Genomic DNA, 461,373 nt, shown 5'->3' with positions numbered 1-461,373 from the left:
AGCTCGGCATCGATCCGATTCATTTCGGCATCCTGATGACGGTCAACATGGAGGTCGGATTGTGCCATCCGCCCGTCGGCCTCAACCTCTATGTCGCGTCAGGCATCGCCAAGATGGGTATCACCGAGCTCACGGTCGCGGTGTGGCCGTGGCTCCTGACCATGCTGGGATTCCTGGTGGTGGTGACCTATTGGCCCGGCCTGTCGTTGTGGCTGCCGCGGCTGCTGGGGATGTAGCGGCGCGAGTTGCACGATGGTGCACCCGCTCCCCTTGTTGGTGGCTTCGCGAAGCGAAGCCGGGTGAGGGGGCTCTCTCCGCGCGTGACCCTCGTGCAGTAGGAGGGAAGCGACACCCGGTGCCTCCATCATTGGCAATCGGCTGCGAGATGCGGTTAGATGGCTCTCACCAGATCAGGGAGCCCGCTCGATGACAGACATTTCGAACAACGAGCCGAAGGGCGCCTCTCCGTCCGTCATCGCGCAGCATGATGCCATGCTGAAGGCGCTGCCGTTTTCCGACACCCGGGATTTCGACGATGCTGCGCGCGGCTTCCTCGGCACGATCGACAACGCCGAGATCACCACGGCGCAGGGACGAACGGTCTGGAGCCTGAAGCCCTACGGCTTTCTCTCCGCTGAAGAGGCGCCGCCGACTGTCAATCCCAGCCTGTGGCGGCAGTCGCGGCTGAACATGCAGCACGGCCTGTTCGAGGTCGTGCCCGGTGTCTACCAGGTGCGCGGCCTCGACATCGCCAACATGACGCTGATCGAGGGCGACAGCGGCGTCATCGTCGTCGACACCCTGACCTCGATCGAAGGCGCCCGCGCCGCGCTCGATCTCTACGTCAAGCACCGCGGCGCGCGGCCGGTCGCGGCGATCATCTTCACCCATACCCACACCGACCATTGGGGCGGCGCGCGGGGCGTGCTGGAGGAGGATGCGCTCGCCACTGGCCGCGTCCCGATCATCGCGCCGAACCTGTTCATGGAGCACGCCGTCTCCGAGAACATCATCGCAGGGCCTGCGATGCTGCGCCGCGCGCAGTACCAGTTCGGACCTCTTCTCGCCAAGGGCGTGCGCGGGCAGGTCGATTGCGGTCTCGGCAAGTCGATGGCGGCAGGCTCGGTCGCGCTGTTGCGGCCGACCGACCTCATCATGGCGACCGGCGACAGGCGCGTGATCGACAGCGTCGAGTTCGAATTCCAGATGGCGCCGAACAGCGAAGCGCCGGCGGAGATGCACTTCTTCATCCCACGCTACAAGCTGCTGAACCTCGCCGAGAACTGCACGCACAATTTCCACAATCTGCTGCCGTTCCGCGGCGCCGACGTGCGCGACGCGCTGGCCTGGTCGAAATATCTGGGCGAAGCCTTGCGGCTCTGGGACGGCAAGGCCGAGGCGATGTGCGGCCAGCACCACTGGCCGGTGTGGGGACGCGAGCGCATCGGCACCATGATCCGGCAGCAGCGCGACCTCTACAAGTTCGCGCATGACCAGACCATCCGCTTGATGAACCACGGCCTCACCGCCGCCGAAATTGCCGAAACGATCCAGCTGCCGAAGAGCCTGGAGGGCGCCTGGCACGGCCGCGGCTATTACGGCCACATCCGGCACAATGTGAAGGCGATCTACCAGAAATATCTCGGCTGGTACGACGCCAATCCGGTCAATCTCGATCCGTTGCCGCTGGTCGAGTCCGGTAGGAAATACGTCGAATACATGGGCGGCGCGGACGCGATCCTGGCGCGTGCCGCTGCGGATTTCGACAAAGGCGAATTCCGTTTCGTCGCCCAAGTGCTCGGCCATCTCGTCTTTGCCGAGCCCGACAATGCGGCGGCGCGCGCACTCTTGGCTGATACCCTGGAGCAGCTCGGTTATGCCGCCGAGAGCGCGACCTGGCGCAACGCCTATCTGTTCGGCGCGCAGGAATTGCGCGAGGGCATGCCGAAGGTGCCGGCGCGTCCCCCGATGCCGCGCGAGACGCTGGCCGCGCTGCGCACTTCTCAGCTCTGGGACGTGCTCGGCATCCGCCTCAACGGCCCCAAGGCGGAAGGCAAGCACATCGTCTTGAACTGGCGCTTCTCCGATACCGGCGAGACGTTCGTGCTCAATCTGGAGAATTCGGCGCTGACCTATACCGAGGGCGTGGAGGCGGAAGGCGCCGATGCCAGCTTCACGTTGGCGCGGTCGACGCTGGACGAGGTGATCGCAAAGCTGACGAGCTTTCCGGAGGCCGTGGCTGCCGGCAAGATCAAGCTGTCAGGCAACCCGATGAAGCTCGCCGAGCTGATGAGCCTGATGGACGAGTTTCCAAGGATGTTCGAAATTGTGGAGCCGAAGCGGGCGCGGGTGGGATAGCGGAGTGCGCCGCTGGCTCTGACTTCTCCCTTCTCCCCTTGCGGGAGAAGGTGGCGCGAAGCGCCGGATGAGGGGTATGTCTCCGCGGAGAGGCTTTTCGATGCGGAAGTAACCCCTCACCCAATCGAATTTGGTGCCCGGCTCTCGGTGCCCTCTCCCACAAGGGGCCTGTTGCGTTATCGGCTTTCGAGGCTGAGGACGTCAGGAGAGACGCTGCGGTCACGGCAATTGCCGGCCAAATCTGTCGTTGTCGCCTCGGCGGGCGGCTCAGGCCGCGATCGTGGCCCACCGCCTCATGTTGAAGGCGATCGAGGCGAGCAGGATCTGCCCGCTTGCCTTCATCAGGCCGACGTAGCGGATGCAGGTCAGTCGCATGCGGCGCTTGAGAGTGGCGAAGGTGGTCTCGACCTGGGCTCGTCGGCGCGCGATGAGGAGGTTGTAGCGTTTGAGCCGAGGCGGCAGTTCCGGATGATGCCTGTTAGGACGACGGGCGATGCGGGGCTTCTTGCCCTCCGCCTTCAACCGGGCCCGTCGGGCATGGGTGTCATAGGCCGCATCGGCCCACACCGCGGCTTCATCGCCGCGGATCAAGGTGTCTGCCGGTGTCGTGTCGTTGACGTTGGCAGGCGTGGTCAGCACCGTGCGGATCAGGCCGGAGCCTTCATCGACGCCCATGTGCGCCTTGTACCCGAAGGTCGAGCCGCTCTTGCCCTGCCGCTTGGTGAAGCGGGCGTCAGGATCGTTTGAGGGACGATCCTCCTTCGGAGGGGCTGACACCGCCTGGATCAAGGTCGCATCCAGCATCGTGCCGCGCTTGAGGATGACGCCAGCATTCTCAAGCTGGCGATCCAGTTCGCCAAACAGCTTCTCCAACAAGCCTTGTTCAACGAGCTGGTTCCGGAAGCGGTTCAGGACCGTATGATCGGGCGTCGCATCCTCAAGGCTCAAACCGACAAAGCGCTTGAACGACAACCGGTCGGCCAGCGCTTCCTCGAGTTCGCGTTCCGAAAGACCATAGAGCGACTGCAACAGCACCGCGCGAAACAGTACGAGCACCGGATAGCCTGGACGACCGGGCCCCCCTTCATCCCGCAAATGGCCGATCAGCTTCTCGAACCGGTACCATTTGACGAGGCCAGCCAGCCGATCCAGCGCCGCATTGGCGCCGGCCCCCTTCGGCATCAGCGCATCCACAAAGCTCGGCTGCCCCGTCCGTTTAACCGCCATTTCATTTCCCCCAAGGCTCTGCCCTAGGGAATCACAACTGGCGAATTACGCAACAGGCCCACAAGGGGAGAGGGCACATCGACTGGCAGCGGCGTAGAAGCGCTACTCCGCGCTGCTCACCAGCTTGATCCGCGGCGCCTGTGCCTCGGTCAGGCTGCGATAGGCCGCCAGATAATCCAGCGCCATGCGCCGTGCCGTGAAGCGCGTCTCGAACTGCTTGCGGATCGCGGCGCGGTCGAGTTGCGGAAGGCGGTTCACCACTCCCGCCGCACTGATGACATCCTCGACGATGAAGCCGGTGAGGCCCTCGTCGATGATTTCCGGCACCGAGCCGCGGTTGAAGGCGACGACCGGCGTTCCGCACGCCATAGCTTCGATCATGACGAGGCCGAACGGCTCCGGCCAGTCGATCGGCAGCAGAAGCCCGAGCGCGCCGCTCAGGAAATCGGACTTCTCGTGATCGCTGATCTCGCCGATGAAATCGATCAGCGGATTGTTCTCGATCATCGGCCGGATCAACTCGTCGTAGTAATCCTGATCGGCGCGATCGACCTTGGCCGCGATCTTCAGCGGAATGCCGCAATGGGTTGCGATCTTGATGGCGCGGTCGACGCCCTTTTCCGGCGCGATGCGGCCGAGCACGGCGAGATATTCCTGTTTCGCCGGCTTCGGCGTCAGCAGGTTCTCCGGCAGGCCGTGGTGGATCGTCGTCACCCAGTTCGCCTGCGGCACCGGCCGCCGCTGCGCGTTGGAGATCGAAATGACGGGCATCTTGGAGAAGGTGTTGAAGACCGGCTGATGCTCCGGCAGATCGAGCCGGCCGTGCAGCGTGGTCACGAATGGCGTCGGCTGACGGTGGAACAGCGACCACGGATAGTAGTCGAGATGGAAGTGGAGGAAGTCGAACTCCTCGTCGTCACATTTTTGCCGCACCCGCTCCAGCAGCACCATGTGCAGCGCATTGGGATCGCGCACGGAACCGTCGAGACGGAGCGCCTTCGGCCACAACGCATCCAGCTTGCCTGACGTCTGCGAGTCGCCGCTGGCGAACAATGTCACGTCGTGTCCAAGGGCCACCAGCTCTTCCGTCAACCAATGCACCACCCGCTCGGTGCCGCCATACAGCTTGGGTGGAACAGCCTCCGTCAACGGAGCTACCTGCGCGATGCGCATCTCACCATCTCCTCTGTGCGATCATGATTGAAAACCCCCGCCTGTACGGCACCGGCAATGCCAGCCAAGGGAACGTTCCCGCACCTGCGAAGTTCCTTCTCCCAAACGTTACATATTCGACACGTCGGGGGATCGTCGCGATGCTGCCACTACATCTTCGCAGATCGTCCGCATCCGCATGTCGTGATGAGCTTGCCCGGGAACCGAGGCGAAGTGGTCGATGTTCACTCGACCAGTGACGAAACGAAATCAGCATAACGGGGCGATAGCCATATGGATCAGCTTTCTGGATACGCGCGCAGGCCATTTGCCTTTGTCTTGCGCTACCTCCGGCGTCGTCTCGCGTCGCATTTGCTAATCCTGACTGCGGTCGTGGCGGCTGTTGCCTGCTCCGTGGGTACCCAGTATGGCGTCAAATCCCTGGTCGACAGCTTGTCCGCCGGACCATCACATGGTGGCAGCGTATGGCTGGCATTCATTTTACTCATGTCGCTGATCACGGCCGACAACTTCCTGTGGCGGATCGCGAGCTGGACCGCGAGCTTCACCTTCGTTCGTGTCACGGGTGACTTACGCCGTGACATATTTCGTCATCTGACCGGACATGCGCCGAGCTACTTCTCGGACCGGATGCCGGGCATGCTGACGAGCCGCATCACGGCGACGTCGAACGCGGTGTTCACCGTCGAAAACATGTTTGTCTGGAACGTGCTGCCGCCCTGCATTGCCACAATTGCGGCAATTGCCTTGATTGGAACCGTCAGCCCCTACATGGCGCTCGGGCTGATCGTGATCGCCGGCGGCATGGTCATTGCCATGTTTCGTCTGGCTGCGGCCGGCAAGCCGCTGCATGACGATTTCGCCGACAAGGCCGCGGTGGTCGATGGCGAAATGATCGACGTCATCAGCAACATGCCGCTGGTGCGCGCCTTCTGCGGCATCAGCCACGAGCATGAGCGGTTCGATGCGACGGTGAACCGCGAGCTCACCGCGCGCGGCCGGAGCCTGCGCTATCTGGAGAAGCTGCGGCTGACGCATGCCGGCGTGACCGTGCTGCTGACGGTGGCGCTGATGGCCTGGGCGATCACGCTCTGGCAGAAGGGGGAGGCGACCACCGGCGATGTCGTGCTGGTCTGCACGCTCGGTCTCTCCATCCTCAACGCGACGCGCGATCTCGCTGTGGCGCTGGTCGACGTCACGCAGCACGTCGCGCGCCTGACCGAGGCGATCGCCACGCTGCTGGTGCCGCACGAGCTGCGCGATCACCCCGAGGCCGAGCCGCTGGTGAAGAGCGGCGCCGCGATCGCGTTCAACAACGTCACCTTCGGCTATCCCGGCGGCGAGAAGATCTTCGAGCGGTTCAGCCTGCGCCTCCAGCCCGGCCAGCGGGTCGGACTGGTCGGGCAGTCCGGCGGCGGCAAATCGACGCTGTTCACGCTGCTCCAGCGCTTCTACGACGTCGACGATGGCAGTATCACCGTCGACGGCCAGGACATCTCGAAGGTGACGCAGCTGAGCCTGCGCGAGGCGATTTCCGTCGTGCCGCAGGACATTTCCTTGTTTCATCGCTCGATTCGCGAGAACATCCGCTATGGCCGGCCGAACGCGACCGACGACGAGGTGCTGCGCGCGGCGATCGCGGCGCGCTGCGATTTCGTCGAGAGCCTGCCTGACGGCCTCGACACCATGGTCGGCGACCGCGGTGTGAAGATGTCCGGCGGCCAGCGCCAGCGCATTGCCATCGCGCGCGCATTCCTGAAGGATGCGCCGATCCTGCTGCTGGACGAGGCGACTGCCGCTCTCGACAGCGAATCCGAGGAGGCGATCCGCGAGGCGCTGTCGCGCCTGATGCGCGGCCGCACAGTGATCGCGATCGCGCATCGCCTGGCGACGCTGCGCAATTTTGATCGCGTGGTGGTGCTCAAGGCCGGTAAGATCATCGAGGACGGTGCGCCCGACCGGCTGATGCAGGGTCACGGTCCCTACCGTGAGCTGGTGACGCAGGAGATGAACCGGCTCGCGAAGGTCGCCGCGTAGGTCCAGCCGTCTCGTTCGCGTTGGTTGCGTTTCGAATCAAGGCGCAGGGGAGCAGCTCATGGCAGCCGAAACCGTAACCCAGATCGTTTCCATATCGCACGCGACCGAAGCCGTCGCGGAGCAGACGTTCTACATTCCGATGACGGGGCCCGCCGCCCGGCCGCGGCGATCCCTCAAGCATGACGACACCTTCATCGTGCTCGACAGCCATGGCGACATCGGCGCTTCGGCGGGCGGGCCGGACGGTCTGTTTCACTGCGACACGCGCTATCTGGCGCGGCTGGAGCTCGTGCTCGACGACCTCCAGCCGCTGCTGCTCGGCTCGAATTTGCGCGACGACAATTCGGCGTTGACCGTCGATCTCACCAATCCCGACATCTACCGCCAAGGCCGCCTGTTGTTGCAAAAGGATCTGCTGCACATCGTCCGCACGATCTTCCTGTGGCGCGGTGCCGCCTATCAGCGCATTGGCGTGCAGAACCACGGCGACGCGCGCGCCATCTTCGAGCTGACGCTGCTGTTCGACAATGACTTTGCCGATCTGTTCGAGGTGCGCGGCGAGCGGCGCCCGCGCCGCGGGACCGGCACGAGCCGCCTGTTGGGTCCGACCGACGTGCTGTTCGAGTATCGCGGCCTCGACGACGCCGAGCGCACCACCGGCCTGCATTTCGACCCGCGTCCCACCCGGCTGTCCGTGAATGCCGCGACCTGGCAGCTCGAGCTCGATCCGCACCAGGCCAAATCGCTGTTCGTCGCCGTCTCCTGCAACCGGCCGGTGACGGAACGGCCGGCGCGGTTCTTTCCGGGTCTGCTGGCGCACCGCCGCGAGATGCGGCAGTCAACCATGGGCGCCGCCAGCATCGAGACCTCCAACAACATCTTCAACGAGGTGCTGTGCCAGGCCATGGCCGACCTCAACATGCTGATGACCGAGACACCGCAGGGGCGGTACCCCTACGCCGGCATTCCCTGGTACTCGACGACGTTCGGACGCGACGGCCTCATCACCGCGCTCCAGATGCTCTGGGTCGACCCGCGCGTCGCCAAGGGCGTCTTGCGCCGGCTCGCGCATTTCCAGGCCACGGCGATCGATCCGTTCGCGGACGCCGCGCCCGGAAAGATCCTGCACGAGATGCGCGGCGGCGAAATGGCGGCGCTCGGCGAGGTGCCGTTCGCGCATTATTACGGCAGTGTCGATTCGACCGCGCTGTTCGTGCTGCTCGCGGGCAGCTATTTCGAGCGCACCGGCGACGAGGCCACCTTGATCGAGCTGTGGCCGGCGATCGAGGCGGGCCTTGCCTGGATCGACGGTCCCGGCGATCCCGACCAGGACGGCTTCATCGAATACCAGCGTGCGACCGAGAAGGGGCTGGCCAACCAGGGCTGGAAGGATTCCTACGACGCCATCTTCCATGCCGACGGCCGACTTGCAGAGGGCAATATCGCGCTCGCGGAAGTGCAGGGCTACGTCTATGCGGCCAAGCAGCTCGCCGCGCGTTGCGCGCTGCGGCTCGGCAAGCCGGACCGCGTGCGCAAGCTCGAGACCGAGGCCAGGGCGCTCGCCGAGCGCTTCGAGAAGGCGTTCTGGTGCGAGGAGCTCGGCACCTATGCGCTCGCGCTCGACGGCAAGAAGCGGCCCTGCAAGGTCAGGACCTCGAACGCCGGGCAGGTCCTGTTCAGCGGCATGATCCGCGAGGACCGCGCGCGCCTCGTCGCTGCCGACCTGATGCGGCCGCATTTCTTCTCGGGCTGGGGCATCCGCACCGTCGCGCAAGGCGAGGTGCGCTACAACCCGATGTCCTATCATGACGGGTCGATCTGGCCGCACGACAATGCGCTGATCGCGCTCGGGCTCGCGCGCTACGGCCTCAAGCATTCGGTGGCGCATGTCTTCAAGGGCCTGTTCGATGCCGCGACCTACATGGATCTGCGCCGGTTGCCGGAATTGTTCTGCGGCTTCCGGCGCGAGAAACGGCGCGGCCCGACGCTCTATCCGGTCGCCTGCGCGCCGCAGGCCTGGGCCAGCGCGACGCCGTTCACGCTGCTGGAGGCGGCGCTCGGCCTCGAGTTCGACGTGGCGCGCGGCGAGATTCGCCTCCGCAATCCGCATCTGCCGGCGTTCCTCAACGAGGTGATCCTGCGCGATCTGCGTCTGCGCGAGTCCAGCGTCGATCTTCGCGTCAGCCGCCACGGCGACGACGTGGCGCTGGAGGTGATGCGCACACGCGGCCAGATCCAGGTCTCGATCGTGCTGGCGCGCTAGCGGTGCGTCGTGAGGAGGGTGTCATGCGTGCGATCGGAGCGTTAATCCTGGGCCTGGCGATCGTGGTCGCTCTGACGGTCGCACCGTCGCGCGCCGCGGAGGATCAGCCCGCAGGCCAGAATGAAGCGAATGCGCCGTCGACGGCACAACCGCCGGCCTCGACCGTTCCGGTGACGCCCAAGGACGCCGCGCCGCCCCCCTCGGTGACCATCATCGGTGCGAGCGAGGCCCACGGCGTGCTCGGCCGCGACGTTCGCAGCGCCGCCGGCGAGGACATGGGCCGCATCGTCGACGTCATCGTCGATCGTACCGGTCATGTCCGCGCCGCGGCGATCGATTTCGGCGGCTTCCTCGGCGTCGGCAGCCGCAAGATCGTGGTGGACTGGAACGCGCTGCGCTTCGGCAAGATCGCCAACAAGAAGGACAGCATCACGTTGGAACTGACCAAGGCGCAGGTCGCGGCCGCGCCGGAATACAAGGAGGATACGCCGATCGTCGTGCTCGGCGCGTCCGGCAGCCTTCAGCCGCTGCAAGCGATCCAGTGAGGTGCAGGGAGGGCTGACCGCCCGTGCTGTTGTCGAGGAAGCCGAACCATGCAGATCGCGGCGGCCGCGTCGAGCAGGACAACGTCGTTGCGCCATCGGCTGCAGGCATTCCGGCGCCGTCGCGCCAGAGCCTGCGCGGCCTCGACTGGTTCATCTTCTTCCTCGCCGATGTGCAGACCGGATTCGGTCCCTTCATCGCGGTCTATCTGACGACGCAGAAATGGACCCAGGTCGAGATCGGCCTCGTGCTGTCGATCGGCGGCATCGTCGCCCTGATCGGCCAGATGCCCGGCGGCGCGATCATCGATGCCGCGAAATCGGAGCGTCTCGTCGCCGCCCTCGCGATCGCGACCATCGGTACTTGCGCGCTGGCCTATGCCGCCATGCCGATCTTCCCCGTCGTGGTGACCGCCGCCACGCTGCATGCGATGGCGAGCTGCGTGCTCGGGCCCGCGATTGCGGCGATCAGCCTCGGCCTCGTCGGCCCGCTCGCGATCGGCGAGCGGCTCGGCCGTAACGCGCGCTTCGCCTCGCTGGGCAATGGCGTCGCGGCGGCGGTGATGGGCACCGCGGGCTATCTCCTGTCGAGCCGCTCGGTCTTCCTGGTCACCTTCCTGCTCGCGATCCCGACCCTGATCGCGCTGTCGCGCATCCGCGAGGATGAGGTCGACATCAGGCGCTGTCATGGTGAGATGCCGCCCGAAGCCGCCGATCGCGGCGACACCAATATCTGGCACCTGATCCGGCAGCGTCCTCTCATCGTCTTCGCACTCAGCGTGCTGTTGTTGCAGCTCGCGAACGCCGCGATGATGCCGCTGATGGCGAGCGCGGTAACGGCGCGGTCGAGCCAATGGGCAACGGTGCTCGTCGCCTTTTGCATCGTCGTTCCCCAGGCGATCGTGGCGCTGCTGTCGCCGACAGTTGGGCGCAAGGCGCAGCTCTGGGGCCGGCGGCCCCTGCTGCTGATCGGATTCGGGGCGCTGGCGGTTCGTGGCCTCTTGTTTGCGACCGTGCGCGATCCGTATCTCCTGGTGCTCGTGCAAGTGTTCGACGGCATTACCGCGGCGGTATTCGCGGTGATGATCCCGCTGATCGTCGCCGACGTCGCCTTTGGCACGGGGCATTTCAACTTGGCGCAGGGGATCGTCGGCACCGCAACGGGCATCGGCGCGTCGTTGAGCACGGTGCTTGGCGGCTATGTCAGCGACAAGTTCGGCAATGCCACGGCGTTCATCGGGCTGTCCGGCGTTGCCGCGGCGGGGCTCTTGCTCATTTTCTTTGTGATGCCGGAGACACGGCGCACGGGCCTGGTCGCCACAAAAGAAATGGCCGGCTGAACGAGCCGGCCAAAGTGGGTGGGAGGAGGTCGTCAGAAAATCAGGCGCCTAGATTGTGCAGGCGCTGGCTGTTGCGCAGCACGATCTGGCGGGCGCCGGAGAAACCGAGAATGCCCTGGGCGTGAAGCTGCGACAGTGCGCGCGACACGGTTTCGAGGGTGAGGCCGAGATAGTCGCCGATGTCGCGGTGGCACATCGGCAGCGCCATCATGCCGGCAACGGCAAGACGGCGGTCCATTTCGAGCAGGAAGGTCGCAACACGCTCCATCGCGGTCTTGCGGCCGAGCAGCAGCATGTGGTCCTCGGCATGGCGAAGGTCACTGGCGGTCATCGCCCAGAGCTTGCGGGCAACCTGCACGTCGATGCCAGCGGCCTTCTCGAGGCTCGCGCGCTTCACGAGGCGCACGCTGGTGTCGATAATGGCTTCTGCGGCGAGGCGGTGAGTGGAACCGGATTCGAGACCGAACACGTCGCCGGGGAGATGGAAAGCGCCGATCTGACGGCGACCGTCGGAGAGAAGCTTGTAGCTGCGCACCGCGCCGGTGACGACCTGATAAACATATTCGGCCGGCTCGTCCTCGCCATAGATCTCCTCGTCCTTGCCGTAGGAGAACTCGGTGGCGACCAGGCCGACATGGCCCGTGATCGCGCCGAACCGATCAGTAACGGGATGGGCAGGGGCAATCTTGCCACCGATTTGGGTGTTGATCGCCTGGGTGTTGATTGTCTGGGTCAGCATCTGCGCCATCTCCGTTGTGATGGAGCACTGCTACGCTGGATCGCGCAATCCGGAAATTCCGCGCGTTATCTTGGGGAAGTTTACCTATGTAGAGTCCCGTCGGTCACACCCGGGGACGGTCCTGGATGGTGTGACGGATGTGCCTGAGCGGTTTTCGTCGAGAAGCGGCTTCAAACCACATCTTTCACCCCCGCCGCGGCAGCGCTGCCAAGATATTCTCATCCGGATAGCCGGTGATCAGAATCACGGGGACCTCGCCGCCATCGCCGATGACCAGCCGCCGCAGGAAGCTCCAGTCAAGCGCTAGGGCTTCAGGACGAAGGTGAGCAGGGCCGCCAGCGCGAGGGCGACGCCGACGCCGGTGACGCAGGCCTGCCAGCCGAAGCTGTCGAACAGCCGGCCGAGTACGGCCGTGCCGACGAGCCCGCCGCAGAAGTAGCACGCAAGATAGGTCCCGCTGGCGATGCCGCGGTTGTCGGTTGCCGCCTGTCCGACGAAGCCCGTCGCGGCGGCCTGTGCGAAGAATGTGCCGACGCCGACCAGCACCATGCCGGCGAGCACTTCGGCCAGATGCGGCGCCAGCATCAGCGGCGGGCCGAGCCCGGCAACGGCGAGCGCCCCCCAGATCGTGGGCCGCGTTCCCAGCCGCGCGGCCACCTTGCCGGCCAGAAGCGTCGTGACGATAGAGGGCAGGAAGACGAAATAGACGAGGCCCAGATCCATCATACCGAGCGACAGCGGCGGCCTGACCAGCACGAAATTGACGAAGGTGAAGGTGCCGATGAAGGCGAACAGAATGCAGAAGCCGATGCCGAAGGCTGCTCGCAGCTGCGGATTGCGCCAATTCGCGATGGTGGCGGCAAGCGGCGAATCCGCCGGCATCATCGCGTGCATCGGCTGCACGCGTCCGATGGTGAAATAGACCAGCACCGCGCCGGCCAGGTTCAGCGCTGCGAAGAAATAGAAATTCCAGGCGAGGCCGAGGCCGTCCGCGACTGCCGCCGAGATCAGCCGGCCGACGAGGTTGCTGGCGACATTGCCGGTGATGTAGGCGGCAAACGCACTGCCGGCGTCGGTGGCGCTGCATTGCTCGCCGAGATAAGCGAGAGTGAGCGCGAAGGCGGACGCCATGCAGAGGCCCTGCGTGACCCGCAGGGCGGTGAAGACGGCAAGATTGGGCGCGGACGCCAGCAGGCTGGTGGGGATCGCAAGAAGTGCCAGGCTGAGCAGGATGCCGGTCCGCCGGTCGATATGCGGGCTGAAGAAGCCGACGACGAGACCGGCGACTGCCATTCCGAAGGTGCTGGCGTTGACGGCAAAACCCATCGCTGCGGGGGTGACGCCGTAGTGTCGCGTGAGCGAAGGCAGGATCGCCTGCGTCGCGAAGAGGTCAACGACGGTCAGGAAGGCGGTGAGGCCGATGATGAGCGAGCGGAGGATGAGTCCCGGGGAATGCTCGTCTATCGTCATCGCGCTTGGCTTGATGCGCGCAGAAAGATCGGTCATGGCGTGATTGCCCTGTGAGGAATGTGGCGCCCGACATGCGGATGGCATCGGGGATTCCCGGGCGCCACATCCGGTAACGAGTGCGCTGGGGCTGGGTGCCCTCGTTACATATGATGGTCGTTCGGATCCTTGTGGACGTCGCCGACATAGAGGATGACCGTCTCCTTGCCGAGGTTCTTCCACCAATGCGAGGTGCCGTAGACCTCGGGACGGATGTCGCCGGCCTTGTGCACGATCGGATCGACGCAGTTGGAGGCGTATTCGACGATCTCGCCCTGCTGCACGAAGATCAGGGCGGGGCGGTCGTCATGGCTGTGCCAGGGCACGATGCCGCCGGGCTCGATGGTCAGCTTGCGGAAGCGCAGCTCGCGGCCCTCGATATGGGCGGGCTGCTTGCCGAGGTCGATCGCCCCGAGCGTGACGTCGGTGACGCCGACCGGCTTATAGTCGACCATCTGTTGTGCGTTCGGCTTGATCTTGCCGGCCGGACATTCGCCGGCGAAAACCGGTGTGGCAAATGTCAGCGCCCCGAGAACGGCAACGCCTGTCCAAACCACGCGCGACATTATGTGATGCCTAGACATGGGAACTCTCCTGTGTTGGCCGCAACCGTGGTGGTCGCCGGCTATGGCAGGAGCTTCGTCGAGACCGCGTCGATGTTGAAATGCCGGCTCGCTTTCGATGCGATAGCCCGGCGCTATGCCGATAGGCCGCGGCTATCGAACCGATTGGGCATCGGCATTTCCGCCTCCGGGGGATCTGGCGTCCGATGGCAGGGCGCCCGATTGGCGGGCGTTCACGTCAATCCGGAGGAGCATCTCATGACGAAAGTGTCCAAGACCCTGATCTTTACCGCGGCCTTCGCGGTGATCGCCACGTCGGCCTTCTCGGAAGCGGCCTGGGATTTGAAGGCCGGCATGGCCTATGTCTATGGCGGGCCCGGCAAGATGTCGGCGATGGCGATGGCCCCGGCCGAGAAGAACCACGAGGCCATGATGAAGAACGCCAAGAAGGTGCCCGACAACACCGTCTTCTTCATGGACAAGGGCACGCTGTACTCAACGTCAGGGCGGCTCGATCCCACCGGCAATTTCTACGTGAACTGAATCAGCCCTTCCGTAACGGCCGCCCCTTGCGGGCGGCCGGACCATGAAACTAATATTCGTCCCTAACGCCGGAGCAGGAAGATGACGTCTCTCTCGCCAGCCGACGCCGAACAGCTCAGGCTCGCCTTCCAGCGCTGCCGCGACATGGACGGCACGCTGAACGAACAGCTCCGCGCCTACGCCGATGCCAGCCGCAAGGTCTTTCCCGCCTATGGTGAGGCGGTCGATCGCCTCGTGGCGCGATTGGACGGGAACGGCGGTGGCGAGATCGCGCCGCGGCCGGGCGATCCGATGCCGCCGTTCATGTTGCCTGACGAGGGCGGGCGGCTCGTGACGCTGCCCGCGCTGCTGCAGCGCGGCCCCGTCGCGGTGATGTTCTTCCGCGGCCATTGGTGTCCCTACTGCCGGCTCAATGTCCGCGCCGTGGTCCAGGCGCTGGACCGCATCGAGGCCATGGGCGCGCACATCGTCGCGATCATGCCGGAGACGCAGGAATATACGAGGCAGGTCAAGGCCGACTCCGGCGCGCCATTTCCTATCCTGACCGATCTCGACAACGGTTATGCGCTGTCGCTCAATCTCGCGATCTGGCTCGGCGCCGAAATCCAGAGCCTGTTGTCCTATCAGGACATGGCGAAATTCCACGGCAATGACGGCTGGATGCTACCAATCCCGGCCGTGTTCGTGGTTGGGCGCGACGGACTGGTGAAGGCTCGCTTCGTCGACCCCGATTTTCGCAAACGCATGGAAATCGACGATCTCGTCGAGGTGCTGGAGAACGCGAGCCGGGAGAACTGAGCACGCTTTCTTCCCTTCTCCCCTTGTTGTGGGAGAAGGTGGCGTAGGCGGCCTTTGGCCGCCGTTCTCAAAGAACGCCGAAGCGAAGCTTCGGCTATGGCGCCGGATGAGGGGTATCTATCCGCGTGCACTGATGCTCGCGGAGACAACCCTCACCCAAGCGAGTATGTGTCTACCAGCGTCGCTGCCCTCTCCCACAAGGGGCGAGGGCACAGCAATGCGCATCTCGCTTGCGGCGAAATCGCTTGCTCTGCTACCCCGCGATCTCCCGCCAGTCCGCGCCGCGCAGCATCCGCATCACCGCATTGGCGACGGCCGTCCGCTGCCGGCCGGCGACGCCGTAGAGGCTGACGGTGCGGCGTGCGTCGAGCCCGGTGACTGCGGCACGTTTCAGGCTCTCCGGCACCGGCGAGGTGTGGGGCATCATGGCGATGCCAATATCGGCCTCCACCAGTTCGATCAGGTCGCGCTCGCTCGAAATCTCGTGGCCGTGATCGACGTCGATGCCGTGCTCGCGCAGGCTGGCGGAGATGCGCCTGGAATGCTCGCAATAGCTCCGGCCGAGCAATTGCTCAGCGCGCAGATCGTCCGGCTCGATCGTGTCGTGCCCGGCGAGACGGTGGCCCCGGCTGACGACGAGATCGAAGCCTTCCGTGAACAGCGGCCACACGTCGAGCCGCTCCCAGGCCTCGTCGATCTCGGCGGCGATGCCGAGCTCGGCTTCCCCCTTCTTCAGGAATTCACCGACCTCGCGGCTGGTCCCGCGCAGGAAGCGGAATTCGAGCCGGTTGAACTGCCGTTTGATCTCGCTGAGATGCGGAATGAGCAGCGCGAGGTCGATCGAATGCGTCAGCGCAATACGAAGCGCACCGATCTCTCCGCTCTTGAACGAGGAGGCGAGCGAGCGCGCGCCTACGGCGGCGTCATAGCACTGCTTCAGAAGCGGATGCATGCGCTGACCGAGCTCGGTCAGTTGCGCTGCGGGGCGTTCGCGGCGGAACAGGTCACCGCCGAGCTCGGCCTCGAGCTGCTTGATCGCGCGTGTCAGCGACGGCTGCGTCACATTGCATTCCTCGGCGGCGCGCGTGAAATTCAAGAGCTGCGCCACCGCGAGGAAATAGCGGACCTGATGCATTTCCATGGATCGGCTCCCAGCAAAATCGACCGGAAATCTAGCCGATCGGGGCGGGGAATGACATCCCGCAAGCGATAGCGCGGACGTATGGACTCGGAAGCTAACCGGCATTTCCGCAAACCCGGGTGATCCCGCACAGTTCGAGCCAGCCACGGCGCGGCGTCGCGCCCCAAGAGGAGGTCTGGATCATGAATATCCCTATCAAGACGCAGACGTCCACTTCGTCCCGCGTGCTAGCCGGCAAGGTGGCTCTCGTCACCGGGTCGACCAGCGGCATCGGCCTCGGCATTGCGCGGGCACTGGCCGCTTCCGGCGCCGACATCGTGCTCAACGGTCTCGGTGTCGCCAGCGAGATCGGCCGGACGCGCGAGCAGATCGCCGCCGAGTTCGGCGTCAAGGCAAGCTACTCGCCTGCGGATATGACGAGGCCGACATCGATCGCCGAGATGATCGCGGTGACGGTGGCCCAATCCGGCCGGCTGGACATCCTGGTCAACAACGCCGGCATCCAGCATGTCGCGCCGCTCGACCAGTTTCCGGTCGAGAAATGGGACCAGATCCTCGCGATCAACCTGTCCTCGGCCTTCCACACCACGCGGCTCGCGCTGCCGGCGATGCGGCTGAACGGCTTCGGCAGGATCATCAACATTGCCTCGGCGCACGGCTTGGTCGGCTCGCCGTTCAAGGCGGCCTATGTCGCCGCCAAGCACGGCATCATCGGTCTCACGAAGGTGACGGCGCTGGAGACCGCGGAAGAGGGCATCACCTGCAACGCGGTCTGCCCCGGCTATGTCTATACCCCGCTGGTCGAGGCCCAGATCGACGGGCAGGCGAAGGCGCACGGTATCTCACGCGATCAGGTCATCCGCGACGTTCTGCTGGCGCAGCAACCCAACAAGCGCTTTGCCACCGTCGAGGAGCTCGGCGCGCTCGCGGTGTTCCTGTCGACGGACGCGGCCGCGTCGATCACCGGCGTGGCGCTGCCGGTCGACGGCGGCTGGACCGCGCATTGAGATGAAACGGATTCGTTCGGGCCGGCGTAACAAGCTGCCGCCGATGGCGAATATTCGATCGGTGCAAGCTCACCAGGAGCGAGACATGGACGGCATGCAGGACAACACGCAGGGCAACAGCAAAGACCTGCCCGGCCAGGTCGTGCTCGTGCTTCAGGGCGGCGGTGCGCTCGGCTCCTACCAGGCCGGGGTCTACCAGGCTCTGCACGAGGCCGGCATCGAGCCGGACTGGATCATCGGCACGTCGATCGGCGCCATCAATGCAAGCTTGATTGCTGGCAACGAACCTCGCCAGCGGCTCGCGCGCCTGAAGGAATTCTGGAAGCGGATGGAGCAAAGTCCAGTGTGGAATCTGCGCTCCGCGTTTCCGGGCTTCAACGAAAAACTGGCCTATTGGTCGACCGTCACCAATGGTATTCCCGGCTTCTTTCGCCCCAATCCGCTGGCGCATGCCGGCGATTCATTTCCGCTGGGCGCCGATCACGCCGGATTCTATTCGACCGCTCCCCTTGAGAAGACCCTGCGCGAACTCGTCGATTTCAGCCTGGTCAACCGCTGCTCGCCGCGGCTGACGGTCGGCGCGGCGCATGTCCGCAGCAGCCAGATGCGCTATTTCGACAGCCGCGACGGCGAGCTGACGGTGAAGCACGTCATGGCCTCGGGCGCGTTGCCGCCGGCGTTTCCGGCGGTGCGCATCGACGGCGAGCTCTATTGGGATGGCGGCATCCTGTCCAACACGCCGACCGAGGCCGTATTTGACGACAACCCGCGCAAGGACTCGCTGATCTTCGCCGTGCATCTGTGGAATCCGGTCGGTGCCGAGCCGACGACGATGGCGGAGGTGCTCAACCGCCACAAGGACGTGCAATATTCCAGCCGGATCGCGAGCCAGATCGCCCGCCAGCAGCAGGCCCATCGCCTGCGCCACGTCATCAATCAGCTCGCCGCGCGGCTGCCCGACAGCGAGCGTGGTGACCCCGCTGTGCGCGAGCTGATGAGCTATGGTTGTCCGACCCGCATGCATGTGGTGCGCCTGCTCGCGCCGCAGCTCGACCGCGAGACCCATACCAAGGACATCGATTTCAGCCCCTCAGGCATCATGCAGCGCTGGGATGCCGGCTATGCCCACACGAGGTCCGTGCTCGCGCGAAGACCGTGGATCGGTGAGTTCGATCCGCTCGCTGGCGTGGTGCTGCACGAGCATATGGACGAGATGCCGATGGCGGCGGAATGAGAGCCTTGTTCGTCATTGCTTTGCACGACGACGATTTCGCAGGCGCGCGGTCCGGAGTATGGTGGCCGTGTCTTCGTCGCGAGGTTTGCAATTGGTCGCAGAGAAAGATCTGGGGGAGTCGCTCGATACACTGCGCGCGAACGCGGCGGGACCGGTCGCGGGCGTGTTCGGTCCGGCCTCGCTGACCTGGCGGATCGACCGCGAGGCCGTGATCTTTCTCGGCGCCGGCCGCGCGCTGCTGCTGCAGCTGGCCCATCCATGGGTGGCGGCGGCGATCGCCGAGCATTCGCGCACCCTTGCCGATCCGATCGGACGCTTCCATCGCACCTTCGATATCGTCTTTACCATGGTGTTCGGCTCGCTGGACCGGGCGCTGCTGTCGTCCCGGCAGCTGCATCGGCGTCACAGCATGATTGTCGGCGAGATGCCCGAGACCGTCGGCCCGTTCCCGGCCGGCTCGCGCTACTGCGCCAACGACATCCCCTCGCTGCGCTGGGTCCATGCGACGCTGGTCGAGACCGCGCTGATGGTGCATGATCTGGTGCTGCCGCCACTCTCGGCGGAGGAGCGCGATCGCTATTGGAGCGAGGCCAGGCTGTACGGCGCCCTGTTCGGATTGACGGGGGATGATTTGCCGGCGGACTGGTCCGGCTTCGTCGCCTACACCACGGCAATGGCGCAGTCGGAGACGCTGACCGTTAGCCCTGCGGCGCGCGAGATCGCCGCGCAGATCTTCAGCGGCGCCCGTCCGTGGTTGCGGCCACCGCGCTGGTATCGCGCGCTCGCGGCGAGGATGCTGCCGGAGCGCTTGCGCGCAGGCTTTGGTTTTGAGCTCGACGAGCGCGACATCAGAGCTGCCGACAATGCGCTGCGATGGATCAGGCGCGTCTATCCGAAACTGCCCGACCGGCTGCGCTACGTCGGTCCCTACCAGGAAGCACAAGCGCGGCTGCGAGGCGAGCCGCAGCCCGATTGGATGACACGGTGTCTCAACCGCGCCTGGATCGGACGGCCGCAGATGGACATGCGCGGGAAGGGGTGAGGTGCTTGGTGGCCGCCACAAATACCTTCATTGCGAGGAGCCCTTGCGACGAAGCAATCCAGACCGCCGCAGCGGAAAGATTCTGGATTGCTTCGCTGCGCTCGCAATGACGGAGTCTGAGGAAGCGTCGTCGCTTCCTCACACCGATGCCAGCTTCCGGTACAGCGCGCTGTAACAACCCGCTGAGATGCTCCAGGAGAACGATCGTCCCATGGCGCTGCGGCGCATGGAGTCGAGCTGGTCGTGCGCCATGAAGGCCGAGAAGGCCCGGCGGACGCCGCCGAGGAAGGATTCGCGCGAGGGTTTTGAGAACAGGAATCCGGTCTCGCCGTCAGTAATGGTCTCGGCGAGACCGCCGGTCTGGTGTCCGATCGGCAGCGAGCCGAAGCGCTGGGCGTACATCTGGCTGAGCCCGCACGGCTCGAAGCGCGACGGCATCAGCGTGAAGTCGCTGCCGGCGAAGATGCGCCGAGCCTGGGCGTCGTTGAAGCCGATCACGACCCCGATGGCGTCGGGGCGGCGACGATGGGCATCGATCAAGGCCTGCTCGAGAGCCGGCTCGCCGGAGCCGGTCACCACGATCTGCCCGCCGGCGTCGACGATCTCGTCGGCAGCCGACAGCACGAGGTCGATGCCCTTCTGGTGCACGAGCCGCGCGACGATGCCGAACATCGGGCCGCGCGAGACCGCTAAGCCAAACTGTTTGCGCACATAATCCGCATTGGCCTTCTTGCCGACCCAATCGCCGGCCCCGAACTGCTGGGCGAGCTGCGCACAGGAGCGCGGGTCCCAGCTTTCGTCGATGCCATTGAGGATGCCGGTGAGCTCGGCGGCGTCGGAGCGCAGCTGCAACAGGCCTTCCAGGCCGCAGCCGAATTCGGCCGTGGTGATCTCCCGCGCATAGGTGGCGCTGACGGTGGTGAGGTGCGAGGCGTAGACCAGCCCGGCCTTGAGGAAGGAGACCTGGTCGTAGAACTCGACGCCGTCGATGTGGAAGGAGCTCTCCGGTGCGCCGATCCGCCGCAGCGCCTCCTTTGGGAAGAGACCCTGATAGGCGAGGTTGTGAATGGTCAGGATCGACGGCAGCTTGGCGCCGCGCCAGGCAAGGTACGCCGGCACGAGCGAGGCCTGCCAGTCATTGGCATGGATCAGGTCTGCTGCCCAATTCTTGTCCAGCTTGCCCATGGCGAGCTCAGCCGCCGCCGAGGCAAAGCGCGCGAAGCGGATGTCGTTGTCGGGCCAATCGCGCCCGGACTCGTCGCCGTAAGGGTTGCCGGGCCGGTCGTAGAGCTGTGAGCACAACAGCACATAGACCGGCAGGCCATCCTTGGTCGCGGCCCGGCCGAGCGAGCAGGCCGGCATCTCAGCGAATGCGGGACAGCGGCCAACGATCTGAATATGCGTGAGTTGCTCGATGATGTCGCGATAACCGGGCAGCATGATCCGGATATCGGCAAAGGAGCGAAGGGCGCGAGGAAGAGCGGCAGAAACGGCGCCCAGTCCGCCAACGCGGACGAAGTCGTCCATCTCTGTGGTGACGAACAAGACCCTCAAGAACAGCTGCCCTCTTCCGATCCCGTTCGCTGCTATGCAAGAACGGGTCCAGTTGTCCTGGAATTCTCAAAGCCCGCTCACGCGACGCGTCTGTTCGGTAAAGACTTTCCTACTCAGCCGCCGCCCTCTAGGGTCGCCGCATCAACAACAAAGAACATTGAAGGTTCCAAAGGGCGTCGGGATGCAGCTACCAGACAAGCATGAGGGGACGACGACAAAGGCTTTCGCAGGCCGGCGGGTCCTGGATTTTTCCACCACGATCGCCGGTCCCCACTGCGCGCGCATGCTAGCCGACATGGGCGCCGAGGTCATCAAGATCGAGACCGACGGCGGGGAAACGATGCGGACCCGGCCTCCCTTGCGCAAGGGGTACAGCACCACGTTCGGCCAGCTCAATGTCGGCAAGAAGAGCGTGGTGCTCGACCTCAAGTCCGAGGACGGCAGGGAGGCGGTGCGCCGGCTGGCCGCGACCGCCGACATCCTGGTGGAGAATTTCCGCCCCGGCGTGATGCACCGGCTGCGGCTCGATTACGACAGGCTGCGTCAGGTCAACCCGAGGCTGATCTACTGCTCGATCTCCGGCTATGGCCAGACCGGCCCCTCGGCCGAGTTGCCGGCCTATGCGCCGGTGATCCATGCGGCTTCCGGCTACGACATGGCACATCTCGCGTACCAGCCGGGCCGCAACCGCCCCGACTATTGCGGCATCTACCACGCCGACGTCGTCACCGGCACCTATGGTTTTGGTGCGATTGCGTCAGCCCTCTATCAGCGCACCGTGACCGGGCTCGGCCAGCACATCGACGTCTCCATGCTGGAATCGATGCTGACCTTGACCCTGACGGAGTTGCAGAGCTCGCAATTCGCGGTGAAGCCGCCGCCGCGCCCGATGTTCGGCCCGACCGAGACGGCCAACGGCTATGTGATGATCACGGTTGCCAGCGAGAAGACGTTCCAGGCTCTGATGGGAGTGATCGGCCGCCCCGAATGGGTCTCCGATCCACGCTTTGCCACTTATGCTCCGCGCCGCGAGAACTGGGCGGAGTTGATGGATGGCGTCGAGGTCTGGTCGCGGCAGCTTTCGACCGATGCATGCCTCCTCGCGCTTGGCGCTGCCGGCGTCCCGGCCTCGGCCTATCGCACCGTGTCAGAGGCGCTGGCCGATCCGCAGCTTGCGCATCGGCAGGCGCTCTCGGAGGTGCGGGACGACGGCGGCTCGTTCCAGGTGCTCAACCTGCCGTTCCGGATGTCGGGGGCCGACACGACGCCGGCCAAGACGGTGGCCGTGCTCGGCGCGCACACGGATGCATTGCGCGAGGAGGTTGGGCTCGCCAGCGACGCGTCAATTCCGACAGGCAAAACGGCCGCGACAGGCTGAACGGCTTCGTGCCGCAAGCAATGCGGCCTTGCGCGCCGTCGGGTTGCCATCTTCGATCGCAGTCAACTAGACAGGAGCGAGTTTGTCTCGCTCCGCCGGCCATGGCATGGTGGGCGTGACAACAAGAAATATGCCGGGAGGACACCCATGAAGAGTTTCAAGGTCGCCGATTTCAAGGCGCCGCTGCAGGAGGTCGACGAGGCGACGCCGCAGCCGTCAGGCACGCAGGTGTTGATCAAGGTGAAGGCGGCCGGCGTCTGCCACAGCGATCTCCACATCTGGGAAGGCGGCTACGATCTCGGCCATGGCCGCAAGCCGCTGTCACTGAAAGACCGCGGCATCAACTTGCCGCTGACGATGGGTCATGAAACGGTCGGCGAAGTCCTGGCCTTCGGCCCCGACGTGAAGCCCACCGACCAGGGCGATCTCAGGGTTGGCGATATCGGCCTGGTCTATCCCTGGATCGGCTGCGGCAAGTGCGCGACCTGCCTTGGCGGCGACGAGAACATGTGCCTGACGCCGCGCTCGCTCGGCGTCTATTGTGACGGCGGCTATGCCGACCACATGCTGGTGCCGCATCCGCGCTATCTGCTCAACCTCAAGGGCCTCGATCCCGCGACGACCGCGCCCTATGCTTGCTCGGGCGTCACCACCTACAGCGCGCTGAAGAAGGTCGAGCAGCATTTCGACACGTCGATCGTGATGTTCGGCGCCGGCGGCCTCGGCCTGATGGCGCTGTCGCTGCTGAAGGCCATGGGCGGCAAGGGCGCGATCATGGTCGACATCGACGCGAAGAAGCGCGAAGCCGCTGAGAAAGCAGGCGCGCTGGCAACCGTCGATCCCAAGGCGCCGGATGCGCTGGAGCAGCTCGCCAAGAAGGCGGGCGGCCCGATCCGCGCTGTGATCGACCTCGTCGGCAACTCCGCCACGACGCAGCTCGGCTTCGACTGTCTCACCAAGGGCGGCAAGCTCGTCATCGTCGGCCTGTTCGGCGGCGGTGCGACCTGGGCGCTGCCGCTGATTCCGATCAAGGCCATCACGATCCAGGGCAGCTATGTCGGCAATTTGCGCGAGACGCAGGAATTGCTCGATCTCGTGCGAACGAAGAAGGTGCCGCCCATCCCGGTGACGCGGCAACCGCTCGCCAAGGCCAATGACGCGCTGTTGCAATTGCAGCAGGGCGCGGTGGTCGGCCGCACCGTGCTGATGCCGTAGATCGACGCTCTCTCCGTCGTCATTGCGAGCGAAGCGAAGCAATCCAGACTACCTCCGCGGGTGCATTTCTGGATTGCTTCGTCGCAAGAGCTCCTCGCAATGACGAGCTTCTCCCTTTGTGCAGGAAACCTCCCATGTCTGCAAACAACGCCTTCCACATTGCCGTGCTCGCCGGTGACGGCATCGGTCCCGAAGTCATGGCGCCGGCGCTCGAGGTGCTGCGCAAGGTCGGCGAAAAATCCGGCCTTGGCTTCCGTTTCACCGAAGCGCCCGCCGGCGCCAACAATTATCTCGCCACCGGCAAGTCGATGCCGGACTCGACGATCAAGCTGTGCGAGGAGGCGGACGCGATCCTGCTTGGCGCCTGCGGTCTGCCGTCGGTGCGCTACCCCGACAACACCGAGATCGCGCCGCAGATCGAGCTGCGCTTCATCTTCGATCTTTACGCCGGCGTGCGTCCGGCGCGGCTCATTCCGGGCGTGCCGAGCCCGATCGTCGGCGCTGATGCGCGCGGCATCGATCTCGTCGTGATCCGCGAATCCACCGAAGGCCTGTTCGCCTCGATGGGCAAAGGTGTCGTCACGCATGAGGACGCGCGCGAGACCATGGTGATCACGCGCCGGACCTCCGAGCGCCTGTTCGAGTTCTCGTTTCGTCTCGCCGAGCGGCGCCGCGCGCGCGGCAAGCCGGGAATGCTCACCTGCGTCGACAAGGCGAACGTGTTCAAGGCCTTCGCGTTCTTCCGCGGCATCTTCGACCAGATCGAGAAGAAGCATCCCGAGGTGAAGACCGACCGGCTCTATGTCGATGCCTGCTCGGCGATGCTGGTGAAGCGTCCCTGGGATTTCGACGTGATGGTGATGGAGAACATGTTCGGCGATATCGTCTCCGACATCACCGCGAGCCTGATCGGCGGCCTCGGCATGGCGCCATCGGCCGACATCGGCGACAAGTATGCGGTGTTCCAGCCGTGCCACGGCACCGCGCCCGATATCATGGGGCAGGGCAAGGCCAATCCCACCGGCATGATCCTGTCGGCGGCGATGATGCTGGACTGGCTCGCCGACAAGCACGGGCTCGAGAGCGCGGCAGAAGCCGGCGAGACCATCGAGCGTGCGGTGGACCAGGTCTATGCCGACGGCATCAGACCGATGGAGTTCGGCGGCAGCAACGGCACGGCGGATATTACGAAGGCGGTGCTCGCGGCGCTGTAGCTGCGTGTTTTACCTCTCTCCGCTCGCGGGGAGAGGTCGGATTGCATCGACTATGCAATCCGGGTGAGGGGACTCTCCGCGAGTCTAACTGTCACAGTCCCAGCGGAGACTCCTCCTCACCCCGACCCTCTTCCCTCAAGCGGGGTGAGGGAGCGCGCACCGTCCGCCGATGACAATAGCGCAAAAAAAAGGGCCCTCGGGCCCCTTTGTCGTTCACCAGCGGCGCCAATAGGGGCGATGATGCCAGCCCCACGGACGCGGGCCGTAGAAGCGCGGGCCGCCGTAATAGCCGTAGGCGCGATAATAGTTCGGGCGCCAGAAGCAACGGCCCCAGGGGTTACACACCCAGCGCACCTGATCGACGTTGGCGGCCGGACCGCCTGCAATCTTGTCCGCCTGCGGGATGCCGTTCGGCATTGCCGCGAGGGCCGGTCCCGACGCGAGCGCCACACCACCCATGGCAGCCAGACCAAGAACAGCGAATTTCAGTGTCATCGCAATCTCCCTCGTTGGTGGCGGGAGAACTTTCGCCAGATCAACTGGTTGCTGCCGCAGTGAGCTGCACGAGGAATTTAATCTTCCTGAACGTCGGTTCAGCTTCAGCGGCCCCGGAACTGCGGCTTGCGCTTCTCCATGAAGGCCTGTCGGCCCTCGCGGAAATCCTCCGAGTCCATGCAGGCATTGACGATCGCCTTGATCGCCTCCATGTCGCGCCGGCTCTCGTCCTTCAGCACCTGCGCGATCGTGATCTTCGCGGCCTTGATCGCGAGCGGGGCGTTCTGTGCGATCGTCTCGGCAATCGTCATGGTCTCGCCCCAGAGCTCGCCCTCCGGGAACAGGCGTTCGACAAGGCCAATGCGCAGCGCCTCGGCGGAATCGATACGCATGCCCGTGTACATCAGAAGCCGCGCCCAGGCCGGGCCGACCAGCGACACCAGTTGTCGCAAGCCGTCATAGCCATAGGCGATGCCGAGTTTGGCCGCGGGGATGCCGAACTGGCTGCCATGCGAGGCGAGGCGGATATCGGCGAGCATCGCGACCTGCATGCCGCCGCCGAGGCAATAGCCGTCGATGCAGGCGATGGTCGGTTTGGGATAGTCGGCGAGCAGCGCGCGCTGGGCGGCGCTGCGCTTGGCGTACTCCTCGGACGCCGCCGCATTGTGCCTGACCTTCTCGAACTGACTGATGTCGGCGCCCGAGACGAACGCCTTGCCACCGGCGCCGCGCAGGATCACGACGCGCACGGTGTCGTCGTCGCGCAAGGCCGCCAGCGCCTCGCCAAATCCCTCCCACATCTCCAGCGACATCGCGTTGCGCTTGTCGGGATTGTTGAAGGTGATCGCGCCGACCCCACCGGCCGTGTGCTTGAGGATCTTGCCATCGGCGTAAGGTGTTCCGGTCGTGCTGAAAATGTCGGACATCGCGCGCTCGCTCGTCATAGGCGACGCGCAATGTGCGGCGCTGGCGCCGCCACGGTCAACCGGGGCAGGGTAGGAGAGCCCGCATCCGCCTGTGCTGCGATTGCATGGCGCGCGGCGCGTGCGGCGGCAAACTACTAAGAAAAAGGGGCGGCCAAGCCGCCCCGAGATAGACCGCGCGCAAGCGCAGACATAGCTCGTCCGATCTTGTTCAATCCGGCCGCGCCCCCGTGACGCGACGGATTGAACATCGGCCATAAAGGCCCAGGTCGTCGATCGGCCTCAGCTCTCGTTCGCCGCGATCGATTCCATCAGCGAGACGAGCTGACGCTGCACCGTCTGGTCCTTGATCTTGCTGTAGGCGCGCAGCAGGCGGAGGCTAAAGGCCGAGTCGAGGAAGAGCAGGCTCTCGACTTCGCGGGCCTTGTTGTCGCCGTCGTAGAAGAAGGTCACGGGCACGTCGAGGGCGGAGGCGATCTGCTGAAGCCGAGCCGCGCCGACGCGATTGACGCCCTTCTCGTATTTCTGAACCTGCTGAAAGCTGACGCCAAGCTTCTCGCCGAGCTCGGCCTGCGAGATCTTCATCTCGACGCGCCGCAGACGGATCCGCTTGCCAAGCTCAATGTCCGGCTTGCCGGCGCTGCGCTGCTTCATTCTTTTCGCCGCTGCTTTCATCTCTGTTTTCACCTTTGTTCTTCGGTTGAAAATCCCCCGAAGAGCTGGGTCAGGGGTTCGCCCATATACGAGTCCTTGAATTCATGCGGATGCACGAACTCTTCCTTAAACCACGGGAAGCGAGCCGGATTGAAAGCCTCGATCAGCCAGTCAATCATGTGCCGCACGCGCGGGATACGGCCGCTACCGGGATGGTAGGATAGCCAGATATCCAGCGGTCGGTTCAGCTCGACCTCTAGTGGAATCAACTTCCCGCCAAGCGCAATGGCGTAGCTCGGGAATACGCCGATGCCGGCGCCATTCGCGACCGCCCAGTAGTTGGCGCTTGAGACGTTAGTCTTCATGACCAGAAGGTCACGTTCCGAAACGCCCGGGAAGAAGCTCTCGAAAGATTCCTTGGCGGCGAGCTGGTCGGCGAATTGCAGCACCAGGCGATGCTTGATCAATTCCGCCGCCGAGCGCGGCGCGCCATGCTTTGCGATGTATTTCTCGGAGGCCCAGAACATCAGATGCATGCGGCCGAGCCGCACCAGCTTGATGTCGAGCGCCGAGGGACGCGACAGGTGGATGGCGACGTCGGCCTCGTGGCGCGAGACGTCGGCCGAGCGCATCGCGCAATGCAGGTCCACCAGGATCTTCGGATAGGCCTGCTGGAATTCGACGAGCCGCGGGGCCAGCCAGAATGTGCCGAGCCCCTCGGTGACGGCAACGCGGACCTCGCCGGACAATGCGTTGGCCATCGAATCGCTGGCGCGCAGCACGTCGAAGGTGGCGGCCTCCATGCGCTCGACAGCGGAGACCACCAGCGCGCCCTCATCGGTCAGGTGGGTGCCGTGAACGTCGCGGGTGAACAGTGTGGTGCCAGTCTGGCGTTCGAAATCGTCGATCCGTCGGCGCACGGCGTTGATCGAAAGTGACAAGCGCTCGGCCGCCGAGCGAAAACTTCCGCAGCGAACGACTTCCAAAAATATGCGGGCGGCATCCCAATCCGAGAGGCCGCTGAGATTTGTCTTTGGGCGTTCCGCCACAGGAACGCCCCTTGCCGCCAAGGAGTGCATACAAGTCCCTTCGGAAAGCTAAACTGGCAGAATCTGGCGCAAACCACAACCACGACGGGTTGGGGAATGACGAGTTTTGAACGTCATCCTTACTGCCGCGTGGGTGGTATTGGGATGCTGCCACGGGCTGGGAATCGGGCAGACTGTCGGCCTGACTGAGGGGTTTTGGCGTGAGTTCCGTTGCGAGCCTTGGAGTGGCTGCGGGATTGCCGGCGCTGTCCGCAACGGAAGTTCTTGCGCGAAAGCCGATGCCGTCTCCCTCGATGGACCGATCACACCGCGTCGGGCGATTGCTCCCGGACCACTTCGGCGACCTCCAATGGCGCTGCATGGCGACGGCGGCGAGTACCGCAGTTCCAGGGCAGATACACACAGAAATCAGGTTCGGAGGCGCAGTAGCCTCGTGCTATCTTTGGTCTTCCATGGGGGCCGAAGGGGGCGTGACAAATACGTCTCGCAGGCCGAATTAACGGAAAGAACGCCGGTGTCGCATTCAGACGAACAGTTGCAGTCGGTGCTGGAAACGCTTGAGGAGTGCCGCAGGGTTCTCAACGCGTGCAACAGCCGTGAGTCGGCCGAGATGCTGTCCATAGTCATCCTCGACGTGCGGATGAAACTGAAAGGAATTGACAGTGCCGATCTCAAGGCGCTGTGCGACGAAATGCTGCGGAGCGCTGCGAGCGAGCCGCCGCCCCCTTCCAAGCAGACGCAGGACCAGCCCCGGCGTCCGCTGCTCCGCGTGGTGAAGTAGCCGCGCCGCCGAATCTCGCTTTTTGGCGAGGTTTGTGCGCGTCCCGATGCCGCATCTGTGATCACGGAGGGCATCGGGAGGAGCCTTGGTTCTGTGCGCCTCTGTTGCGCATTCTCTGGCATCGGCTACACCAGAGCCGGCTCGGCTCCGCGCCGGGCGTATCCCTTGCGCGCCGTACAGGCGCCTGAGATGGCTCCGACTGCATCATGCAAAATGTTTCGATCCCGGCGGCGCTGATTGCCGGTCTCGTCAGCTTCCTATCGCCTTGCGTCCTGCCTCTGGTTCCGCCCTATCTGATCTATCTCACGGGCGCCACGATTGAGCATGTCGAGAGCGACGGGCCGGGTGCTGGCTCCAAGCGCGCGATCATGATGTCGGCGCTCCTGTTCGTGCTCGGCTTTTCCACGGTGTTCGTGGCGCTCGGCGCCAGTGCCTCGCTGATCGGCGGGCTGATCCGTGCCTGGTCGGCGGAACTGTCGATCCTCGCCGGCATCGTCATCATCATCATGGGCCTGCACTTCCTGGGCCTGACGCGCATCGGCCTTTTGATGCGCGAGGGACGGCTGCCGATCCCCAAGCCCGTCGGCCTCTGGGGCGCCTATGTCATGGGCCTCGCTTTCGCCTTCGGCTGGACGCCTTGCATCGGTCCGATCCTCGCCGCGATCCTCTCGATCGCCGCGGCGGAAGCGACGGTGACGAAGGGCGCCGGCCTGCTCGCGGTCTATTCAGCAGGCCTCGGCATTCCCTTCCTGATCGCCGCCCTGATGATCGAGCAGTTCTCCGCGCTGTTCGCGCGGATGAAAGGCCAGCTTGTCAATGTCGAGCGCGCCATGGGCGTGTTGATGGTGATTACCGGCATCGGCTTCCTCACCGGCGCGGTGTCGAACGTGAGCATCTGGCTGCTGGAGACGTTTCCGGCGTTGCAGACGATCGGGTAGGGCGGAATCGGCGAGTTGCACCGGCTCACGCAGCCGGCGCCCGTTCCGGAAACGGCGACTGATAGAGCCAGGCGAGATTCTCGCAAAAGCGCTCCAGGCTCGTCTCACGTATCAGCTGATTGCGCAGCAGCGCGTGGACTCCGGCCGGATGATAGACGTGATCGCCCAGTTCCCGGGCCTGAAGCTGGACCCGCGCAGTACGCAGCATCCGGGCATTCTTGTATCGGTCCAGCGCGTGGGCGACATCGCCTTCCGTCTCGTCGAGTTCGTCGGCGAGGCAGACGGCATCTTCCAGCGCCATGCAGGCCCCTTGCGCGAAATATTGCAGCATCGGATGCGCTGCATCGCCCAGGAGAACGACGCGCCGGTCGATCCAGCGATCGGTCGGATCGCGATCGCAGGTCACCCACGCCTTCCAGTCCCTTCCATGATGAATGATCGCCTTGGCGCGAGGGTGCACGTCCCGAAAACCTTCGAGCACCTCCTCGTGGGTCACGGGCCTTGCCGCAAACGCCTCGACGGGATCGTTATGGCAGGTGATTGCGAGATTGAACACCTTCCAGCCCGAGAGCGGGTAGTGCACGAGATGGCACTTGGCGCCGGCCCACAACGTCGCGGCGTTCCAGCGCAGATCCTCCGGCATCTGCTCGGTCGGGATCACTGAACGATAGGTGGTGTGGCCGGCGACCCGCGGCGCGCCGTCAGCGACCATCTGCTGGCGAATGCGGGAGCGAAGCCCGTCCGCACCAACCACGAGGCACCCGGTGACACGATCGCCAGACTTGAGCACTGCCGTTGCTGAAAAATCGTTCTGCTCGTAGCCGACGACATCGCAATCGGACCGCAGCGTGACGTGGGGGTGCGCCTCGCAGGCGCGCACGAAGATGCCGTGAAGATCGCCGCGATGGACCACGGCATAGGGATTGCCAAAGCGTTGTCGGAAATAGCTGGTCAGATCGATGCTGGTGATCTCTTCCGCCGAGATCGCGTCCATCAGCCGGAGCTGGTCGATGAAGACGGCGATCGATCGTGCGGCATCACCGAGTGCGAGTCGGTCGAAGGCGTGGAATGCGTTGGGGCCAAGCTGGATGCCGGCGCCGATCTCCTGATAGCGCGGCGCGCGTTCCAGGACAGTGACCTGAAAACCCTTGCGTGCCAGCGCGATCGCGGCCGAAAGTCCGCCGATGCCGCCGCCGACAATGATGATGGGATCCTGTCGCATGTCCTCTCCTCGGTGGTTTTCCTATTTTCTCGCTGTCTTGGATCGCGGCTGCCTCGCCTTGCCGCGTGCCTCTGGTTGCTCGTCAAGAACGTCCTTCGGCCGCGCCGGCGGGGGCACCTTGATCAATCCGGCTTCGACTTCCTGCTCGAGCCGATCGATATTCTTGTAGAGCTCGACCAGCACGCGCTTGAGCTCCGCCGCTTCCTTGGCGGACATGCTGCCGGTGGCGACTTCTTCATAATAGGCGGCGAGCGGCATGAGCCGCCCTGCCAGTTCAGCACCTTTGGGCGTCAGGACGACCTGGAGGCTGCGCTGATCGTTCTCAGGCCGGTCGCGTGTCAAGAGGCCGGCGCGGCTCATCTCCGCGACGATGCGCGACAGGGTAGACACGTCGGCCGACGTCAGTTCGGCGATCTCTCCAAGGCGCAACGGATGGCCCTGCTCTGACAATGCGGCCAGCACGCGGTACATCGGAAGCGTCAACTTCTCGTGACGGATCACGCGCGCGAACAGGTCGCCCATGCGAACGCCGAGCCGGGCGAGCAGATAGGGCAGCGAATTCGAAAATCGATACATGGGCTTGGATCCTGGCGGGAGAACTCCGCCCGGAATAAGGGTCAACCTTCGCACGCGCAATATTTGCATTTCAATCATTTGCATTTGCAACTTTATCATTGACAAGTATTTGCGCCCGGTGCTTTGCTTTGTCAACGCCAGAGTTGAAGGGACGACGCCATGCAGGGAAAGATCGCGCTCGAGGAGCACTTCGCGCTTCAGGAGACTATTCAGGACAGCGCGGGCTTCGCGCCGGCCGACGACTGGCGCGAGCTGGAAGCGCGGCTGCTCGACATCCACGACCGCCGGCTCGCGGAGATGGACGGTCACGGAATCGAGATGATGCTGCTGTCGCTGAACGCGCCGGCCGTCCAGGCCATTCCCGACCGCAGCCGTGCGCTGGAGCTGTCGCGCCGTGCCAACGACTTCCTCGCCGAGCAGATCGCGAAGCGGCCGGATCGCTTCCAGGGCCTTGCAGCGCTGCCGATGCAGGATCCCGACGCGGCCGCGCGCGAGCTCGATCGCAGCGTCGGCACGCTTGGATTTCGCGGGGCGCTCGTCAACGGCTTCAGCGAGCTCGCCGGCACCGATCATGCGATCTACTATGACCGCAAGGAGTTCTGGCCGTTCTGGTCGGAAGTCGAACGCCTCGGCATTCCCTTCTATCTGCACCCACGCAATCCGCTGCCGAAAGACTCGGCGATCTATGAAGGGCATCGCTGGCTGCTGGGACCGACCTGGGCGTTTGGGCAGGAGACTGCGGTCCACGCCCTGCGCCTGATGGGCTCCGGACTGTTCGACGCGCATCCGCGGCTCCAGATCATTCTCGGTCACATGGGGGAGGGTCTGCCGTACTCGATGTGGCGGGTCGACAACCACAACAAGTGGATGCGGAACCAGAATGCCTATCCCGCGCGGCGCAAGATCGCCGACTATTTCCGGGAGAATTTCTACATCACCACGTCGGGCAATTTCCGTACCCAGACGCTGATCGACGCAATCCTGGAGATCGGTGCCGACCGCATTCTCTTCTCGGCCGACTGGCCGTTCGAGAACATCGATCATGCCGCCGACTGGTTCGACAGCGCGGCGATTTCCGAAGGCGACCGCATCAAGATCGGCCGCGACAATGCGCGTGCCCTGTTCGGGCTCGGCAAAGCAACGACCCAATCTGCCGCAGAGCAGAACGTGTCAGCAATCTCAATGGAGGAAACCCGTGAGCATCTCGTCCGAAATCGACGTGCATGAGGAATTGTCCCGCGCCCCGATCGGCCCGTTCCACAAGCTCCTCGGCATCCTGATCACGCTCATCACGCTGTTCGACGGCTATGACACCTTCAATCCCGCTTATGTCATCCACTACGTGGTCCAGCCCTGGGGACTCCAGCCAAGCCAAGCGGGATTTCTGGTGAGCTCGGGTCTCGTCGGCTTTCTGTTCGGCGCGATCGGTCATGGCAGCGTGGCCGACCGTTTCGGCCGGCGTGGCACGCTGCTCGCAGGATTGTGGGTCGTCAACGTCTTCACATTGCTGACCGCCGTGCTGGCGAACGATTTCTGGAGCTACTGCGCTCTTCGCTTCGTCACTGGGCTCGGTCTCGGCGTGCTGCTGCCGCTCGGCACGACCTTCATCAACGAGCTCGCGCCCAAGCGTGTTAGCAACACGTTTTCGCTGTGGGGCGTGACGCTGGGCTGGTCGCTCGGCGGCGTCTGCGCCGGTCTCGTCGGCGTATTCCTGACGCCGCAGCACGGTTGGCAGATCCTCTACTACGTTGGCGCGCTGTCGATCCCACTGACTTTCGTGGCACACGCCATCCTGCCGGAAAGTCCGCAATTCCTGGCGACCCGATCGCGGATCCCGGAGTTGCGTGCGTTGCTGGCGCGGCTGCGGCCCGAGCGGGCGGCCGTCTACCAAAATGCGACATTCGCATCGGATGACGGTACGAGGCCGCAGAGCACGATTGGAGCATTGCTGAGCCCGCGCTATCGCCGCGTTTCGCTGACCATTTGGATCACAGCCTTTCTCAGCCTGTTCGCGATTTTCGGTCTCACCGGGTGGATTCCGACGGTCATGCTCAAGCGCGGCGAGACCTTTGCGGCATCATTCGGCTTCGGTGCCTTGATGCAGGCGATGTCGTTCATCGGCGGCCTCACGCTCGCAATGCTGGCCGATCGCAATTTCTCGCTGACGCCACGTTATCTTGCGACCTGGTGGCTGACCGGCGGAATTGCCGTGCTCGCGCTCGTCTTCGTCAGCGGTCATGGCATCAACCTCGCCATCGTCGCCGTCGCGGGCTTCTGCATCATCGGCGCCCAGCACGTGCTCAACAATTTCACCGCCGGGTCATACGAGACCTGTTTCCGCGCCAGCGGCGTCGGAATGGAATTGGGCATCGGCCGGGTGGGAGCGATCCTCGGCCCCTATGTCATCGGTCTGTTGCAGCAGGCGACCGGCGGCCCCGACGCCGTGTTCTGGGCGATCGGCGGCGCATCCATGGTCGGTGCGCTGGCGATCGGATCGCTCGGCGCTGCCGCAGCAAATCGTCTGCCGCGCGCCGATATCGCACCCGCGGAATGATGAGCGGGCCGATCGACAATCACCGGCCGCTTGACTGGCCAGCTTCACCAGAGGAGATCCGAAATGCCGACATCCACTCGTTCCGCTGCGACCGCAGGCGCGCTCGACGCCTGGGTACTTCTGTTCGCACGCGTCGCGATTGCGCCGCTGTTTCTATACAGCGGCATCGGAAAGGTGATGGCATTTGCCACGACCGCGGGCCGGCTTCCCGGCGGCGCGGACGGCTTCGGCGCGGTGCTGGCCGCTGGCGCGATTGCAGTCGAACTCGGAGGCGGCACGGCTCTGCTGCTAGGCCTGTTTGCGCGCCCGGCGGCGGCGGTCCTGATCCCGTTCACCATCGCCGCCACGCTGATGTTTCACAATTTCTGGGCCGCGCCCGAGGCGCAGGTCGTGATGCAGACCATCAACTTCCTGAAGAATCTCGGTCTGCTGGGTGCGCTTGCGCTCATCGCCTTTTACGGGCCGGGCGTCCATGCTGTGCAAGCGGCCATCAAGCCGGGCTCCAAAGGTGCTCCCGAGCTCTCGTGATCCTTTAGCTACGCCGACGAGCTGACTGCGAAGCGCGCCAGCGCCTTGCGGTCCACATGGGTGGTCTTCATCGCCGATATCCCTTTCGTCCATTCATCGCGTCTCCTCCAGCGCGCAGATCACCGTGCAGACCACGCCACGCGGCAGGAAATCGACGGTTGCCTCGCCGCCGAGCTGGTCGCGCGCACTGCGCTCGATCAGGCGCGAGCCGAAGCCGCGTTGCACCGGCACCGTGACCGGCGGCCCGCCGATTTCGGTCCAGAGCAGCCGCAGCCGCGGCGTCGACTCATCAGCGAGGACCTCCCAGTCCAGCGTCACCCGGCCGGTCTCGTTGGACAATGCGCCGTATTTCGCGGCGTTGGTGGCGATCTCGTGCACGATCATCGACAGCACCACGGCGAGCCGCGGCGACAGCGGCACGGCCGGGCCGGCCATGCGGATGCGGTCGGGATTGCTCAACAGGAACGGCCGGAGCGCGCGGGCGATGACGTCCCGGAGCTCGGAGCTTGCCCATTTCTCCTGGCTCAAGAGGTTATGCGCTTCGGCCAGCGCGCCGAGCCGCCCCTCGAACTTGCTCCGCTCATCCCGGCTGGCGCTGCGGAAGGTCTGCACCGCGATTGCCTGCATCAGGGCCAGCGTGTTCTTGACCCGGTGGTTGAGCTCCTCGATCAGCAGATTGTGCAGCATCTCGCCGCGCGCGATCGTGGTCGCCATCCTCACTGCAAAGGTGAGGCCAACCAGCAGCAGGATGCCGCCGATCAGGCCGGTGATCGCGATGTTGCGCCAGAGCGGTGCGATCAGCGAGCTTTCGGTGACGCCCGCTACCACCGTCCAGCCGGTCAGCTGCGATCTGGTAAAGGCAGAGGACAGCGCGACGCCGTCGAGCGAGACGGTCGAAAGCGCGGCCTCCGGCGCGCGCGACATCGCATCGTAGAGTGCGCCGGAAGCCTGCTTGCCGAACGTCTCGCCAGGGTTGGGTGTGCGCGCGAACACGCGGGCCTTGGTGTCCAGCAGCGACACCGTCCATTGATCATTTGGCCGCTGCTGCTCGACCAATTTCTGGAATATCGTGATCGGCGGACTGAAGGAGAGCGCATAGACGACATCGCCATTGCGCAGCACGGGAACTTCCACGGTCACGATCGGCCGTTTCTTGGTCGAACCGACGAACAGGTCGGAATATTGCGGCGCTTTACTTGCAAACACCCGCTCGACGATTTCCCGATTGTTGCGTGGTGGAAGATTCGCCGTTTCCGTCGTGACGGTCGAAAACAGCTGGTGGCCGGATCTGTCGGCCAGCAGAAGAACGCTGTCCCCACCATATTGGCTGATGAACCCGACTGCCAGCCGGCGGAAGCCGTCGAAATCACGGTTCTGCAGGGAATCGCTGAGCGCGAGCACCTGCAAGCCACCGGTTATCCGCTGCACTTCGGAATCGAGCACGACACGCATGCTGCGCACCGTCTCCAGCACCCGGCGCGTCGCCTCGCTGCGATCCTGGCGATAATTGGAATAGGCAAGGCCGACGGCAAAGACGATCAGCGGCAACATCGTTCCCGCGACGAGGAGAGCGAGTCGGACCGGCAGGGTGAGCTTCGACAAACGCAGGCGTCCCGATTCCAGCGCGGCGGCGCTGGATTATGGTTTTCGGAGACCATACGGTCGCGAGTTGCGCTGCGCCACGATTTTCGGAACCCGCGAGCAATCCGGAGACGGGATTTTTTGCAGCGCAGTCGGGGACGCTTGCGCCGCAGGCCAGGCTGAGCCCGGCGATCCGCGCCTCGCGATGCGATGTCATGTGATCAACTTCGCGAGGACGGCCGCCGTCGCGACGGCCGTCCGTCTTGTCCTGATCAATCGACTTCCTGCACGACAGTGCGTGAGCCGGGATCCACCAGCATCACGCGATCCCCGGAGTAGACGTAGCTATACTTCGTCAGCGACGGGCCCCAATCCGCCGGAACGGCCTCGAGCTCGACGTCGCTCGGGACCGTCGCGCCGACGACGATCTTTTCCTTCGTCGTCACCGGGCGGATGCGGTGCTCGGTGATGTAGGATTTGATCTTGGTTCGGTATTGCGGCTCGATCTGAACTGCCGCCGCGTGACCGGTTCCAGTCGTCGTCACCACGGTGGATTGCGCGAATGCGCCGGTCGAAATCAGGACGGCCGCCGCGGACAGCAGGAACAGCTTTTTCATCTTGTCCTCCTCACAGGGAATAAGCGCGGCAACAACATCTCACCATGCGCGGCGTTCCCCCCGGCGTAGGAACAAATTGCTATTTTTTCCCGTTACTGGATCGACCGGGCCGGAAACCCGGGAATTCGAGGAGGAGAAAATGACGCTGAGAATAGCAAGTGCAGCGCTGATGGTTGCTGCATTGTCCGTGCCGGCGTTCGCGGCCGACGAGTTCTACGTGGTCCAGGACGTCAAGACCAAGAAGTGCACTATCGTCGACAAGAAGCCGACAGACACGTCCATGACCGTGGTCAGCCCTTCGGGCATGGTCTACAAGACACGCGCCGAGGCGGAGAGCGGGATGAAGACCGTCAAGGTCTGCACGTCCAATTAGGGAGAATGTGATGCCCGTATTTATCCTCTGGGCCGTGCCAGCGATCATTGTGATCGGCGGCGGCATCTATCTGATTGGTCATATGCACTAGCTCCGTTTTGGAAGCCGGGCGGGCCTCTGCGTGCAGCGCACAGGCCCGCAAGTCTTCCGTCTGCGAGGAGAGCTTGCCGCGCGCCAGCTGGAGCGCAAGTTGCAGTGCAACAGGTCGTGCCGGAGTTAGTCCCGCGAAGAAGACTACCGCCTGCGCACGCGAAATGACTTCCGTCCCGTTGAGGTTTTTCATACGCTTGCCTCTCGCATGCCGCATCGCGGCTGCGCTCACGGCCCGGCGACAGGGCTGGAGCATCAAAGGGAGGGGAGACGATGAAGCGAAGATCATTTCTCGCTGGTATCGGTGCAACCACTGCGGCGGCCACGATCGGCATGCCGTCGATCCTCAGGGCGCAAGCCCCGATCACGTTGAACGGCGCGGTCCAGTTCAATGACGACCATGCCTTCAACCGGGCACTGATCCGGTTCGAAGAGCTGGTGAAGAAGTACTACGGCAAGCCCGTCAATTTCACCCTGCACAAGAACTCCTCGCTCGGCCTGGAGAAGCAGTATTTCGAGTACATGTCGCAGGGCAAGGCGGTCGATTACGGCATCGTCTCGCCGGCTCACATGTCGACCTTCGCCAAGGCGGCGCCGTTCATCGATGCGCCCTTCGTGTTCAAGGGTATCGAGCACATGAACAAGGTCGTGGAGGCCAATATCCTGGCGCCGATCGCCGACGAGGTCGCGGCCAAGGCCGAGGTCGTCCTGATCGGTTATGCCGGCGGCGGCATCCGCAACATCTTCGCCAACAAGCCGCTCAAGACTCTCGCCGACCTCAAGGGTCTCAAGGTCCGCGTGCAGGGCGCGCCGATCTGGTCGAAGACCTTCGCTGCCGTCGGCATGAGCCCGACGGTGATCGCCTATAACGAAATCTACAACGCGATCCAGAACGGCGTGATATCGGCCGGCGAGAACGAGGCGGCGGGCGTCGAGGCGATGAAGTTCTACGAAGTGGCCCCGCATCTCAGCCTCACCCAACATGCAGTCTCGATCCGCCCGATCTGCTTCTCGGTGAAGACGCTGAAGACCTTGCCGAAGGATTTGCAGGACGCGATCATGAAGGCGGGCAAAGAGGCCGGCGACTACGGCCGCCAGCTGGAGTCGAGCGAAGAGGTCGTCAAGCTCGACACGCTCGAGAAGGCCGGCAAGCTCAAGCGCGTTCCGTTCGAGGAGCGGGACGCCATGAAGAAGCTCGCCGATCCCGTGATGGCCACCTACGCCAAGGAAATTGGTGCAGAGGGCATTTTCGAGAAGATCAACGTCGTCTGAGGTCGCTCTGTCCGCCGACGATCATCCGGGCAGGCCCCGCTTCCTGCCCGGACCCGGCGGATGAGCCGCCGCACGGAGCTCCAATGTCCGAAATGCACGTCCCGTCCACACCGTCGCTGTGGCGTCGCGTCACGGCTGCCTATGCAAAATTGCTGGAAATCTTGCTGGCCTCTTGCGTCGGCATTCTGGTCATTCCGGTCACGCTGCAAATCATCTCGCGCTACACGCCCTTCATCCCGTCCTACATCTGGACGGAGGAAATGGCGCGGTTTCTGTTCGTCTGGACGATCATGATCGGGGCCATGGTTGGCGTGCGGGAGGCGCAGCATTTCGAGGTCGACGTGTGGCCTGACCTATCGCGGCGGTCGGAGGCCGCGGTGCGGATCCTCGCCCGGCTCGGCGTGCTGGCGCTGGCTCTCGTGTTTGTCTGGGCCGGGATCGAATTCACACGCTTCGCCTGGAACAGGACGTCGGAGCTGGCCGATCTGCCGCTCTGGCTGATCCACGTCGCCTGGCCGGTGGCTGGCGTGACGTGGCTCGTGTTTGCGGGCGAACAGATACTCGATGAAATGCGCGTTCTGATCGGGACACGGAGATGAGCGGCACTGTACTTTCTGCGGGACAGGCCGCCATGGTACTGTTCGGGGTCTTCATCGCCCTGCTCATCGTGCGGGTGCCGGTTGCTTTTGCACTCGGCCTTGCCTGCGTGCCGATCCTGATGATCGAGCCGCGCCTGTCGCTGATGATGCTCGCGCAGGAGACCTTCAATGCCTACAATTCATTCATCCTGCTCGCGGTGCCGTTCTTCCTGTTGACGGCGAACCTGATGAGCATCGGCGGCATCACCGACCGCCTCGTGGCGCTGTCGCGCTCGATGGTCGGGCACTGGCCGGGATCGCTGGCGCAGATCAACGTCGTGCTGTCGGTGTTCTTTGCCGGCATCTCGGGCTCCTCCACCGCCGATGCGGCGAGCCAGTCCAAGATCTTCATCGATGCGCAGAGCAAGGAGGGCTACGACCTGTCGTTCTCCATCGCCATCACGGCGGTGTCTGCCGTTCTGGCTGTCGTCATCCCGCCGTCGATCCTGATGATCGTGTGGGGCGGGCTGATCTCGACCTCGATTGCGGCGATGTATCTGGCCGGCATCGTGCCGGGCCTGCTGATCGCGGGTGCGCAGATGGCGACGGTGCACGTCTATGCCGTGCGCCGCGGCTACCCGACCTATCCGAAGGCGACATGGGTCGACATGCGGCACGCCATCTGGCGGTCGATACCGGCGCTGATGACGCCGTTCATCATCGTCGGCGGCATTTTGCTCGGGTGGTTCACCGCGACCGAGTCCGCCTGCGTCGCTGTGCTCTATTCCGTGGCCCTCTCGACATTCTTCTACCGCGAGACAGGCCTACGCGAACTATACAAGGCCTTGCTCGACACCGGGCGTCTTGCCGGCGTGGCGCTGTTTTGCGTCGGCACAGCGAGCGCGTTTGGCTGGCTGCTCGCCTACTACAAGATTCCGCAAGAGCTGCTGGCCAACGTTTCGACATGGGGCATGGGCGTCGTTGCGGCCGGCTTCTTCATCTCCTTCTGCTTTCTGGTGGTGGGCTGTTTCCTCGACGCCATTCCGGCGATCATCATCGTCGGCACGGTGCTGGAGCCGCTCGCCAAGTCGGTCGATCTCCATCCGGTCCAGTTCGCGATCATTTCCATCGTATCGCTGGCCTTCGGACTGGTGACGCCTCCCTATGGCCTATGCCTGATGATCGCCTGTTCGATCGCCGGCGTGCGGCTGCGCTACGCCCTGAAGGACACGGTGATCATGCTGATCCCGATGCTGCTCGTGCTGGCGGCGGTCATCGTTTGGCCCAGCGTGTCGCTGTTCCTGCCGCGTCTGATCGTGCCGGAGATGCTCAAATGAGCGTCCGATGGTGCGGTCCCGCGGCCGGCGGCCGCGGGACGGCTACGACTGACTACAGATTGCTCTCGGTGATTGCGGCGTAGACCATGCTGCGCAGCTCGCGGCGGATCGGGTAGGCGCTCGACGGCAGCACCTGCGTCATGAAGATGGTGATCAGCTCCTCGTCCGGGTCGATCCAGAACGAAGTCGTGGCCGCACCGCCCCAATTGTATTCGCCCGGGCTGCCGGCAATCAGCGTCTCGGCCGGGCGCATGGTCACGGCGAAGCCGAGGCCGAAGCCGATGCCGTTATAGGCTGCTTCCGAGAACAGCGAGCGCGACACTTCGGGCAGCGCGCGTCCGCCCGGGATGTGGTTGCTCGTCATCAGCGCCAGCGTCTTCGGCCCGATCAGCCTGACGCCGCCGAGCTCGCCGCCGTTGAGCAGCGCGCGGCAGAAGGTGAGATAGTCGGCGACCGTCGAGCACAATCCGCCGCCGCCCGAGATGAAGGAAGGCGGTGACAGGAACGAGCTCGTCGTCGGATCGTCTTGAAGCGTCAGCCCCTCGCGGCGTTGGCCGGCATGAAAGGTCATGCCACCGCCCGGGTCCGCCGAGTAGCAGGCCGCGAAGCGGTGCGCCTTCGAGGCCGGCACGTGGAAGTCGGTGTCGGTCATGCCGAGCGGATCGAGAATGCGTGATTTAAGGAACTGCTCGAACGGCACGCCCGAGATCTTGCCGATGAGGTAACCGATCACGTCGGTCGCAACCGAGTAGTTCCAGGCCTCGCCCGGCGAGAACTCCAGCGGGATCTTTGCCAGGCCTTCGATCATGGTCTGGAGCGTGCCCGATTTCTCGACCTCGCCGATCTTTTCAGCGCGATAAGCGGCATCGACATTCGAGCGCTGCTGGAAGCCATACGTTAGCCCAGACGTGTGGCGCAGCAAGTCGACGATCAGCATGGGTCGCGACGGCGGCCGGGTCAGGAAGGCCGGGTAGGTGCCGGCGACGAACACGCCGACGTCCTTCCATTCCGGAATGTACTTGGCGACGGGCTCGTCGATCGCGACGAGGCCTTCCTCGACCAGCATCATGAAGGCGACGCTGGTGAGCGGCTTGGTCATGGAATAGATGCGGTAGATGGTGTCGTCCTTCACCGGCACCTTGCGCTCGACATCGGCAAAACCCTGCACCGAGCTGTGGGCGATCTTGCCACGACGGTAGACCAGGAGCTGTGTGCCGGGGAAACGGCCGGCATCGATGTACCGGCGCTTGAGATGCGCATCGAGCCGGTCGAGCGCGGCCTTGGACATGCCGACGGATTCGGGCGAGGCGGGGCTAGGGGCGAGCATCAGTTCCTCCGGGCAGTTTCTGGACGATGGTGATAGCCAAATGGCGGGCCCATTCCAAGCCGGTCCTGCTTAACGCGGGGCGTCCGACTGGTGTAGTGTCCAGCCTGGAACGCCTCCAGGGAGCCCGTCCGGGCCAACGAAAAAACGCGAGGGCAAACCTACCATGACCCAGTTCAGCGAGACCGACCTCACCGAGGCCGTCATCAAGAGCTTCGACCAGACGCCGAACCCGCGGGCGAAATTCCTGCTCCAGGAATTGGTGAAATCGCTGCACGATTACGTGAGCAAGACTGGCCTGACCTTCGAGGAATGGGAATACGCGATCGACTTCCTGACCCGCACCGGCCAGAAGTGCACCGATACCCGCCAGGAATTCATCCTGCTGTCTGACGTGCTCGGCGTCTCCATGCTGGTCGACGCGGTCAACCATCGCGACCGCGACGGCGCCACCCAAACGACGGTGCTCGGCCCATTCTATGTCGGCGAGCACAAGGTGACCGCGCATGGCACCGACATCTCGCCGAACAATCAGACGGGCGAGCGGATGTTCGTGCAGAGCCGCGTCACCGACCTCGAGGGCAGGCCGCTCGCAGGCGTCCCCGTCGATGTCTGGCATGCCGATGATGACGGCTTCTATGATTCACAGAAGCCGAACTATGAGGAGCTCGGCGCCTCCGCGCGGGCGCGCTTCATCACCGACGACGACGGCCGCTTCTTCTTCCGCACCATTTTGCCGTGCAGTTACCCGATCCCGACCGACGGTCCTGTCGGGGAGATGATCGTGCAGACCAATCGCCATCCGATGCGCCCGGCCCATGTGCACTTCCTGGTCAATGCGAAGGGCTATGAGCCGCTGATCACGCATGTCTTCATGGACGGCGACAAATATCTGGATTCCGACGTCGTGTTCGGCGTCAAGGACAACCTTGTCGCCAAGGTCGAGCCGCGCAACGATCCTGAGATGCCCGACGGCACCAAGACGAGCGGGCGGTGGCACCTGATGAACTACGAATTCCACCTCAAGCCCGGCGGCGGCATGGCGCCGAAACCGCTGGGGGTGAAGGCGGCGGAGCCGGCGTGATCCGGCCTTGTCCTCCTATCGCAGCCGAATCGCTGCGAGCAGCACGATGACCGTGCAGGCCAGGATCGCCGTGGTCAGCTTCCAGAACAGCAGCGGATTGCGCTCCAGAAGGGGCGTGGTCCGTGTGGCGAGATAGGCCGGATTGGGATTTCTGAGCTCGAAGATGAACTCGGAGAGGTCTTCGTGGCGCTTGTAGGGATCGGGATGCAGCGCTTTCCTGAGCGCGCCGTCGATCCAGCCCGGGATGCCGCGCTCGACATCGACCGCCGGGCGATATTGCAATTTCCACGCGTCCGATCGTCCCCGGATCTTGGCGAGCTGGGCGCCGTAGGGCAGATGCCCGGTGAGCATCTGATAACAGATAGCGGCCAGCGAGAACATGTCGGACCGGGGCGATCCGCCCTCGCCGAGGAAATACTCCGGTGCCGTATATTGAACAGTGCCGAGAATCTCCGCGTCTGCCGATTTCGGCGCCGCTTCGGCAACGCCCGCGACCCTGACCGATCCGAAGTCGATGATCTTCGCGGTGCCGGTCTTGTCGATCAGGACGTTATCGGGCCTGAGATCCTGGTGCAGCATCTCCATCCGGTGGAAGGCGCGAAGCCCGGTGGCGATCTGCTCCACGATCCTGCGCACCGTCTCCAGATCGGGACGTGGATTGTCCAGCATCCATTGCCGCAGCGTCTGCCCCTCGACGAACTCGGTCGCGACGTAAAGATAGTTGCGCCGGGTCGATCGCGACCGCGGCTTGAGCACGTACGGACTGTCGATCCGCCGCGCGATCCATTCCTCCATCAGGAAACGTTTCAGATAGGCCTGGTTGTCGCGCAGGTCTATCGACGGAATCTTGAGCGCGACCGTTTCCTCGGTCTCCATATCGACAGCGAGATAGATGTGGCTGCGGCTGCTGCCGTGGATCTCCCGCATGATCCGATAGCCGTCGAACATCGCCCGGGGCTCCAATAGAGGCGGCAGGGGCAGCGTCGAGGTCCGATCGAAAACGCCGGTTTCCTCCGGCACCGCATCGATCCGCAGGATCTGCACCGTGATGTTGTCGTCGCTGCCGCGCCGGTAGGCCTCCTCGACGATCGCCTTTGCCGCTCCGTCGAGCTCGGCCGCATGCTCGTTGATGGCGCTCGTGACGAAGCGCGGGTCGACGAATTCGTAAGCGCCGTCGGTTGCCAGCAGGAAGGTGTCGCCCGCCTGGATCTCGACCGTCTGATAGTCGATCTCGAGCTGCGGATTGATGCCGAGCGCGCGGCCGAGATAGGTCTGCTCCGATGATACGATGATCCGGTGATCGTCGGTCAGCTGCTCCAGCGCCTTGCCGGCAACGCGGTAGATGCGGCAGTCGCCGACATGGAAGATGTGCGCGGTGGCCGCCTTGATGACCATGGCGCTGAGCGTGCAAACATAGCCCTTGTCGCGGTCATAGGCATATTGGCTCTTGCGTGTCTGCGCATGCAGCCAGGAATTGGTCGCCTCGAGCACGCGGCGGGCGGAGGTCTTCACCGTCCAGGATTCCGACGTGCAGTAATAATCCATCAGGAAGCTCTTGACCGCCGACTCGCTGGCGATCTGGCTCAGCGTGCTGGAGGAGATGCCGTCGGCGAGAACCGCCGCGATGCCCTTCAGGCTGAGCAGCGGCTCCTCCGGAATCAGGACGCCGTGAAAGTCCTGGTTGATGGGCTTGCGACCTTTGTCGGAGTGCTGGCCGACCGAGATCAGGAGACCGGGGGTCATCGTCATCACCAGGAGAGGGGAGCCTCACCCTGACCGGGCGAGGCTCCTCTGTCGAGACGCATTCGATCAGGCCGCAACGCGGGGCTTCGCAGCCTTGTCGGCCTGGCGCTTCGGCAGGGTCAGGACGTGCGTCGCGTAGAGGGTCATGCCGGTGAAGGCGAGGCCGCCGACGAGGTTGCCGAGCACGGTCGGGATCTCGTTCCAGATCAGATAGTCCATGATCGAGAACTTGGCGTGCAGCATCAGGCCCGACGGGAACAGGAACATGTTCACCACGGAATGCTCGAACACCATGTAGAAGAACACCAGGATCGGCATCCACATCGCGATGACCTTGCCGGAGACCGAGGTCGAGATCATGGCGCCGACGACGCCGGTCGAGACCATCCAGTTGCAGAGCATGCCGCGCATGAACAGCGTCGCCATGCCGGCCGCGCCGTGCGCGGCATAGCCGAGGGTTCGGCCTTCGCCGATATTGCCGATGGCCGCGCCGACCTTGTCGGGCGCCTGGGTGAAGCCGAAGGTCGTGACGAAGGCCATCATGAAGGCCACGGTGAACGCGCCGGCGAAGTTGCCGACGAAGACGAGGCCCCAGTTGCGCAGCACGCCGGCGAGGGTGACGCCCGGGCGCTTGTCGATCAAGGCGAGCGGGGAGAGCACGAACACGCCGGTCAGGAGATCGAAGCCCAGCAGATAGAGCATGACGAAGCCGACCGGGAACAGCAGCGCGCCGACCAGCGGCTGGCCGGTGTTCACGTTGATGGTGACGGCGAACCAGGCGGCGAGGGCAAGGATGGCACCGGCCATATAGGCCCGGATGACGGTATCCCGGGTGGACATGAAGATCTTGGACTCGCCTGCATCCACCATCTTGGTGACGAATTCCGAAGGCGCGAGATACGACATCAATGGTTCCTTTTGCTCGTAAGTGAGATCGACACGCCCCTGGCGAGAGCGCGGCTGAATGTCTTGGCCGTGCGGGCTGGCCGGCCGCGCACGAGGGCTATGGAAAGTCTGGAAGCCTTGGGAATCGCGTCACGAGGACTTTAAAGCCGGGAGGGCCGCGAAGCAGTTGAGCTTCCGGGATGCAGCCGCCAGAGGCTGCAACAATGCGGCAAGCCGCAGTCTTCGTTGACGCCACAGCAGAAGCAAGTTGCGTGCCGTCCCGGCGCGTCCGAAAGATGAAGAGATATCAATGTGAAGTGGCGCTCCCTGATTTGTTGATAATGCGGTCGGGGCCTCTTGTGCGGGCGTCTGCACAAAATTTGTGCGCAGGTCAAATACTGAGCAGATCGCAAATTTCGAATGCGGAACTCCCCTGCGGCAGTCTGGCGCAGACCAATTAAGCTATTGATTTTCTAACGCTTTTACAGGTGACGGGCTTGGCACGAAGCTTGAATAGTTCCAACCCGACGCCATTGAAGCCGTCCCGCGAGACTTCTCATCCGATTTGCTGACGCCACCAGACGGGGGTCATCCCCGTCGTGCGCTCGCATGCGCCAAAGACGGCGCCAAGGACGGACGGGCTGCTCGCGCGCACAGCCGCAAATCATTCCGCAACGATGCAAAGGACGACACTGCCTATGACCAAGCGCACCCGCCGGCCCTCGGAAACGACCGGCCTCAGCCGCCGTCAATTGTTGAAGGCGACCGGCTCGACCGCCGCACTTCTTGCCGCCGCCAAGCTGAATTTCCCTGCCGGCGCCTTCGCTCAGGACGCAGGCCCTGAGGTCAAGGGCGCCAAGCTCGGCTTCATTGCCCTCAGCGACGCCGGTCCGCTGTTCGTCGCCAAGGACAAGGGTCTCTTCGCCAAATACGGCATGCCTGACACTGACGTGCAGAAGCAGGCCTCCTGGGGCACCACGCGCGACAACCTCGTGCTCGGCTCCGAGGGCAACGGCATCGACGGCGCGCATATCCTCACACCGATGCCGTATCTGATCTCGGCCGGCAAGGTGACCCAGAACAACCAGCCGACGCCGATGTACATCCTGGCGCGGCTCAATCTCGACAGTCAGTGCATCTCTGTCGCCAACGAATATGCCGACCTCAAGCTCGGCGTCGATGCATCGCCCTTCAAGGCGGCGCTGGAGAAGAAGAAGTCCTCCGGCAAGGCCGTGAAGGCCGCGATGACCTTCCCCGGCGGCACGCACGACCTCTGGATCCGCTACTGGCTCGCCGCCGGCGGCATCGATCCCGACAAGGACATCGAGACCATCGTGGTGCCGCCGCCGCAGATGGTGGCCAACATGAAGGTCGGTACCATGGACTGCTTCTGCGTCGGCGAGCCATGGAATCTGCAGCTGATCAATCAAAAGATCGGCTACACCGCTGTCACCACTGGCGAGCTCTGGAACAAGCATCCGGAAAAATCCTTCGGCATGCGCGCGGCCTTCGTCGACAAATATCCGAAGGCGGCCAAGGCGTTGCTGATGGCCGTGATGGAAGCCCAGCAGTGGTCGGACAAAGCCGAGAACAAGGCCGAGCTCGCCGCCATCATGGGCAAGCGGCAGTGGATGAATTGCCCGGTCGAGGACGTGCTCGACCGCACCGCCGGCAAGTTCGACTACGGCATCCCCGGCAAGGTGGTCGAGAACTCGCCGCACATCATGAAGTACTGGCGCGATCATGCCTCCTATCCCTTCCAGAGCCACGATCTCTGGTTCCTCACCGAGGACATCCGCTGGGGCAAGTACGAGGCGAATTTCGATACCAAGGCGCTGATCGCGAAGGTCAACCGCGAGGACATGTGGCGCGACGCGGCCAAGACCCTCGGCGTCGCCGCTTCCGACATCCCGACCTCCACCTCGCGCGGCAAGGAGACCTTCTTCGACGGCAAGGTGTTCGATCCCGAAAATCCGGCTGCCTATCTGAAGTCGCTCGCGATCAAGCGCGTCGAAGTCTGATGGAGCCCTGCGGCCGCCCTCGGGCGGCCGCATCGTCCTTGCGAAAGCCGGAAGAGGATTGCGATGAACATGCCTGCCACAAAGATTGAGCTTGAGACCGCGATGCCTGCGGGCGCCGCCGCGCCGGTCGTCGCGATGACACCGAAGCGGCCGCCACGCACTGAAGCCTACGCACGCATGGCGCGGGAATCCGCCGTGCGCGTGATCCCGCCGCTGGTCGTGATCGCGCTGTTGACGCTGGTATGGGAGCTGGTCTGCCGGAGAGCCGGCTCGGCGCTGCCGCCGCCGTCAAAAGTATTTACAGACACCAGGGAGCTGATCCTCGATCCGTTCTTCGATCATGGCGGCATCGACAAGGGCTTGTTCTGGCATCTGTCGGCCAGTCTCCAGCGCGTTGCCTTCGGCTATTCGCTGTCCGCCATCGCCGGCATCGCCCTTGGCGTGCTCGTCGGACAGTCGGTCTGGGCGATGCGCGGGCTCGATCCGCTGTTCCAGGTGCTGCGTACCATTCCGCCGCTGGCCTGGCTGCCGCTCTCGCTCGCGGCATTCCGCGACGGCCAGCCCTCGGCGATCTTCGTCATCTTCATCACCTCGATCTGGCCGATCATCATCAACACCGCGGTCGGCATCCGCAACATTCCGCAGGACTATCGCAACGTCGCGGCGGTGGTGCAGCTCAACCCGCTCGAGTTCTTCGCAAAGATCATGATCCCGGCGGCGGCGCCCTACATCTTCACCGGCCTTCGCATCGGCATCGGCCTGTCGTGGCTTGCGATCGTCGCAGCCGAAATGCTGATCGGCGGCGTCGGTATCGGCTTCTTCATCTGGGACGCCTGGAACTCCTCGCATATCAGCGAGATCATCCTGGCGCTGTTCTATGTCGGCATCGTCGGCTTCGTGCTGGACCGCCTGATCGCGGGGCTCGGCAAGATCGTCACCCGCGGCACCGCGCAGAACTGAGGAGAAGGTACATGACGGCCTATCTGAAGCTCGACCACATCGACAAGGTCTTCACCCGCGGCGTCGCCACCACGGAGGTGCTGAAGGACATCAATCTCACGATCGAAAAGGGCGAATACGTTTCGATCATCGGCCATTCCGGCTGCGGCAAGTCGACCCTGCTCAACATCATCGCAGGGCTGACCGGCGCCTCCACGGGCGGCGTGCTGCTGGAAAACCGCGAGGTGAACTCGCCGGGGCCCGATCGCGCCGTGGTGTTCCAGAACCACAGCCTGCTGCCGTGGCTGACCGTCTACGAGAACGTCAAGCTCGGCGTCGACAAGGTCTTCGCCAAGACAAAGTCCCGCGCTGAGCGCGACGCGTGGGTGATGCACAATCTCAACCTCGTGCAGATGGCCCATGCCAGGGACAAGCGTCCTTCGGAAATCTCCGGCGGCATGAAGCAGCGCGTCGGCATCGCGCGGGCGCTGGCGATGGAGCCGAAGGTGCTGCTGCTGGACGAGCCGTTCGGCGCCCTCGATGCACTGACCCGCGCGCATCTGCAGGACTCGGTGATGGCGCTACATCAGAAGCTCGGCAATACGATCCTGATGATCACCCATGACGTCGACGAGGCCGTGCTCCTGTCCGACCGCATCGTGATGATGACGAACGGGCCGAGCGCGCGCATCGGCGAGGTGTTGGAGGTGCCGCTGGCACGCCCGCGCAAGCGGCTCGAGCTCGCGACGAACACCACGTATTTGAAGTGCCGGCAGCGCGTCCTCGAATTCCTCTATGAGCGCCACCGTTTCGTTGAGGCCGCGTAAACCAAAGGTTAATGCGCGAAACGTCCGCGCCTAAATAATCGACACCTCGCTCAATCCTTGTGCGCCGCACAAGGATTGAGCGAATCGCAAATTTTGCGAGCGAAAATGCCCTGCAAAAATTTCGGGCAATACGAATAACGTCCTGAAATCCCTGCATTTCCAGCGTGCGCGCAATTGGCACGGAAATTGAAACGTGCTTGCGCGACGCCAACGACGACGTCCCTCAACATCATCAATCAGCATCGTGAACTCGCCACCGGGGTGAAGCCTCGGAGCGTGCCTCCGTGGCCGGAGGCTAAGCCTGCAACGACGCAGCGGTGAGCCTAGAAGGGATACTCAATGACGAAGAATCCGACTCTGAACTCCAGCTGGATTTCAGACTGGCGCCCCGAAGATGAGGCGTTCTGGAATGCGACCGGCAAGACGATCGCCCGGCGCAACCTGATCTGGTCGATCGTGGCCGAACATATCGGCTTCTCGGTCTGGCTGATCTGGAGCATCGTCACCACCAAGCTGCCGCAGGCCGGCTTCCACTACAGCACCGACCAGCTGTTCCAGCTCGTCGCCGTGCCGGGCCTGATCGGCGCGTTGATGCGCTTTCCCTATACCTTCGCAGTCACGACCTTCGGCGGCCGCAACTGGACCATCTTCAGCGCGGCGATCCTGTTCATTCCGACCCTGTCGCTTGCCTATTTCGTGAGCCAGCCCGACACGCCGTTCTGGCTGATGCTGCTGATCGCCTCGACCGCCGGTCTCGGCGGCGGCAATTTCGCCTCCAGCATGACCAACATCTCCTTCTTCTTTCCCGACCGGATGAAGGGATGGGCGCTCGGCCTCAACGCCGCCGGCGGCAATATCGGTGTCTCCAGCGTGCAGCTCCTGACCCCGATCCTGATGACGCTCGCCGTCTTCAACCTGTTCCAGGCAACGCCTGTCGACGGCATCTTCCTGCAGAATGCCGGCCTGATGTGGGTGCTGCCGATCGCGATCGCGGTGTTCGGCGCCGTGTTCTTCATGAACAATCTCACCACGGCGAAATCGTCGGTGAAGAACCAGCTCGCGATCGTCAAGCGCAAGCACACCTGGATCATGGCGTATCTCTATATCGGCACCTTCGGGTCCTTCATCGGCTACTCCGCCGCGTTCCCGCTGCTGATCAAGACGCAGTTCCCCGCCGTGACGATCTCGATCGCCTTCCTCGGTCCGCTGGTCGGCTCGCTGTCGCGTCCGCTCGGCGGCTGGCTCGCAGACCGGATCGGCGGCTCGATCATCACCTTCTGGAATTTCATCGTGATGGCGGGCGCCACGGTCGGCGTGCTCTACTTCGTCGGGCAGAAGGATTTTATCGGCTTCCTGTCGATGTTCCTGATCCTGTTCGTGACGACGGGCATCGGCAACGGCTCGACCTACCGCATGATCCCCTCGATCTTCCGCGAGGAGAACCTGTTCAAGGTGCGCGGCAAGGGCGATGTCGCGCGTGCGGCTGCCCTGAAGACGGCGAGCATCGAGAGCGGCGCGGCGGTCGGCTTCATCGGCGCGATCGGCGCGGTCGGCGGCTATCTGATCCCGACCGGGTTCGGCAAGTCGATTGCCATGACGGGCGGGCCGCAGCTCGCGCTCGCGATCTATCTCGCCTTCTATGCCTCCTGCCTCGCTCTGACCTGGTGGTTCTACCTGCGTCGCAGCCCGCAGGGTGAAGGCGCGTCGAGTCTCGCCGAAGCAAGAGTGTAACATTTGGTATGAATCTCGCTTCTCCCCGTACGCGGGGAGAAGCTCCACTGCAGACCATGGAATAAGGAATTGCCATGAGTGAACCGCTGGTCATCGTCGGTAACGGTATGGCGGCCGCGCGTCTGGTCGACGAGCTCGCCAAGACCGCGCTCGGCCGCTACGCGGTCGCCGTGATCGGTGAAGAACCGCGGCTCGCTTACAACCGCGTGCTGCTCTCCTCCGTGCTGGCCGGCGAGACCGGCTCGCACGAGATCGAGCTCAGGCCGGCGGACTGGTGGCGTCATCGCGGCGTCACGGTGCGCTACGGCTATCGCGTCACCGAGATCGACACCGGCCGCCGCGAGCTGAAGATCGCGGGCGAAGAGAGCATGGAGTATTCCAAGCTGGTGCTCGCGACCGGCTCGACGCCGCTGCGGCTCAACGTGCCGGGCGCCGATCTCGCCGGCGTGCACACCTTTCGCGATACGCGCGATGTCGACCTGCTCTTGACGCTGGCTGCGGCGAAGAAGCGCGTCGTCGTGATTGGTGGCGGACTGCTCGGACTCGAGGCTGCTTACGGCCTCGCCAAGGCCGGTGCCCCCGTGACGCTGCTGCATCTCATGGATCGGCTGATGGAGCGCCAGCTCGATGCGCCCGCGGCCGACCTGCTCAAGACGTTGGTCGAGCGCAAGGGCATCCGCATCCTGCTCGACGCCAGCACGAAGTGCATCCACGGCGACGGTCATGTCCAGGCCGTCGAGCTCGCCGACGGCAGCCGCATCGAGGCCGACGCCGTGATCTTCGCTGCCGGCATCAAGCCGAACGTCGCGCTGGCGAAAGAGGCGGGGATTGCGGTCAATCGCGGCGTCGTGGTCAACGACGTCATGCAGACCTCCTCGTCCGACATCTTCGCGCTCGGCGAATGCGCCGAGCATCGTGGCACGTGCTACGGCCTGGTCGAGCCCGCCTATGAGCAGGCGCGCGTGCTGGCGCGGCATCTCGCCGGCCGGCCCGCCGCCTATCAGGGCAGCGTGGTCTCGACCAACCTCAAGGTCTCCGGCGTCAGCGTGTTCTCCGCCGGCGACTTCATGGGCGGGGAGGGCAGCGAGAGCCTCGTGCTGTCGGACCGCCGGCGCGGCACTTACAAGAAGCTCGTCATCGCCGACGGCCGGCTCACCGGTGCGGTGCTGATCGGCGATACCGTCGATGCGCTCTGGTACCTCGAGCTGATCCGCAATCGCGACAAGGTCGCGGCGATTCGCACCGACATGATGTTCGGCCGCGCGCTGGCGCTGCCTTCGAAAGCGGCTTGATATGACGGCGATCGATCCAAATCTCCGCACCACCAAGACGACCTGTCCCTATTGCGGCGTCGGTTGCGGCGTGCTGGCGACGCCGGACGGCAAGGGCGGCGCGGCGATCGCGGGCGACCCTGAGCATCCCGCCAATTTCGGCCGGCTGTGCTCCAAGGGCTCGGCGCTCGGTGAGACCGTCGGGCTCGAAAGCCGGCTGCTCTATCCCATGATCCGCTGCAAGGGCGTGCTGGAGCGGGTCGCCTGGAGCGATGCGCTCGATCACGTCGCCCATCGCATGCAGCACATCGTGGCGCGCGACGGCGCCGATGCGGTCGCCTTCTATCTCTCCGGCCAGCTCCTCACCGAGGACTATTACGTTGCCAACAAGCTGATGAAGGGCTTTGTCGGCACGGCGAACGTGGATACCAACTCGCGGCTGTGCATGTCGTCCTCGGTTGCCGGCCACCGCCGTGCTTTCGGCGCCGACACCGTGCCCGGCTGCTACGAGGATCTCGACCAGGCTGACTTGCTCGTCTTCGTCGGCTCGAACGCGGCCTGGTGCCATCCCGTGCTGTTCCAGCGCATGCTGAAGAACCGTGGGGAGCGCGGCGCGCGCATGATCGTGATCGATCCGCGCCGCACCGACACCGCCAGCGACGTCGACCTGTTCCTCGGCCTCAAGCCCGGCACCGACGCCGCGCTGTTCTCCGGCCTCTTCGTGCATCTCGCCGACAACGGCGCGCTGGACCAGGACTATATCGCGCTGAACACCAGCGGTTTCGACGACGCACTGGCACGCGCTCGCAACATCGCCGGCAGCGTCACCGCGACCGCGCTCGCCACGGGCCTGTCCGAGCAGGACGTCGCCACCTTCTTCAAGATGTTCCGTGACACCGCGAAGGTCGTCACGCTCTATTCGCAAGGGGTCAACCAGTCGGCGCAAGGTACCGACAAGGTCAATGCCATCCTGAACTGCCACCTTGCGACGGGGCGCATCGGCAAGCCGGGCGCCTCGCCGTTCTCGCTCACCGGCCAGCCCAACGCGATGGGCGGCCGCGAGGTCGGCGGCCTCGCCAATATGCTCGCCGCCCATATGGGTTTCACGCCGCCCGACATCGATCGTGTCAGGCGGTTCTGGAAGGCGCCACGCATTGCCACCCATGAGGGGCTGAAGGCGGTGCAATTGTTCGAGGCGATCAACCGCGGCGAGGTCAAGGCGCTATGGGTGATGGGCACCAACCCGGCGGTGTCGCTGCCCGATGCCGACATGGTTCGCGATGCCTTGAAGAAGCTCGAGCTGTTCGTCGTCTCCGAGAACGTGCTCTCCAACGACACCGTCGAGGCCGGCCCGCACGTGCTGCTGCCGGCGCTGGCTTGGGGCGAGAAGTCGGGCACGGTGACCAATTCCGAGCGTCGCATCTCGCGCCAGCGCTCGTTCCTGCCGGCGCCGGGCGAGGCGCGCCCCGATTGGTGGATCCTGAGCGAGACCGCAAAGCGTCTCGGCTTCGGCGACAGTTTCAACTACAAATCGGCCGCGGACATTTTCCGCGAGCATGCCGCGCTCTCGGCCTTCGAGAACGACGGCAGCCGTGATTTCGACATCGGCGCGCTGACCTCGCTGTCGGACGAAGCCTTCGACGCGTTGAGGCCGGTGCAGTGGCCGGTGCGGGAAGGCGGCATGCCCGGCGAGCGGTTCTTCGCGCAAGGCGGCTTCTTCACCAATGACGGCAAGGGCCGCTTCGTCGCGCCAGAGGTGCCGGCGCTGCGCGGCGAGACGGGTCCGGCGCGCCCCTTGCGGCTCAACACCGGGCGCATCCGCGACCAATGGCACACCATGACGCGCACGGGTCTCAGCCAGCGGCTGGGCGCGCATCTGCCCGAGCCGTTTGTCGAGATCCATCCCGACGACGCCCGCAAATACGGCGTCGCCCACGACGGCTATGCCCGGATCACCACCGATTACGGCCAGTGCATCCTGAAGGTCGTCGTCAGCGAACGGCAGCAGCGCGGCGCTCTGTTCGTGCCGATCCATTGGAGCGCGATGAACACCTCGCATGGCCGCGTCGGTGCGCTGGTGCAGTCCTTCACCGATCCGTTCTCCGGGCAGCCGGAATCGAAGGCGACGCCGGCCGCAATCGCGCCGTATGAATTCGTGTTTCGCGGGTTTGCGCTGTCGCGCAAGCAGCTCGACCTGCCGTCAAACCTGTTATGGACCCGCGTCACCGTCGCCGGCGGCTTCGGTTATCTCTTCGCCGACAACGCAGATCTTTCGCGCTGGCCCGCCTGGCTCGAGAACGTCGGGGGCGAAGACGTTGCCGAATATCGCGATTTCGGGGGCGGCGTCTATCGTGCGGCCTCGTTCGCGGGCGACCGCATCGACACCTGCCTGTTCGTCGGCCCCGCGCACGACGCCGGCGATTGGGAGGTGGTCAAGAGCCTGTTCGTCGCCGACCACGTCACTGACGATCAGCGCCGCATGCTGCTATCGGGCAAGTCCAGCGAAGGCGCTGCCTCGACCGGCCCGATCGTCTGCGCCTGCTTCGGCGTCGGCCGCGGCACCATCTGTGACACCATCGCTGGCGGCGCACGCACTGCCGCCGAGATCGGCGCCAAGCTCAAGGCCGGTACCAATTGCGGCTCCTGCATCCCCGAGCTGAAGCGTCTGATCGCGGCGACGGAAGTGGCGGTGAAAGAGGCCAAGGTCGCGGGCACGGTGGGGTAGGCCCAGCTCTTTCTATCGTCATTGCGAGCGTAGCGAAGCAATCCAGAGTCTCTCCGTGGCGGGATTCTGGATTGCTTCGCTACGCTCGCAATGACGGTGTTGATGCAGGTGCGTGCGAGAACCATGGTCTCGTGCCCCGGACGCAGCGCAGCGTCCCTTCGACGGTGCGCTGCAGAGCCGGGGCCCATCTTGCAACGAGTTGCGCCACTTTCTGGGTCCCGGCTCTGCGCCGCAACGCTTGCGCGTTTGCAGCGCGTCCGGGACACGCGGTATGGGCTGGTGCGAAGCCACGCCGCCCGCACCAATCGACGCGCCATCGATTGTGCCTTATGTTACCACGCTCCCCCCGCAACAATCACAAAACCATCATGATGTATCTGGAAACGCCGCCGCGCCTGATCGAGACCAGGCTCTTCTCCGCGATGCCCGACAAATTCCGCCACAAGGGTGTGCGGACCGACTGGGCTGACGCCAACCGCCCGGGTATTGCGACCGACAGCTTCATCGAAGGCCCTTCATTCGACCGGGACGGCTATCTCTACATCGTCGACATTCCCTTCGGTCGCATCTTCCGTATCGCGCCCGATGGCGAATGGTCGCTCGTAATCGAATATGAGGGCTGGCCGAACGGGCTAAAGATCGCGGCCGACGGCCGCATCCTGGTGGCCGACTACATGCACGGCATCATGGAGCTCGATGCCAGAGCCGGCCGCATCAAGCCCATCCTAACCGCGCGCAACTCGGAATCGTTCCGCGGCTGCAACGACCTGCATCTCGCCTCCAACGGCGACATCTATTTCACCGATCAGGGCCAGACTGGCCTGCATGATCCCAGCGGCCGGGTCTATCGCCTCGCATCGAATGGTCGGCTCGATTGCCTGATCGACACCGGCATCAGCCCGAACGGCCTCGTGCTCGATCCGACCGAGACCGTGCTGTTCGTCGCCATGACGCGCGACAACGCGGTGTGGCGGCTGCCGTTCATGAAGGATGGCAGCGTGTCGAAGGTCGGTCGCTTCTGCTCGCTGTTCGGCACCAGCGGCCCCGATGGCATGACCATGGATGCCAAGGGCCGGCTGTTCGTCGGCCACGCTTCGCTTGGCCATGTCTTTGTGTTCGCGCCAAACGGGGAACTGATCGCGCGGATCAAGTCCTGCGCGGGACCGAATTGCACCAATGTGGCAATTGGTGGCGAAAACAAGGATCGGCTCTATATCACGGAGTCCTCGACCGGCAGCGTGCTGGTGGCGGATATCGGCGGTCTCTAGGGCATCTGAAGGAATAAGCATGAACACAAAGCCTTTCGGCAAGACCGGCGCCAACGTCTCGGTCATCGGGCAGGGCACCTGGTATCTCGACCACGGCGACCGCAAGCGCGCGATCGCGGCGCTTCAGCGCGGGCTCGATCTCGGCATGACTCACATCGACACCGCCGAAATGTATGGCGATGCCGAGCTCGTCATTGCGGATGCGATTGCAGGCCGGCGCGATGAGGTGTTCCTCGTTTCAAAAGTGCTGCCGAGCAACGCCTCGCGCCGCGGCACCATCGCCGCCTGCGAGCGCTCGCTGAAGCGGCTCAAGACCGACCGGCTCGACTGTTATCTCCTGCACTGGCGCGGTTCCTATCCTCTGGAAGACACCGTCGCCGCATTCGAGGAACTGGTGAAATCAGGCAAGATCAGGTCATGGGGCGTCTCCAACTTTGACGCGGACGATCTCGACGAAATCCTCGACGTTGCGGGCGAGGGCCGGATCGCCTGCAATCAGGTGCTCTATCATCTCAAGGAACGCGCGATCGAGCATGCGGTGATCCCATGGTGCGAGCAGCATGGCGTTGCCGTCGTCGCCTATTCGCCGTTCGGTCACGACGATTTCCCCGCAAGCAGCAGCAAGGGCGGCGCCGTGCTGGCGCGAATCGCGGAGGCGCGTCGCGCGACGCCACGTCAGGTCGCGCTGAGCTTCCTCACCCGTGCGACTACGGTGTTCGCGATCCCGAAAGCCTCGTCTGCGGAACACGCTGGCGAAAACGCGGCAGCAGGGGATCTCGTGCTGACGAAAGACGAGATTTCGGCGCTCGATGCGGCGTTTCCGCGCGGTCCGAAGCCGCGCAGCCTGCCCATGTTGTAGCGCACAAACGGGCATTATTAACGGAGCATTGACGCGCGCGGCGGCTTGCGCATATCGGCATCCTGTTTTCGGAAGTTGTGAACGCGGCGCATTTGTCGTTTTTTACGTGTGTTCTCGATTCGCATTTTGCCCGGGTTCCAGCCGTGACACCGCCGCCCGCCGCAGCCGCAAGGCTCGACAGTATTCCCATGCCTGTGCCGGAGAAGAAGCAGCAGGCTCGCCGCGCGCCTGCGCGCGTCGATCATCCCTTCAAGGGCATCGCACTGATCCTGCTTTCGACGGTGTTTCTCGGCTGCTCCGACACCGCCGCGAAATATCTCTCGACCAGCCTGCCTTCGATCGAGATCACCTGGATCCGCTTTCTCACCTTCGCGCTGATCTTCACGCCGGTGATGCTGCGGTCCTCGCCGTACTACGCGATGCGCACCGAGCGTCTCGGATTGCACGTGATGCGCGGCGCGGTGCTGCTCGGCTCTTCGCTGTTCTTCATTACGGGCCTCGGCTTCCTGCCGATCGCGGAAGCTTCCGCCACCGGCTTCGTGGCGCCGCTGTTCGTCACTGCGCTCTCGATCGTCTTCCTCGGCGAGAAGGTCGGCATGCGCCGCTGGTTCGCGACCGCGCTCGGGCTCGTCGGCGTGCTGATCATCCTGCGGCCGGGCACCAGCGCGTTTCATCCGGCGGCGTTCTTCCCCGTCGTCTCGGCGGCCTGCTGGGCCGGCACGCTGATCCTGACGCGGATGATGAGCGGCCGCGAGGCCGTCGTCACCACCATGGCCTATTCCTCGCTGACCGGCCTTGCGATCCTCACCGCAATCGTGCCTTTCGTCTGGGTGACGCCGTCCTGGACCGCGATCGCACTCGGCATCTTCATCGGCGTTGCCTCGACCGCCGGCCAGTGGATCGTCGTGCTCGCCTATCGCTACGGCGATGCCTCGGTGCTGGCGCCGTTCTCCTACTCGCAATTGTTGTGGGTCAGCATTCTCGGCTTCTTCATCTTCGGCGAGGTGCCGAGCATCTGGACCATCGTCGGCGCGGCCTTCATCGTCGCCAGCGGTCTCTACATCGCCCATCGCGAGCGCGTCCGCCGCGCCCAGCTGCTGGTGCTGGAAGAGCGTTCGCCGAACGCCTGACGCAAGTTCGCGCACTCCGCGTCGTGGTATCAACGCTCCAAACGATACGGGAGGAGCCGGATGCGCGCCGCGATCTTCAGGAACGGTGAGATTGTCGTTGGTCAGATGGCCGAGCCGAAACCCGGCAACGGGCTGGTGGTGGTCAAGACGCTCGCCTGCGGCATCTGCGGCTCCGATCTGCACGCGCGCCAGCACGCCCATCGCATGGTGGAGATGGCGAAGAAGACTGGCCGCAAGCCGATGGACCTCAGCCGCGACGTCGTGTTCGGCCATGAGTTCTGTTGCGAGATCGTCGACTACGGCTCCGGCACAGCGCGCAAGCTTAAGCCGGGTACACGCGTCTGCTCGCTGCCTGCGCTGGTGACACCTGCGGGTGTCGAGGGCATCGGCTATTCCAACGACAATATCGGCGGCTATGCCGAGGCGATGCTGCTCAGCGAAGCGCTGCTGCTCGAAGTGCCTAACGGTCTTGCGCCGGAGCACGCCGCGCTCACCGAGCCGCTGGCGGTCGGCGTTCACTCCGTCGCCAAGGCCAACATTCGAGGCGGCGAGGTGCCGCTCGTGATCGGCTGCGGCCCGGTCGGGCTCGCGGTGATCGCCGCGCTGAAGCTCAAGGGGCTGCACCCGATCATCGCCGCAGACTATTCGCCCACGCGCCGCGCGCTCGCGGCAAAGCTCGGCGCGGACGTCGTGGTCGATCCCAGGGTGTCGCAGCCTTATGCGACCTGGGCCGAGCACGCGCAGATGTCAGACGCCGAGAAGGCGGCGCGGCCGCCGTTCCAGGCTATGCTGCCGGCGCTGAAACCTGCGATCATCTTCGAATGCGTCGGCGTGCCAGGCCTGCTCCAGCAGGTGTTCGAGGGGGCTCCGCGTGATGCGCGCATCGTCGTGGTCGGCGTCTGCATGGAGAGCGACAGAAACGAGCCCATGCTCGGCATCATGAAGGAACTCAACGTCCAGTACGTGCTCGGCTACACGCCGGAGGAGTTTGCGGCGTCACTGCGCCTGATCGCGGAAGGGCAGGTGGATGCGGCTGCGATGGTGACGGGGCAAGTCGGCCTCGACGGCGTCGCCAAGGCATTCGCCGATCTCGCCAACCCTGAAGCCCACACCAAGATCATCGTGCAGCCGTGGCGGTGATGGTGCAGTCGCGGCGGCAGTGCGCTCCCTCCCCCGCTTGCGGGGCAGGGTCGGGGAGAGGGTGTCTCGCATCGGGGTAATCCTCTAGAGGAGAAAGCCCTCACCCGGCGCTACGCGCCGACCTCTCCCGCATCCGCCTTCGCCAAGGCTTCGGCGGACAAGAGCGGGAGAGGTTAACCGAGCGCGTCGCTCGACTGCCATTCGGTTTGCTAGCATCAACGTCATACCGGCAGCGCGATCGAATACTTCACCTGGCTCAGTGCAAAGCTCGATTCGATCGAGGCGATGCCGTCGAGCCGGGTCAGCTTGGTCTTCAGGAATGTCTCGTAGGAGGCGAGGTCGGCAGCGACGACGCGCAGCAGATAGTCGCGATTGCCCGTCATCAGATAGCACTCCAAGACCTCATCCCATTTCGAGATCGCGCGCGCGAAGCGGTTGAGATCCTCCTCCTTCTGCCGCGCCAGCTTGATCGAGATGAAGACGCTGACATGCAGCCCCAGCGCCTTCTGATCCACCGTCGCGACGTAGCGAGAGATGACGCCGCGCTCCTCCAGCAGTTTGACCCGGCGGTGGCAGGGCGAGACCGAGAGCCCGACCTTGTCGGCGAGCTCCTGCATCGTGAGGCGGCTGTCGTTCTGAAGGTGGCTGAGGATCTTGCGGTCGATGGCGTCGAGCTCGGGCATTGGGATGGAACCTGTATCTTTTGGCACTACATTGGTAAAATATCCCAAGATCGGCGGGTATGGCGCGAAAAATTGAGAAGTTTGGCTTGGCTCGTAGGCGTATGATCGGTGCTTATTTCCCGGAGCATCGCCATGCCCGTTGACCCCACCCGTCTCGACACCCTGACCGCGCTCGCCCGCAAGGCGCTGTGGCTGTCGTCCTGGACCATCCACCACGCCAATCACATCCGCCCCAATGCCGATGGGCTCAAGGTCGGTGGACACCAGGCCTCATCCGCCTCGCTCGCGACCATCATGTCGGCGCTGTACTTCCACGTGCTTCGTCCCGAGGACCGCGTCGCGGTGAAGCCGCATGCGAGCCCGGTGTTCCACGCCATCCAGTATCTGTTCGGCCGGCAGAGCCGCGAGAAGCTGGAGAATTTTCGCGGCTTCAAGGGCGCGCAGTCCTATCCCTCGCGCACGAAGGACGTCGACGACGTCGATTTCTCCACCGGCTCGGTCGGCCTCGGCGTCGCGCAGACGCTGTTCTCTTCGCTCGTGCAGGACTACGTCAAGGCACACGGCTGGATGAAGGATCGCCGCGAGGGGCGGATGATCGCGCTGGTCGGCGATGCCGAGATGGACGAGGGCAACATCTTCGAAGCGCTTGCCGAGGGCTGGAAGCACGGCCTGCGCAACACATGGTGGGTAGTCGACTATAACCGCCAGTCGCTCGACGCCGTCGTGCGCGAAGGGCTCTGGGAAAAGTTCGAGACCATGTTCCGCAATTTCGGCTGGGACGTGGTGATCGTGAAATATGGCCGCCTGATGCGCGAGGCATTTGCGGAAGCAGGCGGCGAGGCGCTCAAGCGCTGGATCGACAATTGCCCGAACGCGCTCTATGCGGCGCTGTGCTTCCAGGGCGGTGCTGCCTTCAGAAAACATCTGCATGACGAGATCGGCGACCAGGGCCCGATCACCAAACTGATCGACAAGCGCAGCGACGAGGAGCTGCTGGCGCTGATGTCGAATCTCGGCGGCCATGACATGGCGAGCATGCTGGAGGCGTTCGACTCCATCGATCACGATCGCCCCGTCTGCTTCATCGCCTACACCATCAAGGGCGTCGGCTTGCCGTTCCAGGGCCACAAGGACAACCACGCCGGCCTGATGACGGTCACGCAGATGGAGAAGTACCGCGACAGCCAGAACATCCGGCCCGGCCATGAATGGGACAAGTTCGAAGGGCTGACGCAGGATGCGGCCGAGCTCGAAGCTTTCCTCGCACGGGTGCCGTTCAACCAGGATGGCCGCCGGCTGACGGCTCCCGTCGTCGAGGTGCCCGCGCAGCTCGCCTTCAAGCCGTCGCCGCAAATGTCGACCCAGCAGGGCTTTGGCCTCGTGCTCAACGAGATCGCGCGCAGTGACAGCGAATTGGCAAAGCGCATCGTCACGACCTCGCCCGACGTGACCGTCTCCACCAATCTCGGCCCGTGGGTGAACCGGCGCGGCCTGTTCGCGCGCGCCGAGAAGGCGGATTTATTCCGCAGCGAGAAAATTCCATCCACATACAATTGGGACGCTTCGCCCAAGGGCCAGCATCTCGAGCTCGGCATCGCCGAGATGAACCTCTTCATCATGCTCTCCGCGCTCGGCCTGTCGCACCAGATCAACGGCGAGCGGCTGCTGCCGGTCGGCACGCTCTACGATCCCTTCATCGAACGCGGCCTCGATGCGCTGAACTATGCCTGCTACCAGGATGCGCGCTTCATGGTGGCGGCGACGCCGTCCGGCATCACGCTCGCACCCGAGGGCGGCGCGCACCAGTCGATCGCAACGCCCTTGATCGGCATGGCGCAGGATGGGCTCGCCTCGTTCGAGCCGGCCTTCGTCGACGAGCTCGCCGTGATCATGGCTTTCGGCTTTGATCACATGCAGCGCGATCCGGGCGAGGGCGGCTCGATCTATTTGCGCCTCTCCACGCGCAGTATCGAGCAGGCGCAGCGGATCATGACGCCGGAGCTGAGGCAGGGCATCACCGACGGCGCCTACTGGCTGCGCAAGCCGGGCCCGAATGCCGAGGTCGTGATCGCCTATACCGGCGCGGTCGCGCCCGAAGCGATCGAGGCCACCGGCTTCATCGGCGAGAGTCGCCGCGACGTCGGCCTGCTCGCGATCACCTCGGCCGACCGCCTCCATTCGGGCTGGACCGCCGCGCGAAAATTGCGGCGCGACCGTCGCGGCGTGCAGCATCTCAGCCACATCGAAAAGCTGCTGGCGCCGCTGCCGCGCGACTGCGGCATCGTCACCGTGATCGACGGCCATCCCTCCGCGCTCGGCTGGCTCGGCAGCGTTCGCGGCCATCGCGTCGAGGCCCTCGGCGTCGAGCAGTTCGGGCAGACCGGCAGCATCGCGGACCTGTATCGGCGCCACGGCATCGATGCGAATGCGATCATCGATGCGGCGGAAAGCCTCACCACCGGCGCGCCGGTGCTGCATCGGAAGATGGCGGTGTAGTCGAGGTAACCAGTCGCATGGGCCTCGGCTCTGCAGCGCGTTACTGAAGAAGTGCTGCGCTGCGTCCGGGGCACGAGGGTGGATCGCCTCGGCAAAATCTCGTGTCCCGGACAAGGCGCGACATGAAATGTCGCGACGCTGAGCCGGGACCCAGAGCCGCGCTTGCCTCGTTCCCGCCATCGGCTCATATAACCTCCGCTCGCCGCAACGCTGGCCCCGCATATGGCGGGTTCAACTGCCGGCGCTTTCGTGCAAGGATGCCTGCCGAAACGCCCCCTCCAAGCCCCAAGAAGAGGTTAACGATGGTCAATCGCATGCAATTCTACATCGACGGCGCCTGGGTCGATCCCGCCGTCAAGAAGTCCACCGCCGTGGTCAATCCCGCGACGGAAGAGGCGATGTATGAGGTTGCGCTGGGCTCCAAGGCCGATGTCGACAAGGCCGTTGCCGCCGCCAAGCGCGCCTTTGCAACGTTCTCCCAGACCAGCCGCGAGGAGCGCGTCGCGCTGCTCACCAAGATCATCGAGGTCTACAAGGGTCGCCTCAAGGAGATCGGCGCCGCCGTCTCCGACGAGATGGGCGCGCCGCTGCCGATGGCGGAGAAGCTCCAGGCCGGCGCCGGCCTCGGCCATCTCATGACCACGCTCGACGTGCTCAAGAACTATCATTTCGAGGAGCCGGTCGGCACCGCCATGGTGCTGCGCGAGCCGATCGGCGTGGTCGGTATGATCACCCCCTGGAACTGGCCGCTCAACCAGATCGCCTGCAAGGTCGCGCCCGCGCTCGCCGCCGGCTGCACCATGATCCTGAAGCCGTCGGAGTTCACGCCTACTTCGGCGCTGATCTTCGCGGAGATTCTGCATGAAGCCGGCGTGCCGAAGGGCGTGTTCAATCTCGTCAACGGTCTCGGCCCCGAGGTCGGCGCCGCCATGAGCGAGCATCCTGATATCGACATGATCTCCTTCACCGGCTCGACCCGCGCCGGCGTCGACGTGGCGAAGCGCGCTGCTCCCACCGTGAAGCGCGTCAGCCAGGAGCTCGGCGGCAAGTCGCCGAACGTGATCCTCGAAGGCGCCGACCTGCAGAAGGCGGTGACCGGCGGCGTGATGCACATGTTCAACAACTCCGGCCAGTCCTGCAATGCGCCTTCGCGCATGATCGTGCCGCTGTCGAAGATGAAGGAAGTCGCCGCGATCGCGAAGGCGGTCGCCGACAAGACCAAGGCCGGCGATCCGCGCGGCGAAGGCACCACCATCGGCCCGGTCGTCAATCGCGGCCAGTGGGACAAGATTCAGGCCTTGATCAAGAAGGGCATCGACGAGGGCGCAACGCTCGTCGCCGGCGGGCCGGGCCTGCCCGAAGGCGTCAACAAGGGCTTCTATGTCCGTCCGACCATCTTCGCCGACGTTACCCCCGAGATGACGATCGCACGCGAGGAAATCTTCGGACCGGTGCTGACCATCCTCGGCGCCAAGGACGAGGCCGACGCCGTGCAGATCGCCAACGACACGCCGTACGGACTTGCCGGCTACGTCTCGGGCCCGACGGTCGATGATGCCAAGCGCGTCGCGCGCCAGATTCGCGCCGGCAACGTCAACCTCCAGGGCGTGCCCAATGACCGGACCGCGCCGTTCGGCGGCTACAAGCAGTCGGGCAACGGCCGTGAATGGGGCAAGTACGGCCTCGAGGACTTCCTCGAAGTGAAGGCCGTCGCCGGCTTCAACGCGGCGTAAATTTTAGTGCGTGAACGAACATGACGCCGGAGCGGGCAACCGCTCCGGCGTTTTTTCGTAGCCCGCATGAAGCGAAGCGTAATGCGGGGACACTTTCCCGGATTGCGCTATCGCGCTGCGGCACCGGCGCTATCCCCCCAACGCACCTTGCGTGTTCACATAGAGCGCGTAGATCGACTGGCTCGCGGCCATGAACAGGCGGTTGCGCTTGACGCCGCCGAAGCAGAGATTGGCGCAGCGTTCGGGCAGGGCGATGCGGCCAATCATGACACCGTCGGGCGCGAACACGACCACACCGTCGAGCTCGGGATCGCCCATGCCCCAGCCGCACCAGAGATTGCCGTCGATGTCGCAGCGCATGCCGTCGGGCGTGCCCGGGCCGGCATCGATGTGAACGCGCTTGTTGGAGATCGCAGTGCCCTCAGGCGAGACGTCATAGGCGAGGATCTTGCGGTTCGGCACCCCACGCGATTCCACCACGTACAGGATCTTCTCGTCGGGCGAGAAGCACAGCCCGTTCGGCCCCAGCACACCCTCGGCGACGATGGTCGCCTTGCCGGTCGCGGGATCGAGCCGATAGACGTTCGGCTCGATCTCGGGCTCCGCCTTGTAGCCCTCGTAGTTGCCGAGCAGGCCGAAGGTCGGATCGGTGAACCAGATCGAGCCGTCCGATTTAACAACGACATCGTTCGGCGAGTTCAACCGCTTGCCGTTGAATTGATCCATCAGCACGGTGATGCTGCCGTCATATTCGGTGCGCACCACGCGGCGGCCGCCATGTTCACAGGTGATCAGCCGGCCCTGGCGATCCCTGGTGTTGCCGTTGGCGAAATTGGAAGGTTTGCGGAACACGCTGACCGCGCCAGTTTCTTCCTCCCATTTGAGGATGCGCTGGTTCGGAATGTCGCTGCAGAGCAGATAACGCCCATCGCCGAACCACACCGGACCCTCGGCCCAGCGCAGGCCGGTCGCCAGCCGCTCCACCGCCGAAAGCTTCAGCCAGTATTTTTCGAAGCGGGGATCCAGTGCTTTTATCGCGGGATCAGGGTAATAGGTCGCCGGGCGCCAGCCTTGGTTATGGGACGATGCATCGTTCATGTGCGGTTCTCGTTGTTGCGTTCCCTCTGTCCAAGTCTGCTAGCATCAGATATCTACGGCCGCAAATCGGTTGCAACGACGGGGAACGACATGCGCATCTTGATGACGGGAGCTTCGGGCGGAATCGGCACGAGCCTGCGAAAACTGCTGCCGCCGATCTATCCGGATCTCCTGCTCTCCGACATCAAGCCGCCGGCCGATCTTGGAGGGAACGAAAAATTCAAGGCGGCGGACCTCGCCGATCTCGCGCAGTGCGAGGCGATTTGCGAGGGCGTCGACGGCATCATCCATTTCGGCGGCTATTCGGTCGAAGGCACCTGGGATCAAATCCTCCAGGCCAACATCATCGGCGGCTACAATCTGTTCGAGGCCGCGTATCGCAAGGGCGTCAAGCGCGTGGTGTTCGCCTCGTCGAACCACGCCGTCGGCTTCTATCCGCGGCACCACAAGATCGGCACCGACGTCACGCCGCGCCCCGACGGCCGCTATGGCGTCAGCAAGGTGTTCGGCGAGGCCGTCGGCGCGCTCTACGCCGACAAGCACGGGTTGAAGGTGACGTGCCTGCGCATCGGCAATTTCGGCGACATGCCGCTTGACCAGCGCCGGCTCTCGATCTGGCTCAAGCCCGACGACCTCGTGCAGCTCTGCCGCATCGGGCTCGAGCATCCCGGCATCCATTTCGAAATCTTCTACGGCGCCTCCCTCAACGAGCGCGCCTGGTGGGACAACAGTCGCGCCTACGAACTCGGCTACCGCCCCACGGGACGCGCCGAGGATTTCCGCGAGCACGCGATGGCCGAACAGGCCAAGTTGAAGCCGGATCCAGTAGGCGATTACTTCCAGGGCGGCGCGTTCTGCAGCATGGAGTTCGACGCCGACCCGAGCCGGATCATCGACTGGAATAAGCGGTAATCGAGCCTCATCATATGTCATTGCGAGCATAGCGAAGCAATCTAGCGTCTTTCCGCGACCGCTGCGTTCGCAATGTCATGCTAGCCTCCACGTCTAAGGTTCTCAGCCGCACGTCTAAGGACGTCATGGAGCCAATCGTGCGAGGGTTCGCCGTCGACGCGCTCGTGCCATAGCAACCGGACCTCCAGCGGGGTAGCGGTGTAGGGCAGCTCGTACGTCGCGATTGGATAGTTCTGCGCCAGTGCTTTCGCAAGCGGGCGCGGGACGATGGCCGCCAGTTCGGAGTCCCCAAGCAGTCCGGGGACGGCAAGAAAATGCGGCAATGACACCGCCATCCGCGGCGGCCGGTCGCTCTCGGCGAGTGCCCGCTCGAGCGCGTCGCGGTCGTACATTTCCGAGCGCCGCGCCAGTCCGCGCTCGGAGATGAAGCCGCCGATGGCGCCTTCCTGCTCTCCACCGAAGGAGACGACCACCAGCGGCAGCCGTGCGAGCATCGCCTTGTCCAGCCGACCGAGCTTGCGTTTTTTATCGACGATCAGCACGTCATCATATTCGAAGAGCAGCGAAGAGCGGAATCGGCCCGGCGGAAGCGAGAAGACGCCGATCGCAACATCGATGCGCCCGAGATCGATCTGCTCGGCAAGATCGATCCGCGTGACCGGCTTGATGTTCAGGTCAATGTGGGGCGCCTCGCGCCCCAATAACTTCAGCAGAGGCGATGCCAGCGCCATCGTGGTGAAGTCATTGGCGGCCAGCGTGAACTGCTTGGTTGACGTCGCCGGAATGAAGGTCGGCAATTCCACGGCGGCCTCGAGCACACGCAGCGCCTCGCGAATTTGGGGAGCCATCGTCAAGGCCCGCGCCGTCGGTTGCATGCCCGCGGCGGTGCGCACGAAAAGTTCGTCCTCCAGCATCTCTCTGAGCCGGGCGAGCGAATGGCTTACGGCCGACTGGCTGAGTGCAACTTTCTGGCTGGCGCGCAATACGCTCCTTTCTTCCATGACAGCGTCGAACACTTTGAGCAGGTTCAGGTCCAATGTCTTGAATGAAACCGACACGATGAGAATCCGATTGATGGCTGACGGCGCACCGCGATGACGACAAGTTAAGGTCAGGAACGCCGCGGATGCAACCGATGCAAGCGGCCGAACCAGACCTGAGCGCACTCCCGGCAAACTGAAAGGCGTTCAGGATCAATCTGCAAGAGTTTCACTTCCGCAAGAGACCGAACCCGGCATTATCCGGTCGCCGTCTTTGAAGGAGGTGAGCCATGCGATCGACCGCGACGATGGGTAAGAGCAAAGCAGTCGTTGCGATACTAGCTTCGGTCGTGTTCACAACCGCCGCAATTGCCCAGGAGGGCCCGGTCAAGCTCGGGGTGCTGACCGACATGTCCTCGCTCTATGCCGACAATGGCGGACAAGGCTCGGTGGTTGCGGCGCAAATGGCTGTCGACGATTTCAAGGGCAAGGTTTTGGGGCGCCCTGTTCAGATTGTCGCCGGCGACCACCAGAACAAGGCCGACGTGGGATCGGCGATCGCACGGCGGTGGATCGAGAACGAAGGCGTGGAGGTCATCCTCGACGTCCCAAACTCGGCCGTCGCGCTCGCGGTTCAAGGCATTACTCGTGACAAGAAGAAGGTGTTTCTCGCGACCGGTGCCGCGACCTCGCGCTTGACTGGAGACGAATGCTCGACGACCGGCATTCACTGGACTTACGACACCTATGCCTTGTCGCAGGGCACAACGAAGGCGATCGCTCGTCTTGGCGCGAAGACCTGGTTCTTTCTCTCGGCTGACTATTCACTCGGTACGCAGCTCGAAGCCGACAGCCGCAAGGTGATCGATGCGACCAGTGGCAAGGTCAATGGCGCCGTCAAGCATCCGATCAACACACCGGATTTCTCCTCATTCCTGCTCCAGGCGCAGTCTTCGAAAGCGGATGTGATTGCACTGGCGAACGCTGGAGGTGATTTCATCAATGCGGTCAAGCAGGCCGGCGAATTCGGGATCACGCGTGAGCAGAAGCTTGCCGGCCTGATCGTGTTCATCGCGGACATTCACAGTCTTGGATTGCAGAATGCCCAAGGTTTGATGCTGAGCTCGGCATTCTACTGGGACATGAACGACGAGACGCGAGCATGGTCGAAGCGATTCATCGAGAAGACCCAGAAGGTCCCGACCATGATCCATGCCGGCACCTATGGCGCGGTGATGCATTACCTGAAGGCAGTCGAGGCGGCGGGCACGCTGGATGGGCCTGCCGTTGCCGCCAAGATGCGCGACATGCCCGTGAACGACTTCATGACGAAGAACGGCCGGATCCGCGAAGACGGCAGACTGATCCGCGACATGTATCTGTTCCGGGTCAAGTCGCCGCAGGAATCGAAGTATAGGTTCGACTATTACGAACTGCTTGCGACCATTCCCGGAGAAGAAGCCTTCAGGCCGATGAAGGACGGAGGATGTCCGCTCCTGAAGAAGCCGTGATGACCACAGACATGGGGCGCGTCGTGGTGCGAAGCCCGATCGACGAGATCCTCACCGGCCGGTTTGCATGCCGCGAGTTCTGCAACGCTCCGGTGGCGCGACGAACGGTCGAGCAAATCCTCCGTACCGCGCGGTTCGCGCCGAGCGGGGCGAACATCCAGCCCTGGCACGTCTACGTACTGACGGGGAAGGTGAAGGGCAGGGTGTCGGCGGCGCTGCTGGAGGCGCACGAGACCGCTCGTGACGAGCACGTCTCAGAGTACAAATACTACGCCAGCGATTTACCGGGTCTGTATCTCAAACGGCGACAGGAGTTCGGCCGACTGTTCTATGGCTCGCTTGGGATCGACCAAACCGATTCCGAGGGAAGGAGCAGGCAGACGGCGAAGAATTACACGTTCTTCGGTGCGCCCGTGGGATTGATCGTGACCATCGACCGTCGGCTGGAGGTCGGAAGCTGGCTCGACCTCGGAATGTTCATTCAGAACGTCATGCTCGCGGCAGCCGGGCGCGGGCTCCAGTCGTGCCCGCAGGAAACCTTCGCAAAATACCACCGGATCCTGCGCCCGCTGTTGTCGATTCCGGCGGAGCAGATGGTGGTGTGCGGCATCTCGGTCGGTAGGGGCAGGCGTCAGGAGCAGGGCAGGCTGATGCCGCGGGCGGATATCGACGAGTTCGCGACGTTTCTTGGTTTTGAGGATTGAAGTTGGAAGAGGAGATCACGATGGACAGCCGGGAAGAACTGATCCAGTGCAGCATTCCATTCCTCCGGGAGGTCAAGGACATGACTCCCGGCGCCGAGATGGAGCGATGGCTCAACGAGAGATATGGCGAGGAGAGCGCGCTCTATCAGGATCTTGCTCGCCTGATCAAGGTCGGGGTCGAGGAAGGATGGGCGGCAAATCAGGAAGTGGACGGCCCCAATTACCGGCGCAGCCGCATCCTGGAGCCGACGGCCGAAACGTTCCAGTTCAGCATCACCGCCGTGTACATGAACAGCGCCGATCCGCGCCGCTTCAAGGACGAAGACGATCACGACGTGTTGCGGGGCCAATATCACGGCCATCCCTATGGCGAGCTCAACCTCGTGGTGCCCTTGAACAAGGGCGCGGAGCTGAAGGGATTACAGGGTTGGCAGGGAGCCGGCTGGACTGCGCCTGATCCGGGTAGCAGGCACTATCCTGAAGTCAGGGGCGGCGCAGTCATTGCACTGTTCTACCTCCCGGCTGGGCGCATCTCATACGATTTCAAGGCGCCTGCCGGCTGATCCATCGCGGGGCACGCGATGGCCGAGCAGGACTAAGCTGAGGCCCGATCCGATCGGCGGGTTGCACGTCATTTTGCAACGCGCGCTTCCTGTTTCTTGGTCACATGCCAGAGCACCACATGATAATGCGGCACGTCCACTCCGGGGTGACCCGCATTGAAGTAGAGGCTGACGTGGTCAATCGGCGCGGCGGACCCCGCTCCCTCCAACGATTTGTGGTCGTCGATGTCCTTGTTCGGGACCATGTACACGGTCGCCACCAGACGATCCCTGCGATCGAAGCACAGGAACGGCCCCAGCGGTAACGTGTCGGGCTTCACGAAAATGATGCCGAGGCCCGGAAAGAACTTTGGGAAGTTCACGAGATCGCTGACCCGCTTGTATCCATCTTTCTCGGCGACTTTCCGCTGATTGGGCGGCGAACGAACGATTTCGCGCTTCCTGTGCGGCTTGGTGCTTCGGTGAGGGGCTGTCCTGATTCGCTCGGTTTTGTCGGCCGGTGGCGCGGTCGCCGGTGCGAGTGTCTGCGGCGTTGGCGGAAAAAAGAAGGGAGCAAATTGGGCGGCAGAATGCCTCACGTCGGCGATCAGGGCGAGCAGCGCAGCCAAAGCTGCGCTCACAAGCGCGTTGCGCATCGACACCTCCCGACATTTGCCTGCCAAAACTTGCTCACTTATCTGGATTGCGTTCTCGCCAGCGCAGGAATTCCTGGAATAACTCTTCGCGGTCTGGCGGATTGGCGGTCGGCTTTCCTTCGAGGAACCGGCCGAACGCCTTGCGAAGCGCGGCCTCGCCGCCGGATTGCTGCTGGAGCCAGCGCTCTGCCGGTCGGAATCGTCGCCATCCGGGAAGCTGCACGGCCAGGTTCACCTCGCGCCATTTGGGGTGATGTGCGCCCGCTAGGAATTCAGGAAAGCGCGTGAACAATGTCTCGACGAAGAATTCCAGCAACTGAAATCGCTCGCTGCCGCGCGGCCAGTTGTAGACGAAGAGTGCGGATTTGATCGCGATCGTGTCGACGCCTGCTTCGGCGGCGATCATATTCGGGTAGTCCTTATGGCGGAGCGTCGATGGCAGATAATCTTGTTGCAGCAGCTCCTTGAAGTAGGGGATTGGCAGGAGGTGAATATTGTCGAGTTGCGAGACCTGCGTCAGGAAGCTGACCGGTTTTCCTGACACCAGTAAAGCAGCGGAGAGATCTCCCTTCCTCAGACCATCCAGCGCGGCCTCCGGTCCCAAGTTCGACTCGCTGATCTTGATGCCCAGACGGTTCAACACTTCGCGGCCGAGGATGGCGCCGGCACTGTCGTCGTCCCCGAGATTGACTCTCTTTCCCGAAAGTTCCGTCAGGCTTCCGATCTCCGCCCGCGCGAGAAGATGGAACTCTTCGATATGGAGCGCGGCAATGTAGGTCAGCCTGTCAGAAATATCCCCGAAGGTCCTTGTCTCCCGGAGCCGGTCGACCAGAACGACGGGCGCGATCGCCACGTCGGCGCCTGCGAGGGTGAGCACATCAAGGACGTTGCGGACACCGCCGTTTCCCACCATAGGCAGGACCCGCAATGCGACCTGGCCCTGAGGACCGGTCTCCTGGCCGCCGGCGAGCGTGGTCGCAATGTCCTGAGCGAGCGCGAATTCAGTGCATTGCGGCGTACCGGTTACGAAGCCGACCGTATACGGGTCCGCAGATCGCCCCGTCTCCTTCCTGGGGGTGCCTTCCTTTCTTGGAGACACTTTCGTGGATTCGCTCGGAGAAGCGGGTGGGCGCTTTTGCGCGAAACAATCCTGGACCTGCCCGCCGAAGTAGGCTGCTGCAATCAAAGCGATGAACAAACCGGCCCGCATCGCTCGCAGACCCTCATTGTTCAACCTGCTCGGTCAGCCCTCTCGTAGGACGTGACATGCCCCGAGAGACTCCCACCTGCCGTGTCTGAAGCAAGACCGAGGCCAATGCTTGGCCTTCCAACGCGGCCGGGGCAGCGGCGTTCCGTGATGGATACCTGCAGCAAAAGTTTGCCGCTAGCGCCCGGCCTCGCTCGCAATCCGTTCGTGTGCCAAGCGGTGCCCGGAGCCGCAAAGTGCGACGCTATCGGCCGACCTTATTGACAATCGAGGAGCGCGCTGTACCACGATGGTAAGCTAGAAGGAGTGGCATGATGACGAGTGGCTTGCGCAAGGGTTTGACGAGCTATGGCGACGCCGGCTTCTCACTGTTCCTGCGCAAGGCGTTCATCAAGGCGATGGGCTATTCCGACGACGCGCTGGAGCGCCCGATCGTCGGCATCACCAACACCTATAGCGACTACAATCCCTGCCACGGCAACGTCCCGCAGATCATCGAGGCCGCCAAGCGCGGCGTGATGCTGTCGGGGGCCATGCCGTTCGTGTTCCCGACCATCTCGATCGCCGAGAGTTTTGCGCATCCGACCTCGATGTACCTGCGCAATCTGATGGCGATGGATACCGAGGAGATGATCCGCGCCCAGCCGATGGATGCGGTGATCGTGATCGGCGGCTGCGACAAGACGCTGCCGGCGCAGGTGATGGCGGCGATCAGCGCCGACCTGCCGACGGTGGTCATTCCGGTCGGTCCCATGGTGGTCGGTCATCATAGGGGCGAGGTCCTGGGCGCCTGCACCGATTGCCGCCGACTCTGGGCGAAATATCGCGCCGGCGACATGGACGATGCCGAGATCGAGGCGGTGAACGGCCGTCTCGCGCCATCGGTCGGCACCTGCATGGTGATGGGAACGGCCTCGACCATGGCCTGCATGATCGAGGCGATGGGCCTGTCGCTGCCGATGAGCGCGACGATCCCGGCGCCGCATGCCGAGCGCTTTCGTCTCGCCGAGGCGAGCGGCCGGGTTGCCGCCGAGATGGCCAAGACCAAGGGGCCGAAGCCGAGCGAGTTGCTCACGCCCGCCTCTTTCAAGAACGCGCAGGTCGTGCTCCAGGCGATCGGCGGCTCGACCAACGGCCTGATCCATCTGACCGCGATGGCGCACCGCTCGCCGCACCGGCTCGATCTCGAAGCGTTCGACCAGATCGGCCGCGAGGTGCCGGTGCTGGTCGATCTCAAGCCGTCCGGCGAGCATTACATGGAGCACTTCCACCACGCCGGCGGCGTGCCGAAGCTGCTGGCCCAGCTCGGCGATCTCATCGATCTCGATGCCAAGACCATCACCGGCCAGACGCTGCGCGATGTCGCGGCGAATGCGGAGGACGTGCCAGGCCAGGATGCGATCCGCCCGCGCAATAATCCGATCAAGAAGGAGGGCGGCCTCGCCATCCTGCACGGCAATCTCGCCCCGCGCGGCGCGGTGATCAAGCAGTCGGCCGCGAGCCCGAAGCTGTTGCAGCACACTGGGCGGGCGGTCGTGTTCGAATCCGTCGAGGACATGACCTTGCGGGTCGACGATCCCGATCTCGACGTCACCGCCGACGACGTGCTGGTGCTGCGCAATGCCGGCCCCAAAGGTGCGCCGGGCATGCCGGAAGCCGGCTATCTGCCGATTCCGAAGAAGCTCGCGCGCGGCGGCATCAAGGACATGGTGCGCATTTCCGATGCGCGCATGAGCGGCACCGCGTTCGGCACCATCGTGCTGCATGTCACCCCGGAATCCGCCGTCGGCGGGCCGCTGGCGCTGGTGCAGAACGGCGACATGATCCGCCTCGATGTGGCCAGGCGCAGCATTGAGCTGCTGGTCGATGCGGCCGAGCTGGAGCGGCGTCGCGCCGCCTTGAAGCCGGCGGCTGCGCCTGAGGAACCACGGCGCGGCTACGCTTGGCTGTTCAACGAGACCATCCTGCAGGCCGACGAGGGCTGCGATTTCGATTTCATGCAGAGGAATGGCCCGGTGAAGGGCTGAGCCAGCGGCCGCGTGGCCGCTACTTCCCCTTGCTGGTGAACTTCTTCACGGCGGTGCGGAACGCCTCCGTGTTCATCGCCATGATGATCTTGTGCTCCTCGGCATCGAGCTGCTGTTTCACCGACGTGGTGGCGGCCTGGTAGACCAGCTGCTTGGTGCCGGCGATCGCCGCCGGCGGGTTCTGCGCCAGACGCTCGGCCAGCTTTCGCGTGGCCGCCTTCAGCTCGGTTGCGGGAACGGTCTTGGCGACCAAGCCCCATTCATAGGCCTGCTGCGCGGTAAAATTGTCCTCGGACAGAAAGATCTGCAGCGCCCGGCGCGATCCGACCGTGCCGACGATGCCGACCGTGGAGCCGCCGTCCGGCGACACCCCGATCTTGGCATAGGCCGGCGTGAACTTGGCATCATCAGCGGCGATGCAGAGGTCGGTGACGAAGGCGAGCCCCATGCCGGCGCCGGCGGCCGAGCCGTGCACGCTCGACAGCGAGATCTTCGGCATGCGCCGGAGGATCTCGATGAAGGCATGATAGTGCTTCAAGAGTTCGCCGACCACCGGCGTCACCGTGCCGGCTTCGGCGGCAGCCCCGATCGTCTGCAAATCGCCGCCGGCGCAGAACGCGCGGCCTTCGCCTTCAAGGACGACGACGCGGATGTCGTCCGCGTCCTCGATGTAGGCCGCGAGCTGCTCAAGCTTTTGCGCAATCGCAAGGTTGATCGCGTTGAACGCGGCAGGCCGGTTGAGCGTGATGGTTGCGATCGGGCCGTCGATCCGCAGCAGGGCGGGATCATCGGGCTTTGAGATGGGAGCTGGCATCTTGAAATCCCCGGCAAGAGGTTCGTTGCTGCAACTAAATCGCAGAAGGCGAGGGGTGACAATCCCCGCGTGGTGCCCTTGCGCCGGGCGGGCCGATAGGCTCAAATGAGCCTGCCTTCGCCAAGGGACGGACACGAGCGCCGGCTCCTCGTAAGGCCAGCAAGCCAAAATCAGCGAGAGAGGAGACGGCATGGGTCACGCTCGTGTCTTCCGGAAATGGGCTGTCCGATGACAGACGGTCCAGTGATCATCGTCGGGGCCGGCCATGGCGGCTATCAGGTCGCGGCATCCCTGCGCCAGGCGGGCTTTTCGCAGCGCATCTGCCTGATCAACGACGAGGCGCATCTGCCCTATCAGCGGCCGCCTTTGTCCAAGGCCTACATCAAGGGCTCGGCCGGGCCGGAGAGCTTGATGTTCCGGCCGGAGAAGTTTTACCAGGACCAGAAGATCGAGCTCATTGCCGGCCGCGCCGTTTCGATCGACCGTACGGGGCGCAAGCTGCATCTCGCCTCGGGTGAGACGCTGGCCTACGGCCACCTCGTGCTGGCGACCGGCGCGCGCAACCGCCTGCTCGATCTGCCCAATGCCAACCTGCCCGACGTGAAATATTTGCGTATCCTCGACGACAGCGAGGCGCTGCGGCAGATCATGCCGTCGAAGAAACGCGCCGTGATCATCGGCGCCGGCTTCATCGGCCTCGAATTCGCCGCCACCGCTCGGATCAAGGGGCTGGAGGTCGACGTGCTCGAGCTCGCTCCGCGCGTGATGGCACGCGCGGTGACGGCCGAGGTCTCGGAGTATTTTCAAGACCGCCATCGCGAGGCCGGCATCCGCATCCATCTCGGCGTGCAGGCCACCTCGATTGAGGCCGAGGGCGGCAAGGTCACCGGCGTCTCCTTAAGCGACGGCCGGCATCTGCCGGCCGACCTCGTCGTGGTCGGCGTCGGTGTGCTGCCGAACATCGAACTCGCGGCCGAGGCCGGGCTTCCGGTCGCGGCCGGCATCATCGTCGACGAATATCTTGCGACGGCCGACCCCGATATCTCGGCGATCGGCGATTGCGCGCTGTTCGCAAGCCCGCGCTTCGGCGGCTCGCTGCGGCTGGAATCGGTGCAGAACGCCACCGATCACGCCCGCTGCCTCGCCGCGCGGCTGACCGGTGACAAGAAGCCTTATGACAGCCATCCTTGGTTCTGGAGCGACCAGGGCGACGACAAGCTCCAGATCGCGGGGCTGACGACCGGCTACGATCGGGTTGTGCTGCGCGGAGACCCTGCAAAGAAGGCATTCTCGGCCTTCTGCTACAAGGGGGACAGGCTGCTCGGCATCGAATCGATCAACCGCGCCGGCGATCACATGTTTGGCCGCCGCTTGCAGGCCATGGACCGCACCATCACGCCGGAGCAGGCCGCGGACGAGAGCTTTGACCTGAAGGGCGCGTTGGCATAAGCGCTTAGCGCTACAACACAGCCGCCACTTCCTTCGCCGTCGGCATCGACGGCCCCGCGCCCATGCGCTGCACGCTGATGGAGGCGGCGGCGTTGGCGAAGGCGAGGGCGGCGCGCAAGGGCACATCGTCGGCCAATTGCGCGGCGAGTGCGCCGACGAAACAGTCCCCGGCGCCCGTGGTGTCGAGCGCCTTCACCGCGCGCCCCTGCACGGCAATCTCCTCGTGCCCCGCGAGCGCGAGCACGCCGCGCTTGCCGAGCGTGACGCAGATGGTCTGGTCCTCCCGCGCTTGAAGCTGCCGCGCCACAGCAATGATCTTTGCGGCCTCGTCGCTCTCGGAGAGCTCGCTGCTGGCAAGGAAACCGAGCTCCGTCTCGTTCAGCACGAGGATGTCGACGAGCGCGAGTAGCTCGCGGGGCATTGCCTGTGCCGGTGCGGGGTTGAGCAGCGTCGTGGCTCCGGCGGCACGGGCGCGCCGGAAGAACGCGGCGATGGCCGGCAGCGGAATCTCGAACTGGCTGACGGCGATGTCGCCCGCCAGCAGCGGAACGACCTCGACGTCACCAGCGCCGATCAGCCCGTTCGCCCCGGGAATGACGACGATGGTGTTGTCGGTCTCCGCCACGGTGATGATGGCCGTGCCGGTGTGCGCCTCCGCCGTTTCCACGACATAGCCGAGGTCGATGCCCTGCTCGCCGAGAAAGGACTTCAGCTCGCCTCCAAATGAATCCTTCCCCAGCCGTCCGATCAGCGTGGTCCCCGCGCCAAGCCGTGACGCCGCCACCGCCTGGTTGGCGCCCTTGCCGCCCGGAAAATACAGCACCTTGCGGCCGGCGACCGTCTCGCCGACCCTGGGATGGCGATCGGCGGTCGCCACCACATCCATGTTGATGCTACCTGCGACGAAGACGCGCCCCATGACATACCCTTCCGACCGCTAGACCCTGACCTCGAACTCGTGCCTGACTTTGGCGATGTCGACGAGCGTCGGCAGGCCGGCCTCATTGCCGAGGCGCTGGATCTTGAAAGTCGAGGCGGCGCGCGCGAAATCGAAATGCTCACGCCAGCTTTTGCCGGGGTGGGCGAGGTAGGAATAGACATAGGCGCCGTGGAACACGTCGCCGGCGCCGTTGGTGTCGATCACGCGCTCGCGCGGGATCGGCATCGCCGGCATCACCTGCACCGTCCCTGTTTCGTCGTACCAGAAGAGGCCCTTCTCGCCCATGGTGACGCCGCCGATTTTGCAGCCGCGGCTCTTGAGGTAGTCGAGCATCTTCTCCGGCGTCAGGTCCATCTGCTCGCACAATCGCTCGGCAACGATCGCGACGTCGATGAATTCGAGCAGTTCATGTGTGTTGGTGCGCAGGCCGCCGCCGTCGAGCGAAGTCAGGATGCCGGCTTCGCGGCACACCTTGGCGTAGTGGATTGCGGCATCCGGCTGGTGGCCGTCGACATGCAGCGCGCGGCAGCCGCCGAGATTGAGCATCGGAAACGGATGGATGTGCGCGTCATCGCGGCAGCGGACGATGGCGCGCTTGCCGTCCTTGGGCATGATGAAGGAGAGCGAGGACTGGTTGACCTTGCGCCCATGCAGCGAGATGCCGTACTTCGCGCACATGTCCTGGAACATGCGCCCCAGCCAGTCATTGGCTGCCGTGGCGATCAGATCCGGCACGATGCCGAGCTTGGCGCAGCAGAATGCCGCCGTCACCGCGTTGCCGCCGAAGGAGACCGCGTAATCCGAGGCCACGTGCTTCTCGTCGCCCGTCGGCATGTGGTCAGTGATGAAGACGACGTCGATATAAGTCTGTCCGATGAAGAGAGCCTGCATTGCTTGTCCGTGATGCGCTTGTGGTCCCGGCCGACGGAATTACTCTAACACCGGTTCCGCTCCGGAGGGACGCTGAAATTATTCGCAAAACCGCCCCGAAGCGCTTGAGGTCAGCATGACGGGGGAATACGACCATCATGGGCCGATGCCAAGCCCGGGCAAACGCCGTCTTTCGGTCTGTGGGTTCCAAGTCGATCAAAAGTGTGCAGGATGATCGCCGGCCTCGATCACATCGTCGTTCTCGTGAGCGATATCGGTGCGGCCAAGACGGCGTATCAGACGCTGCTCGCCCGCGCGCCGGCCTGGCAGAATTCCGGCGAGGGCGCTGATCGGGTGCTGTTCACCCTCGACAACATGACCATCGAGCTGATGGCGCCGAGCGGCTTCAGCGTCACCGCCGACCGCATGCGCGCACTGCTCGACGACCAGGAGGGCGTGCTCGCCAGCCTGTGCTTTCGTGTCATGGACATCCGCAAGATGCACCGCCGGCTGGAGCGGGTGGCCTTGCGGCCGGACCCGGTCGCGGAGGTCGAGAGCAGCGATGCCGTCACCGAAGCCGTGCTACACTGGAAGCGTACCCGCGCCGCCACCGAGCTTACGCGCGGCGTGCGCATGTTCTTCCTCGAGCTCGCCGACGAGCGTCCCAAGTCGGTCGAGACCGACATCGCGCCGATCGACGCGCTTGACCACATCGTCATCACCACCGAGGATTCCGAGCGTGCCGCCGCGCTTTACGGCGCGCGGCTCGGGCTCGATCTCGCGCTCGACCGTTCGCACCAGGACTGGGGCCAGCTGATGTTCTTCCGCTGCGGCGACCTCATCGTCGAGGTGGTCCGCCGTCCCGTGGCGGGCGGCAATGCCGCGCATGACCGTCTCTGGGGCCTGAGCTGGCGCGTCGCCGACATCGACGCCACCCGTGCCCGCCTGATCGCGAGCGGGCTCGACGTTTCCGAGGTGCGCAACGGCCGCAAGCCGGGCACGCGGATCATGACCGTCAGGAACGGCACCTGCGGCATCCGGACCGTGCTGCTGGAGCGCTCGCCGAAGCCGGTGGAGTAGGCCCTCTTTCTCCCCGTCATTGCGAGGAGCCCTTGCGACGAAGCGAATCCAGACCGTTTCCGCGGTGGCGGTCTGGATTGCTTCGCTGCGCTCGCAATGACGGTGTTGAAGCAGGTGCCTGCCTCTCTCCTATGCGGCCGGCTGCGCGCATGATAAATGCGAGCTAGGCGATCACCAGCGAGCACCCGGTTTGGCAAAGGCAAAGCGACCCCTGAAATGGCAGCGCGACCCCGAGGGGATGCGGCTGCGCATTCTCGAAGCCGCCAAGCAGGAGTTTTCCGCCCATGGACTTGCCGGCGCGCGCGTCGACCGCATCGCTGCCAAGGCCGGCGCCAACAAGCGCATGCTGTACTATCACGTCGGCAACAAGGACGAGCTGTATCTCGCCGTGCTCGAGGGCGCCTATGACAAGATCCGCAGCGAGGAGCGCGGGCTCGATCTCGAACACCTCGATCCGCCCGAGGCGATCAGGCGCCTGATCGAGTTCACCTGGAATTACTTCCTGCGCAATCCCGAATTCCTGTCGCTGCTCCAGACCGAGAACCTTGCCCGCGCAAAGCACCTGAAGAAATCGACCAAGGTCAAATCGATGCACTCGCCCTTCGTCGAGATGATCCGCACTGTGGTGCGCCGCGGCGTCGAGTCTGGCGACTTCCAGGTCGCGGTCGACCCCGTGCAGCTCTACATCTCGATCGCGGCGCTGAGCTTCTTCTATCTCTCGAACTCGGCAACGCTCAGCGTGATCTTCGGCCGCGATCTCTTGGACAAGAAGGCCAAGGATGAGCGGCTGGCCCATATGGTCGGCCTCGTGCTCGCGGCGCTGACGGGGCAGTCCGTGGCACTGTTCGAGATCGCGAAGGCACCGAAGACTCGCACGGGCGTGGTGCAGGCAGTGTAGCCAAACTCTCCGCTGTCATCGCCCGACTTGATCGGGCGATCCCGTATTCACCAGACGCCAGTGGGATACGAGAAGCCGCGGCGTACTGGATTTCCCGCCTTCGTGGGGGAATGACACCGAGGGGGAGGGCACTCCCGTGCCCCGGACGCTGCGCAGCACGTAAGTGATGCGCTGCAGAGCCGGGGCCCATGCTTCCGCGGAGCGCGCTGCCCCTGGGTCCCGGCTCGGCGCAGCAGCGCAAGGGCCCTGCAGCGCGTCCGGGACGCGGATGCAAGAATCTCGACCCTCATTCCCGCGGAACCCGGCGCAAAACGTCACAGGGAAAGCTCTGGACAGTATTTATCCAACGGGTTAATTTCTCCCCGCAACGAAGAAAATGCCGGGAGTGAAAATTGGCCGAGCCAAAGCCGCAGAGTGCGGTGTCCAAGATGCTGAATGCGGCCTGGGTTCGGCCGTTCTTGTTCCTGGTCTTCATCGTCGTCGCCTGGGATCTTTCGATCCGCCTGTTCAGGATTCCCGCTTATCAGATCCCGTCGCCGCTGGATGTCGTCGCCGTGCTGCGGACCGAGTGGCCGGAGCTGCTGCGCCAGTCCTGGCCGACCACCTATGCGACCGTCTGCGGCTTCCTGCTGTCGGCGCTGTTCGGCATTCCCGTCGCGATGCTGATCGCGGGCTCGAAGACGGTGGAGAGCTACGTCTATCCGCTGCTGGTGTTCTCGCAATCCGTGCCGAAGATCGCGATCGCGCCGCTGTTCGTGGTGTGGTTCGGCTTCGGCATCATCCCCAAGGTGATCTCGGCCTTCCTGCTCGGCTTCTTCCCCGTGGTGGTCTCGGCCGTGCAGGGCTTCAAATCAGTCGATCCTGACATGGTCGATCTCGCCCGCGCGATGCAGGGCAGCCGCTTCCAGGTGTTCCGCGCGGTGAACCTGCCGCATGCGCTGCCGGCGATCTTCTCCGGTCTCAAAGTGTCGGTGACGCTCGCCGTGGTCGGCGCCGTCGTCGGCGAGTTCGTCGGCTCCAATTCCGGCATCGGCTACGTCATGCAGCGCTCGATCGGCACGTTCGACCTGCCGACCATGTTCGCGGCGCTGGTGATCCTGGCGCTGCTCGGCGTGGTCCTGTTCTGGATTGTGGACCGGATCGAGAAGCTGGTCATTCCCTGGCATGTGAGCCAGCGCGAGGACGTGATTTTCGCATCTTAATTCAAGCAACGGTCACCAACGGCCGAGACATAACGACAAGGGAGAGTGATGATGAAGCGGTGGATTGGGGCTGTTGCGGCGGCGCTGATGGCGTTTGCAGTTGCGCCGGCGCAGGCTGCCGACAAGGTCGTGCTGATGCTGAACTGGTACGTCTATGGCGAGCACGCGCCGTTCTATTACGGCAAGGCCAAGGGCATCTATGCGGCCGAGGGCATCGACCTCGAGATCCAGGAAGGCCGCGGCTCCGCGGCAACCACGCAGGCCGTCGCCGCCAAGACCGCGGACTTCGGCTATGTCGATGTCCCCACCATGATGCGCGCGGCAATCAAGGGCGCGCCCGTGGTCGCGACCGGCGTGCTGCTGCAGACCAGCCCGATGTCCGCCATGGGCTTCGCTGACAAGAACATCAAAAAGCCCGAAGACATCAAGGGCAAGACGGTGGCGATCACGCCGGCCGACTCCATGACCCAGATCTGGCCGCTGTTCCTGAAGAAGACCGGCCTGAAAGAGAGCGACTTCAAGACCGTTGCCGGCGACGGCCAGACCAAGCTCAACGCCGTCATCAACGGCCAGGCTGATCTCCTGCTCGGCTACGTCATGGACCAGTCGATGAAGATCAAGGACGCCACCGGCAAGGATGTCTATCCGATCAAGTTCGCCGACTACGGCATCAACATGGTTTCCTCCGGCATCATCGCCAACACCGACTATGTGAAGGCCAATGCCGATCTCGTCCGCCGCTTCATGTCGGCGACGACCAAGGCGGTCGAGGCCGCCGAGAAGGAGCCGAAGGCCGCGGCGCAATCGATCCTCGATGCCAATCCGAAGGGCGGCAAGATCGATACGCTGACTCAGGGTTTTGAGCTGACCATCCCGCTCTACCGGACTGCGGAAACGAAGAGCAAGCGGCCGTTCCAGGTCACCGACCAGAACATGACCGAGACCGTCAATCTGCTGGTCGAATATGGTGGTCTCGATGCCAAGGCCAAGGAGAACCCCAAGGCCTTCTACACCAACGATTACCTGCCGAAGAGTGGCTCGTGAAACCTGCGACAGTCATGAACGAAGCCGCGCAGCCGGCCGCGCATCTGAGATTGGTGAGCGACCGGGCCGGCCATGCGTCGGGTATCAATTTGTCCGGCGTGTCCAAGACCTACCGGACGCGCGACGGCGATGTGCCGTCGCTGCGGCCGCTCGACTTCCACATCAATGACGGCGAGTTCTTCGTCGTGGTCGGACCAAGCGGTTGCGGCAAGTCCACGCTGCTCAAGCTGATCTCGGGCCTGCTGCCGCCGACCACGGGCGAGATCCTGGTCGAGGGCGAGAAGGTGACGACGCCGCACGGCAACGTCGGCATCGTGTTCCAGAACGCGCTGCTCTTGCCCTGGCGCAACATCCTCAACAATGTGATGCTGCCGATCGACATGAAGCGCCTTGCCCGGGACAAATACCTCGCCCGCGCCAAGGAGCTCTTGAAGTTGGTTGGCCTCAAAGGCTTCGAGAAGAAGCTGCCCTGGCAGCTCTCCGGCGGCATGCAGCAGCGTGCCTCGATCTGCCGCGCGCTGGTGCACGATCCCAAGATCATGCTGATGGACGAGCCGTTCGGCGCGCTCGATGCGCTGACGCGCGAGCGCATGAATGTCGAATTGATGCGGATCCAGCGCGAAACGAAGAAGACGGTGCTGCTGATCACGCACTCGATTCCGGAGGCCGTGTTCCTGGCCGACCGCGTGCTGGTCATGACCGAACGGCCCGGTGCGGTTGCCGCGATCTATGACGTGCCGCTGCCGCGCCCGCGCTCGCTCGACGTGATGGCCGATCCCGTCTTCACCGAGCTCGTGCAACGCATCCGCAAGCATTTCTTCTCGCAGGGTGCATTGGATTAGGTAGTCATGGGATTCTCATTGATCGCGGGAAGCACGGTACGCTCCCTCCCCCGCCTGCGGGGAAGGGTCGGGGAGAGGGTGTCTCCACTCGCGAGAACCCCCCAAGGGGGAAAAACCCTCACCCGGCACTTCGTGCCGACCTCTCCCGCAAGCGGGAGAGGTGCACCGCGCCCGTGGTCAGATCTCGCTTACCACTGTCGTCAGGCTGTAACACCATGTCGCCGCGCCTGAAGCTGCGAGACATCGCCTTCTTCGAACGCCCCGTGCATTTCGCGCGGCCGTTCCGCTTTGGCGCCATCACCATCAACGCGACACCGCAGCTGTTCGTCCGGGTCGAGATCGAGGTCGAAGGCAGGGGGAGCGCGGTCGGCGCCAGCGCCGAGCTGCTCGTGCCGAAATGGTTCGACAAGCGGCCGGAGCTGTCGCCGGCACAGACGGTGGATGGGCTGCGACGGTCGCTCGAGATTGCGCGCGGGCTCTATCTGGCGCGCACCGGGTATCAGACCGCGTTCGATCTGCATGCCTCGTGCGTCGGTGCGCAGATCGCGACGTGTGCGAAGAAGAACATTCCGGCGCTTGCTGCGGCTTATGGTCCTGCCGAGATCGACAAGGCGATTCTCGATGCGCTGCTGCGCGCGGCCGAGACCAATTTCTTTGACGGGATGGCCGGCAATATCACCGGCATTGATGCGCGGCTGTCTCCTGATCTGAGCGAGAGGGACATCAGGACGTTTCTCTCCGGCCGTGTGCCGCTGGAGCGTGTTGCCGTCAGGCACACCGTTGGCCTTGATGATCCGATCGAAGGTGAGGGCGGTGTTGTCGATCCACGCGAGAACGCCGGTGCTCGCTATTTCAAGCTCAAGCTGTCGGGCGATCCCGCAACCGATGCCGCGCGGCTCGCGCAGATCGGCAAGGAGCTCGACACGCTCGGGCGCGACTATAAGGTGACGCTCGACGCCAACGAGCAGTATGCGGATCTCGCTGCGTTGCAGGCGCTGATGGATCGGCTCGATCATGACGCCACGTTGCGCCCGATCGCCACGCGCCTGCTCTATGTCGAGCAGCCGATGCCGCGCGATATCACGCGGCAATCGCCGCTGGGATCGCTGGCCTCGCACGGCTTCATCATTGATGAGGCCGACGATTCCTACGATGCCTTCCCCGCCGCGCGTGCGCTGGGCTATTGCGGCATTTCGTCAAAATCCTGCAAGGGACTCTACAAGTCCGTCATCAACGCGACACGCGCGGCGAAATGGAGCGCGGACGGCGCGCGGTTCTTCGTGACTAGTGAAGATCTAACCTGCCAGGCTGGCCTTGCCGTGCAGCAGGATCTCGCGCTCGGCGCCTTCATCGGCGTCACCCATGCCGAACGCAATGGCCACCACTATGTCGACGGCTTCGGCGACACGCCGGCCGCAGAAGCGCAAGCCTTCGCGGCCGCGCATCCCGATCTCTATGCCGATGCCGGGCAGGGCATCCGGCTCTCCATTCACAACGGCGATCTCCTGACGGGATCGCTTCACGCAACGGGCTTTGCGACCTCGATCCATCCGGACTGGTCGGCGCTGCGCCCGCTCGAACAGCCAAGATCACTCTGGGAGCAATTAGCATGACCACCCAACGCCTCGGCCTCATCATGAACGGCATCACCGGCCGCATGGGGCTCAACCAGCATCTGATCCGCTCGATCGTCGCGATCCGCGACCAGGGCGGTGTCCGCCTGAAGAACGGCGACCGCGTCATGCCCGATCCTATCCTGGTCGGCCGCAGCGCCGAGAAGGTCGAGGCGCTTGCGAAGCGCTACAACATCACGCGCTGGACCACCGACCTCGATGCCGCGCTTGCCGACAAGAACGACACCATGTTCTTCGACGCCGCGACTACGCAGGCCCGGCCGGGCCTCCTGACCCAGGCCATCAATGCCGGCAAGCACGTCTATTGCGAGAAGCCGATCGCGACGAATTTCGAGGAAGCCGTCGAGGTCGTGAAGCTCGCCAACGCCAAGGGCGTCAAGCACGGCACAGTGCAGGACAAGCTGTTCCTGCCCGGCCTGAAGAAGATCGCCTTCCTGCGCGACTCCGGCTTCTTCGGCCGTATCCTGTCGGTGCGCGGCGAGTTCGGCTATTGGGTATTCGAAGGCGGCTGGCAGGAGGCGCAGCGGCCGTCCTGGAACTATCGCAGCGAGGACGGTGGCGGCATCATCCTCGATATGGTCTGCCATTGGCGTTACGTGCTCGACAACCTCTTCGGCAATGTTCAGAGCGTCAGCTGCATCGGCAACACCGATATTCCTGAACGCTTCGACGAGCAGGGCAAGAAGTACAAGGCGACGGCGGATGATTCCGCTTACGCGACGTTCCAGCTCGAGGGCGGCATCATCGCCCACATCAACATGTCCTGGGTGACGCGGGTCTATCGCGACGACCTCGTCACCTTCCAGGTCGACGGCACGCTGGGCTCAGCCGTCGCCGGGCTCACCGACTGCATGATCCAGGCGCGGCAGGCAACGCCCCGGCCGGTGTGGAATCCCGACGAGAAGCGGCTGCACGATTTCTACGGCGACTGGCAGAAGATGCCCGACAACGTCACCTACGATAACGGCTTCAAGGAGCAGTGGGAGATGTTCATCCGCCTCGTCTACGAGGATGCGCCCTACAAGTTCACGCTGCTCGAAGGCGCCAAAGGCGTGCAGCTCGCCGAATGCGCGCTGAAGAGCTGGAAGGAGCGGCGCTGGATCGACGTCGCCCCGATCAAGGCCTGACATTCCGATGCTTATGATTTCGACATTGCGAGCAAAGCGAAGCAATCCAGACTGTCTCCGCGGAAGGACTCTGGATTGCTTCGTCGCTTCGCTCCTCGCAACGACAAGAAAGGACTAAAATGAACAAGCCCGTCCAGCCTGTCCCTTCAATGTCGTCATTGTCGCTAAAACTGCCGAAGGCCGATCGGTCCATCGAGACCTACCGGCTTGCGGCTTCGCGCACATTTCCCGCAAAGCTCGAGGGACCGCTGAACCGCATTGCCTTCTCGGCCGTGCACACGGTCGCCGATCCCTTCGCCGACAATGATCCCTGGCTTTCGGTGGCCGTCGACTGGGACAAGACCATCGCCTTCCGCGAGCACGTCTGGGACCTCGGCCTCGGCGTTGCCGAAGCCATGGACACCGCGCAGCGCGGCATGGGCCTGGACTGGCCGACCTCGCTGGAGCTGATCACGCGCTCGGTCGGCGCCGCCAAGCGCCGCAATGCGCTGGTGTTCTCCGGCGCGGGCACCGATCATCTCGCGGTCGAGGATGCCAAGACCATCGACGACGTGATCCGCGCCTATGAGGAGCAGATCTCGGCGGTCGAGAAGGTCGGCGGCCGCATCATCCTGATGGCCTCGCGGGCGCTCGCCAAGCTCGGTCGCAACGCCGACGACTACGCCAAGGTCTACGATCGCGTGCTCTCGCAGGTCCGTGAGCCCGTGATCATCCACTGGCTCGGCGACATGTTCGATCCGGCGCTGACCGGCTATTGGGGCACCAAGGATCTCGATAAAGCGATGGACACGGCAGTCGCCATCATCAACGGCAATGCCGCCAAGGTCGACGGAGTCAAGGTCTCGCTGCTCGACAAGCAGCGCGAGATCGACATGCGCCGGCGCCTCGACAAGCGCATCAAGATGTACACCGGCGACGACTTCAACTATGCGGAGCTGATCGCCGGCGATAGCCAGGGCTTTTCGCACGCGCTGCTTGGCATCTTCGATGCGATTGCGCCGGCGGCGTCCTATGCGCTGTCTCGGCTGGCCGCGGGCGACGAGGCTGGCTTCCACGACGTGCTGGGGCCGACGGTGCCGCTGTCGCGTCACATCTTCAAGGCGCCGACGCGGTTCTACAAGACCGGCGTCGTGTTCATGGCCTATCTCAACGGACACCAGGATCATTTCACCATGGTCGGGGGACAGGAGAGTACGCGCTCGACGCTGCATCTGGCCGAGCTGTTCCGTCTCGCTGACAAGGCCGGCTTGCTCGCCAACCCCGAACTCGCGACGCAGCGGATGAAGACCGTGCTCGCCACCCACGGTATCGAAACCTGATGCGCGACTTTTCGTCCGACCACCGCTGGCTGTCGCTGAACACGGCGACCGTCCGCAAGCAGGGAGATCTCGTCGAGATCATCGATGCCTGCGCAAAGCATGGCATCCGCGCCATCGATCCCTGGCGTGACCAGGTCGCGGCTGTCGGTCTCGACCGCGCCGCGCGCGCGGTGCGCGAGGCCGGCCTTGAATTGTCGGGCTATTGCCGGGGTGGCATGTTCACCTCGGACGCCTCGCGCCGGGGCGAGGTGCGCGACGACAACCGCCGCTGCGTCGACGAAGCCAAGGCGCTGGACGCGCCCTGCATCGTCCTCGTCGTCGGCGGCCTGCCGCAATATTCGCGGCCGGGCAGCGAGGCCTCGAAGGACATCGTGGCGGCGCGCGGGCAGGTCGAGGAAGCCCTCGCCGACATGCTCGACTATGCCAAACAGGCAAAGCTGCCGCTGGCCATCGAGCCGCTGCATCCGGCCTATGCGGCCGACCGGGCCTGTGTGAACACCACGAAGCAGGCGCTCGACATCTGCGACCGGCTCGATCCTGATCGTAGCGGCATGCTCGGCGTCGCGCTCGACGTCTATCACATCTGGTGGGATCCGGATCTGATGGACCAGATCGCACGCGCCGGCCAGGATCGCCTGCTCGCCTTCCATGTCTGCGACTGGCTGGTGCCGACCAAGGACATCCTCAACGATCGCGGCATGATGGGCGACGGCGTCATCGACATCAAATCGGTGCGTGAGGCGGTCGAAGCCCAGGGCTTTGCCGGCTATTCCGAGATCGAAATCTTCTCCAACGACTGGTGGGGCAAGTCGATGGCCGAGGTGCTGCGCACTTGTATCGAGCGGCACAAGACGGTGGTGTAGAGTTACCACGAGTGCGGCCCCATGGCCCGTCGGGGCGCTGGCGAAGCAACGAGCTGGTTGGGGGGTATCACCAATGATGAGGTGGACTTCCATCAGCTTTCAGGCAGAATATCATCATCCCGATGCCGCAGCCTCGCCAAAGTCTGTGCCAGATCATATGTGGTGAGCAGTGGTATCAACGATCAGTAGGCACGGCGGATGTACCCAGGCCTGTTGATCTTGAATGGCCCCGACGTGCAACCGTCGGGGCCATTGTTGTGATCGGCGTGACAAGGTTGGCGAGCTTTGCCGCCGATCTCTTCCCACAACGCCGGTGCATAGGCTCTGAAAGCCCGTTCCTCTGTGCGAATGTTGAGCCACCACGGCAGCCTCAGCCGTTTCCTGAGAAATGCTTTTCCCTTGCGCGTCGCGGCAAGGCATCCGCCTGGGCGCGGCCGACCTCGTACGGGGTGCCGCGACATTGCACAAAGCTGACGTGGAGCGTCTTGGTAGACGACGCCATGGCTCTGCCTAGCTGGGATTCGGAATCTAAAGGGTTAAGCCGTCGCAAGTCGGCCCGCGAGCGTAACGCGCCTGCTCAGGCTATGGCTGCGCTTCAATGAGTCCACCCTCCTAGTTTCACATCAAACGGTGAAAAGTCAGACGATTGCGCTATCAGCGATTCACCGTCAAACACCGGACTATCACTCGTCAATTCGATCTGCGAAGCTGTGACAACACAGATGCGCTTGCAACAAGCAGGCGCGAAGGGAGGTTTGCAGTGGAGAAAGTGCGACGCTTGCGTGCGATGAGCTCACTGTGCCGCCAACAGGCCGCGTACAACAGCATGAACAAATGGAAGCTGCTGGCTGAAGCGGAATACTGGGATCATCTGGCTGATCTCGAGTTGTCGTCTCACTTCCGACTTTGCAACGCCATTGCATCGAACGAGATCGAGCAGCCTCAAGCGATCACAAACCCTGAATGATGCTGGGCGGAAGATGATTTCCGTATGAGGTCAGAGCGAGGCTGTCGTTTGCCGCTGCTCTCTCACAGAGAGCTGCGGCGGACACATACATGGTCTCGTCGAGTTTTGAAGCAGGACGACTGCATCACCCGGCGTCGTTCGGCCCTTGCACAAGTTGCAACGAGAGAACGCGACGCTGCCCTCACCGGCTTGCCGTCTGGGATAGCGTGTTGAAGCGGGCCTTCTGTTCGCTGCTCAGCGTCGCGTAGAACTCGTCCAATGCGGGTTGCACCAGCTTGGCGGCGGCGAGCATGGCTTGGAGACGATCCCCCATGGCTTCCAGGCGTCCGACTGGTGTCAACGGCACACTGTCCGGGCAGACGGCTTGCAGTGCTGCGACTGCCTGTTTCGTCGCTTCGTCCAAGCGCTCGAGCGCATCCTTCTGCCTGCCTGCCGGGCGGACAACGGCGTCGATGCGTTCGATCGGCAACTGGGTCAGGCCGGACTTTGGATCGCCGCAGCCCTCGCTACTCGCTTCCTGCTGCTGGGACGAACGGTCGCCGACATTGGGTCCGAGCGCGTTGAAGCGGGCCTGCTGTTCGTCGCTGAGCGAGTTATAGAAATTCTCCAGGGCTGGTCGCACGATCTTGACGGCCTCCAGCGTCGCGCTGATGCGATTCATCATCGCGCGCAGGCGGCCAGGGGGAGTCATTGCATAAGTCTCCGCACAGGAGTCCTTGAACACGGCGGCAGCATTGGTCGCCGCGGTTTTCAGCTCGTCGAGCAGTGCGCGTTGCTCCGGTGTCGGCTGCACCGCTCGCGCGATATCGTCGAGCGGCCAGGCGGTCACGCCCTTGTCGGGTGTGCCGCACAATTGCTGCAGCGTCTGCGGGCTCACGCTGGCGCGCGGACGCGCGCGGCCGCCGCCGGCTTGCGGATAGTCAGAGCGGTCGATGCTGGCATAGGCAGAATAGGGGCCGTCCCCACCCCAGAACACGGTATCGACGAAATCGTCATACGCGTAGGCCCAATAGCCAGGCTCGTAGGCATAGGACCAGAACGTGTAGTTGAAGATGTCGGAATAGGCGTAAGGCCAGAACACCGGCCCAAGCCACGCAACGAACACCGCGGGATGGCGGTGACGCCAGGCCTGTCGGGGAGCCCAGCCGCTCTCGCGGGTAAGGAACGCCGCTTGGGTCTGCGCCGTCGCCTGCTCGCGGAACCGCTCCGCGAACCGGCCGCGCTGGGCGGCCTCCACGGCGGCCGCAGCCGCCGGCGTCCGCCCGGCCGGAGCCTGGAGCCCAAGCCGCTGCTGGCGCGCCAAGTCAATCTGCTGCGCGCGCTGCTCACGGTCAAGCAAGCGGTTCTGGGTCTGGAGCATGCGTTGCTGCAGGCGTTGCTCCCGCACGGCTTCCGGCTTTTGCGACTGCAATTGCTGCACGCGCTGCTGGAGGCGTTCGATGCGGGTCTGACGCTCCGCGGTCTGGCGCGACAGCATCTCGCGCTGCCGCTGCTCGACCTGCTGCGAGCGCTGTTGCATGCGTTGCTCGCGCTCAAGCAGGCGGCTCTGCGACTGCAGCAACCGCTGCTGTTCCTGTTGCGCCCTTGCGCCTTCCGGCTTCTGCGATTGCAATTGCTGCACGCGCTGCTGCAAGCGGTCGATGCGGCCTTGGCGTTCCGCGGATTGGCGCGAAAGCGTCTCGCGCGGCGGTCCCGCTCGCTCGCTCACGGCCGGGGGTGCACTTGGGCGCGAGGGGGCGGCGATATGCGGCGTCGGCCGCGGTGCCATCGCCGGCCGTTGCGGAGCTGCCGGCGCCCGATGAAATTCAGGTCGCGGTGCCGCGACGTGCGGCGCCGCCCGCGGCGGCGGCGCAGCGACGTGTGGGGCTGGGCGCGGCGGCGGTGAGGCCATGCGAGGCGCCGCATGGTGCGGCGCCATGGCCGGCCGCTGCGCCGCCGCCGGGGGATGGAACGCCGGCGCGGCGGGACGTGCCATGGCTGGCGGCGCCGCCGGACGGGCCATAGCCGGTGGTGGTGCTGCTGGCCGCGCTGCCGGCGCTGCGGCTGGACCCGGTGGCCCGCCCCTTCCATGTCCCTGCCCGGGTCCTTGGGCGAACGCTGTGATGCTCGCCGTCAGCATCGAGACACCAACGAAAACAGCCGTCAGGCAAACGCCACGCGGAAGCATGATTGTAGCTCCCAGCTCGTAATCGCCCACGACATTCAACGCACAGCTGGCGGAATCGTTCGTTCTCGGCCACGACCGGCATTGCGATCTTCCGACGCAGGCGTCTCAAGAGAAATCCTGCGTCAGGGTGGTGGCGAGCCGCTCCAGCGCCCAGTCGGCACGCTAGGACGCGCGGTTGAGAAAGATCGGCAGCCCCTGCTTGTTGGCGTAGATGGGGCGGTAGCGCTCCGTGTTGTAGCTGCTCGCAACGTCCAATTTGCGCGGACCGAGCTTGGCGTCAGGGATGGGCACGAGGTCGTAACGGCCCTCGACCAGCGCCGACATGAGGCCGGTCTTGCTTTCCAGCATGGCATCGTAGGCCATGTTACCGAAAGTCAGGGCCACAAGCTTGTCGATGAAGTCCGGATCGCCCGATCGTAAATCGTAGGTGAGATCGGAGATGATCGTCTCCTCGCCGGTGCGCTGCTTGATCTCGTCGGCAAGCGATTCCGCCACGTTGGCCTTCTTGCGGTGACCGTAGGCGTCAGGCTCGCCGTATTCCCGCAGCTTGTAGCCTTCCCACTGAGCCCCCTCGCTGAGCACGATCAGCGCGTAGTTGCTTGGATTGGCGCGCTTGTCCTCGATGAGCAACCGGATCAGCTTGTCGAGGTCGACCTTGTACTCCGGTATGACGCATCGTATCGAGGTCGCATAAGCGGTGTAGAGTGCCGTAAATCCGGCATCGCGGCCAAAGACGCGGAAAATGCCAATTCGCTCATGCGAGCCGACGGTAGTGCGCTGCCGCTGGATGGCATCGCTGGCGCGGGTGATCGCGGTCGAGAAGCCGATGCAGTACTCGGTGTTGCGGACGTCATTATCCATCGTCTTCGGGATGGCGATGATCTTGACGCCGAGTTCGTTGAGCTTGGCCGCATAACTGAGCGTGTCGTCGCCGCCGATGGCGATCAGTTGCTCGATGCCAAGTCCCGAAAGGTTAGCGAGCACCCGGCTGGTGAGGTCCCACGTCTTTGTCGCGATGCCGCCGTTGGTGCTCAGCGAGACCGGAACCTCATCGCCGACGAGATGATTGGGCAGCTTTTGTATTTTGGAGGGATTGACGCGACTCGAGTGCAGCACGGTGCCGCCGCGCCGGTCGATCGTTCGAGTGTTTTCACGGTTCAGCGGGATGACGTAGTGGGACCTGCTGTTTGGGTCCTCGAGGTTCAGGTGCGTGAGGGCCTCCCAACCACGGCGCAGGCCGACAACCTCGATGTCGTCCTCACTGCCGCGATAAGTCACGCTCTTGATGACTGCATTGAGGCCGGCGACGTCGCCGCCGCCCGTGAGAATGCCGATGCGTTTTTTGGCCATATCCACCTCCCGGATAGGCATGTCGTCATAGCGCCTGCATCTGTCGATTGAACGGTGAACGTCGCTCCAGCTTCTGATTGAAGGCGGTCGCTACTCGGCCGCTTCCGGTTTGCGGTCGTCGCGCAGTCGAAAACGCTTCAGCAGTCCGGACACGGTGTCGCGGAAGCCGCCATATTCCAGTTCGGAATAGGGCAGCATGGCGGCGCCAGACCAACCTTGGCTGCGCATCTCGATGGCCTTGCGCTGGGCGCGCCGGCGGACTTCATCCCACGCCGGGTTGTCGAAGAAATCGGTGTAGGACTCGGCAAACCGGCCTTCCCTGTCGATCGAAAAGCCGACGCAAGAAACGATCGGCAGGCAGTACATGCCGGTAACGGGGGTGTTGAGTGGCACCGGCATGAGCGGCATCACATGCGAGCCGCGTGCATCGCCGCCCACGAAATGCGCTTTGGCGAACGGCGAGATTATTTCCTCCGGAGCTGGGAAAATCCCCTGGTTCCTGACGATCGCGACTGGATCATCCTTGCCGGTGTACTTGCCTGCGATCGCGTGGAGGCGCTGTGCCGAAACGGCCACGACGACCTCGCCATGGGTTCGAGAAATGATGCGATCGATGCCAAAGCGCTCGTTGTCGCGAAGCAGGGCGGCAATGTGGTAGCTGTCGGCGGGTGCGTCGAGCTCGAGTAGGCTGTCGCCGGCCGTGTTGTCCATGTCGATGATATGGAAACGGAATCCCTTGATCATCGGAGGCAGCATCAGCCCAGCGCAGTACATGGGGTCGGCAAAGGCGAGATAGAGCGGCAGGTTGTAGGCGCCGGGGCCGCATTTGTCGGCCGCGAACACCATAAAGGACTCCGCGGGTCGCACGCTGGAGAGGCTGTGGTCGAAGCTGAGCTCGGCGACGCCTGGGCCGGCGCCGCGAATGTTCCCGGAAGGCGCGTCGGCGAGAAGATCCTGGCCAGCGCCATAGAGCCCGGAGGTCTTCGCGACCGAGGTGGCCGCGAGGAACGTCTTCCAGGCGAGTTGATGGACCTCGGAGCTTCCTTCACCCCGTGTGTGCGTCATGATGATCGCAATGTCGTCGCCGGTGTGGCAGATGAAGCCGTCGATCAGCAGACCATTGCAGATCGCCTTGGCAACCTCGCCCTCGACAGTCGCGATCATGCGTGAAGACGGTTTCGTGTGCCCGCCAATGGAGCCAACGTCAGCTTTGATGACTGAAAGAGTGAGTCTCATGAGCACTTCTCCGATCCGCGCAGCTCTGCGCCTCCGGCCTCGGCGCTTGCTGCGCCGGGCACGGCGCTGCTCATTCGTGGACAAAAACGTCCGTCGCTCCGATAGGTTCCACGCACCCCGTTCATCCGGTTGCCGGGATCATGCAGAGTCTTGCCTTAGGACCATCGTCACTATTTGCTGCCCTGCACGAGTCCGGTTCTGGCCGGGCCGCCAATTGTCGTAGGCGCGGCCGCCATTGCGATCTTCCGACGCAGGCAGTCTCAAGAGAGATCCTGCGTCAGGGTGCTGGCGAGCCGCTCCAGCGCCCAGTCGACCTGGTCGCTTGTGATCACCAGCGGCGGAGCGATGCGGATCGTTTGCTCATGGGTATCCTTGGCGAGGATGCCCTTGCCCTGAAGCGCCTCGCAGTAGCGGCGAGCGCGGCCAGCCTCGGGATGCAGCTCGACCGCCAGCATCAAGCCGCGCCCGCGCACCTCGCGGATCGTATTGGCGCGGATGTCTTTCAAGCCTTCCAGAAAGCGCGCGCCCTGCCTCGCCGCGTTCTCGATCATGCCTTCCTCGACCAGCACGCGGATCGCAGCGCGCGCCACGGCGCAGGCAAGCGGGTTGCCGCCGAAGGTCGAACCATGCTGCCCGGGTCTCAAAGTCCCGAGCACGTCGTTGTTCGAGAGCACCGCCGACACCGGATAGAAGCCGCCGGACAGGGCCTTGCCGAGCAGCGTCACGTCCGCCTCGATCCCCTCGTGCTGCTCGGCGAGCAGCTTGCCGGTGCGGCCGAGCCCGGTCTGGATCTCGTCGAGCACCAGCATCACGTTGTTGGCGGTGCAGAGCTCCCGGACCTCTGTGAAATAGCCGGCTGGAGGAATGACGACACCGGCTTCGCCCTGGATCGGCTCGACCAGGAAGGCGACGGTGTTCGGGGTAATTGCCTCCTCCAGCGCCGCGGCGTCGCCGAACGGGATGATCTTGAAGCCCGGCGCGAACGGCCCGAAGTGTCCGTGTGTCTCGGGGTCGGTCGAAAAGCCGACTATGCCCAGCGTGCGTCCGTGGAAATTGTTGGCGCAGACGATGATCTCGGCCTGACCGTCCGGTACGCCCTTCACCTCATAGCCCCATTTGCGCACCGACTTGATCGCGCTTTCGACCGCCTCCGCGCCGCTGTTCATCGGCAGCACCTTGTGGGAACCGGTGAGCGCCGCGATCTCCTCGTAGAACAGGGCAAGCTGGTCGTTGTGGAAGGCCCGCGAGGTGAGCGTCAGCCTGTGCGCCTGCTCGACCATTGCCGCCAGGATCTTGGGGTGGCAATGGCCCTGGCTGACCGCCGAATAGGCCGAGAGGCAGTCGAGATAACGGTTGCCTTCGGTGTCCCAGACCCAGACACCTTCGCCGCGCGACAGGACGACCCCGATCGGCTCGTAATTGCGGGCCCCAAAGCGTGCTTCCGTTGCGATGAAATCAATGACCGACGAGCTCATCTGTCGTCACTCCATTGCCGCGCGCGGGGGCGTCAACCGACTGCACCGGCGGCCTTCAGCTTGATTTGGGTATCAACCTGCCTCCTTGGAAGCCTGCATGCACCAATGGCGTGGTGCGGCCCGATTTATCCTTGATGTCAGATAGTTCTGCCGAACCGCAGCGCCCCGTTCGTCGACCCGGCCTCTACTGTGCATGGGGTTGTTTTCGACATTTTTGCTTTCGCCCCTCACCCGATCGAGCAAGGCACGCTCAAAAACCCACGAAACCGCACCCGTCCGCCCCGCACCGGCTGCCCGCTGACGGCATAGTTCGGGAAGCGCGCCAGGAAGCGCGAGATCGCAATCGCCCCTTCCAGCCGCGCCAGCGCCATGCCGGCGCATTGATGCGCGCCTGTGGCGAAGGCGAGGTGCCGGTTCGGCGTGCGCGCGATGTCGAAGCGCTCGGGGTCGGGAAACTGCGCGGGATCGCGGTTGGCCGCGCCGATGCACAGCGTCACCGACGTGCGGGCCTCGAGCATGACGCCACCGAGCTCGACCTTCTCGGTGGTCATGCGGTTGCCGAGCTGGTTGGAGCTCTCGTAGCGCAGCATCTCCTCGACGGCGGTCTTGATCATGTCGGGGTTGTCGATCAAGCGCTGCTTCTGATCTGGATGACGGTCGAGCGCGACGAGGCCGTTGCCGATCAGGTTCGTCGTGGTCTCGTGGCCGGCATTGAGCAGGAAGATGCAATTGTGCAGCAGCTCCTTCTCGGTCAGCCGCTCGCCGTTCTCCTCGCCATTGCCTTCTCCTTGGATGAGCCGCGTCAGCACGTCGCGCTCGGGATTGCCCGGCTTTGCGCGCCGCCGTGCGACCAGCGTTTCGAGATAGGCGAGGAAGTCCGTCACCGCCCTGTTGCCGCGCGCAGCCACGTCAGGCGACACCACGGGTTCGAGCGCGCCAAGGATCGCCAGCGACCAGTCGCGCAGCGGCCCGCGCTCGTCATGGGGCACGTCGAGCAGATTGCCGATCACTTCAATGGGAATCGATGCGGCGAAATCCTCGATCAGCTCGCAACGGCCCTTGGCCGCGATGGCATCGAGCAGGCCATCGACCAGCTTGATGAGATCAGTCTCCATCCCCGCGATCGCGCGCGGCGACAGCGCGCCCATGATCAGGCGGCGCACCCGGGTATGAGCGGGCGGGTCGTTGAAGACGAGGCTGGTGGTATGGTGCTCGTAGAGGGGTGTGTCGCCGTATTTCGGTGCGAACTCGCGCTTCTTGTCCGAGCTGAACGATTTCGTGTTTTTGTAGGTGGTGACGAGATCGTCATAGCGGGTCAGGAACACGGTCCCGTTCGGCAGGCGCTTGACCGGCTCGTTCTCCCGCAGCGCACGATAAGTCGGATAGGGGTTCTCGTAGAATTCCGGCGTCAGCTTCTCGAGATCGAAGCTTGCCGCCAGCGCCTTCGCATCTGCGTTCATCCCGTTATACTCGCCGGTTAAAGCCGTTATGCCGTTTTTGTTGTTCTGGTCGGCGCATGCATGCGTCTACAGTCTTTACACCTTGCTAGCCGACCGGACAGGAAAATGCACGCACGCGCTGACGCTGCCGACACGGCGCCGAACTGGCCCGACGATATCTTCGCGACTTTGCAACGCTTCGACGTGCGACAGGTGCCTTACGTGCCTGACGCCGGTCATTCGAAGCTGATCCAGCGCGTGCTGGACTCCTCCACCATGCGTGGCATTGCGCTGACGACCGAGGAGGAGGGCGTGGCGCTTCTCGCCGGCGCCTGGGCCGGCGGCCAGCGCGGCGTGCTGCTGATGCAGTCGAGCGGCGTCGGCAATTGCATCAACATGCTGTCGCTGATTCCGATCCTGCGCTTTCCGTTCCTCACGCTGGTGACCATGCGCGGCGAGTGGGGCGAGTTCAATCCGTGGCAGGTGCCGATGGGCTCGACCACGCAAGGCGTGTTCGAGCTCTCGGGCGTCCAGGTGCTGCGCGCCTCGCACGCAGCCGAGGTGCCGGCGGTGCTCGAAGCGGCCGCCGCCCAGGCCTACAACGCGCTCACACCCACCGCCGTCCTCCTGTCGCAGCGCCTGATCGGCGCCAAGGTTTTCACCAAATGAGCAAGGCCAATCTCCTCGACCGCCGTCAGGTGGTCTCCACCCTGCTTGCGAACCGCAAAGACGTCGTTGCGATCGGGGGCCTCGGTGCCTCCACCAACGACATGTGCGCGGCCGGCGACCACGCCCGCAACTTCTATCTCTGGGGCGGCATGGGCGGCGCGGCGATGATCGGGCTCGGACTCGCGCTGGCGCAGCCGAAACTGCCGGTGCTGGTCATCACCGGCGACGGCGAGATGCTGATGGGCTTGGGCAGCCTTGCCACTATCGGGCTGCAGAAGCCGGCCAATCTCTCGATCGCCGTGCTCGACAATGAGGCCTATGGCGAGACCGGCGGCCAGACCAGTCACACCTCGGCCGCCGCCGACCTCGTCGGCGTTGCCAAGGCCTGCGGCATCGACGACAGCCGGGCCGTCACGACCATGGCCGAGGTCGAGGCCTTCGCCAAAGCCGTCCACGATGTCTCGGCCGGCCCGCGCTTTGCCAATGTGAAGATCGACAGCGCCAATCTGGAGCGAATTCTGCCGACCCGGGATGGGACCTACATCGTCAACCGGATCCGCGCCGACCTGGGCTTTCAGCCGATTTAGGTGGTCTGCCCCATTCGCCGATGTTCTGCACGCGGGCCGTGCAGGCTGGATCATATTCCACTAATTTCACGCCGCATGCAGGTTGCGGTGCAACATAGTGCTTGACTTCTGCGTGGGTGAGTGCTTACTCACCCGCCATGAGCTCATTACGCATGACGAGCGACCTGAGGCGTCAGTTGATCCTCGGCGCCGCAAAACGCTGCTTTGCCCGACACGGCTACAACGGCACCACGACGAAGAGCGTGGCGGCCGCCGCTGCCATTTCCGAAGCGCTGCTGTTCAAGCATTTCCCGTCCAAGGCGGCGCTCTACGCTGAAATCCTCAGCGACGAATGCGAGGCAGATCCGGCGTTGATGGAGCTGCTCGAGCGCGAGCCGTCGACCGCCACCCTGGTCGAATTGATCCGTGGCATGGTCGAGCATTTCCTCGAGATCGTTGACGGGCCCGACCAGGAGGAGGCGCAGCGCCTGCGACTGATGGCCACGAGTCATTTGGACGATGGCGAATTCGCCCGTCTGCTATATGCCAAGATCGAGAAGCTGATCGGGGCGGTCTTCGTCGCCTCGCTCGAGCGTGCGGTCGCCAGCGGTGACGCGCGGCCATTCAGCGGCGATCCGCTCAACCTGTTCTGGTTTGCACATCACACGGTGATGACGGCTGCGCTAACCAGGCTGCCGGCCACGCCCTGCCTCGCATACGGCAAGGTTGGCGACCTCGAGCGGCAGCTCTGTGAGTTTCTCCTGAGAGGTATCGGACTTAACGACGCCGCAATTGCTTCGCATCTGGGCCACGATCAGGCCGCAGATGCCCGCAAGGCGGCGATTGCAGAAAGTGCATGACATGAACATCGTAGCCGAACACAAGATTTCGGGCGAACCGATCGACAACAAGGCTCCCAAGCGTCCGGTCCGGCCGGTGCGCTGGTTCATCATCGTCGGCACGCTGCTGGCCGTGCTCGTCGGTGGCCTCGTCTGGTTCAATTATTTCCGCGGCCAGATGATCAAGCAGTTCTTCGCCAACAACAAGCCGCCGCCGACGGCCGTCAGCGCCGCCGAGGCGAAGTCCGAGGTGGTGCCGAACCTGCTCACCGCGGTCGGCAGCCTCGTCGCGGTGCACCAGGTCGACGTCAGCGCCGACGTCAACGGTCGCGTCACCGAAATCAAGTTCGAGCCGGGCACGCATGTCGAAGCCGGCACGCCGCTGGTGCAGCTGTTCGACACGCCCGAGCAGGGCGATCTCGCCAATTACAAGGCGCAGGCGACCGTCGCGCAACTCTCGCTCGACCGTGCCAAGCAGCTGGCCTCCCGCCAGTTCGGCCCGCAGGCGACCGTCGACCAGGCGCAGGCCGCTTACGACCAGGCACAGGCGGGCATCGCCAAGACCGAGGCGCTGATTTCGCAGAAGCTGGTGCGTGCGCCGTTCTCCGGCGATCTCGGCATGCGCAAGGTCGAGGTCGGCCAGTATCTGACGGCCGGCACGGCGATCGTGTCATTGACCGACCTGTCGGAACTGTGGGCCAACTTCACGGTGACGGAAAAGGATTCCGGCAGCCTCAAGGTCGGCCAGACCGTCCGGCTCAAGGTCGACGCCTATCCGGGCCGCACCTTCGAGGGCAAGATCACCACGATCGAGCCGCAGATCGCAGCCGACACCCGCAACATCCGCGTGCAGGCGACGATCGCCAATCCGGAGAAGATCCTCAAGCCCGGCATGTTCGTGACCACCACGGTGGTTCTCCCGGACAAACCGGCGGTGATTACCGTGCCGGAAACCGCGGTCGACTACACGCTCTACGGCGATTCCGTGTTCGTGATCAGCGAGAAGAAGGAAGCGGACGGCAAGACCAGTCTCTCCGCGGTGCGCACCTTCGTGCAGACCGGCAACCGGGTCGAAGGCCGTGTCGAAATCGTCAAGGGCTTGAAGGCGGGCGACAAGGTCGTCGCGGTCGGTCAGCTCAAGCTGCAATCGGGCGCGCCGGTGTCGATCTCGACCGACCCGACCCCGGCAATCCCGGCGCAGCCGCCGCGCTACTGACACGTACATTCGCGTGATCCGGCCGAGCCGGATCACGCTTCTTGAGACATAGAAATCGAGATCGCCGCGATGGCCTTTACCGATATTTTCATCAAGCGTCCGGTCCTGTCGGTCGTCGTCAGCCTGCTGATCCTGCTGATCGGACTGCGCGCAGCCATGGTGCTGCCGATCCGGCAATATCCGAAACTGTCGAACACGGTCATCAACATCACGACCGTCTATCCCGGCGCGTCTGCGGACCTGATCCAGGGCTTCATCACCACGCCGATCGAGCAGGCCGTCGCCTCCGCCGAGGGCGTCGACTACATCACCTCGTCCTCGGTGCTCGGCACCTCGACGATTCAGGTCTACATCAAGCTGAATTTCGATCCAAACCAGGCGCTCACCGAGGTGCTCGCAAAGACGAACTCGGTGAAGTACCTGATCCCGAAGGAGTCCAACGATCCGATCGTCACCAAGACCACGGGCCAGACCACGGCGGTGATGTATCTCGGCTTCTCGTCCGAGGAGCTGTCGGGCTCGGCCATTTCCGACTATCTGACGCGCGTGGTGCAGCCGGTGCTCTCGACCGTCGACGGCGTCGCCTCGGCCGACATTCTCGGCGGTCAGACGTTTGCGATGCGGCTGTGGCTCGACCCCGTGAAGATGGCCGGCCGCAACGTCTCGCCAGCGGACGTTGCCGCGGCGATCACCGCCAACAACTTCCAATCGGCGGCGGGCCAGACCAAGGGCTATCTCATCGTCTCGAACGTGTCGACGAATACGGGCCTGACAGACGTCAACCAGTTCAAAAAGATGATCGTCAAGGCCAAGGACGGCGGCTTTGTGCGGATGGAGGACATCGCCACCGTCGAGCTTGCGGCCCAAAGCACGGACGCCAGCGTCGCCTTCAACGGCGAGCACGCGATCTTCATCGGCGTGCAGGCGACGCCGCAGGGCAATCCGCTGACGCTGGTCAAGGGCGTGCGCGCGCTGTTCCCCGAGCTCGAGCGCAATTTGCCGCCGTCGATGAAGATGAAGGTCGCCTACGACTCGACCAAGTTCATCCAGTCTTCGATCGACGAGGTGGAGAAGACGCTCGGCGAAGCCGTGATCATCGTGATCGTGGTCATCTTCCTGTTCCTGGCCTCGCTCCGCTCGGTCATCATTCCCGTCGTCACCATCCCGCTGTCGATGATCGGCGTCTGCACGCTGATGCTGGCGTTGGGCTTCAGCTTCAACCTCCTGACCCTGCTCGCGATGGTGCTCGCGATCGGCCTCGTGGTCGACGACGCCATCGTCGTGGTGGAGAACATCCACCGCCATTTGGAGGAGGGCAAGACGCCTGTGCAGGCGTCCTTGCAGGGCGCGCGCGAGATCGTCGGGCCCGTCATCTCCATGACCATCACGCTTGCGGCGGTGTACGCGCCGATCGGCTTCCTCGGCGGCCTCACTGGTTCGCTGTTCCGCGAATTCGCCTTCACGCTGGCGGGCTCGGTGATCGTGTCGGGCGTGATCGCGCTGACGCTGTCGCCGATGATGTGCTCGGTGCTGCTGAAGAACACCGAAGAGGGACGCTTCGCCAAGCTCGTGAACCGGGTGTTCGGCGCGATCACGCGCTGGTACGGGCGCAAGCTCGATCGCTCGCTGGACTACAAGGCCATCACCGGCCTGTTCGCGGTGACGATCCTCGGCCTCGTCGGCTTCCTCTATATGCACACCGCCAAGGAGCTGGCGCCTGAGGAAGACCAGGGCATCGTGTTCGCGGTGACCAAGGCGCCGAAATACGCCAACATCGACTATCTCGATTTCTATGGCGATAAGCTCGACCAGGAATTCGCAAAATTCCCTGAGACCGATCTGCGCTTCGTGCTGAACGGTATCAACGGCCCGCAGGGCGGCATCGCCGGCATGCTGCTCAAACCATGGGACGAGCGCAAGCGCTCGTCAATCCAGCTGAAGCCGCTGGTGCAGGCCGAGCTCTCCAAGATCGAGGGCGTGCAGGCCTTCGCGTTCAACCTGCCGCCGCTGCCGGGCGGGCCGGGCGGTCTCCCGATCCAGATGGTGATCAATTCCACCGCCGGCTTCCAGACGGTCTATGAACAGATGGAGAAGCTGAAGGACGCCGCGCGCAAGAGCGGCATGTTCATCGTCTCCGATAGCGATCTCAACTTCAACCAACCGAACGTGAAGGTGACGATCGACCGCACCAAGGCGCAGGATCTCGGCGTCAACATGCAGAACCTCGGCTCTACGCTCGCGGTGCTGCTCGGCGGCAATTACATCAACCGCTTCAATCTCGAGGGCCGGTCCTATCAGGTGATCCCGCAGGTGCCGCGCGCCAAGCGGCTGTCGCCGGAATCGCTCGGCGGCTACTACGTGACGACCAATACCGGCCAGCAGCTTCCGCTGTCGACTGTGGTGTCCATCGAGACCAAGACCGACCCGAATTCGCTGACCCACTTCAACCAGCTCAATTCGGCGACGTTCTCGGCCGTGCCGATGCCCGGTGTGACCGTCGGCGCTGCGGTCGACTTCCTCGAAAGCGAGGCCAAGAAGCTGCCGCAGGGCTTCAGCCACGACTATCTGGCGGATAGCCGCCAATACGTGCAGGAAGGTAATCAGCTCGCGATCACCTTCGGTTTCGCACTGATCATCATCTTCCTGGTGCTGGCCGCGCAGTTCGAGAGCTTGCGCGATCCGCTGGTCATCATGATCTCGGTGCCGATGGCGATCGTCGGCGCGCTGATCCCGCTGTTCTTCGGCGCAGCGACCATGAACATCTACACCCAGGTCGGTCTGCTCACCCTGGTCGGCCTGATCACCAAGCACGGCATCCTGATGGTGGAGTTCGCCAACGAGCTCCAGGTCAACGAGCGGCTCGACCGCCGCTCGGCCATCGAGATGTCGGCCCGCATCCGCCTGCGGCCGATCCTGATGACGACGGCCGCGATGGTGACCGGCCTGATCCCGCTCCTGACCGCGACCGGAGCCGGCGCCGCCAGCCGCTTCTCGATCGGCCTCGTGGTCGTCGCCGGCATGTCGATCGGCACGCTGTTCACGCTGTTCGTGCTGCCGGCAGTCTACGTGGTGCTGGCGACCGACCATCGCGCGGCGGCCGATTCGGAGCGGAACAAGCAGGTCAACGAACTCGACCTTGGCTCAAAGGTGTTGCGGCCGACCTGAGGCCGCAACGCAAACCGGTCCCGAGGGCGGCAGCGGTTGTCCGCTGCCGCCCTTTTTCGTTGTGCCCCGGGCAAGCCCTTCGCCGCGCTTGCGAGAGACAAGATCCGGTCTTCTTGCTAGGTTCGGCGGGATGAGCCTTTCCCTCCACCCCGACGCACCTCGAGCCGGGACGCTGCCGAGCGCGGCCACAGGCGAGGCCGTGTCCGGCAGAACGGCGGGCCGCGGAATCAGGACCCGGCTCTTCGCCAAATATGTCGCGCTGTTCGTGGCCGTCGTCGCCATCGCGCTGCTGGCCAATGGCTTGTTCGAGGTCTACTTTTATTATCGCGAGCACAAGGCCTCGCTGATCCGGGTCCAGCACGAGCAGGCGGAGGCGGCCGCGGCCAAGATCGGTCAGTTCGTCAAGGAGATCGAGAGCCAGCTCGGCTGGACCACGCAACTGCCGTGGTCGGCGGGCTCGATCGAGCAGCGCCGGTTCGACGCGCTGCGGCTACTGCGCCAGGTCCCTGCGGTCACCGAGCTAGCCCAGGTGGATTCGGCCGGCAAGGAGCGGCTGCGGGTCTCGCGGCTGGCGATCGACGCGCTCGACAGCGGGATCGACCTGTCGAACGATCCGAAGTTCACCGAGGCGGTCGCGCACAAGGTCTATTACGGGCCGGTCTATTTCCGCCGGGAGTCGGAGCCCTACATGACACTGGCGTTGGCGGGAGCGCGCAAGGATGCCGGCGTCAGCATCGCGGAAGTCAATCTCAAGCTGATCTGGGATGTCGTGTCCCAGATCAAGGTCGGTGAGCACGGTCACGCTTACGTCGTCGGTCCGGAAGGACGCCTGATCGCGCATCCCGACATCAGCCTCGTCCTGCGCAATACCGACATGTCCGGCCTCGCCCAGGTGCAGGGTGCCCGGGCCGGTGGCGGCACCATGCCGGAGTCATTGCAAGAGGCGACTAACATTCAGGGTCAGACGGTTCTGACAGCCTCAGCTCCGATCGTGCCGCTGGGCTGGACCATGTTCGTGGAGCTTCCTGTCGAAGAGGCCTACGCTTCGCTCTATGCCTCGTTGCAGCGGCTCGCGATCGTACTGCTCGCGGCATCGATTTTCGCGGTACTCGCCGGGGTTTTCCTGGCGCGGCGCATGGTCGGGCCGATCCAGGCGCTGCGCAGCGGCGCCGAGCGGATCGGCGGCGGCGACTTCTCCCAGCGCATCTCGATCAAGACCGGCGACGAGCTCGAAGGCCTCGCCGATCAGTTCAACGAGATGGGCGCGCGCTTGCAGGAATCCTATACCGACCTCGAGAACAAGGTCGAACGGCGCACAGCGGAGTTGAGCGAGGCCCTGCAGCAGCAGACTGCGACCGCCGACGTGTTGAAAGTCATCAGCCGTTCGGCGTTCGACCTGCAAGCCGTGCTGAACACGCTCGTCGGGTCAGCGGCTCGCTTGTGTGACGCCGATGAAGGGACGATCTTTCGCCCTAGCGATGGAGTCTTCTATTTGGCCGCAAGCTGCGGGCTTGGCCCGGAGCAGGAGAACAAGCTCCGGACGTTCGCTTCCATACCCGAGCGGGGAAGTGTGGTTGGACGCACGCTGCTCGATCGAAAGACAGTCCATGTCCCGGATGTGCAGGCCGATCCGGAATTTGCACCCTCGTCCGCCCGCAGGCGCTCCAACGTGCGTACAATGCTTGGCGTGCCTTTGCTCCGGGAGGGTGCCCCAATCGGGGTATTCGTCTTGACGCGACACATGGTGCGCCCCTTCAGTGAGAAGCAAATCGAACTCGCAACCACCTTTGCCGATCAGGCCCTGATCGCGATCGAGAATGTCCGATTGTTTGAGGAGGTCCAGGAGCGCACCACAGAGCTATCGCAGTCGCTTGATGACCTCCGCACCGCGCAGGACCGCTTGATTCAGACCGAGAAACTCGCTTCCCTCGGCCAGCTCACCGCCGGCATCGCCCACGAGATCAAGAATCCGCTCAACTTCGTCAACAATTTCTCCGCGGTCTCGACGGAGCTGATCGACGAGCTCAATGAGACCCTGAAATCGGCCGCGCTCGACGGCAAGACGAAGGAGGAGGTTGACGAGCTGACCGGCATGCTTAGGGGCAATCTCGAGAAGGTGGTGCAGCACGGCAAGCGCGCCGATTCCATCGTCAGGAACATGCTGCTGCATTCGCGTCAGGGTTCCGGCGAACATCGCGCTGTCGATATCAACGGGGTCGTGGAGGAAAGCCTGAATCTGGCCTATCACGGCGCGCGCGCCGAGAGGCCGGCCTTCAACGTCACGCTCCAGCGCGATTTCGACCCCGCTGCCGGCATGATCGATATCTATCCGCAGGAGATCACGCGCGTCTTCCTCAACCTGATCTCGAACGGCTTTTATGCCACTGCCAAGCGCAAGGAGAGCGAGGGTGATGCCTTCGAACCCGCCCTGAGCGTTACGACGAAGAATTTCGGCGGCAACGTCGAAATCCGGATCCGCGACAACGGCATCGGAATTCCGCCCGAAGTGAAAGAGAAGATGTTCAATCCCTTCTTCACCACCAAGCCGGCCGGTGAGGGCACCGGGCTCGGCCTTTCCATGAGCCATGACATCGTCGTGAAGCAGCACGGCGGCACGATCGACGTGAACACCACACCCGGTGTATTCACCGAATTCATCATCACGCTGCCGCGCACGATGGCGGCAGTCGGCACTTCCGGAGGCAAGACTTGAACGTTTACATCCTGGTCGTCGATGACGAGCCCGACGTCGAAGCGCTGTTCCGGCAGCAGTTCCGGCGCGAGCTGCGCGCCGGCCGCTTCCAGATGGAATTTGCGTCTTCCGCGCCAGATGCGCTCAAACGGGCCGCCGAGGTCCGCGATCCCTCGCTGATCCTGATCCTGTCCGATATCAACATGCCCGGCATGAGCGGGCTCGACATGCTGCCGAAGGTGCGCGCCGCGCATCCCGACGTTCCCGTCATCATGATCACCGCCTATGGCGACGCGGAGACGCGCCGCAAGGCGATCGAGCGCGGCGCCGTCGGGCTTCTCACTAAGCCGATCGACTTTGCGCTGCTGCGGCAGGAGATCGACACGAGGCTCGAGCAAGCGGCATGACTGCGACCATCCTCTTCGTCGACGACGAGCCGGACCTCGAGGCGCTGATCCTGCAGAAATTCCGCAGGCAGATTCGCGATGGGCAGCTCGCGCTCATCTTCGCGCGCGACGGCCTGGAGGCGCTGGAATCGCTCGAGGAGAACCCGGATGTCGACATGGTGGTCTCCGACATCAACATGCCGCGGATGGACGGGCTGTCGCTGCTGGCAAAGCTCCAGGAGGCCGAGGACAAGAAATCGACCATCATCGTCTCTGCTTATGGCGACATGAGCAACATCCGCACAGCCATGAATCGCGGCGCGTTCGATTTCCTGACCAAGCCGATCGATTTTGCCGATCTGGAAGCCACGATCGATAAAACCATTCGCCACGTGGAGATGCTGCGTGAGGTGCGGCGCCGCCAGATGGCGGCAGAGCGCGCCCATGCTGCGCTGTCCCGTCATTTTTCGCCGGAGCTCGCCAAGCGTCTAGCAGCCGGTGGCGAGGGTGAGGGGATCGAAGTGCAGTGGCGCAACGTCGCGACCATCTTCACGGATATCACCGGCTTCACCTCGCTGGTCGAAAGCGCGCCTCCGGAGACGCTGGGCGAGCTTCTCAACGAATATGTCGGCGGGATGACCGAGATCGTCTTCGCGCACGAGGGGACCGTTGCCAAGATCATCGGCGATGCGATCCAGGTGCTGTTCAATGCGCCCGGCGATCAGCCGGACTATGCGACGCGCGCGGTTGCCTGCGCCCATGATCTCGACGCCTGGGCGCAGGATTTTTGCACGCGGCAGAAGGCCAAGGGTGTGAACTTCGGCACGACGCGCATCGGCATTCACGCCGGGCCGGCGCTGGTCGGCAATTTCGGGGGCAACCGCTTCTTCGACTACACGGCCTATGGCGACTCCATCAACATCGCGGCACGTCTCGAAGCCGCCAACAAACATCTGGGCACCCGCATTTGCGTCAGCGCCAGCGTCGCCGAAGCGGCTGAGAATTTTCAAGGCCGCCCCGTGGGTGAGCTGATGCTGCGCGGCCGCAGCGAACCGCTGCGCGCGTTCGAACCGTTGCCGCAGGCCAAGTTCGAAGCGCCGGAAACGGCGCTCTATTCAGAGGCTTTCGCCAAGATGGAGGCGGGCGATGCCGCTGCCATGCCGGCCTTTGCCGCACTGGTCGGCATGCACGCTGACGATCCGCTCGCCGGCTTTCACCTCAAGCGCCTGCTCAACGGCGCCAAGGGCACTCGCATGCAACTGGAATAGGAGTCCGTCATGACGCGCGAATTCTCCGCCGGCAACTACCGTTTCATTCCCTCCGTCTTCCAATATTCCGCGGGCGCCGCCGCGGATGAGGGCTACGAGATCGAGCGTGTCCGCTTCGATCGCCTGGTGCCGCTCGCGGAAGGGTTTGCACTGGCCGCAAAATTCATCCAGGAGGCGGGGCGTCCGCTGACGGCATTCTGCGCCTGCGAGCTGCGCTCACCGGCGGCTTTCAGCGAGGAAGGCTTTCGCGCGTTCAACCTGCATTATGTGAAGACGCTGTCGGAATGGGGCATCTTCGATGGCACCACCAATCCGGTGGCGCGCAGCAATGTCTGTCCGGAGATCGATCCACCGTCCGAGCCGTCCTTTTACGCGTTCTCCTTCACGCGCCCGATGCGGTCGAACGCACCCAGCTTCGTCATCGCCGGTGGCGCGGAGGCACGCGAGGGCAGCGGCACTTATGTCGATCGCACCGTGCGCTACCGCGACCTCAGCCCCGAGGGGCTGCGTGAGAAGGTGCGCTTCACCACCACGTCGCAGATGGAGAACCGGATGGCGGCGTTCGGCTTCGGCTGGAAGGACACGACCGGCGTGCAGGCCTATTCCGTGCACGACTTCCACCACGCGCTGGTCGACGAGCTGGTCCGCCGCGGCGCGCTGCGCTCCGGTCTGACCTGGCATTTCGCCCGGCCGCCGGTGGTCGATCTCGAATTCGAGATGGACTGCCGCCGCGTGATGCGCGAAGTGGTGATTTGATCGGACGTCAGCGTCCCGCGGCGTAGCCCTGCATGCCGCGCGGATTGGCGGCGGCACGGCGGCGGACTCCGACGCGCGAGGCCGCCGTGAGGCGGCCTTCCGACCAGTCCGGGCCGACCTCCACGATATGCCCGCGCTCGCGCAGGTTTTCGATCGTCGCCTTCGGCACGCGATTCTCGACCACGAGCACGCCGGGGCGCGCGGTGCGCGGCCAGAACGAGATCGGGAAATGCTCGGAATGCCATGCCGGTGCGTCGATCGCCTCCTGGAGATTGAGATTGCAATGGACGTGGCGCAGGAAGAACTGCGTGATCCACTGGTCCTGCTGATCGCCGCCGGGCGAGCCCCAGGCGAGATAGGGCTCGCCGTCGCGCAATGCCATGGTCGGCGACAGCGTGGTGCGCGGCCGCTTGCCCGGCGCGAGCGCTGCGGGATGGTCTTCCTCCAGCCAGAACATCTGGGCGCGGCTGCCAAGGCAAAAGCCGAGCTCCGGAATGATCGGCGAGGATTGCAGCCAGCCGCCCGACGGTGTCGAGGACACCATGTTGCCGGCTTTGTCGATGATGTCGAAATGCACGGTATCGCCGCGCACTTCGCCGAAGCGCCCGACCGTCGGCTCGCCGGCGCCGAGCGCGCCGACGGCCTCGCGTTGGCCTTCGGCACGGCGCAGCTTGACCACGCCGCCAAAGCCCTCGACCGAGCCGGGAATGAAATCGAGCGAAGCCTTATCGGTGACGAGCTTGCGGCGCTCATCATTGTAGGCATCAGACAACAGCGTTCCGATCGGGATCTCGTTGAACTTGGGATCGCCGTAGAATTTTTCGCGGTCCGCGAAGGCTAGCTTGGCGCATTCGATCTGGAGATGGATGAACTCGGGGCCGGTCGGGTCGAGCCCGTCGAGTGCAAAGCCCTTCAGCAGTGCCAGCTGTTGCAGCGTCACGGGGCCCTGGCTCCAGACGCCGGCCTTGCAGACGGTGTAGCGGCCGTAGTCATAGGTGAGCGGAGCTTCGATGGTCGGCTGCCAGCGTGCCATGTCGTCGGCGGAGAGTACGCCGCGATGCGGAGAGCCACTGACGTCCATCACGTCCTGGGTGCGGCAGAATTTGTCGATGGCTTCGGCGACAAAGCCTTGCGACCAGGCTTTTCGTGCGCGCTCGATCTCGGCATCGCGGCCACCGCCGCCGCTTTCGGCTTCGCTGAGAATGCGGGCATAGGTCGCGGCCAGCGTCTTATTGGTGAAGAGCGTGCCGGGCTTCGGCACCTCGCCGTTCGGAAGGTACACCGCAGCCGAGGTCGGCCAGTGCTTGCGGAACAGCTGCTCGACCGTTTGGATCGTGGCGCAGGCGCGCTCGACGAGCGGATAACCGTTGCGGGCGTAGGAGATCGCAGGCTCCAGCACATCGCGCACGCGCATCGTGCCGTAGTCGCGCAGCAGCATCATCCAGGATTCGAACGTGCCGGGGACGCAGGCGGCGAGCAGGCCGGTGCCCGGCACCATATCGAGGCCTTCGCTCTTATAGTGAGCGATGGTGGCGCGCGCGGGCGCTGGGCCCTGGCCACAGATCACCTCGGTGCGGCCGCGCTTCACGTCATGTACGATGATCGGGACATCGCCGCCGGGGCCGTTCAGATGCGGTTCGACCACCTGCAGCGTGAAAGCGGTGGCGACGCCGGCATCGAAGGCGTTGCCGCCTTTTTCCAAAATACCCATGCCGACGGCGGTCGCGATCCAGTGCGTGGTGGCGACGACCCCGAAGGTGCCCTCGATCTCGGGCCTCGTCGTGAACGGATCGGGATTGATATTGCTGCCCATGGGGACTCACCACCTTATTTCCGGCGCGCGCAATTGATCACAGGCAATGCCGCGTCGCCAATGCGCAGGCTGCATGGCACGCGCGCGTCACGCCGGGACCGGCGCGGTGTTGACCGCGTGGCAGGCAACGCCGTCGATCAGTTCCGGCGTCTCCTTGCGGCAGAGATCGAACGCCAGCGGACAGCGCGGATTGAAGGCGCAGCCGGAGGGCGGATTGATTGGGTTCGGGATCTCGCCCTTGACCGGGATACGCTGGCGGCCGCTCATCGCGAGATCCGGTACGGCGCCCAGCAGCATCTTGGTGTACGGCATGCGCGGGCGGGAAAACAGCTCGCGTCCTTCCGCGATCTCGACGATACGGCCGAGATACATCACGCCGACGCGGCTCGCCATGTGGCGAACCACGGCGAGGTTGTGGCTGATGAACATGTAGGTCAGGCCGAACTTGTCCTGCAGATCGCGCATCAGATTGAGGATCTGCGCCTGCACGGAGACGTCGAGCGCCGAGGTCGGCTCGTCACAGACGATGAACTCGGCATCCGATGCGAGCGCCCGTGCGATCGCGATGCGCTGGCGCTGGCCGCCGGAGAATTCGTGCGGATATTTCAGCCTGTCGTCGGGGTGCAGGCCGACGAGGGTGAGCAACTCGCCGACGCGTGCCTGGATGTCGCGCTCGCCCTGGATCAGGTCGAAGGCGCGGATCGGTTCGGAGATGATGGCATCGACCCGGAAGCGGGGGTTCAGGCTCGCATAGGGGTCTTGGAAGATCATCTGGATGCGGCGGCGCAGCTTTCGCCGTGCCGGCGCCTGCCGCGGATCGGTCATCGAGACGCCGTCGATCAGGACGTCGCCGGAGCTCGGCGGCAACAGGCCGACCACCATCCGCGCCACCGTGGTCTTGCCGGAGCCGGATTCGCCGACCAGCGCAAAGGTCTCGCCCTTCCTGATGTCGAAGGTCACACCATCGACGGCCTTGAGATATTCGAGATGCCCGCCTTCCAGCACACGGTTCAGCCATGGTTTCGAGACGTCGAAGACGCGGCGCAGATTTGTGGCCTGGACGAAGGGTATGCTCATGCCGCGCTCTCCGCCGGCATGGTGTCATAGAGATGGCAGGCGACCGATTGCGCGCCGCGCGGCAGCGGCTCCGGCCGCTCGACACGGCAACGGTCGAACGCGAAGGCGCAGCGCGGATTGAACGAGCAGCCGCGCGGGATGGCCGATAGGCGCGGCATGGACCCGGGAATCTGCACGAGGCGCTTGTCCTCGCCGGCAAGCGTCGGGATCGCGCCCATCAGGCCCTTGGCGTAGGGATGCAGCGGATTTCTCACGACGTCCTGCACCGGGCCGATCTCCGCGATGCGGCCGGCATACATCACCGCGACACGGTCGGAGGTCTCGGCAATCACGCCCATGTCGTGGGTCACCAGCATCACTGCGGTGCCGTGGTCGCGGCCGAGCCGCTTGATCAGCGAGATGATCTGCGCCTGCACAGAGACGTCCAGCGCGGTGGTCGGCTCGTCCGCGATGATCAGCTCCGGCTCGGCGCAGATCGCGAGCGCGATCACCACGCGCTGGCGCATGCCGCCGGAAAACTCGTGGGGATAGCCGTCGATGCGCTTTTCCGGCGCGGGAATGCCGACTTCGGCGAGCAGATCGATGGCGCGGCGGCGGGCGGCCGCCTCAGACAGATTGAGGTGGGTCCGGATCGTCTCCACGATCTGGTCGCCGACCTTGTACAGCGGATTGAGCGAGGTCAGGGGATCCTGGAAGATCATCCCGATGCGCTTGCCCCTGACGCGGCGCATCTCCTCGGGCAGCAGATTGTCGATCCGCATTCCTGTAAGATGAATCTCGCCACCGGCGATGCGGCCGGGTGGATCGATCAGGCCGATGACCGCGAGGCCGGTGACGGATTTGCCGGCGCCGGATTCGCCGACGACCCCCAGCACCTCGCCCTTGGCGATGTCGAAGGAGACGTCGTCGATGGCGCGCAGCGTTCCGCGACGGGAGGCGAACTCCACCTGAAGGTTGCGCACGGAGAGAACGGGTTCAGTCATGGGCGAGGCGTATTCATCGAAGCTTCGGGTTGAGCGCGTCGCGCAGCCAGTCGCCGAGCAGGTTGATCGACAGGATCAGCGTGGCCAGCGCGAGCCCGGGGAAGGCGACGATCCACCATTCGCCGGCGAACAGATAGTTGTTGCCGATCCGGATAAGCGTGCCGAGCGAGGGCATGGTGTCGGGCAGGCCGACGCCGAGGAAGGACAGCGTCGCCTCGGTGATGATGGCGAGCGCGAGGTTGATGGTGGCGATGACCAGGATCGGGCCCATCGTGTTCGGCAGCACGTGCCGCAGCATGATCTTGGGCGCGGGCAGGCCGATCAGCTGCGCGGCGGCCACGTAGTCCTTGTTCTTCTCGACCATCACGGAGCTGCGTACGGTCCGGGCATAACCCACCCAGAAGCTCAGGCCGATCGAGATCACGAGCACCGCCAGCATACTGGTGGCGTCCAGCCGGTTGCCGAGGATCGATTTCGCGATGCCGTTGACCAACAGCGCGATTAGGATGGCGGGGAAGGTGAGCTGCACGTCGGCGATGCGCATGATGACGCTGTCGACCGCGCCGCCGAAATAGCCGGCGATGAGGCCGAGCGCGATACCGAGCGCGCCGGCGAAGATCACGCCGGCGACGCCCACGGCGAGCGAGATGCGCATGCCGTAGAGGATGGCGGAGAACACGTCGCGGCCCTGCTCGTCGGTGCCGAGCAGGAACGGGCTCTGGCCATCGGCGGTCCAGAGCGGTGAGATCCGCGAATTGATCAACTGGAGCTGCGCCGGATCGAACGGGTTTTGCACCGCAAGCACGGATGCAAAGATCGCAAGCAGGAAGAACAGGACCGTGATGGCCGCCGCCACCATGGTGAGCTTGGAGCGCCGGAACGAATAGAGCAGGTCGCTATCGAGCGCGCGGCTGAACCAGCTGTGGGCGGCCTGTATCGGCTGTGCGCCCTGCTTGTCGGAATTGGAGACGACTGCGTCGGACATGCAGGCTGCCTTATGCGGCGCGACCGACGGTCGAGCGCAGGCGCGGATCGACCACGGTATAGAGAATGTCGACCACCAGATTGATGGTGACGAAGATCAGCGAGACCATCAGCAGGTAGGCGGCCATGATCGGGATATCGACGTTTTGCACGGCCTGCACGAACAGAAGTCCCATGCCCGGCCATTGGAACACGGTTTCGGTGATGATCGAAAATGCAATAACCGAGCCAAACTGAAGCCCGGCGACCGTGATCACGGGAATCAGCGTGTTCTTCAGCGCGTGGCCGAAATGGATGGCACGGGTGGTCAGCCCCCGGGCGCGAGCGAAGCGGATATAGTCGGTTCGCAACACTTCCAGCATCTCCGCGCGCACCAGCCGCATGATCAGGGTCATCTGGAACAGGCCGAGCGTGATCGAGGGCATGATCAATGCCTTCAGTCCAGACAGCGTGAGCAGGCCCGTCGTCCACCAGCCGAGCTTGACCACTTCACCGCGGCCGAACGAGGGCAACCAGCCCAATGTCACCGCGAACAGATAGATCAGAAGAATGCCGATCAGGAAGGTCGGCAAGGAAATGCCGATCAGTGACACCGCCTGGAATAGCTTGGCGAGCACGGTGTCGCGCTTGAGCGCGGAATAGACGCCCATGAGAATGCCAAACACCATTGCAAACACGGTCGCGCAGATCGCAAGCTCCAGCGTCGCAGGCATGCGCTCGCTCAACAGCGCCGAGACGGGCTGGCGGAACTGGTAGGAGACCCCGAACTTGAATTGCGCGGCGTCGGCGAAATAGCGCACGAACTGCACCGGCACGGGATCGTCGAGGCCGAGCGACTTGCGCACGATCGCGCGCTCGGCCGCCGAAGTATCGATCGAGACGATCTGGTTGATGGGGTCACCGGCGAAACGGAACATCGAGAACGCGATGATGCCGACGGCGAACATGACGCCGATGGCCTGAACGGCGCGGCGAAGCGTGAAAGCGAGCATGCCTTCCACTTTCCTTGGGTCTGCATACGGCTGACGTCCTTGTCAGCCGGAAAAGGAAAGGTCCCGGAAGCGCTGCCGAGACCTCGTGTTCAAACGACGCTATTCCTTCTTGGTCGCCCAGTGGAACATGACGAGATTGTCGGCGCGCTGCGGCAGGTTGACTTTCTTCGATACGCCCCAGGCCAGCGCCTGTTGGTGCAGCGGGATGTAGGCCCAGTCCTTCATGCTGATTTCGTAGGCCTGCTTGATCAGCTGGTTGCGCTTGGCGGTGTCGGTTTCGACCAGCACCTTGTCGGTGATGGCGTCGAATTCCTTGTTGCAATAGCCGCCGAGATTGGCCTCGCCGCGCGAGGATTTCGCATCGTCGCGGCAGCCCATGATGTCGTAGAGCACGTTATGGGAATCCATCGTGCTCGGGGTCCAGCCCAGGAGGTAGAACGAAGTCTGGTAGCCGCCCTGCTTCAGCACCTTGGCGAAGTACTGCGCCTTCGGCTGCGCCAGCAGATTGATCTTGACGCCGATGCGGGCGAGCATGCCGACGACGGCCTGGCAGATCGCGGCGTCGTTGACGTAACGATCGTTCGGGCAGTCCATGGTGACCTCGAAACCGTCGGGATAACCGGCCTCGGTCAAGAGCTTCTTGGCGCCGTCAGGATCGAATTTCGGCCGCGTGAACTCCTTCGACAGGATGAACAGTTCCGGGGCGATCATCAGCGCCGAGGGCGTCGACAGCCCGCGCATCACGCGCGTCTTGATCAGCTCGATGTCGATTGCCTTGTAGAAGGCCTCGCGGACACGGACGTCCTTGAACGGGTTCTTGCCCTTGATGTTGGAGTACAGCAGCTCGTCGCGGGTCTGGTCGAAGCCGATGAAGATCGTGCGCAGCTCCGGCCCCTTCAGCACCTGGGCATTCGGGCTGGAATCGACGCGGGAGATGTCCTGGATCGGCACCGGCTCGATGACGTCGACTTCGCCCGAGAGCAGCGCGGCGACTCGGGTGGCGTCGGAGGCGATCGGGGTGAAGATGATCTCCTTCAGATTACCTTCCATCTTGCCCCAGTAATTGGGGTTGGCCTTGAACACCGTCTTCACACCGGGCTGATGGCTCTCGATGATGAACGGACCGGTGCCGTTCTCGTGCAGCGAGGCGTAGCTCGGCGTGGTCGCCGCTACCGGCGTCGGATCAACGACGTTGTTCTCCTCGGCCCATTTCTTGTCCATGATGTACCAGACATCCCACGACGAATGCAGGATGGGATTGGGCGAGGGCAGGACGAAATCGACGGTGTAGTCGTCGACCTTCACGACCTTGACGTCGGCCGCAAGGCGGGTCTGCATGTTGGACCCCTTCTTGCGGACGCGGTCGGCGGAGAACAGCACATCATCGGCAGTGAAGGGATCGCCGTTGTGGAATTTCACGCCCTTGCGCAAATGGAAGCGCCAGCGGGTCGGCTCCGGAGTTTCCCAGCTTTCCGCCAGCGCCGGGATGATCTTGAGGTCCTTGTCGCGCGCGGTCAGACCTTGATAGACGTGACCGAGATGGGCGTGGGTTGTGCTCTCGTTCAGGGTATAAGGATCGAGCGACTTCAGGTCGCCCTGGTTGGCATAGCGCAACGTCTGGCTCGACGCCGGCGAGACCGTCAACGCAAACGTTCCGACGAGCGTCGCCGCAAACAGACTTCGACCTACTGACATTCTTGACCCTCTCCACACCGCCGTGCCGGTGATTTTTGATTTGTTCGGCCGGCCGATGAATCCATGTTGCCCAGAGTTCTCGACCCGTGCAAGCGCCATTCCAGCAAGGAACGCGCCAACTTGCACCGCTGTGCAGCAATGCTGACCGTGTCACCAGGCATGGAAGACCGCACCTTTCGACTTTGGTTGACCATACCGGCTGTTTGCTGGACCGGGCATGTCGGGCCGGCATCAGGTCGCTTGCGTTGCACCACAACTCGCGGCGATACTCCGACAGGTCGTTCGAATCTCATCTGGAGGGGACATGAAGGTTAACATCGAAATCGACTGCACCCCCCTCGAGGCCCGCCAGTTCTTCGGATTGCCCGACGTGGCGCCGATGCAGACGGCGGTGATGGAGAAGCTGCAGCAGCAGGTCCTCAGCAACATCGAGAAGGTCTCGCCGGAATCGCTGATCCAGAGCTGGTTCACCTTCGATCCCAAAATCGCCGAGCGGTTTCAGGACATGTTCGTTGCGATGGCCGGCCTCGGCAGCACGCGCAGCGGCGACAAGAAGAAATAGTGCAAGCCGGGCGGAACGGGGTGCAGGATCCAGGCCGGCTTCGTCCGCCAGCTCTCGGCCTGCTGCTGGCCGAAGCCCGTGGACTGTTCGAGCTCAATGCGAGCCTGCTGCTCTCGCCGCTCCTGATGCGTGCACCAAGGGGCGACGGCCATCCGGTGCTGGCGCTGCCGGGCTTTCTCGCCAGCGACCTTTCGATGGTGCCGCTGCGGCGTTATCTCAGCGAGCTCGGTTATGAGGCACATGCCTGGCGGATGGGCCGCAATCTCGGCGGGCTCGGGCGGATGCGGGATTCGCTGCGCACCCGTTTGACCGAAATCCATGCCGCCACGGGATGCAAGGTCAGCCTGGTCGGATGGAGCTTAGGGGGCGTCTATGCCCGAGATCTCGCGCTTTGGGCGCCCGATAAGGTCCGCTATGTCATCACGCTCGGCAGCCCCTTTGCCAACGATGTGCGGGCGACCAACGCCACGCGGCTCTACGAGGCGCTGTCCGGCGAGAGAGTGGAGGATTTTGCGGAAGCACGCGGGGCGATTGCCGGCGATCTGCCGGTGCCGGCGATGTCGATCTATTCGCGGGCCGACGGTGTCGTAAACTGGCGGACCTGTCTGCTCCGCCCCTCCGAGCGAGCCGAGAACATCGAGGTGCATCTGGCGAGCCATATCGGGCTCGGCGTGAACCCCGCGGTGCTGTGGGCCGTGGCGGACCGCCTGGCGCAACCGGAGGGAGAGTTCTGGCCATTTGACCGGGCAGGGCCGTTTGCCATTGCATATGCCCCGCCGGAGCGGGCAGTATCGGCCTGACGAGAAGTGCCGCGCAAGGCGCCCGTCACATTTTGCGGGAGGGGAATTATGGCTGACGGTAAGAAGCTGTCGTCGCTGGATGCATCGTTTCTCTATCTGGAAACGCCTGAGATGCCGATGCACGTCGGCAGTATGGCGATCTTTCGCCTGCCCGACGACTACAAGGGCGACTTCTTCGAAGACTTCAAGGCGATGATCGTCTCGCGCCTGCACATCGCGCCGATCCTCAAAGCGCGGCTGGAGAAGGCGCCGCTCGACATCGATCATCCCTCCTGGGTCGAGGACGATCAGTTCGATATCGATCGTCACATCTTCCGTGCCAGCCTGCCGCAGCCGCGCGACCGCGCCACGCTCGAGCGCATCGTCGGTTGGATGCATGCCAAGCTCCTGAACCGCGCCCGCCCGCTCTGGGAGTTCTACGTGTTCGAGGGCATGAAGGACAACGAGGTCGGTCTCTATTCCAAGATGCACCATGCTGCCATCGATGGCGGCGCCGGTGCCGCGCTGACCAACATGATCTACGACATCTCGCCGATCCCACGAAAGGTCGAGCCGCCGACGGGCGGAGCCAAGCCTGGGCAGGAACCGCGCGACATCGCCGCCAACCTGCTGGATTCCTATCAGCAGCTGTTCAGTCAGCCACTCGATGCTTCGCAAGCGGCAAAGAACCTGCAACTGCCGCGCACGGGCAAGAGCGACATCGGCTCGATTCTGTTCGACAATGCGATGTACCAGATCGAGAGCGCCGTTCGCTTCGCCGGCAACATCCCGACCGTGCTCAAGAGCGTGTCGGACGTGCTCGGCAAGGTCGCTGATCCCAAATCGCGCGAGAGCCTCGCCAGCATGGTGTCGCCGCCGACCATGCTCAACAAGACCATCTCGTCGGAGCGCAGCTTTGCCGGCGTGTCGATCCCGCTGTCGCGGGCGAAGGCGCTGGCCAAGCAGGCCGGCGGCAAGCTCAACGATGTGGTGCTGGCGCTCGCCTCCGGCGTGGTCCGCCGCTACCTCCTGCAATATGGCACGCTTCCGGCGAAATCCCTGACCGCCGCCGTGCCGATCTCGCTGCGCGAGGAAGGCAACACCGAGGCCAACAACCAGGTGTTCGGCATGATCTGTTCGATCGCGACCAACATCGCCGATCCCAAGGCGCGGCTGGAAGCGATCATCGCGCAATCGACCAAGTCCAAGGAGATGTCGCATCCCTTGCGCGCCTTGATGCCGCAGGTCTCCAACATCTCGATGCTGGGCGCGCCGATCATGGTGCAGATCCTGGCGCTGCTTTACAGTCGCTCGAATCTCCCCGACGTGCTGCCGCCGGCCGCCAACATCACCGTGTCCAACGTGCCCGGGCCGCGACAGACGCTCTATGCCGCGGGTGCCGAGCTATTGCACATCTTCCCGGTGTCGATCGCGACGCATGGGCAGGCGCTCAACATCACCGTGCAGAGCTATCGCGACCAACTCGATTTCGGCTTCATCGTCGGCGCCAACATCATTCCGCATGTGCAGGTGATGTGCGACATGCTGCTGGAGGAGTTTGCCGCACTGGAGGCCGCCTTTGCGCCGCCGGCGGCTGACGTCAAAGGCGCCGCGGAATAGGAAGTTCGCCATGATCGAGATGCCGCCGCTGAAGTTCGTGCAGACGAACGGAATCCGTATGGGCTATTACGAGGCCGGCCCGCAGAGCGACAAGCCGCCGATGGTGCTGTGCCATGGCTGGCCCGAGCTTGCCTTCTCCTGGCGCCACCAGATCAAGGCGCTGAGCGAATCCGGCATCCGCGTGATCGCGCCCGACCAGCGCGGCTATGGTGCGTCAGACCGGCCCGAGCCGGTTGAGGCCTACGACATCGAACACCTGACGGGTGACCTGGTCGGCCTGCTGGATCAACTGAAGATCGACAAGGCGATCTTCGTTGGTCACGATTGGGGTGGTTTCATCGTCTGGCAGATGCCGCTGCGGCACATCGATCGGGTGGCCGGCGTGGTCGGCATCAACACGCCACATACCAACCGGGCCTGGGCCGATCCGATCGAGCTGTTGCGCGCGCGCTTCGGCGAAAAGATGTACATCGTGCAATTCCAGGATCCCGCGCGCGAGCCGGACAGGATTTTCGGCAGCCGCGTCGAACAGACCTTCGATGCGTTCATGCGTAAGCCGGTGCCGCGCCCGGCCGACGCGCCGCCGGAGGAGGTGGTTGCCGGTGTCGGCGCTTCGCCGCGGCTCAATCTGGCATTTCCCCAGATGATTGCCGGTTATGACGCGAAGCATGATCCGCGTACGCCGATTTTGTCGCCGGAAGAGAAGAAAGTCTTCGTCGATACCTTCACCAGAACTGGCTTCACCGGCGGTATCAACTGGTACCGCAACATGTCGCGCAACTGGACGCGTGCCGAAGGGCTCGATCATACGGTCCGCGTGCCGTCGCTGATGATCATGGCCGAGAATGACGCGGTGTTGCCGCCGTCGTCCGCTGATGGCATGGAGAAGCTGATTCCCGACCTCGAGAAATATCTGGTGAAAGACAGCGGCCATTGGACGCAGCAGGAGAAGCCGGAAGAGGTCAGCGCCAAGCTGATCGAATGGCGTAGAAGGCGGTTTGGCTAGCTCGTCATTGCGAGCGAAGCGAAGCAATCCAGGAATGTGTCCACGGAGACACTCTGGATTGCTTCGTCGCAAGAGCTCCTCGCAATGACGAGGGTTACTGAGGGGGAAACGCTTTTAATGTCATCCAAGAACCGTCTGGACCCGATCCCGCAGCCGCCGACCAAGCCGGTGGTCGGCAACATGCTGTCGCTGGACTCGACGGCTCCGGTGCAGCACCTGACGCGGCTCGCCAAGGAGCTCGGACCGATCTTCTGGCTGGACATGATGGGTTCGCCGATCGTCATCGTCTCCGGCCACGATCTCGTCGACGAGCTGTCGGACGAGAAGCGCTTCGACAAGACGGTACGCGGTGCGCTGCGGCGCGTGCGTGCGGTCGGCGGTGACGGCCTGTTCACGGCCGATACCCGTGAGCCGAACTGGAGCAAGGCGCACAACATCCTGCTCCAGCCGTTCGGCAACCGCGCCATGCAGTCCTACCACCCGAGTATGGTCGACATCGCCGAGCAGCTCGTCCAGAAATGGGAGCGGCTCAACGCCGACGACGAGATCGACGTCGTCCATGACATGACCGCGCTGACGCTGGACACGATCGGCCTGTGCGGCTTCGACTACCGCTTCAATTCGTTCTACCGGCGCGACTACCACCCCTTCGTCGAGTCGCTGGTGCGCTCGCTCGAAACAATCATGATGACGCGCGGCCTGCCGTTTGAGCAGCTTTGGATGCAGAAGAGGCGCAAGACGCTCGCCGAAGACGTCGCCTTCATGAACAAAATGGTCGACGAGATCATCGCCGAGCGCCGCAAGAGCGCGGAGGGGATCGACGACAAAAAGGACATGCTGGCCGCGATGATGACCGGCGTCGACCGCTCGACCGGCGAGCAGCTCGACGACATCAACATCCGTTACCAGATCAACACGTTTCTGATTGCGGGCCATGAGACCACCAGCGGCCTGTTGTCCTACACGCTTTATGCGCTGCTCAAGCATCCGGACATTCTCAAGAAGGCCTATGACGAGGTCGACCGCGTCTTCGGTCCCGATGTCAATGCGAAGCCGACCTACCAGCAGGTGACGCAGCTCACCTACATCACCCAGATCCTCAAGGAGGCGTTGCGGCTGTGGCCGCCGGCACCGGCCTATGGCATCTCGCCGCTTGCGGACGAGACCATTGGCGGCGGCAAGTACAGGCTCAGAAAGGGCACGTTCGTCACCATCCTGGTAACGGCGCTGCATCGCGATCCCTCGGTTTGGGGCCCCAACCCGGATGCCTTCGATCCTGAGAACTTCAGCCGTGAGGCCGAAGCAAAGCGGCCGATCAATGCCTGGAAGCCGTTCGGCAACGGGCAGCGCGCCTGCATCGGCCGGGGCTTTGCCATGCACGAGGCGGCGCTGGCGCTCGGCATGATCCTGCAGCGCTTCAAGCTGATCGACCACCAGCGCTACCAGATGCATCTGAAGGAAACCCTGACCATGAAGCCGGAGGGCTTCAAGATCAAGGTGCGCCCACGCGCGGATCGCGAGCGCGGCGCCTATGGCGGGCCGATTGCGGCTGCATCCTCGGCGCCGAAGGCGCAGCGCAAGCCCACCGCGCGGCCCGGCCACAACACGCCGATGCTGGTGCTCTACGGCTCCAATCTCGGCACCGCCGAAGAGCTCGCGACGCGCATGGCGGACCTTGCTGAGATCAACGGTTTTGCCGTGCATCTCGGCGCGCTCGACGATTACGTCGGTAGATTGCCGCAGGAGGGCGGCGTGCTCATCATCTGCGCCTCCTACAATGGCGCGCCGCCCGATAATGCGACGCAGTTCGTCAAATGGCTCGGTGACGACCTGCCGAAGGATGCGTTCGCCGGCGTGCGCTACGCCGTGTTCGGTTGCGGCAACAGCGACTGGGCCGCAACCTATCAGTCGGTGCCGCGCTATATCGACGAGCAATTGTCGGCGCGTGGTGCGCGCGCGGTCTATCCGCGCGGCGAGGGCGATGCGCGCAGCGATCTCGACGGCCAGTTTCAGAAATGGTTCCCCGCGGCGGCGCAAGTCGCGACCAAGGAATTCGGCATCGACTGGAATTTCACCCGCACTGCGGAGGACGATCCGCTTTACGCGATCGAGCCCGTGGCGGTGACCGCCGTCAATGCCATCGTGGCCCAAGGCGGCGCGGTGGCGATGAAGGTGCTGGCCAATGACGAGCTGCAGAACAAGAGCGGGCCCAATCCGTCGGAGCGCTCGACGCGCCACATCGAGGTGCAGCTGCCGTCCAACATCAGTTATCGCGTCGGAGATCATTTGAGTGTGGTCCCGCGGAACGATCCGACGCTGGTGGACTCGGTCGCCCGCCGCTTCGGCTTCCTGCCGGCCGACCAGATCAGGCTTCAGGTCGCCGAAGGCCGGCGCGCGCAGTTGCCGGTCGGCGAGGCCGTGTCGGTCGGTCGCCTGCTCAGCGAATTCGTGGAGTTGCAGCAGGTGGCGACCCGCAAGCAGATCCAAATCATGGCCGAGCATACCCGCTGCCCGGTCACCAAGCCGAAGCTGCTAGGCTTCGTCGGCGAGGAGCCTGAAACGCTCGAGCGGTACCGCACCGAGATTTTGTCCAGGCACAGGTCGGTATTCAACCTGCTGCTCGAATATCCCGCCTGCGAATTGCCGTTTCACGCCTATCTGGAAATGCTCTCGCTACTGGCGCCGCGCTATTACTCGATCTCGTCGTCGCCCTCGGTCGACCCGGCGCGATGCAGCGTCACGGTCGGCGTGGTCGAGGGACCGGCCGCCTCCGGGCGCGGTGTCTACAAGGGCATCTGCTCGAACTATCTCGCCAACCGTCGCGCGGGCGATACGATCTACGCCACTGTGCGCGAGACCAAGGCGGGCTTCCGGCTGCCCGATGATCCATCCGTGCCGATCATCATGATCGGGCCTGGCACGGGACTCGCGCCGTTCCGCGGCTTCCTTCAGGAGCGCGCGGCGCGCAAGGCCAAGGGCGCCACGCTCGGTCCGGCCATGCTGTTCTTCGGCTGCCGGCATCCCGATCAGGATTTTCTCTATGCCGACGAGCTGAAAGCGTTGGCGGTGGGCGGCATCGCGGAGCTCTTCACCGCATTCTCGCGCGCGGACGGACCGAAGACCTATGTGCAGCATGTGCTCGCTGCGCAGAAGGACAAAGTCTGGCCGCTGATCGAGCAGGGCGCGATCATCTATATCTGCGGGGACGGCGGCAAGATGGAGCCCGATGTGAAGGCGGCGCTGGTCGCGATCCACCGCGAGAAGAGCGGCAGCGATGCCGCCGGGGGGGCGCGCTGGATCGAGGAGATGGGGACGAAGAACCGCTATGTTCTAGATGTCTGGGCGGGCGGGTAACCCAACCCGCGCTCTTGTAGCCCGCATGGAGCGCAGCGAAATCCGGGATCTGCCACAGAGGGAGCAATCCCGGAGTACGCTTCGCTCCATCCGGGCTACGAAGCGGCGAAGCAAATCGTGCTAAAGCTCCTCCATGATTCCCTGGGAAAAACTCGACACAGCCAAAATCCCCGGCTCCGACGAGGAGCTCCGCCTGATGCGGCGGGGCAAAGAGTTCTCCATCAAGCTCGGCAGCAACGAGCTGATGAACAGCCGTCTGTCGGGCTCGGAAGCGGCGCTGGCAACGCTCGCGGCGAAGCAGATCGAGAAGGTCGCAGATCCCATCGTCCTCATCGGCGGCCTCGGCATGGGTTTTACGCTGCGCGCGGCGCTCGCCGTGCTCGGACCTGAGGCGAAGATCATAGTCTCCGAACTCGTGCCGGCGGTGGTCGCCTGGGCGCGCGGCCCGATGGCGGAAGTTTTCGGCGACAGTCTCGACGATGACAGGGTGAGCATCCGAGAGACCGACGTCGGCGAAATCATCCGTGCGCAGCGGTCGCGCTTCGACGCCATTCTCCTCGACGTCGACAACGGACCCGAAGGGCTGACCCGGAAGGGCAATGACGCGCTCTACAGTGCGAGCGGGTTACAGGCGGCGAAGACGGCGCTGCGGCCGGGAGGCGTGCTGGCCGTCTGGTCGTCGGGACCAAATCCTGCATTTACCAGGCGCGTTCGGACCGCCGGCTTCGATGTGAACGAAATCAACGTCCGCGCGACTGGCAGAGGCGGTGGCGCGCGCCACGTGATCTGGGTCGCGCGGAAGAGCTATTAGGCGTCACGCCGCAAAGCTAAAACATCGTATTGCCGTTCGCCGGATTTTCGGGAATCTCCTGAACGACGTCCCAGTGTTCGACGATCTTGCCGTTTTCCAGCTTGAAGATATCGACGATGGCGCGGCCTCTGGTGCCGGGCTCGCGAACGGAGTGGACGTGCAGGATGACGTAGTCGCCATCCACGAAGCTGCGCTTGATCTCGCTGTGCGACTTTGGAAATCTTTCGCGGAGGAAGCCGATGAACTTCCGGAAGCCGTCCGGACCATCTGCCGCATTTGGATTGTGCTGCACATAGCGGTTGCCGACATAAGCGAGGGCTGCATCGGCGTCCTTCTGATTGAGGCCCTTTTCGTAGAAGGCAAGCACGGCGGTGCGATTGGCTTCTTCCTGCGCGCTGCCGGCCATCGCGGCCCCGTTGCCGAGAGATAGCATGAGAATGGAAGCGACGATCATTGCCGCCGATCGGACGGTGGGATGCATGTGAGCTCCAAGAGGCCGCAGCCTCTATCTTGCAATTGAGGGAGGCTTGTATAGCTTTCGCGCCGGCTTCCGTTAAGACAGTAACCGGCAGCTCACATGGTCACCGCGGAGAGACCATCCGCGTCGATCTAGGCGGCCTGCACCGTCGCGCCATACGCATGCTTCTCGATGGCGCCGATGATTTCGGGCCAGAAGCGCATCGGCAGCGCATGGCCCATGCCCTCGATCATCAACAGCTTCGCGTTCGCAATCGACGCGGCCGTGTCCTTGCCGCCTTCGGGATGGACGAGCGGATCGACGGTGCCGTGAATGACGAGCGTCGGGGTCTTCACGGCGTGCAGCCGCTGCTTGCGGCTGCCGGAGGCAAGCACGGCGCGCAGCTGGCGGCCGACGCCGGCCGGATTGAGCCCGCGCGCGAACACGCGCTCGGCGCGGTCAGGATCGAGCGCTTCCTCTTCCGGGAAAGACCCGGCGCGCAGCAGCTTCCAGGTCTGGCCGAAGCGGGCGACGAATTCTTCCTTGCTGCGCGGCGGCGGCGCCATCAGCATCGCCGCGGCCTCGCGTGTCGGCGGCGGTAGGCGCGGATTGCCAGTGGTCGACATGATCGAGGTCAGCGAGCGCACGCGCTGCGGAAACGACAGCGTCACCTCCTGCGCGATCATGCCGCCCATGGATGCCCCGACCAGATGCGCCGACTTGATGCCGAGCGCATCCATCAGGCCGACCGTGTCCCTGGCCATATCGATCAGCTTGTAGGTTGCGGCCACGGGAATCCTGAGGAAGCGCAGCTTCAGCAGCTCGAGCGGCGTCAGGCGCTTGCCGCCCGTGAGATGGCTCGACTTGCCGATGTCGCGATTGTCGAAACGGATCACGCGGAAGCCGCGCGCGGCGAGCTGCTCGCAGAACGCATCGTCCCAATGGATCATCTGCGCCCCGAGCCCCATGATCAGCAGCAACGGTTCGGCATTGTCGTTGCCGAAAATCTCGTAACAGATGTCGATGCCGTTGGCGCGGACGGTCAGGGGCGGCTGATGGGCGGTCACGGGTCCCTCCTGCTGATCGATGCTGTATCGCACGGTTTCGTTCCGCGAAGAAGCCGCGTGCGCGACGCCGCGCCCGCTGCTTGCCGGTTGACCGGCACCTCGCAACGGTGTGGTATGGCGGGAAAAGAAGGGTGCAAAGCCCTCTACATTGGGAGGACGCTGATGACCGACAAGATCACCGATCCGGTCGCCTTGTGGCAGAAGATGGTTGGCGAGATGGAGAAGGGTTTCAACTCCTTCGCGACTAAGGCGATGGAGACGCCCGAATTTTCGCAAGCCATGAACCGCGCCGGCGGAGTTGCTGCAGGTGCTCAGAAGCAATTCGGCGATCTCATGGAGAAATACCTGCTCTCCATGAACCTGCCGAGCCGCGAGCAGATGACCGGTATCGCAGAGCGGCTCCAGTCGATCGAGGGCCAACTCGGCGAGATCAAGTCGATGCTGAGCCAGATGTCGGCCAACTCGGGTGCGCAGCAGGTCGGCGCCGCTCCGCGACCGCCGCGTACGAAACGTCCGCCCTCCGAAGGCGGAGACCAAAAATGAACGCACCGACGGGACTTGATTTCGCTGCGATACCGGAGCGCATCCAGTCCGAAGTGCAGCGCGCTATCATGCGCAGCATCAAGGGCGTCGAATATTTCTCGACCTCGGGCCCGTCGCTCGGCTCGACGCCCAAGGACGTGCTGCATTCGCGCGGCACGATGAGCCTTTATCACTACCGTCCTATGTCGGACGAAATCTATCGCGTGCCGGTGCTGATCGTGATGGCGACGACCAACCGCGGCTACATCCTCGATCTCGTGCCCGGTCAGAGCTTCATTGAGTTCCTGCTCAGGCGTGGCTACGACGTCTACATGCTGGACTGGAGCGCGCCGCGGCCGGAGGAGAAGAGCCTGCGGATGGACGATTATGTCCTCGATTTCATCCCGGACTGCATCCGCCGCGTGCAAGCCGATTCCGGCGAGCTGGACGTTTCCGTCATCGGCTATTGCTTCGGTGGCGTGCTGTCCTTGCTCTACGGTTCGATCCACCAGGACGGGCCGATGAAGAACCTGATCTGCTTCACCACGCCGATCGACTTCCGCGAGATGAAGCTGTTCTCAAATTTCTCCGACCGTCGCTATTTTGACGTCGACCATCTCGTCGACAGCGTCGGCAACGTGCCGCCGGAGATGATCCTGTCCTCGTTCGAGATGCTGCGTCCGGCCTCGCGTGCGGTGAGCCAGATCCAGCTCTGGGAGAACATCTGGAACGACGAGTTCGTGAAGTCCTACCGCATGTTCGACCGCTGGGCGACCGACACGCTGCCGCTGGCCGGCGAGTACTTCCGCGCTATCACCAAGGACCTGATGTGGGACAACAAGCTGTTCAACGACACCATGTCGGTCGGCGGTCGTGCGGCCAAGCTCGAGAACATCAAGGTGCCGATCCTGCATGCGGTCGCCGAGCACGATCACATCGTGCCCTATGACGCCGCCAAGCACCTGATCGCCAAGATCGGCTCGGCGGATAAGGAAGAGGTGATGCTGAAGGGCGGTCACGTCTCGCTCGTCGCGGGCGCCAACGCCGTGAAACGGCTGTGGCCGAAACTGGATTCCTGGTTGGGAAAGAGATCGACATGAGCGAGCAGCGTTCCTATCCGCGCCACGTCAAGACCGACGCCGGCGATATTGAGATCCGTCTGATGTCGCCCGCGGACGAAGCCGCGGTGCTGGCCTTCGGCAAGGGCCTGCCGACCCATGATCTGTTGTTCCTGCCCCGCAACATCAGCGAGCCGAAGGTGCTGTCGGCCTGGGTCAAGGAGATCGAGCGGGGGGCGATCACCAGCCTGCTCGCGGTGCGAGAGGGCAGGGTCGTCGGCTGCGGCACGCTGGTGCGCGATCCACACTCCTGGTCGCCCCATGTCGGTGAGATCCGCATGGTGATTTCGCCCGAGGTCCGCGGCAAGGGCGTGGGCAAGGCGCTGTCGCAGGAGACCTTTGCCCTCGCGCTCGGGGCGGGGCTGGAAAAGCTCTCGGTTCAGATGACCGTTGATCAGCAGGCGGCGATTGCCCTGTTCGAGAGCCTCGGCTTCAAGGCCGAAGCGCTGCTGCGGGACCATGTCCGGGACGTCGATGGCAAGACCCACGATATCGTCGTGCTCGGGCACAACATCGCGCAGGTCCGGGCTCAGATGGAGGCCTATGGGCTGCCAAGCGCCGTCCAGCATTAGGAGCGCTGTCCAGCACTAAGTCCGGATCGGGCCAATCCTTGGGACCAATTGGCTAGAGAGGCACCATGATGCCTCTCGTTGGGGGTGTTCACGATTTCGTGATATTGCACTGCAATAAGAATATTGCAATGCACAACTAACTCTGCCATATAAGCCGTGCCCCGGGCCAATGTGGACGGGGTGAGCCCATAGCTCAGACCAATGAGGATGGAGAGAACCCCATGACCACTGAAAATACCGCTTTCGAGGGCTTCAAGGACGCTTTCAAGAACATCCAGAACCTGGAAGTTCCCGAGGCCGCCCGCGAATTCGTCAAGAAGACTGCCAACACCGCCAAGGACCGTGCCGCCGAGGTGTTCGCTGGCTCCGAGCGCGTGACCGCCGCCGTCGAGAGCGCGGTGACCGAGTCCGTCACTGAAGCCGGCAAGATCAGCCGCAACATCCAGCAGGCGATCTATGAGGATGCCGAGGCGTTCTTCTCGGGTATCGACAAGCTCGCGTCCGCCAAGTCGATCAGCGAGGCCGTCGAGATCCAGTCGAGCCTGCTCCGCGCCCGTGGTGAAGTGTTCGTCTCGCGTGCCAAGGCGACCGCCGACTATCTCGGCAAGCTCGCCGCCAACGGTGCGAAGTCCGCTCAGGACAATTTCGCCAAGGTCTACAGCAAGACCGCCTGATCGGGCGCCTGAGTACAAACTGAAATTTGAGGCCCGCTTCGGCGGGCCTTTGTTTTTCGACCTCCTCCTCCGTCGTCATTCCGGGTTCGATGCTTCGCATCGTCCCGGAATGACGTAATCTCCAATTCACGATGGATGCCCCAGTCACCTTTTCCTTCGACACTCCCGGCGATGCCGAACGCGCGGCTGAGTTACGGCGCGTGAAAGCGCTGGCGACGCTGGTGCTGGCCTCGACGCTGGCGCTGTTCGTCGTCGCGAAATGGCTGCTGCCGGTGCATCCCGTGTTCGGCTTTATCGCGGCCTTCGCGGAAGCCGCGACCATCGGCGGGCTCGCCGACTGGTACGCCGTGGTCGCGCTGTTCAAGCGGCCGCTGGGCCTGCCGATCCCGCACACCGCGATCATCCAGAGCAATCAGGCCCGCATTGCCGACAAACTCGGCGAATTCATCCAGGTGCATTTCCTCGAGGCCGGTCCCGTCGAGGCCAAGCTGAAGGAGATCGATTTCGGCTTCTTCGTTGCCGACTGGCTGCGCGACCGCAAGCGCAGTGACGACCTCGCGCGCTTCGCGCTGCGCCTCCTGCCTGAGGCCGTCTCCGCGACCGAGACCTCGGGGCTGATGACGTTCATCATCCGCCGCCTGTCCTCGCAGCTCCAGGCGATCGACCTTGCGCCACTTGCGGCCGGCACTTTGCGCGGCTTCGTCGCGGAAGGCCGGCACCAGATCCTGTTCGACGATCTCTTGCGCGTGATGCACGAGACGTTGAATCAGAAAGAGACGATGGCGATGATCCGCGAGAAGGTGCGCGCGGAGTTGCCGACCCTGCTGCGGCTCTATCGCGCCGACAAGTTTCTGGTGAACAAGATCGTGGCTTCCGCCACTGCCTTCTTCAATGAGGTGCGCAGCGATCCCAAGCATCCGTTCCGCGGCGAGTTCGACCGCATGGTGCTGAGTTTCGTCGACCGGCTCGGCACCGATCAAGCCTATATCGACCGCATCGCCGGGCTGAAGCGGGATCTGCTCGCGCGTCCCGAGCTTGCCGATCTCGCCCGCACCGTCTGGGCCAACACGCGCTCCTTCATCGAGCGCAGTGCGAGCGGTGAGACGCAGGTGTTGCAGCATCATCTCGCCGGCATGTTCGTTGCGGCGGGCGAGGCGCTCGCCGGCGATGCCGAGCTGCGCGGCGAGATCAACAAGGGCTTGGTGACCGTGCTGCGCAGCTTCGTCGCCGACCAGAAGAGCGGCGTGTCCACCTTCATCTCCGACCAGGTCAAGGCGTGGAATATGACGCAGCTGATCTCGCTGATCGAAATCAACATCGGCCGCGACCTGCAATACATCCGGTTCAATGGTTCGCTGATCGGTGGGCTGGCAGGCCTTGCGCTTTACTCCGTAGAATTCCTGCTTCGATTGTTGTGACTTTTGCGTCACGGCCGTTAGCATTAACGCGCGGGCCTATTGTCGCCTCACGTCTCTCCCGCTTGAATGTCGGGAACCGGCCACTTAGCTGATTCATGTTGCGCTGCGGAACGTTCCACAAGCCGGCGTATTGGAATTCGTGCCCATTTGCCGGCATCGCGACCGGCGGCCTTCGTCCTAGGGGAAACATTGATGACCGCTACTGCCCAGACGCTGCGTCCGCCGTCCCGAGCCCTGATGTTTCTGGAGGGGCGCGCGATCCACGAGTTCGGCGCATTTCTCGGCGCGCTGCCGCTGCTGAGCCTTGCGCCGCGCGGCGATGGACATCCGGTGCTGGTGCTGCCCGGCCTCGTGGCTTCCGATGCGTCCACGCGCGCGCTGCGCGCGTTTCTGACCAGCAAGGGCTATGCGGTGAGCGGCTGGCGTCAGGGCCGCAATTACGGCCTGCGTCCGGGCGTTCAGCACGCGATGGTCGATCTGGTCCAGGAGCTCAGCGACAAGCATGGCCGCAAGATCAGCCTGGTCGGCTGGAGCCTCGGCGGGCTCTATGCGCGCCAGCTCGCCAAGATGATGCCGGAGCGCGTGCGCCAGGTGATCACGCTTGGCAGCCCCTTCGCCGGCGATCCGCGCTCGACCAACGCATGGCGGGTCTATGAATGGGCGAGCGGCCGCAAGGCCGACGAGGTCGATCCACGCTTCGGCGGCGAGCTCGCGGTGCCGCCACCGGTGCCGACCACCGCCATCTTCAGCCGCACCGACGGCATCTGTGCCTGGCAGGGCTGCATGGAAAAGACCGGCGCGCAGACCGAGAGCATCGAAGTCGAGAGCAGCCATTGCGGCATGGGTCATCATCCCGCCGTGGTTTATGCGGTCGCCGATCGCCTCGCACAGAAGGAAGGCCAGTGGCGCCCCTTCGACCGCAGCGGGTGGCGCAGCCTCGCCTATCCCGATCCGCACAGGTAGCTTCTTCGCCTCTCCCCGCGCCGCGGGGAGATGGAGAACTGGCGCGCCTCGCGCGGCATTGTCGCAGCCGCACCAAACGCGCTATGCCTCGCGCATGGCGCATCCGCTCTCCCGCATCATCGACCAGCTCAAGCGCGAGCCGTCGCGCACCGGCTCCATCGTCATCTCCGTTTTCGGCGATGCCATCGTGCCGCGCGGCGGCTCCGTGTGGCTCGGCACGCTCTTGGAATTCTTCGAAGGCCTGGACATCGATAGCGGCGTCGTCCGCACAGCGATGTCGCGCCTCGCGGCCGACGGCTGGCTGACGCGCGAAAAGGTCGGCCGCAACAGTTTTTATCGCTTGGCCGACAAGGGCCGGCAGACGTTTGAAGCGGCCACGCGCCACATCTACGATCCGCCGCCGTCCGACTGGACCGGGCGCTTCGAGCTGCTGCTGATCGGCAATGGCGAAGACCGCGACGCCTCGCGGGAAGCACTGCGCAATGCCGGCTTCGGCAGTCCGCTGCCGGGTGTGTGGGTCGCACCGTCGGGCGTGCCGGTGCCGGAGGAGGCTGGGGGCGCCATCCGTCTCGAAGTCTCGGCGGAGGATGACAGCGGACGTCGCCTGCTCAGCGCGAGCTGGCCGCTCGATCGTACCGCGGATGCCTACCTGAAATTCATGAAGACGTTCGAACCGCTGCGCGCCGCGATCGCGCGGGGTACGGCTTTGTCCGAGGCCGACGCTTTCACTGCACGGATCCTGCTGATCCACTACTACCGCCGCGTCGTGCTGCGCGACCCGCTGTTGCCCGAAGGCCTGCTACCGCCGGATTGGCCCGGCCGGGCGGCCCGCGAACTCTGCGGCGAGATTTATCGCGCGCTCCTCGTTCCATCGGAACAATGGCTCGACGGCCATGGAACTAATGAGAGGGGGCCATTGCCACCCGCGCGAAAGCTGCTGGAACGGAGGTTCGGCACCTGATCTATATGTTACAGAAATATCTTGCATGAACTAATTTCTGTTATATATTGTCTCCCAATAAATCGGGAGGATGCGCATGTATACCCAGGCGCTGAACACGGCCGAGACCGACGATCGCGGTCTGGAGGACGCAGGCAAAGCTGCGCAGTTCCAGGCCCGCATAGATGCCGAGGAGCGCATCGAGCCGAACGACTGGATGCCGGCGGCCTATCGCAAGACGCTCACCCGCCAGATCTCCCAGCACGCGCATTCCGAAATCGTGGGCATGCTGCCCGAAGGCAATTGGATCACCCGCGCGCCGACGCTGCGCCGCAAAGCGGCGCTGCTCGCCAAGGTGCAGGACGAGTGTGGGCACGGGCTCTATCTCTACGCGGCCGCCGAGACGCTCGGCACCTCGCGCGAGGAGCTCGTTGACGCCATGCTCGCGGGGAAAGCCAAATATTCTTCGATCTTCAATTATCCGACGCTGACCTGGGCCGACATCGGTACAATCGGCTGGCTGGTTGACGGCGCCGCGATCATGAACCAGATCCCACTGTGCCGTTGCTCTTACGGCCCCTATGCGCGCGCCATGATCCGCGTTTGCAAGGAGGAGTCGTTCCACCAGCGCCAGGGCTACGAGATCATGCTGACGCTGTGTCGCGGATCGGACGAGCAGAAGGCGATGGCGCAGGATGCGCTGAATCGCTGGTGGTGGCCGGTGCTGATGATGTTCGGCCCGCCCGATGCCACGAGCCAGCACAGCGACACCTCGACCAAGTGGAAGATCAAGCGCTTCTCCAATGACGAGCTGCGCCAGAAATTCGTCGATGCCACCGTGCCGCAGGCACAGTATCTCGGTCTCAGCATTCCCGACCCCGGCATGATTCAGGATGCGGACGGGCACTGGCGCTACAGCGAGATCGACTGGACCGAGTTCAAGCAGGTGCTCGCCGGCAACGGCCCGTGCAATCGCGACCGCATGGCCGCGCGCCGCAAGGCGCATGAGGAGGGTGCCTGGGTGCGCGAGGCGGCCGCCAGCTATGCCGCCAAGCGCGCCCAGCGTCAGACCGCGCAAGCCGCGGAATAGGGAGACTACGATGGCCACGCCGAACACGCCGCTGTGGGAAGTCTTCATTCGCAGCCGCAACGGGCTCGCGCACAAGCATGTGGGATCGCTGCATGCGAGCGACGCGACGATGGCGCTGCAGGCTGCCCGCGATATCTACACCCGTCGCGGCGAGGGCCTGTCGATCTGGGTCGTGCCGTCCACCGCCATCACCGCGAGCGATCCGGCCGAGAAGGGCATGATGTTCGAGCCGGCGGAGTCCAAGATCTACCGGCATCCGACGTTTTACGAAGTGCCCGAAGAAGTGGGGCACATGTGATGGCGGTCGCCAACATCCAGGTCTCCGAAACGCCACTGGTGCTCTACGCGCTGCGCCGCGCCGACGACGCGCTGATCCTCGGCCACCGGCTATCGGAATGGTGCGGACACGCGCCGATGCTGGAAGAGGACATGGCGCTCTCGAACATCGCGCTCGACCTCATCGGCCAGGCCCGCGAGCTCTACAGCTACGCGGCCAAGGCGGAGGGCAAGGACAACGACGAGGACAAGCTCGCCTATTTGCGCGACGTGCGGCAGTACCGGAACCTGCTGCTGGTCGAGCAGCCCAACGGAGACTTTGCCCAGACGCTGGTGCGGCAATTCTTCTACTCGGCCTTCGCCGACCTCTACTGGCGCACGATGATGAATTCGCGCGATGCGACGCTGGCGGCGATTGCCGCGAAATCGGAGAAGGAGAGCGCCTACCATCTGCGCCATGCCTCGGAGTGGATCATCCGGCTCGGCGACGGCACGGCCGAGAGCCGCGCCCGCGCGCAAGCTGCGATCGATCGCCTCTGGGCCTTCACCGGCGAGATGTTCGCTGTCGACGACAGCGAGCGCAGCCTGATCGATGCCGGCATCGCCGTCGATCCCGCGACCATGCGCGGTCGCTGGTTGAAGACGCTGTCCGATGTCGCCATTGAGGCCACGCTTGCACTGCCGCAGAACGACTGGATGCAGCAAGGCGGCCGCTCCGGCCGCCACAGTGAGCATCTCGGCCATCTTTTGTCCGAGCTGCAATCAATGCAACGCACCTTCCCGGGGCTGACATGGTGACGGTGCTCGACCGCGACAGCGAGTTGCGCCAGCGCGCCTGGGATGCCGTCGCGAGCGTGGTCGATCCCGAAATCCCGGTGTTGACCATCGCCGATCTCGGCGTGCTGCGTGATGTCGTTCTCGACGGCGACCACGTGGAGGTCGCGATCACGCCGACCTATTCGGGTTGCCCGGCGATGAACATGATCGCGCTCGAAATCGAGGTTGCGCTGGAGCGCGCCGGCTTCCATCAGCCAAAGGTGCGTACCGTGTTGTCCCCGGCCTGGACCACGGACTGGATGAGCGAGGAGGGGCGCGAGAAGCTGCGGGCGTACGGCATCGCGCCGCCGCAGGCCTCGAGCTCGCGCCGTGCTCTGTTCGGCGAACAGCGTGTCGCCTGCCCGCAATGCGGCTCGGACAGGACCGAGCTGCTGTCCGAGTTCGGCTCGACCTCCTGCAAGGCGCTGTGGCGCTGCATGTCCTGCCGCGAACCGTTTGATTATTTCAAGTGTCATTGACCATGTCAGCAGCCGCACCGCGTTTCCACCGCCTGACCGTCAACGACCTCCGCCGCGAGGCGTCCGACGCCGTCTCGATGTCGTTTGCCATTCCCGGCGAGCTCGCCGGCGACTACGCGTTCACGCCCGGACAGTACCTCACGCTTCGCACCACGCTCGACGGCGAAGAAGTGCGCCGCTCCTATTCGATCTGCTCTGGCCCTGATGACGGCGAGATCCGGATCGCCGTGAAGAAGGTCGATGGCGGCGCGTTTTCGAGCTGGGCGGCGGACGAGCTGAAATGCGGCGATGAGCTCGACGTGATGACGCCGACCGGGCGTTTTGGTGTGGTTCCGCCGGCAGATCGCGCGCGCATCCATGTCGGCTTCGCCGCCGGCTCGGGCATCACGCCGATCCTGTCGATCGTGAAGGGCGTGCTCGCGCGCGAGCCGGACAGCCGCTTCTTCCTGTTCTACGGCAACCGCACGACCGATAACATCATGTTCCTCGAAGCGCTCGAGGAGCTGAAGGATCGGTTCATCGATCGTCTTTCGATCTTTCACGTCATCTCCGGCGAGGAGCAGGACATCCCGATCCTGCATGGCCGGCTCGACGGCGACAAGGTGCGGGTGCTGCTCCGCTCGCTGGTACCGGCGGGAAGCGTCGACCACGTTTTCATCTGCGGTCCTTCAGGCATGAGCGAGGAAATCGAGGCGACCTGCCGCGATCTCAACATCGCGGACGATCGCATCCATGTCGAGCGCTTCGTCTCCGAATTCGGCGGCAGGCCGCGGCCGAAGAAGGCCGTTGCGCCCGACGCGCCGCCGAAGGCGATCGCCTCGCTGATCATCGACGGCAAGCGCCGCGACGTGCCGGTCGCCGCGGACGAGGCGATCCTCGATGCCGCGCTGCGCGCCGGGGTCGATCTGCCCTTCGCCTGCAAGGGCGGGATGTGCTCGACCTGCCGCGCCAAGCTGGTCGAGGGCGAGGCGCCGATGGACATCAACTATTCGCTGGAACCGTGGGAGCTCAAAGCCGGCTTCGTCCTGACTTGCCAGGCCAAGCCATCGTCCGAGCGGGTCGTGGTCGATTATGACCATGTCTGATCGGGCAGATCAGACCCAACGAATGCAAATGCATCGCAGTTATTTGACAGCTTGCGCCAACCAGCAGAACATCATGAGCAAGCATCTGGCCGGGAGAAGCGCGTGAACATCAAAGCCGCCCTGTCGCCTGAGGATATTTCCCGCGCCTGCGCCGAGGCGATGTGGGCTGAGGACGATGCTTCCAAAGGTCTCGGAATGGAGATCGTCGAGATCGGCCCGGGCTTTGCGACGCTCGCCATGACGGTGCGGCCGGACATGGTCAACGGCCAGCGCATCGCCCATGGCGGCTTCATCTTCACGCTGGCCGATTCCGCCTTCGCGTTCGCCTGCAATTCGCACAATGAGCGCGTGGTGGCGGCGCAGGGGCAGATCACCTTCATCAAGCCCGGCAGGCTCGGCGACCGCCTCATTGCGAAGGCGCGGGAGATCACCCGCGGCGGCCGCTCCGGCATCTACGACGTGCGTGTCACCGTGGGCGACACCGTTATCGCGGAATTCCGCGGGCATTCGCGTGTCATTCCGGGCACGTGGCTACCGGCGCAAGATCAATAAGACCAAAGAAGAAAAGAACAACCAATGAGGGGAAACGAGGATGGCTCTGACGAGGCTCAAGGAAGGTGCCAGTACCTATAGCGCCGAGATGGACGTGCAGGAGCGCGCCTCCCGCGACGAGATCATGGCGTTGCAGACGCAGCGGCTGGCCTGGTCGCTGAAGCACGCCTACGACAATGTCGCGCATTACCGCAAGGCCTTCGACGAGGCCGGCGTGCATCCGTCCGACTTTCGCGAGCTCTCCGACCTTGCCAAGTTTCCATTCACGGTGAAGACGGACCTGCGTGACAACTATCCCTTCAATATGTTCGCCGTGCCGCGCGAAAAGCTGGTGCGTATTCACGCCTCATCCGGCACGACGGGCAAGCCGATCGTGGTCGGCTACACCCAGCGCGACATCGACACCTGGTCCGAGGTGATGGCGCGCTCGATCCGAGCCGCCGGCGGCCGCACCGGCATGATCATCCACAACGCCTATGGCTATGGCCTCTTCACCGGCGGGTTAGGGGTGCACTACGGCGCGGAAAAGCTCGGCTGCACGGTGGTGCCGATCTCCGGCGGCATGACCGAGCGGCAAGTGCAGCTCATCAACGATTTCCGGCCCGACATCATCACGGTGACGCCGAGCTACATGCTGGCGATCCTCGACGAGTTCAAACGCCAGAAGCTCGATCCCCGCCAGTGCTCGCTCAAGATCGGCATCTTCGGCGCCGAGCCCTGGACCAACGCAATGCGCTCCGAGATCGAGGACGCCTTCGACATGGATGCGACCGACATCTACGGCCTGTCCGAGGTGATCGGTCCTGGCGTCGCGCAGGAGTGCATCGAGACCAAGGACGGCTTGCACATCTGGGAGGATCATTTCTATCCCGAGGTGATCAATCCCGAGACGGGTGCGGTGCTGCCAGATGGCGAGAAGGGTGAGCTGGTCTTCACCTCGCTCACCAAGGAAGCCTTTCCAGTGATCCGCTATCGCACCCGCGACCTGACGCGGCTGCTGCCGGGCACGGCGCGACCGGGCATGCGGCGGATGGAGAAGGTGACGGGGCGCTCCGACGATATGATCATCCTGCGCGGCGTCAACCTGTTCCCGACCCAGATCGAGGAAGTGCTGCTCGCGACCGACTGGTGCGGCGGCCACTTCATCCTCGAGCTCACCCGGGAAGGCCGCATGGACGAGCTCACCATCATCGCCGAGGCGCGGCCCGAAAGCTGGGACGGTCGCGGGCTCGTCGATCATGCGGACCGGATCTCGACCCACATCAAGAACACGATTGGCGTCAGTTCGAGGGTTCAGGTGGTCGCGCCGGCCACGCTGGAGCGCTCGCTTGGCAAGGCCAAACGCGTCTACGACAAGCGGCCCAAGGACTGACTTGACGGATTGACTTGACCGGCTCCAAAGGCGACAAGGCCCGCGAGAAATCGCGGGTCTTTTCATGTCGCCAGCCGATGCCAAAACCGTCGAAGCGCGCTGTGTGCGCCTCAACGCCAAAGCTGAAAACGCCGCTGCGCTTGCACCTAGAATCGAGCGCCAGATGCTTGCGCGCGGCTCGAACGATCTCTTGATCGAGGTGAAGGCCGCCGCCGTCAATCCGTCCGACGTCAAGGCTGCGACCGGGCTGATGCCCTATGCCGTGTTCCCTCGGACTCCCGGCCGCGACTACGCCGGCGTTGTGATCGACGGGCCCGCCGGAATGGTCGGCCGCGAGGTGTTCGGCTCCTCCGGTGATCTCGGCATCCGCCGTGACGGCACCCACGCAACCCATCTCGTCGTCGAAGCCGACGCGGTGGTGGAGAAGCCCAAAATGGTGTCGTGGGAGGAAGCGGCCGGCATCGGCGTGCCCTTCGTCACCGGGATGGAAGGCTTTCGCCGCGCCGGCGTGCCGAAGAGCGGCGAGACCGTCCTGGTATTCGGCGTCAACGGCAAGGTCGGCCAGGCTGCGGTGCAGATCGCGACCTGGCAGGGTGCGCGCGTCATTGGGGTGGTGCGCAAGGCGGAAGCTTATGAGGGCCACGCCAATGCGCCCATCGAGGTGATCGACGCCTCGGCCACCGACGTTGCCACGCGGGTGCGTGAATTGACCGGTGGCAAAGGGGCCGACATCGTCTTCAACACGGTCGGCGATCCCTATTTCCAGGCCGCGCACAAGTCGCTCGCCCTGCGCGGCCGCCAGATCCTGATCGCCGCGATCGACCGCATCGTGCAGTTCAACATCCTCGAATTCTACCGGGGACAGCACACTTATGTCGGCATCGATACGCTCGGCCTGTCTTCCGCCGCGACAGGCGCGGTGCTGCGCGATCTCGGTCCGGGCTTTGCGAGCGGGCACCTGAAACCGTTCCCGATCAAGGCGAATGCGATCTATCCGTTGGAGGGCGCGAAGGAAGCGTATGTTGCGGTCGCCGGCTCGTCGCGTGACCGCGTGATCCTGAAGCCGTAACACACCGTCATTGCGAGCGCAGCGAAGCAATCCAGAAATGCATCCGCGGAGACAGACTGGATTTGCTTCGCTGCGCTCGCAATGACGGAGAATGGCGAGAGTTCTGAGAACAACCGATGGAATCCACGCAACTCGTCATCCTCGCAGGCCTCGTCATCGGCCTCATCTATGGCGCAGTCGGCCTGCTCAGCGGCTTCTGCCTGATGAGCAGCATGCGCGGATGGCTGGTGGAGGGGGACGGGCGGCTGGTGCGAACTTATGCACTGGCAATCGCTGTTGCGATCGCCGCCAGCCAGCTCCTCGCTGGCAGCGGCATGGTCGATCTTGGCAAGTCGATCTACCTGCAACCAGCCTTCTCGGTGCCGGTGCTGTTCCTCGGCGGCCTCCTCTTCGGTTACGGCATGGTGCTGTCGAATGGCTGCGGCTCGCGCGCCCTGGTGCTGCTCGGGCGCGGCAATCTCCGCTCGTTCCTCGTCGTGGTCGTGCTGGCCATCGCTGCGCAGATGACGCTCAAGGGCCTGATCGCACCGGCGCGCATTGCGCTGGTCCAGGCGTCGCAAACCACGGTCAACGCGAATTCGCTGCCCTCGCTGCTCGCGACGCCAGGCGTCACGGAGGCGTCTGCGCGCGCACTGGCAGCCGTCGTAATCGTCGCCGCGTTGATCCTGTTCGCCATCGCGCATCCCGCGTTCCGCCGCTCGCCCGGCCAGATCGCCGCGGGCATCATCGTCGGTCTCCTCGTCGCCGGCGGCTGGTACGTCACCGGCTATCTCGGCGCCGACGACTTCAACCCCGTCCCCGTGACCTCGCTCACCTTCATCGCGCCGATCGCTGACGCCCTGCAATACGCCATGCTCTCGACCGGCCTGACGCTGAATTTTGGCATTGCGACGGTGGCCGGTGTCTTCGCCGGCAGTCTGGTGACGGCACTCGCGACAGGCCGCTTCAAGCTCGAAGGCTATTCATCGCCGCGTCACATGCTGCGCTCAGGCACCGGTGCCGCGCTGATGGGCATTGGCGGCGTGATGGCGTTCGGCTGCTCGATCGGGCAGGGGCTCACGGGCATTTCGACGCTCGCGCTGGGTTCGTTCGTCGCGGTCGCCGGCATCCTGCTCGGCACAGCAGCTGGTCTGCGCGGCGTTCTGCGGGTTCAGCCTCTTGCGGTGGCCTGACCGCGCAGCAGCCGGTTGCCCAGCGTCGCAAGGCCGATGCCGGAGACGATCAGCGCGGCCGCGATCGCAAGGCTCATGTCGATGGGTTCGCCCAGAAGGATCGCAGCGCTGGCGATGCCGACGAGCGGTGTCCCGGTGGTGCCGAGCGACGTCGTCAGGGCCGAGATGCTCTTGTTGACCATCGACATCGCCCAATAAGCCAGGACTGTTCCGACCAAACCCGAATAGAGAAACAACAATACGAGCCTCCACGACCACTTCACATGCGGGAGGCCATCCACGGCTGTCGCGCCGACCGAAAGCACGATCGTTGCCACGAGCACCTGCCAGAGCAAAAGCTGGAGCGGAGATCCGATCCAGCGATGCGCGCGGATATAGATGATGTTCGCAGCCCAAGAGACCGCGGCCAGGATGACCATGCCGGCGCCGAGCAGCACGTTGGTGTTGGTCCAGTCGATCGAGAATGGATTCAGGATGACGGCAAGGCCGATCAGCCCGAGCAGAGCGCCGGCGAGCTTTGGCGCGGTCAGCGTGTCCTTGCCGAACAGGGGCGCGCGAGTGCGACCCAGAGCGGCGTGGTGTAGCCGAGCACGATGCCCTTGCTTGCGGGCAGGAAGCGAAGGCCGCTGGCAACCAGGATCGAGAACAGCGTCATATGCAACAGCGCCACGCTCAGGATCACGGGAATGTCGCGCCGCTCCGGGATCACGAGATTGTTGCTCAGTCCGAGCAGCACGAACAATCCAGCCAGCGCGATCCAACTCCGGATCGCCGCGCTCCACAGCGGCGGCACGAACTGCACGAGCTGCTTGGTCACCGACCAGTTCACGCCCCAGGCCAGCACCACGATGAGGAACAGGCCGATGGCCGCACGGGGTGACAGGGCGTTCATGTCGCAGGTCCTTGAAGCAGTCCGAACCGCCGGATAGCATCCTGACTGGCATCTGAAAAAGTGCCAGATTGGAGAGGAAGAGAGTGCCAGTATCCGACACGACGATCTCCGCGTTGATCGAGCTGAAGCGGACCGATGCCGAGGGGCTTGTGGCGCAACTGACGAGCCAGCTGCGAGGCCTGATCGCGGCCGGCCGCCTCGGCAAAGGCCGCATGCTGCCGTCGAGCCGACGGCTTGCGAGCGATCTCGGCGTCTCGCGCAACACTGTCACATACGCGTTCGAGCAGCTCGCGGCCGAGGGATATGTCGCAGCGTCTCATGGCCGCCGTCCCGTGGTCATGATCGACGGCCACGAACGCATCGAACGGGGCGCCGTCGCAGCGGGCGAACGCGTCGGCAAACTGCGGCTCTCGCCTTGGGCTACGAAGCTTCAGCAGGCCGGCTGGCCGATGTCTTATCGGGGGCAGCTCAAACCGCTGCGCCCGGGGCTGGGCGATTTCAGGGAGTTTCCGAACGAGGTCTGGGCACGCTGCCTGCGCCGCAGCGCCATGCATGCAGGCAGGCGCGAGCTCGGACCGGTCAACCGGCTGCGCCTACGAGAAGCGCTGGCGCATTATCTCGCGACGAGCAGGGACGTTCGCGCCACGGCGGGCCAGATCATGATTCTGCCGAGTGCGCAGGCCGCGCTGACCTTGATTGCGGCCACACTCATTTCGCCGGGAGATAATGTCTGGGTCGAGGATCCCGGCTATCCCGGCGCGGCGGCTGCCTTCCAGGCGTCTGGCGCGCGCCTGACCGGCATCAGGCTGGACGAACAGGGCATGCAGCAAATGCCAGGCCTTGGAGCTCCCAGGCTGATCTTCATGACGCCGACGCATCAGCATCCGACCGGCCGGTTGATGTCGCTGGCCCGCCGCACCGAGTTTCTCGCGGCAAGCCGGCCCGGCAGGACCTGGATCGTCGAGGACGATTACGACGGCGAATTCCATTACGACAGCCGGCCGGTGCCGGCCTTGCAGGGGTTAGATGCCCATGGCCGCGTGTTCTATGTCGGCACATTCTCGAAGGCGATGAGGTCGGACATCCGGCTCGGCTATCTGGTCGCGCCGGCGGCGCTGGTCAGTACCTTGGAGATCGCGCAGCAGCACATGGGGCTGATCGCTGCCAGCCACGTCCAGGAGGCGCTGGCCGAATTCATCGACGATGGGCACTTTCTCGCGCATCTGCGCCGGATGCGCCGGCTTTATCACGCGCGTCGCGATCACCTCGTCGAGGAGCTGCAGCGGCATCTCGGTGGCATGCTCTCGGTCGAGGTGCCCCCCGGCGGTATCCAGCTCGTCGCCCGCCTCAAGCGCGGTCGGGCCGATCAGGCTGCGGTCAGGCGACTGGTCGCTGCGGGCGTCGAAACGCGAGCTCTGTCCAGCCTTGCGCTCGGCCGCCCCAGCGATCACGGCCTGCTGCTCGGCTTTGCGGCCTGGCGCGAGAGCGAGATCAGCGCGGCCGTGCGGACGATGGCCTCGTGCTTCTAGCGATTGCGCGCTAGTCCGCGGCCTTCGTCACGATGCGGATTTCCGAGGTCAGCGTGCGGTGCACCGGGCACTTATCGGCGATCTCCATCAGCTTCTTGCGCTGCTCGGCATCGAGCGCGCCGTCCATCGCGATGTCGCGCTCGATCTGGTCGAGCATGCCCTCGCGTGTCTCGCACTCCGCACAATCCTTGGCATAGATCTTCGAATGCTTCAGCGTAACCGTGACGCGGTCGAGCGGCAGCGATTTGCGGTCCGCATAAAGGCGCATGGTCATGGACGTGCAGGCGCCCAAGCCCGCAAGCAGGAAATCATAGGGGCCGGGGCCGGCATCCTCGCCGTCGGCCGCGACCGGCTCGTCCGCCACCAGATGATGCGGGCCGACGGTGATGATCTGGTTGAATTTGCTCTTGCGGGTCTCCTGCACCACGACCTGGCGCGGCGCCTTGGGGAGATCCACCACCTTCGCGGGCTTTGCGGTGTCGATGTAGCGGCTGGCCCAGGCGGCGATCACGTCGGCCGCATAGAGGGCGTCAGTGGGCTTGGTCAGCAGATGATCGGCATGATCTAGCGAGACGAAGCTCTTGGGATGCCTGGCTGCAACGAAGATCTTCGTCGCATTATCGATACCGACGGTGTCGTCGACTGGCGAGTGCATCACCAGCAGCGCCTTGTGCAGGCCGGTGACGTCCTTCATCAGCTCGTGCTCGACGATGTCGTCGAGAAATTCACGCCTGATCCGGAACGGGCGGCCCGCAAGCGAAACTTCCACCTCGCCCTGCGTGCGGATGTTGTCGATATGCTCTTTGAACAGATCGGTGACGTGGGCGGGATCGGAGGGCGCCGCAATGGTCGCGACCGCCTTGGCTTCGGGGATTCGTCCTGCTGCCGCGAGGATCGCTGCGCCGCCCAGACTGTGACCGATCAGGATCGACGGCGCCTTTCGGACATTGCGCAGATGATCGGCGGCCCGGACGAGATCGGCGACGTTGGAGGAAAAGGTCGAATTGGCGAAGTCGCCTTCACTGGAGCCCAGCCCGGTGAAGTCGAAGCGCAGCACCGCGATGCCCCTGGCCGCAAGTGCCACAGAAATCCGCTTGGCCGCCAGCGTGTCCTTGCCGCAGGTAAAGCAGTGCGCGAACAGCGCAAAAGCTGCAGGCTCCCCGTCAGGCAGCTCCAGCGCGGCCGCGAGCTGATGGCTGCCTTCGCCGGTGAATTGAAAGCGCTCCGTCGGCATGGGCTTTCCCCCGTTCTTGCTTGAACCTAGTCCCCCGAGTAGCGCTGCTCGGCCCAGGGATCGCCGCGGTTATGATAGCCGCGGACTTCCCAGAAGCCAGGTGCGTCCTCGGTCAGGAACTCGATGGCCTGGAGCCATTTCGCGCTCTTCCAGAAATACAGATGCGGCACGACCAGCCGCACGGGGCCGCCATGCTCCTCCGTGAGCGGCTGGCCGGACCAGCTGTGGGCGAGCAGCGCGTCTTCGGCGGCAAAATCCTCCAGCGCGAGATTGGTTGTGTAACCGTCATAGGAATGCAGCACGACGAAGCGCGCATCCTCGCGCGGCTGGCAGGCCGCGAGCAGCTCACGCGTCGCGAGCCCCTCCCATTCATTGTCGTAGCGCGACCACGTCGTCACGCAGTGGATGTCGGAGGTGAAGCGGGCCTGTTTCTGCGCGGCGAACTCGTCGAAGGTCCAGAACACGGGAGTTTTGATCGCGCCGTAGACGTCGAGCCGCCACCGCTCGCGCGACACCGGCGGCACGACCCCGAGATCGAGCACCGGCCAGTCCTTGGTCAGGTGCTGGCCGGGCGGCAGGCGCTGATCTTCCGAACGCGTGATCTTGCCGGTGAGGAACCGGCCCTCGCGCGCCCACTTCTCCTTGGTGCGCGTCAGCTTGCTGTCGGATGGCGTCTCGTCGGTCATGGCCTACTCGTGGCGATGCATTGCGGAGGCGTGCTTGGTGTCGCGCATGGTGGAATAGATGATCAGCGACAGGCAGATGATGCCGGCGAGATAGAAATAGAACCAGTCCTCGTGCCCGATGCTCTTGAAATAAAGCGCGATTGCCGGCGCGGTGCCGCCGAAGATCGAAACCGTGATGGCATAGGGCAGGCCGACGCCGAGGGCGCGGACATTGGTCGGGAACAGCTCGGCCTTCACCACGGCGTTAATCGAGGTGTAGCCGGCGACGAACAGCCAGGCGCAGCAAATCAGGATGAAAGCGATGAAGGGCGACTTGGTCTCCTTCAGGGTCATCAGCAGCGGAACAGTCGCGAGCGTGCCGGCGATACCGAAGAAGATCAGCAGCGGCTTGCGTCCGATCTTGTCGGAGATCGCGCCGTAGATCGGCTGCAGGATGGTCGCGAAAATCAGCGTGCCGAAGATCACGAACGTGGTCTGGCCTTCGGTCAGCCCGACCGAAAGCTTGACGAAGGTCTGCATGTAGGTGGTGAAGGTGTAGAACGCTGCGGTGCCGCCGGCAGTGAGGCCGACGACCAGCAAGAGCTCGCGCGGATAGCGTAGCAAATTGGTGATCGAGCCGGTCGGCTTCACCACCTTCTTGGCCTCCTCGAACGCCTCGGTCTCGTGCAGGCCGCGCCGCATCACCGCGGCGAAGATCGCGAGCCCCGCGCCGATCGCGAACGGGATGCGCCAGCCCCAGGCCTTCAGCTCCTCCGGCGTCAGGAAGACCTTTTGCAGGAGCAGCAGCACGATGATCGCGGTGAGCTGGCCGCCGATCAGCGTGACGTACTGGAAGCTGGAATAGAAGCCGCGGCGCTTGGGATCGGCGACCTCGCTGAGATACGTGGCACTGGCACCGTATTCGCCCCCGAGGCTCAGGCCCTCGATCACGCGGGCGAGCGCCAGGATGACAGGCGCGGCGAAGCCGATCGTTGCATAGGTCGGCGTCAGCGCGATGATCAGCGAGCCGAAGCACATGAAGACGACGGACAGCGTCAGGGAGATGCGGCGGCCGAAATGGTCGGCGAGATAGCCGAAGAACCAGCCGCCGAGGGGACGCATCAGGAAGGTCGCCGCGAACACCACGGCGGCGTTCAATTGCTGCACGACAGGGTCGTTACCGGGGAAGAACGCGGGAGCGAAGTAGAGGGCAAACGCCGTATAGGCGTAGAAATCGTACCATTCGACAAGATTGCCGACAGAGCCGATGAAGATCGCCCTGATTCTCCGTTCGGCGTCGGCGACGTCAAAATGCTCAGAGGCCGGGTTGGTTGCTTGCACTGTCACGTCCGGCCTCTCTGTATCTCTGCTGGAGAGGCCTACATCGCCTTTCCGAGTAGAAATGGCAACTGGCGGGGGCCTCTCACGGTGCCCTGTGACCAGGTCACCGTGCCTGCTGGATCGAGCCGGAAGTCGGGAATCCGCTTCAGCCATTCCTCCAGCGCAACCTGCATTTCCATGCGCGCCAGGTTGGAACCGACACAACGGTGGATGCCGAGGCCGAAGGCCGCGTGGCGATTCTCGCGTCGGTCGATCACGACTTTGTCAGCGTCAGGAAACATCTTGGGGTCGCGGTTGGCGGCCGGGAAGGACAGCAGCACCATGTTGCCCGGCTTGACCGGACAGCCCGAAATCGTCGTCTCCTTGACCACCTCGCGCGCCATCGTCACCGGCGAATAGGCGCGCAGCAGCTCCTCCACCGCGGTCGGGATCAGCCCGGGCTCGGCGATCAGCCGCTCGCGATCGGCCGGCGTCTTCGCAAGATGCCAGAGCGAGGAGCCGATCGCGCTCCAGGTGGTGTCGATGCCGGCGATCAGCAGCAGGCGCAGCGAGCCCAGCACGTGAGTGTCCTCGAGCGGATTGCCGTCCTTGTCCCTGGCATTCATCAGGTAGGAGATCAGGTCGCCGGTGGGCTTGTTCTTGCGCGCTTCGATGTGGCCGCTGAAATAGGCGCTCATCTCCTTGATGGCCTGGAGCAGCTTGCTCTCATCCTTGATGCCGAGCTCCAGGATCATGTGGATCCAGTTGATGAAGAGCTCGCTGTCGCTCTCGGGAATGCCGAGCATGTGCGCGATCGCGCGCACCGGAATGTGCTTCGTGTAGCGCGCCGCAGCGTCCACGCTCTTCTCGGCGATGAAGTCGTCGATCAGCTCGTTGCAGATGGCGCGGACCCGCGGCTCGAGCTTCTTCATGGCGTCCGGCGTGAACGGCGGCAGCAGCAACTGCTTGGCCGGCTTGTGCGCAGGCGGATCGGAGGTGATGGGCGGAGCGGCGTTCTTGCTGTTGATTTCCGGCCGCACGTCACGGACGATAATTCGGCGGGAGGAGAAATGCTCGGTGTCGTTGGCGATCTCGCGCACCGCCTCATAGGTCGTCGGCAGGTAGCAGCCGAGGAAGCGTTTCGTGTGCACCACGGGACTCGCGGCGCGCAGCTCGTCCCAGATCGGGAAAGGGTCGTCCGTCCATTGTGGATCGGTGTGGTCGAAGTCATGGAGCCAGTCAGTCACGGGCGGATGGGCGGCGGGCTGGTTGACGTCGGACATGGCAGGGAATCCCTTCTCGTGTTCGCTGAACGCACGCGGGGCGGCCGCGGCCGCGCTACTCCTCGATCACATCGATCGCGATTTCCGGGCAGTTGGATTTCGCCAGCCAGGCCTTGTCCTCGAGGCCCGGCGGCACGGTACCGTCGCTGGCTTCGTGCGCGTTGCCATATTCGTCGAGCTCGAAAAGTTCCGGCGCGAGTGCCTTGCAGCGGGCATGGCCCTGGCATTTGTCGGGATCGACGTGGACCTTCAATCGCTCTGCCATTGCGGCTCCCTTGGTCCTGCGCGCAGAGCCCGAAGGCGGCGCGTTTCCTCATCTGAATTCTATTTAAGTTATATCATATTACATTCGCGACGGACTTCCCCTGTCAAGCGCAAACTTATAGGCTTCGCCTCAACATGCGTTCACAACTCGCCCGCAAGCCTGAGAAGACCTACCACCATGGCGATCTTCGCGATGCGTTGATCAAAGCCGCGCTGCAAGAGGCAGAGCAGGGCGGCGCCGAGGCGATCAGCATCAAGGCGCTCGCAAAGAAGCTCGGCGTCTCGCAGCCGGCGCCATACCGGCATTTTGCCGACCGCGAGGCGCTGCTCGCGGCAGTCACCGCGGAGGCATTCCGGCAGCTCTCGGCGCTTCTGCGCGAGGCGATGGCAAAGCCGTCGAAGCAGTCGAAACTCTCGCGACTCGCGCAGGCGACGCTCGATTTCGGTCTGCGCCGAAATGGCATCTACCGATTGATGTTCGCTTCGCGCACGGTGTCCTGCGCGGCCCAGGGCAGCGAGTTGCACGAGGCGACGCGGGAAACCTTTGCGCTCGTGATCGAAGCTTTGGAAGCGCCGGCTGTCGGCTACTTGCGCGAACGGCAGGCGCTCAAGATCTGGGCGGCGCTGCACGGCGTGGTGATGCTGGCCGAGCAGGGCTTGTTCACCGGCGAGGCGGCGCACGCCACGCGCGAGGAGCTGGTCGAGGATTTCGTCAACGAGACGAAGGCTGCGCTTGCGGTCGCGATCAAGGATGCGCGGCGTCGGACAAAGGCGGGCGCTTAAGCCTTCAGCAGCCTCATCAGCTTCTCGACCGCGCTGTCCGGCGTCGTCACGACGGGACGGCCAGTCGCCTCCGCGACCAGCGGAGCCGTCGCCGCAATGCTGAACTGCGCGAGCGCGATGACGTCGCAATCGCGCAGATCGCTTGAGGCTTCTGCGATCAGTCGGTCATGTGTGGCGCGGTCGCCGCGGTCGAGCGCAGCCAGCGCGCCCTCGGCGAGTTTCGGAACGATTTGGACGGAGGCAGGAAATTCCGGCGGCATCGAGACCAGCGTCGGCGGAAAAGTCGAGAGCAGGCCGATGCGCTGGCCCATGGCCGCCGCCCTCTCGATCATGGCCTCGTTCGGCTTGAGCACGGGCATCGGTGCATGCGCGCGCGCGACCGCCTCGATGCAGGGGCCGAAGGCGGAGCAAGTGAACAAGATTCCATCCGCTCCCGTCGCCGCCGCGTAATCGCCGAGCGCGAGGAAGCGCTCGGTCATGGTATCGGTGAGCGAACCGTCGCGCGCTAGGTCCGCCGACAGGCTGTCGTCGAGCAGGTTCATCAGCCGCGCTTCTGGCCACGCCGTCGCAAACGCCGCTTCGATCGGGGCGATGGAATGCTTGAGGGCGTGGATCAGGGCGATGCGAGGGGACGTCGTCATTGAACGTGTCTACTGGTCTCGTGCCCCCGGACGGAGCACAATACGCAGCATTGCGCTCCGGGGCCGGGGTCCATCTTGGCCTCTCTGGGTCCCGGCTCTGCGCGGCAGCGTTGCACGCTGCAGCGCGTCCGTGACACGGTCGATATCTACTTGAACGGAATGGCGTACATCAAGCCGCCCTTGCTCCAGAGGCCGTTGAGGCCGCGATCGAGCTTCAGCGGGCTCGCCTTGCCGACATTACGCTCATAGATCTCGCCATAGTTGCCGGTGGCCTTGATCGCCGTGACCAGCCATTTGTTGTCGAGCCCGAGGCGCGAGCCGAGGTCGCCCGAGGTGCCCAGCAGGCGCTGGATCGCCGGCGTCTGCGACTTCGTCATCTCCTCGACATTGGCCTGCGTGACGCCGAGTTCCTCGGCCTCGATCAGGCCGTAATGCAGCCAGGTGATGATGTCGCTCCAGACTTCGTCACCGTTGCGGGTGAAGGGGCCGAGCGGCTCCTTGCTGATGGTCTGCGGCAGTACGACGTAGTCCGCCGGGTTCGGCGCCGCCGTCGTCACCGCGCCGGCCAGGGCGGAAGCGTCCTGGGTCATGGCATCGCAGCGGCCGCCGAAAAAGGTCTGGTACATGGTGTCGACGCGATCGAACACCAGCGGCTTCCAGTCGATGCCGTTGGCGCGGCCGTAATCGCCGAGCGTGACCTCGTGCGTGGTGCCTTGCGCGACGCAGACGGTGGCGCCCTTGAGGTCCTTTAGCTCCTTCACGCCAAGGTCCTTCTTCACCACAAAGCCCTGGCCATCGTAGAAGTTGATTGGCCCCTGCCGCAGGCCCAGCGTCACGCCGCGCAAATATGTCTGCGTCGAGTTGCGGTAGAGCACGTCGATCTCGCCTGATTGCAGCGCGGTGAAGCGGTTCTGCGCCGTCAGCGAGACGTAGCGCACCTTGTTGGGGTCGCCGAGCACGCCGGCGGCAAGCGCGCGGCAATAGTCGACGTCGAGGCCCTTGTAGTTGCCTTGCGAGTCCGGCGCGGAGAAGCCGGCAAACCCGGCGCTGACGCCGCAGACCAGCGTGCCGCGGCTCTTCACCGTGTCCAGCGTCGCCGCCGACGCCATCACCGTTGATGCTGCGAGCACGCCCGCTGCGATAACCACTTTCCTCATACCGCTCTCCCCTCAGTGATTGATGCTACGCAACACGTTGTCGACGGCAGTGCCGAGCTTGTCGACAATCAGGTCGATCTCGTCGACTGATGCGATATAAGGCGGCGCCAGCAGCACGTGGTCGCCGCGCACACCATCAACGGTACCGCCGCCCGGATAGCAGCCGAGCCCACCAGCGAAGGCCTCGGCTTTGATCTTCTGGTTCAGCTTGAGCGCCGGATCGAACGAGGTGCGCGTCGCGCGATCGGCGACGAGCTCGATCGCCCAGAACAGGCCGCGGCCCCTGATGTCGCCGACATGGCGGTGATTGCCGAAACGTTCGGTCAGGCGCTGCTCGAGCTGCCGGCCGCGTTCCTTGACTTGCTCGAGCAGACCGTCCTGCCGGATCACGTCCTGAACTGCGAGCGCGGCCGCGCAGGCGAGGGGGTGTGCAAGATAGGTGTGACCGTGCTGGAATGCGCCCGAGCCCGATCGGATGGTGTCGATGATCTTGCCGCTTGCGAGCATCGCACCGATCGGCTGGTAGCCGCCGCCGAGCCCCTTCGCGATCGCCTGGATATCAGGCGCCACGCCCTCCTGCTCCCAGGCATGTGTCGTGCCGGTGCGGCCCATGCCGCACATCACCTCGTCGAGGATCAGCAGCGCGCCGTGCCGATCGCAGATCTCGCGCACGGCTTTGAAGTAGCCGTCCGGTGCGGTCACGGCGCCGGCGGTGGCGCCGACGACGGGCTCGGCGAGGAACGCCGCCACGGTATCGGGTCCGAGCCGCTGAAACTCGGCTTCGAGCTCGGCGGCCAGCCGCGCCACGAACTGCGCGTCGGATTCACCCTCGCGCTTCTCGTGATAGGCGAAGGCCGGCGTCACGTGACTGAAAGCGGTCGAGAGCAGCGGCGCATAGGGTGCGCGGCGCCAGGCATTGCCGCCGGCGGCGAGCGCGCCGAGCGTGTTGCCGTGATAACTCTGCCGCCGGGCGATGAAGTGCTGCCGCTGCGGCTCGCCGCGCTCGATGAAATATTGCCGCGCCAGCTTGATGCTGGCCTCGATCGCCTCCGATCCGCCGCTGACGAAATAGGCATAGGCGAGGCCGCCGGGTTCGTGTCCCACCAGCGTTTCGGCAAGTGCTTCTGCCGGCTCGGAGGAGAAGAAAGCAGTATGCGCATAGGCGAGAATGGAGGCCTGCTTTGCCATCGCCGCGATCACACGCGGATGCTGGTGGCCGAGGCAGGAGACCGCCGCCCCGCCGGAGGCGTCGATGATGCGGCGCCCGTCCTCGGCAAAGAGATAAACGCCTTCGCCGCCGATCGCCTTGGGCGGCGTTTCGCGTAGCGAGCGATGCAGCACGCGGCTGGTGCGAGTGCTCATGGATCAACCTTTCTCCGAGACGTAAGTCGAGGCCGCAGCAAGCCGCGCCTCGGTATTTTCCAGACGCTTTTTCGCGGCGGCGCCGCCGAGCGAGAACGTCACCGCAGCAAGCGACTGGGCGATCGCGATGGCGCCGGTGAGGCTCGGGAAGAAGCCGGGCGACGATGCTGCTTCGAACAGCAGCACGTGGTCGGCGCCCTCGGCCATCGGCGCCGCGAGGCTGTCGGCAATCGCGATCAGCGTAGCGCCGCTGCGATGAGCGGCTTGCGCGACGCAGACGCTTGCATGTGTGTAGGGCAGGAAGCCGATCACGATGACGGCTTCGCCGGGGCGGAAGACGCCGAGATCGAGATCGTCGGGACCGGATGCGCCGACGAGTTGCACCTGCTCGGGGCGGAACAGTCGCAGCTCGTAGTTCAAGAGCTCCGCAACACTGCGGCAGCTTCGATAGCCTGCGATCCAGATCCGCTTGGCGTCGTGCAGCGCGCGCGCTGCTTCGGCGATCGGCTGGGCCGGGATGCGCGGAAGGCCGGCGGCCTCGGCCTCGAGCTTGTCGATGACGAGTGCGACATCGGCGTTCGGCCCATGGCGGCGGCCCTTTGTGCGGCCGGAGAAGGGCGCGGTCTGCAACGGCCGCCGTGCCTCGGTCAGCGCCGCACGCAGTTCGTCCCAGCCGGAATAGCCTATCGCCTTGGCAAGCCGCGTGAACGCGGCCGGATCGGCGCCGGCTTCTGCCGCGAGATCGCGCATTGAGCGGGTGGTGGCGTCATAGTCATTGGCCGCGACGAAGCGCCCGACCTCCTGCAGCCGCATCGGCAGCGATGGCAACGCGATGCGCAGTTCGCTCAAGGGCGAGGATTTCGCGGGCTCAGCCATGAAACATTTGTTGCATGAAACGGAGTTTGGTGCAACAGTTGACGTGCGCCGCCGGAAATCGCTGCATTTGAGAAGGATTTTTGTGCTGTGACCGCCGATCATCCCAGACCGCCGCCACGCCGCCGCTTCTTCGCGCTTGGGCGGAACGAATTGAAGGGCCTGCTCTGGCAGGTCTTGGTGGTCGGCATCGCGGTCGCAGTGATCGTCTTCCTCTGGTCCAACACCGTCACCAATCTCTCGGCCCGGCGCATCACGACCGGCTTTGCCTTCCTCGGCCGCGAGGCCGGCATGCCGATCGCCGACAGCGTGCTCGCCTACAATCCGAGGGACACCTATTTCTGGGCGTTCGTCGTCGGCATCGCCAACACCTTGCGCGTCGCCGTGATCGGCGTCGTTCTTGCGACGATCCTGGGCACGCTGATCGGGATCTCGCGGCTGTCGGCCAACTGGCTGCTGTCGCGGCTCGCCGCCGTCTATGTCGAAACGCTCCGCGACATCCCGCTGCTGCTTCAGCTCCTGTTTTGGTACGTGCTGATGCAGGCCTTGCCGGCTGCACGCGCCGCCTGGCGACCCGTCGAGGGCGTGTTCCTCTCCAATCGCGGCCTGATCCTGCCGGCGATCCCGTTCGGGCCGCCGCAACTCGCGGTGCTCGGCGCTGCGGTGTTGGGTTGCGCGGTGTTCTATATCATCCGGCGATGGCTGGTCGCGCAGCAGATGCGTGACGGCAGGCCGCGGCCAGCCTGGCCGTTTGCGCTCGGCCTCATGGTCGTGATGCCGGTGGCGGTCTCGCTCGCGCTCGGCGTGTCCTGGTCGATCGAATGGCCGCAGCTGCGCGGCTTCAACTTCGTCGGCGGCCTGACGCTCGCGCCGGAATATTTCGCGCTGCTGATCGCGCTCGTCACCTACACCTCGGCCTTCATCGCCGAGATCGTTCGCAGTGGCATCCAGTCGGTGCCGCGCGGCCAGTGGGATGCCGCCAGCGCGCTCGGCCTGCGCCGCAGCTTCATGCTGCGGCAGATCATCCTTCCGCAGGCGCTCCGCGTCATCGTGCCGCCGATGACGAGCCAGTATCTCAATCTGACCAAGAACTCCTCGCTCGCGGTCGCGATCGGCTACCAGGACGTGGTCTCGATCGCCAATACCACGCTGAACCAGACCGGGCAGGCGATCGAAGCCATCGCCCTGATCATGGCGGTGTTCCTGACCATCAGCCTTTCGATCAGCTTCTTCATGAACTGGTACAATGCACGCATCGCGCTGGTGGAGCGCTGATCATGACCGTAATCACGGACATTCCGGACGCCCCGCGCGCCGCCCGCCGCCCGCAGATGGGCAATCCGGTGCTGCGATGGCTTCGCACCAATCTGTTCTCCTCGATCCCGAATGGCATCATCACGGTCGTTCTGCTGGCGCTGCTCGCCAAGGGGATCTTCAGCTTCGTACAATGGGGTATGGCGAACGCGGTGTGGCTGACGCCGGCGAACAATTCCAGCGCCTGCCGCGCTGTGCGTGGCGTCGGCGCCTGCTGGGCGATCATTCCCGAGAAATATCGCTTTATCCTGTTCGGCACCTATCCGTTCGACGAGCAGTGGCGGCCGGCGCTATCGGTCGTGCTGTTCATCGCGCTGTATTACCTCTCAACCCGTCGCGCGCTGTGGCGGCGCGAGCTGATTTATCTCTGGATTGGTGCGCTGGCGCTGATCAGCGTTCTGATGTGGGGTGGCGTGTTCGGGCTGTCCTTCGTCTCGCAGGACCGCTGGGGCGGCTTGCCGGTGACGCTGATCCTTGCAACGTTCGGATTGGCGTTCGGTTTCCCGCTCGGCATCCTGGTCGCGCTCGGCCGGCGCTCAAAACTGCCGGCGATCCGCTCGCTCAGCGTGCTCTATGTCGAGCTGATCCGCGGCGTACCGCTGGTGAGCCTGTTGTTCATGGCGAGCGTGATGTTTCCGCTGTTCATGCCCAGCGGATTCAACATCGACAAACTGCTGCGCGCTCAGATCGCGATCATCCTGTTCGCCGGTGCCTACCTCGCCGAAGTGATCCGCGGCGGGCTTCAGGCCGTGCCGCGCGGGCAATACGAAGCCGCCGACGCGCTGGGCCTGTCCTACTGGCGCAAGCACCGGCTCATCGTCCTGCCGCAAGCGATCCGCCATGTCATCCCGCCGCTGGTCAACACCTTCATCGCCTTCTTCAAGGACACCAGCCTCGTGCTGATCATCGGCATCTTCGATCTGCTGACGACGGCCAAGACCGCGATCATCGATCCGGCCTGGCAGCAATTTTCGGTCGAGGTCTACATTTTCGTGGCCGCGATCTATTTCATGTTCTGCTTCGCGATGTCGCGCTACAGCCGCAGCCTGGAGGCGACGAGCGGGAGATGAGCTCTCGTGTCCCAGACAAGGTGCAGCGCGCCGGCGCTGCGCCGCAGAGCCGGGACCAGAATATCCACGGGCACTCGTCGTGACATGGGCCCCGGTTCTGCAGCGCACCGCCGAAGAGGCGCTGCGCTGCGTCCGGGGCACGACAGTTACATCTTCACCTTCGGATCAATCGGCGTAGTGCCGCGCAGGCCCAGAATATCCTCCAGCACCTTCGAGCCGGCGATCAGCTGCGCGTCGGCCCGCGGAGCGCCGACGACCTGCACGCCGACCGGCAGGCCTGATGCCGTGAAGCCGCACGGCAGCGACAGCGACGGGCAGCAGGCCAGCGTGATGGCGTAGACGATGCCGAGCCACTCGATGTAGTTCTCGAACCTCTTGCCGGCGCATTCGGCGACATAGCGATTTTCGATCGGGAAGGGCGGCACGATCGTCGTCGGTGTCAGCAGCAGATCGTAGGTCTTGAAGAACTCGATCGCTCGCGCGGTCATGCCGACGCGCTGGGCCTCGGCCCGGGCCAGCTGCTCCACCGTGAGCTTGAGGCCTTCCTCGATGTTCCAGATCACCTCGGGCTTGAGCAGGTCGCGCTTGGTCCTCAGCAAGTTGGCCTTGGTGATCGCGAAATCGAACGCGCGCAGCACGTGGAAGCACTCATGCGCCTCGCGCCAGTCCGGATGCGCCTCCTCGACGATGGCGCCGGCCTTCGCGAACCGTTCGGCGGCCTTGCGCGTGATCGCCTTTACCTCGGGATCGACCGGCGTGATGCCGAGATCGGGCGAATAGGCGATGCGCTTCGGCTTCTTGCCCGCCTGCGCCGCCGACAGGAACGAGGTTGCGGGCGCCGGCAGCGACAGGGGATCGTCCGCATAGTCGCCGCTCATGGCATCCAGCAGCAGCGCGAGATCCTCGACATTGCGCGCCATCGGGCCGACGACGCCGAGATTGCGATCGATACCCGACTTGGGCGTGTGTGCGACTCGGCCGATGCTCGGCCGCATGCCCACGACGCCGCAGAACGCCGCGGGGCTGCGCAAGCTGCCGCCCATGTCGGAGCCCTGCGCCAGCCAGGCCATGCCGGTCGCAAGCGCCGCCGCCGCGCCGCCGGACGAGCCCGCTGCCGATTTCGTCGTGTCCCAGGGATTGAGTGTCGCGCCGAACACCTCGTTGAAAGTGTTGGCGCCGGCGCCGAATTCCGGCGTGTTCGACTTGGCGTAGACGACCGCGCCATTGGCCTCGAGGTTCTCGACCATGAGGTCGGATTTCGCGGGGATGTTGTCCTTGAAGATCGGCGAGCCCTGCGTGTTCAATACGCCCGCGACGTCGGTCAGGTCCTTGATCGGCACCGGCAGGCCTGCGAGCAGCCCGCGCGCACCGGCGGGCTTGCGCATCAGCGCTTTCGCGCTATCCCGCGCGCGATCGAAGCACAGTATCGGCAGCGCGTTGACCTTGCTGTCAACTTCGCCGATGCGCTTCTCCAGTACATCCAGGAGCTCAAGCGGCGAGATGTCGCCGGAGCGCAGCTTGTCGACCACGGTGCAGGCGGTTTCGCGGATCAGGTCAGACAAGTCTATAACTCCTCATTGTCGTGTTCGTCATTTCGGGGTGATGCGCAGCATCGAACTATGGTGCGCCCTTGCGCACCTGAGAATCTCGAGATTCCGGGTTCACCCTTCGGGCGCCCCGGATTGACTCATGTGCGCTAACCCCAGCCAGCGCTGATGCCGCCGTCGACCGTGTAGATCACGCCAGAGGTATAGCCGGCGCGATCTGACGCCAGGAACGCCATGAGGTCGCCGATCTCGCGCGCATGCGCGGGCCGGCCGAGCGGCAGGCTCTTCTGGAATTCCTTGTAGCGGCTCTCGTCGCCGAACTGGTGTTTTGCGCGCGTCTTGAGCAGGCTGACGTGGCGGTCGGTACCGACGGGCCCGGGATTGATGCCGACGACGCGGATGTTGTCGGCGAGGCTCTTGCCGCCGAGCGCGCGGGTGAACGCCATCAGCGCGGCATTGCCGGCGCTGCCGCAGATGTAATTGGCGTCGAACTTTTCGCCGGCCGCGCCGATATCGTTGACGATGACGCCGCCGCCTTTCGCCTTCATCTGGGCGTAGATGTACCGCGTCAGGTTGATATAGCCGAACACCTTCAATTCCCAGGCGTGCCGCCAGGTCGCCTCGTCGATCTTGTCGATCGAGCCGCCGGGGATGTCGCCGGCATTGTTGACGAGCACGTCGATATCGGCAGCTTCTTTCGCCAGCCGCGCCACGTCCTCTTCCTTGCGCAGATCGACGATGCTCGTTGCGGCGTCGATCTGGTGCGCTGCGCGCAAGCGGTCGGCCAGCGCCTTCAGCGCCTCGCCGCTGCGGGCCGCGAGGAGGAGATGCGCGCCTTCCTCGGCAAAGGCCTCGGCGGCGGCTGCGCCAATGCCCTTGGACGCGCCGGTGATCAGGACGCGCTTGCCACGCAGATGCAGATCCATGAGGGGTACTCGTTCGTGGGAACAGGATCAAATCAGTAGGCGCTCGGCCGCGCCATGGTCAACATTGCAGTGCAGCGTTGCACTGCCGCCGCGTTTGGTCCATTGCAGTGCGGTCAAAACGCGGCGGCTGCCGGACCAACCAAGGACGTTCTCGATGAGCAAGAAACAATACCGGATCGCAGTCATTCCTGGCGACGGCATCGGCAAGGAAGTGATGCCGGAAGGTCTGCGCGTTCTGGAGGCGGCCGCCAAGAAGCACGGCGTCTCCGTGCATTTCGACCATTTCGACTTCTCGTCCTACGACTATTACGAGAAGCACGGCCAGATGATGCCCGATGACTGGAAGGAGAAGATCGGCAAGCACGATGCGATCTATTTCGGTGCGGTGGGCTGGCCGGCCAAGATTCCGGATCACGTCTCGCTATGGGGCTCGCTGATCAAGTTCCGCAGGGAGTTCGACCAGTATGTGAACCTGCGCCCGGTGCGGCTGATGCCCGGCGTGCCGTCGCCGCTGGCGGGCCGCAAGCCCGGCGACATCGATTTCTGGGTGGTGCGCGAAAACACGGAAGGCGAATATTCCTCCGTCGGAGGCCGCATGTTCCCGGACACCGACCGCGAGTTCGTCACCCAGCAGACGGTGATGACTCGCACGGGCGTCGATCGCATCCTGAAATTCGCCTTCGAGCTCGCGCAGTCGCGACCGAAGAAGCACCTGACCTCGGCGACGAAGTCCAACGGCATCTCCATCACCATGCCGTACTGGGACGAGCGTGTGGAGGCGATGGCCAAGAAATTCCCGGGCGTGAAGTGGGACAAGTACCACATCGACATTCTCACGGCGAATTTCGTGCTGCATCCGGACTGGTTCGACGTCGTGGTCGGCTCGAATCTGTTCGGCGACATTCTCTCCGACCTCGGCCCGGCCTGCACCGGCACCATCGGCATCGCACCGTCAGGCAACATCAATCCCGAGGGCGATTTCCCCTCGGTGTTCGAGCCTGTTCACGGCTCGGCGCCCGATATCGCAGGTCAGGGTATCGCTAATCCGATCGGCATGATCTGGTCGGGCGCAATGATGTTCGAGCATCTCGGCGAGAAGGAAGCCGGCAAGTCGATCGTCGAGGCGATCGAGCGCACGCTGGCCGAACGCACGCTGCGCACCAAGGACCTCGGCGGCAATGCTGACACGACGGCTTGCGGCAAGGCGGTCGCGGATATGGTGGATTAGCGAGCTGCTTCACCCTCTCCCCTTGTTGTGGGAGAGGGTGGCTTCGTGCCCCGCGCCGATCAGCCCGCAATCTTCTCGATCGCCGCCTGATCCAACCCGAACTTCTTCCCGGCTTCTAGAATCTCCTGCCAGGTGTTCGGATCGACTGGAATGCCTTCGGCAAGGCGCTTCTTCTTGGTCTCGCGCTCGGGCTCGCCGGCGATCCTGACCTTGTCGACGCCGGGTGCGGGCGGCGAGCCGGTGTGCCAGGCGACGAAGCTCTCGACCTCGCGTGCGAGATTTTCGGCGGTGCCGAGCTTGGTCGGGTCGATGATGATCGACAGCATGCCGTTGAGGACGTTGTATTTGCCGTCGGACGGACCCTTCACTACCTGTCCGCCGGAGAGTGCGCCGCCGAGGATTTCGCACACGAGCGCGAGCCCCGATCCCTTGTGCTCGCCGAACGGCAGGATGGCGCCGTACGGCGGGATCACGGTGTAGCGCGGATTGACGGTGGGCTTGCCTTCGTTGTCGATGATCATGCCGGGCTCCAGCTCGACGCCCTTGTTGTGGGCGACGCGGGTCTTGCCCTGCGCGATTCTGCTGGTGGCGAAGTCGAGCACGATGGGGTCCTTGCCCCTGCGCGGAATGCCGACGCAGAACGGGTTGGTGCCGTGGCGCGCATCGCTGCCGCCCCAGGGTGCCACGATCGGGCGCGAGATCACGTTGACGAAGTGGATCGACACCAGCCCGTGGTCGATGCACTGCTCGGCCCAGTGGCCGATGCGGCCGATGTGGTGCGAGTTGGAGAGGCCGACGAGACACACGCCGTTGCGCTTGGCGCGCTCGGCCGCCAGTTCCATCGCCTCATGACCGATCACCTGGCCATAGCCGGTGAGGCCGTCGAGCGTGAGGAGCGGACCAGTGTCGAGCACGATCTTGACGTGCTGATTCACGGCGAGGCCACCATTGGTGACGCTCTGGACATAGCGCGGGATCATGCCGACGCCGTGGGAGTCGTGTCCCTTCAGATTGGCCTCGACGAGATTGGTGGACACGAGCTCGGCTTCGCGGTCGGTAGACCCACCCGCCTTGACGATGGCGCGGATGGCATTGCTGAGCGGCTCTGCCTTGATGGTGCGATAGTCGGCCATTGTTGTTGCTCTTATCCTTGCGCGATCCGGCGGCAGTGGACCCAGGCCGCTTCAATCAGGTTTTCGCTCGCTTCCGGCGTGCGGAAGGCAGAATGCGCCGACAGCGTTACGTTTGGCAGCTTCGTTAGCGGATGATCGCCGGGCAGTGGTTCGATGTTGAAGACATCGAGGCCGGCATGGCGAATGTGGCCGGATTTCAGCGCGTCGATCATGGCGGCCTCATCGACGATTGCGGCGCGGGCGGTGTTGATGAGAATGACGCCTGGCTTCATCTTCGCGATCTTCTCGCGCGTGATCATGCCGCGTGTCTCGTCGTTGAGCAGCAGATGCAGCGACACGACGTCACTTCTGGCCAGCACCGTATCGAGATCGGTGAACTCGACACCGGGATGGCTCTTGGGCGAGCGATTCCAGGCGATCACCTTCATGCCGCTGCCGGAGGCAATGCGCGCGACTTCCGCGGCGATGCCGCCGAAGCCGATCAGGCCGAGCGTCTTGCCGGTCAGCTGCATGCCGTCCTCGCGCAGCCAGTTGCCGGCCCGCATCTCGCGGTCCATCATGGCGATGACGCGGGCCGAGGCCCACATCAGCGCGATCGCGGATTCGGCGACCGCCGTGTCGCCATAGCCCTTGATCAGGTGCACGGAGATGCCGAGTTCGGCGAGCTCCTCCGGGTTCATGTAGCTGCGGGCGCCGGTGCCGAGGAACACGACGTGCTTAAGGCCGCTGCATTTCCTCGCCACCTCAGTGGGAAGCGCCGTGTGGTCGACGATGGCGATCTCTGCGCCGTCGAGAATCTCAGGATATTGCTCAGGCTTGATATCAGGGTCCCTGTGGATCCGGACCTTGGGAGCATCAGGCTTCTCCAGCCGCTCCATGATCGCCGCGAGGGTTTCATTGGCGTCGACGAAAACTCCGCGCATGGTTCTCTCCGGTCAGGATGCGACGCCGGCGATCGCCAGCACAGTATGCATGAGGACGTTGGTGCCCGCGGCGCAGTCACCCTGCGTGGCGTCCTCGAGCTCATTATGGCTGATGCCGTCCTTGCAGGGTACGAACACCATTGCCGCCGGCATGACGGTGTTGAGATTGCAGGCGTCGTGGCCGGCGCCGGAGGTGATGCGGCGGGAGGAATAGCCGAGCGTCTTCGCGGCGTTCTCGACTGCCGCAATCAGCTTCGGATCGAAATGCGTCGGCGCCTTGCGCCAGACCAGATCGATCTTGACCTCGACTTTGCGGCGTGCGGCGATCTCGGCGATCGCCGCACGAAGGTCGCGATCGAGCGAGTCCATGATGGCGCCATCGGCGCTGCGGCAGTCCATGGTGAAGGCGATCTCGCCGGGAATGACGTTGCGCGACGGGTTTGCGATCACGGCCTCGCCGATGGTGCCGACCGCGTTCGGCCCGTGCTTCTTGGCAATCGCCTCCATGGCCAGCACGATCTCCGACAGTGTCGCCAGCGCATCGCGCCGCAGCAGCATCGGGGTCGAACCCGCATGGCTCTCGAAGCCGGAAATCTTGCCGTCGTACCACAATACGCCCTGGCCGGAATCGACGACGCCGATGGTCTTGCCTTCCGCTTCCAGAATTGGCCCCTGCTCGATGTGCAATTCGACGAAGCAGCCGAGCTTCTGGAAGCCGACCGGCTTGTCGCCGCGATAACCGATGCTGTCGAGTGCCTGGCCGACGGTCGTGCCTTCGGCGTCCTTGCGCGACAGGATGTCGTCGGTGGTGAAGTCGCCGACATAGGCGGCAGAGGCCATCATCGCAGGTGCGAAGCGCGAGCCTTCCTCGTTGGTCCAGTTGACGACGCAGATCGGCGCCTCGGTCTCGATGCCGGCATCGTTCAGCGTGCGGATCACCTCCAGCGCGCCGAGCGTTCCCAGGATGCCGTCATACTTGCCACCGGTCGGCTGGGTGTCGAGATGCGAGCCGATGCCGACCGGCGGCTTCGACATGTCGCGGCCCTTGCGCAGGCCGAACTGTGATCCGAGCGCGTCGACGTGGACTTCCAGTCCGGCATCTTCGCAGGCCTTGCGGAACCAGTCGCGCACCTGCTTGTCTTCGCTGCTGAGCGTCAGCCGCCGCACGCCGCCTTTGGCGGTCGCGCCGAATTGCGCGGTCTCGTGGATGGAGCCCCAGAGGCGGGCGGAATCGATTTGTAGATTGGTGGCGGCTCGGCTCATGCGGTCGTTCTCTCTTTTGTCCGGCGCCTTTTTCAATGACGCGCCAGCGCGGGCGCGTCAACCGCGAGGCTGCTCTGCGCAATCTGCCGTGCGAGCTCGGCAACGCGCTCCACGGCGACGACGTCCGGCGAGGCGAGCCAGCTCGCCGTGAAGGTCAGCGGCGCGATGGCGAGATCGGTGTCGAGCAGTTGCAGTCGCCCGTCGGCGAGCTCGTTCTCCACGATGGCGTCGGGGATCACGGCGATACCGAGTCCCTCGACCGCCATGTGGATGACGGTCGCCAGCGAAGCGGACGCATGCAGCCTGATCGGCGGCAGCTCCGGGCGGTCGAACACCTCGCGCACGACCTCGTAAGGCTTGGTCTTGCGCGGGAAGGTGATGATCGGAAACCGCGCAAGCTCCGCCGGCGTCACCGGGCCCTTGCCGAGCCCCAGCGAGGGGCTCGCGAGGAATCCGATCGGATAATCGGCGAGCACGCGATTGTGCACACCGGAGGCGGACAGCGGCCCGACCACGAAGGCGAGCTCGATCTCCTGCGCGAGCAGGCGCGCGGTGAGGTTCGGCGTGATGTCGACCTCGATCTCCAGCGACAGGTTCGGGTAGACCTCGTTCACGCTCTTCACGAGCCGCGGCAGCCAGGTGTGCACGATGGTCTCGGCGACACCGAGCCGCATCACGCCGCGCATCGCCGACCGGTCGCCGATCTCCGCCATCATCGCGGCGCGCAGGCCGATCAGCTTTTCCGCATAGACCATCATCTGCCGGCCACTCGGTGTCGGCGAGGCGATGCGATGATCGCGGTTCAGGAGCTTCACGCCCATCTCGCGTTCGAGCTGGGCGATGCGCTGGGAGATCGCCGGCTGCGTGGTGTTGAGCCTTTGCGCGGCGCCACGGAAGCTGCCGAGCTTCACAACCCAGAGGAATGTCTCGATCGACCTGAAGTCCAGCATTGGAAGGGATTTTCCCAGTCGATAAATCAGATTTATCGAGATTGATTAGAAACGACGATTAGACTTTATAGCACGCTTGGTGTTGGCTTGTCTTTGTCGAGTTTATAGGCAGGTCGATCACATGACTGTTTTGGTGGCAGCGCAGCAAACTGAAACGCCCGACGCCCTTCCGAGCCGCAAGGCCCGGCTCGCCTACCGCGAGGGGCTGGTCGCCTCCACCGCCGGCGTTGCCCCCGGCTACGTTCAGGGCAATCTGGCAATCCTGCCGGCCGAATATGCCGCCGCCTTTCACCGCTTCTGCCAGCTCAATCCGAAGCCGTGCCCGATCATCGGCATGTCCGACGTCGGCAGTCCTTTCATCCCCTCGCTCGGCGCCGATCTCGACATCCGCACTGACGTCCCCCGCTACCGCGTCTGGCGCGATGGCGAAGTTGTGGACGAACCGACCGACGTGACCAAGTATTGGCGCGACGATCTCGTCACCTTCGTGCTCGGCTGCTCCTTCTCGTTCGAAGAGGCGCTGCTCGACGAGGGCATGCCGATCCGGCACATCGAGCAGAACGTGCGCGTGCCGATGTATCGCACCAACATCGCCTGCGGCGCATCAGGTCCGTTCGCCGGTCCCATGGTGGTGTCGATGCGTCCGTTCAAGCCGGCCGATGCGATCCGCGCGGTGCAGATCACCTCGCGCTATCCCGCCGTGCACGGCGCGCCCGTGCATCTCGGCCATCCGCACCTGATCGGCATCAAGGACATTGCCAAGCCCGACTACGGTGATCCGGTGCCCGTCGCCGACGACGAGATCCCGGTGTTCTGGGCCTGCGGCGTGACGCCGCAATCGGTCATCAATGCGGCCAAGCTTCCGTTCGCGATCACGCATTCGCCCGGCTTGATGCTGGTGACGGATCTCAAGAACAGGGCCATGGCCGTGATTTAGTGGGCAGCGTTTGCTGCTTCTTCAGGCTTTACGCTATCTGCCAATCGCTTCATTCGATCAGCCGACATTCAAGTAAACAGGGGACTTTGTCATGACGATCACTCGCCGCGACGTGTTGTTGGGAGCCACCGCCACTGCCGCTCTGGTGCCGCTGGCAGCACGCGCACAGACCTCGGAAGTGGTGATCGGCGTGATCTATCCGTTCTCCGGCGGCAGCGCGCAGCAGGGCGTCGACGCGCAGAAGGCCTATGAGACTGCGCTCGAGGTCATCAACAAGGACACCGATTTCGACCTGCCGCTGGCGAAAGGCGAAGGCCTGCCGGGTCTCGGTGGTGCGAAGATTCGCCTCGTCTTCGCCGACCACCAGGCCGATCCGCAGAAGGGACGCGCCGAGGCCGAGCGCCTGATCACGCAGGAGAAGGTCTGCGCCATCATCGGCACCTATCAGAGTGCGGTGGCCGTCACCGTCAGCCAGATCTGCGAACGCTATCAGGTCCCGTTCGTTTCCGCCGACAACTCCTCGCCGAGCCTGCATCGTCGCGGCCTGAAATATTACTTCCGCGCTGCGCCGCACGACGAGATGTACTCGGCTGCGATGTTCGACTTCTTCGACGCCATGAAGAAGAAAGGCACCAAGATCGAGACGCTGTCGCTGTTCCACGAGGACACCATCTTCGGCACCGACTCCGGCAATGCCCAGACCAGGATCGCCGGCGAGCGCGGCTACAAGATCGTCACCGACATCAAGTATCGCGCCAACTCGCCCTCGCTCTCGGCCGAGGTGCAGCAGCTCAAGACCGCCAATTCCGACGTGTTGATGCCGTCGAGCTACACCACCGACGGCATCCTCTTGGTCAAGACCATGGCCGAGCTCGGCTACAAGCCGAATGCGATCGTGGCGCAGGACGCCGGCTTCTCCGAGAAGGCGCTCTACGATGCTGTCGGCGACAAGCTCGAAGGCGTGATCTCGCGCGGCACCTTCTCGCTCGACCTCGCGCAGAAGCGCCCGATGGTCGGCAAGATCAACGAGATGTTCAAGGCGAGGTCGGGCAAGGATTTCAACGATCTCACCTCGCGCCAGTTCATGGGCCTGATCATCCTCGCCGACGCCATCAGCCGTGCCAAGTCGACCGACGGCGAGAAGATCCGCGATGCGCTTGCCGCGACCGACATCCCGGGCGAGCAGACCATCATGCCCTGGAAGCGCGTCAAGTTCGACGAGATGGGCCAGAACAACGACGCCGATCCGGTGCTGCTGCAATATGTCGGCGGCAAGTTCGTCACCATCTTCCCGCCGCAAGCCGCGATCGCCGAGGCGATCTGGCCGATGAAGTAGCATTCGCGGGTTGAGGACCGTGAGGGGTGGGAGGATCAAACTGCTCCCACACCGTCATTGCGAGGAGCCCGCGACAAAATTGCGAAGCAATTTTGCGCTGGCGACGAAGCAATCCAGACTGCTTCCTCGGAAACACTTCTGGATTGCTTCGCTTCGCTCGCAATGACGGAGCCTATCGTGATGTATCGAGCGGGGGACTAGAGGTGACAGCCCAAGCCATTATCCAAAGTCTCGCGAGCGGCCTTCTCATGGGCCTGCTCTATGGACTGATCGCGGTCGGCCTTGCGCTGATCTTCGGCCTGATGGACGTCGTGAACTTCGCCCATGGCGAGTTCCTGATGATCGCGATGTATGCGAGCTTCTTCCTGTTCGCGTTCTTCGCCATCGATCCCTTGCTGTCGGCGCCGCTGGTCGCCGCCGCACTCTTCGTGTTCGGGGCAGTGGTCTACCTGCTCATTGTACGCTTCGCCATGCGAGCCAAGGCCAATGCCGGCATGGTGCAGATCTTCTCCACCTTTGGCCTCGCGATCGTGATGCGTGGCCTCGCGCAGTTTTTCTTCACGCCGGACTATCGCAGCATCCCGCAGTCGTGGCTCGGCGGCAAGACGGTGTCGATCGCGGGCATCTTCCTGCCGGAGCCGCAGCTGATCGGTGCGCTGGTCTCGATTCTCGCCTTTGCCGGCCTCTACTTCTTCATCCATCGTACCGATTTCGGCCGTGCGCTGGAGGCGACGCGTGAGGATCCCGGCGCCGTCGCCCTCGTCGGCATCGACAAGAACCGCGTGTTCGCGCTCGGCTGGGGCCTGGGTGCCGCGCTGGTCGGTCTCGCCGGCGCGATCATGGCGGTGTTCTTCTACATCTATCCCGACGTCGGCGCGTCCTTCGCCCTGATCGCCTATGTCACGGTGGCGCTCGGCGGCTTCGGTAGCGTGTTCGGCGCCTTCGCCGGCGGCATCATCGTCGGCCTCGTCGAGGCGGTCACGGCCCTGGTTTTGCCGCCCTCGCTAAAGTCGGTCGGCATCTACGCCGTCTATCTGCTGGTTGTCTTCATTCGGCCGCGCGGCCTGTTCGGGTCGATGTGATGGACAAGAATTTTGCCGCGCGGCGCCGCCGCGATCTCATTATTGCCGCGGTGCTGGCCGCCCTCGCAGCACTGGCACCGCTGTTCGTCAAGGACGTCTACGTCCAGAACATCCTGATCCTGACTTTGATGTATGCGGCGCTGTCGCAGAGCTGGAACATCCTGTCCGGCTATTGCGGCCAGATCTCGCTGGGTCACGCGCTCTATTTCGGCATCGGCGCCTACACCACCGAGCTGCTGTTCACCAAGTTCGGCGTGCTGCCCTGGTTCGGCATGCTCGGCGGCGGTGTGATCGCCGCACTCATCGCGATGGGACTCGGCTATCCCTTCTTCCGCCTGCGCGGCCATTATTTCGTGATCGCGACCATCGTCATTGCGGAGATCGGGCTGCTCTTGTTCCAGAACTGGGAGTGGGCGGGAGCCGCGATGGGTATCACTATTCCGATCCGCGGCGACAGTTGGCTGAAATTCCAGTTCCTGCGCACCAAGCTGCCGTACTTCTATTTCGCGCTGGCGCTCTGCTGTCTCGCTTGGTTCGTCACCTGGTGGCTCGAGGACTCCAAATGGGGCTTCTGGTGGCGCGCAGTGAAGGACAATCCGGAGGCGGCCGAAAGCCTCGGCGTCGTCGTGTTCAACTCCAAGATGGGCGCGGCCGCCGTCTCCGCCTTCCTGGTTGCGATCGGCGGCGCCTTCTATGCGCAGTTTCTCGCCTATATCGATCCCGAGAGCGTGATGGGCTTCCAATTCTCGCTGCTGATGGCGCTGCCGGCCGTGCTCGGCGGGATCGGCACCCTCTGGGGTCCGGTGCTTGGCGCCGCCATCCTGATCCCGATGACGGAGCTGACGCGCTCCTATATCGGCGGCTCCGGACGCGGCGTCGATCTCATCGTCTATGGTGCGCTGATCGTAGCGATCTCGCTGGCCCTGCCGCGAGGCTTGGTGAGCCTGTTCTCCCGGGCAAAACCGAAGGGAGTCACACGATGAGCGCGCTCCTTGAAACCCGCGGCGTCTGGCAGCGCTTCGGCGGCCTGGTCGCCAACAGCGACGTCTCGATCTCGGTCGGTCGCGGCGAGATCGTCGGTCTGATCGGTCCGAACGGTGCCGGCAAGTCGACGCTGTTCAACCTCATCGCCGGCGTGCTGCCGCCGACCCAAGGCTCGATCTGGTTCGACGGCGAGGATGTCACCCACATGCCGGCGGCCGAGCGCTGCCAGCGCGGGGTGGGCCGCACCTTCCAGGTGGTCAAGAGTTTTGAGACCATGACGGTCGTCGACAACGTCATCGTCGGCGCGCTCGTGCGCAATACTGTGATGCGCGAAGCACGTCGCAAGGCGCATGAGGTGCTCGAGTTCACCGGCCTTGCCGCGCGCGCCGACGTGCTCGCGAGCGACCTGGTGCCGGCCGAGAAGCGCCGCCTCGAAGTCGCGCGCGCGCTCGCGACCGAGCCAAAGCTGTTGCTGCTCGACGAAGTCCTCACTGGCCTAACGCCGACCGAGGCGCAGACCGGCGTCGCGCTGGTGCGCAAAGTGCGCGATGCCGGCATCACCGTCTTGATGGTCGAGCACGTCATGGAGATCGTGATGCCGCTGGTCGACCGCGCCATCGTGCTCGACCTCGGCAAGGTGCTGGTCGAGGGCAAGCCTGCCGACGTCGTCCGCGATCCCAAGGTGATCAAGGCATATCTGGGAGATCGTCATGCTGTCGGTGCGTGAAGTCACGACGGCCTATCAGGGCCTGGTCGCGATCTCCGCGGTTTCGATCGAGGTCCAGAAGGGCGAGATCGTCTGCGTCGCCGGCGCCAACGGCGCGGGCAAGTCGACGCTGCTGAAATCCATCGCCGGCGCCGAACGCCCGCGCTCGGGTACCGTGACCTTCGACGGCAAGCGCCTCGACGGCATGGCGCAGCACCACATCACGGCCACCGGCATCGCCTATGTGCCGGAAAACCGCCGCCTGTTTCCGCGCCTATCCGTTCGCGATAATCTTCGTCTCGGCAGCTATCTCTATCGCGGCGAGGCAGACCGCGAGGGGCCGCTCGATCTCGTCTTCAACCTGTTTCCGCGGCTGTCCGAGCGCCTGGAGCAGCGCGCCGAGACGCTCAGCGGCGGCGAGCAGCAGATGCTTGCGATCGGCCGCGCACTGATGACGCGCCCGCGGCTGTTGATGCTGGACGAGCCCTCGCAGGGCATCATGCCGAAGCTGGTCGACGAGATCTTTCAGGCGGTGCAGCGCATCCGCGACGCTGGCATGACCGTGCTGATCGTCGAGCAGCGCATGGCCGAATGCCTGGAGATCGCCGACCGCGCCTATATCCTGCAGACCGGCCGTGTGCTGATGCAGGGCCCGTCCGCCGAGATCAAGGGCAATCCCGACGTGAGGAAGGCGTATCTGGGGCTATAGCTCCGAGCACCCTGCCGTAGCCCGGATGAGCGCAGCGATATCCGGGGCAAATGGTCCCGCATGTCGCTGTGCTCATGCGGCTACGCTTTCTTCGCCGCGGAAGCGGCCTTCAACATTTGCTCGACGATTCCATCAAATTCGCTTTTGGCGATCGGGTCCGCCTTGCCGATCTCGTCATATGCCGGGCTTGTCTTTGGCCACCAATGATGGTGACGCCCGGCCCGATCAAGGATACGGGCCGCTGCTTCGACCTGTGCGTCCGTCGGTCCCGTTGCCTCGATCGCCCCATGCGAGTGCCCGTGCCCGTGCTCCGGCAGCGTCACCCCGAACACCTTCACCAGATCCTTCACCTGCTCCGGCGACAGGTACCGCGGGTTCATCCCGCGCAGCAGCAGGTACAGCTTCGCCGTCTCCTCCAGCTCCTCCGTCGCAAACACTGCCGCTTCCAGCGTGTCGCCGGCGACGACCGGGCCGTGATTGGCGAGCAGCACGGATGAGTATTTCCCCGCCAGGCCCTTGATCGCATCCGCGACCGCGGGGTCGCCGGGGCGGTAATAGGGCACGAGCGCGGTGGCGCCGCATTTCATCAGGTAATAGGCCGTCATCGGCGGCAGCGCGGCACGCGGGTCGATCTCGGGCAGCATCGAAAGTGCGACCGAATGGGTGGAGTGCAGATGCACGATCGCGCGTGCACTGCCGCGCGTGTCGTAGAGCGCCGTGTGCAGCGGAACTTCCTTGGTCGGCGCATCGCCCGAGACCAGCTGGCCTCGGCTATCCAGCCGCGACAGCTTCGCGGGGTCGAGGAAGCCGAGCGAGGCGTTGGTCGGCGTCACCAGCCAGCCGCCATCGTCCATCTTGACGCTGATATTGCCGGAGGAGCCCGGCGTCAGCCCGCGCTCGAACAGGGACCGTCCGAAGCGGCAGATATTCTCGCGCAGCAATGTCTCGTTGCTCATGGCCGTCATGCCTGCTTGTCTCACGCTTTGGCAGCGCGGCCAAGCCGTGATATCGGTTCGGCGAGCCGCCGCAAAGGGCGGCCTTCCTGGAAACGTTCGCAAGGGTCAGTTGCATGTCGGCCTCCACGTCACAAAATCAGCGTATCGCCGTCGTCGGGCTCGGCTCGATGGGTTTTGGTATGGCAACCTCGCTGAAGCGCGCCGGCCATGCCGTGACCGGCTGCGACGTTTCGGCGGATGCCGTCGCGCGTTTCGTGAAGGATGGCGGCGCGGGCGCCAAGACCCCGGCCGAAGCGGCCAAGGAGGCCGATATCGTCGTCAGCGTCGTCGTCAATGCGGCGCAGACCGAGGCGATCCTGTTCGGCAAGGATGGTGTCGCCGAGACCATGCCGAAGGACAGCGTCTTCATATCCTCCGCCACCATGGATCCCGACGTGGCGCGGCGCCTGGCCAAGCAGTTGGAGGCGACCGGCCGGCACTATCTGGATGCGCCGATCTCCGGCGGGGCGCAGCGCGCCGCGCAAGGCGAGCTGACGATTCTGGCCTCCGGCAGTTCCGCCGCTTTTGCCAAGGCGCGGCCCGCGCTTGATGCCATGGCGGCAAAGCTCTACGAGCTCGGTGATGCCGCCGGGCAGGGCGCTGCGTTCAAGATGATCAATCAATTGCTCGCCGGAGTGCATATTGCCGCCGCCAGCGAAGCCATGGCCTTTGCGGCCAAGCAGGGCCTCGACATCCGCAAGGTCTATGAGGTGATCACGGCCTCCGCCGGCAATTCCTGGATGTTCGAGAACCGGATGCCGCATGTGCTGGACGGCGATTACACACCGCGAAGCGCGGTGGAGATCTTCGTCAAGGACCTTGGCATCATTCAGGACATGGCGCGCAGCGCCAGATTCCCGGTGCCGGTCTCCGCCGCGGCGCTCCAGATGTTCCTGATGACCTCAGCCGCCGGCATGGGCCGCGACGACGATGCGTCGGTCGCGCGGATGTATGCGCAGGTCACCGGCGTCAAGCTGCCTGGCGACAAGTAAGCAAGAGGATCTGCGATGCCCCGTTTCGCCGCCAACCTCTCGATGATGTTCACCGAGGTGCCGTTCCTCGACCGCTTCGATGCCGCCGCGCAAGCGGGCTTCACCGCCGTCGAGTTCCTCTTTCCTTACGAGCATCAGGCCGAGGCGGTCGGCGAGCGGCTTCAGCGCAACGGCTTGACGCAGGCGCTATTCAATCTGCCGCCGGGCGACTGGAATGCCGGCGAAAAAGGCTTTGCGGCGCTCCCGGCGCGGTTCAATGATCTGAAGGCGAGCCTGGAGACGGCGCTGCCTTATGCCAAGGCGACCGGCGTCAAGCGGCTGCACCTGATGGCCGGCATCGCCAACCGCAGCGAGCGCGTTGCGATCGAGGCGTTCTACAAATCGGTGGCCTGGACCGCGGAGTTCTTCGCGCCGCACGGCATCGACGTCGTGATCGAGCCGATCAATGCGCGTAACGTGCCCGGCTACTTCCTCAACGATTTCGGCTTCGCGCGTGATCTGATCCAGGAGCTGAGGCTTCCGAATCTAAAACTACAGTTCGACATCTATCACTGCCAGATCATCCACGGCGACGTCACCATGCGGCTGCGCGAGATGATGCCGATCATCGGCCACATCCAGATCGCCAGCATTCCCTCGCGCAACGAGCCTGACGGCGAGGAGCTGAACTATCCGTTCCTGTTCGAAGAGCTCGACCGGCTCGGTTATGCCGGCTTCGTCGGCTGCGAATACAATCCGCGCGGCAAGACCACCGACGGCCTTGCCTGGTTCAAGCCTTTTGCTGGAGTGAAGTCGTGACACTTGCGTTAGGCTGCATCGCCGACGACTATACCGGCGCCTCCGACCTCGCCAACACGCTGACGCGCGCTGGCTTGCGTACCGTGCAGACCATCGGCGTGCCGGCGGACGATCTCGCGCTGCCTGGGGTCGACGCCGTCGTGGTGTCGCTGAAGAGCCGCTCGATCGAGCCCGGACTTGCCGTGTCGCGCTCGCGTGCGGCGGAGGCGTGGCTGCGCGGCCGCGGCGCGGGCCACGTGTTGTTCAAGATTTGCTCGACTTTCGATTCCACAGACGCCGGCAATATCGGTCCCGTCATGGACGCGCTGCGCGCCGACTGCGGCGAGGGGGCCGTTCTGGTGACGCCGGCGTTCCCGGAGACCGGCCGTACCGTCTACCAGGGCAACCTCTTCGTCGGCGCCGTGCCGCTCAACGAGAGCCCGCTGAAGGACCATCCGCTCAACCCGATGCGCGATTCCAACCTGGTGCGCGTGCTGGCGCGCCAAAGCAGGACGCAGATCGGCCTCGTCGATCTCGCCACCGTCACGCGCGGGGCCGATGCCGTGCGGGCGCGGCTGGCCGAGCTGGCGGGCAAGGGCATCGGCGCTGCGATCATCGATGCCGTGTTCGATCGCGACCTCGAGACCATCGGCCTTGTCGCCGCCGGACATCGGCTCTCGGTCGGTGCCTCCGGCATCGGCCTTGGGCTCGCGCGCGCGTTGGTGTCGACGGGCAAGGTCAGGTCGGCTGCGGTAAGCAACGAAGCCGGCGCTGCGGTCGGCGGATCGGTGGCGTGTCTTGCCGGAAGCTGCTCGCAAGCGACGCTTCAGCAGATCGCGAATGCCGAGCGTGTCATGCCAGTGTTGCATCTCGATCCCGAGCAGATCGTCGCGGCCGCCGGCGAAGCACAGCGCGCGCTCGCCTGGGCTCGGCCGCGGCTCGCCGACGGTCCGGTGCTGATCGCTTCGAGCGCGACGCCGGAAGCCGTTGCCGCCGTTCAGGCACGCCATGGCCGCGATGCCGCTGGCCACGCCATCGAGCAGGCCATGGCTGATCTCGCCGAGGGCCTGGTGCAGGCCGGTGTCCGGCGCTTGATCGTCGCCGGTGGCGAGACCTCCGGTGCCGTGGTCGATCGGTTGAAGATTCCTGGATTTCTCGTAGGAGTAGAGATCGCGGCGGGGGTCCCGGTGCTGCGCGCGGTCGGCGTAGAGGCGGGCGAGATGTTGCTCGCCCTAAAGTCCGGAAATTTCGGCGGTGCTGAATTCTTCACGGATGCGCTTAGGCTCATGCGCTGAGCGCAGAGCATTCTTAGCTGGCTGTTCATTTCGGGCTCCGTACTCGTACGGAGTCGCAGTTAACGTCTGCACAGGTGCTCTGGTGTTGGATGTCGGCGCCGCTCCTTTTGGTTGATTCGTAAAATCTTTGGACGCGCGCCCGCGCCAATACTAAAGAGTCCTCAATATGCTCGCCAAGATCTCCATCCGCGTCAAGATCATCAGTGTCGTGGCGTTCCTGCTGGTTGCGATGGCCGGCATGGGCCTTCTCGCGGTCATGAAGATGCGGTCGATAAACGCCAACACCGTGGATATCACCACCAACTGGATGCCCAGCGTGCGTGTGCTGGGCGACCTCCGCGCCACCGTCCTTACCTATCGCAACGTCATCCGCGAGCACATGCTGGCCGAAACGCTGGATGAAAAGCTGGAGGCGGAAAAGACCGCGGCGATCGTAACCGAGATGTTGGCCAAGGCTCGAAAGGAGTACGAGCCGATGATCACCTCGCCGGAATAGCGGGCGCTCTATGCCGAATGGTCGAAGCTTTGGAGTGAGTATCAGAAGGGTGCCCAGGACGTCATGGAGCTGTCACGGATGGAAGCGGGCAAGGTGCCGCACGGATCCCATGAGCTCAACACCAAGACAGTCAACAAGATCGGCCTGAAGTCCGACGAGGTGCTGCAGAAAGATATCGAACTCAACACCAGGGGCGGCGACCGGGCCGCCCGGGATGCGGCCGACAGCTACGCCAATGCCTTCATGCTGGTCTCGATCATTCTCGGCGCTGCCGTGCTCGTCGGCGTCGGTGTCGGCTTCTATCTCGTCCACGACGTCTCCAGCGGCATCAACTCCATCACACTGCCCATGCAGGCGCTGGGCAAGGGCGACCTCTCCGCCGAAGTCCCGCATCGCGGCGAGAAGACCGAGATCGGCGCCATGGCCGACGTGCTCCAGATCTTCAAGGAGGCGCTGATCGCCAAGAAGGCCGCGGACGAAGCCGCCGCGGCCGATGCCGAGGCCAAGATCGAGCGCGGCCGCCGCGTCGACAACATCACCCGCGAATTTGAAACGATGATCGGGGAGATCGTCCAGACCGTATCGTCGGCCTCGACCCAGCTCGAAGCCTCCGCCTCGACCCTGACCGCGAGCGCCGACCGCTCGCAGCGGCTCGCGACCACGGTTGCCGGCGCTTCGGAGGAAGCCTCGACCAACGTGCAATCGGTGGCCTCGGCGACGGAGGAGATGGCGTCGTCGGTCGGCGAGATCAGCCGTCAGGTGCAGGAGTCGGCGCGGATGGCGGGCGACGCCGTCGGCCAGGCGCGTGCCACCACCGAGCGCGTCAGCGAGCTCTCCAAGGCGGCCTCGCGCATCGGCGACGTCGTCGAGCTGATCAACACCATCGCCGGGCAAACCAACCTCCTGGCCCTGAACGCCACCATCGAGGCGGCGCGCGCGGGCGAAGCCGGTCGCGGCTTCGCGGTCGTCGCCTCCGAGGTGAAGGCGCTCGCCGAGCAGACCGCAAAGGCGACTGGCGAGATCGGCCAGCAGATTTCCGGCATCCAGACGGCGACCAACGACTCCGTCGGCGCGATCAAGGAGATCTCCTCGACCATCGAGCGTTTGTCGGAAATCTCGTCGGCGATCGCGGCGGCGGTGGAAGAGCAGGGCGCCGCCACGCAGGAGATCGCCCGCAACGTGCAGCAGGCGACGCAGGGCACCCAGCAGGTATCGTCCAACATCACCGACGTGCAGCGCGGCGCGACCGAGACCGGCACGGCCTCCTCGCAGGTGCTGTCGGTGGCGCAGATGCTGTCGAACGATTCCAACCGGCTCAAGAGCGAGGTCAGCAAATTCCTGACCAATGTCCGCGCGGCGTAAGACGCGCGGCTGCATGGCTGCGATGTAGATTCCGCAGTGCGGTAGCAGGGAAGTGAATGCGTGAAAGCCGCCGGGGATTAGCGTTTCCGACGGTGCTCAGGTAAAGGGGGAAAGGGGATCGCCGTGGGGGCGGAATCCTTATCCTCGCTTGACCTGGAATTGCCTGGCGCATGATTGCTCTGGTCCGTATTGCCCTGAGCCGGCCTTATACGTTCGTCGTGCTAGCGCTGCTGCTGCTGATCATCGGACCGCTCGCGGCGCTGCGGACCCCGACCGACATCTTCCCGGACATCCGTATCCCTGTCATCGGTGTGGTCTGGCAGTACACAGGGCTGCCGCCGGACCAGATGTCCGGCCGCATCACCACGCCTTTCCAGCGCGCACTGACGACCACGGTCAACGACATCGAGCATATCGTCGCCAACTCCTACAACGGCTTTGGCATCATCAAGATCTTCTTCCAACCCAACGTCGACATCCGCACCGCCAACGCGCAGGTGACCGCGATCTCGCAGACGCTGCTCAAGCAGATGCCGCCGGGTGCGACGCCGCCCTTGATCCTGAACTACTCGGCGTCCACCGTGCCGATCATCCAGGTGGCGCTGTCAGGTGAGGGGCTCACCGAGCAGAATCTCGCCGATATCGGCATCAACCAGCTTCGCACCCCGCTGGTCACCGTGCCCGGCGCGGCGATTCCCTATCCATTCGGCGGCAAGCAGCGCCAGGTCCAGATCGACCTCAATCCCACCGCGCTCCAGGCCCGCGGCCTCTCGGGCCAGGACGTCGCCAATGCGCTGGCCGCCCAGAACCTGATCACGCCGGTCGGCACCCAGAAGATCGGCCAGTTCGAGTACAACATCCAGCTCAACAACTCGCCGCTCCGGATCGACGAGCTCGGCAATCTGCCGATCAAAACCGTCAACGGCGCCATGGTCTATGTGCGCGACGTCGCGTCCGTGCGCGATGGCAATCCGCCGCAGACCAACATCGTCCATGTCGACGGCAACCGCTCGGTGCTGATGATGGTGCTGAAGGCGGGCGCCACCTCGACGCTCGATATCATCGCCGGCATCAAGCAGAAGGTGATCGACGTCAAGGACCAGATGCCGGACGCGCTGAAGATCGGCTTCATCGGCGACCAGTCGGTGTTCGTCCGCGGCGCGATCGAGGGCGTGGCCTTCGAGGGCGTGATCGCGGCGCTCCTCACCAGCGTCATGATCCTGTTGTTCCTCGGCAGCTGGCGCTCGACGATCATCATCGCGGTCTCGATCCCGCTCTCGGTGCTGGGCGCCATCATCATGCTGTCGGCGATCGGCGAGACGCTGAACATCATGACGCTCGGCGGCCTCGCGCTCGCGGTCGGCATCCTCGTCGACGACGCCACCGTCACCATCGAGAACATCAACTACCATCTGGAGCAGGGCAAGCCGGTCGAGCAGTCGATCCTCGACGGCGCCAACCAGATCGTGACGCCGGCGTTCGTCTCGCTGCTCTGCATCTGCATCGTCTTCGTGCCGATGTTCTTCTTGACCGGCGTCGCGCGCTTCCTGTTCGTGCCAATGGCTGAAGCGGTGATGTTCGCGATGATCTGGTCGTTCATCCTGTCGCGCACGCTGGTGCCGACCATGGCGAACTACCTCCTGCAGGCGCATGTCCATCACGAGGGCGCCCCGCCGAAGTCACGCAATCCTTTCGTCTGGTTCCAGCGCGGTTTCGAGGCGCGGTTCGAGCGCATCCGTAGCGGTTACCGTGGCCTGCTCGGCCTTGCACTGGCGCACCGTGCGGTGTTCGTGATCGGCTTCCTCTGCGTGGTCGGCGCGTCCTTCGCGCTGGTGCCGTTCCTCGGCCGGAATTTCTTTCCCGCGGTCGATGCCGGCAACATCCTGATGCATGTCCGCACGCAAGTAGGCACCCGCGTCGAGGAGACCGCCAACCAGCTCGCCGACGTGCAGAAGGCAGTTCGCAAGCTGATCCCCGGCGAGATCGAGACCATGACCGACAATATCGGCATGCCGATCTCCGGCATCAACATGACCTACAACAACACCGGCGTGATCGGCCCGCAGGACGGTGACATCCAGATCAAGCTGAAGGAAGGCCACAAGCCGACCGAGGAGCATGTCAAGGTGCTGCGTGAGCAGCTGCCGCGGCTGTTCCCCGGCGTCAGCTTCGCGTTCCTGCCGGCCGACATCGTCAGCCAGATCCTGAATTTCGGCGCGCCGGCGCCGATCGACCTGCAGATCCGCGGCGCCAATCTCAGCGCCAACTTTGCCTATGCCAACAACCTGCTGGCCAAGGTCCGCAAGATTCCGGGCGTTGCCGATGCGCGCATTCAGCAGTCGCCGAACAATCCCACCTTCAACATCGATGTCGATCGCACCCGCGCGCAATATGTCGGCCTGACCGAGCGCGACGTCACCAACAGCCTCGTGGTCAATCTCGCCGGCTCCTCGCAGGTGGCGCCGACCTACTACCTCAATCCTGATAACGGCGTGTCCTACTCGATCGTGATGCAGACGCCGCAATACCAAATCGATTCGCTCAGTGCGCTGCAGACGCTGCCGATCACGGCTGCCGGCAATGCGCAGTCGCCGATCCTCGGCGGCATCGCCGACATCAAACGCTCGACGTCGAGCGCGGTGGTATCGCAATATGACATCCAATCGATGGTGCAGATCTTTGCCACGACCTCGGGCCGCGATCTCGGCGCGGTCGCCGCCGACATCCGAAAAGTGATTGCCGAGACCGCCAAGGACGTGCCGAAGGGCTCGTCCGTGGTGCTGCTTGGCCAGGTGCAGACCATGAACAGCGCCTTCACCGGCCTGCTGTTCGGCCTGCTCGGGGCCGTCGTGCTGATCTACTTCCTGATCGTCGTGAACTTCCAGTCCTGGTCCGATCCGTTCGTGATCATCACCGCGCTGCCGGCCGCGCTCGCCGGCATCGTCTGGATGTTGTTCACGACCGAGACCACGCTGTCGGTTCCGGCGCTCACCGGCGCCATCATGTGCATGGGCGTTGCCACCGCCAACAGCGTGCTCGTGATCTCCTTCGCGCGCGAGCGCTACGAGGAGCTCGGCGATCCCATCGCCGCCGCGCTTGAAGCGGGCTTCGTCCGGTTCCGCCCCGTCCTGATGACCGCGCTCGCCATGATCATCGGCATGGCGCCGATGGCGCTGGGACTGGGCGAAGGCGGCGAGCAGAATGCGCCGCTCGGCCGCGCCGTGATCGGCGGCCTGATCTTTGCAACCTTCGCCACGCTGATGTTCGTCCCCGTGGTGTTCAGCATGGTCCACAAGAAACAAGGCGCCAAAGCCGCCGCCGCATTGGAGACTCCGCATGTCGCCCACTGAACCCCGCTCTGCGGTGTCGCACCGGAAACTGGGCATCTTCGGCGTGGTGACGCTGATTGCGGCAGGCCTTGTCGTCGGCACTGGCATCAGGGCCCGCGAGGAGCAGGGCATCAAGCTGAAAGAATGGACTGACGATCAGGCCGTTCCGAGCGTGGCGGTGACGCTGCCCAGCGCTAAGGACCTCAACGCCACCATCGATCTGCCGGGCCGGCTGGAGGCCTACTACCGCGCGCCGATCTTCGCGCGCGTGTCGGGCTACCTGAAGAGCTGGAGCGCCGACATCGGCGCCCGCGTCAAGGCGGGTCAGGTGATTGCCGAGATCGAGGCGCCCGACCTCGATCAGCAGCTGCTGCAGGCGCGCGCCGATCTCGCCAGCCAGCAGGCCAGCGCCAGGTTGTCGGAGGCAACGCTCAACCGGCGCAAGACGCTGGTCGCCTCCAACTTCGTCTCGGCGCAGGAGATCGACGAGCGCACCGCCGACCTCTCCAACAAGAACGCCGCCGTCAATTCGGGCAAAGCCAATGTCGAGCGGCTGGAAGCGCTGGCCGGCTACAAGAAGATCACCGCGCCGTTCGACGGTGTCGTCACCGCGCGCGACACTGACGTCGGTGCGCTGATCAATGCCGGCGGCGGGTCGGGTCCGGCGATGTTTGTGATCTCCGACATCACCAAGCTGCGCGTCTACGTCAACGTGCCCCAGAATTACGTGCCGGCGATCAAGATCGGCGCCAAGGCCACGATCACGCTGCCGGAATATCCGAACCGCACCTTTCAGGCAACGGTGGAGGCCTCCTCGCAGGCCGTCGACGTCGCCTCCGGCACCACGCGGATGCAGCTCGGGCTCGACAATTCCTCGGGCGAGCTGATGCCCGGCGGCTATGCCAGCGTGAGACTGAACCTCCAACGTGACGCCGCGCCGCTCAGCATTCCCGCCAGCGCCCTGATCTTCAACGGCAGCGGTTTGCGCGTTGCGACCGTCGGTGCGGACGACAAGGTGCTGTTCAAGCCGGTGACCATCGCGCGTGACCTCGGCCGCGAGATCGAGCTGGCCTCAGGGATTGCCGCGGATGACCGCGTGATTACCGCTCCGCCTGACGGCCTCTCCGATGGCGATCAGGTCCGCGTCGTCGGCGCCGGCGCCAAGGGCAAGCCGGCGACGGCATCGGAGAAGCAGGCGCCGCGGAGCTAGCTCAGTTTTGTGCCTCGGACGCGGCGCAGTGTCGTAGGGTGGGCAAAGGCGCATTGCGCCGTGCCCACCATTCTCTCTGAAATCGCAGAGTTATGGTGGGCACGCTTCGCTTTGCCCACCCTACGAGATCTGTGCCGTGTTGCTTTCTGGGTCCCGGCTCTGCGGAGCGGCATTGCATGCCGCACCGTGTCCGGGACACGAGAGCTGGCTACGCCGCCCGCCACTCCGGCACGCCATCCCTAGCCATCGCGATTTCGCCGAGCGAGCCCACCGGCGTCCGCTCCATGTCGAGCAGATGCGCCAGCGTCGCGCTATCGCTCGCCGGAATTCGCGCCAACGTGCGGCGGTCATCCTGCGTCCGCAGCATCACCACGCCGTGCTCGACATCGCCGCCACGGCCGTAGAGCACCGTAAAGCTCTCGACTTTGCCCTTGCCCGAAGCCTCCGTCACGAATTCCGGCACAATGCGCTTGTTGCTGTCGGCCTCGCCTTGCACGCTGGTCTCCTGCGCCAGCGTCTCGCGCGGCGGCGTCATCGACACCACCAGCGCGTGGTGCTTGGTGACGAAGCCGCCCTGGCCGTAGAGCAGGCCGAGTCTTGCGCCGCCGCGCACACGCCGCACCATCGCGCAGGCCGCATGCGTCATGTAGGTGTTGAGCGGAGCGCCAAAGAAGGTGAGGCCGCCGGTCACGGTCGGCTGCACATCGGCAGAAAGGCCCAACGTCCGCCGCGCCATCTTGGGCACGCATGGAAAGCAGCTGTAGAGCTCGATCGCGTCAAACTTCCTGCCGTCGCCGCCGACGAGGTCCATCACGCTCCTGAGCACCGCGTTCTGCGGATGGCTCTCGTAAAACTGGTCGCGCAACAGATAATCGCGCGGCTCTTCCGCCGAGGCGCCGCCAAGCGGATAGACCAGTCTGTCCTCGGGAATCCCGGCCGCCCGCGCCTTGGCAAGACTGGTGAGCAGCAGGGCACCACCCATGTTGACGCTGGGATTGGCGACCATCAGCTTGTTATAGGGCCACGCGATCAGGCGGTTGTCGGCGGTCGGGGTCGTGATCTCCTCGGGCGCGTAGCGCCGCTTCAGCCAGGCATTGGGATTTTGCGCGGCGGCTTCCGAATAGCGCGACCACAGCGTACCGGACTCCGCCATCGCGTCGCGCGGCGTCTGGCCCCAATGCGCAGCGGAGGCCGCCTCGTAGAAGGGATAGACCGTGACCGGGCGGAACACGCCGAGCTTCACCGCCAGCGGCTTCTGGAACGCCGCGCCGCGCTTGGGTTCCTCGACATCATGGGCGAACGGCGTCCATGGCAGCTTGACGCCAGCGCGCTCCGCCTTGGTCGCGGTCGACTGCGCCTCCGCGCCGCACACTGCGGCCACGCCGCATTCCCCGCGCGCGATGCGCTTGGCGGCCTCGTGAATGTAGCGGATCGGACTCTCCCCGCCGACCGGGCCGTAATAGCAATGCGCGGGCGAGATGCCGAAGCGTTGCGCCAAAAGCTTCTCGGGATCACGATAGCGCCAGCTCAGAAAGTTGACGACGTCGAGCGACTGCACCTCGCCGAGCAGCTTTGCGCCGGAATCAGCCTCGGCGCGCCGCAGTGCCTGTTCGAGCAGATCGAGCGGCTCGAGACCATCGGTGATCTCCTTTGGGCGGTCGACGATCTCGCCAATGCCGACGATGACGGGGATGCGGTCTTCGGCAACCTTGTTCTTATCTGTCATGCTTCAATTCACGATGTTACTTGTTTCGTCATTGCGAGCGCAGCGAAGCAATGCAGACTGTCTCTGTGGAAAGATCCTGGATTGCTTCGCTGCGCTCGCAATGACGAGTCGGGTTGTCACTCCGCCACCAGCGCATTCATGTGCTCGACGGCTTCGGCGAACTCTTCCTTGAACTCCTGCACCACGGCACCCGCCGATTTCACGCTGTCGATCAGGCCGACGCCCTGGCCGACGAAATAGCTGACGAGATCGCGCGCCTTGGCGTTGCCGCTTGCGGCGGCTCGGTCGATGGAATGGAAGGCGTCGCGGCTGATGATGCTCTGCAGCGGCATCGGAAGCGCGCCCGGGCTGTCCGGCGCGCGGTCCCAGGCATCGGTCCAGACCGAGCGGAGCTGCCGTGCCGGCTTGCCGGTGCGGCCTTTCGAGCGCACCGCATCGCGCGAGGACGCCGCGATCATCTTCTCGCGGAAAATCTCGGTAGTTTCGGCCTCGACGGTCGCAAGCCACACCGAACCGGTCCAGACGCCGGCCGCGCCCATCGCCATGCACGCCGCCATCTGCCGTCCGGTCATGATGCCGCCGGCCGCCAGCACCGGCACGTCGCGGACCTTTTTGATCGCCTTGATCACCTCCGGCACCAGCACCATGGTCGAGACCTCGCCGCAGTGACCGCCGGCCTCGGTGCCCTGCACCACGAGGATATCGATGCCGGCTGCGACCTGGCGCAGCGCGTGCTCCTTGGCGCCGACCAGCGCTGCAACGGGGACGCCGTGTGTCTTGCCCATCTCGATCATCGCCTTCGGCGGCACGCCCAGCGCATTGGCGATCAAGCGGATCGGATGATTGAAGGAGACCTCCAGCAGCTGAAGCGCGGTCTTCGCATCGAACGGCGGCGGCTGGTTGTCCGCGACCTCGGTGGTGGTGAGCTCGATGTCGTATTTCTTCAGGAGATTTCGCGTGTAATCGCGATGCTCCTGCGGCACGCGCGCTTCCAGGCTCTTCCAGGTGACGTCCTTCTCGCCGGCGGTCGAGATGTTTTCGGGGATCAACACGTCGATGCCATAAGGCTTGCCATCGACGTGATCGTCGATCCACTTCAGCTCGCGCTCGAGCGTATCGGGCGTGTGCACGGTCGCGCCCAGCACGCCGAAACCGCCGGCGCGGCTGACGGCGGCGACGACATCGCGGCAATGACTGAAGGCGAGCAGTGGGAATTCGATCCCCAGCATGTCGCAGATCGGCGATTTCATGGCTCTCTCCCGGCAGCAACCTTCGCGTTCTCGTTGGCTTCGGAGCGATGCGAGACGACGCTAGCTGATCCCCACCTGCGATGCCATGCCGGATTCGACGACGCATCTTGCGTGTAGACGTCGTGCGATTACGCCTGCAGCGCCGACGTCTACTGGCGGATCAGTGACGAGGTCGCCACGGTGACGCCGTCATTCCGGGCTCGCCCTGCGGCCGCCCCGGAATGACGGCGCGGAGGGGGTGCCATGACAAAACGTAGAGTTGGCCCGTCCGACAATGCATTTCGGCGCCCTTGTCACCGGCCGTTCGCGGGTTAATTAATGCAGGCGCATCTATCTGCCGGAGCCCTTGCATGACTGACACCCCTTACGTGCCGCCCAAAGTCTGGACCTGGAACAAGGAGAATGGCGGGCAGTTCGCCAACATCAACCGGCCCATTGCCGGCCCCACCCACGACAAGGAGCTGCCGGTCGGCAAGCATCCCCTCCAGCTCTATTCGCTGGCGACGCCGAACGGGGTGAAGGTCACGGTGATGCTGGAGGAGCTTTTGGCGCTCGGCCACAAGAGGGCCGAATACGACGCCTGGCTGATCAGGATCGGCAACGGCGAGCAGTTCGGCAGCGGCTTTGTCGGGATCAATCCGAATTCGAAAATCCCGGCGCTAATGGACCGCTCGGGTCCGGAGCCGATCCGGGTGTTCGAATCCGGCTCGATCCTGCTCTACCTCGCCGAGAAGTTCGGCGCCTTCCTGCCGAAGGACATCAAGACCCGCACCGAGGCGATGTCCTGGCTGTTCTGGCAGATGGGCAGCGCGCCCTATCTCGGCGGCGGCTTCGGCCATTTCTATGCCTATGCTCCGACGAAGATCGAATACGCCATCGACCGTTTCGCGATGGAAACCAAGCGCCAGCTCGATGTGCTCGACCGGCGCCTTGCCGATAACGAATATCTCGCGGGCAAGGAGTACACCATCGCCGACATGGCGGTGTGGCCCTGGTATGGCGCGCTCGCCAAGGGGCTGGTCTATGGCGCCGGCGAATTCCTCTCGGTGCAGGACTACAAGAACGTGCAGCGCTGGACCGACCAGATCGCCAAGCGTCCGGCCGTGAAGCGCGGCCGCATGGTCAACCGCGTCTCCGGCGATCCCGCGAGCCAGCTCCACGAGCGTCACGACGCATCCGATTTCGAGACCAAGACGCAGGACAAGCTCGCGCCCGCGACGTAGCTCAAACGGCGTAGGGTGGGCAAAGCGAACGCGTGCCCACCACTTCTTACGAGGTCACGGTGGTGGGCACCTAGTGACTCACGCCATGCTCAGCTCGTGGCGGCCGACCACCATCCAGTGCACCTCGTCCGGGCCGTCGGCGAAGCGCAGGTGCCGCACGTCCTGGTACATCTCGGCGAGCGGGGTCCAGTGCGAGATGCCGGTGGCGCCGTGCATCTGGATGGCCTGGTCGATGATCTTGCAGGCACGTTCGGGCACCATCGCCTTGACCATGGAGACCCAGACGCGGGCCTCCTTGTTGCCGAGCACGTCCATCGCCTTGGCGGCTTTCAGCACCATCAGCCGCATCGCCTCGATCTCGCAGCGCGCCTGCGCGATGATCTGCATGTTGCCGCCGAGATGGGCGATCTTCTTACCGAAGGCTTCGCGGGTGAGGCCGCGTTGCACCATCAAATCCAGCGCCTTCTCGGCCTTGCCGATGGTGCGCATGCAGTGATGGATACGGCCGGGACCGAGGCGGAGCTGCGAGATTTCGAAACCGCGGCCTTCGCCGAGCAGGATGTTCTCCTTAGGGACTCGCACATTGTTGAAGCGCATGTGCATGTGGCCGCGCGGGGCGTGGTCCTGGCCGAACACGTACATGGGGCCGAGCACCTCGACGCCGGGCGTGTCGCGCGGCACCAGGATCTGCGATTGCTGCTTGCTCGGCGGTGCATCGGGATTGGTCTTCACCATCACGATGAGGATCTTGCAGCGGGGATCGCCAAGACCTGAGATGTAGTACTTCTCGCCGTTGATCACCCATTCGTCGCCGACGAGTTTCGCGGTCGTCGAGATGTTCTTTGCGTCGGAGGAGGCGACATTCGGCTCGGTCATGACATAGGCGGAGCGGATCTCGCCATTGAGCAGCGGCTTCAGCCACTTCTCCTTCTGCTCCTTGGTGCCGACGCGCTCCAGCACCTCCATGTTGCCGGTATCGGGCGCCGAGCAGTTCATGGTCTCGGACGCCAGCGGGCTCTTGCCGAGCTCGGCGGCGATGTAGGCGTAGTCGAGATTCTTCAGGCCCTGGCCGGTCTCGTCGTCGGGCAGGAAGAAGTTCCAGAGGCCTTCCTGCTTGGCCTTGTTCTTGGCCTTCTCCAGCACCTCGAGCTGCTTCGGCGTAAAGCTCCAGCGATCCTCCTTGCCTTCGCCGGCCTTGGCGAACTCGATCGACATGGGATCGACGGTGTCGCGGATGAACTTCTTGACGTGGTCATAGAGCGGCCGGACCTGGTCCGACATCCTGAGGTCGTTGAGCTCGTCGCCGGGATTGAGTGTGTAATTGGTGGTGCGGGGAATGTAGGCGTGTTTTGTCATTGTTCCTCCCGGGGACGCTGAGATCGTTCTGGGCGCAAGAATAGTCGCAGCGCCGCCAAAGTGCGAGCGCGCATTTTTCGCGCAAGCCATGCCATGCGATGGAATATCGCGAGGGCGTTTGAAATGTTGTTTGAATGGGGCGTAGGGAGGCGGCAGGCGTGCGCCTCACTCTCCGCTGTCATCGCCCGGCGAAGACCGGGCGATCCAGTATTCCAGAGACCGCAGTGATGAATCGAGACGCCGCGGCGTACTGGATGCCCCGGTCCCGTCTTCGCCAAGGCTACGCCGGGGCCACAAGGGTGCTCGGCGCGCCGGAGCTTTAGCGAAGGCGGCAAGCCGGAGCATGACAGCTGTGGGTGTGGCTAGATCACGCCGGCAGCCGATGCATCGCGCAGATCTTGTTGCCGTCGAGATCGCGCAGATAGGCGAGGTAGAGCTTGCCGCCGGGGCCCTGGCGCACGCCGGGCGGATCCTCGATCGACTTACCGCCGGCCGCGATACCGGCTGCGTGCCATTTGTCGACCTGTTCCGGCGAATTGCAGGCAAAGCCGATCGTGCCGCCATTGGCGCAGGTCGCCGGTTCGCCGTTGATCGGCTTCGACACCGAGAACACGCCGGTCTTGGTGATATAGAAAATGCGATGGCCGTCGACCTTGGCCGGCCGCACCTCGAGCGTGCCGAGCAGCTTGTCGTAGAACGCCTTGGCCTTGTCGAGATCGTTGGTGCCGATCATCACGTGTGAGAACATTTGCCATTCCCTCAGAGTTTGTAGCCCGGATGGAGCGAAGCGAAATCCGGGTCTTGCTTGCTTTTGGCCGTCCCGGATTGCGCTGCGCTCCATCCGGGCTACTTGAAATCTCAAAAAGCCGTATAGCCGCCGTCGATCACGAACGTATCCGCCGTGTGATACGACGACGCCTTGCTCATCAGATACACCGCGATGCCGCCGAAATCGGATGCTTCGCCGAAGCGCCGCATCGGAATCCGCGGCATCACATTGGCGACGAACTTGTCGTTGGCCATGAGCCCTGCGGTCATGTCACTCTTGATCCAGCCCGGCAGGATCGCATTGGCGGTGACGCCGTAACGCGCCAGCTCGACGCCGAGCGCGCGCACCAGCGCGTTGATGGCGGCTTTGGTCGCGGCATAATGCTCGTTGCGCGCGGTGCCGAAGATCGAGGCGAGGCTCGAGGTCGCAACCAGCCGCCCGAAGGGATCGCCGGCATTGGCACGTTCGGTCATGTGCTTTGCCGCGACCTGGAACGCGTGGAACACGCCGTCGAGATTGGTCGCGAACATCGTGCGCCATTCCTCCTCGGTGCGCTCGATGAAGGACCGCCGGCCGCCGCCGCCGATGCCGGCATTGGCAAAGCAGCCGTCGACGCGGCCGAAAGTGTCGAGCGTCGCCTTCATCGCCGCATTGACCGAGGCCGGGTCGGTGACGTCGCAGACGCGAATATCCACCTTCCCGGCAAGGCCGGCCAGGCTCGCGGCAGCACTCTTATTCTTGTTGGGATTGCGGCCCCAGATCGAGACGTTGCAGCCTTGGGCCGCGAGCGCCTGCGCGATGCCGAGGCCGATGCCGCCATTGCCGCCGGTGATTACGGCGACGCGGCCGGAGAGGTCGAAAATAGTCATGGCGCGTTTCCTGTTTCTTGGTCTGCGGCCCATCAGCCGCTGCGCGCAAGATTGCTTGCTATGCTCTGATCACCATGGACAAGACCGCGACAAAAATCAAATATGCGCCCCGGCAAAATGAATTCCGGTCTGCGAAACTGACGCAGGCGCAACTGACGAGGAAACCATGCAGTTCAAACACGTCACGCTCGATTTCGATGGCTCGGTCGCAATCCTCAGGCTCGACCATCAGGAGGTGATGAACGCGATCTCCGTGGACATGCTGGGTGGCCTTGCCGAGGCGCTCGATACGATCGAGGAGAAGAAGGATGAGGTGCGCTGCGTCGTGCTGACCGGCGCGGGCCGCGCGTTCTGCACCGGCGCGAATCTCCAAGGCCGCAACAACCAGTCGAAGAAGACCAAGGCGGGTCTGACGCTGGAGACCGGCTTTCACCCCTTCCTGCGCCGCATCCGCAACCTGCATTGCCCCATCATCACCGCGGTCAACGGCCCGGCCGCCGGCGCCGGCATGAGCTTCGCGCTGCTTGGCGACATGATCCTGTGCGCACGCTCGTCCTATTTCCTGCAAGCTTTCCGCCGCATCGGGCTGGTGCCGGATTGCGGCTCGACCTGGCTCTTGCCGCGCCTCGTCGGCCGCGCGCGCTCGATCGAATTGTCGCTGATGGGCGAGCGGCTGCCGGCCGAAAAGGCGCTGGAATGGGGTCTCGTCAACCGCGTCTATGACGACGGCGTGCTGATGGAGGAGGCGATGAAGCTCGCACGCGAGCTCGCCAGCGGCCCGACGGTCGCGCTGTCGCTGATCCGCAAGCTCTATTGGGACAGCCCGGAAAATTCCTTCGAGGATCAGCTCAATCTCGAATTCCAGTGCCAGCTCCGCGCCGGCGACACCCAGGATTTTCGCGAGGGCGTCGGCGCGTTTCTGGAGAAGCGTCCTGCGCAGTTCAAGGGCAAATGATCGAGGCGGAGCTCTCACGCAGCGTCGCGCGCTGGTGCCCGGGCGCGACCGGCGTCACAGGCGCCGCAAAACTGTCCGGCGGCGCCAGCCAGGAGACCTGGCGCTTCGACATCGTGCATCCCGATGGTGTCATCGGTGCGATCCTGCGCCGCTCGCCGAAGGGCTATGGCGCAGCGCCGACGCGGGCGGCCGGTCTTGCCGCCGAAGCACAGCTAATGCAGCTCGCTTATGAAGCCGGCGTGCCGTCGCCGCGCGTGATGCATGTGCTCACGCCGGAGGACGATCTCGGCACCGGTTTCATCATGCAGCGGGTCGAGGGCGAGACCATCGCGCGCAAGATTCTTCGCGATGAGGAATACGCGGCGGCGCGGCCGCTTCTTGCGCGGCAGATCGGCGGCATTCTCGCTGGCCTCCACAGGCTGCCGCAGGACAAATTGCCTGCGCTGCGCAGCCGGGCGACGACACAGGAGATCGGCGAGTTCGAACGCGACTATCGCAGCCTGAACTGGCCCAAGCCCGTGTTCGAGTTGGCATTGCGCTGGCTGCGCGACCACGATCCCGGTCCCACGGCCGAGACCACGCTGGTGCACGGCGATTTCCGCAACGGCAATCTCATCATCGGCCCGGACGGTATCCGCGCGGTGCTCGACTGGGAGCTCGCTCATCTCGGCGATCCCATGGAGGATCTCGGCTGGGTCTGTGTGAATTCCTGGCGCTTTGGCGAGATCGACAAGCCGGTCGGCGGGTTTGGCACGCGCGAGGAATTGTTCGCGGGCTATGAGGCCGCAGGCCGCAAGGTCGATCCTGCGCGCGTCAAGTTCTGGGAAGTGATGGGCACGCTGCGCTGGGGCATCATGTGCGGCGGCATGATGCAGCGCTTTCGCGAAGGGCCGGACCATTCCATGGAGCGCGCCATGATCGGCCGCCGCGCCAGCGAGACCGAGATCGATCTGTTGCGGCTCTTGGCGCCGCGCGGGAGCTGACGCATGCAGGACGAACCGACCCCGATCGAGCTGACGAGAGCCGTCGCCGATTTCCTCCGCAACGACATCGCGCCGCTGATCTCCGGCCACCACGCGTTCAAGCTGCGCGTCGCCATCAACATCCTCGATCTCGTGACGCGGCAGCTGACGCGGGAGGCGGAGAGCGATGCTGCGGAGGTGGAGCGGCTGCGCGCGCTGCTCGGCATGGACGGCTCCGTCGCCGAGCTCAACCGCGCGCTCGCCGATCGCATCGCAAAGGGTGAGGTCGATCTTGCAACACCCGGCCTTGCCGAGCATCTGTGGGCGACCACGATGGACAAGCTCGCGGTCGATCAGCCGAACTATGCCTCGTACAAGCGCGAGCTGTCGCGAGGCGCCTAGACGCTCTCGCCGTCATTGCGAGCGAAGCGAAGCAATCCAGGGGCTTTCCGCACGGGCAGTCTGGATTGCTTCGTCGCAAGAGCTCCTCGCAATGACGAGCGGAAGGACAGTTCTACTTCCCCACCCATTTCGGCGGCCGCTTTTCCGAGAACGCCTTCGGGCCCTCGATATAGTCCTGCGAGGCCACCATCGCCTTCACCGCCGGATACTCGCGCTGCTCATCGATCGCCTGCTCCAGCGAGACGCCAAGCCCCCGCTGGATCGCCTGCTTCGAAGCCCGGATCGACATCGGCGAGTTCTTGGCGATCATCTCGGCCCAGCGCAGCGCGCCCGCGAGCGCCTCGCCTTGCGGCACCACCTCGTTGACGAAGCCGAGCTCGAGCCCTTCCTTGGCGCTGACATGGCGCGCGGTGAGGATCATGCCCATGGCGCGCTTGAGGCCGATCTGCCGCGGCAGACGGTGCAGGCCGCCGGCGAGTGCGGCGAGGCCAACGCGCGGCTCGGGCAGGGCGAAGGTTGCGTTCTCCGAAGCGATGATGAGGTCGCAGGCCAGCGCGATCTCGAAGCCGCCACCCATGGCAACGCCGTTCACGGCGGCGATGATCGGCTTGTCGCAGTCGAAGCGCGAGGTGAGGCCGGCAAAGCCGCCCTTGTCCCAGCCGCGCTTGCCGCCGGCGGCCTGCCACTTGAGGTCGTTGCCGGCGCAGAACGCCTTGTCGCCGGCGCCTGTGACGATCGCGATCCACTGCTCGGGATCGGCGGAGAAATCGTCGAAGACCTTCTGCAGTTCGAAATGCGCGTCGGTATGCAGCGCGTTGTAGACCTCGGGCCGCGACAGCGTCACGATCGTGATCGGTCCGTTGCGTTCCACCTCGGAAAATTTCAGCTCCATCGCGCGCTCCCGCATTTTTCTTCTGAAGGATATCGGCGTCATACTAGCGCGCGTCGGCTCTTGAGCACCAGCGAATTGCGCTGGTGCGCTTTGCGCAGCCGGCACATCTCGGCTTGCTTGACTTGCGGCGGCTCTTCTCACCTTAATCGTGCGAAGCAAAGACGCGCCTAGCGCCTCAACGCAAAACGATAAAATCAATCCGGGAGAGAACCGTGGATTTCTCATTGCCTACCGATCTCGTCGCCTATCTCGGAGAGCTCGACCGTTTCATCGAACGCGAGATCAAGCCGCTGGAGGAGGCTGACGACAACATCCGTTTCTTCGACCATCGCCGCGAATGGGCGCGTACCGATTTCGAGAATGGCGGTCTGCCGCGGCATGAATGGGAAGCGCTGCTGCGCAAGGCGAAGGACCTCGCGGACGCCGCCGGGCATCTGCGGTTCCCGGTGCCGAAGCAATATGGCGGCAGGGACGGCTCCAACCTCTGGATGGCGGTGATCCGCGAGCACTTTGCCGCCAAGGGGCTCGGCCTGCACAACGATCTCCAGAACGAGCACTCGATCGTCGGCAATTTCCCCGTCGTCACCATGCTCGACCGCTACGGCCGCGACGACCAGAAGGCGATGATCGACGGTTCGATCAGGGGCAAGTACCGCATCACCTTTGGCCTCACCGAGCCGCATCACGGCTCGGACGCCACCCACATGGAGACGCGCGCGGTGCCCGCGAACCGCGACAACGTCAAGGGCTGGATCATCAACGGCGAGAAGATGTGGACGACAGGCATGCATGTGGCCACGCACTGCGCGCTGTTCGCGCGCACCAGCGGCAATGATGGCGATGCCCGCGGGATCACCTGCTTCCTGGTGCCCGCCAAGAGCCACGGCGTGAAGGTCGAGGAATACATGTGGACCTTCAACATGCCGACCGACCATCCGCGCGTCAGCTTCACGGATGTGTTCGTGCCCGAAGATGCGCTGTTCGGCGAGGTCGGCCGCGGGCTCTCCCTGGCGCAATGTTTCGTGCACCAGAACCGCATCCGCCAGGCCGCGAGCTCGCTGGGCGCGGCCGTCTACTGCATCAACGAGAGTGTCAAATACGCCCGAGAGCGAAAACCGTTCGGCAAGGCGCTGGCAGAGAACCAGGCGATCCAGTTCCCGCTGGTCGAACTCGCCACGCAGGCCGAGATGCTGCGCCTGTTGATCCGCAAGACCGCCTGGGAGATGGACCAGCTCACCGAGGAGCAGATCGAGCGCACGCTGTCCGATCGCGTGTCCATGTGCAACTACTGGGCAAACCGTCTCTGCTGCGAATCCGCCGACCGCGCCATGCAGGTCCATGGCGGCATGGGCTACTCACGCCACAAGCCGTTCGAGCACATCTACCGCCACCACCGCCGCTATCGCATCACCGAGGGCAGCGAGGAGATCCAGATGCGCAAGGTGGCCGGGTTCCTGTTCGGCTATATGGGGCCGGGGAAGCATTGATGCTTGCACCGGTTTCGTTGGGTGGGCAAAGCGAAAGCGTGCCCACCGTTCTTTTTTGCAAACGAAGAACGGTGGGCACGGCGCTTTGCGCCTTTGCCCACCCTACGGCACCGCGCAATCAATTCACCCTTCGATCCTTCCCCGTCCAATACGGCTCGCGCAATTGCCGGCGCAAAATCTTGCCGCTCGGATTGCGTGGCAGCGCCGGCAAGAACTCCACGCTCTTCGGCGTCTTGTAGCCGGCGATGCGCTCGCGGGTGAAGTTGATGATGTCGGTTGCAGTCGCCTCTTTGCCGGGCTTCATCACCACGACGGCCTTCACCGCTTCGCCCCATTTATCGTCGGGCACGCCGATCACGGCAGCTTCCGCGATATCAGGATGATCGCACAGCGCGCTTTCGACCTCAGCGGGGTAGATGTTCTCGCCGCCGGAGATGATCATGTCCTTGATGCGGTCGTGGATGTAGAGATAGCCGTCCTCGTCCATGTAGCCGGCATCGCCGGTGCGCAACCAGCCGTCACTGCGCAGCGTCGCGGCGGTCGCCTCCGGCAAATTCCAGTAGCCGGCCATGTTGGAGCCCGAGCGCGTCGCGATCTCGCCGACCTGCCGCGGCGGCAGCGGCTTGCCGTCCGCGTCCAGAATCGCAATCTCGACACCCGGCAGCGCCTTGCCGGCCGAGCGCATCCGCTCCAGCCCTTCGACATGGTCCTCCGGTGGCAGCGCGACGATGGTGCCGGTCGTCTCGGTCATACCGTACATCTGCACGAATCCGCATTTGAAGACCTCAATGCATTCCTTCAGCAGCGCCGCCGGGATCGGCGAGGCGCCGTACAGCATGTATTTCAGCCGGGAGAAATCGACCGTCTTCGCGCGCGGCTGCCGCACCACGAATTGCATCGCCGCCGGCACCATGAACAACTTTGTGATGCCCGACTGCTCGAAGAAATCCAGCACCTTGGTCGGATCGAACTCGCGCGCGATCACGCCGCGGGCGCCGTGATAGAGCCCCATCACGCCCCATCCCGAACCGCCGATATGGAAGATCGGCATCGCCACCAGCGAGACGTCGTCGGTTGACCACCGGTTCCACTCCGGCTTGTCCTCGGCATTGCCTGTCTGCACGAGATTGAGGAAGTTCGCGTGCGAGAGCATCGCGCCTTTTGGTTTGCCTGTGGTGCCCGAGGTGTAGAGCTGGATCGCGATGTCCTTGGTGTCGATCGGCACGTTCGGATCGTCGTCGCTCTGCGCATCGCGCCATGCCATAAAATCCGGCCATTCCGGCGCGCCGCCCTCGGTGCTGATGACGGTGCGCACGCTGGGTATCTGATCTCTGATCTGGCGAACCTGCGTGATGAATTCCGGCCCGACGAACAGCACCGGCGCCTTGCAATCCGAAACGATGAAGGCGACCTCGGGTCCGGCGAGCCGCCAGTTCACCGGCGCCATCACCACACCGGCCTTCATCGCGCCCAGCAGCAGCTCGAAATAGAGATCGCTGTTCTTGCCGAGATAGGCGATGCGGTCGCCCTTCTTCACGCCCATTGCGATCAAAGCGTTGGCGACCTTGTTCGTCTTGACGTCGAACTCGGCAAAGCTGGTGGTGCGGCCCTCGAACTCGTAGGCGATGGCATTGCGGCGGCTCTTCGCGCGCTCGCGCACCATGTCGGCGAGGTTCGCCAGAGGCTGTGTGGACATGTTTCTCCCGTACGTCTTGTTTTTATGAAGCGGAGTGTGGCGTCATCCGCGGGTGAAGACAATACGGAGAGTGCGTGCCTGGTTTTGTGTCCCGGACGCGGCGCAGCACGAAGTGATGCGCCGCTGAGCCGGGATCCAGCATGCGGCGAGATGGACCCCGGCTCTGCAGCGCACCACGCCACACCGGACGATGCTTCGCATCGCCGGGGCGTGCTGTGCTGCGTCCGGGGCACGAGATCACCCCCGCTTCGCGCGGTCCTTCTCGTTCTGCGCCATGATGCTCTCGCGCGCGGTCTTCCAGTCGTCGTCGCTCCAGTCGCGGAGCTGGTAGAAATTGCCGCCCATCGCGAGCGCCTGGGCGCCGTCCATGGCGATGGTCTCGCCGTTGATCCAGTCGCAGCCGCCGGAGATCAGGAACACGGCGAGGTTCTGCAGCTCCTCCATGGTGCCGACGCGGCCCATCGGGTTCATCGCCTTGGTGCGTGCGCCGGCTTCATCTCCCGGCTTGATGCGCTTGCTCATGCCCTCGGTCGGGATCTCGCCGGGGGCAATCGTGTTGAGGCGGATGCCGTAGCGGCCCCATTCGGTGGCGAGCGACATCGTCATGGCGTGGACCGCCGACTTGCTCATCGCCGACGGCACCACATAAGGCGAGCCGTTGCGCACCCAGGTCGTGGTGATCGAGACGACGTTGCCAGGCTGCTTCAACGCGATCCAGCGCTTGCCGATCGCATGCGTCACGTAGAACGTGCCGTGCATGACGATGTTGGCGACCGCATCGAAGCCGCGCGGCGAGAGCTCTTCGGTGCGCGAGATGAAGTTGCCGGCGGCATTGTTGATGAGATCGGTGAGGGGGCCATCGCGAAAGATGGTCTCGATCATCTCCTCGACCGCGAGCGCGTTGCGGATGTCAACGCCGTGGCTGGTGACGCGGCCGCCATACTCGGCCATCAACTCGGTCGCAGTCTCGTCGCACACGATCTTGCGCCGGCCGCAGATATGCACCTCGGCGCCGAGCTGCAGGAAGCGCGCCGCCATCGACTTGCCAAGGCCGGTGCCGCCGCCGGTCACGAGAATGCGCCGTCCGGCCAGAAGATTTTCCTTGAACATCGCTGTTTCTCCCGTACGGATTGTCAGTTAATTGGTCGATTGATCAAATCCGTCTGCCGGCGTCCTGTAAAGCGGCAACCGGTCAAGAACAGGGGAGAATTCGTCCATGGAAGATCGCGTCTCGATCTCGATCTCGGAAGGCGTCGCCGACGTGCGCCTGGTGCGCGCGGACAAGATGAACGCGCTCGATCAGCCGATGTTCGAGGCCCTCGTCGCCGCAACCGACCGGCTTTCCAAGGAAAAAAGTGTGCGCGTCGTCGTGCTCTCAGGTGAAGGCCGCGCCTTCTGCGCCGGGCTCGACATGGGGCGTTTTGCCGCGATGAAGGAGAAAGGCGGCAACGGAATTCCGGGTGGCGAAAATCGCGATCTCACCAAGCGCACGTATGGCAAGGCGAATTTCCCGCAACAGGCAGTGTGGGGCTGGCGCCAGCTCCCCGTTCCGGTGATCGCGGCGGTGCACGGCGTGGCCTTCGGCGGCGGCTTCCAGCTCTCGCTCGGCGCCGACATGCGCTTCCTGGCGCCCGACGCGCGGATGTCGATCATGGAGATCAAATGGGGCCTCGTGCCTGATATGGCGGGCACGCCGATCCTGGCCTCGCTGGTGCGCGACGACATCCTGCGCGATCTCACCTATACGGGGCGCATCTTCTCCGCGCAGGAGGCGATGGCTTATGGCCTCGCCACGCGCATCTGCGATGATCCGCGTGCAGCCGCCCTCGAAGTCGCGCGCGAGATCGCCGGCAAGAGCCCCGATGCGATCCGCGCCGCCAAGCGGATGCTCAACAATCTCTCGGTCGATCCGGGCCCGGCGCTGCTCGCCGAGTCCATCGAGCAGCAGAAGCTGATCGGCAGTCCCAACCAGACCGAGGCCGTGCGCGCCAATTTGGAGAAGCGCGCGCCGAAGTTTGCGGATTGATTGTCAGTCGTTCCGGGGCGATGCGCAGCATCGAACCCGGAACATCGAGATTCCGGGTCGGTCCTTTCGGACCATCCCGGAATGACGTCACAACAACAAAGAAAACAACAATGAGCGAAGCGTCCCCATTTCTCGGCATCGTCTCCGGTGAGCGTCGCCGTTCCCACATCGAAGTCACCGATCGCGCCGACCGCATCGCGAGCGGCCTCGCCAAGATCGGCGTCCGCCAGGGCGATTGCGTTTGCATGCTGATGCGCAACGACATCGCCTTCCTGGAGGCCGCCTACGCCGCGATGCGTCTCGGCGCCTATGGCGTGCCGATCAACTGGCACTTCAAGCCGGAGGAGATCAATTACATCCTCAACGACACCGGCACGTCCGTGCTGATCGCGCATGCCGACATGCTGCACGCACTGCGCGAATCTATTCCCAAGGGCGTCACGGTGCTCAGCGTGCCGACGCCGCCTGAGATCCTGTCCAATTACAAGATCGATCCCGATCATCTGACGACGCCAGACTTCGCCATCGATTTCGAATCCTGGCTCGCGCAGCAGCAGCCCTATGACGGCCCGGTCGTGCCGCAGCCCATGAACATGATCTATACCTCGGGCACGACAGGCCATCCCAAAGGCGTGCGCCGCAACGCGCCGACGCCGGAGCAGCAGGCCGCCGGCGAGCGCATGCGCGCGATGATCTATGGGCTCAAGCCAGGTGCCCGTGCGCTGCTACCGGGCCCGCTCTATCATTCCGCGCCGAACTCGTTCGGGATCCGCGCCGGCAAGCTCGGCGGCGCGCTGGTGCTGATGCCGCGGTTCGAGGCGGAAGAATTTCTGCAAGCGATCGAACGCTACAAGATCGACACCATCTTCATGGTGCCGACCATGTTCATCCGTCTGATGAAGCTGCCAGAGGCGATCCGCAGGAAGTACGATGTCTCCTCGCTGCGCCACGTCATCCATGCCGCCGCACCATGCCCCGCCGACGTCAAGCGCGCCATGATCGAGTGGTGGGGACCGGTGATCTACGAGTTCTACGGCTCGACCGAATCCAGCGCGGTCACCTTCGCAACCTCCGAGGACGCCCTGAAGAAGCCCGGCACCGTCGGCAAGATATCGCCCGGCGCGGAGCTCCGCTTCATCGGCGAGGACGGCCGCGTGCTCGGCGTCGGCGAGATCGGCGAGATCTATTCCCGGATGGCCGAGCTTGCCGACTTCACCTACCACAACAAGCCGGAGAAGCGCGCCGAGATCGATCGCGACGGCTTCATCACCTCCGGCGATGTCGGCTATATCGACGAAGACGGCTACGTCTTCATCTGCGACCGCAAGCGCGACATGGTGATCTCGGGTGGCGTCAACATCTACCCGGCCGAGATCGAGTCGGTGCTGCACGCCGTGCCTGGCGTGCACGATTGCGCGGTGTTCGGCATCCCCGACGCCGAATTCGGCGAGGCGCTGATGGCGGTGGTGGAGCCGCAAGCCGGCGTCACGCTCGATGCCGCCGATGTCCGCGCGCGATTGAAGACCTCGCTCGCCGATTACAAGGTGCCGAAGCACATCGAGATCCGCACCGGACTGCCGCGCGAAGATTCCGGCAAGATCTTCAAGCGCCGCCTGCGCGATCCCTATTGGGAGCAGGCGGGCCGGAAAATCTAGCCCCGCTTCGTAGCCCGGATGGAGCGCAAGCGTAATCCGGGGTCTCTCGCTGCGGAGAGATCATCCCGGATTACGCTTGCGCTCCATCCGGGCTACGAAGCGCGGGCCTTGCAGCGTCTTAGCGACGACAGATTCCGAACCTATATAGACGGGATCATCGACCTCCGGATCATCCCATGACCCCCGTCTCCATCCTGCTCAACATCCTCTGGATCCTCATCGGCGGCGCCTGGATGGCGTTCGGCTGGCTGATCGCCGCGATCATCATGGCCATCACCATCATCGGTCTGCCCTGGGCGCGGGCGGCGTTCAACATTGCGGTCTACACGCTGCTGCCGTTCGGCTCGAAGGCGGTCAGCCGCTACGAGGTCACGGGTGTCGAGGATATCGGCACCGGTCCGCTCGGGGTGATCGGCAACATCATCTGGTTCGTGCTCGCCGGGTGGTGGCTGGCGCTCGGTCACCTCGTGACCGCGCTGGCCCTCGCGATCACCATCATCGGCATCCCCTTCGCCTGGGCCCATCTGAAGCTCGCGGGCATCGCGCTCTGGCCGATCGGCAAGGTGATCGTGCCGGCCTAGGCCGTGGCCCCGCGACCGTCGGCCCAATACGGACGTTCTATGAGATTAATTGGAACGGATCTCATAGCGACGTTTGAGCCGGTCGCTTGTGGTCTTTGCTGCGTACTGAACGCGCTCAAGATCGCAGCCTTCCTGTGCGACGACATGCAGCTTCCAGTCTGTGGTCCCGGGTCGGTAATCTGGCCCAAACTCAACTTCGATGGAGACGACCTTTTCCGAGCCTGGAAAGCTTCGGATCTCCTGCAGCGCAATTCGCTCAAGCTCTTCCTTCGAAACCGGTGATCTCGACACCGTTCGCTCCTAAGGGTGGAAGGCGGCTACTTAAGCCGCGCTCGACTACTCAATGCAGTCAATGACCTCGACGTTCCTCCTCAAGATGGGAAGGCGCATTGCGATTCGAACTTAAGAGCTGATCAGCAGCAATTGCTGCAGAGCTTGCGGAGTCAGCTAGTAGCGACTCCCCACCTTTTCTAACCGGCGTTCTTTAACCATACGCTTTACCAGTTAGAACCCGCACAGTGGACGGCCCCTCCTGGGGGCGGGCGCTATGATCGGCGTTGCTCCTTGGGCGAGGCGGTTCGGCTAGCCGGGAGGTCTACAGGGAAGGCGGGTGGGTGTGCCGGCGAGCCGCTGCGAGAGCAATGACGGCTCTGCACATATGGTTCCTACCGTGGGGGCCGCATGCGTTGGTGTGGTCGCTGGCCATCGTCGGCTTGCTTGCCTTCTCTCTATGGCGCTGCGAGCAGCCTAAAGGGAGTGGACGGCTCTTCTCAGCTCTGGAACCGCAACCCTCCTTCGCCAGTTTACCTGGCGGGCAGAAGAAGGAGGAGGAAGTCATGCCAGTGGTACTGCTTTGGGCCGTGCCTACGATTCTCGTAATCGGTGGCGTCAGCTACTATTTTCTTCGTGTCGTGCACTAGCCCTGTTCTTTTGAGCGTTCGGGCGATATTGAATGGCGCTTAAGCACTGCCAGAAGCCCAGCGCCTTCCCATTGCCCGGCGCCGGGCAGCTATTGAAAGGTCGAACCATGAAGCATGCGCTTCCGACAATCGGAATTGTTCTCGGCTTGATCGTGACACCTGCACTCGCCGACCCCTGGAAGGATGAGAGCGGCAAAGGCCGATGGGGCTACGATCGTGGTCCTTACCGCGCCTACGACTATGAGCGCGAATACAAGCAGGAGTATTATCGAGGCCCCTGCAAGATTGAGCGGAAGTGGGGCAAGCACGGCGAGTACAAAGAAGAGACGAAGTGCAAGGGTTATCGCGACTGAGGCGAGCGCCCGGAATGGGCCTAGTTTGTAAGCCCCATATGTGTGCGACGAGAGCTCGTAGGATGGGTAGAGCGTAAGCGAAACCCATTAATCCGTCTGCCGATGACGAAGCATGACGGGTTTCGCAAGGGCTGACGCGAATTGCTCGCATCGAGCTTTTCGCATGTGGACCGGTAGCGGCCGCGGAGCCTGGCTAATGTCCGTTTGCCACCACAAGCGGCCGTTTCGGTAAAGTCCGCCTTTTGACCGGTCCGAAGCGGAAATTGAGCAGCGCAACGCACGCGATCGCCGAGCGCTACTTCTTTTTTGGTGTCAACCAGTCCTCGTCTTCCAGCGACGGTGCTTGTTTCTGCTGTTCCAAAATTTTTCTGTACTCCTCGGGGATCACCTGGCTGCGAGATGCTTCTTGCAGCGTGTGTGGGAACCAGGTCGCAATACCGGGGAAAGCAATCATCAGGCCAACGCAGATCACCTGCAATATCATGAACTGGAACATGCCAGCGTAGATCGTCGCGAGACTCCAGCCCTTGACCACCTGCTTGAGATAGTACGCTGACATGGCGACCGGCGGCGACAGAAAGGCGGTCTGCAGCACCACCGCAACCAACGCTCCGAACCATATGAGGTCGATGCCCATCCCTTTCACGACGGGATAGAAGATCGGCAGAAACACCAGGATGATGGCCGGCCACTCAAACGGCCACCCCAGCAGGAAAACGAGAAAGAGCACGACAATCAACATGAGACTCGGCGGCAACTGCAGGCCGAGCATCGTCTCGGTGATCCAGTTCGCCGAGCCGAGGCGGGCGAACACCGCACCGAAAATGTTCGATGTGACCGCCAGCAGCAGGACCATGCTCGACGTCGCCATCGTCGAGGTCATAGCGCGCTGCAGTCCGCTGAACGAGAACCTGCCATATGCGATGGCGAGGATCAGCGCGCCGACGCTGCCGATGCCGGCGGCCTCCGTCGGCGTCGCAAGCCCCCCGATGATGGAGCCGAGCGTCGCCGTGATGAGCCCGAGCAGCGGCAGCGTGCCGACGACCACCTCGCGCGCAATGTATCCAGCGGAGTAGATCCGCTCATCCTTTGGCACTGGCGGCCCGAGCTTGGGATTGATGAAGGAGCGGACCATCAGATAGACGATGTAGACGCCGGCCAGCAGAAAGCCCGGTCCGAAGGCTGCAGCATAGAGATCGGCGACCGAAACCCCGAGCACCGGCCCCATCACGATCAGCATGACCGACGGGGGAATGAGAATACCGAGCGTGCCGCCCGCCGTGATGGTGCCCGCTGAAAGCTTGGCATCATAGCCCGCCTTCGTCATGATCGGCGAGGCCATGATGCCAAGAACGGTGACGGCTGCGCCGACGATGCCTGTCGCCATCGCGAACACGGTCGAGGTCAGGATGACGACGAGGAAGAGTGCGCCGCGCACCGGCGCAAGCAGCATGCGGAACGCGGTGAAAAGGCGCTCCATGAGTCCCGCCTGCTCGGTGATGAAGCCCATGAAGATGAACAGCGGTACGGCGGCGAGAAGTTCTTCCTTCATCATGCCGATGGTCTGGAAGTAACCAAGCTCGAAGACCGTCCCGCCCATGCCCCAGTAGCCGAACGAGAAGGCGAGAAACAGCAACGTGAACGAGATCGGCACACCGATGAAGATCGCGCCAAGCAGCACCAGCAGCATGATGAGGCCGATGAGCGCTTCTGCGGTCATATCTCGACCTTCTCCTTGTGCTCCAGTTCGACGCCGGTGCGCGCCATGTAGATGCTCTTGATCAACTCGGACACGCCCTGGACCAGCAGCAGGAGGCAGGCGAACGGCACGACGAATTTGAACGGCCACAGCACGGGCCGCCACGGTGTCTGGTCCGAAGTCTCGTTGATCAGCCAGGCGTAGTAAAATTCGTTCCAGCTGATCAGGAGCAGCATGATCAGGCTCGGGAAGAAGAAGACGACATAGGAGATCGTATCGATCCAGCCCTTCCTTCGGATCGAGAACTTCTCCCAGAAGAAGTCGGTACGGATATGAGCACCCTTATGCAGCGCGTAAGCGGCGCCAAGCATGAAGAGCGAGCCGTACAGCATGTAGGTTGCGTCGTAGACCCATATGGTCGGCGCGTTGAACAGGTAACGCGCTCCAACCTCGTAGGCGACGGCGAGAACCAGCGGTACCGAGAGCCACGAGATGATGGTGCCGGTCCGGTCCGTGAAGCCGTCGATCATCCTGATGATGGCCAGTAGCGCCGGCGGCTGCCTGCCTGTTATCTCAGCCATGCCTCGGCCCTTTCGCCGATCGTTCGTGCGGCGCAAAGCAGGCCGCCTGCGTGCGAATCGAGGGCGGTCAAATCGGCCGCCCTCGGAGGAAGTCCTATTTCTCGACCGGGAAGTAGTAGTTCGCCATGAAGGAGTATGGCGGGAAATAGGACCTCTTGTACGGCACCACAGCGCTGGCGTAGGCCTTCTGCGAGTCGTGCACCTTCTTGAAGAACGGGTTCCTGGCGCCCTCGGCCGCCGCGATCTCGTCCCACTTCTTGATGAAGGCCAGCAGGATCTCCGTCGGCGTGCGCAGGATCTGTACGCCGTGCTTCTGCTGCATCTCAATCAGCGCATCAGCGTTCTGGCGCTGCCACTTGGTCCACCAGACGAGGAATGTCTCGTTGGCCGCCGACTTGATGATCTCCTGATGTTGCGGGCTGAGTTCCTTCCACACATCGCCGTTGATGACGATCTCGCCGACCGTCACGTTCTCATGCAAGCCCGGCGAATAGTGATACTTCCAGACATTCTGGAAGCCGAGCTGCAGGTCCTCGATGCCGCCGACCCATTCGGCGCAATCGATCACGCCGCGTTGCGCGGAGGGAATGATTTCTCCGCCCGGCATGTTGACCACCGTGAAACCGAGCGCCTGCCATACTTCGCCGGCCATTCCGGTCTGGCGGCATTTCATGCCCTTCATGTCCTCGATCGTCTGAATCGGCTTCTTGAACCAGCCGAATGCCTGCGGCCCCGCAGGCAGGATTGGAAACACGACGAGGTTGAGCTTGAGCTCCTTCTGATAAAACTCGTTGTAAAGATCGAGGCCGCCGCCGTGATAGAGCCAACCCATCACGTCTATGAAGTCCATGCCGAAGGTGCCGCCGGGACCGCCGGTGAACAGGATCGCGGTCTTGTTCTTGCCGGTCCAGTAGCCGGCCCACGCATGCGCTCCGTCGAGCACCTTCTTGTGGGTTGCGTCCAGGACCTCGAACGGCGGCACGACCTGGCCGGCGGGCATCGCCTCGATCTTCAGCGCGCCGGCCGACAGCTTGTTCACCCGGTCGGCGAAATAGGTGAAGTTGTCATAGAGCGTAAGCGACGCCGGCCATGTGGCCTGCATCTTCAACACCTTCGTCTGCGCCATGACTGTTGTGGTGGATACGACAAACGCCGAAGCGATCAGGGCAACGGCGATCAACCCCAGAAACAAGCGTTTCATGAGCCATCTCCTCCCTTGGACAACGTGACCGCGGCGAACTGTTCTCTTCGTTGTTCTTGGTCGCCAAGTCTTCGAACCACGTCTGTCACCATTCTGCCACCATCGCCGCAAGTTGTCATCTTGCTTTCTGGCCGCAGCAAGCGCTGGAATTGGACATGGTCGAGACGTCAGCTCTCGTGCCCAAGAGAGGGTGCTTGAGCGTTAGTTTAAACGGCTTTCAGGAGAGCGGGCCCAAACTCGATGAGGCCTGGTTTCATCTAAGCTCCACTTGCTGGTTGGAGCTGTTCATTGCGGTCAATGAGCATATCTCCGGTGCTGCGGGCCGCGGCCAGACGATGCTGCGCACACCATCCCTCGCGTTGCCCGGCGGGCAAAACACGCCACATGCAGGTCAAGCGGTAGGGCCGCAAAATATTCTGATTGACCGAATTCTTTGTTTCGGGTAAACCGCACTCCATCCCGGCCCGTCAAAGGGACGTTTCGCGATCGTCACGATACGTAGGCCGGGATGCGATGGACGCGGTAGCGCCGGCGCGTGACGGGGTGGCAGGGCGGGCAAATCTGTGAGCCATCACGATCCGCGGCACGACACGGCGCGGTCATAGCGTTTCTTTTCGGCATTGGGGGCGAGCACGCGCGAGCTTCCGACGGTCTGGGGAGGGACGTCCGCGGACGGCAAAAGCGTGTGGTCCTGACGCCCGGGGTCTGTACGTCAAGGCTTGCGGTGGTGAAGCGGTCCGACCGGACCCGCGCATCGATCATCCGCAAGGCAACGGGGGCAATAGTGCATCGCTCCCCGGGGAGAGCGCGCCATAAGCCGTAAAACCATTGCGCAGGGAAGGCCGGGATGTCCCGGCATCACCTGTGGTCACCCCGCGTGCGTTTCTCGCGTGCGGACCCTGGGTGCCAGCCGGCGCCCGGCCTTCCCCATAGGCGTTAAGGTAGCGCGAGCATCGATTGATACGGACGTTTTCGAGGAGGCTCGCGCAGGTGCCGCCCAAGCGCTCGCTTTCTGCGGCGGAAGCAACGGATGGTTGGTTGTGGAATGATCGCTTGTAGCAAGGATGCAACGAGTTGTTGCAAAACACGCCAAGCGCCAGGTGCCGTCAGGCGGCCTGCATCCAGCGGGGAGAGTCCTCGAAGTCGCGGGCAAGCGGCTCGAGCAGCAGGATGATCAAGAGGTGTGCCAGCAAGTAGGGCTTGGCGGAGCGCGGATCGGTTCCAGGTGGCGTCTTGAGACCAATCAGACTCTTCAGTCGCTTGAAGCCAAGTTCGATGCGCCATCGCAGTCGATAGAGCGCGAGTACATCCTTGGTGGAGAACTCGTCCCGTGCGAGCGACGTGACCAGAATGACCCAATCCGCGGCTTCCAGAGTTTCTTTGGAGATGACGCGGTTTTCGTCTTGTGCGTCGCGCCGGGCTTTACGACGCGAAGCCGCGACTGCACCGGCGGGCTTCTTGACTGCGACCAGACGCATAGCCAGAGGCGCACCGTCCTTGCGTTTGATCCAAATCCTCCGATCGATCAGTCCGTGCGCCTTCGCCGCACGCAATTGGGCCATCAGATCGAACGGAAGGCCTTTGGCATCAAGCCAACGTGCGTTCTTCCAGCCCGCTCGGATCAAAACGTCTGCCCCGGCGTCGCGGACAGCGGCGATGCGGTCAGGTTGCAGATAAGCGCGGTCAGCAATGCGGATCTCGTTCTTGACCACCGGTATCCGGTCAAACGTTTCGCCCTCTTGCTGATCTGTCAGCTCGAAGTGACCAAAGCGCTCATATGGCAGATCGAATGCACTATGAACGCGCCAAAGCTCACTGTTCCTGCGCGCAGCCGGTCCTGCCTGAGGCACTGTCGTCGCATCGATAATGCGGATCAGGCGGCCTCGGCTCGCCTTCGGGGCTGCCGCAGCCAGCAAGCCCTCCACCAGCACTGCAAACCAATCGCCACATTGACGCAGGCGATAGAACAACGCCACGCTGCTGAGGTCGGCAAGGCCAACAGAAGCGGCCCACGCGGCTGTCGATCTCAACCCTCTTTCACCCAGACAATAGGCCAGCATCAGCCGAAGTAACGACACCGCATCTGGAATTTGGCGCCGCCGCACGAAAGCCTTCGTCTGGCGCGCACTTATTTCAAGCTGCGCAGCCCCGCCGAGCTGCGCAACCACTCTCGTCCAGTCCTCGTTCAGAAGCGATTCGTCTGCCATCCCGCCTTGGAATCACGTGTGATTCCAACACTCAAGAATAAACTTAACGCCTATGCGGCCTTCCCTGCGCCCTCCCTTCTCGATGAGGGTGAAACGACAGCAAAGCTCGGGCGAAATCGGCCGCGAGAACGCGAAGGCATGCCTATAAAGAGAAAGCTCTCGTGCCCCGGACGCAGCGCAGCGCGACGCGTCTTCGCGGCGTGGTGCGCTGCAGAGCCGGGGCCCATATTGCGGCAATGTGCTCTGTCGCTTCTGGGTCCCGGCTCGGCGCAGCAACGCTTGCGGCGTTGCTGCTTGTCCGGGACACGCGATCATCACCCAGCACCGTGCGCCGCCACCAACTTCATCTTGCGCTGCGGTAGAAAAATATCGCACACTCGACGGGCCGGGGAGCCATTGGGAGCTCTAATAGGGGAGCGAGCCATGTCCCTCCAGACCGTACCATCCGACGCTACTGAGCATCGCCCCAACCGCCCCGAGGACGTCCAGGCGATGGAAGCGGATGCGCGGCTGCGGGACGACATCCGCCTGCTCGGGCGCATCCTCGGCGATACCGTGCGCGACCAGGAGGGCGCCGACGTGTTCGACCTGGTCGAGCGTATCCGGCAGACCTCGATCCGCTTCCACCGCGACGAGGACCGGCTCGCCCGCCGCGAGCTCGAGCAGATCCTCGACAGCATGTCGACCTCGGAGACGGTGCGGATCGTCCGCGCCTTCAGTTACTTCTCCCACCTCGCCAACATCGCCGAGGACCAGAACAACATCCGTCAGATGCGCGCCCGCGGCGCGGGCAAGAACTCCGGCGTGCTGGCGGAAACGCTGGCGCACGCCAGGGACGCTGGCATCGGCCCCGATCAGCTGCGCAACTTCTTCAAGACCGCGCTGGTCAGCCCGGTGCTGACCGCGCACCCGACGGAGGTCCGTCGCAAGAGCACCATGGACCGCGAGATGGAGATCGCAGCCCTGCTCGACCGCCGCGAGCGGGTCGCGCTGACCGCGGAGGAGGCAGACGCCAGCGACGAGCAGCTTCGCCGCGAGGTGCTGACGTTGTGGCAAACCAACCTGTTGCGCCGGACCAAGCTCACCGTGCTCGACGAGGTCGCCAACGGCCTGTCGTTCTACGACTACACCTTCCTGCGCGAGGTGCCGCGGCTGGTCAACGCGCTGGAGGACCGTCTGGAGGAGGGCGGCGAGCAGGCCGCGAGCGAGCTCGCCTCGTTCCTGCGCATGGGCAGCTGGATCGGCGGCGACCGCGACGGCAATCCCTTCGTCACCGCCGACGTGATGCGCGGCACGCTGCGCCTGCAGTCGAGCCGGGTGATGCAGTTCTATCTCAACGAGTTGCACGTGCTCGGCTCGGAGCTGTCGATCGCGGCGCATCTCGCCGACGTCTCCGAGGAGCTGCGCACCTTGGCGGAGCGCTCGCCCGACACCTCGCCGCACCGGAGCGGGGAACCCTATCGCCTTGCGGTCTCCGGCATCTATGCGCGCCTGACCGCGACGGCCGAAAAGCTCGAGGTCGAGATTACGCGCCGACCGGTCGGCAAAGCGGCGCCATACGAGAGCGTCACGGAGCTGCAGGCCGATCTCGACGTGCTGCACCGCTCGCTGATCTCCAACAACGCCCGCGTCATCGCCCGCGGCCGGTTGCGGCATTTGCGGCGCGCGGTGGACTGCTTCGGCTTCCACCTGGCGCGGCTCGACATCCGCCAGAACTCGGCGGTGCACGAGCGCACCATCGCCGAGCTGATGGACGCCGCAAATCCCGGCATGTCCTATCTAGCGCTCGGCGAGGATGCGCGCATCTCGCTGCTCACCAACGAATTGCGCTCGACGCGCGCGCTGGTGTCGCCCTTCGTCAGGTACAGCGACGAGACCATGGGCGAGCTCAACGTCTTCCATGCCGCCGCGGAAGCGCATGCGAAGTTCGGCTCGGATGCCATTCCCCAATGCATCATCTCGATGTGCAAGGGGATGTCCGACATGCTCGAGGTCGCCGTGCTCCTGAAGGAGGTCGGCCTCGTCCATCCCTCCGGGCGCAGCGCCATCAACATCGTGCCGCTGTTCGAGACCATCGAGGATCTGCAGGCTTCAAGCGGCATCATGGACCGCATGCTGTCGCTGCATGATTACCGCCGCCTCGTCGACAGCCGCGGCAGCGTGCAGGAGGTCATGCTCGGCTATTCCGACAGCAACAAGGACGGCGGCTTCGTCACCTCGGGCTGGGAGCTGTACAAGGCAGAGATCGGCCTCGTCGACGTGTTCGAGCGCCACGGCGTGCGCCTGCGGCTGTTCCACGGCCGCGGCGGTTCGGTCGGCCGCGGCGGCGGGCCGAGCTATGACGCCATCATCGCGCAGCCCGGCGGCGCGGTGAACGGCCAGATCCGCATCACCGAGCAGGGCGAGATCATCTCGTCGAAATATTCCAATGCCGAAGTCGGCCGCAACAATCTGGAGATCCTGGCCGCCGCGACGCTCGAAGCAAGCTTATTGCATCCGCGCCAGAGCGCGCCGCGCCGCGAATATCTGGTCGCGATGGACGAGCTTTCGAATCTTGCCTTCAAAGCCTATCGCGGCCTGGTCTATGAGACCGAAGGCTTTGTCGACTACTTCTGGGCTTCCACGGTCATCAACGAGATCGCAACGCTGAACATCGGCAGCCGTCCGGCCTCGCGCAAAACGACCCGCGCCATCGAGGATTTGCGTGCGATCCCGTGGGTGTTCTCCTGGGCGCAATGCCGCTTGATGCTGCCGGGCTGGTACGGCTTTGGCAGCGCGGTCGAGCAGTGGATTGCGGAGCATCCGCAACAGGGCATGCCGTTCCTGAAAGAGCTCTACAGGGAATGGCCATTCTTCCGCATGCTCTTGTCGAACATGGACATGGTGCTCGCGAAAAGCTCGATCGCGATCGCCTCGCGCTATGCCGAGCTGGTGCCCGACGAAGCCTTGCGCGAAAAGATCTTCGGCTGCATTCGCCGCGAATGGCATTCCTGCATCGAGACGCTGCTCGATATCATGGGCCAGGATCGGCTGCTTCAGAGCAACCCGCTGCTGGAGCGCTCCGTGCGGCACCGCTTCCCCTATCTCGATCCGCTCAATCACGTGCAGGTCGAGCTGCTGAAAGAACACCGCGCACAGAACCCCGACGAGCAGGTGCTGCGCGGGATTCAGCTGACGATCAACGGCATCTCGGCGGGGTTGCGGAATACGGGGTAGCCGCAAGCGTCGTTCCGGGGCGCCCGAAGGGCGAACCCGGAACCTCGAGATGGTGTGAGCCGTCCCGGAATGACGACGGCCCGAGTTACGGCTTCATCGCGCCCTGGACGCTGGTGTAGACGGCATAGAGCGATGTCGAGCCGCAGATATAGAGCCTGTTACGCTGCTGGCCGCCGAAGCACAAGTTCGCAACCGTTTCCGGAATATGGATCTTGCCGAGCAACTCGCCCGACGACGTATAGCAGCGCACACCGTCTTCGTTCGGATCGCCCCAGCCCACCGAACACCAGACTCGTCCCTCGGTGTCACAGCGGACACCGTCGGTGATGCTCGGTTTTGGCATGTCAGCGAACACCTTGCTGTTCGAGACCTTGCCCGCCGCCACGTCGAGGTCGAAGACGCGGATATGCGAAGGGTTGGCCGGTCCGTCGGTGAATCCGGTGTCGCAGATATAGAGCTTCTTCTCGTCGGGCGAGATGGCGAGCCCGTTGGGCTCGACAAAATCGTCGACGACGACTTTGACCTCTCCGGACTTCGGGTCGACCCGGTAGACGTTCTTCTTGTCTTGCTCGGGCTCGGCCTTGATCCCCTCGTAGAAACCGCCGATGCCGTAGGCGGGGTCGGTGAACCAGATCGCGCCGTCCGCAGTCACGACCGCGTCGTTCGGCGAGTTCAGTCGCTTGCCGTTGAATTTGTCCGCAATGATAGTGATCGAGCCGTCGAGTTCGGTCCGCGTCACGCGGCGGCCGCTATGCTCGCATGTGATCAGGCGTCCTTCGCGATCGATCGTGTTGCCGTTCGAGTTCATCGAGGGCTGGCGGTAGACGCTGAGGTGACCATCATCCTCGGAGAAGCGCATGATGCGGTTGTTCGGAATGTCGCTGAACAATACGTATCGCCCGGCCGCGAAGTAGACCGGCCCCTCGGCCCAGCGGAAGCCGGTTGCGACGCGCTCGACGGCCATGGTGCCGGCGAAGGCCGGAAAACCGGACGGGCCGAATGACGGCGGCCCCTTCTTGGCGGATTCCAGGTGAGAATCCGGATAGCGGCTGCCCGGCAGTGGTCCCAGGGGCAGCGGCTCCGTCGATCTCGTCGGCGCGCCGGTCTGGCCCAGGGGGGCGACGGAGGCCGCCAGGGCTCCGTTCATGGTGACGCCCGTCGCCGCGACTGCGGCCGCCGCGCCCTTCAACAGGGTGCGGCGCGCGAGAGAGGGTTCGTTGGTACCTGCGGGAATGGTCAGTGGTTTCGTCATGGTTGCCTCCTGATTTTTTGTTGGGAGGAAACCATCCGCCCGCATTCGGGCGTAAAGCAGGCGATCTCCGGCTGGGCAACCGGAGCTCGCAATGCAGCAAAATGCCGGGATCGGTTAGACCGGATCCCAGGTGAAGATGTCGGCGGAGCGGTCGAGCTTGTAGAACGAGCCCTTCAGCGCCGGCATGCCGTGTTCCGCGATCGATTGCGGCGTCCAGCCTTCGCTCCGCTGCACCGAGCGGATCGGACGGTTCTGGCTGAACAGGAAGATCTCGTTCATGCGGACACCGAAGATCTGGCCGGTGACGTCCTTGGCGGAATCGCCGAGCAGATAGCCGCAGAGCGGTGCGATCTTTTCCGGTCCCATCTGCTTGATCTTCTCGACGCGCGCCTTCTCGGCCTCGGTCTCGGTCGGGATGGTGCCGATCATGCGGGTCCAGGCGAACGGCGAGACGCAGTTGGAACGGACGTTGAAGCGGCCCATGTCGAGGGCGATCGATTTGGAGAGCCCCACGATGCCGAGCTTGGCGGCGGCGTAGTTGGCTTGTCCAAAATTGCCGATCAAGCCCGAGGTCGAGGTGAAATGCACGAAGGAGCCCGACTCCTGCTCGCGGAAGATCCGCGCCGCGGCGTGGCTGACGTAGAACGAGCCCATCAAATGCACCTTGATGACGGCCTCGAACGCCTCCACGCTCATCTTGTGGAAGATCATGTCGCGCAAAATGCCGGCGTTGTTGACGACGCCGTCGAGCCGGCCGAAATGATCGGTTGCGGTCTTCACGATCTTGCTCGCCGGGATCGCTTCCGCGACGCTTTCGAAATTGGCGACGGCAGTGCCGCCGCGCTTCTTGATCTCCTCGACCACTTCCTCCGCCGGCGCGGCGTTCGTCCCGGCCCCGTCGGCAGCCCCGCCGGGATCGTTGACGACGACCTTGGCGCCCTCGGCCGCGCACAGCAGCGCGATCTCGCGCCCGATGCCGCGGCCTGCGCCGGTGACGATGATGACCTTATCTTGCAGTGATTTGCTCATGTGAATTACCTCTCGTTCGTAAACACGATCGTGCCACTTGCCGCGAACATGCCGCCGACACCGTGGCACACCGAAATCTTCGCGTTCGGCACCTGCGCCGGTGCGATACCGCGCATCTGGCGCACGCTCTCCTGGAGCGCATACATGCCGTACATGCCCGAATGCATGTAGGAGAGGCCGCCACCATTGGTGTTGAGCGGCAGTTTTCCGCCCGGCCGCGTGTTGCCGTCCGCGATAAACTTGCCGGTCTCCTCATACGGCAGGAAGCCGAGGTCGCCGAGGCCGAACAGCGGCAGATGCGCAAACGCGTCGTAGATCATGAGATGATCGACGTCCTTGTGCGCGATGCCCGCCTCCTTGAATGCCAAAGGGCCTGCGACCTTGAACGCGCGCGAGGAGTTGAACGTTTCCATCTGGCTGACCATCGGCGTCTCCACGCTCTCGCCGGTGCCCATGATGTAGACGGGCTTGCGCGGAAAATCACTGGCGCGATCGGCCGAGGTCAGGATCAGCGCGCCGCCGCCGTCGGTGACGAGGCAGCATTGCAGCAGCCGGAACGGATAGGCGATCATGCGCGAGTTGAGCACGTCGGCGACGGTGATCGGCTCCTTCATCATCGCGCGCGGGTTCTTCGCCGCCCATTCGCGCTGCACCACCGCCACCGAAGCAAGCTGCTCATGCGTGATGCCGTAGGTCTTCATGAAGCGCAGCACGGGGATCGGGAACATGCTGGGCGGGCCGTGGACGCCATAGGGCGCTTCGAACTGGCCCTGAAGGCTGTCGGCCGGGATCGAGCGCGGCAGCTTGCCGATCATCGACTTGCCGCTCTCGGCGTGGGTGATCAGCACCGTCTTGCACAGGCCCGCCTCGATCGCCGCCGCCGCATGGCGGACATGCAGCATGAACGAGCAGCCGCCGACCGAGGTGCCGTCCACCCAGGTCGGCTTGATGCCGAGATAGTGGCACACTTGCTGCGGCGTTTCGACCGCGGTGGCAAAGCCGTCGATGTCGGACAGCTTCAGCCCGGCGTCGGCAATGGCATTGAGCGCCGCATCCGCATGGAGCTGGAGCTGCGAGGCGTTGGGGATGACACCGAGCTCGGTGGTCTCGGCCGCGCCGACGACGGCAACCTGGTTCCTGCGCATGACTTACCCTTTCGCCGGACGAAACACGGGAAGGGTGATTTTGTCGTCGAATGCCTCGAAAGCGACCTCGAGCTTCATGTCGAGCTCGAGCGCCTCCGGCGTCTGCGGGCAGTCGATGATGTTGCTCATCATCCGCGGCCCCTCGTCGAGTTCGACCACCGCGATCGCGTAAGGCGGCGTGAAGCCGGGCGCGGCGGGGCGATGGTTGATCACGTAGCTGTAGAGGAAACCCTTGCCGCTCGCCTTGAAGGTGCTGACCTTGCGCGAGGCACAGGAGGGGCAGAACGGGCGCGGCGGGAAGTAGACATGCGCGCAGGCATCGCAGCGCTGCAGGCGCAGTTCGCCTACCTTGGTGCCGTCCCAGAAATGCTGGGTCTCCGGCGTCGGTTTCGGTCGCGCGCGCTGCGGTTCGGCCATCTCGGAACGCCCTCCCAAGGGCAGGCTTCACGCCCGCCTGTTTCGATCTTGATGCGACAATCGACCATCGTGCGTCAACGGTCCAGCAATGCGCATGCATGCCATCATGCGCACAATGCTTGTGTCGAACCGAGGCAGCGCTATAGATTGCGCGCGCAATATTCCGCGAGACAGACATGCCCGATTTTCCGACACTGGCGAAGCTCGCCGAGGACCTCGAAAGCGGCCGCACCACCGCCCGCAAGCTGGTCGAGGCATGCCTCGCCAAAATCGCCGACCCCGCCGGTGAGGGCCGGCGCACCTTCATCTATGTCGATAAGGACGCGGCGCTGACCACCGCCGATGCCATGGACGCCCTGCGCAAGGTGAAGGCGGCGCCGTCGCGCTATGCCGGCATCCCGATCTCGATCAAAGACCTCTTCGACATCAAGGGCCAGGTGACGCGCGCCGGCTCCCGCGCGCTCGACGATTCCCCGGCGGCCGAGCAGGACGCCGCCACGGTAGCGCGGCTGCGCAAGGCCGGTTTCGTGTTGATCGGCCGCACCAACATGACCGAGTTCGCTTATTCGGGCATCGGCATCAATCCGCATTACGGCACGCCGAAAGGCGCCTGGAACCGGGCCGAGGGTCACGTGCCCGGCGGCTCGTCCTCGGGCGCCGCGGTCTCCGTGCTCGACGGCATGGCGCACGGCGCGCTCGGCACCGACACCGGCGGCTCCTGCCGCATTCCGGCGGCTTTCAACGGCATCGTCGGCTACAAGCCGACGCAGCGCCGCGTGCCGCTCGATGGCTCCGTGCCGCTGTCGTTCTCGCTCGACAGCATCGGGCCGCTGGCGCGATCGGTCAGCTGCTGTGCCATACTCGATGCCGTGCTCGCGAACGAGCCCATCGTCGCGCTGAAGCCGCGGCCCGTAAAGGGCATGCGGCTGGCGGTGCCCACCACGATCGCGCTCGACGGTCTCGATGCGGAGGTCTCCGAGACCTTTGAGCGCGCGCTGAAGACGCTCGCCGACCATGGCGCCATCATCGAGCGCATCGAGATGTCCGAATTCCACGACATCGGCCCGATGAACGCCAAGGGCGGCTTCGCTGCCTCCGAGAGCTACGCCTGGCACCGCTATCTCATCACGTCCAAGGGCGACGTCTACGATCCCCGCGTGTCGGTGCGCATCATGCGCGGCGAGGCGCAGAGCGCGGCCGACTACATCGATCTCCTCAACGAGCGCCGCTCGCTGATCGCGCGCGTCAATGCGCGCATCGCGCCCTACGACGCCCTGGTGCTGCCGACCGCCGCCAACACGCCGCCGAAGATTTCCGATCTCGCCGACGACAAGGCCTTCACCACTCAGAACCTGCGTGCGCTGCGCAATTGCACCCTGATCAACATGATCGACGGCTGCGCCATCTCGCTGCCCTGTCATCGCGCGGGCGACGTCCCGGTCGGCCTGATGCTGGCGGGCGCGGGCGGCTCGGACCGCCGTATCTTTGAGCTTGCTGCCGGCATGGAGGCCGTCATTCGTGTTTGATCTCACTTTCACCGTCGTCGCCCAGGACACCACCACGCCGCTGACGCTCGCGATCGACCAGATGGTCATCGCAGGCTGGACCGGCCGCGACCCCGTCGCGCGCGACAAGCACATCGCCGAGCTGCAAGAGATGGGCATCGCCCCGCCGGCTTCGACGCCGATCTACTACCGCGCCTCGGCGCGCCGGCTGACCCAGGAAGACCGCATCGAATGCACCGGTGGCGACTCCAGCGGCGAGGTCGAGTTCGTGCTGATCGGCTGGCAGGGCCGCATCTTCGTCGGCTGCGGCTCCGACCACACCGACCGCAAGGTCGAGGCCTATAACGTCACGGTCTCCAAGCAGATGTGCGACAAGCCGATCGCCTCGACGCTGTGGGAGCTCGAGGACGTCGTCGGCCATTGGGACAAGATGATCCTGCGCTCCTACGCCACCATCAAGGGCGAGCGCGTGCTCTACCAGGAGGGCACGCTGGATGCGATGCTCCCGGTCGCCCACCTCATCGCGCGCGGCTTTGAGGGTGGGAAGCTGCCCGATGGCTGCGCCATGTTCGGCGGCACCTTCGCCGCCAAAGGCGGCATCCGTCCTGCCGACCGCTTCGATTTCGAACTTGAAGATCCCGTGCTGAAGCGCACGATCAAGCACGGCTACGACGTGGTGACGTTGCCGGTGAGGGGCTAAGCTCTCTCCCCACCGTCATTGCGAGCGAAGCGAAGCAATCCAGACTGGTTCCGCGGAGGGATTCTGGATTTGCTTCGTCCCAAGGGCTCCTCGCAATGACGCGGAGATAGTCATCGGAAATCGGGTGGCGGGGTGAGGGCCGGGCTGCATAGGTGATTGCCATGACAATGACCGCACGAAAATCAGCTTACCCCTCCGACGATCTTGCCGCCCACGTCGACGGCCTCGACTGGCCTCAAATCACCGCCGAGCTCGACGCCCAGGGCTGCGCCGTCCTGAAGAACCTGCTGACGCCGGACCAATGCAGCGGCATGGCCGCGCTCTATCCGGATGACACGCACTTCCGCAGCCGTATCGTCATGGGCCGTCACGGCTTTGGCCGCGGCGAATACAAGTACTTCTCCTATCCGCTGCCCGATCTGATCGGAAAATTGCGCCCGGCGCTCTATGCGCATCTCCAATCCGTCGCCAATCGCTGGAACGAGGCAATGGGGATCGACATCCGCTATCCCACAGAGCATGCGGCATTCCTGAAGCGCTGCCACGAGGCCGGACAGGTGCGGCCGACGCCGCTGCTGCTGCAATACGAGGCTGGCGACTACAACTGCCTGCACCAGGACCTCTATGGCGAGCACGTGTTCCCGCTCCAGGTCGCGATCCTGCTCTCCGAGCCCGGACGCGATTTCACCGGTGGCGAGTTCGTGCTGACCGAGCAGCGCCCACGCATGCAGTCGCGTGCCGAGGTCGTGCCGCTGGCGCAGGGCGACGCCGTTGCCTTTGCCGTGCACCACCGCCCGGTGCAGGGGACACGCGGCACCTACCGCGTTAATCTCCGCCATGGCGTCAGCCGGATTCGCTCTGGCCAGCGCCATACGCTGGGTGTGATCTTCCATGATGCCAAATGAGCGCTGCGTTTGACGGGTGATCTGTTCGACAGCGTTGCCGAAGCACAGCCGTCGCGCGAGGAGATCGCCGACGGCGCCGTGCTGCTGCGCGGATTCGTCAAGCCGATCGAGAGCGAGCTGATCGAAGCGGTGCGCGCCATCGCCGCGCAATCGCCGTTCCGACGGATGACCACGCCCGGCGGCTATCAGATGTCCGTGGCCATGACCAATTGCGGCGAGCGCGGCTGGATCACCGATCATACCGGCTATCGCTATGATCCCATCGATCCGCGCACCGGCGCGCCTTGGCCGGCGATGCCGCCGGTGTTTTGCGATCTCGCCCGCCGCGCCGCGGAGCAGGGTGGTTTTGCCGGCTTTGCGCCCGATGCGTGTCTCGTCAATCGCTACGAGCCTGGCACGCGACTGTCGCTGCATCAGGACAAGGACGAGCTGGATTATTCCGCGCCGATCGTCTCGGTCTCGCTCGGCCTGCCCGCGACTTTCCTGTTCGGCGGAATGGCGCGCAGCGACAAGCCGCGCCGATTCCGGCTCCTCCATGGCGATGTGGTGGTCTGGGGTGGGGCCAGCAGGCTCGCCTATCACGGCGTCGCGCCGCTCGCGGAAGGCGAGCATGCGCTGCTGGGAAGGAAACGGATCAATCTGACGTTTCGCAGGACGCGCTGACGTTGAGATCAGTCGTTCCGGGGCGATGCGAAGCATCGAACTATGGTGCGCAATTGCGCACCTGAGAACCTCGAGATTCCGGGTTCGGCTCTGCGAGCCGCCCCAGAACGACATCAGGGCTTCGGCGGGTGAATGAACGCCCAGGGGCTAACTTCCGAATCCCTGGTCACTTCCACCGAGATCAGATGCGGCCCGCCATGGGCCAGTGCCTTCTCCAGCACAGCCTTGAACTGGTCAGGCGCGGTGACGCGTGCAGCGGCGACCCCGAAGGACTCCGCCAGCTTGACGAAATCTGGATTGACCAGGTCGGAGGCCACCACGCGGCCGTCGAAGCGCTCGCGCTGGTCGCGGCGGACATTGCCATAGGCGTTGTTGTTGAACACCAGCGTCACCACGCCGATATTGAACTGCACGGCGGTGGCGAGCTCCTGCACGCCGAACATGAAGCCGCCGTCGCCGGTGATGGCGACCACCGGCTTGTCCGGGTTCGCGACCTTGGCGCCAAGCGCGGTCGGGAAGCCCGAGCCGAGCGTGCCCTGATAGCCTGACGTGATGAAGGTGCGCGGCTGGTAGATCGGAAAGCCGTACCAGGAAGCGAAGCCAACCTGCGACAATTCATCGGTGACGATCGCATTGGCCGGCAGCACCTCGCGCAGGATGTTGAGATACGCCATCTGCGGCTGGATACGCTGGATCTCGGCTTGCGCGGCCGCGGTCGCTTCGCGGATCGCGCCGCGGCGACCGGCGGTCTTGCTGTAGCCCACCTTGCGCACGGCGGCGGAGAGATCGCTGGTCGCGGCCTTGGCATCGGCGACGATCGCGGTGTCGGAAGCGAACCGCCGCATCTCGACGGGATCGATATCGATGCGGATGCTCTTCAGCCCGTCCGGGCGATACGGCCAGCGCGACATGGTCGGCAGCTCCAGCCGCGTGCCGATGCCGATCATCAGATCGGTGTTCGGCCACAGCTTGTAGGCGGCTGCCATGGTGAGCCCGAGCTCGTGCGCGTTGGAGACGATGCCGCGGCCGCTGCGGAAGGCGACCACGGGCGCGTCGATCATCTCGGCGAGTTCGAGGATCTCCTCGCCAGCTTCGATCGCACCGCTGCCGACGAAGATCATCGGCGCCTTGCTCGCCTTGATCAGCGCGGCGGCCTGCTTGACCAGATCAGGATCTGGCAATGGCGCGGGCAGCGGCTCCAGTACCTTTGCCGCGGCCGTGTCAGCACGCTGGGTAAAAATATCCCAAGGCATTTCGACCGAGGCGGGACCCCGCCGGCCGGATGTCATCTCCTGAAAGGCCCGGGCCACCGTGGTCGGCGCGTTGCCGGGCGTCTCGATCCGCTCGGCCCATTTCACATAGCTGCGCAAGGTCGCGAGCTGATCCGGCATCTCGTGCAGATGACCGCGGCCCTTGCCGAGAAACTGCGTCGGTACCTGGCCGGTGACGCACAGCACCGGCTCGTTGCAGCCGAACGCGGTGAGCAGAGCGGCGCTGGCGTTGAGCACGCCGGGACCGGGCACCACGCTGAACACGCCGGGTCGGCCGCTCGAGCGCGCATAGCCGAATGCCATGTAGCCGCAGGCCTGCTCATGCCGCGCGCCGATCACCTTGAGCTGGGCCTGATGGAACGCGTCGAACAGGCCGTAGATCTGCGCGCCCGGCAGGCCGAACACAGTGTCGACGCCGTGGGCGACAAGCCCGCTTACGATCGCTTCGCCGCCGGTGAGGGTGGTCATTGCACTATTCCACTTTGGTTGCTGGTCAGGCTTCGTCGACGACGCCGTTGCGCAAGTGTCCGATGCCCTCGGCCGCGACCTCGATAACATCGCCCGGCTTGAGGTATCGCGGCGGATCGAACCACGCACCCGCGCCGGTCGGTGTGCCCGTGACGATGACGTCGCCGGGGACGAGCGTTGCGAAGATCGAGATATAGCTGATGAGGTAGCGGAACGGAAACATCAGCCGGCTGGTGCGATCGTCCTGCCTGAGCTCACCGTTGACATGCGTGGTGAGACGAATGTCCGCAATCTGCGATTCCGATGTGTAGGGCACGAGCCACGGGCCGAGGCTGCCGCTGGAGTCGAAGTTCTTGCCCTGGGTGACGTTGAACTTGGCGTGGCGCAGCCAGTCACGCACCGAGCCTTCGTTGCACAGCGTCAGCGCGGCGATGTGGTCGAGCGCGGCGCCTTCCGGAATGTGCCGGCCCTGCTTGCCGATCACCAGCACGATCTCGCCCTCATAGTCGAGCTGGTGTGAGGCGCGCGGGCGCACCAGCGGCGTGTCATGGCCGACAAAGGAGCGTGGGCTCCGCATGAACATGCTCGGATATTTCGGCGCCTCCTGGCCATCCCTGTACTCGGCGTTACGGTCGGGATAGTTGACGCCGATGCAGATGATCTTCTCCGGCGCGGGCACCGGCGGCAGCCAGGTGATCTCGCCGAGCGCGTGATCGGGCGCGCGGCCTGCGGCTTCCTCCGCAAGGCTTGCGAGCCTGCCTGCCGCGATCACCTCGCGCAGTGTCGGATAATCGCGGGCATGGCGCGCCGAAAGGTCGACGATGCCGCCGTCCACGACGGCGCCATAGCGGGTTGCACCCTTGACGGAATAGGTGGCGAGGCGGGGGAGTGTCATCAATCCGCCACCAGCACATCGGCCACGAATTTCGGCTCGCGCACAGCCTGGCCCGTAAAGGGCGAGCCCTGCTCGAACCATGAGCGCGGGGCCGGTGCGCCCCACAGCGTCTGGCGGCGCGGATCGCGCAGCGACCAGCGCAGCGGCTCGTGGTCGTGATCGCCGGTGAAATAGTCGCTGGTGTAGAGCTCGAGGCGGTGTCCGTCGGGATCGCGCACATAGAGGAAGAACGCATTCGAGATGCCATGGCGTCCCGGCCCGCGCTCGATGTTCTTCACAAAACCTTGCGAAGCCATGACGTCGCAGAGATGGATGATGTTCATCGCCGTCGGCGTCCAGTAGGCGAAGTGATGCAGCCGTGGGCCCTTGCCGTTGGTAATCGCAAAATCGTGGACATTGCCCTTGCGATGCATCCAGGCCGCGGCGATGCGCCCGTTCGGCCCGTCCTCCTCGGCATATTCGGTGAGACGAAAGCCGAGCCGCGCATAGAAATCGACGGTGTCCTGCACCTCGGCGGCGAAGACGTTGAAATGATCGAGCCGCTGCGGGTGGCAGCCGCGATAGAGATCGTAGCGGCGGAGCAAATGCGGTCGTCGCTCCATCGCCGAATAGAGCTCGATCTGGAAACCGAAGGGATCGGTGAATTGCAGCGTGCGGCCTTGGAACGGCTGGTCAGCGAAGGCGTAGGCGAGGCCGTGCTCCGAGACGAAAGCGGCGGCCTTGTCGAGATCTCCGTCATTGCCGACCTTGAAGCCGAGCCGGGCGCAGGCGGGCGCCGCTGCCTTGCGCAGCACCAGCGAGTGATGCTGGTGCTCCTCGGCCGCGCGCAAGTACACGACCTTATCGTCGGCGTCCTCGACATGCAGCCCGACGGTGGCCTCGTAGAACTCCCGGCTCAGCTTCAAATCGGTGACGTCGAGCACGACGTGGCTGGAGCGGATGATGTTGAACGGCGGCTCGAAGACGTGTTGCGGTACGGGCATGTTGCGTTTCCCCTCGTTAGGCCCCGTCATTCCGGGGCGGACCGCTAGGACCGAACTCGGAATCTCGAGGTTCTCAGGTGCGCAATTGCGCACCATAGTTCGATGCTTCGCATCGCGCCGGAACGACGGCGGTGCTAAATTCCCAGTCTCTGAATCTTGTGCGTGCCCCGCGCCAGCGAGACGTGCTTGGTTTCCATGTAGAAGTCGAACGAGTAGTCGCCGCCGTCGCGGCCGATGCCTGACGCCTTCATGCCGCCGAATGGCGTCGGCAGATGGCGGACGTTCTCCGAGTTCAGCCAGATCATGCCGGCCTCCAGCGCATCGGCAACGCGCAGCGCGCGGCCGACGTCGTTGGTCCAGACATAGCCGGTGAGACCATAGCGAATGTCGTTGGCGATCTCGACCGCGTCCTTTTCGTCCCTGAAGGGCAGCACGGTCAGGAACGGGCCGAACACCTCCTCCTGCGCCACGCGCATCTTGCCGTGCGCGCCGGTCACCAGCGTCGGCTCGACATAATGTCCGCCGCCCGGACCGTCATAGGCCTTGCCGCCCACCGCGATGGTGGCGCCGTCCTGGCGCGCGACGTCGAAATAGGAGCAGACCTTGGCGAGATGCCGCTCGTGGATCAGCGGCCCGATCTCGGTGGCAGGATCGAGGGGATGGCCGATCCTGAGCGCCTTTACGCGCGCGGTCAGCTTCTCCACGAATGTCTCGGCGATGCTCTGCTGGATCAGCAGGCGGCTGGAAGAGGTGCAGCGCTCGCCGTTGAGCGAGTAGATCATGAACACGACGGCATCGAGCGCGCGGTCGAGATCGGCGTCGTCAAACACGATCACGGGGTTCTTGCCGCCGAGCTCGAAATGCACGCGCTTCAAGGTTGGCGCTCCCTGAACCATGATCGCCGAGCCCGTCGCGCTCTCGCCGACGAAGCCGATCGCCTTGATGGCGGGATGCTCGGTCAAAGCCTTGCCCGCCTCTTCGCCAAAGCCGTGGACGGTGTTGAGCACGCCGTCGGGAACGCCGGCTTCCTTGACGAGCCTTCCCAGAACGGAGGCCGTCACCGGCGACCACTCGGCCGGCTTGTGAACGACGGTGCAGCCGGCGGCGAGCGCAGGGGCGATCTTCCAGGTCGAGAGCATGAACGGCGTGTTCCAGGGCGTGATCACGCCGACGGGGCCGATCGGCACGCGGGTCGAGATATTCCAGTGCTCGTCGCTCGGCGTGTTGAGACCGTCGCGCGCTTCGGCGCATTTGTCGGCAAAGAAGCGGAAATTCTCGGCGGCGCGGATCGCGGCCTTGGCCATGAAGCGATAGGCCTGCCCGGTGTCGATGCATTCGAGCACTGCGATGTCCTCGGCATTGTCCTCGATCGCATCAGCCACCCGATGCAGCAGCTTGCGCCGCATCGCTGGCCCCATGTCGCGCCAGGACTTGAAGGCGATCGCCGCGGCCGTTGCCACCCGATCGACATCCTCGGCATTGCCGCGTGCGACGCTTGCGAGCACCGCACCATCGACCGGCGACTTGGTCTCGAACGTCTCGCCCGAAATCGAGGCGACGGTCTTGCCGTCGATCAAATGGCCAATGCCGTCCGCGCGCAGTTTCTTCAGCAGCGGCGCGACGCGGTCGCGGTTGGCCTGGAACACATCGGCTTTCGGGGTGGGCTTATCCATGGGCAGCCTCCACTTTCAGGGCGTCGTGGATATTGTTGCGCTTCCAGCTGGTGTCCTTGTCGTTGATCTGCATGTCGAAGGACAAAGCGAACTTGCTGGCGGCGAAGACGGGATCGAGATGCCTTGAGAGTGCCTGGAAGATGTGCTCGCCGGCTTTCTGACGCGTGGGAAGATCGCGGCCTTCGCCGATGCGCAACACCATATCGAGAAAGCCGTAATCCTGCCGCGCGTCCGCAATCGCATAATGCTCGCAGCGGATAGCGCGAACGCGGATGCCGCCGAGCGGGAAGATGCCGGTCTCGACCGCCGCCTTGCGCACCACCTCGCACACCGCGGCGATGTCGAGACGGCCATCGAGATTGGCCGAATATTCGATCGTGAAATGCGGCATCGCGGTTTCACTCCCTGTCTTGTTCTTCTTCAGGTGAAGTAGCAGCTCACCGAGCCGTAGGCGCCATAGTCGGCTCGAATTGTGTCGCCCTTGCGGGTTTCGATCGGACGGATGAAGGAGCCGGCGAGCACGACCTGACCGGGCTCCAGCGCAAGGCCGAGCGGCGCGATCTTGTTCGCAAGCCACGCCACGGCGGTTGCGGGATGATTGAGCACGCCGGCGGCAAGGCCGGTTTCTTCCAGCTGGCCGTTCTTGAAGCAGAGCGCCCCGATCCAGCGCAAATCGGCGTCGAGCGGACGGATCGGCCGGCCGCCGAGCACGATACCGGCATTCGCCGCATTGTCGGCGATGGTGTCGAAGATTTTTCGCGTCGCTTTCGTCTTGGGATCGACGCGCTCGATCCTTGTGTCCAGAATCTCCAGCGCCGGCACGACGAATTCGGTGGCGTTGAGCACGTCGAACATCGTGCAATTGGGCCCTGCGAGCCGCTTGCTCATGACGAAGGCGAGTTCGGCCTCGACCCGCGTCGCGATGAAGCGCTCGGTCGGGATGATCCCGCCATCGGCGAAGAACATGTCGTCGAGCAGCACGCCGGAATCCGGCTCGTCGATATTGAGCGCGCTCTGCATCGCCTTGGAGGTCAGGCCGATCTTGTGGCCCTTGACGAGGCGCCCCTCCGCGATCTTGACGTCGACCCAGGCCTTCTGAATCGCGTAGGCATCAGCGATGGTGATGTCAGGGAAATCCTGCGAGAGCTGGCGAATCTGCGTGCGGGTCTTCTCCGCCTGGTGCAGACGCCTCGCGCAAGCCTGGATATCGTCGTTGGAAAGCGCCATTCGTCATCATACAAATCGTGGTGTCCGGAGATACTTAACATGTTAAGTGAATGCGTCAAACAGAATCTGAGCTTGCTGCACTGCAAACGTTTTGCGGTCTGAAAGAGCGTCATGAGCAAGAGACCGGCTGACCCCGCCAATGGAAGCGCGCCTGCCGCCCGCCAGGTCCCGATGCGCGACTTCTCGCGCTCGCTGCCGATGTCGCTGCTCAGGGCGCGCGAGGCGGTGATGCGGCAGTTCCGTCCCTCGCTGCGCGAGCATGGCCTCACCGAGCAGCAATGGCGCATCCTGCGCGCGCTCGCCTCCATGGAGGCCGCCGAGGTCACGGAACTCGCGCGCACCGCTTTTCTGCTCGGGCCGAGCTTGTCGCGCATCCTGCGCGATCTCGAGGCCCGCAATCTGATCGAGCGCAAGATCGCCAAAGCGGACCAGCGCCGTAGCATGGTGTCGATCTCGAAGGAGGGCGTGAAGCTGATGGCCTCGGTGGCACCGACGTCGGAAGCGATTTATGCCGAGATCACGCGGCGCTTTGGCGCACGCAAGCTCGCCGAATTGCAGGAGATGCTCGGCGAACTCGAACACAGCCTTGCCGGGCTGGGAAGCGCGGATGATACCCTCGCGGAGGGATGAACCCAGATATGCGTGCGTGCGCGGCCAGAGCCATGGACATTCACGCTTTTTTTCGCTCAAAGTGCGGCCCAGCGCGATCCGCGGCGAGTGAGAGCAATAGGGAAGGAAAGGCAACGTGGCGAACAAAGTCAAAGAGATCTGGAAGTCGGGCAAGGCCGTCGTCAACGCGTGGCTTGCGATTCCCTCCGGCTTCTCGGCCGAGATGATCGCGCAATGCGGCTTCGACAGCGTCACCGTCGACATGCAGCATGGCGTGCAGGACTATCTCTCGATGGTGCAGTGCTTCCAGGCCATGGACAAGCATCCGATCACGCCGATGGTCCGCGTGCCCTGGAACGAGCCCGGCATCATCGGCAAGGTGCTCGATGGCGGCGCCTATGGCGTGATCTGCCCGATGGTCAACACGCCGCAGGAGGCCAGGAACCTGGTCTCCTATGCGAAATATCCGCCGAAGGGCGTGCGCTCCAACGGCCCGATCCGCGCCGGCATGTACGGCACCGCCGGCTCCTACCAGAAGACGGCCAACGACGAGATCGTGCTGCTGCCGATGATGGAGACCAGGACCGCGGTCGAGAACATGGAAGCGATCCTCGACGTCGAAGGCATCGACGGCGTCTATATCGGCCCGTCCGATCTCGGCTTCTCCTACGGCCTCGAGCCCAAGCTCGATCGCACCGAGCCCGAGATCCTCGCGATCTACGAGAAGATCATCAAGGAATGCGGCAAGCGCGGCCTCAACCCCGGCATCCATTGCAGCGGCGCCGAAGGCGCGGCACGCGCCATCAACATGGGCTTCAAGCTGGTGACGCTGTCGAACGAGGTCGGCCTGATGACGACCTATGCCAAGATGCAGGTGAATGCGACCCGCAAGGAATCGGGCGGGAAGGCCTGAGCGATCTCTGTGTCCCGGACGCGGTGCGGCGCGTAGCGCTGCGCCGCAGAGCCGGGACCCAGTTGCAAGCGACACGCATGACGTAACACTGGGCCCCGGATCAGCAGCGCATCGCGCTGCGCAGCGTCCGGGGCACGATACTTTAAAGACCCAAGGAGACCTCCCATGACCATCAGTCCCGTCATCCGCCTGCATCCCGATGATGGCGTGGTGATCGCGCGCGCGAGCCTGCCGCCGGGAACCGTGGTCGCAGACGGCGTGACCACGGTCGATCGCATTCCCTCCGGCCACAAGGTCGCGATCAAGCCGATCGCAATGGGCGAGCCGGTCAAGCGCTACGGCCAGATCATCGGTTTTGCCACCCAGGCCATCGCGCCGGGCCAGCACGTGCACACCCAGAACTGCGGCATGGGCGATTTCGCCAAGGACTATGCCTATTGCGCCGATGTCAAGCCGACGCCGAATTTCGACCTGCCGGCGACCTTCGAAGGTATCCGCCGCCCGGACGGCCGCGTCGCCACGCGCAACTATATCGGCATTCTCACCTCGGTGAATTGCAGCGCGCATGTCGCGAGCCTCGTTGCCGACGTCTTCAAGAAGAATCCGTTCACCGGCGACAATCCGCTCGCCGACTTCCCCAATGTCGACGGCGTGGTCGCGCTGACCCACAAGACCGGCTGCGGCATGACGCAGAACGAGCCGCTGGCGCTGCTCCGCCGCACGCTCGGCGGCTACGCGCGGCACGTCAATTTCTCTCATGTCATCGTGCTCGGCCTTGGCTGCGAGGTGAACCAGATCGGTGGCCTGATGGAAGAGCAGAAGCTCGCCGGCCGCCTGCGTGCGATGGACATCCAGGAGGTCGGCGGTACGCGCAAGACGGTCGAAGCGGGCATCGCCTTCGTGCGCGAGGCGCTCGCCGACGCCAACAAGGTCAAGCGCGAAACGGTGCCGGCGAGCGAATTGACCGTGGCGCTGCAATGCGGCGGCTCGGACGGCTATTCCGGCGTGTCCGCCAATCCCGCGCTGGGTGCGGCCAGCGATCTCATCGTGCGTCACGGTGGCACCGTGATCCTGTCGGAGACGCCGGAGACCTACGGCGCCGAGCATCTGCTCACGCGCCGCGCAGTCAGCCGCGAGGTCGGCGAGAAGCTCGTCGATCTCATGCGCTGGTGGGACGAATACACCGCGCGCGAAGGCGCCGAGATGAACGCCAATCCGAGCCCCGGCAACAAGGCCGGCGGCCTCACCACCATTTTGGAAAAGTCGCTCGGCGCGATGGCGAAGGCCGGCACCACCAACCTCGTCGAGGTGCTGCGCTACGCCGAGCCCGTCACCAAGAAGGGCTTCGTGTTCATGGATACGCCCGGCTACGATCCCGTGGCTGCGACGGGGCAGGTCGCCGGCGGTGCCAACCTCGTCTGCTTCACCACCGGCCGCGGCAGCGTGTTCGGATGCAAGCCGGCGCCCTCGATCAAGCTCGCCACCAACACGCCCATGTACAAGCGCATGGAAGAGGACATGGACGTCAATTGCGGCACCATCCTCGAAGGCGGGGAGAGCGTCGAGCAATGCGGCCAGCGCATCTTCGATCTCATACTCAAGACTGCCTCGGGCCAGCCGACCAAGAGCGAGAGTTTTGATTTCGGCGGCGCCGAGTTCGCGCCATGGGTGATAGGCGCGACGATGTGACGAGGGAATCCGAATAGGGAGTAGCGAATAGGGGCGTCGCTGCACCATTCGCTACTCGCCATTCGCCCGTGCCGTAGGCACGCTCTGCCCGTTGTTAATGCTTGATCGTGGTCACCAGCGGTGTTCTGCTCAAAAAAGCTGCTGGAGCACCGCACACCGTGTCGATCTACGTCGCGCTACACCACGTCACGCATTACAAATACGACCGTCCGATCGACCTTGGTCCGCAGACCATCCGCTTGCGGCCGGCGCCGCACACGCGGACGCCGATCCTGAGCTATTCGCTCAAGGTCACGCCATCAAATCATTTCGTGAACTGGCAGCAGGACCCGCAAGGCAACTGGCTTGCACGCTATGTCTTTCCGGAGAAGACCACCGAGCTGAAATTCGAGGTCGACTTCACCGCGCAGATGACCGTGGTGAACCCGTTCGACTTTTTCGTCGAGCCCTATGCCGACAGTTTTCCGTTTGACTATCCGAAGGACCTGAAGACGGAGCTCGCGCCTTATCTCGAGACCATCAAGCCCGATCGCCTGTTCGCCAAATTTCTCGACTCGATCCCGCACGAAGCCCCGAATACCGTCAACTTCCTGGTCGAGCTCAATCGCGAGCTCCAGAAGAAGATCCGCTACATCATCCGCATGGAGCCGGGCGTGCAGACGCCGGAGGAGACGCTCGCCTCCTGCGCAGGATCGTGCCGCGACTCTGCCTGGCTGCTGATCCAGACCTTGCGCCATCTCGGTCTCGCCGCCCGCTTCGTCTCCGGCTATCTGGTCCAGATCCGTCCCGACATCGATCCGATCGAGGGACCGCCCGAAGTCGAGAACGATTTTACCGATCTGCACGCCTGGGCCGAGGTCTATCTGCCCGGCGCGGGCTGGATCGGATTCGACGCGACCTCCGGCATGCTCGCGGGCGAGGGGCATATCCCGGTGGCCGCCACGCCGCATTATCGTTCGGCTGCGCCGATCTCCGGCGGCGCCGGCTTTGCCGAGGTCGAGTTCGCCTTCGACATGAGCGTCAAGCGCATCCGCGAGGCGCCGCGCATCACAAAGCCGTTCTCCGACGAGTCCTGGGCGCGGCTCAACGATCTCGGCGAGCAGGTCGACGGCGATCTCGCAGCCCAAGACGTGCGGCTCACCATGGGCGGCGAGCCGACCTTCGTCTCGGTCGACGATCTCGAGGCGGGTGAGTGGAATACGGAAGCTGTCGGCCCGACCAAGCGCGCGCTTGGCGACGATCTGATCCGCCGCCTGCGCACGCGCTTCGCGCCCGGCGGCCTTTTGCATTACGGCCAGGGCAAATGGTATCCGGGCGAGAGCCTGCCGCGCTGGGCCTTCGGCCTCTACTGGCGCAAGGACGGCGTCCCGATCTGGAAGAACGCCGATCTCATCGCGAAGATCGCGAACCCGCGGCGGCCCGAGCTCAGGGACGCCGAGGCCTTCATGGAGGGCACGGCCGCGCGGCTCGGGCTCGATCTCGGCTACATCATGCCGGCCTATGAGGACCCGGCCTATTGGCTGATGAAAGAGGCCGACCTTCCGATCAATGTCGACCCAACAGACTCGAAATTGTCCGATCCCGAGGCGCGGGCGCGCATGGCGCGGGTGTTCGACCAGGGCCTGACCACGCCACGCGGCTTCGTGCTACCGATCCAGCGCTGGAATGCGCCGCCGCGCTGGCGCAGTGAGCGCTGGCCGCTCCGGCGCAATCATCTGTTCCTGACGCCGGGCGATTCTCCGCTCGGCCTGCGCCTGCCGATGGGCTCGCTCGGCTACGTCCCGCCGAACCAGTATCCCTACATCGTCGAGCAGGATCCAATGGAGCCGCGCGGCAAGTTGCCGGTGTTCACCCGCATCGCACGCCCGCCGTCTCCGCCGCGCACCGTGCCTGAACATCTCAACACCACGATTCCCGTCCGCACCGCGATGGCGGTGGAGATTCGCGATGGCGTGATCTGCGCCTTCATGCCGCCGGTCGAGCGCATCGAGGATTATCTCGAGCTGGTCTCGGCACTCGAAGACACCGCCGAGGAGATGCAGCTTCCCGTTCATGTCGAGGGCTACCCGCCGCCATTCGATCCGCGCATCGAGGTGATCAAGGTGACGCCCGATCCTGGTGTCATCGAGATCAACATCCAGCCGGCCAGGAGCTGGCGCGATGCGGTCGAGATCACCTCCGGCCTCTATGAGGACGCGGCGAAAGTCCGCCTCGGCGCCAATCGCTTCCTGGTCGACGGCCGTCACACCGGCACCGGCGGCGGCAATCACGTCGTGGTCGGCGGCTCGAGCCCACAGGACTCGCCGTTCCTGCGCCGGCCTGATCTGCTGAAGAGCCTCGTGCTATACTGGCAGCGGCATCCGTCGCTGTCCTATTTCTTCTCCGGCCTCTTCATCGGCCCGACCAGCCAGGCGCCGCGCATCGACGAAGCCCGCCACGACAGCATCTACGAGCTCGAGATCGCGCTCTCGCACGTGCCGCCGCCGGGTTATCAGACGCCGCTGTGGCTGGTGGACCGGCTGTTCCGCCATCTGCTCGTCGACATCACCGGCAACACCCACCGTGCCGAGATCTGCATCGACAAGCTCTATTCGCCGGAGGGGCCGACCGGCCGGCTCGGCCTTGTCGAATTCCGCGCGCTTGAAATGCCGCCGGATCCGCGCATGTCGCTGGCGCAGCAGCTCCTGATCCGCGCCCTGATCGCAAAGTTCTGGCGCGAGCCGCTGGCCGGCAAGTTCGTGCGCTGGGGCACCGCGCTGCACGACCGCTTCATGCTGCCGCATTTCATCTGGGAAGATTTTCTCGACGTGCTCGGCGAGCTGAAGCAATCAGGTTATCCGTTCGAGCCGGAATGGTATCTGGCCCAGCTCGAATTCCGCTTCCCAGCCTTCGGCCGGGTCCATCATGGCGGCGTGACGCTGGAGCTGCGCCAGGCGCTGGAGCCCTGGCACGTGCTCGGCGAGGAGGGCTCGGCCGGCGGCACCGTGCGCTATGTCGACTCGTCGGTCGAGCGGCTCCAGGTCAAGGCGGAAGGCTTCGTCGAAGGCCGCCACGTCATCACCTGCAACGGCCGTCGCCTGCCGATGACCCCGACCGGACGCTCGGGAGAGGCGGTGGCCGGCGTCCGCTTCAAGGCTTGGCAGCCGGCCTCCGGCCTGCACCCGACCATTCCAGTTCACGCGCCCCTGACCTTCGACCTGATCGACACCTGGAACGGCCGCTCGCTCGGCGGCTGCGTCTACCACGTTGCCCATCCCGGCGGACGCAATTACGACACCAAGCCGGTCAACACCTATGAGGCCGAGGCGCGGCGGCTGGCGCGCTTCCAGGACCACGGCCACACCCCGGGTCCGATGCAGCCGCCGCCCGAGGAACGCACAAATGAGTTTCCGCTGACCCTCGACTTGCGGACCCCGCTCCTGCAATGAGTATGATGCGGGGGCAGGGAGAGGCGCATGGCCGAGGGCGCAGCCGAAGACAACGACCAGGCGGGCAGGGTACAAGCCCAGCAGCGGATCGCGCAATGGGTCCGCGACTATAGCCGCCTGCCCGGCATCCCCGACGAGTTCCTCGGGCCCGACGGTACGCCGCGCGCAGTCTGGAGCCGCTTCTTCGACGCCTTCGGCGCGCTTGCGCCCGACGAGATCGAGCGGCGCTTCGGCATGGCCGATCGTCATCTCCGCGAGGCCGGCGTCACCTACCGCGCGCCCGGCGACAGCGCCGACCGGCCCTGGTCGATCAGCCACCTGCCGCTTTTGATCGACGAGGCCGACTGGCAGCAGCTTTGCGCCGGCATCACCCAGCGCGCCGAGCTGCTCGAGCGCGTGCTGCGCGACATCTATGGCGAGGGCCGGCTCGTCACCGAAGGCGCGCTGCCTGCGGCGGCGATCGCCGGCAGCCCGGAATATCTCCGTCCCGTCTGCGGCGTGCCGCCTCCTGGCGGGCGCTATCTCTCGATCTATGCCGCCGACGTCGGCCGTGGCCCCGACGGCCGCTGGTGGGTGCTCGGCGATCGCACCCAGGCGCCGTCGGGTGCGGGCTACGCGCTGGAGAACCGCCTGGTGCTCTCGCGCGCCTTCTCCGATCTCTACAAGTCGATGAACGTGCCGCGCGTCGCGCCGTTCTTCGAGGCATTCCGCGACTCGCTTCGCGCGCGCGCCGACCGCGACGAGCCGCGGATCGGGGTGCTCACCCCCGGCAGCTTCAGCGAGACCTATTTCGAGCATGCGACGCTGGCGCGCTATCTCGGCTTCCTGCTGGTCGAGGGCGACGATCTCGCGGTCAGCGACAACCGCGTCCACATCCGCACCGTCGCCGGGCTCAAGCGGTTGGATGTGCTTTTGCGCCGGGTCGATTCCAATTCGCTCGATCCGCTCGAGCTCGATGCCTCCTCGCGGCTGGGCGTGCCTGGCCTGATCGACGTGCTGCGCAAGGATGGCGTCGTCGTCGCCAACATGCCGGGCTCGGGCGTGCTGGAGGCGCGGGCGCTGCTCGGTTTCCTGCCGGCGCTGAGCCGCCGCCTGCTCGGCGAAGACCTGAAGATGCCGCACATCGCGACCTGGTGGTGCGGCCAGCGCCGGGCGCGCGACGAGGTGCTGGCAAGGCTCGACGAAGTCGCGATCGAAGGGGCATATCGGCGCGGCGTTCCCGGCTTTGAGAGCAATGGTCCGGTGCTCGCGAGCGAGCTGGATGCCGCCGAGCGCCAGCGCCTGGTCGATGCGATTACAGCGCGCGGCATGGACTATGTCGGCCAGGAGGTAGTGCGGCTCTCGACCATGCCGGTGTGGGAGCATGGGCAGATCACGCCGCGTCCTTTCGTGCTGCGGGTGTTTGCCGCCGCAACGCCCGACGGCTGGGCCATCATGCCCGGCGGATTCTGCCGGATCGCCGAGCAGCCGGACGCACGCGCGGTGTCCATGGGCGACGGCGCGCGCGCCGCTGACGTCTGGGTCGTCTCCGACAAGCAGGTCTCGACCGCGACGCTGCTGCCCGCGACCGACAAGGTGCGCATCCGCCGCATCGCCGGCGTGCTGCCGAGCCGCGCCGCCGACAATCTGTTCTGGCTCGGCCGCTATCTCGAGCGCGCCGAGGCGACGCTGCGGCTGGTGCGCGCTTTGGGCTCGCCGAGCGGGCCCAACAAGGGCACTGCGGCCTCGGTGCAATCGGCCGAGCGCATCCAGCGCATGCTGGTGGCCTGGGGCGCGGTCTCGCAGACCTCGCGCACCGCGCCCGGGCGCATCGTCGCAGAAGCGTTGCAGAGTCCGGACCGTTTCGGCTCGGCCCTGTCGCTGGTGCGCGCGGCCCAGCGCACGGCGACGTCCTTGCGCGAGCGGCTGTCGCCCGATGCCTGGCAGGTCATCACCGAGATGGCCGAGCGTCTCGCTTACGAAGTGGAGGATGACGACAGCGTGCTGAGCGCGGCCGAGCTGACCTTGCAGGAGCTCGCGAGCTTCGCAGGCCTCGCGCAGGAGAACATGAACCGCGCCGCCGGCTGGCGCTTCCTCGACATCGGCCGCCGCACCGAGCGCGCCATCAACACCACGCGCTTCACGCGGCAGTTCGCCTATGACGAGGCCGGCGACGAGGATCTCGACATCCTGCTGACGCTGGTGGATTGCCAGATCACCTACCGCTCGCGTTATCTGCTGGCGCCGATTCTGGCTCCGGTGCGCGACCTCGCGGTGCTCGACCCCTACAATCCGCGGTCGGTGGCGTTCCAGGTGACGACGCTGAACGAGCACATTGCCGCGCTGCCGAGCCTGAAGGAGCACGGCCTTATCGAGAAGCCGCAGCGGCTTGCGATGGCGATGCAGGCGATGCTCGCGACCGCGGAGGCCGAGAAGCTCGAGGTCAAGACGCTGTTCGCACTGGAGCAGGATCTGCTCAGCCTCGCCGACGCGATCGGGCAGCACTACTTCCCGCACGGTCCCAATGCCAGCCGGCCGGAAAAGCTGACGGGGCTGGCGTGATCTACGACATCCGTCACGTCACCACCTACGAGTACGAGAATCCCGTCAGCTTCGCTCGCTGCACGCTGCGACTGGAGCCCAGGGGCGGCGGCCAGGAGCTGATCTCGCACAATGTCGAGATACATCCACGCCCGGCCGAGCGCAATGTGCGGCGCGACTTCTTCGGCACGCTGACCGAGAGCGTGGTGATCGAAGCCGCGCATCGCAATTTGCGCATCGACTCGCGTTCGCGCGTCTCGGTGTCGCGCCAGCCGCCGGCGCGCGATGCCAGCAGCCCGCTTTGGGAGACCATTCGCGACATCGCGTTCGAAGCAACCAGCCTCGGGCCGTCTTCGCCGGTCGGCTATGTCTTCGCCAGCCCGCTAGTGCCGGTGCTGCGCCCGGTCAGCGCCTTTGCGGCGGAAAGTTTTCCGCCTGGCGCGGGTATCCTCAAAGGTGCGATCGACCTCATGCATCGCATTCGCAACCAGTTTCGCTACGACCCCAAGGCCACTGTGATCTCGACGCCACTAAACGAGGTCTTCGACAAGCGCCACGGCGTCTGTCAGGACTTTGCCCATGTGATGATCGCAGGGCTGCGCGGGCTCGGTCTTCCGGCCGCCTATGTCAGCGGATACCTGCGTACCATTCCGCCGCCGGGCCAGCCGCGTTTGCAGGGCGCCGATGCCACCCACGCCTGGGTCTCGCTGTGGTGCGGGGCGGAGCTTGGCTGGGTCGATCTCGATCCGACCAACGATCTCCTGATTGGCAACGATCATATCGTGCTTGCAATGGGGCGCGATTTTTCCGACGTCTCGCCGGTCGACGGCATCATCGTCGGCTCGCCCAAGCAGAAGCTCGGCGTCGCCGTCGACGTGCTGCAGGTGGAGTAGCCGGCGGCCGCCGCCGTCCGCGCCCCGAAGACGATGCAGGCGCATGCGCCAGGCTGCGGTCCATTGCGGCGGCCTGTCGTCCGCGCCCGATAAAGCCAATTTGAATTCCGCGCCTGGGCCGGAGCCCTCGACTGGTCGACCCGGCCGTATCGCGTCGCGACCGCAACGGCGGTCTCGCAGGGGCAAGAGCAACATAATTTGCGTATTTGGGGGCCGGGATTTGGTCACCCGGCCCAAGATGGGCTATGCTCCCTGCTGCGTCGAGGACAGGAATGAGACGTCGGGAGACGGCATGGGACACCAGCGGCGGATGGGGCTGCATCCATGATGACCTTACCCAGACTGGCGGCCGAATCCCTGGAGGAATTCCTCGGCAAGTTCCTCCGTCGCCGGTACGATGAAACTGCTGCGAGCATCGTGGAGAGCGCGACGCGCACCGCGATGGAATGCATCGGCAACAGCGATGCGCTTTATCACAACATCGAGCATACGATGCTAGTGACGCTGGCAGCCCAGGCAATCCTCCGCGGCCGAAGCCTTCATACCCATTTGTCGGCCGAGGATTACGTTCATGTCCTGATCGCCTGCCTCGCTCACGACATCGGCTATGTGCGGGGCCTGTTCGAGGAGGACGATGAGGACGGCTTCCTGGTCGACGCCGCCGGCACCAAGGTTTCACTGCCGCGGGGCGCATCGGATGCCGGCCTGATGATGTATCACGTCGATCGCTCGAAATTGTACGTGATGCGGCGACTGCGGCATATTCCGGGACTCGATCCGGAACGCGTCGCTAGCGCCATCGAAGGCACGCGGTTTCCCGCTCAGCAAGGCCAGGACTATGACGACGAAGCCTCGATCCTGCGCGCGGCCGACTTCATCGGGCAACTCGGCGATCCCAACTATCTGCGCAAGGCCAACGCGCTCTATTACGAATTCGAGGAGGTCGGCATCAATCGCCAGCTCGGCTACGACTCGCCGGCCGATATCGTCAACCGCTATCCGCAATTCTATTGGAACAGCGTCGCGCCGCACATCCAGACCGAGATCGGTTATCTCAACAAGACCGAGATCGGCCGGCAATGGATCGCCAATCTCTACAGCAACGTCTTCCGCGCCGAACGCGACATCCCGCTGTCAGGGCCGCAGAAATAGATCGGGCTCTCGTAGCCCGGATGAGCGCAGCGATATCCGGGGCCGGTGGCGCAAAGTCCCGGATGTCGCTTCGCTCATCCGGGCTACGACCGCGTACTTCCGTGAGCCAACCATGCAACAAAAAGCCATCACCACGGATGTCCTCGAGATCACCTATCGCGAATACGGCGCGCCGGACGGCTGGCCGTGCATCCTCGGCCACGGCTTTCCCTATGACGTGAACGCCTATGCGGAGGCCGCGCCCCTGATCGCACAAGCCGGCGCACGCGTGCTGGTGCCCTGGCTGCGCGGCTACGGGCCGACGCGGTTTCGCTTCCCCGAGACGCTGCGCTCCGGCGAGCAGGCAGCGCTCGGTGCCGATCTGCTCGCCTTCATGGATGCGCTCGGGATCGCGCGCGCAATCGTCGGCGGCTATGACTGGGGCGGACGCGCGGCTTGCGTGGTCTCGGCGCTCTATCCGGAGCGCGTGATCGGGCTCGTCTCCGGCAATTCCTACAACATCCAGAACATCGCCCGCGCCATGGAGCCGGCTTCGCCGCCGGAGGAGGCGGCGCTCTGGTATCAATATCTCTTCCACAACGAGCGCGGCCGCCGTGCGTTGGAGCGCAACCGCCGCGGCTTTGCGCGCCAGCTCTGGGCGATGTGGTCGCCGAAATGGACATTCGATGACGCGACGTTCGAGACAAGCGCTGTGTCCTTCGACAATCCCGATTTCGTCGACGTCGTAATTCACTCCTATCGCCACCGTTACGGGCTGGTGGCGGGCGATCCCGCCTATGCCCCGATCGAGGCCCAGCTTGCCGCGCAGCCGCCGATCCGCATCCCGACCATCGCAATCGACGGCGACAGCGACGGCGTCAATCCCGGCACCGCCCACCACGCGCGCAAGTTCGAGGGATCTTTCGAACGGCGCGTCTTTACCGGCGCCGGTCATAACCTGCCGCAGGAACGGCCGGCCGAATGGGCGCAGGCCGTGCTCGACGTGCGCAGGGCGGCCGAATAGGTGTCCGCACATCGCTGCTCCCCCCGGGGGATCCCAGATGCTCGGCAATTGACCGGACCGCCGCGTCACACGTATAGATTGCACGTAGTGCGGAAAAAGGAGACAACTCGCAGAGCTTGATTCTGCATCATCTCCCCTGGAGGCGATGTTTCCTGCGGTGGCGACATGGGCACGGCGACCAGGTCCCTGAATTTGTCGTTCAGCATCGTCGGCGTGCTGATGGCCTTTGGCGTCGGCAGCGCGGCGCTGCTTGTGGCTGGACGACGGGATTATCCGGAACTCCACACCGTGCTCGACACCAGCATCGCGCTCATCACGGGCCTGCTGGCACTGCTGCTCTGGGATATGGGCGCACGAAGCAAGCAGCCGCTCCTGACGCGGCTCGCAATCGCCTTCGGTGTCACCTTCGTCCTCGAGTTCCTCCACGTCCTGGTGATTGTGGAATGGTCGGGGCCGCTGGCGTTCCTCATGCAGCTGCGGGGATTTCTCCGGCCCGCGACCTGGCCGCCGGCGGCCCACATCCTCGCGATCGGGATTCTCGCCACGATCTGGTCGTCGCGGCGGCAGCCGGCAGGCGTGACGGCGTTCGCATTGTTCATGGCGGGCTTGGCCGTGCTGCTGGTCGTGATCTTCCAGCGCCTTCCGCCGTATCGTCCTGCGGGCCTGCTGGATATCACCCGACCGGTGTTGATCCTGGCGCCGCCATTGTGGGCGGTCACGTGCGTCCTGTGCTGGCGGTTGCGAATGGCGGACCGGATCTTCCAGCCGCTGGCCTTGATGGGCGCTGTCGTTCTGCTCGGCCACGTCGCGATGCTGTATTCGCAGGCGCCGCACGACACCGAGGCGATGGTCGCTCACCTCGGCAAGGTGGCGGGGCGCCTCATCCTGCTGCTCTCGATCATGCGGATGGCCTCGTCCGACATGCTGGAGCGGATCCGGGCAGAAGCCCAGCTCGCGCGCTTGAACGAGGAGCTGGAACGACGCGTCGAGGAGCGGACCGTACAGCTCGCCTCCGCCAACCACGCCCTGGAATCCGAGATCCGCGTGCGCCGGCTCGCGGAGCAGAAGGCCCAGGCCCAGCTCGCCCGGCTGAGCCTGTTACATCAGATCACCCGCGCGATCGGCGAACGGCAGGATATCAAGAGCATCTTCCAGGTGGCGATCCGCAGCATCGAGGACCAGTTGCCGGTGGATTTCGCCGCCTTGTGCTTGCACGACACGGTCGATCATGTGTTGACGGTGGAATGCGTCGGGCTCAGGAGCGGCGCCGTTGCGCTGGAACTGGCGATGCCGGAACGTTCGCGGATCGCCATTGACGAGAATGGCCTCTCCCGGTGCGTGCTGGGCCAGCTCGTCTACGAGCCGGAGATCGCGCAATCGCCATTTCCGTTCCCGATGCGGCTCGCTCGCGGCGGGTTGCATGCGATGGTACTGGCGCCACTCCAGGTCGAGAGCCGGGTGTTCGGCGTTCTCGTCGCCGCACGTAAGGAGAAGGAGAGCTTCAGCAGTGGCGAGTGCGAATTCCTGCGGCAGCTCAGCGAGCATGTCGCGCTCGCCGCCCATCAGGCGCAACTCCATGGCGCCCTTCACCAGGCCTATGAGGATCTGCGGCAGACGCAGCAGGCCGTGATGCAGCAGGAGCGGCTGCGCGCGCTCGGGCAGATGGCCAGCGGCATCGCGCACGACATCAACAACGCGTTGTCGCCGGTGTCGCTCTATACCCAATCGTTGCTGGAGGTGGAGCCGAATCTCAGCCCGCGCACCAGGGAGTATCTGGAGACGATTCAGCGGGCGGTGGAAGACGTCGCACATACGGTCACGCGCATGCGCGAATTTTATCGTCAGCGCGAGCCGCAGCTGACGCTGATGCCGGTCCGGCTCAACGAGCTGGTGCAGCAGGTCATCGACCTGACGCGGGCGCGCTGGAGCGACATGCCGCAGCTGCGCGGTACCGTGATCTCGTTACGCAGCGAGCTTGCGGAGCGATTGCCAGCGGTCTCGGGTGTGGAGAGCGAGATCCGCGAAGCGTTGATCAATCTCATCTTCAATGCCGTCGATGCGCTGCCAGCCGGTGGGACGCTGACGCTGCGCACGAGGCTCCTGCGCGGTGCGGACGGGCAAGACCGGGTGCGGATCGAGATCGGCGATGACGGCGTCGGCATGAGCGAGGAAACCCGCCGGCGCTGTCTCGAGCCGTTCTTCACGACGAAGGGAGAGCGCGGCACCGGATTGGGCCTTGCCATGGTCTACGGAGTCGCCAGGCGCCACAATGCCGAGATCGACATCGACAGTGCGGTTGGCCGGGGCACCGTCGTCGCGCTGAGCTTTCCGGTGCCGGAACCGCCGTCACCGTCCGGCGCGCCGTTGCGCGACGTGCCTGAACGCGCGAGGCCGGCGCGCCTGCGCCTCCTGCTGGTCGACGACGACCCGATGCTGCTCAGGTCATTGTGCACCACGCTGGAGGCGGAGGGGCACGTCATCGTGACGGCAAATGACGGCGCTGCCGGAATCGCGGCGTTCTGCGCCGCCGCCGAGCGTGGCGAGACCTTCGCTGCCGTGATCACCGATCTCGGCATGCCGAATGTCGACGGGCGCAAGGTGGCGAACACCATCAAGAGCCTCTCGTCCACGACACCCGTGATCATGTTGACCGGCTGGGGCAAGCGCCTCACGTCCGAAGACGACATTCCGCCGCATGTCGACTACGTCCTCAGCAAGCCGCCGAAGCTTCGCGAGTTGCGCGAGACGCTGGTACGATGCTGCGGGCCCGCCAGCGCGTGAGGCCGATGAAGGCAGGGTAGAGCGACATGCCGACGAAAGCCGCGAAGGCCCGCATTCTTGTGGTCGACGACGAAGTGGCGCAGATGAAGGCGCTGTGCGACACGCTGCCGGGTGCGGACTACGAGCCGGTCGGCTTCTCGGATGGGCCATCCGCTCTGGCGGAGTTGCGGCGCGCCAGGTGTGACCTGCTGCTCGCTGACCTGATGATGCCGGGCATGGGCGGCATCGAGCTGCTGCGGACCGCGCAAGAGATCGATCCCGACCTCGTCGGCATCATCATGACCGGCGACGGAACCATCGCCACTGCGGTCGAGGCCATGAAGGCGGGCGCGCTCGACTACATTCTCAAGCCGTTCAAGCTCAGCGTCGTCATTCCCGTGCTGGAGCGCGCGCTGGCGGTACGGCGTCTTCGCCTCGAGAACGCCGAATTGGCGCAGCGGGTGCGCGAGCGCACCCTGGAGCTCGAGGCGGCAAACCGGGAGCTCGAGGCATTCTCCTATTCTGTCGCGCACGATTTGCGCGGACCGCTCTCGGTCGTGGTCGGATGTGCAGAGACGCTGGTCGAGGATCATTCCGCGAAGTGGCCGGACCAGCCGCGGGAGCTGGTCGGCGCGATCAAGGCTGGCGGCGAGCACATGCAGCGCCTCATCGATGGGCTGTTGCGGCTGTCGAAGCTCGGGCGCCAACCGCTGTCGAAAGGGCCGGTCGAGGTCGGGGCACTGGTCCGCGAGGTCGTCGACGAAGTGCGCCGGCAGCACGCCGGCCGCGAGATCGTCGTCCAAGTCGGCGACATTCCCGATTGCGTCGGCGACCGGGCGCTGCTGCGGCAGGTGCTCGTCAACCTGGTGTCCAACGCCTTCAAGTTCACCCGCGCCCGCGAGAAGCCGCTGGTCACCGTTATCGGCTGGGCCGAAGCCCGCGAAAAAATCTATTGCGTGCGCGACAATGGGGCCGGTTTCGACCTGCAGCAGGCCGACAAGCTGTTCGCTGCGTTTCAGCGATTTCACGATCCCGATCAGTACGAGGGCACCGGGATCGGCCTTTCGATCGCATCGCGCATCGTGCAGCGCCACGGCGGACGCATCTGGGCCAATGCCGAGGTCGGCAAGGGCGCCGCATTCTATTTCGGCATTCCCGACTGAGCCGCGCTTAAACCGCCACATTCGATCTTGATTTGGGTCAATGTTGGCTGTCGGGGCTGCTCTGCTGTCGTCCCGAAATGGCCGTGCTATCATGACGCGTGCCCCCGGCCTTCGCATGCCCGCCGGCCTCCGATTTTTCCTCATCTCGGGAACCTTTTCCGATTGGAGCCGTCCAAGCTGAAGGACCGCTGCTGGATGCGGCCCGTCGGAAGGGGAGGCTATTGATGAAGTCACAAGTGCGTAAGCTTGAGCGTGTCGCGGTCGCGCAGGCGCCGAGCGATCGGCCTGACAGGCGGGAGGTCGAGGAGGCGGTCCGGACCATGATCCGCTGGGCCGGCGACGATCCCACGCGCGACGGCCTGCGCGACACGCCGGGTCGGGTTGCGCGCGCCTTCGAGGAATATTTTACCGGTTATGCGCAGGATCCGACGGAAATCCTGCAAAAGACCTTCGAGGAGATCGAAGGCTATGACGAAATGATCGTCCTGCGCGGCGTCCGCTTCGAAAGCCATTGCGAGCACCATATCGCGCCGATCGTCGGCCGTGCCTGGGTCGCCTATATCCCGCAAGGGCGCGTGGTCGGCATCAGCAAGCTTGCGCGCGTGGTCGATATCTACGCCAAGCGGCTCCAGATCCAGGAGAAGATGACCGCGCAGATCGCCAACACGATCAACGACGTGCTGAAGCCTCAAGGGGTCGGCGTCATCATCAAGGCGACGCATCACTGTATGACGACGCGCGGCGCGCACAAGCCCGGGACCGATCTCGTCACCAGCCGCATGTTAGGCGTGTTCCGAGACAATGCGCTGACGCGTCAGGAACTGCTGGGGCTGGCCAACTCGGACGATTGATCCGCGACAGCGCGAGGAGACGACGCCATGACCGAGGACAACAAGCCGCGTGGGCCCGACCTGACCAGGGGCGTGTCGCTGACGGAGTTCAGGGACGGTAAATTGCTCGGCCATGTCGGCGAGGAGGACGTGCTCCTGGTACAGGCCGGCGGCGAGATTTTTGCGATCGAGCCGGCTTGCAGCCATTACCACGGCCCGCTCGCCGAGGGGCTCGTGGTCGGAGAGACCATCCGCTGTCCCTGGCATCACGCCTGCTTCTCCTTGCGCTCGGGTGAGGCCACACGCCCACCGGCGCTGAATGCGCTGGCGGTGTGGGACGTCGCGCGCGATGGCGACAGGATCGTCGTTCAGCGCAAGCGCGAGGCACCCAAGCCGTCAACGGCTCATCGCAGCGCGCCGACACCGGAAAAATTCGTCATCGTCGGCGGCGGTGCGGCCGGCTTCGCGGCAGCGGAGATGCTCCGGCGCGAAGGCTTTGCCGGTGCCATCACCATGTTCAGCAATGACGGTGCGATGCCGGTCGATCGGCCGAACCTCTCCAAGGATTATCTCGCCGGTAACGCGCCGGAGGACTGGCTGCCGTTACGGTCCGAGGATTACTATCGGGACGCCGGCATCGATCTCAGGCTTAACACGAATGTTTCTGCGATCGATCCAAAATCTCGCAGCGTCACGCTGGGCAATGGCGACAGGCTGCCATTCGACCGGCTGCTGCTTGCGACCGGGGCCGAGCCGGTGAAGCTCCAGATTCCTGGCGCCGACCAGCCCCATGTCCACACTTTGCGATCCGTTGCCGACAGCCGCGCAATCATCACGGCGGCAGGCAGCGCAAAACGCGCGCTCGTGATCGGCGCCAGCTTCATCGGCCTCGAGGTCGCGGCTTCCTTGCGCGCGCGCAAGCTGGAAGTCCATGTGGTCGCGCCGGAAGAACGGCCGATGCAGAAGCTGCTCGGCGCCGAGATGGGCGACTTCGTCCGGTCGCTGCATGAAGGGAACGGCGTTGTCTTCCACTTGAAGGATACGGTGGAGAAGCTCGATGGCAGGCGCGCGACGCTGAAGAGCGGGACTGTCATTGAGGCCGACCTCGTCGTGGTCGGCATCGGCGTCAAGCCGCGCCTCGCGCTCGCCGAGCAGGCGGGCCTCGCCGCCGATCGCGGCGTGAGTGTGAGCGAATATCTGGAGACCAGCGTCGCAGGCATCTTCGCGGCAGGCGACATCGCGCGCTGGCCCGATCCGCATTCCCGGCAAACCATCCGCGTCGAGCATTGGGTGGTGGCGGAACGGCAGGGTCAGTCCGCGGCGCGCAATATGCTCGGCAAGCGCGAGCGCTTCGACGCGGTGCCGTTCTTCTGGTCCCAGCACTATGACGTGCCGATCAACTATGTCGGCCATGCCGAGAACTTCGACGACATCGCGATCGACGGCAGCATCGAAGGCAAGGACTGCCTGCTGAAGTACCGCAAGGCCGGCCGGGTGCTGGCGGTCGCTTCAATTTACCGCGACCTCGACAATCTCAAGGCCGAGCTCGAAATGGAGCGGTCGCGCGGATGATGCACCGCATTCGAACTTGATTTGCGTCAATGTTGCTGCCGGTACAGGTGCTCTGCTGGCTGTCGCCCCGGTACGGCGCGTGCTATTCTGGCGTGTGCCCGCGGGCTTCGCATGCAGGAGTGGCCGCCATGACCAGTGCTTCGGACACGTCTCATCAATCCAGCCTCGGCTCCGGCATTGCGGCGCTGCATGCCAAATGGGGCTGGATCGTCGCGCTCGGCGTCGTCTATCTCATCGCAGGCTTTGTCGCGCTCGGCAGCATGGTGATGGCGACCGTGGTGAGCGTGATCGTGGTGGGCGCGATGATGATTGTCGCCGGCGCCACCGAGATCATCGGCGCCTTCCAGATGAAGAGCTGGGGCAAGTTCCTGATCTGGGCTGTGCTCCGCGTGCTCTACGTGATCGCGGGCTTCCTGACCTTCGAGAATCCGCTGTTCGCGGCCGTCCTGCTGACTCTGTTTCTCGGCGCCTCGCTGATCGCCTCGGGTGCCGTCAGGCTGTTTCTCGCCTTCAGCATGAAGCGCGAGAGCCCGTGGGTATGGGTGGCGCTGTCGGGTGCCATCACGCTGCTGCTGGGCCTCCTCATCGTGGCGCGGTGGCCGGTGAACAGCGTCTATATCCTCGGCCTGTTCCTCGGCATCGATCTGATCATGGCCGGTGCAGGCTGGATCAGTCTCGGCTTCAGCCTGAAGCGGCGCGGCTAGGGGCGCAGGCCATCAGCAACTCGACGCAAGACCATCTTGCGGAACTCCGCTGATCTGGCGCGCTGACAAAAGCAGCGCGCCGCGCGTGCGCCTCGCCGCGCGGCGATCATCATCGGGGAGACACCATGAGAGCCGCTTTGGCCCTGGCCGCAGCTTTGGCTGCCGCCTGCCTGTCCACGCCTGCACCTGCGCAAAAATCCTATGGTCCCGGCGTCACTGACACCGAGATCAAGATTGGCAACACCATGCCCTATAGCGGTCCGGCCTCGCCGCTCAGCATCACGGGCCGGGTGATCGCGGCCTATTTCGACGAGGTCAACGAAAAGGGCGGCGTCAACGGCCGCAAGCTCAATCTTATCTCGCTCGACGATGCCTTCTCGCCACCCAAGACCATGGAAGCTGCGCGTCGGTTGGTCGAGGGCGACGGCGTCGCCTTCATCTTCGCGACCATGGGCACCGCGCCGAGCTCGGCGATCGCAAAATATCTCAACAGCAACAAGGTGCCGCAGCTCTTCCTGATCAGCTCGGCCTCGAAGTGGAACGATCCGGCCAACATGCCGTGGTCGATGGCGCTGCCCTGGGCGCCGAACTACACCAGCGAGGCCGCGATCGACGTCGCCTATGCCCGCGCCAAGAACCCGAATGCGCGCTTTGCGGTGCTCTATCAGAACGACGACGCCGGCAAGGAATATCTGCGCGGCGTCAGGGAGGCGCTCGGCGCCGACGCCGACAAGGCGATCGCGATGGCGTCGAGCTTCGAGGTCGCCGATCCCACCGTGGATTCCCAGGTGCTGACGCTCGCGAGCACCAAGGCCGACGTCTTCATGATCTACTCGGTAACACCGCGCGCCTGCGCGCAGGCGATCCGCAAGGCGCATGAGGTCGGCTGGCAGCCGACGCGCTTCCTCGCCTCGGGCTGTGCCAACAAGGCCACCGTGATGGTGCCGGCCGGGCTCGAGGCCGGCAAGGGCGTGCTGTCGCTCGGCTCGCTCAAGCCCTTCGTCGAGCAGTCGAAGCACGATCCGGCGATGACCGCCTATATCGATTTCATGAAGAAGCGCCTGCCCAATGCCGACGTCAACAACGTCGCGGGCCTCTACGGCTACACCGTCGCCGAGGCGCTGGTGGTGCTGCTGAAGCAGTGCAAGGACAATCTGACGCGCGAGAACATCATGGCGCAGGCGGCGAACCTGAAGAACGTGCCGCTGTCGCTCTTGATGCCCGGCATCACCCTCAACACCACGCCGCAGGATTTCCGCCCGATCAAGGACGGCTATATGCTGCAGTTCGACGGAAATGATTGGGTCGTGGCGAGCGAGCTCTTGCGCGGCACGTGAGGCGTGAAATAGCGGCCATAGAAACGGTCCACCCTCTCCCCTTGTGGGAAGGGGGTGGACGCGCGAAGCGCAGCCGGGTGAGGGGTATCTCTCCGCGAATTCGGAATCGTAGGGTGGGCAAAGGCGCACTTGCGCCGTGCCCACCACCGATTCAACCTACAGCAGAAGCGGTGGGCACGCTTCGCTTTGCGCACCCTACGATATTTGTGCTTGCGGAGCTAACCCCTCATCCGGCGCTATGCCACCTTCTCTCACAAGGGGAGAAGGGAAGAGGAGACCACCATGGACTTTCAACACTCTCCCCGTTCGATGGAGCTGCAGGAGCGCGTCCGCCAGTTCATGCGTACCCATGTCGAGCCGGTCGAGGAGCTCTACTACGAGCAGGTGAAACCGGAGGCTGTGCGTTACAAGACGCCGCAGGTGCTGCAGGACCTGAAGCAACTCGCGCGGGAGCAGGGGCTCTGGAACCTGTTTCTCTCCGGTGAGCACGGCCCGGGTCTCACCAATCTCGAATATGCGCCTGTCAAGGAGATCATGGGCCGCATCCCGTGGGCGCCCGAAGTCTTCAACTGCTCGGCCCCCGACGTCGGCAACATGGAGGTGCTCGCCAACTACGGCACCAAGGCGCAGCAGGAGCGCTGGCTGACACCGCTGCTGGAAGGGCGGATCCGCTCCGGCTTCTCGATGACGGAGCCGCAGGTCGCCTCCAGCGATGCCACCAACATCCAGTGCGAGATCAGGCGCGACGGCGCCGACTACGTCATCAACGGTCGCAAATGGTTCACCTCAGGCGCGATGAACGAGGATTGCGAGATCCTGATCGTCATGGGCAAGACCGCGCCCGACCATCCCGATCGCCACGGCCAGCAATCCATGATCCTGGTGCCCAAGAACACACCCGGCGTGCGCATCGTCCGCGACATGCTCACCTACGGCTATGACGATGCGCCGGTTGGCCATCCCGAGATCGTCTACGACAACGTTCGCGTGCCCGCCGAGAACATTCTGCTCGGCGAAGGCCGCGGCTTCGAGATCGCGCAAGGCCGGCTCGGGCCCGGTCGCATCCACCATTGCATGCGGCTGATCGGTTGCGCCCAGCGTGCGCTGGAATTGATGTGCCGGCGCGCGACCTCCCGCATCGCCTTCGGCAAGCCGCTGGCCGAGCAGGGCTCGGTGCGCGAGGACATCGCGCACTCCTTCTGCGAGATCGCGCAGGCGCGCCTTCTCACGCTGCAAGCCGCCGACAAGATGGACCGCGAAGGCAACAAGGCCGCACGCGACCTGATCGCGGCCGCCAAGATCGTGGTCCCCAGCATGGCCGCCCGCGTCATCGACCGCGCCATCCAGATCCACGGCGCCGCCGGCGTCTCGCAGGACACGTTCCTCGCCCGTGCTTACGTCTACGCCCGTTTCATCCGCATCGGCGACGGGCCGGACCAGGTGCACCTCGCCGCGGTGGGGAAGGAGCTGATCCGGCGCGGCGGTGTGATGGGGTAAGGGGCCGGATTCTCGGTGCCTGTATTCACTCGATGTCTGCTTATGGTTGCGAAGCAGACCAACCAGCCAATGCGGCACTTGGGAATATGACCCTGACCGGACGTTCCGTTGCGCTCTCCCAGAGGTCGTGCAAAGCGGCCTAGATGTTGTACTTGATTTCGGTTTCTGGTCGCGACGCCAGCGGCATGAGACAAGGGCATCCCTACGAGCAGTTGGACACCTTTAGCCTGCGATTCCCGCCGCAATTCGTCCAGCACATTCCTGAATCATTGCGATGACCTCGAACCGATCGGATCGAGTGAGGTCTTGTCGAATCGCAGCTGCTTCACGCGGCCGTCATCGATCAACATTGCATTGCATTTGCCATCGTCTGCGCATGCAAACTTCAGGTTTCCGATCGGAAAGCCCGTCGTGAACGCGTCAGCCCCGACAGGTCGCAGATCGAGGTCTCTCCGCGGGTAGTGCACCATCAGCACGTCCTCGCGAATGAACACGTCATAGATGACGCCGAGTTCTGCGCTGTAGTAGTGGCCCTCGTACGCTTTGAGTCGGTCTGCTGCAGGCTTGCTGATAGTGATCCGCTTCAGCGATAGATTGGCGCCGTTCTGGTGCAGGACCGCGCTCTGAGCTGTTCCGCCTTGCGCGACTTCGTCGAAGACGATTTCGGCGGGAACGACCCTCAGGCGGAAGGCGGTGTTAGAGACCGCGTACATTGGAAACGATGGCTGGCCGGTCGCGCGTGTGACGAGATGGTCATTGTCTTTGCTGATGGAAATGATGAACCCCGGTCTGAGTTCATAGTCGCCAACGTAGGCATCGAGGATCTTGGGGTCGATCGTGACTTCTGGCTTGTCGTCAAGGGCCGGCTTGTCGGGCGCCGGCTTGAGCAACTCCTTGAGATAGATGTCGGCGATCCTGAATGAGAGCGCTCTCGGGTTCAGATCTCCCGCGTTTGCCAGTACCACGACCGAGAAATGCTGGTCTGGGAATCTGAGAATATTGGTCCGGTATGCGGCATCGCCGCCGGCATGCTCAACTGTCCTGAGCCCGCGATACTTTCCGATGGATAATCCCGATGCGTAATTAATATCCTTGCCGTTGTTGAGCTTCCCCCTCTGCTGCATCTCGGCGAGAAGTGTCAGGCCGCCGACTTCTCCGGTGTAGAAGTTCTCATCCCAGCGCGCCAAGTCGCCGACCGTGGAAAACAGGCTTGAAGGTCCGACCGTCGAATAGGTGAGCGCAATGTATTGGTATTTGCCGTCCGGCTGCCGACCGTAGGAATAGGCCCGGTCCTTGACGATCATGCCGTATTTGTCCTGGAAGTGTGTGTGTGACATGCCGAGAGGTTCGAAGATGCGCTCCTTCGCGAACTCCGGCAGCGTTTGGCCAGACACTTGCTTCACTACCATCGCGAGCAACGTGTAGCCGCTGTTGCTATAGAGGAACTGATCGCCGGGCGCGAAGTTCAATTCGGTTTGTTGAAATAGCAGGTGCGCAACATCGTCGTCCGTGATCTCGTCGTCTAGCCGCCATCCCGTGAGCGCCAGAAGATTCCACTGGTCGCGAACTCCGCTGGTGTGGTGAAGCAGTTGGCGAATCGTTATCAGCTTGCCGAAATCGTGCAATCTCGGAACATATTTGCGAACATCGTCGTCCAGAGACAATTTTCCTTCGTGAGCGAGGAGATAGATCGCAAAGGCAGTGAACTGCTTGGAGACCGATGCTAGGTGGAATACGGTTGACGGCGTGTTGGGCACGCCATACTCCAGATTGGCCGCGCCATAACCCTGGCTGTAAATGATCTTGCCGCCTTGCAGAACAGCGATGACAGCGCCGGGTGAGTTCGGTTCAGCCCATCGAGTGAATAGCTGATCGACGGCACGTTCCATGGGTCCATTGCTTGATGTCGCGGAAGACGCGGGGTCCGATTGAGCGCCGGCGACTCCAAGTGTTGAAAGATAGAGCGCCGCAAAAGCCGCTGCAACGATCCTAAAGAGCATGACAGTTTCCTCAATTGACGCTCAGAATCTTGACGGCATGAACACAGGGCTCAAGTGCGCCATTGTTGATGCGCAGCCACTCGACCATCATGACGTCAGCTCACTGCAGTACGGCGGATGCCCCTTGGTTTAGTCGCGATGTAGCCAGCGCTATCGCGAATTTCCGTTCGAAGATTATGTATGGAATTGCGGCAAAAACAACCATAAGATGCGATCATGGGTTCGTTCTGCTCATGGTCCGCTGCCGGCCTTCGAGACCTGCAATGCCTGCTCTCAAGCGTTGGGCCGACCAAAGTGAACTAGCCTCCCTGTGGCAGCTTGCGACCCCTAGGGGACGTTGACCACCGATGTCCGCAGGAGTGCTAAAGTGATCTTGCGTAGAGTGTGTGGCGGGAGGTGGCTTGCATGGCGATGAAGATGTGGACCCGCGGGCCTCGTGTGTTCGGCGATAGCTCTGCTGTGCGCCGCATTTGTGGTCTTTAGCTTCGCCCGTTGCGCCATCCACTCAGGAAGCCATGCGCAGATCGCTCAAGGAGCTTGGTCTGCCGGAGCTTGCAACGGCATTCGCGCTTCATCCCGACACCTGCTCGATTCAGAGGTCTTCCTGGAAATGGCACGTACGCTGCGAAGGCGTGCCGATTTCCTTCTATCAGGACCGGATGCAGTGCTATCCAGGGCCCCACGAACTTGCGCTGCGGCTTCCGGCCCGTTTGAGACATGCCGACGCGCGGTAACGATGTCTGTTTATGGGGGTAGCGCGGAAGTCATCGGCCCCCGGTCAAACCGGCGCGAATGCCCCAGAGACGATCCGCCGAAGCCAGAGCAATCGGGCCAACGAAATTCCCAGGGGTGCGATGCCGAAGGGCCGGCACTCCTTTGGGCGCGAGGCTGTTTGAGACGAAGTTGAACGTCAAAATATCGGTGAACATCATCCAAATGAGAGTTCCGGCTGCTCCGCCAGTTCTTGCGCCGGGAGCCCCGCTCATTCTGGCGACCGCCATTCGACATTGTAATGCGCGTAGATCCGCGCGAGGGTGCCGTCGGCGAGCAATGCTTCAAGGGCTGCGTCGAGTCCTTGCCTGAGCTTCTCGTCTGGGCTGACCATCCCAACAGCGACATTCCAGTTCAAGTCGGGATCGTCTTCGAAAGCAGGAATACGGCGCACGTGCGCATCGGGATGAACTTGGTTGAACCAACCAATTGCGGCGGGTGTAACCGCCGCGGCGTCGATCTCCTTCTTTGCAAGCGCGTCCATAATTTCATCTTCGAAGACAAACGGTGAGGTTTTGACGCCTCGCTTGCTGAGTGTCATGGAGGCGATCGAGCCGACCTGCACGCCGACGCGCTGACCAGGCCTCAAATCCGCCAGTGACGCCGCGCCAGAGTCGGCCCGGACGGCCAGCGCGACCCCGCTGCGCTGATAGGGCCGCGACATGCGCAATCCCACCTCCGCCAACGCCGCTGGGTTCGCGATCGCATCCATGATGATGTCGCAGTCCGCGCGGCGGTACTGAAAGCTGTTGACTACCCAGTGCTGCTCCAGCGCGACCTTCAACTGCTTCGCCAGCTCACGGGCGATCTCGACTTGGAAGCCGGGATCGACATCGCGCTTGCTGGCAAACGGCAACGCATTGGGGTGTGCGCAAAGCGTGAGCGCCCCGCGTGTACGAATCGCCTCCAGGGAGCGCGCGCTGGCACCGGTGGCTCCGAGCAGGATCAAAAGGCTTACGAAAACGGCTTGGCGCATCTCCGGCCTCATTCTTCCAGATTTCGGATGTAGGCCAGGATCGCCATGATCTGGCTTTCCGAAAAGGCGCCTCCGAAGGCGGGCATGGCTCCGGGCTTACCCTTCTTGATCCGCTCCACGATAAAATCGTCGCTGCGCGCCGTACCCGCGAGCTTCGGCCCTTTGCCGGCGGCACGGCCGCCGTTCTCGTGACAGAAGCCACACGAGGTCGCGAACATCGTCCCGCCCTCGATATCGGTTTCGCGGGCGGATTGATCCTGCTTGGGAGCCTGGCTCTGCTGCGCGGAGAGGCCGAAGGGCAATGACAACGCAATGCCGGCGATGAGAAGAATCGACTTCAACATTGGCATCTGGACCGGAGAGGCAGGGGGCGACTGCACCCTGACTCTCCCCACCATTCTTATTGCTTCAGCGTGAAGACAACGAGCGCACCGGCGTCCTTCGGCATGCTCGTAAAGGGTTCGCCGAAAAGGGCCGGGAACTCGTCCGCCACCATGCCGCCCCAACCGGCCGGCACTGCGATGTATTGCTTGCCGCCGGCGCTGTAGCTGATGATGCCGCCATTGTGACCGACGCCATTGAAATGCGACCACAGTTCCTGTCCGGTCTCCGCATTGTAGGCGCGCAGCACACCACGCGAGTCAGGCACGAACACCAGATTGCCGGCTGTCGCAAGCACGCTCGCCAGCGGAGGCTCGTCGAAATTGACCTCCCATTTCTTCGCACCAGTCACGGGATCACGTGCATCAAGATGACCGCGCGCCGCTCCGTCCGGCGGCGGAACGAGCTTGAAATTCGCGCCGATATTGAGCTGCGCCATCGGCTCGGTGATTGGCGTGGTCTTTATCACGTCCACATCCATGCACCATTCCTGGGCGATCTTGTACCAGAGGCCCGTCTTCGGGCTGTAGGCGCCCGAGTTCCAGCTGACGCCGCCGGCAATCGCCGGACAAAGCGGCTCGCTCGCTTTCCCGAGAGTCAAGTCGCGCCGGCCGATCAGTTCGCCGGTTTTCGGATCGATATCCTTGACGAAATTGATATTTTTCGCGATCCGCCAAACGTTCTGCACCTTCCCATCGGCGCGGTTGTAGACGAACACAAAACCTCCCTTGTTCGGATGCACGACGAGCTTGCGGCCGTCGCGGTCGATCATCACGAACTCACCGACTGCCGAGTCGAAATCCCATGCATCATGGGGCAGCTCCTGATGATAGAATTTCAGCTTGCCGGTGTCGGGATCGAGCGCGATGACCGAAGTTGTGTAGAGGTTGGTGCCTGGCCGCGGTCCGCTGTTCTTCCAGTCCGCGCCGGACCAGTCGTAAAGCGGTGCAGGATTGGCCGTTCCCCACCATATGGTGTTGGTTTCAGGATCGTAGGTGCCGGGCATCCACGCGCCACCCCCGCCGGTGCGCCAGGATTCATTACCCCAGGTGGCCTTGGCGTCCTCGGTGCCGGCGACGGTGAAGAATTCCCATTTCTTCTTGCCCGTCTTGATATCGACTCCGAACAGCGGACCGCGTGAGGTCCATTCGCCGCCCTGGCTGCCGATGATGACGGTGTCCTTCACCACCAGCGGTGCACCTGTGAAGCCGACCGTGAGCTTCTTGGAGTCGACGAGCTGCGTGTTCCACACCTCCTTGCCGGTTTTCATGTCGAGCGCAATAAGATGCCCGTCGACGGTGCCAACGAAGACCTTGCCATCGCCGAGCGCGACACCGCGGTTGTATGGTGAGTGCGTCTGCATCGCGACGAGTTCCTCGTCGAGCACCGGAAAGTGCGACCAGATCATCTTGCCGGTCGCCCCGTCGAGCGCATAGACGCGGCTATAGGAGCCCGAATAGTAGAGCACACCATCGGCAACGAGCGGCATCGACTGTAGGCCCCGCGTGGAACGTCCGGGCATATGGATCCAGGCGACTTCGAGATTCTTTACATTGCTCGCATTGATTTGATCGAGCCCGCTGTAGTGATACGATTTATAGCCGCCATGATAGGTCAGCCAATCATTTGGGTTCTGCTCGGCCGCCTCGATGCGAGCGGAATTGATCTCTGACGGCGCGATCGCCCAAGCTGGTGGTGCAAGCATCGCGGCCAGTGCGGCAACACAGGTAAGGTGCCTTGTACTGACTGTCATTGTTCTGCCTCCCTTATTGTATCGCGGGAACTACATCCAACATGCAGTCTGCTGCGGCTGTTGCAGAAGCTGCCTCATCCGTGCAGCTCGTCTCCTGACCTCGGCGAGGGGTGCAGACACCAGACGGTGATCGCTGCGGCCGAATGTATTCGTTCAGCAGCGCCGTAGCATCACGATGAATTCAACCCTCAAAGTAGTACAAGCGCAAGCGACGTGATCTGGCAGCCAGACTGTCCGAACGCCGATTGTCTTGAGCCGTCACATCGCCAACGCCAGATGATTTCCAAACAGTGGATGCGACCCTCTGTTCGCGCGGTGTCCGGCTACGGCGGCCGAGGCGCGGGTCCAAGTAGGCGGGGACAGCCTGTTCGACACCTTCCCGGCGCTCACATCCAGGTGGAAGGAGCGGATCTGCGACGGATTGTTGGCCCGACGTGCGCTGCCGGGCTAATCAAAAAGCCGGAGAGTGTCTCCGCGAATAGGGCGAGTATTGCCATAGTCCAAATAGCGAAACGCCTCACTTCATTTCTCTCTCCCCAAACCAATACGCCTGATCCAGTTTGGCCCATGAGCGAAGTGGCGGCACGCACCGTCGAGGTCCGCTCAGTAGGGGACATCTCGCGCAAAAATTTTCCGGAACCATTTCCATTCCGAACCATCCGATGGGAGCACGCAATCACCGACAAGGCCGCCGGCCGGCAATGCGCGCACGGCGGCCGTTTGGACGGGGTGATGCTCGGCCGTAAGGCCTCACGAAACCTGTAAGGAGGTACCCATGACAAGGGCTCGTTCGACTTCCATCAGCAGACGAAGCGTGGTCGCAGGCTTGGCGCTGACAGCAGCCCCCGTGGCTTTGGCTGAAGCCAATCAGGCGCATGCGCAGGCCCAGCAAACCACTCCGGATCAAAGCCTGTATGAACGACTTGGCGGCGTCTTCGCCATTGCAGCGGTCGTGGATCACTTCAGCGACGCTGTCGTAAAGAACCCCATCGTCGGCCAGAAGTCCAAAAATCCGCAGTTGAGGGAATGGCACACCAAGAATCTGAAACGCTTGCCTGGCCTCAAGTTCATGCGAACACTTTGGGTCTGTGATGTTTCGGGCGGGCCGTTCCAGTTCAAGGCCACCAGGCCGGGGACGACGCCCCTTGGCCTTGAGGAGGCGCACCGGGCGTTGCGGATCTCCCCGGCGGAATTCGACGAGGTCGCAGCTGAACTCGGACGGACACTTGAATTCGCCAAGGTCCCGAAGCGCGAGAAGACCGAAGTACTGGCTGCGTTCGCCAGCCACAAAGATGAAGTCACCGCCGGTTACGTATCGAGAGCCAAGCGCGGTTAAAGCATCCCGTGGTGCCGAAGACGAATTGTGACCTACATGAGTCTGTCTTGACCCCTAGCACCCAACTGCGGAAGGGCAGAGCATGTCCGCTCGGCCCGCCATCCAACGATGATACCCTCCATGAGTTCGGCGTTGGCCCGTGGCTGACCTCAGCTTATGGCGCCATGAGGTCTGCTTTCCGAAGGATTTTGTTGAAAAAGGCGGCTGTTGCGACGCAGAGATATCAGTGATTCAGTCTGTCTAGTTGGCAGGACTGAAGATCATGATGGGGCATCGGCAAGTCGACCAGGCTGCGTTGTTCTATGAGTTCTCGCTGGAAAGGCATATCCCCGCCGACCACTTGCTCCGGTCGATCGACAGGTTTGTCGACCTTGAACAGGTCAGGCAGGACTTGGCGCCTTTCTACAGTAGCATCGGTCGGCCTTCGATCGATCCCGAGCTGACGATCCGGATGCTCCTGATCGGTTACTGCTTCGGCATCCGATCGGAGCGACGCCTGTGCGATGAGGTTCACCTCAATTTGGCCTACAGGTGGTTCTGTCGGCTCGGTCTGGACGGGGCGGTGCCGGATCACTCGACATTTTCCAAGAACAGGCATGGCCGCTTCCGGCAGAGCGATCTCTTCCGTCGCGTCTTCGAGAGTGTCTTGCGTCGCTGCATCGAGGAGCGGCTGGTCGGCGGTGAAGGCTTCGCAGTCGATGCGAGTTTGATCAAGGCCGACGCCAATCGGCAGAAGGGGATCGAAGGCGACAAGGGGCTTCCACCCGAGGCCGCGGGCCGAGCGATCGATGAGTATCTGGCTGTCCTTGATGATGCCGCCTTCGGAGCGGCGACTGAGGTTACCCCGAAGTTCGTGTCGCCCTCCGACCCTGCCGCGCGTTGGACGGGAGCGCACGGCGGACAAGCCTACTTTGCGTATTCGACGAACTACCTGGTCGATGTCGAGAACGCGATCATCGTCGATGTCGAGGCGACCACGGCGATCCGTCAGGCGGAAGTGTTGGCCGCCAAGCGCATGATTGAGCGCTCGCTCGAACGGTTCGATCTTTATCCGAGCCGCCTTCTCGGCGACAGCGCTTATGGTTCGGCCGAGATGCTCGGCTGGTTGGTCTACGAGCACGGGATCGAGCCACACGTTACGGTGTTCGACAAGTCGGCCCGCACAGATGGGATCTTCTCGCGCGAGGACTTCACCTATGACCGTGCAGGTGACGTCTACCGGTGTCCCAGCGGCAAGGTTCTTACCACGACCGGAGCGCTGGTGAACGATGGCGCCACGATGCTTTACCTCGCCAGCAAGCGCGATTGTGATCGATGCGCATTGAAGTCCCGGTGTTGCCCCAAGCAGCCTTCACGGAGGGTACCGCGCTCAATCTACGAAGGCGCTCGCGACATGGCGCGCCAGATCGCAAGGTCCTGGGAGGGCCGTACTTCGCGTCGGCTCCGCAAAAAGATCGAGATGCTGTTTGCGCATCTCAAGCGCATTCTCAAGCTCGACCGTTTACGGTTACGAGGCCCAAACGGCGCGCGCGACGAGTTCACCCTCGCAGCCACCGCCCAGAACCTTCGTAAGATGGCCAAGCTGATCCCGATGCCAACTCTAAGGCCATCATAGAAGCTGGCAAAACTGGTGCGCGCGCCAATACAATGAATTACTGCGGCCTTTTTCAACGGAATCCGAAGGTGACCCGAACAGGCGTATGCAAGCCGGCCAAGGCAGCCTGTGACCCTGGCTGTGTAAAAACGAGAGAATGCGAAAGACGGATAGAATAGCGTTCTTCAGTTCGCCGTCTAACTTGAAATCGCTTGCAGCATGAGCGCTAGATCAGCTTTGGACGAACAACTTCTTCTATCGCTCTCATCCATCTCGGCATTTTCACACAGCCAAGGCCCTTAGCCGACCTATCCGCCCGATCGCCCGATCCCGAGACACCGGCAAACGTATTCAACGCTTTCTTCGATCGAAATCTTTGACGTATCCAATAACTCAAATCCGCCCGCCTCAGCTTCGCCTTGAAGAAATCTTGCCCAATTCATCATATCGGGGGTGGCCAAATCGGGCTGGTTGCGTTCGTTGCAGAGGCGATGCGTTCGAGCTGCATCGTCGCAGTGCACTAATACTATGCGAGCCTCTGCAATTCCGACAGCTGCCAACCCCTCGGTTATGAAGGCTAAGCGCATCTGGCCTTCGAATAGTACAGGGACGGCATCACGTTCTCTCGCGATGCGATCCAACCACTCGATGGTCATCGCGCGCTGCCAACCGCCTCCCGGCTCTGATCCAGCGCCCCATTTTGCTATACGCTCCTCCTGCGACGGCACTCCAATGCTGTCAAATCGGAACACACGAGCCTGCTCCGGATGCTGCTGCTCGATCCTTTCTGCAATCGTCGTTTTGCCCGAACCCGACGCACCTGTAAGAATGACTAATCCCGTCGTCGTCACCCCCCAGCCTCAAGATCATCTCGGCGCATGCGGTACTATGATTGATCTGGTCCAGCGTCGGATGTCGAGTGTAGACCGGAAGCGGCTTGCAGGGAGCTAGACTGCCGATTTTGACCCATCTCGGACATCGAAGTTCGACGTAACCATTACCATCTCGATATCAGTCAAAATATCGGCATAGCCATACGGCGCGCCGTGTCCCCTCATTCCGCTTTGGCATCTACGTCAAAATAAAATCCAAGCATGTTTGCCCGCATCAAAGAATTGCTGGAGAAGCGCGAACAAATCCGCGCGAGGCGACGCCGACGGAGGCTCAAGAGGACAAGGACTTCAGCTCCGGTGGCGGGGCGCCCTTCTCCTCGAGCATCCCCAGCGCTAGCGCGGCCTCCACCCGTACACTCGGATCCTTATCGCCCGCTAGCTGTCGCAGCGGGAGGAGGGCTTGTTCGATCCCCGGGAAGGCCGGACCGAGGCGACCGAGGTGCCAGGCCGCCAAGCTGCGGACGAAGGCAAGCTCGTTGCCCAACTCCGCGATAAGGACGGGGACCGACTCTCCGTCTGACGGCGCGACCCGGGCGAGGGCCGCCGCCGCCCAGACGCGCACGAACCCGACGGGGTCCTGGAGGGCCGCGGCGAGATCGGACACAGCCTCGGTTGCCGCGGGGCCAATCTCGCCCAGGGCATATGCGCCGAGGCGGCGCCGGAGCGGATCGCTGCTCGAAAGCTCCCTCACCCAGTCTGCGATGGAAGTCCCTAGGTAAGCGAGCTGCGCGCTCATGATCCGACCCTACTCAAGGCGCCACGCCGAGGCGGCGGTCCAGGTTGAACGCGGCGCTGATCAACCCGATGTGAGTGAATGCCTGCGGGAAGTTGCCCAGCGCTTCGCCACGCGGACCCGTCTCCTCGGCGTACAGACCGAGGTGGTTGGCGTAAGTCAGCATCTTCTCGAAGATGAAGCGGGCCTCCTCGGCGCGGCCCGCCCGGGTCAGCGCTTCCACCAGCCAGAACGTACACATATTGAACGTCCCCTCGCTCCCGGTCAGGCCGTCGCCGGCTCCTCTGCCGATCTCGTAGCGGTGCACTAGGCTGTCGGAGACCAGCTCCGCCATGGTCCGATCCAGCGTCCCGCGCATACGGGGATCGGTCGGCGACAGGAAGAAGACGAGCGGCATGATCAGGTTGGACGCATCCACCGCGTCGGTGGCGAAGTGCTGCACGAAGGTCTGCCGCTCCGTGTCCCAGCCGCGCGTCATGATGGCCTCGTAGATGCGGTCTCGCTCTGCGGTCAGGCGGGCGCGGTCCAGCGGCAGGCTCCGCTTCTGCGCAAGGCGGATCGCTCGGTCCAGCGCCACCCAGCACTGCACCTTGGAGTAGACGAACTGTTGCTGTCCACCGCGTACCTCCCAGATGCCATCGTCGGCTCGCTCCCAGTTATTCGCCACCCAGTCGAGCATCTTGCGCAGGTGGCACCAGAAGTCATAGGCGGTCGGGGTCCCGTACTTGTCGTACAGGTAAACGGCGTCCATCAGCTCGCCATAGATGTCCAGCTGCAGCTGCTCGGCAGCGGCGTTGCCGACTCGCACCGGACGCGAGCCGCGGTAACCATCGAGGTGGCTGAGGACCTCCTCGGGCAGCTCGTGCCCGCCGTCAATGCGATACATAGTCTGCAACGGGTCGCCCCGGGCGCCCTCGACGGCTCGCTGCTCCAACCAGGCCATGAACTGCTCTGCCTCCGAAGTCAGCCCCAGGCGCAGGAAGGCGTAATTGGTGAAGGCGGCGTCGCGCACCCAAGTATAACGATAGTCCCAGTTGCGCACCCCGCCGATCTCTTCCGGCAGCCCGCAGGTCGGCGCCGCAACGATCGCGCCGGTCGGCGCGAAGGTCAGCAGCTTCAGCACCAGCGCCGAGCGATGGACCATCTCGCGCCAGCGACCTGAATAGTTGCACTTCCTCAGCCACTGCCGCCAAAACGCTAGGGTCTGCGTCAGGGCCTCCGTGCCGACCAGCCGCGCCTCGAGCAGGGCGCCGTCATGAAGGCTGTCGTGGCCGTTCTCCTCCACCTGGCGCAGGATGAACGTGGTCGTCTCGCCGGGGTTGAGGACGAACTCGGCAGCGACGCCGTCGCCCTGCCGACCAAGCGGGAAGCGGCTGACAAGCGAGACCTTCATGCCTTGCGCCTCGAAGATCGCTCCCCGACCCTCCAGGACGACCCGGTGGGGCCGGCGGGCGAAGTCGAAAGCAGGCCGGCAGTCGAGGCGGAAGCGGACCGACCCGCGCACCGCCCGCACTACCCGGACGATCTGGTGGATCTTTCTAATCTCGCGCGGGCCTTGGACGGGCATGAAGTCCACGACCTCACCGACGCCCTCGTCGCCGAGAAAGCGCGTCACCAGGACGTTGCTGTCAGGCATGTACATCTGTTTGTGCTGCGCCTCGTAAAGGCTGGCTATGCGGAATGAGCCCCCTTTCTTGTCGTCGAGGATCGCCGCGAAGACGCTCGGCGAGTCAAAGTGCGGCAGGCAGCACCAGTCGATGGACCCGTCGATGCCGACCAGGGCAACGGTGTGCAGGTCGCCGATGACGCCGTAGGACTCGATCGGCTTGTAGCCCATGATCTCGTCTCCTCAGCTCGCTCGACGCTGATCGAGCCCCATGATGGGCGTATCGTCAATGCCCTGAGGCGCGAAAAGAGCGGCCGGATATTCAACTTTCTTGCTTGCAACCTCGCTCCCGCGGTCGAACAAACAGCGGAGCGCGGAGGGTGACAGGGCAGTGGATTATGGCATTTCCCTCATCCGCGTGCGGGCATATCAAATCTTCACCGGCGTGGCCAAAGTTCAGAAGAACGCGAACTGATCGGGCCTTTCGCGCTCGTGGCGATCCATGCCTAACTTGGCCGACTTAGGCCTTGGGCCGAAGGCGCAGATCCGGTCGGCGTCCCTGCTGTCGGCTCATCGAAGTAGACCGGAAGAAAACCGGCGGAGCCGCCAACGGCGCTCACCCGGAGCGGACTCGTCTCCCGCAGACGGCCTGCCTTGCAAGCCTCAGATTTTGCCGAGTTGACGGTTAGTCCAACTACCAACGAAAAAGATTTGGCTGGCCATCTGTTTGAAGCGTCCAGCTATGAACCCCATGCGTCCAGCAGCGCGCTGATCGAGCCCACCGCCGCATGAATCCCGTTCAGCGTAGATTTCGACGATCTGTCCGTCCGAGGTGCCACGGATTGAGTGCAGCACCCGACCACGAGCCACATGAAAGGGAAGCATTCCCGGAATTTCGTGAATGTTCACCTCGAGGATCTCGACCTTGGCGATGACCTCGCTCGTTTCGGCTGCCGATGGGATCGCGTCGAGCAGGATCCTATGTTCAAATTGACGGCCGCGGCAAGCCACGGCCGGAAAACTAGTAACTAGCACCGCAAAAAGTGCGCTCGCGAGACCTGCTCGACGGATGATAGCGGACACCTCCACCTCTCTTCTAAGTTTTGGCCATGGATTATGATAATGAGCTAGACGTAAAAGTAGAAGCTTCGATATCGCCTTCTGGCCCATCGCTGCAATTAACGGAGTGCCGTCACACGTCTGATCGCAGGGACAGACCGGAAGCTTGCAGCCGGACGCTAGACCGCCGCTTGTGACCCTGGCTGTGTGAAAACGCTGCGCTTGATGTGATTCGCGCGATATGATTCCCGCACGATTTGCGGGGGCTGGAATGAAGCGCTTCGTTGCGGAGGCGGATCGTGGGCAATCGTCGCTATTGCCCGAGTGCCTCGATGATTTCATTGACGAGGGCAACCCTGTTCGCGTGATCGACGTGTTTGTCGATGCGCTCGATTTGGCCGAGCTAAGCTTCGAGGGGTGGAGCCGGCGGCGACCGGTCGGCCGTCATACCATCCCTCGGTTCTCCTGAAGCTTTACATCTACGGCTATCTGAACCGAGTGCAGTCGAGCCGGCGGCTCGAACGAGAGGCCGGACGCAATGTCGAGGCCATGTGGCTGCTGGGCCGGCTCGCACCTGATCACAAGACGATCGCGGACTTCCGCAAAGACAATGGCCTGGCGCTCCGCAAGGTATGCGCACGCTTCGTCGAACTCTGCCGTGAAATGGGTCTCCTCGCGACGTCGAGCGTCGCCATCGATGGCAGCAAGTTCAAAGCGGTGAACAACCGGGACAAAAACTTCACACGGGCGAAGGTGGAGCGGCGGCGCGCCCAGCTGGAGGAGAGCGTCGCGCGCTATCTGAGCCAACTTGACACGGCCGACCGGCAGGAGCCGAGCGAGACGCTGGCCGCCAAGGTGACGAGGCTGACCGAGAAGCTGACGAAGCTGAAGGAAGAAATGGGCAAGCTTGCCGTCTACGAGAAGCAGATGCTTGCGTCACCCGACCAGCAAATCTCGTTGACCGATCCCGACAGCCGTTCGATGGCGACAAGCGGCCGCGGCTCCGGCACCGTCGGCTACAACGTGCAGGTCGCCGTCGACACCGAGCACCATCTAATCGTGGCGCACGAGGTGACGAACAGCGGCTCAGATCGGGCACAACTCGCCAACATGGCCAAGCAGGCGAAGGCTGTTCTAAAGACCGAGACGCTCGAAGCTGTAGCCGATCGCGGCTACTTCAACAGCCCGGAGATCCTCGCGTGCCACGAGGCCGGCATCACCGTAACTCTGCCCAAGCCGCTGACGTCGGGTGCCAAATCGGAGGGGCGCTTCGGTAAGCAGGACTTTGCCTATTTGCCAGAGGAGGACGCCTATCGCTGTCCGGCTGGGGAGCGATTGCCGTATCGCTACACAAACGAAGAAGACGGCAAGATGCTGCGGCGCTACTGGACCACTGCCTGTCAAAATTGTGCGCTCAAATCGCAGTGCACGACAGGGCCAGAGCGGCGGATTACGCGGTGGGAGCATGAGCATCTGCTCGAGGCTGTGCAGCAGCGCCTTGACGCGAACCCAGAAGCCATGCGTCAGCGTCGAGAGACGGTCGAGCATCCGTTCGGCACCATGAAGGCCCGCATGGGGGCGATACACTTCCTTACCAAAACGCTCCCAAAAGTCGCGGCCGAGATGGCGCTCTCGGTCTTGGCCTATAATCTGACACGGGCCATGAACATAGTCGGGACCAAGCCGCTGATGGCTGCGATCGCGGCCTGAGACAGGCGCGGTTCCTAGCTTCCGAACCGACGCCCTTTGAAGTCGTTTTTACACGGCCAAGACCAAATGCGGACATCTTAGTGGCGGGCCACGGCATGTCCCTGTCGCTGGTGATAGCAGCGCAAATCACAAATGCCCGAACTCAGATAGAGCCTTGTCGGTTATCTCCCTCACAAACCGATGTTTGGCTTTGCGGAAGCCCTCGATGTTCTCGCCAAATTCGGCCGCGAGCGATTTCTTTAGGCTTCCGTACGAGGCTGCGACCTCTGGGTGTAAGCGCAAGTAGTCGCGAAAGAGCAGGAAGTCTCTCCAGCGTGGGTTGGATTGCTCCATGACATGAAGATGGTGCGTCCAAGGTCCTGGCATCCCCTTCCGAAAGAACAGTTCTCCGGGGAGCCACGCTTCGTACTCGGGGATGTAGCTGTATCCGAGCTGGGTGAGCGGACTCACAAACGTGGACTTTGCCCGCGACAGGTTTGGGACGCCGACCAAAATGTCGATAATCGGTTTGGACGCCAGGCCGGGCACTGACGTGCTGCCCATATGTTCGATCTTGAGCGCGGGACCGATCACAAATCGCAAGCGACTGCACTCCTCCTCGAAAAAAATCGGCCAGTGGGGATCGTAATCACGCACCTCGATGGCGCCCCCTCCGTACTTCTCCATGCTGTCCCCTCGATGGAAGCCACGCTCTCAAACGCCCTTGTTAAAACAGGCTGCCGCCTGTGTATGTGATACGGGTCACGAAAATGCGCGGTACTCCTGATATGCAGATCAGCTTGTGTGAAGGGTTTCGGATGCCGGCCGCATGAGGGACGGCGCGGCGTGTTCGGCGGCCGGCGTCCGAAAGCCTCCAAGGGAGGAAACCGCGGGTAAGGGATGTAAGGTCGGGCCGCAGGCGCTATGGGGTTTTGAGCGCCGCGGGCGAACTCGTTGATTGGGATCGAGTCGGCCCAACGAGTTGCACGACGGTGAAGTCGCTGACGAATGCGCGGCGGATGGCCTTGAACTCCAGAAGTTGTCCGACGATTTGCGACGGCTGGTGGATATCTGGGCGCGCTCTGCCGTGGCTGGTCGAGGGCCAGCGAGCGCGGCGAGCGGATTTGCGGGATTGCGGCACGGTCATGAGGTGTCGATCCTGATGTGGTTCGTTGGAGCTGTCGGCCGATGCCGTGGCATTGCACCGCGCTCGAAGACTTCGATTATGATCATGCGACCGCCGCAGCATGGACAACTCGGTTTGCCGGGATCGGCGGCGGCAGTGGGCTGGCCTTCAGGTCTTGCGACGGCGAGCAGTTCACGCGCGTGGGCGACGTTGTCAGCGCAAGCACTCTTGGCGAAGAGGCCGTAGTGGCGGATGCGGTGCAAGCCCTTCGGCAGCACGTGGATGAGAAAGCGGCGGATGAACTCGGCGATGGCGAGCGTCATCTGCTTGTATCGGTCGCGGCCCTCGATGCGGTAGTCCTTCCATTTGAAGGTGACGAGCTGTTCGTCAAAGGCGATCAAGCGGCTGTTGGCGATGGCAACGCGATGAGTATAGCGTGACAGATAGGCCAGCACCGCCTCGGGGCCACCGAATGGACGCTTGGCGTAGACGACCCACTCGGCTTTACGCAGCGGCGCGAGATGGGCTGCGAAGGACTGTGCGTCAGCCAGATGCGCGTAATCGCCGAAGAAACTCAGGCGACGGGCTCGGTGGGTCGCGATGAGCTTCTCCAGGAACAGCCGTCGGAACAGGTGGGAGAGCACGCGCACCGGAAGGAAGAAGCCCGGTCGGCATGATACCCAGCGCTGGCCATCTGGTGAGATGCCGCCACCCGGCACGATCATGTGCACGTGCGGGTGATGGGTCAGTGCCGAGCCCCAGGTGTGCAGCACGGAGGTGATGCCGATCCTGGCACCGAGATGCTTCGGGTCGGCGGCAATCGTCAGCATGGTCTCGGCCGAGACCTTGAACAGCAGGTCGTAGACGACGGCCTTGTTCTGGTAGGCGATGTCGGCGATGGCCGCCGGCAGTGTGAACACGATGTGATAGTACGGCACCGGCAACAGCTCGGCTTCGCGTTCGGCGAGCCATTGCTTCGCGGCGGCGCCTTGGCACTTCGGGCAGTGGCGGTTGCGACAAGAGTTGTAAGCGATGGTCGTATAGGCGCAATCCGCGCAGCGCGCGACATGGCCGCCGAGTTCCGCCGTGCGGCAGTGCTCGATCGCCGACATCACCTTCAACTGCTGGAGGCTCACATGGCCGGCGTTGGCCTGACGCCACGCCGGACCATGGCCGCGGAAGATGTCCGCGACCTCCAATCTTGGACGCGCCACGTGCCTTCCGCTTAGGCCGGTGGCGTGTCCCTGGACTCATTCTTCTTGGACGTCAGCGGCGTGAGGCGATCCAGCGGGCTCATGACCTCGCGGATGGTGTTGGTGGCGACGCGGGTGTAGAGCGCCGTCGTCTCGAGTTTAGCGTGGCCCAGCAGGACCTGAATCACTCTGATATCGATGTTCTGCTCGAGCAGGTGGGTCGCGAAGCTGTGGCGCAAGGTGTGCGGCGTCACCCGCTTGGCAATCTCGGCCATGTCCGCCGCAGCATGGCAGGCACGCGTGAGCTGGCGTGTCGTCATCGGGCTGGCCGGCTTCAGTCCCGGAAACAGCCAGCCTTGCGGGCGGCCGATGCGATACCAGTCGCGCAAGAGCGCGAGCAGCACCGGAGACAGCATGGCGTGGCGATCCTTGCGGCCTTTGCCCTGCTCGACGCGCAACATCATGCGTTCGGAATCGATGTCGGACACCTTCAACGCAACGACCTCAGAGACGCGCAGTCCCGCACCGTAAGCGACGCTGAGCGCAGCTTTGTATTTGATGCTTGGCGCTGCCTCCAGAAAGCGCGTAACCTCTTCCGGGCTTAACACAACCGGAACCTTGCGCGGCTCGTGCATGAACGACAGGTGCTTGGCAAGCTCGGGCCGATCGAGCGTCACATTGAAGAAGAAGCGCAGCGCCGAGACCGTGGCGTTGATCTTTGGCGCGTGGGCGCCGATCGACGCCAGATGAAGCCGAAAGCGGCGCACGTCCTCCGGCTGGGCCTGGTCGGGCGAGCGGCCGAGGAACGCCGCGAAATCCTTGACCCTTTGCACGTAGTCATGTTGGGTCTTCGGAGCGAACTTGCGGATCGCCATGTCTTCGATCATGCGCTGGCGCAACGGGCTGATGGCCTGCTTGGTCATTGGGGATGCTCCTGTCTTGAGTGAGGTTGTCGAACCCCTCGATCTCAAGACAGGACGCCCCGTTGCGCTATCCTGTTGGCTGCCCCGCCTGCCGTAGCGCCCTACCGCGCGAGCGGTTTAGTCCTTTGACCCCAAGCCGTCATTCCGGCCCACTTTCAAAGAACCATTTCGCCCCAAATAGGCGTAGAATTTGCTTATTGCGTGTTGGATGATGCGATAGGAGCTTGGAAAGCTCCTATGCTGGGCTCCCTGGTTGCCAAAGATAGGTGCCGCATGGAGTGCCCGAGCTGCGGCAGCGCGAATCCGGAGAAGAAGCGGTTTTGCGGCGACTGCGGCGCCCCGCTGCCGCTTCGCTGCTCTGCTTGCGGAGCCGACAACCCGCCGGGCAAGAGGTACTGCGGCGATTGTGGCGCTGCGCTGACCATATGTTTGCTAGCTAGCGCGCAAGTACAAGCAGCGCACGGCACGTCAAGGCCCGCGAACAGGCGCGAAGAACCTTTGGCGCTGTCCAGTCGACGCCGTTCGGCCGAGCGCCGGCAGGTCACCGTGATGATCTGTGACTTGGCCGGGTCAACCGAGCTGGCGTCTCGCCTTGATCCCGAGGAGATGCGCGAGGTTCTCACGGCCTTTCAGAACGCGGTGACGGGCGAGATCGCGCGGCTCGAGGGCCACGTCGCGAAGCTGATGGGCGACGGCATCTTGGCTTATTTTGGCTGGCCGAGAGCCCATGAAGATGAAGCCGAGCGGGCCGTGCGCTCGGGGCTCGCCATCGTCGCGGCGGTGGCCCGGCTCCGCGCGCCGATGGGTGTGCCGCTGGCCTGTCGGGTCGGGATTGCAACCGGTTTAGTTGTGATCGGGGACCTCGTTGGCGAAGGTTCGGCGCAAGAGGAGGCCGTGGTGGGCGACACCCCGAACCTCGCCGCCCGCCTTCAGGGGTTAGCCGAACCGGGCAAGGTGATCGTGGCCGATACTACGCGCCGCCTTCTTGGCGGAGTGTTCGAACTGACAGATCTCGGTCCGCAATCGGTCAAAGGTTTCGCCGCCCCGATCCGCGCGCATCTCGTCGAGGGCGAGACGGCCGTCGAGGGCCGTTTCGATGCCCACCATGCCCTGGCGGTGCCGTTGGTCGACCGTGCGCAGGAACTGGCATTGCTGCTCGGCCGCTGGCAACTGGCGCGGGCCGGTGAAGGTCAAGTCGTGCTGGTCTCGGGCGAGCCCGGTATCGGCAAGTCGCGGCTCGTGCAGGCGCTGCGTGAGGCGACGCGGGGCGAACGCCGCGTGAGCTTGCGCTACCATGGCTCGCCCTATCATGCGAATGACACGCTCTGGCCGGTGGTGCAGCAACTCGTACGGGCAGCCGGGCTCGGCCCGGAGGACACCACCAAGGCCAGGCTCGACAAGGTCGAAGCTCTACTCGCGAGGGCGGTCGCCGACCCGCGAGCGCCGGCGCCGTATCTGGCTAGGCTCCTCGACCTCGAACCCGGTGGTCGCTATCCAGTGCAGGACCTCACTCCGCAGCAGCAGAAGCTGCGGATATTCCAGGCCCTGATTGCCCAGCTCGAGGGTCTCGCCAGGCGAGGGCCGGTGCTCGTTATGGCCGAGGATCTGCACTGGTTCGACCCGACGACGATGGAGCTGTTTGAAGCCCTCGTGGAGCAGCTGCAGCGCTGGCCGGTCCTTCTCCTCGGGACGTTCCGCCCGGAGCTTCCGCCGCCCTGGACTCGCTTTCCACATGTCACACTGCTAACGCTCAACCGTTTGGGGCGCGGCGACACGACGAGGCTGATCGACGGCATCGCGCGCGGACGCAGCCTGCCCCCGCTCGTCGTCGACGCAATCCTGACCCGGACCGAAGGCATTCCGCTGTTCACGGAGGAACTGACGAAGACGATTCTCGAGTCGGACCTGTTGCGTGCAACGGATTATGGCTTCGAGCTGACCGGCCCGTGGCGGCAGCCGGCGATCCCGAACACGCTGCAGGACTCGCTCATGGCCCGCCTTGATCGGCTGGGTGCTGTGAGAGAGCTGGCGCAAGTTGCCGCATGCATCGGTCGGGAGTTTAACCATCAACTGCTCGCTGCCGTGACCGCCCGGCCGGAATCCGATCTGCTCGTCGCCCTCGACCAGCTGGTGGCGTCGGAACTGGTGTTCCGCCGCGATTTTGGCCCTGCAGCAACATACAGTTTTAAGCATGCGCTAGTGCGCGATGCGGCCCACGGGAGTCTGCTCAAGGAGCGCCGCCGCCAAATCCACGGTCGCATCGCCGCGGTGATCCGAGAGCAGTTTCCGGAGATTGCGGCCGGCCATCCTGGCATTCTGGCGCAGCACCTGACCGAGGCAGGTCTGATTGAGCTGGCTGCCGAAGCCTGGACACGAGCCGGACTCGCGGCGCTCGGCCGCTCGGCCATGAACGAGGCGACGAACGCGCTTCAGAACGCATCAAAACTGCTCGGCGAGCTTCCGGATACGAACGAGCGCAAGCGGCGCGAACTCGACCTGCTAGGTCCGCTCAGCGTGGCCCTCTCGAATACCCGTGGCCCCGCCGCGGCGGAGACCTCCGCGACCTACGATCGAGCCGCGGTGCTCGCGCAGCAGCTCGGCGACAATGAGAGCTGGCGCCGTGCCCGCTGGGGGATTTGGCGTGTGGCCAATGTCCGGGCGCATCTGCACGAGGCAGCGGTGATCGCGGATGGGCTGCTAGAGGACGCGGCACGCGAGGGGAGCGCGGCTTGGGCCCTGCATGCGCATCACGCCGCCTGGTCGACACGGCTGTTCATGGGCGATCTCGCGGCCGTTTGCCGTCATGTCGACATAGGGCTTGCGCTCTACGACATCGATCGTGATCCCGCCGATTGCGTCGCTCTCGGCGGCCACGATGCGCGCGAATGTGGGCTGATCCAAGCTAGCAATTCGCAACTGGTCATGGGCTTTCCAGATCGCGCCCGCGCTATGAACCGTGCCGCAATCGAGCACAGCTTCCGCTTGGGTATCCCTCAGTCGATTGGCCACGCGCATAACTGGAGCCTGATCCTCCTCCAGCTCGTCGATGACACTCGGGAACTCGAGGCGCGCACTAATTTCCTGGCCGATCTCGCCGCGCAACACGGAATGAACATCTACTATTCCGAGGCGCGGATCCTTAATGCCTGGCTCGGTGTAAAGCACGACCGAGATCCGAAGGCGCTGACCGCCATGCGCGACTTCTTCGAGCGCCGGCTCGCCATGGGGACTTACTTCCTCCAAACCTATTTCTATTGGCTGATCGGGGAGGCTGCCCTGCAGCTCGGTCGCGCAGAGGAGGCGCTCGCCGCAGCCAAAGAGGGCTTGGCGCGGGCCTCTGCAACAGCCGAGGGTTTTTGCGTCGCCGAGCTGCACCGCCTTGCGGCGTGCTGTCAGCTCGCGCTGGACGCCAGCGATTCCGAGAGCGCTGAGCACGCGCTCCAGGCTGCACTGGCGGATGCGCGTGCTCGCTCGGCCCTCCTCTGGGAGGTGCGTGCGGCGAAGGATCTGGCGCGGCTTTGGAGCGAGCGTGCGCGTCGCGAGGAAGCACGTAATCTCCTCTCGTCGGCCTACGCCCGATTCACTGAAGGGTTCGACACGCCAGATCTGAAGGACGTAAAAGGGTTGCTTGAGCAGCTGACGGACTAGACTGGACCCGTTTTGTCTGTCCGTCACAGGTTCGTACCCACGAACTGATCGGCCTGAGAACCTTGCAACGACGCGGTGCATCTCGGCGACGTCGCACTCAAGGAGCGGCGACTTCCGCCTTTGTGAAGGGTTTCGGATGCCGGCCGCATGAGGGACGGCGCGGCGTGTTCGGCGGCCGGCGTCCGAAAGCCTCCAAGGGAGGAAACCGCGGGTAAGGGATGTAAGGTCGGGCCGCAGGCGCTATGGGGTTTTGAGCGCCGCGGGCGAACTCGTTGATTGGGATCGAGTCGGCCCAACGAGTTGCACGACGGTGAAGTCGCTGACGAATGCGCGGCGGATGGCCTTGAACTCCAGAAGTTGTCCGACGATTTGCGACGGCTGGTGGATATCTGGGCGCGCTCTGCCGTGGCTGGTCGAGGGCCAGCGAGCGCGGCGAGCGGATTTGCGGGATTGCGGCACGGTCATGAGGTGTCGATCCTGATGTGGTTCGTTGGAGCTGTCGGCCGATGCCGTGGCATTGCACCGCGCTCGAAGACTTCGATTATGATCATGCGACCGCCGCAGCATGGACAACTCGGTTTGCCGGGATCGGCGGCGGCAGTGGGCTGGCCTTCAGGTCTTGCGACGGCGAGCAGTTCACGCGCGTGGGCGACGTTGTCAGCGCAAGCACTCTTGGCGAAGAGGCCGTAGTGGCGGATGCGGTGCAAGCCCTTCGGCAGCACGTGGATGAGAAAGCGGCGGATGAACTCGGCGATGGCGAGCGTCATCTGCTTGTATCGGTCGCGGCCCTCGATGCGGTAGTCCTTCCATTTGAAGGTGACGAGCTGTTCGTCAAAGGCGATCAAGCGGCTGTTGGCGATGGCAACGCGATGAGTATAGCGTGACAGATAGGCCAGCACCGCCTCGGGGCCACCGAATGGACGCTTGGCGTAGACGACCCACTCGGCTTTACGCAGCGGCGCGAGATGGGCTGCGAAGGACTGTGCGTCAGCCAGATGCGCGTAATCGCCGAAGAAACTCAGGCGACGGGCTCGGTGGGTCGCGATGAGCTTCTCCAGGAACAGCCGTCGGAACAGGTGGGAGAGCACGCGCACCGGAAGGAAGAAGCCCGGTCGGCATGATACCCAGCGCTGGCCATCTGGTGAGATGCCGCCACCCGGCACGATCATGTGCACGTGCGGGTGATGGGTCAGTGCCGAGCCCCAGGTGTGCAGCACGGAGGTGATGCCGATCCTGGCACCGAGATGCTTCGGGTCGGCGGCAATCGTCAGCATGGTCTCGGCCGAGACCTTGAACAGCAGGTCGTAGACGACGGCCTTGTTCTGGTAGGCGATGTCGGCGATGGCCGCCGGCAGTGTGAACACGATGTGATAGTACGGCACCGGCAACAGCTCGGCTTCGCGTTCGGCGAGCCATTGCTTCGCGGCGGCGCCTTGGCACTTCGGGCAGTGGCGGTTGCGACAAGAGTTGTAAGCGATGGTCGTATAGGCGCAATCCGCGCAGCGCGCGACATGGCCGCCGAGTTCCGCCGTGCGGCAGTGCTCGATCGCCGACATCACCTTCAACTGCTGGAGGCTCACATGGCCGGCGTTGGCCTGACGCCACGCCGGACCATGGCCGCGGAAGATGTCCGCGACCTCCAATCTTGGACGCGCCACGTGCCTTCCGCTTAGGCCGGTGGCGTGTCCCTGGACTCATTCTTCTTGGACGTCAGCGGCGTGAGGCGATCCAGCGGGCTCATGACCTCGCGGATGGTGTTGGTGGCGACGCGGGTGTAGAGCGCCGTCGTCTCGAGTTTAGCGTGGCCCAGCAGGACCTGAATCACTCTGATATCGATGTTCTGCTCGAGCAGGTGGGTCGCGAAGCTGTGGCGCAAGGTGTGCGGCGTCACCCGCTTGGCAATCTCGGCCATGTCCGCCGCAGCATGGCAGGCACGCGTGAGCTGGCGTGTCGTCATCGGGCTGGCCGGCTTCAGTCCCGGAAACAGCCAGCCTTGCGGGCGGCCGATGCGATACCAGTCGCGCAAGAGCGCGAGCAGCACCGGAGACAGCATGGCGTGGCGATCCTTGCGGCCTTTGCCCTGCTCGACGCGCAACATCATGCGTTCGGAATCGATGTCGGACACCTTCAACGCAACGACCTCAGAGACGCGCAGTCCCGCACCGTAAGCGACGCTGAGCGCAGCTTTGTATTTGATGCTTGGCGCTGCCTCCAGAAAGCGCGTAACCTCTTCCGGGCTTAACACAACCGGAACCTTGCGCGGCTCGTGCATGAACGACAGGTGCTTGGCAAGCTCGGGCCGATCGAGCGTCACATTGAAGAAGAAGCGCAGCGCCGAGACCGTGGCGTTGATCTTTGGCGCGTGGGCGCCGATCGACGCCAGATGAAGCCGAAAGCGGCGCACGTCCTCCGGCTGGGCCTGGTCGGGCGAGCGGCCGAGGAACGCCGCGAAATCCTTGACCCTTTGCACGTAGTCATGTTGGGTCTTCGGAGCGAACTTGCGGATCGCCATGTCTTCGATCATGCGCTGGCGCAACGGGCTGATGGCCTGCTTGGTCATTGGGGATGCTCCTGTCTTGAGTGAGGTTGTCGAACCCCTCGATCTCAAGACAGGACGCCCCGTTGCGCTATCCTGTTGGCTGCCCCGCCTGCCGTAGCGCCCTACCGCGCGAGCGGTTTAGTCCTGTGGCCCATCGCCGACTTGCCGAGGCTAAATGGTCGCTTCCGGTTTTGGCGGCAGAGCGGACGAGACGCGGCCACTTTGGCAAGACTTACGCGCCCCGATCCCTAGGGCGAACAGGGGGCCGTACAGCGCGTGTTGCCATGATGACATGATGCCGGTGTTTTGCCCGACGAGTCAAAATCTATTTCGTAAAATCAGTAGGCATGCGAGGCCGCCGCTAAGCCATTGAAAAACCTGTGCTGGCCTACTGTGCATGGGGTTGTTTTCAAGTTTTTGTTTGACGCGGCCGGCTTGGCGGCTTTCCCGACTTGGCGACGCGACCGTCCGTCCCTCCTGACTGCAGGTTCTGGAAGAACGTCTCCACCTTCCGCGACAGCGTGTCCGCCGTCGCGGTCAGGCTGCTCGCCGCCGTCAGCACGGAGGCTGCCGCCGTATCCGTCTCGCCGATGGCGTCACGCAGCGAGGTGATGTTCGCCACGAGCGTCTCGTTGCCCTGGGCGGCGCTTTGCGCGTTGGAGGAGATCTCGCGCGTGGCGGCGTCCTGCTGGCCGACGGCGCCGGCGATCGCCGAGGTGACCTCGTTGATCTCGCGGACCGCGCCGCCGATCTCGCGCACGGCGTCGACCGCATTGCGCGTGGAGGCCTGGATCATCGAGACATTCTCGCTGATTTCCGCCGTGGCTTTGGCAGTCTGGCCCGCGAGCGCCTTCACCTCATGAGCGACAACGGCAAAGCCGCGGCCGGCATCGCCGGCGCGCGCGGCTTCGATGGTGGCGTTCAGCGCGAGCAGATTGGTCTGCTCGGCGATCGCCTGGATCAGGTTGAGCACGCCGTCGATGCGTTGCGTGGCCGCGGCGAGGCTCTCGATCTCGGAGATCGACTTCTCGGTGCGCTGGCCGGTCTGCTCGACCGCGCCGGCCGATTGCCTCACTTGGCGCCCGATCTCCACCACAGAGGCCGACAGCTCCTCGGCCGCGCTCGCCACCGCCGAGACGTTGTGCGAGGCCTGCTCGGTGGCGTTCGCCGCCGTGCCGGCGCGGCTGCTCGCATCCGCAGTGACACGCGTGATGGTCTGCGCGGTCTCGCGCATGACCGAGGCGTTGTCGCCGAGGCCGCGCATGATCGCGCCGATCGCCTCACGAAATTCCTCGACGGATCGCTCGATGTGGCGGGCGCGCTCCTCGCGCGCGGCGGCGTCTTGCGACACTTGCGAGGCGAGGTTGCGGTTTCGGCCCATGGCGTCCTGGAAAACCTGGATGGCGCGGGCCAGCGCGCCGATCTCGTCGGCGCGATCAGAGTGCGGCACCACGACATTTTCTGCGCCGTCGGCGACCTGCTTGATGGTGGCGGTGATCGCGGCGAGCGGCCGGGCGATCGAGCGAGCGATGATGACGATGCCGATCACGACGAGGGCGAGCGCCACGCCACCGAGGCAGGTCAGCACGAACGACAATTCGCGATTGGTCTCGGTCTGCTGCGCGATCTGCCTGGCGCGCTCGGCATAGACCTTGGACAGCGCCTCGAGGTCCTTGTTCAGGGCCGAGCGCACGCTGCGATTGGCGTCATTGTCGCCCCATTCGCGGCCCGCGGCCGCATTGATCTCGACGCCGCGGCGCACCAGCTCCTTGCGGAACTCGACGAACTGCTCGATGCGCTTCTTGAAGGTTGCGAACTGCTCGGCATCGTCGGCTTTGACGATGGTCTCCCAGCGCTTCACGACGTCGAGGATCTGGGCATTGAACTTGAGCAGGCCATCGCCGTATTTCTTCACCACGGCCGGCTCGGTCGACATGTAGACGCCGCGCGATTCCATCACGACCGCATAGACCAGCGAGTTGACGCGCTCGACGTTCAGTGCGGCGGCGTTCGCCGTCTCGATCGCGCTGGTCAGCTCGGCGCTGCGGCGGCTGTTGTAGTCGGACAGCATCGCGATCGCGGCCGTGAGCAGCGCGAACAGCGCGAAGATCGCGTAGAGCTTGGTGGCAAGCGTGAAACGGCCTGCCAGCTTGGTGGCATTCCCAGATCGGTCAATTGTCATGGTGTTCGAGGGCCCGGATGAGCTTGAGGCGGCCGGTGAGCGCGGTCGTGTAAAATTGATGCAAAACTATGCAGAACGAAGATGGACGCAGCGTTAATGCGTCCGTTGGCCTCCGTCCCCCTTCGTCGAAAGAAGTAAGATATTTCAGCGTCTTGATCCGAGGGTATAGTTTCACGATAGTCCTGGAGTCGGCCATTGGCCGATGAACCCCGGAGAGAGACCCTTGGTCTACCGCCACACCATCGACGCCACGACCTACACCTTCCCTGATCTGCGCGACCTGCTCGCGAAGGCGACGCCGCCGCGCTCCGGCGACCGGCTGGCCGGGGTCGCCGCCGACACCGCCGCGCAGATGATCGCGGCGCGGATGGCGCTTGCGGACGTCCCGCTCGGGCAGTTCCTGCAGGAAGCTGTCATCCCCTATGAGGTTGACGAGGTCACCCGCCTCGTCATCGACAGCCATGACGCCAATTCCTTCGCGCCGGTGGCCTCGCTGACGGTTGGAGCTTTCCGCGACTGGCTGCTGTCGGACGCTGCGACCCCCGAGATCTTGCGCAAGCTGGCAGGCGGCATCACGCCGGAAATGGCGGCCGCGGTGTCAAAGCTGATGCGCAACCAGGATCTGATCCTGGCGGCGCGGAAATGCGAGGTCACCACTGCCTTCCGCAACACCATCGGGCAAAAGGGGCGGATGAGCACGCGGCTGCAGCCCAACCATCCGTTCGACGACGCCAGAGGCATCACCGCCTCGATCCTCGACGGCATCCTGCTGGGGGCCGGCGATGCCTGCATCGGCATCAATCCCGCGAGCGACGATCCCGCCGTCATCGCGCAATTGCTGCGGCTGCTCGACGAGATCATCGCGCGGCTGAAGATCCCGACGCAGGGCTGTGTGCTGACCCATGTCACCACGACGCTGTCGCTGATCGGGCAGGGCGCCCCGGTCGACCTCGTCTTCCAGTCGGTCGCGGGCACGGAGGCCGCCAACCGCAGTTTCGGCATCGATCTCGCGCTTCTGAAAGAGGCGCAGCAGGCCGGGCTGTCGCAAAAGCGCGGCACGGTCGGGCAGAACGTGATGTATTTCGAGACCGGCCAGGGCTCGGCGCTCTCGGCGGGCGCCCATCACGGCGTCGATCAGCAGACCTGCGAGGCGCGCGCCTATGCGGTCGCTCGCGCTTTTGCCCCGCTGCTCGTCAACAGCGTGGTCGGCTTCATCGGCCCGGAATATCTCTATGACGGCAAGGAAATCATCCGCGCCGGACTGGAGGATCATTTTTGCGGCAAGCTGCTCGGCCTGCCGCTCGGGGTCGACATCTGCTACACCAACCATGCCGAGGCGGACCAGGACGACATGGACAATCTGCTGACGCTACTCGCCGCCGCCGGTGTCACCTTCATCATGGGCGTCCCCGGCGCCGACGACATCATGCTGAACTACCAGTCGACGTCTTTTCACGACGCACTCTATGTCCGTGACGTCTTCGGTTTGCGCCGCGCGCCGGAATTCGACGATTGGCTGGCGGGCTCGGGCATTACAGGCGCCGATTTCCGTCTTGCCGGCGATGCAGGCCTGCTGCCGGATTTTGCCTCGCGGCTGATCGCATGAGGCGGCGGCAGGTGCCAGCTCTCCCTGCTTAGGAAACCATCGGCGTCTTCCGGAATTATGCTTGTGCCACAATATTGAGAAATTCCGGCGACAGCGTTACCCTATGTGTATGGCTGGCAATTGTCGCACCATCGGTCAAGCGTGGCGGGGGAGCTTTGATGCGAGCTGAAAGCAACGGAACGTCCCGGCGGATTCTCTGTGTGTTTCCGCGCTACACCTCGTCCTTCGGTACGTTCGAGTATTCATATCCCCTGACCGATGGTGTCCGCGCCTTCATGCCGCCGCAGGGGCTATTGCTGATCTCCGCCTATCTGCCGCAGGATTGGCAGGTCAAATTCGTCGACGAGAATCTGCGCCGCACGACGAAGGAGGAGTTCGAATGGGCGGAAGCCGTCTTCGTCAGCGGCATGCACATCCAACGCCAGCAGATGAACGACATCTGCCGCCGCGCTCATGAATTCGATCTGCCGGTCGCGCTCGGCGGGCCCTCCGTCAGCGCCTGCCCCGACTATTATCCGTCGTTCGACTATCTGCATGTCGGCGAGCTCGGCGACGCCACCAACCAGCTGATCGAGATTCTTTCGCGCGATATCTTGCGTCCTGACGAACAGGTGGTCCTCACCACCAAGGACCGGGTGCCGATGACGGAATTCCCGATCCCGGCTTACGAGCTTGCCGACGTGAAGAGATACTTCCTCGGTAGCATCCAGTATTCCAGCGGCTGTCCCTATCAGTGTGAGTTCTGCGACATTCCCGGCCTCTACGGGCGCAACCCGCGCATCAAGACGCCGGAGCAGATCATCGCCGAGCTCGACCGCCTGCGCGAATGCGGCATGACCGACACGGTCTATTTCGTCGACGACAATTTCATCGGCAATCGCAAGGCGGCGATGGACCTGTTGCCGCATCTGATCGAATGGCAGAAGAAAACCGGCTACGTGGTGCGGCTCGCCTGCGAGGCGACGCTCAACATCGCCAAGCGGCCCGAGATCCTCGAGAAGATGCGCGAGGCCTTTTTCATCACCATCTTCTGCGGCATCGAGACGCCGGATCCGGATGCATTGCATGCGATGCACAAGGACCACAATATGATGGTCCCGATCCTGGAGGGCGTGCGCACCATCAACTCCTACGGCATGGAGGTGGTCTCGGGCATCATCATGGGGCTCGACACCGACAAGCCGAACACATCGGAGGCGCTGCTCGCCTTCATCGAGGAATCCCGGATTCCGCTGCTCACCATCAACCTGCTCCAGGCGCTGCCGAAGACGCCGCTGTGGGACCGGCTGGAGCGCGAGGGACGCTTGGTCCATGATGACGGCCGCGATTCCAATGTCGAATTCCTGCTGCCCTATGATGAGGTCGTCTCGTCCTGGAAGCATTGCATGGAGGTCGCCTACGCGCCCGAGAGGGTCTATGCGCGCTATCAGCATCAGTGTGATTACACCTATGCCAACCGCCTCAAGGTGCCGCTGGCACCGGAGATGAAGACCTGGCCCAACATCAAGCGCGGCCTCGTCATGCTGCGCAACATTTTCTGGAAGGTCGGCGTGCTTGGCGATTACAAGCGCGTGTTCTGGAAGTTCGCGCTGGGACGCATCAAGCGCGGCGATCTCGAAGGCCTGATCGGCTGCGCCACGATCGCGCATCACCTCATCACCTTTGCGCGCGCGGCCTCCAGCGGCAAGCAGAACGCCTCGAACTATTCGATCCGGCTGCGCGAGGCCGCCGTTCCCGCCGAATGATGCGACATGTCTGATCCGGCCCCGCCGCATCGTCCGACGCTCGATCTGCGGGCGCTCACGCCCGCGCGCGTTGCGCTGGGCCGCAGCGGCGCGAGCATGCCGACAAGTGCGCTGCTTGATTTCACGCTGGACCATGCCCGCGCGCGCGATGCCGTGCATGCCGCTTTCGATACGCCGCGTCTGGTCGCCGATCTCGGCACGCTCGGACTTGCCGTGACCGAAGTGAGGAGCCGGGCGGTCGATCGCGGCGACTATCTGCGGCGGCCGGATCTAGGACGACAGCTTGAGCCCGGCTCGGCGCAGCTTCTGGCACGAAACGCCTCAGCGCCGTGCCAGCTCGCGGTTGTGATCGGAGACGGCCTGTCCGCGGCGGCGGTCCACAGCCATGCGGCGATGGTGGTGAGGCGCCTGTTGCCATTGCTTGCGGAGGAGGATGCTGTCGCGATCGGCCATGTGGTTGTCGCCTCAGGCGCGCGCGTCGCACTCGGCGACGAGATCGGCGCGATTCTCGGCGCGCGCATGGTCGTGATGCTGATCGGCGAACGGCCCGGCCTGTCGGCGCCCGACAGTCTCGGCGCCTATCTGACCTTCGCACCGAAGCCCGGCCGCACCGATGCCGAGCGCAATTGCGTCTCAAACATCCACGACGCTGGGTTGAGTTATGACGAGGCTGCCTTCAAGATCGCCTGGCTGGTCCGCGAGGGGCTGGCCCGGCAGGTGAGCGGCGTGGCGCTGAAGGACGAAAGCGCGGATCGCGCGCCGCGTCGAATTGGCACATCCTCGCCAGGATGACCGGCGGCAGGACCCGAAATCGCCGCATCTTGATCGATTTGCCCTCACTTCGCCCGCTTGCGAGAAGGGTGATTGACCTGCTAAACCCCTCGCGGCGATTTTCCGCGCATTTTCAAAGGGCAAGCCTCCCATCCGTATGGCGTTTTCAAGCCGTTCGCGGGGCGCAATAAGCTCTCAAGATCGAGCCATTTAGGAACTGGACAAGGCATGCTCGAAAAGCACAGCGAGAATGAGGTTCATGTCGACAAGATCGAGCAGGGACCTGCGTCCTCGATCGCCTTCGGGCTGGAGCGGCTCGGGCTGATCGCCGTCCGGGCGCCGATTGTCTCCTGCATCGTCCTGCTCGCGCTGATCGTCGGCGCGGTGTTCGGCATCCAGCGCATCAAGATCGATGATTCGCTGTCGCAGCTGTTCCGCTCCAACACCCGCGAATTCCGCCAATACGAAGAGGTGACGAAGAAGTTCCCGGCCGAGGAGTTCGACGTCCTTGTCGTGATCGAGGGCAAGACCCTGCTGGAGCGGAACAACCTCGAGAAGCTGCGCGACTTCGTCACCGACCTGCAACTGGTCGAAGGCACGCGTGGCCTCGTCTCGCTGTTTTCGGCGCGCCAGGCGCCGGCGCCGGGCAAGCTGCCGGCGGCGCTGTTCCCGGCCGAGCTGCCGGAGGGCGTGGCCTATGACAAGTTCATCGAGACCGTCAAGAACAACGAGATCATCCGCGGCAAGTTGCTGTCGGAGGACGGCACGCTGGCGCTGATCGTGTTGTCGCTCGATCCGGAAGTGGTCGCCTCCAACAAGCTGACCAAGACCGTCGGCGATATCCGCGCGCTGATCAAGGAGGATCTCAGCGACACCGGGCTCAACGTGCAGCTCTCGGGCGTGCCGGTGATGCAGCTCGAGATCCGCAATGCGGTCGAGCGCGACGGGCTGACCTACAACATCCTCGGCATCCTCGCCGGCTGTGTCATCGCCATCATCTTCTTCCGGAAGATCTCGTTCATGGTCGCGGCGGCGTTCCCGCCGATGATCGCGATCCTGCTGGCTCTCGGCGCGCTCGGCTGGGCCAATTTCAATCTGAACATGTTCCTGAACGTGATGACGCCGCTCATCATGGTCATCAGCTTCTCTGACTCGATGCAGCTCACTTTCGCCGCGCGCGACCGGCTGATTGCGGGCCAGGACAAGTTCACCGCGTTCAAGAACGCGGTGCTGGTGGTCGGCCCGGCCTGCGTGCTGACGCACGGCACCGCGGGCATTTCCTTCATCGCGCTACAATTCTCCGACTCCGATTTGATCCGAAAGTTCGGCGAAGCCGGGCTCGCCGCCACCATCATTGCGCTGGTCGCGGTGCTGTCGCTGGTGCCGGTGTTCGGCGTGCTTTTCGTGCGCAACGAGAAGGTCTTTGCGGTGAAGTTCCAGGGCGCCGATGCCGGCGTCCAGGCGCTGCGCAATTTCTGCTACTGGATCGCGGTGCGCATGGTCGGCCGTCCCGGCCTGTTCAGCCTGATCGCCGTGCTATTCGTCGGCGGCCTCGGCATCATTTACGCCAATCTGGAGCCGCGTTACCGGCTCGCCGATCAGGTCCCGGACAAGCGCCAGGCGGTTGCCGCCAGCGATCGGTTAGATGCCAAGCTCACCGGAGCAAACCCTGTCAACGTGCTGATCGTGTTCCCCAAGGGTGAATCGCTGTATTCGCCGGAGACGCTCCAGACCATCACCGACGTGCATGCGACCGTGGAGAAGGCAGCCGGTGTCGGCAACGTCTGGTCGCTCGAGACCTTGCGCCGCTGGCTCGCGGAAAAGGCCGGAAGCACCGACGTCGCGACGTTGAAGGAATACGTCAACGTCATCCCCGAGCATCTGGTGCGGCGGTTCATCGACGCCGAGCAGGACGCTGTCGTCGTCGCCGGCCGCGTGCCGGACAAGGATTCGAGCCAGCTGCTGCCGATCGTGGACAAGCTCGACACCGAGCTCGACGCCGTCCGCAAGAAGCACCCCGGCTATGAGGTCGCGGTGACCGGCCTTGCCGCCATCGCGGCGCGCAATTCGGCCAACATGATCGAGAAGCTGAACCGCGGCCTCACCGTCGAATTCGCGCTGGTCGCGATCTTCATTGGTCTTGCCTTCCGCTCCTGGGTGGTGATGTTCGCCTGCATCCTGCCGGGCATCTTCCCGGTGGTGATGTCGGGAACGGTGCTGTGGGCGATGGGCGAGGGCCTGCAATTCGCCAGCGTCGTCGCGCTCACCGTCTCGTTCGGTCTGGGCTTGAGCGCCACGATCCACTTCCTCAACCGCCTGAGACTGGAGAGCAAGCCAGGCGTCGGCTCGGGGCTCGCCGTGGAGCGGGCGACCGTGCTGGTCGGACCTGCGCTGATCCTGACCACGGTGGTGCTGGCCTGCGGCCTCGTCGTCACCGTGTTCTCCGACCTGCCGTCGCTCAGGCTGTTCGGCTGGCTCAGCGCCTTCTCGATGGTCATGGCCCTCGTCGCTGACCTCTTCATCCTGCGGCCGACGGCGATGTGGCTGATCAACCTGCACGGCAAGCTGCAGGGCACGGACAAGCCGGCGATCTGAGTGGCTTCATCCACCGGACATGGAGTCGGCGCAGTCTGAATGACTGTGCCGGAGTGCCGGTCGGAGACGAGTCATGCAGCACGACGGCTCCATCGTGACGTTTCAGCAGAAGCGAGGCGGCGATTCAGCCGCCTTTTTCGTCCCGTTCCTGACATCGGGTATGACCCTGCTCGACGCCGGCTGCGGGCCAGGCACCATTACGGCAGCGCTGGCGGACCACGTCGGAAGGGCCGTCGGCGTCGATATCGAGCCGAAGGTCGTAACCGCCGCGAATCGGCTCGCGTCGGCGGAGCGCTTGACCAATCTGGCCTTTGTCGAAGCCGACATGGCCGCGCTGCCGTTCGAGGATGGAACGTTCGATGCCGTGTTCTTTCACGCGGTGCTCTACCATCAGAGCCGGGAGATATTGGTGCGAACGCTGGCGGAAGCGCGACGTGTGCTGAAGCCGGGCGGCCTCGTCGCAACGCGCGATGCCGACGTCGGCGGCAATGTTCTTTACCCAGAAATCGACGGCGTGCGCCTCGCGCTCGATCTCTGGCAGCGCTGGTACCAGCACGAGGATCCGGAGGCGCTTCGCTTCGGGCGCCGACAGGGCTCTATCCTGCGAGCCCACGGTTTCGCGCCGGTCTGGGCCGGTGCAAGCTACGTCAACCACAGTGCCGATGCGCAGAGCCGCAGCGAGGCGGTTGCCGATGCACGGCGAAGCCTGCTGGGCCTTGGACTGCAACTCGTGGACAGAGGGCTCGCGACGGAGGCTGAGATTCGGACCGCGCTTGCCGGATGGGAGGCCTGGGGGCGCGATCCGGACGCGGTCTATTTCCGATGCCGCTGTGAATGCGTCGCGCGCAAGAACTGATCCGGCGCGATTCGGCTCACGCCTCGATGCGCACGACACCGTACGGGTTGAACTTGAAATCGCTCTCGGCGTAGTCCTGCTCCTGCGACAGCGTGAGCTGGCGGTCGCGCAACGTCGCATTGATGCCGCGCTCGGCCATGGCGTTGGCGATCTCCTCCATGAGCATCACCGCGGACCATTCGTTGCCGCGCGATTTCGCGACATAGACCTCCGGCAGGCCGACGAGGTGATAGCCCACGGTTTCGTAATAGCGGTCCCCGGCGAGCGGGCGCTTGGCGAAGGCAAGACGACAGGCCTTGGCGACGGCGGGGGTCATGCTCAGGCCCTGGCTGGTCATGGCGCCCTTGCGCGCCTGATCCATGAGACTTCGCCACCGCGCGACGCCGTGGGCAATCCCGGCGCTTTCACCTTTTGCGGCAACGGCGCCCGCGTCGAACATCTCGTCCACGATCTGCAGGGCCGCCGCCGAATAGGCGGTCGCCTTCTGCTGATCCATCGGCGGGCTCCGCACATAGAGGACCGATTTGTGGTTGATCACGGCGGCCTCGTCGGACTTGGACCATGCCTTCGGGAAGACTCGGTCCCAGCACACGCCGAACGACCGCTCCATGCGCGGATCGGGCTTGGCCTGCGAATAGGAGCGGTCGATCTCGAAGTTGAAATCGGCAATCGTCTTCGCCACGGCCTTCGGAGGATGCAGCAGGCTTTCGTTCTTGCCGAGGAAGCAGAGCACGTGACGCGGCTTCACGGACGAAGGCTGCATGTTCGCTCCCTGCTGATCACTTGCGAAGGCGCGGCTGGCCAGAAAGAGCCCGGCGGCTTTCAGCAGATGTCTGCGGATCGGGTCCATCTCGGCAAGTCCAGCCGGACAAGTTCGTGTCAGCAAAAAGCCCCCGGCTCGCAGAACCGGGGGCACGTTCCTCATTGCGCGCGAAGGGCCTTCAGCCCTTTGTCATCGTGATGTTGACGCCGCGGATCTCGCCTTTGGAAGAGATCTGCACCGTCTGCTTGGTGCCGTTGGTGCGCAGCGACAGATTGGCTGCAAAGCCGTTGGCCTCGACGAACACGTCGATCTGGCCGCCACCGGCGGTGCCCTGGAGATTGCCGAAGATGTTGCGGCTGGACTCGCTCCAATTGCCGGAGATGCGGTCGCCCTGGCTCGTCACGTCGCTGGTGAGGTCGAACTTGTAGCTTTCGGAGGCGCAGTGCAGGGCCTGCTTCAGGTTAAGACCGCCGCCGGCGACCTTATAGTCGGCCTTGCAGCGGATGCGCTCGGTGGATCCGTCGGACAGCGAGACCGTGCCGGTGCCGGTCCACGCGCCGTCGAAGCCGGCGAACGGTCCGGACGACTGTGCGTGGCTTGCCGAAACCGAGAAGAGCAGCGCAGCGCCAGCCGCCGTGATTGCCAGTCCAGATCGCCCAAAGAATTTCATCGCAAATATCCCGTTTTGGAACGACGCCCGCTGATGATGAAGGACGTCTCGCCACATCGAAGGTTTAGTGTTCCGAGCCTGTGTCAGGTTCAACGCACAGGCACCAGAGATGGTGGTTCATCGGGCGCTGGCGAGGGCCCCGACCTTGCGATTGGCCGTGTTTCCGCATGTTTCTGGCCGGAACGACGGGGCGGAGAGATGCAATGCTGCAACAGCCGTGCAGTAAAATGCGAGCTCTCTGAATTATGACGTAGTATCAACCTCTTACATCTGCCAATGAGGACGCCGGGGAAGACCTGATTTGGTGGGGCGGCGCCAATTTGGCCGCATTTGCCAGTGCTTGTGCCTTCTCTGAGGCCGCTACCGTGCGGCGACTTGCCATCAGAACAATCCGTTCCGGTCGTCCGCCCAGTGCTGTCCGGGATCGGTGCGATTCTGCCGTCAGAATGAAGGAATACAATGCGTAAGCTTCTCGTCGCTCTCACCCTGCTGTCGGCATCCCTTTCGACGGCTGCACTCGCCCAGCAAGGGCGCGGCACGGAGGCCGAGCAGAAGGCCTGCACCCGCGATGTGCAGAAGTTCTGCCGTCCGGTCATCGACCAGGGCGATTTCACCATCCTGGCCTGCCTGAAGGAGAACCGGGCCAAGATCTCGCAGGCCTGCGACCAGGTCCTGAAGAACCACAACCAGTAAGCTCGGCCGCTGGCCCACCAAAGGCGGCCCCGGGGCCGCCTTTGCGGGCGCGGTCCGCAGAGGGCAGCCGTCGACAGGCAGGATTGGTTTTGCGGCCGTCTTCCCCTATATGGGGGCCGCGGCGGCATCGCCGGCATGAGCCCGCGCGAGCGAAAAAAGCCCTTCCTGTCCAAACGATTGTAAACCAGCCCTCGATGACCTCTGCGAGCGAATTGCGATCCGGCAAGGGTGACCGCGACGAGAATTTTCCCGTCGCGTCCTGGATCATTCATCCGCGTCATCGCGCCTTGATCCTCGCCTATTACAACTTCGTCCGCACCGCCGACGACATCGCCGATCATGCGACGCTGCCAGCCGACCAGAAGCTCGCTTATCTCGACCTGCTCGAGGCGGAACTGCTTGGCAAGGGCGACACCCAGGCCGAGGCGGTCACCCTGCGCCGCGCGTTGGCCGAGCGCGGCATGGCGCCACGCCATGCGCTCGACGTGCTCATCGCCTTCCGCATGGACGTGAGCAAGCTGCGCTACGAGACCTGGGACGAGGTCATCCACTATTGCCGCTATTCGGCGATGCCGGTCGGCCGCTTCATGCTCGACGTTCACGGCGAGAGCACCTCGACCTGGGCGGCATCGGACGCACTGTGCGCTGGCCTGCAGATCAACAATCACCTGCAGGATTGCGGCAAGGACTTCCGCGAGCTCAACCGCGTTTATCTGCCGCGCGATGCGCTGGCCGCGAGCGGCGCCTCGGTCGAGCAGCTTGGCCTCGCTCAATCGCCGCCGGCGATGCTGGCCTGCCTGCAGGGGCTCGCCGCGCGCAACGAGGCGCTGCTCGACGAGGGCAGGTCGCTGAGCGCGCAAATCCGGGATTTCCGTCTCGGCGTCGACGTTTCCGTCATCCAGGCCTATGCCGACCGGATCGTGCGCCTGCTCAAGGTGCGCGACCCCCTGCGCGAGCGCGTGCATCTGAACAAGTTCGAGCTTCTCACCTTCAGCCTCGCCGGGATCATCGGCGAAGTCGGCCGCCGCGCGATCGGTCGCAAGGCCATTTCCAGACCGGGGACTGCACATGACGCTTGAGGCGACCACGCCCGGCGCCAATTACGGCTCGGCCGCATCCGGCAGCTCCTTCTATGCCGCGATGCGCATCCTGCCGCGTGACCAGCGCGAAGCGATGTTCCAGATCTACAGCTTCTGCCGCCAGGTCGACGACATCGCTGATTCCGACGGGCCGCGCGAGGAGCGGCTCGCCGCACTTCAGGAATGGCGCGACGACATCGACGCGCTCTATCAGAGCCATCCGCCGCCGCGGCTGAAGGACTACGTCGCCTCGGTGAAGACCTTCGGCCTCAAGCGCGAGGATTTCCTGGCCATCGTCGACGGCATGGAGATGGACGTGCCGCAGGACATCCGCGCGCCCGACATGGCGACGCTGGATCTCTACTGCGACCGTGTCGCCAGCGCCGTGGGACGGCTGTCGGTGCGGGTGTTCGGCATGCCCGAGGAGGATGGCATCCTGCTCGCGCACCATCTCGGCCGTGCGCTTCAGCTCACCAACATTCTGCGCGACATCGACGAGGACGCCGGCCTCGGCCGGCTCTACCTGCCGCGCGAGGCGCTGCTGCATGCCGGCATCACCTCCAATGATCCGAACCGCGTGATCGTCGAGCGCGCGCTACCGAAGGTCTGTCTGCCGCTGGCGCAGCGCGCGAAATCGCATTTCGAGAAGTCGGACGAGATCATGAACCGCAACAAGCGCCGCGCCGTGCGCGCGCCGCGGATCATGTCGAAATACTATCACTCCATTCTGGACCTCCTGATCGCGCGCGGCTTCACCGCGCCGCGCGAGCCGGTGCGTGTGTCGAAGATCACACGCATCCTGATCCTGCTCCGTTACGCTTTCATCTGATGCAAAACACAGCTCACATCATAGGCGCTGGAATTTCCGGCCTCTCCGCCGCCGTGCGGCTCGCCAATGCCGGCTTCAAGGTCGCCGTGCACGAGGCGACGCACCAGGCCGGCGGCCGCTGCCGGTCCTATTTCGACGGCGCCACCAATCTCACCATCGACAACGGCAATCATCTGGTGCTGTCGGGCAACAGCCATGTGCGCGCCTATGCGCGCGCGATCGGCACCGAGGCCGGCCTCGTCGGACCCGAGCGCGCGCAGTTTCCTTTCGTTGATATCAAAACCGGGCAGCGCTGGCAGATCGATCTCGGCGATGGCCGGCTGCCGACCTGGGTGCTCGACGAAGGCCGCCGCGTGCCCGACACCGGCCTCACCGATTATCTCAAGCTGGCGCCGCTGCTCTGGGCGTCGGAGGAGACGCTGGTCGGCAAGTCCATTCCGACCGAAGGCATCCTCTATCAGCGCCTGGTGCAGCCGCTGCTGCTGGCGGCGCTCAACGTCGATCCGCCCGAGGGCTCGGCCGGGCTTGCCGGCGCGATCGTGCGCGAGACGCTGCTCGCGGGCGGGCAGGCCTGCCGTCCGTTGATCGCGCGTGACGGCCTCAGCGCCGTCTTGATCGAGCCCGCCGTGAAGTTTTTGCAGGAGCGGGGCCACACCGTTCAGCTCGGTCATGAGCTGCGTTCGTTCGTCAGCAACGACGGCAAGGTGAGCGCGCTGAATTTCGGCGGCGAGGACGTGATCCAGCTCGGTGCGGGGGACGTCATAGTGATGGCGGTGCCGCCGCGCGCGGCCTCCAGCCTGCTGCCGGGCCTGAAGACGCCGACCGAATTCCGCGCCATCGTGAACGCCCATTTCCGCATCACACCGCCGCCGGGCTCGGCGCCGATCCTCGGCGTGATCGGCGGCGTCGTGGAATGGCTGTTCGCGTTCCCGAACCGTCTCTCGGTCACCATCAGCAACGGCGACCGTCTCGTCGACATGCCGCGCGAGGAGCTCGCGCAGACGATCTGGAACGATGTCTGCAAGGCTGGCGGTGTCTCCGGCGAGCTGCCGCCTCCATTGCCCCCTTGGCAGATCGTGCGCGAGCGCCGTGCCACATTTGCGGCTACGCCTGCCCAGAATGCCCTGCGTCCTGGGCCGGTCACTGCGCTGAAAAACCTGTTCCTCGCCGGCGACTGGACTGCTACGGGATTGCCGGCAACCATCGAGGGATCGGTCCGGTCGGGTGATCGCGCGGCCGATCTGGTTCTCGCCGCAAAGCGGCCCTGACGGGCAATTTTCCCGGTCAACCTTCAATCGACTATCGGAGCAATCGAGCGACATGGATTCCGTGAACGCGACCAGCCGCGAAGCTTTGGAATCGAGCATTGCGTCGGCCACCCAAGGCATCCTCGGCTTCCAGCAGTCCGACGGCCATTGGGTGTTCGAGCTCGAGGCCGACTGCACGATTCCGGCCGAGTACATCCTGCTGCGCCACTATCTCGCCGAGCCGGTCGACGCCGTGCTCGAGGCCAAGATCGGTAATTATCTGCGTCGCGTGCAGGGCGCCCATGGCGGCTGGCCCCTCGTGCATGACGGCGAATTCGACATGAGCGCCAGCGTGAAGGCGTACTTCGCGCTCAAGATGATCGGCGACTCCATCGACGCCCCGCACATGGTGCGGGCGCGCGAGGCAATTCACGCCCGTGGCGGCGCGATTCATAGCAACGTCTTCACGCGCTTCCTGCTCGCGACGTTCGGCGTCGTGACCTGGCGCGCGGTGCCAGTGCTGCCGATCGAGATCGTGCTGCTGCCGTTCTGGTCGCCATTCCACCTCAACAAGATCTCCTACTGGGCGCGCACCACCATGGTGCCGCTGATGGTGATCGCCGCGCTGAAGCCGCGTGCGAAGAATCCGAAGGGCATTGGCATCGACGAGTTGTTCCTGCAGGATCCGCGCTCGATCGGCATGACCGCGAAGGCGCCGCACCAGAGCATGGCCTGGTTCCTGCTGTTCCGCTCGCTCGATGCGATTCTGCGCGTGGTCGAACCGATGTTTCCGAAGAGCCTGCGCAAGCGCGCGATCGATGCGGCGCTCGCCTTCATCGAGGAGCGGCTCAACGGCGAGGATGGCATGGGCGCGATCTACCCGCCCATGGCCAACATCGTCATGATGTACGACGCCCTCGGCAAGGACGAGAACTATCCGCCGCGCGCGATCACGCGTCGCGGTCTCGACAAGCTGCTCGTGATCGGCGACGAGGAGGCCTATTGCCAGCCTTGCGTCTCGCCGGTGTGGGACACGACGCTGACGGCGCATGCGCTGCTGGAAGCCGGCGGCGACAAGGCGGTGCCTGCGGCCAAGCAGGGCCTCGACTGGCTGATCCCGAAGCAGGAGCTCGAGGTGAAGGGCGACTGGGCGGCGAAGCGGCCCGACGTCCGCCCCGGCGGCTGGGCCTTCCAGTACAACAACGCGCATTACCCCGATCTCGACGACACAGCGGTCGTGGTGATGTCGATGGACCGCATGCGCCGTGAGCACGGCGTCGCCGGCTATGATGCCGCGATCGCCCGTGGCCGGGAGTGGATCGAGGGCATGCAGAGCGACGACGGCGGCTGGGCCGCCTTCGACGTCAACAACCTCGAATATTACCTGAACAACATCCCGTTCTCGGACCATGGCGCGCTGCTCGATCCACCGACCGAGGACGTCACGGCACGCTGCATCTCGATGCTGGCCCAGCTCGGCGAGACCGAGAAGACCAGCAAGCACCTCGCCGCCGGCGTTGCCTACTTGCGGAAGACCCAGCACCCCGAGGGATCCTGGTACGGCCGTTGGGGCATGAACTTCATCTATGGAACCTGGTCGGTGCTGTGCGCCCTCAACATGGCGGGTGTCGACCACAAGGACCCCATGATCCGGAAGGCCGCTGAGTGGCTGACCTCGATCCAGAACGATGACGGCGGCTGGGGCGAGGACGCGGTCAGCTACCGCCTGGACTACAAGGGCTGGGAAGCCGCCCCGTCGACTGCCTCGCAAACGGCATGGGCCTTGCTTGCCCTGATGGCGGTAGGCGAGGTTGATCACCCCGCCGTCGCCCGCGGGGTGGAGTACCTGATTGCAACACAAAACAAAAAAGGACTGTGGGACGAGCAGCGGTACACCGCCACAGGCTTCCCCCGCGTGTTCTATCTACGTTATCATGGTTACCCAAAGTTCTTTCCGCTGTGGGCATTGGCGCGGTATCGGAACTTGCGGAACACCAACAGCAGGGTGGTAGGGGTCGGAATGTGACTTTGGGGACGGGGGACTATTTTACCGCGGGTCAGGCCATCGACCCGCGGCCGATATTGATCGTGACCGGACTGGTTCAAGAGGCCCGCATCGCAGCCGGGCCTGGAATGGCGGTGATCTGTTCATCCAGCAGCCCGACGCAGTTGCGGGCGCTTCTGACGGTGGTGGACCCTGACACGATTCGCGGTGTGATCTCGTTCGGCGTGGCCGGCGGGCTCGACCCGAGCTTGCGCTCCGGCGACGTTGTGCTGGCGACCGAGGTGCTGTCCGGCGATGCCCGCTGGGCCGCCGGCCTGTCGCTCGGCGACGACCTGATCGAGCGCCTGACCTCGGGCCGCCGCCGCGTCGTGCGCGGCAGCCTCGCCGGCGCCGAGGAAGTGGTCACGAAGCGCGCCTGCAAGGCGGCGCTGCATTCCGAGACGGGGGCTGCGGCCGTCGACATGGAAAGCCACATCGCCGCCGCCTACGCCGCCGAGGCCGGGCTGCCCTTCGCCGCGGTCCGCGTCATCAGCGATCCCGCCCATCGCGCGCTGCCGGCGCTCGCCCGTGCCGCGATCAAGCCGAACGGCCAGATCGACCTCGCCGCCGTGCTGCGCGGCATCGTGCGCAATCCGGCGACGCTGCATGCGCTGGTCTCGACCGGTCTAGACTTCAACCGCGCGCTGCGCTCACTTCGCGGCTGCCGCGATTATCTGATCGGGACGGAGCTCGTGGGCAGCGAGGCGCTGGTCTCCGAGGCGGCCTAAGCGGATTCGTCGAGCGAACAAAGAAAAGGCCCGGTCGCTATCGCGCCCGGGCCTTTTTCTATGGAGTCGAAGGCCCGGATGGAGCGGGGGAGCGCAATCCGGGGGGCCTTCACCGCGACGAGACTGGCCTGGATTTGCTTTCGCTCCATCCAGGCTACAAACAGTGCCGCAATTACGCCGCCGTCGAAGCCCTCTGCGCGGCCTTCGCCGCGGCAGCCTCGGCTTCGTCCTTGCGGATCTCGGAGAGCTTCTTCTGGACCTGCTCGGAGAAGATGTACTGCGCCGGACGCTGCTTGGAGAGGTCGATCTCGGGTGCCATGGGACCGGTGGTCTTGACGCCGCGCAGCGCCACCCACATCGCCTTCAGCGGGTTGTTGAGGGCTGCGGTCGCCGCGGTCGGCTCGTAGCCGCAATGGGCCATGCAGTCGGCGCACTTCTCGTACTTGCCCGTGCCGTAGGAATCCCAGTCGGTGGTCTCCATCAGCTCCTTGAAGGTCTTGGCGTAGCCTTCACCGAGCAGGTAGCAGGGCTTCTGCCAGCCGAAGATGTTGCGCGCGGGCATGCCCCAGGGCGTGCACTCGTATTCCTGGTTGCCGGCGAGGAAGTCCAGGAACAGGCCGGAATGCATGAAATTCCACTTCTTGCCCTTGCCCATCGCAAAGACGTCGCGGAACAGCTTCTTGGTCTTGGTGCGGTTGAGGAAGTGCTCCTGGTCCGGCGCGCGCTCATAGGCGTAGCCCGGCGACATCGAGACGCCGACGCCGAGCTCGACGGTGAGGTCGAGGAATTTCGCGATCTCCTCGGCCGGGTGGCCGTCGAAGATGGTGGCGTTGACGTTGACGGTGAAGCCGCGCGCCTTGGCCGCCTTGATCGCCGAGACCGCGCGGTCGAACACGCCCTTCTGTGACACCGCCTTGTCGTGGTGGTCGCGCAGACCGTCGAGATGCACCGAGAAGAACAGGTAAGGGGAGGGCTCGAACAGGTCGAGCTTCTTCTCGAGCAGCAGCGCGTTGGTGCAGAGCGAGACGAACTTCTTGCGCGCGACGAGGCCGCGCACGATTTCGCCGATCTCCTTGTGGATCAGCGGCTCGCCGCCGGGAATGGCTACCATCGGCGCGCCGCACTCGTCGGCGGCGTCCCAGCACTCCTGCGCGGTCATGCGGCGGTTGAGGATCGCGTCCGGATAATCGATCTTGCCGCAGCCGACGCAGGCGAGGTTGCAGCGGAACAGCGGCTCCAGCATCAGCACGAGCGGATAGCGCTTGCGGCCAAGCAGTTTCTGCTTGAGCAAATAGCCGCCGATACGCATTTCCTTGAAGAACGGGATAGCCATTACAAGTTTCTTTCTGGGCTTTGAATTCGGGTGGGTCAGCTCGCAGCCAGTTGGGCCGGGAGCCGGAATTCGATGTTTTCCTCGCGTCCCGGCAACACCGAGACCTTCACTGGTCCGATCCGCCGCATCGCTTCGATCACGTCATCCACGAGTACCTCGGGCGCCGAAGCGCCGGCCGTGACGCCCACGGCCTTGGCATTTTTCAACCATTCCGGATTGAGCTCGCTGCCGTCGGCAATCAAATAACTCGCGACGCCGGCTTCAGTGCCGATTTCGCGGAGCCGGTTCGAGTTCGAACTGTTGGCGGCGCCCACCACCAAGATCACGTCGACCAGCTTGCTCAAGTCCCTTACCGCAGATTGGCGGTTCTGTGTCGCATAGCAGATATCCCGGATATCCGGGCCTTGAATATCTGTAAAGCGGGCCTGAAGGGCCGCGATGATGTCCCTGGTGTCGTCGACCGACAGCGTGGTCTGGGTGATGTAGGCCACTGGCCTATCCGCCGGCAGGGTGAGGGCCTTAACCTCTTCAACGCTTTGAACAAGCAGCACCGGCCCCGGGACCTGGCCCATCGTGCCCTCGACTTCGGGGTGGCCGGCGTGGCCGACCAGGATCAGGGTGCGGCCCTTGCTGATGTAGCGCTTCCCCTGATTGTGAACTTTCGTGACCAGCGGGCAGGTGGCATTGAGCACCGGAAGGTCGCGCGCGGCGGCCTCTTCCTCGACGCTGCGGGCGACGCCGTGGGCGCTGAAGACCGTCACCGATTTCGGCGGAACCTCGGAGAGTTCCTCGACGAAGATTGCGCCTTTGTTCTTCAGGCTCTCGACGACGTATTTGTTATGCACGATCTCATGGCGCACGTAGACGGGTGGGCCGTACTTCTCCAGCGCCCGTTCCACGATCTCGATCGCACGCACCACGCCTGCGCAGAAGCCGCGCGGCTGCGCCAGATAAACTTCCATTGGACGCCCATCACGCAAGTTGCACCAATCCGCTTCAAAGTCCCCGGCGGCACCAGATACTGACCAATGAGTTGCAATATCCGCACCATTGGTTCGCGCATGCGGTAGCGGCCCACCCCCCGTGGGGCTCCGGCGCACGGAGGCGCAATACTTTGTGTCAAAAAATCGGCAATAAGAAAAGACCGGAACTCTGATTGGCCGTTTCTGAGGTATTTTAGTAGGGCATACGACATGCGCAAGTGCGCGGCATTCGTGCATCGTCCTTCGTCACTTTCCCGCCTCAACTCCCCGGCTATACCGGCGCCCCCGCTTGATTTTGCCACGGTCTCCCGCCGTTTACCTCGAACCTTCTCGTGGCGAGAACCATCAAAACAGCAATAGGTTTCGCCCGGGAACTCCGATAAACAGCGGGCGTTTCCGGCAAGCTGTTAACCGCAGAAAGAAAAGAAGTGCTGCAAAGCGTAGTCGTTGCCATCGTCAGGGCCTGCACCCGGTTTGCCTCCCCCGTCGTCATTCTCGGGCTCCTGCTGTCGGTGGGAGCGGGCTATTACGCTGCGCGCCACTTCGCCATCAACACCGACATCAACTCGCTGATTTCTCAAAATCTCGACTGGCGCAAGCGTGACCAGCAGTTCGACCAAGCGTTTGATCAAAACGAAACGATTCTCGCTGTTATCGAGGCCCGGACGCCGGAGATGACGAGCGCCGCGGCAAACGCGCTCTATGCCAAACTGAAGGACGACAAGACCAACTTCCAGTCGATGCAGCAGCTCGGCAGCGGCGAGTTCTTCGAGAAGAACGGCCTGTTGTTCCTGCCGACCGAGGAGGTCGCCAAGATCACCGGCCAGTTCGAATCCGCCGCGCCCCTGATCGAGATCATGGCCGGCGATCCTTCGATCCGCGGCCTCACCGGCGCGCTGGAGACCGGCCTTGCCGGCGTCAAGCGCGGTCAGGTCAAGCTCGACAACACCGAGCGGCCCTTCAATTTGATCGCGCAGACGGTCGAGACCGTGCTCAACAAGGGCAATGCCAGCTTCTCCTGGCGCGAGCTCGTCAGCGACGAGCCGTTGAAGGATTCGGACAAGCGCGCCTTCATCGAGTTCAAGCCGATCCTCGACTATAACGCTTTGGAGCCCGGCAAGGATGCGACCGACGCGATCCGCAAGGCCGCCGCCGATCTCGATTTCCCCACCAAATACCAGGCGCGGGTGCGGCTGACCGGCCCGGTCCCGATCGCCAACGAGGAATACGCCACCGTCCAGGAAGGCGCCGTTGTCAACGGCATCGGGACCGTCCTCGTCGTGCTGCTGATCCTGTGGCTGGCGCTGCATTCGGCGAAGATCATCTTTGCGGTGTTCATCAATCTCTTCGTGGGCCTTGCGATCACGACCGCAGCCGGCCTGATGATGGTCGGATCGCTCAATCTGCTGTCGATCGCCTTCGCGGTGCTGTTCGTCGGCCTCGGCGTCGATTTCGGCATCCAGTACAGCGTCCGCTACCGCTCCGAGCGCTACAAGGTCGACGATCTCTCGAGCGCGCTGGTGCTGGCGGCCAAGCGCTCGGCGGTGCCGCTGTCGCTGGCGGCAATGGCCACCGCGGCGGGCTTCCTCTGCTTCATGCCGACCGATTACAAGGGCATCTCGGAGCTCGGCCAGATCGCCGGTGTCGGCATGCTGGTGGCATTCGTGTCCAGCATTACCGTGCTGCCGGCGCTGCTCAAGCTTCTGAACCCGCCCGGCGAACCGGAGCCCGTCGGCTACGCTTTCCTGGCGCCGCTCGATCACTTCCTTGAGAAGCATCGCGTGCTGATCGTCGGCGGCACGCTGCTGCTCGCGCTTGGCGGCCTGCCGCTGCTCTACTTCATGAAGTTCGACTTCAACCCGATGAACCTGCGCAACCCGAAGGCAGAATCGATCGCCACCTTCCTCGACCTGCGCAAGGACCCCAACACCGGCGCCAATGCCATCAACGTGATGACGACGTCGGAAGAGCAGGCGAGGCAGATCGAGGCGAAGCTGGAGAAGGTGCCCGAGGTGCTCCGTGTGATGTCGCTCGACAGCTTCGTGCCGCAGGACCAGCAGCCGAAGCTGAAGCTGATCGCGCAGGGCGCCAAGGTGCTGAACCCCGCGCTCAATCCTGATCAGATCGATGCGGCGCCGACGGACCAGGAAAATGTCGAATCGCTGAAATCTTCGGTCGACAATCTGCGTCGAACGGCGGGCGACGCAAAGGGCCCAGGGGCGGTCGCCTCGCGCCGTCTTGCAGACGCGCTCGAAAAGCTCGCCAATGGCGACGAGGCCACGCGCAACAAGGCGCAGGACGTGTTCGTCACGCCAATGAAGATCGTGTTCGACCAGCTCAGGAACGCCATGCAGGCCGAGCCGGTCACCCTGAAATCACTGCCGCCCGATCTCGTCAGTGGCTGGAAGAGCAAGGACGGCATCATCCGCGTCGAGGCGCTGCCCAAGGGCGATCCCAATGACAACGACACGCTGCGCAAATTCGCGGCGGCGGTGCTCGCGGCCGAGCCGACCGCGATCGGCGGACCGGTCTCGATCCTGAAGTCCGGCGACACCGTGGTGAAGGCGTTCATCCACGCCGGCATCTATGCGCTGCTGGTGATCGGGTTCTTGCTGTGGATCACGCTAGGCCGGTTCGTCGACGTGCTGATGACGCTGGTGCCGCTTCTGGTTGCCGGCGCGGTGACGCTCGAGATCTGCGTGTTGATCGGCCTGCCGCTGAACTTCGCCAACATCGTGGCGTTTCCGCTGCTGCTCGGCGTCGGCGTTGCCTTCAAGATCTATTATGTGGTGGCCTGGCGGTCGGGCAGGACAAACCTGCTCCAGACCAGCCTGACGCGCGCGATCTTCTTCAGTGCGCTGACGACGGCGACCGCGTTCGGCAGCCTGTGGCTGTCGAGCCATCCCGGCACGTCCAGCATGGGCAAGTTGCTGGCACTCTCGCTGGTGACGACGCTCGCCGCCGTGCTGCTGTTCCAGCCGGCCCTAATGGGCAAACCCCGCAATCTCAGGGAGTAGGCAGATGTCGCCGACGGGGTCGGCGGCGCCCTTCTGACCGGGCTTGGCCGCGCCGGTGACCTTCGGGGCTGCGGGCGCGGGCGCAGTGGCGCCTGTCGTGGCTTGGGCTGCTTGGGCCCCTTGGGGTTTCGGCGCGGCGCTGCCGGATTTCGGCGCGCCCTTGGCCATGGCGTTCACGGGGCTCGAGGGGATTGGCGGGCCGACCCGGGTCCAGGTCTCGCCGCCGCAGAGGAAGCCCATCACGCAGCCCTTGATTTCGAGCTGATCGGGACCGGCCGGCGTGATGGTCGCGCTGTAGAGCTGGCCATCCTTGGCGTTGTAGACCTGTCCTTCCCACTGATCGACGCCGGGCTTCTTCTTCATGTCGATCAGGGTTGCCATGCCCAGGGTCGGCCTGTTCTTTTTCGAGACATCCGGATTGTTCTCGTCGCGCCCACCAGGCTGCTTTTCCCAGGAGACCGCACCCCACATGCTGCCATTGCACTGGGCGACACGGATGTTGGCGACGCCATCGGCGACCCGCCAGTCGCCGGTGGGGTCGGCGGCGAGGGCTGGGGTCAGGCAGGTGTAACCGCCAGCCAGTATTATTCCGGTGTAAAGGGCCAAACGCATGAGTGTTCCTTGGCAGTGCAACATGATCTAAAAGCTGTGCTTGCGAAGATGGTCCGAAAAAGGGCAAAAGGCCGCACAGACCGTTTACAGTAATGGTCTGGTTTTCAGTTGACGAGACGGCCCTCAAGCGAAGTATGTAGCGGATGCACAGCCCAAATCCAGACATGTCTCAGCTATTCGCGGACCGTCAGGCCCAGCGCAGCATCCTGCATAATCGGTATCTGAACGAGCAGTTCGTTCGGGTTCTCAAGACCATCGGCTACGATGTCGGCTTCCAGAAGGGGCAGGGACAGTACCTCTACGACCGCGAGGGCGCTCGCTATCTCGACCTGTTGTCCGGCTTTGGCGTGTTTGCGATCGGGCGCAATCATCCTGTCATGCGGGATGCGCTCAAGAGCGTGCTCGATGCCGACCTTCCCAACCTCGTCCAGTTCGATGTCTCGACGCTCGCCGGCGTGCTGGCCGAACGGCTGCTGAAATACGTTCCCTATCTCGACAAGGCGTTCTTCGCCAATTCCGGCGCGGAATGCGTCGAGGCCGCGATCAAGTTCGCGCGCGGCGCTACCGGCCGGCCCGGCATCGTGTATTGCGCCCACGGCTATCACGGCCTCACCTATGGCGCGCTGTCCCTGACCGGTGACTCGAATTTCCGCACTGGCTTCGAGCCGCTGCTGCCGGGCTGCACCCCGATCCCGTTCAACGATCTGGCCGCGCTGGAAAAGGCGCTGGCCTCGCGCGAGGTCGCGGCCTTCGTCGTCGAGCCGATCCAGGGCAAGGGCGTCAACATGCCCACCGACGAGTTCCTGCCCGGCGCGGCCGCGCTCTGCAAGAAATACGGCACGCTGTTCGTTGCCGACGAGATCCAGACCGGTATGGGCCGCACCGGCCGCTTCCTCGCGGTCGAGCACTGGAACGTCGAGCCCGACATGGTGCTGCTGTCGAAGTCGCTGTCCGGCGGCCACGTGCCGGTCGGCGCGGTGCTGACGCGCAAGAGCATCTTCGACAAGATCTTCAACCAGATGGACCGCGCAGTGGTGCACGGCTCCACCTTCTCCAAGAACGACCTCGCGATGGCCGCGGGCATTGCCACGCTCGACGTCATGGAATCCGAGAAGCTCATCGAGGCGGCCGCCAAGCGTGGCGCCGAGCTGCGCCTCGCGCTGACGCGCATGGTGCCCGGCTACGAGCTGCTCAAGGAAGTCCGCGGCAAGGGCCTGATGATCGGCATCGAGTTCGGCCCGCCGAAATCGCTGCGCCTGCGTGCTTCGTGGAACGTGCTGGAGACCGCCAACAAGGGCCTGTTCTGCCAGCTCATCACCGTGCCGTTGTTCAAGGATCACAAGATCCTCACGCAAGTGGCCGGCCATGGCAGCCACACCATCAAGCTGCTGCCGCCGCTCACCATCACCGAGGAAGACTGCAGCTGGATCGAGCGCGCCTTCGACGACGTCATCGCGGGCAGCCACAAGGTCCCCGGTGCGATCTGGTCGCTCGGCAAGACGCTGGTCGACAACGCGGTGAGAAGGTCGGCTTAAGACCGATCATTCAGGCGGCCTTCGGCTTGTTCACGGTCTCGATGCGATCGAGCACCTTGCCGATCTGGGCTCGACTTTTCTTGTCACCGCTTCAGAAACACCGCATTGAACAGCGGCAGGACGTCGCCATCCTTCTCAACCGCGAGAATGGCGCGGCGCTGCGTCGCATAGACCATCGGGATGTCCATCCAAGCTCTGCTTCGGATCAGAAGCGAATTGTTGGACGCGTCCTGCGAGACAGCGGAGAGACCCATCAGGAAATGCCGGTCGTCGACCCTCACCGCTAGCGCGGCAATTGGTGCACCCTTGGCCGCCTCGTTGCTCTTCATGAGCAGGCCCATGACCTGTTTGATACTGCCGCCGGCGAAATCGAGCGAAGGCGCGAATTCGATCTGCACCGCGTGAGTGGCGGGCAAGGACGAATCGAAATTGCGTCGAATGGAGAGTGTCATCCGCAGATTTCGCGAAGGCACTTCGACGTCGCCGCGAACCGTGACGTCGCCGGGCGGGGCAGACGCATCTGTCGTTGGTTCTACCCGCCAGGTGACTTGTCCGACTGCGCGATCGCCCTTCGGGTTGCTAGTGCTCTCTTCATAGAGGACAGCGCGCATCGTGGTTGCTAGTCCATTACGGGACGCTGCCGGTCCGGACGAGGCTATCGTCCAGGTGAAGACGACCACGAGAAAAAGAATGCGTTGCATGACGCTGAATTAGCAGCGACCGGTCAATGGTGCAACCATACGGTGCAGCTTCGCTGCGCTCGAAAACCGCCTTTACCCCTCCACATTCGCCTTCATTGCCGCCTCGAACTTGTCGACGAACTCGGCGAGCTCGTCGGCGCCGAGATCGCTGACGGCCCAGAAGTTCAGGCCGCGGTCGCCCCAGCGGCGGCAGTTGAAACCCTGCATCGACTGCGTCCTCGGCGGCCGGTGCTCGGTGCTCGAGGTTTGCGACACGAACAAATTGATCACGTGCTGCCGACGCTTGTAGACGACGGCGCCGATGGCGCGCGCATCAATATAGTCGAGACGACCGCCGACCAGCGTAAAACCCTGTGCGGTGAGATCGATCACGGGCGGGGCGACGTCGAGCTTGCCGTTGAACCAGGGTTTCACCGTGTGCTGGTCGGTCGAGACCACGTCGGTGAGGTGGCCGGCCTGGAGCGAGCGCAGATGCGCGGAGACGACCTCCGACAGGATGCGCTGCTGGTCGTCCTGGCGCAACACCACGGCAATAACGCCGGAAGCGGCGAGCGCGGAGACCGCCGATCCCATCGCAAAGCCGCGCAGCATGGAGCGGCGCGTCGGCTGCTGGTGCTGCGCCTGTGGCAGCGAGGCTTCGATGCGAGCACGCAGGCTTGCCGGTGCGGTGTAGCGTAATTCGGTGTCGGCGAGCACGCGCTGCATGTCGCGCTCTGCGGCAAGCTCGGCTGCGCAGTTCGGGCAGCTGGCGACATGGGCCTCGACCTCGCGCGCATTCCCGGCATCGAGCTCGTTGTCGAGCAGCGCGTGAAGCAGGATCCTTGCTTCGTCGCAGGTCATCTTGCTTGCTCCTCTCCCGCCATCCAGGCCGCGCGCAGCATGGCGCGGGCGCGGGCGAGGCGGGACATCACGGTACCGACGGGGGCGCCCACCGCTTCGGCGATTTCACGATAGGACAGGTTGTTGATCTCGCGCAGCACGAAGGTTTCCTTGAATGGTTCGGCGAGCGCGTCGATCAGCTTGCGGATCGCGCCGGCATCGCGGCTGCGCAGCACTTCGGCTTCCGGGTTCGCCTCGCTTTCCTGCCATAGCGGTGGCTGTTCGGCGGCGCCGGGCGTATCCTCGATCGCGGTCGGTCTGTGCGCGCGCCGCGCATACTCGGCGTTACAGACGTTGCGCAGGATCGCGAACAGCCAGGGCTTCATTGCCGGCCCGCGATAACGGTCAAAATGCTTCAGCGCGCGGAGATAGCACTCCTGCACCGCGTCCTCGGCGTCGGAGGCGTCGCGCAGCAGGTAGTGCGCGAGCGTATAGACGTCGTCGAGATAGGGCAGTGCCGCTTCCCGGAAACGCTGCGCCTTCTGTACATCGTCGGTGGCGGGCATCGCTCCTCGCTTTGCCTCTGCTTCTTGTTTTGCCGTGATCGAAGATGCACGCGCCCGACCGGCGTGGGACCACCGGCCGGGCAAGACGTTGATGCCTTGGTTGGAGACGTTACTCAACCTTGATCATCCCCGTCATGTGCGGGTGCAGCGAACAAAAATACTTGTAGTCGCCCGCATTGGTGAAGGTGAAGGAGAACTTGTCGTCGGTGTCCAGGGTCTTGGACCTGAACTTGCCGGACGACACCACGGTGTGTGGAATGTCGTCCCGGTTGGTCCAGGTCACGGTGGTGCCGACCTTGATCTTCAGCTCGGCCGGCTGGAACACGAAATTGTCGATGTGCACCTCGATGTCCTCTGCGCGCGCATTGGTGGTGGGGAGCAGGATAGCCGCCGCCAAAGCGAGACCGAAGTCGCGCCGATTGAGTGTCTTCATGATCAGCTTTTCTCTCAACCCTGGAGCGGTGTGTCGATAATCGCGAGCCGCTGCTCGTTCTGCTTGAAATTGATGCTGGCGACGCCGAGCATGGAGCGCAGCCTGGCGTCCTCGACCTTCATTGGACCGGGCGAGGGCGCGGCTCCCGGCGCGGGCTGCGGGAAGGCGGTCGAGCGCGCGGTATGGAAAGTGACGTTGCCCTCGACCTTCTGCATCACCTGATGGATGTGCCCGTTCAGCACGGTGACCGAGCCAAAACCCTTGGCGTATTCCAGCGCGCGGCCGCCATCCTCGGTGCCCCAGCCCCATTGCGGGTAGACCGTCCACAGCGGGATATGCGCGAACAGCACGATCGGCGTCGATTTCGACTTGCCGCGCAGATCGTCCTCCAGCCAGGCGAGCTGCTCGGCGCCGAGATTGCCGAGGCCGCCGGCCTTGAGATCGACGACGTTGACGAGGCCGATGAAGTGCACGCCGCCGGCGTCGAAGGAGTACCAGCCGTACCCCTTGGTGCCGCGGCCGTAGCGTTCGCGATAGAGCTTCACCTCCTCGTCGATGAAATCGTGTTCGCCGGGCACGTAGTGCACGTCGAGCTTGGTCTGCGAGATGATCCTCTCGGCATTGTCGAACTCGGCGGCCTTCGACAGATGGGTGATGTCGCCGGTGTGGATCATGAAGGAGGGTTTCGCCGGCATCGCATTGATCTTACCCACGGCTTCCTCCAACGTGCCGAGCGCGTTGGGATTGGCCGGCTTGTCGAACCCGACATGACTGTCGCTGATCTGGAGGAAACTCATGCCGGGCGCCGTTGCGGTCGCGGCCTCAGCGGAATCAATGATTCCGAGCGAGCGCGGCACGCCGCCCGTGATGGTCCAGAGCACCCCGGTGCCGGCCCAAGTCATGCATTCCAGCACCTTGCGGCGGCTGACGCCGTCTTCGCCATGGTCGTGTCCGCTCATCGCGCCTCTCCAAGTCGCCCGGAATTGGGCTTCGGGGAGGTGATCGGGGGAGCGAGGGGCTTATTCCCGGATGCGATGACGATTTCGTGAGATGATCTCGTGTCCCGGACGCGGCGCGACGCCTCTTGGCGGTGCGCCAGCAGAGCCGGGACCCATGCGGCTGGGGCGATCTAGGCTCCGGCTTAGCGCAGCAGCGCTAACGCGCGTTCGGGGCACGAGACCCTATTTCGCGAACTCCCGGACCGCTTCCACCACCGCCGCCGGCACTTCCTGTGCCACGCAGTGTCCTGCGCCTTCAAAGGTCAGCGTGCTGACGTGCGGAATCAGCGACACCGCGCGTCGTGCCATCTCCCAGTAGATCGGGCCCGACTTCGCGGCGGTCGCGACGCGCACGGGGCAGTCGATCTCGGCGAGCGAGGCAAACGGATTGCCGCGGGCATCGCCAACGTAGACCTGCGTCATCGCCTCGTAGATCGGCCGCAGCATCGCCGATTCGATCTCGGGCGTGCAGCAGAGCCGTACCCGGCCATCATCGAGCGGCTCGAAACCGTGGCGCACATAGGCCCGCAGCGAGGTCTCGGTCCAATCCGCAAATGCCGGCGCAGCGCGGTAGCGGTTGAAGACGGCATCGAAACTATCGAATTCCACCTGGCGACGCAGCGCGCCTTGCACGCGGGCGACGGCTTCGTCGTCCAATCCTCCGGAGCGTGCCGCGCCCGGATCCATCACCGTCGGCTCCATCACAAATAGGCGCTTCAAGCGTCCGGGCAGGCGTTTCGCCCCCAGCAGAAGATCCGTCGCACCAGCGCTGTGGCCGATGCCGTAGACGTCGCGCAGATCGAGCGCATCGATCACCCGACAGATGTCGTCGGCAAAGTCCAGGAAATGATAGGTGCCGGGCTTGTGGCTCGCGCCATGACCGCGGCGGTCGAGCGCATAGACAGTGTAGGTCGATGCAAGCTCGCGCGCGACCTCGTCCCAGACGTCGGCGACGAAACCGGTGCCGTGCACGAGGAGAGCGGGCGGCTTGCCGCTCTCGCCCCATTGCAGCATGGCGATCTCTGCGTCGGCGGGGCCGATTGAAAAGCGCTGACTGATCATGAGGGCTGGATGCTACTTCGCATCCTCCAGGATCATCGTCGCACCCTTCTCGGCGATCATCGCCGTGGGCGTGTTGGTGTTGCCCGAAGTTATCGTCGGCATGATCGAGGCATCGACGATGCGCAAATGGCCAAGGCCATAGAAGCGCAGGCGCTCATCCACCACTGCCATCGGATCGTTCGCCGTCCCCATTTTCGCCGTGCCGACGGGATGGAAGATGGTGGTGCCGATGTCGCCGGCGGCTTTTGCGAGCGAAGCGTCGTCGTCGCCGACTGAGGGACCGGGCAGGTATTCGCTGGGCCGGTACTTGGCGAGCGCCTTCTGCTGCATCAGGCGTCGCGTGGTGCGGATGGCGTCGGCGGCGACCTGGCGGTCGTCATCGGTCGACAGGTAGTTCGGCGCGATGATCGGCTTTTCGTCAGGCGTCGCCGAACGCAGCCGCACGGTGCCGCGCGAGGTCGGCTGCAGATTGCAGGCGCTGACGGTGATCGCAGGGAAACGATGCAGCGGATCGCCGAACTTGTCGAGCGACAGCGGCTGAACGTGGAACTGGATGTTGGCGCGGGCGCGCGTCGCATCGGAGCGCGTGAAGATGCCGAGCTGCGACGGCGCCATGGTCAGCGGCCCGCGGCGGCGGAAGGCGTAGTCGAGCCCCATCAGGCCGCGGCGGAACAGATTGTAATAGGTCTCGTTCAGTGTGCGCACGCCCTCGACCTTGTAGATCGCGCGTTGCTGGAGATGGTCCTGGAGGTTGCGGCCCACACCGGGCTTGTCCATGACAATGTCGATGCCGAGCGGCGACAGCCAATCGGCGGGGCCGATGCCGGAGCGATGCAGCACCTGCACCGAGCCGATCGCGCCTGCCGAGAGGATCACCTCGCGCTTCGCCCGCGCCTCGACGATCTCGCCGTTCTGGATGAAGCGCACGCCGACGGCGCGGCCCTGCTCGATGATGAGACCGTCGACCAGCACGTGCTTCTCGAGCCGCAGGTTGGGGCGATTCAGCGCCGGCTTGAGGAAGCCCCGCGCCGACGACCAGCGCCGGCCACGCTTCTGGTTGACGTGGAAATAGCTCGTGCCTTCGTTGTCGCCGGTGTTGAAATCCGGGATGCGCTTGATGCCCATCTCCTCGGCGGCGTCGCCGACCGCATCGAGAACAGCCCATGACAGCCGCGGTGCCTCGATGCGCCAGCCGCCGCCGGCGCCGTGATGCTCGCTGGCGCCGAGGAAGTGGTCCTCGAGGCGCTTGAACAGCGGCAGCACATCATCATAGCCCCAGCCGGTCATACCGAGTTGGCGCCAGTGATCGTAATCGGCGGCCTGTCCGCGCATCGAGATCATGGCGTTGATTGCCGAGCAGCCGCCGATCACCTTGCCGCGGGGATAGGCCAGCGCGCGGCCGTTCAGACCCGGCTCGGCCTCGGTCTTGAACATCCAGTCCGAGCGCGGATTACCGATCGCGAAGAGGTAGCCGACGGGAATGTGGAACCAGATCCAATTGTCGTCGCCTCCGGCTTCTAGGATGAGAACGCGGTTGTTGCGATCGGCCGACAGCCGGTTCGCGACGATGCAGCCCGCCGTACCGGCCCCGACGACAATGTAGTCAAACTCACCTTCAAGCCGCCTTGGCATTCTGCTTCCACCCGGATGGTCACTTAACGTTCCGTCCTAATAGGCAGACCCGCCGGACCGGGACAAGCCCGGCCATGCCTGTTCGTCAGGGCCAGACCCCAATCCCAGGGAGTTGGGTGGACTGACGCTTGCATGGTAGACAGTTCTGTATTCCCAACAAGGCTTGAGACCCTCCATGCCCATCGTGAACCGTGTCGCCGACCTCCAACCCGATATTCAGGCCTGGCGCCGGGACATCCATGAGCATCCCGAGCTGCTGTATGACGTCCACCGCACTGCAGCATTCGTCGCGGACCGCTTGCGAGAGTTCGGCTGCGACGAGGTCGTGACCGGCCTCGGCCAAACCGGCGTAGTCGGTGTGATCAAGGGCAACAAGCCGGCCGGCGAGGGGCTCAAGGTGATCGGCATGCGTGCCGACATGGACGCGCTGCCGGTTGAGGAGCAGACCAATCTGCCTTACGCCTCCAAGACCCCCGGCAAGATGCACGCCTGCGGCCATGACGGCCACACCGCGATGCTGCTGGGGGCCGCCCGCTATCTCGCCGAGACCCGCAATTTTGCCGGCGATGCCGTGGTGATCTTCCAGCCGGCCGAGGAGGGGGGCGCCGGCGGCGCGGCCATGGTCAACGACGGCCTGATGGAGCGGTTCGGCATCGAGCAGGTCTACGGCATGCACAACGGTCCGGGCATCCCGATCGGCTCGTTTGCGATCCGGCCGGGTCCGATCATGGCGGCGACCGACGAGGTCGACATCATGATCGAGGGCGTCGGCGGCCACGCCGCGCGTCCGCACAAATGCGTCGATTCCGTGCTGGTCGGTGCGCAGGTGATCACGGCGCTGCAGTCGATCGTCGCGCGCAGCGTCGACCCCCTTGAATCGGCGGTGATCTCGATCTGCGAATTCCACGCCGGCAACGCCCGCAACGTCATTCCGCAGACCGCGACGCTGAGAGGCACCGTCCGCACGCTGTCGCCGGAGGTGCGCAAGTTGGTCGAGAAGCGCGTGCATGAAGTCGTGGCCGGCGTCGCACAGATCACCGGCGCCAAGATCGACCTGCACTACAAGCGCAATTATCCCGTCGTGAACAATCATGCGGCGGAGACCGAGGTGGCGCGGCGCATTGCCACGCAGGTTGCGGGCGAGGCCAATGTGCACGAGATGGCGCCGCTGATGGGCGGCGAGGATTTCGCCTACATGCTGGAGGCGCGACCCGGCGCCTTCATCTTCTGCGGCAATGGCGACAGCGCCGGCTTGCATCACCCCGCCTACAATTTCAACGACGAGGCGATCGTCTACGGCACGTCCTACTGGGTGAAGCTGGTCGAGGAGCAGCTGGCTGCGTCTTAAGGCCCGCGTCGTCATTCCGGGATGGTCCGCAGGACCAGACCCGGAATCTCGAGCTTCTCCGGTGCGCAATTGCGCACCGGAGTTCGGCTCTTCGAGCCGCCCCGGAATGACAAGCTGAATGCAAATGGCCGGGCGCAAGCCCGGCCATACGCTTTAGAGTTATCGGTCTGCTCAGAACATCCGCGAGAAGATCACATAGAGCGTGGCCGAGAGCATGATCGCGCAGGGCAGCGTCAGCACCCAGGCCATCAGCAGGTTGCGGATGGTCGACCATTGCAGGCCCGAACCGTTCGCGGCCATGGTGCCGGCGACGCCCGACGACAGCACATGCGTGGTGGAGACCGGCAGGCCGAACACGTCGGCGGCGCCGATCGTGGCGGCGGCAACGAGCTCGGCCGAGGCGCCTTGCGCATAGGTGAGATGGGATTTGCCGATCTTCTCACCGACCGTGATCACGATGCGCTTCCAGCCGATCATGGTGCCGAGGCCGAGCGCGATGGCGACTGCGATCTTCACCCAGTTCGGGATGAACTTCGTGGCGGCATCGAGCGAGCCCTTGTAGGCGTTCAGGGTCGCGATCTCCTCCTTGTTGAGATCGTTCTCCTTGTCCTTCATCAGGAACCGGATCGCTTCCGAGGTCATGTACATGTCGTTGCGGGTGTTGCCGACGGCTTCCGCCGGCACCTTGCTCAGTGTGCCGTATTTGGCGACCTGATCGCCGACGTCCTTCACCAGCACGGCGAGCGAGGGATAGGTGCCCTCGTTGATGTGGCGCAGCGTGATGTACTGCGTCACTGCGGGACGGGGATCGCCGATGATGCTGTGGCCGGCGCCTTTCGCCGAGATCACCTTGGATGCGGCCTCGGAAGTTTTCTGGAACTGGGCGACCTGGGATTCCGGCAGCGCGCGGTTGAGCGCATAGGCCGTCGGCACGGTGCCGATCAGGATCAGCATGATCAGGCCCATGCCCTTCTGGCCGTCGTTCGAGCCGTGCGCGAAGCTGACGCCGGTGCAGGTTGCGATCAGCAGGCCGCGGATCCAGAGCGGCGGCGCCTTGTTGCCTTCGGGCGCGGAATAGAGCGCCGGGTTACGCACGATGAATTTGAGCAGCAGCAACAGCGTGGCGGCGCAGATGAAGCCGAACAGGGGCGACAGCAGCAGCGCGTAGCCGATTTCGGTCGCCTTGGTCCAGTCCACGCCCGAGGTGCCGTCGCGGCCGCGCATGACGGCGTTTGCGACGCCGACGCCAATGATCGAGCCGATCAGCGTGTGCGAGGAGGAGGCGGGCAGGCCGAAGAACCAGGTGCCGAGATTCCACAGGATCGCGGCGATCAGCAGCGCGAACACCATCGCGAAGCCGGCGCTGGAGCCGACCTGGAGGATCAGCTCGACCGGGAGCAGCGAGACGATACCGAAGGCGACCGCGCCGGAGGACAGCAGCACGCCGAGGAAGTTGAAGAAGCCCGACCACATCACCGCGACTTCAGCCGGCAGCGAATGGGTGTAGATCACGGTCGCCACCGCATTGGCGGTATCGTGGAAGCCGTTGACGAACTCGAAGCTGAGCGCGATCAGCAGCGCAATGAACAGGAGGATGTAGGGCAGATAGGTCGTCACCCGCGTGCCGGTGGCGCTAACGTCGACATAGATGCTGTAGGCGACGAACAGCAGTCCCGCGGCGAGGATGCCGAAGAACAGGATCATCGTCAGCGGATTGAAGCCCTTGTCGAGATTGGGTCGCGAGGCCGGCTGGACGGGCGCGGGATCTGCTACCGCGCGATCGAATGCAACATCGGTCATGTCTGGACGCCCCTTAACTTTCGGTTGAGGGGATTGTCCGCGATGGATTTGAAGGCTGGATGACAACCGAAGCGTGAAAGCCGTTTTCCTGCCGGTACTCAGGCAGCCCGTGCGGCTTTCTTCTGCAAGCCGGCAGCGATCTTCAAATCCTCGACAAAGCGCTGATACTCCAGCACCTTGGATTCCGGATCGGGCAGCCGCAGCAGATAGGACGGATGCACCGTCACGAGCGCTTTGCGTCCGTCGGGAAGATCTATGAGCCGGCCGCGGTTCTTGCCGATCGGGGTGATCTTGCCGAACACGCTTTGCGCGGCGGTGGCGCCCATCGCCACGATGAGATCCGGCTGGATTGCCGAAACTTCCCGCTCATACCATTGCCGGCACGCCCGGATCTCAGGTGTGTTCGGCTTCTGGTGCAGGCGGATTTTTCCACGCGGCACGAATTTGAAGTGCTTCACGGCATTGGTGACATAGACCTTCTTGCGGTCGACGCCGGCCTCCTCCAGTGCGCGGTCGAGCATCTGGCCGGCCGGACCGACGAAGGGATGACCGGCGAGGTCTTCCTTGTCGCCGGGCTGCTCGCCGACCAGCATGACGTTGGCATTCTTCGGGCCTTCGCCGAACACGGTCTGGGTCGCGTCCTTGTAGAGGTGGCAGGCGCGGCATTGCGCGGCCTCCTCGCGGAGTGTTTCGAGATCGTCGGCAGCTGGCTTGCGTTTCATCGGAGCCTCCGGCCGCTTCTGAGGCTTGCGCGGATCGGTTGCGGCATTGGCGATCATGGCACCGGTCATGCGTTCGGCGTCCTCGATCAAGGGCTTAATGATCGAAGCCTCGGGCAGGTTCCTCCAATATTTCTTCGGCATCTCGGCCTGCATCGCCTTCACTTTTAGCCGGGCCGGATTGAAGATGCTGGCGTAATAGCGCCGCCAGGTTTCCTCCAGCCGGTCTTCGCCCGGTGCCTCACTCTTGCTGACACCCGGCGTGAACGAGAGCGCGTGGCCGTCCCAATGCGCGCACAGATCGGGCGTCAGGATCGACCAGGGCATGTCGGCAAAGCGCTTGGCGAAGAACGGCGCCGCGAGCTCGACGATGTGATGCTCCGGCTCGAACCATGCGACGTAATGCGCCTGGCGTTCCCGGCCGATCTCGCGGAAGCGGACGAAGGCGTGCATCTTGTGCTCGTCGCGATAGACCGCTCTTGCCATGGCCGTGATCTGCGCGACATCAGGGTCGGTTGCGACTTCGATGAGGTCGTGGTTGTCCTTCAGCCGGAACAGCAGGCGATAAAGGATGGCAAAGCGTTGGGGATCGCGGTGCAGGATTGCGGCCTTGGCGAGCTCGACGAATTTTGCTGATACGTTGAAGCTGCCGTCGTTCACCTCGAGGATCGGAGACGGCGCGGGTGGCGCGAATAAGTCTGCTTCGCCGCCTCGCACGGCCCAGGTGATATCGCGCGGCTCCACATGATGTAGTACGAGCGTACGCGCGGCTTTGCGCCAGCCGTCGAAATCGGTTTCGGTGTCGAGGGTGATGTACTGCATCAGAAGCCAAATCCCAGTTGCGTTGTTTTCGGCTTGAAACGTTCGATCAGCCCGGCAGCATCGAGAAGATGCGGTGAGGGGCGGTGATCGCTGAGGACGATGAACGGCAGCGCCTTGTTGCGCGGCACGTGCAGCCGCGCAAGATCGGCGAGGCGGATCGTGGTGGTGCGCCGCGTTGCGATGATGCGTTCGACCGCCTTGGTGCCGAAGCCTGGCACGCGCAGCAGCTCCTCGCGGCTGGCGCGGTTGACGTCGAGGGGGAAGCGGTCGCGATGGCGCAGCGCCCAGGCGAGCTTGGGATCGATGTCGAGCGGCAGCATCGCGCTGTCTTCGACGATCTCGCCGACGTCGAAGCCGTAGAACCGCATCAGCCAGTCGGCCTGGTAGAGCCGGTGCTCGCGCAGCAAGGGCGGCGCGCGAAGGGGCAGGGCGCGGCTCGCATCGGGGATCGGGCTGAAGGCGGAGTAGTAGACGCGCCGCAGCCGGTAGGCGCCGTAGAGATTGGCACTGGTGTGAAGAATGGTGTGATCGGAGGCGCTATCTGCGCCGACGATCATCTGCGTGCTCTGGCCGGCCGGCGCGAAGCGCTGCGGCTTTGCCTTCGTTTTTGTGCTGCGGCTGTCCTCGGCCTCGTCGAGCTTCAGCCGCAGCCGGCCCATGGTGCGGCGGATCGCGCGGACGTCCTTCTCCGGCGCGAATTGCTGCAGGCTCGTTTCCTCAGGCATCTCGATGTTGATGGAGAGGCGATCGGCATATTTGCCGGCCTCCGCGATCAGCGCGTCGTCGGCTTCGGGAATGGTCTTCAGGTGAATGTAGCCGCGGAAGTGATGCTCCTCGCGCAGTTTTCGCGCGACACTCACCACTTGCTCCATCGTGTAGTCGGGGCTGCGGATGATGCCGGAGGAGAGAAACAGGCCCTCGATGTAATTGCGCCGGTAGAAGTCGAGCGTGAGCTTGACCACCTCCTCGATGGTGAAGCGGGCGCGCGGCACGTTGGAGGAGGCGCGGTTGACGCAATAGAGACAATCGTAATTGCAGGCGTTGGTCAGCAGCACCTTGAGCAACGAGATGCAGCGTCCGTCCGGCGCATAGGAATGGCAGATGCCCATGCTTGGCGCGGTCGAGCCCATGCCCTTGCCGTCGCTGGAATCCCGCTTCTCCGTGCCGCTGGAGGCGCAGGACGCGTCGTATTTGGCGGCATCCGCCAGAATCGCCAGCTTGCGTTGTACGTCCATCCTGGAATCCCTTTGATTCGGCTTATGAATCCCTGAGCGCGCAATTCGATTGACTCTCTGGCCGCCGTTAGCTTTATATTAGAACATATCATGAACAAATGAGCCAGCCGTTGGTTCTTCTTTTGAGGACCACGGCATCAATCTCTGAAGGAGCGGCGAGCATGAGCGGCGCACGTGGAAGCGCGCTTGCGATCTTGCGCGGCCAGATCGAGCGCATCGAGACCGCGGAGGTCGCGCATCAGCATGAGCGCGTCGCGCTCGGCCATAGCGAGGCCGACGCTGCGCTGAAGGGCGGGCTCGCGTGCGCGGCAATCCACGAGGTGTTTTGTGAGGGGCGCCAGGGCGCGGCCGCCACCGGCTTCGTCATGGGGCTTGCTGGGCGCGTCTGCGCACGTCGGCCGCTGTTGTGGGTGCGGCAGGATTTTTCGGAAATCGAAACCGGCGCGCTGTCGATGAGCGGCCTCGCCGAGCTCGGGCTCGACCCGCGCCGCGTGGTGATGGTGCGCGCTGCCGATGTCGAGAGCGCGCTGCGCACTTCGGCCGATGCGCTTGCCTGCGATGCGCTAGGGGCCGTCGTGCTCGAGCTCTGGGGCGAGATCAGGCAGTTCGATCTCGTGGCGAGCCGCAAGCTGACGCTGGCTGCGCAAGGCTCGGGCGTTACCGGCCTCTTGTTGCGCATGGCCGCGCAGCCGCTGCCTTCGACCGCGGAGACGCGATGGATGCTGCGCGCGGCGCATTCGCCGCCGGGTGCAGCCTGGAGTGTCTGGGGCGCGCCGCGCTTCGATGCCGAGCTCTTGCGCAATCGTCATGGCCCCTGCGGCCGGTGGATCATGGAATGGAATTGTGATGAGTGCCAGTTCAGTGAACCGTCGACGTATTCTCAGCCTGTGGCTGCCGCGCCTGCCCATCGACCGGATCCAGCGGTTTCTTGGCAGCGCCGGACTGCATAAGGCCAAAGCGTTTAGCGAAGTGGGTACCGGTTCGCGTGAAGAAAACGCGTCAAAACAAAAAGACGAGCCAAGCGTCGTCGTCATCAAGGACAACAACGCGCTGGTGATCCATGCGCTGGACGATGCGGCGTCTCGTCTGGGTCTGCATATCGGCCAGCCGCTCGCGAATGCGCGGGCGATGTGTCCGGATCTGAAAGTGTTCGATGCCGATACCGTCGCTGATGCGAAGACGCTCAGCGATATCGCCGACTGGTGCGACCGCTTCACGCCGCTGGTAGCACTCGATGCGCCGCACGGGCTGTTCCTCGATATCACCGGCTGTGCGCATCTGTTCGGCGGCGAAGTGGCGCTGCTGAAGACGCTGGTCCGCGCGCTCGACCGGCAAGGCTTTGCCGTCAGTGCAGCGATTGCCGGCACCTCGGTCTGCGCGCGCACGCTGACGCGGCAGGTATCCGGCACCATCGTTGCAGATGGCGGAGAGGCAGAGGCGATCAGCGGGCTGCCGGTGTCCGCGCTCGGCGCGGACGAGGCCATCACCACCGGCCTGCGCCGCGCCGGCCTGAAGACCATCGGCGATGTCGCTTCGCGTACGCCGAACGAGATCACGGCGCGGTTCGGTGCGCGGTTCTCCACGCTACTCGCGCATGCGCTCGGGCAGGGCGATGCGCCGATCAATCCACGCAAACCGCTGCCCGATTACATCGTCGAGAAGCGCTTTGCCGAGCCGATCGCGACCGACACGATGATTGCGATGACGCTGTCGCGGCTTGCCGACACGTTGATTGTGTCCATGGAGAAGCAGGGCAAGGGCGCGCGGCGGCTGGAGGCCACCTTCTTCCGCACCGACGGCGTGGTGCGCGCGATCACCGTCGAGACCGGACGTCCGGTGACGCGAAGCGCCGTGATCGACCGCCTGTTCCGCGAGCGCCTCGATGCGCTCGCCGATCCCCTCGATCCCGGTTTCGGCTTCGACATGGTGCGGCTGTCGGCGAGCCGCACCGAGATCGTGGTGCAGGAGCAGCGCGATCTCGACGCTCATGTTCACGACAATGACGAGCTTGCTGCGCTGATCGACCGCATCGCCGCGCGCATCGGCGGCAAGCGTGTCGTCGTGCACCTGCCGCAGGACACCCATATCCCCGAAAGCGCGGTGCTGGTTGCATCGGCGCAGCATCATCTCACTTCTGCCATGCAAGCCGAATGGCCGGCGCGCACCGAGAGCGAGCCGCCGCTGCGTCCCTTAAGGCTGTTCGACAAGCCGGAGCCGATCAAGGTGCCGTTCGCGACCGTGCCTGATGGTCCGCCACACCAATTCACCTGGCGGCGTGCGCTGCATGCGGTGGTGCGGGTGGAGGGACCCGAGCGCGTCGCGATGGAATGGTGGCGGCAGGACGGCAAGCAGCTGACGCGGGATTATTTCCGCATCGAGGATGCCGAGGGCCTGCGTTTCTGGATCTTTCGCGATGGTCTTTACGAGGGAGAAGTGTTCGACGGCGACGGCAAGCCCGCTTCTCCCGGCTGGTATGTGCATGGTCTCTTCGCATGAATACGCTTAGCTATGCCGAGATCGGCATCACCACCAATTTCTCCTTCCTGCGCGGCGCCTCGGATCCGCGCGCCTATGTGCATCAAGCCAGCGCTTTGGGAATTCCGGTGATCGGCATCGCCGATCACAATACACTCGCCGGCGTGGTGCGGGCCTACAAGGAACTCGACAATGACGAAGTGCTGCACAAGCCGAAACTGCTGATCGGCGCGCGCATCGTCTTCATCGACGGTACGCCCGACATTCTTGTTTATCCGCGCGACCGCGCCGCCTATGGCCGGCTGTGCCAGCTTCTCACCCGGGGCAAGCGCGGCGACGACATCACGCGGATCGAGAAGGGCGAGTGCCATCTCACCTTCGCCGATCTCCTTGAATTTTCGGAAGGCCAGCTCCTGGCCCTGACGCTGCCGCATCGCTTCGAGTCGGCGCAGGCGCTGGATGTTCTCGCAAAGCTCAAGGACAGTCGCGCCGAGGGCGTGTGGCTGGCGGCGAGCCTGCTCTATCGCGGCGACGACCGGCGGCGCCTGGCGCGGCTCGACGATCTCGCCGCAAAAGCAAAGGTGCCGCTGCTCGCGACCAACGAGGTGCTCTATCACGATCCCGGCCGCCGGCCGCTTCAGGACGTGCTGACCTGCATCCGAGAGAAGACCACGATCGAGGCGGTCGGGCGGAAGCTCGAGGCCAATGCCGAGCGATTCCTGAAAACGCCACGCGAGATGGCGCGGCTGTTCCGCGATTTCCCCGACGCCATCGCGGAGACCATGCGCTTTGCGGACAGGATCGACTTCTCGCTCGACCAGCTCAAATATCAATACCCGGACGAACCGGTGCCGCCGGGAAAGACCGCGCAGGGGCATCTGGAGGATTTGACCTGGGCGGGCGTCGACAAATATTTTGGCGGTATCGACAACATCGACGACAAGCTGCGCGCCACCTTGAAGAAAGAACTCGCGCTGATCGCCGAGCTGAAATACGCGCATTACTTCCTCACCGTGCACGACATCGTGCATTACGTGCGCAGCCAGAACATTTTGTGCCAGGGGCGGGGCTCGGCGGCGAATTCTGCCGTCTGCTACGTGCTCGGCATCACCTCGGTCGACCCGACCAAGGTCGATCTTCTGTTCGAGCGCTTCATCTCCAAGGAGCGGCTGGAGCCGCCCGACATCGACGTCGATTTCGAGCATTCGCGGCGCGAGGAGGTGATGCAATATGTCTACCGCCGCTATGGCCGTCACCGCGCCGCGATCATCGCCACCGTCATCCATTACCGCCCGCGCAGTGCCATCCGCGACGTCGGCAAGGCGCTCGGCCTGACCGAGGACGTCACCGCCGCGCTCGCCGACACCGTCTGGGGCAGCTGGGGCAAGGGTCTCAACGACATGCAGGTCAGGCAGGCCGGGCTCGATCCCAGCAATCCCATGATCAACCTTGCGGTCGAGCTTGCGACCGAGCTGATCGAATTTCCGCGCCATCTCTCCCAGCATGTCGGCGGCTACGTGCTCACCCAGGACCGGCTCGACACCTATGTGCCGATCGGCAACGCCGCGATGGACGACCGCACCTTCATCGAATGGGACAAGGACGACGTCGATGCGCTCAGCATGATGAAGGTCGATGTCCTCGCACTGGGCATGCTGACCTGCATCCGCAAGTGTTTTGATCTGATCGATCAGCATAAGGGCGAGCGTCTTGTGCTGGCGAGTGTCCCGCAAGACGATCCCAGGGTTTACGACATGCTGTGCCGCGGGGAATCGCTCGGCGTGTTCCAGGTCGAGAGCCGCGCGCAGATGAACATGCTGCCGCGCCTGAGGCCGCGGACCTTCTACGATCTCGTCATCGAAGTCGCGATCGTGCGCCCCGGGCCGATCCAGGGCGACATGGTGCATCCTTACTTAAGGCGGCGAAACGGACTTGAGCAGGTGAGCTACCCGTCGCCGTCACCGGATCACGGCGACAAGGACGAACTCTATAAGGTGCTGCACAAGACGCTCGGCGTCCCGCTGTTCCAGGAGCAGGCGATGCGCATTGCGATCGAGGCCGCACATTTTACGTCCGAGGAAGCCAACGGCCTGCGCCGCTCGATGGCGACCTTCCGCAATGTCGGCACCATCGGCCAATACGAGGAGAAGCTGATCGGCAACATGATCCGGCGTGGCTACGATCCTCAATTCGCCAGAAGCTGCTTTGATCAGATCAAGGGTTTCGGCTCCTACGGTTTTCCCGAGAGCCATGCGGCGAGTTTCGCGCAGCTCGTCTACATCTCGTCATGGCTGAAATATCATCATCCCGATGCTTTCTGCTGCGGTCTATTGAACTCGCAGCCGATGGGATTTTATGCGCCGGCGCAGATCGTCGGCGATGCCCTCAAGAACGGCGTCGACGTCCGCGACATCGACGTGTCCTATAGTTTCGCGCAGAGCACGCTGGAGCAGGGAAGCGGAAAATATTGCGCCGTACGCCTCGGCTTCCGCCAGATCGACGGTTTCCACTGGCTTGATCCTGATGAGGAGTTCCTGAAAAAGGAGCAGGCAAAGCGGCAAAGCAAGGAATATGTCTCCCAGAAAGATTGGGCCGACCTTATCATTGCCGCTCGCAACCGCCGTCCCTTCACCTCGCTGGAAGATTTCGCCCGCGACACCGGCCTGCCCAAGCGCGCGCTGATCCTGCTGGCGGATGCCGACGCTTTCCGCTCGCTCGGGCTCGACCGCCGCGAGGCGCTATGGCAGGTGCGGCGGCTGCCCGACGACGTGCCGCTGCCGCTGTTCGAGGCGGCGACCGCGCGCGAGCAGCCGGACGAAGGCGCAAGACCGCTGCCGGCGATGCCGCGCGCCGAGCAGGTGGTCGCGGACTACCAGACCATCCGTCTGTCGCTGAAGGGCCATCCGATGGAGTTCCTCCGCGAAATGTTTACGCGTGAGCGCGTCGTCGCCTGCAAGGACATCAGCCATGAGAACGAGCGGCGCCGCGTCCGCTGCGCCGGCGTGGTCCTGGTGCGGCAGCGGCCGGGCAGCGCCAGCGGCGTCGTGTTCATGACGCTGGAGGACGAAACCGGCATCGCCAATGTCGTGGTGTGGCCCAAGATCATGGAGCAGTATCGCAAGGAGGTGATGGGCGCGCGCCTCATCCTGGTCGAGGGCTACATCCAGAGCAGCCCCGAAAAGGTGACGCATCTCATCGCCCAGCGCATGGTCGACCGTTCGCACGATCTGGTCGGATTGGCCAATGATGCGCTTAGCCGCAAGCATCCGGTACCGGCAGGCGCCACTGTGGTCGAACCGCTCAACGAAGACCCTCGCGCGCTCGCAGACATGCCGGCGCAAAAAGTCCGCCACCCCCGCAACGTCCGCATCCTGCCGCCGTCGCGGGATTTTCATTGAGCGTTGTAACGCGGGCTACCCACCACGCCGTCATTGCGAGCGCAGCGAAGCAATCCAGCGTCTTTCCGCGGCGGTAGTCTGGATTGCTTTCGCTGCGCTCGCAATGACGAGTTTGTTGACGCGATCGCGCACTACGCCCACAGTCGTCATGCCCGGGCTTGACCCGGGCATCCACGTCTTTCAATGACCGCGGTGCCGCGTGGATCGCCGGGTCAAGCCCGGCGATGACCGCCGAGACAGTCTCGCAAAGCAGGCTTCTTCTAGAAATTCACCCGGTTCGAGATCGCGCCATCCACGACGAGATTGGATCCTGTCGTGAACCCCGACACCGGGCTTGCCAGAAACACCGCCGCGCTGGCGATTTCCTGGGACGTTGCCATGCGGCCGGTCGGATTGCGGCTCATCGCATCCTTGTAACGCTCGGGCATGTTCTTCTCGATCATCTCCCAGACGCCGCCCTCGAAATAGACGGTGCCGGGCGAAACGACATTCACGCGGATTTTCTTCTTCGCGTATTGCCGCGCCAGTCCCTTGGCCATGTGGATCAGCGCGGCCTTGATCGGGCCGTAGGAGCTCGCGGTGTCCGCCTGCGCCGCGGAGATCGACGAGATGATCACGAAGGCCGCATCGCCGCTGCTGGCGCCGCTTGTCTCGAGAAACGGCCGCGCCGCGTCGAAGGCGTGCACGGCGCCGAGAACGTCGAGCCGGAAATTCTGCTCCCACGACGCGGGATCGTGCCCTTGCGCCATTGCGCCGGCATTGGAGAACAGCATGTCGATGCCGCCGAGCTCCTTTGCTGCAGTCTCGATCCAGGATTTCAGCGCCGTGCCGTCGGTGACGTCGACCGGGCCGCCGGTGGCGTTGATGCCGCTCGCCTTCAACTCAGTGACGGTGGCCGCAACCTGATCCGCGTTGCGCGCGCAGACCGCGACATTGGCGCCTTCACCGGCCAGCGTCGCCGCGATCGCCCGCCCGATGCCGCGCGTGCCGCCGAGCACGATGGCGTTCTTGCCTTTGAGACCGAGATCCATTGTTGGACTCCTTCTTTGTTTCTTGGTCGCGGGAAGTGTAGCTGCTTGAAGGGACACGCAGAAGCCTCCAAATCGTCATTGCGAGGAGCTCTTGCGACGAAGCAATCCAGACTGGATGCCGCGGAACGATTCTGGATTGCTTCGCTTCGCTCGCAATGACGTGGCTCGCAATGACGTGGAAAGAGATGCGCTCGCCTCACTCGGGCGCCGCCCCCACTGGCGGGCCGCCGGGCGGGCGATGCAGGAAGGTCAGCGAGACGTAGGCGCCGACCCAGGAGCCGATCGCGGCGAAGGCGACATAGAATGCATTCTCGGTGTAGCTGATCACCGCGTAGGATGAGAGCAGGTACCAGATCGCGCTCCAGGTCGCGGCCGGCACGCGCTTGCGCGCGACTACGGCCGAGGTGAACATCACATAGACCGCGTCGGTGGCCGCCGTTGCGACGAACACAGCGCCTGCGGTGAGGGGATCGATGGCGACCATTGCAATCCTTTCTGTGATCGTGGGATGGTCGCGAAAACTACAGCATGATCCGGAAAAGTGCGCAGCGGTTTTCCGACAAGGTCATGCTCAAACATGAAGGGGAGAGAAGCGGCCATGCAAAGCCCCGCCGATATTCTTCGCAGTATCTGGACCTCCGCCGACGGCGATGCGGCCGCGCTCGATCGCGTGCGGCTGACCGGCACCGAGCCGCAGATCCCATCCTCGTTTCGTGTCGCCGTCGCCGGCCAGACGACGATAGCCGCTGCCGGCCTCGCCGCCGCCGAAATCTGGCGACTGCGCTGCGGTGAGACTCAGGATGTTCATGTCGACATGCGCCACGCCGTCGCCGAATGCCGCTCCGAGCGCTATCTGCGCGTCGACGACAAGCCGCCCCCGCCGGCCTGGGACGCGATCGCCGGCGTCTACAGGACCGGCGATGGACGCTTCGTCCGCTGCCACACCAATTTCCCGCATCATCGCGACGCCGTCTGCAAGGTGCTCGGCTGCGAGCCTGAGCGCGAGAAGGTGCAGGCGGCGCTGATGCAATGGACGGGGGAGGACTTCGAAACTGCGGCTTACGCCGCAGGCGGCGTCGTGGCATTGATGCGGTCCTACGACGAATGGTCGGCGCTGCCGCAGGCGCGTGCGCTTGCGCAATTGCCGCTGGTCTCGATCGAGAGGATCGGCGAGGCCCGGCCAAAGCCGTGGCCAAAGGGCGATCGTCCGCTCTCGGGTCTTCGTGTGCTCGATCTCTCCCGCGTCATTGCGGGCCCCGTCGCCGGCCGCACGCTTGCTGCGCACGGCGCGGACGTGCTGCTGGTGTCAGGGCCGCAGCTGCCCGCCATTCCCTGGCTCACCATCGATACCGGTCGCGGCAAGCTCACCACCTTCATCGAGTTGAAGAGCGAAGCCGGGCGGGCGCAGCTGCGCGAGCTGTTGAAAGACGCCGACATTTTCTCGCAAGGCTATCGCCCGCGCGCGCTCGCCGCTCTCGGCTTCGCGCCGGAGGACGCAGCGCAAATCAATCCCGGCATCGTCTATGTCACGCTGTCCGCCTATGGCCATACCGGCCCCTGGGCCGAGCGGCGCGGCTTCGACTCGCTGGTGCAGACCACGACCGGCTTCAACCATGCCGAAGGCCAAGCCGCCGGCATCGATGCTCCCAAGGAATTGCCGGCACAGATCCTCGATCACGCCACCGGTTATCTGATGGCGTTCGGCGCGATGATGGCCAAAGCACGCCAGGCGCGCGAAGGCGGCAGCTGGCAAGTGCGCGTGTCGCTGGCGCAGACCGGGCGCTGGCTGTGGAATCTCGGCCGGCTCGACGGTGGACTGAACACCCCGGATCTTACGGGCGAGGCCGTACATGCTGCGTTCATCGAGAGCATGCCATCTGGCTTCGGCACCTTGAAGGCGGTACAGCATTCGGCACTGCTGTCGAAGACACCGGCGCAATGGAGCCGACCCGCAATGCCTCTCGGCAGTCATCCCGCACAGTGGCCGGAGCGAAGCTGACGTGAAGCTGACGCGTCGCAAAATTTTAACGCAAACGGAAAGGTGCGAAGCGTTTTTTAGGTTGTTTGAACTCCCAATTCGGCACTATTAGCGCGATCGACAAGGCAGGCGTCTGCCGAGATCGCCGCAGACACGACCGGGCTCCATGGCAGTTGAAAATACCAAGCGATTGCAGGTGTTTACAAAACAACGGATGATCGCATCCGTAGTTTTACTAGCTCTTGCCGGTGCCGGGGCCTTCGGCTTCCTCTATGCGGGGCCTAAGGAAAAGAAGCACTCCGAGATCTCCAGCCAGTCGCGCAGGAATGCGCAGACCTTCACGCCGACCCCGTCCGAATGGGCGACGCTGACGATCGAGCCGGTCAAGGCCAAGACCTTCCGGGCCGAATATGTCACCGAGGGCAAGGTCGCGGTCGACGAGGATCGCTCGACGCAGGTGTTTTCGCCCTATGCGGGCCGGGTCACCAAGCTGCTCGCCAAGCCCGGCGAGACCCTGACGCAAGGTCAACCGCTGTTCACAATAGAGGCCGCCGACACCGTGCAGGCCCAGAATGATTTCATCGCGGCGATGACCGCGCAGAACAAGGCGAAGTCGGCGATCGATCTCGCCGATATCCAGTTCAAGCGCGCCAAGGATCTCTATGAGGGGCATGCCATTCCGCTGAAGGACTACCAGCAGGCGGAAGCGACCCAGATCCAGGCGCAGAACGACATGCGCTCCGCGGTGACGGCTCTGGAGGCCGCACGCAACAAGCTGCGCATCCTCGGCTTCACCGACGAGACCATCAAGACGTTTCAGGACAAGGGCACGATCAATCGGGAGATCACGATTTACTCGCCGATCTCCGGCACGGTCGTGCAGCGCAAGATCGGCCCCGGCCAATATGTCAGCGCCGGCGCCAGCGATCCGGTCTTCGTGGTCGGCGACCTCTCCACGGTCTGGCTCACCGCCTTCGTGCGCGAGAGCGATGCGGCCGCGGTGTGCATCGGACAGGACATCACCGTCAATGTGATGGCCCTGCCGGGCCGTCCGTTCACCGCCAAGATCAACTACGTTGCCGCCGCGATCGACCCCACCACCCGTCGCCTACTGGTCCGCGCCACCATCGACAACAAGGACGGCCTGCTTAAGCCGGAGATGTTTGCCAACGTCACGATCTATTCCGCCGGCGATCGCGCCGCGCCGGCGGTGCCAAAGCAGGCCCTGATCTACGAAGCCGACAAGGTCCGTGTCTGGGTCGCGCGCGAGGACAAGTCGGTCGAGCTGCGCCAGATCAAGACCGGCCTCATCAATGGCAACCTCGTTGAGGTCACCAGCAATCTGAAGCCCGGTGAGCAGATTGTCGTCAAAGGCAGTCTGTTCATCGACCGCGCGGCGTCCGGCAGCTGATCGACATCCAAGAAAACTGAAGACAAGCTGAAGACCTGAATGGATCGCCTCGTCGCTCTTGCCGTCAACCGGCGCTTCCTGATGGTCGGCATGTTCGTGGCCGTGCTGATCGGCGGCCTGATCGCGTTCAACCAGCTCAACATCGAGGCCTATCCCGATCCGACCCCGCCGATGGTCGACATCGTGACGCAGAGCCCGGGCCTGTCGGCCGAGGAGATCGAGCGCTACATCACGATCCCGATCGAGACCCAGGTCGCGGGTCTGAAGAACCTCACGACCATCCGCACCATCTCGCTCTATGGGCTTTCTGACGTCAAACTCCAGTTCTCATTCGCCTACACCTATGACGAGGCGTTGCAGCAGGTGTTGAACCGGCTGGCGCAGCTCGCGCCGCTGCCGGGCAACGTGCAGCCGCAGATATCGCCGCTCAGCCCGATCGGCGAAATCTTCCGCTACCGCCTCGTGGGCCCGCCGAACTACAGCGTGCTCGACCTCAAGACCATCCAGGATTGGATTCTGCAGCGCCGCTTCCGCGCGGTGCCCGGCGTGATCGACGTCACCGGCTGGGGCGGCAAGAGCAAGACCTACGAGCTCGAGGTCGACAACAACAAGCTCGTGGCCAACGGCCTGACGTTGCCGCAGGTGCTCCAGGCAGTCAGCAATTCCAACGTCAATGTCGGCGGCAACACCGTCGATATCGGCCAGCAATCGGCGGTGGTGCGCGGTGTCGGCCTGATCCGTTCGATCGACGACCTTGCCAACACCATGATCGCCCAAACCAACGGCAATCCGGTGCTGGTCAAGGACGTCGCCACCGTCACGGTCGGACAGAAACCGCGTCTCGGCATCGCCGGCCTCGACGATGCCGACGACATCGTGCAGGGCATCGTCCTGATGCGCCGTGGCGAGCAGAGCACGCCAACCATCAAGCGTGTCGAGCAGCTCGTCCAGCAGATCAACAATTCGACCATCCTGCCACCGGGCGTGCGGATCGAGCGGATCTACGACCGCAAGGATTTGATCGACCTCACGACCCACACCGTGCTGCATAACATGGTGGTCGGCATCCTGCTGATCGTGCTGTTGCAGTGGATCTTCCTGGGTGACCTCCGCAGCGCGCTGATCGTCGGCGCCACCATTCCGTTTGCGCTGTTTTTCGCGGTGATCATCCTGGTGCTGCGCGGGGAATCGGCGAACCTGCTGTCAGTCGGCGCGATCGACTTCGGCCTGATTGTCGATGCCACCGTCATCATGGTGGAGGCGATCTTCCGCCGTCTGACGCAGACGACGCCGACGTCGGAATCAGAGCACATGTCGCCCGAGACGCTGTTCGGGATGAAGAGCCACGCCATTCTCAGCGCCGCCGCCGACGTGTCGCGCTCGATCTTCTTTGCCGCCGCGATCATCATCGCGGCCTTCCTGCCGCTGTTTACGCTGTCCGGCGTCGAGGGCAACATCTTCGGGCCGATGGCGCGTACCTACGCCTACGCGCTCGCCGGCGGCCTGCTTGCCACCTTTACCGTCACGCCCGCGCTGTCCGCCATCATCCTGCCCGCGCATGTCGAAGAGACCGAGACCAAGGTGATGCTGATCCTGCACCGGCTCTACATGCCGGTGCTGAACTGGGCCGTGGCCAACCGCAGTGTTGTGCTCGGCGGCGCGGTCGGCCTCGTGGTGATGACGGTCATCTTCGGCCGGCTGCTCGGCCTCGAATTCCTGCCGAAGCTGGAAGAGGGCAATCTCTGGATCCGCGCCACGCTGCCGCCGACCATCTCGCTCCAGGAAGGCAACAGCTACGTCAACGAGATGCGCAAGCTGATCCGCGCCCGGCCCGAGGTCGAATCCGTCGTGTCGCAACACGGCCGTCCCGACGACGGCACCGACGCCGCCGGTTTTTTCAACGCGGAGTTCTTCGCGCCGTTGAAGCCCGTGAGCCAATGGCCCGGCACGCGCGACAAGGAGGGGTTGACAGCGGAGCTGCTGAAGCAGCTCGACGATCGCTTCCCCGGCGTCGAGTTCAACTTCTCGCAATACCTCCAGGACAACGTCTCCGAAGCCGTCTCCGGCGTGAAGGGCGAGAACTCGATCAAGCTGTTCGGCAGCGACCTCCAGGCGCTCACCGACACCGCCAACAAGATCAAGTCGGTGCTGGCCACCGTGCAGGGCGTCACCGATCTTGCGGTGTTCACCTCGCTTGGGCAGCCGACCGTCCAGATCGACATCGACCGCGCCAAAGCCGCGCGCTACGGGCTTGCGCCGGGCGACATCAACGCCACCATCAAGGTCGCGATCGGCGGCGACACCGCCGGCGACCTTTATGAGCCCGGAAGCGACCGCCATTTCCCGATCATCGTTCGCCTCGCGTCAGAGTATCGCCGGAGTGCCGAGGCGATCCAGAATTTGCGGATCGGCGCGCCCGGGCCGAACGGCACCGTCACGCAGATTCCGTTGAGCGAGGTCGCCACCATCAGCCTCGTCTCCGGTGCGGCCTACATCTATCGCGAGCAGCAGGAGCGCTATCTGCCGATCAAGTTCTCGGTGCGCGAGCGCGATCTCGGCAGCGCCATCCGCGAGGCGCAGCAGAAGATCGCCGAGCAGGTGCAGCTGCCGCCGGGCTCGCACATGGAATGGGTCGGCGAGTTCGGCAATCTCCAGGACGCGATCCGGCGGCTGTCGATCGTGGTGCCGATCTCGCTGGCGCTGATCGGCGTGCTGCTCTGGTTCAATTTCGGCTCGATGGCTGACACCCTGCTCGCGATGAGCGTGATCCCGATGGCGATCTTCGGCGGCGTGCTGGGCCTGTTGATATCAGGCACGGCATTCAGCGTCTCTGCGGCGATCGGCTTCATCGCGCTGTTCGGGATCGCCGTGATGGACGGCATCATCATCCTGTCGCAGTTCAATCAGCTCATTGAGGAGGGCATGGACCGCATGAGCGCGGTGGTGCGCACCGGCGAGCTGCAGCTCCGGCCCGTGCTGATGACCTGCGTTGTCGCAGGCGTCGGCCTGCTGCCGGCGGCGCTGTCGGAAGGCATCGGCTCGCAAGTGCAGAAGCCGCTCGCGGTGGTCGTCGTCACCGGCATGATGCTGGCGCCGGTCGTGATCCTGGTGACCTTGCCGGTCCTGATCTCCTTCTTCTCCCGCCGCGCGCGCTGATCGTCAGAACCCGTAGAGCCGCGCCGGATTGTCGACCAGGATCTTCTTGCGCACCTCCGCATCCGGCGCCCACACCGGAAGCTGGTTGAGCAGGCGGCTGTCGTCGATCTGATAGAGCGGCGCGATGTCGGTGGGCTTGCGTCCCTCGACGCGGCTCGAATCCGGATGCGGCCAGTCGGTGCCCCAGACGATGCGGTCGGCATTCGCCGCGATCAGCGCGCGGGCATAGGGCACCATGTCCTGATAGTCGGGCGCGAGCTTCGACGAACGATAGGCGCCGGAGATCTTCACATAGGCCTTGCCGGATTTGACGAGCGCGACCAGGTCGGCAAATCCGGGTTGCTCCAACCCGAGCGAAGCCTCGAGGCCGCCGAAATGGTCGAACACGACGGGCACCGGCGCCGTCTCGACGAGGTCCTTGATCGCCGAGATCATGGCCAGCGTGGTGTAGAGTTGCACGTGCCAGCCGCGCGCCTTCATGCGCTCGACGGCGGCGGTGAAGCGTGGTCGGCCGACATTGGGATCATTGACGCCGCCGGTCGCCAGATTGAGGCGGATGCCGCGGAAGCCGTCTTGATGCATCGTATCGAGCGCGCTCTCCGGCGTCTTGTCGTCGATGACGGCGACGCCGCGCGCCGTCGCGCCGCGCGCCTTCATGCCGAACAGAGTGGAGGAATTGTCGGTGCCGTAGACGCTCGGCGTCACGATCACCACGCGCTCGATATGCAGCGCCTTGTGCAGCGCGGCCATTTCTTCTGGGCTCGCCGGCTCCGGCGTATAGACCCGCCCCGCGAAGAACGGAAACTTTTCGGGATCGCCATGGATGTGAGTGTGGCAGTCACAGGCATGCGCCGGGACGTCGAAATTGATCGGCGTCGCGGGCTGAGCCGCACGGGCGTGGGCTTTACTGGTCATGGTTACTCCGGCGGCAAGGGAGGCAAGCAGGACGCTGCGACGGCTGAGCATGGTTTCTCTCCCAGTTTATTTTTTTGAGGCGAGTGGGGAAAGAATATCACATCAGCCGCGCAACCGCTCCGTTTCGCTGCATAGCTGCTCGACAAGGTCTGCAAGCGGGCGTGAGCCGTCAACGCGCACGACCGGGCAGGGCAGGCCCGCAAGCCACGCTTCATGCTTGGCGAGACTGCGGCCTTCGCGATCACCGGCTTCGTAATGGGAGGCCCACTCGACGAAGTCTGCGGTCTCGTCATGGCGCCAGCCGCCCGGTGCGACGGCATCAGCGCCGAAATGGGCGGCCTCGCGGTCGCGCAATCGCTTCAGCCGGATTTCGTGCGGGGTGGTCACGAAGACGACGAGATCGAAGTACGACGCAAGCTCCTCACCCCAGCCGGTGACGGATCCGCTCAGCACCCAATCGCAACGCGGCAGAAACATCTCGCGCATCAGGCGCAGTCGGTCGGCGGTGGGGCGCGTCCTCTGGTAGGGCGGCACGGTCGGCAGCCAGAAATAGTCGTCGCTGTCGTGATGCGGCAGCGCAAGCTGGCCCGCGAGCGCGCGACCCAGCGTGGTCACGCCCGCGCCCGAAGCTCCCATCAGATGGATGCGGCGGCTTTTCATCGGCATCCACCCAGAGTTTTGAGGCTACTGCCCCGACGGCGTTCGCAGGCCGTGCCAAGCGTCGCGGACCTGCTGGTAGTGCACCTCGGGCAGATAGTCCGGTGTGTTCAGGTTCAGCGTCTTGACGTCGAGATGGCCGATGGCGCTGAGCAGCGTGTAGGAGGCGATCACCCGGTCACGTTGCGCGCCGATCAGGCGGGCCTTCGCCTGGATCAGATCGGCTTGCGAGTTCAAGACGTCCACGGTCGTGCGCTGTCCGCCGGCGGCTTCGCGCTGCACGCCCTGCAGCGCGACGGTCGCCGCCTTCACCTCGGACTCCGACGCCGAGACCGCGATCTTGGCGCCTTCATTGGCGACCCAGGCGCTGACAGCCGCCGTGCGCGCCTGATTGCGCACCTGGTCGAGCACGAGCCGGCTCTGCGCCGTGATCTCCTTGGCCTGCCGGGTCTGCGCCGCGGCCTGGCCGCCGTCGTAGATCGGCGCGGTGACATTGGCGACGATCGAGGCCTGGTCCTCGGCAAAGGTGCCGAGGGTCGGGTCGTTGTTGCGGCTCTTGCTGGCGCTGCCCTGGATCGTCGCGCTCGGCAGCAGCGTGCCTTCGGCGATGCGGATGTTGGTGGAGGCGACATCGACGTCGAAGCTGGCGGCCATCACCGCCGGATGCTGGCGGATCGCCATCGTCATGGCGTCCTCGCGGCTCTTCGGCAGATAGCGGTCGACGGCCTCGGCAGGCTTGAGCTGCGACGGCGCATTGCCGATCACTTGCGCATAGGTCGCCTGGCTGACGGCGAGGGCGACCTCGGCCGCGTTGAGATCGGCAAGGCCGCGGTTGAGACGGGCCTCGGCCTGAGCGGTGTCGGTCGGCGTCACATCGCCGGCATTGAGGCGGCGCTGGGTGACGGCGAGTGTTTCGCGCAGGAAGGCGACGTTGGAGCGCTGTGCCTCGACCAGCGACTGGTTGGCGAGCACGTTGGTGTAGGCAGTGACCGCATCGAGCAGCACGCCCTGGCCGACATTGCGCAGCGCCTCGCGGCCCGACTGCACCTGGAGTTCGGCGGCCCGCACACCGTTGGCAGTGCGGAAACCGTTGAACAGGGTCTGCGTCACGGTGACGCCGATGATCCAGGGTTTCAGATTGGCGGTCTGGATGGTGTTGTCGGGCAACAGATTACGTACCGATTGCAGGCCGGCGCTGAGGCTCGCCACGATCTGCGGCCGGTAGCCGGCGAGCGCCTGCGGCACGTTCTCGTCGGTCGCGCGCTGGCGCGCGCGCTCGGCGTTGAGCTGCGGATTGGTCTGGTACGCCTTGGCCAGCGCGTCGGGGAGGGCTTCTGCCGATGCGGCCGCGGGCAGGGCGCAACAGAGCGCCAGCGTGGTCCATGTCGCAAACACGGGACCCACGCCCCATCGATGCCGCGTCACCACGCGACCAGCTCTGGCGGTACGCCCAATCATGTAATCCCGCTTAACCCCCGGCTGTCCGCCCCCGCCGACGATGGCCTCTTAACTGTTTAGCCAGCCGAGGTCCCGCAGGCAAACTGCCGCGGGGAAAACTCCCATGTATTCCGTGCTTGTTGCAGCTCCGTCACAGGATTTCAGCGGGAAAGCACCAGAGCCTTACACCAGCCTGACCGACTGCGCTCTACCGGTTCTTGTTCACCGGCTTGCGCTTCTCGATGAACGCCGCCATGCCCTCGGAGCGGTCCTCCAGCGCGAAGGTCGAGTGGAACAGGTTGCGCTCGACGCTCATGCCCTCGGCAAGCGTGGTCTCGAAGGCGCGGTTCACCGCTTCCTTGGCCATCGCGGCCGCGGGGCGCGACATCGACGCGATCTTCTCGGCTGCGGCGATCGTTTCGTCCATCAGCTTGTCGGCGGGTACGATGCGGCTGACGAGGCCCGAGCGCTCGGCTTCCGCCGCATCCATCATCCGGCCGGTGAGGCAGAGATCCATTGCCTTGGACTTGCCGATCGCACGCGTCAGACGCTGGGTACCGCCGATGCCGGGAATGGTGCCGAGCGTGATCTCGGGCTGGCCGAACTTTGCGGTGTCGGCGGCGATGATGAAATCGCACATCATGGCGAGCTCGCAGCCGCCGCCAAGCGCGTAACCGGCAACCGCGGCGATTGTCGGCTTGCGGCAACGCGCGACGCGGTCGCCGCCGATCGCGGCGAAATCCTCGGAGAACATGTCGATGAAGCCCTTGGGCTGCATCTCCTTGATGTCGGCGCCGGCGGCAAAGGCCTTCTCGTTGCCGGTCACGACGATGCAGCCGATGGCATCATCTGCCTCGAGATCGTCCACCGCGGCGGCGATCTCGCGAAAGACGCCGAACGAGAGCGCGTTGAGCATCTTCGGCCGGTTCAGCTTGATGATGCCGACCGCACCGATGCTTTCGACGATGATGTGTTCGAACGTGCTCATGCTCCACCCACGCTTTTGATTGAGCGGGCAATGTGCCCGCTGGCGCGGTGGGCTTCAAGGGGCAGCAGACCGCCGGAACGCGACGAAACGCGCAGTGCTCAGGCCGCCAATCGGCCGGCAATCACGCCATGAACATCCGAGCGGCCGAGGCCAGCGTCAGCAGCGTGCCGACGCCGATGAAGATCTTGCCGATCAGGGAGCTCTGGTCCCAGGGCGAGCCCTGCTGGCTGCTCGCCATCACCGGCGCCGGCCGCGGCTGCGCCTCGGTTGAGGCAGTCACCGCCTTCTGCGCGGGCGGGTTCTCCTGCTGCAGGGCGCGATCGATGTCGTTGAGCTGATCGGGCGCGACGACCTGACTTTCGGGGGGCGCTGCGTTGGTATTATCGGCTGCTGCCTGGACATTGTCGTTGGCGCGGTTCGTCATCGCGGAGGCGGCAGCGGCAGGCGGCGTATCGGCGGCGAGCTGCGCATTGGCGTTGACGACGCCGGGCGGCATCTGGCTGGACGCCGGCACCTGACTGTCGTTCTTGGCCTCGTCGGCCTTGGGCGCGGCGTCCTTCTTGTCGGCCTTGTCGTCGGATTTCTGCGCCGCCTTGCTGCTGCTGGTGCGGCGCGAGTCATGGCGCCGGTGCTTGGCCGTATCGGCCTGCTTGTCCGCGCTCTCCGCTTTACCGCTAGCGGCCGAATTCGGCGCCGCCTGTGCAACGCCCCCGAACAGCAAGAAAAGCCCGGCCAAGACAATCAGGGCCGCGCGCGCGCTGGTCTTCATCATGTTGACGATCTCCCCAATTCCGCCCGTCCCGGCTGCGAACAGAGACCCTGGGGCGTGACGACAGCGGGGCAGAAAATGGGAATCTTCGGGCTACACCCGGCAAAAACGGGGCAAACCGTCCCCTTGCAACCGGCGGCCCGATGCGGGACGCGTCGATCGGTGTTATGAGCCGTCGCCGATGTTTGCTGTCGCATCGGTCGCGAGGTCCGGGTCTCGATCACGAATTCGTGATATGCCCGGCATCCATGTAACAAATTGAAAGAGCGGCCGAATTGCATGGTGAGGGGCGCGGGTGCGCGGACGTGAGGACGAATGGACCGGCCTGATGCGGTCGGCCATGGCTGGCGATGATGCGGCGTATCATCGCCTGTTGAAGGCTGTCACGCCGGTGCTGCGCGCCGCCGCAAGGCGTGGCCTGATGCGGGCCGGGCAGCCTTCCGACCAGGCCGAGGATATCGTGCAGGAGATTCTGTTGGCGGTGCATCTGAAGCGGCACACCTGGGACAGCGAAGCCCCCTTCGCGCCCTGGCTGTTTGCGATCGGCCGCAACAAGCTGATCGACGCGCTCCGCCGGCGCGGCAAGCGCGTCTTCGTCAACATCGACGATTTCGCCGAGACGTTGCCGGGCGAGGCGCCGCAGGAGACGGCCTCGGCGGGCGAGGTCGCCGCGCAGCTGAGCACCTTGCCACAGCGCCAGCGCGACGTGTTGCAGTCGATCGCGGTCGAGGCCGCCTCGATCAAGGACACTGCGACGAAGTTCTCGATGAGCGAAGGTGCGGTGCGGGTCGCGCTGCATCGCGGACTCGCCGCGCTGACGGCCAAACTGCGGGACCATTAGTCATGGACACCGATCAACTCATTCGCTCGCTCGCAGCCGACAACGCGCACCGCGCGCCGCGCGTCGGCGCCATGCTGACCTTGGCGCTGCTGGTGGCGGCGCCCTTGTCGATCCTGAGTTTTGCGACATTCCTCGGCGTGCGCGCCGACGTGATGAGCGCGATGCGCAATCCCTTCTTCGATATGAAGTTCGCGGTCACGCTGTCGCTCGCAATCCCCGCCATCATCGTCAGCCTGCATTTGTCGCGTCCCGAAGCCCTGCTGCGCGGCTGGGGCTGGCTGCTGCTGCTCCCTGTCGGCCTGCTTGCGGTTGCGATCGGCAGCGAGGCGATGATGGCGCCAGCCATGCCGATGACGATGCGTCTGATGGGCAAGAACTCCAGGGTGTGCCTGGTCGCGATCCCTGCGATGTCATTGCCGCTGCTTGCGGGCGCGCTGATCGGCCTGCGCCACGGCGCGTCGTCACGTCCTGCGCTGGCCGGCGCACTCGCCGGTCTGGTCTCGGCCGGGCTCGCCGCGACCCTCTACGCCTCGCACTGCACCGACGACTCCCCGCTGTTCGTCGCGACCTGGTACACGCTCGCGACGGTGGTCGTGACTGTGGTCGGTGCGGCAGTCGGCGCAAGGGTCTTGAGATACTAGGCCACCGGCGTCGCGCTTTGCATGCGGTGGAAGCGCAGCACCTGCTGCGCCGTCGATGAGCGCAGGGCCTCGTAGGTGTCGCGCAGCGCCAGCATGTCGGTCTGCGACCCGCCGGAGAGCTTCTCGCGCATGGCGATGATGGCGCGCACGCTCGACCATTGCATGCCCGCGACCTTGGCGAGGATCATCACGCCCTCGGTGCGGCTTTCGATCATCACGGTCTCGGCGGTCTCGACCGCAACGCCGGCGAGCGCGGCGAGCCCGGCATTGGTCTCGTCGAACTTGCCCTGTTCGGCGAAGGTGGTGATCTGGAATTCGTTGAGGCGGCCGTCCTCGTGCAGCGACTTCACCAGCGCACGCGCCATCTCGGTGTGCCTGGTCAAGGTGGCGGCGCGGACCCGTTGGGCCGCTTGCTGGACTACGCTCGACACTTCGTCCGCGAGCTCGGGATGCGCGGCCGCGAGCTTCCTGCGCACGCTCGAGGACGCCTTGGCGACCAGCCTCAGATAGTGATGACGCGGCAGGTCGGGCCGCAAGCCGATGCAGCTGGCAAGGTCGTCGTCGCGTTCGGCGCGCGTGACGAGCTCGTCGAGACTTCCCTCGGAGAGCCGCGCGCCCGGATTGCTGACGGTTGACTGCACCACGTCCTCGTTGCCACGCGTCACCAGCACGTCGGTCAGCGCTTCCGACAGCATCCGCCGCAGCGAGATCGCCTTGAGATGCGCTTGGCCCCTCGTGCGCGCGATCTCGATCAGGGTCGCCTCGTCCAAACGTTCCGATTTCGATAGCACCGGACCGGAGACCTCGATGACCTCGTCAAGCGCGAGCGTGCGGATGATCTGCGGCGGCGCGGACGCGATCGGTGCGAGGCGCTCGGCGAGCAGCGCCCTGGCCGAAATCTCGATCTGCTCGATCAGGCACTGGAACACGTCGTCGAACACGCGGATGTGTTCGTCGGAATAATCGACTGCATTGCCCACGAAGAGATCGGTGACGCGGCGCAGCGTCTCGACCCGGCGCGCAACGGTACCATGCGAGAGGGTAGTCTGCAGTTCCTCGAGCAGGCTCTCGGATAGTGTTGCCGATTTCGATCTCATTGCCCTGTCCTGGAGCGTTCGGTCCGGTAGCGTCTTCTCACGCGCCGGAAAAAATGAATTGGTCAGCCCGTTGCAACGCGATTGCGCCCTTGCGTCTTGGCGGAATAGAGCGCGCGGTCGGCGCGCGCTAGAAACGTGTCGGCAGTATCGTTGTCGCGCAGCGTCACGACGCCCGCGGAAATGGTCACGTGCAGCGCCATATGCGCCGAGATCTGATAGACGGTGAGGTAATGATCCTCGAACCGGTCGCCGAATCCGGCTTCCGACAGCACTGTGAACGTCCCGATAATCAGGAGGCCGCCGAGCCAGAACAGCGACGGAACGCCGATGGAGATCGTGCCGTCATAGGCGTAGAGCAGCAGGACCGAGGCGCCCAGCGAGTAGCTGGCGACCTGGCCGATATACATCTGGCGGCGCTGCCGGGCCCGGCGCGCCCGGACCTCGGGGGCCGTGGTCTCAGGCGCGAGGACAAGATTCGCGACCTCTGCGGCATTCCTCTCCGGAAAGGACGTCGCGGCCGTGCTCATGGTTCCGCCAATGATGGATGTCAGCGCGAAATATACGTGGCAAGCCTTTAGGTTTGGTATCCTTCTGGAGCCGAATCCGAACCGTGCAACACGAAACAAGGTGATCAGCCAGCGCGAGAATTTTACCGGGGATCATGCATCTTTCGCGTGCGGTCGAGCCAAAGCAGGGCTTGGCGCGACAAACGTGGTGCAGGGCTGCTATGGAACCTGAAGTAGCCGGCCCGCCGTGCCGGTGTGCATTCCGCAGGGAACACCTCAGTATTATGATACCTATCTGGATTGATGCCGCTGACTTCAGCGGGTGGGATAAGAAAAATGCGCAGATGTGGGGTAGCTCACATCAGCCCCCCTATGACTGCGGTAGGTTGAACAATTTTGCGCCTCCCGTCGAACCGTCCACCGCACCGGCCCGACCAACTTTGCGAGACGGCCATTGAGCGTGACACAGGCGGCTTCGGACGAGATCCTGATCGCCAGGATCGCTCAAGGTGACCGGCTCGCCATGCAGGTGCTGTACGGGCGGCACCATGTCAGGGTTTACAGGTTCGGACTGAGGCTCGTGCGGGACGAGCAGGCGGCGGAAGACCTCATCAGCGAGGTGTTTCTCGACGTCTGGCGTCAAGCCGGCAAGTTCGAGGGCCGATCCGCCGTTTCCACCTGGCTGCTGGCAATCACCCGATTCAAGGCCCTGTCTGCGCTCCGGCGCAGGAAGGATTTCGAGCTGGACGAGGAAGCTGCCAACGCGATCGAGGATTCGTCCGACGATCCGGAAACGGTGGTGCAGAAAAAGGATACCAGTGAGGCGTTGCGGGAGTGTCTGACGGGGCTCTCGCCGGAACACCGGGAAATCGTCGATCTCGTCTACTACCACGAGAAATCCGTGGAAGAGGTGGCCGAAATCGTCGGGATACCGGAGAACACTGTGAAGACGCGCTTGTTCTATGCGCGCAAGAAACTGGCCGAACTGCTGAAGGCAGCCGGCGTTGAGCGAGGCTGGCCATGATGGCTTTAAGCAAGAAGATGCTGGAGCAAGAGCCCAGTGAAATTGAACTGCTGCTGCCCTGGCACGCTGCCGGCACGCTGAACGCGCGCGATGCACGCCGTGTCGAGGAAGCACTGGCGCGCGATCCCGAGCTTGCCAAGCAATATGCCGCGATCCGCGGCGAGTACGAAGAGACCATCCATCTGAACGAAAGCTTAGGGGCGCCGTCGGCGCGCGCGATGCAGAAGCTCTTCACCGCGATCGACGCCGAACCGGCGCGGGCGACCGGCTCGCTACCGCTGTCGGCGCGCATCTCGACCTTCTTCGCGAGCCTGTCGCCGCGCACGCTGGCGTGGTCGGCAAGCCTCGGCGCCGTCGCGCTCGTGCTGCAGGCCGGAATCATCGGGGCCGTGCTGATGAAGAACCAGCCGGCGACCTTCCAGACGGCTTCGCTCTCGACCAGCGCGCCGATCACACGCGAGCTCGGTAGCACGGCCGCGCCGGCGCGCGCGCTGGTGCGCTTCACGCCGGAAGCGCGCGTCGCCGACATCACCGCGCTGCTCGACAGCTACCAGGCGTCGATTATCGGCGACGCCAAGGGCGGTATGTTCCGCCTCCAGTTCGACAGGGCGATGAGCCAGGACGAGCTCGCCGCGCTGCTCGGCAGGATGCAGCGCGAGAAGTTCGTCAACCTCGCCGTCGCGGCGCCCTAGGCGCGCCGCTGAGCCGATGACGGGCAAATCCGAGAGCAGGGTGCGTGCCGGGGCCTACGCTTCGTCGGTCGGGGCCGCGCTTCTGGTCGCCACCTGTCTCGGCGTCGAGGTTGCGCAGGCACAGGCGATCATGCGCACGCCTACGATCAGCGTCCCCTCGCGCACGCCGACCATCACTCCGAGCATTGCCGCGCGGGTCAGCCCCAGCGTCGCCGCGCGCGCGGTCAGCGTCGAGCGCGGCCCGCGGACGATGGCGACCATTCCGCACACCACGTCGTCTCGCACGCGGCTTACGCCGGTGCTGCCTTATGCGCGCTATTCGCCGAACCTCTACCCGGCCTGCACTGCTCCCTATCGCGATGCCGGCGGCGAGTGCACAGGCCAACCGAACGCAGGCGGCGAGGGCACCGGAAAATCAGGCAAGAAGAGCGCTGGTAAGGGACGTGGCAACAACACGCCGGTCGCGGCGAACCTGCGCAGCTTCGCAGGCGAATTCGTCGCCGAGATCGACGGTGCGCTGTCGTCGGCCGAGGCCGACGAGCTGGCGCGTCGCCACGGACTGACCCGCGTCGCTTCCGAGAAACTCCCGCTGATCGGAGCCACGTTCGGCCTGTTCCGCATCACCGACGGCCGGCCGTACGAGACGGTGCGACGCGAATTCGCGGCCGACGGCAGCGTGCGCTCGCTCCAGCCGAACTTCCGTTATTTGCTTCAGGACCAGAAATCGTCGGGGACGACCGAGGGCGATCCTGCGCAATATGCGCTGACAAAGCTCCGCCTGCCGCAGGCGCATACGCTGGCGCACGGAGCCAACGTCACGATCGCCGTGATCGATTCCGGCATCGACGCCAAGCATCCCGAACTCGCCAATTCCGTCGCCGACAATTTCGACGCGCTCGGCAGTGCCGAGGGGCCGCACGTTCATGGCACCGGCATCGCCGGTGCCATCGTGGCCCATGCCCGTCTGATGGGCAGCGCGCCCGAGGCCCGCATCATCGCCATCCGGGCCTTCGGCGGCGCCGAGAGCTCGTCCTACATCATCCTGCGCTCGCTGAATTACGCCGCCGAGCACGGCGCACAGATCGTCAATATGAGCTTTGCCGGTCCGAAGGACGCGGTGATCGAGCGCGCGATCGCGGCGACGGCCGCGCGCGGCCTCGTGCTGATCGCGGCCGCCGGCAATGCCGGCGCGAAATCGCCGCCGCTCTATCCGGCAGCCAATCCCAACGTGATCGCGGTCAGCGCGACCGATCAGCAAGACAAGCTGTTCTCCGCCTCCAACCGCGGCAACTACATCGCGCTCGCAGCCCCCGGCGTCGATATCTTCCTGCCGGCCCCCGACGGCAAATACCAGATGACGTCAGGAACCTCGTTCTCGGCCGCCTATGTCTCCGGCGTCGCGGCGCTGCTGCTCGAGCGCAACTACGCTCTGAAGCCGGAAGCGCTGCGCATGACGCTGGCAAAGACCGCGCGCGACCTCGGCTCACCCGGGCGCGACGACCTTTTCGGCGACGGCCAGACGGATGCGTTTGCCGCGGTCATGGCTGTTCCCGCCGACAGCGCGACGCCGGTTGCGGCTGCCTCAGATACAACAAAACGTGAAGACGCGGGGAAGCGTCGCGACGAACCCGGCAGCCGTGCGATCGAGCAACCCTCGCTGTCCAGTGCGGACGATAAATCCGCGGTTTCTCAGGCAGATAAGCCGGCGTCGCGATAGCGGCTGCGTCAATGATGCGGCAGAGGCCGAAGGTCAAAAAAGCGAACCCCGCATTGAACGTTCAGCCAGCTGCCACGACCAACTGATGTGGGAGCGGTCATCCCTCCCCATCAGTCATATCAGGCGCGAGCGCCCATCCACCCCAAGCGCCCATATGGCTCGACCCGTCCGGTTGTCCCCCCGGACGGGTCTTTTCTTTTTGGGCGTCCGATTTTTTGAAGCTTCGCATTCGTTCAGCTTGCGGTTGAAAATCGCCAGCGCGTTGGTCGCCGTCGCTCGCGGAGCGCGCCGCAGGTCCGTTATGCTTGTGCGAAGCTTGACTCGAAAACACAGTAAATCTCCGCACGACTACGGTGATTGACGACGAATGCCGTGTCGTTGCTGGACAAGTCAAAACTTTTCCACAAAATATTCATGTCGCGTCTAAATTGATTCGTGTGCGTTGCGTCCCCGCGTCCGTATTTTCTCCTGACGGGCTGGTTCATGACACATCGCCAAGAGTTTGTTCGCGACACGGCTGTCAGCCGCCAAATCGCGGCGCGCTGGTGCGCTCTCGCCGAGCAGCGCCTGCAACATCTCTCCGAGATGTTCGAGACCGGCCGCTGGCGCCGCTATCATTCCGAGATCGCGTTCCTCGAAAACATCCAGGAAGCCAAGCGTGCCGTCCAGACGTGGCGCGCGCTTGCAACCGGCGGGGACGTCGCCGAGGCGGCTGCGAGCGTGACGCCCGCATTCGGTTGGTCGCCGGCGACAATGCCGCGCGTGTTTCCGCGCGAGCAGCAGCCACAGACCGTGCAGCCCAAGGCCGTTCACATCGCTCCCGAGACCGCCATGCCGGTGAGGCTAGATCCGAAACCCGACGTGCTCGCGGAGATCACCGAAGCCCCGATCGCGCCGCTTGCTCCGGTTGCACCGCGCGCCGCGCCTGCAGCAACGGCACCGCTCACCTTGCCTGCTGCCACGGCGCCGAGCGCGGCGCTGGCGGCGCTTCTGCCGCAGTTCTCCCCGCCCGCCACTGAGATCGCCGCAGCCCCCGAGCGCGTCGTCGAATTCACCTTCAGCCTCGACGGCCTGGAAGCGAAGTACCCGCTGCTGCGGAACGCGTTCTAACGCCGCACCGCATTCCCGCCGACCACCACCTGCGCGAAACGCTGCGCGCCTTCGGCCGACAGATCCGACGTCACCGCACGCGCGTGGTCGAGCCCGACCACGGCGCCTCGTGGCGTTTCCGAGATCATGTTGTTGTTGACGAGCGCGGTGCCGGCGCCCGGTATCACGGAGACGCCGACGCCGGCCAGCGCCTTGCGGATCACGTTGCCCGTGATCGCAACGTCGCGCAGATATTTGCCCCAGCCGGCGACGATGCCGTAGGACGGCGCGTTCTCGATCACGTTGCCGGTGACCGAGGTATCAGCCTCGATGTAGATGCCGACGCCGGCATCGTCGTCCGGCGCGGTGCCGATCGGCCGCTTCGGGATCAGATTGCGGATGATGTTGCCCTGGACCACCGCGATGCGGCCGCCTTCGTTGAAATTGCAGACGGAGACGCCGACGGCGGCGCCGTCGACAATGTTGTTGGCGATCACCGCGGCCTCGAACGCGAATTCGGAATAGAGCGCGACCTCGCGCACGTCGCTGACGCTGTTGCCGCTGATGTGGATGTTCGAGGCCGAGTTGCCGCGCACCGCCGAGTAATCGCAATTCTTGATGCGGTTGCCGCGCACGATCACGTTGCCGGCGCGGAAGGCGTTGATGGCATTGCCGTACTGGCCCGAACCGCCGGGGCCGGCCTTGATGTCCTCGATGCGGTTGTCGGCGACCAGCGTGCCGTCATCGCCGATCGCGGTGCGCAGGATCTCGATGCCGTTGTCGTTGGTGCCGAGAATCGTGTTGCGACAGACGCTGAGGCCCCGGGCGTCGAACGAGACCACCGCCGTCACCGCGACGTCAGTGAAGATGTTGCCGGAGATATCGCCCGCGACCTGCTCGAGCCAGATGCCGCTGCCGCCCGAGTTCGTGACCTCGCAATCGGCGATACGGATATCGCGACCGCCGAGGACATGGATCAGTCCGCGCCGCGTCGGCAGTGGGATATTGCCGCCATCGAAGGTGAGGCCGGTGAGGCCGATTGCATCGGCGCCGTCGCTCTGGATCGCCGAGGCGCCCCCGGTGAAGACGAGCTTGGTCGCGCCGCGCACGCCGATCAGTTGCGCGCCGTTCGGCAGCCGTAGCAGACCGGTCCGGTACATGCCGGGTGGCAAGGCGAGCGGGATTTGCGCTCGCGCGGCCTCGTCGATGGCGCGCTGCAGCGCGCGCGTCTGATCCTCGCTGCTGCCGGGCCGAACACCATATTGCGTGGCATCGCGGCCGAGTAGCGACGTCAGCGGCGCCGCGCGCGCGGCGTCAACAGGCATGGCCAGCGCACCGGCAATGCCCGCGGTTGAGGCTCCGATGAGGTGACGGCGATTGAGGTCCATGACGCGTCCTCCGGCGGACGCGGGAGGTGTCCGCGCGGGATTAGGTAGCGCAGGGCGGCTGGGGGCGTGAGGATTGTTCGCGGTAGGGTTAAATGTTTACGCAAAGCGAGGTGCTGTAGGGTGGGCAAAGCGCGAGCGTGCCCACAATTGTCATCGCCAATGCAGATGCATGGTGGGCACGGCGCAAGCGCGCCTTTTGCCCACCCTACGAAGCGCGGCGCTTCCGCGCCAATTGCACCATCTCCATCAGCATGGCTTCCCCCGCATCCACCAGCTCCTCCAGCGTGATCCGCGGCGCGCCCTTGCGCCGCACCGCGCCGCTGCGCGCAAGCAGGGGAATATGGATGAACGCCGCAAGCCGCGGCCCACCCGCCCTGACGTTTTCGATCGCGCGCCAGCTCAAGTAGTTGCAGAGATAGGCGCCGGCATCGCGCGAGGGGCGCGCGTCGATGCCGGTGAGGCGCGCGGCGCGCAGCAGCCTTGCGGTGTGCGGACCGAACATCATCGCGTCCGCATGGCCGGCGATGCCGCGCTTGCTGGAGCGGGTGTTGGCGGCATCGGGCCAGAGCATGGTGACGGCGTTGCGCGCGCGGGTCTCGATGCGCAGGTAGGGCGTGCGGGCCGCGAGGCCGAACATCAGGAGCGCGTCGGGCTTTTGCGCCGCGAGCACCTCGGGTAGTTGCCGGTCGACCGCGGCATAGGTCACCGGGAAAATGTGGCTCGCGATTGTGACATCGTCGAGAGCCGGGCGGCGCAGTTGCGCCAGCCGCGCCACCAGCGGCTGGCTCGGGTTATAGGGCGCGCCGGGAAACGGACCAAACCCAGTGAGCAGGATGCGGAGCCTGTCGCTCATTGCAGCAACTCCAGGATCCGCTCGGCGGCAAGCGCCGGCGTGAGATGGCCATCGGCGACTTCAGCCTCGATCTTCCGGACTTTCGCGCGCACCGACGCTTCGCTGCGCAGCCGCGCCAGCATGCGCTGCTCCAGCATCGACCACATCCACTTCACCTGCTGATCGCGCCGCCGCGCTGCGAAATCGCCGGACGCGTTCATCGCCTTGCGGTGATCCAAAACCTTCTGCCAGATCTTTGCGACGCCATCGCCTGTCAGCGCCGAATAGGTCTCGACCGGCGGATGCCAATGCTCGGACCGCGGTGCCAAGATATGTAGCGCGCCGCGATAGTCGGCAGCGGTGATCTTGGCGCGCTTGAGATTGTCGCCGTCGGCCTTGTTGATCGCGATCATGTCGGCGAGCTCGACCAGGCCCTTCTTGAGGCCCTGTAATTCGTCGCCGCCGCCCGGCAGCATGAGGGCGAGAAAGAAGTCTGTCATGTCGCAGACGGCGGTCTCGGACTGGCCGATGCCGACGGTCTCGACCAGCACGACGTCGAAGCCGGCGGCTTCGCAGAGCAGCATCGCCTCACGGGTTTTCGCGGCCACGCCGCCGAGCGTGCCTGAGGAGGGCGAGGGACGAATGAAGGCATCGTGCGAGGCCGCGAGCCGCGCCATCCGCGTCTTGTCGCCGAGGATCGAGCCGCCGCTGCGCGCCGACGACGGATCGACGGCGAGCACCGCGACCGTGTGGCCCTGCTCGATCAGATACGTCCCGAGCGCGTCAATGGTGGTGGATTTGCCGACGCCGGGCGAGCCGGTGATGCCGACGCGATATGCCTTTCCGGTGTCCGGCAGCAGCATCTGCACCAGCTCCCGTGCCAGCGCTTGATGGTCGGCGCGCCGGCTCTCGACCAGCGTAATGGCCCGAGCGAGGGCCGCGCGACTGCCGGCGCGCAAGTCGCGGGCGAGGGATTTGATGTCGAGCGAGGCCTTTTTCTCAGTCATGCCTTGCTTTACAACGCCCCGGCGAGGCAGGCGAGAGCCGCCCGCCCGATATCACCGGCCCGCTGCTGCGGCTGCCTGAGGCGACTTCATCTTGCGCCACACCCACACCATCACCGGCCAGAGCAGCGCGCCGATCGCCATGGCGGCGAGGATGGCCGCCACCGGCCGCTCGAAGAACGGCAGCACGCTGCCGTCAGACTTGATGAGCGAGGTGACAAAGGCCTGTTCCACCATCGTGCCCATGACGATGCCGAGCACCATCGCCGCGACGGGATAGCCGTTCGCCTCCATGACATAGCCGATCACGCCGAAGGCGGCGACGGTGACGACGCCGAACATGTTGTTGCCGATCGCGAACGAGCCGACCGCGCAGCACAGCATGATGATCGGCATCACGGTCGAGCGCGGTGCCAGCAGGATATAGGCGGCGACCCGGATCATGGCGATGCCGAGCGGGATCATCAAAATGTTCGCGATGATGAACATCAGATAGATCGCATACATGCTCGACGCCTTCTCGGTGAACAGCGTCGGGCCCGGATTGAGTCCCTTCATGTAGAGCACGCCGATCGCGATCGCCGCGATGGTGTCGCCGGGGATGCCGAACAGCAGCGACGGCACCCAGCCCGAGGCGATGCTGGCATTGTTGCTGGCGCCGGCCTCGACGAGGCCCTCGACATGTCCGGTGCCGAACTTTTCCGGCTCCTTGGAGAAGCGCTTCGACATCGCGTAGGAAACCCAGGCGGCCATGTCGGCGCCGGCGCCGGGCAGCACGCCGATGATGATGCCGACGATGTTCCCGCGCGTCATCTGCCAGTGATACAGTCTCGTCAGCTTCCACTGGCCGGCCATGATGCTCCCGAACTTGCGCCGCGGCAGCGGCGGCGGTTCCGGCGTCAGCATCGCCCGCATCACCTGCGCCACCGCGAACACGCCGACCAGCGCCGGGATCGGCTCGATGCCGCCGAACAGGTCGGTGATGCCGAAGGTAAAGCGCGGCACGCCGCCTGGGTTCTCGATGCCAATGCAGGAGACCAGCAGGCCGATGAACATGCCAGCGATCGCCTTCACCGGCGAGGAGCGCGCCACCAAGGTGGCGCACATCAGGCCGAGCAGCGCCAGCCAGAAATACTCGAAAGTCGAGAACGACAGTGCGATCTCGGCGAGCGGCGGTGCCAGGATCATCAGCGACAGCACACCGGCGATGCCGCCGACCGCGGAGAACCAGACGCCGGCACCCAGCGCGAGCTCGGCCTGGCCCTTGCGGGTCATGGCATAGGCCTCATCGGCATAGGCCGCTGAGGCCGGCGTGCCAGGGATGCGCAGCAGCGCGCCCGGAATGTCGCCGGAGAAGATCGCCATCGAGGATGCCGCGACGATGGTCGCGATCGCCGCGATCGGCGAGAGATAGAAGGTGACGGGGACGAGCAGCGCGGTCGCCATCGTCGCCGACAGGCCCGGCAGCGAGCCGATGACGAGGCCGTACACGGAGGCTGCGAACATCGCGATGATGACCTCCCAGGTGGAGATCAGCGCGAAGGCGTCAAGCAGGGTTTTCAGCATGGGATTACCAGGGCGTCGGCAAGAGGCCGGCGGGCAGCGGCACGCGCAAGAGCTTGCCGAAGATGAGGTGGATGGCGAAGGGCGAGAGCGCCGCGAGCGGCAGCGCCAGCTTCCACTTGGCCCCGAGCGCGGTCGAGGTGACGTAGACCATGATCGCGGCTGTGATGATGAAGCCGAGCCGGTCGGCGGCAAGGACGTAGAACAGCAGTAGCGCCGGCGGCAGCAAGGCGCGCAGGCCGTAGAGCTTGCCTTGCGGCGGCGGGGCTGCTGCCTGGCCGTCCTCGAACGGAACCAGCTCTTCCTCCTCCTCGAAGGAATGACCGATGCCGAACACGATCGCCAGCCCGCAGAGTGCGAGGCCCGTGCCGATCACCAGCGGAAACACGTTGGGACCGACCGGCTGGCCCGGCACCGGCGGCAAGATGTAGCCGCCATAGGCGGCAGCCGCGCCAAGCACGACGAGAAACGATCCCGTGACGGAGTCGGGAAGACGCATGGGAGGGGTCCTACAGAAGGTGCGCTCCCTCTCCCCGCTTGCGGGGAGAGGGTCGGGGTGAGGGGGGCTCTCCGCGCGAGAGGTGAGAATTGGATTTGCGGAGACTCTCCCTCACCCGGATCGCATCTGCGATGCGATCCGACCTCTCCCCGCAAGCGGGGAGAGGTGAAGAAATGCCATGACGAACCGCGTCAACCAAAGTCATCTCACGCGTGAGCTGTGAAACGTCACGCCTTGCTCAGGCCTGCGGCCTTCATTGCCTCGCCCATCTGGGCGTCGCCCTTGTCCATGAAACTAGCAAACTGGCCGGCATCGCCCCACACGGTGCCGAAGCCGCGATTGGTCATGAAGTCCTTGAACTCGGCGGAGTCGTAGACCTTCTTCAGCGCGGCGGTGAGCTTGGCTGCGATCTCCGGGGGCAGGTTCTTGGGCGCGCCGATGCCGCGCCAGGCGCCGGTCGCGTAGTCGATGCCCATCGCCTCCTTCAGCGTCGGCACGTCCTTGAAGACCGGGTTGCGCGCAGGTGCCATGATGGCAAGGCTCCTGGCCTTGCCTGCCTCGATGATGGCGCGCGCCTCCGGCACCGAGCAGGTGGTGAGGTCAAGGCCGCCGGCGGCGAGATCCTGCATCGCGGGTGCCGCGCCGTTCGAGGGCACCCAGGCGACCTGATTGGCGGGCAGGCCCATGGCCTGCATCCAGCCGACCAATGCGAGATGCCAAATGCCGCCCTGGCCGGTGCCGGAAGCCTTGAACTTGCCCGGAGGTGCCGCCTTGATCGCGTCGGCGAGCTCCTTGACCGTCTTGTAGGGCGAGGAGGAGGAGACCTGGATGCCGGGGGGGTCCTCGTTCATCAGCGCCAGCGGGGTGTAGCTCCTCGGAGTGAGGTCGGTCAGGCCCTGCCAGTGCATCATCGAGATTTCGACGGTGAGCATGCCGATGGTGTAGCCGTCGGGCTGCGCGGTCGCGATTGCGCTGTGGCCGACGACACCGGAGCCGCCGGTGCGGTTGACCACGTTGAAGGGCTGGCCGAGGTCCTTCTCCAGCAGTGCAGCGACGATGCGCGCGGTGGCATCGGTGCCGCCGCCCGCGCCCCAGGGCACGATCACGGTGACCGGCCGGGCCGGATAGGCTTGCGCAAGTGCGGGCTTGAAGCCGAACGCGGCGGATGCCGCGATAGCGGCGGTTGAAGCCGCAAAGGTGCGGCGCGAAATCTTGGACATTGAATGCCTCCCAGCGGCGCCCGTAACGCCGGGCGCTCTTGTCAACGGCGGCATTCTAGTCGGCTTTGCAGCGGGGCTGCAAGGTAGCGCTACCACAGCACTGTGAGGAACGCGCACCGGGAAGCCTGATTACTGCCGCTCGTCCCCGTCGCTCTCCGGCCGCTTCCCGCCGAAAATCCGCAGCCCTTCCGGCGAGAGATCGGATTTCAAGGCTTCCCACGGAACGAAAGCGCCGTATGCGCCCTCGACATAGGGGCCGACGGCATAGGGTGGATAGTAGAACTTGAGGCCGGCGCTCTTTCCGATCTCGGTTGACGGCGCGAGGGTCACTGCGCCGATCTTCAAGAGGCTTGGCTTGAGATTCTTGATCCAATCGTCGCCGTCCACGTCGGCCACATCGCGCTTCTTCTTCTCGACCCTGAGCGAGGCAATCACGGCCTTCATCATCGCCCTCATGGTCGGGCCGTTGTCGGCGGTTTCGTTGAAGAATGGGCGGATCGAGATGCGCTTGTTCTCGGTCTTGTCCCACAAGATCGTGTTGGTGTCCGAATTGGGATGCGCGCCAAGGGTGTCGGTATACTCGGACCTGACGATGCTGACGTAGCGGCCGCCGACCACGGAATCGACGGTGTAGTTGCGCTCGAATTCCCAGGCGCGATCCTTGAAGAGCTCCGGGTCGGTCTTGCGCGTGGCCGCCGCTTCCACCGCGCTCTTGTCGAGCCACTTTCTCGCCTCAGTGAGGCAATCGGCCGCGAGGGCAGGATCGGCCCTGATCGTGTCGTCGAGCAGGACGCGCGCCTCGATGTTCTTGTTCTTGAGGACGGCATCGGGCTTGGGATCGGCGGCGAGAGCGGAAAACACGCACGTTGCGCTAAGCGCCAGGGCGACGCTCAAACCGGTCATGAACTTCAAGGATAGTGCTCCTCGCGTGAGCGTCAGAATATTTCCCAAATGTCGTCTGGGCTGTGCGGCGCAAAGCGGGGCGACATCGAACGGCGAACGGTTGCTTGCGTCCGCAAACCGGTCGCGTCCTCGATGATGTGCTCGACATCGATCAGGTTTAGTAGCGAGAAAGTGGTCTCCGGTTCGACCTCGACCAGAATGTCGATATCGCTGGCGGCGCGGTAGTCTTCGCCTGCCCGAGAGCCGAGGATGGCAAGCTTCGACACGCCCTTGCCTTTGATGGCGTCAGCGTTCTTGCGTATCGCCGCGATGATTTCGTCGCGTGTCATGGACATAATCTGGCCGGCTACACGGCCAGTCCATCATCTACTCCGCCGCCTCGCTATGGCCGAGCCGGGCATTCAGCTTGCGGATCAGCTCCTCGGCCGCATCCGCGATCACCGTGCCGGGTGGGAAGATGGCCTCGGCACCGGCGGCGTAGAGCGCATCGTAATCCTGCGGCGGCACTACGCCGCCGACGATGATCATGATGTCGTCGCGGCCCTGCTTCTTCAGCGCGGCCTTCAATTCCGGCACCGCGGTGAGGTGGGCGGCGGCGAGCGACGAGACGCCGAGGATGTGCACGTCGTTCTCGACTGCCTGCCGCGCGGCTTCGTCGGCGGTGGCAAACAGCGGTCCGATGTCGACGTCGAAGCCGATATCGGCAAACGCCGACGCGATCACCTTCTGGCCGCGATCGTGCCCGTCCTGGCCGATCTTGGCGACCAGAATGCGCGGGCGGCGGCCTTCCGCCTCCTCGAAGGCATCGATCAGCGCCTGAACCTTCTCGACCTGGTTGCCCATGCTGGACGCCTCCCGCTTGTAGACGCCGGTGATGGATTTGATCTCGGCGCGGTGGCGGCCGAACACCTTCTCCATTGCCTCCGAAATCTCACCGACGGTTGCCTTGGCGCGCGCGGCGTCGATCGCGAGCGCGAGCAGATTGCCATTGCCTTCGCCGGCCGAGCGCGTCAGCGCGGCGAGAGCGGCATCGACATCTTTCTGGTTGCGCTCGGCTTTCAACCGCTTGAGCTTGTCGATCTGAAGCCGGCGGACATTGGTGTTGTCGACCTTCAGGATCTCGATTCTGTCCTCATCGGTCGGCTTGTATTTGTTGACGCCGATCACCGCCTGCTTGCCGGCATCGATCCGGGCCTGGGTCTTGGCCGACGCCTCCTCGATGCGCAGCTTGGGTACCCCAGCCTCGATGGCCTTTGCCATGCCGCCGAGCTCCTCGACCTCCTGGATGTGGCCCCACGCCTTCACCGCGAGGTCGCGCGTCAGCCGCTCGACGTAATACGAGCCGCCCCAGGGATCGATGATGCGGGTGGTGCCGCTCTCCTGCTGCAGGAAGAGCTGGGTGTTGCGGGCGATGCGCGCCGAGAAATCCGTCGGCAGCGCCAGTGCTTCGTCAAGCGCGTTGGTGTGCAGCGATTGGGTGTGGCCTTGCGTCGCCGCCATCGCCTCGACCGTCGTGCGCATCACGTTGTTGAAGACGTCCTGCGCGGTCAACGACCAACCCGAGGTCTGGCTGTGCGTGCGCAGCGACAGCGAGCGCGGGTCCTTCGGATTGAACGGTTTCAGCAGCTTCGCCCACAAGAGGCGTGCGGCGCGCAGCTTGGCGACTTCCATGAAGAAGTTCATGCCGATCGCCCAGAAGAACGACAGGCGCGGCGCGAAGCGGTCGACGTCGAGGCCGGCGGCAAGGCCGGCGCGCAGATATTCGACGCCGTCGGCGAGCGTATAAGCGAGCTCGAGATCCTGCGTCGCGCCGGCCTCCTGCATGTGATAGCCGGAGATCGAGATCGAATTGTACTTCGGCATCTTCTGCGAGGTGTACGCGAAGATATCCGAGATGATCCGCATCGAGGGCGCCGGCGGGTAGATGTAGGTGTTGCGCACCATGAACTCTTTCAGAATGTCGTTCTGAATGGTGCCCGACAGCTTCTCGGGCGGCACGCCCTGTTCCTCCGCGGCCGCGACATAGAGCGCGAGGATCGGCAGCACCGCACCGTTCATGGTCATGGAGACGCTCATCTGGTCGAGCGGAATCCCGGCGAACAGCGTGCGCATGTCGTAGATGGAGTCGATGGCCACGCCAGCCATGCCGACGTCACCGCCGACGCGTGGATGGTCGCTGTCATAGCCGCGATGGGTGGCGAGATCGAAGGCGACCGAGAGGCCCTTCTGCCCCGCAGCTAAGTTGCGGCGGTAGAACGCGTTGGAATCCTCCGCCGTGGAGAAGCCGGCATACTGCCGGATCGTCCAGGGCTGGTTGACATACATGGTCGGGTAGGGACCGCGGAGGTACGGCGCAATGCCGGGATAGGTCTCGAGGAAATCGAGCCCGGCCAGATCAGCCTCGCCATAGGCGGGCTTCACGAGAATGCCCTCCGGCGTCAGCCACGGCTCGGCGCTACCGGCTGGCGCGTCGGTGGCGGTCCGCCCGAAGGCGACATCGGCGAAATTGGGAATGCGGCTCATGGCTTCAACCATATCCTAAGCGCTCAATCATGATCCGGATGCTGATAGCTGACGATGGTCGCCATCTTCTCCGGTCCGTAATTCTGCTGCGTGGTCTGGCTCGGCAAATTGGCGATGCCGACCACCCAGCCGAGGCGGGATTCGGTGCCGAACTGCCGCGTCGGGATGACCCGGTCGGGGTGGTCGAAGGTGCCGGTCATGATCTCGATCCGGTCGCCGTCGATGCGGCCAAAGCTTAGTGGCGTGCCGCAGGCGGAGCAAAAGCCGCGCTCGGCGATGGTGGAAGAGCGGAAGAACGAGGGCTGTCGCTTCGTCCAGGCAAAGTCCGTCTTGTTGATGTCGGCAAATGAAGCAAACGGCGCGCCGCTGGCCTTCTGGCACATCCGACAATGACAGATCGAAATCCTGGTCGGTGCCGTCATGACTGCAAAACGCACGGCGCCGCATTGGCAGCCGCCGGTGAGAACGGGTTTGCCGGGTTCGGTCATGGCTGCTCCATCCGTCGATAGGCGTCCTGCAGCGTCGCAAGCGCATCGCCTCCGGCGAAGACGAAGCCCGTGACGCCGGCCGCGCGCAGCGCCGCCTCGGCATCGGTCGGGCGGCCTGCCAGATAGATATGTCTGCTGCCTGCCGTTTGCAGGGCCTTTGCGGCGGGTTCCGCCTGACCGGCATAGACCTTGTCGCTGGAACACAGGCAGGCAAGCTCCGCGCCGGAGGCCTTGAAGGCGGCGGCCAGCTTGGCCGGATCGGCGAAACCCTCGCTGTCGGCGGCCTGGATGCCCCCGGCTTCGAACAAGCTCTTGGCAAAGGTCGCGCGCGCCGTGAAATCGGCGGGCGTGCCGAGATTGGCCAGGAAAACCTTTGGCCGCGTGCCGCGCGCCTTCAACGCCGCGTCGGATTTGTCGCGCAACGCCTCGAACGGTTCCACCAGCCGGATCGGCGGCAGCGCATCGAACTTGTATTTTGGCTCGCCGTAGGGAGCGAGCGTGATCGGTGTCGCGTTCAGTACGGTGGCTTCGCTCTCATGAAGGTTCGGAAACTCGCTGGCGCCGGTCAGCACGTCGCGGCGCTTTGCGATATTGGCCTCGCGCGCCTTGCGCGTTGCCGCGACCTTGCTCTGGAACACGCCCTGCTGAAGCGCCGCGAAAGCGCCGCCGGCTGTCTCGCTCTCCTGGAACAGGGCCCAGGCCGCTTCACAGAGCTGCTCTGTCAGCGTCTCGATGCCGCCTGCGCCGGCTGCGGGATCGCTGACCTTGGCGAGGTTGCTTTCTTCCAGCAGCAGAAGCTGGGTGTTGCGCGCCACGCGGCGCGCGAACGGATCGGGCAGACCGAGCGCCAGCGTATGTGGCAGCACGGTGATCGCGTTGGCGCCGGCGAGGCCAGCCGCGAACGTTGCCATGGTCGCGCGCAGCATGTTCACGTAGGGATCGCGCTGCGTCAGCATGCGCCACGCCGTATCGGCGGCGATGAACAGCGGTTTTGGCTTGAGCCCGCAAGCCGTCTCGACGCGCGACCACAAGAGCCGCAGCGCGCGGAATTTGGCCATGGTCAGGAATTGGTCGGCGTCAGCGGCAAGTCGCGCATAGACCATGCCCTGCGCCTGCTCGAGGGGGATGCCGGCGCCTTCGATGGCGCGCAGATAAGCGACGCCGCAGGCAAGCGCGAAGGCGAGCTCCTGCACTTCCGAGCCACCGGCATCATGGATCACGCGCCCGTCGGCCGACGCAAACGGCCCCTTGAAACCGAGTGCGGCGAGGCCCTTGATGGCGCCGGTGATGGCCGGAACGATCTCGTCCCAGGTATAGGGGCTGTGACCCCACACTGCGGCGGCCGCGAGCGGATCGAGTCCGAAGCGGATATTGCAGGCTGCGGGATCGAGCCCCTTGCTCTTGACATATTCCGCGACATGGATCGCGGCCATGCGCGATTGCGGTCCGATCTCGAGCTCGATGCCGATCCCTGCGTCGAGATGGATCCCGCTCAAAACCTTGGCAACGGCGTCGGCCGTAGGTTCCAGGCCAAATCCATGGGCGGCGTTGCCGCCGGCGAACACCAGCGCGAGCCCGGTCGCACCGTTCTCCAGATCCTGCAGCGCCTGCGCATTCGCGAGCGCCGCATCGGGATGGTCGATCCGCTGCATGATCTGCCACGGCGCAGCCGGCGGCCGTCCCACCACGGGCGCAACGTCCTTGGCGCGCGCATAGAGCGGATCGATCTTGAGGCCGTCATAGGTCTTGCCGACCAGCTTCTCGAACGGCGCGCCCTTCAGCACGCCGTCGACCAGCTTGCGCCAGTCTTCGACGGTGGCCTTGGGAAAATCCGCCGCCAGCGGCAGGTCGTCAGTCACGGATGTCATGCGGCGAGGGGCTCCCAAACGTCTTGTTATTCGCAGGCGAAATTGCCACGGCCGACCGTCCCTGCAAACGGTTGTTTTTGGTTAACCGGTATCCGGAAGCCGCTCAATGCCTTGCGTCGAGACGCTGGCGAGCCCGTCACGCACACGAATGCCTGAGATCACGCGGTCGGGCGCGATTTCGGCCAGGGGCACCAGCACGAAGGCGCGTTCGAACAGGCGCGGATGCGGCAGCGTCAAATCCGGCTTCTGCAAACTGACGTCGTCATAGGCGATCATGTCGAGATCGAGCGTGCGCGGGCCCCAGCGCCGAGCCTTGTCCCGCGCGCGGCCGAATTTCTGCTCGACTTTCTGCAGCACGAACAACAGCGCGTGCGGATCGAGGCTGGTCTCGATCTCGATGCAGGCGTTGATGAAGGGATCCTGGTTCTCGTCGCCCCAGGGTGGGGTCGCGTAGTCCGCGGAGCGCGCGATCAGCGCGGCTTGCGCCATGCCGCAGATGTGCGAGATCGCCTTCTTGAACGTCGCGCGGACATCGCCGACATTGCCGCCGAGTGCGATCAGCACGTTTCCCATGTCAGGGGTGCCGCGAGCGCGTCAGCATGATGCCGACGTCATCGAAAATCGCCGCGATCGGCGCGTGCGGCTTGTGCACGGTGATCTTCACGGCGCGGACGCGCGGGAAGTGCGACAGGATGGCGTCTGCAACCGCGCCGGCCGCGCCTTCCAGCAGCTTGTAATTGGTGTTCTTGAACGCGGCCGTCGTGGTCGCCACGACCTCGGCATAGGACACGGTGTCGGCGAGCCGGTCGGTGCGCGCCGGCTCCGACAGATCGGTGTAGAGTTCGAGATCGATGACGAAACGCTGGCCGACCTCGGTTTCGTGATCCATCACGCCGTGGCGGGCATGAATCGACAGGCCGGTGACGAAGATCGTATCGGTCATTGCTTGCTCTCGATTGCATGCGCCACCCGCAGGGCCTGCAGGGTTTCGGCGACATCATGGGTCCGGATGATCTTCGCACCGCGCTGCGCAGCGATCAGATGTGCCGCGATCGAGCCTGCGAGCCGCTCCGATGGCTCCGACGGCGACACCGAGGCGATGAAGCGCTTTCGCGAGGCACCAACGAGGATCGGCAGGCCGAACATGTCGAGCTCGCGTAAGCGCGCCAGCGCGGTCATGCTCTGCTCGGCCGTCTTGCCGAAGCCGATGCCGGGATCGAGCACGATGCTCTCGCGCGCGATGCCGGCTTTTGCGGCGATGTCCAGCGAGCGCAGGAAGAATGCTTTCATGTCCGCGACGATGTCGATGGCGGGATCGACGCTGTCGCGGTTGTGCATGACGATGACGGGGACGCCCCTTGCGGCGATCAGCGGCGCCATGTCGGCGTCGCGTTGCAGGCCCCAGACGTCGTTGGCGATCGCCGCGCCCTGGTCGAGCGCGAAGGCCACCACCTCCGCTTTCATGCTGTCGATCGAGACGGGCACACCGAGCGCCACGACACCCGCCAGCACCGGCTTCAGCCGCGCGAGCTCTTCCGCCGCCGTGACCGGCCGGGCGCCCTTGTAGGGCCGGGTGGACTCGGCGCCGATATCGATGATGTCGACGCCATCGGCGATCATCGCCCGCGCCCGCTCCAGCGCCCGCGCGGGCGCGATGAACTCGCCGCCGTCGGAGAAGGAATCCGGGGTGATGTTGAGCACGCCCATTACCGCAGGACGAGGCTGTTCCAGCAGCGTCCGCAGCACGTCGCCCCTGGCCGAGCCGGCCGGCGGGACGGAAGGGGAGGGCGAGGCATTCATGCCGCCCGCTTTGCGCGGTCGGGGAGGGGGAGTCAAGCCGGCATTGGAGGGCACCTGCAAACGCAGCTCTATCACCGTCACCCTGAGGTGGCCGCTTCTTCAGCGGCCCTCGAAGGACGGACGGCCGGTTCTCTCGGTGCCGCGGCAGCGGTGGTCGTGCATCCTTCGAGGCTCCCCGTGCGACGCTATGCGTCGCACGTCTCGCACCTCAGATGACGGGTCAATACGTGATCTTCGGCGGCAGCTTCTTGGCCTTGGCAATGATGTCGCCGACCGACTTCTCCGACGGCAGGATGCGCACCAGCTTCTTCTTCTCGTTGGCTTCGCGCATGCTCTGCGCCAGCCTCGCCGGATTCCGATACGCAAGCTCGCGCACGGTGGTGACGCCGGCGGCGCGGACCAGGCCGACCTTGGCCCTGCCCATGCCGGGAATGCGCATGTAGTCGGAGACGTTGGCCCATTCCAGCAACGACTGCTCGCTGATGCCGGTTTTGGCGGAGAGTGCCTTGCGGCCCTTCACGGTCGAGGCCGCTTCGAGCAGCGCGTCGGTTGTGCGGATTCCTTGCGCCTTCAACTTGTTGGCGGCAAAGGCCGGCAGACCCTCAATCTCGGAGATCGGATATGTCATGATACACGATATGAAAAGCGTCGCTCAGGCGAACTGGCTGAGGCCCGGCGTCCCCGCAATGATCTTGCCCATCTGATCCGCTCCGATTTTGTCTCGCCCATAGCGGAAAAGTTCACGGGCGACGTTTTGAATCTCGGACATGCCAAGCCCCAGGCCCATCAGGCGGGTGCCGACGGCCATCAAGCCGCCGCCCATCAGCCGCGACAGGCCGCCGCCGCTCCTGGATGCCTCGATCGCAGCTTCTGCTCCGGGGATTTGGTCGATCAGGGCCTGCACGCTGTCGGAAGGACCCTCGCTGCGGAGGAAGCCCAGGATAATGCCGACAGTCTTTTCAGCGACAGCACCATCTATGCTGGCGTTTGCCGCCAGCCGTCCGATCAGCTCGTCCATAAGACCCGCCCCTCAGCCGGTTTGCATGCCGGAGTATTGCTTTCGAAAATGATCTTGAGCCGGTGTGATGTGAAATTCAAGCGATGAACGCACGCGCCGTAGGGATTCATCTTCGAACGCGCGAAAGGTGTTGCAGCCGTGCAAGAGCCGAGGACGAATCGGCGAAAAATTGCCGCGTTGCGAACCGCTCGCTCCTACTTTCGGCTGATGTCGACCGTTTGTGTCCGACAATGTCGGATGCTTGGGCGCGTTGAACGGTTTTAATCCGTGCGCGACATGCGTTAAACTACGGAACTGGTGCATTTGAGTTTCAATACGCGAAACTCGGCAGAGAGATCAGAGAGAATAATGACCGCACAGGACAGCAAGCTCGGCGATACCGACGAGAAGATCTTCGTCGGCAAGGGAGACGAGCAGGCATGGCTGACGCTGGCGCTCGCCAATCGCCACGGCCTCGTCACGGGTGCAACCGGAACCGGCAAGACCGTATCACTGCAAGTGATCGCGGAAGGATTTGCGCGCGCCGGTGTTCCGGTCTTCGCAGCCGACATCAAGGGCGACCTCTCCGGCATCTGCCAGGTCGGCGAACCCAAGGATTTCATCGTCAAGCGCGCCACCGAAATGGGACTGTCATTCCAGCCCGATCAGTTCTCGACGGTGTTCTGGGACGTGTTCGGCGAGCAGGGCCACCCCGTGCGCGCCACCGTCACTGAAATGGGGCCGCTTCTGCTCGCGCGCATGCTCGACCTGAACGATGTGCAGGAAGGCGTGCTCAACGTCGCCTTCCGCGTCGCCGACGACAACGGCCTGACTTTGATTGACATGAAGGATTTGCGGGCGCTGCTCGACGCCATCGTGCCCGACAGCGGGAAGAAGGGTGCGGACGCGGAGGAGGATCCGCTCGCCGCCATCCGCAAGGCCGCTCAGGGGTTCGGTAACGTCGCCAAGGCGACTGTCGGCACCATCCAGCGCCAGCTCCTGGTGCTGGAGAACCAGGGCGGCACCAAATTCTTCGGCGAGCCGGCGCTGACGCTGAAGGACTTCATGAAGACCGACAGCGACGGTCGCGGCTTTATCAACATCCTGGTCGCCGACAAGCTGCTCCAGAACCCCAGGCTTTACGCGACGTTCCTGCTCTGGATGTTATCGGAGCTATTCGAGGAGCTGCCCGAAGCCGGCGATCTGCCCAAGCCGAAGCTCGTGTTCTTCTTCGACGAAGCGCACCTGTTGTTCAATGACGCGCCCAAGGGGCTGATGGATAAGATCGAGCAGGTGGTGCGTTTGATCCGCTCCAAAGGCGTCGGCGTCTATTTCGTGACGCAAAACCCGATCGACGTGCCGGACCGCGTGCTCGGACAATTGGGCAACCGGGTGCAGCACGCGCTGCGCGCCTTCACCCCGCGCGACCAGAAGGCGGTCGCCGCTGCGGCGCAGACCTTCCGGCCCAACCCGAAGCTCGACACCGCAAAGGTGATCACGGAGCTCGGCAAGGGCGAGGCGCTGGTGTCCTTCCTTGAGGGCAATGGCACGCCTTCGATGGTGGAGCGGGTGATGATCCGGCCGCCGTCGGCCCGCATCGGACCGATCACGCCGGACGAGCGCAAGGCGATCATGGCTGCAAGCCCGGTGAAGGGCAAATATGACACCGCCGTCGATTCCGAGTCCGCCTACGAGATGATTCAGAAGCGCATCGCCGCCACGGCGGCCACGGTGGACGCTCCAGCTGGCGGAAGCGGCGGCGGCATCCTGGGTCAGATCGGCTCGATCGTCGGCACCATCTTCGGGACGAACGTCAAGCGGGGCCGCCTGTCGACCGGCCAGGTCATTGCGCGGGACGTGACGCGATCGGTCACCAATCAGGTGATCGGCGGGATGGCCGCCAATGTCGGCAAGTCGATCGGCGGCCAGCTCGGCGGCTCGATCGGCCGCACCCTGGTCCGCGGTGCGCTCGGCGGATTGCTGCGGCGGTAGGCAGAACGCCCTGCTTGGGGCACCACTGCTAAAATTTCGGGTGAGGGACTCTCCAAGCCTCTGCCGGTCTGCTACGTCCGATCACGGTGCTGATGCATTGCGCCGCGTTCGACGAGCGAACGCATGTGCGTCTGGGAACCTGGTTCGCCTTGGTGCCGCCGGCATCCTCATGCTGCTGTCGCTGCCATGGTTTCCCACTGTCATCCAGGCCTGGGGCAACAACCTCGCTGCGACCGCCGTCCTCGCAGCGTGCCTCGCCTGGCACATCCAGCATCCGCCGGTTGCGGCTAGCCCCAAGGCCGTGGCGGCGCTAAAACCCCGGACCTCTTGAGACCCAACAATCAGGATCACAATCATGGCCAATGCGCAGCTCCAATCCGTGCTCGACCACATCGACAAGGATTTCGACAACAGCCTGGAGCGCCTGTTCTCGTTGTTGCGGATCAAGTCGATCTCGGCCGATCCGGCCTTTGCGGATGATTGTAAGGCCGCGGCCGAGCATCTCGCCAAGGACATCGCCAGCCTCGGTGTTGCCACCGAGGTGAGGCCGACCGCAGGCCATCCGGCCGTCGTCGGCAAGACCGGAGCGGGCGGGCGGCCGCACGTGCTGTTCTACGGCCATTACGATGTGCAGCCGGTCGATCCGCTCGAGCTCTGGCACCGTCCTCCGTTCGAGCCGGTTGTCACGGATCATGCCGACGGCCGCAAGATCATCGTCGCGCGCGGTGCTGAGGACGACAAGGGTCAGGTGATGACCTTCGTCGAAGCCTGCCGCGCCTGGAAGAAGGTGACGGGCTCGCTGCCGATCGACATCACCTTTCTGATCGAAGGCGAGGAGGAGGTCGGCTCGAAGAACTTTGTGCCCTTCATCGAGGCCAACAAGGACGAGTTCAAGGCCGACTACGTGCTGGTCTGCGACACCGGCATGTGGAATCCCACCACGCCGGCGATCACGACCTCGCTGCGCGGCCTGCTCTATGAAGAGCTGAAGATCACCGCCGCCAATCGCGATTTGCATTCCGGCGTGTTCGGCGGCACTGCGATGAACCCGATCCGCCTGCTCACCAAAATTCTGGGCGGCCTGTTCGACGACGACAACCGCATCACCATCCCCGGCTTCTATGACGGCGTGAAGGATACGCCGCCCGACATCCTGGAGCAGTGGAAGAAGCTCGATTTCACGCCCGAGACCTTCCTCAAGCCGGTTGGCCTGTCGCTGCCGGCCGGCGAGAAGGGCCGGCTCCTGGTCGAGCAGGCCTCGACGCGTCCGACCTGCGATGTCAATGGCATCTGGGGCGGCTATATCGGCGAAGGCTCCAAGACGGTGATCCCGTCACATGCATCGGCAAAGGTCTCGTTCCGTCTGGTCCAAGGCCAGGACCCGCAGAAGATCCGCAAGGCCTTCCGTGATTACGTGACGGCGCGGATTCCCGCCGACTGCAAGGTCGAGTTCGGCGACCATTCCGCCGCGCCCGCGGTTGCGCTCGACTGGACCATGAAGCCGCTCGGCGCCGCCAGCAAGGCACTGGCCGACGAATGGGGCAAGGAGACCGTGCTGATGGGGTCGGGCGCCTCGATCCCAATCGTCGCCGACTTCAAGCGCACGCTCGGCCTCGACTCGCTGCTGGTCGGTTTTGGTCTCGACGACGACAACATCCACTCACCGAACGAGAAATACGACCTGCGGAGCTTCCAGAAAGGCATCCGCTCCTGGGCCCGCATCCTCGCCGCGCTGGCCGAGGTGAAGTAGGGCACGGTGCTGTAGGGTGGGCAAAGCGCAGCGTGCCCACCACGTCCTAGGCGAGCTGCGAGATGGTGGGCACGGCGCGAAGAGCGCGCCTTTGCCCACCCTACGAGAGCGCCTTCCGTCATCCTGAGGTGCGAGCCGTGGAGCGCAACGCGGCTCACGGTGAGCCTCGAAGGATGCACGGCCCCGATGCAGCCGGGCCATCGCCCTTCGAGGCTCGCCGAAGAGGCGAGCACCTCAGGGCGACGGTGATGGTGATCGCCGCCCCAAATAAAAACGCCGCCCGGAATTGGGCGGCGTTTCATTCCAAAACGTGCAGAGGTAGTTCGAAAACTACCTTACTCGAAATCGCGAAAATCTCAAGACCGGTAGCCGGGGCTGACGCGATCGAGCTTGCGCAGCAAGGGCGGCCACACGAGGGTGGTGGCGCGCAGCTCGGCGCGGTCGCGGTTGGCGAGCAGCTCGGTGTTCTTCTCGATCGCGATCTCCTCGACCGGATAGACCGGCGTGCCCAGCGCGCGCGTCCGCACCTGCATCGAGCAGGCGCGCTCGAGATGATACATGCGCTCGAAGGCGGAGGCGACCGAGCGGCCGACCGTGAGCGTGCCGTGGTTGCGCAGCAGCATGTGGTTGTGGTCGCCGAGATCCTTCTGTAGTCGCGGCCGTTCGTCGTGGTCGAGCGCAATGCCTTCATAGTCGTGATAGGCGAGGTCGTGGGTGACGAGCTGGGCGGTCTGGTTCAGCGGCAACAGGCCTTCCGCGCTGCTCGACACTGCAGTGCCGTCGAGCGTGTGGAGATGCAGCACGCAGATCGCGTCCTCGCGCACCTCATGGATCGCCGAATGGATGGTGAAGCCGGCCGGGTTGATGCTGTATTCGCTCTCGGAGAGCTGGCTGCCGTGCAAATCGACCTTGACGAGGCTGGAGGCGGTGATTTCCTCGAACATCAGCCCGTAAGGATTGATCAGAAAGTGATGGTCGGGGCCGGGCACGCGCGCGGAGATGTGGGTGTCGACCAGATCGTCCCAGCCGTACAGCGCGACCAGGCGATAGCAGGCGGCGAGATTGACCCGTTGCTGCCACTCCGCCTCCGTCATGTTCGACGGCACTTCCTTCAGGCGCGCTTCCGCTGGCGACATGGCAATTCTCTCCGAACATCGTTGTTGCGGGGAGGAAGCCTAATCTTGGGAGACGCCGGTAGCAAGGCACGGCAAGCGCGCGGCAGTTCAGCGTGGCCTGCATGAGCGCAGCGATATGCAGGACCGTCCGAGAAGGTCCCGGATGTCGCTCCGCTCATCCGGGCTACGGGTCAGGAGAAAATTATCACGGCGCCGGGATCGACAACAGGCTGGAAATGCTGCGGCCGCGGATGTCGTAGACGCGGGCGAACACCACGTCGTCCCGCTTGATCTCGACCATGACAGGCGCGGTGAGACCCTTGCAGTAGAACTCGCCGAGCGTCATGGCGAAATCAGCCGCGTTGGAATCCCAGCCGATCGTGAAGTCGGGCCCGAGCGCGACCTGGGCCGGGCGCTGCGGACCGCACACCGCGACCTTCCATTTGCGGTTTGCAGGCGGCACTTCCTGGCGCTCGACGAGCTGCTCGCGCAATTCGTCGGAGGCCTGCTTCAGCGCGAGGCCCCAATAGTCCAGCATGAAGCGGTCGTCGGCGCCGCGCACGGTGCCCGCGATGTGATTGAAGTGCGTGTACTGATAGGGGTGCAGGCGGATCATCTCGGCGAGCGACAGCGCAAGGCCAAAGCAGAAGGTGGCGAGCACGACCGGCTGCCAGGTGCGGTGATTGGCGCGCAGGCGCTCCATGGTCCAGGCGAAGGCGACGCCGCCGAGCACCGCCATCGGCGGGATCACGAAGACGAAATGGCGGATACCGTTGTACAGGGCCGGGCGCTTCACCATCGCGATCGCGAGCGGCAGGGTCGCAGCCAGCGTCAGCATCAAGAGGATGGTCTTGCGGCGCGCCGGAACCTCGCGTCGCGGTAGCAGCGCAAACGTGCCGACTACGGCGCCGCCCGTCAGCACCAGCATCACTTCCGGCAGCTGCAGCGCGAACAGCGTCGGCAGATAGGACCAGGGCATGTCCGGCACCGACACGATCGCGCCGTCGAACATCTCCTTCCACGGCTTCTCGAAGAAATGCGAGAAGTAGGTCAGTGCCTCGAAGGGATTGCCGGGCTGCATGATCGACCACGGCCAGATCAGGCCCATCACGAGGTAGCCGAGCACGAGGCCGGGCAGCAGCACATAGACGACATGGGCGAAGCGGCGGACGGACTCGCGCAAACCTTCGGTGCGCAATTCCTCCAGGAACAGCGGCATGAAACCGAACATGGCGTAGACCAGTGCGAGCCCGCCGAGAACACGGCAGCCCAGCGAAAGGCCGGCACCCAGGCCGACGATCAGGACCGTGCGCGACGACGGCTGCGGATATTGCTCGGCGAGCCGGACGAGGCCGAGCATCAGGATGATCATGGCCACCGCGAAGGGCGCATCCTTCGGGTTCATGAACATGTGGCCGTAGAAGATCGGGCAGAGCGCGAGTAGGAGCAGTGCCGCGAGGCCTGCGAGCGGTCCGCCGACGCGGCGGCCGAGCCGCCAGGTCACGGCGAGCCCGATCACGCCGACGATGGCGCCGACCAGACGGCGCGTCTCGAACAGCTCGAGCGGAATGACCTTGTGGAGCAGGGCCGCGATCATGTCGAAGCCGCCGCCATACATGTAGAGATTGGCGAAGGAGAGCGCCGCGGTGTCCCTGAAGCCGGAACCGAACATGCGCAGCAGCAGGTCGGCGTATTCAGCGTGAGTGTAGTCGTCCCAGCCGAGCCCGTAGTCGCGGAAGGTCAAGCCCGCAATGACGGCGACCGCGGCCAGCACCAGCATGGCGAGATCGTCGCAGGTCCGTTCGACCGAGCGCCGTAAGGGCGTGTCGATCGCCGAGGTCGTGATGGATGTCATGGCTATCGGTGCCCCGGAATCCCCTCTCGGCCCTGCTGGTGCGCGGGGGCCTGCTCCCCGGACTCCGTATAGCGCAGTTCCATTACCAAGTAATTGGGCATTATGGCTAAATTCCTGATGCGACGCAGCAATTCCGATTACTTGAGAGCAGCCTAGCAGTAGCGAGCCGGAGCTGAAGGGAATGTGAATAAGTCCCTGATTTCCTTCCCTTTAGGAACACTGCCTAGAATTGGCCGTTGGCGAGGAACATCGTATGGCGGTATCGTGGCTTCGCGGTTGTCGCGTGCGGCTGCGCGGCCGGGGGTGAGTTCGATGAATTTGGCATTGTTGATCGTGGGGATTTGCGCCGTCCTGGCGGGTCTCCTTGCGATCATTTTCGGCCTGACGATCAGGGAATTCAGCCTCGGTGGGACTCTCATAATCTCCGGCACCATTGGCGTCTGCTCCGGAATGTTACTGGTCGGCCTGCATCTGGTGCTGCGTGAGCTCAAGAGCATCGCTCGCCGGCTGACCGGCGTGGTCGCCCCGTCCGAGGTTCGGGTGAGGCCCGTGCTGCCGGGCCTCGCCGTGCCTGGCGCGGTCGCGCCCGAGCCGGTGCCCGCGGCGGCGCCGCCGCCGCCACCGTCCGCAGCTCCGCCGCCGTGGCAGAGCGAAGCTGCTGCGCGCGAGCGTCCGCGCGTCGAGGGACCGCAGGAGCCGGAAGCTCCTACACCGCCCGCCGCTCCGGAGGCGCCGCGCCGGCGCAACCTGCTGTTCGCCTCGACCTCGCGCAAGGAGCGCGAGCGCGCGGAGGCGAAGGCCACTGAAGGTGCGCCGCCGCAACCGCCTGCGGAACCCCGTGAGGCCCCGGACCTTCCGCCCGCGAGCTTTGACGTTGCTTGGCCGAAGCCGGACCGCATGCGCCCGCCGGAGCCGCCGGCCGCCCCACGCCGTCCGCCGCCGCGCTCCCCGTCGACCTTTGCGGAGGCCGCCCCACCGCCTGCAACCGAGCCGCCACCACCTGCCGAGCCGGCACCCGTGACCGTGCTCAAATCCGGCGTCGTCGACGGCATGGCCTATTCGCTCTATTCCGACGGCTCGATCGAGGCGCAGATGCCGGAAGGCATGATGCGCTTTGCATCGATCGACGAGCTCCGCGCCCATCTCGACCAGCGCGGTTGAGGCTGCCGCGTGTAAGTAAAGCGGCGCCGTTTCGCCAGTAATCAGCGCATTGTCCTCAGTTGTCTATTTCAGTCGAATGTATTCTTGACAGGGAATACTTCGGTGTCGTCAATCCCGTGAGAGTTAAGCGGGAGAAGGGATGGGCGCATGTCGGATGCGGGCGCGAAGAATTTCATCGAGCTGACCGCGAGCATCGTGTCGGCCTATCTCAGCAACAATCCGACGCCGGCGGCTGAGATCCCGAACCTTATTAGCCAGGTGCATGGCGCCTTGGTGCGGGTCTCGTCAGGGCGCGCCGAGACCGTACCGCTCGAGCCGGCCAAGCCGGCCGTCTCGCTGAAGAAGTCGATCGCGCCCGACTATCTGGTCTGTCTGGAGGACGGCAAGCGCTTCAAGTCGCTGAAGCGCCATCTGCGTACGCAGTATAACATGACGCCGGAGCAATACCGCGAGAAGTGGGGCCTGCCGGCCGACTATCCCATGGTCGCCCCGAACTATGCGGTGGCGCGCTCGCAGCTGGCCAAGCAGATGGGCTTGGGGCAGCAGCAGCGGAAGCGGAAGTAATTCCGGGCGCAGATCTCGTAGGGTGGGCAAAGCGAAGCGTGCCCACCACCTCGAGCGCGATTGAAGAATGCTGGTGGGCACGGCGCTAGGGCGCCTTTGCCCACCCTACGAAGCTGCGAAGCTTCTCACGTCGCTTCCGCGAGCGCTTCTTTCGCGTCGGTCTTGATGCGCTCGACCATCGAGCGCAGGCCGTTGGAGCGCTGCGGCGTCAGATGATCGCGAAAGCCGAACTCGTTGAACACGGCGATCGCATCGGTATCGAGGATCTCCTGCGGCGTGCGGCCCGAATAGAGCGCGAGCACGATCGCGACCAGCCCGCGCACGATATGGGCGTCGCTGTCGCCGCGATATTTCAGGATCGGCGCGCCATTACCGCGATCTATCAGCTTCTGCAGCCAGACCTGGCTGACGCAGCCCTGCACCTTGTTCGCGGCGGAGTGTTCCGCCTCCGGCATCGGTTCCAGGGTACGGCCGAGCTCGATGACATACCGGTAGCGGTCGTCCCACTCGTCCAGGAGCTCGAAATTGTCCCTGATTTCGTCGATCGTCGTCATCTTGGCCCACAGTTCCCGTTAAGGCCAATATAGGGACGCGAGGACGTGAAATCGATAGGGATCAGGCGCTAATTCGCTGGTCCTGGGCCGCGCCATTCCAGCGCGAGGTCGTCCTGGGTTAGGGTATCGCGCGGTGCCTCGTTTGCGGCAGCGTCGCCTTCGCCGGCCATCGCGATCGAGCCGGTGTGGTCGGGCGCCTTCTTGGTGTCGTTCTTGTTGCCGTCATTCTTGTCGTTGGTGATCTGCTCCTTCTTGTCGTTGATGATCTGGTAGAGCTTTTTCGCACCGTCCTGGGCGCGCTGGCCGATGATGGTCGCGGCCTGTCCGCCGACCTCGCAGGCCGCCGGCTGGCGCTTGCAGAACTGGGTCATGTCGGAGACGGCCGCAGTCGCAGCCTGCACCGCGTCGGCGGCGCCGATCTGCGGCAGCTTCTCCGATTCGGGCGTCTTGTCCCGGGGCAGGAGCACCAGCACCAGCCCGAGCCAGAATGTGATGCGAAGCAGAAAGCGCATCTTATCGACCTGTCCGTTAGAGTCCGCCCGCGGCGATCTCCGCGGATGTCGGACCTAGCAACCCTCGATAAATCGCAAGTGATTGCCTTGAGCTTAATTCGCGGAAAATTGACGCAAGATTCTTTGGAAGCGACGGTCTCGTAAATTTTCGATTGATGCCACGCCCGTGATTGTGCTGGTCGCCCCGCGTCCACCAATTCGAAACCATGCGGACGACGATGAAACCCTGTGTTCACCATCCGCAGCGAAGACGTCGCCAAATCGTCTAAAAAGCTCCGCGATAACGCGGTGTCCGGCCGCACGCGGCACCGCCTTAGCACTCGTTTAAGGTCGCTCTGACACGGTGGCTCAACGACAAGGAGGCGTTCCGGCGCGTCTTCTCAGACGATTGAGCCGAAGCGCGAGACCCGTGACAGTTTTGAGTATCATCCGCGATTGTCTCGATGCACTGCTGCATCCCTCCGCGCGCTACGATGCGCTGATGCGAGCGCGCCATCGTGCCTTCATGGCACCGCGGCTGCTGGGCAGCCTGGCAGCCTTTGCCGCATTCCCGGTCTATCTCGCCATGCGCGGCGCGCCGAGCGCGATCGAGGTCGCGGCCTTTGCCTGGCTGATCGCGCCGATCATGTTGTCCTGGTTCCTGTCGCGCACTGGCCGTTATGAGGGCGCGCATGTACTGTCGTCGCTGGCGCTCGCCGGACTGATCATGGCGGTCGCGGCCACGACGGGCGGCATCGAATCATTCGCCGCGGTCTGGCTGGTCGTGGTTCCCCTCGAAGCTGCGCTGTCGGCCTCGCGCCGCGTCGCGGCGTTCGCCTCGCTGCTCGCGCTGTCCTGCGCCGGGATGCTGATCCTGATCAGCCAGCTCGGTTGGTTGCCGGTGGAGGAGCCGAGCGCGGCCGAGCGCGGCGTGCTGATGGCCTTCGGCGTCGCGTCCGCGACCCTCTATGCCGCAGGCCTCGCCTTCGGCGCGGAATCGCTCGCGCGCACCAGCGTCGCGCTCTTGTCGCGCGAAGAGGAGCGTTACCGCCTGCTGGCGCGCAACATGAGCGACGTGATCTCGCGGCATCAGCGCAACGGGGCGGTGCAGTTCATCTCGCCGGCGGTGGAGACCATGCTCGGCATGCAAGTGGTGCAACTGCTCGGCCACGGCCTGTTCGACCGCGTCCATGTCGCAGATCGGCCGGCCTATCTTACCGCGCTCTCCGACGCGGCGCGCGGCGACGTGCGTAGCGTCGAGTTCCGGCTGCGGCGCGAGCCTGTCGGTTCTGAGCGCGATCAGGTCGATTTCATCTGGGTCGAGATGCGCTGCCGCCCGCTCGATCAGGATCTGGGCCGCCCGGACACTGATCGTGAGGCCACGCGCGAAGCCGAAGTCGTCGCCGTGATGCGCGACGTCACCGACCGCAAGCTCTCCGAGCAGGCGCTGGATCAGGCGCGCAGCGCCGCCGAGGCGGCCGATGCCGCCAAGACGCGATTCCTCGCCACCATGAGCCACGAGCTGCGCACGCCGCTCAATGCCATCATCGGCTTCTCCGAGATGATCGCGCAGGAGCAGACCCTGATGCTGGGTGCGGCCCAGCGCAAGGAATACGCCCAGCTCATCAACGATTCCGGCCAGCATCTGCTGTCGGTCGTCAACGGCATTCTGGACATGTCGAAGATGGAGTCGGGCAATTTCGAGATTTCATCGGAGCCGTTCGCGCCGCGCGCCTCGCTGCTCCATTGCTGCAATCTGCTGGCGCTGAAGGCGCGGGAGAACGGCATCGACCTGATCACCGATGCGCCGCAGGACCTGCCCGTCATGACCGGCGATCCAAGGGCCTTCAAGCAGATCGTGCTCAACCTCATCGCCAATGCCATCAAGTTCACCGAGCGCGGCGGTCAGGTCTGCGTATCCGCCGGCGTGTCTGGTTCGCAGCTGACGCTGCGCATCAGCGACACCGGCGTCGGCATCGCACCTGACGACCTCAAGCGCATCGGCGCGCCGTTCTTCCAGGCCGGCAAGACCTATCAGCGCCGTCACGAAGGGACCGGCCTCGGACTTTCGATCGTCAAGAGTCTCGTGGCGTTGCATCTCGGCGAATTGACGGTACAAAGCAGGTTGGGCGAGGGCACCGCCGTCACCGTCAAGCTGCCGCTCGTCTATACGCCGCCGCAAGACAGGCCGGCCCATGACAAGGCGAACGCGAGCAAGATCGCGACGCTGACGCCGGCGCTGCGCCAGGACCTTCAAGACCAAACTCACGACCAGTCTCAGGATCAACCCGCTCTGGTGAAGAAAAGTGCCTAAGAAGTCTGCCAAGGACGAAGCCGCTCCGCGCCGCCGTGGCGCCAAGGCCGCGGTCATCGACGTCGAGACCGAGCGCAACCTCGTGATGCGCGTGCTGCTGCACAGCCCCAAGGATACGCTGGCCGGCCTCGTCGCCGTCGCCGCGATCACTGCGATCGTTGCCAATGCGCTGTTCCTCCAGACCGGCCGCCATCCTGCGCCGATGTTCGGCACGGTGATCAATCTTCCCGCGCCGTCCTCGGTGCCGCTGTCGAATCCCATGCCGCGTCCGCGCCCTGTCGGCGCCGATACCTCGCCGCTCGAGCCGCGGGCGACGGAGTTTCGCGTCGAACCGAAGCCTGTCGAGCGCGCCGCCGAGAAGGCGCCCGAAAAGCCCGTCGAGGCGACGGCCTCGACGCGCTCGAACGATCCGATGACCAATCTGGTCAAGGCGACGACCTCGACGCCACCCGCGGCCCTGCGTCCGCCGGCGCCGATTCCGGTGCAAAGCCCGGCCGCGCGGCGCATCGCCGGCGTGCAGCGCGCGCTGTCCGAATATGGCTACGGCAATCTGAAGATCACGGGCACCATGAGCGGGGAGACCCAGTCCGCGATCCAGAAGTTCGAGCGCGAGCACAAGATGCAGGTCACCGGTCAGGTGTCCGATCGGCTGCTGCGCGAGCTTGCCGCTGCGATCGGCCATCCCGTCGAATAGCCGCACGAGCTGAGGCTGGCGTGAGACCTCGCGCTGGCCTATCGTCGGATTCATGCGTTTGAAATCCAACATTTGGGTGGCGGCTTACTTGCGCCGCTGCCAGGCCGAGGGCGTGTTCGGCGCCGTACGGCGCCGCGGTGCCGAGGAGGCGGGCGCGGTGTTCGTGAAGGTGTCGCTGCTCGACGGCAATGCGATGCTGTACGTGCCGGCGCCGCAGACCGTCTATGAGGACGGCCGCCCCGTCGACCGCTTCTTCGTGCCGATCGCGCCGCAGCCGCTGCCGGACCACACCATCGAGGAACGGCTGACCAAGGAGATTCGCTTCGATCCGGACGCCTGGATCGTCGAGACCGAGGACCGCGCAGGCCGGCATTTTCTGGAATTGGCGAGGAGCTGATTGGTGCCTCCACCGTCATTGCGAGCGTAAGCGAAGCAATCCAGAATCTTTGCTTCGTCGCAAGTGCTCCTCGAAATGACAAGATGGGGGCCGGCGCGCGCGGCCAGCTAAAGAGTTTCATTTTTCGATTGCGCAAATTGTTGCTACGGTTCAGCCGGATGTCGGAGTTCATCGCGTGAGGGCCGTCCATGCAGCCAGCAACGCAGTACGCCAGGAGCGGCGACGTTCACATTGCCTACCAGGCGTTTGGCGATGGTCCGATCAATGTGGTCCTGGTTCCCGGATTCGTGTCCAACGTAGAGAATTACTGGGACGAGCCTAATTTCGCTCGCTTTTTGAGGCGGCTGGCCGGTTATGCACGTGTGGTGACCTTCGATAAGCGCGGCACCGGCATGTCAGATCGGGTCGCTGAACTTCCTGGTCTCGATCAGCGCATGGACGACCTCCGAGCCGTCATGGATGCGGTCGGCATGGAGCAGGCGGCGCTGATCGGGATTTCCGAAGGCGCTCCGCTATCGATTTTATTCGCGGCGACCTATCCGCACCGTTGCCGTGCGCTGGTGCTCTACGGCAGCTTTTCGCGCTTTTCGTACTGGTTCCCGACCGACGAGGCGCTCGCGGCCTTCTTTGGTTATGTCGAGCAGGCGTGGGGCACGGGAGGCAGCGTGCAAAGGTTCGCGCCGTCGCGGGCAAATGACGCAGCTTTTCAGCGTTGGTGGGGACGGAATGAGCGGCTCGGAGCCAGCCCGGCTGCCGTGGCCGCTCTCATGCGTATGAATAGTCAGATCGAAATCAGCGGGATTTTGCCGGCGGTTCGGGTGCCAACTCTCGTGATTCACAGGACCGGAGACAGGACCGTCAATGTCGAGGGTGGACGCGATGTGGCGGCAAATATTCCCGGTGCTCGCCTTATCGAGTTTCCGGGTATCGACCACCTTTTGTGCGTTGGTGAGAATGCCGATCAGATATCCGATGCAATCGAGGAATTTCTGACCGGATCACGGGCAACGGTCCCAATCGATCGCGTCCTCGCTACGGTGCTCTTCACCGACATTGTTGGTTCCACCGAGAAGGCTGCCGCACTCGGCGACAAGCGGTGGCGCGATCTCCTTGACCATCATCACGTTACGATCCGTCGCAATCTCGCGCGCTTTTGCGGCCGTGAGATTAAAACGATCGGCGACGGATTTCTCGCGACTTTTGATGGTCCCGCTCGCGGGGTTCGCTGCGCCTGTGCCATTGCCGAGGAGATTCGACTGCTAGGCATTGAAATCCGTGCCGGACTTCATACAGGCGAGTGTGAAATGATCGGCGAAGATGTTGGCGGTATCGCGGTTCACATAGGCGCGCGCGTTGCGGCGCTCGCTCGGCCAAACGAGGTTTTGGTCTCGAGCACGGTGAAGGATCTCGTCGCCGGCTCTGGGTTACGGTTTGCCGACCGCGGTCTCCGATCCCTCAAGGGTATTCCTGGGGAATGGCGTATATTCGCAGCCGAGCGTCAATGAATGTAATGCCGATATTGACCTAGCGGTCCGACGATCCGCCGGTGCCGGTGCGCACCGCGGGGCTCGTGCCCGGCTGCACGCCCGGCCGCGGCTGGCTCGCGCCCGCGCGCGCCCGCTGGCGTTCGTCGTCATGCAGCGCGGACTGATACTTCGCGCGCGTCACCGCGAGCGTCGAGCCGCGCCAGGCTGCCAGCATCACCAGCGCCGAGCGGTCGCCGAGGCGGTCGTAGAGCCGCGACAGCCGGTACACGGCATTCACGGACGTGCCGATCTCGGGCTTGAAGAACAGCAGGATGCGCTGGAAGACCGGACTCGGCATGTCGAGCGCGCGCGCGGCAACCGCGAGCGCCTCGCCACCGGCATCGTCGACGATCTGGGCTGCGACGCGCGAGGGCAGGATCAGGCTGTCGCCAAGCTCGAAGGTGAAGTTCTCGATGTCACCCGCGATCGCCGCCATCTCCAGGATCTGGATCGCGCGCTTGGCGCGCGCGGTCGGAATGCGGGGGGCGGCCTTCAGCGGGGTCTGCGCCAGATTGTGCAGGATCAGCGCGCGCTCGGAGGCGCCGGCGCGGAAGAACATGTCGTGGATCTCGGCCGCCTCCTTCGGCTGCATCGCCATGTTGGCGGCCATGCGCTGCTCGGCCTCGCTCGGCGCGCGCGCCGGAGTGGGCGCAGGCGGCGGAGCGGAAATGTCCCGCGCCAATGGAATCCTGCGGCCTTCCTGGGTCGCGACCAGCCCGAGCTTCTGCAGGATCGGGACAGGCGTCTGCGGATAGACCGCGAGCCGCGCCTTGACGGCGGCGCGCGTCGCATCGTCGACCTGGTCGATCAGCCGCGTGGCGAGCTCGACGAACTGCCGCTGCTCGTCGTCGCTGTGGGTGCTGGTCTGGACATAAAGGTCGGTCAGCACGCGCAGCAGCGTCGGACGGACATCGACACCTTCGCGACGGGACAGGGTCATCAGCCCGTCGAATCCGGGAAACAGCGACTTGGTCATGGAGGCGTACGCAACTCGGGAAAGATACTTGGGGGCGAGCCTAGCGCAGGTTCTTTTAAAGCCTCGTTAAGGAAAACGAGGCGTGAAGCTGGCCCTGCAATTTGAGGCGTTGTCGTGCCGCAACGGGACGGCGCGGCGCGCCCGTGCGGTTACGGTCCAAGGAGCACGTTTACACCCCGTTAACCATGAACTGATCTTAATGAATGCATGTTGCAGGGGCGCGTTCGGTCGCGCGGCAATTGATGAGAGCTGGCATGGGGACCATCATTGAATTTCCGGCCGGTCGCCGGGTGGGCTCGTCGGGGGATGTCGCTCCGCGCGCGGATATGGGAATGGTCGTGATCCTTCCCGTGATCCGCATCGAGCGTGAGGTGGACGAAACCAGCGGCGATCGCGGGCCGGAGCAGGGCACAGCGCCGCGGCGCCGTCGCCGCCGTCGCTGACATCCGGCTTCATGCGATGCCGGACACCATCCGCCAGATCCGGCCTGTCCTATCGGCCGTCCTGCTCGCGCTGCTTGGCGCGGCGCTCTGCGCCTGCAGCGGCGGCGATTTCGGCCGCACCCGCGCCGACATGCGCAGCGACGACATGCATCGCTGGCTGGGCGCGGAGGTCACCTCCAGCGTCGGCTTGACGCCCTCGCAATTCCAGCTCACCGACGAAGAGCGCCAGCTGCGCGATCTCGCCTATCCCATGATCGAGCCGCCGCTGTCGCGCCCCGCATGGAAGAGCGTGTTCGGCGACTACAAGCCGCTGCCCTCGCCCTGGCGGCAGAAGATCGTGTTCGACCGCACCATGTATGGCCGCACGCTGATCGACGAGCCGCACCGCTCGCATTCCTCGCGCTATGCGCAGCTGATCGAGGACGTCCGCAACGACATCACCCGCTTCGAGCCGTTCTTCGCCAGCGCGATCCGCGTCATCGATCTCGACAGGAAACGCAATGCCAGCATGGCGCGCGTCTCCGCGCTCTCGCCGAGGGAGAGGGACGACGCGGTCGCGCGCATGCAGGAGAACTCACTGATCATCCAGTGGGTGCAGCAGTGCCTGGAGCAGCGTATCTCGTCCTACCGCTGGGCGCTGGAACGCCTGGTGATCCAGGCCCCCGACGGCATGGCCGCCGATGCCGACCGCCTGATCGGCGAGCTCGCCGCCCAAACCGCCAATCCGCCGGTCGCGGCACAGCCGCCTTACGGACGCGCGGTCGTCTCGAAGGGCTGACCTGTCTGGCCTGCGCGTGTGCCACCGATGCGCAGTATCCGCGTCGGTTCAAAGGGAGCCGCCGGCTCCAAGCTCACGCGTGATCCACTCGGCGAAAACGCGGACGGGCCGCCGCTGCCGGCTTGCACGCGGAAAGACGAGATGATGGCCGACATAGCGGATATCGACGGAGCGTCCGGCGAGGGGGGCAACCAGTCGCCTGGTCGCGATTTCCCGTTCGGCAAGCCGGGTTGATTCCAGCGTCACGCCGAGGCCGCTCGACGCCATCGCGATCGCCAGGAAGCTGCGATCGAAGCGCATGCCGTGAATAGCCGGCGCTTCGAGCCCGTTGGCGGTAAACCATTGATGCCACTGCACCTGCTTCACTTCCGAGCGGATCAGCACCTGGTCGAGCAGGTCCTTCGGCTTGCGGATTTTCTTCGCCAGGTCGGGCGTGCAGAGCGGCGTCACGGTCTCTTCGCCGAGCGGGATGACCTCGACCCCCTCGGCTCTCGGTTGCCCGTACACGATGTCGATGTCGAAATCGTCGTTGCTGAACCGGGCATATTCGGTGTTGGCGGCGAGGCGGACCTCGAGCTTGGGCTCGGCGGCCATGAAGCGGGCGAGGCGCGGGGCGAGCCACTGGGCGGCAAAGCTCGGCGCGCAGTGCACCCTCAGCAATTGCGGGCCGCGGCCGGCGACCTCCTCGAGGCCGCGGCGAAGATTATCGAATGCGGCGCCGGCATGGCGCATCAGGTTCTCGCCTGCTGGCGTCAGGCGCACCGCGCGGGCACTGCGTTCGAACAATATCGTGCCCATCGCGCTTTCGAGTTTGCGAATGGCGTGGCTCACCGCACTCGGCGTCAGATGAAGCTCGTTCGCCGCATCCCGGAACGAGCCGGTGCGCGCAGCCGCCTCGAAAGCGCGGACGGCGGATATCGGGATACTGGACAGCAGCATGCGACGAGTGAACCAAATTCACCTATGCAAGACAACAGCGCGTTTGTCGGAAAGCAGGCTGGGGCTTAACCAACTGATCAAGAACAGCGGCGCCCCTCGGGAGCTTCGCCACAGCCATTCAGGGAGGATCAGATGCTGCTTCGCGGCAAGACTGCCATCATCACCGGCGCGGCTTCGCCGCGGGGCATCGGCCTTGCCACGGCCCGGCGATTTGCCGCCGAAGGCGCCCGGGTCGCCATTCTCGACATCGATGGTCCGGCGGCGGAAGACGCGGCGCGCAACCTCGAACCGATCAATGGCCAGCCGCATCTCGGCCTCGCCTGCAACGTCACCGACAAGGACGCCTGCATCAGGGCGGTCGCAGCGGTCATCGCCAAGTTCGGCCAGATCGACATCCTCGTCAACAACGCCGGCGTGACCCAGCCGGTGAAGCTTCTCGACATCAAGCCGGAAGACTGGGACCGCATCCAGGACGTCAACCTCAAGGGCATCCTGTTCCTGTCGCAGGCCGTGATCCCGCACATGCAGAAGCGCAGAAGCGGATCGATCGCCTGCATGTCCTCCGTCTCCGCCCAACGCGGCGGCGGCATCTTCGGCGGACCGCATTATTCGGCAGCCAAGGCCGGCGTGCTCGGGCTCGCCAAGGCGATGGCCCGTGACTTCGGGCCCGACGGCATCCGCGTCAATTGCGTGACGCCCGGCCTGATCGGCACTGATATCACCGCCGGCAAGCTCACGGACGAGATGCGGGCGAAGATCCTCGAGGGTATTCCCCTCGGACGGCTAGGCGAGGCCGCCGACGTCGCCGGCATCTACACCTTCCTCGCCTCCGATCTGTCGGCCTACGTCACCGGCGCGGTCATCGACGTCAACGGCGGCATGCTGATCCACTGAGCGAGGAGGGCGACACGTGGCAACACCGACACTCGCAAATGCGCCGACGCTCGCACAGCGCGCCCGCAACATCCGCCGCAATGCGCTGCTGATGGGTGAGGTCCAGGGCCAGGGCTATATTGCGCAGGCGCTCGACATCGCCGACGTGCTGGCGGTGGCCTATTTTCACGCGATGCGCTTTCGCCCCGAAGATCCCGCCTGGGAAGGCCGCGACCGCTTCCTGCTGTCGAACGGGCACTATGCGATCGCACTTTATGCGGCCCTGATCGAGGCCGGGATCATTCCGGAGGCGGAACTGGAAACCTACGGTTTCGACGAGAGCCGCCTGCCGATGTCGGGCATGGCCTCCTATACGCCGGGCATGGAGATGTCCGGCGGCTCGCTCGGCCTTGGCCTCGGCATCGCCGTCGGCATGGCGCTCGGGCTGAAGCGGAAGACATCGGCGGCGCGCATCTTCACGCTGTTCTCGGACGGCGAACTCGACGAGGGCTCGAAATGGGAGGCCATCATGTCGGCGGCCCATCACAAGCTCGACAATCTGATCGCAATCGTCGACGTCAATAATCAGCAGGCTGATGGTCCCTCCAAGCAGATGCTCGGCTTCGAGCCTCTGGTCGACAAGCTCGAAGCGTTCGGCTGGTTCGTGCAGCGCGTCGACGGCAACGACCTCGATGCGGTGGTGGGGGCTTTCGATGCCGCGATGGCACATGCCGAGCCGAAGCCCCGCATGATCGTTGCTGACACCTTGATGGGCAAGGGCGTTTCCTTCCTGGAGCAGCGCGAGAAGAACCATTTCATCCGCGTCGAGCCGCACGAATGGCAGCTCGCGCTGTCTGCACTGAAAGCGGGAGAGCAGCCATGACGACCGCCAAATCGAGCCCTTCGGCCAAGCCGCGCCTGACCACCTCGGCCATGATCGCCTCGATCGCGGCGGAAGGGCAGCGCACCAAGCCGGCTCCATTCGGCCACGCGCTCGTCGAGCTTGGCCGCAGCCGCGAGGACGTCGTCGGCATGACCGCTGATCTCGGCAAATACACCGACCTGCACATCTTCGCGCAGGCCTTTCCCGATCGTTACTACCAGATGGGCATGGCCGAGCAGCTGCTGTTCGCCGCAGCCTCGGGGCTCGCCGCCGAAGGCTTCATGCCGTTCGCGACCACCTATGCGGTGTTCGCCTCGCGCCGGGCCTACGATTTCATCCACCAGACCATCGCGGAAGAAGACCGCAACGTGAAGATCGCCTGCGCGCTGCCCGGCCTGACCTCGGGCTACGGACCGAGCCATCAGGCCGCCGAGGACCTCGCGTTGTTCCGTGCGATGCCCAACATGACGGTGATTGATCCCTGCGATGCGCACGAGATCGAGCAGATCGTGCCGGCCATCGCGGCGCATCGCGGTCCGGTCTATATGCGGCTGCTGCGTGGACAGGTACCTTTGGTGCTCGACGAGTACAATTACCGCTTCGAACTCGGCAAGGCCGCGCTGCTGCGCGACGGCGGCGACGTCCTGATCATCTCTTCGGGCATCATGACGATGCGCGCGCTGGAGGCGGCCCAGGCCTTGTCGGATGACCGCGTCAACGCGGCGGTTCTGCACGTGCCGACGATCAAGCCGCTCGACACGGATGCGATCTTGCGCGAAGCCGGCAAGCCCGGCCGCCTCGTCGTCGTCGCCGAGAACCACACCGTGATCGGCGGCCTCGGCGAAGCCGTGGCTTCGCTGCTGATGCGCTCGGGCGTTCATCCGGCATTCCGGCAGATCGGACTTCCGGACGAGTTTCTCGCCGCCGGCGCGCTGCCGACGCTACATGATCGCTACGGCATCTCGACCGTCGAAGTGACGCGGCAGATCAAGGAGTGGCTGCGCTAGCGCAGCCACCGTTCACCACCGATCAGGCCAACATGCTTCGCAGCGCTGCTGCGGAGAAGGAGAGCTGCTGTCCAATGCCGGCGCACCGAGGGCCGGCCGGCAGCCACGGCGGTGGCGAAAGACATCGCTGCAGAACAATCCAAGCTCAACAGGAGGAATAGATGATCCCGCGGAAACCAATCACCCTCAGCCGTCGCAAGCTGCTCCTCGCCGGCGCCGCCGTGCCGCTCTGCGGCATCCTCACCCGTCCTGCTTCGGCCGCCGAATTCACCTACAAGCTCGCGACTGGGCAGGACCCGACGCATCCCGTCAATATCCGCGCCAAGGAAGCTGCCGACCGCATTCGCGAGGGAACGAGCGGCCGGCTGGAGATCAACCTGTTCCCGGCCAACCAGCTCGGCTCCGATACCGACCTGCTGACCCAGGTCCGCAACGGCGGCGTCGAGTTCTTCAACCTGTCGTCGCTGATCCTGGCGACGCTGGTCCCGGCCGCAGGCATCGTCAATCTCGGCTTTCTCTTCACCAGCTATGATGCGGTCTGGAAGGCGATGGATGGTGAGCTCGGCGCCTATATCCGCGCGCAGATCGCGAGGACGCCGATCATGGCGGTGTCGAGCCCCTGGGACAACGGCTTCCGCCACGTCACCTCGTCCGGCCGCGAGATCAGGACGCCTGAGGACCTCAAGAATTTCAAGCTTCGCGTGCCGGCTGCCCCCAATCTGACGTCGCTGTTCCAGGCGCTCGGCGCAGGCCCCGCGCCGATCAATTTCAACGAGGTGTACTCCGCGCTCCAGACGAAGGTGGTCGACGGTCAGGAGAACCCGCTGCCGATCATCGCGACCGCTCGTCTCTACGAGGTGCAGAAAACCTGCTCCCTGACCGGACATGTCTGGGACAATTACTGGATCCTTGGCAACAAGCGTGCCTTCGAGAAATTGCCCAAGGACGTGCAGGCCATCGTGACGCGCGAGTTCGACCGTTCGGCCAAGGACGAGCGCGCCGATATCGCGAAGCTGAGTGAATCGCTGCGCGCGGACCTCACCGCCAAGGGCATGCAGTTCATCGAAGTCGACCGTGCTGCGTTTCGGCAGGCACTCGCTAGGACGAGCTTCTACTCCGATTGGAAGGGCAAATTCGGCGAGGAGGCTTGGGCGCAACTCGAGAAGGCGGCGGGCAAGCTGTCATGACCGCGAGCAACCATACGCCGAGCATCGACGAAGGCGCCGCTGTTGCGGCACAAGCCGGTGTGCGCCTGTGGCCCGTCAGGGCCAATAAGGCGCTTGGTCATGTGGTTGCGATCCCGGCCGCACTGTTGGTGCTGGCCGAGATCGTCGTGCTGTCGGCCGGCATCGTCGGCCGATACGTGTTTCACGCCCCGATCATCTGGGCCGACGAACTCGCCGGCATCTTATTCCTGTGGCTCGCCATGCTGGGATCGGTGATCGCGTTCCAGCGCGGTGAGCACATGCGGATGACGGCCATCATCGGCATGCTCAGTCCCAACGCGCGTGCATTCCTGGACGTCGTTGCCGCCGCGGCATCGCTGGCGTTCCTGCTGCTGGTGATCCATCCCGCTTACGAGTTCGCGGCCGACGAGGTGTTCGTGACGACGCCGGCGCTCGAAATCGTCAACAGCTGGCGGGCTGCGGCCTTGCCCGTCGGCATCGGATTGATGCTGGTCGCGGCGGTCTTGCGGCTGGTCCGCATCGCGGGCTTGCGCAGCCTGCTCGCGGCCGTGGCGCTCGTCGCCGGCATCATCGCCGCGCTTGTTCTCATCGCGCCGGTGCTCAAGCCGCTCGGCAATCTGAACCTGCTGATCTTCTTCGTGGTCATCGTCGGCGCCATGGTGCTGGCGGCGGTGCCGATCGCGTTCGCCTTCGGTCTTGCCACCGTCGGCTATCTGGCGCTGACGACGAACACGCCCGATGTCGTCATCATCGGACGCATGGACGAAGGCATGAGCCATCTGATCCTGCTGGCGGTGCCGCTCTTCGTGTTCCTCGGCCTGCTGATCGAAATGACCGGCATGGCGCGCGCCATGGTGGGCCTCCTCGCCAGCCTGCTCGGTCATGTACGCGGCGGCCTGCATTATGTGCTGGTCGGGGCCATGTACCTGGTGTCGGGCATCTCCGGCTCGAAGGCGGCTGACATGGCCGCTGTGGCGCCCGTGTTGTTTCCCGAGATGACCAAGCGCGGCGCCAAGCCCGGCGATCTCGTAGCGCTGCTCGCGGCGACCGGCGCCCAGACCGAGACCATTCCGCCATCGCTCGTGCTGATCACAATTGGCTCGGTGACGGGCGTGTCGATCGCGGCGTTGTTCACCGGCGGCCTGCTGCCCGGCATCGTGCTGGCGATCGGCCTCTGCACCGTGGTGTGGTGGCGATACCGCGGCGAGGACCTATCGCATGTAAAGCGGGCGACGGGCAGGGAGATCGGCCGCGCCTTCGTCATCGCCATTCCAGCGATAGCACTGCCCTTCGTGATCCGCGCCGCGGTGGTCGAGGGCGTTGCGACCGCGACCGAGGTGTCGACGATCGGGATCGTCTACGCGGTTCTCACCGGGCTGCTGATCTATCGTCAGTTCTCCTGGCGCCGGCTTTATCCGATGCTGGTGGAGACTGCGTCCCTATCGGGCGCGATCCTGCTGATCATCGGGGCCGCGACCGGGATGGCGTGGGCCCTGACGCAATCGGGTTTTTCGGCCTCGCTCGCAAAGTTCATGACCGCGCTACCGGGCGGAACACCTGTCTTCCTCGGCGTCACGATCCTCGCCTTCGTCATTCTCGGCAGCGTGCTCGAGGGCATCCCGGCCATTGTCCTGTTCGGGCCGCTGCTGTTTCCGATCGCCCGCCAGGTCGGCGTGCACGAGGTGCACTACGCGATGGTCGTCGTGCTCGCGATGGGCATCGGCCTGTTCGCCCCGCCGTTCGGCGTCGGCTATTACGCGGCCTGCGCCATCAGCCGCATCAGTCCCGACGAGGGCATCAAGCCGATCGTCGGCTATGTTGTCGCCTTGCTGATCGGCACGCTGATCGTCGCGGCGATCCCGTGGATCTCGACCGGCTTCCTGTGACGCGGGGACGGGCGGCGCGTCAGCGCTGCCCGTCATGCACGGAGATCTCGGATGCCTTGAGGCCGCCAATGCGCGCGTGCGGGCGGCCGCCCGTCGCCATCACGAGCCCGAAGGCGATCTCGTCGCGGCGTGGCGCATCCCACAGCGTCATCTCCGCGGTGCCGAAATGGCTGCGGACATAGGCCGCGCGGATGTGGCCGAGCGGCACCATCAGCCGCGTGCCGGGCCCGCCGATCGTCTTTGCCGCCGGCACGATCGCCTTGGGCTGACCGAGCACCTCGCGCATGCCGTGGCCGCCGGCCTTGTGCCAGACGGCGCCATGCTCGAGCTCGCCGTCCTCGCCGACGATGATGCCCTTGCCATAGGCTTCGATCTGCGATGCACCGCCGAGCTGCGCGATCAGCCCGGTTGCAAGCTCGGAGCCGAGCTCACGCAAGCCAGCCTGGAACGGCATCAGATCTGGCTCATAGCGGCCGGCGAAGGGATTGCAGATCACTGCGACCGCGGTCCCCACCAGCAGCGGCTTCTCCAGCCGCGGCCCGCGCTCGTGCCAGACGGTCTCGACACTGAGCGCGGTCTTGCGAATATCGTAGGACATGCCGCGTCTTACGCCTCGTCCACGACCGGGTTGCGGAGCACGCCGATGTTCTCGATTTCAACCTCGACCACATCGCCCGGCTTGAGGAAGATCGGCGGCTTGCGGGTGAAGCCGACGCCGGCCGGCGTGCCGGTGGCGATGACGTCGCCGGGGACGAGATCGAAGATGGTCGAGCAATATTCGATCAGCCGCGGAATCGAGAAGATCAGCATCGACGTGTCGGAGGACTGCACAGTCGCGCCGTTGACGCGCGTTTCGAGCTTCAGCTTGGTGGGATCGCCGATCTCGTCCGGCGTGACCAGCCACGGACCGAACGGGCCGGTGCCGACGAAGTTCTTGCCCGAGGCGATCTGCTGGGCGTGGCGTTGCCAGTCGCGAACGCTGACGTCGTTGTAGATCGAGTAGCCCGCGACGTGATTCCAGGCATCGGCCTGGCTGATGTGACGGCCGCCTTTGCCGATGACGACGGCGAGCTCGCCCTCCCAGTCGAAATTGTCGGAGACCTTCGGCCGGATCACCGGCGCGTTGTGCGCGACCTGCGAGCGCCAGACCCGCAGGAAGATCGGCGGAAACTCCGTGATCTCGCGCTTCATGCCGAACGCGACCGCCTCGTTGTGGTGGTCGAGATAATTGCGCACAGCGCAGACGATCTTCTCGGGCCGCGGGATCACCGGCAGGTATTTGATGTCGCCGAGCGCTAGGGTGGGCTTGTTTGCAGCGACGATGGCCGCACGGCGCGCGTAGTCGTCGCTGCCGAGGAAGTCCGCCAGGGTCGGATATTGGGGCAGGGCGCGGCCGAGATCGATGACGGCATTTTCGACAACCGCGCCCCAGCTTTCCCGGTTTCCGTCCAAGAACGACAGCAGCTTCATGGTTTCGCCCCAAGGGTTTCAATTTTCGATGAGGGCTATTATTTTCGAAAATGAGCTCGCACGCAAGCCCGCCGTCTTCGAAAGTGCGGTTGCGCTATTCGGCGTCGAGCAGATGGCCGGCGTATGTCGCCACGTTGTCGGCGGTCGAGCGGATATGCGCCTCGATCAGTTGCACGGCGAGATCGGCATTGCGCGAGATCGCGGCCTGCATGATCGCCTGGTGCTCGCCGGCCTTGTCGCGCGGACGCGGCCGGAAATTGGCCGACAGGTGCCGGTAGCGCTCGGCGCGGTCGAACAACTCGGCGCGAATGGCGAGCAGCGTCGCCGAGCCGCAGGCCGACACCAGCGCCTGGTGGAATTGGCGATGGGCGATCTTCCATTCGGGATCGCGCAAGGGATGTTCGGGATCGCGCTGCTCGATCCGCTTCAAGCGATGCAGCGTCGATATCACAGCGATTTCCCAATCGTCATCGCCGCGCTCGATCGAGCGGCGGATCAATTCCACCTCAATCAGCACCCGCGCATCGGTGACCTCCACCAGGTCCTGGCGGCTGACCGGCGCGACGCGAAATCCACGCTGCTCCTGGGCATCGACCAGGCCTTCGGCGGCAAGGGCCGTCAGCGCCTCGCGCAGCGTCGTAAAGCTCGCGCCGAACCGTTCGCGCAGCACGTCGAAACGCAGCGGCTCGCCGGGTGCAAGGCCGCAGGCGATGATCTCCTCGCGCAGCCGATGGGTGATGTCGGCCGCGATGGTCTTGCCGAATTCCTTTCGGGGGCGGATGGCGCTTTCGGACATGGCTCAGCCAATGAATCGATGGCTCAACATGCCGCGGCAACGACCATCTTGCAATAATTTTCGCAAACGGTATGATTTTCGAAAATGTGGTCCGGGGGAGCGTGAAGACATGAGGGCAGTGCTGGTGCGTCAGCCGGGCGGGCCGGATGCACTTGAGGTGGTCGAACTGCCGGTGCCCGTGCCGGGCGCCGGCCAGGTGCAGATCCGGGCCGAAGCGTTCGGGGTCGGGCAGCCCGACGTGCTGATCCGGCGCGGCGTCTACAAATGGATGCCGCCGTTGCCGGCCAATCCGGGCAATGACGTTGCCGGCCGCATTTCCGCGCTCGGGTCCGGCGTCGAGGGCATTGCCGTCGGCCAGAAGGTGCTGCTGAGCGCGCGCGATCTGTCCCAGCGCGGCGGCTGCTACGCCGATTATGTGGTCGCGCCCGCGGATGCCGTTCACGCGCTGCCCGACCATGTCGATCTGCAAGCCGCCGTGTGCCTGTCGAACTACCAGGTGGCCTATGCGCTGCTGCACGAGTGCCGCCATCCGCGCGCGCCCGCAAGCGTGCTGGTGATAGGCGCTGCCGGCGGCGTCGGCACCGCGCTGGTGCAGCTGGCAAAACTCGCCGGGATGACCGTGATAGGCACGGTCTCGACCGAGGAGAAGGCCGCGTTCGCCAGGGCGAACGGCGCCGATCACGTCGTCTTCTACCGGAGCGAGGATGTCGTGGCGCGGACGCGCGAATTGACCGGCGGTGAGGGCGTCGGCCTTGTGCTCGATCACGTCTGCGGGCCGGAATTCGCCGGCTATCTCGGCGCGCTCGGCAAATGGGGCACGCTGCTGTCCTACAACGCCTTCGCCGGATTGCCGGAAGAGAACCTGATGGCGGCGATGCGCAACCATCTCGACATCTGTCCGGCGGTGCGCTGCTTTTCCTTCCATATCTACGACCACGATCGCGACGGCCGCCGCGCTCTGATGCGCAGCGTGATCGAGGCGCTGAGCCGCAATGCGATCAAGCCCGCGATCTCCGCGGTGCTGAAGCTCGACCAGGTCAGGAAGGCCCATACGCTGCTGGAGCAGGGCTCCGCGCTCGGCAAGATCATCATGACGCCATGAGGGGGACCGCACGATGACGCAAGCACCCATTGCACGCTTCACCCGGCTGCGGCACGCGACCTTCACCTCGCCCGATCCGGAGCGGCTGCTCGATTATTACCGCGGTGTGATCGGTCTCGGCCTCGTCGCCCGCGACGAAGGCCGCCTGTTCCTCGCCAATGACTCCGAGCAGCTCTCGCTGGTGATCGAGCCCGGTGACGCCGCGCTGAAGAGCATCGCCTTCGAGATATCCCCTGATGTCCAGCTCGAGGCGCTGGGCGCTGCGTTGAAGCAGGCTGACTTGCGGCCCGAGCTGCACAGTGATTTCCTGCCTGGCGTGTCGCGGCTGCTGTCCTTCAGCGACCCTGAAGGCACGCGCTTCGAATTGATCCAGGGCTGGACGCCGACGCCCGCGCAGGAGCGGATCGGCGCCCTTGCGGTTTCCAAGCTCGGCCACGTCGCGCTGCGCACGCCCGATCCGAAGGCCGCTTCGGAGTTCTACGCGAAGGTGATGGGTCTGCGAGTCTCCGACTGGATCGAGGACCGCTTCGTCTTCATGCGCAGCGGTTTCGAGCACCACACGCTCAATTTTGCCCGCGCGCCCGTTCGCGGTCTTCATCACTTTGCCTTCGAGTTGCGCGGACCCGATCACATGCATCGCGCTTGCGACCATCTCGCGCGGCACAAGCTACCCGTGCTCTGGGGGCCGGTTCGTCACGGCCCCGGCCACAACACCGCGATCTACCACCGCAATCCCGACGGCCATCTGGTCGAGCTGTTCTGCGATCTCGACCGCATGACCGACGAGGCGCTCGGCTATTTTGATCCGCGGCCCTGGCATCGCGATCGTCCGCAGCGGCCGAAAGTCTGGGTCGGCCTGCCGCGCGACGTCTGGGGCATGGCGCCATCGCCGGAATGCACGGAGTTCGCGCGCTAGCGCTTTTGAGTTCGAACGGAAGATCGCCGCACGCGCGGCCAAAGACATAACTATCAAAGGGAGAAGCATCCATGCGAGGGATGAAGCGGCTTGCTGCGGCCATTTTTCTGCTCGGCGGTTGTCTTGCAACCACTCCTGCGGCGGCGGACAATTATCCGTCGCGCCCGATCCGCCTGCTGCACGGCTTTGCCGCAGGCGGCGCGGCCGATACGCTGTCGCGCATCATCGCCGACGGGCTCTCGAAGAAGCTCGGGCAGCCGATCATCGTCGAGGCCAAGCCGGGCGCTGGCGGCAACATCGCGGCGGACGCGATCGCAAAGGCCGCGCCCGACGGCTACACGCTCGGGCTCGTCACCGGCGCCCATGCGATTTCTGCGGCGACCTACAAGAGCCTCGCCTACCAGCCCGCCGACAGTTTCGAGATGATCTCGACGCTGGTCTACTATGCGCTCGTCATTGCGGTGCGCAACGATCATCCGGCAAAATCGCTCGGCGATCTCATCGCTATCGCCAAGGAGAAGCCTGGCGCGCTCAGCTTTGGATCGGTCGGATTCGGCAGCACGCATCATCTTGCGGGAGAATTACTGAACGCAACCGCGGGCGTCGAGATTGTGCACGTGCCGTATCGCGGCGATTCGCAATCCATCACTGCACTGCTCGGCGGCGAGGTTCCGGTAATTGTCGGCACGCCCGTGCTGCTTGCTCCACAAATCCAGAGCGGTGCGATCCGTGGCCTCGCGGTGACCTCGCCGGCGCGCACGGCGTTGTTGCCCGATGTCCCGACCGTTCAGGAAGCCGGCATCAAGGGCTACGACGTGCGTACCTGGGCGGGCCTGCTGGCGCCGAAGGGCACGCCGCCCGCTATCATAGCGACGCTCAACGCGGCGGCGCTCGAGGTGCTCAGGGATCCCGACATCAAGCAGCGCCTGGAGACGGCCGTCGGCGGTGAGGTCCGCGGTAGCTCGCCGGCGGAGATGAAGGCGCTGATCGAGACCGAGATCGTCAAATGGACCGGCGTGGTGGAGCGGGCGAAGCTCCCGAAGATCTGAGCTGCGGGAGCTTGCACGCTGTCCCGCTATGCGCCGGAATGCCCCCTGCAGTCCGGAGCATGCGCTGCAAGCCCCACGAATTGCGTGCTGCGCAGAGCCTGGACCGGGGTCTCACGGGGAGTCTGCCTTGTCCCCACGCGGACGATGTACGTGAGGTCGCCCCGGCGTTTCAAGATTGTGGTTTGGTTCCGTTGCGAAGAGTGAATTCTTCGTGATGTGCCTTGGCCATGCGCCGGTTGACAGTCCAGTCTCCCAGGTTTTTATTTCGAAGCGTCGGGGATATGCGATCTCCCCGCGAGGCGACATGCCCAAGAATCGCGTCCTGATCACCAAGGGCGCAGCATGTCGTCATTCCTGATCCCGCCAGAAAAATCGAGATGGTTCATTCGCGCGCGGCCACGCCGAAGCGCGTTGATATCGGCATCCCACTACGGCTCGTGGGAAGCGACTTCACCCGGGGCAGGACACGTCAGGAGGATGATCATGCGTACAAGGACAATCTTTCACACAGTCCTGTTTCTGGCGATCGCCAGTGGGCTGTCGACCGCACGCGCGCTGACTCAGGAAGAGCTGGTCACCAAGCTCCAGGCAGCCGGCTACACGCAAGTCAGCGACGTCAAGTCGACCGCGGAAGGGATGACTGCCAAGGCGGTGAAGAACGGCAAGGAGGTGCGGCTCGTCATCGACAGTAGCGGTCAGGTCAAGGAGCAGAAGTGAGTGACTGAATTCCAAGCTGAGGGAGCAGATCAATGCGAAAGACAATCTCGGCGCTGATCGGCATCGGCGCCTGCTTCATCGCAAGCGCTCACGCGCAGGACATCGATTGGCAGAAGGTCGACGACACGCTGGGGCGGAAAGCGGCCGTGACCGGCGACGTGCATCGCTACGGCTTTCCACGCACCGATCTCACGGTGACACTCGACGGCGTCACCATCAAGCCCGCGCTGGCACTCGGCGGCTGGGTCGCGTTCAAGCCCGCGCATGGCGGCGTCATGGCGATGGGCGATCTGGTGCTGCTCGAACCCGAGATCAACCCGGTCATGGCGAAGATGATCGCGAACGGGCTGGAGATCACCGCCGTGCACAATCATCTGCTCGGCGCCAGCCCGGCAACGTTCTACATGCACGTGGCCGGCCACGGTGATCCCGCCAGAATCGCCGCGGCCATCAAGGATGCGCTCGCCGAAAGCAAGACGCCGCTGTCGGCGCCGGCTTCGACGGCCGCTCCGCCGGCCGTCGATCTCGACACTGCGCAGCTCGACAACATCATCGGCGTCAAAGGCCAGGCGAACGGCGGCGTCTACCAGTTCAATGTTCCCCGCCGCGATCCGGTCACCGAGCAAGGCATGCAGTTGAGCCCGGTCGGGCCGCTCGGCGTTGCAACCGCCGTCAACTTTCAGCCGACCGGCGGCGGCAAGGCCGCGATTACGGGCGACTTCGTGCTGACCGGCGACGAGGTCAACCCGGTGATCAAGGCGTTGCGGTCGCATGGGATCGCGGTGACGGCCCTGCACAGCCACATGCTGGACGAACAACCGCGCCTGTTCTTCATGCATTTCTGGGCCAACGACGATGCGCTCAAGCTCGCGAGCGGCGTGCGTGCGGCGCTGGACAAGACGGCCAGTACTAAGAGCTGAGTGAGGACCAGAGAACTCTGATGCTGTGCGGTGTTCCTTCACGGTCGCTGCCTTTGGTCGGCTTCAAGCTGTTCGGGAGATTGACGACGAGACCTTTCGCTGGGCTGTGTTGGCGGTCGTGCTGTGTGCGAGCGGGGCAAGCGGCTCGCAGCTCCAACAGAAACGAGGTCGATGATGCGAAGATCGATGATCCGCCCAGCCGCCCTTCCGCCCCGACCTTCTGGGCGGGCGAGGTTTGCCTTGCCCCTCATGCTGGTTTTGTTGACGGGAGGGAACGCCGTGGCCAAGACCCTGAATTTTGACAACGCTCCTGCCGGAACGCCGCCGGACGGGTGGACCTTGACGAAGACCGGTCAGGGGCAATCGAAATGGATCGTTGAGGCCGACGCCACGGCGCCAAGCAAGCCGAACGTGCTCAAGCAATCCGGGCGGGCAACCTTCCCGGTGGCCATCAAGAACGATACCAGCATCGGTGACGGCTTCGTGGAGGTCAAATTCAAGGCCATCGCCGGTTCAGAGGATCGCGCCGCGGGGATCATCTGGCGCGCGAAGGACGCGGACAATTACTACGTCGTCCGGGCTAACGCGCTGGAGGACAACGTGGTGCTCTACAAGACGATCAAAGGCGTTCGAACCTCGCTGGAGATTGTCGGACGCAAGGGCGGCTATGGCGTCAGCACGCCGGTGGCGTCCGGGCAATGGCACGCGCTGCGTTGCGACTTCGCGGGCAATCGATTCAAGGTGACCTATGACGGAAAGCCGTTATTCGAGGTAGAGGACGCTACGATTACAAGCCCAGGAATGATAGGCCTGTGGACCAAGGCGGACAGCGTGACCCTGTTCGACGATCTGACATATGGTGAGCTCAAATAGCCGTTTGCCCACCTTTGCCGGAGATAGCCATGAATGTTCGACCTCTGTCGGTCGCGGCGGCCCTGTTGATCGCGTTCATCAATCCAATATGGGCGGAAGAGGCCCTCGTCGCCTACAAGTCGCTCAGTCCCGAGTTGGCGCTCGATCTCGCACGTGCTGCGTTGGATAGCTGCCGCACACGTGGATACCAGGTTGCCGTCGCTGTCGTCGATCGCTTCGGCGTCACACAAGTGATGCTCCGCGATCGCTTTGCAGGCGCCCACACTCCCTCGACGGCATCGGGCAAGGCGTGGACGGCTGCGTCATTCAAAGCCAGCACGAGTGAGCTGAATGCGCTCAGTCAGCCGGGCATGATGCAGTCGGGCATTCGTAATCTGCCCGGCACGGTCATTATCGGAGGAGGACTGGTCGTCGAAGCGGGCGGCTCTCTGGTTGGGGCGGTCGGCGTATCCGGCGCTCCCGGCGGTGACGCGGACGAAGCGTGCGCAAAAGCCGGGATCGAGGCGATACGTGACAAGCTGGAGTTCTGAGGAGGGGAATGTCCATCTCGGACCCGCGCGAGATCGAGCTGAATTCGTGCTCGCGAGTGAACCGGTTCATATAGCCGGCTACGAGTTTCTCTTACTTTTGACGGCGCATGCGGCCAGGTCTTTGCGGCCTGTCCTGCCGAACGGTGGTGCCGGGGGTCGTCGACTTGCCTGTCCCGAGAGTCGCTTAGTCTTATCCGCGCGGTTCGACCACCTCGCCGTCTTCCTTGACGAAGCGGCCGACCGGATTGTCCAGGAGATCGATCACGGCTTCCGACGGCCGGCACAGGCGCGTGCCCTTCGGCGTCACCACGATCGGACGGTTGATGAGAATGGGATGGGCGATCATGAAATCGAGCAGCTGGTCGTCCGTCCATTTGGGATCGTCCAGGCCTAGCTCCTTATAGGGTGTCCCTTTCTCACGCAGCAGCGCGCGGACCGGAATGCCCATCGTCGCGATCAGCTCCTTGAGCTGATCCCGCGACGGCGGCGTCTTGAGATATTCGACGACGACGGGCTCGGTGCCGCTTTGCCGGATCATCGCCAGCGTGTTGCGCGAGGTGCCGCAGGCGGGGTTGTGATAGATGGTGACGGTCATCGGGTCGTCTCCGTAATTGCGACTGAGGCGTACGCGCCTGGGCGTCCGAGCAGCCAGTTCATCAGCAGCATGCCGGCGAAGGCGCCGCACAACTCGGCAAGGATGAAGCCAGGCAAGTCGGTGGGGCGAATGCCCGCGAACGTATTGGTCAGGGACCTCGCAATGGCTACGGCCGGATTGGCGAACGAGGTGGAGGCCGTGAACCAATAGGCCGCGGTGATGTAGAGGCCTACCAGCCAGGGGACTGCCGTCCGCTGAAACCGGATGCCGGCCAGGATGGTCGCAACCAGCCCGAAGGCGGCCACCGCTTCGGCGAACCATTGCGGCCCTCCGGTTCGAACCTTCGTCGAGAGGTCGAGCAGGGGTAGCCCGAACATCAGATGCGCCGCCACTGTTCCCGCGATACCGCCGGCGATTTGCGCGATGATATAGAGCGCAGCCTCGTTCGCCGGCAGTTCGCGCTTGCCGGTGAAGACGAGGGTCACAGCGGGATTGAAGTGTGCGCCGGAGATCGGGCCGAGCACCGTGATCAGGACAACCAGAATGGCGCCGGTCGGCAAGGTATTGCAGAGCAGCGCAAGGGCGATGTCCTTGGTCAGCGTTTCCGCCATGATGCCGGAGCCGACCACGGTGGCGACGAGAATGCCCGTGCCGAGCGCTTCGGCGGCGAGGCGCCGCGAGAGATCAAAATTGTCCATCAGCGGGCTCGCCTCCTGGGTTTCGGCGAGCAGCACGATTGCAGAGTCTCGACGACGGGTTCGCATACTTCCGGCCGTCCGCCGCAGCAATCGCGCAGCAGGAAGACTGCAACGTCGCGAAACTCGCCGAGACTGGCGCGATAGAGGATCGAGCGGCTGTGCCGCTCGGACGACACCAGGCGCGCGCGGCTCAGAATCGCCAAATGCGCTGACAGCGTGTTTTGCGGGACTTCCAGCAGCCGCGCGAGGTCGCCGGCCGCAAGACCGTCAGGCTCGTGCCGGACCAGCGTCCGGAACGCCTCCAGACGGGTCGATTGCGACAGCGCGGCGAGCGCCAGGAGGGCTTCTTCGGTTTCCATATATCCAGACTTATGGAATTATCGGCGTCGCGTCAACCAGAATTGGGGCGCGGTCTCATAACGCGGCCAGCCATAGCCGGATAGATGCGAGTTGGACGGAAGGCGAGATAGTTGGCGGCGAGCGGTCTGGCGAGACGCAATGCTTCCGAGCAGGACCCGGTCGGCGGTTACGAAGCACTGGACTAAACCGCTCGCGCGGTAGGGCGCTACGGCAGGCGGGGCAGCCAACAGGATAGCGCAACGGGGCGTCCTGTCTTGAGATCGAGGGGTTCGACAACCTCACTCAAGACAGGAGCATCCCCAATGACCAAGCAGGCCATCAGCCCGTTGCGCCAGCGCATGATCGAAGACATGGCGATCCGCAAGTTCGCTCCGAAGACCCAACATGACTACGTGCAAAGGGTCAAGGATTTCGCGGCGTTCCTCGGCCGCTCGCCCGACCAGGCCCAGCCGGAGGACGTGCGCCGCTTTCGGCTTCATCTGGCGTCGATCGGCGCCCACGCGCCAAAGATCAACGCCACGGTCTCGGCGCTGCGCTTCTTCTTCAATGTGACGCTCGATCGGCCCGAGCTTGCCAAGCACCTGTCGTTCATGCACGAGCCGCGCAAGGTTCCGGTTGTGTTAAGCCCGGAAGAGGTTACGCGCTTTCTGGAGGCAGCGCCAAGCATCAAATACAAAGCTGCGCTCAGCGTCGCTTACGGTGCGGGACTGCGCGTCTCTGAGGTCGTTGCGTTGAAGGTGTCCGACATCGATTCCGAACGCATGATGTTGCGCGTCGAGCAGGGCAAAGGCCGCAAGGATCGCCACGCCATGCTGTCTCCGGTGCTGCTCGCGCTCTTGCGCGACTGGTATCGCATCGGCCGCCCGCAAGGCTGGCTGTTTCCGGGACTGAAGCCGGCCAGCCCGATGACGACACGCCAGCTCACGCGTGCCTGCCATGCTGCGGCGGACATGGCCGAGATTGCCAAGCGGGTGACGCCGCACACCTTGCGCCACAGCTTCGCGACCCACCTGCTCGAGCAGAACATCGATATCAGAGTGATTCAGGTCCTGCTGGGCCACGCTAAACTCGAGACGACGGCGCTCTACACCCGCGTCGCCACCAACACCATCCGCGAGGTCATGAGCCCGCTGGATCGCCTCACGCCGCTGACGTCCAAGAAGAATGAGTCCAGGGACACGCCACCGGCCTAAGCGGAAGGCACGTGGCGCGTCCAAGATTGGAGGTCGCGGACATCTTCCGCGGCCATGGTCCGGCGTGGCGTCAGGCCAACGCCGGCCATGTGAGCCTCCAGCAGTTGAAGGTGATGTCGGCGATCGAGCACTGCCGCACGGCGGAACTCGGCGGCCATGTCGCGCGCTGCGCGGATTGCGCCTATACGACCATCGCTTACAACTCTTGTCGCAACCGCCACTGCCCGAAGTGCCAAGGCGCCGCCGCGAAGCAATGGCTCGCCGAACGCGAAGCCGAGCTGTTGCCGGTGCCGTACTATCACATCGTGTTCACACTGCCGGCGGCCATCGCCGACATCGCCTACCAGAACAAGGCCGTCGTCTACGACCTGCTGTTCAAGGTCTCGGCCGAGACCATGCTGACGATTGCCGCCGACCCGAAGCATCTCGGTGCCAGGATCGGCATCACCTCCGTGCTGCACACCTGGGGCTCGGCACTGACCCATCACCCGCACGTGCACATGATCGTGCCGGGTGGCGGCATCTCACCAGATGGCCAGCGCTGGGTATCATGCCGACCGGGCTTCTTCCTTCCGGTGCGCGTGCTCTCCCACCTGTTCCGACGGCTGTTCCTGGAGAAGCTCATCGCGACCCACCGAGCCCGTCGCCTGAGTTTCTTCGGCGATTACGCGCATCTGGCTGACGCACAGTCCTTCGCAGCCCATCTCGCGCCGCTGCGTAAAGCCGAGTGGGTCGTCTACGCCAAGCGTCCATTCGGTGGCCCCGAGGCGGTGCTGGCCTATCTGTCACGCTATACTCATCGCGTTGCCATCGCCAACAGCCGCTTGATCGCCTTTGACGAACAGCTCGTCACCTTCAAATGGAAGGACTACCGCATCGAGGGCCGCGACCGATACAAGCAGATGACGCTCGCCATCGCCGAGTTCATCCGCCGCTTTCTCATCCACGTGCTGCCGAAGGGCTTGCACCGCATCCGCCACTACGGCCTCTTCGCCAAGAGTGCTTGCGCTGACAACGTCGCCCACGCGCGTGAACTGCTCGCCGTCGCAAGACCTGAAGGCCAGCCCACTGCCGCCGCCGATCCCGGCAAACCGAGTTGTCCATGCTGCGGCGGTCGCATGATCATAATCGAAGTCTTCGAGCGCGGTGCAATGCCACGGCATCGGCCGACAGCTCCAACGAACCACATCAGGATCGACACCTCATGACCGTGCCGCAATCCCGCAAATCCGCTCGCCGCGCTCGCTGGCCCTCGACCAGCCACGGCAGAGCGCGCCCAGATATCCACCAGCCGTCGCAAATCGTCGGACAACTTCTGGAGTTCAAGGCCATCCGCCGCGCATTCGTCAGCGACTTCACCGTCGTGCAACTCGTTGGGCCGACTCGATCCCAATCAACGAGTTCGCCCGCGGCGCTCAAAACCCCATAGCGCCTGCGGCCCGACCTTACATCCCTTACCCGCGGTTTCCTCCCTTGGAGGCTTTCGGACGCCGGCCGCCGAACACGCCGCGCCGTCCCTCATGCGGCCGGCATCCGAAACCCTTCACAGAAGCGGACATCAGCCGGCCGACAATCTACACTGAAGCCGTCGAAAATGACCAAAAGCGGAAATCACCGAGCTAGGCACTTTCACCAAAAGGAGATTGCTGGCTTGCAGTGCAAAATTATGGCGCAGAAAGCCGAGATCATCAGAACGAAATTGGCGGAACAACGTACTTAATGGCACCTGTGAGAAGCCCACTTAATTATCGCTCGGATCTTTCTCTGCTTGAGCGTTCCGCGCTTAAGCGGTTCTCAAGCCTGAAATTGAGAACGTTGCCTGCATAGCCGAAAAGAGTAACGCCGTTTTGCCGATCTTGAACTCGCAACTTGCTATCGACGTCGTTGGGAGTTTCTGGCGCAAGTGTCGCAGTCAGCCGTGCTAATGCACACTTACTGAGATCTGTGGACTGTTTTCCGCAAATCGCCCCCGATTGAAGTTTCCAATGCCGGACAGATATCGTCCAGAGCCGGCTCGGCGGAGGCTGACAAGTAAACGATATAATGTGGCCGTCCGGAGAATAATACGTACCGTGCTCAGGGCAGGCGGGGTCACCTTGTTCTTTGGATGGGGCTGCCACATCGTGAGAGAGAAAAGTATTTCCTACCAGAAATGAAATACCGCGCGTTCCCGAGATTGAAATAACTCCGTCCTCGGTGTGCGTGTTCGCATCTGTTATCTCTTTGCTCGGTCTTACTCTGTCGAGTTCGATCAAGCGGCCAGCGAAGCGATCGTCGAACAGTGGCGCGCCGGCCTGATTGCCCTTGGCAATATCGTAGACCTCGTAAGGGGGCTCGCTCTGGTCGTATATCATCAGGCCCAGCTTATCGCTATTTGAGCGTCGGGCCTTCAAAATCGTAGGTGCTTCATCACACGGATCGACAGAAAAGCAAATGTCACCGTTTTCAACATCCCACGATTGAACGTCGCAATCCGCGCCGAACGATCCTCGGCAAGTGTACCACACACGGTTGTTTGGATAATAATTGATTTGAGGCCTATTGGCGCCAGTTTGCCCTCTACGTGGTTGATCGTCACGTTTTACGGCAGAATTGCCCACGAGAAAGTCAACCGCCTCGGCACCGCGCAGTTCGACGTATCCGGCCTTCTTCAATTCTTTGATTTTGTCCTCGTCGAACGACATGCTACCGGCCACGGCCAATGTCGTCATCGCGAGTGTCGCTAATGTGAGTAAACCAAGAAACCCGCGGCCCATGTCTGATCGCCTCCTTTGTTACAGCCCCAACGGTCGATCGCTGGCTGACATGTCTGGGCTTTCTCGCGAACAAGCGACTTTATTATACCGGTATGTTTGGCATTGCCACCTGTCTGCTGCTGGCCCATCGCGCCCAGCGGAATGCTCGTTGGGGCGTCGGCTGTCGGGTGTGGAGCGGAACCTGATTGGCAGCGGTCTGGACCGCCGATTTTGTGAAGGGTTTCGGATGCCGGCCGCATGAGGGACGGCGCGGCGTGTTCGGCGGCCGGCGTCCGAAAGCCTCCAAGGGAGGAAACCGCGGGTAAGGGATGTAAGGTCGGGCCGCAGGCGCTATGGGGTTTTGAGCGCCGCGGGCGAACTCGTTGATTGGGATCGAGTCGGCCCAACGAGTTGCACGACGGTGAAGTCGCTGACGAATGCGCGGCGGATGGCCTTGAACTCCAGAAGTTGTCCGACGATTTGCGACGGCTGGTGGATATCTGGGCGCGCTCTGCCGTGGCTGGTCGAGGGCCAGCGAGCGCGGCGAGCGGATTTGCGGGATTGCGGCACGGTCATGAGGTGTCGATCCTGATGTGGTTCGTTGGAGCTGTCGGCCGATGCCGTGGCATTGCACCGCGCTCGAAGACTTCGATTATGATCATGCGACCGCCGCAGCATGGACAACTCGGTTTGCCGGGATCGGCGGCGGCAGTGGGCTGGCCTTCAGGTCTTGCGACGGCGAGCAGTTCACGCGCGTGGGCGACGTTGTCAGCGCAAGCACTCTTGGCGAAGAGGCCGTAGTGGCGGATGCGGTGCAAGCCCTTCGGCAGCACGTGGATGAGAAAGCGGCGGATGAACTCGGCGATGGCGAGCGTCATCTGCTTGTATCGGTCGCGGCCCTCGATGCGGTAGTCCTTCCATTTGAAGGTGACGAGCTGTTCGTCAAAGGCGATCAAGCGGCTGTTGGCGATGGCAACGCGATGAGTATAGCGTGACAGATAGGCCAGCACCGCCTCGGGGCCACCGAATGGACGCTTGGCGTAGACGACCCACTCGGCTTTACGCAGCGGCGCGAGATGGGCTGCGAAGGACTGTGCGTCAGCCAGATGCGCGTAATCGCCGAAGAAACTCAGGCGACGGGCTCGGTGGGTCGCGATGAGCTTCTCCAGGAACAGCCGTCGGAACAGGTGGGAGAGCACGCGCACCGGAAGGAAGAAGCCCGGTCGGCATGATACCCAGCGCTGGCCATCTGGTGAGATGCCGCCACCCGGCACGATCATGTGCACGTGCGGGTGATGGGTCAGTGCCGAGCCCCAGGTGTGCAGCACGGAGGTGATGCCGATCCTGGCACCGAGATGCTTCGGGTCGGCGGCAATCGTCAGCATGGTCTCGGCCGAGACCTTGAACAGCAGGTCGTAGACGACGGCCTTGTTCTGGTAGGCGATGTCGGCGATGGCCGCCGGCAGTGTGAACACGATGTGATAGTACGGCACCGGCAACAGCTCGGCTTCGCGTTCGGCGAGCCATTGCTTCGCGGCGGCGCCTTGGCACTTCGGGCAGTGGCGGTTGCGACAAGAGTTGTAAGCGATGGTCGTATAGGCGCAATCCGCGCAGCGCGCGACATGGCCGCCGAGTTCCGCCGTGCGGCAGTGCTCGATCGCCGACATCACCTTCAACTGCTGGAGGCTCACATGGCCGGCGTTGGCCTGACGCCACGCCGGACCATGGCCGCGGAAGATGTCCGCGACCTCCAATCTTGGACGCGCCACGTGCCTTCCGCTTAGGCCGGTGGCGTGTCCCTGGACTCATTCTTCTTGGACGTCAGCGGCGTGAGGCGATCCAGCGGGCTCATGACCTCGCGGATGGTGTTGGTGGCGACGCGGGTGTAGAGCGCCGTCGTCTCGAGTTTAGCGTGGCCCAGCAGGACCTGAATCACTCTGATATCGATGTTCTGCTCGAGCAGGTGGGTCGCGAAGCTGTGGCGCAAGGTGTGCGGCGTCACCCGCTTGGCAATCTCGGCCATGTCCGCCGCAGCATGGCAGGCACGCGTGAGCTGGCGTGTCGTCATCGGGCTGGCCGGCTTCAGTCCCGGAAACAGCCAGCCTTGCGGGCGGCCGATGCGATACCAGTCGCGCAAGAGCGCGAGCAGCACCGGAGACAGCATGGCGTGGCGATCCTTGCGGCCTTTGCCCTGCTCGACGCGCAACATCATGCGTTCGGAATCGATGTCGGACACCTTCAACGCAACGACCTCAGAGACGCGCAGTCCCGCACCGTAAGCGACGCTGAGCGCAGCTTTGTATTTGATGCTTGGCGCTGCCTCCAGAAAGCGCGTAACCTCTTCCGGGCTTAACACAACCGGAACCTTGCGCGGCTCGTGCATGAACGACAGGTGCTTGGCAAGCTCGGGCCGATCGAGCGTCACATTGAAGAAGAAGCGCAGCGCCGAGACCGTGGCGTTGATCTTTGGCGCGTGGGCGCCGATCGACGCCAGATGAAGCCGAAAGCGGCGCACGTCCTCCGGCTGGGCCTGGTCGGGCGAGCGGCCGAGGAACGCCGCGAAATCCTTGACCCTTTGCACGTAGTCATGTTGGGTCTTCGGAGCGAACTTGCGGATCGCCATGTCTTCGATCATGCGCTGGCGCAACGGGCTGATGGCCTGCTTGGTCATTGGGGATGCTCCTGTCTTGAGTGAGGTTGTCGAACCCCTCGATCTCAAGACAGGACGCCCCGTTGCGCTATCCTGTTGGCTGCCCCGCCTGCCGTAGCGCCCTACCGCGCGAGCGGTTTAGTCCTTTGACGCTTAACCGACTTCACGCGGTTCTCCGGCGAGCTTGGTTTGCGCCAATCGGTGATAGTCAAAGCACGGACTATCTTGAGCGGCGCACGACCTCGATTGCTGCTTCGATCAGAGATGCAGCAACCTCTTTGCCGAAGGTGTTGATGGTGATTGGTCCGCCATCGGGGACACTAACAAAGAGCGTACCTCCATCACCCGAAAGATTTCCATGATCACCCGAAAGATTTCCATGCGAATTCCGTCGAACTCGACGTCGCTCGCCCATTGGTATTCCACGGTCCGGCCTTCGAATGTCAACGCTCCCATGGTGAGACCTTATCATACTGCGGGAACTAGGCTACTTCAGTTGGTCGCCCTGTCGCTGGAGAACGTCGGCTGTTGGCCCATCGCGACATATTGCGCTGTCGCACGTACTTGGTCGCGATAGGAGCAAAGCGGACGTAGTCACCAATCGCATGGGGCTGCCGGGTTTATAGCTACACGGCCGAAACCAGCGATGCCGCAACTGCATATTTCGAATATTCTAGAAATAATGTTTGACAACCGATGTGCACGGGCGCACCGTGGCGCTCATGAAGATCGACGACGCAGCAGCACGCCTGGAAGCGCTGGGGAATCGGACCCGGCTGCAGATATACCGCGCGCTGGTTCGGGCCGGGCACGCGGGCATGCCGGTCGGCCGCTTGCAGGACAGGCTGAGGATCCCGGCGTCAACGCTGTCGCACCACATCAAGACTTTGGTCGCAGTCGGACTGGTCAGTCAGACCAGGGAATCGACGACCCTGATCTGCCGCGCCAACTTCGACGCCATGCGGGGCCTGGTCGACTTCCTGGTCGCGGAGTGCTGTGCGGACGAAGCCGGATGTAAGGATGTTCAGACCGCAGCCTGATTCATTTAATCAATTATTCCATAATTCTAGAAAGATGGAGGATTCGGAATGGCCAGCAAGACGGTAGCCATCATCGGCGCGGGGCCGGTCGGTCTCGCTGCCGCCGCGCATGTGCTCGAACGCGGCATGTCCCCCGTCGTGCTCGAGACCGGACCCGAAGCCGGGCATGCGGTGCGGCAATGGCAGCACGTCCAGCTCTTCTCGCCGTGGGAATACAATGTCGACAAGGCCGCGGCGCGCCTGCTCGCGCCCACGGGCTGGAATTCGCCGGACCCTCAATCCTACCCGACCGGCGGCGAGTTGATCGAACGGTACCTTGCGCCGCTCGCAACCCGAACGAAGCTACGTGAGGTGATCCGGACGTCCAGCCGCGTCAAGGCCGTCAGCCGCATTGGCTTCGACAGGGCGAAGACCAAGGGGAGGGAGCAAGCGCCTTTCGAAATCCGCTATCAGAACGGCAAGGGCCCCGAGCTGCTGCGCGCCGATGCCGTCATCGACGTCTCAGGCACGTGGTTTTCGCCCAATCCCGCCGGCAGCAACGGTCTGCCTGCGATCGGCGAACGTGAGTGCACTGATCGCATCACCTATGGCATGCCGGATGTGCGCGGCACAGCTCGCGGCAGATATGCTGGCAAGATCGTGGCCGTGCTCGGTGCTGGCCATTCCGCGGTGGGCACGCTGATCGATCTCGCGCAGCTCGCCGAGGAGGTGCCCGGCACCAAGCCGGTGTGGCTGCTGCGCGGCAGCGATCCTGCAAAGGCTTTCGGCGGCGGCAGCAACGACAAGCTTGCCGCGCGCGGCGAGCTGGGCTCCGCCTTCGCCGCGCTCGTGGCTGCCGGAAAGATTGCGGTCGAGACCGGCTTCGGCGTCACCCACATTTCGGAGTTCGAAAGCCGCCTCAGGATTTCGGCAGGCGCCTGCTGCGGTGCGCGGCGTGTGGTTGCGGATGAGCTGGTGGTGTCGACCGGCTTCCGGCCCGATCTCTCGTTCCTGTCCGAGCTGCGGCTGCGGCTCGACCCGGCGATCGAGGCGCCTCTCGCGCTCGCGCCGCTCATCGACCCCAATGAGCATAGCTGTGGAACGGTGCGGCCTCACGGGGCTCACGAACTGTCGCATGATGAGCCGGGCTTCTATCTCGCCGGCATGAAGTCCTACGGTCGCGCGCCAACCTTCCTGATGACGACCGGATACGAGCAGGTCCGCTCGATCGTCGCAGACATCGCGGGCGACAAGGAGGCTGCGGCACGCGTCGAACTTGTGCTGCCGGAGACCGGCGTCTGCACACGCGGCGGCGTGGAGTCCGCCGGCGCAGCCGGATGCTGCGGCGGTCCGGCCAATGACGAACCCTCGGCCTGCTGTGCCGCCGATGAAGCGGCCAGGAGGGCAGGTGGTACCGGATGCGGTTGCTCATGATGCGAGGCACTGCGGGGCCGCTCACCGTCGTCATCGCGCTCGGCACCGCGCAGACCATCGCGTGGGCGTCGAGCTATTATCTTCCTGCGATCCTGGCTGCGCCGATTGCGGGTGATCTCGGTCTTGCGCCGACTTACGTGTTCGGCGCGCTGTCGGGAGCTCTCATCGTCTCCGGCCTGCTCGGTCCGAGAGTTGGGCATGCCATCGATACGTTCGGCGGGCGCAGCCTGCTTGCCGTCTCGAACCTCGTTTTCGCCGCAGGCTTGCTCCTGCTGTCCGTAGCCTATGGCGTAGCGGTGCTGATCACGGCCTGGATCTTGCTCGGGATCGGCATGGGCATGGGCCTCTACGAAGCGGCATTCGCGACGCTTGCGCGCATCTATGGTGCCAATGCGCGACGAACGATCACCGGCATCACCCTGATCGCCGGTTTCGCCAGCACACTCGGCTGGCCTCTCACGACGTTGCTCGCTTCGGAGTATGGCTGGCGCGCGGCCTGCCAGCTATGGGCGGTGATCCATATCGGTCTTGCCTTGCCGCTCAACCTTTCGCTACCCCGTGCCGCTCCACTGGATCAGGACTCCCGACCGAGCGTGGGCGCGAGCCAGCAATCCGAGCGCCAGAGCGAAACCTTCGCAATGATGCTGCTGGCGTACATGTTTGCGGCCGCGAGCTTTGTCAGCTCCGGAGTCTCGGCCATTCTGCCGACCATGCTGGTTGCGTTCGGCGCCACGCCGGCACAGGCGTTGTTCGCAGGCGCATTGGTCGGCCCTGCGCAAGTCGGCGCCCGCCTTCTGGAAGCAGGATGGTTTGGCCGGTTTCATCCGCTGCTGTCGGCGAGGCTCGCCATGCTCATGAATCCGGTCGGCGTGCTTGCGCTGATCGCGGGCGGCCCTTTGCTCGCACCGGCCTTCACGGTGCGTGTATGGCGCGGGTAACGGCATCATCACCATTGCCCGTGGTACGCTGCCATTGGCGCTGTTTGGGCCGGTAGGGTTCGGCAGGCGTGTCGGGATGATCTCGTTGCCTTCGAGGGCAACGGGCGCCTTCGCGCCCCTTGCGCTGGGACTGATGGTAGAGCATTTCGGCAGCGGCGCGCTCTGGATCGGCGCGCTGGCCTCGGTCTCTGCGTTTTTTGCGCTTCTGCTGCTTCGTGGGGATCAGACAGTATGAGTCCCTGTCAGATGGGAGGGGAACATTCGTAGCCTGCGCGGTTGGCCGCTGATTGCAGTGATGTGTATCGGCCAGCTCGGCAATCTGCTGCCGCACGTGACGTTGTCCGCGAATCTGGCGCAGCATCTGATGCCGGCGTGGGGGTTGTCCGCCGCCGAGGGCGGCTTGATGGCGAGCGGATATGCGTTCGGCTATATGCTCGCAGTGCCCGTGCTGACGACGTTGACTGATCGTATCGATGCTCGGCTCGTGCTCCTGGGCGGCTCTGTCGTGAGCGGACTTGCGACGGTGGCGTTTGGCATCTTCGCGCAAGGGTTCTGGTCGGGGACCAGCATCTGGTCGCTGGCAGGATTGGGCTTTGCCGGTGCCTACATGCCGGGGCTCAAGGCACTGACGGACCGGTTGCCCGTCGGCGACACCTCACGGGCGGTCACGCTCTACACGTCGAGCTTCTCGGTGGGCGTCGGCCTGTCGTTCCTGATCGCGCAAGTCCTCGCAGATGGCTGGGGATGGCGGACCGCGTTTTACGTGACCGGCATCGGTCCCATCGCGATGGTGGTCGCGTGTCTCTTGATCGAGAGGCGTAGTCCCGCTCCGAGAGTCGGACGTCTCTTGAACTTTGCGCCCGTTTTCGCCAACCGCGAGGCACTCGGTTATATCTTCGGTTACGGTGCGCACTGCTTCGAGCTCTACGGCATTCGCACATGGCTGGTCGGATTCTGGACCTACGTCGTCGCGCATCAGGGCGCGCCCTCATGGCTGAGCCCGGTCCTGATGAGCTTCTGCTTCGCAGTGATCTCCATGCCGGCCAGCATCCTCGGCAACGAGGCCGCATTGAAGTTCGGGCGACATCGGGCGATCACGGTGGTGATGATCGCTTCGGCCTGCGTTGCGCTCGTCATCGGCCTTAATGCGACGGCTCCGGCATGGGTGCTGGCGTTGCTGCTGATGATCTATGGCCTGACGGTGCCGGCGGATTCTGGTGCGTTGACAGCCGGCATGTCGGCTGCAGCCGTCTCGGAGCATCGCGGGGCGACTCTGGCCTTGCATTCGACCGTCGGCTTCGGCCTGTCGGCGATCGGAGCGTGGGGAACCGGGGCTGCACTCGATGCTGCTGGCGGTCCGCAGAGTGCAGAGGGCTGGTTGCTGGCTTTCATCGTGCTCGCGGCCGGGATCGCACTAGGCCCGCTCGCGTTGCTATGGGCGCGGATGGCTCGGCCCGAACAGCTTCTATCGAGGTCGCAATAGGCAGACCACGAGTATCGGGGGCGCTGAGCGGCCTGACAGGCATCGATAGCTTCGGTCACGAATGCTTGACCCGGATCAAAGTATGCGTTCGGCAGCGGAATATGTTACGAGAGTTGCGTTGCGGCTCGAAAAGGTAAAAGCACGTTTGATGCGGATCGTTCGTACCATCCTGGCCCTCGCCATCGCCATATCCTTGGCGATGCTGCCGGCTGGTGCGTCCGCATCCAGCCTCGCCATGTCGTCGGATGATATGCAGGCGGCCATGCAGATGGGCGGCGACGGCGACATGTCGATGGACGATTGTTGTCCCGACATGAAGGGAACGGGTTCCGACACCGGCTACAAGTGCGGGATGGGCTTTTGCTGTATCGGCGGCACCGTCGCGCTTGCAGACATCCGTCCCCTGGCTTTCGAATTTCTTGCCGTAGCGGCAGGAAAGACCGCTATTCCCGCCGATCAAGTCGTCTCCTTCCGCGGCGGCAGTCCTCCCTTCCGGCCTCCTCGAATCTGATTCTCATCAAGCCAAAGACGCGCGCGGGCACGCCTGCGCGCGTCGATGACTGACGTGCGCGCTCCCTGCGTCACGGTCGAGATCAATTCATGAGGACAGGACAATGCTTTCCAAATTCAACACCGCGGCTGTTGCCGCCATCCTTTCGCTCGCCGCAACGGCCGCGATGGCGGGTGCCGGCGACTACGCCTTCGAGCCGGTCAATCCCGAGATGAAGAAGGGCGACGACGTCACGCTCGCCGTTCGCTTGACCAACAAGCAAACCGGTAAGCCGGTGTCGGACGCGGTCATCTTCAAAACCCGTGTCGATATGGCCCCGGACGGCATGGCCGAGATGGAGTCGGCCGTCGCGCCGCTGCCGTCCAAGGAGCCGGGCGTCTACGCTTTCAAGACGGACCTGCCGATGGCCGGCCGCTACGAGGTCACGCTCTCGGCGAAGGTTCAGGGCGAGCCTGACACGGTCACCGGCAAGGTCATCGTCAAGGCGACGAAGTGAGCCTCCGGGCGCCGCCGGATGGCGCCCGGACTTCTCTTTCCCATTCACATGGACGCGCGCCCCGGGCGCGCGGTATCTGGCGATGAATACGCAGCGTCTTCTCACCGCACTCGCGCTCACCGGCGGCCTGGCGCTGGGCGTCTCCTGGTCCATGAACGGACGCTGGTCCGTTCAGGCCGAGGTCGCCTCGGCCACGGCAGACGGTGCCCGAGCTCCGCTTTATTACCGCGATCCGAGCGGCGCGCCGCTTTGGTCGGCCGGTCCAAAGAAGGACGGCCGCGGGCGGGACTATCTGCCGGTCTACGATGACGATCAGACGGCTGCAGCGGCAACGAAACCACCGCAGGCGGCTTCACCGCGAAAAATCCTCTACTACCGCAATCCCATGGGGCTGCCCGACACCTCGCCGGTGCCGAAGAAGGATTCGATGGGGATGAACTATATCCCCGTTTACGAAGGCGACGACGTCGATGATGGGACGGTGAAGCTGTCGCCTGGCAAGATCCAGCGCAGCGGCGTGAAATCCGAGCCGGTCGCGCGGCGATCGATCCGGGTCCTGGTGAAGGCGCCCGGCACGATCCAACTGGACGAGCGCCGCGTCTCCGTGATCGCGATGCGCGCCGAAAGCTTCGTGCAGAAGGTCGCGGACGTCACCACCGGCACGCGCGTGAAGGCGGGCCAGCCGCTGATGGAGATCTACAGCTCGGCGGTCGCGTCCGCGGCGGCCGAATATCTCGCGACGATCACCTCCAAGACGGTCGGCGGCGTTGAGATGTACGGCCGCGGCTCGCGGCAACGGCTGGTCAATCTCGACGTCCCCGAGCAGGCCATCGCCGAGATGGAGAGGACGCGCGTCGCGCCCGTCACCATCCATTGGTCGGCGCCGCGCGACGGGATCGTGCTCGAGCGCAATGCGATCGAAGGCATGCGCGCCAATCCCGGCGACGTGCTGTTCCGCATCGCCGACATTTCGCTCGTCTGGGCGCTGGTCGACGTCGCCGAGCGCGATCTCGGCAGCATCGCGGTGGGGCAGTCCGTCGCGGTGCGCGCGCGAAGCTTTCCCGGCCGGGCGTTCACCGGCAAGATCGCCGTGATCTATCCGCAGGTGAACCGCGAAACCCGGACCGTTCGCGTCCGCATCGAGCTCGCCAATCCCGACGCGGCGCTGCTGCCGGACATGTATGTCGATGCCGACATCGATACGGCCGACGGCGCGCCCGTGCTGGCGATACAGGATAGCGCGGTGCTCGACACCGGCACGCGCCAGGCCGTCCTCGTCGACAAGGGGGAAGGCCGCTTCGAGCCGCGGGAGGTGAAGCTCGGCCGGCGCGGCGGCGGCTACATCGAGGTACGGGACGGCCTTGCGGACGGCGAGGCCGTGGTCACATCCGCCAATTTCCTGATCGACGCGGAAAGCAATTTGAAGGCCGCGCTCAAAGGCTTCGCCGAGGCTGCGCCTCAGGCTTCCGACGCGGGCCGTGCGATGGGAGAGCACAAATGATCGCCCGCATCATCGCCTGGTCGGCGCGCAACCTGCTGCTGGTGCTGTTCGGCAGCGGCTTTGCGGCCGCCGCCGGCGTCTACGCACTGCTTCACCTGCCGCTGGATGCGATCCCGGACCTGTCGGACACGCAGGTCATCGTCTACACCGAATATCCCGGCCAGGCGCCGCAGGTGATCGAGGACCAGGTCACCTATCCCCTGACGACGGCGATGCTGACCGTGCCGAAATCGAAGGTGGTGCGCGGCTTCTCCTTCTTCGGCGTGTCGTTCGTCTATGTGATCTTCGAGGACGGCACCGACATCTATTGGGCGCGATCGCGCGTCATGGAGTTCCTGAACGGCGCGTCGTCCAGGCTTCCCGCCGGCGTCTCCCCGACCATCGGGCCCGATGCGACCGGTGTCGGCTGGGTCTATCAGTACGCCGTTATGTCGAGGGAATTGAACCTCGCCGACACGCGCACGATCCAGGACTGGAATCTGAAATTCGCGCTGGCCAAGGCCGAAGGCGTCGCCGAGGTCGCCAGCATCGGCGGGTTCGTCAAGCAATACAACGTGATTCTCGATCCGCAGCGGATGCGCGATCGCGGCATCAGCATGCAGACGATCCGGGAGGCGATCCGCGCCAGCAACGCCGACGTCGGCGGCCGCACGGTCGAGCTGTCGGAGTTCGAATACGTCATTCGCGGCAAGGGCTACATCAAGAGCATCAACGATCTCGGCAACATCGTCCTGAAGATGAGCAACGGCACGCCGGTGCTGCTCCGGGACGTCGCCAATGTCGAGCTCGGACCCGACGAGCGCAGGGGCATCGCCGAGCTGAACGGCGAGGGCGAGGTCGCAAGCGGCATCGTGCTGCAGCGCTTCGGCGTCAACGCCCTCGACGTGATCGAGAACGTCAAAAAGCGCTTCAAGGAGATCGCGAGCAGCCTGCCGAAGTCGGTCGAGATCGTCCCGGTCTACGACCGCTCGGGCTTGATCTATGCGGCGATCGATACGCTCAAGCACACGCTGCTCGAGGAGAGCGTCGTCGTTGCGCTCGTCTGCGTCGTGTTCCTGCTCCATGTCCGCAGCGCGCTGGTCGCGATCCTGATGCTGCCAGTCGGTGTGCTGATGGCGTTCGGCGCCATGAAGCTGCTGGGACTGGGGTCGAACATCATGAGCCTGGGGGGCATCGCCATTGCGATCGGCGCCATGGTGGATGCCGCGATCGTCATGATCGAGAACGCCCACAAGCACCTGGAGCGCGCCAAGCCCGATCAGTCGCGCGTCCAGATCCTGATCGATGCGGCGTTCGAAGTCGGCCCCGCGCTGTTCTTCAGCCTGCTGATCATCACTGTCTCGTTCATGCCGATCTTCACGCTGGAATCGCAGGAAGGACGCCTGTTCAGCCCGCTGGCGTTCACGAAAACCTTTTCGATGGCTGCTGCGGCCCTGCTGTCCGTCACTCTGGTGCCGGCACTGATGGTGATCTTCGTCCGCGGCAGAATCGTGCCGGAGCACAGGAATGTCATCAACCGCTTCCTGATCTGGATCTACCGGCCGGTCATTCAGGGCGTGCTGCGCGCCAAGACGCTGGTGATCCTGGCCTCGCTCGTCGTGCTCGCCGTCACGATCTGGCCGGCCCGGCAGCTCGGCACCGAGTTCATGCCGACGCTGAACGAGGGCACGCTGCTCTACATGCCGACGACGTTGCCCGGCATCTCGGTCACCAAGGCGGCCGAGTTGATGCAGACGCAGGACCGCATCATCAAGTCGTTCCCGGAGGTCGCCTCGGTCTACGGCAAGGCGGGACGAGCGGCGACCGCGACCGATCCGGCGCCGACCGAGATGTTCGAGACGGTGGTCAACCTGAAGCCGAAGGAGCAGTGGCGCCCCGGCGTCACCGTCGACAGTCTCATCGCGGAGATGGACAAGGCGCTGCAGTTTCCGGGCGTCTCCAACGCCTGGACCATGCCGATCAAGGCGCGCATCGACATGCTCTCCACCGGCATCCGCACGCCTGTCGGCGTCAAGGTGATGGGCACCGACCTCGTCGAGATCGACCGGCTGGCAAGGCAGGTCGAACGGGTGATCAGGACCGTCCCGGGCACGTCCTCGGCCTACGCCGAGCGCGGCATCGGCGGCTACTATCTCGAGATCGTCCCGGACCGCGAGGCGCTCGCCCGCTATGGCATCCTGATCCAGGACGTTCAGGACACCATCGCGGCCGCGCTCGGTGGTCAGACGGTCACGACGACGGTGGAGGGCCGGCAGCGGTTCACCGTGAACATGCGCTATCCGCGCGACCTGCGCGACAATCCCAAGGCGATCGCCGGCGATATCCTGGTGCCGATGCCGGCGGGCGGCGCCGTGCCGCTCGGCGAGGTCGCCAAGGTCGAGCCGGCGCGGGGGCCGACGTCGATCCGGACGGAGAACGGCCAGCTCGCGACCTACATCTACGTCGACATCCGCGATCGCGACATCGGCAGCTACGTCGCCGATGCGCAACGCGCTGTGGCGGAGAGCGTCCAGTTTCCCGCCGGCACCTATGTAGTCTGGAGCGGCCAGTACGAATATCTCCAGCGCGCCGCGGCGCGCCTGAAGATCGTGGTGCCCCTGACGCTGACGATCATCTTCCTGCTGCTGTACCTCAACTTCAGGGCCCTGACCGAGAGCTTCATCGTCATGCTCTCGCTGCCGTTCGCGCTGGTCGGCGGCATCTGGATGATGTGGTGGCTCGGCTTCAACCTGTCGGTCGCCGTCGCGGTCGGCTTCATCGCGCTCGCCGGTGTCGCCGCCGAGACCGGCGTCGTGATGCTGATCTACCTCGAACATGCCCTTGAGGAGATCAAGGCGAAGCGCAGCGCGGCCGGCCAGGTTCTCACGCCTCAGGATCTGCACGAAGCCATCATGGAAGGCGCCGTCGAGCGAGTCCGTCCCAAGATGATGACGGTGGTCGCCATCATGGCGGGCCTGCTGCCGATCATGTGGAGCACCGGCACCGGGTCCGAGATCATGCAGCGGATTGCGGTGCCGATGATTGGTGGCATGATCTCTTCGACGCTGCTGACGCTGATCGTGATCCCGGCGATCTTCGGGCTGGTGAAAGGCTTCCGCTTGCCTCCCGAGGGCAAGGACAAAGGACAATCAACCGAAATGCCAAAGCCGATCAGTGCGAGACTGCGGGTAGTGGAGCCTGCCGAATGAAGTGAGCCATGATGCACGACATGATGGCGGAAATGTTCGGGACGATGGGGTTGATCACCGCCCTGATCATCATCGTTCTCGTATTGGGGGCGGCGGCGCTGATCAAATATCTCTTCAAGGGAGATTGAAGATGCATCGCTTCTATCTGATCGGATTGGCTGCCGTCCTGGCGTCCTCGCCGGCTCTCGCGCAACAGGAGGCTGCGGCACGCGGCCAGCGGGGTTTCCGGGCCTGCATGCCGTGTCATTCGCTGGAGCCAGACCGCAACATGACTGGCCCGAGCCTCGCAGGACTGTGGGGCCGAAAGGCCGGAAGCCTGGAAAGTTTCGAACGCTATTCCGATGCCCTCAAGTCGTCTGGAATCATTTGGGACGAACGTTCGCTCGATGCCTGGATCACGGAGCCAGATCGCATGGTGCCAGGCAACGAAATGCCCTTTGATGGTATCAAGGACGATCGCGCTCGCGGCGATCTACTTGCGTTTTTGAAGCAGGCCACCAAGCCGGGCGCTCATCCGCAGTCTGGTATGGAAGGTCGAATGGGAGGGATGATGGGCGGAATGATGGGTGGCGGGCGCGATCCCAATTTGAAAAGCCTGGAGACGGCCATGCAAGTGAAAGCCATCACCTATTGTCACGACACCTATCGCATTACGACCGCGGACGGCAAGACGCGCGCCTTCTGGGAGCGTAATCTGCGCATGAAGACGGATTCCGGCAAAGATGGTCCACAAAGTAACGCACCGGCCCTGGTACCCGCTGGCATGATGGGCGACCGTGCGGACGTGATCTTTGCCGCACCTGAAGAGATCAGCAGGACCATTGAGCGGCGGTGCTAGGAGATGCGCGCATGGGCTTCTACAACGATGTCATCCTTCCACGGCTTTGCGACCTTGCGATGCGCAACAAGGAACTTGCGCCCTACCGGCAACGCGCGATCCGTGCGGCTCAGGGCCGGGTGCTCGAGATCGGCATCGGGTCCGGCCGCAACCTGCCGTTCTACGGAGCTACGGTGAAGCAGGTTGTGGGGCTTGAACCCGGTCCGAAGCTTCTCGAGATGGCGCGGAGCGCTCCCCATCCGGACACTCCGGTTGACCTTGTCGAAGCTTCGGCCGAGGCAATTCCGATCGAGGACCGCAGCATCGACACGGTGGTGACGACCTGGACCATGTGCAGCATTCCCGACGTCGATCGCGCCATGACAGAGGTGCGGCGTGTGCTTAAACCGGGAGGGAAGCTGGTCTTCGTCGAGCATGGCCGCGCGCCCGAACCGCGCGTGCGCTGGTGGCAGGATCGCCTGACGCCCGTGTGGATGCGCATCTCGGGCGGTTGTCATCTCAATCGGGACATTGCTGACGTCTTGACCCGGAGCGGCTTTCGCATCGACGAGATGCGCACCGGATATATGAATGGCCTGAAGCCCATGACCTTCATGTACGAGGGCCAAGCGAGCCCTCGTTGAGGCCTGTGGCGCTTCGACTTGAGATACAACGATGAAACGAAAGGAGGCCGAAGATGAAGCAACGCGCAGATTTAATGACCCGCCGCTCGCTCGTAGGGCTGATGGCCGCAGCAGTTCTTGACGGGCCTGCCGTCGCGGCGCAGGCCGAAGAAGCCACCATCACGGTGCACAAGGATCCGAGCTGCGGCTGCTGCGCCGGTTGGGTGCAGCATCTCCGAGACGCAGGATTTGCCGTCGAAGTGGAGGAGACCGCCGATCTCGATACGATCCGGACGCGTCTGGGCATCCCCTCGGACTTGGTCGCGTGTCACACGGCAGAGGTCGCCGGCTATCTCGTCGAGGGGCACGTGCCGGCTGCGGCGGTGCGACGCCTCCTCTCGGAGCGTCCCATTGCGAAAGGGCTCGCGGTGCCGGGCATGCCGATCGGATCGCCAGGGATGGAAGGCGGCGAGCCGCAGCCTTACACGGTCGTGCTGTTCGGTGCCGATGGTCAAAGACCATTCATGCGCTTTATCGGCTCGCAGGCGATCGGTTGAGAACCCTGCGCGCCGCGACGAGCCTTGCCTATCCCTGCATGACGGCAAAAGAGCCGGCGTCATCCTCCGCCGCTAAGGTTGCGGAGGAAAGCGGTCGAATGCCGGCAATTCGTGCGCACGCTCCATCCAGCGCAACCGCTCGGCGACCTGGATCTGCATCGTTGCAGGCACGGCCTCGGGATCGTCGTAGGTCGCGCTCTGGACGTCGATGATCCCGGGCATCATGTTGGCATTGACGTAGAACAGGCCGGTACCGCAGTCGCCGCAAAAGTGCCGCCGGACATGTTCCGAAGACCGGTACACCTTCGGCTCGCCCTTGGTCACCTTGATGGCATCCTCCGCATACATCGTCCAGCCGACGACCGGGGCGCCGGCGTGGAGCCGGCAATCGCGGCAATGGCACAGCGCGTGCACCATTGCTTCGCCTTTGACCTCATAACGGATTGCGCCGCAGTGACAGCCGCCGGTGATGGTGCTCATGCGTACCTCCGATTGAAGATGGCTTCGCCGCTCGATAGCCCTCGAGACGCGCCGCTTCAACGCCGCAATCGATTTGCGATTGCGTCCTACTGTCGCGTGACAGCTCCTGCCATGGAAGCCGCTCTGACCGCGGGGAAATGCACCGGCGTCGCAGTTCCGCGCGCCCGAGCTTGAATGAGCCTCGATGTCACGGCTGCGTTTCGGCCAATGCCGGTCAGCATACGATTTCGCGCACGGAGCCTGACAGGCGTACTTCCCTAACGCTCCTATTGACTCGTATCGCGAATGGGCAAATCCTTCCAACAACGCAATTGCCATCGCCAATTTCAGCACTGCGAACTTCGGCGCCCTCGGCGTTTATCGGCGCCATCTGACGAAAATCTTTCTGAACAGAAACGGAGGGGCCCATGCGCGCGCTCGCCTTGAGAACCGTCTCTCTTCTCGCCCTCGCTACCCTGGTCTCGATCTCCGCCACGCCTGCGGCAGGCGCGGAGGACGGGACCGACGAGCAGTTTGGCAAGGTTCACTTCCAGACCTCCTGCAACGAGGTGGCACAGCGCCGCTTCGACCGCGGGATGCGCTATCAGCATTCGTTCTGGTACCGGCCCGCGAAGGAGATTTTCGAGGAGACGTTGCAGGCCGATCCCGACTGCGCGATCGCCTATTGGGGCATTGCCCTGAGCCTGCTGTACAATCCGCATTTTCCCGCGCCGAAGGAAAACCTCACCGAGGGCCTCGCCGCCCTGCAGAAGGCCAAGGCACTCGGCGCCAAGAGCGAACGCGAACGGGACTATATCGACGCGCTGCTGGCCTTCTATTCGGGCGACGAAAAGACGACGTTTGGCCAGCGCGCGCAGGCCTATCTCAAGGCAACCGAAGCCGTCGCCGCGCGTTATCCCGATGATGACGAGGCCCAGATCGCCTACGCCATCACGCTGAATGTCACGGCGTCACCAAACGACAAGACCTATGCCAACCAGCTCAAGGGCGCTGCCATCTTGGAGCCGATCTTCAAGCGGCAGCCGCGGCACCCCGGCGTCGCGCATTACCTGATCCACCTCTACGATTATCCGCCGATCGCAGCGCAAGGTCTCGACGCCGCGAAGCGCTATTCCGAGATCGCGCCGGCGGCGCCGCACGCTTTGCATATGCCCTCGCACATCTTCACGCGCGTCGGCTACTGGAACGAATCCATCGAGGCCAACAGCCGTTCCGCTAGGGCTGCCAAGGAGGGCAAGGATCCCAGCGAGCAGCTGCATGCCGACGACTATATGGTCTACGCCTTGCTCCAGCTTGCGCAGGACGGCCGAGCTCGCGACGTCATCGCGGACATGGTTGCGACCACGGGCTATGCGCCTTCCGTCCGCGCCGGTCCCTACGCGATAGCGGCCAGCCAGGCGCGCTATATGGTCGAGCGCGGCGATTGGCAGGGCGCTGCCGCGCTGAAGGTCGAGCCGAGCCGGTTTGCCTATGTCGATGCGATCACCCATTTCGCCCGCGCCCTTGGCGCCGCGCGCTCCGGCAATGCAGACGCCGCAACGGCTGACATCGCCAAGCTGGCGGAGCTGCGCGACAAGCTGCGGCAGGACAAGGATGCCTATTGGGCCGAGATCGTCGACATTCAGCGGCAGGTCGCCGCCGCCTGGCAGCTCAATGCCCAGGGAAAACAGGCGGACGCGTTGGAAGCGATGCGCCTTGCCGCCGATGCCGAAGACAAGACCGAAAAATCCATCGTGACGCCGGGACCGCTTGCCCCGGCACGTGAGCTTTACGGGACCATGCTGCTCGAGCGCGGCATGGCGACGGAGGCATTGGCAGCGTTCGAAAGCACCATGCGCAAGGAACCGAACCGCTTTGGCGCGACGATCGGCGCCGCCCACGCCGCCGAGAAAGCGGGTGACGCGGTGAAGGCGCGCCAATACTACGGGAAAGTCGTCGACATGGCGAGCAATGGCGACTCCTCGCGGGAGGACCTCGCGGCCGCACGAAAGTTCATGGCTCAGAATTAGCAAAATGGCTCAGAATTAGCAAAAGGGTCGCGGCGGCTTCGATGCGCCTGACAAGCAAATTTATTGCGATCAGCGCAGCCACCGCGCTGCTCTGCGCAGCCGCTGTCTGGATATTGCGATCCGGTGAATCGGCACGCGCAACGGCGGAGTCCGGCGAGGTCCGCCCGGTGTGGACGGAAACCGACTGGCCTTTCGGCGCAGATCCCTGGGGGAAAGGAAAGGCGTTCCGCTGCAAGGCCGAGGATTGCGGCGGCGAGGTCCAGCTCTACGTTCGCGCCAAGCTCGGCTTCTGCAATTGCGCCACCGGCATCGCCGACGATGGCGACCTCGATCAAATGGGCGACCTGGCGCTGATCGGCAAGGCAACGCCGATCGGTGCCGGCCGAGAGATCATCGTCGGTCCGATGCGCGGCCGCAGCCGGGCCTATCGCGTCGAGGGACATCGCAACGCCGCGCTCTCACTCGCCTTCAATCAGCGCTGCGACATGGTGGCCGCGACGGCTCTGGTTGGACCGGGCGCGCCCGCGTCACTGGAGCCGGCGGTGCTGGCGTTCCTCAATAGCGACCGCATGTTGAAATGGGCCGAGATCGCGCTTGGGTTATGACTCGAAGCAATTCGGCTTCCGCCATTTCCAGAACCATAGGACCTTCCTACCCTTCGCCACGGATAAGCGAGTGCGCCACTATTGTGTGCAGATCGGGAACTTCCCCCCAATTCCAGGCATTTCCTGCACTCCCTCTCTCGGGCTCCAGTAATGAAAACGACATTCGTCGGGGATTCCCGCAGCCTCGAACTGCTGATCAACGCGATTGTCGATTACGCCATCTTCATGCTCGACACCGACGGTCTGGTCAGGACCTGGAACAAGGGAGCTGAGCGTCTTAAGGGGTATGCTCCCGACGAGATTATCGGAAAGCATTTTTCGATCTTTTACACGCCGGAAGATCGGGAAATAGGTTTGCCAAAGAGAGCGCTGGCGACGGCCGCGGAGACGGGTCGCTTCGCGTCCGAGGGCTGGCGTGTCCGAAAAGATGGCAGGCGCTTTTGGGCGCTCGTCGTCCTCGATGCAATTCGCGACGAGGAGGGCAGGCTGATCGGATTCGCGAAGGTAACGCGCGACATTACCGAGCGGCAGCAGGCCCACAACGATCTCCTGGAAAGTGAAAGGCGATATCGTCGGCTTGTCGAGGCTGTCGTTGATTACGCGATTTTCCAGCTCGATCCTTCCGGCCATGTGGCGACCTGGAATGCCGGGGCCGAGCGCATCAAAGGCTATAGGCCGGATGAAATCATCGGCCGACATTTCAGCGCGTTCTACACGCCTGAGGATATCAAAAAAGGTGTGCCGACAAAGGCCCTGGCGGAGGCATCCGAAAAAGGGCGGTTCGAAGCTGAAGGCTGGCGCATGCGCAAGGACGGCACGCGCTTTTGGGCCTCTGTGGTCATCGATCGGATTACTGACGAGAGCGGCGCGATCATCGGCTTTGCGAAAGTCACGCGTGATCTCACCGAGCGAAAGCAGGCACAAGACGAGCTTCAGCGCGTCCAGGAACAGCTTGTTGCATCCCAAAAGCTCGAGGCGGTCGGACAGCTCAGCGGCGGCATTGCTCATGATTTCAACAATCTTCTGATGATTGTTCTGGGAAATCTCGAGAATGCAGAACGGGCCAGCCGCAACATAGCAGGGCCGAACCTTCATCGCGCGCTGGCGAACGCGAAGCGCGGCGCTCAACGGGCCGCGGCGCTGACAAGTCGGTTGCTCGCCTTTTCTCGCCGCCAGGCTCTCGATCCCAAGCCAATCCACCTCAACGGCTTCCTGAGTGGCCTGCAGGAGTTCCTTCAGCGCACGCTAGGCGAACGCATCGAAGTGCAGACGGTCGGCGGCGCTGGCCTCTGGCAGATCGAAGCGGATGTAAACCATCTGGAATCGACGATCGTCAATCTGGCGATCAATGCCCGTGATGCGATGCCGAACGGGGGAAAGCTGACCATCGAGGCGGCGAATGTCTCCGCCGACGAAAACTATTCTCGTGCCAACCCGGAGCTCGCGGCCGGCCAATATGTCGTCATCAGCGTCAGTGACACCGGCTCCGGCATGACTCCGGAGGTTCTAGATCATGCATTCGAGCCGTTCTTCACGACGAAGGAGCCGGGGCAGGGGACTGGACTCGGTCTCAGTCAGGTCTATGGCTTCGTCAAACAGTCCGGGGGACATGTGAAGATCTACAGCGAGGTGGGAGAAGGTACCAGCATCAAGATGTATTTCCCCCGCTACTTCGGCGATGAGCGGCCCGCTTCGGACGATGTTGATGAGTTCATCTCCGAAGGCGCTTCTGTGGAGACCATTCTCGTGGTTGAAGACGATGCCGATCTCAGGGCCTACGTTTCGGATGTGTTGCGAGACCTCAACTATCGTGTCTTGTCTGCCGGGAGCGCGCAGGTCGCCTTGACCACCCTGCTGCAGGAAGGCCAGCAGGTTGATCTACTTCTGACCGATGTGGTCATGCCCGGCATAAACGGCCGCGAGCTGGGACGGCGCGCGCAACAGATCAGGCCGCATCTCAGGATTCTCTACATGACGGGTTACTCCCGCAACGCAGTCGTTCACCAGGGACGGCTCGACGAGGGCGTCGATCTGATGGAAAAGCCGGTCACTCAGGCCAGGCTGGCGTTGAAGGTGCGCGAGATATTGGATCGAACCTGAAGATTGATGTGCGCCGCTCGTCCGGAGCGGTGCCTCCTGTTAGGATCGTTTTCGGCACCTCCATTGCGTTGACGTTCTGCCGTCGCAACCAAGAACGCTCCAGAGGCTCAGGGGCGCGACAAAAGAGTCCGCAATTTCTCGTTCAATTGCTCAACCGAGAACGGCTTCCCGAGCGCGGGCGCATTCCTGAACTCCTCCTCCAGGGGAGGTCCGCCATAGCCCGTGCTGAACAGGAAAGGAATCCTTCGGTCGCGCAAGATGCGAGCTACCGGGAAAACAAACTCTCCAGCCAGATTCACGTCAAGCAGCGCCAGATCGAAGGATGCCGTGGTCGCAAGTTCGCAGGCCTTTTTCACATGGGCGGCCGAAGCGACGACCGTCAATCCCAATTCCTCGAGCATGTCTTCGATCATGAGGGCTACTAACCCTTCGTCTTCGACGAGGAGAACCCTGGCACCCGACATTTCAGCCATGGGATGATGGACGCACAACGGGAAATACCATGCTGCAGCGCGTGCCCTCCGGCTCGAAGACCAAGTCGAACTCCCCGGCAAGGTCGTGTTCTACGCAACGTTCCATGAGTCGTGTGCCGAATCCCCGGCGCTTGGGCGGCGCAACCGGTGGGCCCCCGTGTTCGCGCCATTCGCATGCGAGCGTGCTCTGCGATCGCTCGCCCTCGGCGATCCTCCAGGTGAGCGACACGGATCCATGCGGCTTGGAGAGTGCCCCATATTTCGCGGCATTGGTCAAAAGCTCATTGAGCACCATGGTGACACTCAGCGCCGTGCGCGCGTCCAGATTGACGTGCGGCCCGCCTGTCACGACCCGTCCGCCTGACACCGGTGCGACGATGTCGTGGACCAGCTTTTCGAAAGGGGCGTCTTGCCAGTTTCGCGTCGTGAGCAGGTCATGCGCACGGGCAAGCGCCAGCAGCCTTCCCGTGAACGTCGGCACAAACTCATCCAGGTCGGCAGCATGGCGAGCGGTCTGGCTCGCGAGGGACTGCACCGTGGCGAGCGTGTTTTTCACACGGTGGTTCAGCTCGTCGATGAGGACCTTCTGGGCATTCTCGGCCTGCTTGCGCTCGCTGATGTCGACGAGCATGTTGATGGCGCCGACCAGGTTTCCCGCCGCGTCACGCAGCGGCGTCGGATAGGGGATAAACGGCACACGTCTGCCGTCCGGACGCTCGGCCACCGCTTCGGCACCGCGGACTGGGCGGTTTTCGCGTAGCGCGACGGCCATCGGACATTCATTGTGCGGCAGAGGCGAGCCGTCGGGCCAATAGAGTTTCCAAGTTACGCACCATTCATCGCCCGGTTGCGGCGTTCTGCCCGCCATCTCGACCGCGGCGCGATTGAAGAAATTTATGCGTCCCTCGGCATCGGTCGTATAGATCGCGGCGGGCAATGCCTCGAGGAGATCGCGCATGCGCTGCTCCCCTTCGCGCAGACGATCCTCCAGCTGTTTGGTGGCAGTGACATCCTGGGCGACGCGCACGCCATAAAGAAAGTGACCTTCCGAATCGCGCACCGACGAGCTGAAAATATCCAGATGTCGCACGGACCCGTCGGGCCGCAATACGCGCTTGCGGGTGGTGTAGTTCGCGATCTCGCCGCGCACCTGCTGCGCGTACAGGTCGGCATCGTTCGCCCGGTCATCGGCATCGGTGTAGTCGAAGAAAGTCATTCCGAGCAGCTCGTCGCGCGAGCGTCCCGTGATGCGGCAGAGGGAATCATTCACCCGCAAGAAGCGCCCGTTCGCATCGACTTCGGAGATGCCTACGCTGGCCGCTTCATATGTGGCAGCCAGCCGGGCTTCACTGGCTCGCTGCGCCTCTTCAGCAGCACGCAATTCTGACACGTCGATAGTAAAGCAGCGCGTATTGACGAATTTGCCGTCTTCGATGCGGCTGTTCGATGTAATCAGCACATGCTTCACGGACCCGTCACGGGCCCGCAGGCGCGCAGGATAACGATCGAGCGGCTCGCCGCATGAAAGGCGTTGAAGGATATCGCCGATGACCGGAGCGTCGGCGTGAAACTCGGCGACGTGGCGGCCGATATACTCCTCGGGTTTGTACCCGAGGATGTCCAATTCGGCTTTGTTGGCGCGAAGGATAATGCCCTCGCCGCTGACGATGTGAAGACCCACCGCGCCGTTATCGAAAAAGTCCTCCAGGTCCTGCGTTTTCCGGCGGACTTCCTCCTCGATCTGCTTGCGTCCCGTGATGTCCTGGAAGCAATTGATGGCGCCCTGGATCCGCCCGGAGTGGTCGCGCAGCGCTCGGATGTTGACCAAGGCTGTGAAGCGAGAGCCGTCCGGTCGAGCCATGATGACTTCGGCATTGCGTGTAGGCGTTCCCTCCAGAACCGCCATGGCCATGGGACAGTCGCTGTGGGCGAGCGGAGTTCCATCGAGCAGGTACAGCTGGTGCGAACCGCAGAAGCGCTCCTTCTTGGCAGGGTCAGGTGTCCGGCCCCACAATCCCACGGCCTCGGTATTGTATGCGACGAGCAGTCCTTCCGCATCGCAGAGGTAGACCGCCCCAGGGATGGCGTCGAGTGCGGCGTGACCCGCCGCGACGAGCGCCTCGAACTCCGTCGGCTGACGGCGACCGGGAAGCGGAAATTCTTCGACATTGGACATAAACTAACTCTCGTGCAAAAGGGGCGAAGGCCTCACGCGAGCCCGTCTTTTAGAAAAGGGGATATTGGCAGGCCGCCGTTGGCCCGCCGAACAGGTCCTAACGTCCCGGATGGCAATTGGTTCCGACTCGCCTAATTGGTGGGCAGATTGGCGCGCGTGCAAAGCGAAGCGGACGTCTGCGCCTTTGTGAGTAGACGCCATACAGCGTTTGATCCGCTGCTGTTCGAGCACCGCCCCTGCAGTCGCGTCCGAGTGAGGTGCCCTCGCAACCTCCGCTCCCAAATGAAAACACCCGCGACGGACTGCTCCGCGCGGGTGTGACGAACTCTCGATGGTGCCAGTATGCCCCTGTTTTGCCCGACGAGTCAAAGCTGCGCACGCGTCCGTCCGGTAGCTTCATCATCGCCGACCAAAGAGCGTAATGATTTCAATGCCCCCGCTACTGTGCATGGGGTTGTTTTCGCAGTTTTTGCTTTGCGCCGCCGATATGGCCGCGCTCAACGCCGGCCGCGCGGTGTCTCGGCCTTCGCCGGCGGCTCGGTCTGCGGCGCGCAGGTCGCAGCCTGAAGCGTTGCCTGCGCCTGCTGCATCAGGCCGGGCTCGGGGGCGAGCGCCTTCATCAGGATCAGGCCGGTGGTGCTGGGAGAGTCGATGATGAGGCGGTCGGCCGCGGTGACCTCTTCGTCCTCGGGCAGCTCGTTGTGCTGCGCTTCCGTCATCAGGTCGAGCTCGATCACCTTCTTGCCCGCCGAGCGGTCGTTGATGGCGTAGTAGGCGATCTCGTTGCGGGTGTAGAACGACACCGAGGTGTAGGCCTGGCTCACCGGCACGGTGAGCTTGATCGGTCCGCCCGAGAGGTCATAGCGGCAGATCGCCAGCGCAAAGGCCGGGTCCATGAACGGCATCGGCGAATTGTTGGGGTCGGCAAGGGGAAGCTGGGTGACGGCGTTCACCTTCGTCATCGGCGTCAACCGCGAATAGGCATCCTGCGTCGCGATCCGCGGCAGCGCCAGCACGCTGACGAGGTGGACCACGAGGCCCAGCACCACGCCGGCAATGACGGTGAATGCGAGCCGGATCATGAGCAGCCCACCGTGGTGATGCTCGGCATCGGCGCATCGCGCTGGGTGCGCGTCGCAACGCCAACCGGCGTATCGTAGAGGCGCAGCATAAGTGCGTAGCGCTCGATGCCGCCGGTCGGCAGCCAGTTGCCGGCGCGCGAGCGCGAGGCGATGCGGATCTCGAACGAGCCGTCGGACGACCGCACGATCTCCTGGCTGGTGAAGCCGTAGCGGGCAAGCGAGTTGGCGACGAGATGGCCCTTGCGGTCGTACAGCGTCAGCGTCCAGAACCGCGCCGGCGGCGTCACGCCGGAGACGACGACGTCGCAGCGGCCGTCGAGCGCCTTCTTCTTGTCGTCGGTAGTGGCGGTGAAGGCGACACCATCGCCGGTGCCGATCGGCAGCTCGCCGTTGCGCACGATAGTGGCGCGCGAATAGGGGTCGACGTCGGCGGTGCCGGTGCGCGGCCGCGCGGTCCAGGCGCCGATGGTCAGCGCGCCAATCTCGGTGCCGCGCGTCGTCGTCATCCAGGTCGCACCCAAGCCGACCACCGTCGCGAGGAGAAGCGCCGTCAATGTGATCAGGATCAGCCGCACTTGTTTCGATCAGTTCTTCCGCGGGGCGGAGACGTTGGCGTTCTCTTCCGCATAGTTCTGCGGGAAGGCGAGCGCGCTCGTCGACGAGGCCGGCTTGGCCGGTTTGCTGTCATTTGCCGTCGATTTGTTCGCAGTCTTGGCCGCATCATCCAGCAGCTTCTCGACGCGCACAAGGATGTCGGCGCCGCGCTTGGTCAGCACCGGCGGCGGGCCGGGCTTGGTCTCCAGCACCTTCGGCGCCGCATTGGCCTGCGCGTTGCTCACGTGTTGCGGCGGTAGCTTCTGGCCCATGCCGATGCCGGGGATCTCCCGGACCTCGACGCCCTGATGCGCCGCGACCATGATGTCGTGCCAGGTCTGCGCCGGCAGCGAGCCGCCGGTCATGCGGTTGGTCGGCGAATAGTCGTCGTTGCCGTACCACACCGCGCAGGTGAAATTGCCGGTGTAGCCGACGAACCAGGCGTCGCGATACGCATTGGTGGTGCCGGTCTTGCCCGCGGTCGGAATGCCGTCGAGGGCGGCGCGGCGCGCGGTGCCTTCGCTGACGACATGGCTCATCATGCCCGCCATGTCGGCGGCGATGTTCGGCGGAATGGCCTGCTTCGGCTTCGGCCCATCGCGATCCCAGCGCCAGACCAGGTCGCCGGCGCCGGTGCGAACCTCCAACACCGCATGCGGCGTCACCGCCTTGCCGCGGTTCGGGAAGGTCGCGTAGGCGACGGCATGCTCGAGCACGGTAACTTCGTCCGAGCCGATCGGCAGCGACGGCGTGTCGGGCAACGGCGCCTTGATGCCGAAGCGGCGCGCGACCTCGACGATCTTGGCGCGGCCGACCTTGGCCGGGTTCGGCGCCTTCGGCTGCTCCCGCCGGCCGATCTCGATCGACAGCTTCACCGGCACGACATTGATCGAGCGCGTGATCGCCTGCGTCAGCGTCACCGAGCCGGAATAGGAATGGCCATAGTTCTGCGGACACCAATTGCCGATGCAGACCGGGCCGTCGACCACGACCGAGTTTGGCGTGTAACCGTTGAGCAGGGCGGTGGTGTAGACGTAGGGCTTGAACGAGGAGCCGGGCTGGCGATAGGCGTCGGTGGCGCGGTTGAACTGGCTGGCGCCATAGTCGCGGCCGCCGACCATGGCGCGGATGCCGCCGTCGAGATCGGCGACGACGGTCGCCGCTTGCGTTGCGTGATAATCGCGGCCGAACTGGCGCAGCTGGTTCTCGATCGCGTCTTCGGCGGCCTTCTGCACGTTGGTGTCGATCGCGGTGCGGACCACGAAGACGCGCTCGGTGTAGGACTTAGGGAAGGTGTCGACCAGCTTGCGCATCTCGTCGAAGGCATAGTCGAGATAATAGTTCGGCGATGCCTCGTCGCGGCGGTCGACGGCGAAGGCCGGGTTGCGGCGGGCGCCGAACACCTGGCCCTCGGTCATGAAGCCGGCATCGACGAGGTTGTCGAGCACGACGTTGGCGCGGGCGCGGGCGGCGGGCAGGTTGATGTGGGGGGCGTACTTCGTCGGCGCCTTGAACAGGCCGGCGAGCATCGCCGCTTCCGCCAGCGTCACGTCGCGCGCCGACTTGTTGAAGTAGAAGTGGGCTGCGCCGTCGACGCCGAAGGTGCCGCCGCCCATATAAGCGCGGTCGAGATAGAGCTTGAGGATCTCGTTCTTGGTCAGGCGCCATTCCAGCCAGATCGCGAGGAAGGCCTCGTTGACCTTGCGCTCGATGGTGCGCTCGTTACTCAGGAACAGGTTCTTGGCGAGCTGCTGGGTGATCGAGGAGCCGCCCTGGCGCACGCCCCCGGCCTGGGCGTTGGTGACGAGCGCGCGCGCGGTGCCGGCGATGTCGATGCCGAAATGCTCGTAGAAGCGGCGATCCTCGGTCGCCAGCGTCGCCTTGATCAGCACGTCAGGGAAATCTTCCAGCGGAATGGAGTCGTTGTGCTTGATGCCGCGGCTGCCGATCGGGTTGCCGTAGCGGTCGAGGAACGTCACCGCGAGATCGGACTTCTTCAGCCAGTCCTCGTCCGCGGTCTCGCGGAAGGCGGGGATGGCGAGGGTGAGCATCACGACCAGGCCGCCGAGCCCGAGCGTCGCGGCCTCCGACAGCGGCTCGATGAATACCCAGCGCTTCCAGCGCCCGACATAGAACCGGTCCATGAAGGTCGAGTAGCGCTCGTAGAGCTCGCGGATGCCCTTGGCCGAGGAGAACAGCGAGGAGTCGATGCGCGCATCGAGGTCGAGGAAGAAATTCCGGACCCTCTGCTTCCAATGCGGTGGTATAATCTGGCGCACCTAGAACCCTTGAGGCTTGCTTCGAAAGCGTTCAAGCACCCGGCCGGGGCGGCATCGAGACGTCTTGGGGGCGTGTTGCGGCAAACCCAAGGCGCCCGGCCAGCATCCGAGGGACTTGCTGTTCCTTCTAGCCGAGCGGGGCCCATAAACCAATGGTCACGCTCGGGATTTTGAACAACAGGCCTAATTGACCACGGGCCTCAAAGGGGCCTCGCTTGCACCCTTGCGGCCGCCCGCCCTAGATGGCGTTGCCGTAGCTCTTTCGAATTGTTGTTGAGGCGCATGACCGCAGCTCCCAAACGACCTTCCGGCCAGGAAGGATTCTTCTGGAAAACCAAGACGTTGGAAGAGATGTCTGGGGACGAATGGGAGAGCCTGTGCGACGGCTGCGGCCGCTGCTGCCTGAACAAGCTCGAGGACGAGGACACCGGGCATATCTATTTCACCCATATCGGCTGCAAGCTGCTCGATGGTGCCAGCTGCGCCTGCAAGGACTATCCGAATCGTTCCGACAAGGTTCCGGATTGCGTCCGCCTGACCCCAGCCAATGTCCGCACCCTGAACTGGCTGCCGCCGAGCTGCGGCTACAGGCTCGTCGCCGAGGGGCGCGACCTCTATTGGTGGCATCCGCTGGTTTCGGGCGATCCCAACACCGTGCATGAGGCCGGCGTCTCCGTGCGTGGCCGGGTGGAGGGCAGCGAGGAAGAGGTCCCGGACGAGGAGCTCGAGGACCACATCGTGCAATGGCCGGCCGTGCTGCCGAAACGAGCCCGCCTGAAGCGACGTCCGAAGGACTGATGCGCCGCGCGATCGGATCACGTCTTCGGGATGGCCCCGGGGCGGGATGCACCCATGCGCCGCGGTGCCTGCCTAGGAAAAGCTTTGCTGTCTAAATTGGGCTGCATAGAACGAATCCTTCGCGGCGTTGCGCCGCCACATGACGTCCGATCGAGATGAACAAGTTCGAACGGCAGAGCGCTGCCGACGTCCAGACGTTGCCTGACGACATCGCCGAAGAGCTGTCGCGCCTTCCCAGCGAGGTGTTGAGCGTCGATGACGCGCCGTCCATCGCGCCGCCGGTGCCGCTGTCACAGGACGAGGTTCGCACCATCGTCATCAGCCTGATGCTGACGATGTTCCTGGCAGCGCTGGACCAGACCATCGTGGCGACTGCGCTGCCGACCATCGGACGCCAATTCCAGGACGTTTCCAATCTCTCCTGGGTGATCACCGCCTATCTGCTCGCCTCGACCGCGGTCGCGCCGGTGTTCGGCACGCTTAGCGACATCTACGGCCGCCGCGTGATGATCATCATCTCGCTCAGCCTGTTCGTCGCGGGCTCGGTGCTGTGCGCGATCGCGCCGAACATGCCGATGCTGATCCTGGCGCGCGGGCTTCAGGGCCTCGGCGGCGGCGGCATCATGCCAGTGGTGCAGACCGTGATCTCCGACGTCGTCAGCCCGCGCGAACGCGGGCAGTACCAGGCCTATTTCTCCAGCGTCTGGATGGTCGGCGGTATCCTTGGCCCGGTCATCGGCGGCGTCTTCGCCGAGCACCTGCACTGGTCGATGATTTTCTGGATCAACCTGCCGCTTGCGGCCGCCGCGCTCGCACTGCTGCTGCCCAAGATGAGCAAGATCCCGGTGTTCCACCGCAAGCGCAAGGTCGACTGGCTCGGCGGCGTTCTGCTGATGGCTGCCGCCGTCGTCTTCATGCTGGTGCTGACCTGGGGCGGTACCCGCTATGCCTGGCTGTCGCCGACCGTGCTGGCGATGGTGGGCGGCGCCGTCGCGCTCGCGATGACCTTCGTGTGGCATGCCCGGCGGGCCGACGAGCCGTTCCTGCCACTGCCGTTGCTGACAGGATCGGTGGCGCCTTTCGCGCTGACGGCCGGCGGCTGCGGGTTGGGGGCGATCACCGGCCTCACCGTGCAGCTGCCGCTCTATTACGAGCAGGTCTATCATCTCACCGCCAGCGAGGCGGGCCTTGCGCTGATCCCGCTCGCGGCGGTCTCGACCTGCGGCGCGGCGATTGCCGGCCGCACCATGGCGCGGGCCAAGCACTACAAGCGTGTCGCCATCGCCGGCACGTCCTGGGCTGCGCTATGCGGATTCGGGCTCACGGTCACCACCTTGCCGCTCTGGGGCCTGCTGTTGCTGATGGCCGCGTTCGCGCTCGGGCTCGGCACGACCTTCCCGGTGTGCGTGGTCTCGCTGCAGAACTCGGTCGCGCGTCCGCAAGTCGGCACCATTACCGGTGCGATGAACTTCTTCCGCTCGCTGATGTCCTCGTTCACAGTCGCCGCGTTCGCAGCGATCCTGCTCATCGCACTCGGCACCGACATCCCGCTCGCCGGCGAGCATCACGCCGCGGGCGCCGTCGCGATACCCGCCGACGACATGCGGCACGCCTTCCGCTACGTGTTCGGTGCCGCCACCGCGCTGATGACCACCGCCGCGCTGTGCCTGATCGCGATGGAGGAGCGGCCGCTGGCCGGACCCTCGGCCCAGCAACCCGTCGAGATGGCCGAGTAAGGCTCAGCGGGCTGCGCCCGCGAAGCTGCTCTTCCGCGGCAGCCGGATCGTGAACTCCGTGAACGCGCCGGACTCCGTCGCGACGTCGATCGTGCCGCCGTGCTGCTTCACGACGATGTCGTGGCTCATCGACAGCCCGAGCCCGGTGCCTTCGCCGGCCGGCTTGGTGGTGAAGAACGGATTGAACATCTTCTCCTTCACCTCGTCCGGAATGCCGGTGCCGTTGTCGCGGATGGTGATCTCGATCTCGTCGCCGCGATCTCGCGTCGCGGCGATCACCGTCGGCTCGTAGTCGGCGGCGCCATCGGCCTTGCGCCTGGTGACCGCGTGGAAGCCGTTCGAAATCAAGTTCAGCAGCACGCGGGTGATCTCCTGCGGAAACACTTCGGCTTGTCCCGCCGCAGGATCGAGCTCGCGCTTCAGCGTCACCTGGAATCCCGGCTTCTCGGCGCGGGCGCCGTGATAGGCGAGGTTGAGGCTCTCCTCGACCAGCGCGTTGATGTCGCTCAGCCGGTGCTCGCCGCCGCCTTCGCGCGAATGCAGCAGCATGTTCTTGACGATGGAATCGGCGCGGCGGCCGTGCTGCACGACCTTCTGCAGATTGTTCTTCAGAAGTCCCGTCAGCTCGTCGACCTCCGCGCGGAGGTCATCTGCAAGCGTGACCGGCGCGAGCACCTCGTTCAGCTCCTCGGTCAGCTCGGCGGAGAGGGATGCAAAATTGTTGATGAAGTTGAGCGGGTTCTTGATCTCATGGGCGATGCCGGCGGTGAGCTGGCCGAGGGATGCCAGCTTCTCGGTCTGGATCAGCCGGTCTTGTGCTGCGCGCAGCTCATCGAGCGATTTGGCGAGCTCGCTGGTACGGTCCTGCACCTCGTTGAACAGGCGCGTGTTCTCGACCGCGATCACGGCCTGGTCGGCAAAGGTCTTGAGCAGACTGATCGCCTTGTCGGGGAAATGGCCGGGCTCTCGCCGCGTGACGGCGATGGTGCCGATCGCAACGCCGTCGCGCAGCATCGGCACCACCAGGATGCTGCGATAACCACGTGTTCGCGCCAGCTCCTTCATGGCCTCGGTGAGATCAGGCTCGTTCTGCATGTCGCTGCGGAAGGCATATTCTCCGCTCCTCGCCACCCGGCTGTGAATGCCTGACGAAGACAGCGGCGTCGGGAAGGAGCTGAGCAGATCCGCATTGCCGGCTTCGTTGTCGGTGGTGAAGGCGGCCAGATGCAGCATGTCGTCAACGACGCGAGTGACGGTTGAGGAGTGCCCACCGATCAGCGCCTTGGCGCTGTCGGAGATCGCCTGGAACACCGGCGTGACATCTGATGGCGAGGCCGCGATCACCTTGAGGATATCGGCGGTCGCGGTCTGACGTTCCAGTGCTTCCCTCGTGGCGTTGAACAGGCTGACATTCTTGATCGCGATCACGGCCTGATCGGCGAAAGTCTGTAGTAGCCGCACGTGATGCTCGGCGAAGTTGCCGGTCGCGCGGCGCGTGGCGATGATGATGCCAATGACCTCGCCCTCGCTCATCAGCGGCGTGAACAGCATGCTGCGATAGCCTCGCGCACGCGCGATGTCGCGCGCGGCCGGCTCGAGCTCGGCGTCGGGAAGTTGCGCGGCGGCACCATTGGCCACGAGCTGGTAGGGCGGGAATTGTGCGAACGGCACTGGGAACGAGGCCTGGAGCACGCGATCGCCGGCCGGATCGGTCGGCGTGAATGCCGCAAGATGCGCGGCGCCGTCGATATAACGCAGCACCGCGGTGGAGAAGCCGCCGATCAGCCGGTTGGCATTGGTGGCGATGGCCTCGAATACCGGCTGCACGTCGGACGGGGAGGCCGCCATCACCTTCAGGATCTCCGCGGTAGCGGTCTGGCGTTCGAGCGTCTCCTTGGTCTCGTTGAACAGTCGCGCATTCTCGATCGCGATCACGGCCTGATCGGCGAAGGTCTGGAGTAGTTGCACGAGGTCGTGCGCGAATGCGCCGGGCTCGGCGCGCGTGACGCTGATCATGCCGACCGGCATGCCCCGGTTCATCAGCGGCATGAACAGCACGCTGCGGAAGCCGCGCAGCCGCGCCAGCTCCCGGTTCAGCTCCGGAACGTCGGCGGCCTCGCTGTCGGGAAACTGGATCGTCTCGCCGCCGCGCACCAGGGCAAAGGTCGGGAAGTCCGCGATCTTGCGCGGAAACGACGCCTTCAGCCCTTCATCGGCCTCCGCGTTGGTCGGCGTGAACGCCACGAGATGCAGCTCGTCGCCGATGAACTGAAGCACGGTGGCCGAGAAGCCGCCGAGCAGGCGCTTCGAGCTGGACGCGATCGCTGCGAATACCGGCCGCGCGTCGGAGGGCGAGGCCGCGATGGTACGCAGAATCTCGGCGCTGGCACTCTGGCGATCCCGCGCGATCGCAAGCTCACTGCGCAGCTGCGCATTCTCGGCCGCGGCTGATTGCAATCGGCGCTCGAGTTCCTCGATCTCGTTCGAAGGGGTCGTCATTCCTCATCCGGCTTGATGCCGCGACATGCGCGGCACCGGGCTGGATTATCACATCTTCTGCGGCTGGAGCCAGCGCTTGCGGCCGAGGCACTGAACCGAGATGAACTTGATTGGTACGACGAAGCCAGCGTCAGGGTTCACCTCTCCCCGTCGGGGAGAGGTGGACTGCGGCGCACCCGGTTCGGCTCACCACATGCTCAAGGAGCTCAGGTCCCCGGCCGCGACACCTCGGTCTCCTTGCTGGTGATGAACTCCAGCAGCACCGGCACGCCTTCCCTTGTCTTCTGGATGCCCCGCTTGATCGCGGGCACGATGTCCTCCGGCCTCTCCACCCGCTCGCCGTAGCCGCCGAAGGCGCGCGCCATCGCGGCGTAGTCGCCGGAAATGTCGGTCGAGCGATACTTTTCGGTCGAGACCGGCATCACCTTCAACTCGATCGCCATCGAGAAGTTGTTTAGCAGGACCGACATGATGGGGATGCGCTCGCGCACTGCGGTCTCGAAATCCATGCCGGTGAAACCAATCGCCGCATCGCCCCAGACGTTGATGCAGAGCTTGTCGGGCTTTGCGAGCTTGGCGCCCATCGCCAGCCCGAGGCCGTAGCCGAGCTGCGTTGTCTTGCCCCAGCCGAGATAGGTGAGGGGTTCGACCGCCTTCCAGAACGGCGAGAGCTGGTCGCGCGGGCTGCCGGCGTCATGCGTGATGATGGTGTTGTGGATGTCGACGGTGTGCTGCAAGTCCCAGAGCACGCGATAGGGGCTGAGCGGCGCGTCGTTATTGGTGAGCTTCGGCATCCACTTCGCCAGCCACTCCTTGTGCGAGGCCGCGATCTCGGCCGCGACCGCCGAGACATCGCGATCCGCGGTGACGGTCTTGCCGATCTCCTCCAGCAGCGCGTCGAGCACGAGCCCGGCATCGCCGACGAGGCCGATCTTGGCTTCCACATCCTTGTTGAGATGATTGGGATCGAGCGTGGAATGGATGATGGTCTTGCCCTTCGGCATCGCGATGCCGAAATTGGTCTCGGTGAAGGAGCAGCCGATGCCGAAGATCACGTCGGCCTCGCTGAGAAACTTCGGCACCGCGCGCGGCACTGCGAGCCCGCCCGAGCCGAGCGAGAGCGGATGCGTTTCCGGAAACGACGATTTGCCCCCTAAGCTGGTGGTGACGGGGATCGCCAGCCGCTCCGCGAGCCGTTTCAGTTGCGGCCAGGCCTGCGCGTAATGCACGCCCTGGCCGGCATAGATCACCGGCCGCCTTGCATTCACGAGCAGGCCCGCTGCTTCCTTGACGTGAACGGGGTCGGCGCCGTAGCGGGTGCGCAGCACCGGCGTGTAGTTCAGCGGCTCCGGCACCTCCTCGTTCCACATGTCCGAGGGGATTTCGACGATGACGGGCCCGCCGCGGCCGTTCTTCAGTTTCGTGAACGCCCGGCGGAAGATGTTGGCGACTTCAGCCGCCAGGATGATCGGTTCGGACGATTTCGCAAACGGCTTCATCGCCTCGCTGGAATTGAAGTTCGGCTCGATATGCGACAGCCTGCGCTGATAGCCCATCGGCAGCACCAGCACCGGCACGGATTCGCCAAAGCATTGCGCGACGCCGCCCATGGCATTCTCCGCACCGGGCCCATGCTGCATGCAGAACGCGCCGATGCTGCGTCCCGACGTCACCCGCGAGATCGCATCCGCCATGTGGATGCCGACGCGCTCCTGCCGCACCATCACCGGGCGGATCTCGGCCTTCGCCGCGTGCTCGATCAGATGGTTGACCGGATAGCCGCAGAGGATCTCGATCCCCTCGCGCCTCATGATTTCCGCGATGGCGGTGCCGAGCTTCATGGCGTCTCTCCCTGGCAAGGCCGGTTGATCCGGCTGATTGGAGGAGAGAGGATCAGGAAATCTTGGAGCGGTAAAGCTTGCTATTTGCGGATCGGCTTCGACAATGGCCGACAAACGTCCTATTTGCAGTTGCGGCAGATCGTCAGCTTTCGTTTCAAGGCGTCATCTTCCTGATCAATTGATGACTGTCCCGCGAGGCCACTTGTATCCAGATTGGGCTTGGAGACCTTTGCACCACGCGCCCTCACGGGCGGCGCCACCTGATTTGGGGTGTTATCGTCGTCGAGGGTCCCTACGCTGAAGCCATCGTAGTCGGCGGCTGGATTTGGCGTCGTCGGAGGCCCGCCGATCACGGGTGTCGCAGCCTCTCTGCCTGACGTCGTCGGCGGAACTCTGGAAGGTGTGGCGCTTGCGCGTGGCGGCGATGCGTTGGGCGGAGCAAGGGAAACCGGCGGCGTGACCGAAGTTTGTCCTCTGGCGCTGTCGTGCGACCAGGTGGCGACAAACATGAGGCCGAGAGCCAAGAACGTCACGTTTCTCATCCGCATCCTTCAAGCAGCGCTGGTTGACCGATTGACAGCATGGCTCGTCGGGCCCGCTGCGCTGAAGAATATCAGCACTCAGCGGGCCGTCAAAGCGCAGTAGCCTGAATGGAGCGAAGCGCAATCCGGGGCATCGTATCTGCCCGCGCCCGGCCTTCCTTGCGCCCTTGTTAAGACGAGGGCGAGAGCAGAATGCAAAGCTCGGGCAAGATATGCCGCGACGATGATGAGCTATGTCTATCGTGGAACAGCGTCTCGTGCCCCGGACGCAGCGCAGCGCTCCTCAGCGTGCGCTGCAGAGCCGGGGCCCATGCATCAGTGGAATGCGCAGCTTCTGGGTCCCGGCTCTGCGCAGCAGTAAGAACGCTGCAGCGCGTCCAGGACACGAGAGAAGCGCGCTATGGCCACGCGCGCTCGCAATGAAAAGTTCGGGAAGTGGCCGTGTCTCCGCTACGCCTTCCCCTCCAACGCGCGGCGCAGCTTTCGGATGCCGACGCCGCGGGCGCGGTCGTCGGCGGCATCTGCGATCGCTGGGAGACACGTGCGGCGCGCCGCTGCGCAGTCCCGGACCGGTTGTTACTTCATCGCCGAGCTGACCGAGTTGAACTTGTTGTTGAGCAGTGCGCCGCCCGTGTTGTTCACGACGGTCACGATTGCCAGAGCGATCCCTGCGGCGATCAGGCCATACTCGATTGCGGTTGCGCCATTCTCATCGGCAAGGAAGGACCTAAGCAGACGCATTGCCAACTCCTGTTCATCCGATCCAATGGATGGTCGCGTCGTTATCGGACTCGTAAATCGATCGAATAAGTCTTTGTGCGCGCCAAAAGAAATTAAGCCGGACGATCGCGCCTCCGCTCATACGACGGCATTCATTAAATTAGGGTTCCACCGGTCCGTCCAAATGGATTCAAATCGGCAGACCCCTGGGGGAGGCCGGGCGCAGTGCCCGTCAAGGCGTGATCGTGGGTCGCTTAACGGATTGTTGAGCCTCTTCGTCAACGGCCCGTCAAGGACATCTCCATCCCGCTCATCCGCGCGAGCCGTCCGCATTCAGCGCCCGCAACATGGCGATGCGGGCGAACATCACCCAGCCGCCACCGGTCTCGGCCGCATTGATCAACGTCTCGATCGCGGTCTGCCAGTGCGCCTCGTGCTGCGCGTCGTGAGGCAGCTGCATGATGTAGTCCGCAGCATCTTGAAGCGTGAGCAGCTTGTGCTTGTTGCTCACGCGAACAGGATCGTCGAACGCCGTCGACCAGGGCATGTCAGGCCGGCCGATCGGCGGGGAGAGACATCACGGCGCGATCGCTGGGTGTGACGCTGCTAGCCGGCCTTCTTCGCCCGCGCCGGTGCCCGCACCGGCTTGTCGGCCTTCTTCGTGGCCTCCTTAGGCGCGGTCTTTGCCGCGGCGTCCTTGCCGCCCTTGCCTGATATCGGCAGCAGCATCTCGCGCTGGCCCTCGACGCGCTTCTTCAGCTTCTTGCCCTTGCCGATCTCTTTGGCCGTCTCCCTGGCGACCTTCGCCGCAGGCGGAGCCTCCTTCTCGCTCGCGAGGCTCTTCTTCAGCGCGTCCATCAGATTGATGACATTGCCGCCCGTCTTCGGTGCGGCCTTCGCGGTGATCGGCATGCCGCTGCGCTTCTTGTTGATGAGATCGATCAGCGCGGTCTCGTAATGATCTTCGAACAGCTCGGGCTCGAACGCGCCGGACTTCTTCTCGACGATGTGTTTTGCAAGGTCGAGCATGTCCTTCGTCAGCTTCACGTCCTGGATGTCGTCGAAATATTCCGTTTCGCTGCGGACCTCGTACGGGTAGCGCAACAGCGTGCCCATCAGCCCGCTCTCGAGCGGCTCCAGCGCGATGATGTGCTCGCGGTTGGTCAGCACCACGCGGCCGATCGCGACCTTGTCCATGCTGCGGATAGTCTCGCGGATCACCGCATAGGCATCATGGCCGACCTTGCCATCGGGTACGAGATAATAGGGGCGGATCAAATAGCGGTTGTCGATGTCGGTCTTGGGCACGAACTCGTCGATCTCGATCGTGTGCGTGGAGTCCAGCGCGATCTCGTCGAGCTCGTCCTTGGTGACCTCGATATAGGTGTCGGTGTCGACCTTGTAGCCCTTGACGATGTCCTCGGAGGTCACCTCGTCGCCGGTCTCGGCGTCGACCTTGAGGTACTTGATGCGGTGGCCGGTCTTGCGATTGATCTGGTTGAACGAGACCTTCTCGGTATCCGAAGTGGCCGGATAGAGCGCGACCGGGCAGGTCACGAGCGACAGACGCAGAAAACCCTTCCAATTGGCGCGGGGGGCCATGGGCTACTCCAGACGCAACAGAGGACAAGCCCTGAAGATAACATCGCCCAGGTGCGAATCATAGCAACCGCCGCCGCGGAATCTCGCAACGGCGTTAATCGTCGCCTGCGCCGTGTTGCCCGGCGGGCCCATGGTCCGGAACATCGCCCGAGATCACGCGTTGCCCCCGGCAATTCGACGCCGCGAGGAGGTCGCGGCAATCCGACGCGACAGCCACAGATTGAGGTCACCATGGCAACCCCGCGAGAGCAGAACCGGATCGTGGAAACTCCGACCGAGGCGCGCCAGGGCGAGCCCGGGCCTTCGGTGGCGGCGCTTCTCGCCATCTCGACGGGGCTTGCGATCCTGATCCTTGCCGTCGTCTGGTTCGTGTTCTTCAGAACCTGACGGCCCGAACCGGCCAGCTCGCCGCGTCACGCGGCCATTGCGCCCGCCATGCCGTCGGCTCGTCCGGCTGCGCGGCGGGCGCACTCGCATCAGTGCATGAGAAATCGTATATGACCAAAAAGTAACGCGGCCTGTCCCGGCGTTCATATTCAGTTCACGCCGGAATTGCTCATCTGGAGCGGTGTTCATGCGGTCTATTTCTGGAGAGAAGCGTGCGCCTGCTCGTTGTTGAGGACGACCCCGATCTCAATCGCCAGCTCACCAAGGCGCTGACCGACGCCGGCTACGTCGTCGATCGGGCCTTCGACGGGGAGGAGGGGCACTATCTCGGCGACAACGAGCCGTATGACGCCGTTGTGCTCGATATCGGCCTGCCGAAGAAGGACGGCATCTCTGTGCTGGAGGCCTGGCGCCGCAACGGCCGCACCATGCCGGTCCTGATCCTCACCGCACGCGATCGCTGGAGCGACAAGGTGCAGGGCTTCGATGCCGGCGCCGACGACTATGTCGCAAAGCCGTTCCATCTGGAGGAGGTGCTGGCGCGGATCCGCGCGCTGCTGCGCCGCTCCACCGGCCATGCCCAGAGCGAGCTGAGCTGCGGTCCGGTCACGCTCGACACCCGAACCGGACGGGTCAGCGTGTCGGGCAATCCCGTCAAGATGACGTCGCACGAATATCGGCTTCTGGCCTACCTGATGCACCATTCCGGCCGCGTCGTTTCCCGGACCGAGCTGGTCGAGCACCTCTACGACCAGGACTTCGATCGCGACTCCAACACCATCGAGGTCTTTGTCGGCCGCATCCGCAAGAAGCTCGACGTCGATATCATCCAGACCGTCCGCGGCCTCGGCTATCTCCTGACCCCGCCGCAAGCGCCCGGCGCCTGAGGCGTTCTCGGGCTTGACGGGAGGCCGAACAGGGCCCTTGGTCCGGTCATGACGTCCGACGACCTGATTTCCAGCCCCTGCCGGGACCGTTCCGATGGCCGCTAGCTCGCTTGCGAACCGACTGTTCTTGTCGGCGACCGCCTGGCTCGTGGTGATCCTGGCCATCACCGGCGTGGTGCTGTCGTCGGTCTACAAGAACGCCACCGAGCGCGCCTTCGATCGCCGGCTCAATCTCTATCTGCGCACGCTCATCGCGGAGGTCGCGACCCCCGACGAGCCGCCGGACCGCCAGTTCCAGTCGCTTGGCGAGCCCCTGTTCGAGCTGCCGCTGTCCGGCTGGTACTGGCAGATCACCCGGACAGACACCGAGAAGCCGGAGGTGCGCTCCTCGCGCTCGCTCTGGGACAAGAAGCTGCCGAAGCTGGAGGAGCAGGGCGCCGAGCTCACCGCCGCCGGCATCCGCCTCGCTTATGTCGACGGGCCGGAAGGGCAGAATCTGCGCATGGTGGAACGGCCGGTCGATCTCGGCGCCGACGGCAAATTTCTCGTCAGCGTCGCCGGGGACGACACCGAGATCTTCGATGAGACGCGAAGCTTCGACTACTATCTCGGCGGTACCTTCACCGCGCTCGGCATCGTGCTGCTGCTCACGACCGTGTTCCAGGTCCGCTTCGGTCTTGCCCCGCTCAAGCGCATTTCGGAATCGATCGCCGATATCCGCTCGGGGCGGGCGGAACGGCTCGAGGGGGAATTCCCGGTCGAGATCGCGCCGCTGGCGCGCGAGACCAACGCGCTGATCGAGGCTAATCGCGAGATCGTCGAGCGCGCGCGCACCCATGTCGGCAATCTCGCCCATGCGATCAAGACGCCGCTCTCGGTTATCGTCAACGAGGCCAGCACGCATGCGGCCGATCCGTTCGCGGAAAAGGTGATGGAGCAGGCGGACGTGATGCGCGACCAGGTCGCCCATCATCTGGAGCGCGCACGCATCGCGGCCCGGGTCTCGGTGGTCGCGACCGTGACGGAGGTGGCGCCTGCCATCGAGGCGCTGCGGCGGACCATGGAGAAGATCCATCGCGACCGTGCCATCGTGGTCGAGGCCAAGGCCGATCCGTCGGCTAAATTCCGGGGCGAGCGGCAGGATCTGGAGGAGATGGTCGGCAATCTCGTCGACAATGCCTGCAAATGGGCGGCCTCGCGCGTCTTCATCGAGGTTCTGGTCGAAACGCCGCTTCAGGCCGGCGCCGGCCCGCGTTTGCGGATCATCGTCGATGACGACGGTCGCGGCCTGTCCGAGGCCGAGCGCGCACAGGTCTCCCGGCGCGGCCAGCGGCTGGACGAGTCCAAGCCCGGATCGGGACTGGGCCTGTCGATCGTGACCGATCTCGCCGCCCTCTATGGCGGCGGCCTCTCCCTTGGCGCTGCGCCGATCGGGGGCTTGCGGGCGCAGCTGGTCCTGCCCGGAATATAATCCTTTGTTCCAGCGGGAGTTTTCGGCTCGGGCAGGGCGATCCGCAAAGCCAATGAAGGCGTTGGGGCGAACGTCCTCAACGGCTTCTTAAGGCGCGACCTTCTATGATTGCGCCCGGACGCATCCCACGTCTGCCATTTACCATGCATTACCCGGGCGTATGAGCCAGACATCGATCGAGCGGCTGAGGGAATATCTCGCGCAGCTCCCGCCGCAGTCGCAAGCGCTGCTGATGCGGGAGTTCGAGCGCGCGCTCGAGCGCGGGCAGGACACGGCTGTGGCAACCCTCGTGCTCGAGCAGCTGCGCAAGATCGTCCGCAAGACGGAGGCCGAGGTAGCCCCGCCACCGCGGACGGACGATCTGTCGCGGCTGTTATTCCAGGTGGTGGAACCATTCCTTGTCGAGGCGGGGACGCCGATCCGAGTCGGCCAGATCCGCCGCTCCTCGCTGCAGCCGATCTGGCAATGGCTTGGCCGTGACGGCGCTCCGGACAAGGTGAACGAATTCGAGGCGGCGCTCGCCCGCATGCCGGCTGACGGTGCCGGGCAGGTCGAGGCGCTGGCGCACAAGCTCCAGGCGGTGGCCGCGGACGCGATCATGGAGCTGACGGGGCCGGGCGGCGGCGACAAGTCGCGGGCGCTCGCCCGTGTCGGTCCGCCCAACGTGATCGAGGATCTCTATTCGATTGGCGCGGTGCTCCAGGTCCGGGACGCCATCGCGACGTTGAACGAGAAGCTGCCGCGCACCTTGCGCGCTTTCGGCGATCCCCAGATCGCCTCGGTGACCTCGGCGCTCAATCTTCCGGCGCTCCAGACGCCGCAGATGCTGCCTTTCGCCTTGTCGGTCGTCGTGCAGCGGATGACCGCGCCGTGGCAGATCATCCGCCTCGCCATCAAGATTGCCGCGTCGGACGACGAGATCCGCGTCGCGGCGACGCCCTACGGTATCGCGGTCACGATCGCCTTGCACGATTTGGCCTGCGTTGCCGCGATCCTTCGCATGGACATCAAGCGCGGCCATTTCGACAACGTCGCCGGCAATCTCAAGACGCTGCACGACGGCGTGCGCGGACTGCGCACCGAGCTCGACCTGCGCAATGATTCCGCTTGGGGCAAGCAGTTGACCTCGATCCGGGCCGACATCTCCAATGCGCTGCAATCCGAGATCGACAGCGTGCCCGGTCGCGTTCGCCGCATCCTGCGCCAGCGTCCCGAAAAGGACATTCCACCGGGCGCGCGGATTGACAGCACCGAGGTCGAGGAAACCGTGGCGCTGATCGATTTCGTCGCGACCTGCCGCAACTATGCGAGCGAGCTCGCGATCAACGAGGTGACGCTGCGCACCTATTCCGACCTCCAGCAATATGTGGAGCGGTCGACCGAGCAGCTGGTGCAGTCGCTGCGCGCCGCCGATCACAAGGTCCGCGCCTATCGGCAGCAGCAGGTGCAGGCTGCGATCCGCTTCTGCCAGGTGCTGTTCGGCGACGATTACGCCTCGCTGATGAGTCGCGCGGCAGAAAACGCGCTCACAGGCGAACGCAAATCGTCGCGCGCCGGCTAACCAAGGCGCAGATTTTCGTGATCACAATTTACGGTTGACGGTGCCGATGGCGCGCCGTACGGTCCCCGTGCAAGTCCGGGGAATTTCTATTTGTGGGCGCATGAAACCCGTCATCAGCTCCATCGAAATTGAGAACCGCGTTATCGTGGCCAAGTATCAAAGGCTGATGGTTGGGGCCAAGGTGGTGCTGGTCGAAAAGGCAAGCGATCGGCAGCTGCCTGAGACAACCACGAGGGTTGCATCTCGGGTTCCGGTCGGAGCTTTGCGCATCAGATTGCCGGACGCAATTAAGCCGGGAACATACTTCCTGAAGGCCTTCAACGGGCATGGCGAGGACGCCGCGCAAAGCATCGACTTCGAGATCGGCTAAGCCGTTGGATTTTCACCGCTTCGGGACCGCATGCGGTCGCGCTGAATTGACAATTGTCAATTGCCGCCTCGTCCGGCCGTGGTGTAAAGCCAGCTATGGGCGCGGTTCGTGCGCCGCCGGAAGCTTGCCAGATGACGCTATGGTTCGTGTTCGCGCTGATGACGGTCGCGGCGATTTTCGCCGTGCTCTGGCCGCTTGGCCGCACCAGCCGCGCGCAGGATCAGGGCAGCGAGGTTGCGGTCTACAAGGACCAGTTGGCCGAGATCGAGCGTGATCTCAGCACAGGATTGATCCCAGCGCCGGAGGCCGAGGCCGCACGTGTCGAGATCAGCCGCAGGCTGCTCGCGGCGGCTGCCAGCGAGCCCGCAACGGCGCCGACGTCGAGCCTCAAATGGCGTCGTGCGGCGGCCGTGTTGGCGCTCGCCGGCCTGCCGCTCGTCGCGGTCGGCGTTTACATGCCGCTCGGCTCACCCCGGCTACAGGACTTTCCCCTCGCGCAGCGGGAGCGCGGGTCCGGCATGGCGCAGTCGCTAGAGAACCTCGTCGTGCAGGTCGAGCAGCATCTGGAGAAGAATCCGGCCGACGGGCGCGGCTGGAACGTACTCGCGCCGGTTCTGGAGCGGCTCGGCCGCTTCGATGACGCGGTGCGCGCCTATCGCAATTCGCTCACCTACAATGGCGAGAGTGCGGAGCGCCGGTCCGATCTCGGCGAAGCGATCTCGGCTGCCGCCGGCGGCGTGGTGACAGCCGAAGCCAAGGTCGAATTCGAGCGAGCGCACGCCTTGAACGCCGACGATCCCAAGGCGAACTACTTCCTGGGCCTCGCCGCCGAACAGGACGGCCGCAAGGACGATGCGGCCAAAATCTGGCGCGCGCTGCTTGCGAAAGCGCCTGCGGATGCACTGTGGCGAGCCCTGGTGCAGTCCTCGCTTGCGCGGGTCGCTGGCGGCGGACCGATGCCGGCGTTGTCCGACGAGACGATTGCTGCCTCCAAGGAAATGGGAGAAGGCGATCGCAACGCGATGGTGCGCGGCATGGTCGATCGTCTGGCCACGCGGCTGAAGCAGAACGGCGACGACGTCGAGGGGTGGCTGCGTCTGGTGCGGGCCTATCTCGTGATGGGCGAGCGAGACAAGGCGATGGGGGCCTCGGCTGATGCCCGGCAGGCGGTTGCCAGCGACGCCGAGCGGCTGCGCCAGCTCAACGAAGGCCTGAGGACTCTCGGGCTCGGCGGATGACGATGTCGGGACGAGACGAGCGGAGAACGGATACGCCATGACGCGCAAGCAGCGACGTATGACCATCATCGGCGGCTCGCTCGCCGTGCTCGCGCTCGCGGCCGCGCTGGTGCTCAACGCGCTTCGCGACTCCATCGTGTTCTTCTCGACGCCGACCATGGTCGCTGAGAAACATATCGAACCAGGCAAGCGGTTTCGCCTCGGTGGCCTGGTGCAGCCCGGCTCGCTCCAGCGCGGCGACAATCTCGCGGTGACGTTCGAAGTCGCCGACGGCAACGCCAAGCTGCCGGTCGCCTACAAGGGCATCCTGCCCGACCTGTTCCGCGAAGGGCAGGGCGTGGTCGCCGAAGGCGCACTCGACGCCAATGGCGTGTTCAAGGCCGATACCGTGCTGGCCAAGCACGACGAGACCTACATGCCTAAGGACGTTGCCGATGCCCTGAAGAAGCAGGGGCACTGGAAGGATGATTACGGCGCCCAAGCTTCTGGTGCTGCCAAACCTGCGGCGACGACCGCGCAGGGCAATCCGCAGGGAGCGGTGCGGTGATCGCAGAATCCGGACATTACGCGCTGGTGCTGGCGCTGGGACTCGCACTGATCCAGTCCATCGTGCCGTTGATCGGCGCCCGCCTGCGTGACGTCGCGCTGATGAACGTGGCGCGCTCCACGGCGCTGGCGCAGCTCCTGTTCGTCGGCGTGTCGTTCGTTGCGCTCGTGATGCTGCACGTGAATTCGGATTTCTCCGTCGCCAACGTCTACGAGAACTCCCACTCGATGAAGCCGCTGCTTTACAAGATCACCGGCGTGTGGGGGAACCATGAAGGCTCGATGCTGCTGTGGGTGTCGATCCTCGCGCTGTTCGGCGGATTGGTCGCGAGCTTCGGTAACAATCTGCCGCTGTCGCTGCGCGCGCATGTGCTGGCCGTCCAGGCCTGGATCGCCAGCGCCTTCTATCTCTTCGTCCTGGTGACATCGAATCCGTTCCTGCGCATCGTCAATCCGCCGATCGAGGGGCGCGATCTCAATCCCGTGCTTCAGGATATTGGTCTCGCCGTGCATCCGCCGATGCTCTATCTCGGCTATGTCGGCTTCTCGATCTCGTTCTCCTTTGCCATTGCAGCGTTGATGGAGGGCCGGATCGATGCGGCCTGGGCGCGCTGGGTGCGGCCCTGGACGCTGGTCGCCTGGATATTCCTGACGCTCGGCATCGCCATGGGCTCATACTGGGCCTATTACGAGCTCGGCTGGGGCGGCTGGTGGTTCTGGGATCCGGTCGAGAACGCCTCGCTGATGCCGTGGCTCGCCGGCACCGCGCTGCTGCATTCGGCACTCGTAATGGAGAAGCGCAACGCGCTGAAGGTCTGGACCATCCTGCTCTCGATCCTGACCTTCTCGCTGTCGCTGCTCGGCACGTTCCTGGTGCGCTCCGGCGTCATCACCTCGGTGCACGCCTTCGCCACCGATCCGACCCGCGGCGTGTTCATTCTGCTGATCCTCTGCCTGTTCATCGGCGGGAGCCTGTCGCTGTTCGCCGGCCGCGCCACCTCGTTGAAGCAGGGCGGCCTGTTCGCGCCGATCTCGCGCGAGGGCGCGCTGGTGCTGAACAACCTGCTGCTCACAGTGGCTTGCGCGGTCGTGCTGTTCGGCACGCTCTATCCACTGGCGATGGAGATGCTCGCCGATTTCAAGATGTCGGTCGGTGCACCCTTCTATAACCTCACCTTCGCGCCGCTGTTTGCCCTGTTGCTGCTTGCGGTGCCGTTCGGGCCGATGCTGGCGTGGAAGCGCGGCGATCTGCTGGGCGTGACGCAGCGTCTGCTCGCGGCCGGCGTCGCCGGGCTGGTCGTGGTTGCCATCACCTGGGCCTGGGTACGGGGTGGCAGCGCGCTGGCGCCGCTCGCGATCGGGCTCGGCGTCTTCGTCATCGCCGGCGCCGTCACCGACCTCGTCGAACGGACAGGGCTGGTTCGTCTGCCGTTCGCAACGGTGCTGCACCGGGCGCGCGGCCTGCCACGATCAGTCTGGGGCACGGCGTTTGCGCATGCCGGCCTCGGCGTCGCGCTGATCGGCATCGTTTGCGAGACCACCTGGAACAGCGAATACATCGCGACCATGAAGCAGAACGATATCGCCCACATCGCCGCCTACGACGTGAAGCTCGACGGCCTGTTGCAGCGCCAGGGCCCGAACTACCGCGAGATGATCGCCGAGTTCAACGTCAGCCGCGACGGCGAGGCCATCAGAGTTATGACGCCGTCCAAGCGCAGCTTCACCACCCGCGGCTCCTCGACCACCGAGGCGGCACTGCTGACGCGCGGCGCCAGCCAGCTCTACATTTCGCTCGGCGACGCCACGGCCGAAGGCGCCATCGCCGTGCGCATCTATTACAAGCCACTGGTCCTCCTGATCTGGTGGGGGCCGGTGCTGATGGCGTTCGGCGGCGTGCTCTCGCTCTCCGACCGCCGCCTGCGGGTCGGCGCGCCGAAGCCGGCGCGGGCCAAGCAGCGCCTCCAGCCCGCCGAGTGATCCGATGCGCCGGATGATGACCGCGTTCATCGCATTGATGCTGCTGGCTTTGCCCGCGGCCCACGCTGTCCAGCCCGACGAGATCATGTCAGACCCGGCCAAGGAATCGCGCGCGCGCGAATTGTCGCGCGAGCTTCGCTGCATGGTCTGCCAGAACCAGTCGATCGACGATTCCGATGCGCCGCTAGCACGCGACTTGCGGCTTCTGGTGCGCGAGCGCATCGCCGCCGGCGACAGCAATTCGCAGGTGCTCGATTTCCTGGTGGCGCGCTACGGCGAGTTCGTGCTGCTGAAACCGCGCTTCGAGCGCCAAACCATACTGCTATGGCTGCTCGCGCCGATGCTGTTGGTTGGCGGCGGCCTGGCGCTATGGCTGCAAATCCGGCGCCGCGCGCGAAGCGGTGCAGATCAACCGGCGCCACCGCTCACGCCTGAAGAGCAAGCGCGGCTCGCTGCCTTGATGTCGGACGAAGCCAAGTCTTAAGTCCACGAGTTCATCCTCAGCCTCAGGAGGAGCTAAGGGCGCCCAAGTAAGTTCCGCGCTCATTAAGGAACTCGATTAAGTTCCTGTATGTCCACGATTTTCAGGCTGCGCTGAACTGCCGCATCCGCGTCGCCGCTTCATTACAAAAGTTTAACCCCGCCGCCAGCGCACGGTAAGGCGGGAGCCCCCATCTTCAGGGCCGAAAGGTGCCGCTATCCGGCGCCAAATGAATTTCAAGGCCCTGGAGAACTCTGCATGACCGACCGTCCCGACCTTTCGAACCTTCCGTCGTACCGGCAGCCGCGCCGGTCGGTGTTCTCTGCGCGCAAGGTTGCGCTGATGGCTTCGGTTGTCGCCGGGCTCGGCGCCGCCGTCTATGGCTTCAGCCCGTCGACCTCGCCGGCTGACCTGTTCTCCAGCCCGGCGCATGCGCAGGTCAATAACGAGGTCCGCAAGGTCGAGCGCCCGATCGGTTTCGCCGACATCGTCGAGCGCGTGAAGCCGTCGGTGATCTCGGTGAAGGTCAACATCAAGGAGAAGACCGCGAGCAACGATGACGGGGATGATTCCTCCTCGCCGTTCCAGCCGGGCTCGCCGATGGAGCGCTTCTTCCGCCGCTTCGGCGGTCCGGATGGATTCCCGGGCCTGAAGGGCGGCCGCGGCCGCGTCGTGCAGGGCCAGGGCTCCGGCTTCTTCATCTCGGCTGACGGCTATGCGGTCACCAACAACCACGTGGTCGACGGCGCCGACAAGGTCGAGGTCACCACCGATGACGGCAAGACCTATACCGCCAAGGTCATCGGCACCGACCAGCGCACCGACCTCGCCCTGATCAAGGTCGAGGGCAGCTCGAACTTCCCGTTCGCCAAGCTTGCCGACGGCAAGCCGCGGATCGGCGACTGGGTGCTCGCGGTCGGCAATCCCTTCGGTCTCGGCGGCACCGTGACCGCAGGCATCGTCTCGGCCAGCGGCCGCGACATCGGCAACGGTCCCTATGACGATTTCATCCAGATCGACGCGCCCGTGAACAAGGGCAACTCCGGCGGTCCGGCCTTCAACACCGATGGTGAAGTGATGGGCGTCAACACCGCGATCTACTCGCCCTCCGGCGGCAGCGTCGGCATCGCGTTCTCGATCCCCGCCAACACGGTGAAGAGCGTGGTCGCCCAGCTCAAGGACAAGGGCTCGGTCAGCCGCGGCTGGATCGGCGTGCAGATTCAGCCGGTGACCTCCGACATCGCCGACAGCCTCGGCATGAAGAAGGCTGAAGGCGCCCTGGTGGCGGAGCCGCAGGCGAACGGTCCGGCTGCCAAGGCCGGCATCGAATCCGGCGACGTGATCACGGCGGTCAACGGCGAGACCGTCAAGGACGCCCGCGAGCTCGCCCGCACCATCGGCGGCATGGCGCCCGGCGCCTCCGTGAAGCTCAACGTGCTGCACAAGGGCCAGGACAAGGTCGTGAACCTCACCCTCGGCCAGTTGCCGAACACGGTCGAGGCCAAGGCCGACACCGACAATGACAGCGGCAAGGGTGCCAGCAAGGGCACCGACGTGCCCAAGCTCGGCATGACCGTTGCGCCCGCCAATTCCGTGGCCGGCGCCGGCAAGGAAGGCGTCGTCGTTACCGAAGTCGATCCGAAGAGCGCCGCGGCCGAGCGCGGCTTCAAGGAAGGCGACGTGATCCTCGAGGTCGGCGGCAAGAGCGTGGCTACCGCCGGCGAAGTCCGCGACGCCATCAACGCGGCGCGGACCGACAACAAGAACAGCGTCCTGATGCGCGTGAAGAGCGGCGGCCAGTCGCGCTTCGTCGCCATCCCCCTCGCCAAGGGGTAACGCTCAGGAGGCCTACGAGATGAAGGGCATCGCCGGCATCAGTCGCCCCCGCCGCCGGTGCCCTTCGGGGAAGCAGCGCAACGTTTGCTTCCCTCATCTACCTTCCGGTGGAATTACGCCCCCCTCCGTCGGAAGGCCTAGGGCGGTGAGGTCCCCCCAGCTTCACCGCCCGCCTTTTTCCCGCTTCGAGACTCTCCCGCTCGGCTTGCATGCGATTGCCGCTCGCGCCATGTTTAGAGAAGGTTGACCTCCTTGATCGCCGCCGAACGCACGATGCGCCTCCTCATCATCGAAGACGACCGCGAATCCGCCGACTACCTTGCCAAGGCGTTTCGCGAAGTCGGACACATTGCCGACCACGCCGCTGACGGCGAGGAAGGCCTCGCCATGGCCGAGAACGGCGATTACGACGTGCTGGTGGTCGACCGCATGCTGCCCAAGCGCGACGGCCTGTCGCTGATCGGCGCACTGCGCGACAAGGGCAACACGACGCCGGTGCTGATTCTCTCCGCGCTCGGGCAGGTCGATGACCGCATCAAGGGCCTGCGTGCCGGCGGCGACGACTATCTGCCAAAGCCCTATTCTTTTGCCGAGCTGCTGGCCCGCGTCGAAGTGCTGTCGCGCCGCCGCGGCGGTCCCGCCGAGGACACCCTCTATCGCGTCGGCGATCTCGAGCTCGACCGGCTGTCGCATCGCGTCGCCCGCGGCAAGGACGAGCTGACCCTGCAGCCGCGCGAATTCCGCCTGCTCGAATACCTCATGAAGCACGCCGGCCAGGTGGTGACGCGCACCATGCTCTTGGAGAACGTCTGGGACTATCATTTCGATCCGCAGACCAACGTGATCGACGTGCACATTTCGCGGCTCCGCTCCAAGATCGACAAGGGCTTCGAGCGCCCGCTGCTGCACACGATCCGCGGCGCCGGATACATGATCCGTGACGGCATTCGGTAAACTCGTCCGCACGACGGCGTTCCGGCTGACGCTGGTCTATCTGCTGCTGTTCGCGATGTTCGCGGCCTCGCTGCTCGGCTATTTCGCCTGGAATACACGGCGGCTGATCACCGAGGAAATCACGCAGACGGTCAATTCCGAGACTTCGGAAATCAACGAGATCTACGGTCTCCGCGGCATGTTTGGCCTCGTGCGGACGATCGAATATCGGGCGCTACGCCCCGGCGCCAACCTCTATCTCGTGACTACGCCGACCGGGCAGGCGATCGCCGGCAATGTCGGCTCGCTGGCGCCCGGCGTGATGGCGACGCGCGGCTGGTCGGAGACGGCCTACCGGCGGATCGAGGACGCCGATGATCGCGACCATCGTGCACTGGTGCGCATCACCGAATTGGAGAACGGCTTCCGGCTTCTGATCGGCCGCGACCTCGCCGAGCGGCGGCGGCTGTTCGGCATCGTCGCCAAGGCTGCGCAATGGTCGGTCCTGATCGTCGTCGTGCTCGGCCTCGGCGGCGGCATCTTCGTCGCGCGCAGGGTGCTGAGGCGCATCGACGCGATGACCGGCACCGCGCAGCGCATCATGACCGGAGATCTCAGCGAGCGCCTGCCCGTGGGGCGCAGTGGCGACGAGATCGATCGCCTCGCCGAGAACCTCAACGCCATGCTCGAGCGGATCGAGGCGCTGATGGCGGGCTTGAAGGAGGTCTCCGACAACATTGCCCACGACCTCAAGACGCCGCTGACGCGTCTGCGCAACCGCGCCGAGGAGGCGCTGGCGAGATCGGGCTGCGAATCCGACTACCGCGCGGCGCTGGAGCGCACCATCGAGGAATCCGACGGTCTCATCCGCACCTTCAACGCGCTGTTGATGATCGCGCGCGCCGAGTCCGGGCAGGCGCGCGGCAACATGGATGATTTCGACGCGGCCGAGGTCGCCAATGGCATCCACGAGCTCTACGAGCCGCTCGCCGAGGACGACGGCATGACCTTGAAGGTCAAGGCAGAGCCGACGCCGGTTCATGGCAATCGCGAACTGATCAGCCAGGCGCTCGCCAATCTCGTCGAGAACGCGATCAAATACGGCAAGCCGGCAGCACAGGCGGCCGGAACCGTGGTCAGCATGGACGCCAGGCAAATCACGATCGAGGCACGGCGCGAGGGCGACCAGGTGCTGCTCAGCGTCAGCGATCGTGGTTCGGGAATCCCCGAAGCGGATCGCAAGCACGTCGTCGAACGATTCGTGCGGCTGGAGGCCAGCCGCACGCTGCCGGGCTCCGGCCTCGGCCTCAGCCTCGCCTCGGCGGTCGCGACGTTGCACGGCGGCGAATTGCGCTTGGGCGATGCCCATCCCGGTCTCGTCGCCACGCTGGTCCTGCCGGCGCGCGCGGGTGCCGGCGACAGGGTTGCTCCGCCGATGCAGGATGTGCCACAGAAGGTGGCATGAACCACTCCGCGCCGGGAAACGCGGACAAGCATGGTGAGAGTCTGGCCGCACGCTTCGCGGAGGCTCCCCATATTGCCGCTTCCGCAACCGACGAACGACGTTTCGAAAGCTGGCTGGCCGAGCTCGAGCCGGCGCAATCGGTCCGTCTCGAATCGCTGTTGGTTCATCCCTTCGCGCGCGATATCTTGGCCGGCATCGCGGAATACTCGCCCTACCTGTTCGATCTCGTGCGCGCCGACCCCGCGCGTCTGGTCAGGCTGCTCGAATGCGATCCCGATGTGCACCTGGCGGTGCTGATGGCGGAGGTGAGAGGCGCGGTGCTCGCGGCCCCGGATGAGGCTGAAGTGATGCGGCTGCTCCGCCGCATGAAAGCGGAGGCCGCGCTCCTGACTGCCTTGTGCGACATCGGCGGCGTCTGGCCGGTGATGCGGGTGACGGCGGCGCTGACCGATATCGCGGTATTCTCGGTCCAGGCGGCGCTCCAGTACCTGCTGCGGCAGGAAGCCGCACGTGGCAAGCTCTCACCGCCCGACCTCGAGGCGCCCGAAGAAGGCTGCGGGCTGATCGTGCTCGCGATGGGCAAGATGGGCGCGGGCGAGCTGAACTATTCCAGCGACATCGATCTCATCGTGTTCTTCGACCCCGATGCCACGACGCTCGCGCCCGATATCGAGCCGCAGCCGTTCTTCGTCCGGGTCACGCAGGGGATGGCGCGCATCCTGCAGCAGCGCACCTATGATGGTTATGTCTTCCGCGTCGACCTGCGCCTGCGGCCCGATCCGTCCTCGACACAGGTGGCGATTTCGCGGGACGCCGCGCTGAACTACTACGAGCGGGAAGGGCGCACCTGGGAGCGCGCCGCCATGATCAAGGCGCGGGCCTGCGCTGGCGATCCCAGGGCGGGTGACGCGCTTCTGGCAGAGATCGCGCCCTTTGTCTGGCGCAAGCATCTCGACTTCGCTGCACTCGCCGACGTGCACGACATGAAGCGGCAGATGCAGACCTATCGCGGCCAGAGCGAAATCGCGGTCGAGGGCCATAACGTCAAGGTCGGGCGTGGCGGCATCCGCGAGATCGAGTTTTTCGCGCAGACCCAGCAGCTGATTGCGGGCGGCCGCCATCCGGAATTGCGAGTGCGGCCGACGCTTAGGGCGCTCGACGTGCTCGCCTCCAGCAACTGGATTACCCTTGCTGCGCGCGACGAGCTGACCACGGCTTACGAATTCCTGCGCCGGGTCGAGCATCGCCTGCAGATGATCGCCGACGAGCAGACCCACACGCTGCCTGAGGACAAGCAAGCGGTCGAGCGCTTCGCGTGGTTCTTCGGCTATCCGGATCGCGAAGCCTTTGCGCGCGACCTGCTGCACCAGCTCGAGATCGTCCAGGGTCACTACGAAAAGCTCTTCGAGGGCGACGATCCGACCGGCACCGCCCAGCTGCCGGCGCTCGACTACGGTGCGGGTCCAGACGATCCGCGCCTGCTTCAGCATCTGGCGACGCTCGGCTTCAAGAAGCCCGCCGCGGTCGCGCAAACCGTGCGCGATTGGATCACCGGCGACTACCGTGTCTTCCGCAATGAGGCGACGCGAAGTGCCTTCGTCGAGTTCGTGCCGGCCTTGATCGACGGGCTTGCCCATGCCGAGGAGCCGGATCGCGCCGTCGTGGCGTTCGATCATTTCCTCGGGGCGCTCCAGCGCGGCGGCCGGCTGATCACGCTGCTCGGTCAGAACCGCGATCTGGTCGCGCTGGTGGCGCTGGTGCTGGGCGCGGCGCCGCGGCTCGGCGAGATGCTGGCGCGGCAGCCGCAGCTCATGGACGGCCTGATCGATCCCCGCTTCTTCGGCGCCATGCCCGACAGGCAGGAATTGTCCGGGCGCCTCGCGACCACCGTGCGAGATGCGGACTCCTATGAAGAGTTCCTCGATCGCCTCCGCCTGTTCGGGCAGGAGAGCCTGTTCCTGATCGGCACGCGTATCCTGTCCGGCACGGTCTCGGCGCAGCAGGCGAGCACGGCCTTTGCCGATGTAGCCGAAGGCATCGTCCACACCGTGCACGGCCTCGTCGCGGAGCGCTTTGCCGCTCAGCACGGCCGCATCAAGGGGCAGGAGACCGCGATCATCGCGATGGGCCGGCTCGGCAGCCGCGAGATGACGGCATCATCCGATCTCGACCTGATCCTGCTCTACGACTTCGACAGCGAAAATCCGGACTCGGATGGTGCGAAATCGCTGCAAGGCGCGCACTATTTCGCCCGCTTCACCCAGCGCCTGATCAGCGCGTTCACGACGCGCACCAATTACGGCGTGCTCTATGAGATCGACATGCGGCTGCGGCCATCGGGGCGCGCAGGCCCCGTGGCCTCGAGCCTCGTCTCGTTCGCGGACTACCAGGCCAACGAGGCCTGGACTTGGGAGCACATGGCGCTGACGCGCGCCCGCGTGGTGTCGGCGTCGCCCGAATTCCGGGAACGGATCGAGCGCGTCATTCGCGACGTCCTGACCCGTCGCCGCGATCTTGCTATCACCGCCAACGACGTTGCCGATATGCGGCGTGCGATCGCGCAGGAGAAGGGCGAGGCCGATTGCTGGGATCTCAAACACGCCGCCGGCGGCATGGTCGACATCGATTTCATCGCGCAATATCTCCAGCTCGTGCACGCCCACGACAAGCCGGACATTCTCGACGTCAGCACCGTGCAGGTGCTGGAAAATGCATGCAGGCTTGGCGTGCTCGCTCAATCCGAGACTGAGATATTGCGTGCCGCGGCGCGGCTCTATCACGACCTGACGCAGATCCTGCGGCTCTGCGTCAGCGAGCGCTTCAAGCCGGAAACCGCCGGCACCGATCTCCTGCGCGTCATGGCGCGCGCCGGCGATGCGCCGGACTTCTCGTCGCTGGAGGCGCGGGTGAAGGAAACTCAGAGCGAGGTGCGGCGCGTTTTCAGGACGCTGTTGGAAGGGACGTCGCCTGTTTCAGCGAGGTGAGGGCCTCGCGCACGTTCGGCTCCAGGCCCGCGCCGCCGGCATCGAGATGGGCGAAGATCGCGCGCTTCATCCGGGGATCCCAGAACTTCTTGATGTGCTCGGCAATGCCCGGCACGGCTCTATCATGGCCCTGGCTCTGGAAGAACTTGCCGATCTGGTTGGCCATGTAGATCAGGCGGTCAGGCGACATCGGCAACCTCCGTGGCATGGCGGGCGACGACCCGGTCACCATGCGAGAACACTTCGAACCCGTCCTGCCGTGCAATGGCGATCAGCGTGATGCCGGCAGCTTCCGCCGTGCGCACCGCGAGCGCGGTGGGCGCGGAGACAGCGACCATCACCGGCGTGCCGATCGCGGCGGTCTTCTGCACCATCTCGACCGAGACGCGGCTCGTCAAGAGCACCATGCCGCTCCCCGCATCCGTGCGGCTGCGTGCCAGGGCGCCCGCGAGCTTGTCGAGCGCGTTGTGGCGGCCGACATCTTCGCGCAGCGCGACGATGCCGCCGGCAGGGGACCAGAACGCGGCGGCGTGAACTGCTCGGGTTTGCATGTTGATCGATTGCAGCGGCGCGATGGCCTGCATCGCCGCCATGATCTGCTCCGGCGTGAAGGCCTGCTCCTGCTGCACCACGGCCGCCGGCCGCACCGCCTCGGCAATGGACTCGATACCGCAGATTCCGCAGCCGGTCGGACCTGCGACGTGGCGACGACGCTCGCTGATGCGTGCAGCATCCTCCGGCGCCAGCCACATCCGCAGCTCGATGCCGTCATCGAGGCGGATCACTTCGAGCGAGCGAATATCGTCGACCGATCCGACGATACCTTCGTTCACGCTGAAACCGACGGCGAAATCTTCCAGGTTCTGCGGCGTCCCCATCATGACGGCATAGGTGCCGCCATTATAGGTCAGCGCCAGCGGCGTCTCCTCGGGAATCAGCCGTGTCCCCTCTGATGCGATGCCGCCACGCCAGATTTCGCGGTCGATGGCCTGGACCGAAACGTGCACGCCGTTACTCCGCAGCTTCGGCCGGTACGATGCGACGGGATTGCCGCGCCTGTGCGTCATAGGCCTTCTGCCAATCGGACGGGCCGTTCGAGGGCGAGACCTGCACCGCCGTGACCTTGTATTCGGGACAGTTGGTCGCCCAGTCCGAATAGTCCGTGGTGATGACGTTGGCCTGCGTGTCCGGGTGGTGGAAGGTGGTGTAGACGACGCCGGGCGCGACGCGGTCGGTGATCTCCGCGCGCAGCGTGGTCTCGCCGGCGCGGCTCTTCAGCCGCACCCAGTCGCCGTCGCGCACGCCGCGCTGCTCGGCATCGTGCGGGTGGATCTCGAGGCGATCCTCGGCATGCCAGACCACGTTGTCGGTGCGCCGGGTCTGCGCGCCGACATTGTACTGGCTGAGAATGCGGCCCGTGGTGAGCAGCAGCGGATAACGCGGGCCGGTGCGCTCGTCCGTGGCGACATATTCGGTCACGACGAACTTGCCCTTGCCGCGGACGAAGCCGTCGATATGCATCACCGGCGTGCCCTCGGGCGCCTTCTCGTTGCAGGGCCACTGCACCGAGCCGAGCTCGTCGAGCTTGGCGTAGGAGACGCCGGCGAAGGTCGGGGTCAGCGCCGCAATCTCGTCAATGATCTCGGAAGGGTGGCTGTAGTTCATCTCGAAGCCCATGGCCTTGGCAAGGCCAATTGTGACCTCCCAGTCGGCCATGCCGTTCTTCGGCGTCATCACCTTGCGTACGCGCTGGATGCGGCGCTCGGCGTTTGTGAAGGTGCCGTCCTTTTCGAGGAAGCTGGAGCCGGGCAGGAAGACGTGGGCGTAGTTGGCGGTCTCGTTCAGGAAGAGGTCGTGGACGATCACGCATTCCATCGCCGACAGCGCAGCGACGACATGCGAAGTGTTCGGGTCGGACTGGAGGATGTCCTCACCTTGCACGTAAAGGCCCATGAACGTGCCTTCGACCGCGGCATCGAACATGTTGGGGATGCGCAGGCCGGGCTCGGGGTTGAGCTTGACGTTCCAGAGCGCCTCGAACTGGTCGCGCACCGCATCGCCCGAGACGTGGCGATAGCCGGGCAGCTCGTGGGGGAACGAGCCCATGTCGCAGGAGCCCTGCACGTTGTTCTGGCCGCGCAGCGGGTTCACGCCGACGCCGGGGCGGCCGATATTGCCGGTTGCCATCGCAAGGTTCGCGATCGCGATCACGGTGGTCGAGCCCTGGCTGTGCTCGGTGACGCCGAGGCCGTAATAGATAGCGCCGTTGCCGCCGGCCGCGTAAGTGCGCGCTGCTTCGCGCAGCACCTTGGGATCGACGCCGGTGAGGATGGCGGTGGCCTCCGGGCTGTTCTTGGCCTGCGCGACGAAGGCCGCCCATTCCTCGAACTCGCTCCAGTCGCAGCGCTCGCGCACGAAGGCTTCGTTGACGAGGCCCTCGGTGACGATGACATGCGCGAGCGCGGTCATGACCGCGACATTGGTGCCCGGCATCAAGGGCAGGTGCAGCGCCTTCACATGCGGCGATTCCACCATCTCGGTGCGGCGCGGATCGATCACGATCAGCTTGGCGCCCTGGCGCAGCCGCTTCTTCAACCGCGAGGCGAACACCGGATGCGCCGAGGCGGGGTTGGCGCCGATGATGACCACGACGTCGGTGTCCTCGACCGAGTCGAAATCCTGCGTGCCGGCGGAGGTGCCGAAGGTGGTGGCGAGGCCATAGCCGGTCGGGGAGTGGCAGACGCGGGCGCAGGTGTCGACATTGTTGTTGCCGAAGCCGGCGCGGATCAGCTTCTGCACCAGATAGGTCTCCTCGTTGGTGCAGCGGGACGAGGTGATGCCGCCGATGGCGTCGCGGCCGTACTTCTTCTGGATGCCGCGCATCCTGGCAGCGGCAAACGAGAATGCTTCATCCCAGGACACCTCGCGCCAGGGATCCTCGATCCGCTCGCGGATCATCGGCTTGAGAACGCGCTCCTTGTGGTTGGTATAGCCCCAGGCGAAGCGGCCCTTGACGCAGGAATGGCCGCGATTGGCCTTGCCGTCCTTGTAGGGCACCATGCGCACCACTTCCTCGCCGCGCATCTCGGCCTTGAAGGCGCAGCCGACGCCGCAATAGGCGCAGGTAGTGACGACGGAGTGCTCGGGCTGGCCGATCTCGATCACCGATTTCTCCGTCAGCGTCGCGGTCGGGCAGGCCTGCACGCAAGCGCCGCAGGAGACGCATTCGGAGCCGAGAAAACTCTCGCTCATGCCGGGCGAGACGCGACTGTCGAAGCCGCGGCCGGAGATGGTCAGCGCGAAGGTTCCCTGCACTTCCTCGCAGGCGCGGACGCAGCGCGAGCAGACGATGCACTTGGAGGGATCATAGGTGAAGTACGGGTTGGACTCGTCCTTCGGCATCCAATGATCGTTCGTGCAGCCATCCGTCTTGGCGAAGACGTGGTTGTCGCCCTCATAACCGTAGCGCACGTCGCGCAGGCCGACGGCGCCGGCCATGTCCTGCAATTCGCAATCGCCATTGGCGCCGCAGGTAAGGCAGTCGAGCGGATGGTCGGAGATGTAGAGCTCCATCACGCCCTTGCGCAGCTTCTTCAAGCGATCGGTCTGGGTGTGAACGACGAGACCGTTCATGACAGGCGTGGTGCAGGAAGCCGGCGTGCCGGCGCGGCCCTCGATCTCGACGAGGCAGAGACGGCAGGAGCCGAATGCGTCGACCATGTCGGTGGCGCAGAGTTTCGGGATCTGGTGGCCCGCGTCCATCGCGGCTCGCATGATCGAGGTGCCCTCGGGCACCGTGACCGTGTTACCGTCGATGGTCAGCGTCACCATCGTTTCCGATTTGGAAGCCGGCGTGCCGTAGTCGATTTCTTCGATCAGAGACATCGTCGTTCTCCTATTCCGCGGCCTGAAGCGTGGTCGGCGCCGGGACGAAGTCCTCCCGGAAGTGCTTCAATGCGCTGAGCACGGGGTAGGGCGTGAAGCCGCCGAGTGCGCAGAGCGAGCCGAATTTCATGGTGTTGCAGAGGTCTTCCACCAGCGCGAGGTTTTCATGGACGCGCTCGCCGCTGATGATCTTCTCGATGGTCTCGACGCCGCGGGTCGAGCCGATCCGGCACGGCGTGCACTTGCCGCAGGATTCGACGGCGCAGAACTCCATCGCGAAGCGCGCCTGCCTGCGCATGTCGACGCTGTCGTCGAACACGACGATGCCGCCATGGCCGATCAGGCCGTCGCGCGCAGCGAAGGCCTCGTAATCGAACGGCGTGTCGAACAGGGCACGGGGGAAGTAGGCGCCGAGCGGCCCGCCGACCTGCACCGCGCGCACCGGGCGGCCCGTGAAGGTGCCGCCGCCGATGTCGTCGACAAGCTCGCCCAGCGTCACGCCGAACGCGGTCTCGAACAGGCCGCCATAGCGGATATTGCCGGCGAGCTGGATCGGCATCGTGCCCCGCGAGCGGCCCATGCCGAAATCGGCATAGGCCTTGGCACCCTCGGCGAGGATGAAGGGAACGGCCGCGAAGGACAGCACGTTGTTGATCACGGTCGGCTTGCCGAACAGGCCGTGATGCGCCGGCAGCGGCGGCTTGGCGCGCACGATGCCGCGGCGGCCTTCGAGGCTCTCCAGCAGCGAGGTCTCCTCGCCGCAGACATAGGCGCCGGCCCCGACGCGCACCTCGAGATCAAAGGTTTGCTTCGAACCGCCGATATTGGTGCCGAGATAGCCGCCGCGCCTGGCAGCTTGGATCGCGGCATTCATCGCCTCGACCGCGTGCGGATATTCGCTGCGGATATAGATGTAGCCCTTGGTCGCGCCGACGGTGAGGCCGGCGATGGTCATGCCCTCGATCACCAGGAAGGGATCGCCTTCCATGATCATGCGGTCGGCGAAGGTGCCGCTGTCGCCTTCATCCGCGTTGCAGACGATGAACTTGCGATCGGCTTTGGCTTGCGCGACCGTCTTCCACTTGATCCCGGTCGGAAAGCCCGCGCCGCCGCGGCCGCGCAGGCCAGACGCCGTGACTTCGTTCAGAATCGCATCAGGTCCGAGCGAGAGCGCGCGCTCGAGGCCTGTGTAGCCGCCATGGGCGCGGTAGTCGTCGAGCGAGCGCGGGTCGATCACGCCGCAGCGCGCGAAGGTGAGGCGGGTCTGGCGCTTCAGCCAGGGAATCTCGTCGGTTGCGCCCAGCCGCAAGAGATGCGGCGTGTTGCTGGCGAGCGCATCGAGCAGGGAGGGCACGTCGGTCTCGGTGACGGGACCGAAGGCGATGCGCCCCTGGGGCGTCGCGACCTCGACCAGCGGCTCCAGCCAGTACATCCCGCGCGAGCCGGTTCTGACGATCTCGATCGCCACGCCGCGCTTGGCCGCAGCCTGCTCCAGCGCCAGGGTGACCTCGTCGGCGCCGACCGCCACCGCACCCGCATCACGTGAGACGTAGAGACGCATGCTCATCGCTGCGCCTCCGCAACCAGCGCATCGAGGCGCTTCTGGTCGAGCCGGCCAATGAGGCGGCCATCGAGCATCGCGGATGGCGCAGTCGCGCACAGGCCGAGGCAGTAGATCGGCTCCAGCGTGACGCGATCGTCGGCCGTGGTGTTGCCGAGCGAGACGCCAAGCTTCGCCTCGGCCCGCGCAGCCAGCGCATCGCCGCCCGCGGCCTGGCAGGCTTCGGCGCGGCACAGCTTCAGCACATGGCGGCCGGCCGGTTTGTGGCGGAAATCATGATAGAATGTGAACACGCCATGCACTTCGGCACGCGACAGATTGAGCGCTTTCGCCACGATGGGAATCGCCGCCTCCGGCACGTAGCCGAACGCCTCTTGAAGCGCATGCAGGATGACGAGCGTCGCGCCTTCCTGCTGCGCATGTTCGGCGATGATCTCGGCGCCGCGCGTTTCGTCCCAATCATAAACCGCTGTCATTGTTCATTCTCAACCAGAGCGTTTCTTGCTGCCAAACTATTTGGAATCATTCGAAGATCAATAAAGCTGTCCCGTGCTGCGATTGCGAATTCAGATCAATTGGCAAGCGCGATCACTCGATTTCAAATTGCAATTATGCCGTTCCGGCAGGCGGTTTTTGCGTGTTGCGGAGGGGTGGGCGTGCTAGCTTGCATGCCACAATGGAATTCGAGGGGACGGCCGGTTGATCGACAAGCTTGAACTATTGCTGGCGCTGGCGAAGGAGCGGCATTTCGGACGCGCTGCCGAGGCCTGCGGCGTGACGCAACCGACAATGTCAACCGGGCTCAAGCAGCTCGAGGAGATCCTCGGCGTGATGCTGGTCCAGCGCGGCTCGCGCTTTCAGGGATTCACCCCTGAAGGCGAGCGGGCGCTCGACTGGGCGCGGCGGATCGTGGGCGATGCCCGCGCGATGCGCGATGAGATCAACGGGCTGAAGCATCAGCTCTCCGGCGAGATCCGCATCGCGGCGATCCCGACCGCGCTCGGCATGGTCGCCTCGCTGACGACGCCGTTTCGCGCGAGGCATCCCGAGGTGCGTTTCAGCATCCGCTCGACGACTTCGTCGGAGGTGCTGGGATTGCTCGAGAATCTCGAGGTAGATGCAGGGCTGACCTATATCGAGAACGAGCCGATCGGCAAGGTGCGCACCATTCCGCTCTACAACGAGAGCTACCGCCTACTCACCGCACCGGATGCAATGTTCGGCGACCGCGAGACGGTGACCTGGAAGGAGGTCGGGCAGGTGCCGCTGTGCCTGCTGACGCCCGACATGCAGAACCGCCGCATTATCGACCGCGCGCTGCGCTCGGTCGGTGCGGAGGCGACGCCGACGCTGACCTCGAACTCGCTGCTGGTGCTGTTCACGCATGTGAAGACTGGGCGCTGGGCCAGCGTGATGCCGGCCAAGCTCGCCGAGACGCTCGGGCTATCGGATACGGTCCGCTCGATCCCGATCGTCGATCCCGACGTCAATTACAGCATCGGCCTCGTGATCCCGCAGCGCGATCCGATGACGCCGCTGATCGCCGCGCTGGTGAATGTGGCGCGGGAAGTGGCGCCGAAGCTGCAATCCTGAAGCGGAATGAATTTGGTCACGGATGCGAACCGGGAGCTCAGATCACCTTTCCCCGTCGGGGAGAGGTGATCCCCGAAAGCCGATCGAACCTGACTTCGGCCTCTATAGGCTTCAGGCCGCGGCTGAAATCCCGGACGCCGCCTTGATCGCGTCGCGCGGCAGCGTCACGCGGACCACTGTGCCGACCTCGAGCTTGGAGCGCAGGCGCATCGAGCCGCCGTGGAGCTGCGCCAGCGAGCGGGCGATGGCAAGGCCGAGGCCCGAGCCGTGATAGGTCTTGGTGAGCTGGCTCTCGACCTGCTCGAAGGGACGCCCGAGCCGCGCCAGCGAATGCGGCGCGATGCCGATGCCGGTGTCGGCGATCATCAGCACGATGCTGTCGTCGAGCTGTCGGCTGCGCACCACGACGCGTCCGCCGTCGGGCGTGAACTTCACGGCGTTGGAGAGCAGGTTGACGATGATCTGCTTGGTGGCGCGGCGGTCGGCGACGACGGAGATGGATTTTGCGATGTCGGCGTCGAGCGTCAGGTGCTTGTCCTGCGCCCGGCCGGTGACGACCCGTAAGGATTCCGCGAGCGTCTTCGAGAGGTCGAGCTCTTCCATGTCGAGCTTCATGCGGCCGGCTTCGATCTTGGACATGTCGAGGATGTCGTTGATGACCTCGAGCAAATAGTGGCCGCTGGTCAGGATGTCCTGACAGTATTCCTGGTACTTCTCGCTTCCGAGCTCGCCGAACATGCCCGAGCCCATGATCTCGGAGAAGCCGATGATGGCGTTGAGCGGCGTGCGCAGCTCGTGGCTCATATTGGCGAGGAATTTCGACTTGGTCTGGTTGGCTTCCTCGGCACGGGTCTTCTCGCGCTGGTACTTCTCGGCGAGGTCGGCGAGCTCGACCGCCTGGCGCTCCAGCGCTGCCTGCGAGCGCTTGAGGTCGATGACGGTGGCACGCAGACGCAGATCGTTGTCGACCAGCTTCTGCTCGTGCTCCTTGATGCGGGTGATGTCGGTTCCGACCGAGACGTAGCCGCCGTCTTTGGTGCGGCGCTCGCTGATGTGCAGCCAGCTGCCGTCGTCGAGCTGCGCCTCGAAGGTGCGCGCGCCCGGACCTTGGACAGCCGTCTCGTTGTGGCGGGTGCGCACCTCCGGCATGCGGCCGACCTCGAGCACGGTCTCGTAGGAGGTACCGGGAATGACCGCGCTGTCGGGCAGCTTGTGCAAGCGCTGGAAGTGCGAGTTGCAGAGCACCAGGCGGTCGCTCGCGTCCCACAGCACGAAGGCTTCCGGAATGGTTTCGATCGCATCGCGCAGGCGGAGGTCGGCTTCCACCGTCTTCTCCGCGAGGCTCTTCTGCTCGGTGATGTCGACGGCGATCCCGATCAGGTGCACGCTGGAATCGGTCGCCCCGCGCGTCTTCTCGCAGCGGACGCGGAGCCAGATCCAGTGACCATCGACATGCTGCATGCGGAAGGTCTGGTCGATGTGGTCGATCTTCTCGGAAATCAGCTGATCGGCGATCGCGAACAGGTCGATGTCGTCTGACTTCACCAGCGCGTTGACCTCGCCGAAGGTGAGGAGCTCGTTGCGGCCGTCCAGGCCGAGCATCGAGAACATCGACTGCGACCAGAAGATCCTGCCGCGCGACAGATCCCAGTCCCACAGCCCGCAGCGGCCGCGGTTGAGCGCGGTATCGATACGGCCGCGCACGGCGTCGTTGATAAGGTCGCCCTCGCGGGCGCGGGTCGACTGCCAGTGGAAGGCGAAGCCGAGGATCAGGACGACGAAGCCCGTGGTCGCCGACAGCGTCACCGAGAGCGCGGCGTCCGAGCCCCAGATCGGCTCGTTGCGCTCCTGGATCACGGTGACGAAGCCAGGGAGTGATTTGATCTGCCGGGAGGTGGCCATCGCGGCGTTGCCGCTCGGCAGCGTCATGTCGGCGACGGTGCCGTCGCGTGGCGGCGCCGCGATCAATTGCGCGGTCGTGATCGCATCGAGCAGGCGGTCGTTGCCGACCGGATCGCTGTCGACCGGGATGCGGGCGAGGATACGGCGGTCGATGCCGGCCGAGGTGACGATGACGTGGCGGCCCGAGGCGGTGCCCCAGGACGGAATGAGATCAGGCAGCAGCGTCGGCAGGTTCTCGATGGTCTTGAGCCGCTCCTGCCGCACCGAGGTGAGGCGGTCGATGCGCTCGGCGAGCAGCTCGGCGAGTGCCGAAATGTCGTGGCGGATCACCAGCCGCTTCTGGCGCGTCTGATCGACCACCTGCACGAAGGCGCCGAGGCAGATCGTGATCAGGAAGGCGATGATGAGCGTCGGCACCGCGCGGCGCAGCGCCGGCTCCGCGATCAGCAGCCGGTGATAGGCAGGTTTCGCGATCGATTGCGCCAATCCCTTGATCGAATCGGATTGGACGCACGCGTTCGCGGCGTCTGCACGCGACATGCCTTCGGCCCCCTGAAAACCTGCTTGCAACTGAAGTCCGGAAGCGGCCCCACGTCGCTTCCGAATCACACTGATTTGAATCCAGTTTTCGCAGGCTGTCGAGAGTCAACGAATCGTTAACGCGAAATTATTCTTATCCAACGCGCAGTTTGTGCATCGGGTGTCCGCAAACTCCAGGGCGCGACGAGTCCGAAACGAGAACGTGTGACTCGCCACACATTCTCGTCACGCCCGCGGCGGTTCGGCGTGACTGATGACGCGCTTCACGCTCGGGAACGCGCGCCGCAATGCGCGCTCGATCGCGTCCACACGCTCGTGCACCTTGATCACGCTCATCGATGGCGCCGCGCGGCAGTGGAAATTGACGATCTCGCCGGCGTCGGTGTTGCGGACCCGCACATTATGGATGTCGTGGATCTCGCCTTCGCCGGCGAATTCGGCCAGCGCAGCGGCGATGGTCTGCACCCTCTCAGGCGTGGCATCGACGCCGAACGGCAGTTCCGGTTCCAATGGCTCGATGTGAACGTCGACCTCGACGTCCTCGCCGAATTCCTCCTGGATATTGCGCTCCAGCATGTTGGCGATGTCGTGGGCGGCCTCGAGCTGCATGTCGGCGTCGACTTCGAGGTCGATGCTGACGATCAGCTTGGCGCCGAGATCGTGCACCGTGACGTGATGGATGGCGAGCCCGGAATTGCGCGCGATCACCATGATGCGGTCGCGCACGGTCTCGTTGTCGCGCGCAACAGGCACCGCGGCGAAAGTGAGGTCGGCATCGCCGAAGGCCTTGGTGACCGCGGCCTGCGCGTTGCGCTTGATATCCTCGACGCGGTCGATCGGATAGGTCCGCGGCACCTTCGCGATGGTGTCGATGAACGTGGTCGCACCGACCATGCGCACGCGCAGCCGGTCGACGTCGATCACGCCCGGTACGCCGCAGATCGCGGCGGTGGCCTTCTTCTGGGCGCCCTCCGGCGCGCGATCGACCAGCGTCTGCACGGTCGAGCCGGCCATGCGCAGGCCGAGAGCCGCGATCATCACGGCGACGGCGGCAGCCGCGGCCGCGTCGCCCCACCAGAAGCCGAGCCCGGCGAGGACCAGGCCCACGATCACGGCGAACGAGCCCAGGACGTCGGAGGCGAAATGCAGCGCATCCGCCGCCAGCGCCTGGCTCCTGGTCTCCCGCGCGGCGCGGTGCAGGGCGCGGGCGCGCCAGAGATTGACGGCAATGTCGGTCACCAGCACGACGAACGGCACGGCCGAGATGGTCGGTGGCGGGGTTCCCTCGCGCAGCCGGCTATAGGCCTCGACCAGGATGCCGCCGGCGAGCACGTAGAGCAGGGCAGTGACGCCGAGCGCGGAGATGCTTTCCAGCTTACCGTGGCCGTAATGATGCTCCTCGTCCGCGGGCTTGTCGGACACCCGCACCACCGCCCAGGTGATGATGGTTGCGACCAGGTCGATCGAGGAATGCAGGGCCTCGGAGATCAGCGCCAGCGAGCCGATCGCGATCCCGACCACGAATTTGGCCGCCGCCATGCCGCCGCTGGCGAAGATCGAGATCGCGGCGACCGAGGTCTTGTCGTGCTGGGAGGTCATGGCGGGGATTTAGCAGCCCAGCGCGGGACATCAAGTGATGATCCACAGGAGCAGTCGCTAGTGAGTTGCAGAAGCGGATGCTTCCTCGGCGTCGAGATTCCGGGTTCGATGGTTCGCATCGTCCCGGAATGACGGCTAGGGCAGTCTCGTAGGGTGGGCAAAGGAGCCTAGCGCCGTGCCCACCAGCAAGTGTCTCCTAATCACCCACTTATGGTGGGCACGCCGCGCTTTGCCCACCCTACGAGACCGCGTCCTTGGCGCGCGCCCGAAGCGCTACGGCACCATCACCACGATCTTCCCCAGATGCTTGTTCGCCTCCATGTGCGCGAACGCTTGATCGATGTCGCCGAACGAAAACACCTTGTCGATCGGGAGTTGCAGCTTGCGCGATTCCACCGCGCCCCAGATGTCCCTGCGGACCTCGTCAAAAATCTGGCGGACCTCCTCGATGGTGCGGCTGCGGAAGGTGACGCCGACATAATCGATGCGGCGCGCCGCGTGCAGGTCGAAATTGAAGTCGGCATGGGTGCCGCCGAGCCGGCCGACATTGACGATGCGGCCCTTGATCTTCGTCGCGGCGAGGTTCTGGCTCGCGACCTTGCCGGAGACCTGATCGACGATGAGGTCGACGCCTTCGCCGTTCGTTGCCTGCAGCACCTCGTCGACCCATTTGGGATCGGAGCTGTCGACGGCGAGATCGGCGCCATACTCCTTCAGCCGCCCGCGACGGGTGGCGTCGGTCGACGAGCCGATCACGAGCCTCGCGCCCTTGAGCTTTGCAATTTGCATTGCCATCAGGCCGACACCGGAGCTGGCGCCCTGGATCAGTACGGCTTGCCCGGGTTGCACGCCGCCGACGGTGACAACGGCATTGTGCATGGTCGCGAGCGCGACGGGGAGGGTGGCCGCCTCCTCGAAATTCATGTTCGAGGGTGCGTGGAACAGCCGGCCGTGATCGGCCAGCGTGTATTCGGCAAATGCCGCGCTGCCCGAGCCCATGATGCGGTCGCCGACTTTGACTCCTTTGGCATCCGGCCCGAGCTCGGCGACCTCGCCGGCCCATTCCATCCCGAGCACGGTGCCGACGCCGCCGGCCGCGCCATGGGCGTGGCCCTTGCGCATGCCGGTGTCGGCGCGGTTCAGGCCGCAAGCGCGCACGCGGACGAGGACCTGCGTGCCTTTCGGTTTTGGTTGAGCGACGTCGGAAATCCGAGCGCCTTCAGGACCGTAGACGTAGGCTTTCATGCGTTACCTCGAATTCAATTGAGCTTGTAGATGAAGGCCGATGCCGCTCTTCGCCTCTCCCCGCAAGCGGTAGGGGAATCGCATATGGCGCTAGAGGGGTATTGCAAAGGGGTTGGAACTGGATTCTTAGGGTGTCTCTCGCTTCTCGAGGGAGCCCTGAATGCGCAAGCTCAAGCGCCTGTTTCGACCGCTCAAGGATCCGCGCGCCAGCAACACCCGACACGATCTGGTGGATGTCCTTGTCATTGCATTGGCAGCCACGCTGGCTGGCGCCAAGACCTGCACCGAGTTCGAGTTCTTTGGCCAAGGCCGCGAGGAGCTGTTGCGGCGATTTCTGGAGCTCAGGCACGGCATTCCGAGCCACGATACGTTCAGCAACGTCTTCCGTGCGTTGGACCCGAAGGGTCTGGAAGCGGTTTTGCGCAAGTTCAGCAAGAGCTTCGGCATCAAGGGGGTGGTCAGCATCGACGGCAAGGCTCTGCGCGGAGCCTTCACGCGTGGCCGGCAGGCCACGCCACTGCATATGGTCAATGTCTGGGCGGCCGGCACTCGCATGGCGTTGGCTCAGCGGAAGGCTCCCAATCGCAACGAGGTTGCCGGGGCTCTCGAAGTCCTGGCGCTGCTCGATCTGGACGGGGCTCTTGTCACCGCCGACGCCTTGCATTGCCGGCCCGACACCGCACAGGCCATCCGCGACCGGAAGGGGCACTACGTGTTGGCCATCAAGAGCAACCGTGGCCGGCTCTTCAAGGCCGTCAAGACGCTGATCGACACAGCCCGAAAGCCCGCACGGGCGAGTCAACGGAAGGCCGCCGCGCACGGCCGCGTCGAGCGCCGGCAGGCCATCGTCGCGCCGGCGCCACAGTTGGCGAAGCAATATGACTTCCCCGCTATCGCCGCCGTCGCTCGCATCGACAGTTGGCGCGCCAACTCTGGCAAGACCGCCAAGCATACGGTCCGATACTTCCTGGCCTCGCGCCTGCTGTCGGCCAAAAAGCTGCTCGAGGTCGTGCGTACCCACTGGAGCATCGAGAACAACCTGCACTGGGTCCTCGACGTTCTGTTCGATGAGGATGCCTGCCGCAGCCGCAAGGATCACGCTGCGGAAAATCTCGCCCTCATCCGCAAGCTGGCCATCAATACGCTGCAGGCAACCCCCGGTCCTGCGCGCATCAGCCATAAAATGCTCCAAGCCAGATGGAATAATGACTTCCTTCTCTCCACCCTCGGCCATATGCGATAGCCCTACCGCAAGCGGGGAGAGGGGAAAGAAGCATCACTCCGCAGCTTCGCGTTGCGGCTGAACGATCATCCCTTCCAGCCGGCCGCGGATGATCGCCTCCGCCTCGCGGACGATGCGGGAGACGAGCTCGGCGCAGCTCGGGATGTCCTGGATCAGGCCCTGGACCTGGCCGGCCGACCAGATGCCTTCGTCGGGATTGCCTGTCGCATAGACCATCTTGCCGCGGGCGCCGGCAACGAGCTCGCGGATGTCCTCGAACTTGGCACCCTCTTTCTCCATGGCGACCACCTTGGTCGAGATCGCGTTCTTGGCGACGCGCGAGGTGTTGCGCATGGTGCGGAAGATCAGCTCGGTCTCGCGCTCGTCATTGGCGACGATCTTCTCCTTGATGAGCTGGTGGATCGGGCTTTCCTTGGTGGCCATAAAGCGGGTGCCCATGTTGATGCCGTCGGCACCCAGCGCCAGCGCCGCGACGAGGCCGCGAGCATCGGCAAAGCCGCCCGAGGCGATCATCGGGATCTTGATCTTGTTGGCGGCGGCGGGGATCAGGATCAGGCCCGGCGTGTCGTCCTCGCCGGGATGTCCGGCGCATTCGAACCCGTCGATCGAGATGGCGTCGACGCCCATGCGCTCGGCCGAAAGCGCGTGGCGCACGCTGGTGCATTTGTGCACGACCTTGACACCGTGCTTTTTGAACTCGTCGACATGCTCCTGCGGCTTGTTGCCGGCGGTCTCGACCACCTTGATGCCGCTCTCGATGATGGCGGCGCGGTATTCGGCATAAGGCGGCGGCTTGATCGCGGGCAGGATGGTGAGGTTGACGCCGAACGGCCTGTCGGTGAGGTCGCGACAGCGCGCGATCTCCTTGGTGAGGTCCTCCGGCGTCGGCTGGGTCAGCGCCGTGATGAAGCCGAGCGCCCCGGCATTGGCGACCGCGGCGACCAGCTCGGCCCGTCCGACCCATTGCATGCCGCCCTGGATGATCGGGTGCTGGACGCCGACGAGCTTGGTGAACCGTGTCTGCAACATGATCTGTTTCCCCCGCCCGTTTGGCGATCTGTTATCGGTTGATGCCGGTAGGATGCCGCCCGGGTCGGGAAATGTCTATTGCACCTGCGTGGGGCGATCATGCGGAGATGTGGGTGATTCCGCGGGGCGGATAATTGCGTGGGGCCCGCCTGTGACGGCGCCAGTCGGTCTCGTGTCCCGGACGCGCTGCAACGTTCCTCACGTTGCGGCGCTGAGCCGGGACCTATGCACCCGCGGATGCTCCTATGAGATGGGCACCGGCTCTGCAGCGCACCGTCGAAGAGACGCTGCGCTGCGTCCGGGGCACGGACAAGCAATCCGCCATGATGGAAGGTCGGGGCGAAGCTGCCGGACTTCGGCTACTCCGCCGACAGCCGCACCATCTGGCGGCCGCCATTCATTTCCTTGAGGCGGTTGACGAAGTTTTCCGGACGCTGCCAGCGATTGGGGACTTGCAATCCCATGAACTCGGCGATGTCACCGATGAAGCCGGTGCAGTTGGTGGTCTCAGCGTTCCACACTGGCGAGTTCGCCTGCAATTTCTTGATGTAGGCGAACACGCGCTTGGCGTCGGCCTCGTTCAGGTAGACCCGGTAGCTGGCGGTCAGATATTCCGGATCGAGATCGCCGTAGCTCGCGCCGGTCTCGGACGGCACAAAGGTGATGTGACCGAGCACGTAAGCGAGCGTGTCGCCGGCCGGCGTCAGGCCCGCGACCTCGACCGCCTTCTCGCTGGTCTTGCCGTACCAGACGAAGGCATGGCCCCAGCTGGCCGCGGTACGGGCGCGGAAGTCGACATAGTAGGGGCCTTTCTCCGTGCGCGCGACGGAGCGCCGCGTTGATTGCGGCGCCGGTCGCGAGGCGGTGTCGGCCGTAGCAAGCGCGTTCGCATCGGCAACGCGCTTGTTTGCCTCGTGGGCCGAGGCCGAGGGCGTCATGCACGAGAGCATAGCGGCAAGAGCGACCCCCGCGAGGATGCAGGATCCCGATCGATTAGCTTTGTTCGTCACGCGATTCCCCCTCGACTATCGGCCTCTGCGCGGATTCTGCGGGTGTTCCGCTTCGCGTCAGTAGCGCGCCGCGACCGGGCCGGGCGCCTTGCCGATCGGAGCCTTTCCAACCGGGCTCTTGCCAATCGGCATCTTGCCGATCGGAGCCTGCTCAGCCGGATAGGCCGGCACGGGCTGGCGGCGCGGTAGATCCGCAGCGTTCGCGGCCGTCACCAGAGCAAGCGTTGCACCCAGAGCAATTACAATCTTCTTCACAGTGATACCCCTAGAAGGTTTGGTCCAAACACGGCAGTGCCGTGCCCCCAGACACGCTTCACAGATGGACGGCCGAATGCGTCCAAGTTGCGGCACGCGCGGGACATGTTGGCGGCATATGTCTGGCGCGCGGAGATGTGATGTGTCGGGACGTTTCGGAGTGCGCGGGTCCCAGTGACCCGCAGCCGTTCACGGGATGGGTCCGTTTCGCGCGACCCATCCCACGAATTTTTGGGTGTTGTCACCCTTCAGGAGAACAGCAGCCGATCCTTGATCTTGTGCCCGACAGTGAAGTCGTCTTCAAACCACGGCTTTTCGCCCGGGCCCGGCGGCCGCGCCAGATGCAGCTTCACGCCCCTCTCGTTGGCCTTCTTGACAGCGACCCGAAACGAGTAGTGGTCGAAGATGCTCAGCGCCTCGACCATGTAGGACACCGCGATGCGCCGGTCCCTGACGATCAGGAGATTTTCACCGTTCTGGCGATCGGCGGGTTCGGAAAAATTGTAGGATCCCAGATAGACCCGCGCCGTCGGCTTGTCGAAGTCGATCACGGTGAACTTGTGGTGCATGCGCGTGCCAGTGCCACCGGTCGGCTCCGACTTGAAGGGCTCGGGCACGTTCTCGCCAAGCTCCTCGGCGAACACCGGCGCGACGTTGCCGTTAGGGTCCTGCACGTCGATGCCGCCGACTTCCTTGTCGGAGATGCCGTAGACGAAGACGTTGCTGTCCTCGGTGAGGCCGTCGATGGCCTCGCGCACCTCGCCTCCTGTCTGGAACAGGAAGGCGAGCGAATAGAGCAGCGATGACGTTGTGCTCTTCAAGTCTGTCGCGATCTCGTCGAGCTTGGCGTTCGCGGCGCTGTGCGGTGAGAACGCTACCTTGACGTCGATGCCGGGAAGGCCGAGGTCCTGCCAGTCAGCGGAGGGCGTTGCGCCGAAGCCTGCGGCGCTGTTGCTTTTCGCGACGTAGCTGTTGAAAGACGCGAACGCGAGATCAACCGCCTTCTGGCCGGTCACCACCAAGGCATTGTTGGCCTGCACGTAGAAGCCGCGCCAGGATAGGTTGGTCGAGCCGAACACCACTTTCTTCACAGTCGGGCCGTTCACTGCGATCGTCTTGTTGTGCTGGAGGTTACTCATATGTTGGCGCCACACGTTGTCGCGCCCGGCCGAGGCGACCAAGCGGCTCTCCGCCTTGGTTTCCGCGGAATTGTCCTCGCCATGCTTGTCGCTGTCGTCGATGATGATCTTGAGTAGCGGGCCGAGCTGGACGAGGCGATCGAGGAGCTCCGGCAGATTGAAATCGTAGGCAACGACGCGGACCTCGGCATGGTCGGCGATCGCCTGATCGAGGGTCTCCAGGATCGCGGCGCGCGCCTCAAACCCCATCCAGGCCAGCGCGGCCTGCGTATCGGGATGCGTCGGCTTGAAATCGAGCCCGCCTGCGGCGCGCGGTGCCACGAGGGTGTTGATAGGGCCGTTCTTCAGATAACGGTCCACAAAGGCCTGCGAGGAGACGAAGCCGCGCGTAAAAGTAACATTGGCGATGCCGGGATAGGTCTCACGCGCAAGCTGGATCGGCGCCTGCTGCGGCTCGCCCTTGCTGAGCTTGCCTTGCGCATCCATAAACATCGGCGTGACGCGATAGATGAAGTCGCCGGCGAGTTCGGCGTTGCGTGGGAAATGCACCCAGCGGAATTTCTGGATCGGCGATTGCAGGGTCGGAAGCTTCTGCGGATTGACGTTGCCTGAGGCGTCGAGAAAGTTGAGCCGGTTGTTCAACGCGAAGAATTGGCTGCCACCGGGCTCCTGGTACTCGATCGCGAAGCCGACGAAATTATCCGGCGGCCGGCCGACCTTCCAATTCATCGCAACCAGCGTCATGCCGTCGCCGCGATGTAATTTCAGCGAGAACGGCGCATCGGCGTTGGTCCCGACGACTTGGAAGCCCGACGCGTCCGGGGACGGATTTGACGTGACGGGCGGCGTCACCGGCCGCGTGGGAACGGCCGGCGACGTCGTCGCTGGCGGCTTCGTCGATGTGCCGGTGTTCGTTGCAGTCTTGCTGGTCTTTTTCTTGGGGGCGCCTGTCTTGCTCTTCTTTGCCTTCGCCGCCTTTTTGCTGGCCTTGGATTTGGCCGACTTGGATTTGGCAGCTTTGGACTTGGCTGATCTAGATTTGGCCGATTTGGACTTGGAAGATTTGGACTCGGCCGCTGCCTTTTTCCGGGCCTTCTTGGACTTTGATTTCGACGTCTTTGCCTTGGATTTGGTCTTGGCAGACTTGGTTGCCTTCCGGGCGGCCATGGGCGCGTCCTCTGTATAAGAATGAGGGCCGGCATGGGCGTGTTGGTGCCGGTGATGGAATGACGTTCGAGTCGATAAAAAAGCTGGAATTCAAATATTCACGCCAAGATTGTATCACGACCCGAGCGACGCGAAAATACCTCGCGATCTTCATTTGTTGTTGCGAAGCACGCGCGGATCGGACAGCGCGTCACCGATCCGGTTGAGGCTGTCCCTGATCGTCGCGAAGATGCCGCCGATGTCCTTGCGAAGTGCATCGAGCGCGTTGAAATTCTCAAAGACGCGGGCGAGGCGGTCGTCGACTTCGCGCTTGCTCTTGGTCAGCATGTCGACGCGAGGCCAGCGTCACGCCGGCGCTCGTGGCGAGCCGGTCACGGCTGAGGCTGAGCTCGCCGAGGGCGTTGATGCTGGCCTCCGCCGACCGCAGCGGCGCCAGTGTCGGCGCGCTTGTTGCGGCGGCGGCGAGAAAGACTAGAGCCGAAACTCGTTGGTGAGCTCGCCGATGCCGTCGATCGCCACCGTCACCGTGTTGACCGGCTCTTTCATCACGCCGACGCCGACGGAGGTGCCGACCGCGATGAGGTCGCCGGGCAGCAGGGTCATGTCGTGGGAGATCCTGCTGACCAAGTCCTGCGCGGTGAAGATCATGTCGGAGATCGGATAGTTCTGCCGCTCCGCGCCGTTGAGGATGGTGCGCACCGTGAGTTTTGCGGGATCGAGGCCGGTCGCGATGACGGGGCCGAACGGGCCGTAATCGTCGATGCCTTTGGCGCGGGCCCATTGTGGAAAGGTGGGGTCGCGGGTCAGGATGTCATTGGCGGTGATGTCGTTGACGCAGGTGTAGCCGAAGATGAAGCTGTCGGCTTCGCCAAGTGAGACACGCGCGCATGTCTTGCCGATCACGATGCCGAGCTCGCCTTCATAGGTCGTCTTGCCGTCGTAATAAGAGGGACGGCGGATCACCGCACCGGGTGCGGCGATGCTGGTGGTGGCCTTGAGCAGATAGAGCGGCTCCGGCGGCTCGGGCTGGTTCAGCTTGGCCGCGAGCGCGTGAAAATTATTCCAGAGCGCGACGATCTTGCTGGGCACGCATGGCGCGAGCAGCTCGACCTCCGAGAGCGCCAGCGTCTTGCCGGTCGCGGCGTTGCGACCGAACATCTCGCCCTCATGCACGCTGATGCCTGTCGGGGTCAGCGTGCCGAAACCGGTCGCGCCGGCATGGCGGAAGCGCAGCCACTTCTTCATCTCGCCCGCCATCACGCCACCGCCAGTGCGCGGGGATCCGATGGCGTCGAGACGCCGTCATAGAGACCGGCGATGCGGGCGCGTTGGGTCACCATTGCCAGCACCGAGTCGAGCGCGGGCGTGGGGATGCCGGTGAGGCGGCCCATCTCCTGCACGACGGTGACGAGCGGGTCGATCTCCATCGGGCGGCCGCGCTCGAGATCCTGCAGCATCGAGGTCTTGTGGGCGCCGACCTTGCGGGCGCCCTCGATGCGGCGCTCGACGTCGACGCGGAATTTGACGTCGAAGGTCTCGGCGATCGCTTGCGTCTCCACCATGATTGCACGCGACAGCGCGCGCGTGGCCGGATCGGTGCAGATCACGTCGAGCGTGGCGTGGGTCAGGGCGCTGATCGGGTTGAAGCAGACATTGCCCCACAGCTTCAGCCAGATCTCGTCGCGGATGCGGTCGAGCACGGGAGCTTTCAGGCCGGCGGCGACGAAGAGGTCTGCGAGGCGCTGCACGTCGGAGGTGATCTCGCCGGAGGGCTCGCCGAGCGGAAAGTTGTTGCCGTAGACGTGACGGATCACGCCGGGTGCCTCGATCTCGGTGGCGGGATAGACGATGCAGCCGATGGCGCGCTCGGCCCCTAACTCGCGCCACTGCCGTCCGCCGGGATCGATGCTCTCCAGCGTCGAATTCTCGTATTGGCCGCCGTGCTTGTAGAAGTACCAATAAGGAATGCCGTTGACGGCGGTGACGATGCGGGTGTGAGGCCCGAGCAGCGGCTGCATCTTCTCGATCACGCCGGTGATCGAATGCGCCTTCAGCGTGACGATGATATAGTCCTGCACCCCGAGTTCGGCAGGATCGTCGGTGCAGCGTGGATGCACGGTGTGCGTCTCCTCGCCGGCGAGCAGCGTGAGGCCGCGCTCGCGCATGGCGGCGAGATGCGCGCCGCGTGCAACGAGGCTGACGTCGGCGCCCGCGCGGGCGAGCTGAACCCCGAGATATCCGCCGATCGCGCCGGCGCCGTAGATGCAGATCTTCATGAAATCCTCGCGAGGGAGCAGAAGCCGGATTTTGGGACGAAAGATCCGGTCCGGCTCGGATGGATCCGAGCCGGGGCCGGCAGTCGCAGGGGAAGTGAGACGCTTTAGGCTGCTTGCGGCGTCGAGTTGGCGGCCTCGTCGACCGCGGCGGCGATGTCGCGCATGCTGATGACCGAGACGAGGCTGTAATCGTCGATGACAGGCAGGTGGCGGATGTGATGACGGTTCATCAGGTGGCGGACGTGCTCGATCGTATCCGAGGAGGTGCAGGAGACGAGCTGCTGCACCGAGACGAGCTGGGAGACTTTGACGTTGATGGCACCCGCGCCGTGCTCGGCGACGGCGCGCACCACGTCGCGCTCGGTGAACATGCCGACCGCGGTGTTGCCCTCGGAGCGGACCACGTCCTTGACCACCAGCGCGCTGATGTTGTTGGCACGCATCAGCTTGGCGGCGATCCCCACTGTTTCGTTCATTCGCACCGTGACAACGCGCGGCGTCTTCTTGCGCAGAATGTCTCCGACCAGCATTGCAACCTCCCTGGGTGAATGTTGGGAGAAGTGTGGTATACATAATGCCAATCGTCAAGCACTGGATTTGGCTGATCCGAAAAATCTTGCGGCAGGAATGCTGACATTTGTCGCGGGCCAAAAAAGAAAGGGGCGCATCGCTGCGCCCCTTTCTTTTTTTGCGAAGGCGTGCGGTGGCTTATGCCGTTTCGGTCTTGGCTGTGCCGGTCGCGGTGTCCGTGCTCTCGGCTTCCTTGCCGAGAATGAAGGAGCGGCGCAGCGGCTTGATCACAAACAGCGCCATCAGCGCCGCCGTCGCATTCAGCGCCACCGCCACCACGAACACGGCCTTCCAGCCATAGGCGGTCGAGATCACGCTCGCGAGCGGGACGAGCAGGGAGGCCGTGCCCTTGGCGGTGTAGAGCATGCCGTTGTTGGTGGTTGCGAACTTCGCACCGAAGGTGTCGCCGCAGGTCGCGGGGAACAGCGAGTAGATCTCGCCGAACACGCCGAAGTAAATTGCGGTCGCCAGCACGAAGACGATGGGGATGTGACCGTAGGCCGATAGCGTCAAGAGCATCAGCGCGGCGGTGCCGAAAGCGATGAACATGGTGTGCTCGCGGCCGATCGTGTCCGAGACGAAACCGAAGAACGGGCGGCCAAAACCGTCGAAGATGCGGTCGAGCGAGATCGCGAAGGTCAACGCCGCCATCTGGAAGCCGGCGAGCGTGACCGGCGTGTTCGCGATCTTGAAGTCGTGCGCGATCGGGGCGATCTGTGCCGCGGTCATCAGGCCGCCCGAGGCGACCATGACGAAGACGAGATACATGACCCAGAAAATAGGGGTGCGCAGCACCTGCGGCGGAGTGAAGTCGATCTTGGTTTGCGGCAGATTGAGCTGCTTCTTCTTCGGCGGGATCGAGAGCCGCGGCGGCTGGATGAAGAAGGCGAGCACGAATACGACGATGCCCTGGCCGATGCCGAAGGTGAGGAACGCGTGCTGGTAGCCGCTCGAGACGATCATGCTCGCGATCGGCACGATCGTGAGCGCGGCACCCGCGCCGAAGCCGGCGGCGGTCGCGCCCGCCGCGAGGCCGCGGCGATCAGGAAACCATTTCAGCGCGTTGCCGACGCAGGTGCCGTACACCGCGCCCGCGCCCATGCCGCCGATGATCGCTGCAGCGTAGAGCAAGGTGAGACTGTCGGCGTAGGAGTTGAGCACCCAGGACAGCGCGATCATCACGCCGCCGAACATGATCACGATGCGCGGGCCGTATTTGTCGACGAACCAGGCCTCGACCGGCACTAGCCAGGTCTCGGTGACGACGAAGATGGTGAAAGCGAGCTGGATCGCGGCGCGCCCCCAATGATGGGCCGCATCGATCGGATCGACGAACAGCGTCCAGCCATATTGCAGGTTGGCGATCATCGCCATGCAGACGATGCCCATGACGAGCTGGAGCCAACGGAAACCGGTGCGAAGAGGCGCGGCTGTGACGGCGCCATCCGTGCTGGAAATCATCAAGAACCTCCCAACGCGCCTGATTGATTGCGACGCAGGACTGCAAGATGACCTAGTGTCGCAAATGTTGTGGCTTATCGTCGCAAGCGCGGAGGGGAGCTTGGTATACCATATTCCAGATTGCAAGCCCTATCTTGGCTTCCCGTTCAACAAAATGCGCGCGGTTCCGCCCAATCCCAGGGGTATCGCGGGTTCTTGGCGCCAAACGAAAACGCCCGGCCATGAGGGCCGGGCGTCATGCTTTGGTGAAGTTTAGTGGAGCGGGTCAGATGGTCGATTTCTCGACCACGATCTTGCGCCAGGGTTTGAGCACAGCGATCGCCAGCAGCGAAGCCAGGATGTTGGCACCGGCCGCGATTATGAACACGCTGTCCCAGGTCCCCGACGACTGCTGCATCAGGTTTGCGACCGGCACCAGCAGCGCGGCGGTGCCCTTCGCAGTGTAGAGCAGGCCGGCATTGGTGGTCGCGAACTTGGCGCCGAACGTGTCGGTGCAGGTCGAGGGGAATAGCGAGTAGATCTCACCCCAGGCGAAGAACACGAAGCCCGAGAGCAGCACGAACCAGACCGGATCGTGGCCCCAGAGGTAGAGCATCCAGATGCCGAACCCTTCCATGCCGAAGGCGATGAACATCGTGTTCTCGCGGCCGATCATGTCCGAGATCCAGCCGAAGAACGGACGCGTCAGGCCGTTGAGCACGCGGTCGATCGTGGCCGCGAAGGTCACCGCCGTCATCGTCACCGCCATCAGTGTGACCGGCACGTTGTCGACCTTCCAGTCGGCTGCGATCGGCTTCAGGTTCGCGGTCACCATCAACCCGCCGGCGCCGACGATCACGAACATGAAGTACATCAGCCAGAAGATCGGCTGACGCAGCACTTCGGTCGGCTGGTAGTTGCGGCGCGTCTGCAGCAGATGGGCATTCGCCACCACGTGCGGCACCTGGCCCGCTTTCGGCGCAAGCAGGAAGAAAGCGAGGATGCAGATGATGATGCCCTGTCCGAGGCCGAAATAGAGGAAGGTGGTCTGGAAGCCGCTGTCCTTGATCATGGCCTGGATCGGCGCGACGGTCAGCGCCGAGCCTGCACCGAAGCCGGCGGCCGTGATGCCCGCGGCGAGCCCGCGCTTGTCCGGAAACCACTTCAGCGCGTTGCCGACGCAGGTTCCGTAGACGCCGCCGGCGCCGATGCCGGCGATGATCATGCCGAGATAGTAGCCGTTGAGCGAGGTGGCCTGCGCGTTGATCGCCCAACCGATGGCGCAGAGCACGCCGCCGACCAGCACCACGATGCGCGGGCCGTATTTGTCGACGAACCAGCCTTCGACCGGCACCAGCCAGGTCTCGAACAGCACGAACAGGGTGAAGGCCCATTGGATCGACGCGCGATCCCAACCGAACGTCTTCTGGATGTCAGGGACGAAGAACGTCCAGCCATATTGGTAGTTGGCGATCATCACCATCGCGCCTACGCCGATGGCCAATTGCGCCCAGCGATAAGCATCGCTCACGCGTGCGACACTAGGAGCCGCAGCTGACTGCACCATGTCCGTCATTAAAAACCCTCCCGAATGCGCCGATCATTTTTATGCATGCGCTGGCCCGCATCCTGGTATTCATTATGCCAAGATTCAAGCGAAGGAGGGGAGGTGCGGCGAAATAACGCGGTCTGTTCACATGCACCGTGAGCGCGCGATTGTAAAGCTTCAATTGCTGTCGGGTGCCGGCGGCGATTGCAGCTGATCCCGTTCAAATTATTGGTTCTGTAGCGTTTTTCCTGAATTCGGCGCCGCCCCATGCCGCTGTTGAAAGCTTAGCCGCTCGGAGATTTTCCACGCGCGCGCGGTCCACGCGCGCCGACGCGCGGTCGCTCCGTGACCGCGCAATTCCTGGAATTCTTTATTCCAGAAGTCGGACCTGCGACGGTTTGGCACTGGCGGTGGCGCGAATTACGGGCTTCACGCCATCGACGTGCGCAGCCGGCTGTAGCCTTCCTGGATCGCGGACCAGAACAGGGCGATCAGACCGAGCGCCATGATCGTGCTGACAAGGCCGTTGGAGAAGAACACGCCGAGCGAGCCCTGCGATCCCAGCAGCGATTGGCGGAAGGCTTCCTCGGCCTTGTCGCCAAGCACGATGGCGAGCACCAGCGGCGCGAGCGGGTAGTTGCACTTCTTCAGGAGATAACCGAGCACGCCGAACACCAGCATCAGCATCACGTCGAAGGTGCTGTTGTGCACCGAATAGGCGCCGATCGCACAGAGCACCAGGATGAGCGGCGCGATGATGCCGAATGGCACCCGGAGGATCGCGGCGAAGATCGGCACACAGGTGAGCACGACGATGAGACCGGCGAGATTGCCGAGATACATCGACGCGATCAGACCCCAGACGAATTCCTTTTGCTCGACGAACAGCATGGGGCCCGGCTGCAGGCCCCAGATCAGCAATCCGCCGAGCAGGACGGCGGCGGTCGGGGAGCCCGGCACGCCGAGCGAGAGCATCGGCAGCAGCGCGGAGGTGCCCGCGGCATGCGCGGCCGTCTCCGGCGCGATCACGCCCTCGATCTCGCCCTTGCCGAAATTGTTCCCGCGTCGCGCCAGGCGCTTGGCGATGCCGTAGCTCATGAACGAGGCCGGCGTTGCGCCGGCGGGCGTGACGCCCATCCAGCATCCGATCAGGCAGGAGCGCAGCGAGGTCATCCAATAAGCGGGCAGTTCCCGCCAGGTCTGCAGCACCACGCGAAGGTTGATGGTGGCGTTGCCGCCGCGGAACGCCAGCCCTTCCTCCATGGTCAGCAGGATCTCGCCGATGCCGAACAGGCCAATCACGGCGATCAGGAAGTCGAACCCGTTGAGCAACTCGGTGACACCGAAGGTCAGCCGCAATTGCCCGGTGATCGAATCGAGCCCGACCGCCGCGAGCGCAAAGCCCATCATCATCGCCGCGATGGTCTTGAACGGCGGCTCCTTGCTGAGGCCGACGAAGGAGCAGAAGGCCAGGAAGTAGACTGCGAACTTTTCCGCCGGACCAAATCGCAGCGCAAAGCCCGCGACGAGGGGCGCGACCAGCGTGATCATGATCACGGCAAACAGCGCGCCCACGAAGGAGGAGGTGAAGGCGGCGGTCAGGGCTTCGCCGGGTCTGCCCTGTTGCGCCATCGGATAACCGTCGAAGGTCGTCGCCACGGACCAGGGCTCGCCGGGTATGTTGAAGAGGATCGAGGTGATGGCGCCGCCGAACAATGCGCCCCAATAGATGCAGGACAGCATGATGATCGCCGATGTCGGCGGCATGCTGAAGGTCAGGGGAAGCAGGATCGCCACGCCATTGGCGCCTCCTAGCCCCGGCAGCACGCCAATAATGACCCCGAGCGTAATGCCGATGATCATCAGCATGATGTTGTAGGGCTGCAGGGCGACCGCGAAGCCGTGAAACAAATTGGCTAATTCTTCCATCTCGATATGTCCTGCAGCAAATAACGGGATGATGACGCGGCCCCTTACAGGCCGAGCCATTCCTCGAATGGACCCTTGGGAAGCGGGACCAGGAACCAGCGCTCGAAAACGAGATAGGTCAGGACCGGCATGCCGACCGCGACTGCGATGGTCGTCAGCCATCGATAGCGGCCGAGCCAGCGCATGAACCAGGCAATGAAGATCATCGAGGCGACGTAGAGGCCGATGAACGGCATCGAGCCGACATAGATCGCGGTGGGCACGACGACGCTCATGACCTGGCGAAGCTGTCTCCATGTTGCGAACAGCCGGCCGTCGCCGTCGCGTCGCGCGCT

395 protein-coding genes and 6 pseudogenes (2 of these 401 cut by a window edge) are annotated in these 461,373 nt (G+C 64.2%); 219 read left to right on the top strand and 182 right to left on the bottom strand.

What is annotated here, in order from left to right:
• Both P6U29_RS29600 and P6U29_RS29595 read left to right on the top strand, forming a co-directional pair.
• Positions 1 to 236, top strand: the end of a protein-coding gene (locus P6U29_RS29600; RefSeq protein ID WP_407119449.1) for a TRAP transporter large permease. The gene continues 1,006 nt to the left of window position 1, outside the view; the window shows 236 of its 1,242 coding nt (coding positions 1,007–1,242); its start codon lies beyond the left edge, outside the window; it ends in the stop codon at positions 234 to 236.
• A 190-nt stretch (positions 237 to 426) separates the two neighbouring features.
• Positions 427 to 2,358 carry an alkyl/aryl-sulfatase gene (locus P6U29_RS29595; protein ID WP_407113895.1) on the top strand — a complete coding sequence of 644 codons (1,932 nt, stop codon included), beginning with the start codon at positions 427 to 429 and terminating at the stop codon, positions 2,356 to 2,358.
• 267 nt (positions 2,359 to 2,625) lie between these two features.
• On the opposite strand, the gene P6U29_RS29590 is transcribed toward P6U29_RS29595, so the two are convergent.
• Both P6U29_RS29590 and P6U29_RS29585 read right to left on the bottom strand, forming a co-directional pair.
• Positions 2,626 to 3,585, bottom strand: a complete 960-nt coding sequence (locus tag P6U29_RS29590) for an IS5 family transposase (RefSeq protein ID WP_407113894.1) — start codon at positions 3,583 to 3,585, stop codon at positions 2,626 to 2,628.
• A 102-nt stretch (positions 3,586 to 3,687) separates the two neighbouring features.
• Positions 3,688 to 4,758 (bottom strand): glycosyltransferase family 4 protein, encoded by a 1,071-nt coding sequence (locus P6U29_RS29585; protein WP_407113893.1) that lies wholly within the window; start codon positions 4,756 to 4,758, stop codon positions 3,688 to 3,690.
• A 273-nt stretch (positions 4,759 to 5,031) separates the two neighbouring features.
• Here P6U29_RS29585 and P6U29_RS29580 point away from each other — a divergent pair, with 273 nt between their 5' ends.
• Genes P6U29_RS29580 through P6U29_RS29565 form a run of 4 tightly spaced genes read left to right on the top strand, consistent with a single transcriptional unit; the run spans position 5,032 to position 10,940 of the window.
• A complete protein-coding gene (locus P6U29_RS29580; protein ID WP_407113892.1) occupies positions 5,032 to 6,795 on the top strand; it encodes an ABC transporter ATP-binding protein in 1,764 nt (587 codons plus the stop codon).
• Positions 6,796 to 6,853: 58 nt separating this feature from the next.
• A complete protein-coding gene (locus P6U29_RS29575) occupies positions 6,854 to 9,058 on the top strand; it encodes a glycogen debranching N-terminal domain-containing protein (protein WP_407113891.1) in 2,205 nt (734 codons plus the stop codon).
• A 23-nt stretch (positions 9,059 to 9,081) separates the two neighbouring features.
• Positions 9,082 to 9,603 carry a PRC-barrel domain-containing protein gene (locus tag P6U29_RS29570; protein WP_407113890.1) on the top strand — a complete coding sequence of 174 codons (522 nt, stop codon included), beginning with the start codon at positions 9,082 to 9,084 and terminating at the stop codon, positions 9,601 to 9,603.
• 23 nt (positions 9,604 to 9,626) lie between these two features.
• On the top strand, positions 9,627 to 10,940 hold the full coding sequence (locus P6U29_RS29565) for an MFS transporter (RefSeq protein ID WP_407113889.1): 1,314 nt from the start codon (positions 9,627 to 9,629) through the stop codon (positions 10,938 to 10,940).
• Positions 10,941 to 10,980: 40 nt separating this feature from the next.
• Here the strand turns inward: P6U29_RS29565 and P6U29_RS29560 are convergent, their stop codons facing one another.
• From P6U29_RS29560 to P6U29_RS29550, 3 genes are all read right to left on the bottom strand, one after another.
• The gene (locus tag P6U29_RS29560) at positions 10,981 to 11,679 is read right to left on the bottom strand and encodes a helix-turn-helix domain-containing protein (RefSeq protein ID WP_407113888.1); all 699 of its coding nucleotides are present in this window, start codon (positions 11,677 to 11,679) and stop codon (positions 10,981 to 10,983) included.
• 303 nt (positions 11,680 to 11,982) lie between these two features.
• Complete coding sequence (locus tag P6U29_RS29555) at positions 11,983 to 13,185, bottom strand: MFS transporter (protein WP_407113887.1); 1,203 nt, start codon at positions 13,183 to 13,185, stop codon at positions 11,983 to 11,985.
• 104 nt (positions 13,186 to 13,289) lie between these two features.
• Complete coding sequence (locus tag P6U29_RS29550) at positions 13,290 to 13,769, bottom strand: cupin domain-containing protein (RefSeq protein WP_407113886.1); 480 nt, start codon at positions 13,767 to 13,769, stop codon at positions 13,290 to 13,292.
• Positions 13,770 to 13,781: 12 nt separating this feature from the next.
• On the opposite strand from P6U29_RS29550, the gene P6U29_RS29545 reads away from it, so the two are divergent.
• A complete protein-coding gene (locus P6U29_RS29545) occupies positions 13,782 to 14,291 on the top strand; it encodes a hypothetical protein (protein ID WP_407113885.1) in 510 nt (169 codons plus the stop codon).
• 81 nt (positions 14,292 to 14,372) lie between these two features.
• Entirely contained in the window at positions 14,373 to 15,089 is a 717-nt protein-coding gene (locus P6U29_RS29540; protein WP_407113884.1) for a peroxiredoxin-like family protein, read from the top strand.
• 253 nt (positions 15,090 to 15,342) lie between these two features.
• On the opposite strand, the gene P6U29_RS29535 is transcribed toward P6U29_RS29540, so the two are convergent.
• Positions 15,343 to 16,230, bottom strand: a complete 888-nt coding sequence (locus P6U29_RS29535) for a LysR family transcriptional regulator (protein WP_407113883.1) — start codon at positions 16,228 to 16,230, stop codon at positions 15,343 to 15,345.
• Positions 16,231 to 16,412: 182 nt separating this feature from the next.
• On the opposite strand from P6U29_RS29535, the gene P6U29_RS29530 reads away from it, so the two are divergent.
• From P6U29_RS29530 to P6U29_RS29520, 3 genes are all read left to right on the top strand, one after another.
• Entirely contained in the window at positions 16,413 to 17,237 is an 825-nt protein-coding gene (locus P6U29_RS29530) for a 3-hydroxybutyrate dehydrogenase (protein WP_407113882.1), read from the top strand.
• An 85-nt stretch (positions 17,238 to 17,322) separates the two neighbouring features.
• A complete protein-coding gene (locus P6U29_RS29525; protein WP_407113881.1) occupies positions 17,323 to 18,471 on the top strand; it encodes a patatin-like phospholipase family protein in 1,149 nt (382 codons plus the stop codon).
• A gap of 91 nt (positions 18,472 to 18,562) precedes the next feature.
• Positions 18,563 to 19,513 carry an oxygenase MpaB family protein gene (locus tag P6U29_RS29520; RefSeq protein ID WP_407113880.1) on the top strand — a complete coding sequence of 317 codons (951 nt, stop codon included), beginning with the start codon at positions 18,563 to 18,565 and terminating at the stop codon, positions 19,511 to 19,513.
• Between the two features lie 138 nt (positions 19,514 to 19,651).
• Here P6U29_RS29520 and glgA read toward each other — a convergent pair whose 3' ends face one another.
• Positions 19,652 to 21,067, bottom strand: a complete 1,416-nt coding sequence (glgA, locus tag P6U29_RS29515) for a glycogen synthase GlgA (RefSeq protein ID WP_407113879.1) — start codon at positions 21,065 to 21,067, stop codon at positions 19,652 to 19,654.
• Positions 21,068 to 21,248: 181 nt separating this feature from the next.
• Between glgA and P6U29_RS29510 the strand changes: the two genes are divergently transcribed.
• The 3 genes from P6U29_RS29510 (at position 21,249) to P6U29_RS29500 (ending at position 24,874) form a co-directional block, all read left to right on the top strand.
• The gene (locus P6U29_RS29510; protein WP_407113878.1) at positions 21,249 to 22,445 is read left to right on the top strand and encodes a CaiB/BaiF CoA transferase family protein; all 1,197 of its coding nucleotides are present in this window, start codon (positions 21,249 to 21,251) and stop codon (positions 22,443 to 22,445) included.
• Positions 22,446 to 22,592: 147 nt separating this feature from the next.
• Positions 22,593 to 23,660 (top strand): alcohol dehydrogenase, encoded by a 1,068-nt coding sequence (locus tag P6U29_RS29505; RefSeq protein WP_407113877.1) that lies wholly within the window; start codon positions 22,593 to 22,595, stop codon positions 23,658 to 23,660.
• Between the two features lie 134 nt (positions 23,661 to 23,794).
• On the top strand, positions 23,795 to 24,874 hold the full coding sequence (locus P6U29_RS29500; RefSeq protein ID WP_407113876.1) for an isocitrate/isopropylmalate dehydrogenase family protein: 1,080 nt from the start codon (positions 23,795 to 23,797) through the stop codon (positions 24,872 to 24,874).
• A 213-nt stretch (positions 24,875 to 25,087) separates the two neighbouring features.
• Here the strand turns inward: P6U29_RS29500 and P6U29_RS29495 are convergent, their stop codons facing one another.
• The 4 genes from P6U29_RS29495 to P6U29_RS29480 all read right to left on the bottom strand — a co-directional run bounded on the left by P6U29_RS29495 (position 25,088) and on the right by P6U29_RS29480 (position 28,025).
• Positions 25,088 to 25,369: a hypothetical protein gene (locus P6U29_RS29495; protein ID WP_407113875.1), complete on the bottom strand. Its 282-nt coding sequence runs from the start codon at positions 25,367 to 25,369 to the stop codon at positions 25,088 to 25,090.
• Positions 25,370 to 25,473: 104 nt separating this feature from the next.
• Positions 25,474 to 26,295, bottom strand: coding sequence for an enoyl-CoA hydratase (locus P6U29_RS29490; RefSeq protein WP_407113874.1), 822 nt, complete (start codon positions 26,293 to 26,295; stop codon positions 25,474 to 25,476).
• Positions 26,296 to 26,574: 279 nt separating this feature from the next.
• Positions 26,575 to 26,946, bottom strand: a complete 372-nt coding sequence (locus P6U29_RS29485; protein ID WP_020608151.1) for a helix-turn-helix domain-containing protein — start codon at positions 26,944 to 26,946, stop codon at positions 26,575 to 26,577.
• A gap of 29 nt (positions 26,947 to 26,975) precedes the next feature.
• On the bottom strand, positions 26,976 to 28,025 hold the full coding sequence (locus tag P6U29_RS29480; protein WP_407113873.1) for a LysR family transcriptional regulator: 1,050 nt from the start codon (positions 28,023 to 28,025) through the stop codon (positions 26,976 to 26,978).
• A gap of 319 nt (positions 28,026 to 28,344) precedes the next feature.
• On the opposite strand from P6U29_RS29480, the gene P6U29_RS29475 reads away from it, so the two are divergent.
• Together P6U29_RS29475 and P6U29_RS29470 are read left to right on the top strand one after the other, a co-directional pair.
• Positions 28,345 to 28,776 carry a hypothetical protein gene (locus P6U29_RS29475; protein ID WP_407113872.1) on the top strand — a complete coding sequence of 144 codons (432 nt, stop codon included), beginning with the start codon at positions 28,345 to 28,347 and terminating at the stop codon, positions 28,774 to 28,776.
• Between the two features lie 206 nt (positions 28,777 to 28,982).
• Positions 28,983 to 29,714, top strand: coding sequence for a cytochrome c biogenesis CcdA family protein (locus P6U29_RS29470; protein ID WP_407113871.1), 732 nt, complete (start codon positions 28,983 to 28,985; stop codon positions 29,712 to 29,714).
• 25 nt (positions 29,715 to 29,739) lie between these two features.
• On the opposite strand, the gene P6U29_RS29465 is transcribed toward P6U29_RS29470, so the two are convergent.
• Positions 29,740 to 30,936, bottom strand: coding sequence for a 3-hydroxybenzoate 6-monooxygenase (locus tag P6U29_RS29465; RefSeq protein ID WP_407113870.1), 1,197 nt, complete (start codon positions 30,934 to 30,936; stop codon positions 29,740 to 29,742).
• A 21-nt stretch (positions 30,937 to 30,957) separates the two neighbouring features.
• On the bottom strand, positions 30,958 to 31,701 hold the full coding sequence (locus P6U29_RS29460; protein WP_407113869.1) for a MarR family winged helix-turn-helix transcriptional regulator: 744 nt from the start codon (positions 31,699 to 31,701) through the stop codon (positions 30,958 to 30,960).
• Here P6U29_RS29460 and P6U29_RS29455 point away from each other — a divergent pair.
• The 3 genes from P6U29_RS29455 (at position 31,672) to P6U29_RS29445 (ending at position 34,594) form a co-directional block, all read left to right on the top strand.
• Entirely contained in the window at positions 31,672 to 32,739 is a 1,068-nt protein-coding gene (locus tag P6U29_RS29455) for an amidohydrolase family protein (RefSeq protein WP_407113868.1), read from the top strand. The two genes, P6U29_RS29460 and P6U29_RS29455, sit on opposite strands and share 30 nt — an antisense overlap.
• On the top strand, positions 32,708 to 34,066 hold the full coding sequence (locus P6U29_RS29450; RefSeq protein ID WP_407113867.1) for an MFS transporter: 1,359 nt from the start codon (positions 32,708 to 32,710) through the stop codon (positions 34,064 to 34,066). The genes P6U29_RS29455 and P6U29_RS29450 overlap by 32 nt, the downstream gene beginning before the upstream one ends.
• Positions 34,067 to 34,129: 63 nt before the next feature.
• Entirely contained in the window at positions 34,130 to 34,594 is a 465-nt protein-coding gene (locus P6U29_RS29445; RefSeq protein WP_407113866.1) for a DoxX family protein, read from the top strand.
• A 93-nt stretch (positions 34,595 to 34,687) separates the two neighbouring features.
• Here P6U29_RS29445 and P6U29_RS29440 read toward each other — a convergent pair whose 3' ends face one another.
• Both P6U29_RS29440 and P6U29_RS29435 read right to left on the bottom strand, forming a co-directional pair.
• A complete protein-coding gene (locus P6U29_RS29440; RefSeq protein WP_407119448.1) occupies positions 34,688 to 36,145 on the bottom strand; it encodes a sensor histidine kinase in 1,458 nt (485 codons plus the stop codon).
• A 302-nt stretch (positions 36,146 to 36,447) separates the two neighbouring features.
• Positions 36,448 to 36,792, bottom strand: a complete 345-nt coding sequence (locus tag P6U29_RS29435; RefSeq protein ID WP_407113865.1) for a DUF1236 domain-containing protein — start codon at positions 36,790 to 36,792, stop codon at positions 36,448 to 36,450.
• A gap of 139 nt (positions 36,793 to 36,931) precedes the next feature.
• On the opposite strand from P6U29_RS29435, the gene P6U29_RS29430 reads away from it, so the two are divergent.
• Positions 36,932 to 37,165 carry a hypothetical protein gene (locus P6U29_RS29430; protein WP_407113864.1) on the top strand — a complete coding sequence of 78 codons (234 nt, stop codon included), beginning with the start codon at positions 36,932 to 36,934 and terminating at the stop codon, positions 37,163 to 37,165.
• Here the strand turns inward: P6U29_RS29430 and P6U29_RS29425 are convergent.
• A complete protein-coding gene (locus tag P6U29_RS29425; protein ID WP_407113863.1) occupies positions 37,143 to 37,448 on the bottom strand; it encodes a hypothetical protein in 306 nt (101 codons plus the stop codon). The genes P6U29_RS29430 and P6U29_RS29425 overlap by 23 nt on opposite strands.
• 80 nt (positions 37,449 to 37,528) lie before the next feature.
• Here P6U29_RS29425 and P6U29_RS29420 point away from each other — a divergent pair, with 80 nt between their 5' ends.
• From P6U29_RS29420 to P6U29_RS29410, 3 genes are all read left to right on the top strand, one after another.
• A complete protein-coding gene (locus P6U29_RS29420; RefSeq protein ID WP_407113862.1) occupies positions 37,529 to 38,527 on the top strand; it encodes a TRAP transporter substrate-binding protein in 999 nt (332 codons plus the stop codon).
• Positions 38,528 to 38,610: 83 nt separating this feature from the next.
• Complete coding sequence (locus P6U29_RS29415; RefSeq protein WP_407113861.1) at positions 38,611 to 39,126, top strand: TRAP transporter small permease; 516 nt, start codon at positions 38,611 to 38,613, stop codon at positions 39,124 to 39,126.
• Positions 39,123 to 40,442, top strand: a complete 1,320-nt coding sequence (locus tag P6U29_RS29410; protein ID WP_407113860.1) for a TRAP transporter large permease — start codon at positions 39,123 to 39,125, stop codon at positions 40,440 to 40,442. The genes P6U29_RS29415 and P6U29_RS29410 overlap by 4 nt, the downstream gene beginning before the upstream one ends.
• A gap of 52 nt (positions 40,443 to 40,494) precedes the next feature.
• Here the strand turns inward: P6U29_RS29410 and P6U29_RS29405 are convergent, their stop codons facing one another.
• Entirely contained in the window at positions 40,495 to 41,769 is a 1,275-nt protein-coding gene (locus tag P6U29_RS29405; RefSeq protein ID WP_407113859.1) for a serine hydrolase domain-containing protein, read from the bottom strand.
• 163 nt (positions 41,770 to 41,932) lie between these two features.
• On the opposite strand from P6U29_RS29405, the gene P6U29_RS29400 reads away from it, so the two are divergent.
• Positions 41,933 to 42,850: an intradiol ring-cleavage dioxygenase gene (locus P6U29_RS29400; RefSeq protein ID WP_407113858.1), complete on the top strand. Its 918-nt coding sequence runs from the start codon at positions 41,933 to 41,935 to the stop codon at positions 42,848 to 42,850.
• A gap of 15 nt (positions 42,851 to 42,865) precedes the next feature.
• On the opposite strand, the gene P6U29_RS29395 is transcribed toward P6U29_RS29400, so the two are convergent.
• Positions 42,866 to 44,599, bottom strand: coding sequence for a protein kinase domain-containing protein (locus tag P6U29_RS29395; protein ID WP_407119447.1), 1,734 nt, complete (start codon positions 44,597 to 44,599; stop codon positions 42,866 to 42,868).
• Positions 44,600 to 44,659: 60 nt separating this feature from the next.
• Positions 44,660 to 45,499 (bottom strand): formate/nitrite transporter family protein, encoded by an 840-nt coding sequence (locus tag P6U29_RS29390; protein WP_407113857.1) that lies wholly within the window; start codon positions 45,497 to 45,499, stop codon positions 44,660 to 44,662.
• 677 nt (positions 45,500 to 46,176) lie between these two features.
• Between P6U29_RS29390 and P6U29_RS29385 the strand changes: the two genes are divergently transcribed.
• From P6U29_RS29385 to P6U29_RS29340, 10 genes are all read left to right on the top strand, one after another.
• A complete protein-coding gene (locus P6U29_RS29385) occupies positions 46,177 to 47,499 on the top strand; it encodes a CmpA/NrtA family ABC transporter substrate-binding protein (RefSeq protein ID WP_407113856.1) in 1,323 nt (440 codons plus the stop codon).
• Positions 47,500 to 47,562: 63 nt separating this feature from the next.
• Complete coding sequence (gene ntrB, locus P6U29_RS29380) at positions 47,563 to 48,459, top strand: nitrate ABC transporter permease (RefSeq protein ID WP_407113855.1); 897 nt, start codon at positions 47,563 to 47,565, stop codon at positions 48,457 to 48,459.
• An 11-nt stretch (positions 48,460 to 48,470) separates the two neighbouring features.
• Positions 48,471 to 49,265, top strand: a complete 795-nt coding sequence (locus P6U29_RS29375) for an ABC transporter ATP-binding protein (RefSeq protein ID WP_407113854.1) — start codon at positions 48,471 to 48,473, stop codon at positions 49,263 to 49,265.
• Between the two features lie 339 nt (positions 49,266 to 49,604).
• Positions 49,605 to 50,996: an MFS transporter gene (locus P6U29_RS29370; RefSeq protein ID WP_407113853.1), complete on the top strand. Its 1,392-nt coding sequence runs from the start codon at positions 49,605 to 49,607 to the stop codon at positions 50,994 to 50,996.
• A 74-nt stretch (positions 50,997 to 51,070) separates the two neighbouring features.
• Positions 51,071 to 52,288 carry an NAD(P)/FAD-dependent oxidoreductase gene (locus P6U29_RS29365; RefSeq protein WP_407113852.1) on the top strand — a complete coding sequence of 406 codons (1,218 nt, stop codon included), beginning with the start codon at positions 51,071 to 51,073 and terminating at the stop codon, positions 52,286 to 52,288.
• A 1-nt stretch (position 52,289) separates the two neighbouring features.
• Positions 52,290 to 54,992 (top strand): molybdopterin-dependent oxidoreductase, encoded by a 2,703-nt coding sequence (locus tag P6U29_RS29360; protein ID WP_407113851.1) that lies wholly within the window; start codon positions 52,290 to 52,292, stop codon positions 54,990 to 54,992.
• 371 nt (positions 54,993 to 55,363) lie between these two features.
• Entirely contained in the window at positions 55,364 to 56,260 is an 897-nt protein-coding gene (locus P6U29_RS29355; RefSeq protein ID WP_407119446.1) for an SMP-30/gluconolactonase/LRE family protein, read from the top strand.
• 19 nt (positions 56,261 to 56,279) lie between these two features.
• Complete coding sequence (locus P6U29_RS29350) at positions 56,280 to 57,119, top strand: aldo/keto reductase (RefSeq protein WP_407113850.1); 840 nt, start codon at positions 56,280 to 56,282, stop codon at positions 57,117 to 57,119.
• A 188-nt stretch (positions 57,120 to 57,307) separates the two neighbouring features.
• Positions 57,308 to 58,249, top strand: a complete 942-nt coding sequence (locus P6U29_RS29345; protein ID WP_407119445.1) for a DMT family transporter — start codon at positions 57,308 to 57,310, stop codon at positions 58,247 to 58,249.
• Between the two features lie 60 nt (positions 58,250 to 58,309).
• A complete protein-coding gene (locus tag P6U29_RS29340; protein WP_407113849.1) occupies positions 58,310 to 59,389 on the top strand; it encodes a zinc-binding dehydrogenase in 1,080 nt (359 codons plus the stop codon).
• A 221-nt stretch (positions 59,390 to 59,610) separates the two neighbouring features.
• Here the strand turns inward: P6U29_RS29340 and P6U29_RS29335 are convergent, their stop codons facing one another.
• Positions 59,611 to 60,072: an Lrp/AsnC family transcriptional regulator gene (locus P6U29_RS29335; RefSeq protein WP_027571162.1), complete on the bottom strand. Its 462-nt coding sequence runs from the start codon at positions 60,070 to 60,072 to the stop codon at positions 59,611 to 59,613.
• Positions 60,073 to 60,204: 132 nt separating this feature from the next.
• Here P6U29_RS29335 and P6U29_RS29330 point away from each other — a divergent pair, with 132 nt between their 5' ends.
• Entirely contained in the window at positions 60,205 to 62,568 is a 2,364-nt protein-coding gene (locus P6U29_RS29330; protein WP_407113848.1) for a transketolase, read from the top strand.
• 302 nt (positions 62,569 to 62,870) lie between these two features.
• Positions 62,871 to 64,301 carry an aldehyde dehydrogenase family protein gene (locus tag P6U29_RS29325; RefSeq protein ID WP_407113847.1) on the top strand — a complete coding sequence of 477 codons (1,431 nt, stop codon included), beginning with the start codon at positions 62,871 to 62,873 and terminating at the stop codon, positions 64,299 to 64,301.
• Positions 64,302 to 64,430: 129 nt separating this feature from the next.
• Here P6U29_RS29325 and P6U29_RS29320 read toward each other — a convergent pair whose 3' ends face one another.
• Positions 64,431 to 65,399 (bottom strand): SMP-30/gluconolactonase/LRE family protein, encoded by a 969-nt coding sequence (locus P6U29_RS29320; RefSeq protein WP_407113846.1) that lies wholly within the window; start codon positions 65,397 to 65,399, stop codon positions 64,431 to 64,433.
• A 90-nt stretch (positions 65,400 to 65,489) separates the two neighbouring features.
• On the opposite strand from P6U29_RS29320, the gene P6U29_RS29315 reads away from it, so the two are divergent.
• Positions 65,490 to 66,311, top strand: coding sequence for an NAD-dependent epimerase/dehydratase family protein (locus tag P6U29_RS29315; protein ID WP_407113845.1), 822 nt, complete (start codon positions 65,490 to 65,492; stop codon positions 66,309 to 66,311).
• Positions 66,312 to 66,391: 80 nt separating this feature from the next.
• Here the strand turns inward: P6U29_RS29315 and P6U29_RS29310 are convergent, their stop codons facing one another.
• Entirely contained in the window at positions 66,392 to 67,348 is a 957-nt protein-coding gene (locus P6U29_RS29310) for a LysR family transcriptional regulator (protein ID WP_407113844.1), read from the bottom strand.
• A gap of 233 nt (positions 67,349 to 67,581) precedes the next feature.
• Here P6U29_RS29310 and P6U29_RS29305 point away from each other — a divergent pair, with 233 nt between their 5' ends.
• The 3 genes from P6U29_RS29305 to P6U29_RS29295 are packed head-to-tail and all read left to right on the top strand — an operon-like array spanning position 67,582 to position 70,069.
• Positions 67,582 to 68,802, top strand: a complete 1,221-nt coding sequence (locus P6U29_RS29305; protein ID WP_407113843.1) for an ABC transporter substrate-binding protein — start codon at positions 67,582 to 67,584, stop codon at positions 68,800 to 68,802.
• Positions 68,803 to 68,813: 11 nt separating this feature from the next.
• Positions 68,814 to 69,506: a nitroreductase gene (locus P6U29_RS29300; RefSeq protein WP_407113842.1), complete on the top strand. Its 693-nt coding sequence runs from the start codon at positions 68,814 to 68,816 to the stop codon at positions 69,504 to 69,506.
• A 20-nt stretch (positions 69,507 to 69,526) separates the two neighbouring features.
• Complete coding sequence (locus P6U29_RS29295; RefSeq protein WP_407113841.1) at positions 69,527 to 70,069, top strand: DUF4863 family protein; 543 nt, start codon at positions 69,527 to 69,529, stop codon at positions 70,067 to 70,069.
• Between the two features lie 68 nt (positions 70,070 to 70,137).
• Here the strand turns inward: P6U29_RS29295 and P6U29_RS29290 are convergent, their stop codons facing one another.
• The gene (locus P6U29_RS29290; protein ID WP_407113840.1) at positions 70,138 to 70,704 is read right to left on the bottom strand and encodes a hypothetical protein; all 567 of its coding nucleotides are present in this window, start codon (positions 70,702 to 70,704) and stop codon (positions 70,138 to 70,140) included.
• 34 nt (positions 70,705 to 70,738) lie between these two features.
• A complete protein-coding gene (locus P6U29_RS29285; RefSeq protein ID WP_407113839.1) occupies positions 70,739 to 71,914 on the bottom strand; it encodes a TAXI family TRAP transporter solute-binding subunit in 1,176 nt (391 codons plus the stop codon).
• Between the two features lie 311 nt (positions 71,915 to 72,225).
• On the opposite strand from P6U29_RS29285, the gene P6U29_RS29280 reads away from it, so the two are divergent.
• On the top strand, positions 72,226 to 73,938 hold the full coding sequence (locus P6U29_RS29280; RefSeq protein WP_407113838.1) for an IlvD/Edd family dehydratase: 1,713 nt from the start codon (positions 72,226 to 72,228) through the stop codon (positions 73,936 to 73,938).
• Positions 73,939 to 73,957: 19 nt separating this feature from the next.
• Here P6U29_RS29280 and P6U29_RS29275 read toward each other — a convergent pair whose 3' ends face one another.
• Positions 73,958 to 74,752 carry an enoyl-CoA hydratase/isomerase family protein gene (locus P6U29_RS29275; protein ID WP_407113837.1) on the bottom strand — a complete coding sequence of 265 codons (795 nt, stop codon included), beginning with the start codon at positions 74,750 to 74,752 and terminating at the stop codon, positions 73,958 to 73,960.
• A 228-nt stretch (positions 74,753 to 74,980) separates the two neighbouring features.
• Between P6U29_RS29275 and P6U29_RS29270 the strand changes: the two genes are divergently transcribed.
• Positions 74,981 to 76,201, top strand: a complete 1,221-nt coding sequence (locus P6U29_RS29270) for an NAD(P)/FAD-dependent oxidoreductase (protein ID WP_407113836.1) — start codon at positions 74,981 to 74,983, stop codon at positions 76,199 to 76,201.
• 10 nt (positions 76,202 to 76,211) lie between these two features.
• On the opposite strand, the gene P6U29_RS29265 is transcribed toward P6U29_RS29270, so the two are convergent.
• Positions 76,212 to 77,120, bottom strand: a complete 909-nt coding sequence (locus P6U29_RS29265) for a ribokinase (protein ID WP_407113835.1) — start codon at positions 77,118 to 77,120, stop codon at positions 76,212 to 76,214.
• Positions 77,121 to 77,138: 18 nt separating this feature from the next.
• Entirely contained in the window at positions 77,139 to 78,032 is an 894-nt protein-coding gene (locus P6U29_RS29260; protein WP_407113834.1) for a sugar kinase, read from the bottom strand.
• Positions 78,033 to 78,242: 210 nt separating this feature from the next.
• Here P6U29_RS29260 and P6U29_RS29255 point away from each other — a divergent pair, with 210 nt between their 5' ends.
• The 10 genes from P6U29_RS29255 (at position 78,243) to P6U29_RS29210 (ending at position 88,987) form a co-directional block, all read left to right on the top strand.
• On the top strand, positions 78,243 to 79,091 hold the full coding sequence (locus tag P6U29_RS29255; protein ID WP_407113833.1) for a VOC family protein: 849 nt from the start codon (positions 78,243 to 78,245) through the stop codon (positions 79,089 to 79,091).
• A 190-nt stretch (positions 79,092 to 79,281) separates the two neighbouring features.
• A complete protein-coding gene (locus tag P6U29_RS29250; RefSeq protein WP_407113832.1) occupies positions 79,282 to 79,989 on the top strand; it encodes a TetR family transcriptional regulator in 708 nt (235 codons plus the stop codon).
• A 392-nt stretch (positions 79,990 to 80,381) separates the two neighbouring features.
• A complete protein-coding gene (locus P6U29_RS29245; RefSeq protein WP_407113831.1) occupies positions 80,382 to 81,191 on the top strand; it encodes an ABC transporter permease in 810 nt (269 codons plus the stop codon).
• Positions 81,192 to 81,242: 51 nt separating this feature from the next.
• Positions 81,243 to 82,235: an ABC transporter substrate-binding protein gene (locus P6U29_RS29240; protein WP_407113830.1), complete on the top strand. Its 993-nt coding sequence runs from the start codon at positions 81,243 to 81,245 to the stop codon at positions 82,233 to 82,235.
• A 14-nt stretch (positions 82,236 to 82,249) separates the two neighbouring features.
• Complete coding sequence (locus tag P6U29_RS29235; RefSeq protein WP_407119444.1) at positions 82,250 to 83,077, top strand: ABC transporter ATP-binding protein; 828 nt, start codon at positions 82,250 to 82,252, stop codon at positions 83,075 to 83,077.
• A gap of 215 nt (positions 83,078 to 83,292) precedes the next feature.
• Entirely contained in the window at positions 83,293 to 84,690 is a 1,398-nt protein-coding gene (locus tag P6U29_RS29230) for a hypothetical protein (RefSeq protein ID WP_407113829.1), read from the top strand.
• Positions 84,687 to 85,838 carry a Gfo/Idh/MocA family protein gene (locus P6U29_RS29225; RefSeq protein WP_407113828.1) on the top strand — a complete coding sequence of 384 codons (1,152 nt, stop codon included), beginning with the start codon at positions 84,687 to 84,689 and terminating at the stop codon, positions 85,836 to 85,838. Before P6U29_RS29230 ends, P6U29_RS29225 begins: the two co-directional genes overlap by 4 nt.
• A 119-nt stretch (positions 85,839 to 85,957) precedes the next feature.
• Entirely contained in the window at positions 85,958 to 87,157 is a 1,200-nt protein-coding gene (locus P6U29_RS29220) for a dihydrodipicolinate synthase family protein (RefSeq protein WP_407113827.1), read from the top strand.
• Entirely contained in the window at positions 87,157 to 88,020 is an 864-nt protein-coding gene (locus tag P6U29_RS29215) for a sugar phosphate isomerase/epimerase family protein (protein WP_407113826.1), read from the top strand. Before P6U29_RS29220 ends, P6U29_RS29215 begins: the two co-directional genes overlap by 1 nt.
• A 760-nt stretch (positions 88,021 to 88,780) precedes the next feature.
• Entirely contained in the window at positions 88,781 to 88,987 is a 207-nt protein-coding gene (locus tag P6U29_RS29210) for a hypothetical protein (RefSeq protein ID WP_407113824.1), read from the top strand.
• A gap of 181 nt (positions 88,988 to 89,168) precedes the next feature.
• On the opposite strand, the gene P6U29_RS29205 is transcribed toward P6U29_RS29210, so the two are convergent.
• The 5 genes from P6U29_RS29205 to P6U29_RS29185 all read right to left on the bottom strand — a co-directional run bounded on the left by P6U29_RS29205 (position 89,169) and on the right by P6U29_RS29185 (position 96,675).
• A complete protein-coding gene (locus tag P6U29_RS29205; protein WP_407113823.1) occupies positions 89,169 to 90,695 on the bottom strand; it encodes a Spy/CpxP family protein refolding chaperone in 1,527 nt (508 codons plus the stop codon).
• Positions 90,696 to 91,316: 621 nt separating this feature from the next.
• Positions 91,317 to 92,504, bottom strand: a complete 1,188-nt coding sequence (locus P6U29_RS29200; protein ID WP_407113821.1) for a 6-phosphofructokinase — start codon at positions 92,502 to 92,504, stop codon at positions 91,317 to 91,319.
• 90 nt (positions 92,505 to 92,594) lie between these two features.
• Positions 92,595 to 93,740 carry a fructose-1,6-bisphosphatase gene (locus P6U29_RS29195; RefSeq protein ID WP_407113819.1) on the bottom strand — a complete coding sequence of 382 codons (1,146 nt, stop codon included), beginning with the start codon at positions 93,738 to 93,740 and terminating at the stop codon, positions 92,595 to 92,597.
• A gap of 260 nt (positions 93,741 to 94,000) precedes the next feature.
• Complete coding sequence (gene rocD / locus P6U29_RS29190) at positions 94,001 to 95,215, bottom strand: ornithine--oxo-acid transaminase (RefSeq protein ID WP_407113817.1); 1,215 nt, start codon at positions 95,213 to 95,215, stop codon at positions 94,001 to 94,003.
• A 227-nt stretch (positions 95,216 to 95,442) separates the two neighbouring features.
• Entirely contained in the window at positions 95,443 to 96,675 is a 1,233-nt protein-coding gene (locus P6U29_RS29185) for a cytochrome P450 (protein ID WP_407113816.1), read from the bottom strand.
• 105 nt (positions 96,676 to 96,780) lie between these two features.
• On the opposite strand from P6U29_RS29185, the gene P6U29_RS29180 reads away from it, so the two are divergent.
• The 9 genes from P6U29_RS29180 (at position 96,781) to P6U29_RS29140 (ending at position 108,211) form a co-directional block, all read left to right on the top strand.
• Entirely contained in the window at positions 96,781 to 97,323 is a 543-nt protein-coding gene (locus tag P6U29_RS29180; protein ID WP_407113814.1) for a phosphonopyruvate decarboxylase, read from the top strand.
• On the top strand, positions 97,320 to 97,910 hold the full coding sequence (locus P6U29_RS29175; RefSeq protein WP_407113812.1) for a thiamine pyrophosphate-dependent enzyme: 591 nt from the start codon (positions 97,320 to 97,322) through the stop codon (positions 97,908 to 97,910). The genes P6U29_RS29180 and P6U29_RS29175 overlap by 4 nt, the downstream gene beginning before the upstream one ends.
• A gap of 137 nt (positions 97,911 to 98,047) precedes the next feature.
• Entirely contained in the window at positions 98,048 to 98,749 is a 702-nt protein-coding gene (locus P6U29_RS29170) for a TetR/AcrR family transcriptional regulator (RefSeq protein WP_407113810.1), read from the top strand.
• Between the two features lies 1 nt (position 98,750).
• Complete coding sequence (locus P6U29_RS29165; protein ID WP_407113808.1) at positions 98,751 to 99,944, top strand: efflux RND transporter periplasmic adaptor subunit; 1,194 nt, start codon at positions 98,751 to 98,753, stop codon at positions 99,942 to 99,944.
• A 69-nt stretch (positions 99,945 to 100,013) separates the two neighbouring features.
• Positions 100,014 to 103,109 carry a MexW/MexI family multidrug efflux RND transporter permease subunit gene (locus P6U29_RS29160; protein ID WP_407113806.1) on the top strand — a complete coding sequence of 1,032 codons (3,096 nt, stop codon included), beginning with the start codon at positions 100,014 to 100,016 and terminating at the stop codon, positions 103,107 to 103,109.
• Between the two features lie 130 nt (positions 103,110 to 103,239).
• On the top strand, positions 103,240 to 105,822 hold the full coding sequence (locus P6U29_RS29155) for an ATP-binding protein (RefSeq protein WP_407113804.1): 2,583 nt from the start codon (positions 103,240 to 103,242) through the stop codon (positions 105,820 to 105,822).
• Positions 105,819 to 106,208 carry a response regulator gene (locus P6U29_RS29150; RefSeq protein ID WP_018315558.1) on the top strand — a complete coding sequence of 130 codons (390 nt, stop codon included), beginning with the start codon at positions 105,819 to 105,821 and terminating at the stop codon, positions 106,206 to 106,208. The genes P6U29_RS29155 and P6U29_RS29150 overlap by 4 nt, the downstream gene beginning before the upstream one ends.
• The gene (locus P6U29_RS29145; RefSeq protein ID WP_407113801.1) at positions 106,205 to 107,455 is read left to right on the top strand and encodes an adenylate/guanylate cyclase domain-containing protein; all 1,251 of its coding nucleotides are present in this window, start codon (positions 106,205 to 106,207) and stop codon (positions 107,453 to 107,455) included. Before P6U29_RS29150 ends, P6U29_RS29145 begins: the two co-directional genes overlap by 4 nt.
• A gap of 9 nt (positions 107,456 to 107,464) precedes the next feature.
• Positions 107,465 to 108,211: a hypothetical protein gene (locus tag P6U29_RS29140; RefSeq protein ID WP_407113799.1), complete on the top strand. Its 747-nt coding sequence runs from the start codon at positions 107,465 to 107,467 to the stop codon at positions 108,209 to 108,211.
• Positions 108,212 to 108,218: 7 nt separating this feature from the next.
• Here P6U29_RS29140 and P6U29_RS29135 read toward each other — a convergent pair whose 3' ends face one another.
• The 6 genes from P6U29_RS29135 to P6U29_RS29110 all read right to left on the bottom strand — a co-directional run bounded on the left by P6U29_RS29135 (position 108,219) and on the right by P6U29_RS29110 (position 115,755).
• Positions 108,219 to 110,024 (bottom strand): gamma-glutamyltransferase family protein, encoded by a 1,806-nt coding sequence (locus P6U29_RS29135; RefSeq protein WP_407113797.1) that lies wholly within the window; start codon positions 110,022 to 110,024, stop codon positions 108,219 to 108,221.
• An 87-nt stretch (positions 110,025 to 110,111) separates the two neighbouring features.
• Positions 110,112 to 111,101, bottom strand: coding sequence for an ABC transporter ATP-binding protein (locus P6U29_RS29130; protein WP_407113795.1), 990 nt, complete (start codon positions 111,099 to 111,101; stop codon positions 110,112 to 110,114).
• Entirely contained in the window at positions 111,098 to 112,084 is a 987-nt protein-coding gene (locus P6U29_RS29125; protein ID WP_407113793.1) for an ABC transporter ATP-binding protein, read from the bottom strand. Before P6U29_RS29125 ends, P6U29_RS29130 begins: the two co-directional genes overlap by 4 nt.
• Before the next feature lie 13 nt (positions 112,085 to 112,097).
• On the bottom strand, positions 112,098 to 113,069 hold the full coding sequence (locus tag P6U29_RS29120) for an ABC transporter permease (protein WP_407113791.1): 972 nt from the start codon (positions 113,067 to 113,069) through the stop codon (positions 112,098 to 112,100).
• Positions 113,070 to 113,079: 10 nt separating this feature from the next.
• Positions 113,080 to 114,060, bottom strand: coding sequence for an ABC transporter permease (locus tag P6U29_RS29115; protein ID WP_407113789.1), 981 nt, complete (start codon positions 114,058 to 114,060; stop codon positions 113,080 to 113,082).
• Between the two features lie 99 nt (positions 114,061 to 114,159).
• A complete protein-coding gene (locus tag P6U29_RS29110; protein ID WP_407113788.1) occupies positions 114,160 to 115,755 on the bottom strand; it encodes an ABC transporter substrate-binding protein in 1,596 nt (531 codons plus the stop codon).
• A gap of 304 nt (positions 115,756 to 116,059) precedes the next feature.
• Between P6U29_RS29110 and P6U29_RS29105 the strand changes: the two genes are divergently transcribed.
• From P6U29_RS29105 to P6U29_RS29080, 6 genes are all read left to right on the top strand, one after another.
• Positions 116,060 to 116,317: a DUF6489 family protein gene (locus P6U29_RS29105; protein ID WP_407113786.1), complete on the top strand. Its 258-nt coding sequence runs from the start codon at positions 116,060 to 116,062 to the stop codon at positions 116,315 to 116,317.
• Positions 116,317 to 117,117, top strand: a complete 801-nt coding sequence (locus P6U29_RS29100; protein ID WP_407113784.1) for an esterase/lipase family protein — start codon at positions 116,317 to 116,319, stop codon at positions 117,115 to 117,117. Before P6U29_RS29105 ends, P6U29_RS29100 begins: the two co-directional genes overlap by 1 nt.
• A gap of 48 nt (positions 117,118 to 117,165) precedes the next feature.
• Positions 117,166 to 118,716 (top strand): wax ester/triacylglycerol synthase family O-acyltransferase, encoded by a 1,551-nt coding sequence (locus P6U29_RS29095; RefSeq protein ID WP_407113782.1) that lies wholly within the window; start codon positions 117,166 to 117,168, stop codon positions 118,714 to 118,716.
• A 10-nt stretch (positions 118,717 to 118,726) separates the two neighbouring features.
• Complete coding sequence (locus P6U29_RS29090; protein ID WP_407113780.1) at positions 118,727 to 119,722, top strand: alpha/beta fold hydrolase; 996 nt, start codon at positions 118,727 to 118,729, stop codon at positions 119,720 to 119,722.
• Between the two features lie 117 nt (positions 119,723 to 119,839).
• Entirely contained in the window at positions 119,840 to 123,076 is a 3,237-nt protein-coding gene (locus tag P6U29_RS29085) for a bifunctional cytochrome P450/NADPH--P450 reductase (protein WP_407113778.1), read from the top strand.
• 133 nt (positions 123,077 to 123,209) lie between these two features.
• Positions 123,210 to 123,887 carry a spermidine synthase gene (locus P6U29_RS29080; protein WP_407113776.1) on the top strand — a complete coding sequence of 226 codons (678 nt, stop codon included), beginning with the start codon at positions 123,210 to 123,212 and terminating at the stop codon, positions 123,885 to 123,887.
• Between the two features lie 16 nt (positions 123,888 to 123,903).
• Here P6U29_RS29080 and P6U29_RS29075 read toward each other — a convergent pair whose 3' ends face one another.
• Both P6U29_RS29075 and P6U29_RS29070 read right to left on the bottom strand, forming a co-directional pair.
• The gene (locus P6U29_RS29075) at positions 123,904 to 124,368 is read right to left on the bottom strand and encodes a nuclear transport factor 2 family protein (RefSeq protein WP_407113774.1); all 465 of its coding nucleotides are present in this window, start codon (positions 124,366 to 124,368) and stop codon (positions 123,904 to 123,906) included.
• Positions 124,369 to 124,496: 128 nt separating this feature from the next.
• Positions 124,497 to 125,411, bottom strand: coding sequence for an alpha/beta fold hydrolase (locus P6U29_RS29070; protein ID WP_407113772.1), 915 nt, complete (start codon positions 125,409 to 125,411; stop codon positions 124,497 to 124,499).
• 162 nt (positions 125,412 to 125,573) lie between these two features.
• Between P6U29_RS29070 and P6U29_RS29065 the strand changes: the two genes are divergently transcribed.
• The 16 genes from P6U29_RS29065 (at position 125,574) to P6U29_RS28990 (ending at position 139,529) form a co-directional block, all read left to right on the top strand.
• Positions 125,574 to 125,954: a hypothetical protein gene (locus tag P6U29_RS29065; protein WP_027571221.1), complete on the top strand. Its 381-nt coding sequence runs from the start codon at positions 125,574 to 125,576 to the stop codon at positions 125,952 to 125,954.
• The gene (locus P6U29_RS29060) at positions 125,951 to 127,033 is read left to right on the top strand and encodes an alpha/beta fold hydrolase (protein ID WP_407113770.1); all 1,083 of its coding nucleotides are present in this window, start codon (positions 125,951 to 125,953) and stop codon (positions 127,031 to 127,033) included. The genes P6U29_RS29065 and P6U29_RS29060 overlap by 4 nt, the downstream gene beginning before the upstream one ends.
• Entirely contained in the window at positions 127,030 to 127,623 is a 594-nt protein-coding gene (locus P6U29_RS29055) for a GNAT family N-acetyltransferase (protein WP_407113769.1), read from the top strand. Before P6U29_RS29060 ends, P6U29_RS29055 begins: the two co-directional genes overlap by 4 nt.
• A 221-nt stretch (positions 127,624 to 127,844) precedes the next feature.
• Positions 127,845 to 128,297 carry a phasin gene (locus P6U29_RS29050; RefSeq protein ID WP_407113767.1) on the top strand — a complete coding sequence of 151 codons (453 nt, stop codon included), beginning with the start codon at positions 127,845 to 127,847 and terminating at the stop codon, positions 128,295 to 128,297.
• A gap of 131 nt (positions 128,298 to 128,428) precedes the next feature.
• Positions 128,429 to 129,715 carry a DUF445 domain-containing protein gene (locus P6U29_RS29045; RefSeq protein ID WP_407113765.1) on the top strand — a complete coding sequence of 429 codons (1,287 nt, stop codon included), beginning with the start codon at positions 128,429 to 128,431 and terminating at the stop codon, positions 129,713 to 129,715.
• A 192-nt stretch (positions 129,716 to 129,907) separates the two neighbouring features.
• The gene (locus P6U29_RS29040) at positions 129,908 to 130,678 is read left to right on the top strand and encodes an esterase/lipase family protein (protein WP_407113763.1); all 771 of its coding nucleotides are present in this window, start codon (positions 129,908 to 129,910) and stop codon (positions 130,676 to 130,678) included.
• A gap of 94 nt (positions 130,679 to 130,772) precedes the next feature.
• Entirely contained in the window at positions 130,773 to 131,639 is an 867-nt protein-coding gene (gene paaX, locus P6U29_RS29035) for a phenylacetic acid degradation operon negative regulatory protein PaaX (RefSeq protein ID WP_407113761.1), read from the top strand.
• Between the two features lie 76 nt (positions 131,640 to 131,715).
• Entirely contained in the window at positions 131,716 to 132,708 is a 993-nt protein-coding gene (gene paaA / locus P6U29_RS29030) for a 1,2-phenylacetyl-CoA epoxidase subunit PaaA (protein ID WP_407113759.1), read from the top strand.
• Between the two features lie 10 nt (positions 132,709 to 132,718).
• Positions 132,719 to 133,006 (top strand): 1,2-phenylacetyl-CoA epoxidase subunit PaaB, encoded by a 288-nt coding sequence (gene paaB, locus P6U29_RS29025; RefSeq protein ID WP_008136594.1) that lies wholly within the window; start codon positions 132,719 to 132,721, stop codon positions 133,004 to 133,006.
• Entirely contained in the window at positions 133,006 to 133,782 is a 777-nt protein-coding gene (gene paaC, locus P6U29_RS29020; protein WP_407113755.1) for a 1,2-phenylacetyl-CoA epoxidase subunit PaaC, read from the top strand. The genes paaB and paaC overlap by 1 nt, the downstream gene beginning before the upstream one ends.
• A complete protein-coding gene (gene paaD / locus P6U29_RS29015; RefSeq protein ID WP_407113753.1) occupies positions 133,776 to 134,279 on the top strand; it encodes a 1,2-phenylacetyl-CoA epoxidase subunit PaaD in 504 nt (167 codons plus the stop codon). The genes paaC and paaD overlap by 7 nt, the downstream gene beginning before the upstream one ends.
• 2 nt (positions 134,280 to 134,281) lie before the next feature.
• Positions 134,282 to 135,364 carry a 1,2-phenylacetyl-CoA epoxidase subunit PaaE gene (paaE, locus tag P6U29_RS29010; RefSeq protein ID WP_407113751.1) on the top strand — a complete coding sequence of 361 codons (1,083 nt, stop codon included), beginning with the start codon at positions 134,282 to 134,284 and terminating at the stop codon, positions 135,362 to 135,364.
• 102 nt (positions 135,365 to 135,466) lie between these two features.
• The gene (gene paaI, locus P6U29_RS29005; protein WP_407113750.1) at positions 135,467 to 135,916 is read left to right on the top strand and encodes a hydroxyphenylacetyl-CoA thioesterase PaaI; all 450 of its coding nucleotides are present in this window, start codon (positions 135,467 to 135,469) and stop codon (positions 135,914 to 135,916) included.
• Positions 135,917 to 135,956: 40 nt separating this feature from the next.
• Positions 135,957 to 137,288 (top strand): phenylacetate--CoA ligase PaaK, encoded by a 1,332-nt coding sequence (gene paaK, locus P6U29_RS29000; RefSeq protein ID WP_407113748.1) that lies wholly within the window; start codon positions 135,957 to 135,959, stop codon positions 137,286 to 137,288.
• A 64-nt stretch (positions 137,289 to 137,352) separates the two neighbouring features.
• The gene (locus tag P6U29_RS28995; RefSeq protein ID WP_407113746.1) at positions 137,353 to 138,357 is read left to right on the top strand and encodes a zinc-binding alcohol dehydrogenase family protein; all 1,005 of its coding nucleotides are present in this window, start codon (positions 137,353 to 137,355) and stop codon (positions 138,355 to 138,357) included.
• Between the two features lie 116 nt (positions 138,358 to 138,473).
• On the top strand, positions 138,474 to 139,529 hold the full coding sequence (locus P6U29_RS28990) for a YeeE/YedE family protein (protein WP_407113744.1): 1,056 nt from the start codon (positions 138,474 to 138,476) through the stop codon (positions 139,527 to 139,529).
• Here P6U29_RS28990 and P6U29_RS28985 read toward each other — a convergent pair.
• A complete protein-coding gene (locus P6U29_RS28985) occupies positions 139,508 to 139,966 on the bottom strand; it encodes an EamA family transporter (protein ID WP_407113742.1) in 459 nt (152 codons plus the stop codon). The two genes, P6U29_RS28990 and P6U29_RS28985, sit on opposite strands and share 22 nt — an antisense overlap.
• A gap of 89 nt (positions 139,967 to 140,055) precedes the next feature.
• Positions 140,056 to 140,421 carry an EamA family transporter gene (locus P6U29_RS28980; RefSeq protein WP_407113740.1) on the bottom strand — a complete coding sequence of 122 codons (366 nt, stop codon included), beginning with the start codon at positions 140,419 to 140,421 and terminating at the stop codon, positions 140,056 to 140,058.
• 83 nt (positions 140,422 to 140,504) lie between these two features.
• On the opposite strand from P6U29_RS28980, the gene P6U29_RS28975 reads away from it, so the two are divergent.
• Complete coding sequence (locus P6U29_RS28975; RefSeq protein ID WP_407113739.1) at positions 140,505 to 141,950, top strand: PLP-dependent aminotransferase family protein; 1,446 nt, start codon at positions 140,505 to 140,507, stop codon at positions 141,948 to 141,950.
• A gap of 10 nt (positions 141,951 to 141,960) precedes the next feature.
• Here the strand turns inward: P6U29_RS28975 and P6U29_RS28970 are convergent, their stop codons facing one another.
• The 5 genes from P6U29_RS28970 to P6U29_RS28950 are packed head-to-tail and all read right to left on the bottom strand — an operon-like array spanning position 141,961 to position 146,717.
• Positions 141,961 to 143,184, bottom strand: coding sequence for an alpha/beta fold hydrolase (locus P6U29_RS28970; protein WP_407113737.1), 1,224 nt, complete (start codon positions 143,182 to 143,184; stop codon positions 141,961 to 141,963).
• Between the two features lie 26 nt (positions 143,185 to 143,210).
• On the bottom strand, positions 143,211 to 143,870 hold the full coding sequence (locus tag P6U29_RS28965; RefSeq protein WP_407113735.1) for a sulfite oxidase-like oxidoreductase: 660 nt from the start codon (positions 143,868 to 143,870) through the stop codon (positions 143,211 to 143,213).
• Positions 143,871 to 143,873: 3 nt separating this feature from the next.
• Positions 143,874 to 145,196, bottom strand: a complete 1,323-nt coding sequence (locus P6U29_RS28960; protein ID WP_407113733.1) for an MFS transporter — start codon at positions 145,194 to 145,196, stop codon at positions 143,874 to 143,876.
• Positions 145,197 to 145,228: 32 nt separating this feature from the next.
• Positions 145,229 to 146,452 carry a cytochrome P450 gene (locus tag P6U29_RS28955; RefSeq protein ID WP_407113731.1) on the bottom strand — a complete coding sequence of 408 codons (1,224 nt, stop codon included), beginning with the start codon at positions 146,450 to 146,452 and terminating at the stop codon, positions 145,229 to 145,231.
• Between the two features lie 55 nt (positions 146,453 to 146,507).
• Positions 146,508 to 146,717 carry a ferredoxin gene (locus tag P6U29_RS28950; protein WP_407113729.1) on the bottom strand — a complete coding sequence of 70 codons (210 nt, stop codon included), beginning with the start codon at positions 146,715 to 146,717 and terminating at the stop codon, positions 146,508 to 146,510.
• Positions 146,718 to 146,851: 134 nt separating this feature from the next.
• On the opposite strand from P6U29_RS28950, the gene P6U29_RS28945 reads away from it, so the two are divergent.
• Entirely contained in the window at positions 146,852 to 147,499 is a 648-nt protein-coding gene (locus P6U29_RS28945) for a TetR/AcrR family transcriptional regulator (RefSeq protein WP_407113727.1), read from the top strand.
• On the opposite strand, the gene P6U29_RS28940 is transcribed toward P6U29_RS28945, so the two are convergent.
• From P6U29_RS28940 to P6U29_RS28925, 4 genes are all read right to left on the bottom strand, one after another.
• Entirely contained in the window at positions 147,496 to 148,140 is a 645-nt protein-coding gene (locus P6U29_RS28940) for an aspartate/glutamate racemase family protein (protein WP_407113725.1), read from the bottom strand. The two genes, P6U29_RS28945 and P6U29_RS28940, sit on opposite strands and share 4 nt — an antisense overlap.
• Before the next feature lie 146 nt (positions 148,141 to 148,286).
• Complete coding sequence (locus P6U29_RS28935) at positions 148,287 to 149,297, bottom strand: amino acid ABC transporter substrate-binding protein (protein ID WP_407113724.1); 1,011 nt, start codon at positions 149,295 to 149,297, stop codon at positions 148,287 to 148,289.
• 12 nt (positions 149,298 to 149,309) lie between these two features.
• Entirely contained in the window at positions 149,310 to 150,659 is a 1,350-nt protein-coding gene (locus P6U29_RS28930) for an aspartate aminotransferase family protein (protein ID WP_407113722.1), read from the bottom strand.
• Positions 150,660 to 150,662: 3 nt separating this feature from the next.
• Positions 150,663 to 151,535, bottom strand: a complete 873-nt coding sequence (locus tag P6U29_RS28925; RefSeq protein WP_407113720.1) for a MurR/RpiR family transcriptional regulator — start codon at positions 151,533 to 151,535, stop codon at positions 150,663 to 150,665.
• Between the two features lie 87 nt (positions 151,536 to 151,622).
• Here P6U29_RS28925 and P6U29_RS28920 point away from each other — a divergent pair, with 87 nt between their 5' ends.
• The gene (locus P6U29_RS28920) at positions 151,623 to 152,807 is read left to right on the top strand and encodes an amino acid ABC transporter permease (RefSeq protein WP_407113718.1); all 1,185 of its coding nucleotides are present in this window, start codon (positions 151,623 to 151,625) and stop codon (positions 152,805 to 152,807) included.
• Positions 152,808 to 152,809: 2 nt separating this feature from the next.
• Positions 152,810 to 153,916 (top strand): amino acid ABC transporter permease, encoded by a 1,107-nt coding sequence (locus P6U29_RS28915; RefSeq protein ID WP_407113716.1) that lies wholly within the window; start codon positions 152,810 to 152,812, stop codon positions 153,914 to 153,916.
• A 146-nt stretch (positions 153,917 to 154,062) separates the two neighbouring features.
• On the opposite strand, the gene P6U29_RS28910 is transcribed toward P6U29_RS28915, so the two are convergent.
• A complete protein-coding gene (locus P6U29_RS28910; RefSeq protein ID WP_407113714.1) occupies positions 154,063 to 155,478 on the bottom strand; it encodes an amidase in 1,416 nt (471 codons plus the stop codon).
• Positions 155,479 to 155,612: 134 nt separating this feature from the next.
• On the bottom strand, positions 155,613 to 156,389 hold the full coding sequence (locus P6U29_RS28905; protein WP_407113712.1) for an SDR family oxidoreductase: 777 nt from the start codon (positions 156,387 to 156,389) through the stop codon (positions 155,613 to 155,615).
• Between the two features lie 154 nt (positions 156,390 to 156,543).
• Between P6U29_RS28905 and P6U29_RS28900 the strand changes: the two genes are divergently transcribed.
• Complete coding sequence (locus tag P6U29_RS28900; RefSeq protein ID WP_027571253.1) at positions 156,544 to 157,617, top strand: tartrate dehydrogenase; 1,074 nt, start codon at positions 156,544 to 156,546, stop codon at positions 157,615 to 157,617.
• 59 nt (positions 157,618 to 157,676) lie between these two features.
• On the opposite strand, the gene P6U29_RS28895 is transcribed toward P6U29_RS28900, so the two are convergent.
• The 4 genes from P6U29_RS28895 to P6U29_RS28880 are packed head-to-tail and all read right to left on the bottom strand — an operon-like array spanning position 157,677 to position 161,886.
• On the bottom strand, positions 157,677 to 158,750 hold the full coding sequence (locus P6U29_RS28895; RefSeq protein ID WP_407113710.1) for a malate/lactate/ureidoglycolate dehydrogenase: 1,074 nt from the start codon (positions 158,748 to 158,750) through the stop codon (positions 157,677 to 157,679).
• An 11-nt stretch (positions 158,751 to 158,761) separates the two neighbouring features.
• A complete protein-coding gene (locus P6U29_RS28890; protein ID WP_407113708.1) occupies positions 158,762 to 159,673 on the bottom strand; it encodes an NAD(P)-dependent oxidoreductase in 912 nt (303 codons plus the stop codon).
• 12 nt (positions 159,674 to 159,685) lie between these two features.
• Positions 159,686 to 160,936: a Zn-dependent hydrolase gene (locus P6U29_RS28885; RefSeq protein ID WP_407113706.1), complete on the bottom strand. Its 1,251-nt coding sequence runs from the start codon at positions 160,934 to 160,936 to the stop codon at positions 159,686 to 159,688.
• A gap of 32 nt (positions 160,937 to 160,968) precedes the next feature.
• Positions 160,969 to 161,886: a LysR family transcriptional regulator gene (locus tag P6U29_RS28880; RefSeq protein WP_407113704.1), complete on the bottom strand. Its 918-nt coding sequence runs from the start codon at positions 161,884 to 161,886 to the stop codon at positions 160,969 to 160,971.
• 121 nt (positions 161,887 to 162,007) lie between these two features.
• Here P6U29_RS28880 and P6U29_RS28875 point away from each other — a divergent pair, with 121 nt between their 5' ends.
• From P6U29_RS28875 to P6U29_RS28850, 6 genes are all read left to right on the top strand, one after another.
• Positions 162,008 to 162,823, top strand: a complete 816-nt coding sequence (locus P6U29_RS28875) for a putative hydro-lyase (protein WP_407113702.1) — start codon at positions 162,008 to 162,010, stop codon at positions 162,821 to 162,823.
• Between the two features lie 91 nt (positions 162,824 to 162,914).
• Positions 162,915 to 164,159: an ABC transporter substrate-binding protein gene (locus P6U29_RS28870; RefSeq protein WP_407113701.1), complete on the top strand. Its 1,245-nt coding sequence runs from the start codon at positions 162,915 to 162,917 to the stop codon at positions 164,157 to 164,159.
• Between the two features lie 248 nt (positions 164,160 to 164,407).
• Complete coding sequence (locus P6U29_RS28865) at positions 164,408 to 165,241, top strand: branched-chain amino acid ABC transporter permease (RefSeq protein ID WP_407119443.1); 834 nt, start codon at positions 164,408 to 164,410, stop codon at positions 165,239 to 165,241.
• Positions 165,241 to 166,224, top strand: coding sequence for a branched-chain amino acid ABC transporter permease (locus P6U29_RS28860; RefSeq protein WP_407113700.1), 984 nt, complete (start codon positions 165,241 to 165,243; stop codon positions 166,222 to 166,224). Before P6U29_RS28865 ends, P6U29_RS28860 begins: the two co-directional genes overlap by 1 nt.
• Complete coding sequence (locus tag P6U29_RS28855) at positions 166,221 to 166,952, top strand: ABC transporter ATP-binding protein (protein ID WP_407113698.1); 732 nt, start codon at positions 166,221 to 166,223, stop codon at positions 166,950 to 166,952. Before P6U29_RS28860 ends, P6U29_RS28855 begins: the two co-directional genes overlap by 4 nt.
• Positions 166,936 to 167,640, top strand: a complete 705-nt coding sequence (locus P6U29_RS28850) for an ABC transporter ATP-binding protein (RefSeq protein WP_407113696.1) — start codon at positions 166,936 to 166,938, stop codon at positions 167,638 to 167,640. Before P6U29_RS28855 ends, P6U29_RS28850 begins: the two co-directional genes overlap by 17 nt.
• A 293-nt stretch (positions 167,641 to 167,933) precedes the next feature.
• On the opposite strand, the pseudogene P6U29_RS28845 reads toward P6U29_RS28850, so the two are convergent.
• Positions 167,934 to 168,605: pseudogene (locus P6U29_RS28845) on the bottom strand (aldolase); the annotation flags it as partial.
• 104 nt (positions 168,606 to 168,709) lie between these two features.
• Here P6U29_RS28845 and ltnD point away from each other — a divergent pair.
• From ltnD to P6U29_RS28815, 6 genes and pseudogenes are all read left to right on the top strand, one after another.
• Complete coding sequence (ltnD, locus tag P6U29_RS28840; protein ID WP_407113694.1) at positions 168,710 to 169,627, top strand: L-threonate dehydrogenase; 918 nt, start codon at positions 168,710 to 168,712, stop codon at positions 169,625 to 169,627.
• A gap of 15 nt (positions 169,628 to 169,642) precedes the next feature.
• The gene (gene otnI / locus P6U29_RS28835; protein ID WP_407113692.1) at positions 169,643 to 170,425 is read left to right on the top strand and encodes a 2-oxo-tetronate isomerase; all 783 of its coding nucleotides are present in this window, start codon (positions 169,643 to 169,645) and stop codon (positions 170,423 to 170,425) included.
• On the top strand, positions 170,422 to 171,699 hold the full coding sequence (otnK, locus tag P6U29_RS28830) for a 3-oxo-tetronate kinase (RefSeq protein ID WP_407113690.1): 1,278 nt from the start codon (positions 170,422 to 170,424) through the stop codon (positions 171,697 to 171,699). The genes otnI and otnK overlap by 4 nt, the downstream gene beginning before the upstream one ends.
• A 166-nt stretch (positions 171,700 to 171,865) precedes the next feature.
• Positions 171,866 to 173,557: pseudogene (locus P6U29_RS28825) on the top strand (methyl-accepting chemotaxis protein).
• A 170-nt stretch (positions 173,558 to 173,727) separates the two neighbouring features.
• Positions 173,728 to 176,907 carry an efflux RND transporter permease subunit gene (locus P6U29_RS28820; protein ID WP_407113688.1) on the top strand — a complete coding sequence of 1,060 codons (3,180 nt, stop codon included), beginning with the start codon at positions 173,728 to 173,730 and terminating at the stop codon, positions 176,905 to 176,907.
• Positions 176,894 to 178,096, top strand: coding sequence for an efflux RND transporter periplasmic adaptor subunit (locus P6U29_RS28815; protein WP_407113686.1), 1,203 nt, complete (start codon positions 176,894 to 176,896; stop codon positions 178,094 to 178,096). Before P6U29_RS28820 ends, P6U29_RS28815 begins: the two co-directional genes overlap by 14 nt.
• A gap of 208 nt (positions 178,097 to 178,304) precedes the next feature.
• On the opposite strand, the gene P6U29_RS28810 is transcribed toward P6U29_RS28815, so the two are convergent.
• Positions 178,305 to 179,822: an acetyl-CoA acetyltransferase gene (locus P6U29_RS28810; protein WP_407113684.1), complete on the bottom strand. Its 1,518-nt coding sequence runs from the start codon at positions 179,820 to 179,822 to the stop codon at positions 178,305 to 178,307.
• Positions 179,823 to 179,938: 116 nt separating this feature from the next.
• Entirely contained in the window at positions 179,939 to 181,072 is a 1,134-nt protein-coding gene (locus tag P6U29_RS28805; protein WP_407113683.1) for a nitronate monooxygenase, read from the bottom strand.
• A gap of 350 nt (positions 181,073 to 181,422) precedes the next feature.
• Between P6U29_RS28805 and yghU the strand changes: the two genes are divergently transcribed.
• The gene (yghU, locus tag P6U29_RS28800; RefSeq protein ID WP_407113681.1) at positions 181,423 to 182,295 is read left to right on the top strand and encodes a glutathione-dependent disulfide-bond oxidoreductase; all 873 of its coding nucleotides are present in this window, start codon (positions 181,423 to 181,425) and stop codon (positions 182,293 to 182,295) included.
• A 78-nt stretch (positions 182,296 to 182,373) separates the two neighbouring features.
• Here the strand turns inward: yghU and P6U29_RS28795 are convergent, their stop codons facing one another.
• From P6U29_RS28795 to P6U29_RS28785, 3 genes are all read right to left on the bottom strand, one after another.
• Complete coding sequence (locus P6U29_RS28795) at positions 182,374 to 183,651, bottom strand: acyl-CoA dehydrogenase family protein (protein WP_407113679.1); 1,278 nt, start codon at positions 183,649 to 183,651, stop codon at positions 182,374 to 182,376.
• A gap of 367 nt (positions 183,652 to 184,018) precedes the next feature.
• Complete coding sequence (locus tag P6U29_RS28790; RefSeq protein ID WP_407113677.1) at positions 184,019 to 184,399, bottom strand: VOC family protein; 381 nt, start codon at positions 184,397 to 184,399, stop codon at positions 184,019 to 184,021.
• Between the two features lie 110 nt (positions 184,400 to 184,509).
• Positions 184,510 to 185,289, bottom strand: coding sequence for an SDR family NAD(P)-dependent oxidoreductase (locus P6U29_RS28785; protein WP_407113675.1), 780 nt, complete (start codon positions 185,287 to 185,289; stop codon positions 184,510 to 184,512).
• A gap of 166 nt (positions 185,290 to 185,455) precedes the next feature.
• Between P6U29_RS28785 and P6U29_RS28780 the strand changes: the two genes are divergently transcribed.
• The 3 genes from P6U29_RS28780 to P6U29_RS28770 are packed head-to-tail and all read left to right on the top strand — an operon-like array spanning position 185,456 to position 187,608.
• A complete protein-coding gene (locus P6U29_RS28780; RefSeq protein WP_407113673.1) occupies positions 185,456 to 186,244 on the top strand; it encodes an enoyl-CoA hydratase/isomerase in 789 nt (262 codons plus the stop codon).
• On the top strand, positions 186,241 to 187,227 hold the full coding sequence (locus P6U29_RS28775) for a phosphotransferase family protein (RefSeq protein ID WP_407113671.1): 987 nt from the start codon (positions 186,241 to 186,243) through the stop codon (positions 187,225 to 187,227). Before P6U29_RS28780 ends, P6U29_RS28775 begins: the two co-directional genes overlap by 4 nt.
• 3 nt (positions 187,228 to 187,230) lie before the next feature.
• Complete coding sequence (locus tag P6U29_RS28770; RefSeq protein WP_407113669.1) at positions 187,231 to 187,608, top strand: DUF6285 domain-containing protein; 378 nt, start codon at positions 187,231 to 187,233, stop codon at positions 187,606 to 187,608.
• Between the two features lie 112 nt (positions 187,609 to 187,720).
• On the opposite strand, the gene P6U29_RS28765 is transcribed toward P6U29_RS28770, so the two are convergent.
• Complete coding sequence (locus P6U29_RS28765) at positions 187,721 to 188,500, bottom strand: enoyl-CoA hydratase-related protein (protein ID WP_407113667.1); 780 nt, start codon at positions 188,498 to 188,500, stop codon at positions 187,721 to 187,723.
• 212 nt (positions 188,501 to 188,712) lie between these two features.
• On the opposite strand from P6U29_RS28765, the gene P6U29_RS28760 reads away from it, so the two are divergent.
• Positions 188,713 to 189,987 carry an acyl-CoA dehydrogenase family protein gene (locus P6U29_RS28760; protein WP_407113665.1) on the top strand — a complete coding sequence of 425 codons (1,275 nt, stop codon included), beginning with the start codon at positions 188,713 to 188,715 and terminating at the stop codon, positions 189,985 to 189,987.
• A gap of 118 nt (positions 189,988 to 190,105) precedes the next feature.
• Here the strand turns inward: P6U29_RS28760 and P6U29_RS28755 are convergent, their stop codons facing one another.
• Positions 190,106 to 191,683, bottom strand: a complete 1,578-nt coding sequence (locus P6U29_RS28755) for a fatty acid--CoA ligase (protein WP_407113663.1) — start codon at positions 191,681 to 191,683, stop codon at positions 190,106 to 190,108.
• Between the two features lie 237 nt (positions 191,684 to 191,920).
• Positions 191,921 to 192,793 (bottom strand): SDR family oxidoreductase, encoded by an 873-nt coding sequence (locus tag P6U29_RS28750; RefSeq protein WP_407113662.1) that lies wholly within the window; start codon positions 192,791 to 192,793, stop codon positions 191,921 to 191,923.
• A gap of 106 nt (positions 192,794 to 192,899) precedes the next feature.
• On the opposite strand from P6U29_RS28750, the gene P6U29_RS28745 reads away from it, so the two are divergent.
• The 3 genes from P6U29_RS28745 (at position 192,900) to P6U29_RS28735 (ending at position 195,945) form a co-directional block, all read left to right on the top strand.
• A complete protein-coding gene (locus P6U29_RS28745) occupies positions 192,900 to 193,709 on the top strand; it encodes a crotonase/enoyl-CoA hydratase family protein (protein WP_407113660.1) in 810 nt (269 codons plus the stop codon).
• A gap of 110 nt (positions 193,710 to 193,819) precedes the next feature.
• Entirely contained in the window at positions 193,820 to 195,364 is a 1,545-nt protein-coding gene (locus P6U29_RS28740; RefSeq protein WP_407113658.1) for an acyl-CoA synthetase, read from the top strand.
• 176 nt (positions 195,365 to 195,540) lie between these two features.
• Positions 195,541 to 195,945 (top strand): YccF domain-containing protein, encoded by a 405-nt coding sequence (locus P6U29_RS28735; protein WP_407113656.1) that lies wholly within the window; start codon positions 195,541 to 195,543, stop codon positions 195,943 to 195,945.
• 45 nt (positions 195,946 to 195,990) lie between these two features.
• On the opposite strand, the gene P6U29_RS28730 is transcribed toward P6U29_RS28735, so the two are convergent.
• Positions 195,991 to 196,236, bottom strand: a complete 246-nt coding sequence (locus P6U29_RS28730) for a hypothetical protein (RefSeq protein ID WP_407113654.1) — start codon at positions 196,234 to 196,236, stop codon at positions 195,991 to 195,993.
• 736 nt (positions 196,237 to 196,972) lie between these two features.
• Here P6U29_RS28730 and P6U29_RS28725 point away from each other — a divergent pair.
• On the top strand, positions 196,973 to 197,218 hold the full coding sequence (locus tag P6U29_RS28725; protein ID WP_407119442.1) for a hypothetical protein: 246 nt from the start codon (positions 196,973 to 196,975) through the stop codon (positions 197,216 to 197,218).
• A 295-nt stretch (positions 197,219 to 197,513) separates the two neighbouring features.
• On the opposite strand, the gene P6U29_RS28720 is transcribed toward P6U29_RS28725, so the two are convergent.
• From P6U29_RS28720 to P6U29_RS28710, 3 genes are all read right to left on the bottom strand, one after another.
• Complete coding sequence (locus P6U29_RS28720; RefSeq protein WP_407119441.1) at positions 197,514 to 198,908, bottom strand: TRAP transporter large permease subunit; 1,395 nt, start codon at positions 198,906 to 198,908, stop codon at positions 197,514 to 197,516.
• Positions 198,909 to 198,934: 26 nt separating this feature from the next.
• Entirely contained in the window at positions 198,935 to 199,498 is a 564-nt protein-coding gene (locus P6U29_RS28715) for a TRAP transporter small permease subunit (RefSeq protein ID WP_407113653.1), read from the bottom strand.
• 94 nt (positions 199,499 to 199,592) lie between these two features.
• On the bottom strand, positions 199,593 to 200,699 hold the full coding sequence (locus P6U29_RS28710) for a TRAP transporter substrate-binding protein (RefSeq protein ID WP_407113651.1): 1,107 nt from the start codon (positions 200,697 to 200,699) through the stop codon (positions 199,593 to 199,595).
• Positions 200,700 to 200,854: 155 nt separating this feature from the next.
• Here P6U29_RS28710 and P6U29_RS28705 point away from each other — a divergent pair, with 155 nt between their 5' ends.
• Positions 200,855 to 201,145, top strand: coding sequence for a hypothetical protein (locus tag P6U29_RS28705; RefSeq protein ID WP_407113649.1), 291 nt, complete (start codon positions 200,855 to 200,857; stop codon positions 201,143 to 201,145).
• A gap of 660 nt (positions 201,146 to 201,805) precedes the next feature.
• On the opposite strand, the gene P6U29_RS28700 is transcribed toward P6U29_RS28705, so the two are convergent.
• Positions 201,806 to 202,906 (bottom strand): IS4 family transposase, encoded by a 1,101-nt coding sequence (locus P6U29_RS28700; RefSeq protein WP_407112594.1) that lies wholly within the window; start codon positions 202,904 to 202,906, stop codon positions 201,806 to 201,808.
• 423 nt (positions 202,907 to 203,329) lie between these two features.
• Between P6U29_RS28700 and ppc the strand changes: the two genes are divergently transcribed.
• Positions 203,330 to 206,122 (top strand): phosphoenolpyruvate carboxylase, encoded by a 2,793-nt coding sequence (gene ppc, locus P6U29_RS28695; RefSeq protein WP_407113648.1) that lies wholly within the window; start codon positions 203,330 to 203,332, stop codon positions 206,120 to 206,122.
• 85 nt (positions 206,123 to 206,207) lie between these two features.
• Here ppc and P6U29_RS28690 read toward each other — a convergent pair whose 3' ends face one another.
• The 4 genes from P6U29_RS28690 to P6U29_RS28675 form a co-directional block, all read right to left on the bottom strand.
• Positions 206,208 to 207,374: an SMP-30/gluconolactonase/LRE family protein gene (locus P6U29_RS28690; protein ID WP_407113646.1), complete on the bottom strand. Its 1,167-nt coding sequence runs from the start codon at positions 207,372 to 207,374 to the stop codon at positions 206,208 to 206,210.
• A 114-nt stretch (positions 207,375 to 207,488) separates the two neighbouring features.
• Complete coding sequence (locus tag P6U29_RS28685) at positions 207,489 to 208,403, bottom strand: SDR family NAD(P)-dependent oxidoreductase (protein ID WP_407113644.1); 915 nt, start codon at positions 208,401 to 208,403, stop codon at positions 207,489 to 207,491.
• Positions 208,404 to 208,408: 5 nt separating this feature from the next.
• Entirely contained in the window at positions 208,409 to 209,548 is a 1,140-nt protein-coding gene (locus tag P6U29_RS28680) for a thiolase C-terminal domain-containing protein (protein WP_407113642.1), read from the bottom strand.
• Positions 209,549 to 209,551: 3 nt separating this feature from the next.
• The gene (locus P6U29_RS28675) at positions 209,552 to 209,965 is read right to left on the bottom strand and encodes a Zn-ribbon domain-containing OB-fold protein (RefSeq protein WP_407113640.1); all 414 of its coding nucleotides are present in this window, start codon (positions 209,963 to 209,965) and stop codon (positions 209,552 to 209,554) included.
• Positions 209,966 to 210,141: 176 nt separating this feature from the next.
• On the opposite strand from P6U29_RS28675, the gene P6U29_RS28670 reads away from it, so the two are divergent.
• From P6U29_RS28670 to alkB, 4 genes are all read left to right on the top strand, one after another.
• On the top strand, positions 210,142 to 211,491 hold the full coding sequence (locus P6U29_RS28670) for an amidase (protein WP_407113638.1): 1,350 nt from the start codon (positions 210,142 to 210,144) through the stop codon (positions 211,489 to 211,491).
• Complete coding sequence (locus P6U29_RS28665; RefSeq protein WP_407113636.1) at positions 211,484 to 212,170, top strand: DUF2848 domain-containing protein; 687 nt, start codon at positions 211,484 to 211,486, stop codon at positions 212,168 to 212,170. The genes P6U29_RS28670 and P6U29_RS28665 overlap by 8 nt, the downstream gene beginning before the upstream one ends.
• Before the next feature lie 161 nt (positions 212,171 to 212,331).
• Entirely contained in the window at positions 212,332 to 213,075 is a 744-nt protein-coding gene (locus P6U29_RS28660; RefSeq protein ID WP_407113634.1) for a 2OG-Fe(II) oxygenase, read from the top strand.
• 9 nt (positions 213,076 to 213,084) lie between these two features.
• Positions 213,085 to 213,738, top strand: coding sequence for a DNA oxidative demethylase AlkB (alkB, locus tag P6U29_RS28655; protein ID WP_407113632.1), 654 nt, complete (start codon positions 213,085 to 213,087; stop codon positions 213,736 to 213,738).
• A gap of 113 nt (positions 213,739 to 213,851) precedes the next feature.
• On the opposite strand, the gene P6U29_RS28650 is transcribed toward alkB, so the two are convergent.
• From P6U29_RS28650 to hpaH, 6 genes are all read right to left on the bottom strand, one after another.
• Positions 213,852 to 215,477 (bottom strand): thiamine pyrophosphate-dependent enzyme, encoded by a 1,626-nt coding sequence (locus tag P6U29_RS28650; RefSeq protein WP_407113630.1) that lies wholly within the window; start codon positions 215,475 to 215,477, stop codon positions 213,852 to 213,854.
• 25 nt (positions 215,478 to 215,502) lie between these two features.
• The gene (locus P6U29_RS28645; RefSeq protein ID WP_407113628.1) at positions 215,503 to 216,372 is read right to left on the bottom strand and encodes a fumarylacetoacetate hydrolase family protein; all 870 of its coding nucleotides are present in this window, start codon (positions 216,370 to 216,372) and stop codon (positions 215,503 to 215,505) included.
• A complete protein-coding gene (hpaD, locus tag P6U29_RS28640; protein WP_407113626.1) occupies positions 216,372 to 217,355 on the bottom strand; it encodes a 3,4-dihydroxyphenylacetate 2,3-dioxygenase in 984 nt (327 codons plus the stop codon). The genes P6U29_RS28645 and hpaD overlap by 1 nt, the downstream gene beginning before the upstream one ends.
• Positions 217,356 to 217,489: 134 nt before the next feature.
• Positions 217,490 to 219,028: a 5-carboxymethyl-2-hydroxymuconate semialdehyde dehydrogenase gene (gene hpaE, locus P6U29_RS28635; RefSeq protein ID WP_407113623.1), complete on the bottom strand. Its 1,539-nt coding sequence runs from the start codon at positions 219,026 to 219,028 to the stop codon at positions 217,490 to 217,492.
• On the bottom strand, positions 219,021 to 219,419 hold the full coding sequence (locus P6U29_RS28630; RefSeq protein WP_407113621.1) for a 5-carboxymethyl-2-hydroxymuconate Delta-isomerase: 399 nt from the start codon (positions 219,417 to 219,419) through the stop codon (positions 219,021 to 219,023). The genes hpaE and P6U29_RS28630 overlap by 8 nt, the downstream gene beginning before the upstream one ends.
• Positions 219,420 to 219,448: 29 nt before the next feature.
• Positions 219,449 to 220,255 (bottom strand): 2-oxo-hept-4-ene-1,7-dioate hydratase, encoded by an 807-nt coding sequence (hpaH, locus tag P6U29_RS28625; RefSeq protein WP_407113619.1) that lies wholly within the window; start codon positions 220,253 to 220,255, stop codon positions 219,449 to 219,451.
• 111 nt (positions 220,256 to 220,366) lie between these two features.
• Here hpaH and hpaR point away from each other — a divergent pair, with 111 nt between their 5' ends.
• The 15 genes from hpaR to P6U29_RS28550 all read left to right on the top strand — a co-directional run bounded on the left by hpaR (position 220,367) and on the right by P6U29_RS28550 (position 242,325).
• Positions 220,367 to 220,885, top strand: coding sequence for a homoprotocatechuate degradation operon regulator HpaR (hpaR, locus tag P6U29_RS28620; RefSeq protein WP_407113617.1), 519 nt, complete (start codon positions 220,367 to 220,369; stop codon positions 220,883 to 220,885).
• Between the two features lie 115 nt (positions 220,886 to 221,000).
• Positions 221,001 to 221,777: an HpcH/HpaI aldolase family protein gene (locus P6U29_RS28615; RefSeq protein WP_407113615.1), complete on the top strand. Its 777-nt coding sequence runs from the start codon at positions 221,001 to 221,003 to the stop codon at positions 221,775 to 221,777.
• A gap of 165 nt (positions 221,778 to 221,942) precedes the next feature.
• Positions 221,943 to 223,466, top strand: a complete 1,524-nt coding sequence (locus P6U29_RS28610; protein ID WP_407113613.1) for a UxaA family hydrolase — start codon at positions 221,943 to 221,945, stop codon at positions 223,464 to 223,466.
• Between the two features lie 158 nt (positions 223,467 to 223,624).
• Positions 223,625 to 226,894 (top strand): DUF2126 domain-containing protein, encoded by a 3,270-nt coding sequence (locus P6U29_RS28605; protein ID WP_407113612.1) that lies wholly within the window; start codon positions 223,625 to 223,627, stop codon positions 226,892 to 226,894.
• A 27-nt stretch (positions 226,895 to 226,921) separates the two neighbouring features.
• Complete coding sequence (locus tag P6U29_RS28600; RefSeq protein WP_407113610.1) at positions 226,922 to 229,435, top strand: circularly permuted type 2 ATP-grasp protein; 2,514 nt, start codon at positions 226,922 to 226,924, stop codon at positions 229,433 to 229,435.
• Positions 229,432 to 230,307 (top strand): transglutaminase N-terminal domain-containing protein, encoded by an 876-nt coding sequence (locus P6U29_RS28595; protein WP_407113608.1) that lies wholly within the window; start codon positions 229,432 to 229,434, stop codon positions 230,305 to 230,307. Before P6U29_RS28600 ends, P6U29_RS28595 begins: the two co-directional genes overlap by 4 nt.
• A 324-nt stretch (positions 230,308 to 230,631) precedes the next feature.
• A complete protein-coding gene (locus P6U29_RS28590; protein WP_407113607.1) occupies positions 230,632 to 231,459 on the top strand; it encodes a metal-dependent phosphohydrolase in 828 nt (275 codons plus the stop codon).
• 112 nt (positions 231,460 to 231,571) lie between these two features.
• Positions 231,572 to 232,462 (top strand): alpha/beta fold hydrolase, encoded by an 891-nt coding sequence (locus P6U29_RS28585; protein WP_407113605.1) that lies wholly within the window; start codon positions 231,572 to 231,574, stop codon positions 232,460 to 232,462.
• 165 nt (positions 232,463 to 232,627) lie between these two features.
• The gene (locus P6U29_RS28580; protein ID WP_407113603.1) at positions 232,628 to 235,243 is read left to right on the top strand and encodes an ATP-binding protein; all 2,616 of its coding nucleotides are present in this window, start codon (positions 232,628 to 232,630) and stop codon (positions 235,241 to 235,243) included.
• Between the two features lie 26 nt (positions 235,244 to 235,269).
• On the top strand, positions 235,270 to 236,385 hold the full coding sequence (locus tag P6U29_RS28575; RefSeq protein WP_407113601.1) for a sensor histidine kinase: 1,116 nt from the start codon (positions 235,270 to 235,272) through the stop codon (positions 236,383 to 236,385).
• 224 nt (positions 236,386 to 236,609) lie between these two features.
• On the top strand, positions 236,610 to 237,236 hold the full coding sequence (gene folE / locus P6U29_RS28570; protein WP_407113599.1) for a GTP cyclohydrolase I FolE: 627 nt from the start codon (positions 236,610 to 236,612) through the stop codon (positions 237,234 to 237,236).
• Positions 237,237 to 237,263: 27 nt separating this feature from the next.
• Positions 237,264 to 238,787: an FAD-dependent oxidoreductase gene (locus tag P6U29_RS28565; RefSeq protein ID WP_407113597.1), complete on the top strand. Its 1,524-nt coding sequence runs from the start codon at positions 237,264 to 237,266 to the stop codon at positions 238,785 to 238,787.
• Between the two features lie 128 nt (positions 238,788 to 238,915).
• Positions 238,916 to 239,491, top strand: coding sequence for an HdeD family acid-resistance protein (locus P6U29_RS28560; RefSeq protein WP_407113596.1), 576 nt, complete (start codon positions 238,916 to 238,918; stop codon positions 239,489 to 239,491).
• 125 nt (positions 239,492 to 239,616) lie between these two features.
• Positions 239,617 to 240,828 (top strand): ABC transporter substrate-binding protein, encoded by a 1,212-nt coding sequence (locus P6U29_RS28555; RefSeq protein ID WP_407113594.1) that lies wholly within the window; start codon positions 239,617 to 239,619, stop codon positions 240,826 to 240,828.
• A gap of 282 nt (positions 240,829 to 241,110) precedes the next feature.
• A complete protein-coding gene (locus P6U29_RS28550; protein ID WP_407113592.1) occupies positions 241,111 to 242,325 on the top strand; it encodes an acyl-CoA dehydrogenase family protein in 1,215 nt (404 codons plus the stop codon).
• 266 nt (positions 242,326 to 242,591) lie between these two features.
• Here the strand turns inward: P6U29_RS28550 and P6U29_RS28545 are convergent, their stop codons facing one another.
• The 4 genes from P6U29_RS28545 to P6U29_RS28530 all read right to left on the bottom strand — a co-directional run bounded on the left by P6U29_RS28545 (position 242,592) and on the right by P6U29_RS28530 (position 248,158).
• A complete protein-coding gene (locus P6U29_RS28545) occupies positions 242,592 to 244,325 on the bottom strand; it encodes a serine hydrolase (protein WP_407113591.1) in 1,734 nt (577 codons plus the stop codon).
• 982 nt (positions 244,326 to 245,307) lie between these two features.
• Positions 245,308 to 246,072 (bottom strand): substrate-binding periplasmic protein, encoded by a 765-nt coding sequence (locus P6U29_RS28540; protein WP_407113589.1) that lies wholly within the window; start codon positions 246,070 to 246,072, stop codon positions 245,308 to 245,310.
• 8 nt (positions 246,073 to 246,080) lie between these two features.
• Positions 246,081 to 246,416, bottom strand: a complete 336-nt coding sequence (locus P6U29_RS28535) for a cytochrome c (protein WP_370990414.1) — start codon at positions 246,414 to 246,416, stop codon at positions 246,081 to 246,083.
• A gap of 56 nt (positions 246,417 to 246,472) precedes the next feature.
• Positions 246,473 to 248,158 (bottom strand): pyrroloquinoline quinone-dependent dehydrogenase, encoded by a 1,686-nt coding sequence (locus P6U29_RS28530; RefSeq protein WP_407119440.1) that lies wholly within the window; start codon positions 248,156 to 248,158, stop codon positions 246,473 to 246,475.
• An 823-nt stretch (positions 248,159 to 248,981) separates the two neighbouring features.
• On the opposite strand from P6U29_RS28530, the gene P6U29_RS28525 reads away from it, so the two are divergent.
• Positions 248,982 to 249,542 (top strand): group 1 truncated hemoglobin, encoded by a 561-nt coding sequence (locus P6U29_RS28525; protein WP_407113587.1) that lies wholly within the window; start codon positions 248,982 to 248,984, stop codon positions 249,540 to 249,542.
• A 262-nt stretch (positions 249,543 to 249,804) separates the two neighbouring features.
• Positions 249,805 to 251,157 (top strand): transposase, encoded by a 1,353-nt coding sequence (locus tag P6U29_RS28520; RefSeq protein ID WP_407113144.1) that lies wholly within the window; start codon positions 249,805 to 249,807, stop codon positions 251,155 to 251,157.
• A 287-nt stretch (positions 251,158 to 251,444) separates the two neighbouring features.
• Here P6U29_RS28520 and P6U29_RS28515 read toward each other — a convergent pair whose 3' ends face one another.
• From P6U29_RS28515 to P6U29_RS28500, 4 genes are all read right to left on the bottom strand, one after another.
• On the bottom strand, positions 251,445 to 251,987 hold the full coding sequence (locus tag P6U29_RS28515) for an AAA family ATPase (RefSeq protein ID WP_407113586.1): 543 nt from the start codon (positions 251,985 to 251,987) through the stop codon (positions 251,445 to 251,447).
• Between the two features lie 313 nt (positions 251,988 to 252,300).
• Positions 252,301 to 252,765: a HEAT repeat domain-containing protein gene (locus P6U29_RS28510; protein WP_407113584.1), complete on the bottom strand. Its 465-nt coding sequence runs from the start codon at positions 252,763 to 252,765 to the stop codon at positions 252,301 to 252,303.
• A gap of 13 nt (positions 252,766 to 252,778) precedes the next feature.
• Positions 252,779 to 254,599 carry a glycoside hydrolase family 15 protein gene (locus P6U29_RS28505; protein ID WP_407113582.1) on the bottom strand — a complete coding sequence of 607 codons (1,821 nt, stop codon included), beginning with the start codon at positions 254,597 to 254,599 and terminating at the stop codon, positions 252,779 to 252,781.
• 432 nt (positions 254,600 to 255,031) lie between these two features.
• Positions 255,032 to 255,451, bottom strand: a complete 420-nt coding sequence (locus tag P6U29_RS28500; RefSeq protein WP_407113580.1) for a hypothetical protein — start codon at positions 255,449 to 255,451, stop codon at positions 255,032 to 255,034.
• 247 nt (positions 255,452 to 255,698) lie between these two features.
• Between P6U29_RS28500 and P6U29_RS28495 the strand changes: the two are divergent.
• A pseudogene (locus P6U29_RS28495) lies at positions 255,699 to 257,137 on the top strand (IS1182 family transposase).
• A 126-nt stretch (positions 257,138 to 257,263) separates the two neighbouring features.
• Here P6U29_RS28495 and P6U29_RS28490 read toward each other — a convergent pair.
• The 3 genes from P6U29_RS28490 to P6U29_RS28480 form a co-directional block, all read right to left on the bottom strand.
• The gene (locus tag P6U29_RS28490) at positions 257,264 to 257,803 is read right to left on the bottom strand and encodes a GrpB family protein (RefSeq protein WP_407113578.1); all 540 of its coding nucleotides are present in this window, start codon (positions 257,801 to 257,803) and stop codon (positions 257,264 to 257,266) included.
• A 456-nt stretch (positions 257,804 to 258,259) separates the two neighbouring features.
• On the bottom strand, positions 258,260 to 259,456 hold the full coding sequence (locus tag P6U29_RS28485; protein WP_407112447.1) for an IS91 family transposase: 1,197 nt from the start codon (positions 259,454 to 259,456) through the stop codon (positions 258,260 to 258,262).
• Between the two features lie 11 nt (positions 259,457 to 259,467).
• Entirely contained in the window at positions 259,468 to 260,358 is an 891-nt protein-coding gene (locus P6U29_RS28480; RefSeq protein ID WP_407112448.1) for a tyrosine-type recombinase/integrase, read from the bottom strand.
• A 237-nt stretch (positions 260,359 to 260,595) separates the two neighbouring features.
• Between P6U29_RS28480 and P6U29_RS28475 the strand changes: the two are divergent.
• Both P6U29_RS28475 and P6U29_RS28470 read left to right on the top strand, forming a co-directional pair.
• Positions 260,596 to 260,709 (top strand): annotated as a pseudogene (locus P6U29_RS28475) (zinc-ribbon domain-containing protein); the annotation flags it as partial.
• A 147-nt stretch (positions 260,710 to 260,856) separates the two neighbouring features.
• Positions 260,857 to 264,006 (top strand): AAA family ATPase, encoded by a 3,150-nt coding sequence (locus P6U29_RS28470; protein WP_407119439.1) that lies wholly within the window; start codon positions 260,857 to 260,859, stop codon positions 264,004 to 264,006.
• 461 nt (positions 264,007 to 264,467) lie between these two features.
• Here P6U29_RS28470 and P6U29_RS28465 read toward each other — a convergent pair whose 3' ends face one another.
• From P6U29_RS28465 to P6U29_RS28455, 3 genes are all read right to left on the bottom strand, one after another.
• Entirely contained in the window at positions 264,468 to 265,664 is a 1,197-nt protein-coding gene (locus tag P6U29_RS28465; RefSeq protein ID WP_407112447.1) for an IS91 family transposase, read from the bottom strand.
• Positions 265,665 to 265,675: 11 nt separating this feature from the next.
• Complete coding sequence (locus tag P6U29_RS28460; protein ID WP_407112448.1) at positions 265,676 to 266,566, bottom strand: tyrosine-type recombinase/integrase; 891 nt, start codon at positions 266,564 to 266,566, stop codon at positions 265,676 to 265,678.
• Between the two features lie 388 nt (positions 266,567 to 266,954).
• Positions 266,955 to 268,727, bottom strand: a complete 1,773-nt coding sequence (locus P6U29_RS28455; protein ID WP_407113576.1) for a methyl-accepting chemotaxis protein — start codon at positions 268,725 to 268,727, stop codon at positions 266,955 to 266,957.
• Positions 268,728 to 268,950: 223 nt separating this feature from the next.
• On the opposite strand from P6U29_RS28455, the gene P6U29_RS28450 reads away from it, so the two are divergent.
• The 5 genes from P6U29_RS28450 to P6U29_RS28430 all read left to right on the top strand — a co-directional run bounded on the left by P6U29_RS28450 (position 268,951) and on the right by P6U29_RS28430 (position 276,300).
• A complete protein-coding gene (locus tag P6U29_RS28450; protein ID WP_407113574.1) occupies positions 268,951 to 270,333 on the top strand; it encodes an ethanolamine ammonia-lyase subunit EutB in 1,383 nt (460 codons plus the stop codon).
• 158 nt (positions 270,334 to 270,491) lie between these two features.
• Positions 270,492 to 272,078: a B12-binding domain-containing radical SAM protein gene (locus tag P6U29_RS28445; protein ID WP_407113572.1), complete on the top strand. Its 1,587-nt coding sequence runs from the start codon at positions 270,492 to 270,494 to the stop codon at positions 272,076 to 272,078.
• 6 nt (positions 272,079 to 272,084) lie between these two features.
• Positions 272,085 to 272,870, top strand: a complete 786-nt coding sequence (gene eutC, locus P6U29_RS28440; protein WP_407113570.1) for an ethanolamine ammonia-lyase subunit EutC — start codon at positions 272,085 to 272,087, stop codon at positions 272,868 to 272,870.
• Between the two features lie 207 nt (positions 272,871 to 273,077).
• A complete protein-coding gene (locus tag P6U29_RS28435; protein WP_407113568.1) occupies positions 273,078 to 275,444 on the top strand; it encodes an efflux RND transporter permease subunit in 2,367 nt (788 codons plus the stop codon).
• 73 nt (positions 275,445 to 275,517) lie between these two features.
• Complete coding sequence (locus P6U29_RS28430) at positions 275,518 to 276,300, top strand: class I SAM-dependent methyltransferase (protein ID WP_407113566.1); 783 nt, start codon at positions 275,518 to 275,520, stop codon at positions 276,298 to 276,300.
• A 16-nt stretch (positions 276,301 to 276,316) separates the two neighbouring features.
• Here P6U29_RS28430 and P6U29_RS28425 read toward each other — a convergent pair whose 3' ends face one another.
• Together P6U29_RS28425 and P6U29_RS28420 are read right to left on the bottom strand one after the other, a co-directional pair.
• The gene (locus tag P6U29_RS28425; RefSeq protein WP_407113564.1) at positions 276,317 to 277,150 is read right to left on the bottom strand and encodes a hypothetical protein; all 834 of its coding nucleotides are present in this window, start codon (positions 277,148 to 277,150) and stop codon (positions 276,317 to 276,319) included.
• A gap of 91 nt (positions 277,151 to 277,241) precedes the next feature.
• Positions 277,242 to 277,733 (bottom strand): hypothetical protein, encoded by a 492-nt coding sequence (locus tag P6U29_RS28420; RefSeq protein ID WP_407113562.1) that lies wholly within the window; start codon positions 277,731 to 277,733, stop codon positions 277,242 to 277,244.
• Positions 277,734 to 278,192: 459 nt separating this feature from the next.
• Between P6U29_RS28420 and P6U29_RS28415 the strand changes: the two genes are divergently transcribed.
• The 6 genes from P6U29_RS28415 (at position 278,193) to P6U29_RS28390 (ending at position 284,353) form a co-directional block, all read left to right on the top strand.
• Entirely contained in the window at positions 278,193 to 278,426 is a 234-nt protein-coding gene (locus P6U29_RS28415; protein ID WP_122404209.1) for a hypothetical protein, read from the top strand.
• Between the two features lie 194 nt (positions 278,427 to 278,620).
• On the top strand, positions 278,621 to 279,505 hold the full coding sequence (gene hpnC / locus P6U29_RS28410) for a squalene synthase HpnC (protein WP_407113560.1): 885 nt from the start codon (positions 278,621 to 278,623) through the stop codon (positions 279,503 to 279,505).
• Positions 279,495 to 280,334 carry a presqualene diphosphate synthase HpnD gene (gene hpnD, locus P6U29_RS28405; protein ID WP_407113558.1) on the top strand — a complete coding sequence of 280 codons (840 nt, stop codon included), beginning with the start codon at positions 279,495 to 279,497 and terminating at the stop codon, positions 280,332 to 280,334. Before hpnC ends, hpnD begins: the two co-directional genes overlap by 11 nt.
• Positions 280,334 to 281,602: a hydroxysqualene dehydroxylase HpnE gene (hpnE, locus tag P6U29_RS28400; RefSeq protein ID WP_407113557.1), complete on the top strand. Its 1,269-nt coding sequence runs from the start codon at positions 280,334 to 280,336 to the stop codon at positions 281,600 to 281,602. The genes hpnD and hpnE overlap by 1 nt, the downstream gene beginning before the upstream one ends.
• Before the next feature lie 52 nt (positions 281,603 to 281,654).
• Complete coding sequence (gene shc, locus P6U29_RS28395; protein ID WP_407113555.1) at positions 281,655 to 283,607, top strand: squalene--hopene cyclase; 1,953 nt, start codon at positions 281,655 to 281,657, stop codon at positions 283,605 to 283,607.
• On the top strand, positions 283,604 to 284,353 hold the full coding sequence (locus P6U29_RS28390) for a phosphorylase (protein ID WP_407113553.1): 750 nt from the start codon (positions 283,604 to 283,606) through the stop codon (positions 284,351 to 284,353). Before shc ends, P6U29_RS28390 begins: the two co-directional genes overlap by 4 nt.
• A 172-nt stretch (positions 284,354 to 284,525) precedes the next feature.
• Here the strand turns inward: P6U29_RS28390 and hpnH are convergent, their stop codons facing one another.
• A complete protein-coding gene (gene hpnH / locus P6U29_RS28385) occupies positions 284,526 to 285,686 on the bottom strand; it encodes an adenosyl-hopene transferase HpnH (protein ID WP_407113551.1) in 1,161 nt (386 codons plus the stop codon).
• 35 nt (positions 285,687 to 285,721) lie between these two features.
• Positions 285,722 to 286,648 (bottom strand): 4-hydroxy-3-methylbut-2-enyl diphosphate reductase, encoded by a 927-nt coding sequence (gene ispH / locus P6U29_RS28380; protein ID WP_407113549.1) that lies wholly within the window; start codon positions 286,646 to 286,648, stop codon positions 285,722 to 285,724.
• 449 nt (positions 286,649 to 287,097) lie between these two features.
• Between ispH and P6U29_RS28375 the strand changes: the two genes are divergently transcribed.
• A complete protein-coding gene (locus tag P6U29_RS28375; RefSeq protein WP_407113547.1) occupies positions 287,098 to 289,686 on the top strand; it encodes an MMPL family transporter in 2,589 nt (862 codons plus the stop codon).
• Here the strand turns inward: P6U29_RS28375 and P6U29_RS28370 are convergent.
• Positions 289,654 to 290,298 (bottom strand): DUF2147 domain-containing protein, encoded by a 645-nt coding sequence (locus P6U29_RS28370; RefSeq protein WP_407113546.1) that lies wholly within the window; start codon positions 290,296 to 290,298, stop codon positions 289,654 to 289,656. The two genes, P6U29_RS28375 and P6U29_RS28370, sit on opposite strands and share 33 nt — an antisense overlap.
• A 143-nt stretch (positions 290,299 to 290,441) precedes the next feature.
• On the opposite strand from P6U29_RS28370, the gene hpnO reads away from it, so the two are divergent.
• Positions 290,442 to 291,833: an aminobacteriohopanetriol synthase HpnO gene (hpnO, locus tag P6U29_RS28365; protein ID WP_407113544.1), complete on the top strand. Its 1,392-nt coding sequence runs from the start codon at positions 290,442 to 290,444 to the stop codon at positions 291,831 to 291,833.
• Between the two features lie 83 nt (positions 291,834 to 291,916).
• On the opposite strand, the gene P6U29_RS28360 is transcribed toward hpnO, so the two are convergent.
• The 7 genes from P6U29_RS28360 to P6U29_RS28330 form a co-directional block, all read right to left on the bottom strand.
• Positions 291,917 to 292,513, bottom strand: coding sequence for a hypothetical protein (locus P6U29_RS28360; protein ID WP_407113542.1), 597 nt, complete (start codon positions 292,511 to 292,513; stop codon positions 291,917 to 291,919).
• A gap of 93 nt (positions 292,514 to 292,606) precedes the next feature.
• Entirely contained in the window at positions 292,607 to 293,374 is a 768-nt protein-coding gene (locus tag P6U29_RS28355; RefSeq protein WP_407113540.1) for an anti-sigma factor family protein, read from the bottom strand.
• Complete coding sequence (locus P6U29_RS28350; RefSeq protein ID WP_407113538.1) at positions 293,371 to 293,919, bottom strand: sigma-70 family RNA polymerase sigma factor; 549 nt, start codon at positions 293,917 to 293,919, stop codon at positions 293,371 to 293,373. The genes P6U29_RS28355 and P6U29_RS28350 overlap by 4 nt, the downstream gene beginning before the upstream one ends.
• 109 nt (positions 293,920 to 294,028) lie before the next feature.
• Positions 294,029 to 294,352 carry a cupredoxin family copper-binding protein gene (locus tag P6U29_RS28345; RefSeq protein WP_407113536.1) on the bottom strand — a complete coding sequence of 108 codons (324 nt, stop codon included), beginning with the start codon at positions 294,350 to 294,352 and terminating at the stop codon, positions 294,029 to 294,031.
• A gap of 14 nt (positions 294,353 to 294,366) precedes the next feature.
• Positions 294,367 to 295,311: a metallophosphoesterase family protein gene (locus P6U29_RS28340; protein WP_407113534.1), complete on the bottom strand. Its 945-nt coding sequence runs from the start codon at positions 295,309 to 295,311 to the stop codon at positions 294,367 to 294,369.
• Between the two features lie 222 nt (positions 295,312 to 295,533).
• The gene (locus P6U29_RS28335; protein WP_407113532.1) at positions 295,534 to 296,412 is read right to left on the bottom strand and encodes an alpha/beta fold hydrolase; all 879 of its coding nucleotides are present in this window, start codon (positions 296,410 to 296,412) and stop codon (positions 295,534 to 295,536) included.
• Between the two features lie 12 nt (positions 296,413 to 296,424).
• Entirely contained in the window at positions 296,425 to 298,044 is a 1,620-nt protein-coding gene (locus P6U29_RS28330; RefSeq protein WP_407113531.1) for a GMC family oxidoreductase, read from the bottom strand.
• Positions 298,045 to 298,219: 175 nt separating this feature from the next.
• Here P6U29_RS28330 and P6U29_RS28325 point away from each other — a divergent pair, with 175 nt between their 5' ends.
• Positions 298,220 to 299,392, top strand: a complete 1,173-nt coding sequence (locus P6U29_RS28325) for a M20 aminoacylase family protein (RefSeq protein ID WP_407113529.1) — start codon at positions 298,220 to 298,222, stop codon at positions 299,390 to 299,392.
• A 171-nt stretch (positions 299,393 to 299,563) separates the two neighbouring features.
• On the opposite strand, the gene P6U29_RS28320 is transcribed toward P6U29_RS28325, so the two are convergent.
• The 3 genes from P6U29_RS28320 to P6U29_RS28310 form a co-directional block, all read right to left on the bottom strand.
• Positions 299,564 to 301,192, bottom strand: coding sequence for an inorganic phosphate transporter (locus P6U29_RS28320; RefSeq protein ID WP_407113527.1), 1,629 nt, complete (start codon positions 301,190 to 301,192; stop codon positions 299,564 to 299,566).
• A 98-nt stretch (positions 301,193 to 301,290) separates the two neighbouring features.
• Positions 301,291 to 302,733 (bottom strand): UdgX family uracil-DNA binding protein, encoded by a 1,443-nt coding sequence (locus P6U29_RS28315; protein WP_407113525.1) that lies wholly within the window; start codon positions 302,731 to 302,733, stop codon positions 301,291 to 301,293.
• Positions 302,733 to 303,968 carry a putative DNA modification/repair radical SAM protein gene (locus P6U29_RS28310; RefSeq protein ID WP_407113523.1) on the bottom strand — a complete coding sequence of 412 codons (1,236 nt, stop codon included), beginning with the start codon at positions 303,966 to 303,968 and terminating at the stop codon, positions 302,733 to 302,735. The genes P6U29_RS28315 and P6U29_RS28310 overlap by 1 nt, the downstream gene beginning before the upstream one ends.
• Positions 303,969 to 304,129: 161 nt before the next feature.
• Between P6U29_RS28310 and P6U29_RS28305 the strand changes: the two genes are divergently transcribed.
• The 3 genes from P6U29_RS28305 to P6U29_RS28295 are packed head-to-tail and all read left to right on the top strand — an operon-like array spanning position 304,130 to position 309,841.
• Entirely contained in the window at positions 304,130 to 304,918 is a 789-nt protein-coding gene (locus tag P6U29_RS28305; protein ID WP_407113521.1) for an ImuA family protein, read from the top strand.
• Positions 304,815 to 306,464: a Y-family DNA polymerase gene (locus P6U29_RS28300; protein ID WP_407113519.1), complete on the top strand. Its 1,650-nt coding sequence runs from the start codon at positions 304,815 to 304,817 to the stop codon at positions 306,462 to 306,464. Before P6U29_RS28305 ends, P6U29_RS28300 begins: the two co-directional genes overlap by 104 nt.
• A complete protein-coding gene (locus tag P6U29_RS28295; protein ID WP_407113518.1) occupies positions 306,461 to 309,841 on the top strand; it encodes an error-prone DNA polymerase in 3,381 nt (1,126 codons plus the stop codon). Before P6U29_RS28300 ends, P6U29_RS28295 begins: the two co-directional genes overlap by 4 nt.
• Positions 309,842 to 310,101: 260 nt before the next feature.
• On the opposite strand, the gene P6U29_RS28290 is transcribed toward P6U29_RS28295, so the two are convergent.
• Entirely contained in the window at positions 310,102 to 310,872 is a 771-nt protein-coding gene (locus P6U29_RS28290) for an SDR family NAD(P)-dependent oxidoreductase (protein WP_407113516.1), read from the bottom strand.
• 196 nt (positions 310,873 to 311,068) lie between these two features.
• Positions 311,069 to 311,356 carry a hypothetical protein gene (locus P6U29_RS28285; protein ID WP_407113514.1) on the bottom strand — a complete coding sequence of 96 codons (288 nt, stop codon included), beginning with the start codon at positions 311,354 to 311,356 and terminating at the stop codon, positions 311,069 to 311,071.
• Between the two features lie 114 nt (positions 311,357 to 311,470).
• Between P6U29_RS28285 and P6U29_RS28280 the strand changes: the two genes are divergently transcribed.
• From P6U29_RS28280 to P6U29_RS28270, 3 genes are all read left to right on the top strand, one after another.
• A complete protein-coding gene (locus P6U29_RS28280) occupies positions 311,471 to 312,871 on the top strand; it encodes a CoA transferase (protein ID WP_407113512.1) in 1,401 nt (466 codons plus the stop codon).
• A gap of 145 nt (positions 312,872 to 313,016) precedes the next feature.
• Positions 313,017 to 314,261: an efflux RND transporter periplasmic adaptor subunit gene (locus P6U29_RS28275; RefSeq protein ID WP_407113510.1), complete on the top strand. Its 1,245-nt coding sequence runs from the start codon at positions 313,017 to 313,019 to the stop codon at positions 314,259 to 314,261.
• A gap of 39 nt (positions 314,262 to 314,300) precedes the next feature.
• The gene (locus P6U29_RS28270) at positions 314,301 to 317,417 is read left to right on the top strand and encodes an efflux RND transporter permease subunit (protein ID WP_407113509.1); all 3,117 of its coding nucleotides are present in this window, start codon (positions 314,301 to 314,303) and stop codon (positions 317,415 to 317,417) included.
• A gap of 3 nt (positions 317,418 to 317,420) precedes the next feature.
• On the opposite strand, the gene P6U29_RS28265 is transcribed toward P6U29_RS28270, so the two are convergent.
• The 5 genes from P6U29_RS28265 to P6U29_RS28245 all read right to left on the bottom strand — a co-directional run bounded on the left by P6U29_RS28265 (position 317,421) and on the right by P6U29_RS28245 (position 322,186).
• Positions 317,421 to 318,383: an amidohydrolase family protein gene (locus tag P6U29_RS28265; protein ID WP_407113507.1), complete on the bottom strand. Its 963-nt coding sequence runs from the start codon at positions 318,381 to 318,383 to the stop codon at positions 317,421 to 317,423.
• A 51-nt stretch (positions 318,384 to 318,434) separates the two neighbouring features.
• Positions 318,435 to 318,992 (bottom strand): hypothetical protein, encoded by a 558-nt coding sequence (locus tag P6U29_RS28260; RefSeq protein ID WP_407113505.1) that lies wholly within the window; start codon positions 318,990 to 318,992, stop codon positions 318,435 to 318,437.
• A gap of 24 nt (positions 318,993 to 319,016) precedes the next feature.
• Positions 319,017 to 320,447, bottom strand: coding sequence for a TolC family outer membrane protein (locus tag P6U29_RS28255; protein WP_407113503.1), 1,431 nt, complete (start codon positions 320,445 to 320,447; stop codon positions 319,017 to 319,019).
• A 187-nt stretch (positions 320,448 to 320,634) separates the two neighbouring features.
• Positions 320,635 to 321,414: an enoyl-CoA hydratase gene (locus tag P6U29_RS28250; RefSeq protein WP_407113502.1), complete on the bottom strand. Its 780-nt coding sequence runs from the start codon at positions 321,412 to 321,414 to the stop codon at positions 320,635 to 320,637.
• A gap of 121 nt (positions 321,415 to 321,535) precedes the next feature.
• Positions 321,536 to 322,186 carry a hypothetical protein gene (locus P6U29_RS28245; RefSeq protein ID WP_407113500.1) on the bottom strand — a complete coding sequence of 217 codons (651 nt, stop codon included), beginning with the start codon at positions 322,184 to 322,186 and terminating at the stop codon, positions 321,536 to 321,538.
• Positions 322,187 to 322,478: 292 nt separating this feature from the next.
• On the opposite strand from P6U29_RS28245, the gene P6U29_RS28240 reads away from it, so the two are divergent.
• Positions 322,479 to 323,024: a sigma-70 family RNA polymerase sigma factor gene (locus P6U29_RS28240; protein ID WP_407113498.1), complete on the top strand. Its 546-nt coding sequence runs from the start codon at positions 322,479 to 322,481 to the stop codon at positions 323,022 to 323,024.
• Between the two features lie 2 nt (positions 323,025 to 323,026).
• The gene (locus tag P6U29_RS28235; RefSeq protein ID WP_407113496.1) at positions 323,027 to 323,665 is read left to right on the top strand and encodes an NrsF family protein; all 639 of its coding nucleotides are present in this window, start codon (positions 323,027 to 323,029) and stop codon (positions 323,663 to 323,665) included.
• On the opposite strand, the gene P6U29_RS28230 is transcribed toward P6U29_RS28235, so the two are convergent.
• Together P6U29_RS28230 and P6U29_RS28225 are read right to left on the bottom strand one after the other, a co-directional pair.
• On the bottom strand, positions 323,662 to 324,762 hold the full coding sequence (locus P6U29_RS28230; RefSeq protein ID WP_407113494.1) for a DUF2336 domain-containing protein: 1,101 nt from the start codon (positions 324,760 to 324,762) through the stop codon (positions 323,662 to 323,664). The genes P6U29_RS28235 and P6U29_RS28230 overlap by 4 nt on opposite strands.
• A 62-nt stretch (positions 324,763 to 324,824) precedes the next feature.
• On the bottom strand, positions 324,825 to 325,289 hold the full coding sequence (locus tag P6U29_RS28225) for a diguanylate cyclase domain-containing protein (protein ID WP_407113492.1): 465 nt from the start codon (positions 325,287 to 325,289) through the stop codon (positions 324,825 to 324,827).
• A gap of 10 nt (positions 325,290 to 325,299) precedes the next feature.
• Here P6U29_RS28225 and P6U29_RS28220 point away from each other — a divergent pair, with 10 nt between their 5' ends.
• The 5 genes from P6U29_RS28220 (at position 325,300) to P6U29_RS28200 (ending at position 329,811) form a co-directional block, all read left to right on the top strand.
• Complete coding sequence (locus P6U29_RS28220) at positions 325,300 to 325,500, top strand: hypothetical protein (protein ID WP_407113491.1); 201 nt, start codon at positions 325,300 to 325,302, stop codon at positions 325,498 to 325,500.
• Between the two features lie 222 nt (positions 325,501 to 325,722).
• Positions 325,723 to 326,292 carry a sigma-70 family RNA polymerase sigma factor gene (locus P6U29_RS28215; RefSeq protein ID WP_162500363.1) on the top strand — a complete coding sequence of 190 codons (570 nt, stop codon included), beginning with the start codon at positions 325,723 to 325,725 and terminating at the stop codon, positions 326,290 to 326,292.
• Complete coding sequence (locus P6U29_RS28210) at positions 326,289 to 326,984, top strand: hypothetical protein (protein WP_407113490.1); 696 nt, start codon at positions 326,289 to 326,291, stop codon at positions 326,982 to 326,984. The genes P6U29_RS28215 and P6U29_RS28210 overlap by 4 nt, the downstream gene beginning before the upstream one ends.
• A 16-nt stretch (positions 326,985 to 327,000) precedes the next feature.
• The gene (locus tag P6U29_RS28205) at positions 327,001 to 328,701 is read left to right on the top strand and encodes a S8 family serine peptidase (RefSeq protein WP_407113488.1); all 1,701 of its coding nucleotides are present in this window, start codon (positions 327,001 to 327,003) and stop codon (positions 328,699 to 328,701) included.
• Between the two features lie 483 nt (positions 328,702 to 329,184).
• Positions 329,185 to 329,811 (top strand): TIGR03809 family protein, encoded by a 627-nt coding sequence (locus tag P6U29_RS28200; protein WP_407113486.1) that lies wholly within the window; start codon positions 329,185 to 329,187, stop codon positions 329,809 to 329,811.
• Here the strand turns inward: P6U29_RS28200 and P6U29_RS28195 are convergent.
• The 17 genes from P6U29_RS28195 to P6U29_RS28115 form a co-directional block, all read right to left on the bottom strand.
• Complete coding sequence (locus P6U29_RS28195; RefSeq protein ID WP_407113484.1) at positions 329,808 to 331,178, bottom strand: TIGR03808 family TAT-translocated repetitive protein; 1,371 nt, start codon at positions 331,176 to 331,178, stop codon at positions 329,808 to 329,810. The genes P6U29_RS28200 and P6U29_RS28195 overlap by 4 nt on opposite strands.
• A gap of 205 nt (positions 331,179 to 331,383) precedes the next feature.
• On the bottom strand, positions 331,384 to 332,031 hold the full coding sequence (locus tag P6U29_RS28190) for a pyroglutamyl-peptidase I (RefSeq protein WP_407113482.1): 648 nt from the start codon (positions 332,029 to 332,031) through the stop codon (positions 331,384 to 331,386).
• Positions 332,028 to 333,017: a methylmalonyl Co-A mutase-associated GTPase MeaB gene (meaB, locus tag P6U29_RS28185; RefSeq protein WP_407113480.1), complete on the bottom strand. Its 990-nt coding sequence runs from the start codon at positions 333,015 to 333,017 to the stop codon at positions 332,028 to 332,030. Before meaB ends, P6U29_RS28190 begins: the two co-directional genes overlap by 4 nt.
• Before the next feature lie 51 nt (positions 333,018 to 333,068).
• Entirely contained in the window at positions 333,069 to 334,580 is a 1,512-nt protein-coding gene (locus P6U29_RS28180; RefSeq protein ID WP_407113478.1) for a tripartite tricarboxylate transporter permease, read from the bottom strand.
• Between the two features lie 4 nt (positions 334,581 to 334,584).
• On the bottom strand, positions 334,585 to 335,076 hold the full coding sequence (locus tag P6U29_RS28175) for a tripartite tricarboxylate transporter TctB family protein (RefSeq protein WP_407113477.1): 492 nt from the start codon (positions 335,074 to 335,076) through the stop codon (positions 334,585 to 334,587).
• A gap of 227 nt (positions 335,077 to 335,303) precedes the next feature.
• A complete protein-coding gene (locus tag P6U29_RS28170; RefSeq protein WP_407113475.1) occupies positions 335,304 to 336,296 on the bottom strand; it encodes a tripartite tricarboxylate transporter substrate binding protein in 993 nt (330 codons plus the stop codon).
• 129 nt (positions 336,297 to 336,425) lie between these two features.
• A complete protein-coding gene (locus P6U29_RS28165) occupies positions 336,426 to 337,199 on the bottom strand; it encodes a hypothetical protein (RefSeq protein WP_407119438.1) in 774 nt (257 codons plus the stop codon).
• 32 nt (positions 337,200 to 337,231) lie between these two features.
• A complete protein-coding gene (locus P6U29_RS28160; protein WP_407113473.1) occupies positions 337,232 to 337,528 on the bottom strand; it encodes a nucleotidyltransferase family protein in 297 nt (98 codons plus the stop codon).
• 37 nt (positions 337,529 to 337,565) lie between these two features.
• Positions 337,566 to 339,722, bottom strand: a complete 2,157-nt coding sequence (gene scpA / locus P6U29_RS28155) for a methylmalonyl-CoA mutase (protein ID WP_407113471.1) — start codon at positions 339,720 to 339,722, stop codon at positions 337,566 to 337,568.
• Between the two features lie 23 nt (positions 339,723 to 339,745).
• Complete coding sequence (locus tag P6U29_RS28150; protein WP_407113470.1) at positions 339,746 to 340,210, bottom strand: GFA family protein; 465 nt, start codon at positions 340,208 to 340,210, stop codon at positions 339,746 to 339,748.
• Positions 340,207 to 342,078, bottom strand: a complete 1,872-nt coding sequence (locus tag P6U29_RS28145; protein ID WP_407113468.1) for a methylmalonyl-CoA mutase family protein — start codon at positions 342,076 to 342,078, stop codon at positions 340,207 to 340,209. The genes P6U29_RS28150 and P6U29_RS28145 overlap by 4 nt, the downstream gene beginning before the upstream one ends.
• Before the next feature lie 81 nt (positions 342,079 to 342,159).
• Positions 342,160 to 342,651, bottom strand: a complete 492-nt coding sequence (gene folK, locus P6U29_RS28140; protein ID WP_407113466.1) for a 2-amino-4-hydroxy-6-hydroxymethyldihydropteridine diphosphokinase — start codon at positions 342,649 to 342,651, stop codon at positions 342,160 to 342,162.
• Between the two features lies 1 nt (position 342,652).
• Positions 342,653 to 343,021 carry a dihydroneopterin aldolase gene (gene folB / locus P6U29_RS28135; RefSeq protein ID WP_407113464.1) on the bottom strand — a complete coding sequence of 123 codons (369 nt, stop codon included), beginning with the start codon at positions 343,019 to 343,021 and terminating at the stop codon, positions 342,653 to 342,655.
• Entirely contained in the window at positions 343,018 to 343,878 is an 861-nt protein-coding gene (gene folP / locus P6U29_RS28130; protein WP_407113462.1) for a dihydropteroate synthase, read from the bottom strand. Before folP ends, folB begins: the two co-directional genes overlap by 4 nt.
• Positions 343,879 to 344,098: 220 nt before the next feature.
• Positions 344,099 to 344,506: a DUF4332 domain-containing protein gene (locus P6U29_RS28125; protein WP_407113460.1), complete on the bottom strand. Its 408-nt coding sequence runs from the start codon at positions 344,504 to 344,506 to the stop codon at positions 344,099 to 344,101.
• 24 nt (positions 344,507 to 344,530) lie between these two features.
• Positions 344,531 to 344,896 carry a hypothetical protein gene (locus P6U29_RS28120; protein ID WP_027572091.1) on the bottom strand — a complete coding sequence of 122 codons (366 nt, stop codon included), beginning with the start codon at positions 344,894 to 344,896 and terminating at the stop codon, positions 344,531 to 344,533.
• Between the two features lie 12 nt (positions 344,897 to 344,908).
• Positions 344,909 to 345,199: a hypothetical protein gene (locus tag P6U29_RS28115; protein ID WP_407113458.1), complete on the bottom strand. Its 291-nt coding sequence runs from the start codon at positions 345,197 to 345,199 to the stop codon at positions 344,909 to 344,911.
• Positions 345,200 to 345,244: 45 nt separating this feature from the next.
• Between P6U29_RS28115 and P6U29_RS28110 the strand changes: the two genes are divergently transcribed.
• From P6U29_RS28110 to P6U29_RS28100, 3 genes and pseudogenes are all read left to right on the top strand, one after another.
• Complete coding sequence (locus P6U29_RS28110) at positions 345,245 to 346,867, top strand: helicase HerA-like domain-containing protein (RefSeq protein WP_407113456.1); 1,623 nt, start codon at positions 345,245 to 345,247, stop codon at positions 346,865 to 346,867.
• 68 nt (positions 346,868 to 346,935) lie between these two features.
• Positions 346,936 to 347,198 (top strand): annotated as a pseudogene (locus tag P6U29_RS28105) (hypothetical protein); the annotation flags it as partial.
• 24 nt (positions 347,199 to 347,222) lie between these two features.
• Positions 347,223 to 348,617 carry a M20/M25/M40 family metallo-hydrolase gene (locus P6U29_RS28100; RefSeq protein WP_407113454.1) on the top strand — a complete coding sequence of 465 codons (1,395 nt, stop codon included), beginning with the start codon at positions 347,223 to 347,225 and terminating at the stop codon, positions 348,615 to 348,617.
• 356 nt (positions 348,618 to 348,973) lie between these two features.
• Here the strand turns inward: P6U29_RS28100 and P6U29_RS28095 are convergent, their stop codons facing one another.
• The gene (locus P6U29_RS28095; RefSeq protein ID WP_407113452.1) at positions 348,974 to 349,753 is read right to left on the bottom strand and encodes a class II aldolase/adducin family protein; all 780 of its coding nucleotides are present in this window, start codon (positions 349,751 to 349,753) and stop codon (positions 348,974 to 348,976) included.
• 184 nt (positions 349,754 to 349,937) lie between these two features.
• Complete coding sequence (locus P6U29_RS28090; RefSeq protein ID WP_407113450.1) at positions 349,938 to 351,587, bottom strand: glycosyltransferase family 39 protein; 1,650 nt, start codon at positions 351,585 to 351,587, stop codon at positions 349,938 to 349,940.
• Positions 351,588 to 351,899: 312 nt separating this feature from the next.
• Between P6U29_RS28090 and P6U29_RS28085 the strand changes: the two genes are divergently transcribed.
• Complete coding sequence (locus tag P6U29_RS28085) at positions 351,900 to 352,748, top strand: DUF308 domain-containing protein (RefSeq protein WP_407113449.1); 849 nt, start codon at positions 351,900 to 351,902, stop codon at positions 352,746 to 352,748.
• A gap of 147 nt (positions 352,749 to 352,895) precedes the next feature.
• Positions 352,896 to 353,312: a MucR family transcriptional regulator gene (locus P6U29_RS28080; RefSeq protein ID WP_407113447.1), complete on the top strand. Its 417-nt coding sequence runs from the start codon at positions 352,896 to 352,898 to the stop codon at positions 353,310 to 353,312.
• Positions 353,313 to 353,437: 125 nt separating this feature from the next.
• Here P6U29_RS28080 and P6U29_RS28075 read toward each other — a convergent pair whose 3' ends face one another.
• Together P6U29_RS28075 and P6U29_RS28070 are read right to left on the bottom strand one after the other, a co-directional pair.
• Positions 353,438 to 353,866: a SufE family protein gene (locus P6U29_RS28075; protein ID WP_407113445.1), complete on the bottom strand. Its 429-nt coding sequence runs from the start codon at positions 353,864 to 353,866 to the stop codon at positions 353,438 to 353,440.
• Positions 353,867 to 353,934: 68 nt separating this feature from the next.
• A complete protein-coding gene (locus tag P6U29_RS28070) occupies positions 353,935 to 354,378 on the bottom strand; it encodes a DUF5330 domain-containing protein (RefSeq protein WP_407113444.1) in 444 nt (147 codons plus the stop codon).
• A 409-nt stretch (positions 354,379 to 354,787) separates the two neighbouring features.
• Between P6U29_RS28070 and P6U29_RS28065 the strand changes: the two genes are divergently transcribed.
• The 4 genes from P6U29_RS28065 to P6U29_RS28050 all read left to right on the top strand — a co-directional run bounded on the left by P6U29_RS28065 (position 354,788) and on the right by P6U29_RS28050 (position 359,267).
• Positions 354,788 to 356,671 (top strand): PAS domain-containing sensor histidine kinase, encoded by a 1,884-nt coding sequence (locus tag P6U29_RS28065; RefSeq protein ID WP_407113442.1) that lies wholly within the window; start codon positions 354,788 to 354,790, stop codon positions 356,669 to 356,671.
• Positions 356,664 to 357,365 carry a peptidoglycan-binding domain-containing protein gene (locus P6U29_RS28060; protein WP_407113440.1) on the top strand — a complete coding sequence of 234 codons (702 nt, stop codon included), beginning with the start codon at positions 356,664 to 356,666 and terminating at the stop codon, positions 357,363 to 357,365. Before P6U29_RS28065 ends, P6U29_RS28060 begins: the two co-directional genes overlap by 8 nt.
• A gap of 52 nt (positions 357,366 to 357,417) precedes the next feature.
• The gene (locus tag P6U29_RS28055; protein ID WP_407113439.1) at positions 357,418 to 357,762 is read left to right on the top strand and encodes a DUF1491 family protein; all 345 of its coding nucleotides are present in this window, start codon (positions 357,418 to 357,420) and stop codon (positions 357,760 to 357,762) included.
• 188 nt (positions 357,763 to 357,950) lie between these two features.
• Entirely contained in the window at positions 357,951 to 359,267 is a 1,317-nt protein-coding gene (locus P6U29_RS28050) for an adenylate/guanylate cyclase domain-containing protein (protein WP_407113437.1), read from the top strand.
• A 19-nt stretch (positions 359,268 to 359,286) separates the two neighbouring features.
• Here the strand turns inward: P6U29_RS28050 and P6U29_RS28045 are convergent, their stop codons facing one another.
• Positions 359,287 to 360,264, bottom strand: a complete 978-nt coding sequence (locus P6U29_RS28045; RefSeq protein ID WP_407113435.1) for a DUF2336 domain-containing protein — start codon at positions 360,262 to 360,264, stop codon at positions 359,287 to 359,289.
• A gap of 254 nt (positions 360,265 to 360,518) precedes the next feature.
• Here P6U29_RS28045 and P6U29_RS28040 point away from each other — a divergent pair, with 254 nt between their 5' ends.
• Together P6U29_RS28040 and P6U29_RS28035 are read left to right on the top strand one after the other, a co-directional pair.
• On the top strand, positions 360,519 to 360,707 hold the full coding sequence (locus P6U29_RS28040; protein WP_407113433.1) for a hypothetical protein: 189 nt from the start codon (positions 360,519 to 360,521) through the stop codon (positions 360,705 to 360,707).
• A gap of 16 nt (positions 360,708 to 360,723) precedes the next feature.
• Positions 360,724 to 361,485: a hypothetical protein gene (locus P6U29_RS28035; protein WP_407113431.1), complete on the top strand. Its 762-nt coding sequence runs from the start codon at positions 360,724 to 360,726 to the stop codon at positions 361,483 to 361,485.
• A gap of 48 nt (positions 361,486 to 361,533) precedes the next feature.
• On the opposite strand, the gene P6U29_RS28030 is transcribed toward P6U29_RS28035, so the two are convergent.
• Positions 361,534 to 362,421, bottom strand: a complete 888-nt coding sequence (locus P6U29_RS28030; protein ID WP_407119437.1) for a LysR substrate-binding domain-containing protein — start codon at positions 362,419 to 362,421, stop codon at positions 361,534 to 361,536.
• A 135-nt stretch (positions 362,422 to 362,556) separates the two neighbouring features.
• Here P6U29_RS28030 and P6U29_RS28025 point away from each other — a divergent pair, with 135 nt between their 5' ends.
• From P6U29_RS28025 to P6U29_RS28005, 5 genes are all read left to right on the top strand, one after another.
• Complete coding sequence (locus P6U29_RS28025) at positions 362,557 to 363,318, top strand: SDR family NAD(P)-dependent oxidoreductase (protein ID WP_407113429.1); 762 nt, start codon at positions 362,557 to 362,559, stop codon at positions 363,316 to 363,318.
• Positions 363,319 to 363,334: 16 nt separating this feature from the next.
• On the top strand, positions 363,335 to 364,180 hold the full coding sequence (locus tag P6U29_RS28020; protein ID WP_407113428.1) for a transketolase: 846 nt from the start codon (positions 363,335 to 363,337) through the stop codon (positions 364,178 to 364,180).
• Entirely contained in the window at positions 364,177 to 365,187 is a 1,011-nt protein-coding gene (locus P6U29_RS28015; RefSeq protein ID WP_407113426.1) for a transketolase family protein, read from the top strand. The genes P6U29_RS28020 and P6U29_RS28015 overlap by 4 nt, the downstream gene beginning before the upstream one ends.
• Before the next feature lie 161 nt (positions 365,188 to 365,348).
• Entirely contained in the window at positions 365,349 to 366,374 is a 1,026-nt protein-coding gene (locus P6U29_RS28010; protein WP_407113424.1) for a TRAP transporter substrate-binding protein, read from the top strand.
• Entirely contained in the window at positions 366,371 to 368,260 is a 1,890-nt protein-coding gene (locus P6U29_RS28005) for a TRAP transporter large permease subunit (protein WP_407113422.1), read from the top strand. The genes P6U29_RS28010 and P6U29_RS28005 overlap by 4 nt, the downstream gene beginning before the upstream one ends.
• Before the next feature lie 19 nt (positions 368,261 to 368,279).
• On the opposite strand, the gene P6U29_RS28000 is transcribed toward P6U29_RS28005, so the two are convergent.
• The 3 genes from P6U29_RS28000 to P6U29_RS27990 all read right to left on the bottom strand — a co-directional run bounded on the left by P6U29_RS28000 (position 368,280) and on the right by P6U29_RS27990 (position 370,526).
• Complete coding sequence (locus P6U29_RS28000; protein ID WP_407113420.1) at positions 368,280 to 368,858, bottom strand: amino acid synthesis family protein; 579 nt, start codon at positions 368,856 to 368,858, stop codon at positions 368,280 to 368,282.
• Positions 368,859 to 368,866: 8 nt separating this feature from the next.
• A complete protein-coding gene (locus P6U29_RS27995) occupies positions 368,867 to 369,730 on the bottom strand; it encodes a fumarylacetoacetate hydrolase family protein (RefSeq protein WP_407113418.1) in 864 nt (287 codons plus the stop codon).
• Positions 369,731 to 369,824: 94 nt separating this feature from the next.
• A complete protein-coding gene (locus tag P6U29_RS27990) occupies positions 369,825 to 370,526 on the bottom strand; it encodes an FCD domain-containing protein (protein WP_407113416.1) in 702 nt (233 codons plus the stop codon).
• A gap of 109 nt (positions 370,527 to 370,635) precedes the next feature.
• Here P6U29_RS27990 and P6U29_RS27985 point away from each other — a divergent pair, with 109 nt between their 5' ends.
• From P6U29_RS27985 to P6U29_RS27955, 7 genes are all read left to right on the top strand, one after another.
• Complete coding sequence (locus P6U29_RS27985) at positions 370,636 to 371,628, top strand: zinc-dependent alcohol dehydrogenase family protein (protein ID WP_407113414.1); 993 nt, start codon at positions 370,636 to 370,638, stop codon at positions 371,626 to 371,628.
• 13 nt (positions 371,629 to 371,641) lie between these two features.
• A complete protein-coding gene (locus P6U29_RS27980; protein WP_407113412.1) occupies positions 371,642 to 372,544 on the top strand; it encodes a VOC family protein in 903 nt (300 codons plus the stop codon).
• 71 nt (positions 372,545 to 372,615) lie between these two features.
• Positions 372,616 to 373,593, top strand: coding sequence for a tripartite tricarboxylate transporter substrate binding protein (locus tag P6U29_RS27975; RefSeq protein ID WP_407113410.1), 978 nt, complete (start codon positions 372,616 to 372,618; stop codon positions 373,591 to 373,593).
• Positions 373,594 to 374,076: 483 nt separating this feature from the next.
• Positions 374,077 to 374,310 carry a hypothetical protein gene (locus P6U29_RS27970; protein WP_407113409.1) on the top strand — a complete coding sequence of 78 codons (234 nt, stop codon included), beginning with the start codon at positions 374,077 to 374,079 and terminating at the stop codon, positions 374,308 to 374,310.
• A gap of 32 nt (positions 374,311 to 374,342) precedes the next feature.
• Positions 374,343 to 375,230, top strand: a complete 888-nt coding sequence (locus tag P6U29_RS27965; RefSeq protein WP_407113407.1) for a DUF1259 domain-containing protein — start codon at positions 374,343 to 374,345, stop codon at positions 375,228 to 375,230.
• A gap of 279 nt (positions 375,231 to 375,509) precedes the next feature.
• Positions 375,510 to 376,103, top strand: coding sequence for a family 16 glycoside hydrolase (locus P6U29_RS27960; RefSeq protein WP_407113405.1), 594 nt, complete (start codon positions 375,510 to 375,512; stop codon positions 376,101 to 376,103).
• 29 nt (positions 376,104 to 376,132) lie between these two features.
• Positions 376,133 to 376,633 (top strand): GlcG/HbpS family heme-binding protein, encoded by a 501-nt coding sequence (locus P6U29_RS27955; RefSeq protein WP_407113403.1) that lies wholly within the window; start codon positions 376,133 to 376,135, stop codon positions 376,631 to 376,633.
• Between the two features lie 190 nt (positions 376,634 to 376,823).
• Here the strand turns inward: P6U29_RS27955 and arsC are convergent, their stop codons facing one another.
• From arsC to P6U29_RS27940, 3 genes are read right to left on the bottom strand one after another with little or no spacing between them, the layout of a single operon-like run.
• Positions 376,824 to 377,228, bottom strand: a complete 405-nt coding sequence (gene arsC / locus P6U29_RS27950) for an arsenate reductase (glutaredoxin) (RefSeq protein WP_407113402.1) — start codon at positions 377,226 to 377,228, stop codon at positions 376,824 to 376,826.
• Positions 377,225 to 377,926 (bottom strand): aquaporin, encoded by a 702-nt coding sequence (locus P6U29_RS27945; protein WP_407119436.1) that lies wholly within the window; start codon positions 377,924 to 377,926, stop codon positions 377,225 to 377,227. Before P6U29_RS27945 ends, arsC begins: the two co-directional genes overlap by 4 nt.
• Entirely contained in the window at positions 377,926 to 378,285 is a 360-nt protein-coding gene (locus P6U29_RS27940; protein ID WP_407113400.1) for an ArsR/SmtB family transcription factor, read from the bottom strand. Before P6U29_RS27940 ends, P6U29_RS27945 begins: the two co-directional genes overlap by 1 nt.
• Positions 378,286 to 378,588: 303 nt before the next feature.
• Between P6U29_RS27940 and P6U29_RS27935 the strand changes: the two genes are divergently transcribed.
• Together P6U29_RS27935 and P6U29_RS27930 are read left to right on the top strand one after the other, a co-directional pair.
• Positions 378,589 to 379,479: a tyrosine-type recombinase/integrase gene (locus P6U29_RS27935; RefSeq protein ID WP_407112448.1), complete on the top strand. Its 891-nt coding sequence runs from the start codon at positions 378,589 to 378,591 to the stop codon at positions 379,477 to 379,479.
• A gap of 11 nt (positions 379,480 to 379,490) precedes the next feature.
• The gene (locus P6U29_RS27930; RefSeq protein ID WP_407112447.1) at positions 379,491 to 380,687 is read left to right on the top strand and encodes an IS91 family transposase; all 1,197 of its coding nucleotides are present in this window, start codon (positions 379,491 to 379,493) and stop codon (positions 380,685 to 380,687) included.
• Positions 380,688 to 381,224: 537 nt separating this feature from the next.
• Here P6U29_RS27930 and P6U29_RS27925 read toward each other — a convergent pair.
• From P6U29_RS27925 to P6U29_RS27915, 3 genes are all read right to left on the bottom strand, one after another.
• Positions 381,225 to 382,235 (bottom strand): hypothetical protein, encoded by a 1,011-nt coding sequence (locus P6U29_RS27925; protein ID WP_407113398.1) that lies wholly within the window; start codon positions 382,233 to 382,235, stop codon positions 381,225 to 381,227.
• 551 nt (positions 382,236 to 382,786) lie between these two features.
• A complete protein-coding gene (locus P6U29_RS27920) occupies positions 382,787 to 383,983 on the bottom strand; it encodes an IS91 family transposase (protein ID WP_407112447.1) in 1,197 nt (398 codons plus the stop codon).
• An 11-nt stretch (positions 383,984 to 383,994) separates the two neighbouring features.
• Complete coding sequence (locus tag P6U29_RS27915; RefSeq protein WP_407112448.1) at positions 383,995 to 384,885, bottom strand: tyrosine-type recombinase/integrase; 891 nt, start codon at positions 384,883 to 384,885, stop codon at positions 383,995 to 383,997.
• Positions 384,886 to 385,586: 701 nt separating this feature from the next.
• On the opposite strand from P6U29_RS27915, the gene P6U29_RS27910 reads away from it, so the two are divergent.
• The 11 genes and pseudogenes from P6U29_RS27910 (at position 385,587) to P6U29_RS27860 (ending at position 397,431) form a co-directional block, all read left to right on the top strand.
• Positions 385,587 to 385,904, top strand: coding sequence for an ArsR/SmtB family transcription factor (locus tag P6U29_RS27910; protein WP_407113396.1), 318 nt, complete (start codon positions 385,587 to 385,589; stop codon positions 385,902 to 385,904).
• Positions 385,905 to 385,952: 48 nt separating this feature from the next.
• Positions 385,953 to 387,317, top strand: coding sequence for an NAD(P)-binding domain-containing protein (locus P6U29_RS27905; RefSeq protein ID WP_407113394.1), 1,365 nt, complete (start codon positions 385,953 to 385,955; stop codon positions 387,315 to 387,317).
• Positions 387,302 to 388,522, top strand: a pseudogene (locus tag P6U29_RS27900) (MFS transporter). Before P6U29_RS27905 ends, P6U29_RS27900 begins: the two are co-directional and overlap by 16 nt.
• 28 nt (positions 388,523 to 388,550) lie before the next feature.
• Positions 388,551 to 389,738 carry an MFS transporter gene (locus tag P6U29_RS27895; RefSeq protein WP_407113392.1) on the top strand — a complete coding sequence of 396 codons (1,188 nt, stop codon included), beginning with the start codon at positions 388,551 to 388,553 and terminating at the stop codon, positions 389,736 to 389,738.
• Positions 389,739 to 389,886: 148 nt separating this feature from the next.
• A complete protein-coding gene (locus tag P6U29_RS27890) occupies positions 389,887 to 390,249 on the top strand; it encodes a hypothetical protein (protein ID WP_407119435.1) in 363 nt (120 codons plus the stop codon).
• A 103-nt stretch (positions 390,250 to 390,352) separates the two neighbouring features.
• The gene (locus P6U29_RS27885; protein WP_407113390.1) at positions 390,353 to 390,745 is read left to right on the top strand and encodes a FixH family protein; all 393 of its coding nucleotides are present in this window, start codon (positions 390,353 to 390,355) and stop codon (positions 390,743 to 390,745) included.
• Between the two features lie 82 nt (positions 390,746 to 390,827).
• Positions 390,828 to 392,246, top strand: a complete 1,419-nt coding sequence (locus tag P6U29_RS27880; RefSeq protein ID WP_407113388.1) for an efflux RND transporter periplasmic adaptor subunit — start codon at positions 390,828 to 390,830, stop codon at positions 392,244 to 392,246.
• A complete protein-coding gene (locus P6U29_RS27875) occupies positions 392,243 to 395,434 on the top strand; it encodes an efflux RND transporter permease subunit (RefSeq protein WP_407113386.1) in 3,192 nt (1,063 codons plus the stop codon). The genes P6U29_RS27880 and P6U29_RS27875 overlap by 4 nt, the downstream gene beginning before the upstream one ends.
• A gap of 130 nt (positions 395,435 to 395,564) precedes the next feature.
• Positions 395,565 to 396,272, top strand: coding sequence for a c-type cytochrome (locus tag P6U29_RS27870; protein ID WP_407113385.1), 708 nt, complete (start codon positions 395,565 to 395,567; stop codon positions 396,270 to 396,272).
• Between the two features lie 11 nt (positions 396,273 to 396,283).
• Positions 396,284 to 396,895, top strand: coding sequence for a class I SAM-dependent methyltransferase (locus P6U29_RS27865; protein WP_407113383.1), 612 nt, complete (start codon positions 396,284 to 396,286; stop codon positions 396,893 to 396,895).
• A 53-nt stretch (positions 396,896 to 396,948) separates the two neighbouring features.
• On the top strand, positions 396,949 to 397,431 hold the full coding sequence (locus tag P6U29_RS27860; protein WP_407113381.1) for a DUF411 domain-containing protein: 483 nt from the start codon (positions 396,949 to 396,951) through the stop codon (positions 397,429 to 397,431).
• A gap of 72 nt (positions 397,432 to 397,503) precedes the next feature.
• On the opposite strand, the gene P6U29_RS27855 is transcribed toward P6U29_RS27860, so the two are convergent.
• Entirely contained in the window at positions 397,504 to 397,911 is a 408-nt protein-coding gene (locus tag P6U29_RS27855) for a GFA family protein (RefSeq protein ID WP_407113379.1), read from the bottom strand.
• A gap of 407 nt (positions 397,912 to 398,318) precedes the next feature.
• On the opposite strand from P6U29_RS27855, the gene P6U29_RS27850 reads away from it, so the two are divergent.
• The 3 genes from P6U29_RS27850 (at position 398,319) to P6U29_RS27840 (ending at position 402,625) form a co-directional block, all read left to right on the top strand.
• Complete coding sequence (locus P6U29_RS27850; RefSeq protein ID WP_407113377.1) at positions 398,319 to 399,920, top strand: hypothetical protein; 1,602 nt, start codon at positions 398,319 to 398,321, stop codon at positions 399,918 to 399,920.
• A gap of 41 nt (positions 399,921 to 399,961) precedes the next feature.
• Positions 399,962 to 400,525 carry a hypothetical protein gene (locus P6U29_RS27845; protein WP_407113375.1) on the top strand — a complete coding sequence of 188 codons (564 nt, stop codon included), beginning with the start codon at positions 399,962 to 399,964 and terminating at the stop codon, positions 400,523 to 400,525.
• Positions 400,526 to 400,675: 150 nt separating this feature from the next.
• Complete coding sequence (locus P6U29_RS27840; protein WP_407113373.1) at positions 400,676 to 402,625, top strand: PAS domain S-box protein; 1,950 nt, start codon at positions 400,676 to 400,678, stop codon at positions 402,623 to 402,625.
• Between the two features lie 107 nt (positions 402,626 to 402,732).
• On the opposite strand, the gene P6U29_RS27835 is transcribed toward P6U29_RS27840, so the two are convergent.
• The 5 genes from P6U29_RS27835 to P6U29_RS27815 all read right to left on the bottom strand — a co-directional run bounded on the left by P6U29_RS27835 (position 402,733) and on the right by P6U29_RS27815 (position 409,229).
• Positions 402,733 to 403,098 carry a response regulator gene (locus P6U29_RS27835; RefSeq protein WP_407113371.1) on the bottom strand — a complete coding sequence of 122 codons (366 nt, stop codon included), beginning with the start codon at positions 403,096 to 403,098 and terminating at the stop codon, positions 402,733 to 402,735.
• Positions 403,091 to 405,274 (bottom strand): PAS domain S-box protein, encoded by a 2,184-nt coding sequence (locus tag P6U29_RS27830; RefSeq protein WP_407113369.1) that lies wholly within the window; start codon positions 405,272 to 405,274, stop codon positions 403,091 to 403,093. Before P6U29_RS27830 ends, P6U29_RS27835 begins: the two co-directional genes overlap by 8 nt.
• A gap of 497 nt (positions 405,275 to 405,771) precedes the next feature.
• A complete protein-coding gene (locus P6U29_RS27825; protein WP_407113367.1) occupies positions 405,772 to 406,356 on the bottom strand; it encodes a DUF1254 domain-containing protein in 585 nt (194 codons plus the stop codon).
• Positions 406,353 to 406,931, bottom strand: a complete 579-nt coding sequence (locus tag P6U29_RS27820) for a DUF1214 domain-containing protein (RefSeq protein WP_027572045.1) — start codon at positions 406,929 to 406,931, stop codon at positions 406,353 to 406,355. Before P6U29_RS27820 ends, P6U29_RS27825 begins: the two co-directional genes overlap by 4 nt.
• Before the next feature lie 9 nt (positions 406,932 to 406,940).
• The gene (locus P6U29_RS27815) at positions 406,941 to 409,229 is read right to left on the bottom strand and encodes a transglycosylase domain-containing protein (RefSeq protein WP_407113365.1); all 2,289 of its coding nucleotides are present in this window, start codon (positions 409,227 to 409,229) and stop codon (positions 406,941 to 406,943) included.
• Positions 409,230 to 409,511: 282 nt separating this feature from the next.
• Here P6U29_RS27815 and P6U29_RS27810 point away from each other — a divergent pair, with 282 nt between their 5' ends.
• Together P6U29_RS27810 and P6U29_RS27805 are read left to right on the top strand one after the other, a co-directional pair.
• Positions 409,512 to 410,027, top strand: coding sequence for a YcgN family cysteine cluster protein (locus tag P6U29_RS27810; RefSeq protein WP_407113363.1), 516 nt, complete (start codon positions 409,512 to 409,514; stop codon positions 410,025 to 410,027).
• Positions 410,028 to 410,182: 155 nt separating this feature from the next.
• On the top strand, positions 410,183 to 411,763 hold the full coding sequence (locus P6U29_RS27805; RefSeq protein WP_407113362.1) for an MDR family MFS transporter: 1,581 nt from the start codon (positions 410,183 to 410,185) through the stop codon (positions 411,761 to 411,763).
• A gap of 3 nt (positions 411,764 to 411,766) precedes the next feature.
• On the opposite strand, the gene P6U29_RS27800 is transcribed toward P6U29_RS27805, so the two are convergent.
• The 5 genes from P6U29_RS27800 to P6U29_RS27780 all read right to left on the bottom strand — a co-directional run bounded on the left by P6U29_RS27800 (position 411,767) and on the right by P6U29_RS27780 (position 418,967).
• Positions 411,767 to 414,262 (bottom strand): GAF domain-containing protein, encoded by a 2,496-nt coding sequence (locus P6U29_RS27800; RefSeq protein WP_407113361.1) that lies wholly within the window; start codon positions 414,260 to 414,262, stop codon positions 411,767 to 411,769.
• A 206-nt stretch (positions 414,263 to 414,468) separates the two neighbouring features.
• Entirely contained in the window at positions 414,469 to 416,121 is a 1,653-nt protein-coding gene (locus P6U29_RS27795; RefSeq protein ID WP_407113359.1) for a thiamine pyrophosphate-requiring protein, read from the bottom strand.
• Positions 416,122 to 417,221: 1,100 nt separating this feature from the next.
• Entirely contained in the window at positions 417,222 to 417,386 is a 165-nt protein-coding gene (locus tag P6U29_RS27790; protein WP_407113357.1) for a Flp family type IVb pilin, read from the bottom strand.
• Positions 417,387 to 417,675: 289 nt separating this feature from the next.
• Entirely contained in the window at positions 417,676 to 417,912 is a 237-nt protein-coding gene (locus P6U29_RS27785; protein WP_407113356.1) for a hypothetical protein, read from the bottom strand.
• A gap of 59 nt (positions 417,913 to 417,971) precedes the next feature.
• Entirely contained in the window at positions 417,972 to 418,967 is a 996-nt protein-coding gene (locus P6U29_RS27780; protein WP_407113354.1) for a Ku protein, read from the bottom strand.
• A 231-nt stretch (positions 418,968 to 419,198) separates the two neighbouring features.
• Here P6U29_RS27780 and P6U29_RS27775 point away from each other — a divergent pair, with 231 nt between their 5' ends.
• The 13 genes from P6U29_RS27775 to P6U29_RS27715 all read left to right on the top strand — a co-directional run bounded on the left by P6U29_RS27775 (position 419,199) and on the right by P6U29_RS27715 (position 435,106).
• Positions 419,199 to 419,354 (top strand): hypothetical protein, encoded by a 156-nt coding sequence (locus tag P6U29_RS27775; protein WP_407113352.1) that lies wholly within the window; start codon positions 419,199 to 419,201, stop codon positions 419,352 to 419,354.
• 212 nt (positions 419,355 to 419,566) lie between these two features.
• Positions 419,567 to 420,241, top strand: coding sequence for a response regulator transcription factor (locus tag P6U29_RS27770; protein WP_148773980.1), 675 nt, complete (start codon positions 419,567 to 419,569; stop codon positions 420,239 to 420,241).
• 94 nt (positions 420,242 to 420,335) lie between these two features.
• Positions 420,336 to 421,712: an ATP-binding protein gene (locus P6U29_RS27765; protein WP_407113350.1), complete on the top strand. Its 1,377-nt coding sequence runs from the start codon at positions 420,336 to 420,338 to the stop codon at positions 421,710 to 421,712.
• A 160-nt stretch (positions 421,713 to 421,872) separates the two neighbouring features.
• The gene (locus tag P6U29_RS27760; RefSeq protein ID WP_407113348.1) at positions 421,873 to 423,273 is read left to right on the top strand and encodes a hypothetical protein; all 1,401 of its coding nucleotides are present in this window, start codon (positions 421,873 to 421,875) and stop codon (positions 423,271 to 423,273) included.
• A gap of 100 nt (positions 423,274 to 423,373) precedes the next feature.
• Positions 423,374 to 423,643, top strand: coding sequence for a hypothetical protein (locus tag P6U29_RS27755; RefSeq protein ID WP_407113346.1), 270 nt, complete (start codon positions 423,374 to 423,376; stop codon positions 423,641 to 423,643).
• A 131-nt stretch (positions 423,644 to 423,774) separates the two neighbouring features.
• Positions 423,775 to 424,881: a c-type cytochrome biogenesis protein CcmI gene (gene ccmI / locus P6U29_RS27750; protein WP_407113344.1), complete on the top strand. Its 1,107-nt coding sequence runs from the start codon at positions 423,775 to 423,777 to the stop codon at positions 424,879 to 424,881.
• A 37-nt stretch (positions 424,882 to 424,918) separates the two neighbouring features.
• A complete protein-coding gene (ccmE, locus tag P6U29_RS27745; protein ID WP_407113342.1) occupies positions 424,919 to 425,428 on the top strand; it encodes a cytochrome c maturation protein CcmE in 510 nt (169 codons plus the stop codon).
• Positions 425,425 to 427,407: a heme lyase CcmF/NrfE family subunit gene (locus P6U29_RS27740; protein WP_407113341.1), complete on the top strand. Its 1,983-nt coding sequence runs from the start codon at positions 425,425 to 425,427 to the stop codon at positions 427,405 to 427,407. The genes ccmE and P6U29_RS27740 overlap by 4 nt, the downstream gene beginning before the upstream one ends.
• A 4-nt stretch (positions 427,408 to 427,411) precedes the next feature.
• Complete coding sequence (locus tag P6U29_RS27735) at positions 427,412 to 427,891, top strand: cytochrome c-type biogenesis protein (RefSeq protein WP_407113339.1); 480 nt, start codon at positions 427,412 to 427,414, stop codon at positions 427,889 to 427,891.
• A gap of 255 nt (positions 427,892 to 428,146) precedes the next feature.
• Positions 428,147 to 429,724, top strand: coding sequence for a Do family serine endopeptidase (locus P6U29_RS27730; protein ID WP_407113337.1), 1,578 nt, complete (start codon positions 428,147 to 428,149; stop codon positions 429,722 to 429,724).
• A gap of 273 nt (positions 429,725 to 429,997) precedes the next feature.
• On the top strand, positions 429,998 to 430,678 hold the full coding sequence (locus P6U29_RS27725) for a response regulator transcription factor (RefSeq protein WP_061020281.1): 681 nt from the start codon (positions 429,998 to 430,000) through the stop codon (positions 430,676 to 430,678).
• On the top strand, positions 430,662 to 432,122 hold the full coding sequence (locus P6U29_RS27720; RefSeq protein WP_407113335.1) for a sensor histidine kinase: 1,461 nt from the start codon (positions 430,662 to 430,664) through the stop codon (positions 432,120 to 432,122). The genes P6U29_RS27725 and P6U29_RS27720 overlap by 17 nt, the downstream gene beginning before the upstream one ends.
• On the top strand, positions 432,119 to 435,106 hold the full coding sequence (locus P6U29_RS27715) for a bifunctional [glutamine synthetase] adenylyltransferase/[glutamine synthetase]-adenylyl-L-tyrosine phosphorylase (RefSeq protein ID WP_407113333.1): 2,988 nt from the start codon (positions 432,119 to 432,121) through the stop codon (positions 435,104 to 435,106). Before P6U29_RS27720 ends, P6U29_RS27715 begins: the two co-directional genes overlap by 4 nt.
• On the opposite strand, the gene P6U29_RS27710 is transcribed toward P6U29_RS27715, so the two are convergent.
• From P6U29_RS27710 to P6U29_RS27690, 5 genes are read right to left on the bottom strand one after another with little or no spacing between them, the layout of a single operon-like run.
• The gene (locus P6U29_RS27710) at positions 435,063 to 435,296 is read right to left on the bottom strand and encodes a formate dehydrogenase subunit delta (protein WP_407113331.1); all 234 of its coding nucleotides are present in this window, start codon (positions 435,294 to 435,296) and stop codon (positions 435,063 to 435,065) included. The two genes, P6U29_RS27715 and P6U29_RS27710, sit on opposite strands and share 44 nt — an antisense overlap.
• The gene (fdhD, locus tag P6U29_RS27705) at positions 435,286 to 436,113 is read right to left on the bottom strand and encodes a formate dehydrogenase accessory sulfurtransferase FdhD (RefSeq protein ID WP_407113329.1); all 828 of its coding nucleotides are present in this window, start codon (positions 436,111 to 436,113) and stop codon (positions 435,286 to 435,288) included. Before fdhD ends, P6U29_RS27710 begins: the two co-directional genes overlap by 11 nt.
• A 4-nt stretch (positions 436,114 to 436,117) precedes the next feature.
• Positions 436,118 to 438,991 (bottom strand): formate dehydrogenase subunit alpha, encoded by a 2,874-nt coding sequence (fdhF, locus tag P6U29_RS27700; RefSeq protein ID WP_407113327.1) that lies wholly within the window; start codon positions 438,989 to 438,991, stop codon positions 436,118 to 436,120.
• A gap of 10 nt (positions 438,992 to 439,001) precedes the next feature.
• Positions 439,002 to 440,558: a formate dehydrogenase beta subunit gene (locus tag P6U29_RS27695; RefSeq protein WP_407113326.1), complete on the bottom strand. Its 1,557-nt coding sequence runs from the start codon at positions 440,556 to 440,558 to the stop codon at positions 439,002 to 439,004.
• Positions 440,555 to 441,028 carry a formate dehydrogenase subunit gamma gene (locus tag P6U29_RS27690; protein ID WP_407113324.1) on the bottom strand — a complete coding sequence of 158 codons (474 nt, stop codon included), beginning with the start codon at positions 441,026 to 441,028 and terminating at the stop codon, positions 440,555 to 440,557. The genes P6U29_RS27695 and P6U29_RS27690 overlap by 4 nt, the downstream gene beginning before the upstream one ends.
• 223 nt (positions 441,029 to 441,251) lie before the next feature.
• Here P6U29_RS27690 and P6U29_RS27685 point away from each other — a divergent pair, with 223 nt between their 5' ends.
• A complete protein-coding gene (locus tag P6U29_RS27685) occupies positions 441,252 to 442,145 on the top strand; it encodes a LysR family transcriptional regulator (protein WP_407113322.1) in 894 nt (297 codons plus the stop codon).
• Between the two features lie 111 nt (positions 442,146 to 442,256).
• Here P6U29_RS27685 and P6U29_RS27680 read toward each other — a convergent pair whose 3' ends face one another.
• From P6U29_RS27680 to P6U29_RS27670, 3 genes are all read right to left on the bottom strand, one after another.
• Positions 442,257 to 444,587 carry a PAS domain-containing sensor histidine kinase gene (locus P6U29_RS27680; RefSeq protein ID WP_407113320.1) on the bottom strand — a complete coding sequence of 777 codons (2,331 nt, stop codon included), beginning with the start codon at positions 444,585 to 444,587 and terminating at the stop codon, positions 442,257 to 442,259.
• 225 nt (positions 444,588 to 444,812) lie between these two features.
• Positions 444,813 to 446,186: a cation-efflux pump gene (locus P6U29_RS27675; protein ID WP_407113318.1), complete on the bottom strand. Its 1,374-nt coding sequence runs from the start codon at positions 446,184 to 446,186 to the stop codon at positions 444,813 to 444,815.
• A gap of 273 nt (positions 446,187 to 446,459) precedes the next feature.
• A complete protein-coding gene (locus tag P6U29_RS27670) occupies positions 446,460 to 447,431 on the bottom strand; it encodes a zinc-binding dehydrogenase (RefSeq protein WP_407113317.1) in 972 nt (323 codons plus the stop codon).
• Positions 447,432 to 447,591: 160 nt separating this feature from the next.
• Here P6U29_RS27670 and P6U29_RS27665 point away from each other — a divergent pair, with 160 nt between their 5' ends.
• Positions 447,592 to 448,674, top strand: coding sequence for an ISAs1 family transposase (locus P6U29_RS27665; protein ID WP_407113315.1), 1,083 nt, complete (start codon positions 447,592 to 447,594; stop codon positions 448,672 to 448,674).
• Positions 448,675 to 448,707: 33 nt separating this feature from the next.
• On the opposite strand, the gene P6U29_RS27660 is transcribed toward P6U29_RS27665, so the two are convergent.
• From P6U29_RS27660 to P6U29_RS27645, 4 genes are all read right to left on the bottom strand, one after another.
• Complete coding sequence (locus tag P6U29_RS27660) at positions 448,708 to 449,703, bottom strand: NAD(P)H-dependent flavin oxidoreductase (RefSeq protein ID WP_407113313.1); 996 nt, start codon at positions 449,701 to 449,703, stop codon at positions 448,708 to 448,710.
• Between the two features lie 359 nt (positions 449,704 to 450,062).
• Positions 450,063 to 450,713, bottom strand: coding sequence for a hypothetical protein (locus P6U29_RS27655; RefSeq protein ID WP_407113311.1), 651 nt, complete (start codon positions 450,711 to 450,713; stop codon positions 450,063 to 450,065).
• 57 nt (positions 450,714 to 450,770) lie between these two features.
• Positions 450,771 to 450,968, bottom strand: a complete 198-nt coding sequence (locus P6U29_RS27650; RefSeq protein ID WP_246926536.1) for a hypothetical protein — start codon at positions 450,966 to 450,968, stop codon at positions 450,771 to 450,773.
• Positions 450,969 to 451,216: 248 nt separating this feature from the next.
• Entirely contained in the window at positions 451,217 to 452,959 is a 1,743-nt protein-coding gene (locus P6U29_RS27645) for a phospholipase D-like domain-containing protein (protein ID WP_407113309.1), read from the bottom strand.
• On the opposite strand from P6U29_RS27645, the gene P6U29_RS27640 reads away from it, so the two are divergent.
• Positions 452,943 to 453,293 (top strand): hypothetical protein, encoded by a 351-nt coding sequence (locus tag P6U29_RS27640; RefSeq protein ID WP_407113308.1) that lies wholly within the window; start codon positions 452,943 to 452,945, stop codon positions 453,291 to 453,293. The two genes, P6U29_RS27645 and P6U29_RS27640, sit on opposite strands and share 17 nt — an antisense overlap.
• A 131-nt stretch (positions 453,294 to 453,424) precedes the next feature.
• On the opposite strand, the gene P6U29_RS27635 is transcribed toward P6U29_RS27640, so the two are convergent.
• The 8 genes from P6U29_RS27635 to P6U29_RS27600 form a co-directional block, all read right to left on the bottom strand.
• The gene (locus P6U29_RS27635; protein ID WP_407113306.1) at positions 453,425 to 453,601 is read right to left on the bottom strand and encodes a hypothetical protein; all 177 of its coding nucleotides are present in this window, start codon (positions 453,599 to 453,601) and stop codon (positions 453,425 to 453,427) included.
• Positions 453,602 to 453,745: 144 nt separating this feature from the next.
• Positions 453,746 to 454,531 (bottom strand): fumarylacetoacetate hydrolase family protein, encoded by a 786-nt coding sequence (locus tag P6U29_RS27630; RefSeq protein WP_407113304.1) that lies wholly within the window; start codon positions 454,529 to 454,531, stop codon positions 453,746 to 453,748.
• Positions 454,531 to 455,550 (bottom strand): 2-dehydropantoate 2-reductase, encoded by a 1,020-nt coding sequence (locus tag P6U29_RS27625; RefSeq protein ID WP_407113302.1) that lies wholly within the window; start codon positions 455,548 to 455,550, stop codon positions 454,531 to 454,533. Before P6U29_RS27625 ends, P6U29_RS27630 begins: the two co-directional genes overlap by 1 nt.
• A 104-nt stretch (positions 455,551 to 455,654) precedes the next feature.
• Positions 455,655 to 456,080 (bottom strand): CBS domain-containing protein, encoded by a 426-nt coding sequence (locus P6U29_RS27620; protein WP_122404090.1) that lies wholly within the window; start codon positions 456,078 to 456,080, stop codon positions 455,655 to 455,657.
• Between the two features lie 178 nt (positions 456,081 to 456,258).
• Positions 456,259 to 457,581, bottom strand: a complete 1,323-nt coding sequence (gene oxlT / locus P6U29_RS27615; RefSeq protein ID WP_407113300.1) for an oxalate/formate MFS antiporter — start codon at positions 457,579 to 457,581, stop codon at positions 456,259 to 456,261.
• Between the two features lie 265 nt (positions 457,582 to 457,846).
• The gene (gene oxlT, locus P6U29_RS27610; RefSeq protein ID WP_407113298.1) at positions 457,847 to 459,136 is read right to left on the bottom strand and encodes an oxalate/formate MFS antiporter; all 1,290 of its coding nucleotides are present in this window, start codon (positions 459,134 to 459,136) and stop codon (positions 457,847 to 457,849) included.
• Between the two features lie 402 nt (positions 459,137 to 459,538).
• Positions 459,539 to 461,038 carry a tripartite tricarboxylate transporter permease gene (locus P6U29_RS27605; protein WP_407113297.1) on the bottom strand — a complete coding sequence of 500 codons (1,500 nt, stop codon included), beginning with the start codon at positions 461,036 to 461,038 and terminating at the stop codon, positions 459,539 to 459,541.
• A 44-nt stretch (positions 461,039 to 461,082) separates the two neighbouring features.
• Positions 461,083 to 461,373: the 3' portion of a tripartite tricarboxylate transporter TctB family protein gene (locus P6U29_RS27600; protein ID WP_407113295.1), read on the bottom strand. The gene runs 207 nt beyond the window's last position; the window shows 291 of its 498 coding nt (coding positions 208–498); the start codon falls outside the window, past its right edge; the stop codon is at positions 461,083 to 461,085.

This window comes from Bradyrhizobium sp. LMG 9283, from assembly GCF_045571415.1.
Lineage (GTDB): Bacteria > Pseudomonadota > Alphaproteobacteria > Rhizobiales > Xanthobacteraceae > Bradyrhizobium.
This window is presented reverse-complemented; position numbering and strand designations above follow the sequence as displayed.

Bases quoted from the DNA above. Each gene is read 5' to 3' on its own strand.
- P6U29_RS29595 (WP_407113895.1), top strand. From the start codon at position 427: ATGACAGACATTTCGAACAACGAGCCGAAGGGCGCCTCTCCGTCCGTC.
- P6U29_RS29590 (WP_407113894.1), bottom strand. From the start codon at position 3,585: ATGGCGGTTAAACGGACGGGGCAGCCGAGCTTTGTGGATGCGCTGATG.
- P6U29_RS29585 (WP_407113893.1), bottom strand. From the start codon at position 4,758: ATGCGCATCGCGCAGGTAGCTCCGTTGACGGAGGCTGTTCCACCCAAG.
- P6U29_RS29580 (WP_407113892.1), top strand. From the start codon at position 5,032: ATGGATCAGCTTTCTGGATACGCGCGCAGGCCATTTGCCTTTGTCTTG.
- P6U29_RS29575 (WP_407113891.1), top strand. From the start codon at position 6,854: ATGGCAGCCGAAACCGTAACCCAGATCGTTTCCATATCGCACGCGACC.
- P6U29_RS29570 (WP_407113890.1), top strand. From the start codon at position 9,082: ATGCGTGCGATCGGAGCGTTAATCCTGGGCCTGGCGATCGTGGTCGCT.
- P6U29_RS29560 (WP_407113888.1), bottom strand. From the start codon at position 11,679: ATGCTGACCCAGACAATCAACACCCAGGCGATCAACACCCAAATCGGT.
- P6U29_RS29555 (WP_407113887.1), bottom strand. From the start codon at position 13,185: ATGACCGATCTTTCTGCGCGCATCAAGCCAAGCGCGATGACGATAGAC.
- P6U29_RS29550 (WP_407113886.1), bottom strand. From the start codon at position 13,769: ATGTCTAGGCATCACATAATGTCGCGCGTGGTTTGGACAGGCGTTGCC.
- P6U29_RS29540 (WP_407113884.1), top strand. From the start codon at position 14,373: ATGACGTCTCTCTCGCCAGCCGACGCCGAACAGCTCAGGCTCGCCTTC.
- P6U29_RS29535 (WP_407113883.1), bottom strand. From the start codon at position 16,230: ATGGAAATGCATCAGGTCCGCTATTTCCTCGCGGTGGCGCAGCTCTTG.
- P6U29_RS29530 (WP_407113882.1), top strand. From the start codon at position 16,413: ATGAATATCCCTATCAAGACGCAGACGTCCACTTCGTCCCGCGTGCTA.
- P6U29_RS29525 (WP_407113881.1), top strand. From the start codon at position 17,323: ATGGACGGCATGCAGGACAACACGCAGGGCAACAGCAAAGACCTGCCC.
- P6U29_RS29510 (WP_407113878.1), top strand. From the start codon at position 21,249: ATGCAGCTACCAGACAAGCATGAGGGGACGACGACAAAGGCTTTCGCA.
- P6U29_RS29505 (WP_407113877.1), top strand. From the start codon at position 22,593: ATGAAGAGTTTCAAGGTCGCCGATTTCAAGGCGCCGCTGCAGGAGGTC.
- P6U29_RS29500 (WP_407113876.1), top strand. From the start codon at position 23,795: ATGTCTGCAAACAACGCCTTCCACATTGCCGTGCTCGCCGGTGACGGC.
- P6U29_RS29495 (WP_407113875.1), bottom strand. From the start codon at position 25,369: ATGACACTGAAATTCGCTGTTCTTGGTCTGGCTGCCATGGGTGGTGTG.
- P6U29_RS29490 (WP_407113874.1), bottom strand. From the start codon at position 26,295: ATGTCCGACATTTTCAGCACGACCGGAACACCTTACGCCGATGGCAAG.
- P6U29_RS29485 (WP_020608151.1), bottom strand. From the start codon at position 26,946: ATGAAGCAGCGCAGCGCCGGCAAGCCGGACATTGAGCTTGGCAAGCGG.
- P6U29_RS29480 (WP_407113873.1), bottom strand. From the start codon at position 28,025: ATGCACTCCTTGGCGGCAAGGGGCGTTCCTGTGGCGGAACGCCCAAAG.
- P6U29_RS29475 (WP_407113872.1), top strand. From the start codon at position 28,345: ATGGCGCTGCATGGCGACGGCGGCGAGTACCGCAGTTCCAGGGCAGAT.
- P6U29_RS29470 (WP_407113871.1), top strand. From the start codon at position 28,983: ATGCAAAATGTTTCGATCCCGGCGGCGCTGATTGCCGGTCTCGTCAGC.
- P6U29_RS29465 (WP_407113870.1), bottom strand. From the start codon at position 30,936: ATGCGACAGGATCCCATCATCATTGTCGGCGGCGGCATCGGCGGACTT.
- P6U29_RS29455 (WP_407113868.1), top strand. From the start codon at position 31,672: ATGCAGGGAAAGATCGCGCTCGAGGAGCACTTCGCGCTTCAGGAGACT.
- P6U29_RS29445 (WP_407113866.1), top strand. From the start codon at position 34,130: ATGCCGACATCCACTCGTTCCGCTGCGACCGCAGGCGCGCTCGACGCC.
- P6U29_RS29440 (WP_407119448.1), bottom strand. From the start codon at position 36,145: ATGTTGCCGCTGATCGTCTTTGCCGTCGGCCTTGCCTATTCCAATTAT.
- P6U29_RS29435 (WP_407113865.1), bottom strand. From the start codon at position 36,792: ATGAAAAAGCTGTTCCTGCTGTCCGCGGCGGCCGTCCTGATTTCGACC.
- P6U29_RS29430 (WP_407113864.1), top strand. From the start codon at position 36,932: ATGACGCTGAGAATAGCAAGTGCAGCGCTGATGGTTGCTGCATTGTCC.
- P6U29_RS29425 (WP_407113863.1), bottom strand. From the start codon at position 37,448: ATGAAAAACCTCAACGGGACGGAAGTCATTTCGCGTGCGCAGGCGGTA.
- P6U29_RS29420 (WP_407113862.1), top strand. From the start codon at position 37,529: ATGAAGCGAAGATCATTTCTCGCTGGTATCGGTGCAACCACTGCGGCG.
- P6U29_RS29415 (WP_407113861.1), top strand. From the start codon at position 38,611: ATGTCCGAAATGCACGTCCCGTCCACACCGTCGCTGTGGCGTCGCGTC.
- P6U29_RS29410 (WP_407113860.1), top strand. From the start codon at position 39,123: ATGAGCGGCACTGTACTTTCTGCGGGACAGGCCGCCATGGTACTGTTC.
- P6U29_RS29405 (WP_407113859.1), bottom strand. From the start codon at position 41,769: ATGCTCGCCCCTAGCCCCGCCTCGCCCGAATCCGTCGGCATGTCCAAG.
- P6U29_RS29400 (WP_407113858.1), top strand. From the start codon at position 41,933: ATGACCCAGTTCAGCGAGACCGACCTCACCGAGGCCGTCATCAAGAGC.
- P6U29_RS29395 (WP_407119447.1), bottom strand. From the start codon at position 44,599: ATGACGATGACCCCCGGTCTCCTGATCTCGGTCGGCCAGCACTCCGAC.
- P6U29_RS29390 (WP_407113857.1), bottom strand. From the start codon at position 45,499: ATGTCGTATCTCGCGCCTTCGGAATTCGTCACCAAGATGGTGGATGCA.
- P6U29_RS29385 (WP_407113856.1), top strand. From the start codon at position 46,177: ATGACCAAGCGCACCCGCCGGCCCTCGGAAACGACCGGCCTCAGCCGC.
- ntrB (WP_407113855.1), top strand. From the start codon at position 47,563: ATGAACATGCCTGCCACAAAGATTGAGCTTGAGACCGCGATGCCTGCG.
- P6U29_RS29375 (WP_407113854.1), top strand. From the start codon at position 48,471: ATGACGGCCTATCTGAAGCTCGACCACATCGACAAGGTCTTCACCCGC.
- P6U29_RS29370 (WP_407113853.1), top strand. From the start codon at position 49,605: ATGACGAAGAATCCGACTCTGAACTCCAGCTGGATTTCAGACTGGCGC.
- P6U29_RS29365 (WP_407113852.1), top strand. From the start codon at position 51,071: ATGAGTGAACCGCTGGTCATCGTCGGTAACGGTATGGCGGCCGCGCGT.
- P6U29_RS29360 (WP_407113851.1), top strand. From the start codon at position 52,290: ATGACGGCGATCGATCCAAATCTCCGCACCACCAAGACGACCTGTCCC.
- P6U29_RS29355 (WP_407119446.1), top strand. From the start codon at position 55,364: ATGTATCTGGAAACGCCGCCGCGCCTGATCGAGACCAGGCTCTTCTCC.
- P6U29_RS29350 (WP_407113850.1), top strand. From the start codon at position 56,280: ATGAACACAAAGCCTTTCGGCAAGACCGGCGCCAACGTCTCGGTCATC.
- P6U29_RS29345 (WP_407119445.1), top strand. From the start codon at position 57,308: ATGCCTGTGCCGGAGAAGAAGCAGCAGGCTCGCCGCGCGCCTGCGCGC.
- P6U29_RS29340 (WP_407113849.1), top strand. From the start codon at position 58,310: ATGCGCGCCGCGATCTTCAGGAACGGTGAGATTGTCGTTGGTCAGATG.
- P6U29_RS29335 (WP_027571162.1), bottom strand. From the start codon at position 60,072: ATGCCCGAGCTCGACGCCATCGACCGCAAGATCCTCAGCCACCTTCAG.
- P6U29_RS29330 (WP_407113848.1), top strand. From the start codon at position 60,205: ATGCCCGTTGACCCCACCCGTCTCGACACCCTGACCGCGCTCGCCCGC.
- P6U29_RS29325 (WP_407113847.1), top strand. From the start codon at position 62,871: ATGGTCAATCGCATGCAATTCTACATCGACGGCGCCTGGGTCGATCCC.
- P6U29_RS29320 (WP_407113846.1), bottom strand. From the start codon at position 65,399: ATGAACGATGCATCGTCCCATAACCAAGGCTGGCGCCCGGCGACCTAT.
- P6U29_RS29315 (WP_407113845.1), top strand. From the start codon at position 65,490: ATGCGCATCTTGATGACGGGAGCTTCGGGCGGAATCGGCACGAGCCTG.
- P6U29_RS29305 (WP_407113843.1), top strand. From the start codon at position 67,582: ATGCGATCGACCGCGACGATGGGTAAGAGCAAAGCAGTCGTTGCGATA.
- P6U29_RS29300 (WP_407113842.1), top strand. From the start codon at position 68,814: ATGGGGCGCGTCGTGGTGCGAAGCCCGATCGACGAGATCCTCACCGGC.
- P6U29_RS29295 (WP_407113841.1), top strand. From the start codon at position 69,527: ATGGACAGCCGGGAAGAACTGATCCAGTGCAGCATTCCATTCCTCCGG.
- P6U29_RS29290 (WP_407113840.1), bottom strand. From the start codon at position 70,704: ATGCGCAACGCGCTTGTGAGCGCAGCTTTGGCTGCGCTGCTCGCCCTG.
- P6U29_RS29285 (WP_407113839.1), bottom strand. From the start codon at position 71,914: ATGCGGGCCGGTTTGTTCATCGCTTTGATTGCAGCAGCCTACTTCGGC.
- P6U29_RS29280 (WP_407113838.1), top strand. From the start codon at position 72,226: ATGACGAGTGGCTTGCGCAAGGGTTTGACGAGCTATGGCGACGCCGGC.
- P6U29_RS29275 (WP_407113837.1), bottom strand. From the start codon at position 74,752: ATGCCAGCTCCCATCTCAAAGCCCGATGATCCCGCCCTGCTGCGGATC.
- P6U29_RS29270 (WP_407113836.1), top strand. From the start codon at position 74,981: ATGACAGACGGTCCAGTGATCATCGTCGGGGCCGGCCATGGCGGCTAT.
- P6U29_RS29265 (WP_407113835.1), bottom strand. From the start codon at position 77,120: ATGGGGCGCGTCTTCGTCGCAGGTAGCATCAACATGGATGTGGTGGCG.
- P6U29_RS29260 (WP_407113834.1), bottom strand. From the start codon at position 78,032: ATGCAGGCTCTCTTCATCGGACAGACTTATATCGACGTCGTCTTCATC.
- P6U29_RS29255 (WP_407113833.1), top strand. From the start codon at position 78,243: ATGATCGCCGGCCTCGATCACATCGTCGTTCTCGTGAGCGATATCGGT.
- P6U29_RS29240 (WP_407113830.1), top strand. From the start codon at position 81,243: ATGAAGCGGTGGATTGGGGCTGTTGCGGCGGCGCTGATGGCGTTTGCA.
- P6U29_RS29235 (WP_407119444.1), top strand. From the start codon at position 82,250: ATGAACGAAGCCGCGCAGCCGGCCGCGCATCTGAGATTGGTGAGCGAC.
- P6U29_RS29230 (WP_407113829.1), top strand. From the start codon at position 83,293: ATGTCGCCGCGCCTGAAGCTGCGAGACATCGCCTTCTTCGAACGCCCC.
- P6U29_RS29225 (WP_407113828.1), top strand. From the start codon at position 84,687: ATGACCACCCAACGCCTCGGCCTCATCATGAACGGCATCACCGGCCGC.
- P6U29_RS29220 (WP_407113827.1), top strand. From the start codon at position 85,958: ATGAACAAGCCCGTCCAGCCTGTCCCTTCAATGTCGTCATTGTCGCTA.
- P6U29_RS29215 (WP_407113826.1), top strand. From the start codon at position 87,157: ATGCGCGACTTTTCGTCCGACCACCGCTGGCTGTCGCTGAACACGGCG.
- P6U29_RS29200 (WP_407113821.1), bottom strand. From the start codon at position 92,504: ATGGCCAAAAAACGCATCGGCATTCTCACGGGCGGCGGCGACGTCGCC.
- P6U29_RS29195 (WP_407113819.1), bottom strand. From the start codon at position 93,740: ATGAGACTCACTCTTTCAGTCATCAAAGCTGACGTTGGCTCCATTGGC.
- rocD (WP_407113817.1), bottom strand. From the start codon at position 95,215: ATGAGCTCGTCGGTCATTGATTTCATCGCAACGGAAGCACGCTTTGGG.
- P6U29_RS29185 (WP_407113816.1), bottom strand. From the start codon at position 96,675: ATGAACGCAGATGCGAAGGCGCTGGCGGCAAGCTTCGATCTCGAGAAG.
- P6U29_RS29180 (WP_407113814.1), top strand. From the start codon at position 96,781: ATGCACGCACGCGCTGACGCTGCCGACACGGCGCCGAACTGGCCCGAC.
- P6U29_RS29175 (WP_407113812.1), top strand. From the start codon at position 97,320: ATGAGCAAGGCCAATCTCCTCGACCGCCGTCAGGTGGTCTCCACCCTG.
- P6U29_RS29170 (WP_407113810.1), top strand. From the start codon at position 98,048: ATGAGCTCATTACGCATGACGAGCGACCTGAGGCGTCAGTTGATCCTC.
- P6U29_RS29165 (WP_407113808.1), top strand. From the start codon at position 98,751: ATGAACATCGTAGCCGAACACAAGATTTCGGGCGAACCGATCGACAAC.
- P6U29_RS29160 (WP_407113806.1), top strand. From the start codon at position 100,014: ATGGCCTTTACCGATATTTTCATCAAGCGTCCGGTCCTGTCGGTCGTC.
- P6U29_RS29155 (WP_407113804.1), top strand. From the start codon at position 103,240: ATGAGCCTTTCCCTCCACCCCGACGCACCTCGAGCCGGGACGCTGCCG.
- P6U29_RS29145 (WP_407113801.1), top strand. From the start codon at position 106,205: ATGACTGCGACCATCCTCTTCGTCGACGACGAGCCGGACCTCGAGGCG.
- P6U29_RS29140 (WP_407113799.1), top strand. From the start codon at position 107,465: ATGACGCGCGAATTCTCCGCCGGCAACTACCGTTTCATTCCCTCCGTC.
- P6U29_RS29135 (WP_407113797.1), bottom strand. From the start codon at position 110,024: ATGGGCAGCAATATCAATCCCGATCCGTTCACGACGAGGCCCGAGATC.
- P6U29_RS29130 (WP_407113795.1), bottom strand. From the start codon at position 111,101: ATGAGCATACCCTTCGTCCAGGCCACAAATCTGCGCCGCGTCTTCGAC.
- P6U29_RS29125 (WP_407113793.1), bottom strand. From the start codon at position 112,084: ATGACTGAACCCGTTCTCTCCGTGCGCAACCTTCAGGTGGAGTTCGCC.
- P6U29_RS29120 (WP_407113791.1), bottom strand. From the start codon at position 113,069: ATGTCCGACGCAGTCGTCTCCAATTCCGACAAGCAGGGCGCACAGCCG.
- P6U29_RS29115 (WP_407113789.1), bottom strand. From the start codon at position 114,060: ATGCTCGCTTTCACGCTTCGCCGCGCCGTTCAGGCCATCGGCGTCATG.
- P6U29_RS29110 (WP_407113788.1), bottom strand. From the start codon at position 115,755: ATGTCAGTAGGTCGAAGTCTGTTTGCGGCGACGCTCGTCGGAACGTTT.
- P6U29_RS29105 (WP_407113786.1), top strand. From the start codon at position 116,060: ATGAAGGTTAACATCGAAATCGACTGCACCCCCCTCGAGGCCCGCCAG.
- P6U29_RS29095 (WP_407113782.1), top strand. From the start codon at position 117,166: ATGGCTGACGGTAAGAAGCTGTCGTCGCTGGATGCATCGTTTCTCTAT.
- P6U29_RS29090 (WP_407113780.1), top strand. From the start codon at position 118,727: ATGATCGAGATGCCGCCGCTGAAGTTCGTGCAGACGAACGGAATCCGT.
- P6U29_RS29085 (WP_407113778.1), top strand. From the start codon at position 119,840: ATGTCATCCAAGAACCGTCTGGACCCGATCCCGCAGCCGCCGACCAAG.
- P6U29_RS29080 (WP_407113776.1), top strand. From the start codon at position 123,210: ATGATTCCCTGGGAAAAACTCGACACAGCCAAAATCCCCGGCTCCGAC.
- P6U29_RS29075 (WP_407113774.1), bottom strand. From the start codon at position 124,368: ATGCATCCCACCGTCCGATCGGCGGCAATGATCGTCGCTTCCATTCTC.
- P6U29_RS29065 (WP_027571221.1), top strand. From the start codon at position 125,574: ATGACCGACAAGATCACCGATCCGGTCGCCTTGTGGCAGAAGATGGTT.
- P6U29_RS29060 (WP_407113770.1), top strand. From the start codon at position 125,951: ATGAACGCACCGACGGGACTTGATTTCGCTGCGATACCGGAGCGCATC.
- P6U29_RS29055 (WP_407113769.1), top strand. From the start codon at position 127,030: ATGAGCGAGCAGCGTTCCTATCCGCGCCACGTCAAGACCGACGCCGGC.
- P6U29_RS29050 (WP_407113767.1), top strand. From the start codon at position 127,845: ATGACCACTGAAAATACCGCTTTCGAGGGCTTCAAGGACGCTTTCAAG.
- P6U29_RS29045 (WP_407113765.1), top strand. From the start codon at position 128,429: ATGGATGCCCCAGTCACCTTTTCCTTCGACACTCCCGGCGATGCCGAA.
- P6U29_RS29040 (WP_407113763.1), top strand. From the start codon at position 129,908: ATGACCGCTACTGCCCAGACGCTGCGTCCGCCGTCCCGAGCCCTGATG.
- paaX (WP_407113761.1), top strand. From the start codon at position 130,773: ATGGCGCATCCGCTCTCCCGCATCATCGACCAGCTCAAGCGCGAGCCG.
- paaA (WP_407113759.1), top strand. From the start codon at position 131,716: ATGTATACCCAGGCGCTGAACACGGCCGAGACCGACGATCGCGGTCTG.
- paaB (WP_008136594.1), top strand. From the start codon at position 132,719: ATGGCCACGCCGAACACGCCGCTGTGGGAAGTCTTCATTCGCAGCCGC.
- paaC (WP_407113755.1), top strand. From the start codon at position 133,006: ATGGCGGTCGCCAACATCCAGGTCTCCGAAACGCCACTGGTGCTCTAC.
- paaD (WP_407113753.1), top strand. From the start codon at position 133,776: ATGGTGACGGTGCTCGACCGCGACAGCGAGTTGCGCCAGCGCGCCTGG.
- paaE (WP_407113751.1), top strand. From the start codon at position 134,282: ATGTCAGCAGCCGCACCGCGTTTCCACCGCCTGACCGTCAACGACCTC.
- paaK (WP_407113748.1), top strand. From the start codon at position 135,957: ATGGCTCTGACGAGGCTCAAGGAAGGTGCCAGTACCTATAGCGCCGAG.
- P6U29_RS28995 (WP_407113746.1), top strand. From the start codon at position 137,353: ATGTCGCCAGCCGATGCCAAAACCGTCGAAGCGCGCTGTGTGCGCCTC.
- P6U29_RS28990 (WP_407113744.1), top strand. From the start codon at position 138,474: ATGGAATCCACGCAACTCGTCATCCTCGCAGGCCTCGTCATCGGCCTC.
- P6U29_RS28980 (WP_407113740.1), bottom strand. From the start codon at position 140,421: ATGAACGCCCTGTCACCCCGTGCGGCCATCGGCCTGTTCCTCATCGTG.
- P6U29_RS28970 (WP_407113737.1), bottom strand. From the start codon at position 143,184: ATGCCGACGGAGCGCTTTCAATTCACCGGCGAAGGCAGCCATCAGCTC.
- P6U29_RS28965 (WP_407113735.1), bottom strand. From the start codon at position 143,870: ATGACCGACGAGACGCCATCCGACAGCAAGCTGACGCGCACCAAGGAG.
- P6U29_RS28955 (WP_407113731.1), bottom strand. From the start codon at position 146,452: ATGTCCGACGTCAACCAGCCCGCCGCCCATCCGCCCGTGACTGACTGG.
- P6U29_RS28950 (WP_407113729.1), bottom strand. From the start codon at position 146,717: ATGGCAGAGCGATTGAAGGTCCACGTCGATCCCGACAAATGCCAGGGC.
- P6U29_RS28945 (WP_407113727.1), top strand. From the start codon at position 146,852: ATGCGTTCACAACTCGCCCGCAAGCCTGAGAAGACCTACCACCATGGC.
- P6U29_RS28940 (WP_407113725.1), bottom strand. From the start codon at position 148,140: ATGACGACGTCCCCTCGCATCGCCCTGATCCACGCCCTCAAGCATTCC.
- P6U29_RS28935 (WP_407113724.1), bottom strand. From the start codon at position 149,297: ATGAGGAAAGTGGTTATCGCAGCGGGCGTGCTCGCAGCATCAACGGTG.
- P6U29_RS28930 (WP_407113722.1), bottom strand. From the start codon at position 150,659: ATGAGCACTCGCACCAGCCGCGTGCTGCATCGCTCGCTACGCGAAACG.
- P6U29_RS28925 (WP_407113720.1), bottom strand. From the start codon at position 151,535: ATGGCTGAGCCCGCGAAATCCTCGCCCTTGAGCGAACTGCGCATCGCG.
- P6U29_RS28915 (WP_407113716.1), top strand. From the start codon at position 152,810: ATGACCGTAATCACGGACATTCCGGACGCCCCGCGCGCCGCCCGCCGC.
- P6U29_RS28905 (WP_407113712.1), bottom strand. From the start codon at position 156,389: ATGGATCTGCATCTGCGTGGCAAGCGCGTCCTGATCACCGGCGCGTCC.
- P6U29_RS28900 (WP_027571253.1), top strand. From the start codon at position 156,544: ATGAGCAAGAAACAATACCGGATCGCAGTCATTCCTGGCGACGGCATC.
- P6U29_RS28895 (WP_407113710.1), bottom strand. From the start codon at position 158,750: ATGGCCGACTATCGCACCATCAAGGCAGAGCCGCTCAGCAATGCCATC.
- P6U29_RS28890 (WP_407113708.1), bottom strand. From the start codon at position 159,673: ATGCGCGGAGTTTTCGTCGACGCCAATGAAACCCTCGCGGCGATCATG.
- P6U29_RS28885 (WP_407113706.1), bottom strand. From the start codon at position 160,936: ATGAGCCGAGCCGCCACCAATCTACAAATCGATTCCGCCCGCCTCTGG.
- P6U29_RS28880 (WP_407113704.1), bottom strand. From the start codon at position 161,886: ATGCTGGACTTCAGGTCGATCGAGACATTCCTCTGGGTTGTGAAGCTC.
- P6U29_RS28875 (WP_407113702.1), top strand. From the start codon at position 162,008: ATGACTGTTTTGGTGGCAGCGCAGCAAACTGAAACGCCCGACGCCCTT.
- P6U29_RS28870 (WP_407113701.1), top strand. From the start codon at position 162,915: ATGACGATCACTCGCCGCGACGTGTTGTTGGGAGCCACCGCCACTGCC.
- P6U29_RS28865 (WP_407119443.1), top strand. From the start codon at position 164,408: ATGGGCCTGCTCTATGGACTGATCGCGGTCGGCCTTGCGCTGATCTTC.
- P6U29_RS28860 (WP_407113700.1), top strand. From the start codon at position 165,241: ATGGACAAGAATTTTGCCGCGCGGCGCCGCCGCGATCTCATTATTGCC.
- P6U29_RS28855 (WP_407113698.1), top strand. From the start codon at position 166,221: ATGAGCGCGCTCCTTGAAACCCGCGGCGTCTGGCAGCGCTTCGGCGGC.
- P6U29_RS28850 (WP_407113696.1), top strand. From the start codon at position 166,936: ATGCTGTCGGTGCGTGAAGTCACGACGGCCTATCAGGGCCTGGTCGCG.
- ltnD (WP_407113694.1), top strand. From the start codon at position 168,710: ATGTCGGCCTCCACGTCACAAAATCAGCGTATCGCCGTCGTCGGGCTC.
- otnI (WP_407113692.1), top strand. From the start codon at position 169,643: ATGCCCCGTTTCGCCGCCAACCTCTCGATGATGTTCACCGAGGTGCCG.
- P6U29_RS28820 (WP_407113688.1), top strand. From the start codon at position 173,728: ATGATTGCTCTGGTCCGTATTGCCCTGAGCCGGCCTTATACGTTCGTC.
- P6U29_RS28815 (WP_407113686.1), top strand. From the start codon at position 176,894: ATGTCGCCCACTGAACCCCGCTCTGCGGTGTCGCACCGGAAACTGGGC.
- P6U29_RS28810 (WP_407113684.1), bottom strand. From the start codon at position 179,822: ATGACAGATAAGAACAAGGTTGCCGAAGACCGCATCCCCGTCATCGTC.
- P6U29_RS28805 (WP_407113683.1), bottom strand. From the start codon at position 181,072: ATGAAATCGCCGATCTGCGACATGCTGGGGATCGAATTCCCACTGCTC.
- yghU (WP_407113681.1), top strand. From the start codon at position 181,423: ATGACTGACACCCCTTACGTGCCGCCCAAAGTCTGGACCTGGAACAAG.
- P6U29_RS28795 (WP_407113679.1), bottom strand. From the start codon at position 183,651: ATGACAAAACACGCCTACATTCCCCGCACCACCAATTACACACTCAAT.
- P6U29_RS28790 (WP_407113677.1), bottom strand. From the start codon at position 184,399: ATGTTCTCACACGTGATGATCGGCACCAACGATCTCGACAAGGCCAAG.
- P6U29_RS28785 (WP_407113675.1), bottom strand. From the start codon at position 185,289: ATGACTATTTTCGACCTCTCCGGCCGCGTCGCCGTAATCACCGGCGGC.
- P6U29_RS28780 (WP_407113673.1), top strand. From the start codon at position 185,456: ATGCAGTTCAAACACGTCACGCTCGATTTCGATGGCTCGGTCGCAATC.
- P6U29_RS28775 (WP_407113671.1), top strand. From the start codon at position 186,241: ATGATCGAGGCGGAGCTCTCACGCAGCGTCGCGCGCTGGTGCCCGGGC.
- P6U29_RS28770 (WP_407113669.1), top strand. From the start codon at position 187,231: ATGCAGGACGAACCGACCCCGATCGAGCTGACGAGAGCCGTCGCCGAT.
- P6U29_RS28765 (WP_407113667.1), bottom strand. From the start codon at position 188,500: ATGGAGCTGAAATTTTCCGAGGTGGAACGCAACGGACCGATCACGATC.
- P6U29_RS28755 (WP_407113663.1), bottom strand. From the start codon at position 191,683: ATGTCCACACAGCCTCTGGCGAACCTCGCCGACATGGTGCGCGAGCGC.
- P6U29_RS28750 (WP_407113662.1), bottom strand. From the start codon at position 192,793: ATGTTCAAGGAAAATCTTCTGGCCGGACGGCGCATTCTCGTGACCGGC.
- P6U29_RS28745 (WP_407113660.1), top strand. From the start codon at position 192,900: ATGGAAGATCGCGTCTCGATCTCGATCTCGGAAGGCGTCGCCGACGTG.
- P6U29_RS28740 (WP_407113658.1), top strand. From the start codon at position 193,820: ATGAGCGAAGCGTCCCCATTTCTCGGCATCGTCTCCGGTGAGCGTCGC.
- P6U29_RS28735 (WP_407113656.1), top strand. From the start codon at position 195,541: ATGACCCCCGTCTCCATCCTGCTCAACATCCTCTGGATCCTCATCGGC.
- P6U29_RS28725 (WP_407119442.1), top strand. From the start codon at position 196,973: ATGAAGCATGCGCTTCCGACAATCGGAATTGTTCTCGGCTTGATCGTG.
- P6U29_RS28720 (WP_407119441.1), bottom strand. From the start codon at position 198,908: ATGCTGCTGGTGCTGCTTGGCGCGATCTTCATCGGTGTGCCGATCTCG.
- P6U29_RS28715 (WP_407113653.1), bottom strand. From the start codon at position 199,498: ATGGCTGAGATAACAGGCAGGCAGCCGCCGGCGCTACTGGCCATCATC.
- P6U29_RS28710 (WP_407113651.1), bottom strand. From the start codon at position 200,699: ATGAAACGCTTGTTTCTGGGGTTGATCGCCGTTGCCCTGATCGCTTCG.
- P6U29_RS28705 (WP_407113649.1), top strand. From the start codon at position 200,855: ATGGTCGAGACGTCAGCTCTCGTGCCCAAGAGAGGGTGCTTGAGCGTT.
- P6U29_RS28700 (WP_407112594.1), bottom strand. From the start codon at position 202,906: ATGGCAGACGAATCGCTTCTGAACGAGGACTGGACGAGAGTGGTTGCG.
- ppc (WP_407113648.1), top strand. From the start codon at position 203,330: ATGTCCCTCCAGACCGTACCATCCGACGCTACTGAGCATCGCCCCAAC.
- P6U29_RS28690 (WP_407113646.1), bottom strand. From the start codon at position 207,374: ATGACGAAACCACTGACCATTCCCGCAGGTACCAACGAACCCTCTCTC.
- P6U29_RS28685 (WP_407113644.1), bottom strand. From the start codon at position 208,403: ATGAGCAAATCACTGCAAGATAAGGTCATCATCGTCACCGGCGCAGGC.
- P6U29_RS28680 (WP_407113642.1), bottom strand. From the start codon at position 209,548: ATGCGCAGGAACCAGGTTGCCGTCGTCGGCGCGGCCGAGACCACCGAG.
- P6U29_RS28675 (WP_407113640.1), bottom strand. From the start codon at position 209,965: ATGGCCGAACCGCAGCGCGCGCGACCGAAACCGACGCCGGAGACCCAG.
- P6U29_RS28670 (WP_407113638.1), top strand. From the start codon at position 210,142: ATGCCCGATTTTCCGACACTGGCGAAGCTCGCCGAGGACCTCGAAAGC.
- P6U29_RS28660 (WP_407113634.1), top strand. From the start codon at position 212,332: ATGACAATGACCGCACGAAAATCAGCTTACCCCTCCGACGATCTTGCC.
- P6U29_RS28650 (WP_407113630.1), bottom strand. From the start codon at position 215,477: ATGACCACCCTCACCGGCGGCGAAGCGATCGTAAGCGGGCTTGTCGCC.
- P6U29_RS28645 (WP_407113628.1), bottom strand. From the start codon at position 216,372: ATGACACTCCCCCGCCTCGCCACCTATTCCGTCAAGGGTGCAACCCGC.
- hpaD (WP_407113626.1), bottom strand. From the start codon at position 217,355: ATGCCCGTACCGCAACACGTCTTCGAGCCGCCGTTCAACATCATCCGC.
- hpaE (WP_407113623.1), bottom strand. From the start codon at position 219,028: ATGGATAAGCCCACCCCGAAAGCCGATGTGTTCCAGGCCAACCGCGAC.
- P6U29_RS28630 (WP_407113621.1), bottom strand. From the start codon at position 219,419: ATGCCGCATTTCACGATCGAATATTCGGCCAATCTCGATGGCCGTCTC.
- hpaH (WP_407113619.1), bottom strand. From the start codon at position 220,255: ATGGCGCTTTCCAACGACGATATCCAGGCTTGCGCGAGGCGTCTGCAC.
- hpaR (WP_407113617.1), top strand. From the start codon at position 220,367: ATGAGCAAGAGACCGGCTGACCCCGCCAATGGAAGCGCGCCTGCCGCC.
- P6U29_RS28610 (WP_407113613.1), top strand. From the start codon at position 221,943: ATGACCATCAGTCCCGTCATCCGCCTGCATCCCGATGATGGCGTGGTG.
- P6U29_RS28600 (WP_407113610.1), top strand. From the start codon at position 226,922: ATGGCCGAGGGCGCAGCCGAAGACAACGACCAGGCGGGCAGGGTACAA.
- P6U29_RS28590 (WP_407113607.1), top strand. From the start codon at position 230,632: ATGATGACCTTACCCAGACTGGCGGCCGAATCCCTGGAGGAATTCCTC.
- P6U29_RS28585 (WP_407113605.1), top strand. From the start codon at position 231,572: ATGCAACAAAAAGCCATCACCACGGATGTCCTCGAGATCACCTATCGC.
- P6U29_RS28580 (WP_407113603.1), top strand. From the start codon at position 232,628: ATGGGCACGGCGACCAGGTCCCTGAATTTGTCGTTCAGCATCGTCGGC.
- P6U29_RS28575 (WP_407113601.1), top strand. From the start codon at position 235,270: ATGCCGACGAAAGCCGCGAAGGCCCGCATTCTTGTGGTCGACGACGAA.
- folE (WP_407113599.1), top strand. From the start codon at position 236,610: ATGAAGTCACAAGTGCGTAAGCTTGAGCGTGTCGCGGTCGCGCAGGCG.
- P6U29_RS28565 (WP_407113597.1), top strand. From the start codon at position 237,264: ATGACCGAGGACAACAAGCCGCGTGGGCCCGACCTGACCAGGGGCGTG.
- P6U29_RS28560 (WP_407113596.1), top strand. From the start codon at position 238,916: ATGACCAGTGCTTCGGACACGTCTCATCAATCCAGCCTCGGCTCCGGC.
- P6U29_RS28555 (WP_407113594.1), top strand. From the start codon at position 239,617: ATGAGAGCCGCTTTGGCCCTGGCCGCAGCTTTGGCTGCCGCCTGCCTG.
- P6U29_RS28550 (WP_407113592.1), top strand. From the start codon at position 241,111: ATGGACTTTCAACACTCTCCCCGTTCGATGGAGCTGCAGGAGCGCGTC.
- P6U29_RS28545 (WP_407113591.1), bottom strand. From the start codon at position 244,325: ATGCTCTTTAGGATCGTTGCAGCGGCTTTTGCGGCGCTCTATCTTTCA.
- P6U29_RS28540 (WP_407113589.1), bottom strand. From the start codon at position 246,072: ATGCGCCAAGCCGTTTTCGTAAGCCTTTTGATCCTGCTCGGAGCCACC.
- P6U29_RS28535 (WP_370990414.1), bottom strand. From the start codon at position 246,416: ATGTTGAAGTCGATTCTTCTCATCGCCGGCATTGCGTTGTCATTGCCC.
- P6U29_RS28530 (WP_407119440.1), bottom strand. From the start codon at position 248,158: ATGCTTGCACCACCAGCTTGGGCGATCGCGCCGTCAGAGATCAATTCC.
- P6U29_RS28525 (WP_407113587.1), top strand. From the start codon at position 248,982: ATGACAAGGGCTCGTTCGACTTCCATCAGCAGACGAAGCGTGGTCGCA.
- P6U29_RS28520 (WP_407113144.1), top strand. From the start codon at position 249,805: ATGATGGGGCATCGGCAAGTCGACCAGGCTGCGTTGTTCTATGAGTTC.
- P6U29_RS28510 (WP_407113584.1), bottom strand. From the start codon at position 252,765: ATGAGCGCGCAGCTCGCTTACCTAGGGACTTCCATCGCAGACTGGGTG.
- P6U29_RS28505 (WP_407113582.1), bottom strand. From the start codon at position 254,599: ATGGGCTACAAGCCGATCGAGTCCTACGGCGTCATCGGCGACCTGCAC.
- P6U29_RS28490 (WP_407113578.1), bottom strand. From the start codon at position 257,803: ATGGAGAAGTACGGAGGGGGCGCCATCGAGGTGCGTGATTACGATCCC.
- P6U29_RS28480 (WP_407112448.1), bottom strand. From the start codon at position 260,358: ATGACCAAGCAGGCCATCAGCCCGTTGCGCCAGCGCATGATCGAAGAC.
- P6U29_RS28460 (WP_407112448.1), bottom strand. From the start codon at position 266,566: ATGACCAAGCAGGCCATCAGCCCGTTGCGCCAGCGCATGATCGAAGAC.
- P6U29_RS28455 (WP_407113576.1), bottom strand. From the start codon at position 268,727: ATGACAATTGACCGATCTGGGAATGCCACCAAGCTGGCAGGCCGTTTC.
- P6U29_RS28445 (WP_407113572.1), top strand. From the start codon at position 270,492: ATGCGAGCTGAAAGCAACGGAACGTCCCGGCGGATTCTCTGTGTGTTT.
- eutC (WP_407113570.1), top strand. From the start codon at position 272,085: ATGTCTGATCCGGCCCCGCCGCATCGTCCGACGCTCGATCTGCGGGCG.
- P6U29_RS28435 (WP_407113568.1), top strand. From the start codon at position 273,078: ATGCTCGAAAAGCACAGCGAGAATGAGGTTCATGTCGACAAGATCGAG.
- P6U29_RS28430 (WP_407113566.1), top strand. From the start codon at position 275,518: ATGCAGCACGACGGCTCCATCGTGACGTTTCAGCAGAAGCGAGGCGGC.
- P6U29_RS28425 (WP_407113564.1), bottom strand. From the start codon at position 277,150: ATGGACCCGATCCGCAGACATCTGCTGAAAGCCGCCGGGCTCTTTCTG.
- P6U29_RS28420 (WP_407113562.1), bottom strand. From the start codon at position 277,733: ATGAAATTCTTTGGGCGATCTGGACTGGCAATCACGGCGGCTGGCGCT.
- P6U29_RS28415 (WP_122404209.1), top strand. From the start codon at position 278,193: ATGCGTAAGCTTCTCGTCGCTCTCACCCTGCTGTCGGCATCCCTTTCG.
- hpnC (WP_407113560.1), top strand. From the start codon at position 278,621: ATGACCTCTGCGAGCGAATTGCGATCCGGCAAGGGTGACCGCGACGAG.
- hpnD (WP_407113558.1), top strand. From the start codon at position 279,495: ATGACGCTTGAGGCGACCACGCCCGGCGCCAATTACGGCTCGGCCGCA.
- hpnE (WP_407113557.1), top strand. From the start codon at position 280,334: ATGCAAAACACAGCTCACATCATAGGCGCTGGAATTTCCGGCCTCTCC.
- shc (WP_407113555.1), top strand. From the start codon at position 281,655: ATGGATTCCGTGAACGCGACCAGCCGCGAAGCTTTGGAATCGAGCATT.
- hpnH (WP_407113551.1), bottom strand. From the start codon at position 285,686: ATGGCTATCCCGTTCTTCAAGGAAATGCGTATCGGCGGCTATTTGCTC.
- ispH (WP_407113549.1), bottom strand. From the start codon at position 286,648: ATGGAAGTTTATCTGGCGCAGCCGCGCGGCTTCTGCGCAGGCGTGGTG.
- P6U29_RS28370 (WP_407113546.1), bottom strand. From the start codon at position 290,298: ATGCGTTTGGCCCTTTACACCGGAATAATACTGGCTGGCGGTTACACC.
- hpnO (WP_407113544.1), top strand. From the start codon at position 290,442: ATGCACAGCCCAAATCCAGACATGTCTCAGCTATTCGCGGACCGTCAG.
- P6U29_RS28355 (WP_407113540.1), bottom strand. From the start codon at position 293,374: ATGACCTGCGACGAAGCAAGGATCCTGCTTCACGCGCTGCTCGACAAC.
- P6U29_RS28350 (WP_407113538.1), bottom strand. From the start codon at position 293,919: ATGCCCGCCACCGACGATGTACAGAAGGCGCAGCGTTTCCGGGAAGCG.
- P6U29_RS28345 (WP_407113536.1), bottom strand. From the start codon at position 294,352: ATGAAGACACTCAATCGGCGCGACTTCGGTCTCGCTTTGGCGGCGGCT.
- P6U29_RS28340 (WP_407113534.1), bottom strand. From the start codon at position 295,311: ATGAGCGGACACGACCATGGCGAAGACGGCGTCAGCCGCCGCAAGGTG.
- P6U29_RS28335 (WP_407113532.1), bottom strand. From the start codon at position 296,412: ATGATCAGTCAGCGCTTTTCAATCGGCCCCGCCGACGCAGAGATCGCC.
- P6U29_RS28330 (WP_407113531.1), bottom strand. From the start codon at position 298,044: ATGCCAAGGCGGCTTGAAGGTGAGTTTGACTACATTGTCGTCGGGGCC.
- P6U29_RS28325 (WP_407113529.1), top strand. From the start codon at position 298,220: ATGCCCATCGTGAACCGTGTCGCCGACCTCCAACCCGATATTCAGGCC.
- P6U29_RS28320 (WP_407113527.1), bottom strand. From the start codon at position 301,192: ATGACCGATGTTGCATTCGATCGCGCGGTAGCAGATCCCGCGCCCGTC.
- P6U29_RS28315 (WP_407113525.1), bottom strand. From the start codon at position 302,733: ATGCAGTACATCACCCTCGACACCGAAACCGATTTCGACGGCTGGCGC.
- P6U29_RS28310 (WP_407113523.1), bottom strand. From the start codon at position 303,968: ATGGACGTACAACGCAAGCTGGCGATTCTGGCGGATGCCGCCAAATAC.
- P6U29_RS28305 (WP_407113521.1), top strand. From the start codon at position 304,130: ATGAGCGGCGCACGTGGAAGCGCGCTTGCGATCTTGCGCGGCCAGATC.
- P6U29_RS28300 (WP_407113519.1), top strand. From the start codon at position 304,815: ATGAGTGCCAGTTCAGTGAACCGTCGACGTATTCTCAGCCTGTGGCTG.
- P6U29_RS28295 (WP_407113518.1), top strand. From the start codon at position 306,461: ATGAATACGCTTAGCTATGCCGAGATCGGCATCACCACCAATTTCTCC.
- P6U29_RS28290 (WP_407113516.1), bottom strand. From the start codon at position 310,872: ATGGATCTCGGTCTCAAAGGCAAGAACGCCATCGTGCTCGGCGGCACG.
- P6U29_RS28285 (WP_407113514.1), bottom strand. From the start codon at position 311,356: ATGGTCGCCATCGATCCCCTCACCGCAGGCGCTGTGTTCGTCGCAACG.
- P6U29_RS28280 (WP_407113512.1), top strand. From the start codon at position 311,471: ATGCAAAGCCCCGCCGATATTCTTCGCAGTATCTGGACCTCCGCCGAC.
- P6U29_RS28275 (WP_407113510.1), top strand. From the start codon at position 313,017: ATGGCAGTTGAAAATACCAAGCGATTGCAGGTGTTTACAAAACAACGG.
- P6U29_RS28270 (WP_407113509.1), top strand. From the start codon at position 314,301: ATGGATCGCCTCGTCGCTCTTGCCGTCAACCGGCGCTTCCTGATGGTC.
- P6U29_RS28265 (WP_407113507.1), bottom strand. From the start codon at position 318,383: ATGCTCAGCCGTCGCAGCGTCCTGCTTGCCTCCCTTGCCGCCGGAGTA.
- P6U29_RS28260 (WP_407113505.1), bottom strand. From the start codon at position 318,992: ATGAAAAGCCGCCGCATCCATCTGATGGGAGCTTCGGGCGCGGGCGTG.
- P6U29_RS28255 (WP_407113503.1), bottom strand. From the start codon at position 320,447: ATGATTGGGCGTACCGCCAGAGCTGGTCGCGTGGTGACGCGGCATCGA.
- P6U29_RS28250 (WP_407113502.1), bottom strand. From the start codon at position 321,414: ATGAGCACGTTCGAACACATCATCGTCGAAAGCATCGGTGCGGTCGGC.
- P6U29_RS28245 (WP_407113500.1), bottom strand. From the start codon at position 322,186: ATGATGAAGACCAGCGCGCGCGCGGCCCTGATTGTCTTGGCCGGGCTT.
- P6U29_RS28235 (WP_407113496.1), top strand. From the start codon at position 323,027: ATGGACACCGATCAACTCATTCGCTCGCTCGCAGCCGACAACGCGCAC.
- P6U29_RS28230 (WP_407113494.1), bottom strand. From the start codon at position 324,762: ATGAGATCGAAATCGGCAACACTATCCGAGAGCCTGCTCGAGGAACTG.
- P6U29_RS28225 (WP_407113492.1), bottom strand. From the start codon at position 325,289: ATGAGCACGGCCGCGACGTCCTTTCCGGAGAGGAATGCCGCAGAGGTC.
- P6U29_RS28220 (WP_407113491.1), top strand. From the start codon at position 325,300: ATGATGGATGTCAGCGCGAAATATACGTGGCAAGCCTTTAGGTTTGGT.
- P6U29_RS28210 (WP_407113490.1), top strand. From the start codon at position 326,289: ATGATGGCTTTAAGCAAGAAGATGCTGGAGCAAGAGCCCAGTGAAATT.
- P6U29_RS28205 (WP_407113488.1), top strand. From the start codon at position 327,001: ATGACGGGCAAATCCGAGAGCAGGGTGCGTGCCGGGGCCTACGCTTCG.
- P6U29_RS28200 (WP_407113486.1), top strand. From the start codon at position 329,185: ATGACACATCGCCAAGAGTTTGTTCGCGACACGGCTGTCAGCCGCCAA.
- P6U29_RS28195 (WP_407113484.1), bottom strand. From the start codon at position 331,178: ATGGACCTCAATCGCCGTCACCTCATCGGAGCCTCAACCGCGGGCATT.
- P6U29_RS28190 (WP_407113482.1), bottom strand. From the start codon at position 332,031: ATGAGCGACAGGCTCCGCATCCTGCTCACTGGGTTTGGTCCGTTTCCC.
- meaB (WP_407113480.1), bottom strand. From the start codon at position 333,017: ATGACTGAGAAAAAGGCCTCGCTCGACATCAAATCCCTCGCCCGCGAC.
- P6U29_RS28180 (WP_407113478.1), bottom strand. From the start codon at position 334,580: ATGCTGAAAACCCTGCTTGACGCCTTCGCGCTGATCTCCACCTGGGAG.
- P6U29_RS28175 (WP_407113477.1), bottom strand. From the start codon at position 335,076: ATGCGTCTTCCCGACTCCGTCACGGGATCGTTTCTCGTCGTGCTTGGC.
- P6U29_RS28170 (WP_407113475.1), bottom strand. From the start codon at position 336,296: ATGTCCAAGATTTCGCGCCGCACCTTTGCGGCTTCAACCGCCGCTATC.
- P6U29_RS28165 (WP_407119438.1), bottom strand. From the start codon at position 337,199: ATGACCGGTTTGAGCGTCGCCCTGGCGCTTAGCGCAACGTGCGTGTTT.
- P6U29_RS28160 (WP_407113473.1), bottom strand. From the start codon at position 337,528: ATGACACGCGACGAAATCATCGCGGCGATACGCAAGAACGCTGACGCC.
- scpA (WP_407113471.1), bottom strand. From the start codon at position 339,722: ATGAGCCGCATTCCCAATTTCGCCGATGTCGCCTTCGGGCGGACCGCC.
- P6U29_RS28150 (WP_407113470.1), bottom strand. From the start codon at position 340,210: ATGACCGAACCCGGCAAACCCGTTCTCACCGGCGGCTGCCAATGCGGC.
- P6U29_RS28145 (WP_407113468.1), bottom strand. From the start codon at position 342,078: ATGACATCCGTGACTGACGACCTGCCGCTGGCGGCGGATTTTCCCAAG.
- folK (WP_407113466.1), bottom strand. From the start codon at position 342,651: ATGGGAAACGTGCTGATCGCACTCGGCGGCAATGTCGGCGATGTCCGC.
- folB (WP_407113464.1), bottom strand. From the start codon at position 343,021: ATGACCGATACGATCTTCGTCACCGGCCTGTCGATTCATGCCCGCCAC.
- folP (WP_407113462.1), bottom strand. From the start codon at position 343,878: ATGAATGCCTCGCCCTCCCCTTCCGTCCCGCCGGCCGGCTCGGCCAGG.
- P6U29_RS28125 (WP_407113460.1), bottom strand. From the start codon at position 344,506: ATGACATATCCGATCTCCGAGATTGAGGGTCTGCCGGCCTTTGCCGCC.
- P6U29_RS28120 (WP_027572091.1), bottom strand. From the start codon at position 344,896: ATGGACGAGCTGATCGGACGGCTGGCGGCAAACGCCAGCATAGATGGT.
- P6U29_RS28115 (WP_407113458.1), bottom strand. From the start codon at position 345,199: ATGCACCAGTTCCGTAGTTTAACGCATGTCGCGCACGGATTAAAACCG.
- P6U29_RS28110 (WP_407113456.1), top strand. From the start codon at position 345,245: ATGACCGCACAGGACAGCAAGCTCGGCGATACCGACGAGAAGATCTTC.
- P6U29_RS28100 (WP_407113454.1), top strand. From the start codon at position 347,223: ATGGCCAATGCGCAGCTCCAATCCGTGCTCGACCACATCGACAAGGAT.
- P6U29_RS28095 (WP_407113452.1), bottom strand. From the start codon at position 349,753: ATGTCGCCAGCGGAAGCGCGCCTGAAGGAAGTGCCGTCGAACATGACG.
- P6U29_RS28090 (WP_407113450.1), bottom strand. From the start codon at position 351,587: ATGACATCCATCACGACCTCGGCGATCGACACGCCCTTACGGCGCTCG.
- P6U29_RS28085 (WP_407113449.1), top strand. From the start codon at position 351,900: ATGAATTTGGCATTGTTGATCGTGGGGATTTGCGCCGTCCTGGCGGGT.
- P6U29_RS28080 (WP_407113447.1), top strand. From the start codon at position 352,896: ATGTCGGATGCGGGCGCGAAGAATTTCATCGAGCTGACCGCGAGCATC.
- P6U29_RS28075 (WP_407113445.1), bottom strand. From the start codon at position 353,866: ATGACGACGATCGACGAAATCAGGGACAATTTCGAGCTCCTGGACGAG.
- P6U29_RS28070 (WP_407113444.1), bottom strand. From the start codon at position 354,378: ATGCGCTTTCTGCTTCGCATCACATTCTGGCTCGGGCTGGTGCTGGTG.
- P6U29_RS28055 (WP_407113439.1), top strand. From the start codon at position 357,418: ATGCGTTTGAAATCCAACATTTGGGTGGCGGCTTACTTGCGCCGCTGC.
- P6U29_RS28050 (WP_407113437.1), top strand. From the start codon at position 357,951: ATGCAGCCAGCAACGCAGTACGCCAGGAGCGGCGACGTTCACATTGCC.
- P6U29_RS28045 (WP_407113435.1), bottom strand. From the start codon at position 360,264: ATGACCAAGTCGCTGTTTCCCGGATTCGACGGGCTGATGACCCTGTCC.
- P6U29_RS28040 (WP_407113433.1), top strand. From the start codon at position 360,519: ATGGGGACCATCATTGAATTTCCGGCCGGTCGCCGGGTGGGCTCGTCG.
- P6U29_RS28035 (WP_407113431.1), top strand. From the start codon at position 360,724: ATGCCGGACACCATCCGCCAGATCCGGCCTGTCCTATCGGCCGTCCTG.
- P6U29_RS28025 (WP_407113429.1), top strand. From the start codon at position 362,557: ATGCTGCTTCGCGGCAAGACTGCCATCATCACCGGCGCGGCTTCGCCG.
- P6U29_RS28015 (WP_407113426.1), top strand. From the start codon at position 364,177: ATGACGACCGCCAAATCGAGCCCTTCGGCCAAGCCGCGCCTGACCACC.
- P6U29_RS28010 (WP_407113424.1), top strand. From the start codon at position 365,349: ATGATCCCGCGGAAACCAATCACCCTCAGCCGTCGCAAGCTGCTCCTC.
- P6U29_RS28005 (WP_407113422.1), top strand. From the start codon at position 366,371: ATGACCGCGAGCAACCATACGCCGAGCATCGACGAAGGCGCCGCTGTT.
- P6U29_RS28000 (WP_407113420.1), bottom strand. From the start codon at position 368,858: ATGTCCTACGATATTCGCAAGACCGCGCTCAGTGTCGAGACCGTCTGG.
- P6U29_RS27995 (WP_407113418.1), bottom strand. From the start codon at position 369,730: ATGAAGCTGCTGTCGTTCTTGGACGGAAACCGGGAAAGCTGGGGCGCG.
- P6U29_RS27990 (WP_407113416.1), bottom strand. From the start codon at position 370,526: ATGTCCGAAAGCGCCATCCGCCCCCGAAAGGAATTCGGCAAGACCATC.
- P6U29_RS27985 (WP_407113414.1), top strand. From the start codon at position 370,636: ATGAGGGCAGTGCTGGTGCGTCAGCCGGGCGGGCCGGATGCACTTGAG.
- P6U29_RS27980 (WP_407113412.1), top strand. From the start codon at position 371,642: ATGACGCAAGCACCCATTGCACGCTTCACCCGGCTGCGGCACGCGACC.
- P6U29_RS27975 (WP_407113410.1), top strand. From the start codon at position 372,616: ATGCGAGGGATGAAGCGGCTTGCTGCGGCCATTTTTCTGCTCGGCGGT.
- P6U29_RS27970 (WP_407113409.1), top strand. From the start codon at position 374,077: ATGCGTACAAGGACAATCTTTCACACAGTCCTGTTTCTGGCGATCGCC.
- P6U29_RS27965 (WP_407113407.1), top strand. From the start codon at position 374,343: ATGCGAAAGACAATCTCGGCGCTGATCGGCATCGGCGCCTGCTTCATC.
- P6U29_RS27955 (WP_407113403.1), top strand. From the start codon at position 376,133: ATGAATGTTCGACCTCTGTCGGTCGCGGCGGCCCTGTTGATCGCGTTC.
- arsC (WP_407113402.1), bottom strand. From the start codon at position 377,228: ATGACCGTCACCATCTATCACAACCCCGCCTGCGGCACCTCGCGCAAC.
- P6U29_RS27945 (WP_407119436.1), bottom strand. From the start codon at position 377,926: ATGGACAATTTTGATCTCTCGCGGCGCCTCGCCGCCGAAGCGCTCGGC.
- P6U29_RS27940 (WP_407113400.1), bottom strand. From the start codon at position 378,285: ATGGAAACCGAAGAAGCCCTCCTGGCGCTCGCCGCGCTGTCGCAATCG.
- P6U29_RS27935 (WP_407112448.1), top strand. From the start codon at position 378,589: ATGACCAAGCAGGCCATCAGCCCGTTGCGCCAGCGCATGATCGAAGAC.
- P6U29_RS27925 (WP_407113398.1), bottom strand. From the start codon at position 382,235: ATGGGCCGCGGGTTTCTTGGTTTACTCACATTAGCGACACTCGCGATG.
- P6U29_RS27915 (WP_407112448.1), bottom strand. From the start codon at position 384,885: ATGACCAAGCAGGCCATCAGCCCGTTGCGCCAGCGCATGATCGAAGAC.
- P6U29_RS27910 (WP_407113396.1), top strand. From the start codon at position 385,587: ATGAAGATCGACGACGCAGCAGCACGCCTGGAAGCGCTGGGGAATCGG.
- P6U29_RS27905 (WP_407113394.1), top strand. From the start codon at position 385,953: ATGGCCAGCAAGACGGTAGCCATCATCGGCGCGGGGCCGGTCGGTCTC.
- P6U29_RS27895 (WP_407113392.1), top strand. From the start codon at position 388,551: ATGTGTATCGGCCAGCTCGGCAATCTGCTGCCGCACGTGACGTTGTCC.
- P6U29_RS27890 (WP_407119435.1), top strand. From the start codon at position 389,887: ATGCGGATCGTTCGTACCATCCTGGCCCTCGCCATCGCCATATCCTTG.
- P6U29_RS27885 (WP_407113390.1), top strand. From the start codon at position 390,353: ATGCTTTCCAAATTCAACACCGCGGCTGTTGCCGCCATCCTTTCGCTC.
- P6U29_RS27880 (WP_407113388.1), top strand. From the start codon at position 390,828: ATGAATACGCAGCGTCTTCTCACCGCACTCGCGCTCACCGGCGGCCTG.
- P6U29_RS27875 (WP_407113386.1), top strand. From the start codon at position 392,243: ATGATCGCCCGCATCATCGCCTGGTCGGCGCGCAACCTGCTGCTGGTG.
- P6U29_RS27870 (WP_407113385.1), top strand. From the start codon at position 395,565: ATGCATCGCTTCTATCTGATCGGATTGGCTGCCGTCCTGGCGTCCTCG.
- P6U29_RS27865 (WP_407113383.1), top strand. From the start codon at position 396,284: ATGGGCTTCTACAACGATGTCATCCTTCCACGGCTTTGCGACCTTGCG.
- P6U29_RS27860 (WP_407113381.1), top strand. From the start codon at position 396,949: ATGAAGCAACGCGCAGATTTAATGACCCGCCGCTCGCTCGTAGGGCTG.
- P6U29_RS27855 (WP_407113379.1), bottom strand. From the start codon at position 397,911: ATGAGCACCATCACCGGCGGCTGTCACTGCGGCGCAATCCGTTATGAG.
- P6U29_RS27850 (WP_407113377.1), top strand. From the start codon at position 398,319: ATGCGCGCGCTCGCCTTGAGAACCGTCTCTCTTCTCGCCCTCGCTACC.
- P6U29_RS27845 (WP_407113375.1), top strand. From the start codon at position 399,962: ATGCGCCTGACAAGCAAATTTATTGCGATCAGCGCAGCCACCGCGCTG.
- P6U29_RS27840 (WP_407113373.1), top strand. From the start codon at position 400,676: ATGAAAACGACATTCGTCGGGGATTCCCGCAGCCTCGAACTGCTGATC.
- P6U29_RS27835 (WP_407113371.1), bottom strand. From the start codon at position 403,098: ATGGCTGAAATGTCGGGTGCCAGGGTTCTCCTCGTCGAAGACGAAGGG.
- P6U29_RS27830 (WP_407113369.1), bottom strand. From the start codon at position 405,274: ATGTCCAATGTCGAAGAATTTCCGCTTCCCGGTCGCCGTCAGCCGACG.
- P6U29_RS27825 (WP_407113367.1), bottom strand. From the start codon at position 406,356: ATGATCCGGCTCGCATTCACCGTCATTGCCGGCGTGGTGCTGGGCCTC.
- P6U29_RS27810 (WP_407113363.1), top strand. From the start codon at position 409,512: ATGACCGCAGCTCCCAAACGACCTTCCGGCCAGGAAGGATTCTTCTGG.
- P6U29_RS27805 (WP_407113362.1), top strand. From the start codon at position 410,183: ATGAACAAGTTCGAACGGCAGAGCGCTGCCGACGTCCAGACGTTGCCT.
- P6U29_RS27800 (WP_407113361.1), bottom strand. From the start codon at position 414,262: ATGACGACCCCTTCGAACGAGATCGAGGAACTCGAGCGCCGATTGCAA.
- P6U29_RS27790 (WP_407113357.1), bottom strand. From the start codon at position 417,386: ATGCGTCTGCTTAGGTCCTTCCTTGCCGATGAGAATGGCGCAACCGCA.
- P6U29_RS27785 (WP_407113356.1), bottom strand. From the start codon at position 417,912: ATGCCCTGGTCGACGGCGTTCGACGATCCTGTTCGCGTGAGCAACAAG.
- P6U29_RS27780 (WP_407113354.1), bottom strand. From the start codon at position 418,967: ATGGCCCCCCGCGCCAATTGGAAGGGTTTTCTGCGTCTGTCGCTCGTG.
- P6U29_RS27775 (WP_407113352.1), top strand. From the start codon at position 419,199: ATGGCAACCCCGCGAGAGCAGAACCGGATCGTGGAAACTCCGACCGAG.
- P6U29_RS27765 (WP_407113350.1), top strand. From the start codon at position 420,336: ATGGCCGCTAGCTCGCTTGCGAACCGACTGTTCTTGTCGGCGACCGCC.
- P6U29_RS27760 (WP_407113348.1), top strand. From the start codon at position 421,873: ATGAGCCAGACATCGATCGAGCGGCTGAGGGAATATCTCGCGCAGCTC.
- P6U29_RS27755 (WP_407113346.1), top strand. From the start codon at position 423,374: ATGAAACCCGTCATCAGCTCCATCGAAATTGAGAACCGCGTTATCGTG.
- ccmI (WP_407113344.1), top strand. From the start codon at position 423,775: ATGACGCTATGGTTCGTGTTCGCGCTGATGACGGTCGCGGCGATTTTC.
- ccmE (WP_407113342.1), top strand. From the start codon at position 424,919: ATGACGCGCAAGCAGCGACGTATGACCATCATCGGCGGCTCGCTCGCC.
- P6U29_RS27735 (WP_407113339.1), top strand. From the start codon at position 427,412: ATGCGCCGGATGATGACCGCGTTCATCGCATTGATGCTGCTGGCTTTG.
- P6U29_RS27730 (WP_407113337.1), top strand. From the start codon at position 428,147: ATGACCGACCGTCCCGACCTTTCGAACCTTCCGTCGTACCGGCAGCCG.
- P6U29_RS27725 (WP_061020281.1), top strand. From the start codon at position 429,998: ATGCGCCTCCTCATCATCGAAGACGACCGCGAATCCGCCGACTACCTT.
- P6U29_RS27715 (WP_407113333.1), top strand. From the start codon at position 432,119: ATGAACCACTCCGCGCCGGGAAACGCGGACAAGCATGGTGAGAGTCTG.
- P6U29_RS27710 (WP_407113331.1), bottom strand. From the start codon at position 435,296: ATGTCGCCTGACCGCCTGATCTACATGGCCAACCAGATCGGCAAGTTC.
- fdhF (WP_407113327.1), bottom strand. From the start codon at position 438,991: ATGTCTCTGATCGAAGAAATCGACTACGGCACGCCGGCTTCCAAATCG.
- P6U29_RS27695 (WP_407113326.1), bottom strand. From the start codon at position 440,558: ATGAGCATGCGTCTCTACGTCTCACGTGATGCGGGTGCGGTGGCGGTC.
- P6U29_RS27690 (WP_407113324.1), bottom strand. From the start codon at position 441,028: ATGACAGCGGTTTATGATTGGGACGAAACGCGCGGCGCCGAGATCATC.
- P6U29_RS27680 (WP_407113320.1), bottom strand. From the start codon at position 444,587: ATGTCGCGTGCAGACGCCGCGAACGCGTGCGTCCAATCCGATTCGATC.
- P6U29_RS27675 (WP_407113318.1), bottom strand. From the start codon at position 446,186: ATGACCTCCCAGCACGACAAGACCTCGGTCGCCGCGATCTCGATCTTC.
- P6U29_RS27670 (WP_407113317.1), bottom strand. From the start codon at position 447,431: ATGAAAGCCTACGTCTACGGTCCTGAAGGCGCTCGGATTTCCGACGTC.
- P6U29_RS27665 (WP_407113315.1), top strand. From the start codon at position 447,592: ATGCGCAAGCTCAAGCGCCTGTTTCGACCGCTCAAGGATCCGCGCGCC.
- P6U29_RS27660 (WP_407113313.1), bottom strand. From the start codon at position 449,703: ATGTTGCAGACACGGTTCACCAAGCTCGTCGGCGTCCAGCACCCGATC.
- P6U29_RS27635 (WP_407113306.1), bottom strand. From the start codon at position 453,601: ATGCTGACCAAGAGCAAGCGCGAAGTCGACGACCGCCTCGCCCGCGTC.
- P6U29_RS27630 (WP_407113304.1), bottom strand. From the start codon at position 454,531: ATGGCGGGCGAGATGAAGAAGTGGCTGCGCTTCCGCCATGCCGGCGCG.
- P6U29_RS27625 (WP_407113302.1), bottom strand. From the start codon at position 455,550: ATGAAGATCTGCATCTACGGCGCCGGCGCGATCGGCGGATATCTCGGG.
- P6U29_RS27620 (WP_122404090.1), bottom strand. From the start codon at position 456,080: ATGCTGGTCGGAGACATTCTGCGCAAGAAGACGCCGCGCGTTGTCACG.
- oxlT (WP_407113300.1), bottom strand. From the start codon at position 457,581: ATGATTTCCAGCACGGATGGCGCCGTCACAGCCGCGCCTCTTCGCACC.
- oxlT (WP_407113298.1), bottom strand. From the start codon at position 459,136: ATGACGGACATGGTGCAGTCAGCTGCGGCTCCTAGTGTCGCACGCGTG.
- P6U29_RS27605 (WP_407113297.1), bottom strand. From the start codon at position 461,038: ATGGAAGAATTAGCCAATTTGTTTCACGGCTTCGCGGTCGCCCTGCAG.